401 protein-coding genes, 4 tRNA genes, 9 pseudogenes and 1 riboswitch (2 of these 415 cut by a window edge) are annotated in these 461,373 nt (G+C 60.1%); of the genes and pseudogenes, 209 read left to right on the top strand and 205 right to left on the bottom strand.

The window, feature by feature from the left end; genetic code table 11:
* A protein-coding gene (locus ACEN8Z_RS05905) for a hypothetical protein (protein WP_495597051.1) crosses the window boundary here: on the bottom strand, positions 1–163 show its start. It extends 269 nt beyond the left edge of the window; the window shows 163 of its 432 coding nt (coding positions 1–163); the start codon lies at positions 161–163; its stop codon lies off the left edge, out of view.
* 83 nt (positions 164–246) lie between these two features.
* Between ACEN8Z_RS05905 and ACEN8Z_RS05900 the strand changes: the two genes are divergently transcribed.
* From ACEN8Z_RS05900 to ACEN8Z_RS05880, 5 genes and pseudogenes are all read left to right on the top strand, one after another.
* Complete coding sequence (locus ACEN8Z_RS05900) at positions 247–603, top strand: MerR family transcriptional regulator (protein ID WP_495598087.1); 357 nt, start codon at positions 247–249, stop codon at positions 601–603.
* Positions 604–622: 19 nt separating this feature from the next.
* On the top strand, positions 623–1,312 hold the full coding sequence (locus ACEN8Z_RS05895) for an SDR family oxidoreductase (RefSeq protein WP_495597050.1): 690 nt from the start codon (positions 623–625) through the stop codon (positions 1,310–1,312).
* A 253-nt stretch (positions 1,313–1,565) separates the two neighbouring features.
* Positions 1,566–2,924, top strand: coding sequence for an 8-oxoguanine deaminase (locus ACEN8Z_RS05890; RefSeq protein ID WP_442101065.1), 1,359 nt, complete (start codon positions 1,566–1,568; stop codon positions 2,922–2,924).
* A gap of 554 nt (positions 2,925–3,478) precedes the next feature.
* Positions 3,479–3,739: pseudogene (locus ACEN8Z_RS05885) on the top strand (BMP family ABC transporter substrate-binding protein); the annotation flags it as partial.
* A gap of 85 nt (positions 3,740–3,824) precedes the next feature.
* Positions 3,825–4,778 carry an adenosine deaminase gene (locus tag ACEN8Z_RS05880; protein ID WP_007996475.1) on the top strand — a complete coding sequence of 318 codons (954 nt, stop codon included), beginning with the start codon at positions 3,825–3,827 and terminating at the stop codon, positions 4,776–4,778.
* A 54-nt stretch (positions 4,779–4,832) separates the two neighbouring features.
* Here ACEN8Z_RS05880 and ACEN8Z_RS05875 read toward each other — a convergent pair whose 3' ends face one another.
* The gene (locus ACEN8Z_RS05875; protein ID WP_007996474.1) at positions 4,833–5,567 is read right to left on the bottom strand and encodes an ArsR/SmtB family transcription factor; all 735 of its coding nucleotides are present in this window, start codon (positions 5,565–5,567) and stop codon (positions 4,833–4,835) included.
* A gap of 317 nt (positions 5,568–5,884) precedes the next feature.
* Positions 5,885–6,814: a transcription regulator VimR gene (vimR, locus tag ACEN8Z_RS05870; RefSeq protein ID WP_495597049.1), complete on the bottom strand. Its 930-nt coding sequence runs from the start codon at positions 6,812–6,814 to the stop codon at positions 5,885–5,887.
* Between the two features lie 125 nt (positions 6,815–6,939).
* On the opposite strand from vimR, the gene ACEN8Z_RS05865 reads away from it, so the two are divergent.
* Both ACEN8Z_RS05865 and ACEN8Z_RS05860 read left to right on the top strand, forming a co-directional pair.
* On the top strand, positions 6,940–7,953 hold the full coding sequence (locus tag ACEN8Z_RS05865) for a zinc-binding alcohol dehydrogenase family protein (protein ID WP_495597048.1): 1,014 nt from the start codon (positions 6,940–6,942) through the stop codon (positions 7,951–7,953).
* Positions 7,954–8,189: 236 nt separating this feature from the next.
* Positions 8,190–8,363: a hypothetical protein gene (locus tag ACEN8Z_RS05860; RefSeq protein WP_007996470.1), complete on the top strand. Its 174-nt coding sequence runs from the start codon at positions 8,190–8,192 to the stop codon at positions 8,361–8,363.
* Positions 8,364–8,371: 8 nt separating this feature from the next.
* On the opposite strand, the gene ACEN8Z_RS05855 is transcribed toward ACEN8Z_RS05860, so the two are convergent.
* On the bottom strand, positions 8,372–9,568 hold the full coding sequence (locus tag ACEN8Z_RS05855; protein WP_495597047.1) for a multidrug effflux MFS transporter: 1,197 nt from the start codon (positions 9,566–9,568) through the stop codon (positions 8,372–8,374).
* Positions 9,569–9,658: 90 nt separating this feature from the next.
* Complete coding sequence (locus ACEN8Z_RS05850) at positions 9,659–9,856, bottom strand: heavy-metal-associated domain-containing protein (protein ID WP_007991325.1); 198 nt, start codon at positions 9,854–9,856, stop codon at positions 9,659–9,661.
* A gap of 146 nt (positions 9,857–10,002) precedes the next feature.
* Between ACEN8Z_RS05850 and ACEN8Z_RS05845 the strand changes: the two genes are divergently transcribed.
* The 3 genes from ACEN8Z_RS05845 (at position 10,003) to cueR (ending at position 13,391) form a co-directional block, all read left to right on the top strand.
* Positions 10,003–10,386 carry a hypothetical protein gene (locus ACEN8Z_RS05845; RefSeq protein WP_007991323.1) on the top strand — a complete coding sequence of 128 codons (384 nt, stop codon included), beginning with the start codon at positions 10,003–10,005 and terminating at the stop codon, positions 10,384–10,386.
* 201 nt (positions 10,387–10,587) lie between these two features.
* Positions 10,588–12,981 carry a heavy metal translocating P-type ATPase gene (locus ACEN8Z_RS05840; RefSeq protein ID WP_495597046.1) on the top strand — a complete coding sequence of 798 codons (2,394 nt, stop codon included), beginning with the start codon at positions 10,588–10,590 and terminating at the stop codon, positions 12,979–12,981.
* Complete coding sequence (gene cueR, locus ACEN8Z_RS05835; RefSeq protein WP_495597045.1) at positions 12,978–13,391, top strand: Cu(I)-responsive transcriptional regulator; 414 nt, start codon at positions 12,978–12,980, stop codon at positions 13,389–13,391. Before ACEN8Z_RS05840 ends, cueR begins: the two co-directional genes overlap by 4 nt.
* A 167-nt stretch (positions 13,392–13,558) precedes the next feature.
* Here cueR and ACEN8Z_RS05830 read toward each other — a convergent pair whose 3' ends face one another.
* Positions 13,559–14,452, bottom strand: a complete 894-nt coding sequence (locus tag ACEN8Z_RS05830; protein ID WP_116265383.1) for a PA4780 family RIO1-like protein kinase — start codon at positions 14,450–14,452, stop codon at positions 13,559–13,561.
* 344 nt (positions 14,453–14,796) lie between these two features.
* On the opposite strand from ACEN8Z_RS05830, the pseudogene ACEN8Z_RS05825 reads away from it, so the two are divergent.
* Positions 14,797–15,987 (top strand): annotated as a pseudogene (locus ACEN8Z_RS05825) (cache domain-containing protein); the annotation flags it as partial.
* A 90-nt stretch (positions 15,988–16,077) separates the two neighbouring features.
* Positions 16,078–16,845, top strand: coding sequence for a methyl-accepting chemotaxis protein (locus ACEN8Z_RS05820; protein ID WP_371319548.1), 768 nt, complete (start codon positions 16,078–16,080; stop codon positions 16,843–16,845).
* Positions 16,846–16,969: 124 nt separating this feature from the next.
* Here the strand turns inward: ACEN8Z_RS05820 and ACEN8Z_RS05815 are convergent, their stop codons facing one another.
* Positions 16,970–18,247, bottom strand: coding sequence for an acetyl-CoA C-acetyltransferase (locus ACEN8Z_RS05815; RefSeq protein WP_495597044.1), 1,278 nt, complete (start codon positions 18,245–18,247; stop codon positions 16,970–16,972).
* 213 nt (positions 18,248–18,460) lie between these two features.
* On the opposite strand from ACEN8Z_RS05815, the gene ACEN8Z_RS05810 reads away from it, so the two are divergent.
* Positions 18,461–19,813, top strand: coding sequence for a 3-oxoacyl-ACP reductase (locus tag ACEN8Z_RS05810; RefSeq protein WP_495597043.1), 1,353 nt, complete (start codon positions 18,461–18,463; stop codon positions 19,811–19,813).
* 2 nt (positions 19,814–19,815) lie between these two features.
* Positions 19,816–20,670 (top strand): MaoC family dehydratase, encoded by an 855-nt coding sequence (locus ACEN8Z_RS05805; RefSeq protein ID WP_495597042.1) that lies wholly within the window; start codon positions 19,816–19,818, stop codon positions 20,668–20,670.
* A gap of 61 nt (positions 20,671–20,731) precedes the next feature.
* Here ACEN8Z_RS05805 and ACEN8Z_RS05800 read toward each other — a convergent pair whose 3' ends face one another.
* The 5 genes from ACEN8Z_RS05800 to ACEN8Z_RS05780 form a co-directional block, all read right to left on the bottom strand.
* Entirely contained in the window at positions 20,732–21,088 is a 357-nt protein-coding gene (locus tag ACEN8Z_RS05800; RefSeq protein ID WP_495597041.1) for a DUF6124 family protein, read from the bottom strand.
* A 996-nt stretch (positions 21,089–22,084) separates the two neighbouring features.
* On the bottom strand, positions 22,085–22,648 hold the full coding sequence (locus tag ACEN8Z_RS05795; protein ID WP_007994198.1) for a DUF4136 domain-containing protein: 564 nt from the start codon (positions 22,646–22,648) through the stop codon (positions 22,085–22,087).
* A gap of 55 nt (positions 22,649–22,703) precedes the next feature.
* Complete coding sequence (locus ACEN8Z_RS05790) at positions 22,704–23,312, bottom strand: DUF4136 domain-containing protein (protein WP_007994199.1); 609 nt, start codon at positions 23,310–23,312, stop codon at positions 22,704–22,706.
* Positions 23,313–23,324: 12 nt separating this feature from the next.
* A complete protein-coding gene (locus tag ACEN8Z_RS05785) occupies positions 23,325–24,074 on the bottom strand; it encodes a methyltransferase domain-containing protein (protein ID WP_495597040.1) in 750 nt (249 codons plus the stop codon).
* Entirely contained in the window at positions 24,074–24,376 is a 303-nt protein-coding gene (locus ACEN8Z_RS05780; RefSeq protein WP_007971343.1) for a MazG-like family protein, read from the bottom strand. Before ACEN8Z_RS05780 ends, ACEN8Z_RS05785 begins: the two co-directional genes overlap by 1 nt.
* Before the next feature lie 260 nt (positions 24,377–24,636).
* Here ACEN8Z_RS05780 and ACEN8Z_RS05775 point away from each other — a divergent pair, with 260 nt between their 5' ends.
* The gene (locus ACEN8Z_RS05775; RefSeq protein ID WP_495597039.1) at positions 24,637–24,930 is read left to right on the top strand and encodes a hypothetical protein; all 294 of its coding nucleotides are present in this window, start codon (positions 24,637–24,639) and stop codon (positions 24,928–24,930) included.
* Positions 24,931–25,090: 160 nt separating this feature from the next.
* Positions 25,091–26,440 (top strand): MATE family efflux transporter, encoded by a 1,350-nt coding sequence (locus tag ACEN8Z_RS05770; RefSeq protein ID WP_495597038.1) that lies wholly within the window; start codon positions 25,091–25,093, stop codon positions 26,438–26,440.
* A gap of 39 nt (positions 26,441–26,479) precedes the next feature.
* Here the strand turns inward: ACEN8Z_RS05770 and ACEN8Z_RS05765 are convergent, their stop codons facing one another.
* The 6 genes from ACEN8Z_RS05765 to ACEN8Z_RS05740 form a co-directional block, all read right to left on the bottom strand.
* Positions 26,480–27,280, bottom strand: a complete 801-nt coding sequence (locus ACEN8Z_RS05765; RefSeq protein WP_495597037.1) for a DUF4123 domain-containing protein — start codon at positions 27,278–27,280, stop codon at positions 26,480–26,482.
* On the bottom strand, positions 27,277–28,596 hold the full coding sequence (locus ACEN8Z_RS05760) for a type VI secretion system Vgr family protein (RefSeq protein WP_495597036.1): 1,320 nt from the start codon (positions 28,594–28,596) through the stop codon (positions 27,277–27,279). The genes ACEN8Z_RS05765 and ACEN8Z_RS05760 overlap by 4 nt, the downstream gene beginning before the upstream one ends.
* Before the next feature lie 231 nt (positions 28,597–28,827).
* Positions 28,828–30,741, bottom strand: a complete 1,914-nt coding sequence (gene speA, locus ACEN8Z_RS05755; protein ID WP_007994217.1) for an arginine decarboxylase — start codon at positions 30,739–30,741, stop codon at positions 28,828–28,830.
* A gap of 219 nt (positions 30,742–30,960) precedes the next feature.
* Complete coding sequence (locus tag ACEN8Z_RS05750; RefSeq protein ID WP_007991289.1) at positions 30,961–31,332, bottom strand: translation initiation factor Sui1; 372 nt, start codon at positions 31,330–31,332, stop codon at positions 30,961–30,963.
* A gap of 298 nt (positions 31,333–31,630) precedes the next feature.
* On the bottom strand, positions 31,631–32,188 hold the full coding sequence (locus ACEN8Z_RS05745; protein ID WP_102700471.1) for an NUDIX hydrolase: 558 nt from the start codon (positions 32,186–32,188) through the stop codon (positions 31,631–31,633).
* A gap of 3 nt (positions 32,189–32,191) precedes the next feature.
* On the bottom strand, positions 32,192–33,259 hold the full coding sequence (locus ACEN8Z_RS05740) for a DUF2333 family protein (protein ID WP_495597035.1): 1,068 nt from the start codon (positions 33,257–33,259) through the stop codon (positions 32,192–32,194).
* A 482-nt stretch (positions 33,260–33,741) separates the two neighbouring features.
* Between ACEN8Z_RS05740 and gcbA the strand changes: the two genes are divergently transcribed.
* The 14 genes from gcbA (at position 33,742) to ACEN8Z_RS05670 (ending at position 52,467) form a co-directional block, all read left to right on the top strand.
* On the top strand, positions 33,742–35,412 hold the full coding sequence (gene gcbA, locus ACEN8Z_RS05735; protein WP_495597034.1) for a diguanylate cyclase GcbA: 1,671 nt from the start codon (positions 33,742–33,744) through the stop codon (positions 35,410–35,412).
* A gap of 52 nt (positions 35,413–35,464) precedes the next feature.
* Complete coding sequence (locus tag ACEN8Z_RS05730; RefSeq protein WP_495597033.1) at positions 35,465–37,411, top strand: methyl-accepting chemotaxis protein; 1,947 nt, start codon at positions 35,465–35,467, stop codon at positions 37,409–37,411.
* 180 nt (positions 37,412–37,591) lie between these two features.
* Complete coding sequence (locus ACEN8Z_RS05725) at positions 37,592–39,337, top strand: protein-disulfide reductase DsbD (protein WP_495597032.1); 1,746 nt, start codon at positions 37,592–37,594, stop codon at positions 39,335–39,337.
* A gap of 132 nt (positions 39,338–39,469) precedes the next feature.
* Positions 39,470–39,922, top strand: coding sequence for a type II 3-dehydroquinate dehydratase (gene aroQ / locus ACEN8Z_RS05720; protein WP_007994226.1), 453 nt, complete (start codon positions 39,470–39,472; stop codon positions 39,920–39,922).
* A 48-nt stretch (positions 39,923–39,970) separates the two neighbouring features.
* Complete coding sequence (gene accB / locus ACEN8Z_RS05715) at positions 39,971–40,435, top strand: acetyl-CoA carboxylase biotin carboxyl carrier protein (protein ID WP_007994227.1); 465 nt, start codon at positions 39,971–39,973, stop codon at positions 40,433–40,435.
* 17 nt (positions 40,436–40,452) lie between these two features.
* On the top strand, positions 40,453–41,811 hold the full coding sequence (gene accC, locus ACEN8Z_RS05710; RefSeq protein ID WP_429366255.1) for an acetyl-CoA carboxylase biotin carboxylase subunit: 1,359 nt from the start codon (positions 40,453–40,455) through the stop codon (positions 41,809–41,811).
* 308 nt (positions 41,812–42,119) lie between these two features.
* A complete protein-coding gene (gene prmA, locus ACEN8Z_RS05705) occupies positions 42,120–42,998 on the top strand; it encodes a 50S ribosomal protein L11 methyltransferase (protein WP_116263067.1) in 879 nt (292 codons plus the stop codon).
* A gap of 30 nt (positions 42,999–43,028) precedes the next feature.
* On the top strand, positions 43,029–44,282 hold the full coding sequence (locus tag ACEN8Z_RS05700; RefSeq protein WP_495597031.1) for a DUF3426 domain-containing protein: 1,254 nt from the start codon (positions 43,029–43,031) through the stop codon (positions 44,280–44,282).
* Between the two features lie 184 nt (positions 44,283–44,466).
* A complete protein-coding gene (dusB, locus tag ACEN8Z_RS05695) occupies positions 44,467–45,477 on the top strand; it encodes a tRNA dihydrouridine synthase DusB (RefSeq protein WP_495597030.1) in 1,011 nt (336 codons plus the stop codon).
* Positions 45,474–45,794, top strand: coding sequence for a DNA-binding transcriptional regulator Fis (fis, locus tag ACEN8Z_RS05690; RefSeq protein WP_007907419.1), 321 nt, complete (start codon positions 45,474–45,476; stop codon positions 45,792–45,794). The genes dusB and fis overlap by 4 nt, the downstream gene beginning before the upstream one ends.
* 81 nt (positions 45,795–45,875) lie before the next feature.
* On the top strand, positions 45,876–47,483 hold the full coding sequence (purH, locus tag ACEN8Z_RS05685; RefSeq protein ID WP_495597029.1) for a bifunctional phosphoribosylaminoimidazolecarboxamide formyltransferase/IMP cyclohydrolase: 1,608 nt from the start codon (positions 45,876–45,878) through the stop codon (positions 47,481–47,483).
* A 149-nt stretch (positions 47,484–47,632) separates the two neighbouring features.
* Positions 47,633–48,928 (top strand): phosphoribosylamine--glycine ligase, encoded by a 1,296-nt coding sequence (gene purD / locus ACEN8Z_RS05680; RefSeq protein WP_108230359.1) that lies wholly within the window; start codon positions 47,633–47,635, stop codon positions 48,926–48,928.
* Between the two features lie 99 nt (positions 48,929–49,027).
* A complete protein-coding gene (locus tag ACEN8Z_RS05675) occupies positions 49,028–51,805 on the top strand; it encodes a hybrid sensor histidine kinase/response regulator (protein ID WP_495597028.1) in 2,778 nt (925 codons plus the stop codon).
* A 65-nt stretch (positions 51,806–51,870) separates the two neighbouring features.
* Positions 51,871–52,467: a MarC family protein gene (locus ACEN8Z_RS05670; RefSeq protein ID WP_007994238.1), complete on the top strand. Its 597-nt coding sequence runs from the start codon at positions 51,871–51,873 to the stop codon at positions 52,465–52,467.
* A gap of 84 nt (positions 52,468–52,551) precedes the next feature.
* Here the strand turns inward: ACEN8Z_RS05670 and ACEN8Z_RS05665 are convergent, their stop codons facing one another.
* The 6 genes from ACEN8Z_RS05665 to cobG form a co-directional block, all read right to left on the bottom strand.
* Positions 52,552–53,103: a hypothetical protein gene (locus tag ACEN8Z_RS05665; RefSeq protein ID WP_495597027.1), complete on the bottom strand. Its 552-nt coding sequence runs from the start codon at positions 53,101–53,103 to the stop codon at positions 52,552–52,554.
* A gap of 155 nt (positions 53,104–53,258) precedes the next feature.
* Complete coding sequence (locus tag ACEN8Z_RS05660; protein ID WP_495597026.1) at positions 53,259–54,074, bottom strand: hypothetical protein; 816 nt, start codon at positions 54,072–54,074, stop codon at positions 53,259–53,261.
* A 207-nt stretch (positions 54,075–54,281) separates the two neighbouring features.
* The gene (gene cobJ, locus ACEN8Z_RS05655; protein ID WP_495597025.1) at positions 54,282–55,985 is read right to left on the bottom strand and encodes a precorrin-3B C(17)-methyltransferase; all 1,704 of its coding nucleotides are present in this window, start codon (positions 55,983–55,985) and stop codon (positions 54,282–54,284) included.
* Entirely contained in the window at positions 55,985–56,716 is a 732-nt protein-coding gene (locus ACEN8Z_RS05650) for a precorrin-2 C(20)-methyltransferase (RefSeq protein ID WP_033063580.1), read from the bottom strand. Before ACEN8Z_RS05650 ends, cobJ begins: the two co-directional genes overlap by 1 nt.
* Complete coding sequence (locus ACEN8Z_RS05645; RefSeq protein ID WP_007994246.1) at positions 56,716–57,342, bottom strand: precorrin-8X methylmutase; 627 nt, start codon at positions 57,340–57,342, stop codon at positions 56,716–56,718. The genes ACEN8Z_RS05650 and ACEN8Z_RS05645 overlap by 1 nt, the downstream gene beginning before the upstream one ends.
* On the bottom strand, positions 57,335–58,657 hold the full coding sequence (gene cobG / locus ACEN8Z_RS05640; RefSeq protein WP_495597024.1) for a precorrin-3B synthase: 1,323 nt from the start codon (positions 58,655–58,657) through the stop codon (positions 57,335–57,337). Before cobG ends, ACEN8Z_RS05645 begins: the two co-directional genes overlap by 8 nt.
* 168 nt (positions 58,658–58,825) lie before the next feature.
* Here cobG and cbiE point away from each other — a divergent pair, with 168 nt between their 5' ends.
* The 24 genes from cbiE (at position 58,826) to ureC (ending at position 81,467) form a co-directional block, all read left to right on the top strand.
* A complete protein-coding gene (gene cbiE / locus ACEN8Z_RS05635; protein ID WP_495597023.1) occupies positions 58,826–60,037 on the top strand; it encodes a precorrin-6y C5,15-methyltransferase (decarboxylating) subunit CbiE in 1,212 nt (403 codons plus the stop codon).
* Positions 60,030–61,127, top strand: coding sequence for a cobalt-precorrin-5B (C(1))-methyltransferase (locus ACEN8Z_RS05630; protein WP_495597022.1), 1,098 nt, complete (start codon positions 60,030–60,032; stop codon positions 61,125–61,127). The genes cbiE and ACEN8Z_RS05630 overlap by 8 nt, the downstream gene beginning before the upstream one ends.
* Positions 61,124–61,840: a cobalt-precorrin-6A reductase gene (locus ACEN8Z_RS05625; protein WP_495597021.1), complete on the top strand. Its 717-nt coding sequence runs from the start codon at positions 61,124–61,126 to the stop codon at positions 61,838–61,840. The genes ACEN8Z_RS05630 and ACEN8Z_RS05625 overlap by 4 nt, the downstream gene beginning before the upstream one ends.
* A 201-nt stretch (positions 61,841–62,041) precedes the next feature.
* Positions 62,042–62,344 carry a type II toxin-antitoxin system RelE/ParE family toxin gene (locus tag ACEN8Z_RS05620; protein ID WP_495597020.1) on the top strand — a complete coding sequence of 101 codons (303 nt, stop codon included), beginning with the start codon at positions 62,042–62,044 and terminating at the stop codon, positions 62,342–62,344.
* A gap of 3 nt (positions 62,345–62,347) precedes the next feature.
* Positions 62,348–62,638, top strand: a complete 291-nt coding sequence (locus ACEN8Z_RS05615; protein ID WP_007994260.1) for an addiction module antidote protein — start codon at positions 62,348–62,350, stop codon at positions 62,636–62,638.
* Positions 62,639–62,738: 100 nt separating this feature from the next.
* On the top strand, positions 62,739–63,137 hold the full coding sequence (locus ACEN8Z_RS05610) for a DUF2946 domain-containing protein (RefSeq protein WP_495597019.1): 399 nt from the start codon (positions 62,739–62,741) through the stop codon (positions 63,135–63,137).
* 46 nt (positions 63,138–63,183) lie between these two features.
* A complete protein-coding gene (locus tag ACEN8Z_RS05605) occupies positions 63,184–63,663 on the top strand; it encodes a copper chaperone PCu(A)C (protein WP_495597018.1) in 480 nt (159 codons plus the stop codon).
* 21 nt (positions 63,664–63,684) lie between these two features.
* Entirely contained in the window at positions 63,685–64,131 is a 447-nt protein-coding gene (locus ACEN8Z_RS05600; protein ID WP_495597017.1) for a DUF2946 domain-containing protein, read from the top strand.
* A 191-nt stretch (positions 64,132–64,322) separates the two neighbouring features.
* A complete protein-coding gene (locus ACEN8Z_RS05595; protein ID WP_495597016.1) occupies positions 64,323–66,440 on the top strand; it encodes a TonB-dependent copper receptor in 2,118 nt (705 codons plus the stop codon).
* A gap of 106 nt (positions 66,441–66,546) precedes the next feature.
* Complete coding sequence (locus ACEN8Z_RS05590) at positions 66,547–67,926, top strand: PepSY-associated TM helix domain-containing protein (RefSeq protein ID WP_495597015.1); 1,380 nt, start codon at positions 66,547–66,549, stop codon at positions 67,924–67,926.
* Between the two features lie 156 nt (positions 67,927–68,082).
* Positions 68,083–68,871: an ABC transporter ATP-binding protein gene (locus ACEN8Z_RS05585; RefSeq protein ID WP_495597014.1), complete on the top strand. Its 789-nt coding sequence runs from the start codon at positions 68,083–68,085 to the stop codon at positions 68,869–68,871.
* A complete protein-coding gene (locus ACEN8Z_RS05580; protein ID WP_495597013.1) occupies positions 68,868–69,827 on the top strand; it encodes an ABC transporter substrate-binding protein in 960 nt (319 codons plus the stop codon). The genes ACEN8Z_RS05585 and ACEN8Z_RS05580 overlap by 4 nt, the downstream gene beginning before the upstream one ends.
* A complete protein-coding gene (locus ACEN8Z_RS05575) occupies positions 69,824–70,834 on the top strand; it encodes a FecCD family ABC transporter permease (RefSeq protein ID WP_495597012.1) in 1,011 nt (336 codons plus the stop codon). The genes ACEN8Z_RS05580 and ACEN8Z_RS05575 overlap by 4 nt, the downstream gene beginning before the upstream one ends.
* A gap of 341 nt (positions 70,835–71,175) precedes the next feature.
* Positions 71,176–72,441, top strand: coding sequence for an urea ABC transporter substrate-binding protein (urtA, locus tag ACEN8Z_RS05570; protein ID WP_007996683.1), 1,266 nt, complete (start codon positions 71,176–71,178; stop codon positions 72,439–72,441).
* A 153-nt stretch (positions 72,442–72,594) separates the two neighbouring features.
* Entirely contained in the window at positions 72,595–74,097 is a 1,503-nt protein-coding gene (urtB, locus tag ACEN8Z_RS05565) for an urea ABC transporter permease subunit UrtB (RefSeq protein WP_495597011.1), read from the top strand.
* Positions 74,097–75,176, top strand: coding sequence for an urea ABC transporter permease subunit UrtC (urtC, locus tag ACEN8Z_RS05560; RefSeq protein WP_495597010.1), 1,080 nt, complete (start codon positions 74,097–74,099; stop codon positions 75,174–75,176). The genes urtB and urtC overlap by 1 nt, the downstream gene beginning before the upstream one ends.
* Positions 75,173–76,042: an urea ABC transporter ATP-binding protein UrtD gene (gene urtD / locus ACEN8Z_RS05555; protein ID WP_495597009.1), complete on the top strand. Its 870-nt coding sequence runs from the start codon at positions 75,173–75,175 to the stop codon at positions 76,040–76,042. Before urtC ends, urtD begins: the two co-directional genes overlap by 4 nt.
* 139 nt (positions 76,043–76,181) lie before the next feature.
* Positions 76,182–76,880, top strand: a complete 699-nt coding sequence (gene urtE, locus ACEN8Z_RS05550) for an urea ABC transporter ATP-binding subunit UrtE (protein WP_007999375.1) — start codon at positions 76,182–76,184, stop codon at positions 76,878–76,880.
* 42 nt (positions 76,881–76,922) lie between these two features.
* Positions 76,923–77,759 (top strand): urease accessory protein UreD, encoded by an 837-nt coding sequence (locus ACEN8Z_RS05545; RefSeq protein ID WP_495597008.1) that lies wholly within the window; start codon positions 76,923–76,925, stop codon positions 77,757–77,759.
* Between the two features lie 156 nt (positions 77,760–77,915).
* Positions 77,916–78,218, top strand: coding sequence for an urease subunit gamma (locus ACEN8Z_RS05540; protein WP_007999380.1), 303 nt, complete (start codon positions 77,916–77,918; stop codon positions 78,216–78,218).
* A gap of 9 nt (positions 78,219–78,227) precedes the next feature.
* Positions 78,228–78,761, top strand: coding sequence for a GNAT family N-acetyltransferase (locus ACEN8Z_RS05535; RefSeq protein WP_007999382.1), 534 nt, complete (start codon positions 78,228–78,230; stop codon positions 78,759–78,761).
* Between the two features lie 6 nt (positions 78,762–78,767).
* A complete protein-coding gene (locus ACEN8Z_RS05530) occupies positions 78,768–79,301 on the top strand; it encodes a GNAT family N-acetyltransferase (RefSeq protein ID WP_495597007.1) in 534 nt (177 codons plus the stop codon).
* The gene (locus ACEN8Z_RS05525; RefSeq protein ID WP_007999385.1) at positions 79,301–79,606 is read left to right on the top strand and encodes an urease subunit beta; all 306 of its coding nucleotides are present in this window, start codon (positions 79,301–79,303) and stop codon (positions 79,604–79,606) included. The genes ACEN8Z_RS05530 and ACEN8Z_RS05525 overlap by 1 nt, the downstream gene beginning before the upstream one ends.
* Before the next feature lie 160 nt (positions 79,607–79,766).
* Entirely contained in the window at positions 79,767–81,467 is a 1,701-nt protein-coding gene (gene ureC, locus ACEN8Z_RS05520; protein ID WP_495597006.1) for an urease subunit alpha, read from the top strand.
* Between the two features lie 223 nt (positions 81,468–81,690).
* Here the strand turns inward: ureC and ACEN8Z_RS05515 are convergent, their stop codons facing one another.
* Both ACEN8Z_RS05515 and ACEN8Z_RS05510 read right to left on the bottom strand, forming a co-directional pair.
* Entirely contained in the window at positions 81,691–82,038 is a 348-nt protein-coding gene (locus tag ACEN8Z_RS05515) for a DUF6124 family protein (RefSeq protein WP_495597005.1), read from the bottom strand.
* 458 nt (positions 82,039–82,496) lie between these two features.
* The gene (locus ACEN8Z_RS05510; RefSeq protein ID WP_495597004.1) at positions 82,497–87,734 is read right to left on the bottom strand and encodes an NEL-type E3 ubiquitin ligase domain-containing protein; all 5,238 of its coding nucleotides are present in this window, start codon (positions 87,732–87,734) and stop codon (positions 82,497–82,499) included.
* A gap of 272 nt (positions 87,735–88,006) precedes the next feature.
* Here ACEN8Z_RS05510 and ACEN8Z_RS05505 point away from each other — a divergent pair, with 272 nt between their 5' ends.
* Positions 88,007–89,134, top strand: coding sequence for a sensor histidine kinase (locus ACEN8Z_RS05505; RefSeq protein ID WP_495597003.1), 1,128 nt, complete (start codon positions 88,007–88,009; stop codon positions 89,132–89,134).
* A gap of 135 nt (positions 89,135–89,269) precedes the next feature.
* Here the strand turns inward: ACEN8Z_RS05505 and ACEN8Z_RS05500 are convergent, their stop codons facing one another.
* Both ACEN8Z_RS05500 and ACEN8Z_RS05495 read right to left on the bottom strand, forming a co-directional pair.
* A complete protein-coding gene (locus ACEN8Z_RS05500; protein WP_442095951.1) occupies positions 89,270–89,575 on the bottom strand; it encodes a chaperone modulator CbpM in 306 nt (101 codons plus the stop codon).
* Between the two features lie 27 nt (positions 89,576–89,602).
* Positions 89,603–90,550, bottom strand: coding sequence for a DnaJ C-terminal domain-containing protein (locus tag ACEN8Z_RS05495; protein ID WP_007990863.1), 948 nt, complete (start codon positions 90,548–90,550; stop codon positions 89,603–89,605).
* 297 nt (positions 90,551–90,847) lie between these two features.
* On the opposite strand from ACEN8Z_RS05495, the gene ACEN8Z_RS05490 reads away from it, so the two are divergent.
* Complete coding sequence (locus ACEN8Z_RS05490) at positions 90,848–92,122, top strand: Hsp70 family protein (RefSeq protein WP_495597002.1); 1,275 nt, start codon at positions 90,848–90,850, stop codon at positions 92,120–92,122.
* Between the two features lie 136 nt (positions 92,123–92,258).
* On the opposite strand, the gene ACEN8Z_RS05485 is transcribed toward ACEN8Z_RS05490, so the two are convergent.
* From ACEN8Z_RS05485 to ACEN8Z_RS05475, 3 genes are all read right to left on the bottom strand, one after another.
* Complete coding sequence (locus ACEN8Z_RS05485; RefSeq protein ID WP_008001050.1) at positions 92,259–93,272, bottom strand: AI-2E family transporter; 1,014 nt, start codon at positions 93,270–93,272, stop codon at positions 92,259–92,261.
* A 237-nt stretch (positions 93,273–93,509) separates the two neighbouring features.
* Entirely contained in the window at positions 93,510–93,818 is a 309-nt protein-coding gene (locus ACEN8Z_RS05480) for a PsiF family protein (protein WP_495597001.1), read from the bottom strand.
* Between the two features lie 64 nt (positions 93,819–93,882).
* Complete coding sequence (locus ACEN8Z_RS05475) at positions 93,883–94,677, bottom strand: AraC family transcriptional regulator (protein WP_495597000.1); 795 nt, start codon at positions 94,675–94,677, stop codon at positions 93,883–93,885.
* 97 nt (positions 94,678–94,774) lie between these two features.
* Between ACEN8Z_RS05475 and ACEN8Z_RS05470 the strand changes: the two genes are divergently transcribed.
* Positions 94,775–95,662 carry a DMT family transporter gene (locus ACEN8Z_RS05470; protein WP_495596999.1) on the top strand — a complete coding sequence of 296 codons (888 nt, stop codon included), beginning with the start codon at positions 94,775–94,777 and terminating at the stop codon, positions 95,660–95,662.
* Between the two features lie 89 nt (positions 95,663–95,751).
* On the opposite strand, the gene ACEN8Z_RS05465 is transcribed toward ACEN8Z_RS05470, so the two are convergent.
* The 3 genes from ACEN8Z_RS05465 to ACEN8Z_RS05455 form a co-directional block, all read right to left on the bottom strand.
* Complete coding sequence (locus ACEN8Z_RS05465) at positions 95,752–96,642, bottom strand: alpha/beta fold hydrolase (protein ID WP_495596998.1); 891 nt, start codon at positions 96,640–96,642, stop codon at positions 95,752–95,754.
* Positions 96,643–96,749: 107 nt separating this feature from the next.
* Positions 96,750–97,055, bottom strand: a complete 306-nt coding sequence (locus ACEN8Z_RS05460) for a DMT family transporter (protein WP_008001039.1) — start codon at positions 97,053–97,055, stop codon at positions 96,750–96,752.
* Complete coding sequence (locus tag ACEN8Z_RS05455; protein ID WP_495596997.1) at positions 97,056–97,694, bottom strand: FMN-dependent NADH-azoreductase; 639 nt, start codon at positions 97,692–97,694, stop codon at positions 97,056–97,058.
* Positions 97,695–97,797: 103 nt separating this feature from the next.
* Here ACEN8Z_RS05455 and ACEN8Z_RS05450 point away from each other — a divergent pair, with 103 nt between their 5' ends.
* On the top strand, positions 97,798–98,712 hold the full coding sequence (locus ACEN8Z_RS05450) for a LysR substrate-binding domain-containing protein (RefSeq protein WP_495596996.1): 915 nt from the start codon (positions 97,798–97,800) through the stop codon (positions 98,710–98,712).
* A gap of 132 nt (positions 98,713–98,844) precedes the next feature.
* Here the strand turns inward: ACEN8Z_RS05450 and ACEN8Z_RS05445 are convergent, their stop codons facing one another.
* Positions 98,845–100,920, bottom strand: a complete 2,076-nt coding sequence (locus ACEN8Z_RS05445; RefSeq protein ID WP_495596995.1) for an AsmA family protein — start codon at positions 100,918–100,920, stop codon at positions 98,845–98,847.
* Between the two features lie 388 nt (positions 100,921–101,308).
* Between ACEN8Z_RS05445 and ACEN8Z_RS05440 the strand changes: the two genes are divergently transcribed.
* The 7 genes from ACEN8Z_RS05440 (at position 101,309) to ACEN8Z_RS05410 (ending at position 106,706) form a co-directional block, all read left to right on the top strand.
* Positions 101,309–101,863, top strand: coding sequence for a WD40 repeat domain-containing protein (locus ACEN8Z_RS05440; RefSeq protein ID WP_495596994.1), 555 nt, complete (start codon positions 101,309–101,311; stop codon positions 101,861–101,863).
* Positions 101,864–102,036: 173 nt separating this feature from the next.
* Positions 102,037–102,669 carry a TetR family transcriptional regulator gene (locus tag ACEN8Z_RS05435; protein WP_495596993.1) on the top strand — a complete coding sequence of 211 codons (633 nt, stop codon included), beginning with the start codon at positions 102,037–102,039 and terminating at the stop codon, positions 102,667–102,669.
* A 295-nt stretch (positions 102,670–102,964) separates the two neighbouring features.
* Positions 102,965–103,465, top strand: coding sequence for an urease accessory protein UreE (gene ureE / locus ACEN8Z_RS05430; RefSeq protein WP_495596992.1), 501 nt, complete (start codon positions 102,965–102,967; stop codon positions 103,463–103,465).
* The gene (locus ACEN8Z_RS05425; protein ID WP_495596991.1) at positions 103,462–104,136 is read left to right on the top strand and encodes an urease accessory protein UreF; all 675 of its coding nucleotides are present in this window, start codon (positions 103,462–103,464) and stop codon (positions 104,134–104,136) included. The genes ureE and ACEN8Z_RS05425 overlap by 4 nt, the downstream gene beginning before the upstream one ends.
* 23 nt (positions 104,137–104,159) lie before the next feature.
* Positions 104,160–104,774, top strand: coding sequence for an urease accessory protein UreG (gene ureG / locus ACEN8Z_RS05420; protein WP_008001031.1), 615 nt, complete (start codon positions 104,160–104,162; stop codon positions 104,772–104,774).
* 27 nt (positions 104,775–104,801) lie between these two features.
* On the top strand, positions 104,802–105,371 hold the full coding sequence (locus ACEN8Z_RS05415; RefSeq protein WP_495596990.1) for a HupE/UreJ family protein: 570 nt from the start codon (positions 104,802–104,804) through the stop codon (positions 105,369–105,371).
* A gap of 201 nt (positions 105,372–105,572) precedes the next feature.
* The gene (locus ACEN8Z_RS05410; protein WP_495596989.1) at positions 105,573–106,706 is read left to right on the top strand and encodes an AGE family epimerase/isomerase; all 1,134 of its coding nucleotides are present in this window, start codon (positions 105,573–105,575) and stop codon (positions 106,704–106,706) included.
* Between the two features lie 102 nt (positions 106,707–106,808).
* Here ACEN8Z_RS05410 and ACEN8Z_RS05405 read toward each other — a convergent pair whose 3' ends face one another.
* From ACEN8Z_RS05405 to amaB, 10 genes are all read right to left on the bottom strand, one after another.
* Entirely contained in the window at positions 106,809–107,714 is a 906-nt protein-coding gene (locus ACEN8Z_RS05405; RefSeq protein ID WP_495596988.1) for a cation diffusion facilitator family transporter, read from the bottom strand.
* A 172-nt stretch (positions 107,715–107,886) separates the two neighbouring features.
* Positions 107,887–108,648 (bottom strand): SDR family oxidoreductase, encoded by a 762-nt coding sequence (locus ACEN8Z_RS05400; protein ID WP_104451541.1) that lies wholly within the window; start codon positions 108,646–108,648, stop codon positions 107,887–107,889.
* Positions 108,649–108,945: 297 nt separating this feature from the next.
* A complete protein-coding gene (locus tag ACEN8Z_RS05395; protein WP_495596987.1) occupies positions 108,946–109,161 on the bottom strand; it encodes a hypothetical protein in 216 nt (71 codons plus the stop codon).
* Positions 109,162–109,489: 328 nt separating this feature from the next.
* Positions 109,490–110,206 carry an ABC transporter ATP-binding protein gene (locus tag ACEN8Z_RS05390; protein WP_008016858.1) on the bottom strand — a complete coding sequence of 239 codons (717 nt, stop codon included), beginning with the start codon at positions 110,204–110,206 and terminating at the stop codon, positions 109,490–109,492.
* Positions 110,203–111,078: an ABC transporter ATP-binding protein gene (locus tag ACEN8Z_RS05385; RefSeq protein WP_008001872.1), complete on the bottom strand. Its 876-nt coding sequence runs from the start codon at positions 111,076–111,078 to the stop codon at positions 110,203–110,205. The genes ACEN8Z_RS05390 and ACEN8Z_RS05385 overlap by 4 nt, the downstream gene beginning before the upstream one ends.
* Positions 111,075–112,355 (bottom strand): high-affinity branched-chain amino acid ABC transporter permease LivM, encoded by a 1,281-nt coding sequence (gene livM, locus ACEN8Z_RS05380; protein ID WP_495596986.1) that lies wholly within the window; start codon positions 112,353–112,355, stop codon positions 111,075–111,077. Before livM ends, ACEN8Z_RS05385 begins: the two co-directional genes overlap by 4 nt.
* A gap of 3 nt (positions 112,356–112,358) precedes the next feature.
* Entirely contained in the window at positions 112,359–113,273 is a 915-nt protein-coding gene (locus ACEN8Z_RS05375) for an ABC transporter permease subunit (protein ID WP_007991188.1), read from the bottom strand.
* A 250-nt stretch (positions 113,274–113,523) separates the two neighbouring features.
* On the bottom strand, positions 113,524–114,657 hold the full coding sequence (locus ACEN8Z_RS05370; RefSeq protein ID WP_007991185.1) for a branched-chain amino acid ABC transporter substrate-binding protein: 1,134 nt from the start codon (positions 114,655–114,657) through the stop codon (positions 113,524–113,526).
* A 362-nt stretch (positions 114,658–115,019) separates the two neighbouring features.
* On the bottom strand, positions 115,020–116,303 hold the full coding sequence (amaA, locus tag ACEN8Z_RS05365) for an L-pipecolate oxidase (RefSeq protein ID WP_008001866.1): 1,284 nt from the start codon (positions 116,301–116,303) through the stop codon (positions 115,020–115,022).
* Positions 116,304–116,455: 152 nt separating this feature from the next.
* Positions 116,456–117,946 carry an L-piperidine-6-carboxylate dehydrogenase gene (amaB, locus tag ACEN8Z_RS05360; protein ID WP_495596985.1) on the bottom strand — a complete coding sequence of 497 codons (1,491 nt, stop codon included), beginning with the start codon at positions 117,944–117,946 and terminating at the stop codon, positions 116,456–116,458.
* Between the two features lie 175 nt (positions 117,947–118,121).
* On the opposite strand from amaB, the gene ACEN8Z_RS05355 reads away from it, so the two are divergent.
* The 3 genes from ACEN8Z_RS05355 to nadE all read left to right on the top strand — a co-directional run bounded on the left by ACEN8Z_RS05355 (position 118,122) and on the right by nadE (position 121,299).
* Entirely contained in the window at positions 118,122–119,033 is a 912-nt protein-coding gene (locus ACEN8Z_RS05355) for a LysR family transcriptional regulator (protein ID WP_150714597.1), read from the top strand.
* Positions 119,034–119,240: 207 nt separating this feature from the next.
* A complete protein-coding gene (gene pncB, locus ACEN8Z_RS05350; RefSeq protein WP_495596984.1) occupies positions 119,241–120,467 on the top strand; it encodes a nicotinate phosphoribosyltransferase in 1,227 nt (408 codons plus the stop codon).
* 4 nt (positions 120,468–120,471) lie between these two features.
* Entirely contained in the window at positions 120,472–121,299 is an 828-nt protein-coding gene (gene nadE / locus ACEN8Z_RS05345) for an NAD(+) synthase (RefSeq protein ID WP_495596983.1), read from the top strand.
* 188 nt (positions 121,300–121,487) lie between these two features.
* On the opposite strand, the gene azu is transcribed toward nadE, so the two are convergent.
* Positions 121,488–121,934, bottom strand: a complete 447-nt coding sequence (gene azu, locus ACEN8Z_RS05340; RefSeq protein WP_008003050.1) for an azurin — start codon at positions 121,932–121,934, stop codon at positions 121,488–121,490.
* Between the two features lie 343 nt (positions 121,935–122,277).
* On the opposite strand from azu, the gene ACEN8Z_RS05335 reads away from it, so the two are divergent.
* Positions 122,278–122,865 carry a cytokinin riboside 5'-monophosphate phosphoribohydrolase gene (locus ACEN8Z_RS05335; RefSeq protein ID WP_495596982.1) on the top strand — a complete coding sequence of 196 codons (588 nt, stop codon included), beginning with the start codon at positions 122,278–122,280 and terminating at the stop codon, positions 122,863–122,865.
* Between the two features lie 68 nt (positions 122,866–122,933).
* Positions 122,934–123,113 carry a hypothetical protein gene (locus ACEN8Z_RS05330; protein ID WP_008003055.1) on the top strand — a complete coding sequence of 60 codons (180 nt, stop codon included), beginning with the start codon at positions 122,934–122,936 and terminating at the stop codon, positions 123,111–123,113.
* A 231-nt stretch (positions 123,114–123,344) separates the two neighbouring features.
* Here the strand turns inward: ACEN8Z_RS05330 and ACEN8Z_RS05325 are convergent, their stop codons facing one another.
* The 11 genes from ACEN8Z_RS05325 to rnr form a co-directional block, all read right to left on the bottom strand.
* Complete coding sequence (locus tag ACEN8Z_RS05325; protein WP_008003056.1) at positions 123,345–124,235, bottom strand: transglutaminase family protein; 891 nt, start codon at positions 124,233–124,235, stop codon at positions 123,345–123,347.
* On the bottom strand, positions 124,235–126,721 hold the full coding sequence (locus ACEN8Z_RS05320; protein ID WP_495596981.1) for a circularly permuted type 2 ATP-grasp protein: 2,487 nt from the start codon (positions 126,719–126,721) through the stop codon (positions 124,235–124,237). The genes ACEN8Z_RS05325 and ACEN8Z_RS05320 overlap by 1 nt, the downstream gene beginning before the upstream one ends.
* A gap of 88 nt (positions 126,722–126,809) precedes the next feature.
* On the bottom strand, positions 126,810–130,085 hold the full coding sequence (locus ACEN8Z_RS05315) for a transglutaminase family protein (RefSeq protein ID WP_495596980.1): 3,276 nt from the start codon (positions 130,083–130,085) through the stop codon (positions 126,810–126,812).
* 363 nt (positions 130,086–130,448) lie between these two features.
* Positions 130,449–132,752: a YgiQ family radical SAM protein gene (locus ACEN8Z_RS05310; RefSeq protein ID WP_442095981.1), complete on the bottom strand. Its 2,304-nt coding sequence runs from the start codon at positions 132,750–132,752 to the stop codon at positions 130,449–130,451.
* Positions 132,753–132,940: 188 nt separating this feature from the next.
* Positions 132,941–134,338 (bottom strand): replicative DNA helicase, encoded by a 1,398-nt coding sequence (gene dnaB, locus ACEN8Z_RS05305; RefSeq protein ID WP_007982038.1) that lies wholly within the window; start codon positions 134,336–134,338, stop codon positions 132,941–132,943.
* Positions 134,339–134,459: 121 nt separating this feature from the next.
* The gene (rplI, locus tag ACEN8Z_RS05300) at positions 134,460–134,906 is read right to left on the bottom strand and encodes a 50S ribosomal protein L9 (protein ID WP_007973276.1); all 447 of its coding nucleotides are present in this window, start codon (positions 134,904–134,906) and stop codon (positions 134,460–134,462) included.
* Between the two features lie 19 nt (positions 134,907–134,925).
* On the bottom strand, positions 134,926–135,819 hold the full coding sequence (locus tag ACEN8Z_RS05295) for a hypothetical protein (RefSeq protein WP_495596979.1): 894 nt from the start codon (positions 135,817–135,819) through the stop codon (positions 134,926–134,928).
* 36 nt (positions 135,820–135,855) lie between these two features.
* On the bottom strand, positions 135,856–136,086 hold the full coding sequence (gene rpsR, locus ACEN8Z_RS05290; protein ID WP_002551829.1) for a 30S ribosomal protein S18: 231 nt from the start codon (positions 136,084–136,086) through the stop codon (positions 135,856–135,858).
* Positions 136,087–136,114: 28 nt separating this feature from the next.
* The gene (rpsF, locus tag ACEN8Z_RS05285; protein ID WP_007982042.1) at positions 136,115–136,537 is read right to left on the bottom strand and encodes a 30S ribosomal protein S6; all 423 of its coding nucleotides are present in this window, start codon (positions 136,535–136,537) and stop codon (positions 136,115–136,117) included.
* 316 nt (positions 136,538–136,853) lie between these two features.
* On the bottom strand, positions 136,854–137,621 hold the full coding sequence (gene rlmB / locus ACEN8Z_RS05280; protein ID WP_442095982.1) for a 23S rRNA (guanosine(2251)-2'-O)-methyltransferase RlmB: 768 nt from the start codon (positions 137,619–137,621) through the stop codon (positions 136,854–136,856).
* Entirely contained in the window at positions 137,618–140,245 is a 2,628-nt protein-coding gene (gene rnr / locus ACEN8Z_RS05275; RefSeq protein WP_495596978.1) for a ribonuclease R, read from the bottom strand. Before rnr ends, rlmB begins: the two co-directional genes overlap by 4 nt.
* Positions 140,246–140,470: 225 nt before the next feature.
* On the opposite strand from rnr, the gene ACEN8Z_RS05270 reads away from it, so the two are divergent.
* The 4 genes from ACEN8Z_RS05270 (at position 140,471) to ACEN8Z_RS05255 (ending at position 143,695) form a co-directional block, all read left to right on the top strand.
* Positions 140,471–140,557: transfer RNA gene (locus tag ACEN8Z_RS05270), tRNA-Leu, on the top strand.
* A 167-nt stretch (positions 140,558–140,724) separates the two neighbouring features.
* Positions 140,725–140,811 (top strand) — tRNA-Leu (locus tag ACEN8Z_RS05265).
* 308 nt (positions 140,812–141,119) lie between these two features.
* Positions 141,120–142,130, top strand: coding sequence for an extracellular solute-binding protein (locus ACEN8Z_RS05260; RefSeq protein WP_495596977.1), 1,011 nt, complete (start codon positions 141,120–141,122; stop codon positions 142,128–142,130).
* Positions 142,130–143,695: an ABC transporter permease gene (locus ACEN8Z_RS05255; protein WP_495596976.1), complete on the top strand. Its 1,566-nt coding sequence runs from the start codon at positions 142,130–142,132 to the stop codon at positions 143,693–143,695. Before ACEN8Z_RS05260 ends, ACEN8Z_RS05255 begins: the two co-directional genes overlap by 1 nt.
* A 120-nt stretch (positions 143,696–143,815) precedes the next feature.
* Here the strand turns inward: ACEN8Z_RS05255 and ACEN8Z_RS05250 are convergent, their stop codons facing one another.
* The 12 genes from ACEN8Z_RS05250 to ACEN8Z_RS05195 all read right to left on the bottom strand — a co-directional run bounded on the left by ACEN8Z_RS05250 (position 143,816) and on the right by ACEN8Z_RS05195 (position 158,821).
* Positions 143,816–145,750 (bottom strand): methyl-accepting chemotaxis protein, encoded by a 1,935-nt coding sequence (locus tag ACEN8Z_RS05250; protein ID WP_495596975.1) that lies wholly within the window; start codon positions 145,748–145,750, stop codon positions 143,816–143,818.
* A gap of 150 nt (positions 145,751–145,900) precedes the next feature.
* Positions 145,901–147,193 (bottom strand): adenylosuccinate synthase, encoded by a 1,293-nt coding sequence (locus ACEN8Z_RS05245; protein ID WP_007984000.1) that lies wholly within the window; start codon positions 147,191–147,193, stop codon positions 145,901–145,903.
* A 54-nt stretch (positions 147,194–147,247) separates the two neighbouring features.
* On the bottom strand, positions 147,248–148,435 hold the full coding sequence (locus tag ACEN8Z_RS05240; RefSeq protein WP_007983998.1) for an ATP phosphoribosyltransferase regulatory subunit: 1,188 nt from the start codon (positions 148,433–148,435) through the stop codon (positions 147,248–147,250).
* A 310-nt stretch (positions 148,436–148,745) separates the two neighbouring features.
* Positions 148,746–149,615 (bottom strand): protease modulator HflC, encoded by an 870-nt coding sequence (gene hflC / locus ACEN8Z_RS05235; protein ID WP_204933348.1) that lies wholly within the window; start codon positions 149,613–149,615, stop codon positions 148,746–148,748.
* Positions 149,615–150,790 carry an FtsH protease activity modulator HflK gene (gene hflK / locus ACEN8Z_RS05230; protein ID WP_495596974.1) on the bottom strand — a complete coding sequence of 392 codons (1,176 nt, stop codon included), beginning with the start codon at positions 150,788–150,790 and terminating at the stop codon, positions 149,615–149,617. The genes hflC and hflK overlap by 1 nt, the downstream gene beginning before the upstream one ends.
* Before the next feature lie 96 nt (positions 150,791–150,886).
* Complete coding sequence (gene hflX / locus ACEN8Z_RS05225; protein WP_495596973.1) at positions 150,887–152,188, bottom strand: ribosome rescue GTPase HflX; 1,302 nt, start codon at positions 152,186–152,188, stop codon at positions 150,887–150,889.
* 12 nt (positions 152,189–152,200) lie between these two features.
* A complete protein-coding gene (hfq, locus tag ACEN8Z_RS05220) occupies positions 152,201–152,461 on the bottom strand; it encodes an RNA chaperone Hfq (protein ID WP_003221112.1) in 261 nt (86 codons plus the stop codon).
* Between the two features lie 93 nt (positions 152,462–152,554).
* A complete protein-coding gene (miaA, locus tag ACEN8Z_RS05215; RefSeq protein WP_495596972.1) occupies positions 152,555–153,526 on the bottom strand; it encodes a tRNA (adenosine(37)-N6)-dimethylallyltransferase MiaA in 972 nt (323 codons plus the stop codon).
* A complete protein-coding gene (mutL, locus tag ACEN8Z_RS05210) occupies positions 153,526–155,436 on the bottom strand; it encodes a DNA mismatch repair endonuclease MutL (RefSeq protein ID WP_495596971.1) in 1,911 nt (636 codons plus the stop codon). The genes miaA and mutL overlap by 1 nt, the downstream gene beginning before the upstream one ends.
* Positions 155,433–156,863 (bottom strand): N-acetylmuramoyl-L-alanine amidase, encoded by a 1,431-nt coding sequence (locus ACEN8Z_RS05205; protein ID WP_007995025.1) that lies wholly within the window; start codon positions 156,861–156,863, stop codon positions 155,433–155,435. Before ACEN8Z_RS05205 ends, mutL begins: the two co-directional genes overlap by 4 nt.
* The gene (gene tsaE, locus ACEN8Z_RS05200; protein WP_495596970.1) at positions 156,864–157,334 is read right to left on the bottom strand and encodes a tRNA (adenosine(37)-N6)-threonylcarbamoyltransferase complex ATPase subunit type 1 TsaE; all 471 of its coding nucleotides are present in this window, start codon (positions 157,332–157,334) and stop codon (positions 156,864–156,866) included. It lies immediately after the preceding gene.
* The gene (locus ACEN8Z_RS05195) at positions 157,322–158,821 is read right to left on the bottom strand and encodes an NAD(P)H-hydrate dehydratase (protein WP_495596969.1); all 1,500 of its coding nucleotides are present in this window, start codon (positions 158,819–158,821) and stop codon (positions 157,322–157,324) included. The genes tsaE and ACEN8Z_RS05195 overlap by 13 nt, the downstream gene beginning before the upstream one ends.
* 63 nt (positions 158,822–158,884) lie before the next feature.
* Here ACEN8Z_RS05195 and queG point away from each other — a divergent pair, with 63 nt between their 5' ends.
* Positions 158,885–159,964: a tRNA epoxyqueuosine(34) reductase QueG gene (gene queG / locus ACEN8Z_RS05190; RefSeq protein ID WP_495596968.1), complete on the top strand. Its 1,080-nt coding sequence runs from the start codon at positions 158,885–158,887 to the stop codon at positions 159,962–159,964.
* Here the strand turns inward: queG and ACEN8Z_RS05185 are convergent.
* On the bottom strand, positions 159,946–160,557 hold the full coding sequence (locus ACEN8Z_RS05185) for a trimeric intracellular cation channel family protein (protein WP_495596967.1): 612 nt from the start codon (positions 160,555–160,557) through the stop codon (positions 159,946–159,948). The genes queG and ACEN8Z_RS05185 overlap by 19 nt on opposite strands.
* Before the next feature lie 121 nt (positions 160,558–160,678).
* Positions 160,679–161,221 carry an oligoribonuclease gene (gene orn / locus ACEN8Z_RS05180; RefSeq protein ID WP_007939601.1) on the bottom strand — a complete coding sequence of 181 codons (543 nt, stop codon included), beginning with the start codon at positions 161,219–161,221 and terminating at the stop codon, positions 160,679–160,681.
* 107 nt (positions 161,222–161,328) lie between these two features.
* On the opposite strand from orn, the gene rsgA reads away from it, so the two are divergent.
* From rsgA to ACEN8Z_RS05160, 4 genes are all read left to right on the top strand, one after another.
* Positions 161,329–162,360, top strand: coding sequence for a small ribosomal subunit biogenesis GTPase RsgA (rsgA, locus tag ACEN8Z_RS05175; protein ID WP_108230443.1), 1,032 nt, complete (start codon positions 161,329–161,331; stop codon positions 162,358–162,360).
* 199 nt (positions 162,361–162,559) lie between these two features.
* Complete coding sequence (locus ACEN8Z_RS05170) at positions 162,560–162,967, top strand: TIR domain-containing protein (RefSeq protein WP_007995042.1); 408 nt, start codon at positions 162,560–162,562, stop codon at positions 162,965–162,967.
* A gap of 2 nt (positions 162,968–162,969) precedes the next feature.
* The gene (locus tag ACEN8Z_RS05165) at positions 162,970–163,929 is read left to right on the top strand and encodes a caspase family protein (protein WP_116262983.1); all 960 of its coding nucleotides are present in this window, start codon (positions 162,970–162,972) and stop codon (positions 163,927–163,929) included.
* Complete coding sequence (locus ACEN8Z_RS05160; protein WP_310064323.1) at positions 163,929–164,420, top strand: toll/interleukin-1 receptor domain-containing protein; 492 nt, start codon at positions 163,929–163,931, stop codon at positions 164,418–164,420. Before ACEN8Z_RS05165 ends, ACEN8Z_RS05160 begins: the two co-directional genes overlap by 1 nt.
* Positions 164,421–164,658: 238 nt before the next feature.
* On the opposite strand, the gene motB is transcribed toward ACEN8Z_RS05160, so the two are convergent.
* Together motB and motA are read right to left on the bottom strand one after the other, a co-directional pair.
* The gene (gene motB, locus ACEN8Z_RS05155) at positions 164,659–165,696 is read right to left on the bottom strand and encodes a flagellar motor protein MotB (RefSeq protein ID WP_495596966.1); all 1,038 of its coding nucleotides are present in this window, start codon (positions 165,694–165,696) and stop codon (positions 164,659–164,661) included.
* Between the two features lie 3 nt (positions 165,697–165,699).
* Positions 165,700–166,551: a flagellar motor stator protein MotA gene (gene motA / locus ACEN8Z_RS05150; protein ID WP_495596965.1), complete on the bottom strand. Its 852-nt coding sequence runs from the start codon at positions 166,549–166,551 to the stop codon at positions 165,700–165,702.
* A gap of 166 nt (positions 166,552–166,717) precedes the next feature.
* Between motA and ACEN8Z_RS05145 the strand changes: the two genes are divergently transcribed.
* The 3 genes from ACEN8Z_RS05145 to asd are packed head-to-tail and all read left to right on the top strand — an operon-like array spanning position 166,718 to position 169,992.
* Positions 166,718–168,256 (top strand): HDOD domain-containing protein, encoded by a 1,539-nt coding sequence (locus tag ACEN8Z_RS05145; RefSeq protein WP_495596964.1) that lies wholly within the window; start codon positions 166,718–166,720, stop codon positions 168,254–168,256.
* A 41-nt stretch (positions 168,257–168,297) separates the two neighbouring features.
* On the top strand, positions 168,298–169,113 hold the full coding sequence (gene rhdA / locus ACEN8Z_RS05140; RefSeq protein WP_495596963.1) for a thiosulfate sulfurtransferase: 816 nt from the start codon (positions 168,298–168,300) through the stop codon (positions 169,111–169,113).
* An 18-nt stretch (positions 169,114–169,131) separates the two neighbouring features.
* On the top strand, positions 169,132–169,992 hold the full coding sequence (gene asd, locus ACEN8Z_RS05135) for an archaetidylserine decarboxylase (RefSeq protein WP_007996539.1): 861 nt from the start codon (positions 169,132–169,134) through the stop codon (positions 169,990–169,992).
* Between the two features lie 133 nt (positions 169,993–170,125).
* Here asd and serB read toward each other — a convergent pair whose 3' ends face one another.
* Positions 170,126–171,340: a phosphoserine phosphatase SerB gene (gene serB, locus ACEN8Z_RS05130; RefSeq protein WP_007996540.1), complete on the bottom strand. Its 1,215-nt coding sequence runs from the start codon at positions 171,338–171,340 to the stop codon at positions 170,126–170,128.
* A gap of 135 nt (positions 171,341–171,475) precedes the next feature.
* Here serB and ACEN8Z_RS05125 point away from each other — a divergent pair, with 135 nt between their 5' ends.
* On the top strand, positions 171,476–172,993 hold the full coding sequence (locus ACEN8Z_RS05125; RefSeq protein ID WP_495596962.1) for an AhpA/YtjB family protein: 1,518 nt from the start codon (positions 171,476–171,478) through the stop codon (positions 172,991–172,993).
* 250 nt (positions 172,994–173,243) lie between these two features.
* Here the strand turns inward: ACEN8Z_RS05125 and ACEN8Z_RS05120 are convergent, their stop codons facing one another.
* From ACEN8Z_RS05120 to ACEN8Z_RS05080, 9 genes are all read right to left on the bottom strand, one after another.
* Positions 173,244–173,957 carry a PqiC family protein gene (locus ACEN8Z_RS05120; RefSeq protein ID WP_495596961.1) on the bottom strand — a complete coding sequence of 238 codons (714 nt, stop codon included), beginning with the start codon at positions 173,955–173,957 and terminating at the stop codon, positions 173,244–173,246.
* Between the two features lie 175 nt (positions 173,958–174,132).
* Positions 174,133–176,400, bottom strand: coding sequence for a DNA topoisomerase IV subunit A (gene parC / locus ACEN8Z_RS05115; protein WP_116262974.1), 2,268 nt, complete (start codon positions 176,398–176,400; stop codon positions 174,133–174,135).
* 7 nt (positions 176,401–176,407) lie between these two features.
* Positions 176,408–176,932, bottom strand: coding sequence for a retropepsin-like aspartic protease family protein (locus tag ACEN8Z_RS05110; RefSeq protein WP_495596960.1), 525 nt, complete (start codon positions 176,930–176,932; stop codon positions 176,408–176,410).
* Entirely contained in the window at positions 176,929–177,918 is a 990-nt protein-coding gene (locus ACEN8Z_RS05105) for an esterase-like activity of phytase family protein (protein WP_495596959.1), read from the bottom strand. Before ACEN8Z_RS05105 ends, ACEN8Z_RS05110 begins: the two co-directional genes overlap by 4 nt.
* Positions 177,918–179,822: a DNA topoisomerase IV subunit B gene (parE, locus tag ACEN8Z_RS05100; RefSeq protein ID WP_007996550.1), complete on the bottom strand. Its 1,905-nt coding sequence runs from the start codon at positions 179,820–179,822 to the stop codon at positions 177,918–177,920. The genes ACEN8Z_RS05105 and parE overlap by 1 nt, the downstream gene beginning before the upstream one ends.
* A gap of 50 nt (positions 179,823–179,872) precedes the next feature.
* Positions 179,873–180,481 (bottom strand): YqiA/YcfP family alpha/beta fold hydrolase, encoded by a 609-nt coding sequence (locus ACEN8Z_RS05095; RefSeq protein WP_108230458.1) that lies wholly within the window; start codon positions 180,479–180,481, stop codon positions 179,873–179,875.
* A 202-nt stretch (positions 180,482–180,683) separates the two neighbouring features.
* Complete coding sequence (cpdA, locus tag ACEN8Z_RS05090; protein ID WP_495596958.1) at positions 180,684–181,499, bottom strand: 3',5'-cyclic-AMP phosphodiesterase; 816 nt, start codon at positions 181,497–181,499, stop codon at positions 180,684–180,686.
* Between the two features lie 112 nt (positions 181,500–181,611).
* Positions 181,612–182,064 (bottom strand): DUF1249 domain-containing protein, encoded by a 453-nt coding sequence (locus tag ACEN8Z_RS05085; RefSeq protein WP_007977461.1) that lies wholly within the window; start codon positions 182,062–182,064, stop codon positions 181,612–181,614.
* Entirely contained in the window at positions 182,055–182,672 is a 618-nt protein-coding gene (locus tag ACEN8Z_RS05080) for an NUDIX domain-containing protein (RefSeq protein ID WP_007991550.1), read from the bottom strand. Before ACEN8Z_RS05080 ends, ACEN8Z_RS05085 begins: the two co-directional genes overlap by 10 nt.
* Positions 182,673–182,896: 224 nt before the next feature.
* Here ACEN8Z_RS05080 and ACEN8Z_RS05075 point away from each other — a divergent pair, with 224 nt between their 5' ends.
* Complete coding sequence (locus ACEN8Z_RS05075; RefSeq protein ID WP_495596957.1) at positions 182,897–183,643, top strand: RsiV family protein; 747 nt, start codon at positions 182,897–182,899, stop codon at positions 183,641–183,643.
* Here the strand turns inward: ACEN8Z_RS05075 and cytX are convergent.
* Positions 183,612–184,904, bottom strand: coding sequence for a putative hydroxymethylpyrimidine transporter CytX (cytX, locus tag ACEN8Z_RS05070; protein ID WP_495596956.1), 1,293 nt, complete (start codon positions 184,902–184,904; stop codon positions 183,612–183,614). The two genes, ACEN8Z_RS05075 and cytX, sit on opposite strands and share 32 nt — an antisense overlap.
* 151 nt (positions 184,905–185,055) lie before the next feature.
* Entirely contained in the window at positions 185,056–186,945 is a 1,890-nt protein-coding gene (gene thiC / locus ACEN8Z_RS05065; protein ID WP_007996558.1) for a phosphomethylpyrimidine synthase ThiC, read from the bottom strand.
* A 164-nt stretch (positions 186,946–187,109) separates the two neighbouring features.
* A riboswitch (TPP riboswitch) is annotated at positions 187,110–187,215 on the bottom strand.
* 205 nt (positions 187,216–187,420) lie between these two features.
* Here thiC and ACEN8Z_RS05060 point away from each other — a divergent pair.
* Positions 187,421–188,854, top strand: coding sequence for a TolC family outer membrane protein (locus ACEN8Z_RS05060; protein WP_495596955.1), 1,434 nt, complete (start codon positions 187,421–187,423; stop codon positions 188,852–188,854).
* An 85-nt stretch (positions 188,855–188,939) separates the two neighbouring features.
* On the opposite strand, the gene waaA is transcribed toward ACEN8Z_RS05060, so the two are convergent.
* Complete coding sequence (gene waaA, locus ACEN8Z_RS05055) at positions 188,940–190,217, bottom strand: lipid IV(A) 3-deoxy-D-manno-octulosonic acid transferase (RefSeq protein ID WP_495596954.1); 1,278 nt, start codon at positions 190,215–190,217, stop codon at positions 188,940–188,942.
* Between the two features lie 11 nt (positions 190,218–190,228).
* Positions 190,229–191,131 carry a LysR family transcriptional regulator gene (locus ACEN8Z_RS05050; RefSeq protein ID WP_191622243.1) on the bottom strand — a complete coding sequence of 301 codons (903 nt, stop codon included), beginning with the start codon at positions 191,129–191,131 and terminating at the stop codon, positions 190,229–190,231.
* Positions 191,132–191,234: 103 nt separating this feature from the next.
* Between ACEN8Z_RS05050 and ACEN8Z_RS05045 the strand changes: the two genes are divergently transcribed.
* From ACEN8Z_RS05045 to ACEN8Z_RS05030, 4 genes are all read left to right on the top strand, one after another.
* The gene (locus ACEN8Z_RS05045) at positions 191,235–191,567 is read left to right on the top strand and encodes a DMT family transporter (protein ID WP_007996562.1); all 333 of its coding nucleotides are present in this window, start codon (positions 191,235–191,237) and stop codon (positions 191,565–191,567) included.
* A 201-nt stretch (positions 191,568–191,768) separates the two neighbouring features.
* Positions 191,769–192,944: an NAD(P)/FAD-dependent oxidoreductase gene (locus ACEN8Z_RS05040; protein WP_495596953.1), complete on the top strand. Its 1,176-nt coding sequence runs from the start codon at positions 191,769–191,771 to the stop codon at positions 192,942–192,944.
* Positions 192,941–193,753, top strand: coding sequence for an aldo/keto reductase (locus ACEN8Z_RS05035; protein WP_116262964.1), 813 nt, complete (start codon positions 192,941–192,943; stop codon positions 193,751–193,753). The genes ACEN8Z_RS05040 and ACEN8Z_RS05035 overlap by 4 nt, the downstream gene beginning before the upstream one ends.
* Before the next feature lie 32 nt (positions 193,754–193,785).
* Positions 193,786–194,754 (top strand): metal ABC transporter ATPase, encoded by a 969-nt coding sequence (locus ACEN8Z_RS05030; RefSeq protein WP_495596952.1) that lies wholly within the window; start codon positions 193,786–193,788, stop codon positions 194,752–194,754.
* A gap of 129 nt (positions 194,755–194,883) precedes the next feature.
* Here ACEN8Z_RS05030 and hldE read toward each other — a convergent pair whose 3' ends face one another.
* Together hldE and msbA are read right to left on the bottom strand one after the other, a co-directional pair.
* Entirely contained in the window at positions 194,884–196,308 is a 1,425-nt protein-coding gene (gene hldE, locus ACEN8Z_RS05025) for a bifunctional D-glycero-beta-D-manno-heptose-7-phosphate kinase/D-glycero-beta-D-manno-heptose 1-phosphate adenylyltransferase HldE (RefSeq protein WP_007991528.1), read from the bottom strand.
* 173 nt (positions 196,309–196,481) lie between these two features.
* Positions 196,482–198,284 (bottom strand): lipid A export permease/ATP-binding protein MsbA, encoded by a 1,803-nt coding sequence (gene msbA, locus ACEN8Z_RS05020; RefSeq protein ID WP_007996569.1) that lies wholly within the window; start codon positions 198,282–198,284, stop codon positions 196,482–196,484.
* 154 nt (positions 198,285–198,438) lie between these two features.
* On the opposite strand from msbA, the gene ACEN8Z_RS05015 reads away from it, so the two are divergent.
* Positions 198,439–200,304, top strand: coding sequence for an O-antigen ligase family protein (locus ACEN8Z_RS05015; RefSeq protein ID WP_495596951.1), 1,866 nt, complete (start codon positions 198,439–198,441; stop codon positions 200,302–200,304).
* Entirely contained in the window at positions 200,301–201,524 is a 1,224-nt protein-coding gene (locus ACEN8Z_RS05010) for an acyltransferase family protein (protein WP_495596950.1), read from the top strand. Before ACEN8Z_RS05015 ends, ACEN8Z_RS05010 begins: the two co-directional genes overlap by 4 nt.
* A 69-nt stretch (positions 201,525–201,593) precedes the next feature.
* Here ACEN8Z_RS05010 and ACEN8Z_RS05005 read toward each other — a convergent pair whose 3' ends face one another.
* The 14 genes from ACEN8Z_RS05005 to glnE form a co-directional block, all read right to left on the bottom strand.
* Positions 201,594–202,478 carry a glycosyltransferase gene (locus tag ACEN8Z_RS05005; protein ID WP_495596949.1) on the bottom strand — a complete coding sequence of 295 codons (885 nt, stop codon included), beginning with the start codon at positions 202,476–202,478 and terminating at the stop codon, positions 201,594–201,596.
* Positions 202,475–203,629: a glycosyltransferase family 4 protein gene (locus ACEN8Z_RS05000; RefSeq protein WP_007996574.1), complete on the bottom strand. Its 1,155-nt coding sequence runs from the start codon at positions 203,627–203,629 to the stop codon at positions 202,475–202,477. The genes ACEN8Z_RS05005 and ACEN8Z_RS05000 overlap by 4 nt, the downstream gene beginning before the upstream one ends.
* A complete protein-coding gene (locus tag ACEN8Z_RS04995; RefSeq protein WP_495596948.1) occupies positions 203,626–205,068 on the bottom strand; it encodes a PIG-L deacetylase family protein in 1,443 nt (480 codons plus the stop codon). Before ACEN8Z_RS04995 ends, ACEN8Z_RS05000 begins: the two co-directional genes overlap by 4 nt.
* A gap of 8 nt (positions 205,069–205,076) precedes the next feature.
* Positions 205,077–205,973, bottom strand: a complete 897-nt coding sequence (locus tag ACEN8Z_RS04990) for an antimicrobial resistance protein Mig-14 (protein ID WP_007996577.1) — start codon at positions 205,971–205,973, stop codon at positions 205,077–205,079.
* Positions 205,973–207,103 (bottom strand): glycosyltransferase, encoded by a 1,131-nt coding sequence (locus ACEN8Z_RS04985; protein ID WP_495596947.1) that lies wholly within the window; start codon positions 207,101–207,103, stop codon positions 205,973–205,975. Before ACEN8Z_RS04985 ends, ACEN8Z_RS04990 begins: the two co-directional genes overlap by 1 nt.
* Positions 207,087–208,844, bottom strand: coding sequence for a carbamoyltransferase family protein (locus ACEN8Z_RS04980; protein ID WP_007996581.1), 1,758 nt, complete (start codon positions 208,842–208,844; stop codon positions 207,087–207,089). The genes ACEN8Z_RS04985 and ACEN8Z_RS04980 overlap by 17 nt, the downstream gene beginning before the upstream one ends.
* A 284-nt stretch (positions 208,845–209,128) precedes the next feature.
* Entirely contained in the window at positions 209,129–210,580 is a 1,452-nt protein-coding gene (locus tag ACEN8Z_RS04975) for a lipopolysaccharide kinase InaA family protein (protein ID WP_495596946.1), read from the bottom strand.
* The gene (locus ACEN8Z_RS04970) at positions 210,580–211,332 is read right to left on the bottom strand and encodes a lipopolysaccharide kinase InaA family protein (RefSeq protein WP_495596945.1); all 753 of its coding nucleotides are present in this window, start codon (positions 211,330–211,332) and stop codon (positions 210,580–210,582) included. Before ACEN8Z_RS04970 ends, ACEN8Z_RS04975 begins: the two co-directional genes overlap by 1 nt.
* Entirely contained in the window at positions 211,329–212,063 is a 735-nt protein-coding gene (locus ACEN8Z_RS04965) for a lipopolysaccharide kinase InaA family protein (RefSeq protein ID WP_495596944.1), read from the bottom strand. The genes ACEN8Z_RS04970 and ACEN8Z_RS04965 overlap by 4 nt, the downstream gene beginning before the upstream one ends.
* Positions 212,063–212,869: a lipopolysaccharide core heptose(I) kinase RfaP gene (gene rfaP / locus ACEN8Z_RS04960; protein ID WP_495596943.1), complete on the bottom strand. Its 807-nt coding sequence runs from the start codon at positions 212,867–212,869 to the stop codon at positions 212,063–212,065. The genes ACEN8Z_RS04965 and rfaP overlap by 1 nt, the downstream gene beginning before the upstream one ends.
* Positions 212,870–213,991 (bottom strand): glycosyltransferase family 4 protein, encoded by a 1,122-nt coding sequence (locus ACEN8Z_RS04955; protein WP_007996588.1) that lies wholly within the window; start codon positions 213,989–213,991, stop codon positions 212,870–212,872. It abuts the gene before it with no gap.
* Entirely contained in the window at positions 213,991–215,052 is a 1,062-nt protein-coding gene (gene waaC, locus ACEN8Z_RS04950; protein WP_116262949.1) for a lipopolysaccharide heptosyltransferase I, read from the bottom strand. The genes ACEN8Z_RS04955 and waaC overlap by 1 nt, the downstream gene beginning before the upstream one ends.
* Before the next feature lies 1 nt (position 215,053).
* The gene (gene waaF / locus ACEN8Z_RS04945) at positions 215,054–216,088 is read right to left on the bottom strand and encodes a lipopolysaccharide heptosyltransferase II (protein WP_495596942.1); all 1,035 of its coding nucleotides are present in this window, start codon (positions 216,086–216,088) and stop codon (positions 215,054–215,056) included.
* A 306-nt stretch (positions 216,089–216,394) separates the two neighbouring features.
* On the bottom strand, positions 216,395–219,334 hold the full coding sequence (gene glnE, locus ACEN8Z_RS04940; RefSeq protein ID WP_495596941.1) for a bifunctional [glutamate--ammonia ligase]-adenylyl-L-tyrosine phosphorylase/[glutamate--ammonia-ligase] adenylyltransferase: 2,940 nt from the start codon (positions 219,332–219,334) through the stop codon (positions 216,395–216,397).
* A 383-nt stretch (positions 219,335–219,717) separates the two neighbouring features.
* Between glnE and aceE the strand changes: the two genes are divergently transcribed.
* From aceE to msrA, 5 genes are all read left to right on the top strand, one after another.
* Positions 219,718–222,363, top strand: coding sequence for a pyruvate dehydrogenase (acetyl-transferring), homodimeric type (gene aceE, locus ACEN8Z_RS04935; RefSeq protein ID WP_007902527.1), 2,646 nt, complete (start codon positions 219,718–219,720; stop codon positions 222,361–222,363).
* Positions 222,364–222,374: 11 nt separating this feature from the next.
* Complete coding sequence (gene aceF, locus ACEN8Z_RS04930; RefSeq protein WP_495596940.1) at positions 222,375–224,330, top strand: dihydrolipoyllysine-residue acetyltransferase; 1,956 nt, start codon at positions 222,375–222,377, stop codon at positions 224,328–224,330.
* Between the two features lie 273 nt (positions 224,331–224,603).
* Positions 224,604–225,989, top strand: coding sequence for an alkaline phosphatase D family protein (locus tag ACEN8Z_RS04925; RefSeq protein WP_495598086.1), 1,386 nt, complete (start codon positions 224,604–224,606; stop codon positions 225,987–225,989).
* A gap of 229 nt (positions 225,990–226,218) precedes the next feature.
* Complete coding sequence (locus ACEN8Z_RS04920) at positions 226,219–228,912, top strand: putative bifunctional diguanylate cyclase/phosphodiesterase (protein WP_495596939.1); 2,694 nt, start codon at positions 226,219–226,221, stop codon at positions 228,910–228,912.
* A gap of 183 nt (positions 228,913–229,095) precedes the next feature.
* Complete coding sequence (msrA, locus tag ACEN8Z_RS04915; RefSeq protein ID WP_102673187.1) at positions 229,096–229,746, top strand: peptide-methionine (S)-S-oxide reductase MsrA; 651 nt, start codon at positions 229,096–229,098, stop codon at positions 229,744–229,746.
* A 119-nt stretch (positions 229,747–229,865) separates the two neighbouring features.
* Here msrA and ACEN8Z_RS04910 read toward each other — a convergent pair whose 3' ends face one another.
* From ACEN8Z_RS04910 to putP, 6 genes are all read right to left on the bottom strand, one after another.
* The gene (locus ACEN8Z_RS04910) at positions 229,866–230,705 is read right to left on the bottom strand and encodes a 23S rRNA (adenine(2030)-N(6))-methyltransferase RlmJ (protein WP_015093178.1); all 840 of its coding nucleotides are present in this window, start codon (positions 230,703–230,705) and stop codon (positions 229,866–229,868) included.
* Positions 230,706–230,938: 233 nt separating this feature from the next.
* Positions 230,939–231,262: a hypothetical protein gene (locus ACEN8Z_RS04905; protein WP_495596938.1), complete on the bottom strand. Its 324-nt coding sequence runs from the start codon at positions 231,260–231,262 to the stop codon at positions 230,939–230,941.
* Positions 231,263–231,807: 545 nt separating this feature from the next.
* Complete coding sequence (locus tag ACEN8Z_RS04900) at positions 231,808–232,191, bottom strand: hypothetical protein (protein ID WP_495596937.1); 384 nt, start codon at positions 232,189–232,191, stop codon at positions 231,808–231,810.
* Positions 232,192–232,503: 312 nt separating this feature from the next.
* Positions 232,504–232,893, bottom strand: coding sequence for a hypothetical protein (locus ACEN8Z_RS04895; RefSeq protein WP_495596936.1), 390 nt, complete (start codon positions 232,891–232,893; stop codon positions 232,504–232,506).
* A complete protein-coding gene (locus ACEN8Z_RS04890; protein ID WP_495596935.1) occupies positions 232,890–234,305 on the bottom strand; it encodes a PAAR domain-containing protein in 1,416 nt (471 codons plus the stop codon). The genes ACEN8Z_RS04895 and ACEN8Z_RS04890 overlap by 4 nt, the downstream gene beginning before the upstream one ends.
* 292 nt (positions 234,306–234,597) lie before the next feature.
* A complete protein-coding gene (gene putP / locus ACEN8Z_RS04885) occupies positions 234,598–236,082 on the bottom strand; it encodes a sodium/proline symporter PutP (RefSeq protein WP_116262938.1) in 1,485 nt (494 codons plus the stop codon).
* Positions 236,083–236,543: 461 nt separating this feature from the next.
* Between putP and putA the strand changes: the two genes are divergently transcribed.
* Both putA and ACEN8Z_RS04875 read left to right on the top strand, forming a co-directional pair.
* The gene (gene putA / locus ACEN8Z_RS04880) at positions 236,544–240,494 is read left to right on the top strand and encodes a trifunctional transcriptional regulator/proline dehydrogenase/L-glutamate gamma-semialdehyde dehydrogenase (RefSeq protein ID WP_495596934.1); all 3,951 of its coding nucleotides are present in this window, start codon (positions 236,544–236,546) and stop codon (positions 240,492–240,494) included.
* 259 nt (positions 240,495–240,753) lie between these two features.
* Entirely contained in the window at positions 240,754–242,556 is a 1,803-nt protein-coding gene (locus tag ACEN8Z_RS04875; protein ID WP_495596933.1) for an acyl-CoA dehydrogenase, read from the top strand.
* A 131-nt stretch (positions 242,557–242,687) separates the two neighbouring features.
* Here ACEN8Z_RS04875 and ACEN8Z_RS04870 read toward each other — a convergent pair whose 3' ends face one another.
* From ACEN8Z_RS04870 to ACEN8Z_RS04855, 4 genes and pseudogenes are all read right to left on the bottom strand, one after another.
* Positions 242,688–243,419: a methyl-accepting chemotaxis protein gene (locus ACEN8Z_RS04870; protein ID WP_495598085.1), complete on the bottom strand. Its 732-nt coding sequence runs from the start codon at positions 243,417–243,419 to the stop codon at positions 242,688–242,690.
* A 132-nt stretch (positions 243,420–243,551) separates the two neighbouring features.
* Positions 243,552–244,478 (bottom strand): annotated as a pseudogene (locus ACEN8Z_RS04865) (HAMP domain-containing protein); the annotation flags it as partial.
* Between the two features lie 262 nt (positions 244,479–244,740).
* Positions 244,741–245,043, bottom strand: a complete 303-nt coding sequence (locus ACEN8Z_RS04860) for a cell division protein ZapA (protein ID WP_204930769.1) — start codon at positions 245,041–245,043, stop codon at positions 244,741–244,743.
* On the bottom strand, positions 245,040–245,270 hold the full coding sequence (locus ACEN8Z_RS04855) for a hypothetical protein (protein ID WP_495596932.1): 231 nt from the start codon (positions 245,268–245,270) through the stop codon (positions 245,040–245,042). The genes ACEN8Z_RS04860 and ACEN8Z_RS04855 overlap by 4 nt, the downstream gene beginning before the upstream one ends.
* Positions 245,271–245,521: 251 nt before the next feature.
* On the opposite strand from ACEN8Z_RS04855, the pseudogene ACEN8Z_RS04850 reads away from it, so the two are divergent.
* From ACEN8Z_RS04850 to selO, 5 genes and pseudogenes are all read left to right on the top strand, one after another.
* Positions 245,522–246,268, top strand: a pseudogene (locus ACEN8Z_RS04850) (MCP four helix bundle domain-containing protein); the annotation flags it as partial.
* 30 nt (positions 246,269–246,298) lie between these two features.
* The gene (locus ACEN8Z_RS04845) at positions 246,299–247,171 is read left to right on the top strand and encodes a methyl-accepting chemotaxis protein (protein WP_495598084.1); all 873 of its coding nucleotides are present in this window, start codon (positions 246,299–246,301) and stop codon (positions 247,169–247,171) included.
* Between the two features lie 238 nt (positions 247,172–247,409).
* Positions 247,410–249,152, top strand: coding sequence for a potassium/proton antiporter (locus ACEN8Z_RS04840; RefSeq protein WP_204930773.1), 1,743 nt, complete (start codon positions 247,410–247,412; stop codon positions 249,150–249,152).
* A 34-nt stretch (positions 249,153–249,186) separates the two neighbouring features.
* The gene (mscK, locus tag ACEN8Z_RS04835; protein WP_495596931.1) at positions 249,187–252,546 is read left to right on the top strand and encodes a mechanosensitive channel MscK; all 3,360 of its coding nucleotides are present in this window, start codon (positions 249,187–249,189) and stop codon (positions 252,544–252,546) included.
* Between the two features lie 48 nt (positions 252,547–252,594).
* Positions 252,595–254,058, top strand: coding sequence for a protein adenylyltransferase SelO (selO, locus tag ACEN8Z_RS04830; RefSeq protein WP_495596930.1), 1,464 nt, complete (start codon positions 252,595–252,597; stop codon positions 254,056–254,058).
* 6 nt (positions 254,059–254,064) lie between these two features.
* Here selO and ACEN8Z_RS04825 read toward each other — a convergent pair whose 3' ends face one another.
* A complete protein-coding gene (locus ACEN8Z_RS04825; protein WP_495596929.1) occupies positions 254,065–254,466 on the bottom strand; it encodes a helix-turn-helix domain-containing protein in 402 nt (133 codons plus the stop codon).
* Positions 254,463–254,759: a type II toxin-antitoxin system HigB family toxin gene (locus ACEN8Z_RS04820; RefSeq protein ID WP_495596928.1), complete on the bottom strand. Its 297-nt coding sequence runs from the start codon at positions 254,757–254,759 to the stop codon at positions 254,463–254,465. Before ACEN8Z_RS04820 ends, ACEN8Z_RS04825 begins: the two co-directional genes overlap by 4 nt.
* 195 nt (positions 254,760–254,954) lie before the next feature.
* Here ACEN8Z_RS04820 and trxC point away from each other — a divergent pair, with 195 nt between their 5' ends.
* Positions 254,955–255,389, top strand: a complete 435-nt coding sequence (gene trxC, locus ACEN8Z_RS04815) for a thioredoxin TrxC (RefSeq protein WP_495596927.1) — start codon at positions 254,955–254,957, stop codon at positions 255,387–255,389.
* Between the two features lie 126 nt (positions 255,390–255,515).
* On the opposite strand, the gene ACEN8Z_RS04810 is transcribed toward trxC, so the two are convergent.
* Entirely contained in the window at positions 255,516–256,286 is a 771-nt protein-coding gene (locus ACEN8Z_RS04810) for a ParA family protein (protein WP_442096037.1), read from the bottom strand.
* 356 nt (positions 256,287–256,642) lie between these two features.
* Here ACEN8Z_RS04810 and ACEN8Z_RS04805 point away from each other — a divergent pair, with 356 nt between their 5' ends.
* From ACEN8Z_RS04805 to ACEN8Z_RS04710, 20 genes are all read left to right on the top strand, one after another.
* Positions 256,643–257,368, top strand: coding sequence for a beta-ketoacyl synthase chain length factor (locus ACEN8Z_RS04805; RefSeq protein ID WP_007993763.1), 726 nt, complete (start codon positions 256,643–256,645; stop codon positions 257,366–257,368).
* A complete protein-coding gene (locus ACEN8Z_RS04800; protein WP_277533900.1) occupies positions 257,344–258,156 on the top strand; it encodes a lysophospholipid acyltransferase family protein in 813 nt (270 codons plus the stop codon). Before ACEN8Z_RS04805 ends, ACEN8Z_RS04800 begins: the two co-directional genes overlap by 25 nt.
* The gene (locus ACEN8Z_RS04795; RefSeq protein WP_007993765.1) at positions 258,134–258,409 is read left to right on the top strand and encodes a phosphopantetheine-binding protein; all 276 of its coding nucleotides are present in this window, start codon (positions 258,134–258,136) and stop codon (positions 258,407–258,409) included. The genes ACEN8Z_RS04800 and ACEN8Z_RS04795 overlap by 23 nt, the downstream gene beginning before the upstream one ends.
* 9 nt (positions 258,410–258,418) lie before the next feature.
* Positions 258,419–258,673, top strand: a complete 255-nt coding sequence (locus ACEN8Z_RS04790) for an acyl carrier protein (RefSeq protein ID WP_007993766.1) — start codon at positions 258,419–258,421, stop codon at positions 258,671–258,673.
* On the top strand, positions 258,670–259,215 hold the full coding sequence (locus ACEN8Z_RS04785) for a COG4648 family protein (protein WP_007993768.1): 546 nt from the start codon (positions 258,670–258,672) through the stop codon (positions 259,213–259,215). Before ACEN8Z_RS04790 ends, ACEN8Z_RS04785 begins: the two co-directional genes overlap by 4 nt.
* Positions 259,212–260,891: an ApeI family dehydratase gene (locus ACEN8Z_RS04780; RefSeq protein ID WP_495596926.1), complete on the top strand. Its 1,680-nt coding sequence runs from the start codon at positions 259,212–259,214 to the stop codon at positions 260,889–260,891. The genes ACEN8Z_RS04785 and ACEN8Z_RS04780 overlap by 4 nt, the downstream gene beginning before the upstream one ends.
* Positions 260,892–261,037: 146 nt before the next feature.
* Positions 261,038–261,772, top strand: coding sequence for a glycosyltransferase family 2 protein (locus tag ACEN8Z_RS04775; protein ID WP_007993771.1), 735 nt, complete (start codon positions 261,038–261,040; stop codon positions 261,770–261,772).
* Complete coding sequence (locus ACEN8Z_RS04770) at positions 261,769–262,710, top strand: lysophospholipid acyltransferase family protein (RefSeq protein ID WP_495596925.1); 942 nt, start codon at positions 261,769–261,771, stop codon at positions 262,708–262,710. Before ACEN8Z_RS04775 ends, ACEN8Z_RS04770 begins: the two co-directional genes overlap by 4 nt.
* The gene (locus ACEN8Z_RS04765; protein WP_495596924.1) at positions 262,691–264,235 is read left to right on the top strand and encodes an HAL/PAL/TAL family ammonia-lyase; all 1,545 of its coding nucleotides are present in this window, start codon (positions 262,691–262,693) and stop codon (positions 264,233–264,235) included. The genes ACEN8Z_RS04770 and ACEN8Z_RS04765 overlap by 20 nt, the downstream gene beginning before the upstream one ends.
* Positions 264,228–264,653: an acyl-CoA thioesterase gene (locus ACEN8Z_RS04760; protein WP_495596923.1), complete on the top strand. Its 426-nt coding sequence runs from the start codon at positions 264,228–264,230 to the stop codon at positions 264,651–264,653. Before ACEN8Z_RS04765 ends, ACEN8Z_RS04760 begins: the two co-directional genes overlap by 8 nt.
* The gene (locus tag ACEN8Z_RS04755) at positions 264,650–265,354 is read left to right on the top strand and encodes an outer membrane lipoprotein carrier protein LolA (RefSeq protein ID WP_495596922.1); all 705 of its coding nucleotides are present in this window, start codon (positions 264,650–264,652) and stop codon (positions 265,352–265,354) included. Before ACEN8Z_RS04760 ends, ACEN8Z_RS04755 begins: the two co-directional genes overlap by 4 nt.
* Positions 265,338–267,677, top strand: a complete 2,340-nt coding sequence (locus ACEN8Z_RS04750) for an MMPL family transporter (RefSeq protein WP_495596921.1) — start codon at positions 265,338–265,340, stop codon at positions 267,675–267,677. The genes ACEN8Z_RS04755 and ACEN8Z_RS04750 overlap by 17 nt, the downstream gene beginning before the upstream one ends.
* The gene (locus ACEN8Z_RS04745; protein WP_495598083.1) at positions 267,677–268,834 is read left to right on the top strand and encodes a sodium:proton antiporter; all 1,158 of its coding nucleotides are present in this window, start codon (positions 267,677–267,679) and stop codon (positions 268,832–268,834) included. The genes ACEN8Z_RS04750 and ACEN8Z_RS04745 overlap by 1 nt, the downstream gene beginning before the upstream one ends.
* Positions 268,821–270,068 carry an NAD(P)/FAD-dependent oxidoreductase gene (locus tag ACEN8Z_RS04740; RefSeq protein WP_495596920.1) on the top strand — a complete coding sequence of 416 codons (1,248 nt, stop codon included), beginning with the start codon at positions 268,821–268,823 and terminating at the stop codon, positions 270,066–270,068. Before ACEN8Z_RS04745 ends, ACEN8Z_RS04740 begins: the two co-directional genes overlap by 14 nt.
* On the top strand, positions 270,065–270,790 hold the full coding sequence (locus ACEN8Z_RS04735) for a class I SAM-dependent methyltransferase (RefSeq protein WP_495596919.1): 726 nt from the start codon (positions 270,065–270,067) through the stop codon (positions 270,788–270,790). The genes ACEN8Z_RS04740 and ACEN8Z_RS04735 overlap by 4 nt, the downstream gene beginning before the upstream one ends.
* Entirely contained in the window at positions 270,790–271,407 is a 618-nt protein-coding gene (locus tag ACEN8Z_RS04730; protein ID WP_495596918.1) for a hypothetical protein, read from the top strand. Before ACEN8Z_RS04735 ends, ACEN8Z_RS04730 begins: the two co-directional genes overlap by 1 nt.
* On the top strand, positions 271,404–272,600 hold the full coding sequence (locus ACEN8Z_RS04725; RefSeq protein ID WP_495596917.1) for a beta-ketoacyl-[acyl-carrier-protein] synthase family protein: 1,197 nt from the start codon (positions 271,404–271,406) through the stop codon (positions 272,598–272,600). Before ACEN8Z_RS04730 ends, ACEN8Z_RS04725 begins: the two co-directional genes overlap by 4 nt.
* Positions 272,597–273,058, top strand: coding sequence for a hotdog family protein (locus ACEN8Z_RS04720; RefSeq protein WP_007997352.1), 462 nt, complete (start codon positions 272,597–272,599; stop codon positions 273,056–273,058). The genes ACEN8Z_RS04725 and ACEN8Z_RS04720 overlap by 4 nt, the downstream gene beginning before the upstream one ends.
* Positions 273,055–273,783 (top strand): 3-oxoacyl-ACP reductase FabG, encoded by a 729-nt coding sequence (gene fabG / locus ACEN8Z_RS04715; RefSeq protein WP_108230725.1) that lies wholly within the window; start codon positions 273,055–273,057, stop codon positions 273,781–273,783. The genes ACEN8Z_RS04720 and fabG overlap by 4 nt, the downstream gene beginning before the upstream one ends.
* Positions 273,783–275,009 (top strand): beta-ketoacyl-ACP synthase, encoded by a 1,227-nt coding sequence (locus ACEN8Z_RS04710; protein ID WP_495596916.1) that lies wholly within the window; start codon positions 273,783–273,785, stop codon positions 275,007–275,009. The genes fabG and ACEN8Z_RS04710 overlap by 1 nt, the downstream gene beginning before the upstream one ends.
* A gap of 253 nt (positions 275,010–275,262) precedes the next feature.
* Here the strand turns inward: ACEN8Z_RS04710 and ACEN8Z_RS04705 are convergent, their stop codons facing one another.
* Positions 275,263–275,526, bottom strand: a complete 264-nt coding sequence (locus ACEN8Z_RS04705) for a DUF6124 family protein (RefSeq protein ID WP_495596915.1) — start codon at positions 275,524–275,526, stop codon at positions 275,263–275,265.
* An 849-nt stretch (positions 275,527–276,375) separates the two neighbouring features.
* Here ACEN8Z_RS04705 and ACEN8Z_RS04700 point away from each other — a divergent pair.
* Positions 276,376–277,185 carry a lipid II-degrading bacteriocin gene (locus tag ACEN8Z_RS04700; RefSeq protein WP_495596914.1) on the top strand — a complete coding sequence of 270 codons (810 nt, stop codon included), beginning with the start codon at positions 276,376–276,378 and terminating at the stop codon, positions 277,183–277,185.
* 549 nt (positions 277,186–277,734) lie between these two features.
* Here ACEN8Z_RS04700 and ACEN8Z_RS04695 read toward each other — a convergent pair.
* Entirely contained in the window at positions 277,735–278,634 is a 900-nt protein-coding gene (locus ACEN8Z_RS04695; protein ID WP_495596913.1) for a LysR family transcriptional regulator, read from the bottom strand.
* A gap of 118 nt (positions 278,635–278,752) precedes the next feature.
* Between ACEN8Z_RS04695 and ACEN8Z_RS04690 the strand changes: the two genes are divergently transcribed.
* A complete protein-coding gene (locus tag ACEN8Z_RS04690; RefSeq protein ID WP_495596912.1) occupies positions 278,753–280,027 on the top strand; it encodes an MFS transporter in 1,275 nt (424 codons plus the stop codon).
* 63 nt (positions 280,028–280,090) lie between these two features.
* Here the strand turns inward: ACEN8Z_RS04690 and hemE are convergent, their stop codons facing one another.
* From hemE to ACEN8Z_RS04635, 11 genes are all read right to left on the bottom strand, one after another.
* Complete coding sequence (gene hemE, locus ACEN8Z_RS04685; RefSeq protein WP_495596911.1) at positions 280,091–281,158, bottom strand: uroporphyrinogen decarboxylase; 1,068 nt, start codon at positions 281,156–281,158, stop codon at positions 280,091–280,093.
* A gap of 255 nt (positions 281,159–281,413) precedes the next feature.
* The gene (locus tag ACEN8Z_RS04680) at positions 281,414–282,832 is read right to left on the bottom strand and encodes an FAD-dependent oxidoreductase (protein WP_007997363.1); all 1,419 of its coding nucleotides are present in this window, start codon (positions 282,830–282,832) and stop codon (positions 281,414–281,416) included.
* A 32-nt stretch (positions 282,833–282,864) separates the two neighbouring features.
* Positions 282,865–287,310, bottom strand: a complete 4,446-nt coding sequence (gene gltB, locus ACEN8Z_RS04675) for a glutamate synthase large subunit (protein WP_116264209.1) — start codon at positions 287,308–287,310, stop codon at positions 282,865–282,867.
* A gap of 349 nt (positions 287,311–287,659) precedes the next feature.
* Positions 287,660–289,246 (bottom strand): AAA family ATPase, encoded by a 1,587-nt coding sequence (locus ACEN8Z_RS04670; RefSeq protein WP_495596910.1) that lies wholly within the window; start codon positions 289,244–289,246, stop codon positions 287,660–287,662.
* 10 nt (positions 289,247–289,256) lie between these two features.
* On the bottom strand, positions 289,257–290,357 hold the full coding sequence (gene aroB / locus ACEN8Z_RS04665) for a 3-dehydroquinate synthase (protein ID WP_495596909.1): 1,101 nt from the start codon (positions 290,355–290,357) through the stop codon (positions 289,257–289,259).
* A 150-nt stretch (positions 290,358–290,507) separates the two neighbouring features.
* Positions 290,508–291,026 carry a shikimate kinase AroK gene (gene aroK / locus ACEN8Z_RS04660; RefSeq protein WP_015093141.1) on the bottom strand — a complete coding sequence of 173 codons (519 nt, stop codon included), beginning with the start codon at positions 291,024–291,026 and terminating at the stop codon, positions 290,508–290,510.
* A gap of 4 nt (positions 291,027–291,030) precedes the next feature.
* Positions 291,031–293,100: a type IV pilus secretin PilQ gene (locus ACEN8Z_RS04655; protein WP_495596908.1), complete on the bottom strand. Its 2,070-nt coding sequence runs from the start codon at positions 293,098–293,100 to the stop codon at positions 291,031–291,033.
* A 13-nt stretch (positions 293,101–293,113) separates the two neighbouring features.
* Positions 293,114–293,641: a pilus assembly protein PilP gene (locus tag ACEN8Z_RS04650; RefSeq protein ID WP_495596907.1), complete on the bottom strand. Its 528-nt coding sequence runs from the start codon at positions 293,639–293,641 to the stop codon at positions 293,114–293,116.
* Complete coding sequence (locus tag ACEN8Z_RS04645) at positions 293,638–294,261, bottom strand: type IV pilus inner membrane component PilO (RefSeq protein WP_495596906.1); 624 nt, start codon at positions 294,259–294,261, stop codon at positions 293,638–293,640. The genes ACEN8Z_RS04650 and ACEN8Z_RS04645 overlap by 4 nt, the downstream gene beginning before the upstream one ends.
* Positions 294,258–294,824: a PilN domain-containing protein gene (locus ACEN8Z_RS04640; protein WP_495596905.1), complete on the bottom strand. Its 567-nt coding sequence runs from the start codon at positions 294,822–294,824 to the stop codon at positions 294,258–294,260. Before ACEN8Z_RS04640 ends, ACEN8Z_RS04645 begins: the two co-directional genes overlap by 4 nt.
* Positions 294,824–295,888 carry a pilus assembly protein PilM gene (locus ACEN8Z_RS04635; RefSeq protein WP_495596904.1) on the bottom strand — a complete coding sequence of 355 codons (1,065 nt, stop codon included), beginning with the start codon at positions 295,886–295,888 and terminating at the stop codon, positions 294,824–294,826. Before ACEN8Z_RS04635 ends, ACEN8Z_RS04640 begins: the two co-directional genes overlap by 1 nt.
* 217 nt (positions 295,889–296,105) lie before the next feature.
* Here ACEN8Z_RS04635 and ACEN8Z_RS04630 point away from each other — a divergent pair, with 217 nt between their 5' ends.
* On the top strand, positions 296,106–298,544 hold the full coding sequence (locus ACEN8Z_RS04630; RefSeq protein ID WP_495598082.1) for a penicillin-binding protein 1A: 2,439 nt from the start codon (positions 296,106–296,108) through the stop codon (positions 298,542–298,544).
* A gap of 240 nt (positions 298,545–298,784) precedes the next feature.
* Here ACEN8Z_RS04630 and ACEN8Z_RS04625 read toward each other — a convergent pair whose 3' ends face one another.
* From ACEN8Z_RS04625 to rpmE, 3 genes are all read right to left on the bottom strand, one after another.
* Positions 298,785–300,053 (bottom strand): malic enzyme-like NAD(P)-binding protein, encoded by a 1,269-nt coding sequence (locus ACEN8Z_RS04625; protein ID WP_007989306.1) that lies wholly within the window; start codon positions 300,051–300,053, stop codon positions 298,785–298,787.
* Positions 300,054–300,235: 182 nt separating this feature from the next.
* Complete coding sequence (locus ACEN8Z_RS04620) at positions 300,236–301,024, bottom strand: thermonuclease family protein (RefSeq protein ID WP_495596903.1); 789 nt, start codon at positions 301,022–301,024, stop codon at positions 300,236–300,238.
* A 35-nt stretch (positions 301,025–301,059) separates the two neighbouring features.
* On the bottom strand, positions 301,060–301,278 hold the full coding sequence (rpmE, locus tag ACEN8Z_RS04615) for a 50S ribosomal protein L31 (RefSeq protein ID WP_007975586.1): 219 nt from the start codon (positions 301,276–301,278) through the stop codon (positions 301,060–301,062).
* Between the two features lie 287 nt (positions 301,279–301,565).
* Here rpmE and ACEN8Z_RS04610 point away from each other — a divergent pair, with 287 nt between their 5' ends.
* From ACEN8Z_RS04610 to ACEN8Z_RS04565, 10 genes are all read left to right on the top strand, one after another.
* Positions 301,566–303,785: a primosomal protein N' gene (locus tag ACEN8Z_RS04610; RefSeq protein WP_495596902.1), complete on the top strand. Its 2,220-nt coding sequence runs from the start codon at positions 301,566–301,568 to the stop codon at positions 303,783–303,785.
* Positions 303,786–304,021: 236 nt separating this feature from the next.
* Complete coding sequence (gene argS, locus ACEN8Z_RS04605; protein ID WP_495596901.1) at positions 304,022–305,758, top strand: arginine--tRNA ligase; 1,737 nt, start codon at positions 304,022–304,024, stop codon at positions 305,756–305,758.
* Between the two features lies 1 nt (position 305,759).
* Positions 305,760–306,473: an SPOR domain-containing protein gene (locus ACEN8Z_RS04600; protein WP_007999206.1), complete on the top strand. Its 714-nt coding sequence runs from the start codon at positions 305,760–305,762 to the stop codon at positions 306,471–306,473.
* Positions 306,474–306,773: 300 nt separating this feature from the next.
* A complete protein-coding gene (hslV, locus tag ACEN8Z_RS04595; RefSeq protein WP_007975582.1) occupies positions 306,774–307,304 on the top strand; it encodes an ATP-dependent protease subunit HslV in 531 nt (176 codons plus the stop codon).
* Between the two features lie 54 nt (positions 307,305–307,358).
* On the top strand, positions 307,359–308,696 hold the full coding sequence (gene hslU / locus ACEN8Z_RS04590; RefSeq protein WP_108230756.1) for an ATP-dependent protease ATPase subunit HslU: 1,338 nt from the start codon (positions 307,359–307,361) through the stop codon (positions 308,694–308,696).
* Positions 308,697–308,815: 119 nt separating this feature from the next.
* Entirely contained in the window at positions 308,816–309,193 is a 378-nt protein-coding gene (locus tag ACEN8Z_RS04585; RefSeq protein WP_007999201.1) for a gamma-butyrobetaine hydroxylase family protein, read from the top strand.
* Positions 309,194–309,453: 260 nt separating this feature from the next.
* Positions 309,454–311,133: a class II poly(R)-hydroxyalkanoic acid synthase gene (gene phaC, locus ACEN8Z_RS04580; RefSeq protein ID WP_495596900.1), complete on the top strand. Its 1,680-nt coding sequence runs from the start codon at positions 309,454–309,456 to the stop codon at positions 311,131–311,133.
* 161 nt (positions 311,134–311,294) lie between these two features.
* Entirely contained in the window at positions 311,295–312,149 is an 855-nt protein-coding gene (gene phaZ, locus ACEN8Z_RS04575; protein WP_116264197.1) for a poly(3-hydroxyalkanoate) depolymerase, read from the top strand.
* Positions 312,150–312,264: 115 nt separating this feature from the next.
* A complete protein-coding gene (phaC, locus tag ACEN8Z_RS04570; protein WP_442096065.1) occupies positions 312,265–313,947 on the top strand; it encodes a class II poly(R)-hydroxyalkanoic acid synthase in 1,683 nt (560 codons plus the stop codon).
* Positions 313,948–314,006: 59 nt separating this feature from the next.
* Positions 314,007–314,627, top strand: a complete 621-nt coding sequence (locus tag ACEN8Z_RS04565; protein WP_007998593.1) for a TetR/AcrR family transcriptional regulator — start codon at positions 314,007–314,009, stop codon at positions 314,625–314,627.
* Between the two features lie 186 nt (positions 314,628–314,813).
* Here the strand turns inward: ACEN8Z_RS04565 and ACEN8Z_RS04560 are convergent, their stop codons facing one another.
* The 3 genes from ACEN8Z_RS04560 to ACEN8Z_RS04550 all read right to left on the bottom strand — a co-directional run bounded on the left by ACEN8Z_RS04560 (position 314,814) and on the right by ACEN8Z_RS04550 (position 316,616).
* On the bottom strand, positions 314,814–315,662 hold the full coding sequence (locus ACEN8Z_RS04560; protein ID WP_495596899.1) for a phasin family protein: 849 nt from the start codon (positions 315,660–315,662) through the stop codon (positions 314,814–314,816).
* A 10-nt stretch (positions 315,663–315,672) separates the two neighbouring features.
* Entirely contained in the window at positions 315,673–316,095 is a 423-nt protein-coding gene (locus ACEN8Z_RS04555) for a phasin family protein (RefSeq protein ID WP_007996278.1), read from the bottom strand.
* A 245-nt stretch (positions 316,096–316,340) separates the two neighbouring features.
* Positions 316,341–316,616 carry a polyhydroxyalkanoic acid system family protein gene (locus ACEN8Z_RS04550; protein WP_495596898.1) on the bottom strand — a complete coding sequence of 92 codons (276 nt, stop codon included), beginning with the start codon at positions 316,614–316,616 and terminating at the stop codon, positions 316,341–316,343.
* A 155-nt stretch (positions 316,617–316,771) separates the two neighbouring features.
* On the opposite strand from ACEN8Z_RS04550, the gene ubiE reads away from it, so the two are divergent.
* From ubiE to ACEN8Z_RS04495, 11 genes and pseudogenes are all read left to right on the top strand, one after another.
* Complete coding sequence (gene ubiE / locus ACEN8Z_RS04545) at positions 316,772–317,542, top strand: bifunctional demethylmenaquinone methyltransferase/2-methoxy-6-polyprenyl-1,4-benzoquinol methylase UbiE (protein WP_007989286.1); 771 nt, start codon at positions 316,772–316,774, stop codon at positions 317,540–317,542.
* Positions 317,542–318,165 carry a ubiquinone biosynthesis accessory factor UbiJ gene (locus ACEN8Z_RS04540; protein ID WP_495596897.1) on the top strand — a complete coding sequence of 208 codons (624 nt, stop codon included), beginning with the start codon at positions 317,542–317,544 and terminating at the stop codon, positions 318,163–318,165. Before ubiE ends, ACEN8Z_RS04540 begins: the two co-directional genes overlap by 1 nt.
* A complete protein-coding gene (ubiB, locus tag ACEN8Z_RS04535) occupies positions 318,162–319,766 on the top strand; it encodes a ubiquinone biosynthesis regulatory protein kinase UbiB (protein WP_007996283.1) in 1,605 nt (534 codons plus the stop codon). Before ACEN8Z_RS04540 ends, ubiB begins: the two co-directional genes overlap by 4 nt.
* An 81-nt stretch (positions 319,767–319,847) precedes the next feature.
* Positions 319,848–320,249, top strand: coding sequence for a phosphoribosyl-AMP cyclohydrolase (hisI, locus tag ACEN8Z_RS04530; protein WP_007989281.1), 402 nt, complete (start codon positions 319,848–319,850; stop codon positions 320,247–320,249).
* Positions 320,242–320,574 (top strand): phosphoribosyl-ATP diphosphatase, encoded by a 333-nt coding sequence (locus ACEN8Z_RS04525; protein ID WP_007952422.1) that lies wholly within the window; start codon positions 320,242–320,244, stop codon positions 320,572–320,574. The genes hisI and ACEN8Z_RS04525 overlap by 8 nt, the downstream gene beginning before the upstream one ends.
* A gap of 25 nt (positions 320,575–320,599) precedes the next feature.
* Complete coding sequence (locus ACEN8Z_RS04520; protein WP_007989280.1) at positions 320,600–320,872, top strand: twin-arginine translocase TatA/TatE family subunit; 273 nt, start codon at positions 320,600–320,602, stop codon at positions 320,870–320,872.
* A 10-nt stretch (positions 320,873–320,882) separates the two neighbouring features.
* Positions 320,883–321,323, top strand: a complete 441-nt coding sequence (gene tatB, locus ACEN8Z_RS04515) for a Sec-independent protein translocase protein TatB (RefSeq protein ID WP_008017049.1) — start codon at positions 320,883–320,885, stop codon at positions 321,321–321,323.
* Positions 321,320–322,114 carry a twin-arginine translocase subunit TatC gene (tatC, locus tag ACEN8Z_RS04510; protein ID WP_007996287.1) on the top strand — a complete coding sequence of 265 codons (795 nt, stop codon included), beginning with the start codon at positions 321,320–321,322 and terminating at the stop codon, positions 322,112–322,114. The genes tatB and tatC overlap by 4 nt, the downstream gene beginning before the upstream one ends.
* Positions 322,111–322,818 carry a 16S rRNA (uracil(1498)-N(3))-methyltransferase gene (locus tag ACEN8Z_RS04505; protein WP_223457795.1) on the top strand — a complete coding sequence of 236 codons (708 nt, stop codon included), beginning with the start codon at positions 322,111–322,113 and terminating at the stop codon, positions 322,816–322,818. The genes tatC and ACEN8Z_RS04505 overlap by 4 nt, the downstream gene beginning before the upstream one ends.
* Positions 322,819–322,957: 139 nt before the next feature.
* Positions 322,958–324,103, top strand: a pseudogene (locus ACEN8Z_RS04500) (methyl-accepting chemotaxis protein); the annotation flags it as partial.
* Positions 324,086–324,958 (top strand): methyl-accepting chemotaxis protein, encoded by an 873-nt coding sequence (locus ACEN8Z_RS04495; RefSeq protein ID WP_495598081.1) that lies wholly within the window; start codon positions 324,086–324,088, stop codon positions 324,956–324,958. The pseudogene ACEN8Z_RS04500 and the gene ACEN8Z_RS04495, both read left to right, overlap by 18 nt.
* Positions 324,959–325,115: 157 nt before the next feature.
* On the opposite strand, the gene ACEN8Z_RS04490 is transcribed toward ACEN8Z_RS04495, so the two are convergent.
* The 19 genes from ACEN8Z_RS04490 to hutU all read right to left on the bottom strand — a co-directional run bounded on the left by ACEN8Z_RS04490 (position 325,116) and on the right by hutU (position 349,445).
* A complete protein-coding gene (locus ACEN8Z_RS04490; protein WP_495596896.1) occupies positions 325,116–325,850 on the bottom strand; it encodes an amino acid ABC transporter ATP-binding protein in 735 nt (244 codons plus the stop codon).
* Positions 325,843–326,802, bottom strand: coding sequence for an amino acid ABC transporter permease (locus tag ACEN8Z_RS04485; RefSeq protein ID WP_007996293.1), 960 nt, complete (start codon positions 326,800–326,802; stop codon positions 325,843–325,845). The genes ACEN8Z_RS04490 and ACEN8Z_RS04485 overlap by 8 nt, the downstream gene beginning before the upstream one ends.
* Before the next feature lie 162 nt (positions 326,803–326,964).
* On the bottom strand, positions 326,965–327,762 hold the full coding sequence (locus ACEN8Z_RS04480) for a transporter substrate-binding domain-containing protein (RefSeq protein ID WP_204931013.1): 798 nt from the start codon (positions 327,760–327,762) through the stop codon (positions 326,965–326,967).
* A 197-nt stretch (positions 327,763–327,959) separates the two neighbouring features.
* Positions 327,960–330,530, bottom strand: coding sequence for a glucans biosynthesis glucosyltransferase MdoH (gene mdoH, locus ACEN8Z_RS04475; protein WP_033052211.1), 2,571 nt, complete (start codon positions 330,528–330,530; stop codon positions 327,960–327,962).
* Positions 330,523–332,337, bottom strand: a complete 1,815-nt coding sequence (locus tag ACEN8Z_RS04470) for a glucan biosynthesis protein G (RefSeq protein ID WP_495596895.1) — start codon at positions 332,335–332,337, stop codon at positions 330,523–330,525. Before ACEN8Z_RS04470 ends, mdoH begins: the two co-directional genes overlap by 8 nt.
* A 321-nt stretch (positions 332,338–332,658) precedes the next feature.
* Positions 332,659–333,096: a D-aminoacyl-tRNA deacylase gene (gene dtd, locus ACEN8Z_RS04465; RefSeq protein ID WP_007989269.1), complete on the bottom strand. Its 438-nt coding sequence runs from the start codon at positions 333,094–333,096 to the stop codon at positions 332,659–332,661.
* Positions 333,093–334,064, bottom strand: coding sequence for a prolyl aminopeptidase (pip, locus tag ACEN8Z_RS04460; protein ID WP_008002965.1), 972 nt, complete (start codon positions 334,062–334,064; stop codon positions 333,093–333,095). The genes dtd and pip overlap by 4 nt, the downstream gene beginning before the upstream one ends.
* A 104-nt stretch (positions 334,065–334,168) precedes the next feature.
* Positions 334,169–335,074, bottom strand: a complete 906-nt coding sequence (locus tag ACEN8Z_RS04455; RefSeq protein ID WP_495596894.1) for an alpha/beta hydrolase — start codon at positions 335,072–335,074, stop codon at positions 334,169–334,171.
* Between the two features lie 157 nt (positions 335,075–335,231).
* Positions 335,232–336,188 carry a choline ABC transporter substrate-binding protein gene (locus ACEN8Z_RS04450; protein WP_008002961.1) on the bottom strand — a complete coding sequence of 319 codons (957 nt, stop codon included), beginning with the start codon at positions 336,186–336,188 and terminating at the stop codon, positions 335,232–335,234.
* Positions 336,189–336,454: 266 nt separating this feature from the next.
* On the bottom strand, positions 336,455–337,258 hold the full coding sequence (gene hutG / locus ACEN8Z_RS04445) for an N-formylglutamate deformylase (protein ID WP_495596893.1): 804 nt from the start codon (positions 337,256–337,258) through the stop codon (positions 336,455–336,457).
* A 10-nt stretch (positions 337,259–337,268) separates the two neighbouring features.
* Positions 337,269–338,474 carry an imidazolonepropionase gene (gene hutI, locus ACEN8Z_RS04440; RefSeq protein ID WP_495596892.1) on the bottom strand — a complete coding sequence of 402 codons (1,206 nt, stop codon included), beginning with the start codon at positions 338,472–338,474 and terminating at the stop codon, positions 337,269–337,271.
* A gap of 17 nt (positions 338,475–338,491) precedes the next feature.
* Positions 338,492–339,898, bottom strand: coding sequence for an amino acid permease (locus ACEN8Z_RS04435; protein ID WP_110662171.1), 1,407 nt, complete (start codon positions 339,896–339,898; stop codon positions 338,492–338,494).
* A 109-nt stretch (positions 339,899–340,007) separates the two neighbouring features.
* A complete protein-coding gene (gene hutH, locus ACEN8Z_RS04430; protein ID WP_108230785.1) occupies positions 340,008–341,540 on the bottom strand; it encodes a histidine ammonia-lyase in 1,533 nt (510 codons plus the stop codon).
* Positions 341,541–341,658: 118 nt separating this feature from the next.
* Positions 341,659–343,182: a histidine ammonia-lyase gene (gene hutH, locus ACEN8Z_RS04425; protein WP_495596891.1), complete on the bottom strand. Its 1,524-nt coding sequence runs from the start codon at positions 343,180–343,182 to the stop codon at positions 341,659–341,661.
* A 168-nt stretch (positions 343,183–343,350) separates the two neighbouring features.
* Positions 343,351–344,181 (bottom strand): quaternary amine ABC transporter ATP-binding protein, encoded by an 831-nt coding sequence (locus ACEN8Z_RS04420; RefSeq protein WP_007989255.1) that lies wholly within the window; start codon positions 344,179–344,181, stop codon positions 343,351–343,353.
* A complete protein-coding gene (locus ACEN8Z_RS04415) occupies positions 344,178–345,029 on the bottom strand; it encodes an ABC transporter permease (protein ID WP_007989253.1) in 852 nt (283 codons plus the stop codon). The genes ACEN8Z_RS04420 and ACEN8Z_RS04415 overlap by 4 nt, the downstream gene beginning before the upstream one ends.
* 70 nt (positions 345,030–345,099) lie before the next feature.
* Positions 345,100–346,068: an ABC transporter substrate-binding protein gene (locus ACEN8Z_RS04410; protein ID WP_008002955.1), complete on the bottom strand. Its 969-nt coding sequence runs from the start codon at positions 346,066–346,068 to the stop codon at positions 345,100–345,102.
* Between the two features lie 69 nt (positions 346,069–346,137).
* On the bottom strand, positions 346,138–347,610 hold the full coding sequence (locus ACEN8Z_RS04405; RefSeq protein ID WP_495596890.1) for a purine-cytosine permease family protein: 1,473 nt from the start codon (positions 347,608–347,610) through the stop codon (positions 346,138–346,140).
* 152 nt (positions 347,611–347,762) lie between these two features.
* The gene (hutU, locus tag ACEN8Z_RS04400; protein ID WP_495596889.1) at positions 347,763–349,445 is read right to left on the bottom strand and encodes a urocanate hydratase; all 1,683 of its coding nucleotides are present in this window, start codon (positions 349,443–349,445) and stop codon (positions 347,763–347,765) included.
* Positions 349,446–349,896: 451 nt separating this feature from the next.
* Here hutU and ACEN8Z_RS04395 point away from each other — a divergent pair, with 451 nt between their 5' ends.
* On the top strand, positions 349,897–351,534 hold the full coding sequence (locus ACEN8Z_RS04395; protein ID WP_495596888.1) for a methyl-accepting chemotaxis protein: 1,638 nt from the start codon (positions 349,897–349,899) through the stop codon (positions 351,532–351,534).
* A 6-nt stretch (positions 351,535–351,540) separates the two neighbouring features.
* On the opposite strand, the gene ACEN8Z_RS04390 is transcribed toward ACEN8Z_RS04395, so the two are convergent.
* Together ACEN8Z_RS04390 and hutC are read right to left on the bottom strand one after the other, a co-directional pair.
* Positions 351,541–352,113 carry a HutD/Ves family protein gene (locus tag ACEN8Z_RS04390; protein WP_008002951.1) on the bottom strand — a complete coding sequence of 191 codons (573 nt, stop codon included), beginning with the start codon at positions 352,111–352,113 and terminating at the stop codon, positions 351,541–351,543.
* 10 nt (positions 352,114–352,123) lie between these two features.
* Positions 352,124–352,834: a histidine utilization transcriptional repressor HutC gene (hutC, locus tag ACEN8Z_RS04385; RefSeq protein WP_161793960.1), complete on the bottom strand. Its 711-nt coding sequence runs from the start codon at positions 352,832–352,834 to the stop codon at positions 352,124–352,126.
* Positions 352,835–352,980: 146 nt separating this feature from the next.
* Here hutC and ACEN8Z_RS04380 point away from each other — a divergent pair, with 146 nt between their 5' ends.
* Positions 352,981–354,345: a formimidoylglutamate deiminase gene (locus tag ACEN8Z_RS04380; protein WP_008002950.1), complete on the top strand. Its 1,365-nt coding sequence runs from the start codon at positions 352,981–352,983 to the stop codon at positions 354,343–354,345.
* Between the two features lie 110 nt (positions 354,346–354,455).
* Here ACEN8Z_RS04380 and ACEN8Z_RS04375 read toward each other — a convergent pair whose 3' ends face one another.
* Both ACEN8Z_RS04375 and ACEN8Z_RS04370 read right to left on the bottom strand, forming a co-directional pair.
* The gene (locus ACEN8Z_RS04375) at positions 354,456–355,025 is read right to left on the bottom strand and encodes a lipocalin family protein (protein ID WP_495596887.1); all 570 of its coding nucleotides are present in this window, start codon (positions 355,023–355,025) and stop codon (positions 354,456–354,458) included.
* Positions 355,026–355,055: 30 nt separating this feature from the next.
* On the bottom strand, positions 355,056–355,310 hold the full coding sequence (locus ACEN8Z_RS04370) for a hypothetical protein (RefSeq protein ID WP_008002948.1): 255 nt from the start codon (positions 355,308–355,310) through the stop codon (positions 355,056–355,058).
* Between the two features lie 283 nt (positions 355,311–355,593).
* Between ACEN8Z_RS04370 and ACEN8Z_RS04365 the strand changes: the two are divergent.
* Positions 355,594–356,628, top strand: a pseudogene (locus ACEN8Z_RS04365) (HAMP domain-containing protein); the annotation flags it as partial.
* A 93-nt stretch (positions 356,629–356,721) separates the two neighbouring features.
* Positions 356,722–357,486, top strand: a complete 765-nt coding sequence (locus ACEN8Z_RS04360; RefSeq protein WP_412071740.1) for a methyl-accepting chemotaxis protein — start codon at positions 356,722–356,724, stop codon at positions 357,484–357,486.
* A gap of 133 nt (positions 357,487–357,619) precedes the next feature.
* On the opposite strand, the gene ACEN8Z_RS04355 is transcribed toward ACEN8Z_RS04360, so the two are convergent.
* From ACEN8Z_RS04355 to ACEN8Z_RS04335, 5 genes are all read right to left on the bottom strand, one after another.
* Entirely contained in the window at positions 357,620–358,222 is a 603-nt protein-coding gene (locus ACEN8Z_RS04355) for a DUF924 family protein (protein ID WP_495596886.1), read from the bottom strand.
* 3 nt (positions 358,223–358,225) lie between these two features.
* A complete protein-coding gene (locus tag ACEN8Z_RS04350) occupies positions 358,226–359,236 on the bottom strand; it encodes a class 1 fructose-bisphosphatase (protein ID WP_277533749.1) in 1,011 nt (336 codons plus the stop codon).
* Between the two features lie 273 nt (positions 359,237–359,509).
* The gene (locus tag ACEN8Z_RS04345) at positions 359,510–360,883 is read right to left on the bottom strand and encodes a DUF3999 domain-containing protein (RefSeq protein WP_495596885.1); all 1,374 of its coding nucleotides are present in this window, start codon (positions 360,881–360,883) and stop codon (positions 359,510–359,512) included.
* Positions 360,880–364,086 carry a DUF2339 domain-containing protein gene (locus tag ACEN8Z_RS04340; RefSeq protein WP_495596884.1) on the bottom strand — a complete coding sequence of 1,069 codons (3,207 nt, stop codon included), beginning with the start codon at positions 364,084–364,086 and terminating at the stop codon, positions 360,880–360,882. The genes ACEN8Z_RS04345 and ACEN8Z_RS04340 overlap by 4 nt, the downstream gene beginning before the upstream one ends.
* Positions 364,087–364,375: 289 nt before the next feature.
* The gene (locus ACEN8Z_RS04335; RefSeq protein ID WP_495596883.1) at positions 364,376–366,826 is read right to left on the bottom strand and encodes a glycogen/starch/alpha-glucan phosphorylase; all 2,451 of its coding nucleotides are present in this window, start codon (positions 366,824–366,826) and stop codon (positions 364,376–364,378) included.
* 256 nt (positions 366,827–367,082) lie between these two features.
* On the opposite strand from ACEN8Z_RS04335, the gene ACEN8Z_RS04330 reads away from it, so the two are divergent.
* Positions 367,083–367,520 carry a YkgJ family cysteine cluster protein gene (locus ACEN8Z_RS04330; RefSeq protein WP_007989226.1) on the top strand — a complete coding sequence of 146 codons (438 nt, stop codon included), beginning with the start codon at positions 367,083–367,085 and terminating at the stop codon, positions 367,518–367,520.
* A 232-nt stretch (positions 367,521–367,752) separates the two neighbouring features.
* Here ACEN8Z_RS04330 and typA read toward each other — a convergent pair whose 3' ends face one another.
* Together typA and thiI are read right to left on the bottom strand one after the other, a co-directional pair.
* Positions 367,753–369,573, bottom strand: coding sequence for a translational GTPase TypA (gene typA, locus ACEN8Z_RS04325; RefSeq protein ID WP_007989225.1), 1,821 nt, complete (start codon positions 369,571–369,573; stop codon positions 367,753–367,755).
* Between the two features lie 139 nt (positions 369,574–369,712).
* Positions 369,713–371,167 carry a tRNA uracil 4-sulfurtransferase ThiI gene (gene thiI / locus ACEN8Z_RS04320; protein ID WP_008002931.1) on the bottom strand — a complete coding sequence of 485 codons (1,455 nt, stop codon included), beginning with the start codon at positions 371,165–371,167 and terminating at the stop codon, positions 369,713–369,715.
* 328 nt (positions 371,168–371,495) lie between these two features.
* On the opposite strand from thiI, the gene glnA reads away from it, so the two are divergent.
* From glnA to ACEN8Z_RS04305, 3 genes are all read left to right on the top strand, one after another.
* On the top strand, positions 371,496–372,902 hold the full coding sequence (glnA, locus tag ACEN8Z_RS04315) for a type I glutamate--ammonia ligase (RefSeq protein WP_008002929.1): 1,407 nt from the start codon (positions 371,496–371,498) through the stop codon (positions 372,900–372,902).
* Positions 372,903–373,199: 297 nt separating this feature from the next.
* Complete coding sequence (locus ACEN8Z_RS04310) at positions 373,200–373,715, top strand: DUF4124 domain-containing protein (protein WP_495596882.1); 516 nt, start codon at positions 373,200–373,202, stop codon at positions 373,713–373,715.
* Positions 373,712–374,332, top strand: a complete 621-nt coding sequence (locus tag ACEN8Z_RS04305) for a DUF4124 domain-containing protein (RefSeq protein ID WP_495596881.1) — start codon at positions 373,712–373,714, stop codon at positions 374,330–374,332. The genes ACEN8Z_RS04310 and ACEN8Z_RS04305 overlap by 4 nt, the downstream gene beginning before the upstream one ends.
* Before the next feature lie 48 nt (positions 374,333–374,380).
* On the opposite strand, the gene ACEN8Z_RS04300 is transcribed toward ACEN8Z_RS04305, so the two are convergent.
* A complete protein-coding gene (locus ACEN8Z_RS04300) occupies positions 374,381–374,539 on the bottom strand; it encodes a hypothetical protein (RefSeq protein ID WP_495596880.1) in 159 nt (52 codons plus the stop codon).
* Positions 374,540–374,562: 23 nt separating this feature from the next.
* Between ACEN8Z_RS04300 and glnL the strand changes: the two genes are divergently transcribed.
* Together glnL and ntrC are read left to right on the top strand one after the other, a co-directional pair.
* Positions 374,563–375,648 (top strand): nitrogen regulation protein NR(II), encoded by a 1,086-nt coding sequence (gene glnL / locus ACEN8Z_RS04295; RefSeq protein WP_008002923.1) that lies wholly within the window; start codon positions 374,563–374,565, stop codon positions 375,646–375,648.
* Positions 375,645–377,081, top strand: a complete 1,437-nt coding sequence (gene ntrC, locus ACEN8Z_RS04290; RefSeq protein WP_008002922.1) for a nitrogen regulation protein NR(I) — start codon at positions 375,645–375,647, stop codon at positions 377,079–377,081. Before glnL ends, ntrC begins: the two co-directional genes overlap by 4 nt.
* A gap of 556 nt (positions 377,082–377,637) precedes the next feature.
* Here the strand turns inward: ntrC and ACEN8Z_RS04285 are convergent.
* A complete protein-coding gene (locus tag ACEN8Z_RS04285; protein ID WP_033052685.1) occupies positions 377,638–378,078 on the bottom strand; it encodes a hypothetical protein in 441 nt (146 codons plus the stop codon).
* On the opposite strand from ACEN8Z_RS04285, the gene trmL reads away from it, so the two are divergent.
* Positions 378,077–378,532 (top strand): tRNA (uridine(34)/cytosine(34)/5-carboxymethylaminomethyluridine(34)-2'-O)-methyltransferase TrmL, encoded by a 456-nt coding sequence (trmL, locus tag ACEN8Z_RS04280; RefSeq protein ID WP_495596879.1) that lies wholly within the window; start codon positions 378,077–378,079, stop codon positions 378,530–378,532. The genes ACEN8Z_RS04285 and trmL overlap by 2 nt on opposite strands.
* A gap of 116 nt (positions 378,533–378,648) precedes the next feature.
* Here trmL and secB read toward each other — a convergent pair whose 3' ends face one another.
* From secB to ACEN8Z_RS04265, 3 genes are read right to left on the bottom strand one after another with little or no spacing between them, the layout of a single operon-like run.
* Positions 378,649–379,134 carry a protein-export chaperone SecB gene (gene secB, locus ACEN8Z_RS04275; protein WP_007972740.1) on the bottom strand — a complete coding sequence of 162 codons (486 nt, stop codon included), beginning with the start codon at positions 379,132–379,134 and terminating at the stop codon, positions 378,649–378,651.
* Between the two features lie 56 nt (positions 379,135–379,190).
* Positions 379,191–379,445 carry a glutaredoxin 3 gene (gene grxC / locus ACEN8Z_RS04270; RefSeq protein WP_007989217.1) on the bottom strand — a complete coding sequence of 85 codons (255 nt, stop codon included), beginning with the start codon at positions 379,443–379,445 and terminating at the stop codon, positions 379,191–379,193.
* A 1-nt stretch (position 379,446) separates the two neighbouring features.
* On the bottom strand, positions 379,447–379,860 hold the full coding sequence (locus ACEN8Z_RS04265; protein ID WP_008002917.1) for a rhodanese-like domain-containing protein: 414 nt from the start codon (positions 379,858–379,860) through the stop codon (positions 379,447–379,449).
* Between the two features lie 152 nt (positions 379,861–380,012).
* On the opposite strand from ACEN8Z_RS04265, the gene gpmI reads away from it, so the two are divergent.
* The 4 genes from gpmI to ACEN8Z_RS04245 all read left to right on the top strand — a co-directional run bounded on the left by gpmI (position 380,013) and on the right by ACEN8Z_RS04245 (position 385,218).
* Entirely contained in the window at positions 380,013–381,542 is a 1,530-nt protein-coding gene (gene gpmI, locus ACEN8Z_RS04260; RefSeq protein WP_015093081.1) for a 2,3-bisphosphoglycerate-independent phosphoglycerate mutase, read from the top strand.
* Positions 381,543–381,793: 251 nt separating this feature from the next.
* Entirely contained in the window at positions 381,794–383,089 is a 1,296-nt protein-coding gene (locus tag ACEN8Z_RS04255) for a murein hydrolase activator EnvC family protein (protein ID WP_495596878.1), read from the top strand.
* A gap of 31 nt (positions 383,090–383,120) precedes the next feature.
* Positions 383,121–384,440, top strand: coding sequence for a S41 family peptidase (locus tag ACEN8Z_RS04250; RefSeq protein WP_204931086.1), 1,320 nt, complete (start codon positions 383,121–383,123; stop codon positions 384,438–384,440).
* Position 384,441: 1 nt separating this feature from the next.
* Complete coding sequence (locus ACEN8Z_RS04245) at positions 384,442–385,218, top strand: divergent polysaccharide deacetylase family protein (protein WP_495596877.1); 777 nt, start codon at positions 384,442–384,444, stop codon at positions 385,216–385,218.
* Between the two features lie 146 nt (positions 385,219–385,364).
* On the opposite strand, the gene ACEN8Z_RS04240 is transcribed toward ACEN8Z_RS04245, so the two are convergent.
* The 7 genes from ACEN8Z_RS04240 to ACEN8Z_RS04210 all read right to left on the bottom strand — a co-directional run bounded on the left by ACEN8Z_RS04240 (position 385,365) and on the right by ACEN8Z_RS04210 (position 391,184).
* Complete coding sequence (locus tag ACEN8Z_RS04240; protein WP_495596876.1) at positions 385,365–386,120, bottom strand: substrate-binding periplasmic protein; 756 nt, start codon at positions 386,118–386,120, stop codon at positions 385,365–385,367.
* An 81-nt stretch (positions 386,121–386,201) separates the two neighbouring features.
* Complete coding sequence (hisF, locus tag ACEN8Z_RS04235) at positions 386,202–386,972, bottom strand: imidazole glycerol phosphate synthase subunit HisF (protein WP_007972752.1); 771 nt, start codon at positions 386,970–386,972, stop codon at positions 386,202–386,204.
* A gap of 10 nt (positions 386,973–386,982) precedes the next feature.
* Entirely contained in the window at positions 386,983–387,720 is a 738-nt protein-coding gene (gene hisA, locus ACEN8Z_RS04230) for a 1-(5-phosphoribosyl)-5-[(5-phosphoribosylamino)methylideneamino]imidazole-4-carboxamide isomerase (RefSeq protein ID WP_027617356.1), read from the bottom strand.
* Between the two features lie 42 nt (positions 387,721–387,762).
* Positions 387,763–388,020, bottom strand: a complete 258-nt coding sequence (locus ACEN8Z_RS04225; RefSeq protein WP_046815284.1) for a DUF2164 domain-containing protein — start codon at positions 388,018–388,020, stop codon at positions 387,763–387,765.
* The gene (gene hisH, locus ACEN8Z_RS04220; protein WP_007989198.1) at positions 388,021–388,659 is read right to left on the bottom strand and encodes an imidazole glycerol phosphate synthase subunit HisH; all 639 of its coding nucleotides are present in this window, start codon (positions 388,657–388,659) and stop codon (positions 388,021–388,023) included.
* Positions 388,659–389,252 (bottom strand): imidazoleglycerol-phosphate dehydratase HisB, encoded by a 594-nt coding sequence (gene hisB / locus ACEN8Z_RS04215; protein ID WP_003186751.1) that lies wholly within the window; start codon positions 389,250–389,252, stop codon positions 388,659–388,661. The genes hisH and hisB overlap by 1 nt, the downstream gene beginning before the upstream one ends.
* 267 nt (positions 389,253–389,519) lie before the next feature.
* The gene (locus ACEN8Z_RS04210) at positions 389,520–391,184 is read right to left on the bottom strand and encodes an OFA family MFS transporter (protein ID WP_495596875.1); all 1,665 of its coding nucleotides are present in this window, start codon (positions 391,182–391,184) and stop codon (positions 389,520–389,522) included.
* A 232-nt stretch (positions 391,185–391,416) separates the two neighbouring features.
* Here ACEN8Z_RS04210 and panM point away from each other — a divergent pair, with 232 nt between their 5' ends.
* From panM to ACEN8Z_RS04175, 7 genes are all read left to right on the top strand, one after another.
* Entirely contained in the window at positions 391,417–391,821 is a 405-nt protein-coding gene (gene panM / locus ACEN8Z_RS04205) for an aspartate 1-decarboxylase autocleavage activator PanM (RefSeq protein ID WP_008002903.1), read from the top strand.
* A 78-nt stretch (positions 391,822–391,899) separates the two neighbouring features.
* Complete coding sequence (locus tag ACEN8Z_RS04200) at positions 391,900–394,134, top strand: AsmA family protein (RefSeq protein ID WP_495596874.1); 2,235 nt, start codon at positions 391,900–391,902, stop codon at positions 394,132–394,134.
* A complete protein-coding gene (gene mutY / locus ACEN8Z_RS04195) occupies positions 394,131–395,198 on the top strand; it encodes an A/G-specific adenine glycosylase (protein WP_495596873.1) in 1,068 nt (355 codons plus the stop codon). The genes ACEN8Z_RS04200 and mutY overlap by 4 nt, the downstream gene beginning before the upstream one ends.
* On the top strand, positions 395,195–395,467 hold the full coding sequence (locus ACEN8Z_RS04190) for an oxidative damage protection protein (protein ID WP_007972770.1): 273 nt from the start codon (positions 395,195–395,197) through the stop codon (positions 395,465–395,467). The genes mutY and ACEN8Z_RS04190 overlap by 4 nt, the downstream gene beginning before the upstream one ends.
* Positions 395,468–395,570: 103 nt before the next feature.
* Positions 395,571–395,646 (top strand) — tRNA-Phe (locus tag ACEN8Z_RS04185).
* 319 nt (positions 395,647–395,965) lie between these two features.
* Positions 395,966–396,367, top strand: a complete 402-nt coding sequence (locus tag ACEN8Z_RS04180; protein WP_495596872.1) for a hypothetical protein — start codon at positions 395,966–395,968, stop codon at positions 396,365–396,367.
* A gap of 368 nt (positions 396,368–396,735) precedes the next feature.
* Positions 396,736–397,542, top strand: coding sequence for a TSUP family transporter (locus ACEN8Z_RS04175; RefSeq protein ID WP_495596871.1), 807 nt, complete (start codon positions 396,736–396,738; stop codon positions 397,540–397,542).
* Between the two features lie 30 nt (positions 397,543–397,572).
* On the opposite strand, the gene ACEN8Z_RS04170 is transcribed toward ACEN8Z_RS04175, so the two are convergent.
* Positions 397,573–398,022 (bottom strand): hypothetical protein, encoded by a 450-nt coding sequence (locus ACEN8Z_RS04170; RefSeq protein ID WP_007995334.1) that lies wholly within the window; start codon positions 398,020–398,022, stop codon positions 397,573–397,575.
* Positions 398,023–398,276: 254 nt separating this feature from the next.
* Here ACEN8Z_RS04170 and ACEN8Z_RS04165 point away from each other — a divergent pair, with 254 nt between their 5' ends.
* The 4 genes from ACEN8Z_RS04165 to ACEN8Z_RS04150 all read left to right on the top strand — a co-directional run bounded on the left by ACEN8Z_RS04165 (position 398,277) and on the right by ACEN8Z_RS04150 (position 401,293).
* Positions 398,277–399,335, top strand: a complete 1,059-nt coding sequence (locus tag ACEN8Z_RS04165) for a PDDEXK nuclease domain-containing protein (RefSeq protein WP_495596870.1) — start codon at positions 398,277–398,279, stop codon at positions 399,333–399,335.
* A gap of 68 nt (positions 399,336–399,403) precedes the next feature.
* The gene (locus ACEN8Z_RS04160; protein ID WP_495596869.1) at positions 399,404–400,378 is read left to right on the top strand and encodes an alpha/beta hydrolase family protein; all 975 of its coding nucleotides are present in this window, start codon (positions 399,404–399,406) and stop codon (positions 400,376–400,378) included.
* A 36-nt stretch (positions 400,379–400,414) separates the two neighbouring features.
* Entirely contained in the window at positions 400,415–400,831 is a 417-nt protein-coding gene (locus tag ACEN8Z_RS04155) for a hypothetical protein (RefSeq protein ID WP_007995339.1), read from the top strand.
* Positions 400,832–400,837: 6 nt separating this feature from the next.
* Complete coding sequence (locus tag ACEN8Z_RS04150; protein ID WP_495596868.1) at positions 400,838–401,293, top strand: hypothetical protein; 456 nt, start codon at positions 400,838–400,840, stop codon at positions 401,291–401,293.
* A gap of 71 nt (positions 401,294–401,364) precedes the next feature.
* On the opposite strand, the gene gabP is transcribed toward ACEN8Z_RS04150, so the two are convergent.
* The gene (gabP, locus tag ACEN8Z_RS04145; protein ID WP_008046522.1) at positions 401,365–402,756 is read right to left on the bottom strand and encodes a GABA permease; all 1,392 of its coding nucleotides are present in this window, start codon (positions 402,754–402,756) and stop codon (positions 401,365–401,367) included.
* A gap of 563 nt (positions 402,757–403,319) precedes the next feature.
* On the opposite strand from gabP, the gene ACEN8Z_RS04140 reads away from it, so the two are divergent.
* From ACEN8Z_RS04140 to ACEN8Z_RS04075, 14 genes are all read left to right on the top strand, one after another.
* Positions 403,320–404,093: an ABC transporter ATP-binding protein gene (locus tag ACEN8Z_RS04140; RefSeq protein ID WP_007972784.1), complete on the top strand. Its 774-nt coding sequence runs from the start codon at positions 403,320–403,322 to the stop codon at positions 404,091–404,093.
* A 13-nt stretch (positions 404,094–404,106) separates the two neighbouring features.
* Complete coding sequence (locus ACEN8Z_RS04135) at positions 404,107–404,856, top strand: ABC transporter substrate-binding protein (protein ID WP_495596867.1); 750 nt, start codon at positions 404,107–404,109, stop codon at positions 404,854–404,856.
* A 77-nt stretch (positions 404,857–404,933) separates the two neighbouring features.
* The gene (locus tag ACEN8Z_RS04130; RefSeq protein WP_495596866.1) at positions 404,934–405,629 is read left to right on the top strand and encodes an ABC transporter permease; all 696 of its coding nucleotides are present in this window, start codon (positions 404,934–404,936) and stop codon (positions 405,627–405,629) included.
* A complete protein-coding gene (locus ACEN8Z_RS04125) occupies positions 405,626–406,315 on the top strand; it encodes an ABC transporter permease (RefSeq protein WP_108230823.1) in 690 nt (229 codons plus the stop codon). Before ACEN8Z_RS04130 ends, ACEN8Z_RS04125 begins: the two co-directional genes overlap by 4 nt.
* Complete coding sequence (locus ACEN8Z_RS04120) at positions 406,296–407,525, top strand: methyltransferase (RefSeq protein ID WP_495596865.1); 1,230 nt, start codon at positions 406,296–406,298, stop codon at positions 407,523–407,525. The genes ACEN8Z_RS04125 and ACEN8Z_RS04120 overlap by 20 nt, the downstream gene beginning before the upstream one ends.
* A 343-nt stretch (positions 407,526–407,868) precedes the next feature.
* Positions 407,869–408,693, top strand: coding sequence for an FkbM family methyltransferase (locus ACEN8Z_RS04115; protein WP_495596864.1), 825 nt, complete (start codon positions 407,869–407,871; stop codon positions 408,691–408,693).
* Between the two features lie 78 nt (positions 408,694–408,771).
* Positions 408,772–408,847 (top strand) — tRNA-Thr (locus tag ACEN8Z_RS04110).
* 172 nt (positions 408,848–409,019) lie between these two features.
* A complete protein-coding gene (locus tag ACEN8Z_RS04105) occupies positions 409,020–410,342 on the top strand; it encodes a tyrosine-type recombinase/integrase (protein ID WP_495596863.1) in 1,323 nt (440 codons plus the stop codon).
* A 911-nt stretch (positions 410,343–411,253) separates the two neighbouring features.
* Positions 411,254–412,234: an integrase domain-containing protein gene (locus ACEN8Z_RS04100; RefSeq protein WP_495596862.1), complete on the top strand. Its 981-nt coding sequence runs from the start codon at positions 411,254–411,256 to the stop codon at positions 412,232–412,234.
* Complete coding sequence (locus tag ACEN8Z_RS04095) at positions 412,231–412,491, top strand: hypothetical protein (RefSeq protein WP_495596861.1); 261 nt, start codon at positions 412,231–412,233, stop codon at positions 412,489–412,491. Before ACEN8Z_RS04100 ends, ACEN8Z_RS04095 begins: the two co-directional genes overlap by 4 nt.
* 322 nt (positions 412,492–412,813) lie before the next feature.
* Positions 412,814–413,188: a hypothetical protein gene (locus ACEN8Z_RS04090; RefSeq protein WP_495596860.1), complete on the top strand. Its 375-nt coding sequence runs from the start codon at positions 412,814–412,816 to the stop codon at positions 413,186–413,188.
* Between the two features lie 6 nt (positions 413,189–413,194).
* Positions 413,195–413,791 carry an ABC-three component system protein gene (locus tag ACEN8Z_RS04085; RefSeq protein WP_495596859.1) on the top strand — a complete coding sequence of 199 codons (597 nt, stop codon included), beginning with the start codon at positions 413,195–413,197 and terminating at the stop codon, positions 413,789–413,791.
* Entirely contained in the window at positions 413,791–414,282 is a 492-nt protein-coding gene (locus ACEN8Z_RS04080; RefSeq protein ID WP_495596858.1) for an ABC-three component system middle component 5, read from the top strand. Before ACEN8Z_RS04085 ends, ACEN8Z_RS04080 begins: the two co-directional genes overlap by 1 nt.
* Positions 414,275–416,191, top strand: coding sequence for an AAA family ATPase (locus tag ACEN8Z_RS04075; protein WP_495596857.1), 1,917 nt, complete (start codon positions 414,275–414,277; stop codon positions 416,189–416,191). The genes ACEN8Z_RS04080 and ACEN8Z_RS04075 overlap by 8 nt, the downstream gene beginning before the upstream one ends.
* A gap of 390 nt (positions 416,192–416,581) precedes the next feature.
* Here the strand turns inward: ACEN8Z_RS04075 and ACEN8Z_RS04070 are convergent, their stop codons facing one another.
* A complete protein-coding gene (locus tag ACEN8Z_RS04070) occupies positions 416,582–418,321 on the bottom strand; it encodes a hypothetical protein (RefSeq protein ID WP_495596856.1) in 1,740 nt (579 codons plus the stop codon).
* Between the two features lie 748 nt (positions 418,322–419,069).
* Between ACEN8Z_RS04070 and ACEN8Z_RS04065 the strand changes: the two genes are divergently transcribed.
* Together ACEN8Z_RS04065 and ACEN8Z_RS04060 are read left to right on the top strand one after the other, a co-directional pair.
* Entirely contained in the window at positions 419,070–419,405 is a 336-nt protein-coding gene (locus ACEN8Z_RS04065) for a hypothetical protein (RefSeq protein ID WP_495596855.1), read from the top strand.
* Positions 419,406–419,675: 270 nt separating this feature from the next.
* Positions 419,676–419,852, top strand: a pseudogene (locus ACEN8Z_RS04060) (magnesium chelatase subunit ChlI family protein); the annotation flags it as partial.
* Positions 419,853–419,858: 6 nt separating this feature from the next.
* Here the strand turns inward: ACEN8Z_RS04060 and ACEN8Z_RS04055 are convergent.
* The 3 genes and pseudogenes from ACEN8Z_RS04055 to ACEN8Z_RS04045 all read right to left on the bottom strand — a co-directional run bounded on the left by ACEN8Z_RS04055 (position 419,859) and on the right by ACEN8Z_RS04045 (position 422,945).
* Positions 419,859–421,073 (bottom strand): aldose 1-epimerase family protein, encoded by a 1,215-nt coding sequence (locus ACEN8Z_RS04055; RefSeq protein ID WP_495596854.1) that lies wholly within the window; start codon positions 421,071–421,073, stop codon positions 419,859–419,861.
* Between the two features lie 337 nt (positions 421,074–421,410).
* Positions 421,411–421,659: pseudogene (locus tag ACEN8Z_RS04050) on the bottom strand (hypothetical protein); the annotation flags it as partial.
* Between the two features lie 395 nt (positions 421,660–422,054).
* Positions 422,055–422,945 (bottom strand): LysR family transcriptional regulator, encoded by an 891-nt coding sequence (locus ACEN8Z_RS04045; protein ID WP_495598080.1) that lies wholly within the window; start codon positions 422,943–422,945, stop codon positions 422,055–422,057.
* A 102-nt stretch (positions 422,946–423,047) separates the two neighbouring features.
* Here ACEN8Z_RS04045 and ACEN8Z_RS04040 point away from each other — a divergent pair, with 102 nt between their 5' ends.
* Positions 423,048–423,824 (top strand): sulfite exporter TauE/SafE family protein, encoded by a 777-nt coding sequence (locus tag ACEN8Z_RS04040; protein ID WP_495596853.1) that lies wholly within the window; start codon positions 423,048–423,050, stop codon positions 423,822–423,824.
* Between the two features lie 263 nt (positions 423,825–424,087).
* On the opposite strand, the gene ACEN8Z_RS04035 is transcribed toward ACEN8Z_RS04040, so the two are convergent.
* Positions 424,088–424,411 (bottom strand): winged helix-turn-helix transcriptional regulator, encoded by a 324-nt coding sequence (locus ACEN8Z_RS04035; RefSeq protein WP_008003162.1) that lies wholly within the window; start codon positions 424,409–424,411, stop codon positions 424,088–424,090.
* 152 nt (positions 424,412–424,563) lie between these two features.
* Here ACEN8Z_RS04035 and gstA point away from each other — a divergent pair, with 152 nt between their 5' ends.
* Entirely contained in the window at positions 424,564–425,193 is a 630-nt protein-coding gene (gene gstA, locus ACEN8Z_RS04030) for a glutathione transferase GstA (RefSeq protein WP_495596852.1), read from the top strand.
* A gap of 100 nt (positions 425,194–425,293) precedes the next feature.
* Here gstA and ACEN8Z_RS04025 read toward each other — a convergent pair whose 3' ends face one another.
* The 10 genes from ACEN8Z_RS04025 to ACEN8Z_RS03980 form a co-directional block, all read right to left on the bottom strand.
* Positions 425,294–426,004 (bottom strand): SDR family NAD(P)-dependent oxidoreductase, encoded by a 711-nt coding sequence (locus ACEN8Z_RS04025; RefSeq protein ID WP_495596851.1) that lies wholly within the window; start codon positions 426,002–426,004, stop codon positions 425,294–425,296.
* A 44-nt stretch (positions 426,005–426,048) separates the two neighbouring features.
* Positions 426,049–426,705 carry a DsbA family oxidoreductase gene (locus ACEN8Z_RS04020; RefSeq protein WP_495596850.1) on the bottom strand — a complete coding sequence of 219 codons (657 nt, stop codon included), beginning with the start codon at positions 426,703–426,705 and terminating at the stop codon, positions 426,049–426,051.
* Positions 426,702–426,923: a tautomerase family protein gene (locus ACEN8Z_RS04015; protein WP_111286693.1), complete on the bottom strand. Its 222-nt coding sequence runs from the start codon at positions 426,921–426,923 to the stop codon at positions 426,702–426,704. Before ACEN8Z_RS04015 ends, ACEN8Z_RS04020 begins: the two co-directional genes overlap by 4 nt.
* Before the next feature lie 264 nt (positions 426,924–427,187).
* Positions 427,188–427,478, bottom strand: coding sequence for a helix-turn-helix domain-containing protein (locus ACEN8Z_RS04010; RefSeq protein WP_095964537.1), 291 nt, complete (start codon positions 427,476–427,478; stop codon positions 427,188–427,190).
* Entirely contained in the window at positions 427,478–427,792 is a 315-nt protein-coding gene (locus ACEN8Z_RS04005; RefSeq protein ID WP_218503698.1) for a type II toxin-antitoxin system RelE/ParE family toxin, read from the bottom strand. Before ACEN8Z_RS04005 ends, ACEN8Z_RS04010 begins: the two co-directional genes overlap by 1 nt.
* A 154-nt stretch (positions 427,793–427,946) precedes the next feature.
* A complete protein-coding gene (locus ACEN8Z_RS04000; RefSeq protein WP_495596849.1) occupies positions 427,947–429,233 on the bottom strand; it encodes an OprD family porin in 1,287 nt (428 codons plus the stop codon).
* A gap of 259 nt (positions 429,234–429,492) precedes the next feature.
* Positions 429,493–430,164, bottom strand: coding sequence for a DsbA family protein (locus ACEN8Z_RS03995; RefSeq protein WP_495596848.1), 672 nt, complete (start codon positions 430,162–430,164; stop codon positions 429,493–429,495).
* Positions 430,165–430,459: 295 nt separating this feature from the next.
* Entirely contained in the window at positions 430,460–430,672 is a 213-nt protein-coding gene (locus ACEN8Z_RS03990; RefSeq protein WP_008003171.1) for a hypothetical protein, read from the bottom strand.
* 243 nt (positions 430,673–430,915) lie between these two features.
* Entirely contained in the window at positions 430,916–432,022 is a 1,107-nt protein-coding gene (gene aguA, locus ACEN8Z_RS03985; RefSeq protein WP_495596847.1) for an agmatine deiminase, read from the bottom strand.
* A gap of 296 nt (positions 432,023–432,318) precedes the next feature.
* Positions 432,319–435,231 (bottom strand): aminotransferase, encoded by a 2,913-nt coding sequence (locus tag ACEN8Z_RS03980; RefSeq protein WP_495596846.1) that lies wholly within the window; start codon positions 435,229–435,231, stop codon positions 432,319–432,321.
* Between the two features lie 156 nt (positions 435,232–435,387).
* Between ACEN8Z_RS03980 and rfbC the strand changes: the two genes are divergently transcribed.
* The 4 genes from rfbC (at position 435,388) to ACEN8Z_RS03960 (ending at position 439,723) form a co-directional block, all read left to right on the top strand.
* Positions 435,388–435,933 (top strand): dTDP-4-dehydrorhamnose 3,5-epimerase, encoded by a 546-nt coding sequence (gene rfbC / locus ACEN8Z_RS03975; RefSeq protein WP_442097639.1) that lies wholly within the window; start codon positions 435,388–435,390, stop codon positions 435,931–435,933.
* Between the two features lie 93 nt (positions 435,934–436,026).
* A complete protein-coding gene (locus ACEN8Z_RS03970; RefSeq protein ID WP_495596845.1) occupies positions 436,027–437,835 on the top strand; it encodes a sensor histidine kinase in 1,809 nt (602 codons plus the stop codon).
* Positions 437,832–439,226 (top strand): sigma-54-dependent transcriptional regulator, encoded by a 1,395-nt coding sequence (locus ACEN8Z_RS03965; RefSeq protein ID WP_495596844.1) that lies wholly within the window; start codon positions 437,832–437,834, stop codon positions 439,224–439,226. Before ACEN8Z_RS03970 ends, ACEN8Z_RS03965 begins: the two co-directional genes overlap by 4 nt.
* A gap of 41 nt (positions 439,227–439,267) precedes the next feature.
* Positions 439,268–439,723, top strand: a complete 456-nt coding sequence (locus ACEN8Z_RS03960) for a YiiD C-terminal domain-containing protein (protein ID WP_008003181.1) — start codon at positions 439,268–439,270, stop codon at positions 439,721–439,723.
* Between the two features lie 74 nt (positions 439,724–439,797).
* On the opposite strand, the gene cysQ is transcribed toward ACEN8Z_RS03960, so the two are convergent.
* Positions 439,798–440,625 carry a 3'(2'),5'-bisphosphate nucleotidase CysQ gene (cysQ, locus tag ACEN8Z_RS03955; protein ID WP_495596843.1) on the bottom strand — a complete coding sequence of 276 codons (828 nt, stop codon included), beginning with the start codon at positions 440,623–440,625 and terminating at the stop codon, positions 439,798–439,800.
* Positions 440,622–441,188 carry an ADP compounds hydrolase NudE gene (gene nudE, locus ACEN8Z_RS03950; RefSeq protein WP_008003185.1) on the bottom strand — a complete coding sequence of 189 codons (567 nt, stop codon included), beginning with the start codon at positions 441,186–441,188 and terminating at the stop codon, positions 440,622–440,624. Before nudE ends, cysQ begins: the two co-directional genes overlap by 4 nt.
* A gap of 88 nt (positions 441,189–441,276) precedes the next feature.
* Between nudE and yrfG the strand changes: the two genes are divergently transcribed.
* Positions 441,277–441,939 (top strand): GMP/IMP nucleotidase, encoded by a 663-nt coding sequence (gene yrfG, locus ACEN8Z_RS03945; protein WP_495596842.1) that lies wholly within the window; start codon positions 441,277–441,279, stop codon positions 441,937–441,939.
* 121 nt (positions 441,940–442,060) lie between these two features.
* On the opposite strand, the gene lysM is transcribed toward yrfG, so the two are convergent.
* Positions 442,061–442,501, bottom strand: a complete 441-nt coding sequence (gene lysM / locus ACEN8Z_RS03940; protein WP_495596841.1) for a peptidoglycan-binding protein LysM — start codon at positions 442,499–442,501, stop codon at positions 442,061–442,063.
* 128 nt (positions 442,502–442,629) lie between these two features.
* Between lysM and ACEN8Z_RS03935 the strand changes: the two genes are divergently transcribed.
* The 4 genes from ACEN8Z_RS03935 (at position 442,630) to ACEN8Z_RS03920 (ending at position 447,635) form a co-directional block, all read left to right on the top strand.
* Entirely contained in the window at positions 442,630–443,517 is an 888-nt protein-coding gene (locus tag ACEN8Z_RS03935; protein ID WP_495596840.1) for a LysR family transcriptional regulator, read from the top strand.
* 92 nt (positions 443,518–443,609) lie between these two features.
* Positions 443,610–444,449: a formate dehydrogenase accessory sulfurtransferase FdhD gene (gene fdhD / locus ACEN8Z_RS03930; protein WP_495596839.1), complete on the top strand. Its 840-nt coding sequence runs from the start codon at positions 443,610–443,612 to the stop codon at positions 444,447–444,449.
* Positions 444,446–446,794 carry an FdhF/YdeP family oxidoreductase gene (locus ACEN8Z_RS03925; RefSeq protein ID WP_495596838.1) on the top strand — a complete coding sequence of 783 codons (2,349 nt, stop codon included), beginning with the start codon at positions 444,446–444,448 and terminating at the stop codon, positions 446,792–446,794. Before fdhD ends, ACEN8Z_RS03925 begins: the two co-directional genes overlap by 4 nt.
* Positions 446,795–447,149: 355 nt before the next feature.
* Entirely contained in the window at positions 447,150–447,635 is a 486-nt protein-coding gene (locus ACEN8Z_RS03920; protein WP_495596837.1) for a glycine zipper domain-containing protein, read from the top strand.
* A 67-nt stretch (positions 447,636–447,702) separates the two neighbouring features.
* On the opposite strand, the gene ACEN8Z_RS03915 is transcribed toward ACEN8Z_RS03920, so the two are convergent.
* From ACEN8Z_RS03915 to ACEN8Z_RS03905, 3 genes are all read right to left on the bottom strand, one after another.
* A complete protein-coding gene (locus ACEN8Z_RS03915; protein WP_495596836.1) occupies positions 447,703–448,125 on the bottom strand; it encodes an acyl-CoA thioesterase in 423 nt (140 codons plus the stop codon).
* A gap of 190 nt (positions 448,126–448,315) precedes the next feature.
* On the bottom strand, positions 448,316–449,542 hold the full coding sequence (locus ACEN8Z_RS03910; RefSeq protein WP_495596835.1) for a 3-hydroxyacyl-CoA dehydrogenase: 1,227 nt from the start codon (positions 449,540–449,542) through the stop codon (positions 448,316–448,318).
* A gap of 232 nt (positions 449,543–449,774) precedes the next feature.
* On the bottom strand, positions 449,775–451,709 hold the full coding sequence (locus ACEN8Z_RS03905; protein WP_495596834.1) for a RecQ family ATP-dependent DNA helicase: 1,935 nt from the start codon (positions 451,707–451,709) through the stop codon (positions 449,775–449,777).
* Between the two features lie 449 nt (positions 451,710–452,158).
* Here ACEN8Z_RS03905 and ACEN8Z_RS03900 point away from each other — a divergent pair, with 449 nt between their 5' ends.
* From ACEN8Z_RS03900 to ACEN8Z_RS03875, 6 genes and pseudogenes are all read left to right on the top strand, one after another.
* A complete protein-coding gene (locus ACEN8Z_RS03900; protein ID WP_495596833.1) occupies positions 452,159–452,497 on the top strand; it encodes a hypothetical protein in 339 nt (112 codons plus the stop codon).
* 353 nt (positions 452,498–452,850) lie between these two features.
* Positions 452,851–453,150: a hypothetical protein gene (locus tag ACEN8Z_RS03895; RefSeq protein WP_495596832.1), complete on the top strand. Its 300-nt coding sequence runs from the start codon at positions 452,851–452,853 to the stop codon at positions 453,148–453,150.
* Positions 453,151–453,298: 148 nt separating this feature from the next.
* Positions 453,299–453,742 (top strand): hypothetical protein, encoded by a 444-nt coding sequence (locus ACEN8Z_RS03890; RefSeq protein WP_495596831.1) that lies wholly within the window; start codon positions 453,299–453,301, stop codon positions 453,740–453,742.
* Positions 453,742–454,014, top strand: a complete 273-nt coding sequence (locus ACEN8Z_RS03885) for a type II toxin-antitoxin system RelE/ParE family toxin (RefSeq protein WP_495596830.1) — start codon at positions 453,742–453,744, stop codon at positions 454,012–454,014. Before ACEN8Z_RS03890 ends, ACEN8Z_RS03885 begins: the two co-directional genes overlap by 1 nt.
* A gap of 18 nt (positions 454,015–454,032) precedes the next feature.
* Positions 454,033–454,176, top strand: a pseudogene (locus ACEN8Z_RS03880) (YhfG family protein); the annotation flags it as partial.
* A gap of 66 nt (positions 454,177–454,242) precedes the next feature.
* Positions 454,243–454,596 (top strand): DUF1493 family protein, encoded by a 354-nt coding sequence (locus ACEN8Z_RS03875; protein ID WP_495598079.1) that lies wholly within the window; start codon positions 454,243–454,245, stop codon positions 454,594–454,596.
* A 96-nt stretch (positions 454,597–454,692) separates the two neighbouring features.
* Here the strand turns inward: ACEN8Z_RS03875 and ACEN8Z_RS03870 are convergent, their stop codons facing one another.
* The 3 genes from ACEN8Z_RS03870 to ACEN8Z_RS03860 form a co-directional block, all read right to left on the bottom strand.
* Positions 454,693–456,234, bottom strand: coding sequence for a phosphoenolpyruvate carboxykinase (locus tag ACEN8Z_RS03870; protein WP_495596829.1), 1,542 nt, complete (start codon positions 456,232–456,234; stop codon positions 454,693–454,695).
* A 180-nt stretch (positions 456,235–456,414) separates the two neighbouring features.
* Positions 456,415–457,317, bottom strand: a complete 903-nt coding sequence (gene hslO / locus ACEN8Z_RS03865) for an Hsp33 family molecular chaperone HslO (protein WP_495596828.1) — start codon at positions 457,315–457,317, stop codon at positions 456,415–456,417.
* Between the two features lie 228 nt (positions 457,318–457,545).
* A complete protein-coding gene (locus tag ACEN8Z_RS03860; protein ID WP_108231466.1) occupies positions 457,546–457,950 on the bottom strand; it encodes a S4 domain-containing protein in 405 nt (134 codons plus the stop codon).
* Positions 457,951–458,166: 216 nt separating this feature from the next.
* Here ACEN8Z_RS03860 and rimB point away from each other — a divergent pair, with 216 nt between their 5' ends.
* Entirely contained in the window at positions 458,167–458,646 is a 480-nt protein-coding gene (rimB, locus tag ACEN8Z_RS03855) for a retropepsin-like aspartic endopeptidase RimB (protein WP_008003225.1), read from the top strand.
* On the top strand, positions 458,643–459,548 hold the full coding sequence (rimK, locus tag ACEN8Z_RS03850) for a 30S ribosomal protein S6--L-glutamate ligase (RefSeq protein WP_433738155.1): 906 nt from the start codon (positions 458,643–458,645) through the stop codon (positions 459,546–459,548). Before rimB ends, rimK begins: the two co-directional genes overlap by 4 nt.
* 153 nt (positions 459,549–459,701) lie before the next feature.
* Here the strand turns inward: rimK and ACEN8Z_RS03845 are convergent, their stop codons facing one another.
* Both ACEN8Z_RS03845 and ompR read right to left on the bottom strand, forming a co-directional pair.
* Positions 459,702–461,015 (bottom strand): ATP-binding protein, encoded by a 1,314-nt coding sequence (locus ACEN8Z_RS03845; RefSeq protein ID WP_008003227.1) that lies wholly within the window; start codon positions 461,013–461,015, stop codon positions 459,702–459,704.
* Positions 461,016–461,130: 115 nt separating this feature from the next.
* Positions 461,131–461,373: the final stretch of an osmolarity response regulator transcription factor OmpR gene (gene ompR, locus ACEN8Z_RS03840; RefSeq protein ID WP_008003231.1), read on the bottom strand. The gene runs 498 nt beyond the window's last position; 243 of the gene's 741 nt are visible here — the last part of the coding sequence; its start codon lies off the right edge, out of view; its stop codon occupies positions 461,131–461,133.

The raw sequence follows: 461,373 nt of genomic DNA, 5'->3' as shown, positions 1-461,373 counted from the left end.
CAAACGGCGGCAGCTCACCGGGCAAACTCAACGCCTGGCTCACACTCGTCAAAACCCCATGCAGCGCCGCAAAACTCCACGGCGTGACAAACGCGACCGTCACGATCAGGTCGTACCAGGCACTGCCTTGCACCAAACGGCGATATTGCGTTGTAGTCCACATCGACATTGCTCCATCAATTCAGGGAGCAACAAGGCTAAAGCCTGGAGTATGCTCCAAGGTCAAGCCCCCTTCGAAACGTCATGATGCGCATCGGTGAATTAGCCCAGGCGAGCGCCGTCAGCCGCGACATGCTGCGCTTTTACGAGCAGCGCGGGTTGATCGCCGCGCAACGCAGTGCCAATGGGTATCGCGACTATCCGCCAGACATGGTGCAACTGGTGCAGTACATCAAGACCGCTCAACGACTGGGCTTTACCCTCGGCGAGATCGGCAACAGCATCGCTGCGATCTGGCAGTCGCCCGATCCCGACCGTGCCGTCACGCAACTGCTGCAAGACAAACTCAAACTGATCGAAGCCCGCATGGCCGAACTCGGCGCGCTGCGCGATGAGTTCCAACAACGGCTCGGGCAACAGTGTCCATTGAATCCACGACTCTGAATCTTCAAGGAAGCCAATCATGTCCAAGGCAAAAACCGCACTCATCATCGGCGCCTCCCGGGGGCTTGGCCTCGGGCTGGTGAAAACCCTGTTGGCCGATGGCTGGCAAGTCACCGCCACCGTGCGCGATCCGCAAAAAGCCGAAGCCTTGCAGGCCCTGGGCAAGGTGCAGATCGAAAAGCTCGACATGGACGATCAGCAAGCGGTGTCCGCCCTGAGCCAACAGCTCAAGGGTGAAGTGTTTGACCTGCTGTTCGTCAACGCCGGGATCAAAGGGCCGGATGTCCAGACGCCAAACGGTGGCGCGACGATGGCCGAAGTCGGTCAGCTGTTTTTCACTAACGCCGTGGCACCGATCAACCTGGCCCAGCGTTTTGTCGAGCAAATCCGCCCGGACACCGGCGTGCTGGCGTTCATGAGTTCGGTGCTGGGCAGCGTGACCATGCCCGATGCGCCGGAACTGGCACTGTACAAGGCCAGCAAGGCGGCGCTGAACTCCATGACCAACAGCTTCGTCACCCAGTTGGGCGAAACCAGTATCACTGTGCTGTCGCTACACCCGGGCTGGGTGAAAACCGACATGGGTGGTGAAGGCGCGGACATCGACGTGGAAACCAGCACACGTGGTCTGGTTGATCAGGTGAATGCGTATGTCGGCAAGGGCGGGCACCACTTCATCAATTACCGGGGCGAAACCATTCCCTGGTAATCAATGCCGCCCACTGTGGGAGCGAGCTTGCTCGCGATGGCGGAGTGTCAATCAGCACATCTGTGTCTGGTAAACCGCTATCGCGAGCAAGCTCGCTCCCACAGGGTTATTTGTTGTCCTGTCGGGCCGGGCTTGCCCGCCAGAGCGTTTTGATCGACACTGCGCACCTCGCCTCCCCGGCGAACCTGGATCAGCAGACAGGGCAACACTGAGCTGGCAACCCTGAACCCAACTTTCAGAGGAGCCGGCCAACATGCCTGCGACCCGTACCTGGTTAAAAAATCCCCTCGCCATTTTCACGGCCAACGGTCTCGATGCCCGTGGCGGTCTGGTGCTGCAAGACGGCTTGATCGTCGAAGTACTCGGCGCCGGTCAACAACCCTCCGCTCCGTGCAATGAAGTGTTCGATGCCCGCGAACATGTGATCCTGCCGGGCTTGATCAACACCCATCACCACTTCTATCAAACCCTGACCCGCGCCTGGGCGCCGGTGGTCAATCAGCCGCTGTTTCCCTGGCTGAAAACCCTGTACCCGGTCTGGGCACGCCTGACCCCGGAAAAACTCGCCCTCGCCACCAAAGTCGCGTTGGCCGAGTTGCTGTTGTCCGGTTGCACCACCGCGGCCGACCATCACTACCTGTTCCCCGAAGGTCTGGAAAATGCGATCGACGTGCAAGTCGAAAGCGTCCGCGAACTGGGCATGCGCGCCATGCTGACCCGCGGCTCCATGAGCCTCGGTGAAAAGGACGGTGGCCTGCCGCCGCAACAGACCGTGCAGGAAGGCGAAGTGATCCTCGCCGACAGCCAGCGGCTGATCGCCGAATACCACGAGCGCGGTGACGGCGCGCAAATCCAGATCGCCCTGGCACCGTGCTCGCCGTTCTCGGTGACGCCGGAAATCATGTCGGCCAGTGCCGAATTGGCGAACAAACTCGACGTGCGCCTGCACACCCACCTGGCAGAAACCCTCGACGAAGAAGATTTCTGCCTGCAACGCTTCGGCCTGCGCACCGTGGACTATCTGGACAGTGTCGGCTGGCTCGGCCCGCGTACCTGGCTGGCCCATGGCATCCATTTCAACCCGGATGAAATCGCCCGCCTCGGTGCCGCCGGCACCGGTATTTGCCATTGCCCGAGTTCCAACATGCGCCTGGCCTCGGGCATCTGCCCGAGCATCGAGTTGACCGATGCGGGCGCGCTGCTTGGACTGGGCGTGGACGGTTCGGCGTCCAACGATGCCTCGAACATGATGCTCGAAGCGCGCCAGGCCCTGTACATCCAGCGCCTGCGCTACGGCGCCGAGAAGATCACCCCGGAACGCGTGCTCGGCTGGGCGACCAAGGGTTCGGCGAGCCTGCTGGGCCGTACCGATATCGGCGAGTTGGCGGTGGGCAAGCAGGCTGACCTGGCGATGTTCAAACTGGATGAGCTGCGCTTCTCCGGCAGCCATGATCCGGTCTCGGCCCTGCTGCTGTGCGGCGCCGATCGCGCGGATCGAGTGATGGTCGGCGGCAAGTGGCGGGTGATCGACGGGCAGGTCGAAGGGCTGGATCTGAAAGGGTTGATTGCTGATCACAGCCAGGCGGCGCGGCAGTTGATCGCTGGAACCTGATACAACACCGATTAAAACTGTGGGAGCGAGCCTGCTCGCGATGACGGCGTGTCAGTCGACATATTTAGTGTTTGACACACCGCTATCGCGAGCAGGCTCGCTCCCACATTGGTTTTGTGGAGGGCTCAAAGGCCCAAGCAGCGACAACATGATGAACGTCGCAAACAACACGAAGTGAGTCATGCCTTCGATGGCGTTGGTTTCAGGGATCACCGACCTTTCCGCCAGCAACTCAGTCTGATCTTGCCTTAGCGCACCAGTGGGTGGCAGCTGTGCCAGGACATGCACTTTTATCGGACTTCACGAACCTATCGCGAGCAGGATCGCTCCCACAGGGACCGCGTTACTTTTGTGGGAGCGGGCCTGCTCGCGATGGCAACGCCGCGGCTTCAAGTTTTGTTGTGCTGTTGGTCAGCCGTTTGCATAGCCCTGTGCAGGCGCAAGAGACCAGCCAATCTCACAACAAAATGGAGTCAAAATTCATGCATAACCGTCCGTTGACGAAGCTGCTTTGCGCCGTTGCGTCGGCCATCGGCCTGAGCGCCTGCCTGACTGCCAGTGCCTACGCCCCGCTGATCGATCAGGGCGTGGACGTGGTGTTCCGGCACACCGACAGCCCGGCGCCGATCCAGGCCACCGAACGTCGCGGCGTCTATGCCGTGGGCTACGCTTCGGACATGGCGTACTTCGGGCCGAAAGCCGTGCTGAGCTCCATCGTCAATGACTGGAAGTCCCTGGACTACCGGGACGGATTGTCGGACGGCGCGGTTGAGCTGCCGATCAGCAACCTGGTACCGACAACGCTGAAGAGCGAGTGATGAACCGGCCGGTCAGGTTTTACCAATTGTTGCAGCAACCCTCTGTAGAATGGCGACCATTGCACCTGATGAGAAAAGAATCATGTACGACTGGCTGAACGCCCTGCCCAAGGCAGAACTGCACCTGCACCTGGAAGGCTCGCTGGAACCAGAGCTGTTGTTCGCCCTGGCCGAGCGCAACAAGATTGCCCTGCCATGGAACGACGTCGAAACCTTGCGCAAGGCGTACGCCTTCAACAACCTGCAGGAGTTCCTCGACCTGTATTACCGGGGTGCCGATGTGCTGCGCACGTCCCAGGACTTCTATGACCTGACCTGGGCCTACCTGCTGCGCTGCAAAGAGCAGAACGTGATTCACACCGAACCGTTCTTCGACCCGCAGACCCACACCGACCGTGGCATCCCGTTCGAAGTGGTGCTTAATGGCATCGCCGCCGCACTGAAAGATGGTGAGCAGCAACTGGGCATCACCAGTGGTTTGATCCTGAGCTTCCTGCGTCACCTGAGTGAAGACGAAGCGCAGAAAACCCTCGACCAGGCGCTGCCGTTCCGCGATGCGTTCGTCGCCGTGGGCCTGGACAGCTCCGAGATGGGCCACCCGCCGAGCAAGTTCCAGCGTGTGTTCGACCGTGCCCGTCACGAAGGCTTCCTGACCGTCGCCCACGCCGGTGAAGAAGGCCCGCCCGAGTACATCTGGGAAGCCATCGACCTGCTGAAGATCCAGCGCATCGACCATGGCGTGCGCGCCATCGAAGACGAACGCCTGATGCAGCGAATCATCGACGAACAGATCCCGCTGACCGTGTGCCCGTTGTCGAACACCAAGCTTTGCGTGTTCGATCACATGTCGCAGCACAACATTCTCGACATGCTGGAACGTGGCGTGAAAGTGACTGTGAACTCCGATGACCCGGCGTACTTCGGTGGCTACGTCACCGAGAACTTCCATGCGCTGCACACCCACCTGGGCATGACCCAGGATCAGGCCAAACGCCTGGCGCAAAATAGCCTCGATGCGCGGTTGGTGAAACCGTAAGGTTCAGCGCCAAAGCCCGACGGGTGCGAGAGCATTCGCTCCCGCAACAGTGCATTAAAGCGCCAGTTCCAACTCGGTTTCCTGGGCAAAGCGATGAATCTCGCGTTGCCCGGAGGCCGTCACTTGCAAGGCTCGGGAATCGTTGGACAAGCTCAGCCACCCCGACTGCATGAACAGCTGCAACAGTGCCGCGCCCAGCGAGCCGCCCATGTGCGGGCGTCTCTCGCTCCAGTCAGGACACGCGCAGGCAACCCTGCCGTTGTGATGGGCCAGCGCCTGAATGAACACGCCCCGTGCCGCCAACTCCGTCGCGCCTTTGAGCGTGACCGTGACCCGCTGATCAAACTGTTCGATCCAGCCTGCCTCCAGCAGTCGCTGATACAGATCGGCGGACAGGGTGCCCCCCAAGTGATCGTCGCACAGTCGGGCACTCAACAATGGCGAACGCACCGCCCGGGGTTTGACGAGATACGCATTACGCTTGAATACGTCCGCAATATCCTGGGGGGCGCTGGCGAAGGTCGCGCTGGCCAGTGCTTCGATTGCCGCCCCGACTTCGGGAGCGGCCAAGCGGAAGAAGCGTTTGCGGCCGCGGCTTTCAACCCTCAACAGACCTCCAGCGGACAAACGTCCCAGGTGTGCACTGGCCGAAGACGGTGACAGGCCAGCCAGCAGTGCCAACTCTTCGGTTGTTCGCGCCGAACAATCCATCAAGGCCCACATCATTGCGCTGCGCTTTGGGTCAGCCAGCAATGTGGCGATCTTGCTGATGCAAGGTGCATATTCCATGTATTCACTCCCTGTTGAATCGTTTCGTCTACTGCCCAGAGACATCTTGACCAGTAGTGTGTCGTCGGCCAATCCGAGGAAACTGCCATAAACCTGGCAACGCCTTGCTCATACATTGGCGCTGTCTGGCCGATGGTGCGAAGGCCAGAAGGATGACCATGCAGCCGGACCGACTCGAACGTGGACCCGCCATTGGGGGGATCGACGCTACTTACATGATGAGGGCGCTAGTATATGCGGGTTGGTCGGCGGATCCTTTCCACCGTCCGGCATAGGTGGTGATCGTTCCTGAGAGAAATTTCTCTTTTTTCGTGCGACTAATGGTCGATTTCCGAAAAGCCCGGAAATTGACTGCTCAAAAGGGCGCATTTTCTGGCAAGCATTTCACGCAACAGGTTCACCGGCTTACTCAATTGTGCGCGATGGGCGCACAACAGATTCAACGGTGCGCGCTCACAGAGCAGCTCCGGCAACAGCACCTTCAAGCGGCCGGCCAGTACATCGGCAGCCACATCGAGCCAGGATTTGTAAGCAATCCCGGCACCTGCCACGGCCCAAAGGCGCACGACATCGGCATCGTCACTGAAGCGATCGCCGCTGACGGTCAGGCTGACTTCGCGTTTGCCGTCGTGAAAACTCCAATGATCGTGGACCCGGCTGCCGAGCATGTACAACAGGCAATTGTGCTGTGCCAGTTGCTCCAGATGCCGCGGCTCGCCATGACTTGCCAGATAGCCGGGAGCGGCGCACAACACCCGGCGGTTCTGCGGGGCGATGGGCAGTGCCACCAAACTGGAGTCCTCCGGCTCACCGTAGCGCAGGGCAATGTCTACCGGTTGGCGAAACAGGTCGGCGATGCGGTCCCCCAGCAGCAAACGTACGGTCAGTTTCGGATGCTCGCGTTGAAACTCGTCGAGCCAGGGCAACAGCAAATTGCGGCCAAAGTCCGATGGTGCCGACAGTTGCAGAACCCCGCTGACCTGGTCCTGACCACTGGCCAGCAATCGCCGGCCCTCGTCCAGATTGCTCAGTGCCGAGCGGGCGTACTCGAGAAAGCCCTCGCCTTCGGCGGTCAGGCGCAGGCTTCGGGTCGAACGGGCCAACAAACGGGCGCCGAGCTGTTGTTCTATGCGTTTGAGCGCCGCACTGGCCACCGCCGCCGACATGTCCATGCCCCGAGCGGCGGCGGACAGACTGCCCAGGTCCGCCGCCCGGACAAACAATTGCAAGTCATCGAAACGCAGCATCAAGAGCACCGATTATCAAAAAAATATTGAAAGAGACTGCTCTTTTAGCCGGTTTTATCTTCAGGAGAAATAGCCAATCATCCGCCTCATCGAATCTCTTCTTTATCAGTGTTCAGGAGCCGCCCATGAAAGCCATTGCCTACTACGCCTCGTTGCCAATCAGTGACGACAAGGCTCTGCAAGACATCGAGCTGCCGGAGCCGGTTGCCGGCCCCCGCGACTTGCTGGTGGAAGTCAAAGCCATCTCGGTCAACCCGGTGGACACCAAGGTGCGCCAGAACGTCCAGCCTGAAAGCGGTACGGCCAAGGTGCTGGGTTGGGACGTGGCCGGTGTGGTCAAGGCGGTGGGCAGTGAGGTGACGCTGTTCACGGTCGGCGACAAGGTGTTTTACGCCGGCTCCATCGCGCGTGCGGGCGGCAACAGCGAGTTGCATGTGGTGGACGAGCGCATCGTCGGCCACATGCCGAAGACCCTTGATTTCGCCGAGGCCGCTGCCCTGCCGCTCACCGCGATCACGGCGTGGGAACTGTTGTTCGAGCGCCTGCAAGTGCGCGAAGGCAAAACCGATGAAGGCCAGAGCCTGTTGATCGTCGGCGCGGCGGGTGGCGTGGGTTCGATTCTTACGCAGCTGGCTCACCAGTTGACTGCCCTGAAAGTCATCGGCACCGCTTCGCGTGCGCAGACCCAAAGCTGGGTGAAGGAGCTGGGTGCCGATCTGGTGATCGACCATAGCCAGCCACTGAGCGAAGCACTCAAGCGTGCCGGCGTGGATCAGGTCACCCACGTCGCCAGCCTGACCCAGACCGACCAGCACCTGGATCAACTGGTCGAGGCATTGGCCCCCCAAGGCAAGCTGGCGCTGATCGATGACCCCAAGTCACTGGACGTGACCAAGCTCAAACGCAAGAGCCTGTCACTGCACTGGGAGTTCATGTACACCCGATCGCTGTTTGAAACCGCGGACATGATCGAGCAGCACAACCTGCTCAATCGCGTCGCCTGGCTGATCGATGCCGGGACCCTGAAAACCACAGTGGGCGAACACTTCGGCACGATCAATGCCGCCAATTTGCGCCGTGCCCATGCCCTGCTGGAAAGCGGCAAAGCCAAGGGCAAGATTGTGCTGGAAGGGTTCTGAAGCGCTGAAAAAAAGCATCGCTGATTTCATCGCCCTCTGCTGTTTTCCGTCTGCGGCCGGTAAGTCCCGGTCGCAGACAGCCCCTGTGGGCCCCTCAAAAATCCTTGTTTTTTTTAGTTACAAACCGTCAGTCCGACAGTTGATCCTTGTCACAATGGTGCTCGTATTCAGGACTACAATCGAATCTCCTGCGAGGCAATCTTTTGCGTAACGTCTTTTACGAGAGGTGATCAGTTGTGAAGATCCTGATAAAAGAATTGGCAAAATCCCAGTGGCAAGTCCGTCTTGATCAGCATGCGGTGACGTTCCGCAGCGAAGCAGAAGCTCGCGCTTTCACGCGTACCCTCGAAGCCCGCATCCAGGCCCCTCACCCGATACCCGTCCTGCACCCGCAGCGTGCTGCCGGCTGATACCGGCCTCAAACCTGGGCTTGCGCCAGCGCCCGTGCATTTTGCAAACGCCGGGTGAGCACCGCAGCGCTCACCACCAGAATCCCACACAGGCTGATGACCATGGCCATCGGCACGGCGCTGCCGTCGTGCAAAACGCCCACCAGCGCGGAGGCTCCGGCAGCCACGCTGAACTGCAGGCAACCGAGCAGCGCCGATGCGCTGCCGGCCCGTGCGCCCTGCCCGCTCATGGCGCAGGCTGCGGCGTTGGGGCTGATGCAACCGAGGCTGGAAATACAGATGAACAATGGAATCAGCAGCGGCCACAGGTGGGCCGTGTGCAGAGAGCTGACAGCGAGCAGGGTCAGACCGGCCGCGAGATAAACCCACACCGCGCGCACCAGCAAGAATGTCGGGCCACGTTTGGCCAGCAGACGCGCGTTGACCTGCGCCACCAGAATGAAGCCCGCCGCATTGGTGCCGAACAACCAGCCAAAATGCTCGGCCGGAACGCCGTAGAGCTTGATGATGATGAAGGGTGAACCGGCGATGTAGGCAAACATCCCGGCGATGGCGATACCCCCGGTCAAGGCGTGGCCAAGAAATATCGGGTCGGCCAGCAACCGACCGTACTGACGCAGCGCGCCCGACAGCGGTTGGCGCGGTATGTGGGCCGGCAGGCTTTCCGGCAATCCCGTCGCCACCGCCAGCCCCGCCAACGCACTGAACCCGGTCAAGGCCAGGAAGATCGACTGCCAGCCTGTGGTGTTGACCAGCAACCCACCCAGCAATGGCGCGAGGATAGGCGCGAGCCCCATCACCAGCATCAACTGCGAAAAGACTTTCGCCGAGCCCACCGCATCACATTTGTCGCTGACCACCGCCCGGGAAATCACCATGCCCGCGCAGCCACCCAATGCCTGGACGAATCGCGCACCGATCAGCCATTCCAGATTCGGCGCATAGGCGCACGCCACGGAAGCAGCGGTGAACAGGCCGACACCGGTGAGCAACGGAATGCGTCGCCCGAAACGATCCGCCACCGGGCCATAGGCCAACTGACCGATGGACAAGCCGAGGAAATACGCCGCCAACGTCATCTGAACGTGATTTTCGTCCGTGCCGAAGGCCAGTGCCATGGCCGGGAAAGCCGGCAGATAGAAATCGATCGCCAGTGGACCGAAAGCGCTCAAGGCGCCGAGAATCAGAATGGTACGCAAGTTCATCAGGCATCCAGTGGGGCAGAAGTCGGCAGGCCGACAGTCTAGCCGCGCATGGACGCCTTGAACATTAAGATAGCTCGCTAACTATTAAAATCAGGCCAATTTGACGCCGTAACCCTCTTCGCTGATCGCTTCGATCACTTGCTCGGCGCTCAGCGCACTTTCGACTCCGACCTCCCTGGCTGCCAGATCGACCCGCACACTGGCCGCCGGGTCTTTGGCCTGGACCGCCTGAGTGATGGCCTTGACGCAGTGACCACAAGACATGCCTTCAACGTTGAACACTTGCATGGGATGACTCCTTTCCGAGGTTTAACCCAGTTTCGAGCTTGCCACCATGGCAAGGTCAAGTTCTGAAGATTGCTGCCGGGCTGGCAATCGACGCGGGGCTCGGCCAAGCTGCGTCCATCAATGACTCGAACTCAGGAGATTCAGCCATGCGCTGGTCGGTTTTCAGCCTGTTTGGCTTTCTCAGCCTTTTCGCCGCCGTGCCTTCGGTCAATGCTGCCGGTCAGGATTATGGCGTGCTGATCATTTCCCGCGAGCGCCTGGAAGTCGCGACCAGTTGCGAAATCGGTGTGTACATCCAGGATCAACTGGCGGCGCGGCTGTTTCAGGAACAGAGCACCTCGTTCAACCTGCCGCCGGGCAAAGTGTCGCTGCGCCTCAAATTGCTGCCGGGCCAGGTGCCAGGTTGCAATCCGGGCATGCTCGCGCCGGGTTCGCAGGATATCCAGCTCAAGGCCGGGGATGTGCTCAAGTACCGGATCGCGATGACGCAGGAAGGGATGTACCTGAAGCGCGCAGGGCTCGGCTACTGACACTCCGTCCCTGTAGGAGCGAGCTTGCTCGCGAAAAACGTCCAGACAACGCGTACATTCAGAAACCCAGCGTTACCGTTGGCGTTCATCGCGAGCAAGCTCGCTCCTACAGGGGATCAGCGGTGGGTATAAGATTGGCACTTGACCTTGCCAGCATGGCAAGGTTGATCCTGTGGTCATCTACTACAGGGAGTGCGACCGATGTCCGAATCCACCACGTTCGACCTGCCGATTGCCGGCATGACCTGCGCCAGTTGCGCCGGGCGAGTCGAGCGCGCCTTGAGCAAAGTCATTGGCGCCAGTGCCGTCAGCGTCAACCTCGCCACTGAACAAGCGCGGGTGCAAGCGCCCAGCGACAGTCTGCCGGCCCTGATGGATGCCGTGGCCAAGGCCGGCTACAGCGTGCCGCAACAGAGTCTGGAATTGAGCATCGACGGCATGACCTGCGCGTCCTGCGTCGGTCGCGTCGAGCGCGCGCTGGGCAAAGTTGCGGGAGTGAAAAGCGTCAGCGTCAACCTGGCCAACGAACGCGCCCACCTTGAACTGCTCGGCCAGATCGATCCGCAAACCTTGATCTCGGCCGTGACCAAAGCCGGTTACGCCGCCAGCGTCTGGGAAGTCGAACACCCGCCAACCGATAACCAACAACAACGCCTGCATCGCGAACGCCTGGCCTTGATCATCGCCATTGCCCTCGCCTTGCCGCTGGTATTGCCGATGGTGCTACAGCCATTCGGCGTGCACTGGATGCTCCCGGCCTGGGTGCAGTTCGCCTTGGCCACGCCGGTGCAATTCATCTTCGGTGCACGGTTTTACGTCGCCGCGTGGAAAGCCGTGCGCGCCGGGGCCGGCAACATGGATTTACTGGTGGCCCTGGGCACCAGCGCCGGTTATGGCTTGAGCCTGTACGAATGGGCCACCGCCGCCGGGCGCATGCCGCATCTGTATTTCGAGGCCTCGGCGGTGGTGATCGCCCTGGTGCTGCTGGGCAAGTACCTGGAAAGCCGCGCCAAGCGCCAGACCGCCAGCGCCATCCGCGCCCTCGAAGCCTTGCGTCCGGAACGGGCGATTCAGGTGATCGATGGCCGCGAACAGGAAGTCGCCATCAGTGCGCTGCGTCTCAATGATCTGGTGATGGTCAAACCCGGCGAACGCTTCCCGGTGGACGGCGAAGTGGTTGAAGGCCAGAGCCATGCCGACGAAGCCCTGATCAGTGGTGAAAGCCTGCCGGTGCCCAAACAGCCCGGCGACAAAGTCACCGGCGGTGCTATGAACGGTGAAGGCCGGTTGCTCGTGCGTACCCAGGCCCTCGGTGCGGAAACCGTGCTGGCGCGGATCATCCGGCTGGTGGAAGACGCCCAGGCCGCAAAAGCGCCGATCCAGAAACTGGTGGATAAAGTCAGCCAGGTATTCGTGCCCACCGTGCTGTTGATTGCCTTGGCAACCCTGATCGGCTGGTGGCTGCATGGCGCGCCGATGGAAACCGCGCTGATCAACGCCGTGGCGGTGCTGGTAATCGCCTGCCCGTGCGCCCTGGGCCTGGCCACACCGACGGCGATCATGGCCGGCACCGGCGTGGCGGCACGCTACGGGATTCTGATCAAGGACGCCGAAGCACTGGAACGCGCCCATGAAGTCAGCGCAGTGGTGTTCGACAAGACCGGCACCCTGACCTCCGGCGCCCCGCGCATCGCTCATCTGAGTGCCATCGACGGTGATGAGGCGAGCCTGCTGCAATTGGCCGGCGCCCTGCAACGCGGGAGCGAGCATCCGCTGGCCAAGGCTGTTCTGGATGCCTGTGCCGAACGGCATTTGACGGTAGCCGATGTCAGCGACAGCCAGTCCCTGACCGGGCGCGGTATCGCCGGCAGTCTCGAGGGCCGTCGTCTGGCGCTGGGCAATCGGCGCCTGCTGGAGGACAGCGGCTTGAACGCCGGGCCGTTGGCCGACTCGGCGATCGCGTGGGAAAGCGAAGGCCGGACCTTGTCCTGGCTGATCGAACAAAAAACCGAGCCACGCGTGTTGGGTCTGTTCGCCTTCGGTGACACCCTCAAGCCCGGCGCGCTGCAAGCGGTGCAACAACTGAGCGCGCGGAACATCAGCAGCCACCTGCTGACCGGCGACAATCGCGGCAGCGCCAAGGTAGTGGCCAAGGCGCTGGGCATCCACGATGTGCATGCCGAAGTGTTACCGGCGGACAAAGCCGCCACGGTCGCCGCATTGAAAGAAACCGGTGTGGTGGCGATGGTCGGCGACGGCATCAACGATGCCCCGGCACTGGCCGCCGCCGATATCGGTATCGCCATGGGCGGCGGCACCGACGTCGCCATGCACGCGGCCGGCATAACCCTGATGCGCGGCGATCCGCGACTGGTACCGGCAGCGCTGGAGATCAGCCGCAAGACCTACGCGAAGATTCGGCAGAACCTGTTCTGGGCCTTCGTCTATAACCTGATCGGCATTCCGCTGGCAGTGTTCGGCGTGCTCAACCCGGTGCTGGCCGGTGCGGCCATGGCGTTGTCGAGCGTCAGCGTGGTGAGCAATGCGCTACTGTTGAAAACCTGGAAACCCAAGGACCTGGAGGACAACCGATGAACATTGGCCAAGCGGCCCGCCACAGCGGCCTGAGCGCAAAGATGATCCGTTATTACGAATCCATCGGTCTGCTCAAGGCGGCCCATCGCACCGACAGCGGTTACCGGGTGTACGGCGATGATGACCTGCACACGCTGGCGTTCATCAAGCGCTCCCGGGACCTGGGGTTTTCCCTGGAAGAAGTCGGCAAGTTGCTGACCCTCTGGCAAGACCGCCAACGCGCCAGTGCCGATGTGAAGGCCCTGGCCCGGCAGCACATCGATGAGTTGAACCAGAAGATCCGTGAGCTGGGGCAGTTGCGCGATACATTGCAGGATCTGGTTGAGCACTGTCAGGGCGATCATCGGCCGGACTGCCCGATTCTGAAGAATCTGGAGTCGGGGTGCTGTGCCAAACCAGCTCGGGCCTGATGCATTGATGTCGGCTGTACCGACGCCATCGCGGGCAAGCCCGCTCCCACAGGTTCAGTGGCGGCCATGTGGGAGCGGGCTTGCCCGCGAAGGCGGACTGCCAGACGACATTGATGATGAATCTGTAACCCACAAAAAACCCGGCCGAAGCCGGGTTTTTCAGCCGATCACTGCATCCACGGTGGAGGCGGTTCTTCGGTTTTGCCCGGCGGAGCATCGTCCGCCGCGCGTGCCGCTTGCTTGCGTTCTTCATCCAGGCGCGCGGCCTCGATTTCGCGCATGATTCCGCCCACGTCGGCCAGTTCTTCCGTGTCGGCGAACTCGCCGGTCAGGATGCTGGCCGGGTGCAAGGTGCCGGCCTCGTACAAGGCCCACATTTCCTTGGCGTACTTGGTTTTCTTCAACTCCGGTGCAAACCGCCCGAAGTAGGACGCCATGTTGCCCACGTCGCGCTCCAGCATGCTGAATGCGTGGTTGTTGCCCGCCGCATCCACCGCCTGCGGCAGGTCGATGATCACCGGGCCGGTCGGCGTCAGCAGCACGTTGAACTCGGACAGGTCGCCGTGCACCAGGCCAGTACACAGCATCAGCACGATCTGGGAAATCAGAAACGCGTGATACTCGCGGGCCTGATCCGGCTCCAGCACCACATCGTTCAGACGCGGCGCGGCATCACCGTACTCGTCGGCCACCAGTTCCATGAGCAGCACGCCTTCAAGGAAGTCATACGGCTTGGGCACCCGCACACCGGCATTGGCCAGGCGGAACAACGCCGCCACTTCGGCGTTCTGCCAGGCGTCCTCGGTTTCCTTGCGGCCAAACTTCGAGCCCTTGGCCATCGCCCGGGCCTGACGGCTGTTGCGCACCTTGCGGCCTTCCTGATACTCGGCCGCCTGACGAAAACTGCGTTTGTTCGCCTCCTTGTAGACCTTCGCGCAACGTAACTGGTTACCGCAGCGCACCACATAAACAGCTGCTTCTTTACCACTCATGAGTGGGCGCAGCACCTCGTCGACCAGACCGTCCTCGATCAGGGGTTCAATGCGTTTTGGAGTCTTCATCAGCTTTTATTGTGGGTCCTTTATTACCAAACACGCGAAAGTCATTCGTTATACGGCAATCCACTCACCGGGGGGAGGGGTTGCCGACTTATGATCATTGCAGAAGCACACAATGTGCCGATTTCATCGGATAAAACCGACGACCGCCACGGATCGTTCCAGATCATAGCCGAGCCTGCGTCACTTGTTGTGCAAGGGCAAAGAGGGCAATTGCGACAGAAGCTGACTCCACAGTTCGTACCTTCCGTAGGATTTTTCCCAACAGGCCTCAATTTCCTCCGACAACAGCCGAAGTCCTTAGTGACAAAGTGATTTGTCCGACAATCGCTGCCACAACAAAAGCGATGCCGCACTCAAGGACCCGGGTTGACCAAGAACGTTTACGGCTGCCAATAAACCGCGAGTCATCTGCACTGCGTGGGCCTACAAGAAAATCTGGAGCGCGGATGAACATCAAACAGAAGTTGACCTGGGCGTTTGCAATCATCGCCTGCCTACCCGTGGTGCTGGTCGCCACCCTCGTTGTGCTGAACCTGCGCAGTGATGCCAGGGACGAATTCATCGACGGCAGTGCCCGCGAGATTCGTCAGGTCAGCAATGCCATGCAATTGTTCTTTGACGGCATCAGCCAGAACGTCGATTACCTGGCCAGGCAGCCGTTGATCCGAAACTCCGACGACAGCCTCAAGACCTACATGGCCGCCAACGCCGAGAGCATCCCTCAGGGCGAGGCGGACAAAAAAGTCTTCACCCTGCTCCAGGACCTCGGCAACAGCCACCCGGCCTACGCCTATGCCATCCTCGGCACGGCGGCGGGCGGTTACGTGTCGTGGCCGGATGATCCGAAGCTGAGCAACTACGATCCGCGCCAGCGCCCCTGGTACAAGGCCGCCCAGGCCAAACCGGGCAAGCCGTTTCGCACCGAGGCCTACTACTGGGCCCAGGATGACGCGACCTACGTCAGCACCGTGCGCACCATCGACAACAAGTTGGGCACCAACGGCGGCGTGGTCAGCATCGACGTGACGCTCAAGCAGCTCACCGAAATCGTCAAACAGATCAAGCTCGGCGAAACCGGCTACCTGATGCTGCTGGAAAACACCGGCACGGTCCTGGTGGATCCGAAACAACCGGAACACAACTTCAAACCGCTGAACAGCCTGGGCGACGGCTACGCGCAACTGGCCAAGGCCGGCAAAGGCCTGGTGGAGGTGGAGTTGAACGGCGAGCGCTACATGGCCAACGTCTGGCCGTCGGAGCAACTGGGCTGGACCTTCATCGGCCTGATCAAACAGAACGACGTGATGAGTTCCGCGACCCAGTTGACCTGGTTGATCGCCATCATCGCCGCCGTTCTGGCCGTCGTCTTCGCCATCGTCGGCGCCAGTTTCGCCAGCCTCATCGTGCGTCCGATCCGCAGCGTGGCGAGCGGCCTGGAAGGCATCGCCCAGGGCGAAGGCGACCTGACCCAGAACCTGCAAATCCGTGGCAACGACGAAACCGCGCAACTGGCCAACTGGTTCAACCAGTTCCTGACCGCGATTCGCAACCTGATCCAGAACATCGGCGGTGCGGCGGGCAAGATCCTCGCTACGTCCAAGAGTTCGACCCAGGTCTCCAGCGACATGGCCGAAGCCGCCGGACGCCAGCGTGAAGCGGTGGATATGGTCTCCACGGCGTTCCACGAAATGGTCGCCACCGCCAACGAAGTCGCGCGCTCTTGCAGTCAGGCTGCGGAGTCTGCCGACAGTGGCCAGCGCCAGGCGCGCGAAGGTCAGCAGCAGATCGATGCGGCGGTGAACAGCGTGGATCGCCTGAGCCAGGAAATCGAACAGTCGGCCCAGTCGATGCAACAGCTCGAACGCGACAGTAACGACATTCAGTCGATCCTCGGGACCATCCGTTCGATCGCTGAACAGACCAACCTGCTGGCATTGAACGCCGCTATCGAAGCGGCCCGGGCCGGTGAACAGGGTCGAGGTTTTGCCGTGGTGGCCGATGAAGTTCGAGCCCTGGCCAAACGCACGGCCGACTCCACGGCGGAAATCGACGGGCTGCTGGGCAACCTGGCCAAACGCACCAGCCAGGTGACCCAACAGATGCACGCCAGTCTGGAGGTGTCCCAGCAATCGGTGACGCGCATCGGTGAGGCGCGCAACAGCTTCGGGCAGATCCGCGAGTCGGTGGACGTGATCCGCGACATGAATACCCAGATCGCCACGGCGGCGGAACAACAGCATCAAGTGGCCGAAGACATCAATCGGCACATCAGCCAGATCCATGGCGATGCGCAGTTGGTGGCGGAACTGGCCAACTCGGCGCGTCTGGATTCCCAGAGCCTGGCCGGGTTGTCGAATGAGCTGGACGGGTTGGTGCGCAGGTTTCGGACCTGATCAGCCGGCACACCCCCAAACCCTGTAGGAGCGAGCTTGCTCGCGATGGCGGAGTGTCAGCCAACCTTTATGTTGGATGATCCGCCGTCATCGCGAGCAGGCTCGCTCCTACAGTTGCGATTACTCAGCGTTCGATGATCGCAGTCACACCCTGCCCGCCCCCCCCGCAAATCGAAACCAGTCCCCGCCCCTTGCCCGCCGCATCCAGCAACTTCGCCAGGTTGGCGACGATGCGCCCGCCAGTAGCGGCAAACGGATGCCCCGCCGCCAGTGAACTGCCCTTGACGTTGAGCTTGCTGCGATCAATCGAGCCCAACGCCGTCTCGAGGCCGAGACGGGTTTTGCAATATTCCGGATCTTCCCAGGCCTTCAACGTGCACAACACTTGCGCGGCGAAGGCTTCATGGATTTCGTAGTAGTCGAAGTCCTGCAAGGTCAGGCCATTGCGTGCCAGCAAACGCGGCACGGCGTAGACCGGCGCCATCAACAACCCTTCCGCGCCGTTGACGAAATCTACCGCCGCCGCTTCACCGTCGCGCCAGTAGGCAAGAATCGGTAACCCGCGAGCCTTGGCCCATTCTTCGCTACCCAGCAGCACCAGTGACGCACCATCGGTCAGTGGCGTGGAGTTGCCTGCGGTCAGGGTGCCCTTGGCGCTTTTCTCGTAGGCCGGTTTGAGCGCGGCGAGCTTTTCCAGAGTCGAATCCGGACGCAGGTTATTGTCGCGGGTGAGCCCGAGGAACGGTGTCATCAGGTCGTTGTGCCAGCCTTCGGCATAGGACGCGGCCAGCTTCTGATGACTCTCGAGCGCCAATTGATCCTGTGCTTGGCGAGGGATGTTCCAGGTCTGGGCCATCAACTCGCAATGCTGCCCCATGGACAGCCCGGTACGCGGCTCGCCGTTGCGCGGGAATTCGGGGATCAGATGTTTGGGACGCAATTGCAGGAAGGTTTTCAGTTTGTCGCCGGTGGTTTTCGAGCGATTGGCTTGCAGGAGGATTTTGCGCAGGCCCTCGCTGACGCTGATCGGCGCATCCGAAGTGGTGTCCACGCCACCGGCAATGCCGCAGTCGATCTGGCCCAGGGCGATCTTGTTCGCCACCAGCAACGCCGCTTCCAGCCCGGTGCCGCAAGCCTGCTGGATGTCATAGGCCGGGGTGGCAGGCGACAGTCGCGAACCGAGTACGCACTCGCGTGTGAGGTTCATGTCCCGCGACAACTTGAGCACGGCCCCGGCGACCACTTCGCCGATGCGCTGGCCATGCAGGTTGTAGCGTTCGATCAGGCCTTCGAGGGCGGCAGTGAGCATCACCTGGTTACTGGCCGTGGCGTAGGGGCCGTTGGAGCGGGCGAAAGGAATCCGGTTACCGCCAATGATCGCGACGCGGCGCAGTTGGGTCATGAGAGCTCCTTCCAAAATTCAAATGTGAGCAAGATCCCCTGTGGGAGCGAGCTTGCTCGCGATAGCGGCCTGTCAGCTACATTGATGTCGACTGACCTATCGCAATCGCGAGCAGGCTCGCTCCTACACCAGCGTAGGCCTTATCTCGTGGATCGAACGACTGATCGCCATTCATGGTCCACACTTTTAACCCCGGCTTTCGGAGCGCACTCCATGTCTGACCGCTATATCGACTTCGCCAACTCGTCCATCGGCCATCGCCTGGTCGGCGCCCTGGGGCTGCCGGTGCCGACCCGACTGGAGCGCTGGCAAGCAGGCCGGCTGCGACCTGTAGAAGGTGCGCTGCTGCTCGGCGGCGGGCCGTTGGCAGAGCAAGTCAGTGCCTTCGCCAACCGCCTGACCGACGCGATCTACAGCTACGGCACCGAGCCTTCGATGGCCACAGCGTGGATTCCCGGCCACGGACCAAAACTCAAGGCCGTGGTGTTCGACGCCAGTGACCTGCTGCATCCCGATCAGCTCAAGCAACTGCGCGAGTTTTTCCAGCCACTGATGAAGAACCTCGAACACTGTGCACACCTGGTGATTCTCGGACGCGATCCGCAAACACAGCGCGACCCGTTCGCCGCCAGCGCGCAGCGTGCCCTGGAAGGTTTCAGCCGTTCATTGGCCAAGGAGTTGCGCAGCGGTGGCACCCTGCAGTTGATCTATGTCGGCGAAGGTGCCGAGACGCAACTGGAAGGCCCGCTGCGGTTTTTCCTCTCGCCCAAAAGCGCCTTCGTGTCCGGGCAGGTCATTCGCCTGAATCCGTGCTCGACGCCCGTCACCGACTGGACGCGCCCGCTCGCCGGGCGCAAGGCACTGGTGACCGGCGCGGCGCGAGGCATTGGTGCGGCCATCGCCGAGACCTTGGCCCGTGATGGTGCCGACGTCATCCTGCTCGACGTGCCGCCGGCCAAAACCGATCTCGAAGCCCTCGCCGCACGCCTCGGCGGGCGCAGCATCACCCTCGACATCTGCGCCGAAGACGCCGCCACGCAGTTGATCGAACAGCTGCCCGACGGCCTCGATATCGTGGTGCACAACGCCGGCATCACCCGGGATAAAACCCTGGCCAACATGACCCCGGAATTCTGGGACGCGGTACTGGCGGTCAACCTCAACGCGCCGCAAGTGCTGACCAAAGCCCTGCTCGACAGCGGCGCCCTGCACGACAACGGCCGGGTGATTTTGCTGGCATCCATCAGCGGCATCGCCGGCAATCGCGGGCAAACCAATTACGCGGCAAGCAAGGCCGGGCTCATTGGCCTGGCGCAAGCCTGGGCGCCGCTGCTCACCGAGCGCGGCATCAGCATCAACGCCGTGGCGCCGGGGTTCATCGAAACGCAGATGACCGCGCACATTCCCTTCGGCCTGCGCGAAGCCGGACGACGCATGAGCTCGCTTGGCCAGGGCGGCTTGCCACAAGACGTCGCCGAGGCCGTGGCCTGGCTCGCGCAACCGGGCACCGGCGCGTTCACCGGGCAAGCGTTGCGCGTTTGCGGGCAAAGCGTTCTGGGGGCTTAAGGATGATCACCGACTGGAGCACATTCAACCGCGAACCTGGCCTGCCGAGGTTGTACGCACGAGCGGCGACACGGCGAAAAATCACTGGCACCCACCTGCCCGATTCGGGTTTTCGATGCTGGGTCGATGTCGATCCCACGCGCCTGGTGGCCTATCGCAAGGTCTGCGGTTTCGCCGACAACGGCCTGCTGCCACCAACCTATCCGCATATCCTCGGTTTTGCCTTGCAGATGCAATTGCTCACGGCCAGGGACTTCCCGTTCCCGCTGCTGGGCCTGATTCACCTGAGCAATCGCATCCGTGTGCTGCGCCCCATGGGCGGGGTGAGTCGGGTGTGCGTCAGCGTGCAGGTGCAGAACCTGCAACCCCACACAAAAGGCGCAACGTTCGATTTGCTGACCACCCTCGACGATCAGTTGGGGCCGTTGTGGGAGGAACAAAGCCGGATGCTCTGTCGCGGCGTCAAACTCGAGGGCGAACCGCTCGAAGAGCATCTGACAAGCAGCCTGGCCTTGACCAAAGTCGAGCACTGGAAAGCATCCTCGGACATCGGCCGGCAATACGCCAAGGTGTCCGGCGACTACAACCCGATCCACCTGAGCACGGCCAGCGCCCGACTCTTCGGTTTCCCGACCGCCATCGCCCATGGCCTGTGGAACAAGGCGCGCACGCTGGCTGCGCTGGTGGGGCATCTACCTGCAGCGAATATCGAGATCGCGGTGCAGTTCAGGAAGCCGGTACGGTTGCCCAGTGAAGTGACGTTGCTGGCCAGTGCGCCGGGACCGAGCGGGGAACTGCAGTTGGTGGGCGCCGGGGATCTGGAGCATATGGTCGGGCACTGGCGGCCGGTTGCCTGATCCTGACAAAGCCGATATCTGTGGCGAGGGAGTTCGCTCCCTCGCCACAAAAGCTCCACGATCAATCTTGCGGATCGAGATTATCCAAGGCCCGATTTACCGCCAGCTCACCCAGCATGATCACCTGCGCAATCCCCAGCAGAGTGTTGCGCTGCGAACCCTCCAGAAACCCCGCAAAATCACTCGCCATCACACTCGCCGACGCCAGCGATTCACAGGCGTGGGCCAGCAGGGTTTCGGTGTCGATGTCCGGGGCGATGACGAACATCGTGCTGGGTTTGTGGGTGACAGGTTGCCTGGGTGGATTGAGGTAGTGATCGAGGGCGCGATCGGCAGCTTCGTGGAGTTTGTTTGAGTGGGGGGATTGATAGGGGGAAACGTCGTCGGTTTCGGGGGGATTTGGGGTGGGTTTGATCATGGTGAAGCTCCATTCTTGAGTTTGGAGTTCGCCATCACTGCGACCAAGCAGAAGGGTGGCGAACCGTACGCAGGTTGGTCGACCAGGGAATGGAAACCCGGCAGAGCCTAGGCCCTCCCACGCACAGCTCGCCATTAAGCAAGCACAAAAATGCCGCTCGCGCGGCACTGTGCGCCATTCTAAACCCGGGCGACCAAACCCGATCACTGATTTTGCAGCGACAGACAAAGGCTAGAGATCGCGCTTCCGACGGACAACCTGAAAAACGTGTCGGAGGTTTCCTCGGGATTTGATGAAAATTACACAGGATTGGTCGGCTGACAGGCCGCCATCGCGAGCAAGCTCGCTCCCACAGTTGGGCCGGGTACATCTGATAGATATTGGTCGGCTGTCAGGCCGCCTTCGCGGGCAAGCCCGCTCCCACAGTTGGGCCGGGTACATCTGAAAGATATTGGTCGGCTGTCAGGCCGCCTTCGCGGGCAAGCCCGCTCCCACAGGTACTCAGTACATCCGAAAGATTTCGATCGGCTGGCAGGCCGCCATCGCGAGCAAGCTCGCTCCCACAGAAGAGCAAAAGCAAGCCGGAGTACACCCACGCTCTTCACCACTCATCAGGCCGAGCGTTAGCTCGCCTGCAGCTCTTGATCTTGATCCACCCGCCCCCTCGGCAGGCTGAGTGGAGGCGTTCATCCGGGGGGAGGCGCGCAGCGCCGTTCGGCGTAGCCGAACACATCGAGAGGAGGTCGAGCGAAGCCGACCGGAGGCGATGCCCCCGGATGAATGCCGGAGCGAAGGAACCCCGAGCCTAAGCGAGGGGCCGTACGTAAGGGGCGAGACCTTTTGGTTCCTTTTGGCTGGGCCGGCACTCCGGGCGTCTGCCAAAAGGGACTCGCCGTAAGGGCAAAACCATAAGCCGCCGTTACCGCAGCAATGGATATGTACACCATCCACCCCCCCCCCCCCGTGGGCGCACAGGGGTTGAATGGCTGGCTGATTCTAGGATAAGTGCGGTGGATAGTTGGCCAATATCCGCGTAACCGTTTCCCAGATGGCATCGCGACGATCCGTCGGGTTCGGCGTGCGGCTGAGTATCTGTTCGTCACTGCCGCGCCACACCAGTTTGCCATCCTTGCCATCGAGCAAGTCGATCTGGATGGTCGCCACTTTGTAGCTGACATTGCGGGTTTCGTTGTACATCGGTGCGCCGTAGTAGCCGTACCACGGGTTGCCCCACCCACCGCCGTAATTGGTGGTCACCTGTTGTTGCCGCTCTTCGACGATCAGGTAGGTCTGTACATTCAAGTCACCCTTGGCACCCGCGGCGGCCGGGCGCAGACCGCGCTGATCCAGTTGATCGGCAACTGCCTGGCGGACGCGCTGTTCGGTCAGGTCGCTCTTGATCCGTGGATCATCGGGACGGTATTGCAGGGCGGGTTCTTTCCAGCTCCAGCTGCGATAGGCAGCAAAGTCGCGGCTGGCGTCGAAGTCATGATTGACCTGGTTGGCGGCGCAGGCACTGAGCAGCGCGGCCACTGCCAGTAAAACAAAACGGCGGAACATGATGATTCTCCGGTTGAAGACATGATCCTGTGGAACGCTTCTTATCTACAAGAAGCTAACTAGGAGGATACGCCGACATAGCCTTTTCCACAGCCTCCCGTATGGCATCGGCCCGCTCGCTTTCGCTGCCCCGGTTGCCGGTTTCAGCGCTGGAGCTCCATATCGGCTGACCGCTTTTGGCGTCAAACATGTCCACCTGCACGACCACGACCTGTTCCTGATAGGTACGGATGATCGGCACGGTGGCGTATCCACCATATCCAGGGCCGTAGCCGTTGTAGCCGCCATAACCGCCGCCGTAATAGTCGTCCCGAACCTGACGCAAGCGGGTTTCCATCCGCAGGTCGGCGCTGACAAACAGGTCGGCCGGGCGATTATCGTGCAACGGGCGCAAGCCGCGTTGATCCAGCGCATTGCTGACCGCTTCGGCGACTTGCGCCGAATCGGCCCAGGCAGTGCCTGCTGGCAGATGCCCATTGAGCCAGGCCCAACTGCGGTAGCGTCCATAGTCACGCGGGGCTGCCGGGTAAGCGCTGCGGTCAAAGGTGGTGGCGGCCTGGGGTGGCGCCGGTGGCAAAGGGTTGGATGTGGCGACATAAGGGTTGCTGCCCTGACAAGCGGCCAGTCCCAGGCAGAACACCAGTACACCTGAATGATTTTTCATTTCGTGCTCCGATCAGACAGGCCGACAGATCCAGTGCAAGTAACGCCCAAGCCCGGCAAAGCTTGGATGACGACGGTGGGCCAGTTCCATTTCCAGCAGGTCCACAAGCTCGGCGCGGGCCTGGAACTCCACCGGCATATAATCGTGAAAAACCCGCACTCCACTCTGACTTTCGACCTTCCACAGACCTTCAAGTTGCGCCGTCAGCTCGCGCGGATCAAGGGGCTGTTGCGGGGTCAGGCTCTGCTTTTCGCCGGCCATGTCATTCTTGCGCATCTTGCGGAAATGGCCCTTGAGCAAGTTGCGATAAATCAGCGCGTCGCGGTTGTAGAACGCCAGGGACAGCCAGCCGTCCGCCTTGGTCAGTTGATGCAGCACCGGCAGGATGGCGTGGGGTTCGGCCAGCCACTCCAGCACGGCATGACACAGCACCAGGTCGTAGGGTTCGGTGAGCTGCCCGAGCAGTTCCTGCCACGGTGCCTGAATGAACGTGGCGCTCTGCCCGGCTTCGGCAAAGCGTTGACGGGCGCCTTCGAGCATCGGCTCGGCAGGCTCGGCGAGGGTCACCTGATGGCCGCGCTGGGCCAGCCACAACGACATGTGGCCAAGTCCGGCGCCGATATCCAGAACACGCAGCGGCCGGTCGGGCAAGATTTCGGCCAGATCGGCCTGCAACACCGCCAGACGGATCGCACCTTTGGCACCGCCGTAGATTTTTTCGGCAAAACGGGTCGCCAGTTGATCGAAATGACGGTCGCTCATCAGCTGAACCTCCGTTCGCTGTCCGCCAGTTTGCTGCGCACCACGGCTTCCATGTCCAGGCCCAGCTCGCTGCATAACAGCAACAGATAAAGCACGATGTCACCGACTTCCTGCCCGGCGTGGGCGAGCTTGTCCGCCGGTAACTGGCGTGACTGGTCTTCGGTCAGCCACTGGAAAATTTCCACCAGCTCGGACATTTCCACACTCGCGGCCATGGCCAGGTTTTTCGGGCTGTGAAATTGCCGCCAGTCATTGCGGTCACGGATGGCGTGCAGGCGTTCGGTCAGTTCAACAAGGTTCATCGGGCTCTCCTGAAGGCGTATAGCTTCGGGGGGATGACGAGTGAAGGCAAGTGACAAAGATTGAGCGGTTGGCATTGTTTTTTGTGGGAGCGGGCTTGCTCGCGAAAGCGGCGGTATATCTAGCATTGATGTGTCTGAACCACCGCATTCGCGAGCAAGCCCGCTCCCACAGGTACTGCGCAACGCTCTATGCTTGTGGGAACTCGGCAGCATGATCGACAGCCCAAGACTCAATTCTCATTAATCAGGATGCCCATTCCATGCAGGTAGAAGGTTTTTTCGAATGGCTCGGCCAGGCACTCGGCTCGATCATCCGCTTCATCGTTGATGGCCTCAGTGGGCTGTTCAATCTGATGAGCAACGCCAGCAGCAATTTTGTCGAAGGCTTGTCCCAGGCGCTGGGCATGGATACCTCGATCGTCAGCATCGTGACCTTGATCCTCGGGCTGATACTGCTGTGGTCGGCGATCCGCGCCTTTCTCAATGCGTCGTTCATCATGGGGATCATCTGGTTGATGCTGGGGCTTTGGTTGCTCAGCTGGATTATTCACTGACCCCACCGGACACCTGTGGGAGCGAGCTTGCTCGCGATAATGCCGGCACATACAACATATGAGTGTCTGCCACACCGCTATCGCGAGCAAGCTCGCTCCCACAATGGATCGCGGCGGACTTCAAATGTGCCGCTACAATGCCCGCTCCCAAGGAGCCTGCATGTCCAACCTGACCGCCGACTGGCGCGACCGCCCTACCCATCGCCGGGTCTGGGCGCTGGCCGCACCGATGATTCTTTCGAACATCTCCGTACCACTGGTGGCGCTGGTCGACAGCACCGTCATCGGCCACCTGCCCCACGCCCATCAACTCGGCGCCGTCGCGGTCGGCGCCAGTCTGTACACCTTCCTGGCCTGGGCCATGGGTTTTCTGCGCATGGGCTCCACCGGGTTCGCCGCCCAGGCGGCCGGGCGCGGGGATGGCGCGGCCTTGCGGCAGATCCTGTTGCAAGGCCTGTTGCTCGCCATCGGCCTGGCCGTGGTGTTGGGTGCGGTGGGCGTGCCGTTGAGCGGGGTCGCGCTGCATTTCATGCAACCGTCGGCGGAACTCGATCATCTGACCCGCGAGTTCTTCCACACCCGCCTGTTTGGCCTGCCGGCGGCGCTCGCCAGTTATGCACTGGTCGGCTGGTTCCTCGGCACCCAGAATGCCCGGGCGCCGCTGGCGATTTTGCTGAGCACCAACCTGGTCAACATTGCCCTGAACCTGTGGTTCGTTCTCGGCCTGGAATGGGGCGTGGTCGGTGCGGCCCGGGCTTCGGTCATTGCCGAATGGACGGGGGCGCTGATCGGCTTGCTGATGACCCGCAAAGCCCTGCGCGCCTATCCCGGGCATATCGCCTGGGCGGCATTGACGCTGTGGCAGAGTTGGCGGCCATTGCTGGCGGTCAACCGCGACATCTTCATCCGCAGCCTGGCGCTGCAATCGGTGTTTTTCCTGATCACCGTGCAAGGCGCGCGGCTGGGCGACGCCACGGTCGCTGCCAATGCCTTGCTGCTCAACGGTTTGCTGCTGACCGCCCACGCCCTCGATGGCCTGGCCCACGCCGTCGAAGCCCTGTGCGGGCATGCTCTCGGCGCCCGCGACCGCGATGCCCTGCGCCGCTCATTGGTGGTGGCTGGCGGCTGGTCGTTGCTGGCGAGCCTGGGTTTTGCCGCACTGTTTCTGTTCGCCGGGCATCTGTTCATCGAGATGCAGACCGACATTCAGAGTGTGCGCGACACCGCGTTCATCTATCTGCCCTATCTCGCCGTACTGCCGCTGATTGCCGTCTGGAGTTACCTGCTCGACGGTCTTTTCATCGGCGCCACCCGCGCCAGGGAAATGCGCAACGGCATGCTGCTGACCGTGGCGCTGGTGCTGCCTTTCGGCTGGGCACTGCAAGGCGGGGGCAACCATGGCCTGTGGATAACCTTTTTGTTGTTCATGCTGCTGCGCAGTCTGACCCTCGGCGTGATCGCCTGGCGCCTGCGCCGTCACGATGGATGGTTCGCCGCCAGCCCTCATTGAACGAACGTGGCCCCGAGCAACACCGAATCAATTTCGACCTCATGGCCAGGGTGGTTCGTTCTGCCACAGGTGACGCAGGCTATCGAGGCGTTCCTGCTGAGTCCTGCCCGGCAATGGCTGCACGGGCACGGCGTCGGGATACTGCAAACGTAGCCATATCCAGCCATCAAGCACCGGGCGCTCGCTGAAACCCAGCGCCAACCCCTCCTGCACATAGGCCCACAGACGGGAGAAATCAGCACCGGTGGATTGGTTCCAGCGCCAGGCATACTGTTCGAGCAGGCAGGTTTGCAGTTTTCCCTGTTGCGCGGCGCTGAGGCTCTCCTCGACTGCCAACGGGCTGACCGCCAGCCCCGGGTTGGACAAGCGTTGCCAGCCTTCAGATCCCGTCGCGCGGTCGGCCCAACTGCCGCCGAACCAGCGTAACTGGTGGATGGGCCCTAGCCAGCGACTCAGTTCAGCGGCATCGCAGGCATCGAAAAAATAGCTGGCCGTGATCGGGTTGTAGTAGCTCAAAAGGGCCCGGTGCAGGCCAAGCGTAACTGTGAGCATGCGCCGCAAATGCGCGAGCAACGACGAAGTGCTGGCCTCGCTGACTATCAGCAATCCGGGCCAGCGTTGTCCGTCGACGATGCATAAATCGGCCAGTGCCGGGCAGGTGCGCAGATCGACCAGGACCGGCCCCAGCTCATGCAGCGCATGCCACTCCGTACCTTCGAACAACCCGGAGCACCGGGCTTGCGCAAACATCTGCCGAAGTGCGACACCCGCCTGTGGCGTGCCCGGCACATCCAGCAACAGCCACTGCGGGGGTGCCTCGGGCATGCGTGTGGCGATCATGCTCCAGAGCTCTGGCCAAGCTGTGTCGCCAGACGACAGGTGCACAACGCCTGTGAGCAATGGTTGAAACTGCCACCGCCGGGCAGCAGGCACAACAACAGCAATGGCTCCCCCGACCGCAACCATTGCTCCAGGCCTTCATCATGGGTGCAACTGGGCTGGGGGGTGTCAGCGTCCGTCACTTCGACCGTTGTCGGCGCATGCAGCAACCCGGTTATCTGCGGTTGATCGGGATCGCCCTCGACAAAACCCACGACCAGCTCGGTCCCTTCCCGCAATGACGAGAACGTCGAGGCCTGCAACTGCCTGGCCAGGGGTAACCAGCAATGGCTGGGCGCTGCCCCTTCGCCCTGATACAGCCAGTCGAATTGCACCGCGACCGGCCTTGCCGGGTCAGGGCCTGGTTCATCGACCTCGACGACCCACGCCCTTTGCAGGCTATGCATCTGTGGTTTGACCGCCACACAGGGCGGTTCGAAGAGTGTCGGCCAGTGCAGGGCACGGGCCTGATTGTGGTAAGGCGTCGTAGCATCCTGGCTGCCCCAGTGCTCAACGTGGGTCAGCAGCCAGAGCCGATTGCAATCGGCAACCGGATGACCGGACAGCGGCATCAGCCGACCGCTACGCAAGGTCGCCAGGTCCGTCCGGCATTCGGCACACTCCGCCGCTGTCCCACCGCAACGCTGACGTTCGAACTGCCGCACCGCCGGCCGGTCGCCCTCGCTGCGCAATACCGCAGGTTCTCCGGTTGGAAAATGCTGCTGATCATCCCCAAACACCACACAGTGCCCGCGGGCCCGGTGTTCGAAGTGGTAGTGAAGCCGTTCCTGGGCGCACAGTCGCTGGAGAAACTGCAGGTCTGACTCTCGATATTGCGTGCAAAAATCCCGGGGCGGGTATTCGCCGCTCAGCGCCAGGCGTCGATCTTTGCCGGTAATGCCGTGCTCCCTGAGTACCTGGTCGAGGATTTGCGGCACTGAACGGGCGCTGAAGATTCGTTGGCTGAAGCGCTGGGCCAGGCAAGCCAGTTTTGGCCCCAGACGCACCTGGCAGAGTCGGGGTCCCGAGGCATGGTCACGCTGGACAAGTTCATGCAATTGTCCATGCACGTGACTTCCGGCTGGTCCGAAATGCAACGAGGCCGGGCGGTACAGCAAACTGGCGAGGTCAAGCACCGGGTCATCGATCAGCAGTTCCAGGTCGAACACGAACGGCTCGCTGATGGCTTCTCTACCGGTAAAGGCCAGGACCTCAAAGGAGTCGGGCAGGCCTGCTACATCCAGACGAAATGACGGTTCGCTGACTGGATTGAACATCGGGGTTTCTCTACAGGAGGGGCGGCCGGGGATTCTCGCTGAGAGACATGGCCGAGTAGAGTGCCGAAATACAAATTAGGAAATAACCTACGTGAAAAGAAGACCAAATGCGTTGGGTCGTCGAGACGCGGGAAATTTCGTCTGGAATAGGAGAATTGCCGCACCAGGTCATCTGAAATTTCCGCAGCGAACGGAACATTTTCAGACAACCTGATGAGCGTGACGCTTACCTCAGGAAGACAGGTAAGACGAACGGGTCAGCCCCAGACGCAAGGCATCGAGGAACTGCGTGCGCTCGGTTGCGCTGATGCGGGCACTGGCGCACTTGTCGCGGTAGTGAGTCATCAGTTCCTCCGGCGACAAGTGCACATAACGCAGCATGTCTTCGATGGTGTCGTGGGTTTCGATACCGGCGTGGTACACGCTGCCGTCGGCGTTCTGGTAGATGTTCACCGAGTCGGTGTCACCGAACAGGTTGTGCATGTCGCCAAGAATTTCCTGGTAGGCACCGACCAGGAACACACCCAGCAAGTAGTCTTCACCTTCGTTCAGGGCGTGCACCGGCAAACTGGTTTCGATGCTCTGCTCGTCGACGTACTGGTTGATCTTGCCGTCGGAGTCACAGGTCAGGTCCTGCAGTACCGCACGACGCAGCGGCTCTTCGTCGAGGCGATGCAGCGGGATGATCGGCAGGACCTGGTCGATGGCCCAGGTGTCCGGCAGGCTCTGGAACACCGAGAAGTTGCAGATGTACTTGTCGGCCAGTTTGTCGTTGAGTTCGTCCAGCACCTGACGGTGGGAACGCTGGCGCGCCTTCAACGAGTTGTGCAGGCGACGGCACACGGCGAAGTAGCATTGTTCGGCCAGGGCCTTCTCGGCCAGGGTCAGTTTGCCGTCGGCGTACTGGGCTGCGACATCGCTCATGTAGTGCGTGGCGCGCCAGTAGGTTTCGGTGACCATCTCGATGTCGGTCGGACCCAGCAGGTCCACCAGCCACTGCACGGTTTCCGGCAGCGATTCCTTGTTTTCGATCTGCGGCACGTCGTCGTTGTGCTTCTCGACGTCGGTCACCTGCACCACCAGCATGGCGTGGTGCGCGGTCAGGGAGCGGCCGCTTTCGGAGAAGATGTGCGGGTGCGGCAGGCTCTGCGCATCGCAGAATTCCTTGAGCATCCCGACCACCACGCCGGCGTAATCGTCCATGTCGTAGTTGATCGAACTGGCGTTACGCGAGTGCGTACCGTCGTAGTCCACGCCCAGGCCACCGCCGACGTCGATGTGGTCCACCGGCAGGCCGAGGTTACGCAATTCGCCGTAGTAACGGATCGCTTCCTTGAAGCCGTGCTGGTAGTCAGCGAGGTTGGCGATCTGCGAACCCATATGGAAGTGCAGCAGGCGAACGCCCTGGTCCAGGCCGGCCGCGCGGAAACGCTCGACCACCGACAGCAGTTGCGCCGCCGACAGACCGAACTTGGATTTCTCGCCGCCGGTGTCCGCCCACTTGCTCGATGCCAGGGACGACAGCCGCACGCGCAGGCCGACTTGTGGCTTGACCTTGAGCGAGGCCGCTTCTTCGATCACCAGGCCGACTTCGGATTCTTTCTCGATCACGATGAACACGTTGTGGCCGAGCTTCTGGCCCATCAACGCCAGGCGAATGAACTCACGATCCTTGTAGCCGTTGCAAACGATGGTGCCACCCTTCGGCGCCAGCGCCAGCACGGCCAGCAATTCAGGCTTGGAGCCGGCTTCCAGACCGATGGAAACGTTCTGGGTGGCGATGATGTTTTCGATCACCGCTTCCTGCTGGTTCACCTTGATCGGGTACAGCGCGGTGTACTTGCTCTGGTATTCCAGACGCTCGATGTTGGCGTCGAATGCGCCCGTCAGCTGACGCACGCGGTCTTGCAGGATGTCCGGAAAACGGACCAGCAACGGCAAGGACAGGCCGCTTTTGCGCAGCTGGTCGACTTGCTCGAACAGGTCGATAGGCGAGCTGCTCGGACCGTTCGGACGAACTTCGACGCGACCGGCGTCATTGATCGCGAAATACCCGGCCCCCCAATGGCGAATCCCGTAAACACTGCGGCTGTCCGCAACTGTCCATTGGCTGCCATCGTCTTTGCGTGTGCGTCGTACGGACATCGAAGTCCCCTATAAAGAAGTCATAGTGCGTCGCCTGGGTTCAGGCCGGCGCAGTCTAAAGAATGAAAATGACGGTTCGTCAACGAGGCAATAGACCCCGCCGACCGCAGTGAGTTTAGAAACCGGTCATGAACAGGCTCTGTGAAAACCATGTGGACGACGCCAGACCTGAATGCCATCAGGACCGGATCAAGCCGAGGGTGGTTTTCACAGAGGCTGCTAGCCGCCGGACTTCTTCGCTTTGAAACCGAGCTTGATCAGTTCTGCCAAGAGTAGCTCGACATGATCGCCCTGGATTTCGATGACACCGTCTTTCAACGCCCCACCGGTCCCACAGCGTTTCTTCAACGTCGTGGCCAGTTCCTTGAGCGCGTCTTCAGCCAATGGCACACCAGTGATGGTGGTCACCGTCTTGCCGCCACGGCCCTTGCTTTCGCGACGCACGCGCGCAATGCCGTCGCCGGCCGGGATAACGGTCTGTTTGCAGATGCAGGCGTCCACCGGTTTACTGCATTCCGGGCAATGACGACCTGCGTCGGTGGAAAATACCAGGCCGCCCAGGGCGGCGAAGGATGCGGCTTTTTTGGCCACCGGCAATCCTCTTCGGAGGACAAAGACTGGTCGCAGCACTTGGGAAGGCTATCGACCGCGAAGCCCCACTCAGGCAGGGGCAGCGCTACTGAAACGGTACGACATTCACTTCACTGTAGGAGCTCGCTCGCGATGAACTCAAAAGCGACGCGTTCATTCTGGATGCCCGCGTTATCGTTGACGTCCATCGCGAGCGAGCTCGCTCCTACAGCAACAACCAGCAATACCGGTTCAGTTTAAAAAGGTCGCGCAGTGTAACGGCAAAAACGCCGATTGCTAAGAGCCAATCGGCGCCAATTTATAGCTGTTTTGCGACGTTGCTTTGTTGAGCCTTCAGATAGCGCTTCAACGCCGCCAACGAGTCCGGGCAGTAAGGCTTTTGCTCGATCTCCAGCATGACCTGATCGATTGGGATAAAGCGCGCTTCCAGCACCTCTTCCGGTTGCAGGGTCAACGGGCCGTCCCACACCGCCGAGAACGCCGAGCACCACAGGCGATTGCCGGTGTCCTCGAAGAAGAAATGGTCATGGGCGGTCAGCTCCACGCCACTCACGCCCAGCTCTTCTTCCAGCTCCCGGGCCGCCGACTCGGCGTAGGTTTCGCTGGCGAGCACCATGCCCCCCGCCGCCACGTCCCAGTAACCGGGATAGATCGCCTTGCTCAGGGTGCGGCGATGCACGCACAGCTCGCCAGCGGAGTTGAACAACATAATGTAGGTGCCGCGCCCGATCAGCCCGCGCTCGCGCAAATCGGAACGGACCAGGGCGCCGAGCAGGTTGTCCTGCTCGTCGACCCAGGCGATCTGTTCGGCATCGGAAGCCGCACGGTGCGCGGCTTCCCTGGTGTTTTCGACCATGACTCAGCCCTGATTGAGCAATTGACGCAAATCGATCACCGCGGCGTTGGCCCGGGAAATGTAGTTGGCCATGACCAGCGAGTGGTTGGCCAGCACACCGAAGCCGCTGCCATTGAGGATCATCGGGCTCCACACCGACTCCTGCGACGCTTCCAGTTCACGAATGATCTGGCGCACGCTGACCGTGGCGTTTTTCTTGGCCAGCACATCGGCGAAGTCGACTTCGATGGCGCGCAGCAAGTGTGACAAGGCCCAGGCCTGACCGCGAGCTTCGTAGAACACGTTGTCGATCTGCAGCCATGGCGTTTCGACGATTTCTTCATCGACTTGCGGCGCCACACCCGGTGCCACGACCTCGGTCTTCAGCGCAGTGTTGAGTTTGACCCGACCAACGCTGGCCGACAGTCGTTGCGACAGCGAACCCAGACGAGTGCCGACGTCACCCAGCCAGTTGTTCAGGTTGTCGGCGCGGGCATAGAACAGCGCGCTCTTCTGGTTTGGATCGGACAGGCGCGCCTGATAGCGGCTCAGGGAATTGATGCCCTCCTGGTACTCGGACTCACTGGACGGCAGCACCCAGCTCTTGTTGTCGAAGTTGAAACGCGGCTCGGCCTTGGCCAGGTCGGCGTCTTCGGCGGACTGCGACTGCGAACGGGCGAAGTCTTTACGCAGTGCACGGCTCAGGTCGCGGACCTGCACCAGCACGCCGTATTCCCAGCTCGGCATGTTGTCCATCCACAGGCCTGGCGGGAATCGGTCGTTGGAAATATAGCCGCCCGGTTTGGTCAGCAAGGTGCCGGCGACGGTCTTGAGGGTTTCCACCGTGGTGTAGCCGACGACCATCTGCTTGCCTTCTTTCTCGGCGGCCAGTTGGGCGGTTTGCTGGACCGGGAACAGCGCTGGCTCCTGGCTCCAGTACCAGCCCAGGACACTCGCCACCAACAGGTAGATGCCCAGTAAAGTGGCCAGCGCCCGGCTGAACAACAGACCGCCCAGGTAACTGCGGGTCTCCGACTTCGGTTCAGCGGCACGTTCAGGCGCACTGCCTGTGCGGTTCTTCCAGTCCAGCATGGCGATATCCTTTCAAGCTCTTGAGTTCACGGTTCGACCACAACCATACAACAACGTGCCTTGGCCCGGCACCCGCCATTGCATCGATGGGGAAAATTACCAGGCTTGCGAATGAAAAGAGTTCCTGCGCACCTGACGCCCCTGTGGCCGCGAAATCCCCCTGATGGTTTGGATTGCCCCCTAAGGGAATCCCCGATCCCCTGAGGGAAAAAAAACCGGGCCGACCAGCACTGGCAAAAAACCATGAACTGCCCAATGTCAGCCACTCGCCAATTGCCACCCCACTTCCGTCAAGTGCCCTGATTCAAGCACTTTGCCCCCGGCACAGCGCGACTTTAAAGGCCGAAGCCGGACCGCTCAGTCACAAACTGAATGAAGTCACAGTGCAGATTATTGACGTACAGCACTCATGTAACAGAAAAGTGGTGCTAGCATAGAGCCACCAGTCGATCTCAGTGTGCACCCTAACTAGTAGTCAGGATATGACCGAGCCAGAAGACCCCAGCCGCGAGCGCCTCAAGCACCACTTTGCCCAGCGGGTAATTCATCAGGCTCGTCAGATTCTTGAGATATGGCAGCGCCTGCAACGCAGTGAGTGGTCCACCGCCGACCTGTCGGAACTGAGCGAGGCCAATCTGCGCCTGCTGCGTTTCGCCGAGCGTTTCGAGCAACCGGAACACACGCAATTGGCCCACCACATCGGTCAGTCCCTGGAGGCTGTCGACGCCAATCGCGGACGCCTGAGCAGCGGCCTGATCACCGACCTCAATCGCTTGATGCAGCGCCTGTCGCGCACCGGCCTGCGTCAAGGCGATCAGCTCGATCAAACCTTCCTGCCACCGCTGCGCAAGCCCATCTACGTAATGCTGCAGGATCACGACCGTGCCGAGCGCCTGGCCAAGCAACTGGAATTCTTCGGGCTCAGCGCCCAGTCCCTGGACAGCGTAGACGCGTTTCGCTCATCGATGGTCGAGCGCCTGCCGGCGGCGATTGTCATGGACGTGGATTTCAGCGGCCCCGGTGTCGGCCTGAAACTGGCCGCTGAAGCCCAGGAAGGCCTGGACCAGCGCTTGCCGCTGCTGTTCTTCAGCCTGCACGAAACTGACACCCCGACCCGCCTCGCCGCCGTGCGTGCCGGTGGCCAGGAGTTCCTCACCGGCACCCTCGAAGCGTCGAGCCTGCTTGAGAAGATCGAAGTCCTGACCTGCGTCGCCCAGTACGAACCTTATAAAGTGCTGATCATCGACGACTCCCGCGCCCAGGCCCTGCACACCGAGCGCCTGCTCAACAGCGCCGGGATCGTCACCCGGACATTGATCGAACCGATCCAGGCCATGGCCGAATTGGCGGACTTCCAGCCGGACCTGATCATCCTCGACATGTACATGCCGGCCTGCACCGGTACGGAATTGGCCAAAGTGATCCGTCACAACGACCGCTATGTCAGCGTGCCGATCATTTACCTGTCGGCCGAAGACGACCTGGACAAGCAGCTCGACGCCATGAGCGAGGGCGGCGATGACTTCCTGACCAAACCGATCAAGCCCCGGCACCTGATCACCACCGTGCGCAACCGCGCAGCAAGGGCCCGCAACCTCAAGGCACGGATGGTCCGCGACAGCCTCACCGGCCTGTACAACCACACGCATATCCTGCAATTGCTCGAAGACTGCTCGTTCCGCGCCCGCCGCGAAAGCAAGCCACTGAGCTTTGCCATGCTCGACATCGACCACTTCAAACGGGTCAATGACAGTCACGGCCACCCCATGGGCGACCGGGTGATCAAGAGCCTGGCGCTGTTTCTCAAGCAACGCCTGCGCAAAACCGACTTCATCGGCCGCTACGGTGGCGAAGAATTCGCCATCGTCATGCCGGACACCGATATCGAAGCGGCCTACAACGTGCTCGATGAAATCCGTCAGCGTTTTGCCGAGATTCACTACCCCGCGCAACCCCAGGATCTGTGGTGCACTTTCAGTGCCGGGGTGGTGGAGTTATGCGAAAGCTCTGACAGCCTGATGATGGCCAGCCAGGCAGACGAGGCGCTGTACCGTGCCAAGGGCGGCGGACGCAATCGTGTACAGGCCGCTCGCACATCAAAGCAAAGTGCCACTTTTTTATCGGAATCGACCGATACGGTCATAACCCTGTAACAGAAACGCAATAACTTCAGGCACTTACCATTTCTGCCGTTGGTAGTCCGTAATGCGCCTGAAGCTGCTGACCAATCTCAATACCCTCCTTCTGGTGGCCGTGTGCGTGGCCCTCGGCGCGACGCTGTGGTGGTCGCAGAAAGCCCTTGAGCGTCCGTATCTATTAATGGAGCGCTACCTGGGCCTGTCGCAGCAATTTCAGAATGAAGTCGCCCGCAGCATCGAGGATTATCTTGGCAGCGGCGATGCACTGCGCCTGAGCAGTGCCGCCCAAGGCATCGACAGCCTGCAAAAAGAGCTCGGCGAATTGCCACCGGCCTTGGCCGAGACGTTGCGTCCCAGCCTGTCGACCCTTGAAGAATTCAGCAAAACCGACCTGCTGGCCGCCGGCAAACTGGCAGGCGACCCACAAGCCTTGCTGCTGCAGGCCGAGCGCGAACTGGGTGCCAGCCTCGATCAGCTCAGCCAGTACGCCAGCGGTAATGCGACCTACCTGACGCCGCTGCTCACCGCGTCGCAGCACTTGGGCAAATTGTCGCTGGCGCGGGACAAACTGGTCAGCAGCGGCCGCAGTGAACTGGCCGCCGATGTCGAACGCGAAGTCGCCAACATCCGCACCCAGGCCGAGAAACTCGATGCCCTGCCCTTGCTGGGCGTGACCACCAGCAGCGAATCGAACACCGATGACTTCGCCTCGATGATGGGCCTTGAGAACAAGGAAAAAACCGTCGCCGAAGATGCCGGCGTCGGCCTCAAGCGCGAGCTCAACAGCCTGCTCACCCGCTACCCGGCCGAACTCTCGCACACCCGCGATCAAATCCGCAAACGCGCTGACCTCAGCTCCGCGACGCACTTGAAAATCGCCGACGTGCAACAGGCCATTGCCGGGCTGGAGCCGGTGGTACGCGCCCAGCATGGGCAGATCCAGAGTGAAGTGCGGCTGATGCAAGGCGTGATGATCGGCTTGATCCTGTTGATCGCACTGCTGATCGACACCCTGCAACGCAAACTGGCCCGGACCCTGACCAACCTTGCCCCGGCCCTGTCGACCTGGGCCGAAGGTGACTTCAGCCGCGACATTCAACTGGGCAACACCAACCGCGAATTGCATGACATTGAAGCCTCGCTCAACCGCTTGCGCGCGTATTTGGTGGACCTGGTGGGGACCATTCGCCTCAATGCCGAGCAAGTGGCCGGCAGCAGCCGCACCCTGGCCGATCTGAGCAACGACCTGCACAGCGGCGCCGAGCATCAGGCCGGCGATACGGCGCTGATCCGCGACTCCCTCAGCGAGCTGGAAGCGACCATTCAGCAAGTCGCCGGCGATGCCAGCCAGGCTGCCGACGCCAGCCGCCACGCCGGCCTGGCCGTGGAGCACGGACAGAAAGTCATCGGGCTGAGCCTCACCGGCCTGCATGCACTGGTGGGAGAAGTGCAAGGCAATGCGCAGATGATCGAACACCTGGCCGAAGAGTCGGCCACCATTGGCGGCGTGTTGACGGTGATCCGCTCGATTGCCGACCAGACCAACCTGCTGGCCTTGAACGCGGCCATTGAAGCGGCTCGCGCCGGGGAAATGGGACGAGGCTTTGCGGTGGTGGCGGAAGAGGTTCGCTCACTGGCGCAACGTACCGCCGGGGCCACCGCAGAAATCCAGACGCTGATCGCAGGACTGCAAACCGCTGCGCGGCAATCGGTGGAAGGCATGCGTGCCCAGGTCGAACACGCCGAAGCCACGGCCAACCAGGCCCAGGCCGCCGATGGCGCACTGGATAAAATCGTCGGGGCGATCCAGACCATTTCCGACACGGCAGTGCGCATCGCCGATGTCACCGCCCAGCAAAGCGGCGCTGTCAGCGAGATCCGTGACCACAGTGAGCGAATTCATCAGTTGGGCGGGGATAACCTGCTGCGCATTGGCGAAGGCCGTGAGCAAGGGGAGAATTTGCTGGTGCTGGGAGGGCGATTGCACACCGCCGTTCAAGCCTTCCGCGTCTGACAGACCGCCATCGCGAGCAAGCTCGCTCCCACATTTAACCGCATTTCCATGAAAGAGCGCGGTCACCTGTGGGAGCGGGCTTGCTCGCGAAAGCGTCAGAAAACCCACCGCAAAACTCCCCCCTGTACACCGGCCCACTGTCCGCTATCATCCCCCCCAATTCCGATACGCGAGATCGTCATGCGCCGTCTGCTCTGCCTGCTGTTTTTAGTGTTCGCCCTGCCGGCCAGCGCCACCGGCTTGCTGGAGAACCGCCCCAGCTCCACCTTGGGCTCGATCAACAACAGCGCCGATTTCCTGCCGGTGCGCGAAGCCTTCCAACTGAGCCTGGTAGAAAGCACGCCTCAATCGATCAAGCTGCGCTTCGTCGCCACCGAAGGTTATTACCTCTACCGCCACCGTTTTCAGTTTCACGCCGATCCAGCCGATGTTGTCCTCGGCCCGGCAAAACTGCCCGACGGCCAGAAAAAGCACGATGAATACTTCGGCGACGTCGAGGTCTACCACGGCATTCTCGACGTCGAGTTGCCGCGCACCGATCAACGCGCCTTCACCCTGGCCGTGACCTATCAGGGTTGCGCCGACAAAGGCCTGTGCTATCCGCCGGAAACCGAGCGCCTGAGCATCGACGGCAGCGGCGCTCCGGCGCCGGTTTATCCATGGAGCTGGCGCGAACTGGCGTTGTTTTTCCTCGCGGGCCTGGGCCTGACGTTCACGCCCTGCGTGCTGCCCATGCTGCCGATCCTGTCCGGCGTGGTGCTGCGCGGCCAGGTGGGCGGCTGGCGCGGTTTCAATCTGTCGCTGGCCTATGTGCTGCCGATGGCTGCCTGCTTTGCCCTGCTCGGTGCGCTGATGGGGCTGTTCGGTGCCCAGCTCAATCTACAGGCGCGGCTGCAATCGGCCTGGGTGCTGGTGCCGTTCGCGATGTTTTTCGCCGTGTTTGCATTGGCGATGTTCGGTGTATTCGAACTCAAATTGCCGCACGCCATCAGCAGTCGCCTGGACCGCATCGCCGGTCGTACCAAAGGCGGGTCACTGTGGGGCGCCGCGGTGTTGGGCGTGGTCTCCAGCTTGCTGGTTTCACCCTGTGTTTCGGCGCCATTGGCCGGTGCGCTGCTGTACATCAGTGCCAGTGGCGATGCGCTGGGCGGTGGCCTGAAACTGTTCATGCTCGGCCTCGGCATGGGTGCTCCGCTGTTGCTGGTGGCCACCGGTGGTGCAGCCTGGCTGCCGAAAAGCGGCCCGTGGCTGGTCTACGTGAAAAACGCGATAGGCGTGTTGTTGCTCGGGTTGGCCGTCGGGCTGCTCAGCCGCGTCCTTCCGGGTCAGGTCACCTTGCTGCTGATCGGTTTGCTGGCCGGCGGTGTCGGCTTGTTCATGGGGGCGCTGGAGTTCGTCTATAAACCACCGCGCAAACGCCTGGGCCAATTGCTCGGCATGTTTTTGCTGTTTTACGCGCTGGCCTGCTGGTATGGCGCCTTCAGCGGCCAGACCGACCCGCTCAACCCGATTGGCCAGCCCCGCACCGTCGACAACAGCGGCCCCGCGCAAAACATCAGCGCCTGGCAAACCGTCAGCACGCCGGCCGATCTGGACCGCGCACTCGCCGACGCCCGATCATCCGGCACACCGCTGCTGCTCGACTGGTACGCCGACTGGTGCATCAGCTGCAAAGTCATCGAGCATGAGGTGCTGGACGACCCGATCGTCGTCGAACGCCTCAAGGGTTACCGGCTGATCCGCTTCGACATCACCGCCAGCAATGCCGAACAACGCGCGCTGCTCGACCGCTACCACTTGTTCGGTCCTCCAGCGCTGATGTTTTTTGGCAAGGACGGCGTCGAACGTGCCGAGGTGCGAGTGATCGGTGAGATCAACGCCAAAGACTTCGCCGAACGTATTACCAGGGCGAATGACCAAATTTAATCAAGCAGTCATATATTTCGCGCAAACATCGGTCATCGTGCTGGCTATTGCAGAGAACTGGACAGTCACAAAGGCTTTGCGGCATAGTCGCCGGGTTCTGACAACTGCTCACAGAAAATAAAGGAACAGCCGATGGCGACCCTACTGGTTCTGCACGGACCCAACCTGAACTTGCTCGGCACTCGCGAACCGGGCACCTACGGCGCCACGACGCTGGCGCAGATCAACCAGGATCTGGAACGCCGTGCCCGCGAAGCCGGTCACCATTTGCTGCACCTGCAAAGCAATGCCGAGTACGAATTGATCGACCGCATCCACGCTGCCAGCAGCGAAGGCGTGGACTTCATTCTGATCAACCCAGCAGCTTTTACACATACAAGTGTCGCATTACGTGACGCGCTGCTGGCTGTGAGCATCCCATTCATCGAAGTGCATTTGTCTAACGTGCACAAACGCGAACCTTTCCGCCATCACTCTTACTTCTCCGACGTAGCGGTGGGAGTGATCTGCGGCCTTGGCGCCAGCGGTTATCGACTGGCCCTGGAGGCCGCCCTAGAGCAGCTTGAAAGACAGGCAACAGCTTGAACAACAAGCGTTAAACGCCCCTGACCGACCCTTGGGAGTTGATGATTCATGGATATCCGTAAAGTTAAGAAACTGATCGAATTGCTGGAAGAGTCCGGCATCGACGAGCTCGAGATCAAGGAAGGCGAAGAGTCCGTACGCATCAGCCGTCATAGCAAGACCCCGGCTCAGCAGTACTACGCGCCGGCTCCAATGCCTGCTCCGGTTGCCGCGCCTGCCGCTGCCGCCGCTCCGGCTGCCGCTGCTGCACCTGCTGCCGCCGCCGCTCCAGCACTGAACGGTGCCGTTGCCCGTTCGCCGATGGTCGGTACGTTCTATCGCAAGTCTTCGCCAACCTCGCCGTCCTTCGTAGAAGTCGGCCAGACCGTGAAGAAAGGCGACACCCTGTGCATCGTTGAAGCCATGAAGATGATGAACCACATCGAAGCTGAAACCAGCGGTGTGATCGAATCCATCCTCGTCGAAGACGGCCAGCCGGTTGAGTACGACCAACCGCTGTTCACCATCGTTTGAACCGCGGAGAGCCTTTGATGACTGCGAAGTTGGAAAAAGTTCTGATCGCCAACCGCGGTGAGATCGCCCTGCGGATCCTGCGCGCCTGCAAAGAAATGGGCATCAAGACCGTCGCCGTTTACTCCAAGGCTGACAAGGAACTGATGCACCTGGGCCTGGCAGACGAATCCGTCTGCATCGGTCCGGCATCGGCCGCCCACTCCTACCTGCACATTCCGGCAATCATCGCCGCGGCCGAAGTGACTGGCGCCACCGCCATTCACCCGGGCTACGGTTTCCTTGCGGAAAACGCCGACTTCGCCGAACAGGTCGAGAAATCCGGCTTCGCGTTCATTGGCCCGAAAGCCGAAACCATTCGCCTGATGGGCGACAAGGTATCGGCCAAGCACGCCATGATCGCTGCTGGCGTACCGACCGTTCCGGGCTCTGACGGCCCGTTGCCGGAAGACGAAGAAACCGCTCTGCGCATTGGTCGCGAAGTTGGCTACCCGGTGATCATCAAAGCCGCCGGCGGCGGCGGTGGTCGCGGCATGCGCGTTGTACACAAGGAAGAAGACCTGATTTCCTCGGCGAAACTGACCCGCTCCGAAGCGGGTGCAGCGTTCGGCAACCCGATGGTTTATCTGGAAAAATTCCTGACCAACCCACGTCACGTGGAAGTCCAGGTACTTTCCGATGGCCAGGGCCACGCTATCCATCTGGGCGACCGCGACTGCTCGCTGCAGCGCCGTCACCAGAAGGTTCTTGAAGAAGCGCCGGCACCGGGCATCGACGAGAACGCACGTGAGGAAGTCCTCGCACGCTGCGTCAAGGCGTGCATCGACATCGGCTACCGTGGCGCAGGTACTTTCGAGTTCCTGTACGAAAACGGTCGCTTCTACTTCATCGAGATGAACACTCGTGTCCAGGTAGAGCACCCGGTTTCGGAAATGGTCACCGGCATCGACATCGTCAAGGAGATGCTCAGCATCGCCGCCGGCAACAAGCTGTCGTTCACCCAGGATGACGTGGTCATCCGTGGTCACGCGCTGGAATGCCGGATCAACGCCGAAGACCCGAAAACCTTCATGCCGAGCCCGGGCACGGTCAAGCATTTCCACGCCCCAGGCGGCAACGGCGTTCGCGTCGACTCGCACCTGTACAGTGGCTATGCCGTTCCGCCGAACTACGATTCGTTGATCGGCAAGCTGATCACCTACGGCGCAACCCGCGACGAAGCCATGGCGCGCATGCGCAATGCGCTGGACGAAATCGTGGTCGACGGGATCAAGACCAACATCCCGCTGCACCGCGACCTGACCCGCGACGAAGGCTTCTGCAAAGGGGGGGTGAACATTCACTACCTCGAGCACAAGCTGGCTGGCGAAAAGCACTAAGCTTTAGCTGGCACAAAACAAAGCCGCCTTCGGGCGGCTTTGTTGTATCTGGACATTGCAACAACCCATGTAGCAGCTGGCGAAGCCTGCGTTCGGCTGCGCAGCAGTCGTGAATCCAGTCGATGCGGTGTGTCAGGAGGGTCGTGCGCTCAGGTTTTACGACTGCTGCGCAGCCGAACGCAGGCTTCGCCAGCTGCTACAAGCGGCATCACAGCGAGCCACTCCCACAAAAGCCCCGCGCTCGCGTAAACTTGCGCGCTTCTCGCAGCCCGCTAGGCTGCAATCAACATTTTTCAAAGGTGCCCGCCATGCCTTGGCTGCAAGTACGTCTCGCCATCAGCCCAGAACAAGCCGAAACCTATGAAGACGCTTTCCTTGAAGTGGGCGCCGTATCGGTGACCTTCATGGACGCCGAAGATCAGCCGATCTTCGAGCCGGAACTCAACACCACGCCGCTGTGGTCCCACACTCACCTGCTGGCCCTGTTCGAAGGTGGCACCGAGCCCGGCCCGGTACTGGCCCATCTGGAGCTGTTGACCGGCAGTCCGCTGCCCGAGCACCACAGCGAAGTGATCGAAGACCAGGACTGGGAACGCAGCTGGATGGACAATTTCCAGCCAATGCGTTTCGGCCAGCGCCTGTGGATCGTGCCGAGCTGGCACGCCGCGCCGGAACCGGATGCCGTGAATTTGCTGCTGGACCCGGGCCTGGCGTTCGGCACCGGCACCCACCCGACCACCGCGTTGTGCCTGGAATGGCTCGACGGCCAGGACCTGAAGGACTGCAACGTGCTGGACTTCGGCTGCGGCTCGGGGATTCTGGCGATTGCCGCGCTGTTGCTGGGCGCCAAGGAGGCCGTGGGCACCGACATCGACGTGCAGGCGCTGGAAGCCTCTCGCGACAACGCCGGGCGCAACAACATCGCCGAACACCTGTTCCCGCTGTACCTGCCAGAAGATTTGCCGCAAGTGCAGGCCGACGTGCTGGTGGCCAACATTCTCGCCGGCCCGCTGGTTTCCCTGGCGCCGCAGCTGTCCGGCCTGGTCAAGTCCGGCGGGCGCCTGGCGCTGTCGGGCATCCTCGCCGAACAGGGCAATGAAGTCGCCGCTGCTTATGCCAAGGACTTCGATCTGGATCCGATCGCCAATCGCGATGGTTGGGTGCGCATCACTGGCCGTCGGCGCTAGAATGGCTGCCTGCATAATCCGGATCGCCGCATGACCGATAGCTTCGTCACCCAGTGCCCGCATTGCCAAACCAGCTTCCGCGTCAGCCATGCCCAGTTGAGCGTGGCTCGCGGGGTGGTTCGTTGCGGCTCCTGCCTGCAGGTGTTCAATGCCGCCAGGCAGTTGCTCGAGCAGGCCGGCAAGGAACCACCGGTAGCGACGCCGCTCCCGCCTGTACAGCCTGCCCAGCCCCTCGAACCATCGCCGCCGCGCGCCATCAGCCAAAAGCAATGGAGCGCGACCGAGCTGGATCTGGACAGTCTCGACCTCGACGAAGAACTCGCCCGGCTCGAACAGCGGGAAATCCAGCCCGCCACCGAACTCGGCCGCCATCGCGACGACTCGCTGAGCGCCCGTCGCGACAGCACCGGGCAGGATGACGAAGAGCCATGGTCCGACAGCCTGTTCAGTGAGTCGGCGGCCGATCGTGCGCAAGTCGACGAACCGTTCGACAGCCTTGAATCGCCAGAGCCAACGGTCGAACCGGGCAAAGCCTCGCGCACCGAACCTTCGTTGTCTCTGGAGCCGGTTGATCTCGACGACGAACTGCAACCACCCCATTTGCGCCTGCACGACCCACTCGATGCGCCACTGAGCCACGAACGCCTGTCGGCCGCCGACGAGAACGAATCCGACGACGACCTGCCCTCGATCGAACCGCTGCGCAAGCGACGCGAACGCAGTGAGCCGGGCGTGCGTGCCGAAGTGCTGCAAGACCTGACCGACGACCCGCTGCAACTGGACTGGCAAAAACGCCGCTCGCCCTGGGGGCGGCGGCTGCTGTGGTTGCTGCTGGTGCTGATTGCCGCTGGCGCCCTCGCCGGCCAGTACATTGCCTACCATTTCGACGAACTTGCGCGACAGGATCAATATCGTCCGTGGTTCCAGCAACTGTGCCCGCAAATCGGCTGCACCGTGCCCTCCAAGGTCGACATCGCGAAAATCAAAAGCAGCAACCTGGTGGTGCGCAGCCATCCCGACTTCAATGGCGCACTGGTGGTCGATGCGATCATCTATAACCGCGCGCCCTTCTCCCAGCCCTTCCCGCTGCTGGAACTGCGCTTCGCCGACCTCAATGGCCACCTGATCGCCAGTCGCCGCTTCAAACCCGGCGAGTACCTCAATGGCGATCTCGAAGGCATGGCGGAAATGCCTCCGCAAACGCCAATCCACATCGCCCTGGACATTCTCGACCCTGGTGCCAAGGCCGTGAACTACAGTCTGAGCTTTCACTCTCCGGAGTGAAACGCTTGATCGCTCCCGGATTAACGTCGGCTTTCTGACGCCCCCAGGCAAACCAAACCACGGGCAATAACAGAATAACTGTTCAGAATTTGTTCAATTCAGCCTTTATCCAGTCATCGAGAGCGGGTATCATGCCAACCCTTTTTCGAACTCTAATGATCCGGCCCCACAACAGGGAAGTCCTATGTCGGCGGTACGCATCGGCCCATACACATTACATAACAGCTTGATTCTCGCCCCCATGGCGGGTGTCACCGACCAGCCCTTTCGTCAGCTGTGCAAGCGCTTGGGCGCGGGATTGGTCGTCTCGGAAATGGTCACCAGCGACATGAGTTTGTGGAACACCCGCAAATCGCGCATGCGCATGATCCACGAAGGTGATCCCGAGCCACGCTCGGTACAGATCGCCGGTGGAGACGCGCAGATGCTGGCGGACGCCGCCCGTGCCAACGTTGAAATGGGCGCGCAGATTATTGATATCAACATGGGCTGTCCGGCCAAGAAAGTCTGCAACAAGGCTGCCGGTTCCGCACTGTTGAAAGATGAAGCCCTGGTAACCGAGATCCTGCAGGCCGTCGTGGCTGCGGTCGATGTGCCGGTTACCCTGAAGATCCGGACCGGCTGGGACCGGGACAACAAGAACGGCCTGACGGTGGCGAAGATTGCCGAACAGGCAGGCATTACGGCGCTGGCGGTGCATGGCCGCACCCGTGCCGACCTGTACACAGGTGTTGCCGAATACGACACCATTGCCGCGATCAAGCAGGCGGTGTCGATTCCGGTCTTCGCCAACGGCGATATCGATTCGCCGGAAAAAGCCCGGTACGTGCTTGACGCGACCGGTGCCGATGGACTGTTGATTGGCCGGGCTGCCCAGGGGCGGCCATGGATTTTTCGCGAGATCGACCATTTCCTGCGTACCGGCGAGAAACTCCCGGCGCTGGAACTGATCGAGGTGGAACGCATTCTGCTAGAGCATCTGGCTGCCCTGCACGCCTTCTATGGTGATGTCATGGGTGTACGCATTGCTCGAAAGCATGTGGGCTGGTATCTCGCAACCCTGCCGGGCGCCAGGGAGTTTCGCGCCCACTTCAATCGTTTGGATGGTACGGATACACAATGCGCCAACGTTCGGGCGTTTTTCGCCGAGCGTTACAAGAGCCTGACAGGGGACGGAGAGTGGGTGGCCGCATGACGATGATGACCGAGACTTTAGTGAGTGGAACAACACCCGTGAGCGACAACGTGAATTTGAAACAGCACCTCAATACGCCAAGCGAAGAAGGCCAGACCCTTCGCGGGAGTGTCGAGAAGGCGCTGCACAATTATTTCGCCCACCTTGAGGGCGCTGCCGTCACGGATGTGTACAACCTGGTGCTCTCCGAAGTCGAGGCTCCCCTGCTCGAGTGCGTGATGAATTACGTCAAGGGCAACCAGACCAAGGCCAGCGAGCTGCTCGGGCTGAACCGGGGCACGCTGCGCAAGAAACTCAAGCAGTACGATTTGCTGTAAGCATTCAATCAAACCAGAAAGGCGCCCGCGTAAAACCGGTCGCCTTTTTTGCTGACTCCTTTGCTTTTGATGGAAATTGAAATGACCGACCAGACTACCCGCCTGCCGATCCGCCGCGCTTTGATCAGCGTTTCCGACAAGACCGGGATCCTCGAATTCGCCAAGGAGCTTGAAGCCCTGGGCGTCGAGATCCTCTCCACCGGCGGGACGTTCAAGCTGCTGCAGGACAACGGCGTTGCCGCAGTGGAAGTCGCGGATTACACCGGTTTCGCAGAAATGATGGACGGCCGGGTGAAGACCCTGCACCCGAAAATCCACGGCGGGATCCTCGGTCGTCGCGGTATCGACGACGCGATCATGAACGAACACGGCATCAAGCCGATCGACCTGGTAGCGGTCAACCTGTACCCGTTCGAAGCCACCATCAGCAAGCCGGGCTGCGACCTGCCGACCGCCATCGAGAACATCGACATCGGCGGCCCGACCATGGTCCGTTCCGCAGCCAAGAACCACAAGGACGTGGCCATCGTGGTCAACGCCAGCGATTACGCCAGCGTCCTGGAAAACCTCAAGGCCGGCGGCCTGACCTACGCTCAGCGTTTCGACCTGATGCTCAAGGCCTTCGAGCACACCGCCGCCTATGACGGCATGATCGCCAACTACATGGGCACCGTGAACCAGGCTGCCGATACCCTCAGCACAGAAAGTCGCAGCGAGTTCCCGCGCACCTTCAACAGCCAGTTCATCAAGGCCCAGGAAATGCGCTACGGCGAGAACCCGCACCAGAGCGCGGCGTTCTACGTGGAAGCCAAGCCTGCCGAAGTCGGCATCGCCACCGCGACCCAACTGCAAGGCAAGGAACTGTCGTACAACAACGTGGCCGACACCGATGCCGCGCTGGAATGCGTGAAGAGCTTCGTCAAGCCGGCTTGCGTGATTGTCAAGCACGCCAACCCGTGCGGCGTGGCTGTCAGCCCTGACGCCGAAGGCGGCATCCGCAAGGCCTACGACCTGGCCTACGCCACCGACACCGAATCCGCCTTCGGCGGCATCATCGCCTTCAACCGCGAACTGGACGCCGAGACCGCCAAGGCCATCGTTGAACGTCAGTTCGTCGAAGTGATCATCGCTCCGTCGGTCAGCGAAGAAGCCCGCGCCATCGTCGCCGCCAAAGCCAACGTACGCCTGCTGGCTTGCGGCGAATGGTCGGCTGACCGCGCTGCTGCCTGGGACTACAAGCGCGTCAACGGTGGCCTGCTGGTACAGAGCCGCGACATCGGCATGATTGGCGCCGACGACCTGAAAGTGGTGACCAAGCGCGCACCGAGCGAGCAGGAAGTCCACGACCTGATCTTCGCCTGGAAAGTCGCCAAGTACGTGAAGTCCAACGCCATCGTCTACGCCAAGAATCGCCAGACCATCGGTGTCGGCGCCGGCCAGATGAGCCGCGTGAACTCGGCGCGTATCGCCGCGATCAAGGCAGAACATGCCGGCTTGCAGGTAGCCGGTTCGGTGATGGCTTCCGACGCATTCTTCCCGTTCCGCGACGGTCTGGACAATGCGGCCAAGGCGGGCGTGACTGCAGTGATCCAGCCAGGCGGTTCGATGCGTGATGCTGAAGTGATTGCTGCTGCCGACGAAGCCGGTATCGCCATGGTCTTTACGGGCATGCGCCACTTCCGTCACTGACAGCACAGCATTCCCCTGTAGGAGCGAGCTTGCTCGCGAAGAACGACTAGACGCCACAGTGTTTCAGACACCCCGCGTTATCGTTAACCACCATCGCGAGCAAGCTCGCTCCTACAGTTCCCAGATTTGCGTCATCCGAGGTTTTTGAAATGAATGTTTTGATCATTGGCAGCGGTGGCCGTGAACACGCCCTGGCCTGGAAAGTGGCTCAGGATCCGCGCGTACAGAAGGTGTTCGTGGCTCCGGGCAACGCCGGTACCGCCATCGAAGCCAAGTGCGAGAACGTCGCCATCGACGTACTGGCGCTTGAGCAACTGGCAGACTTTGCCGAGAAAAACGTTTCCCTGACCATCGTTGGCCCTGAAGTGCCGCTGGTTGCCGGTGTTGTGGATCTGTTCCGCAGCCGTGGCCTCGATTGCTTCGGTCCGACCGCTGGCGCGGCACAGCTTGAAGGTTCGAAAGCCTTCACCAAGGACTTCCTGGCTCGCCACAAGATCCCGACTGCCGACTACCAGAATTTCACCGAAATCGAACCGGCCCTCGCTTACCTGCGTGAAAAAGGCGCCCCGATCGTGATCAAGGCCGATGGCCTGGCTGCCGGTAAAGGCGTGATCGTCGCCATGACCCTGGCCGAAGCCGAAGACGCCGTGCGCGACATGCTGGCGGGCAATGCCTTTGGCGATGCGGGTTCGCGCGTGGTCATCGAAGAGTTCCTGGACGGCGAAGAAGCCAGCTTCATCGTCATGGTCGACGGCAAGAACGTGCTGCCGATGGCCACCAGCCAGGACCACAAACGCGTCGGTGACGGCGACACCGGCCCGAACACCGGCGGCATGGGTGCTTACTCCCCGGCGCCAGTGGTCACCGCCGAAGTGCACAAGCGTGTCATGGACCTGGTGATCTGGCCGACCGTGCGCGGCATGGCCGAGGAAGGCAACGTCTATACTGGTTTCCTGTACGCCGGCCTGATGATCGACAAGGCTGGTAACCCAAAAGTCATCGAGTTCAACTGCCGCTTCGGCGACCCTGAGACCCAGCCGGTGATGCTGCGCCTGCAGTCGAGCCTGGTGCTGCTGGTCGAGGCCGCCCTGGCCCAGGCGCTGGACAAAGTAGAAGCGCAATGGGATCCACGCCCTAGCGTCGGCATCGTCCTGGCCGCTGGCGGCTATCCTGGTGACTACGCCAAAGGCGCAGCCATCAAGGGGCTGGATGCAGCCGCCGCACTGGAAGGCAAGGTTTTCCACGCCGGCACTGCGCTCAAGGACGGTCAAGTCGTAACGGCCGGTGGTCGGGTGTTGTGCGCCACAGCCATGGGTGCCAGCGTCGACGCTGCACAGCAGCAGGCCTACAAGCTGGCGGCTACGATTGACTGGGAAGGCTGTTTCTATCGCAAGGACATTGGCTACCGCGCCATTGCCCGCGAGCGCGGCGAGAGTCAGGAATAAGGTAAACACCACGCCAGGCAGGGATTGCGATTCCTTGCCTGGCTATTCCGGCGCCGCGCATCGTTATACTCTGGCATCAACCGAAGAAGGGATTTCGCCGTGCGCTGGCTCAGGATTGCCATAAGCTTAACCGTCACGCTGTTGACCTTGCTCTGCATGCTACCGGCCCAGGCCGCGCAAGGCAGTGGCTGGGCGGTATTGCTTGACGAACAGGGTGACCTGCAACTGAGCGATATCCGTTCCGCTCGTTACACCAATCAATTCAGCCCCATCGAACTCGACCGCATTACCGCGGCCGAACCCGATGGCGCGTTATGGCTGCGATTCAGGCTTGCACCCGGCAAACACGAACAATTGCTGCGGGTGTTCGCGCCTGACCTGCGCCAGTTCAGCATGTACGTACTGGACGGCGACAGGCTGATCGAGCAATCCAGCACAGGCAACGAACAGCCCCAATCCGAGCGTCCATTACCCAGCAGCGACCTCATGCTGGCCCTGCCGCAAAGCGACAGCTCCCTGGACGTCTACCTGCGACTGGCCTCCGACCACCAGTTACGACCCTACATCACCCTGCAATCGGCGGTCATCGCGGCTGCCAACCAGAATCAGACGCTGATCTATGGCCTGCTGTTCGGTTGCATCGCCATGCTGATCCTGCACAACCTCATCCGCTACGCCTATACCCGCTCGCACAGCGCCCTCTGGCTGGCAGCGTGCGAAGGGCTGTTGATGCTCAGCCTGCTGCTGTTGCTGAACCTCGCCGGCCCCTGGCTACCGGACTGGCACACAGTGCAAACGCCGGGGGCTTACCTGGCATTGCTGCTGACTGCGCCCGGCGGCCTGATGCTCGCCTATCGCTTCTTCTCCCCGCTCGGGCCGCATCCGCTGAACCGGTTGCTGCTCGGCGAGGTCCTGCTCATCACCGCCTGCGGCCTGATGCTGCTGTTCGTCAATACCTTGCCGCTGAACTTCATTACCTACGGTCTGGTGGCCCTGGCAGGCCTGACCATGCTGTTCGTCAGCGCCTATCACTGGCAAAAAGGTTATCGCCCGGCTCGCCTCTTCGTGGCAGCCATGGTGGTGTTCAACCTCGGGACACTGGTCATCCTGCCCGCCCTGTTGGGGCTGACCCTGATCGAACCCCATGGTCTGATCACTACATTGCTGGTGCTCATCTGCATCAGCGGCCTGCTGATGAGCATTGCGTTGAGCGAGCGCCAGCGCCGCATCATGGAAGACCGTTTCAGCATCAGTCGCGACCTGGCGGCCAGCAACGCCGAGATCAACGCCAAGGCCGAGTTCCTGGCAAAGATCAGCCATGAGATCCGCACCCCGATGAATGGCGTCCTCGGCATGACCGAGCTGCTGCTGGGCACGCCGCTGTCGGTCAAGCAACGCGACTATGTGCAGACGATCCACAGCGCCGGCAACGAGCTGCTGACACTGATCAACGAAATTCTCGACATTTCCAGACTCGAGTCCGGGCAGATCGAACTGGACGATGTGCAGTTCGACCTCAACGCACTGATCGAAGACTGCCTGAGCATCTTCCGCGCCAAGGCCGAGCAGCAAAACGTCGAGTTGATCAGCTTCATCCAGCCACAGGTGCCGCGGGTGATCAGCGGTGATCCGACACGTCTGCGCCAGACGCTGTTGAGCCTGCTTGAAAACGCCCTGAAAAAAACCGATGAAGGCGAAATCCTGATCGTCGTGGCGCTCGACGAGCGCAACACCAAACCACGCCTGCGTATCGCCGTGCAGGACAGCGGCGAGCCCATGGAAGCCGAAGAGCGCGACGCTCTGATGCACGCCGAACTGCACAGCCGGCATTTTCTTTCGGCCACCCACCTGGGCGGCAACCTGGGGCTGGTGATTGCCCGCCAACTGATCCGCTTGATGCAGGGAGAATTCGGGATCAAGAGTGGCAGCAACCAGGGCAGCACCCTGTGGTTGACCCTGCCACTGGACCCGGATCGCCTCGAACACCCGACCTCCGATCTCGACGGCCCGCTGCAAGGTGCTCGGGTATTGGTGGTGGACGACAACGACACCTGCCGCAAGGTGCTGGTGCAGCAATGCAGCGCCTGGGGCCTGAACGTCAGCGCCGCGCCTTCCGGCAAGGAAGCGCTGGCACTGCTGCGCACCAAGGCTCATTTGCGCGATTACTTCGATGTGGTCCTGCTGGACCAGAACATGCCCGGCATGACCGGCATGCAACTGGCGGCCAAAATCAAGGAAGACCCGAGCCTGAACCATGACATCCTGCTGATCATGCTCACCGGCATCAGCAATGCGCCGAGCAAGATCATCGCGCGCAACTCCGGGATCAAGCGCATCCTCGCCAAACCGGTGGCCGGCTACACCCTCAAGACCACCCTCGCCGACGAGCTGACCCAACGCAACAAAGGTCTCGTCGCCACCCACCCAGTGCAAAGCGGACCGGCTCTGCCGATCAAGGTCCCCTGCGACTTCCGCATTCTGGTGGCCGAAGACAACAGCATTTCGACCAAGGTGATCCGCGGCATGCTGAGCAAGCTCAACCTGCAACCGGATACCGCCTGCAACGGCGAAGAAGCCTTGCAGGCGATGAAGGCCCAACGCTACGACCTGGTGTTGATGGACTGCGAAATGCCAATCCTCGACGGCTTCTCGGCCACCCAGCAATTGCGTGCCTGGGAAGTCAGCAACCAGCGGGTCCGTACCCCCGTGGTGGCATTGACCGCCCATATCCTGGCCGAACACAAAGAGCGTGCGCGCCAGGCCGGCATGGACGGACACATGGCCAAACCGGTCGAACTGTCGCAGTTGCGCGAATTGATCGAACACTGGGTCGCCCAGCGTGACCAGCAGAATCGCGCAACGACCCAAACGTCCTGAGCCGACAGACTACGCAACCCCTGATAGACTCCCCCTCGACTTCCCTCGCCAGTGAGCCCGGCACCATGCTCCATGAGTTGTTCAGCGTTTACCTGAAGATGCTGGTGCTCTACAGCCCATTCTTCGTGTTGTCCTGCTTCATCAGCCTGACCCGTGGTTATTCGCGCAAGGAACAGCGGCGGCTGGCCTGGAAAGTAGCGGTCGCTACCCTGGTCTCCAGCGTTCTGCTGTACTTGTTCGGCCGAGTGATTTTCAGTGTTTTCGGCATTACCGTGGACGCATTCCGCATTGGCGCCGGTAGCGTCCTGTTCATCTCGGCGCTGGGGATGGCACAAGGCAAATCGGCGGTACAGACCGACAACGTGCAGCAGGATGTCACTATCGTCCCGCTGACCATCCCGCTGACCGTCGGCCCCGGCACCATAGGTGCCTTGCTCGTGATGGGCGTGAGCCAGCCGCACTGGGACGACAAGCTCACCGCCATTGTCAGCATTGCCCTGGCCAGCTTCACCGTGGGGGTGGTGCTTTATCTGTCCAGCCGCATCGAACGCATACTCGGCGACCAGGGCTTGCAGATCGTCAGCAGGTTGATGGGACTGTTCGTGTGTGCACTGGCGGCGCAGATTATCTTCACCGGGGTCAGGGGCTATCTGGTGCCTTGAAGCGGCGGCTTGCCCGAACCCGAAAACAAGGCCCTGTGCATCAATCACAGGGCCTTGCCGTTTATGACGTGCAAAGCCTTTCAGTCAGGACTGGAGTTTGCGCACGAACACCTTGTTTGAATAAGCTTCGATTTTCTCGTGGACCCGTTTACGGTAGTTTTCAAACGCCCGTCGGTCGAACACGAACACCCCGCCATTGGGAATGATCACCAGCTCTCGATCGAATTCGCGCCACAGGAAAAAGTCGCTTTCAATCACGGTCGCGCTGTAGCGCAAGCCCAGCAGGCAGACGACCACCTCACCCGAGGCGAGCCGCTCGCAAGGCGCGCACTTGAGGATACCCGAGCCGCCATTGGCAACATTGCCGCGAAAGAAGTCCCAGGCAAACTCATCCAGCCGCAACGCCTGATAGGTGTCCTCGAGGAGCTGGCTCAAGCGCTCCACGCCCAAGCGGCCAATCATGCTGTAACTGGCGCCAAGCAATTGTCGGACACTCGTGACCCGGATCGGATCGGCCGGAACGATGGTCTTGAGCCTGTATCCCGCCTTGAGCAATCGCCCTTGAAAATAATCGAACCAGACCTTCCTCGACACTTGGTCCGGGTATTTCTCATTGGCCGCCAGTTCCGCGTACAACAGGCAGTCCTGTATATCCTCTTGGTCTTGCGAGCTTACCTGTTGGGTAAAGGACAACAGGCAACCACCCACTACAACAGCATTAACAGACGCAGGCATATTTACCCCATACAGTCAGTGCTTTAATCGGTTACATCGATCAAAGCCTATCCGACTTATTGACCAGTCAATTGTTTGAAAAGACCATCGGCAAATTGGTCGTTATAGGCATACATCATATTTTTCTTTCGTTCGAATGCACGTCGATTGAAATTGCGCACACCGGCACCCTGGAAAACCTGCAAACCCTGAGTCTTGTAAGTCACAAATAGAAAGTTGCCGTTGTATTCCTTGTCCACCAAGTCCAGGCCTCCCATCAACATGGACATGCCGCCGCTTGGCGTCGTAATGCAAGGCACAGTCTTGAAGCTGACGACGTCGTTTTTCTTGCTGCCGGCATCGACAATCTTCAGTGCGTCCTTATCGCCCTTGAGCTTGCTGAAACCCGACGCCACCAGGTTCAGGACGCTGCTTGCACCACCGGAAACAACGGTCTCAAGCACTTGCAAAATCGCTTCATTCATCGTGATGGTGAGCTGTTTGCTGACGAATTTCTTGTAGGTGAAGCTTCCCGTCACCCAGCCCACCGCCAACAATGCCTCGTTGTACTTCAGGTAGCGGTCTTCGTTGCTGGTTCCATTGGGCAGGCGCCGGACCACCGCTTCGGCAAACTGCTGGCAGTCCAGCGCATCCTGCCTGTCGTCCTCCGAAAGCGCCTGGTCGAACACCACCAGCGAGGGCCCTACTACCGAATCCCCCACACCTTGCACTGACGAATCACGCGATACTGCGCCCAGGATCGAGGTGGAACGCTTGGTCCGCGCCCGTGGCACAACTTTTTCAAGTTCTGCCGCAATGCCTTCGAAATACTTATCCTGCATGGCATCATCAAATGCGACTTGAGCTACTGAGTAATCTTTTATATCGACCATTTAAATCTCCATTTAATCAACAAGCCGCCTCATGCGACCGGCTGAAAACTAAAGCGCGGAGTTGAGTTGGTCAAAGTAAAAACACTCAGAACTTATTTCAGGAGTTATTAGACAATAAAAAGGCCCGCGACAACTTTCGTCAATCGCAGGCCCTATTATCAGTTATTGCCTTGAACATCAGCGACCTTTGAACAAAGCCGCTTGCACTCAGGTGGCTGGCTTGCTTGGGTACCAGCGCGGCGTGTAAACCCAATCACCGCCGCCGACCCGCGGAAAAACACAGGTCAGGGATGAACCGATCAATACCATCGTGCGCATATCGACCTGGTCAGGGGTCAATTGGCCGAGGGTCGTGACGCGCAGTGTCTGACCCGGCCGGCCAATGTCCCGCCCCAACACGACAGGTGTTTGCGGCATACGGTGCCGGGCGACGATTTCAAGCGCCTGGCCCAGTTGCCATGGCCGCGAACGGGAAATCGGGTTGTAGAACGCCAGGGCCAGATCGGCTTGAGCGGCCAGGTCCAGGCGTTTTTCGATGATTGCCCAAGGCTTGAGGTTATCCGACAGCGACAGCACGCAGAAATCATGCCCCAGCGGTGCGCCGGCCTGGGCGGCCGTCGCCAGCGAGGCGGAAACCCCCGGCAGAATCTCGAGATCGACATTATGCCAATGGACGTCGGTGGATTCATGCAGCGCTTCCAGCACCGCCGCAGCCATGGCAAAAACCCCCGGATCCCCCGAAGAAACCACCACCACCGAACGCCCCTGGGCCGCCAGTTCGAAGGCGTGGCGGGCGCGTTGCATCTCTTCGCGGTTGTCGGTGCAATGCAGCACCTGATCGGCGCGAAACGGCCCGGCCATGCGCACGTAGGTTTCGTAACCCAGCACGTCGGTTGCGCGGGCCAGTTCCGCCTTCACGGCCGGCACCATCAATTCGGCGGCGCCCGGCCCGAGGCCGATCACGGCCAGGCGTCCGCGTGGGCGGCCGATCTGCAACGGGTCCAGCGGATGCTCTGCCACCGCAATGGCAACGGTGTCGCTACCCAGCATGGAAACGGGCTGGCCTATGGCAGTACTCAGACGTTCGCCAAGCACCTTCTCAGCGCCGGCAAAACGCAGCGGCACGCCCAATTCAAGCGCCGTTTCGCGCAACCCCGGGCAGGCCATTTCGGTGTCGGGAGCCAACAGGCAGGCCAGCGACTGCATGGCGATTTTTGCCTGATGCAACGCCTCGCGCACCACCCCGGCGACGTTCACCAGACCAGCGTCCACAGCGACCACCACATTGCGCGGGTAGATCAACAATTCGTTGGCCGCGGGTGTCCGTTCGGCATGACTGACATGCACCGCCAATCGGGCCTGTGCATCTTCGGGCAACTGCGCCTGCGCCAGCCACGGGGCCTCACCTTCAATGCGCACCGTTTCGCCAGCCAGCAAATCGGAAACGAAACGCTTGCCCAGTTCCAGATCGCCAAGGGCATAACCGCTGGGCGGGTTGAGCAGGCAAGTGCCGAAACGCAACTCGCCGCTGGTGGTGATCGCCGCCGCGACTTCAAGCGCGGCGGCAATCTCCCGCGCCATTACATTCACCCCGCCGAGACCACCCAGCAGTGGAACCACGGCACTGCCGTCTTCAGCCACCGCCAATACCGGTGGCTCGGCGCCCTTTTCCAGCAACAAGGGAGCCAGCGTGCGGATCACGATCCCGGCCGCGCACAGGGCAATAATTGGAGTGCCCCGTTGATAGAGCTCGCGCAGGGTCGCACCGAACTCGTGATAAACCCGATCCGCGCCTTCGACCCGTTCGGCCAGGCCATGGATCAGGGCTTCGGGGTACACCTGCTGAATGCTGCGTGCGGTAGCGAGGCTGCCATTGCCAAGAATGACAATCGCCGGAACTGGACGGGTCATCAGCCTTGCCACCTTTCACCGGGAACGATGATCAACGAGAAGTACGGCGAGGACATCGGCTCGACCTGATCCAGCGGCACGATCTTCTGATTGGCCATGGTCGCCCGCTCGACGTACAACGCACGCTCGGCCAGGCCGAGTTCTTCCAGCACCTGGCGAACCTTGGGAAAGTTGCGCCCCAGTTTCATGATCACCGCCGCATCGGCATCGGCCAGGCGACGCTTGAGTTCGTCGTGCGGCAGTACACCGGACAACACCGACAGGCTCTGATTGCGATACACCAACGGTGCGCCGAGCACCGAGGCGCCGCCGAGCATCGAGCACACACCGGGCACGACTTCAGCCTGGTAACGCTCGGCGAGCCGGTCGTGCAAGTACATGTAGGAGCCGTAGAAGAACGGATCGCCCTCGCAGATCACCGCCACATCACGACCCGCATCGAGATGCGTGGCCAGTTCGTCGGCAGCGTCATCGTAAAAGTCGCTGATCACTTGCTCGTAGGACAACGGCGCTGGCAAGGCTTCGGTGGTCACCGGGTACACCAGCGGCAACAAATTCTGGGCTTCCTGCAGGTGCGCTTCGATGATGCCGAAGGCGTTGCCCTTCTTGCCCTTGGCCACGAAGTACGCCACCACCGGGGATTCGCGCAGCAAACGCAAGGCCTTGACGGTAATCAGTTCCGGATCACCGGGACCGACGCCGAGGCCGATCAAACGTCCAGGTTGCTGCATCATTCGATCTCCGTGGCGAGGGCATTGACGGCGGCGGCGGCCATGGCGCTACCGCCCAGCCGCCCCTGCATGATGACAAAAGGCACGCCACGGCTGTCCGCCGCCAGCGCTGCCTTGGATTCGGCGGCACCGACGAAGCCTACCGGGAAGCCGAGGATCAGTGCCGGTTTCGGTGCGCCGGCATCCAGCATTTCCAGCAGGTAAAACAGTGCGGTCGGCGCGTTGCCGATCACCACCACGCTGCCTTCCAGATGCGGTCGCCACAACTCCAGTGCGGCAGCGGAACGGGTGTTGCCCAACTCACGGGCGAGGTCCGGAACGCTTTCATCGCGCAGAGTGCAGATCACCTGATTGTTCGCAGGCAACCGCGCGCGGGTCACGCCCTCGGAGACCATTCGCGCATCACACAGGATCGGCGCGCCGGCCGCCAGCGCATCACGCCCGGCCTTGCCTGCGCCTTCGGAAAACTGCAAACCGTCGATGGCCTCGACCATGCCGCAGGCGTGAATCACCCGAACCGCAAGTTTCTCCAGATCGGCCGGAATCCTGTCGAGGTTGGCCTCGGCGCGAATGATCGCGAAGGAGTTGCGATAGATCTCCTGACCGTCGCGGATGTAATCAAGCATCAATGGGGCTCCGTGAGCGGGCGTCGAGCAGGGTCGCGACCGCTTCAATAGTAAGGTTGCGTGCGTGCAGCGCGCCGAAACCCGGCTGCTCTGCATCGCGAAAATAGAGATCGTAGTGACCGGGGGCGACGGCCAGCAATGTGACGGGCGCCGTATGTGCCGCGGCGCAGGAACGCGCGCACCCGCTCAAATGCACACTCGGCGTTTGTCCGTGACGTTGCAGCAATGCAGCCAGTTGCAGGGCATCGCCCTTGGTCTCGGCCAGGCTTTTACCGCAGCCGTTTGAGCCGGTGCAGGCGATCAACCGGGACAATGGCTGATCGGCTTCGCAGTGCAAGCCCAGACATTGCAATTGCCGAATGACCTCAGTGGCGTTTTCCGCGAGGACATTGGGCAATAGCAGGCTTTGCCAGGGCGTGAAGCGCAGACGGCCATCACCGAACTCCCGTGCCAGTTGTGCCACACCCCGCAGCATCGCCGGATCGAGCCGCCCTAGCGGTGGGACAGCCCCCACATAGACAACACCGGATTCGGCCTGGGGATGGGCGCCCATATGCAAATCACTGCCGCCAGAAAGCCGCTGCCAACCGACAACGGCTTGCATCGGAACTCGCTCAGCCAGCCGAAACCGTACGGCCTCGACCGAGTAGTCGGCCAGCAAATGGCGCATCCGCGTCTGCTCGGGGCGCGCCAGTTCAAGGAACAACTCAAGGACCGCGACCACCAGCGCATGCCCGTCAGCGAGTGCAACCGAACCGGCGGGGCTGTCCGTCGGGCATCCCGCCAGACCGAACGCCAGCCGTTGCTCTCCGTCCTGATCAAACGCCGAGAGCCACAGGTCATGGGGATGTTCGAGCATCGTCAGGTCTTCACCGCCATCAAGCTGCACGGCGAACTTGGCACTGAGGTCGTGAAAAGCTTCGTGGCTTTGCAGTGTGGCGAGGATCTGCCCGGCCAGCGGCCGAGTGTCGAACAGCATGCGCCGATCGATCCCGGCACCTGGGCTGAGCATCAAATTACGCACATCGTCGCCAGCCGCCGTGCGCGGTCCCAGATCGGCGGCCAGCAGGCTGTCGATCAACGCCGCTTGCTCGTTGCCAATGCCGCGGATCTGCAGGTTGGCCCGGTTGGTCGCCTCGATCGCTCCGCTGGCGTAACGCTCGGCTGCAGTCGCCACGGCCTCGGCTTGAGCGCTGCTGATCGAACCACCGTTCAACTTGATCCGGCAGATGCCGCCATCCAGCGCCGACACAATACGCAGCAACCCCGGGCAAGCCGAGGGGCGTAAGGCAGCGGACAGCGGACGTTCGTTCAAGGCGGACCCGTTCAGGTGGCGAGGCGATTCACGGCGAAAGTGCGCGGTATTATGCCTGCTTTACTTCGCTGCATGAAAAGACTCCGGTCGGGAAGAGAAGGCAGTCAGCTCAAGGAACCCGCGCTATCATGCCGCCCAACAACGTTGAACGCGGGATTGAGGAACGGCATGACACCCTGGCTGACGGTAGTAGGCATCGGCGAAGACGGATTCAAGGGCCTGGGCAAGAACGCCCGGCATGCATTGTTGCGCGCATCGAAGATCTTTGGCGGCCAGCGGCATCTGGATCTGCTCCCGCCGTGCATACGCGGCGAGCGCCAGCCTTGGCCGAGCCCCTTTTGCCTTGAGTCGCTGCTGTCACTGCGTGGCGAACCCGTTTGCGTCCTGGCCAGTGGCGACCCCATGTTCTTTGGCGTCGGCGCCAGCCTCGCCCGGCAACTCCCCGCGGCCGAGATGCTGACGCTTCCTGCGCCGTCCTCTTGCTCGCTGGCCGCTGCGCGAATGGGTTGGCCCTTGCAGGATGTGGTCACACTCTCGGTGGTGGCCCGGCCTGTCGCCGCACTCAACGCGCAATTGTTCAGCGGCGTGCGCTTGCTGGTATTGAGCAACGACGGCCGCAGCCCCGCCGCCATCGCGGCACTGTTGCGCGAACGTGGCTTCGGCCCCAGCCGTCTCAGCGTCCTGGAACACCTGGGCGGTGAATCCGAGCGGCGCGTCGACGGTATCGCCGCCGACTGGAGCGATCCGCCGATCGCCGACCTGAACCTGATTGCCATTGACTGCATCGCAGAGCCGGATACACCGCGCCTGTCACGACTGGCCGGCCTGCCGGACTCGGCCTTCCAGCATGACGGCCAACTGACCAAACGCGATGTGCGCGCCATCACCCTCGCACGCCTGGCCCCGATCCCCGGCGAACTGTTGTGGGACGTCGGCGCCGGCAGCGGTTCGATCGGCATCGAATGGATGCGCGCCCACCCCAGTTGCCGCGCCCTGGCCATCGAGGCGGATGACGGCCGACAAGCGTTGATCGAACACAACCGCGATGCCCTTGGCGTTCCCGGCCTGCAATTGATTCGCGGCAGTGCGCCGCAGGCCCTGACCGGGCTGGAGCGACCGGATGCGATTTTCATTGGCGGCGGAGTCACCCGCGAAGGCGTGCTCGATACTTGCTGGGCCAAACTCAAGCCCGGTGGCCGGCTGATTGCCAACGCAGTCACCCTGCAAAGTGAAATGACCCTGATGGCCTGGCGCGAGCAACACGGCGGGGAGTTGACCCGCATTCATATCGCGCAAGCACAAGCGCTGGGCGACTTCGACACCTGGCGCCAGGCCCTTCCGATTACCTTGCTGGACGTGACGAAACCCTTCGATGCGTGACGAAACCACCGAACAACCCGCCCCCCTGCGCAGTGGCCTGACCACCGGCAGTTGCGCCACGGCCACCAGCCTCGCCGCGGCGCGTCTGCTGCTGGATGGCACAGCGGTCGACGCCGTGGAAATCGTGTTGCCCAAGGGCAAACAGGTGCAAATGCGCCTGGAGTTCTGTCGCCTCACCGAGGACGGCGCCGAAGCGGGAACCCTCAAGGACGCCGGCGACGATCCGGACGTGACCCACGGCGCCCTGCTCTACTCCCAGGTGCACCTGAGCGCCGAACCGGGGACTCGTTTCAAGGCCGGTCGCGGTGTCGGCACAGTGACCCGGCCCGGGTTGGTGCTGGGTGTCGGCGAGCCCGCGATCAACCCGGTGCCACGCAAAATGATCAGCGAACACCTGGCCCGACTGGCCGACGAGCTCGGCTACAGCGGTGGTTTCGAGGTGACGATCAATGTCGAGAACGGCGAGGCGCTGGCACTGAAAACCATGAATCCGCGCCTGGGCATTCTTGGCGGTCTGTCGATCCTCGGCACCAGCGGCATCGTCCGGCCGTTTTCCTGTGCGGCCTACATCGCCTCGATCCACCAGGGCATCGACGTGGCGAAAACCAACGGTTACCTGCACATCGCCGCCTGCACTGGCAACGCCAGCGAAGACACCATGCGCCGGGTCTACAACCTGCCGGAAATCGCCCTGATCGAAATGGGCGACTTCGTTGGCGCCGTGCTCAAGCACCTGCGCAAAGTACCGGTGGATAAACTCAGCCTATGCGGTGGTTTCGGCAAGATCAGCAAACTGGCGGCCGGGCACATGGATTTGCACAGTCGTCATTCGAGCATTGACCTGCCGCAACTGGCGTTATGGGCGGCGCAGGTCGGCGCCGATGCGGCGTTGCAGCAGCGCATCCGCGAGGCCAACACCAGCCAGCAGGCACTGGCCATGGCCGCCGCAGCCGGAGTCGCCCTGGGCGATGCCGTCTGTCAGCACGCCCTGGACTTTGCCCGCAGCGTGGTGCCGGCGCAGGTTCAAGTGGAAGTCTTCGCCATCGATCGCCAGGGCGGGATTGTCGGCCATGCAGGCGCTTTCCAATGAAGCGCATCCTCTTGCTCGGCGGTGTGACCGAAGCCCTGGCCATTGCCCGCACGCTGGGGTCACAGCACATCTATAGCCTGGCCGGTATCGGTCGGGTGCCGACGGACCTGCAATGTCAGATCCGCGTGGGAGGTTACGGCGGTGCCGAGGGTCTGGCGCAATTCATTGGCGATGAAGGCATCGATCTGCTGCTCGACGCCACTCACCCCTACGCCGCCCGGATCAGCCAGAACGCCGCGACCGCAGCGCGCTTGAGCGGCGTCCCCTGCTGGGCGCTACGGCGTCCGGCCTGGCAAGCCCAGGCAGGTGATGACTGGCGGGAAGTCAGCGATTGGGCCGAACTGATCGAAGCCCTGAAACCCTTCCGTCGACCACTGTTCACCCTCGGTCGCGAGCCCCTGCAACACCTGGATGAAATCCCCCCGGAGCAATTCTGGACCCTGCGTGCGCTGGACGTGTATCCGGGCAACGAGCGCTGCGAAGTGATCGGCGCACGCGGGCCATTCCTGATCGACGATGAACGCGCGTTGTTCGAACGGCGAAACATCGACGTGCTGATCAGCAAGAACAGTGGCAGCACGGCGACCGAGCCGAAGCTGGAAGTCGCGCGTGAGCGTGGGGTTCCGGTGATTGTCTTGAAGCGGCCGGAATTACCAAGCGTGGCACGGGAGTTTGGCTCGGTGGCAGATATGCTGGATGCCCTATCAGGGTAGGACTATTCCTTAGTCCTGCTAAATCTTGCGATTCCGCTGGCAATATTCTCAGACGAAGCTGGCTATCGACTCTACGGCGTCAATCCTATAGTTCGCCTCCTCCTGAACCAATCAAGCGCCCCCAACATCCACAGGGATAAATGGTCTCGCCCAAGAGAAAGTGCCGCTTGCCACTCTGTATCCCAAGGAATACGATTCAACATGATCGATTTTCAGCGATCCCAAGTATTTGCTGACTGGCTCAATTCGCTGAAGGACACCATTGGCAAAGCTCGAATAATCGCCAGACTCCGGGCAGCCGAGCATGGAAATTTTGGTGATTGTGAATCTGTAGGTACTGCGGTTTATGAGATGCGCGTTCACTACGGCCCAGGCTACAGGATGTACTTCACTCGCAGAGATGAGGTGATTTACTTGCTGTTGATCGGAGGTGACAAGTCGACTCAAAAGCGAGATATCAAACGTGCTATTCAAATGGCACACAATATCGGTAGTGAGGAGTAAATCATGGCCGAACAATTTACCCGTTTTGATGCCGTCGAGTTTCTCAAAACGCCTGAGGAAATGGCAGCCTATCTGGATGCCTGCTTTGAAGAGGATGCCGGAGACGGTGTGCTGATACGTGCAGCGCTCAACGATATCGCCCGAGCAAAAGGCATGACACAAATTGCCCGTGATGCCGGTCTGGGACGCGAGAGTCTTTACAAAGCGCTGAGCAGTAGTGGCAATCCGGAATTCGCGACTATCATGAAAGTTATGAAAGCCTTGGGTCTGCGCTTGCATGCCATCGCTGTCTAATTACGCTGCGACACCAAACCGCACGCCGCTTTTTTACTTATCGGCCCTGATCAGGCTAAATAGCCCGCGCCTGATCGCCCACTCAAACGGATTTTGCCCCATGTCCCGACATCGGCTCGCAATTGCCTGGATAGCCTGCTTCGCAGTGCTGTTCAATTTGCTCGCCATGCCGATGTCCGGAGCGATGGCACAGACGGCGAAGTCACCCGCCGAACAACTGTTGTGGGGTAGTTTCTGCAGCTCCAGCGGCACCAGGATGGTGGCGATTTCCATCGGCGACCTCGAACAGAAAGCCCCGCAAAGCGACGATCACTCCAACATGCAACATTGCTGGTGCTGCTCGGGTTCTGCGCCATTGGTGGCGTTGCCGGGGCATACGCCACAGCTGTATTTCGCGCACTTCGAGTCCAACCGAAGCCTGCCTGCGACCTCTCTCGAAAGCCCGTCACCGCGCCAGCAATGGCCGAGCCTCAACCCCCGCGCTTCCCCTCTGGTGTGATTTTTCTCGCAATTGACCTGCGTTTAAATCGTTCCGGAGAACTGCCATGTTGAACAAACTCATCGTTCTGGCCGCGTTGCTGCTGCCTGCCTGCTTTGCCAATGCCCACGAATACAAGGTCGGCGCACTGGAAATCGCTCATCCGTGGTCCCAGGAGTTGCCACCCAATGCGCCCAACGTTGCGGCGTATTTCGTGATCAACAATGAAGGCACGACCGCCGACCGCCTGCTCAGCGTCGACACCCCCATCGCGGGCGAAGCGCAATTGCATGAGCACGTGATGCAAGGCGACATGATGAAAATGCAGCACGTACCGAGCGTGGAAGTGCCCGCTGGTGGCCAGGTCACTTTTGCGCCAATGGCCTATCACGTGATGTTGCTGGGCCTCAAGGACCGCAGCCTGCTCACAGACGGCAAGCGCTTCCCCATGACGCTGCACTTCGAGAAGTCCGGTGACGTGACGGTCGAAGTCGCGGTACAGAAACAGGCGCCGGACAGCATGCAAGCGCACGTGCACAAGCCGTAATCGCCTGAGCTGAAAACGCCCATGCGCCCGCTTAGCGCCAGGTCATCCAGGCCACGCAATCAGGCATCGAGCCTGACACGCGGCAGCTGGATCAGCCTGTTCGCCATGCTGATGATCTTTATCGGTCCGCTGATTTCTCAGTCGATGCCGATGGATTCGCATGCCATGTCGATGAGCATGCCTATGGACATGAGCATGGACATGCCGGCGATGGAGCATGCCGACCATGGCACGCAAGCCACCGCCGAGCATTGCCCGCCTGCCCCGGGTCAGCATGTGCTGTGGGAAAAGTGCGGCTATTGCAGCCTGTTGTTCAATTGCCCGGCGCTGACCGGTGGCGTGTCTTTCGCCAACTTCGTCATCCCGCCCGTCAACACCTTCACCACACCCTCTCCGCGCCTGGGCCATGCCCGGCAAACCTTCTTCCCCGGCGCCCGCACCCGCGCCCCGCCCTTCATCGTCGCGTAAACACTCACTTTTGATTTCACACGGTCCGCAAGACAGCCACAGCAACCTGTGGGAGCGGGCTTGCTTGCGAAGAGGGAGTGTCAGTCAACATTGATGTCGTCTGGCACACCGCTTTCGCGAGCAAGCTCGCTCCCACAGGGATTGCGCAGGCTGCCGGCCGTGTCGTTTACGACTGTTCGATGGAAGTTGTCATGTCCAGGTTTTCTGCTGTCCCGTGCTTGAGCACTGCCCAAGCCTCTTTTGCCCTGAACGAGTCTTGCATTCGTTTCAGGCACGCCACTGCGATTTTGTGCAGTGCATTGCTGGCGCCTTCTGCGCTGGCCGATGAACACGCCGGTCACACTGAAGAACTGAGCCCGACGGTGATTACCGCCGTTGCACCCAGTTCGCCACTGACCATCGTCACCAACCCCAAGGACCCGCGCCAACCGGTGCCGGCCAGCGACGGCTCGGATTATCTGAAAACCATTCCGGGTTTCGCCCAAGTGCGCAACGGCGGCACCAATGGCGACCCGGTGCTGCGCGGCATGTTCGGTTCGCGGCTGAACATTCTCACCAACGGCGGCATGATGCTCGGCGCCTGCCCGGGCCGAATGGACGCGCCGACCTCCTACATTTCGCCGGAAACCTACGACAAGCTCACTGTGATCAAAGGCCCGCAAACCGTGCTTTGGGGGCCGGGCGCTTCGGCCGGGACCATCCTGTTCGACCGTGAGCCGGAGCACTTCGGCGAACTCGGCACACGGGTCAACGCCAGCGTGCTGGCCGGTTCCTGGGGGCGCTTCGACAAACTGGTGGACGTTGCGGCCGGCGGCCAGTCGGGTTACGTGCGGGTCATCGGCAACACTGCGCATTCCGACGACTACCAGGATGGCAACAACGACACCGTCCCATCGCGCTACGACAAATGGAACGGCGATGTCGCACTCGGCTGGACCCCGGATGCAGATACCCTGCTGGAGCTGACTGCCGGCAAGGGTGACGGTGAAGCGCGCTACGCCGGGCGCAGCATGGACGGCTCGCAGTTCCTGCGCGAAAGCCTCGGCCTGCGCTTTGAGAAATCCAACATCAGCGACGTACTGGAAAAGCTCGAAGCCCAGGTCTACTACAACTACGCCGACCATGTGATGGACAACTACACCCTGCGCACGCCGTCCGGCACCGGCAAGATGGCCGGCCCGATGGCCTCCAACGTCGACCGCCGTACCCTCGGTGCCCGGGTCAAGGCCACCTGGCGCTGGGCAGATGTGCAACTGATCAGCGGCATCGACGCGCAGACCAACGAGCATCGCCAGCGCGGCGCCATGGGCGTCGACACCTACAAGGACCTGCCGTACACCAAGGATGCCGACTTCCATAACTACGGGGTCTTCGGCGAACTGACCTGGTACGCCGCCGACCGCGACCGCCTGATCAGCGGCGCACGCCTGGACCGCGCCTCGGCCAAGGATTATCGGCAGACCATCGGCTCGGGCATGATGACCCGCCCGAATCCGACCGCCAACGACACCCGCGCCGATACCCTGCCCAGTGGCTTCATCCGCTACGAGCATGACCTGGCCGACAGCCCGACCACTTTGTATGCCGGCCTCGGTCACACCCAGCGGTTCCCGGATTACTGGGAGCTGTTTTCACCCAAATCCGGCCCCGCCGGCTCGGTGAATGCCTTCGATTCGATCAAACCGGAAAAAACCACCCAGCTCGATTTCGGCCTGCAATACAAGACCGAAGCACTCGAAGCCTGGGCCTCGGGCTACGTCGGCCAGGTGCGCGATTACATCCTGTTCAGCTATACGCCCGGGATGATGGGCATGACCTCGCAAGCCGAAAACATCGACGCGCGAATCATGGGTGGCGAGTTGGGCGCCGCTTACAACTTCACCGAAAACTGGAAAGCCGACGCGACCCTGGCCTACGCCTGGGGCAAGAACAGCAGCGACAACACTGCCTTGCCGCAGATGCCGCCGCTGGATGCCCGTTTCGGCCTGACCTACAGCGAAGACAACTGGAGCGCCGGCGCACTGTGGAGAGTGGTTGCCGCGCAAAACCGCATCGACCAGAACAAGGGCAACGTGGTCGGCAAGGATTTCGGCAAGACGCCGGGCTTCGGCGTGTTCTCCCTCAACGGTGCCTATCGGATCAACAGCAACTGGAAGGTCAGCAGCGGCGTCGACAACCTGTTCGGCAAGGCTTACGCCGAGCACTTGAACCTGGCCGGCAACGCCGGCTTCGGCTTCCCGGCCAATGACCCGCAAGCCATCAAGGAACCGGGGCGAACGCTCTGGACCAAGGTGGACATGAGTTTCTAACCCTTGAGGGCCCCGCTCCCTCTGTGGGAGCGGGCTTGCCCGCGATCGGTTGCGCAGCAACCGAAAAACAAACAACTAAAAGATCCAGCCAAGCGGAGCACACGTGATGAAACAGCCCAAAGTGAATTTCTACAACCTGGCGTGGCGCTGGCATTTTTATGCCGGATTGTTCGTTGCGCCATTCATGGTGATGCTGGCCCTGACCGGCACCCTTTATCTGTTCAAACCGCAGCTCGATTCGCTGATGTACAGCAGCCTGCTCAACGTCCCGGCCGGTCATCACACCGTCCCGGCCGACGACCTGCTCAAGCGTGTGAAAGACGCGTATCCCCAAGCAACGATCAAGCAGTACCTGCCACCGGCCAACGCCGAACGCAGCGCCCAGTTTGTCGTGCTCAATGGCGGCAACGAGCTGAATGTATTTGTCGACCCGTACCACGGCGACATCCTCGGCGAGCAAGACGCCAAGAAGAACCTGCAAGCCATAGCACGCGCGATTCACGGCGAGTTGATGATCGGCACCGTTGGCGATCGGCTGATCGAACTGGCCGCCGGTTGGGGCGTGGTGCTGGTGGTGTCCGGCATTTTCCTGTGGTGGCCGCGCGGTCAGGCGGCAGGCATTTTGTGGCCGCGCCTGAACAGTCGCGGGCGCGTATTGTGGCGTGACCTGCATGCGGTCACCGGGTTCTGGGGCGCGTCCCTGTTGCTGGTGATGCTGCTCAGCGGCATGACCTGGACCGGGTTCTGGGGCCAGCAGTACGCGGCGGTATGGAACGTCTTTCCGGCAACGATGTGGGATGACGTACCGAAGTCCGATGTCGAAGCGCGCAGCCTCAACACCGCGACCCGCCAGACCGTGCCATGGGCCATGGAAAATACGCCGATGCCGATGTCCGGCGACCATGCCGAACACATGGCCCACGACGGTGCGCACGCCGGCCCGGCAGCGCCGACTATCAGCCTGCAAGACGTACAAAACATCGCCACGCAGAGTAAGGTCGAACCGGGCTACAGCATCACTTTGCCGAAATCCGCGACCGGCGTGTTCACCATCTCGGTGTTCGCCGACGACCCGCGTAATGACGCCACGTTGCACATTGATCAATACACCGGCAAGGTTCTGGCCGACGTCCGTTTCGAGCACTACGGCAGCGTCGCCCGCGCCACGGAAATCGGCGTGATGCTGCACGAAGGCAAGATGTTCGGCACGCTCAATCAGATCATCGTGTTGCTGATCTGCCTGATGATCCTGCTCAGCGCCGTCAGCGGCGTGGTGATCTGGTGGAAGCGTCGCCCGCAAGGAAAACTCGGCGTGCCACCGCTGCGCCACGATCTGCCGAAATGGAAAACCGCGATGGTGATCATGTTTGCCCTGGCGGTAGCCTTTCCGTTGGTGGGTGCTTCGCTGGTGGCGGTGTGGGTGCTGGATCGTGTGCTGCTGTCGCGTTTTACCCGGCAGACTGAGTCGGCTTCATCTTCATCTTGAAACAGGCAAGATGCGCGGGGCGAAAGGCACTGTAAACTCCCCGCGTATCACCTCGGCCCCATCGCGAGCAAGCTCGCTCCCACAGGGATTGCGTAAGACCTGTGGGAGCGAGCTTGCTCGCGAAGAGGCCATCAGCATCACTTCAAGAGCCACTGCATGACCTCGCTGAACCTCGCAAACATTTCCTGGACGCCCCTGGGTCACGGCCATTGCCACCATCAGTTCCAGCTGCGTGATGCCTCTGTGCACGTGGCCGCCGGTGAGTTCGTCGGGCTGATCGGCCCCAACGGCAGTGGCAAGACCAGCCTGTTGCGTTGTGCCTGGCGCTTCAGCAAACCGGAAAGCGGCGAGGTCAGGCTCGATCATCAGAATGTCTGGAAGCAATCCTCGCGCTGGTGCGCGCAACGCATCGCCGTGGTGTTGCAGGAGTTCCCGGATACCTTCGGCCTGACCGTCTTTGAGGTGGTCGCCATGGGCCGCACGCCGCACAAAGGCTTGTTCGATGGCGACACGCGTGAAGACTCGAATCTCATCAATCAAGCCCTGGCGTCGGTCGGTCTCGAGGGGTTCGAAGACCACGGGTTCGCCACCCTCTCCGGTGGCGAAAAACAGCGGGTCATCCTCGCCCGCGCCTTGGCCCAGCAGCCACAGTTGCTGATCCTCGACGAGCCGACCAACCACCTCGATCCGCGCTATCAGCTTGAGCTTTTGAAGTTGGTCAAGCGCCTGGACATCGGCACCCTGGCGAGCATCCACGACCTCAATCTGGCTGCGGCTTTTTGTGATCGGCTGTACGTGATCAACCACGGCCGCATCGTCGCCAGCGGCACGCCGAAAGAAGTCCTGACGGCTGCGCTGCTGCGCAATGTGTTCGGCGTCGAAGCCCTGATCGATGAGCATCCCTTGCACGGCTACCCACGAATCACCTGGATAACCCAACCATGACTTTGCGTTCCCTGCTGCGCTGCAGCCTCTCCCTCGCGATGCTGTCGGGCAGCGCCCAGGCGTTTGCCGAAGCCACCCGTTACCCGCTGACGATCCACAGTTGCGACCGTGAGGTGACCTTCAGGCAGGCACCGCAACACGCCCTCAGCCACGACATCAATATGACCCAGATGATGCTCGCCCTCGGCCTCAAGCCACGAATGGCCGGCTACAGCGGCGTCAGTGGCTGGAAGGCCGTGACACCCGACATGCAGTCGCTGCTCGATGGTCTGCCGGAGCTGGCGGCCAAGTACCCGTCGGTGGAAACCCTGCTCGATGCCAACGTCGACTTCTTCTTCGCCGGATGGGATTACGGCATGCGCGTGGGCGGCGACCTCACGCCGCAAACCCTGCAACCTCTGGGCATCAATGTGTATGAGCTGACCGAGTCCTGCGCCTTCGTGATGAAGCGCCCGCCAGCCAGCCTCGAAGACACCTACAACGACCTGCGTAACCTCGGCAGGATCTTCGACGTGCAGGACCGCGCCAATGCCCTGATCGCCAACATGCAGGCGCAAGTGGCGGACATTCGCAAAGACCTGCCCGCGGCAAAACCACGGGTCTTCCTGTACGACAGCGGTGAAGACCGGGCCATGACCTCCGGCCGCCTGGGCATGCCACAAGCGCTGATCGATGCCGCTGGCGGGCGCAATATCCTGGAGGATGTCGACGCGAGCTGGACCCGGGTCAACTGGGAGAACGTAGTCGAGCGCAATCCGCAGGTGATCGTGATCGTCGACTACAGCGAAATCACCGCCGAACAGAAGATTCAATTCCTGCTGGACAACAAAGCCCTGCAATCGGTGGACGCAATCAGGAACCGACGCTTCATCGTCATCCCGTACGTGCAGGCCACGCCGGGGATCGACAATGTGCTGGCGGTCGCAACCCTGGCCAAGGGTTTCCACGGCGAATGATCAACCGTCGCTATGCCCTGTTACTGATCGCCCTCGGTGCGCTGTTGCTGGTGTCGTGCGTGGTGTCCCTGGGTTTCGGCCCGGCGCGGGTGCAGGTGGACGTGGTGTGGCGCATCCTGTTGCACAAACTGTTCGGCTTCGGTGTACCGGACTGGAGTCCTGGGCAGGAACATATCGTCTGGCTGATCCGAGTTCCGCGCATGCTGCTCGGCGCGTTGGTGGGCGCCGGGCTGGCGTTGATCGGCGCGGTGTTGCAAGCGGTGACGCGCAACCCGTTGGCCGACCCGCACTTGCTCGGAGTCACGTCCGGCGCGACGTTGGGTGCCGTGATCGTGGTGCTGCATGTGGGAGAAATCGTTGGCCTGCTGACCTTGCCGATCGCGGCATTCATCGGTGCATTGCTGAGCATGCTGGTGGTGCTGATGATCGCCAACCGCAACGGTCGACTCGACAGTGACCGCTTGCTGCTGTGTGGTGTGGCGGTGTCGTTCGTGATGATGGCGATTGCCAATTTGCTGCTGTTTCTCGGCGATCATCGAGCCAGTTCGGCGGTGATGTTCTGGATGCTCGGCGGACTTGGGCTGGCACGCTGGGAACTGCTGGCGGTGCCGACAGCCAGTGTGCTGCTCGGGCTGATTTTGCTGCTGGGCATGGCGCGACCGCTGAATGCGCTGATGGCCGGCGAACAGAGCGCGGTGACCCTGGGCCTGAATGCGCGCACCGTGCGCCTGCGGGTGTTTTTGATTGCGTCATTGATGACCGGGGTGCTGGTGTCGATCAGCGGCTCGATCGGTTTTGTCGGACTGATGGTGCCGCATATTGCGCGACGTCTGGTCGGGGCTGAACACCGAAGATTGCTGCCAGTATGCGTGCTGCTCGGCAGCGTGTTTCTGGTTTGGGTCGACGTCGCCGCCCGGACAATGATCGCTCCAGAAGACCTTCCCATCGGCGTCGCCACCGCCGCAATTGGCGGCTTGTTCTTTATTGGTTTGATGCGCCGCCGTTGATCCGACACAAATTCGGCGGACAACAACTAACACTGTGGGAGCGAGCTTGCTCGCGATGGCGGTGGCATAGCCAGCATCGAAGTGACTGACTCACCGCTATCGCGAGCAAGCTCGCTCCCACAGGGGACGGTGTCGCTCGTAATATCTGCGCCCCAATCTGGCGCGGCCGCCTGCACCAACGCGCCACCAACGTTCTTTCATGGTGCATCCCGCCAACGTGCAACCGCTCTAAAACGACGTTTCCCTGCCTTTTGCCGACCGGGCACAGCCCTTGCAAAACACACCTTCAGTAGTCCGCATCTGCCAACCAAGAAAACTCATAAGTTCATGGAGATCGCACAATGAAGCGTCGCAGTTTGATCAAGGCTTTCACTCTCTCGGCATCCATTGCCGCAATGGGCATGACCTGGACCGTCCAGGCCGCCGAGACCATCAAGGTCGGTATTCTGCATTCGTTGTCCGGGACCATGGCGATCTCCGAAACGTCGTTGAAAGACATGGCGCTGATGACCATCGACGAGATCAACGCCAAGGGCGGCGTGAACGGCAAGATGCTGGAACCGGTGGTCGTCGACCCGGCGTCGAACTGGCCACTGTTCGCCGAGAAGGGTCGTCAGTTGCTGACCCAGGACAAGGTCGCCGTGGTGTTTGGCTGCTGGACTTCCGTGTCGCGCAAATCGGTATTGCCGGTGTTCGAAGAGCTCAATGGCCTGCTGTTCTACCCGGTGCAATACGAAGGCGAAGAAATGTCGCCGAACGTGTTCTACACCGGCGCCGCGCCGAACCAGCAGGCGATCCCTGCCGTTGAATACCTGATGAGCGAAGAAGGCGGCAGCGCCAAACGCTACTTCCTGCTCGGCACCGACTACGTCTACCCGCGCACCACCAACAAGATCCTGCGTTCGTTCCTGCACTCCAAAGGCGTGGCCGACAAGGACATCGAAGAGGTCTACACCCCGTTCGGTCACAGCGATTACCAGACCATCGTCGCCAACATCAAGAAGTTCTCGGCGGGCGGCAAGACGGCCGTTATCTCCACCGTCAACGGCGACTCCAACGTGCCGTTCTATAAAGAGCTGGCCAACCAGGGCCTGAAAGCCACCGACGTTCCGGTCGTGGCGTTTTCGGTGGGTGAAGAGGAACTGCGTGGCATCGACACCAAACCGCTGGTGGGTAACCTGGCGGCATGGAACTACTTCGAATCGGTCGAGAACCCGGTGAACAAGAAGTTCGTCGATGACTGGAAGGCCTACGCGAAGAAACACAACCTGCCGGGCGCCGACAAAGCGGTGACCAACGACCCGATGGAGGCCACCTACGTCGGCATCCACATGTGGGCCCAAGCCGCGGAAAAAGCCAAGTCCACCGATGTCGACAAAGTCCGCGAAGCCCTGGCCGGCCAGACCTTTGCCGCACCGTCCGGCTATACGCTGACCATGGACAAGACCAATCACCACCTGCACAAGCCAGTGATGATCGGCGAGATCCAGTCTGACGGTCAGTTCAACGTGGTATGGCAGACCGAAGGGCCGATCCGCGCCCAGCCGTGGAGCCCGTTCATCCCGGGCAACGACAAGAAACCGGAGTATGCGGTGAAGAGCAACTAAGCCATTGGGCCTGACGATTGTTCAGGCCCAACACAACTCCCTGTGGGAGCGAGCTTGCTCGCGATGGGGCCATGACAGTCGATATTGATGGTGAATGTCAGTCCACTATCGCGAGCAAGCTCGCTCCCACATTGATCGCGTAAGGCCAAAGACATGCCCACCGCCCTTTACCGCTTCATTCTCGCCATCACACTGTTGCTGCCGATGGCCGCCCACGCCGGTGACGCCGACGACTTCGTCGCCGCCAATCCCGTGCAGCAGGCAAAACTTCTGGAAGCCTGGGCCGCGCAACCCGATCCGGCCCGCATCGAGCTGATCAACGCCCTGCAACAAGGCGAGCTGACCGTCGACGGACAACCGAAAACCCTGCGCCTGAACAATCGCCTGCGGGGTCTGATCGACACAGCCCTGGCCAGCCATCAACTGCTCGCTGCCGACGCCAAAACCCGTCTGGCCGCCGCGCAGCAATTGCAGAAAAGCGCCAGGCCGGCGCAATTGAAATTCCTCGACCAGCAACTGGCGGGCGAGAGGGACGAGAGCGTTCACGCCGCCCTCAGCCTTGCCCTGGCCAATCTGCAATTGGTGGACGCTGACCCGGCCGTGCGCCTCGCCGCGGTGCGTTTGCTCGGCGAAACCGGCGACCCACTGGCCCGCACCCGCCTCGAAAGCCTGCTGGAGCCGGGCGTCGAAACCGAGGCGAATGTGCGTACCGCCGCTGAAACCAGCCTCGCTCAAGTCAAACGCAAACTGCTGGCCGGCGAAATGCTCGGCCAGGCCTTCAGCGGCATGTCACTGGGATCGATACTGCTGCTCGCCGCCCTGGGACTTGCGATCACCTTCGGCCTGCTCGGCGTGATCAACATGGCCCACGGCGAGATGCTGATGCTCGGCGCCTACTCGACCTATGTAGTGCAACTGATGTTCCAGCGCTTCGCGCCGCAGGCCATCGAGTTCTATCCACTGGCCGCATTACCCGTGGCGTTTTTCGTCACCGCGGCCATCGGCATGGCGCTGGAGCGTACGGTGATACGCCACCTCTATGGCCGCCCACTGGAAACCCTGCTCGCTACCTGGGGCATCAGCCTCATGCTGATTCAACTGGTTCGGTTGCTGTTCGGCGCGCAAAACGTCGAAGTGGCCAACCCGGCGTGGCTGTCGGGCGGGATTCAAGTGCTGCCGAACCTGGTGCTGCCATACAACCGCATCGTCATCATTGCCTTTGCGCTGTTCGTGGTGGTGCTGACCTGGCTGTTGCTGAACAAGACGCGCCTGGGCCTGAACGTGCGCGCCGTCACCCAGAACCGCAACATGGCCGCCTGCTGCGGCGTACCCACCGGACGCGTGGACATGCTCGCCTTCGGTCTCGGCTCGGGCATCGCCGGCCTCGGTGGCGTGGCCCTGAGCCAGATCGGCAACGTCGGCCCGGACCTCGGCCAGAGCTACATCATCGACTCGTTCCTGGTGGTGGTGCTAGGTGGTGTCGGCCAGTTGGCCGGCAGTGTTTTGGCCGCATTCGGCTTAGGGATAGCCAACAAGATTCTCGAACCGCAGATCGGTGCCGTGCTCGGCAAGATCCTCATCCTCGCGCTGATCATTCTGTTCATCCAGAAACGTCCGCAAGGTCTCTTCGCACTCAAAGGACGGGTGATCGACTGATGAACCAGCCCCTGATGCTCAAGGCCACACAAAAGGCCGGCCCGAAAGTCACGATTGCCGTCGGTGCGGTGATCCTCGCTCTGCTGTTGGCATTGCCGCTGCTGTCGCTGTTGCCGGCGGACAGTACGCTGCACGTCTCCGCCTACACGCTGACCCTGGTGGGTAAAATCCTCTGTTACGCCATTGTCGCGTTGGCCCTCGATCTGGTCTGGGGCTACGCCGGGCTGCTGTCCCTCGGCCATGGCCTGTTCTTCGCCCTCGGCGGTTACGCGATGGGCATGTACCTGATGCGCCAGGCCTCGGGCGATGGCCTGCCGGCGTTCATGACGTTCCTGTCGTGGACCGAAATGCCCTGGTTCTGGACCGGCACCAGCAGCTTCCTCTGGACCCTGTGCCTGGTGATACTGGCACCGGGGCTGCTGGCGCTGGTGTTCGGCTTCTTCGCCTTCCGTTCGCGGATCAAGGGCGTGTACTTCTCGATCATGACCCAGGCCCTGACCTTCGCTGGCATGCTCCTGTTTTTCCGCAATGAAACCGGCTTTGGCGGCAACAACGGCTTCACCAACTTCCGCACCATTCTTGGCTTCGGCATCACCGAACCGGGCACCCGCGCGGTGCTGTTTTTCGCCACGGTGCTGTTGCTGGTGGCGAGCCTGTACATCGGCTGGCGCCTGGCGCAGAGCAAGTTCGGCCGGGTGCTGACCGCCCTGCGTGACGCGGAGAACCGCCTAATGTTCTGCGGCTACGATCCGCGCGGGTTCAAGTTGTTTGTCTGGGTGTTGAGCGCGGTGTTGTGTGGCCTGGCCGGTGCGCTGTACGTGCCGCAAGTCGGCATCATCAACCCGAGCGAGATGTCGCCGACCAACTCGATTGAAGCGGCGGTGTGGGTGGCCCTTGGCGGTCGCGGCACCTTGATCGGCCCATTGCTCGGTGCCGGCGTGGTCAACGGCATGAAGAGCTGGTTCACCGTGGCGTTCCCCGAGTACTGGCTGTTTTTCCTCGGCGCTCTGTTCATCGTCGTGACCCTGTACTTGCCCAAAGGCGTGATCGGTCTGCTGAAGAAAAGAGGTGAATCATGAGAATCACGGCAACCGCTGAATTCATGCTCGAACCGGCGTTTTTCCCCGTAGAACCAAACAAGGACGCCGGCAGCAGCCGTGACGCCATCGGTCTCGGCCAGCGCGCCGGTAAAGGCTTGAACACGCGCCACGGCACCATCCTGACCCTGGAAGACATCAGCGTCAGCTTCGACGGCTTCCGCGCGCTGAACACTCTGAACCTGTACATCGGCGTTGGTGAGTTGCGCTGCATCATCGGCCCCAACGGCGCGGGCAAGACCACGCTGATGGACGTGATCACCGGCAAGACCCGCCCCAGCCACGGCAAGGCCTGGTTCGGCGAAACCCTGGACCTGACGCAGATGAGCGAAGTGCAGATCGCCCAGGCCGGTATCGGCCGCAAGTTCCAGAAGCCGACGGTGTTCGAAGCCTTGAGTGTGTTCGAGAACCTGGAACTGGCCCAGAAAACCGACAAGTCGGTATGGGCCAGCCTGCGGGCGCGCTTGAACGGTGAACAAAAAGATCGCATCGCCGAAGTGCTGGAGACCATTCGCCTGACCAGCTCGGTCAATCGCCCGGCCGGCCTGCTGTCCCACGGCCAGAAGCAGTTCCTGGAGATCGGCATGCTGCTGATGCAGGACCCGCAATTGCTGCTGCTCGACGAACCGGTGGCGGGCATGACCGACGCCGAAACCGAATTCACCGCCGAGCTGTTCAAGCGCCTGGCGGGCAAGCATTCGCTGATGGTGGTGGAACACGACATGGGTTTCGTCGGCTCCATCGCCGACCACGTCACTGTGTTGCATCAGGGCAGTGTGCTGGCCGAAGGATCGCTGGAGCAGGTGCAGGACAACGAGCGGGTGATCGAGGTGTATCTCGGTCGCTAGACCTGCAAATACATGACCTGTGGGAGCGGGCTTGCCCGCGATGGCAGTGTGTCAGTCAACGAAAATATTGGATGTGCCGCCCTCATCGCGGGCAAGCCCGCTCCCACAGGGTTCTGTGTAAAACAGAAGGAATTCGAACATGCTGCAAGTCGACAAACTGCACCAGTACTACGGCGGAAGCCACATCCTGCGCGGCCTGACATTCGACGTGAAGGTCGGCGAGGTCACCTGCCTGCTCGGGCGCAACGGCGTGGGCAAGACCACCCTGCTCAAATGCCTGATGGGCCTGCTGCCCGCCAAGGAAGGAGCGGTGAAGTGGGAAGGCAAACCGATCACCACGTTCAAGCCGCACCAGCGCGTGCATGCCGGCATTGCCTACGTGCCGCAAGGCCGGGAGATCTTTGGCCGCCTCACCGTGGAAGAAAACCTGCTGATGGGGCTGTCGCGTTTCCCCGGTAGCGAAGCCAGGGAAGTGCCGGCGTTCATCTACGAGCTGTTCCCGGTGCTGCTGCAAATGAAGCAACGCCGGGGGGGCGACCTGTCCGGCGGCCAGCAACAACAACTGGCCATCGGCCGTGCGTTGGCCAGTCGCCCTCGCCTGCTGATCCTCGACGAACCCACCGAAGGCATCCAGCCGTCAGTGATCAAGGAAATCGGTGCAGTGATCAAAAAACTCGCCGCCCGGGGCGACATGGCAATTCTACTGGTCGAGCAGTTCTACGACTTCGCAGCCGAACTGGCCGATCAATACCTGGTGATGTCCCGGGGCGAAATCGTGCAACAGGGTCGCGGCGAGAATATGGAAGCCGAAGGTGTGCGCGGCTTGGTTACCATCTAAGGTTCAATCTAATCTGTAGCATCCTAACGATAATTAGAAACCATGAATCTACCTGCCTCCCTTTTGTTCACGCCCAGTTGGCATGCCGAGCTCGAACTGGGTTACGCCCGGTTCGGCGAAACCTCGCGCCCGGTTCTGCGCCGGCACAAAGGTCCGCTGCGGGTACAAAAACACCTGTATGCCGAAGGACCGGAAGTCTGCCAGCACATCATCGTCCACCCACCCGGCGGGATTGCCGGTGGTGACCGGCTGGACATCTCGGCCAGCGTCGAACGCGATGCCTGGGCACAGATCACCAGCCCCGGTGCAGCCAAGTGGTATCGCGCCGCCGGCCCCGCTTATCAGCAGCTGAAGTTGACGGTGGCGGCCGGTGCGACACTGGAGTGGTTGCCCCAGGAGACGATCATTTTCAGCGCTGCCCAGGCTGAACTCAGCACCACTATTGACCTTGAAGGCGATGCGCGGCTGTTCTACTGGGACGTCGTGGCCCTGGGTCGTCCGGCCAGTGGCGAGCGCTTCGACCTTGGACACTTCCAGGCGCAACTGGATATCCGCCGCAACGGTCAGTTGCTCTGGCATGAGCGCCAGCGCATTGTCGGGGCGGACGGCTTGCTTGATTCGCCCATCGGGCTGGATGGGCAACCGGTGTTTGCGACGTTGTTGGTGACCGGGGAAATCGATAGCGACTTGCTGGAAACCTGCCGCTCGCTGCCCAACGACGTGCGCGGGGATCTGACCCAACTGCCTGGATTGCTGGTTGCACGGTGTCTGGCCAGTGAAGCGTTGTTGGCGCGGGGATGGTTGATTGAACTTTGGAAGTTGTTACGCCCTGCCCTTCTGGGTCGCGAGGCCGTATCACCCAGAATATGGAGCACCTGAATTGCTTTTTTGTGGGAGCGAGCTTGCTCGCGATTGCGGTGTGTCCGGCGCCATGAATGTTGACTGTGCCGACGCCATCGCGAGCAGGCTCGCTTCTACAGGGGATTTGTATTTACAAATCCAACACCTTTTAACTGCCGATTATGGATGTCTACGATGGACCTGACCCCACGCGAAAAAGACAAGCTGCTGATCTTCACTGCCGGCCTGGTGGCCGAACGGCGTTTGGCTCGCGGTGTGAAGCTCAATTACCCGGAGGCCATGGCCTACATCTCCGCCGCGCTGCTTGAAGGCGCCCGCGACGGCCAGACCGTGGCCGACCTGATGCACCTGGGCACCACCCTGCTGACCCGCGAACAGGTGATGGAAGGCATCCCGGAAATGATCCCGGAAATCCAGGTCGAGGCCACCTTCCCCGACGGCACCAAACTGGTCACCGTCCACCAACCCATCGCCTGAGGTCGCGCCATGACTTACCACATTCGTGATGCCGTGCATGCCGATCTGCCGGCCATCCGCGACATCTACAACGACGCAGTGCTCAACACCACGGCGATCTGGAACGAGCAGGCGGTCGACCTCGAAAACCGCCAGACCTGGTTCAGCGCCCGGCAATCCCAGCGTTATCCGATTCTGGTGATTGTCGATGCCGACAACTCGGTGCTCGGGTACGCCTCGTTCGGCGACTGGCGACCCTTCGACGGTTTCCGCCACACCGTCGAGCACTCGGTCTACGTGCGCAGCGACCAGCGTGGCAATGGCCTCGGCCCGCAACTGATGGAAGCACTGATCGAGCGCGCCAAAGGCTGCGGCAAGCACGTGATGGTCGCCGCCATCGAAAGCGGTAACGCCGCATCCATTCGCTTGCATGAGCGCATCGGCTTCGTGACCACCGGGCAAATGCCCCAGGTCGGTACCAAGTTCGGTCGCTGGCTGGACCTGACCTTCATGCAACTGACCCTCAATCCTGGCGCGCAACCGCCGAGCGCCAGCAAGGAGTGATACCCGATGAACCCCGCCCAACTGCGACGCGTCAACGTTGAAAGCTTTGCGCACTATCGTCAGGGATTGATTGACCTGCTGCTCGATGCCGTCGGCTATGGCGCCAGTGTCGGCTTCATGGCCGACCTCGATGCCACCCAGGCCCGCGCGTATTTCGACGAGGTCCAGGACAACCTGAACAAGGGCAATGTGTTGCTGTGGGTGGTGGTCAAGGACGAACAGGTGCTGGCCAGCGTGCAACTGACGCTGTGCCAGAAAGCCAACGGGCTGAACCGTGCCGAGGTGCAAAAGCTGTTGGTGCGCGAACAGGCGCGACGTCGCGGTCTCGGCCAACAATTGATGACTGCGCTTGAGCAGGCCGCCCTGCAGCACAAGCGCGGCATGCTTTACCTCGACACCGAAGCGGGCTCGCCGGCGGAAGATTTCTACAAGGCGCTGGGTTACACCCGCGCCGGCGAAATTCCCGATTACGCCTGCGACCCGAGCGGCCGCTACAAGCCGACTGCCCTCTACTACAAGATTCTCCAAGGAGCCCATTGATGATTCCCGGTGAATACCAGATCCAGCCCGGCGAGATCGAACTCAACGTCGGCCGGCGTACCCTCAGCCTGATGGTAGCCAACAGCGGCGACCGGCCGATCCAGGTCGGCTCGCACTACCACTTTTTCGAAACCAACGACGCGCTCACGTTCGACCGCGCCGCCAGCCGCGGCATGCGCCTGAACGTCCCCGCCGGTACCGCCGTGCGCTTCGAACCGGGGCAGAGCCGCGAGGTGGAGTTGGTGGATTTGGCGGGGCATCGGCGGGTGTTCGGGTTTGCCGGCAGGATCATGGGCGATCTCTGATTAATGCGATGTCTGCACCGGCCCCTTCGCGAGCAAGCCCGCTCCCACATTCGACCGGGTTCCTCCAGTTGGAATGCGGGCAACTGTGGGAGCGGGCTTGCTCGCGAATCTGTGAGCGAAGCGAACAGTCTCAAACACAATTGAATCCCAAGGCAAGCGCATGAAAATCTCAAGACAAGCCTACGCCGACATGTTCGGTCCCACCGTCGGTGACAAGGTGCGCCTGGCCGATACCGAGTTGTGGATCGAAGTGGAACAGGACTTCACCACCTACGGCGAAGAAGTGAAATTTGGCGGCGGTAAAGTGATCCGCGACGGTCAGGGCCAGAGCCAATTGTTGGCGGCCGATGTGGTCGACACGGTAATCACCAACGCGCTGATCATCGATCACTGGGGCATCGTCAAGGCCGACGTCGGTCTCAAGGACGGGCGCATCGCCGCGATCGGCAAGGCCGGCAACCCGGACATCCAGCCCAACGTCAGCATCGCCATTGGCGCCAGCACCGAAGTCATCGCCGGCGAAGGCATGATCCTTACTGCCGGCGGTATCGACACCCACATCCACTTCATCTGCCCGCAGCAGATCGAAGAGGCGTTGATGAGCGGCGTCACCACCATGATCGGCGGCGGCACCGGGCCAGCCACCGGCACCAATGCGACCACATGCACCTCCGGACCATGGCACCTGGCCCGCATGCTCCAGGCCGCCGATGCCTTCCCGATGAACATCGGCCTGACCGGCAAGGGTAACGCCAGCCTGCCGGAGCCTTTGATCGAACAGGTCAAGGCCGGTGCCATCGGCCTCAAGTTGCATGAGGACTGGGGCACCACGCCGGCGAGCATCGACAACTGCCTGAGCGTGGCGGATCAGTACGATGTTCAGGTGGCGATCCACACCGACACCCTCAACGAGTCCGGTTTCGTCGAGGCCACTCTCGCCGCCTTCAAGGGCCGCACCATTCACACCTATCACACCGAAGGTGCCGGTGGCGGACATGCACCGGACATCATCAAGGCCTGCGGTTTTGCCAACGTACTGCCGAGTTCCACCAACCCGACCCGGCCGTTCACCCGCAATACCATTGACGAACACCTCGACATGCTGATGGTCTGCCACCACCTGGATCCGAGCATTGCCGAAGACGTGGCCTTCGCCGAAAGCCGCATCCGCCGAGAGACGATTGCCGCCGAAGACATCCTCCACGACCTCGGCGCGTTCTCGATGATCAGCTCCGACAGCCAGGCCATGGGCCGGGTTGGCGAAGTCATCACGCGCACCTGGCAGACCGCCGACAAGATGAAAAAACAGCGCGGCCCCTTGCCCGGTGATGGCGAAGGCAACGACAACTTTCGCGCCAAACGCTACATCGCCAAGTACACCATCAACCCGGCGATCACCCATGGCATCAGTCACGAAGTGGGTTCGGTGGAAGTCGGCAAATGGGCCGACCTGGTGCTGTGGCGACCGGCGTTTTTTGGCGTGAAACCGACGCTGATTCTCAAGGGCGGCGCCATCGCGGCCAGCCTGATGGGCGACGCCAACGCCTCGATCCCGACGCCACAACCGGTGCACTACCGCCCGATGTTCGCCAGCTACGGCGGCTCGCTGCACGCCACCAGCCTGACCTTCATCAGTCAGGCGGCACAGGATGCAGGTTTGCCTGAAGCGCTGGGACTGAAGAAGAAAATCGCCGTGGTCAAAGGTTGCCGCGAGGTGCAGAAAACCGACCTGATCCACAACGACTACCTGCCGAACATCGATGTCGATCCGCAGACCTATCAGGTCCAGGCCGACGGTGTGTTGCTGTGGTGCGAACCGGCGGATGTATTGCCGATGGCGCAGCGTTACTTCCTGTTCTGAGTTTGCCTGCGTACAGCTCCGTAGCAGCTGCCGAGCTTGCGAGGCGGCGTTCGGCTCTGTAGCAGCTGTCGAGCTTGCGAGGCGGCGTTCGGCTGCGCAGCAGTCGTAAAACCTGGGTGCGAGGTTTATCTGAAACACCGCTTCGTCTGACTTTACGACTGCTTCGCAGCCGAACGCCGCCTCGCAAGCTCGACAGCTGCTACAGAATCGAACGCAGGTTTCGTCAGTTGGTTTGTTTGGCGATTATTGCCGCCATTTCCGGTTCATCCAGGTGATCCAGCGCTTTATCCACCAGCAAATGCACGCCATCGGCCATGCGGCTGAGTGCCAGGGCCACGGAGCGGTTTGAGCCTTGCACATGGTCGGCGAGGTCGGCGGCGATTGCACTGATGGATAGCAGGTCTTGCGAGGCGTTGGCCAGCAGTGATTCGGTGTTGACGTCCGGGCAGACGATGAAAAGTTGGCCTTTGCGTTTCGATGGCTTTTTTTCGGTAGGTGGGAAGTGATGGTCGAGGGATTCGTAGGGCGATGCCGGATCTGTTTCCGGCGGATCCGGGGTGACCTTGAACATAGTTGCAAACTCCGAAATGGGGCCTCAACCAATTCGCGACTAAACGAAAGGGGGGCGGCTGTACGCAGGTTAGTCGACCGGGGGAGTTAGCAAAACCGGCGCGCCCGAAGGCGCCCTGCGCACAGCCACCATCAAATGCAGATACGAATATCTGACTGAAGGGAACGCTATGCACCTTACTAACAACCCCCAGGCGACTAAACCCGACCACTGATGAGCAGCGGCAAGGAAACGATAGAGGCCAGCCCCAAGGTGCACAAGCCGGCGGATTCTGGCGCAACCGTAGGCAATGGCACAAGGTTTTGTAGCTTTCGCGAAGTAACCTCGAGCGTCGTTAAACAAAGCCTGTCGTTCAATGTTTAAAAGATGTGGGAATGCGTTTTACGCTTGATGAGAAGCTCTCGGAAATCGAGGATGCATCCCACATCTTTTTGTCGAGGCCTTGGCCTTTTCGGTTCTTATTGACCGGAAGAAACTCTCATTCGCTCCAACCCGGCACGATCCATCGCTTGTCGAGTAAGCGTCAGAAGACGCTGCTTGATCTGCTGATCGATATCACTCAACGCTTGCGTATAAGCCTGGTCGCTCATGAGCAGGCCGTCGGCGTACTCGTCTTCCTTTTTGCCCAATTCGCGACAAAGCGCCTTGATCTCCTGCTCTACGGCGGTCTGGTCAGCCGGCGCCACTGCCTCGGCCCGTCGCTGCAAGGCATCCTGCAACTCGGTGGTGGCGTCGATTCGTCTTTTCAAACCGCTGAGCTCTTCGCTGTTTGTCGACTCCAGCCAGGTTCGCCACAGCGGTTGGTCAAGAATCCGCTCTACCAGCAAATCCCCCTCCTCCAGCGCGACGATCCGCTCGAACGCCGCTTCAATCATCTCTTTGCTGACCCCGGCAATGTTGCGGAACTGCATGCCCCGGGCCTGCCATGGCAGGTCGAGACGTTCAGCCAGATCGGTCATGTACGCCAGATGCACCTCGACCTCGTCGATAGTGCCGGTCACATTCCCCAGGCTGTCTACCCTGCGAAAGTGCTCGCCGGCCGCCACGCGCGCCGCGACCCGCTGGCGAGCGATTGCACCGAGTTCATCGAGCCGGGACTTGCCACATGCCAGTTCCAGCAATTGCGCCTCGACCAGATCTGCGCGCTGCAAGGCATAGGCCTCATGGATCAACACCTGCATGCCCATGGCATTGAACAACTGCGTGCCGCCGTCCACGCATTCGGTGGGTGTGGCGGCTTCGGTGAACAACTTCACCCGCAGTTCGCTATCAACCGCCATTGCCTCGATCATCCGCCAGACCTTGGCCGTCAGACTCACCTGATAATCGCCACCGGCCTTGAAGTCAGCGGACATCGTGAGTTTGCGGATTTCATTGAAAAACGGCAGCGAATTGAATTCGTCCTCGACTTCGTGCCAGCTTTCCTGCTTGAGCTGCCATTGCTGCTCGGTCATACCCGCCGCCCAGTTCGCGCTGTCTACCGAGCCTAGGGGTGGGTACGGGCGTTCGGGGTCCATGCCCACCGACTCGATGTACATTTTGAGGATGTCGAGGTTGGCCGCCGAGATCCATTCCGGTTCGCGGCTGATCAGGGACCTTGCCAGCAACTCGGCACGGAACGAACCGGGGGCAACGACGGGAATGTGGCTGATCGGATTGTTGCGCAAATCCAGATAGATGTTGCGTGGCCGCAGCTGCGCAAACAATCCGATGGGCCAGCCGTCCAGCCCCGTTTCATTGAGCTGCAACACTTGCAGGAGTGGCATCTGGCTGATGTCAGGAGCGAGTCTCAGCGGGTTGCCGCGCAGCCCCAAAGACTTCAGACGCGTGAGTTTTTTCAGGCGGTCAACTGCCACCGCATCCAGTTCAATGTGGTTGTCATTGAGGAACAGGTTAGCCAGATGAGGCATCTCGCTGATCGCTGAAGGCACGGCGGTGAGCTGGTTGTCCTGCAGATTGAGGTACCTGACACGCCGGTACGAATTCAGAAAAGCCAGATGCTCGTTCCGCAGTTGTGCGCTGCGCAGGCTCACGCTGGTGACATGGTCGAAATTGGCCTCAAGCCTCGGCAGGCTGGCCAGGTGTCGCTGAATCATCGGGAAGCCGTCCAGTTCCAGCGCCTGGGGCGATACCACGCCCGGAGCCTCAAAACCTGCGGGTCCGGTCCGCTGCCAGCTTTGCCGAATCAATTTGCACAGCTGCTCGCGCGATTGCCACTCGGCCCGCCCTGCCGCGCTGAAGCGAAAAGCGTTCGTCGGTGAATCCACCCAGCGCCGCAATGTCTGGTTCAATTGGTTGAACTCGGTCTCCAGCGCGGTCAGCCGCTGATGGGCCGAGCCGCCATTGAGCGTGAACCCCGACACCAACGCTTCAACCTGATCGGACGAGAACCCCGGATACAGTGAGCGCGCGCGCCGCCGCAACCCCATGCCGCGCGGCGCTTGTTGCGCATAACCCGGCATGCCGCCGCGCAAGCGCATGGTGGCCGGATCGTAAGCGGGCCTGAGGATCGGGTTTTCCAATAGCACGGGTTCCAGCCGATCACGGGCCAGGGGCTGCGCCCTGATCGTTTCCTCCAGCTTTGCGGCGTCGTGGATCTCATACCCCAACGCCACTCGCGCCTGATCAGGCAGTGCGTGCAGGATGCAGGCATACAGTGAGTCGTTACCGTGCAGATGCTGATCGAGCCCGTCCCGCGCCTGATACTTTCCATCGGCGCCGACAACCAGCACCTTGCGCTGTGTCGCGTTCTGCGCGCCGATGCTGTCGAGCAACGCACCCTGGGCGGAATACTCACGGATCTCCAGACGCAGATCCGCTGGCCAGCCCGACAAGGTTTCAAGCGTATGCAAGACCAGCCGGTCGCTGTCGAGGGTGTGCAGTTCCTCGAGGTAAAGCCCCTCATAAGCCCGAGTCAGGCGCACTTGCCGTTCAGCTTCCCGCGCCTGTTGCGCCAGCTTCAGCGGCACGCGCTTTTTTGCACTCAGGTGCCGCAGATCAGAGGGTTGGACCTGCTGTATCAGGTCTTCAGCCATGCCGGTGGAGAGCTGCGGATAATCTCTTTTGAGCAACTGCACCAACGGGTTGTCCGAGCGCTCACGAAGTGCATTCAGACTGTCGAAAAGTCGTTTGCCGGATTTGCCTGCCTGTGCAGCCACCGACGTTCGTATGGCGTCGATTCGCGCCTGTCGATCGCTGCCCAGCCCCTGGCCCAGAACCTCGCGCAACTCCTGCTCATCAAGAAAATCGACGACTCGCTCTGGCAATTTCCCGACGACAAGGTCCTGGCGCGATATTTTCAGTGTCTGCGCCGGTTGCGCATCCGCGTACCCCTCTTTAACCAACGGGCTTGCCGCGTCCGCCTGGTCGAAAATTTCAATGGCTTTGCCCTGGGGCCATCCGGGCAATTCGGTCATGAATTTCGCAACGAATGCGGCCCACTCCTCACCGATCCGACCGTCGAGGATGAGCTGCGCACAAGCCGCCGCATCGGCATGCACCTTGAAACGCTTCAGCGTGTCGACCAGCATGACCGGCGGGGTTTCATGTTCCACGTGCAACCGCCTGAGCACGTTTTCGTGCACGCCGCTAACAATCAGCGCCTGCCCAAGTGTCTCGTCGGAAAGCCCCTGCGCCGGTGGCCCCAGGCGTCTGAGCAAGCGGGTTTTGTCCCATTCCAGCGGCTGATCGAGTTCGGTCCTCCAGCTACCGGCGCCGTTGTGTTCCAGCAAGGGTTGATAGGCATCGGCGCGAGTCGGATGCAGTAAACGATGCTGCCCGGTCGCCGCGTCCTGTTTCACGCTGTAGATTTTATCCTCCAGCCGCAGGAAGTCCTGTTGCTGGTGCGAGTACAGGCCGTGGTCGCTGATCGGCGCGTCCACCGGCAGGGTCACTGAATGCTCATAGGGACTCAGTTGCGGATTCCACAAGCGCTGCTTGCCGGCTACCTCCACTGGTTTGAGCCCCTCGACGAACGGCGAAACCTTGATCGGCGTCGGCACACCGCCTGGCAAGACATGCCCGGCCCCCATCAGCGCCAGTTGCGCGAAGTTGATCAATACGCCATTGAGGTACGCCGAGGCTTCTTCCTTGTCACCCTTGCTCCAGTCTTCGACGCCCTCCCCCAGTTCGGCGAGCATTTGCGCAACCATGATGCCGAGCATGGCCTCACCCAGGCCGGGCACCAGCATCGCGGCGAAATTGAAGAGGTTCCAGCCGATCGACAGGTAACTGGTCAAGCGCTTGAAACGGGCCTGGGCATCCTCATCGTCGGTCGGTACGGCAATGTGGCGGGCATCGGCGATGGCCTTGTCGCGCCGCTCGACAAACAGTGTTTGCCACAGTTCGCCGGCGATCTGATTGGTGATCGGTTCGGCGTCGGGATTTTCGACCGCCGTTTCGCGCCACCAGGGCCCCATGTCCAGCGGTTCGCGCTGATGCCAGGTAAAGGTGGTGAGGCGCTCGTTGACCCGGGCGAAAAAATGGCCCTTGTCCCTGTGCGCTACGAAGCGGCTGAAAAAGGCCTGGTACTCGGTATCGCGCAACTGGCCGATCAGCGATTTCATGAACGCGGTCAGCGATGGATATTCCTTGAGCGGATGATCAGAATCATCCGGCACATAAGCGATCAACCGACCAGACAAACGGCTTTGTTGGTAAATGTCCTCCTTGCGCAGCATCGCATCGACCACACCCTGTGAGCCATTGGCGAAGAACGCCTGCAACAGCTGGTATTGCTCGTACTCCTTGCCCGGCAACAGCGGAATCCGCTGCGACCAGTCGAGCCAGAACTTCAGGCTGTCGGGGGTCAAGGCCTCGACAGCCTGCCTGGCCAGCGATGGCTCACTGACCGCGCTGAACAACACGATGCCGGTCATCCTGAAACCCATGAGTGACAGGCGATGGCAGAGCAACGGCTCGCCATACAGACTGACGCCGGCGCGATCATTGCGGATGTCGAGCAGCTTGCCGTAGGCGTGATCGCTGATGTCACCCTTCAGTAGGGCGATCAGTGCGGCCAAATGAAAGGCCGCTTTTTCGCTCGCAATCGAATCCTGCTGCACATTCTGCTGCGCCCGGGGTGCGGTGGGCAGCAGGATGGATTTGATGTGTTGCTGGTATTTCGCGCCAATGTCCAGCTCCCGGCACAGCGCGGCAAACCCGGCCACGGGAATTTGCGGCATGGGTTCAAGCGCGCCGACCTGACCCTTGCGGTAAACGCTCGAGCCGCTACGCCATGCGCCTTCAGTGGCTTCAGCCGCCTCGAAGTTGTGCAGCGCCGCTTCCAGCAAAGTGGATTTGCTCACACGGGTGGCGCCGTTATCGATGACAAGGGCAATCGGGGCCGGCACTTCAAGTTCGACGCACAGATCCCGGGCTTTTTCGGTGGTATTGAATCTGGACTGCAATAACGCGTCGAGCAGCGGTTCGGCGAAGGCATCGATGTCCTGTTGCAAGTTCCCCAGGGTCTTGTCCAGTACGCCTTGCAGGCGCCAGCGCTCATCGATCAGTTGCTTGAGGTATTGGCGGTCGATTTCCCGTGCGCCGCCATACCATTCGGGTATCGGGGGCTGGAGGGTTTCAAGGGTTTTCAACCTCGTTGGCGAGGCATTTTTGATAGCGTTCGGTATCACGCCCAGCACGCGCTGGTAATGAATGCCGGTGTTATCGGCGGGAGATGTTTCGGTGGGTTCCATCGAGTTGCTTCCATGCAAGTCAGGCATCGGTCGATCACTTCAGACAAGAAAAAGAACCAACAGCTTATTCCCCAGCGCTTGAAACAAAAGTCCAAATAACTGCTTGGCGAGCACCGCGAAAGCGTCCGGACGGATCGAAAATCAAGTCGCCTTCAATACATAGATACCGCCCGATAATCCGCCATCGTGCCTGTGCATGAGCGGTCGTGTTTTTTCCGCCAAAGAGACTAATATTCGATCCGCTGTCCCCGATTCATGCTCAGGTAACCGCCATGCGTCTTTCCGAATTCATCGTGCTACACGTTGATCGCATCGTCGATGAGTGGGAGCAGTTCGCCACATCCATCACCCCGGCTGCCGAGTCCATGGACAGCGTCGCCTTGCGTGACCATGCCCGGTCGATACTGCTGGCCGCAGCCCGGGACATGTGCAAACCCCAGTCACCCTCCGAACAAGCGGCCAAGGCGCGCGGCGAAGGCCCGGAGAAAACCCCGAGCCTCGACGAGGCCGGTGCCAGCCATGGCGAGTTGCGCCATACCGTGGGTTTTGATCTGGTGCAGATGACCAGTGAATTCCGTCATTTGCGCGCCTGCGTCATCCGCCTGTGGGTCAACAGCCTGCAATCGCCTGACCTGGCCTACTTCCAGGACATGATCCGCTTCAACGAAGCCATCGACGAGGCCCAGGCCGAATCCACCGCCGCCTATGCCGAAATGGTCAACCGCTCCCGGGACATTTTCCTCGCGATCCTCGGTCATGACCTGCGCGCTCCTTTGCAGGCGGTGAGCATGTCCACCGAAATTCTGCTGCGCAAAGCCGCGCTCGAAGGTGATGCGCTCAGGTGCGCGATCAATATCCAGCACAGTACCGGGCACCTCGCGGTGATGGTCAGCGATTTGCTGGAACTGGTGCGCAGCCGCCTGGGCAAGCACCTGCCGATCGAACCGGCGCCCATGGACCTGGCCGAAGCGGTGCACGAAGCGATTGCGCGGGCCTGTGCCGGTCAACCGGAGTGCGATCCGACCCTGACTGTACAGGGTGACACCCACGGTACCTGGGACCCACGCAGGCTCGATCAGATGCTGCAAAACCTGATCGGCAATGCCTTGCAGCATGGCTCGAGCAAACGTGAAGTGACCTTGACCCTCAAGGGCGAGGCCGACAGCGTTCGGCTGACGGTGCACAACGACGGCATCCCGATTCCCGTCGACGCGATCCCGACGATTTTCGACCCGCTGGTGCGCAGCGCCAGCGAAGAACTCGGCGAGCCCACTACCAGCCTCGGATTGGGGCTGTTTATCGTCAAGGAAGTGGTCGACGCCCATCGGGGAACGATTGAAGTCAGTTCCAATGAGAGCGATGGCACGACGTTTACCGTGGTGTTGCCGAGGAAGATGTAATGCCGTAATACCGCGTTATCGTTCATCGCGAGCAAGCTCGCTCCCACAGGGATTATCGTGACGATACAAAACCTGTGTGGGAGCGAGCTTGCTCGCGATAGCGTTCGAACAGGCAGCAAAGAAATACCTGGACAACTACTCCACCAACAACCGCCCCAACCGCTGCTTGAGCATGCGGTTCTCGGCCCGTAGCTGCTGCACTTCTTCGAGCAGGTCCAGCGCCAGGGCGACGCCTTCCCATTCCAGGTCAAGGTCGCGCCGCAGCTTGGCCGCACGCTTGGCCAGGGTCAGCTCGTAGTCGTTGAAAACCCAGTCCTTGGGCTGAGTGCCCTGAGGTTCGAGGATGCCGTGCTCGACGATTTCGATCACGTAGGCGTCCGACAGCTCGGTCGCCTCACAGAACTCTGCCATGTCCAGTTGAACGATCAGGGGACTGCTCATTGTCAGTGACTCCTTGGTTCTAAGGGATCAAAAATGCTCTCGCGGGTTGAACGCGGCTTTTTTCGCCAGCTCCTGCCACAGGGCCTTGATGTCATCGTCGGATTTTTTCGGCATCACCGCCTTCAATTGCACGAACAGGTAACCGCGCTCACCGGCCTTGTTCATCAGGCCGTGGCCCTTGGCGCGCATGCGCTGCCCATTCTGGCTGCCGGCCGGCACCTTGAGGTTGATCTTGCCGGTCAGGGTCGGCACGGCGACTTCGGCGCCCAGCGCCAGCTCCCACGGTGCCAGTGGCAAGGTGATGATCAGGTTCTCGCCTTCGACGTCGAATTTCGGGTGCGGCGCAAAACGGATCGTCAGGTACAGGTCGCCATTGGCGCCGCCACCCACGCCCGGAGCGCCCTGCCCCTTGAGGCGAATGCGCTCGCCGTCGGCCACGCCGGCGGGGATCTTCACGTTCAGGCTCTTGCTGGTGTTGCTCACATGCTGGCCGGCCGCATTGTACTGCGGCACCTGGAAGGTGACCTTCTTCGACTCGGTCGACAGTGTTTCTTCGAGAAAAACCCCAAGTTCCATTTCCACGTCTTGCCCTCGACGTCCGGTGCTGCGACGCGACTGTCCTCCACCACCAAACCCAGGCCCACGGTTGCCGAAGATCGAACTGAAAAAGTCCGAGAAATCGCCCGTGTCCTGACCGCCGCCACCGAAACCGCCACGGCTTTGCCAGCCTGGTGGTCCCTGGAACGGCTGGCCGTGCTGGCCATAGCGGCGCAAGTCATCGTATTCAGCGCGTTTGTCGGCGCTTTTCAATGCTTCATAAGCTTCCGAGGCGTCCTTGAACTTCGCCTCGGCATCCTTTTCCTTGCTGACATCGGGGTGGTATTTGCGCGCCAGCTTGCGATAGGCGGCCTTGATCGCCTTATCGTCTGCGGTCGGCTCCACACCGAGAATCTTGTAATAGTCTTTGAAGTCCATCGCGGGAATCACCATCCGTTATCAAATCGCGCCACGGGCCACAGCATGCGCTTGTTTGCAGCCATTGGTTTGGCCGATCTCAAGTTTGTGACCGGGCGGCGCGGCAGAAGTTTATCGGCAGCAGGCGGGGCTTCTTGCGAGCACTCCCGCGGCTGTCCGGTTGATGCAGGGTAGTTTGGGGGGGATGCCCCATCTTTCAAGGCATTGTTTGCGAAGAATTAGCAGATAACCGGCCTTCGAATCTGGCGCGCTCTGGCATACACTGCGCGGCCGTTTTTTAACCGGAACCTGAAAGACATGAACAACGCATCTCCAGCCCGTGCCTTGGGAATCGACTTTGGCACGTCCAACTCCACTGTCGGCTGGCTGCGCCCCGGCGTGGAAACGCTGATCGCGCTGGAGGACGACAAGATCACCCTGCCGTCGGTGGTCTTCTTCAATATCGAAGAACGTCGCCCGGTGTACGGCCGGCTGGCGCTGCACGAGTACCTGGAAGGTTATGAAGGCCGCCTGATGCGCTCGCTCAAGAGCCTGCTGGGTTCCAAGCTGATCAAGCACGACACCAGCGTCCTCGGCACGGCGATGCCGTTCAAGGACCTGCTCGGGCTGTTCATTGGCCAGCTCAAGAGCCGTGCCGAAGCGTCCGCCGGTCGGGAATTCGAAGAAGTGGTGCTGGGCCGCCCGGTGTTTTTTGTCGACGATGACCCGATGGCCGACAAGGAAGCCGAAGACACTCTGGTAGACGTGGCGCGCAAGATCGGTTTCAAGGAAGTCTCGTTCCAGTACGAGCCGATTGCCGCCGCGTTCGACTACGAGTCGACCATCGAGAAAGAAGAGCTTGTCCTGATCGTGGACATCGGCGGTGGTACCTCCGACTTCTCCCTGGTGCGCCTATCGCCGGAGCGTCGGGGTGTGGATAACCGCCACGAGGATATCCTCGCCACCGGCGGTGTGCATATCGGCGGAACCGACTTCGACAAACAGCTCAGCCTGCAAGGCCTGATGCCGCTGTTCGGCTACGGCAGCCGCATGAAGAGCGGTGCCTACATGCCGACCAGTCACCACATGAACCTGGCGACCTGGCACACCATCAACTCGGTGTACTCGCAAAAATCGCAACTGGCCCTGGGCAGCATGCGCTACGACATCGAAGACACCGGCGGCATCGACCGCCTGTTCAAGCTGATCGAACAGCGCGCCGGGCACTGGCTGGCCATGGAAGTGGAAGAAACCAAGATCCAGCTGACCCACGCCGACAATCGCCACGTGCCACTGGACCGCATTGAAGCGGGCCTGAGCGTGGACCTGAGCCGTGTGCTGTTCGAGTCAGCCATCGACAGCCTGTTGGAGCGCGTACGCAACAGCGTCACCCAACTGCTGGCAGACGCCGATGTGCGGGTTGAGCAGGTCGATACGGTGTTCTTCACCGGCGGTTCGAGCGGCATTCCGGCGCTGCGCAACAGCGTCTCGGCAATGCTGCCGAAGGCGCGGCATGTGGAAGGGAACATCTTTGGCAGTATCGGTAGCGGTCTGGCGATCGAGGCTGCGAAACGTTACGGCTCGATGGACTGATCCAAAATCTTTGGCGCGCCCTTCGCGAGCAAGCCCGCTCCCACATTTGACCGTATTCCATCTGGAGGAACTCGGTTGAATGTGGGAGCGAGCTTGCTCGCGAAGGGGCCAGCTCAGACAACAAAGATCCAGCAGATCAAACCATCCCCACCTGCTTCAACTCGCTCTTCAGATACGCGTAATAAATCGGCCCCGCCACCACCCCCGGCAGGCCGAACGCGGCCTCGAACACCAGCATCGCCAGCAGCAACTCCCACGACTTGGCACTGATCTGCCCGCCGACGATGCGCGCGTTGAGGAAGTATTCCAGCTTGTGGATAAAAATCAGGTAACCGAGCGCCGCCACGGCGACCCAGATCGACAACGACAAACCGACGATAGTGATCAGGGTGTTCGACATCAAATTGCCGATCACCGGCAGCAGGCCGAGCAGGAACGTCAGCACGATCAGGGTTTTGGTCAGCGGCAGCTTGATACCGAACAGCGGCAGGATCACCGCCAGGAAAATCCCGGTAAAAAAGGTGTTGAGCAGGGAAATCTTGATCTGGGCGAACACAATGTTGCGAAACGCCTGGACCAACAGGTGCAGACGTTCGAACAGGGCGGCAGCCAGTGGTTTGCGCTTGGTCAGGTCCGGCACGCGCTGCAAGGCTATGATCGCGCCCAGCACCATGCCGATCAGCAAGGTCACGAACATGTGCGCCGCGTCCTTGCCCACCAGTTGCAACTCGCTGAGGTGCTTGCTGACCCATTCGCCAATCGCTACGCGAAATTCAGCGGCACTGGCCGGTAGATAGGCGTCGATGAACGGCGGCAGTTGCCCGCGCGCGCGGTCAACCACCCCCATGAACTTGTCGAGGGAAGCGCCGGGGTTTTCAGCCTCGTGCAGCAGGAAGCTGAAGGCACCGGCAAAGATCAGCGACAGCACGCTGACAATCAGAGTCCCCAGCAACGCCACCGCCAGCCAACGTGCGCGCCGGCCTTCGATCAACCGTTGCAGTTGCGGGGTGAGCATGTTGACCAGTTCGAACACCAGCAACCCGGCGAGCAGGCTGGGCAGCAACCGCAGCGGCAGGACCAGCAGCAGCCCGCCAAAAATGATGACCCAGCTGATGACCAGCAAAATTTGACGCTGAGAAAACGTTGGCATACAGCCTCAAAAACGAACGGCATAAAAAGGATTGGCAGTCTGCCAGCGATCCGGGGCGAGCACTAGGGATTGTGTGGGGCGACCTTGGTCGGGGGTTCAGGTTCTTGTGCCGTGCCCCGACCGGCCTCATCGCGAGCAGGCTCGCTCCCACATTTGTCCTGCGTGCCCGGTTCCACTGTGGGAGCGAGCCTGCTCGCGATGGGGCCCTCACAGCTCCCACATTTTTCAGCCCTATGTTTATTTTTTCTTCAGGCAATCACTCATGAACGCCTTGCGCTCATCACCCTTGAGGGCCTTGGTGGCGGCGTCGGCGTTGCAGGTTTTCATTTTCTCTTGCTGCGGCGTCAAGACCTTGCCGGCATCGTTTGCCGCCGGTGCGGCCTTCAGGCAGGTGCTCATGAAGGCTTTGCGCTCGTCGCCCTTGAGGCTTTTAGCGGTAGCGTCGGCATTGCAGGTGGTCATCTTGTTCTGTTGGGCTGTGGCGGCGAAGCCTTGGGAGCAGAGCAGCAAACCGATCATCAACAAAGGGACACGCAACATCTTCATGGAGTTTTCTCCTGGTCGCCACACCGAGGGGTGCGGCCTCGTACTGGAGTGTAGACAACCCCTGTTACACCTTCCTGTTCTCCAGATGGCTGCGTCGGTACTGCTCCGGTGTACACCCGGCCTGGCGCTGGAACATCGCGATAAACGCCGAGCCGGTGCTGTAGCCCATGTCGAAGGCGATCTCTTGAATGCTGCGCTGGCTATCCAATGCTTCGATCGCTGCCAGAAAACGCAGGCGCTGGCGCCACTCACCGAAACTCATGCCCAGCTCCCGCACGAACTGCCGCGCCAGGGTGCGCTCGCTGACATGGATGCGTGCGGCCCATTCCGCCAGTGGCTGGTTATCCCCCGGATCGGCCTGTAACGCTTCCAGAATCCCCAGCAATCCGGGGCTGCTGGCGTAGGGCAGGTAGCATTCGTGTACCGGGGCCTGTTGCAGTTGATCCACCAATACCTGGGCCAGGCGCTGGTCGGCGGCCTGCTCGGGGATCTTCACGTCCCGGGCGGCGAAGTCCTTGAGGATCGCCTTGAGGATGTCGCTGATGGCCAGGGTACAGGCTCGCGACGGCAGATCGGCGCACACCTTGGGCGCCAGGCACACGGCGCGGTAGTTGACCGGTTGGTGGCTATAGAAACTGTGCTCGATCTGTGGCGGCACCCACACCGCGTATTGCGGCGGCGACATGAAGCGGCTTCCCTCGACGTCCATGTGCAGCACGCCGTGGGCTGCATATTCCAGCGTCCCCCAGGGATGTCGATGGGGGGCCGCGTATTCGTGGGCGTCGAAATCGGCGTAGCGGAAATACACCGCCGACGGCAGTTCGCTGAAATCCAGCAGGTCGATGTGTTTATTGCTCATGCTGTCTGTCATCAGGGGCGGGTTGTCCGGATCGAAGTATAGGCTTGCATCCAGACAAGCGGATAATTGCACTTCATTAACGTTCTGGTTTTTTCCAATGCAATACGCTTATCCCTTGCTGGCCATTTTCATCTGGGCCGGCAACACCGTGATCACCAAAATGTCGGCCGGGGCGATTTTCCCCGCCGAGATCGGTTTCTACCGCTGGCTGCTGGCCGGATTGCTGTTCACGCCCTTCATGCTCAAACCGGTGCTCGCCCATTGGCCGCTGATCCGCCCGAAACTGGGCAAGATCTTTGTCCTCGGGGTACTGGGCATGGCGGTCTATCAAAGCCTGGCGTACTTCGCCGCAAGCCTGACCTCGGCCACCAACATGGGCATCATCCTGTCGCTGATGCCACTGATGTCGCTCGCCATGGCGATCATCAGCCTCGGCCAGCGCCTGACCATGGGTGCCCTGGCCGGCGCGGTGCTGTCGTTCGCCGGTGTTCTGGTGGTGGTGTCGTCCGGCAGCCTTGGTTCATTGCTGGAGCACGGGGTCAACCTGGGCGACGCGATGATGCTGGTCGCCACCCTGGCCTACGCGGTCTACAGCACCCTGTTGAAAAAATGGCAGTTGAAACTGCCGCCGCTGGTGCTCCTGTATTTGCAGGTGCTGGTGGCCGTGGTGGTGCTGTTTCCGCTGTTCCTCGCCTCACCGAAAGTCGGCCCGACCCTGCAGAACATTCCGCTGGTGCTGTACGCCTGCCTGCTGGCTTCGATGGTCGCGCCGCTGGCGTGGATGCAGGCCGTGGTGCGTTTGGGGCCGAGCCGTACCACGCAGTTTTTCAATTTGCTGCCGTTGATCACCGCATTGATTGCAGCGGTGGTGTTGCATGAGCAGTTGGCGATGTATCACTTGGTAGGTGGTGTGTTGACGCTGGGTGGGGTGATTGTTTCCGAGCGTTGGACGACGGTGTTGGGGCGTAAGGTCAGTGTTGCCTGATCTGACGCCATCGCGAGCAAGCTCGCTCCCACATTTGGAATGCATTCCCATGTGGGAGCGGGCTTGCCCGCGATGAACGATAACGCGGTCTAAAGTCCAGCCGTGCTTAGCCGCGCCGCATGCTCGACAAACAACCGGATCGGCTCGGCCCCCTTGCCGACCAGCCCCAGCGACTGATTGACGATATCGAAGTGATCCAGCGGATACTCATCGCCAATCACCGTCCCCAGGTGCGAGCTGTAGCGCCCGACCATGCCGTCGCAATGCCCGGCTTCGCGGACGAAGGTCTTGGCGAACAGTCGGCAACTGCGGTTGGTGCCGTCCAGCAGATTGCGCCCGCGATCGGTAATGCCCGGCTGCAAGGTGCCGGACCAGGAGTAATAGCGCACGCCGTTGACCTCTTCCGGTCCGTGACCGCCCCAGATTTCGGGCAAACCCTGTGGATAACGCCGGTTGAACAGCGCCACGCCCGCGCTGGTGAGGGAGTGATGGGACGCATGGATATCCACCGGCAGCTTCGGTCCGCGGTAACCGGTATCCAGCAACCCCATCAGCGCGCAGACCATCCGCAGTAAAAAGCAGAGCAGGCGACCACGGACGCTGTCATGGGGATAATGCTTGTGCAGGTAATCGGCAAGCTCCGAACCATGATTCGGCCCCGCCACCGAGGTCACCGATGCCACGAGATCCGGACGCTTGGCAGCTGCGTAGCGGGCGGTCAATGATCCTTGACTGTGGCCGATCAGGTTGACCTTGTCGGCCCCGGTTTCCTGCAGGATTTCGTCGATGCGTGCCAGCAGTTGCTCGCCGCGCACTTCGTTCGAATTCAGCGGCGAGACCTGCACGGCAAACACCACCGCACCACCATGGCGCAACACCTCGACGATCCCGTACCAGTACGGATAAAACACCAGGCGGATGAACCCGAGCATTCCCGGGACCAACACCAGCGGGTAGCGCGGGGCAGAACCTTGCGACATGGGCGAACATCCTTGTGGTCAGGCGGTGACGCAAGGCGGGAGGCAAGACATCCGCCAAGCTACGCCTGCGAAGATGACAACTCAACGACAAGTCTATGTCATCCGCCCTACTTCAACCCCGCCACGCCCGCCACGATCAGCCCGACCGAGACCAGTTTGATCACGCTCAGGCTTTCACCCAGCAGCGCGAAGCCGAGAAACACCGTGCCCAGCGAACCGATGGCGGTCCAGATCGGGTAGGCGATGCTCACCGGCAACTCGCGCATGGCCAGGGTCAGGAAGTAGATCCCGCCCACAGCGGCCACTACAGTGATCAGCGAAGGCCAGAGCCGGGTGAAGCCCTCGGCGTATTTCATGCCCATGGCGAAGGTGACTTCGAACCCGGCGGCGATCAGCAGAAACAGCCAGGCCATCTAGAACTCCCCGGCCAGCGCCAACAAGCGCCGCTCAGCCTCGGCGGCAGAGAGTTCAAAGGTCCGCTCGGCGGACTCTTCGCCCTCGGCAGCCACCACGGTGACGTCCGTGATGCCGATGAATCCGAGCACCGTGCGCAGTAGCGTGTCGGCATGGTTCATGGCTTCCAGCTCACCTCCCGGGCCAAAACCGAAGCCGCCACGGCTGGTGATGATCAGGGCTTTTTTTCCCTGCACCAACGGTTGGTACTGGGCCACGCCGTTGTCCAGGGTGTGATCAAAGGTCACCCCGACGCGCACGATCTGATCGATCCAGGCCTTGAGCCCGCTCGGTACGCTGAAGTTGTGCATCGGCGTGGAGATCAGCAACACATCGTGCCCAAGCAGTTCGCCGACCAGTTCGTCGCTGAGCGCCAGATCGGCCTGCATCGACAGTGGCCGGGCGGCGGGCTCGGGGTAAAACGCGGCGGCCACGAATGCCTCGTTGACCGGCGGTATCAGCGCCCGCCCTACTTCGCGTCGGGTCAGTTGCGCGTGTGGATGACGGGCCTGCCAGGCCGTCAGAAACACTTCGGCCAAACGGCGCGAATGCGAGCGATCACCACGGGGGCTGGCATGAACGGCAAGAATTTTACTCATCTGAACCTCCTCAAGGACTAAACTCAAACGGCTTGTGGCTTGAGGCTCGTAGCTGCTCCTCTTCAAATGAGCAAAAATCAGTCAGGATGAATCCATTTCATCCATGGAGTATTCAATGTTTGCCTCGTTGCCGTTGACCGCCCTGCGGGCCTTTGAATCCGCCTCACGCCTGTTGAGCTTCAAGGCTGCCGCCGAGGAACTGTCCGTCACCCCGACGGCGGTGTCCCATCAGATCCGCTCCCTGGAGAGCTGGCTCGGCGTGCCATTGTTCAAGCGCCTGCCACGCCAGGTGCGCCTGACCGAATGCGGCGAACGGCTGTTCCAGAGCCTGCACGGGGCTTTTCTGGAAGTCGCGCAAAGTGTCGATACCCTGCGCCCGCAACGCAGCAGCGCCAACCTGACGGTCTCCACCACCGCTGCCTTCGCCGCCCTGTGGCTGGTGCCACGGCTGGGACGTTTCTACGCCCGACACCCGAACATCAACGTGCGCCTCGATACCCACTGCGAAGTCATCGATCTGCATCAGGACGCCAGTGTCGATCTGGTGCTGCGCTACAGCCTCGACGATTACCCCAACCTGTACGGCCAGTGCCTGTTCGATGAGTCCTTCGGTGTCTATGGCTCGCCCGAACAAGTGGCCTTGGCGTCGAGTCGCGCCCCGACGCTGATCAGCGTGCGCTGGCACAACTCCAAACTCTATGCCCACGGCTGGGAGGCCTGGTGCGCTCGCTCCGGCGAAACCTGGCTGAGCGGCCGGCCCGCCGTGCGCGAATACGACGAAGAGCATTACGCCCTGCAAGCGGCGATTGCCGGGCAAGGCCTGGTGTTGGCAAGCAATATTCTGGTGTCGGAAAGCGTAGCCAGTGGTCTGTTGTTGCCGTACCGGGGGGAAATCCAGGTCGATGGCGCCGGCTACAGCGCACTGTGCGTGCCGGGACGCGAACGTCATCCACCGGTTCGGGCGTTTTTTGCGTGGTTAAGCGAAGAGGCGTTGGCGTCGGGACATGCTCTGGCGTGAGAATGGTTGCGGCTGCCAAGTCGCCATCGCGAGCAAGCTCGCTCCCACATTGGTCCTGCATACACAGATCCCCTGTGGGAGCGAGCTTGCTCCGGGCGGCGATCCGACGATGGCGGTTTTGCAGGCACTCGATCATTTGCCCGGCTTGACGGTGACAGGCACCTTGCCCGCCTTCATTTGCTCCAGCAATGGCGCGCACTGGTTCGCCTCACCGCCGCTTGGCGCCACCAGTGCCAGCAACCCTGCCGCCGGGGCGGCGATCACGCCCAGCGCTACCATCCCGGCTCCGCGCAGCATCAACGGCACGGCCTTGACCCCGGCATCGGGCTTGATGAACTTGCCGCGCACATACAGTGGCGAGCGCAATGAAATCAGGCGCCAGCCCTTGGATTCCGGGGTGATGGTCAGGTCCAGCTGTTCAGTCGCCATGTTCGCGGTGCCGTCGATGTAGACGACGGCGTTCTCGGTGTCGAACACAAACAAGCGGGTACTCGCCAGGCCGGACTGGATACCGAAGTCGGCGGCCGCGCAGTTGATCTTCACTTCCTTGTCGCCAAAGATCTTGCCGACCACATAGTTGCCGACGTTCAGCCCCGCCAGCTCCATCAATTCGCGACTGATGGCGCCATCATTGATCAGCATTTTCAGATTGCCATTGGCACTGCCCAGCAGCTTGGCCACCGAGTTGCCGCGGCCGTTGATATCAGCATCGCCGTTGAGTTCGCCGAAACTGGTTTTCATCGGTTCAAAGCCAGGAAACAACTGCTTGAGCTTGAAGCCTCGCGCAGTGAGCCTGGCCTGGCCTTCCAGTGGATCGGTGTGGCCGTTCAGGCGAATTTGCGCATCCAGTTTGCCGCCGGCCACGCCGAAGCGCAGAGGCTCGAGGCTGAGCACGCCATCGGTGAGCACCAGATGGGTATAGAGGTCGTTGAATGGCAGTTTTTCACTGTGCATGATGCGTTTGCCGGTGAACTCGACATCGGCGTCCATGTCGCGCCAGCGATCGGTCTTGAACTCTTCGACCGGCAGCACTTTGTCCGCCGGTTGTTTACTGTCGCCGCCACGGGCCTTCTGTTTGGCATTGGAGTCGGCGCCGATCAACGGGGCCAGGTCAGCGAACAGCAATTGATTGGACAGCAGCGAGCCGCTGAGTTTTGGCCGTGGCTGGCTGGCCACGTAAGTCAGATTGCCATGGATGTCACTTTCGCCGATCTGGCCGTTGAACTCTTCATAGCGGAACACCGCGCCACCCGTCTCGTGCAGCTTGGCGATCAGGTGGCCGTCGGTGGCATAGGGCGGCGTGTCCGGCAGGGTCACGCCGGTCAGCGGGTAGAGGCTGCCCAGGCTGGTGCCGGCCAGTTTCAGGCGCAGGTCCAGGGCGCCGAGATTCAGCGGATCGGTCAGGGTGCCGGCCAGTTCGACGCTGGAATCGGCGATCTTCACCTGTGCCTGAAGCGGAAACGGCCGCGCCGCGTCCTGCAGCGCCAATAGCCCGCCAATCTTGCCCTGGCCCGCGAGTTTCTGGCCGTGGTACTCGCCGTTGACCTTGAGGGCGAACGCATAATCCTGGGGGGACGAGCCCTTTTCCTGCGCGGCTTTCGCCGCTTTGTCGCCGACGATATCGCTGAACGGAACCGGTTTGCCCAATGGATCGATCAGTACGTCGAGTTGAGTCTTCAGGTTCTGGTCGTCGAGGGTGACGCGGCCCTTGTCGAAGCCAATCGCGCCGATATCCACCACCCAGCTGGAAGGCTCGGCGTTCGGGTCTTTGGGGTCGAACTTGAACGTCCAGTTGGCGCGCCCGTCAGCCAGGCGTTGCAGCTGGGCATTCGGCTCGGTGAGATCGATACGCGGGATCACCACCCGCTGCGCCAGCAAGGCCAAGGGTGAAATACGCAATTCGACACGCTTGAGGGTGACCATCTGCGGTTGTTTTGACCAGTCCGGATTGCCCAGGCTGAGGTCCTCGGCCACCACGTGGGGCCACGGCACCCAGGCGCGCCATCCGCTTTCATCGGGCTCGGGCTGCCAGACCACCGACAGATTGCCGTTGATGGCAAAAGCGCGGTGCAGTTCTTCGGAAACTTTGGCGTTGAGTGGCGGTTTGATCCGGTTCCAGTCGAAGAACACGATGATCAGCACCAGCACCAGTAACAAGGTAAGGAAGGTGGAAAGGGTCCAGACAAACGTTTTTTGAGTGCGCGTCATTGCACAGGGCTCCTGATACGACTGAGCGCCCCGACTGCGACGCACAGGTGAAACGGCGAGCCGGAAGCGGCCCGTCATGAAATCTACGACTGATAAAAACCCGGCAGGTTTAACCGAAAGACCGATTTCGCCGAATTCGCCCAGTCCAATACTGACCGACCAGTCGATCAGCGTTACCGCCCCCGCACTTTTGCACGTCACGGATGGGTCGAAAATACCCACTTCAGTGCAAAACCGATCGCCGGAAATGCCCGTTCTAGAGCGCCTGCAGCAAACAATCAATTCCGTTGATTATTACCATTGCATTTATGAACTTTCATATCGACTTATCGAGAGTAGCATTGCTCTCGTACCCACTTATTCGCACTCCCAAGGAGCAAAAATAATCATGAAACGCCAATTACTGCTTAGCCTTACCCTCTCGATGCTGGCCAGCACTGCATTTGCCCTGCCTGCCGCTGACCAGGCTACACCACAAGTGAAAGACAGCCGCTCGGTGTTCAGCCAGACCGTCGCCGCTGATGGTTCCGAGCGTACTCCACAAGGCCAGACCCTCGCCGAAGGCGGTAACGATCGCCTGAAAGAAAAAGGCCTAATCACTCAGGATGGCTCGGACCGCACTCCACAAGGCCAAACCCTGGCTGCTGACGGTTCGGATCGCACCCCACAAGGCCAGACCCTCGCTGCTGACGGTACCGATCGCACCCCACAAGGCCAGACCCTCGCTGCTGACGGTACCGATCGCACCCCACAGGGCCAGACCCTCGCCGCTGACGGTACCGATCGCACCCCACAGGGCCAGACCCTCGCCGCTGACGGTACCGATCGCACCCCACAGGGCCAGACCCTCGCTGAAGGCGGTTCGGATCGCACTCCACAAGGCCAGACCCTCGCTGAAGGCGGTGGTGACCGTGTAATCGAACGCAACAGCGCCGTGAGCTAAGCCCCATGGCCGCCTTGAAAAAAAGCCCAATCCCCGGATTGGGCTTTTGACTTTTCAGCGGTCCGCTTGATAGATGCCGCACTTCCCCGCGTGATCCCCCATACAGTCGTTCGACGCCGGCAAAGCCGATTTGCTAGAGTGCGCCGCGTCCCTGTCCAGAAAACGCCCTTGCGATGCTGCCCCGCGCCGAACAGAAACAACAAACCCGTATCGCCCTGATGGACGCTGCCCGGCGCCTGATGGATGGCGGCCGAGGATTCGGCAGCCTGAGCCTGCGTGAAGTAGCGAAAACCGCCGGGATCGTACCGACCGGTTTCTACCGTCATTTTGCCGATATGGATGAACTGGGCCTGGTGCTGGTCAGCGAAGTCGGCCAGACATTCCGCGAAACCATTCGCCTGGTGCGGCACAACGAATTCGTGATGGGCGGCATTATCGATGCCTCGGTGAGGATCTTTCTCGACGTGGTCAGCGCCAACCGTTCGCAGTTCCTGTTTCTCGCCCGCGAGCAGTACGGTGGCTCGCTGCCGGTGCGCAAGGCCATCGGCCGTTTGCGTGAAGACATCAGTTCGGACCTGGCGGCGGATTTGTCACTGATGCCGAAACTGCAGCATCTGGATATCGCCGACCTGAGCGTCATGGCCGATCTGATCGTCAAAAGCGTGTTCGCCACCCTGCCGGACATCATCGACCCACCAGCCGAAGCCTTGCCTGAACACCTGACACCCCAGGCCAAGATCACCCAGCAACTGCGCTTCATCTTTATCGGTCTCAAGCATTGGCAAGGGCTTGGCAGTACTGAGTAATGCCATATCCTACAGACTGCCCCTGAACCTTGTAGGAGCGAGCCTGCTCGCGATGGCGTCGACACATTCAACATTCATGTAACAGGCAAACCGCTATCGCGAGCAGGCTCGCTCCTACAAAAATCAAATCCGCCTTAAATTGGTGCGCAGTAAAAAAACAACGCACCAACTTCAACCAAAAAACTTACTCCATCGATACCTATCCTACGTCTCCGTCAGGCATTTCCTACGCATCGAGTCGATTGGCAAGCCCCTTGCTCTAACCTGAGCATTGTCCATTGCTGGAAGCCTTCCGATGCTGGTGATTCATCGCAGAATCGACCCTCAACCCGTTTGGGCCGCCGAACTGCACCTGACGTTCGAAGCCCGCAGCAAAAGCCGTTTGCGCTGTTTCAGTGCCGATGGCGAAGACGTCGGGTTGTTTTTGGAGCGCGGCCAGCCGCCATTGCATGATGGTGAATGCCTGCAGGCCGAAGACGGGCGAGTCGTGCGTGTCTGCGCCCGCCCCGAACAATTGCTGCACGTCACCTGCGCCAATGCCTTCGAACTGACCCGCGCGGCCTATCACCTGGGCAACCGCCATGTCGCCCTGCAAGTCGGCGACGGCTGGTTGCGCCTGCTCGACGATTACGTGCTCAAGGCCATGCTCGAGCAGCTCGGTGCCATTGCCTCGAACATCGAAGCGCCGTTCCAGCCGGAACATGGCGCCTATGGCGGCGGCCATCATCATTCGCGCCACGGTGATGAAGACTTCAACTACGCGCCGAAACTGCATCAGTTCGGCGTACGCACATGAACCCGGCCTGGGCGCTGCTGCGCCTGGCCAGTCCGCAATTGCCGATTGGCGGCTACAGCTACTCCCAAGGGCTGGAGATGGCTGTGGATAACGGCCGGGTAAACGATCCCGCCAGCGCCCGACGCTGGATCAGCGATCAGATGCTGCTGAACCTGGCACGCTTCGAAGCACCCTTGCTGCTCGCCCATTGCGTGGCCGCCAGTGAGGACAACTGGAGCGAATTGCTGCAACGCTGCGAGGAACACCGCGCCAGTCGCGAAACCCGCGAGCTGCACCAGGAGAGCCGACAGATGGGCTACTCGTTGCAGCAATTGCTCAATGGCTTGCCGGAACTCGACATCCCCGCCCGCGCCTTCCTCGAGCAACGCAGCGAGCCACATCTGGCCCTGGGTTGGGCCTTGGCCGCCCGCGCCTGGCAGATCAGCCCACAGGACGCCCTGGCCGCGTGGCTCTGGAGCTGGCTGGAAAACCAATTGGCAGTGCTGATGAAAACCCTGCCCCTGGGCCAGCAGGCCGCCCAGCGCCTGACCAGCGAATTGTTGCCGCTGTTGCAGCAGGCCCAGCAGAACGCCAGCCACATCCATCCCGATCATTACGGCAGCGCCGCTTTCGGCCTGTCCCTGGCGTGTATGGCCCACGAGCGCCAATACAGCCGTCTGTTCCGTTCCTAGGGCCTGTTATTTTGGAGAATCACATGAACACACAACCCCTGCGCGTCGGCATCGGCGGCCCGGTCGGCTCTGGCAAAACCGCCCTGACCCTGGCCCTGTGCCTGGCCCTGCGCGAGCGCTACAACCTGGCCGTGGTGACCAACGACATCTATACCCGCGAAGACGCCGACTTTCTGGTGCGCAACGAAGCCCTGGCGCCGGAACGCATCATTGGCGTGGAAACCGGCGGCTGCCCGCACACGGCGATCCGCGAAGACGCTTCGATCAACCTTGAAGCCGTGGATCAACTCAATCGACGTTTTCCGGGGCTGGACCTGATTCTCGTGGAGTCCGGTGGCGACAACCTCTCCGCGACCTTCAGCCCGGAACTGTCCGACCTGACGATCTACGTGATCGACGTCTCGGCCGGCGACAAGCTGCCACGCAAGGGTGGGCCGGGGATCTGCAAATCCGACCTGCTGGTAATCAACAAGATCGACCTGGCGCCGCTGGTCGGTGCCTCGCTGGAGATGATGAACAGCGACACCCAGCGCATGCGCAACGGCAAGCCATTTGTCTTCAGCAACCAGAAAACCGGCCAGGGTCTGGAAGAGATCATCGCCTTCATCGAACGCCAGGGCTTGCTGACCGCGGCCTGATCACAACTTGAACAAGGAAGCTTATCCATGACACTCAAACGCATTCTCGGCGCCCTGGCCCTGCTGCTGACGCCAGCCCTCGCCTTCGCCCATCCGGGGCATGGCGACAATGGCTTGATCGCCGGTATCAGCCATCCGCTTGGCGGCCTCGACCACTTGCTGGCGATGCTCGCGGTCGGCCTGTGGGCCGCGCAACAACAAGGTGCCGCACGCTGGGCACTGCCTTGCACCTTCGTTGGCACCCTGTTGATCGGCGGGATGCTGGGCTTTGAAGGAATGAACCTGCCTGCACTGGAAAGCGGGATTGCCGCTTCCGTATTGGCTTTGGGGCTGGCGGTTGCTCTGGCAGTGCGTCCACCGCTGGTGATGGCGGTGGGTGCAACGGCGTTGTTTGCGCTGTTTCATGGTGTCGCACATGGGCTGGAACTGCCGGACATGTCGAGTCCATGGACCTATGCCGCAGGCTTTGTCGCAGCGACGGCGGTGTTGCACGCGGCGGGTTATGCGCTGGTGCGGACCTTGCCGCAGGCGGCACCGCTGGTTCGACTGGCGGGCGCAGCTTCGGCGGCGACCGGGGTGTGGTTGCTGGCGGGTTGATTCTCTAGCGCCTGAACCGGCCTCTTCGCGGGCAAGCCCGCTCCCACAGGTTTTTGTGGTGTGGTTACGATCGCATGTACACCGCGAGTCCATGTGGGAGCGGGCTTGCCCGCGATGGCGGCCTGACAGACACCGCATCGCTCCGGCCGGCCTCTCTGCTAACATGTCGCGCAATCGCCCCTGCCGTGACGACGCCAGCCAATGCCGCCTGTTTCCCGCTCCGCCTCTCAGCCTGAATTGACCGCCCTGTTCGCCTCGGTGCAACAGCACTTCCTGAACGTCATCGTGCCGCTCTGGCAAGGCCCGGGCTGGAACGCCGACATGGCGTTGCCCTATGAGGCGCTGGATGCCGAACACCAACCGCTGCCACCGCAACGTTACCGGGCCATGGCCTGCGCGCGGCAGTTGTATCTGTTTGCCAGCCTGATCGGTCAGGTGCCGGGCGCCGAAGAGCGTGCCGCCGCGTTGTTCCGCTCATTGCAGCGCCACTTCCACGATGCCGAGCACGGTGGCTGGTTCTACAGCGTCGATGCACAAGGGGCGCCGCTGGATCAGCGCAAGGACCTCTACACCCACGCCTTCATTCTGTTCGCCTGCGCCCATTACTGGGACAAGGTCCGCGAGCCGCTGGTGGAGTCGGTACTCAATGCCTCGCTGGAAGTGCTCGCCCAGCGTTTCGCCACGGGCGACGGCCTGTACGAAGCCACCCTCGAGCGCGACTGGGCATCGCTGGACAGCGGCCCTTTGCAAAACCCGCTGATGCACCTGGCCGAAGCATTTCTCGCCACATTGTCGGTGCGTGAAGACCTCGATGTGCAGCACGCGCTCATCGAGTTATGCACAGCCATGCACGTGCGTTTTATCGACCCGCAGCACGGCGTGTTGATGGAAAAGCCGCTGGGGTCTGTGGATAACTGGTTTGAACCGGGGCATCAGTTCGAGTGGTATTACTTGCTCGAGTCATCCGCTCTGCTGCGTAACTCGAAACTGCATGGTTCGCTGCAACGTGCTTTTGCCTTCACCGAGCAATTGGGCGTCGATCAACAGACTGGCGCGGTGCGGGCCATGCTCGACCTCGAACCGGACGGCGGCGTCCGGGACGCCACGCAGCGTATCTGGGCCCAGGCCGAGTACCTGCGCGCCTTGACGCTGCGCCCGGACAGCGAAGCGGATGTACTGCGCCAGTTGCAGGCATTGCAGCAGCGCTCACTGCATGCTGGCGGCTGGTTTGAGTGCCGTGATGAGCACGGTGAAGTCAGCCGCCGCGACATGCCGTCGACCACGCCTTATCACCTGGCGACCTGTTATCGCGGGTTGGCGGAATATCTCGGCTGACTGTTTGGCTGCTATCGCGAGCAGGCTCGCTCCCACAGTTGATCGCATTTCCATGTGGGAGCGAGCCTACTCGCGATTGACCTCAGAGAGGTCACCTACCTGTCACTCAGTCCACTTGCGATCCCCGGTAAAGCTGATGGTCAGCCATCGCGCTGCATCCGGCTTACCGAGCTTCGCGGAAATTTCCTCCCGCAAACTGTCCAGTTGCCCTACTCCGTCGAGCCAGTAATCCTTCGGCAATACGATGTGAATCTCAATGAAACACGCCCGACCGTGCTTCTGCACGTAGGAAATGTAGTCGTCGAAACCATGCTCGACCTTGGCCTCGTCCATCACCTGGCGAACCTTGTCGTCCAGTTGATCCGGGACAATCCCCAACACATCGCGCAATGCCGGTCCGAGGATTTTGAACGCCGGAGGAAGCATGCCCAAGGCCAGCAGAATCAGGATCATCGGGTCGACATACACCGCCCACTTGTCGTAACCCTGGGTCTTGAGCAGCAGCGCAATCAGGAAACTCACCAGCAGTCCCGCCGACAGCATCGCGTCCACCAGCCAACTGATGTTGTCGAACTGGATCAGCGATGATTTGAGTGTGCGATTGCGATGGCGGACGTAGAAAAAATAAATCAGTTCAACAACGGTAAACACCGCTGCGTAGAGGATCACCAGACCAAGCTCGACCTCGCGGCCTCCACTGATGATGCCGAACACGCCGTTGAGAAAGGCATAAACGGCAACCAGGAATATGAAACTGCCTTCGATCACCAGCACCATGGGCTCCAGGTGCCAGGAGCCGAACTGGAAGCGCTGATTGCTTTCCTTGGCGATCAACCGGGCGGTGATCAGCATCAGGACCTTGATGAAGGCCGCGATTAACGAAAAGAAGCCGTCGAACAGGATGGATTGTGCGCCCGAAACAAAACCGGTGATGATCCCGGCGAATGTCACGGCGAGCATCAGGAAGGTCGATTGCTTGAGCAGCGACTGCTCGCCTCGATTACTCACTGGATCTCCTCTAATACCTCTAGACCGCCGGGTGCGGCGGGTTGCTTGAGGGAGGAGTCTAGCTGATGTCCTGTTGTGTCTATTCCGGCCTCATCGCGAGCAAGCTCGCTCCCACAGTTGATCGCATTTCCATGTGGGAGCGAGCTTGCTCGCGATTGACCGTTACACGGTCTTAAGACTTACGCTCGATAGAAAACCCGGCCCAGGTCTGGCTCACCGGCATCAGCTCCAGGCTGTTGATGTTGATGTGCGCAGGCGCATTGAGGACCCAGAAAATGGTCTCGGCAATGTCTTGCGGCTGGATCGGCTCGGCGCCTGCGTAAGTGGCGTTGTAACGCTCCTGGTCACCGGCAAAACGCACCAGCGAGAACTCGCTCTCGCACAGGCCCGGCTCGATGTTGCTGACGCGCACGCCCGTGCCTTGCAGGTCGCAACGCAGGTTCAGGGAGAATTGTTTGACGAATGCCTTGGTCGCGCCATACACGTGGCTGCCCGGGTAAGGATAGTTACCGGCGATAGACCCCAGGTTGACGATACCGGCGCCGCGACCATGGGCGATCAGGCGTGGCAACAGCAGGCGGGTGCTGTACATCAGGCCTTTGACGTTGGTATCGACCATGGTGTCCCAATCGTCCAGGTCGCACTTGGGTGCCGGATCGACACCCAGGGCCAGGCCGGCGTTGTTGATCAACCCGCGCAGTTTTGCGAAGGATGGCGGCAGATTGGCAATCGCCTCTTCCATGGCCTTGCGATCACGCACATCGAGCACCAGGCCATGGACTTCGGTCTGCTTCGACAGCTCGGCGCACAGCGCATTGAGGCGCTCTTCACGACGGCCTGTCAGCACCAGTTTCCAGCCTGCGTCGGCAAAACGACGGGCACAGGCTTCACCAAAACCGGAGGTCGCGCCGGTAATAAACAGGGTGTTGGACATCGTGTTCTCCTTGCTTCGGCTGATCGCCAGCCATTGGAATAGAAAATCAGCAGGCAGCATGCCCGGCCTTGATCACAGCGGCAACCACCGTTCAAACTGTTCAAAAAACACTCAATCCCGGCAAGCCCTTGACCATCGTGGCCTGCAGCCATGTGCGCGCACGTTATCCACAGGCCGGTCCACAGTCTTTGGGGGCAAGTGAAAAAGCTGCAAGCCGCTATCCACAAGGCTTTGCGCGGGGATTCAAAACTTTTTTGCTTGACCCTCAACCACCTGCTGTGTAGCCCTTGGCCATTTTCATGACTGACGGGTCAAACCAGCGATGGCGCCAAGCCAGTAACTACGGCCTTCAGCCGGGTCTTTCCAGAGTTTAATCACAGACTTATCCACAGGCTTGTCCACGCTGAATCCACCCAGCTTCATCACGAACAAAAAGGTTGACAAAGCAGCCTGAGAGTTGCGCAAAAACACCTGATCAAAAAACAACCACACCTCTGCAAGCCACGTTTTCAAAGGCCTTCAGCCAGCTACTCCCACGTTATTCACAGCCGGCTCCACAGCAAACGGGGACAAGTCAAAACCGTGACAAAACAACTATTTGCAGCGGCTTTATGTCGCGCTTCGGGAGCTTGGGAATATTGTTTTCCACAATTTCCTGCGATCCCTGTAGGAGCGAGCTTGCTCGCGATGGTCGTGAACGATAACGCGGGAAGCCAGACACCCTGCAGCGTTCTCGGGTTTATCGCGAGCAAGCTCGCTCCTACAGGGGAATTGGTGGTGTTTGGGTGATGTAAAAAGCCCCGGCGATTGCGCGCCGGGGCTTGTGTGTAACCACTGAAACTCAGTGCCCGCCGAGATAGGCGTTACGCACATCCTCGTTGACCAACAACTCCTTGCCGGTACCGGTCATGCGGATTTCGCCGTTGACCATCACGTACGCCCGGTCCGACAAACGCAGGGCGTGGTTGGCGTTCTGTTCCACCAGGAAGATAGTCATGCCGGTCTTGGCCAGTTCCCGCAACGTGGCGAAGATCTGCTTCACCACAATCGGTGCCAGGCCCAGGCTTGGCTCATCCAGCAGTAACAACTTGGGCCGGCTCATCAGGGCCCGGGCGATAGCGAGCATCTGCTGCTCGCCACCGGACATGGTCATCGCCCGCTGGGTACGCCGCTCTTCGAGCCGCGGGAACAGCTCGAACATGCGTTGCATGTCCTCCTTAGCGTACTTGTCACCGATAGGGATGGTGCCCATCAGCAGGTTTTCTTCGACTGTCATGTCCGGGAACACCCGCCGCCCTTCCGGCGATTGCGCGATGCCGTTGGAGGCGATGTAGTGGGACGACTTGTGGGTAATGTCCACGCCCTGATAAAGGATCTGCCCGTCCGCCGCCCTTGGCTGGCCGAAAATCGACATCAGCAGGGTCGACTTGCCGGCACCGTTGGAGCCGATCAGGCTGACGGTTTCTCCTTCCTTGATGTGCAGCGAGACTTTCTTCAGGGCCTGGATCGGCCCGTAAAACACATCCAGTTCCTTGAGTTCGAGGATGGGTTGGCTCATAGCACCACTTCCTCTTCATCGGCGCCCAGGTAGGCCGCAATCACTTTCGGATCGTTACGAATCGCATCGGGCCCGCCCTCGGCGATGACGATGCCGTGGTCCAGCACCACGATGTGGTCGGAGATACTCATAACCATGCCCATGTCGTGTTCGATCAGCACCACGGTCAGATCGTGCTCGTCGCGCAGCAGCCGGATCATCGCGCTCAGCGCTTCGGTTTCCTGAGGGTTGAGACCTGCAGCCGGTTCGTCGAGGCAGATGATCTGCGGACGGGTGCACATGGCCCTGGCGATTTCCAGGCGGCGTTGCTGGCCGTAGGACAGCTCACCGGCCAGACGGTTGGCGCAATCCACCAGGTCCACCACTTCCAGCCAGTAGAACGCGTGGTCCAGCGCATCGCTTTCGGCCTTGCGGTAGCCTTTGGTGTTGAGGATGCCGGCCAGCATGCTGCGGTTGACCCACATGTGTTGGGCCACCAGCAGGTTTTCCAGCACCGACATTTCCTTGAACAGGCGAATGTTCTGGAAGGTCCGCGCCAGCCCGGCACGGTTCACCAGGTGGGTGCCGCCGAACGCCTTGTAGAACAGCCGACTGGCGAAGGATTTAGGCGAGACGAAATCGGTTGGCTTGAACGATTCGCCCAGCAACTTGATGACGTTGGTCTGCTGACCACGCACATTGAGTTCGATCTTGCCGCCGGAGGCCTTGTAGAACCCGGTCAGGCAGTTGAACACCGTGGTCTTGCCGGCGCCGTTAGGGCCGATCAGGGCGAAGATCGAATTGCGGTGGACTTTCAGGCTGACATCGTTCAACGCCTTGATGCCGCCGAAGTGCATCATCAGCTTTTCGACACTGAGTACGACTTCGCTCATGGCGCTACTCCTTTACGCGGGGTCACACCGGTACGGCTGATCCGAATCAGGCCGCGCGGTCGCCAGATCATCATCAACACCATCAGGATGCCGAACAGCAGCACGCGGTATTCGGCGAAGCCACGCAGCAGTTCCGGAGCCACGGTCAGCACGAAGGCTGCAATTACGACACCTATGGTCGAGCCCATGCCGCCGAGTACCACGATGGCAAGGATCAGCGCCGACTCGAAGAAAGTGAACGAGGTCGGGTTGACGAAGCCCTGGTAAGTGGCGAAGAACACCCCGGCCAGCCCGGCAGTCGACGCACCAATGGTGAATGCCGAGAGCTTGACCAGCACGTGGTTCAGCCCCATTGAACGACAGGCGATTTCGTCTTCGCGCAGGGCTTCCCAGGCCCGGCCGACCGGCATGCGGGTCAGGCGGTGCTTAATGTGCAGCACGGCCAGGACCACCATGAACAACACGGCGTAGATGAAGTAGTACTTCACGTCAGGGTTGTAGGCGATGCCGAAGAACTCATGGAACGGCACCCCGCCCTCTTTCGCCCTTTTTCCGAACTCGATGCCGAAGAAGGTTGGCAACGGCGCTGCCATTCCATTCGGGCCGCCGGTCAGGGTCAGCCAGTTATTGAGGATCAACCGAATGATTTCACCGAAGCCCAGGGTCACGATCGCCAGGTAGTCACCGTGCAGGCGCAGCACCGGGAAACCGAGGATGCAACCGGCCAGACCGGCCGTGATCGCCGCCAGTGGCAACACCGTCCAGAAACCCAGCCCCAGGTACTGATAACCGAGCGCCAGACCGTAGGCGCCGATGGCGTAGAACGCCACGTAACCCAGGTCGAGCAGGCCGGCCAGGCCTACCACAATGTTCAAACCCAGTCCCAGCAATACGTAGATCAGCCCGAGGATGACCACGCCCAGCAGGTAGGCGTTGGAGAAAAACGGGAACACCACGGCGATGACAATCATCAGCGGGATGATCCAGCGCAACCGGGATTTGTAATCAGGCGCCAGTACATGAACCCCGGAGCCGGTACTTTCAAAGCCTTCGAGAATTTTCAGGCCCTTTGGGGTTTGCAGGAACAGGCTCAAGGCAAAACGACCGGCCATGACGATAGCGACAATCCAGGCCACCCGGGTCGCTTCCAGGTTGAAGCCATAGCCATCGAGGACGATGCCGACAATCGGGCCGAACACAATCAGGGCCACGAGGCCGGCAAGAACCGCGTCAACCAGGCTTTTTTTGAGATCGATTTTATGAGTGGTTGAAGACATCGCTTACACCTTCGACACAAGAGGACGGCCGAGCAGGCCCTGGGGCCGAAAGACCAGAACGAGAACCAGCAGCGAGAAGCTGAAGACGTCTTTGTAGTCCGAGTTGACCAGACCCGAGAACAGCGACTCGGAGATGCCGAGGATGATCCCGCCGAGCATGGCACCAGGCAGCGAGCCGATCCCGCCGAGCACCGCGGCGGTGAACGCCTTGATGCCGATGACGAAGCCTGCGTAGAAGTCGAACGTGCCGTAGTTCATGGTGATCAGCACGCCGGCCAGGGCCGCCATGGCTGCACCAATGATGAACACGTAGGAAATGATGCGGTCGGTGTTGATCCCCAGGATCGAGGCCATCTTGCGGTCTTGCTGAGTCGCGCGGCACATGCGGCCGAGCTTGGTGTACTTGATGACATAGGTCAGCAGGCCCATCCCGACAAACGCTGCGACCAGAATGAAGATCTTGGTGTAAGTGAGCTGGACGAAGCCGGACCCGACCTCTACTCGCCATGCACCGGTCAGCAGTGTCGGAACGCCTTGTTGGCGGGCACCCTGGGCGATCTGTGCATAGTTTTGCAGGATCAGCGAAATCCCGATGGCGCTGATCAGCGGTGCCAGTCGGGTGGAGTTACGCAGGGGTTTGTAGGCAACACGCTCGATGACCCAGCCATACACCGCCGTGACGACGATGGTGAAGATCAGCGTGCCGAGCATCAACAGGGGGAAGGATTCAATACCGAAGTATGCCAGCAGAGCCAGACTGATTGCCGCGAGGTAAGCGGAAATCATGTAAACCTCGCCGTGGGCGAAGTTGATCATGCCGATGATGCCATAGACCATTGTGTAGCCGATGGCGATCAGGCCATAGACCGACCCGAGGGTCAGGCCGTTGACCAGTTGCTGCAGGAAAATACCATCCATAACGCAATCTCACGCAATGAGAACCTGCACATGTGGCTGTGCGGTTCTTCTAAGGAAAATACAGATATACGTCGGAGCAATGACAACCACGATCAGACAGGCCACCACCGCCCCCCTGTAGGAGCGAGCTTGCTCGCGAAGAACCTGAGGACAACGCGTTGAACCAGCAAGCACGCGTTATCGTTGACGTTTTTCGCGAGCGTGCTCGCTCCTACAGGGGATCAGTGGATTCAGCCGATCGAGTCAGCCCTTACTTCTGTTTTTCCAGCTGGTGGTATTTGCCGTCCTTGTCCCACTGGTAAACCACGTAGTCGGAGACTTTCAGGTCGCCCTTGCTGTCCCAGGTCTTCTCGCCCATGACGGTCTTGACCGGATTAGCCTTGAGCCACTTGGCAGCGTCTTCACCCTTGTTGGACTTGGCGCCGTTGAAAGCTGCAGCCAGGGTCTGGACCGAAGCGTAGGCGTACAGGGTGTAGCCTTCAGGTTCGGTACCGGCCTTGCGGAAGGCGTCCACCACGGTCTTGCTGTCTGGCAGCAGGCGTGGGTCGGCACCGAAGGTCATCAATACGCCATCAACGTTCTGCGGGCCACCGGCAGTGGTCACCAGTTCGTCAGTCACGATGCCGTCATCGGACATGAACTTGACGTCTTTGAGGCCCTGTTCACGCAGTTGCCGAACCAGTGGACCGGCTTCCGGGTGCAAACCGCCGAAGTAGACCACGTCGGCACCGGCCGCACGGATCTTGGTGACGACGGCGCTGAAGTCTTTCTCGCCGCGGGTCAGCCCCTCGTACAGCACCGGCTTCACGCCGCGTTTTTCCAGCTGAGCCTTGGTGGCGTCCGCCAGGCCCTGACCGTAGGTGTCCTTGTCGTGCAGTACGGCGACTTTCTTGCCCTTGAGCACGTCGACGACATAGTCGCCAGCCACGATACCTTGCTGGTCGTCACGCCCGCACATGCGGAACATGGCACTCAGGCCACGCTCGGTCACCTTGGGGTTGGTGGAGCCTGGGGTGATCGTGATGATGCCGGCTTCGTCGTAGATCTCGGAGGCAGGGATAGTCGACGAGGAGCAGAAGTGACCTACCACACCAACGACTTTCTTTTCGGTCAGGTCCTTGGCGACCGTCACAGCCTGTTTCGGTTCGCAGGCGTCATCGCCCTTGACCAGTACGATTTTTTCCCCGTTAACCCCGCCAGCTGCGTTGACCGCATCGGCCGCCGCTTGTGCACCCTTCATGTACTGTTCGCCAAATGCCGCGTTGGCGCCTGTCATTGGTCCCGCTACGCCGATCTTGATGTCAGCCTGAGCAAACGCAGAAACACCCAACGCAGTTGCCACTGCGAGGGCCAGAAAGCCTTTCTTGTAAAACGTCTGGGACATGAGGTGGTGCTCCATGGTTTTTTTAATTGGCACTGCAACTTCAATGATTGCTCAGAGCAAGGGCCGTGCCATCGGTTTTTTATTCTGAAAAAAGTCGCTGCTTTCTTGTTATTTCGACTGTTTCGGGCCCATTTTCATTGGGCGTGCAACCGTCTAAACCGCGGAAGGTAAAACCATTATTTTTTTGAGGCGCAACCCGCCTGCGCCATCATTGCAACCGCGGCTTTAAACGACGTGCAACCAGCCTGTAACAACGTGCGTCACCGAAGTGCACACTGCTGGTGCGGGACTGCTACAACCCGCACCACTACAGGCTAGCTGCAGATCAAAAAAGCGCCGCTTCCCACCGCAAAAATCAACATTCAAATCACGATCCGCAGGCACTGGCCTGCGTGATACAGCGAGAATCCCGCCTCATACAGACAGCTGCGCAACCCCACCCCGGCCAATGGCTGCATGGGCGCAAAAGGAATCGGTAGTGCTTGAGGATTTCCGTTACACAGGTAATCGGCAAAGGCCTTGCCGACCACCGTTCCCGTGGTCACGCCCCGGCCGTTGTAACCGGTGACTGCCACCAAACCGGGCGCCGGTTCGAACAGGCGCATCAAATGATCGGGGGTGAAGGCGATGCAACCGGTCCAGGTGCACTCCCACTCCACCGGTTTGAGGTACGGGAAATAATGTTGCTGCACCCGGTCAGCCCAGGCCTTGAGAAACCAGGCCGGTTTCTGATTGCCATTGCCGAGACTGCCCAGCAGCAGGCGTCCGTCTTTATCCCGACGAATGCTGCTCAGGACCTGGCGGGTGTCCCAGGAACCCTGGCCGCCGGGGAGAATTTGCTGCGCAGCCTCTTCGGTCAGCGGGACCGAGGCCACTTGATAGTAATAACCGGGGAAGAAATTGCGCCGCAGCTCCGTCCAGTCGCCTTCGGTGTAGGCATTTGAGGCAATCACCACTTTCTCGGCCATGACCGAACCCTGGGCGGTTTGCACTGACCAGCGCTGGCCCTGGCGTTCGAGTCGGGTGACCGGGGAATGATCGAACAGTTGACCGCCCAGGCCGATGGCCGCTTTGGCCAGCCCCGTGGTGTAGGCCATCGGGTTGAGCGTACCGGCACGGCGATCGAGCAACGCGGCGGCGATCTTTTGGGTACCCGTCGCTTGTTCGCAGGCCTGGCCGGTCAACAACTCCACCGGCGCCCCACGGCGTTTCCATTGTTCTTCACGACTGCGCAAGTCGGCTTCGCCACGGGCGTTGTGCGCCATGTGCAGCGTGCCTTCGCGGCGCAACTGGCAATCGATGTTGTACTTGTCCACAAGGCTGAACACCAGGGACGGCGCCGCACCCAGCATGCGGTTGAGCTGGCTGCCGACCTCCTTGCCGAACCCGGCTTCGATCTCGTCCGGGGGAATCCACATCCCGGCATTGACCAACCCGACGTTGCGCCCCGAACCACCATGGCCGGCACGATGGGCCTCCAGCACACAAACTGTCTTGCCTTGCTCCAGCAGATGCACCGCCGCCGACAACCCGGTAAACCCGGCGCCGATGACGCAGACATCCACCGTGACCTCACCCTTGAGGGCCGAATTGTCCGGCCTTTGCGGCGTCAGTTTTTCCCACAGACACTCATCGCGTAACGGCATTGCCAGACTCCAACAGAAACCCAACCAACACACAAATCACTGTAGGAGCGAGCTTGCTGGCGAAAGAATGTCAGGCAACGCGTTCATCCAGCAAACACGCGTTATCGTTAACGCCCATCGCGAGCAAGCTCGCTCCTACAGGAAGGCACCTATCAGTCGAAGGTGATCCCTTGAGCCAACGGCAACTCCAGCGAGTAGTTCACGGTGTTGGTCTGGCGGCGCATGTAGCCGCGCCATGCATCGGAGCCGGACTCACGACCACCGCCGGTTTCTTTCTCGCCACCGAACGCACCACCGATTTCCGCGCCGCTCGGGCCGATGTTGACGTTGGCGATGCCGCAGTCGCTGCCCACCGCCGACATGAACTGCTCGGCTTCGCGCACGTCAGTGGTGAAGATGCACGAGGACAGGCCTTGTGGCACGGCGTTGTTCAGGCGCAGCGCTTCCTGGAAGTCGGTGTAGCCGACCACGTACAGGATCGGGGCGAAGGTTTCGTGGCAAACCACATCGCTCTGCTCCGGCATTTCGACGATGGCTGGCGACACGTAGTAAGCGTTCGGGAACTGGTCTTCCAACTGACGCTTGCCGCCGAAGACTTTGCCGCCTTCGCTCAACGCCTGCTCCAGAGCATCCTGCATGTTCTCGAAGCTTTGCTTGTCGATCAGCGGGCCGACCAGGTTGCCTTCCAGCGGATGGCCGATACGCACTTTCGAGTACGCGGCTTTCAGGCGGGTAACGATTTCTTCTTTCACCGATTCATGCGCGATCAAGCGACGCAGGGTGGTGCAGCGCTGACCGGCGGTGCCGACGGCGCTGAACAGGATTGCGCGAACGGCCATGTCCAGGTCGGCGCTTGGGCCGAGGATCATCGCGTTGTTGCCACCCAGTTCGAGAATACTGCGGGCAAAGCGCGCGGCCACTTTCGGTGCCACTTCGCGGCCCATGCGGGTGCTGCCAGTGGCGCTGATCAGCGCCACGCGCGGGTCATCCACCAGCGCTTCGCCAGCATCGCGACCGCCGATAACCACCTGGCACAGGTGCGCAGGTGCATCGCTGAAGTTTTTCACGACGCGATCGAACAACGCCTGGCAGGCCAGTGCGGTGAGCGGGGTCTTTTCCGACGGTTTCCACACCACCGGGTTACCGCAGACCAGCGCCAGCGTGGTGTTCCAGGCCCAGACGGCCACCGGGAAGTTGAACGCACTGATCACGCCGACGACGCCCAGCGGATGCCAGGTTTCACGCATATGGTGGCCAGGACGCTCGGAGGCGATGGTCAAGCCGTACAGCTGACGGGACAGACCGACGGCGAAGTCGCAGATGTCGATCATTTCCTGAACTTCACCCAGGCCTTCCTGGGTGATCTTGCCGGCTTCCCAGGACACCAGTTCGCCGAGGTCGGCCTTGTATTCGCGCAGCACCTCGCCAAATTGCCGCACCAGTTCACCACGGCGCGGTGCCGGAACCTTGCGCCACAGTTCGAACGCATGATCTGCGCGACTGATGTGCTGCTCGACTTCAGCGGCGCCTTCCCAGTTCACAGTGGCAATCTTGCTGCCATCGATTGGCGAATGCACCGGCACTTTGCCGTTCTGGTACAGGGCCGGGTTCACACCTAGACGATCAAGCAATGCGGCAACCATGGGTCACTCCTCAAGCAAAAGACAGAACATGTGCAGCCGGAAATTCACGACTGATCAGACCTGTAGTTTTAGCTGCCCGGAGGTTACTCAACAAACGACCTTTAAGAGAGATATCATTCCGTTTATTCATGCTGTGCATTGCTGGCAATAAAGAAACAAGAATCAAGGACCGCCCATGCTGAATAAACGCTACTTGCCATCGATCGCTGCGTTGCAGTGCTTCGAAGCCGTTACCCGGCACTTGAGCTTCACCCGGGCCGCCGAAGAGCTGAACCTGACCCAAAGTGCCGTGAGCAAACAGGTCGCGCAACTCGAAGAGCTGTTGCAGCACCTGCTGTTTCGCCGGGTGCGCCGACGCCTGCAGATGACGCCGGCCGGTGATCTGTACCTGGTTGAGGTGCGAAAAATTCTCACACAGGTCGAGATGTCGACCCATTACCTGCGTTCCTACGGTGGCGAAACAGAAGTCCTGCGGGTTTCCACGCCTCCGACCTTCGGCGCGCGCTGGCTGGTGCCCCGCCTGAAAGGCTGGCGCTTGCGGCACCCGTCGATCCATCTGGACCTGTGCAGTGAGCAGGAAGCCGACGATCTGCTGCAAGGTCGCAGCGACCTGGCGTTCTACTTCGGCCAGGGCTCACGGCCCGGTACCGAATGCCTGAAGCTGTTCGGCGAGGAACTGGTGCCGGTGTGCGCCCCGGGTAGCCTGCCGGACACGCCGTTCACCGACCCGACGCAACTGACCGACCTGGTCCTGCTGCAAAACGCTTCCCGCCCCCAGGCCTGGCATGACTGGTTCGACCACCAGGGCTACCACACCGAGCACAGCTACCACGGCCCGCGTTTCGAAACCTTTTATATGTGCATCCGCGCCGCCCAGGTCGGCTGCGGCGTGGCGCTGTTACCCCGCTTTCTGGTGGAAGAAGAACTGGCCGACGGCAAGCTGGTCATTCCCTGGCAGCATGCAATGCCCAGCACCGACGCCTATTACCTTGCGTACCCGGAGCATTCGGCGGAAGTGCCCAAGGTGCGGGATTTTGTGAAGTGGATGCTGGAGCAGATCGATAGCCCCGAGATATCGCAAATCTAGGGTTGCACGCTGAATGTGTGGGAGCGGGCTTGCTCGCGAAGAGGCCAGCACATTCAAAATAAATGCTGACTGGTCTGACGCCTTCGCGAGCAAGCCCGCTCCCACAGGGGGATTTGCTGCGGCTAAAAAACTGCTGGTAATCCTTGTCCCTGATATGCGCCACTAGCGCCACTGATCAATACCGCTGCAACGCTGGAGATTCCCGTTATGAGCGAGAGTGTGTTTGCCGATCGCATCGTGCAGAACCTGCTCGACACCGACTTCTACAAACTGACGATGATGCAGGCGGTGCTGCACAATTACCCGAACGTCGAAGTCGAATGGGAGTTTCGTTGCCGTAACAGGGAGGACTTGCGCCCGTACCTGGCGGAAATCCGCTTCCAGATCGAGCGCCTGGCCGAACTGAGCCTGAGCGCCGACCAATTGAGCTTTCTGGAACGCATCAGCTTCCTGAAGCCGGATTTTTTGCGTTTTCTCGGCTTGTTTCGCTTCAACCTGCGCTACATCCACACCGGCATCGAAAACGGTGAGCTGTTCATCCGTCTGCGGGGCCCCTGGCTGCATGTGATCCTGTTCGAAGTGCCGCTGCTGGCGCTGGTCAGCGAGGTGCGCAATCGCTATCGCTACCGCGAAGTCGTGCTGGGGCAGGCCCGTGAACAGCTCTACCGCAAGTTCGACTGGCTGAGCGCCAACGCCAGCAGCGATGAATTGTCCGAATTGCAGGTGGCCGATTTCGGCACCCGCCGTCGTTTTTCCTACCGAGTGCAGGAAGAAGTGGTGAATGTGCTCAAGCACGATTTCCCCGGACGCTTTGTCGGTACCAGCAACGTGCACCTGTCCCGGGAGCTGGACATGAAACCCTTGGGCACCATGGCCCACGAGTGGATCATGGCGCACCAGCAACTCGGCCCGCGGCTGATCGACAGCCAGATTGCCGCACTCGATTGCTGGGTCCGCGAATACCGTGGCCTGCTGGGGATTGCCCTGACCGATTGCATCACCATTGATGCCTTCCTCGGCGATTTCGATCTGTTTTTCGCCAAGCTTTTCGACGGTTTGCGCCACGACTCGGGCGATCCGGTGATCTGGGCGGAAAAAGCCATCGCCCACTATCACAAGCTCGGCATCGACCCGATGAGCAAGACACTGACCTTCTCCGACAGCCTGACCCTGCCCAAGGCCCTGGAGATATTCCGGGCGCTGCGCGGTCGTATCAATGTCAGCTTCGGCATCGGCACCAACCTGACCTGTGATATTCCGGGTGTCGAACCGATGAGCATCGTGCTTAAAATGGCCGCCTGCAACGGCCAGCCGGTGGCGAAGATCTCCGACGAGCCTGGCAAGACGCACTGCAAAGACCCGAATTTCGTCGCGTACTTGCGACACGTTTTCCAAGTACCTGCCGCCCTTTCAAGTACATCAAGCAAGGAGTGAATTCATGCAAGCCGTACAGCGTGAGATTGCTGAACAGCTCAAGGTCCAGCCGCCATTCGCCGACGAAGCCGCCCTTGAGGCCGAAGTCGCCCGGCGGATTGCCTTTGTTCAGGACTGCCTGGTCAATTCCGGGCTGAAAACCCTGGTGTTGGGCATCAGCGGCGGCGTCGACTCACTGACCGCCGGCCTGCTGGCCCAACGTGCCGTCCGCGAACTGCGCCAGCGCACAGGCGATGCCGCCTATAAATTCATCGCCGTGCGCCTGCCGTACGAAACCCAGTTCGACGAGCACGACGCCCAGGCGTCGGTGGACTTCATCAAACCGGACGAGCGCCACACCGTAAACATCGGTCCGGCGGTCAAGGCCCTGGCCAATGAAGTGGCTGCGTTCGAAGGCAAGCATGCGGTGTCGGTGGATTTCGTACTCGGCAATACCAAGGCGCGGATGCGCATGGTGGCGCAGTACACCATCGCTGGCGCGGCCCATGGCCTGGTGATCGGCACCGACCATGCGGCGGAAGCAGTGATGGGTTTCTTCACCAAGTTCGGTGACGGCGCCTGCGACCTGGCGCCACTGAGCGGCTTGGTGAAAAACCAGGTCCGCGCCATCGCCCGCAGCTTCGGCGCACCGGAGTCGCTGGTGGAGAAAGTCCCGACCGCCGACCTGGAAGACCTGTCACCCGGCAAACCGGACGAAGCCTCCCACGGCGTGACCTACGCCGAGATCGATGCGTTCCTGCACGGCAATCCGGTGCGCGAGGAAGCGTTCAAGATCATTTGCGACACGTACAACAAGACCCATCACAAGCGTGTGATGCCGTATGCGCCGTGATTGATGATTGAATGAAAAAGCCCGCTGAAGTGTTGAGCTTCAGCGGGCTTTTTCTTGGCGGGAGCATTTGTTGAGGCGTCCGGCCCCTTCGTCGGAACGCCGCCCGGACCAAGCCCGCTCCCACAGGTACGGTGGTGTCCCTGTGGGAGCGGGCTTGCCCGCGAAGAACGATGACGCGGTACGTCGGTTTACTTCAGGGTCACGGTGCCTTTCATCATCGAGATGTGGCCCGGGAACGAGCAGAAGAAACCGTACTTTTCAGCGGCATCCAGCTTGGACACATCGAAGGTCACCGAATCGGTTTCCTTGGAGCCGATGATCTTGGTGTGGGCAATCACGCGCGCATCACCTTCTTTCAGGTAATTCTTGTCGATGCCGGCGCTCAGGCCGTCGGTGGCGATTGGCTGCATGTCAGCTTCTTTGCTCAGCACAAAGTTATGGCCCATGACGTTTTTCGGCAGGCTGCCGGAGTGAGTCAGCTCGACGGTGAAGGTTTTGCAGCTTTTGTCGATTTCAATGGCCTTGGTGCTGAAGGCCATTTGATCGGTGGAGTCGATGGTCGTCTTGCACTCGGCAGCCATCAATTGGCTGCTGGCCAGTGTCAACAGGGATACCGCAACAAGTTTGGCAAACATGGTGAATCTCCAAGGCAGGGTTAACGAAATCGCGAATGGACAGAAGACTGCCTGAAAATTTCGCAAGTTCATATGACTTGAATCAAAAATTGTATACAACTTTCAGGCTATGACACCGATGGAAACAATCTACCGGCCAAGCGTCTGGCCCGGCCCTATCATCAGACCGTCCCCTTCAAATGGAGCGTCTGTCATGTCGATCAACAGCTTATTGTGCAGCTTGCTCGCCGCCTATGCCTGCGGCGCCAGCGGTACGTACGAAACTCCAGAACTCGAAGTCTAGCCCTTGGAGTGCCGTGCGCCTGCCTTTACTCTGTGGCTCTGATCGACCATGGAGCAAAGCATGTCTTTAGCATCTGTTTGTGTATTTTGTGGTGCCAGCACCGGCACCAACCCGGCTTATCGTGAAGCGGCTATGGCCTTGGGCCAGGCATTGGCCGAGCGCAAGCTGACCCTGGTGTATGGCGGTGGCGCCGTGGGCCTGATGGGAATCGTCGCCGATGCGGCCCTGGCGGCCGGCGGTGAGGTGATCGGCATCATTCCGCAAAGCCTCAAGGACAAGGAAATCGGCCACAGTGGCCTGACTCGCCTGGAAGTCGTCGATGGCATGCACGCGCGCAAGGCCCGGATGGCCGAGCTCAGCGATGCCTTTATCGCGCTGCCCGGTGGCCTTGGCACCCTGGAAGAACTGTTCGAAGTCTGGACCTGGGGCCAGCTCGGCTACCACGGCAAACCGCTGGGTTTGCTGGAAGTGAACGGTTTCTACAGCAAATTGACGTCTTTTCTCGATCACATCGTCGGCGAAGGCTTCGTTCGCGGGCAGCACCGTGACATGCTGCAAGTGAGCGAATCGCCGCAAACCCTGCTCGATGCACTGGATGCCTGGAAACCGTCCGTAGCGCCAAAATGGGCCGAGCAAAAACCCAGCTAACGGCTTGGCACCGATACAGGGCAGAATATGCGCCGCTCAACCTCACCTTCGACCCCAGAGGATCGCCCATGGCCAAACCTAATTATTCCTTCGCCAAACGTCAGAGAGACTTGGCCAAGGAGCAGAAGAAAGAGGAAAAGCTTCAGCGCAAGAAAGCTTCAGCTGAAGAAGCGGCACTGAACCCTGAGGGTGAAGTGGCGGCAGAAGACGATGTTGATGCACCGAAAGACTCGGCGCCCGACGCCTGAGAACCTCCGGGCCGGTTGATCTGATCTGGCCCACCGGATCTGTGTCCAGGGTTGGCAGCTTTGCTGCCGACCCTCACAGGCCAATCTGAAATACCCTACCTGAAATGACTGCGCCCCCTGTAGGAGCGAGCTTGCTCGCGAAAAATTCGAAGACAGCGCGTTTTTCCAGACAGGACGCGTCATCGTTGACGTCCATCGCGAGCAAGCTCGCTCCTACAGGGTTGATCGTTGTTAATCCAGCGGCATCACGGTGACGCGCACTTCCGGGTCGTGGTTCCCTCCTCCCAGAATCACCCCCCGCAACGGCGACACATCGGAAAAGTCCCGGCCCCAGGCCAGGGTGATGTGCTCCAGAGCCGGTTGCACATTGTTGGTCGGGTCGAAATCCACCCACCCCAGCACCGGGCAAAACACCGAAACCCAGGCGTGGGACGCATCAGCACCGATCAGCCGTGGCTGCCCCGGCGGTGGCTGGGTCAGCAAGTAGCCGCTGATGTACCGCGCGGCCAATCCACGGGAACGCACGCAAGCGAGCATCAGGTGAGCAAAGTCCTGGCAGACCCCGCGCCGGCGCTCCAGCACCTCCACCAGTGGCGTCGCCACTTGGGTCGCTTCGGCATCGAAGGTGAACTCGCTGAAGATTTTCTCCATCAGCGCCTGCACGCCGAGCAGCAGCGGTCGACCCGCCGGGAAGCAGCTCTCAGAAAATTCGACGAAGTTTCTCTTCAAATGCACATATGGCGATTCAAACCGGTATCGGCAGGCTTCGAGCATTTCAGGCGACAACGGCTGGCTGCTGTAGGTCAACGCGCTTCGAGTGTTCTCCCACGCCGGAGACCGACTGAAATCCAGCACAGGCCGGGGCAACACTTCGATCGTGAGGCTGGCGTTGACCAGCAATTCATCGTGGGGACGCTCGAACGCCAGCCGTGTCAGCGGGTTGCCGAATACATCCAGTTCATCGCGGCGGGAGGTCGGCTGCGGACTGATCTGCAATTGCCGGTCGGTGCAACGCTGCCAGGCACAAGGCCGCGGCCACAAATGCGCCAGTTGCTGGGCCAGGGACACCGGGCTGTCGTAGTGATAATGGGTGTCGTGGAAAATCTGGTAGTGGGCGCTCATCAGACGGACACCGTGCGCTGGCTGACATCGTCGACATGGGCGAAGTGCCGCAGCGCCAGGCGATCGGAAACTTGCCCGCTGACATCGGCAATCTCTTGCAGCAGCGCGGCCAACCCCTCGATGGCGGCGCGAACACTCGCGTCGCCGAACAGCGGGTTTTCCAGGCAGCCCAGATCGAATCGCGCCAGACGTTCGACCAATTGCGGCAGCGCTGCTTCGCGCGGCCCACCAAAGTCATCGTTGAGACGTTTGAGGGTGCGGTTCACCAGTTTCAACTGGAACAACACGGCGTGAGGGTTCTGCTCGTCGAGCAACAGAAGGTCGAGCACCGGGATCAGTTGCGCCACCGCCAGGTATCGAGAACGGTAGGTGATGCTGCTGTTGCCCAGTTCCAGCAACCATTCCAGCCCGGCCTGATCGAAAGCCCCGGCGCCCCGCAGGAACGCCGCCAGACTGCCGCTGAGAAATTGCAGGCGCTCGATCCGCCGGCCAATCATCAGGAAACGCCAGCCTTCGTCCCGGGTCATGTCGTCCAGGGCAAAGCCGGACAGCGCCGCCAGGGACATCACCAAACGGTTAAGGAAATCCAGCAACTCACCGAAATCCGGCTCTTCGGTTTCCAGCTCCATGGCTTCGCGCTGTAACTCCACCAGTGCCTGCCAGTTTTCCCGCGAGAGCTTGCCGCGTACCTGCGAAGCAGCCCACTGCAAGCGTTGCAGGTTGGAACGCAGGCTGAACGGCCAGTCGTCGCCGAGCAGCGCCGCCAACAGGCGTTCCGGCAACTCGCCCTCATCGGGCAGCAGCATCAGCCGCTCGCCGAGATCGACTGCGGCCTGCAAGGCTTGCGGGTCGTCGCCGTCGACATAGCGCGCCAGCATGATGCGCAGCAAACGGGCACTGTCATCGCAACGTTCGCAGTAGCGGCCAAACCAGAACAGGTTTTCCACCACCCGCGATGGCAGATACGGATCGCGCCGCACCAGATCATGCACGCCGATGTTGCGTTGGGCCTTCCATTGTTCGCCGCTGGGCGCACGATCGCCCAGCACCCAGGTGTCTTTGCTGGCGCCACCGCGCTGCATCGACACCACTTCGGCATCGGCGTCGGCGGCGACCCGGGTCAAGCCACCGGGCAACACCCGATAACCCTCGCGGCTGGCCACCGCATATACGCGCATGCCGATGGCGCGGGGTTGCAGCTGACCGTCTTCGGCTTGCCAGATCGGTGCCTGGGACAATTGCGCGAGTTCTTGCGCCACATAAGCGTAAGGCCGTGCCTGCATGCGCTCGGCGAGTTCCTGGCGCTGCTTTTCACTCAAATCACGGCCAAATACCGGTGCAAAGCTCTGGGACGGAAACGCCGGTTTGATCAGCAGTTCCGGCAGCTTTTCCAGGGCTTGGGCCAACACCGGCGCTTCACCGCACCACCAGGTGGCGATGGACGGCAGGATCAGTTCTTCGCCAAACAGGAATTGATTGATCTTCGGCAGGAAACCCAACAAACCGGGCGACTCCAGCACACCGCTGCCCAGAGCGTTGGCCACCAGCACCCGCCCCTGCCGCACGGCTTCGAGCAGGCCCGGCACGCCGAGGGCCGAATCGGTGCGCAACTCCAGCGGGTCGCAGAAATCGTCATCGAGCCGACGCATGATCGCGTGCACCCGACGCAGACCACTCAGGGTCTTCAGGTAGACCGTGGCATCGCGCACCGTCAGGTCACCGCCCTCTACCAACGGATAACCGAGCTGCCGGGCCAGATACAGATGTTCAAAATAGCTTTCGTTGAATCGCCCTGGTGTCAGCAGCACCACCAACGGCGCGTCCTCGGCACTCGGGGCCTGACGGGCCAGGGTTTCCTGCAAGGTGCGGAAGAACCCGGCCAGGTGCTGCACTTTCAAGTCGCGGTACAGCTCGGGAAACGCCCGGGACACGATGGTACGGTTTTCCAGCGCATACCCGGCGCCCGACGGCGCCTGGGTACGGTCCGCCGTGACCCACCAGCGGCCATCGGGCGTGCGCGCCAGATCCACGGCATACAAATGCAGGAAGGCCCCGTCAGGCGGGCTGATGCCCTGACAGGGCCAAAGGAAATTGTTGTGACCGAACACCAGCTCGGCGGGCAGCAGACCTTCGGCAATCAGCCGTTGCGGACCGTAAAGGTCAGCCAGCACGGCATTGAGCAACCTGGCCCGTTGCGCGATGCCGGCCGCCAGGCGCTCCCACTCATCGGCGGCAATGATATGCGGCAGCAGGTCCAGTTCCCATGGCCGGTCAGCGCCCTTGGGGTCGGCATAGACGTTGTAGGTGACACCGTTTTCCTGGATTTGCCGGGTCAGCAGGGCCTGACGCTGCACCAATTGCGCCGGCGTGCTGCGTTGCAACTGCTCGAACAGCCGGCGCCAGTGCGGGCGCACGGCGCCACTGTCGTCGAGCAGTTCGTGATAGGTGCCCGCCGTCAGCGGGTAGCGGTCTAGCAGGTCAGGCATGGAAAGCTCGGCAGACAGCAATGAACGGTCAGACTAACGCAGGCTCGTGACACCCGGATATACGAAAAATCCGAGCGTCGCGTACGGTTTAGAAACGTCGCAAATCGAGTGTCATCGGCAGCTCGTCGTTAATTTCCAGAATCGGGAGAGGAAGTTTTCCCGGCGTGTGTCCGATGCGGAAGAAACGCGCCATACGCCGACTTTCGGCCTCGTTGGCATTGACCGGCAAGCTGTCGTAATTGCGTCCGCCCGGGTGGGCGACGTGATACTGGCAGCCGCCCAGCGAACGCTGCATCCAGGTATCGAGCAAGTCGAACACCAGGGGCGCGTGGACCGGGATGGTCGGTTGCAGGCAGTTGGCCGGTTGCCAGGCACGAAAACGCACGCCGGCCACGAACTCGCCGACCCGCCCCGTGGATTGCAATGGCACCGGGATGCCATTGCAGGTCAGCAGATAACGCTGGGGCGGCAGGCCGCTGAGCTTGACCTGCAAACGCTCCAGCGACGAATCCACGTAACGCACCGTACCGCCCATGGCGCCCTCTTCGCCCAGCACGTGCCAAGGCTCGAGCGCCTGGCGCAGTTCCAGCGCAATGCCACTGACGGCGTAGTCGCCAACCTTGGGGAAACGGAACTCCAGATGCGCGGCGAACCATTCGGCCCGCACCGCATAACCGGCGGCGTTGAGGTCGACGATGACATCGGCAAAGTCTTGCTCGATGAAGTGCGGCAACAGGAAGCGATCGTGCAGCTCCGTGCCCCAGCGCGCCAGCTTCGGCGGTGCATAGGGCTCGCGCCAGAACCGCGCGACCAGCGCCCGCAGCAACAATTGTTGCGCCAGGCTCATGCGCGCATGGGGCGGCATCTCGAACGCACGCAGCTCCAGCAATCCGAGGCGCCCGGTGGCACCGTCCGGCGAATAGAGTTTGTCGATGCAGAATTCGGCGCGGTGGGTGTTGCCGGTCACATCGATCAGCAGATTGCGCAACAGTCGATCCACCAACCATGGCGGACATGCCTCACCCGGTTCCGGCATCTGCGCAAACGCGATTTCCAGTTCGTACAAGGCATCATTGCGCGCTTCATCGACGCGGGGCGCCTGGGACGTCGGGCCGATGAACAATCCGGAAAACAGGTAGGACAAGGACGGGTGGTTATGCCAGTAGCTGATCAGGCTGCGCAGCAGATCCGGACGACGCAGAAACGGCGAGTCACCCGGTGTCGCCCCACCCAGCACGAAATGGTTACCGCCGCCCGTGCCGGTGTGCCGGCCGTCGATCATGAATTTCTCGGTGGTCAGCCGGGTCCGGCGTGCTTCTTCATAGAGGAACTCGGTGCGCTCGACCAATTCGTCCCAGGTCGCGGACGGCTGCACGTTGACCTCGATCACCCCCGGGTCCGGAGTGATGCGGAAGTTGCTCAGTCGCGGATCGCTCGGCGGCTCGTAGCCCTCCAGCAATACCGGACACAGCAGCTCTTGCGCGGTGGCCTCAATGGCGGCGACCAGTTCGAGGTAATCCTCGACCCGCTCCAGCGGCGGCATGAACAGGTACAACCGGCCTTCCCGGGCTTCGGCGCAGAACGCGGTGCGGGTCAGCCAGTCGGCGGACTCGTCGATGTCTGGCGCCCGCTCTTGCACCTCGGCAGAAGCGCTTTGGCTCTGTAGTTGTGCCGTGTCGGGCAGTGGCGGGAAGTCCTGGTTCGGGTCCTGCGGATGAATGAACGGATACTCCGCCGCTTTCACCCAGGGTTGCGAACCCAACGGCAAGCGATACCCTAGCGGCGAATCCCCCGGCACCAGGCGGCAGTGCTCATCGCGCAGATACCAGCGGCCGCTCTGCCACTGATCGCCCTTGGTGGTGCGTGCCAGCGGCAGGACCTGGCCAATCACCTTGCCCAAACCCTGACTGAAGACCTTACGCAGACGCGCACGCTCCAGCGGTTCTTCCAGACGTGAGTCTTCGGCGCTGACGTTCTGCGGCAACATCCCTTCGCGCCAGAGGTAATAAAAATTGTCTTCGTAGGCCGGAAACACAAAACGTGTCGGAATTTTCAGGCGTTCGGCAACGCTCGCCAGGAAACGTCCGGCCAGTTCGCCTGTGGCGCCGTAGCCCTCTTGCTCGTCGGCGATCAGCGCGCTGTTGTGCCAGATCGGCACGCCGTCACGGCGCCAGTAGCAATTGAGCGACCAGCGCGGCAACTGCTCGCCGGGATACCACTTGCCCTGTCCGAAATGCACCAGCCCCTTGGGCGCGTAGTGCTTGCGCATGCGCTGGAACAACTCGGCGGACAAGCGTCGTTTATCCGGCCCCAGTGCGGCGGTGTTCCACTCGGCGCCGTCCGGGTCATCGATGGACACAAAGGTCGGTTCGCCGCCCATGGTCAGGCGCACATCGCCTTCCAGCAGGTCGGCATCGATCTGCCGCCCCAGGGCCTGAATCGCCAGCCACTGGTCGTCGGTGTAGGGCTTGGTGACCCGTGGCGCCTCCCAAATCCGCTCCACGGACATTTCGTGGCTGAATTCGCACTTGCACGGCTCCACCAGGCCACTGATCGGTGCCGCAGAGGACGGATCGGGACTACAGGCCAACGGAATATGCCCTTCACCGGCAAACAGCCCGGATGTCGCGTCCAGGCCAATCCAGCCGGCGCCGGGCAGGTACACCTCGCACCAGGCGTGCAGGTCGGTGAAATCCACTTCAGTGCCCGACGGGCCGTCGAGACTTTTGACGTCGGCGGTCAGCTGGATCAGGTAGCCCGACACGAAACGCGCTGCCAGCCCCAGATTGCGCAGCAGTTGCACCAGCAACCAGGCGGAATCGCGGCACGAACCGGAAGCCTGATCGAGGGTGTGTTCAGGCGTTTGTACGCCGGGCTCCATGCGAATCAGGTAGTCGATGTCTTCGCTCAGGCGCTGATTGAGCGCGACGAGAAAGTCCACGGCGGGCAACGGGGTGCGGTCGATGCCGTCCAGATAGGCCTTGAACTTCGGCGTCAGGGGCAGGGTTTCCAGATAGGGCGCCAGTTCCTTGCGCTCATCCACGGCATAGGCGAAGGGAATCTTTTCCGCGTAGGGCTCAAGGAAGAAGTCAAACGGATTGAAGATCGCCATTTCTGCCAGCAGATCGACTTCAATTCGCAATTCATCGGTTTTTTCCGGAAACACCAAGCGCGCCAGGTAATTACCCTGGGGGTCCTGCTGCCAGTTGATGAAGTGCTGTTCGGGGGAGACTTTCAGCGCATAGGACAGAATCCGCGTGCGGCTGTGAGCAGCGGGGCGCAGGCGAACAATCTGCGGGCCGAGCTCGACAGCGCGGTCATAGCGGTAATGCGTGACGTGGTGCAATGCGACATGAATCGACACGGCGTGCCTCCTGCGAGCCTTGAGCGTATGGGAAAGCGCGCAAGACTTATGCCATCCAGCAGCGCTGGCGCTTTCTTCGGTTGCCTGAGGCAGTACAGCACCAAAATCGGGCGAGGCGGAGAATTGGATTGCAAGAGTTGCACGTATTTGTGGCGTTCAGTTGCATAGTCACCGCCAAAACCGGCCCCTTCGCGGGCAAGCCCGCTCCCACAGTGTCCGAGTCGAACACAAATTTTGCGAACGCCTCTAAACCTGTGGGAGCGGGCTTGCTCGCGAAGAGGCCAGCAGCCCTCACATACCTTTCAAGCCCGGAATGCAAAACGCCAACCCGAAGGTTGGCGTTCTGTTCAGCTCAAGCGAGACTCAGCGCGGCACGACCGGCTTGCGGGTCGGCTTGGGGCCTTTGCCCTTGGCCGCATCCTTGCGCTCCTTGGCCGCCTGCTGGTTGCGGGCAAACGCCGCAGCCTTGGCCTGTTCGCGCTTGTCCCAGGGGTTACCGCCATCGCTGGCACGTGGCGGCAGGCCGGTGTGCTGGGTCAGGATCTTGGTGGTCTTTTCCCCTGCAACCTTGTGGCTGCCGGCCGGCGTCGAGTTCTTGCGACGGGCGCTCTGGTAGCTGTCAGTCGACGGCTGATGCAAAGGAATCAACTGGTTCTTGCCCGGCCCGATCAGGTCGGCGCGGCCCATGCGGGTCAGTGCTTCGCGTAGCATCGGCCAGCCTTTAGGGTCGTGATAACGCAAGAACGCCTTGTGCAGACGACGCTGCTCTTCGCTCTTGACGATGGTCACCGCGTCACTCTTGTAGGTGACCTTGCGCAGCGGGTTTTTGCCCGAGTGGTACATCGCGGTGGCGGTGGCCATCGGCGACGGGTAGAACGCCTGCACCTGGTCGGCACGGAAGCCGTTGCCCTTGAGCCACAGGGCCAGGTTCATCATGTCTTCATCGGTGGTGCCCGGGTGGGCGGCGATGAAGTACGGAATCAGGTACTGCTCCTTGCCCGCTTCCTTGGAGTACTTCTCGAACATGCGCTTGAACTTGTCATAGCTGCCGATGCCCGGTTTCATCATCTGGTTGAGCGGACCTTCCTCGGTGTGTTCCGGGGCGATCTTCAGGTAACCACCGACGTGGTGGGTCACCAGTTCCTTGACGTACTCCGGCGATTCGACTGCCAGGTCATAGCGCAGGCCGGAAGCGATCAGGATCTTCTTCACACCCGGCAACTCACGGGCACTGCGGTACAGCTGGATCAGCGCCGAGTGGTCGGTGTTCAGGTTCGGGCAGATGCCGGGGAACACGCACGATGGCTTGCGGCACGCGGATTCGATTTCCGGGCTCTTGCAGGCGATGCGGTACATGTTCGCGGTCGGGCCACCGAGGTCGGAGATCACGCCGGTAAAACCAGGAACCTTGTCACGAATTTCTTCGATTTCGCGAATGATCGACTCGTGGGAACGGTTCTGGATGATCCGCCCTTCGTGCTCGGTGATCGAGCAGAAGGTGCAGCCGCCGAAGCAGCCACGCATGATGTTCACCGAGAAGCGAATCATCTCGTAGGCCGGAATCTTTTCCTTGCCGTACGCCGGGTGCGGAATGCGCTGATAAGGCATGCCGAACACGTAGTCCATTTCTTCGGTGGTCATCGGAATCGGTGGCGGGTTGAACCAGACGTCGACTTCGCCATGCTTCTGTACCAAGGCGCGGGCGTTGCCCGGGTTGGTTTCCAGGTGCAACACGCGGTTGGCGTGGGCGTAGAGCACCGCGTCGTTGCGGACCTTTTCCACCGACGGCAAACGGATCACGGTCTTGTCGCGGGTCATGCGCGGACTGGCCAGGATCTGCACGACCTTGGCTTCCTGCGGATCCTCGACCGGGCCCTTCTCCTGCTCGATGGCACAGGCAGCAGTGTCTTGTGTGTTGACGTACGGGTTGATGATCTTGTCGATCTTGCCCGGACGGTCGATGCGCGTGGAATCGACTTCGTACCAGCCTTGCGGCGTATCACGACGGATGAACGCGGTGCCGCGCACGTCGGTGATGTCTTCGATCTTGTGGCCGTAGGACAGGCGCTGGGCGACTTCAACGATGGCCCGCTCGGCGTTGCCGTAAAGCAGGATGTCGGCGCTGGCGTCGATCAGGATCGAGTTGCGCACACGGTCCTGCCAGTAGTCATAGTGAGCGATGCGGCGCAGGGACGCTTCGATGCCGCCGAGCACGATTGGCACGTGCTTGTAGGCTTCCTTGCAGCGCTGGCTGTAAACCAGGCTGGCGCGGTCCGGACGCTTGCCCGCCAGGCCACCCGGGGTGTAGGCGTCATCGGAGCGGATTTTCTTGTCCGCGGTGTAGCGGTTGATCATCGAGTCCATGTTGCCGGCCGCGACACCGAAGAACAGGTTCGGCTCGCCGAGCTTCATGAAGTCGTCTTTGGACTGCCAGTTCGGCTGGGCAATGATCCCGACGCGGAAGCCCTGGGACTCCAGCAGCCGGCCGATGATCGCCATGCCGAACGACGGGTGATCGACGTACGCATCACCGGTTACGATGATGATGTCGCAGGAATCCCAGCCGAGCTGATCCATCTCCTCCCTGCTCATGGGCAGGAACGGCGCTGGCCCGAAACATTCGGCCCAGTACTTGGGATAGTCAAATAACGGCTTGGCTGCTTGCATGTCGATAACCGGTGTTGGCTTTCATTGAATTTCGCGGGCGCGGAATATAGCACAAATTTTGACCAATTCCGACGACTACGGTCGGAATTTGCGGTGACCCCATCGCGAGCAAGCTCGCTCCCACAGGTTCAATGCAATCCCTGTGGGAGCGAGCTTGCTCGCGATGAGGACCGATCAGTCGCTACAAATTACTCGTCATCATCAAAATTGTAGCTACCCGGCGCCAGGTTCTCGAATCGGGTGTATTTACCGATAAAGGCCAGGCGGATAAAGCCGATCGGACCGTTCCGCTGCTTGCCGATGATGATTTCGGCGATGCCCTTGTGCTCGGTTTCCGGGTGATACACCTCGTCGCGATACACGAACATGATCACGTCGGCGTCCTGCTCGATCGCTCCGGATTCCCGCAAGTCGGAGTTCACCGGGCGCTTGTTCGGCCGCTGTTCCAGGGAACGGTTGAGCTGCGAGAGCGCCACCACCGGGCAGTTGAATTCCTTGGCCAGGGCCTTCAGGGATCGGGAGATCTCGGAAATCTCGTTGGTCCGGTTATCACCGCTTGAGCCCGGAATCTGCATCAGTTGCAGGTAGTCGATCATGATCAGGCCGACATCGCCGTGTTCACGCACCAGACGGCGGGTCCGGGCGCGCATTTCCGACGGGCTGATGCCAGCGGTATCGTCGATGAACAACTTGCGGTCGTTGAGCAGGTTGACCGCCGAAGTCAGGCGCGGCCAGTCGTCGTCTTCCAACTGACCGGAACGCACCTTGGTCTGGTCGATGCGGCCAAGGGAAGACAGCATACGCATGATCAGCGATTCGCCTGGCATCTCGAGGGAGTAAACCAGGACAGCCTTCTCGCTGCGCAACACGGCGTTTTCCACCAGGTTCATCGCAAAGGTGGTTTTACCCATGGACGGACGGCCTGCAACGATGATCAGGTCGGCCGGTTGCAGGCCGCTGGTTTTCTCGTCGAGGTCGGTATAGCCGGTGGACAGGCCAGTGATGGCGTTGTCGGTGTTGAACAAGGTGTCGATACGGTCGATGGCCTTGGTCAGCAGGTCGTTGACGCCCACCGGGCCACCGGTTTTCGGTCGGGCCTCGGCAATCTGGAAGATCTGGCGTTCGGCTTCGTCGAGAATCTCGGCCGCGGTACGGCCTTCCGGATTGAAAGCGCTGTCGGCGATTTCGGTGCTGATGCCGATCAACTGACGCAATGTCGCCCGTTCGCGAACGATCTGGGCATAGGCCTTGATGTTGGCGACAGACGGGGTGTTTTTCGCCAGCTCGCCGAGATAGCCGAGGCCGCCGACCTGTGAGGTCTGGCCTTCCTTGTCCAGTTGCTCGGACAGGGTCACGACGTCGATCGGCATGTTCTGATCGGCCAGTTTGGCGATCGCGCGGAAGATCAGGCGGTGGTCATGTCGATAGAAATCACCGTCGGAGACTTGATCGAGCACGCGCTCCCAGGCGTTGTTGTCCAGCATCAGACCACCGAGCACGGCCTGTTCGGCCTCGATGGAATGCGGCGGCACCTTCAGCGCGGCAGTTTGCAGATCGTATTGCTCGGGAGCGGAGATTTCGTTCATGGCCACTTGGAATCAGAATGTAAAAACTGGGATGCCAGAAAGACAAAGGGCACGACCTGTAAACAGGATCGTGCCCGATGTTACCGGCAAGCACCCGAGGGTGCCAGCCGACAAGTGCTGCTTAAGCTGCTACCACGACAACGCGTACGGTGGCTTCAACTTCGGCGTGCAGGTGCACGGCTACGTCGAATTCGCCTACGTTGCGGATGGTGCCGTTCGGCAGACGAACTTCGCTCTTCTGCACTTCAACGCCGGAGGCGGTCAGAGCGTCAGCGATGTCGTGAGTACCGATCGAACCGAACAGCTTGCCTTCGTCGCCAGCGGTGGCAGTGATGGTCACTTCCAGCTCGGCCAGTTGGGCAGCGCGGCTTTCAGCCGATGCTTTGCGATCTGCTGCAGCTTTTTCCAGCTCAGCGCGACGCTCTTCGAACGCAGCCAGGTTGGCTGGGGTCGCAGCGGTAGCTTTGCCGTAAGGCAGCAGGTAGTTACGACCGTAACCAGCCTTAACGTTCACTTTGTCACCCAGGTTGCCCAGGTTGGTGACTTTTTCCAGAAGGATCAGTTGCATGTGAAAATCCTCTTAACTTTTAACCTTCACCGTTCGCGTTATCGGCGTCTTTCGGCGCCAGACGACCGCGAAAATCAATCAGGCTGTCGACGATGGCCAGGACCACCAGCAACGGATAGATCAGCTGCATGAACAGCAACAGCGTCACGTACAACCCCACCAGCCAGAACCTGGCCAGTCGCTTCTGCGCCACCAGCCCGTGAATCAGGGCCAGCCCGGCGAACACCAGCGGTACGCTGCACAACGGCGTCAACATGGCCATCTGTGGACCGATGTTCGGCCCAAGAAGCATGCACGCCAGCAGCAACATCGCCGGCAACAGCGGGAAGCGGATGGCGCGAAACTCGCGACCAAAACCGCCCGGGTTGTACAACAACGCCTGCCAGTAGCGCCCGACAAGCAGGCTCAGCAAGCTGACGATTTGCAACAACGCCGCAATCAGGCCGGTCAGGACCGGTGCAATCAGGGACGCGAAACGCGCTTGTTCGTCTACCGACAACTTCTGGTAGACATCACCGAGTAGCGACGGCATGACTTTGATCAAAGCCTGCGCCAGCATCTCGATCTGGGGAGCAAAAGCTGTCCCCAACACCACTGAAAACACCACCCCCATCGCTATGCTGACCAGCAGCACGCGGTTCCAGGACTCGCTTGCGCGCAAAACCAACGCAAGGCTCGCAGACCCCAGCAGCACCAGAAGTGCCCGTGGGTCGTCGGAGTAAAGCCACCAGATCAACGCCGGCAGCAGTCCCAGAGCAAGAACGCCCAGGGCGTCCCTCAATCCGCGCCGCAGGAGCACAAGGCATCCGGCGGCAGCACCCAACCAATAAAACAACGGCATCGCCGCGCATCCAGCCACTACCAGAGTGGCCTGCATACGGCCGCGCATGATGAACTCAGCTATGGCCCGCATGCATTCAATCCTTTGCTACGTGTCGACTGCCCGGTCTCAGCGGCCGTGGCTGTCGGTGTAGGCCAGCAGGGCCAGGAAGCGGGCGCGCTTGATAGCGGTGGCCAGCTGACGCTGATAACGAGCTTTGGTACCGGTGATGCGGCTTGGAACGATTTTGCCGGTCTCGGATACGTAGGCTTTCAGAGTGTTGAGATCTTTGTAATCGATCTCTTTCACGTCTTCAGCGGTGAAGCGGCAGAATTTACGACGACGGAAGAAACGTGCCATTTGATAGGCTCCTTAAAAGGTCCGTGGATTACTCGTCAGCGTTATCGCTGTTGTCGCTGTCATCACTGTCAACGCTTTCAGCGCCTTCGTGCTCAGGACGGTCGCGACGCTCACGGCGCTCACTGCGGTTTTCTTCAGCCTTGAGCATCTCGGACTGGCCGGTAACGGCTTCGTCGCGACGGATGACCAGGTTACGGATCACTGCATCGTTGTAGCGGAAGTTGTCTTCCAGCTCGGCCAGGGCCTTGCCAGTGCACTCAACGTTCAGCATCACGTAGTGAGCCTTGTGAACATTGTTGATTGCGTAGGCCAGTTGACGACGGCCCCAATCTTCCAGACGGTGGATTTTGCCGCCGTCTTCTTCGATCAGCTTGGTGTAACGCTCAACCATGCCGCCGACTTGCTCGCTTTGATCCGGGTGGACCAAAAAGATGATTTCGTAATGACGCATGAATGCTCCTTACGGGTTGTAGCCTGCCGCTCAAAAGCGGTCAGACAAGGAGTGAATGACACTTATGGACTTGCGGACGCTAGACACGTTGGTGCCTGCCATCACAGCAAGGGGCGCAATTGTAGAGAAGGGGCGAGAGAGGCGCAAGGTAATTGGTGATTATTTGAACAGCTCGTTCACACCAATCATTTTCAACATGACGCATAACCAATGTGGGAGCGGGCTTGCCCGCGAATGCGGTACGACATTCAACATCTTTGCTGAATGTTACTCCGCTTTCGCGAGCAAGCTCGCTCCCACAGGGACTGCAACTGGATCAGGGTTTCTTGGCAGCAGCCTTGGCCTTGACGCTACGCTGACGCTGCGCTTCGAACAGGCAAACACCCGTCGCCACCGAAACGTTGAGACTGCTGACGCTACCAGCCATCGGCAGGTTCACCAGGTAGTCGCAATGCTCGCGGGTCAGGCGACGCATGCCCTTGCCTTCGGCGCCCATAATCAGGATGGTCGGGCCGGTGAGGTCCTGGTCATAAAGACTGACTTCCGCCTCCCCCGCCGTACCGACAACCCACAAGCCGCGCTGCTGGAGCTTTTCCAGGGTACGCGCAAGGTTGGTCACGGCAACCAGCGGAATCACTTCCGCAGCACCGCAGGCGATTTTTCGCACAACCGGCGTCAGGGTAGCCGACTTGTCTTTCGGCACAATCACGGCCAGTGCGCCCGCCGCATCGGCAGAGCGCAAGCAGGCACCGAGGTTGTGCGGATCGGTCACGCCGTCGAGCACCAGCAACAACGGAGCGCCTTCAGTGCGATCGAGCAGTTCGTCGAGCATTGCCTCACCCCAGACCTGGCTCGGACTCACGTCCGCGACCACGCCCTGGTGCACGCCTTCAACCCAGGCGTCCATTTCGCGGCGCTCGGCCTGGCCGACCTGGACCCGGTTTTCGTTGGCCAGCTCAATCAGCGTCTGGACCCGAGGATCATTGCGGCCTTCGGCCAGCCAGATCTGCTTGACGCGTTTCGGGTGGTGACGCAACAACGCTTCTACAGCATGGACGCCGTAGATCTTTTCCAACTGACTCATGGCTTGGCCTTAGGTTTACGCGCCCCGCCACTCTTGGCTGGAGCCGAGCCCGCTTTTGGCGGGCCTTTACGATGTTTGCTCGGTTTGGCTGGCTTGCCGCCGACGCCCTTGTCAGGCGCCGACCGACTGGTCTTTCCCGCAGACGCCGCTTTACCGCCGCTTTTCGCACCGGCCAGCAGCGCCTGTTTCATTTCACGACTTTTGCGCACTTCGGCGTTTTTCGCCGCCGCATCGCTCGGGCGATAGGCCTCGACAGCCTTTTCCTTGGCAGGACGACGACCGGTTTTCGCCGGGGCCGGTTCTGCCTCGACTTTCGCGGCAGGCGCTGTGGTTTCGGCACCGCGCTTCTTGCGGCCAATCGGCGCACTGATGGTTTTTTCGGCCATCTCGAAGTCGATCTTGCGCTCGTCGAGGTCGACGCGCATGACCCGCACTTCCACGGTATCTCCGAGGCGGAAGCTGCGACCGGTACGCTCACCGGCCAAGCGGTGGTGCACAGGATCGAAGTGGTAGTAATCGCCCGGCAGCGCGGTGACGTGCACCAGGCCTTCGACATAAATGTCTGTAAGCTCGACGAACAGACCAAAACCGGTCACGGCAGTGATCACGCCCGGGAACGATTCGCCCACGCGGTCTTTCATGAACTCGCACTTGAGCCAGTTCACTACGTCGCGGGTCGCTTCGTCGGCACGGCGCTCGCTCATCGAGCACTGCTCGCCGAGCTGCTCCAGGGCCGCTTCGTCGTACGGATAGATGCGCGCCTTCGGAATGGTCATCGCACCGGCACGGCGAACGTGCGGGGTGTTCTGCTTCGAATGGATCACGCTGCGAATCGCCCGGTGCGTGAGCAAGTCCGGGTAGCGACGGATCGGCGAAGTGAAGTGCGTGTACGCCTCGTAATTCAGGCCGAAGTGGCCCTGGTTATCGGCGCTGTACACCGCCTGGCTCAACGAACGCAGCATGACGGTCTGGATCAGGTGGAAATCCGGACGATCCTTGATACCGGCCAGCAACGCCTGGTAATCCTTCGGCGACGGACCATCCTTGCCTTTGTGCAGGGACAGGCCAAGTTCGCCGAGGAAGGCGCGCAGTTTTTCCAGGCGCTCCGGCGGCGGACCATCGTGAACGCGGTACAACGCAGGAATTTCGTGCTTTTTAAGGAATTCGGCGGTGGCCACGTTGGCCGCCAGCATGCATTCCTCGATCAGCTTGTGCGCGTCGTTACGTATAGTCGGACGGATTTCGGCAATCTTGCGCTCGGAACCGAAGATGATCCGGGTTTCCTGGGTTTCGAAATCGATCGCGCCACGCACGTGACGAGCGGCCAGCAATACCTTGTACAGCGAGTACAGCTGCTTGAGGTGCGGCACCACGTCGGTGTATTCGCCGCGCAGCTTGCGCGCTTCGGTAGCCTTCGGCGTTTCCAGCATCGCGCTGACCTTGTTGTAGGTCAGGCGCGCATGGGAGTGGATCACCGCTTCGTAGAAGCAGTAGTCGGTCATTTCACCGGATTTGGAGATGGTCATCTCGCAGACCATGGCCAGACGATCGACTTGCGGGTTCAGCGAGCACAGGCCGTTGGACAACTGCTCGGGCAGCATCGGGATCACGCGCTCGGGGAAGTACACCGAGTTACCGCGAACCTGCGCTTCGGCATCCAGTGCCGAACCGAGTTTTACGTAGCTGGATACGTCGGCAATCGCCACGTACAGCTTCCAGCCGCCGGAGAACAGACGCAGCTTGCCCGGACGGGCTTCGCAGTAGACCGCGTCATCGAAGTCGCGGGCATCTTCGCCGTCGATGGTGACGAACGGCAGATGACGCAGGTCGATGCGCTTCTCTTTGTCTTTCTCTTCGACTTCCGGCTTGAGCTTGCCGGCTTCCTTGAGCACGGCGTCAGGCCAGACGTGAGGAATGTCATAGGTACGCAGGGCGACGTCGATCTCCATGCCCGGCGCCATGTAGTTGCCCACCACCTCGACCACGTCGCCTTGCGGCTGAAAGCGTGGCGTCGGCCAGTGAGTGATCTTCACTTCAACGAACTGACCGATCTGCGCGTTGGCGTTACGGCCCGGCGTCACCAGCACTTCCTGCTGGATCTTCGGATTGTCGGCAACGACGAAACCGATGCCGCCCTCTTCGAAGTAGCGACCGACGATGGTTTCGTGAGCGCGGGACACCACTTCAACGATCATGCCTTCACGGCGACCGCGGCGATCCAGACCGGAAACACGCGCCAGGGCACGGTCACCGTCGAACACCAGACGCATCTGCGCCGGGCTCATGAACAGATCGTCACTGCCGTCGTCCGGCACCAGGAAGCCGAAGCCATCACGGTGACCGCTGATGCGACCCAGGATCAGGTCGAGCTTGTCCACCGGCGCATAAGTGCCGCGACGGGTATAGATGAGTTGAGCATCGCGCTCCATGGCGCGCAGGCGGCGGCGCAGGGCTTCGATCTGGTCTTCCGTGGTCAGACCAAACTCTTCGACCAGCTGCTCGCGGTTAGCAGGCGAACCCCGATCAGCAAGGTGCTGAAGGATCAGTTCGCGGCTAGGAATAGGGTTTTCATATTTTTCCGCTTCACGAGCGGCCTCGGGATCGAGGGACTGCCAATCGGCCATTAGAGAGTTTTCACCTTGTCTATATGCGGGTTAGTTTGGCATAGGCGTAATGAAACGGGAAATTTCAAGCTAAGACGACCCATCTAAAGCCCTGTATCGACACCGCAAAGCTGTTTTGAAGACCGCTGACGAAATTTTTCAGGTTTTTTTAATGTCGGGGGTTTACAGTTAAAAAGACGCTCCGTATAGTGCGCGCCATCGACGACGGACAACGTTGCCGATACTGCCCAGATGGTGAAATTGGTAGACACGCCAGCTTCAGGTGCTGGTGACCTTACGGTCGTGGAAGTTCGAGTCTTCTTCTGGGCACCAATTTCGAGCTTGAGATTAGATCAATTTCAAGACTCACACAAAAACCCGCGAAAGCGGGTTTTTGCATTTTTAGCCCCTGGTTTATTAATTTTAAAATCAGGGGTTTACAGATCAAAACGCTCTCCGTATAGTGCGCCACATCAACAGCGGCAACGCTGAAGATGATTGCCCAGATGGTGAAATTGGTAGACACGCCAGCTTCAGGTGCTGGTGACCTTACGGTCGTGGAAGTTCGAGTCTTCTTCTGGGCACCAATTCAAGTTCAAGGTTACGGCCTTGAATTTCACAAAAACCCGCGAAAGCGGGTTTTTGCGTTTCTGGCATCCAGAAATGCTCTCTACCGCCCTTCTGTAGGAGCGAGCCTGCTCGCGATGCATGCTCAGACAACACTGGCATGCAGGCACCCGCGTTATCGTTGGAGACCATCGCGAGCAGGCTCGCTCCTACAGGGACATCGGCAGCCCGTACCAAAAGCAAATCCAACCCGCAAGGCGCATTTGAGAAACAATATCGTTTATCATTGTTGCAAGTTTTTGCAATGCGACAGTGAGGAACCCTGCGAATGATGTTTCGAAATACCCTGCGCCGCGGCTTGACCACTACCCTGCTCGGCCTGGCACTCGCCACTCCCCTCACCCAAGCCGCCGATCCGGTTGCCCTGACCCTCTACAATGGCCAGCACAAAGAAGTCGGCGACGCGGTCGCCAAGGCCTTCGAAGCCAAGACCGGCATCCACGTCAATGTGCGCAAAGGCAGCAGCAACCAGCTCGCCAGCCAGGTCGTCGAAGAAGGCGATCGCTCCCCCGCCGACGTGATCTACACCGAAGAATCGCCGCCACTGAACAAACTTGGCGAACAAGGCCTGCTAGCCAAGACGGACGATGCCACGCTGGCCGTTCTGCCCAAGGAATACGTCGCCAGCAATGGCACCTGGATCGGCGTGACTGCCCGGGTGCGCGTAGTCGCCTACAACCACAAGCTGATCGATGAAAAAGACTTGCCGACCTCGGTAATGGAATTCTCAAACCCCAAATGGCAAGGCAAGGTCGGCTTTGTGCCCACCAGTGGCGCCTTCCAGGAACAAGCCGTCGCGATCATCAAAGTGCACGGCATGGACGCCGCCGAAGAATGGCTGACCGGGCTGCGCGCATTCGGCAAGACCTACAGCAACAACATGGTTGCATTGAAAGCCGTGGAAAATGGCGAAGTGGCCACCGTGCTGGTCAACAACTACTACTGGTTCGCCCTGCAGCGTGAAAAAGGCCAGCTCGACTCGAAACTGCATTACTTCACCGGCGGCGATGTCGGCGGACTCATCACCGTTTCCAGCGCTGCAGTACTCAAATCCAGCAAACACCCCAAAGAAGCCCAGCAATTGCTCGCCTACATGGCCAGCGAAGAAGGCCAGCGCGTGATCACTCAGACCACCGCCGAATACCCTCTGCACAAAGGCATGGAATCTGATCGCGGGCTCAAGCCATTCAGCGAGCTGGAAGCACCGAAAGTCACGCCAGCCGACCTGGGAAATGCCGAAGAAGCCCTGGATCTGGAACGTGACGTTGGCCTGAACTGATGAGCGCATCGCTATCTGCCACCCGCCTGCGCAGCAACAACTCGCCCCGCCGCAAGCGTCCGCCGATCGGGTTGGTGTTGCCGGTATTGCTGCTGGTCGTACTCAGCCTCCTGCCGCTGGCCTATGTCGGACTCAAAGCCTGGCAGGCAGGCTGGGCCGAAGCCTTGCACCTGCTATGGCGGCCCTACGTATTCGGCCTGCTGCGCAACACCCTCGCACTGATGCTCGGCGTAACCGTCACCTGCGGCGTGATCGGCTTGTCCCTGGCATGGCTACTGGAACGCAGCAATCTTTCCGGACGGCGGTTATGGGGGGTGATTCTGTGCCTGCCGTTCGCCGTGCCTGCGTTTGTCAGCAGCTTCACCTGGGTTTCGCTGAGCGCCCACTTTGAAGGACTCGGCGGGGCGATCCTGGTGATGAGCCTGTCCAAATACCCGCTGATTTTTCTGCCCGTGGCGGCGACCCTGCGCAATCTCGATCCGTCCCTGGAAGAGTCGGCCCGCACCTTGGGCCAGAATCGCTGGGGCGTGTTTTTCCGCGTCACCCTGCCCCTGCTCTGGCCTTCGCTGCTGGCGGGTTCATTGCTGATTGCGCTGCACATGCTGGTGGAGTTCGGCGCTTTGTCGATCATCGGCCTGCAAACCTTCACCACGGCGATCTATCAGCAGTTCGAGCTGGAGTTCAGTAATGCCAACGCAGCCATGCTTTCAGCAGTACTGCTGGCGCTGTGCCTGATGTTGCTGTGGCTGGAGTTTCGCGTACGCGGCAAAGGCCGACATGTGCGCACCGGCCAAGGCGCGGCGCGCAATGCCGAGCAGGTGCAACTGGGACCGTGGGCAGTGGCGGGACAGCTTTATTGCCTGCTGCTGGCAATCATCGGTAGCGGGATACCGCTCGGCATGCTGGCCTACTGGCTGGCGGTGGGATCCTCGGCCGCCTTTCCCGTGGCGGCAATCGGCGAGGCACTGCTGTCATCCCTCGCACTGTCACTGGGTGGCGCAGCGCTGTGCCTGGTACTGGCGGTGCCGGTTGGCCTGCTGGTCGTGCGCTACAAAGGTCAACTGGCGATCTGGGCCGAGCGCTTGCCATATCTGCTGCACGCGCTGCCTGGGCTGGTGATCGCGCTGACACTGGTGTATTTCGCCCTGCACTATGTGCCGGCGCTGTACCAGACCTCGGCACTGCTGCTGATCGCTTATGCCCTGCTGTTTCTGCCGTTGGCCCAGGCGCCGATCCGCACCGCCCTGAACAAGGCAGCGCCGCAACTCGAGGAAGCGGCTCGCACACTGGGCGCATCGTCATTCAGTGCGTTCTGCCGAGTGACACTGCCGATTATTTTCCCGGCACTGGGCGCGGCTTTTGCACTGGTATTCCTGGATGCGATGAAGGAACTGACGGCAACCTTGCTGTTGAGCCCCACCGGGCTGAACACCCTGGCAACGGAAGTCTGGGCGCATACCGCGAATGTTGAATTTGCGGCGGCGGCGCCTTATGCGGCGTTGTTGATATTGGTGTCGGGGTTGCCGGTCTATCTGCTTACGACCCGGATGTATCTGAGCCGTTGAGACCGTATTCGCGAGCAAGCCCGCTCCCACAGGGCTCATCGGCGGACACAAATTTTGTGACCGCCCGAGATCAAATGTGGGAGCGAGCCTGCTCGCGATGAGGCCATCCCTGACAAAGCATTACGCCCGGAACTGCCCCAGGCTCGCCTTCAACTGCGCCGCCAGTCCATCGAGCACCTTGCCGCTCGCCGTGGTCTCCACGACAGCTTGCGCCGCCTTCTCGGCCTGGGCGTGAATGGTCTGGACCCGCCCCCGCACTGCCTGTGCGCCCTGCGCCTGATGCGCCGCGGCCTGAGTGGCCAGACCGATCGCCGCATGGACCTGCTCGACGGATGCCTGCACCGACTGCTGCAACCGCGCACTGTCACGCAACACCAGCAAACCTTCACTGGCCTGTCGCCCGGCCTGACCAATCGCCGCCACCGCCTCACGCGCGCCTTGCTGCAACGCAACGATGTGCGCCTGAATATCGCCAGTGGAGCTCTGCGTCTTGCTCGCCAGCGCCCGCACCTCATCGGCCACCACCGCAAACCCGCGCCCGGTCTCGCCAGCACGCGCCGCTTCAATAGCCGCGTTCAGCGCCAGCAGGTTGGTCTGCTCGGCGATACCATGAATCACCGTCAACACCACTTCGATCTGCTCGCTTTGCTGTGCCAGTCGCTCGATGACTTGCGCGCCGGTATTGACCTGCCCCGCCAGTTCCTCGATCAGGCTGCCGACTTTCGCCGAAGTCCGGGTGTTTTCATCGGTGGCCTGACGAATGTCCACGACCTGCTTCAGCGCCGCCTGCATGGCATGGCTTTCCGACTGGGCTTCATCAGCCATTTGCGACAGCGCACGCAAACTCTCCGCCACCTCGTCGCGCTGCATGCCAGCCGCCGCGTCCGCGCCGGCGTTGCGCAAGGTCATGGCGCCAATTTCCACACCGGTACGCTGAGCCACATCGCCCGCCTCGCGCACGATCGGCTGCAACTTATCCACAAAGCGATTGACCGCCGAGGCCATGTCGCCGATTTCATCTTTGCTGCTGATCTGCACTCGCTTGGTCAGATCGCCCTCGCCCGCTGCCAGGTCATCCATGGCAACGATCAGCATTTTCAGGCGATTGACCACTCGGCGACCGAGCACCACCGCCAACAATAGCAGGACACCAAAACCCACCACCGCCAGACACACACCGATGCGCCAGCGTAATGTCGCAGCAGCTTCCTGTACGGTGCCGGTGGTATTGGCCTTCATTTCCGCCGCTGTGGACTGCGCTGACTGCAGGCGCGAGCGCATGGCCGCCGCACTGTCAGCCGCCGCGCCTTTCAGGCTATCGCCCACCAGTTGATCGCTGCTGGCGATCAAGGCCGAGAAGCGCTTGTCCAGGGCCGCGAGATCGGTCTCCACCGACGCGGTCGAGACCCCCATCAGGACCTTGCCGATTTCCACGCCATTGGGGTTGATCGAGGCCTCGACGTAGAACACCGACGGATCGTTCTTCGCCGCATCCAGTACCTTGTCGAGTGCCCGCTCGCCCTGTCCTTTTTCCAGCAGTGCCTTGTTGATCGGGTTTTCCCGGTTGAGGTAGCGCGTCAGGTGCTGGCCGGTAGCGTCGTCATACACCACGAACAGTACATTGGGATTGCGCTGGGCCCGGCGGGCGAACTCGGAAAGTGTTGGAACATCGTTGTCCCACATGGCGCGGGGCGCGACGGAAGCCAGAAGCTGCGCCATGTCGCTAGCGGAGTCCTTCAGGTCCTTTTCCAGGGTCGAACGCAATTGCGCCTGCTCTTCCTCCAGTCGCGAGGACAAACCGGCCGTGAGGCGCTGACGCGTGCTGGTAGAGAGATTGTCCAGACTGGACGTGACTTCACGCCCTGCCTGTTCAAGCTCAGCGGAAAGCTTTTGACTGTCCGCGCCCAGGCGCAGGCCCAGATCGGCTTCCAGCGCGGTCACCGTGCTCCGGGTCAGAGCAACAGCCACCAACACCTGCACCAAAAGGGCGATACCAAGGGTAACGAACACGGGCCGCAACAAACGGCTTTGTAACAATGAGAGAACGGCCGACATCTGAAATCCCTCTGCTTTGGCGCCATTAAATTGATAGCACGCCGGAAGCAATGCTTTTTTTAATGTTCACAGCAAAGGTCATGCCGTCCTGCAGACAAATACGACAAAGGCCCCGATTAAGGAGCCTTTGTGTTTTACATCAACGACTTATCAAGCAAACGGATGACGCAGAACGATGGTTTCGTTGCGATCCGGGCCCGTCGAAATAATGTCGATCGGCGCGCCGACCAGCTCTTCGACACGCTTGATGTAGTTACGCGCAGCCTGCGGCAGTTCTTCCAGGGTCTTGGCACCCAGGGTCGACTCGCTCCAGCCCGGCATTTCTTCGTACACCGGCTCCAGGCCGATGTAGCTGTCGGCGTCGGTCGGTGCGTCGATCACTGCACCGTCAGCGTTTTTGTAGCCAACACAGATGTTGATGGTTTCCAGGCCGTCCAGAACGTCCAGCTTGGTCAGGCACAGGCCCGAGATGCTGTTGACGTCGATAGCGCGACGCAGGATGACGGCATCGAACCAGCCACAACGACGGGCACGGCCAGTGGTGGCGCCGAACTCGTGGCCACGCTTGGCCAGGAACGCACCTACATCGTCGAACAGCTCAGTCGGGAACGGACCCGAACCCACACGGGTGGTGTAGGCCTTGGTGATGCCGAGGATGTAATCCAGGAACATCGGGCCAACACCGGAACCGGTCGCGATACCGCCAGCGGTGGTGTTGGAGCTGGTGACGTACGGGTAGGTACCGTGGTCGATGTCCAGCAGGGAGCCCTGGGCGCCTTCGAACATGATGTCTTTGCCCGCGCGACGCAGATTGTGCAGTTCGGCGGTGACGTCCAGCATCATTGGCTTGAGCAGCTCGGCGTATTCCATGCACTCGTCCAGAGTCTTCTGGAAGTCGATGGCCGGCTCTTTGTAGTAATTGACCAGTACGAAGTTGTGGTAATCCAACAACTCGCCCAGCTTGGCGGCGAAACGCTCGCGGTGGAACAGGTCACCGATGCGCAGGCCGCGACGTGCAACCTTGTCTTCGTACGCCGGGCCGATGCCGCGACCGGTGGTGCCGATCTTCAGCTCGCCACGGGCCTTTTCACGGGCCTGGTCCAGCGCTACGTGGTAGGACAGGATCAGCGGGCAGGAAGGGCTGATACGCAGGCGCTCGCGCACCGGTACGCCTTTCTCTTCCAGCTTGACGATTTCCCGCATCAGGGCGTCAGGTGCAACCACCACGCCGTTGCCGATCAGGCACTGCACGCCTTCGCGCAGCACGCCCGACGGGATCAGGTGCAAGACGGTCTTCTCACCGTCGATCACCAGGGTGTGACCAGCGTTGTGGCCACCTTGGTAACGCACTACGGCGGCAGCATGTTCGGTCAGCAGATCAACGATCTTGCCTTTGCCCTCATCACCCCACTGGGTGCCCAGGACTACGACATTCTTACCCATAACACTTGTCCTCATTCGCGCAAACTTGGTGCCGGCGGCAGCCGGCGGGAAAACTCAAGAAGCCAGTGGCGATACTTGCCAAAGCCCGTTCTGCTGAATCAATTGCCGGTCGCAGTCCGCTTCACGGGCGGCGGCCAAAGGTTGTCCAGGCAAGGCCTGAACGACACGCTGACCCTCACTGCGCAACTGGCAAACCTGCTGCCAGAGTGCCGCATCCGTACTGTCAGGCATCCAGATACCGCCAGACGGTAGCTCGATCTCAGCACGCCCCAGGGTCACCAGGGTTTTCAAATCGGTGGAGAAGCCGGTAGCCGGACGGGCGCGACCGAAGTCGGCGCCGATGTCATCGTAACGACCGCCCTGGGCAATGGACTGCCCAACACCCGGCACGAACACGGCGAACACCACACCCGTGTGGTAGTGGTAACCGCGCAGCTCGCCCAGGTCGAAATACAGCGGCAGCTCAGGGAAACGCACGGACAGCCGCTCGGCAATCGCCAGCAAGTCGTCCAGCGCCGCCGTCACCTGTGCCGGCGCCTTGGCCAAACGCTCACGGGCCGCAGCCAGCACTTCACGACCGCCACACAGATCGACCAACGCGCGCAGCATACCCGACAGATCGGCAGGCAAGCCCTCGGTCAAGGTAATGACCTCATCGATGGCCTTGCGTTGCAATGCGTCGAACAACTGCTGCTCGACTTCACCGGACAAACCGGCAGCGCGGGCCAGGCCACGATAGATGCCGACATGACCGAGGTCCATGTGCACATCCGGCACATCGGCCAGTTGCAGCATGGCGAGCATCAGGCTGATGACTTCGACGTCGCTGCTTGGGCTGCCGTCGCCGTACAACTCCGCACCCAGCTGAATCGGGCTGCGCGAGGACGACAAGGCGCGAGGCTGAGCATGCAGCACGCTACCGGCATAGCACAGACGGCTCGGACCTTCGCGACGCAGGGTATGCGCATCGATGCGCGCCACTTGCGGCGTGATGTCGGCACGGAAACCCATCTGCCGGCCCGATTGCGGGTCGATGACCTTGAAGGTGCGCAAATCCAGGTCCTGGCCTGCGCCGGTCAGCAGGGATTCCAGGTACTCGATATGGGGAGTCACGACAAACTCGTAACCCCAGCTCTGGAACAGATCCAACACCTGACGACGCGCGACTTCAATACGCGCCGCTTCCGGTGGCAGTACTTCTTCGATGCCATCTGGCAGAAGCCAGCGGTCTACCGTTGCCATTACGCCTTCCCCTATATCCGGGCGACCAGCCTGTCGGCGATCCTTGAGTGAAGCAGAAAATGATCGGCTCATGCACAAACCACGCGCATGAGCGACGGAGCGAAAAGCCCTTCTACCGGCTTCGCTGACCACTTTCCTCGAAAAACTGTCGAGCCCATCGGCCCGGCATCTGCTTAAAAACAGCAATCAAACATGCAGACGCAAAAAAGCCGGGAATTTCCCGGCTGCCGCATCATACACACGTTTTCCCAAAGGATCACCCCGCCAGAGGTTTTAGCCGCCCGGCGGGAGGATTCAGGTCAACGTCGTATCAAGGCTTGGCTTTTTCCAGGTAGTGGAAGAAGTCACTGCTTGGGTCGAGGACCATGACGTCGGATTTGTTCGCGAAGCTTTCACGGTAGGCGCGCAGGCTACGGTAGAACGCGTAGAACTCCTGATCCTGACCATAGGCCTTGGAATAGATCGCAGCGGCCTGGGCATCACCGTCACCGCGAACCTCCTCGGATTCACGATAGGCTTCAGCCAGCAGCACGCGGCGTTGACGATCGGCGTCGGCACGGATGCCTTCGGCCAGTTCGTTACCCTTGGCGCGGTGCTCGCGAGCTTCACGCTCACGCTCGGTGCTCATACGTTCGAACACGCTGCGGTTCACTTCTTTCGGCAGGTCGATGGTCTTGACCCGAACATCGACAACTTCGATGCCCAGTTCTTTTTCAGCCATCTTGTTCAGCGAAGAAGTAATGTCAGCCATCAGCGCATCGCGCTCACCGGAGACCACTTCGTGCAAGGTGCGCTTACCGAACTGGTCACGCAGGCCCGACTCCAGACGACGAGACAGACGCTCGTCGGCAATCTGCTTGAGGCCGGAAGTCGCGGTGTAGAAACGCTCTGCGTCCTTCACGCGCCACTTGGCGAAGGCATCGACCATCACGGCTTTCTTTTCCAGCGTCAGGAAGCGTTGTGTCGGTGCATCCAGCGTCATCAGGCGTGCGTCGAATTTGCGCACCTGATTGACGTAAGGCACTTTCACATGCAGACCTGGCTGAACATCGGCCTGGACCACGCGACCGAACTGCAGCAACACCGCACGCTCGGTCTGAGCCACGATGTAGAAGCAGTTCCAGGCAGCGATCGCCACGACGACGCCGACAATAAGGGCGATCAGCGATTTATTGCTCATCAGCGACTCTCCCTGGTACGTGCTTGCTGTTGCTGCAGATCTGCTGCCGCACGTGCATTCGCTTCATTGCTGGTGGCTGCCGCACCGGTCATTGGAGTGCTGGTGCTGCGACCACTTTCGACCATCTTGTCCAGCGGCAGGTACAACAGGTTGTTCTGGCCATTCTTGTTGCCGGTCACGAGAACCTTGCTGGTGTTGCTGAAGACTTCCTGCATGGTGTCCAGGTACAGACGCTGGCGGGTGACTTCAGGAGCCTTGCGGTACTCGGCGACCAGCTTGGTGAAGCGATCAGCCTCACCCTTGGCGCGCGAGACGGTTTCGTCACGGTAGCCATTGGCATCTTCAAGGATGCGCTGGGCCTGACCACGGGCTTCCGGCACGACGCCGTTGGCATAGGTTTCAGCCTGGTTGCGCGAACGCTGCTCGTCTTCACGGGCCCGGATCACGTCATCGAAGGCTTCCTGGACTTCGCGCGGTGCCGCTGCGCTCTGTACGTTGACCTGGGTGACGGTGATACCGGTGCGATAGGTGTCCATGAAGCGTTGCAGACGCTCCTTGATCTCGCTGGCCATCAATTCACGACCTTCGGTCAGCACCTGGTCCATTGCGGTGGAACCCACCACATGGCGCAAGGCGCTGTCGGTCGCGTGCTGCAGGCTGATTTCCGGCTGATCGACGCTCAGCACGAAGTCCTGCAGGTTGCTGATCTTGTACTGCACGGTCAGTGGCACTTCGACGATGTTCTCGTCTTCAGTCAGCATCTGGCCCTGCTTGGTATAGGCACGCTCACGCGTTACGTTTTCCAAGTACTTCCTGTCGATCGGCGGGAAGTAGATATTCAGGCCCGGACCCACGGTTTCGTAGTACTTGCCGAAGCGCAGCACCACGGCTTGCTCCTGCTCGTCGACGACATAAACCGCGCTGTACAGCCATACGGCGGCCAGCACGACAAGGCCGATACCGAGCAGGCCGCCAAAGCCGCCACTCTTGCCCGGACCACCGCCGTCGTCACCACCACGTTTCTTACCGCCACCGAACAAACCGTTCAGGCTTTCCTGCAGCTTTCGGAAGGCCTCGTCGAGATCCGGTGGCCCCTTGCGGTCGCCGTTGTTACGACGCTTGCCACCCCAAGGATCCTGATTATTCGAGTTGCCACCCGGCTCATTCCAAGCCATAGCGCTCTCCATCTGATAAAGCAAAGACGCACCCACGGCGCGCCGACCAATGCTACAGAATGCCTGTCACCACGGCACAACCGCTTTCTCAGGCTTTTATTGCAAAGTGTGTTGCTCGATGAACTCCATCGGTTGCAAACCTTCGCGACTCACCAGCCGATTCAATTCGGCTCGTGGCAAACGAACGGCCAGTAAACTGATGCCTTCGTCGTCATGCTCTTCTTTCTGTACAGCACCGAGTTCGAAAAACTGCGCACGCAGTCGAGCAAATCGATTCGGCAAGCGCAAGGTGCCAACAAACAACTCATCGCCAAGCAGTTCAGCCACGGCCTGCTTGAGCAGGTCCAGACCCGTACCATCTTTCGCCGAAAGCCAGACCCGCTGCGGTTTGCCATCGGCATCGCGCTGGATCTGCGGCTCCACGCCCTCGAGCAAATCGAGTTTGTTATAGACCTCCAGGATCGGCAAGTCTTGAGCCCCGATCTCTCCGAGCACCACCATGACCTGTTCAATCTGGGCCATGCGCTCGGGTTCATGGGAGTCGATCACGTGCAGCAACAGGTCGGAGTTGCTCGACTCTTCGAGCGTAGCCCGAAAAGCCTCGACCAGCTTGTGCGGCAAGTGGCGAATGAAGCCCACGGTGTCAGCCAGCACGATCGGGCCGAGGTCATCGAGCTCGAGTCGGCGCAAGGTCGGGTCGAGGGTGGCGAACAACTGGTCGGCCGCGAAGACATCGGAATCGGTCACCGAGTTGAACAGCGTCGATTTGCCGGCGTTGGTATAACCCACCAGCGAAACCGTCGGAATGTCCGCTCGTTTGCGGCCACGGCGCGATTGCTCACGCTGGCTGCGGACCTTTTCCAGGCGCCCCTTGATCTGCCGCAGGCGAACCCGCAACAGGCGCCGGTCGGTTTCCAGCTGGGTTTCACCCGGACCGCGCAGGCCGATACCGCCTTTCTGCCGTTCAAGGTGAGTCCAGCCGCGAACCAGCCGCGTACTCATGTGCTCAAGCTGGGCCAGTTCGACCTGGAGCTTGCCTTCATGGGTGCGGGCGCGTTGGGCGAAGATATCGAGAATCAAACCCGTGCGGTCGATCACGCGACACTCGAAAATACGTTCGAGGTTACGTTCCTGACTGGGCGTGAGGATGTGATTGAAAATCACCAGATCGACCTGTTCGGCATGGACCAGGTCGCGCAACTCTTCGACCTTGCCGCTGCTGATCAGGGTTTTGGCGGTTGGCCGATGACGCGGCACGTTGAAAAACGCGACGGTCTCGGCGCCAGCCGAAATTGCCAACTCCTGAAACTCCTGCGGATCTTCGCGCGCCTCAGGGTCCTGACCATCCAAGTGAACGAGAATGGTTCGTTCACCACCACCGTGGCGCTCAAAGAACAAAGGAGACTCCTATCAGGCGTTACCTGGCTCAGCGTCACCTGCATCGGATTCGGTTGCGCTAGGCAGACGAATTGGACGAACCGGCACCACTGTAGAGATAGCGTGTTTGTAGACCATCTGGCTAACGGTGTTTTTCAGCAGGATGACGAATTGGTCGAAAGACTCGATCGTGCCTTGCAGTTTGATACCGTTGACCAGGTAGATGGACACCCCAACTTTTTCTTTACGCAAAGTATTCAAGTAAGGGTCTTGTAGCGAATGCCCTTTTGACATGTGCCGCACTCCTTTAAGGATTCAATATAAAAAATAGGTAAACAGATGGCTTTGGCCGCCACACCCCCAAGGATAGACGGCAATTGCAAGGACTCAGCTCAATATGGAGATGGTCCCCAGGTATTTCAAGGCGCGCGGCAGATTGTCGCAATCCAGACTGTCCAGCCAATGCAGGTCAGTCCAACTGCGCAGCCAGGTGAACTGGCGTTTCGCCAATTGGCGCGTGGCAATGATTCCACGCTCCTGCATCTCGGCTGACGTCAGCTTGCCATCCAGGTAGTCCCAGACTTGGCGGTAGCCTACTGCACGTATAGACGGCAACCCGGCATGCAGGTCACCTCTTTTACGCAGGGCTACGACCTCGTCAATGAATCCCTGTTCCAACATTAAAGTGAATCTTTGTTTAATTCGCTCGTGCAGTACCTGGCGATTTGCCGGGGCAATGGCCAAGTTCGCGACAGTATAGGGCAATTGTTGCCGTCCCGAAGCGGCTGCTTCAGTACTTTGCACAGATTGTTGCAAACGCAGGGCAGTCATGCTTTGACCGCTGACACGATAAACTTCCAGTGCTCGACTGAGGCGCTGGGGATCGTTCGGGTGAATCCGCGCCGCAGACTCCGGATCGATCACTGCCAATTGTTCGTGCAAGGCTTGCCAGCCAAGGCGTGCAGCCTCTTCTTCGATCTGCGCGCGGACGTCGGGATCGGCCGCCGGCATATCCGCCAGACCTTCAACCAAAGCCTTGTAATAGAGCATGGTGCCGCCCACCAGCAGCGGTATTTTACCGCGTGCGGTGATATCGGCCATGGCCTCCAGGGCGTCACGGCGGAAATCCGCAGCCGAATAGCTCTCGGCCGGGTCGAGAATATCGATCAGTCGATGCGGATATTGCGCCAGCAGCTCTTTGGAAGGCTTGGCGGTGCCGATGTCCATGCCACGGTAGACCAGCGCCGAATCGACGCTGATCAACTCGCAAGGCAGGACTTTGCTGAGCTCGATGGCCAGGTCGGTCTTGCCGGCGGCGGTCGGACCCATCAGGAAAATCGCAGGTGGGAACTGGCTCATCAACGACCGCGCAAGAACAGTTTGTCCAGATCGTCCAGGCCCAGTTGGGTCCAGGTCGGTCGGCCATGGTTGCATTGACCGCTGCGCTCGGTGTTTTCCATGTCACGCAGCAGAGCATTCATTTCCGGCAGGGCCAAACGCCGATTGGCACGAACCGCACCGTGGCAGGCCATGGTTCCGAGCAATTCGTTCAGGTGCGCCTGAATGCGGTCGCTGGTGCCGAATTCCATCAGGTCGGCCAGGACGTCGGCGACCAGCCGGTTGGCCTCGGCCTGCTTGAGCAGTGCCGGAATCTGCCGGATCGCCAGGGTTTCCGGGCCCAGGCGCTGCAATTCAAAGCCCAGTCGCTGGAACCAGGCGACATGCTCCTCGGCGCAATCGGCTTCACGCTGACTGACGGCCAGGGACTCCGGCACCAGCAACGGCTGGCCGCTCAGGCCCTCGCTGGCCATCGCTACCTTCAGACGCTCATACATGATCCGCTCGTGGGCGGCATGCATGTCCACCAGCACCAGACCCTGGGCGTTCTCCGAAAGAATATAGATGCCCTTGAGTTGCGCCAGCGCATAACCGAGCGGCGGGATGTCGTCCTGCCCGGCCGGTAGTGCGACGGCATTGGCCTCGGGCAGCGGCGCAAAAAACTCGCGGTAGGCGGCCTGGGCTTCGGCGACAGGAACACCGGACTGCGGACGCGGCGTGTATTGATACTGATAACCCGCGCCAGGTCCCGAACCCGCCGGCGTATTGAACGACGGCTGAGCCTGAGGCTGTTCCAGCAGCGCATTGGCGGCCAGGCGCATTTCGCCCTGGGGGCCGAATTCACCGGCTTCGAGACCGGTAGGCCGGACGATGGCCGTGGCAACCGGCGCCGCCAGATGATCGTCGGGGCGCACATCGCCCAAGGCGCGGTGCAAGGTGCCGTAGAGGAAATCGTGAACCATGCGCCCTTCACGGAAACGCACTTCGTGCTTGGTCGGGTGCACGTTGACGTCGACGCCGGTCGGATCGACCTCGAAAAACAGTACGAAGGTCGGGTGCCGACCGTTGAACAGTACGTCACGATAGGCCTGGCGCACCGCGTGGGCCACCAGCTTGTCGCGCACGGCACGGCCATTGACGAAGAAATACTGCAAATCCGCCTGGCTACGATTGAAGGTCGGCAAGCCGACCCAGCCCCATAGATGCAGGCCATTGCGCTCGATTTCGATCGGCAGCGCCTGCTCCAGGAAGCCCGGCCCGCAGATCGCCGCCACGCGCCGGGCACGGGCCGCATCATCATGGGCCTCGTGCAGACTAAGGATGGTCTTGCCGTTATGGCGCAGATGGAACGCCACATCGAAGCGCGCCAGGGCCAGACGCCTGATCACTTCTTGCAGGTGATCGAATTCGGTTTTTTCAGTCTTGAGAAACTTGCGCCGCGCCGGCGTGTTGAAGAACAGGTCACGTACCTCAACCGAAGTGCCCACCGGGTGGGCCGCAGGCTGCACACGGGGTGCCATGTCCCGGCCCTCGGTCTCGACCTGCCAGGCCTGATCGGCGTCGCGGGTGCGCGAGGTCAGGGTCAGGCGCGCGACGGAGCTGATCGATGCCAGGGCCTCACCGCGAAACCCCAGGCTCATGACCTGTTCGAGGTCCTCCAGGTTGCGAATTTTGCTGGTGGCGTGACGGGCCAGGGCCAGCGGCAGGTCATCGGCGGAAATGCCGCTGCCATCGTCACGCACCCGCAGCAACTTGACGCCGCCCTGCTCCACATCGACATCGATGCGTCTGGCACCGGAGTCGAGGCTGTTTTCCAGCAATTCCTTGATCACCGAAGCCGGGCGTTCAACCACCTCACCCGCGGCAATCTGGTTCGCCAGTCGCGGGCTGAGCAGCTCGATTCGTGCGCCACTGTTCAGGACCTGATTCATTCTTTGGCCGCCAATTCAGTGCCCGGAATAGTCAGGTGCTGACCGATCTTGAGCTCATCGCTCGACAGGTTGTTGGCGCTGCGCAGGGTGGCTGGCGACACCTGATAACGCACGGCGATCATCGCCAGGGTCTCGCCAGGGTTGACGCGATGGTCACGTGGACCTTGCACAATCTTGCCGGAGTCGCGCAGCCAGGCAATGTAAGTGCCCGGCGGCGGGTTCTGCTGGAAGAACTGGCGCACACCGCTGCTGATCGAACGCGCCAACGCCTGCTGGTGGTTCGATGCCGCGAGTTTCGAGGCTTCGTTGGCGTTGGAGATGAACCCGGTTTCCACCAGGATCGACGGAATATCCGGCGACTTCAGCACCATGAACCCGGCCTGCTCGACCCGCTGCTTGTGCAGTGGCGTAACCCGGCCAATGTTGCTCAGCACCTTCTGGCCAACGTTCAGGCTGGACGTCAGGGATGCCGTCATCGACAGGTCGAGCAGCACGCCGGCGAGCATGCGGTCCTTGTCATCGAGGCTGACGTTGCCGGCACCACCGATCAGGTCGGAACGGTTTTCGCTGTCGGCCAGCCAGCGGGCCGTCTCTGAGGTCGCGCCACGATCGGACAGGGCAAATACCGAAGCACCGAATGCGGCGGCAGAAGGCGCGGCGTCGGCGTGGATTGAGACGAACAGGTCGGCGCCTTTCTTGCGCGCGATTTCGGTACGGCCGCGCAACGGAATGAAATAGTCGCCGGTACGGGTCAGTTCGGCGCGGAAGCCTTTCATGCCGCTGATCTGACGCTGCGTTTCGCGGGCGATCTGCAACACCACGTCTTTCTCACGCTGACCGCGAGAACCCGATGCACCCGGGTCTTCGCCGCCGTGTCCGGCGTCGATCACCACAACGATGTCGCGCTTGCCGGCCGGGGCCGGTGGCAGCTTGATTGCAGGTTCCGCAGGCGTTACCGGTACGGCGGGCACCGTGGCGACCGAGGGTGCAGGCGCTGGAGGTGGAGCGGCATCTGCGGCGTTATCGAACAGATCGACCACCAACCGGTTGCCGTACTGGGCGTTCGGCGCCAGGGAGAAGCTTTTTGGCGTCACGGCCTTTTTCAGGTCGATGACCACCCGCAGGTCGGTCGGCGTGCGTTGAGCCGAGCGCATGGCGGTTATCGGGGTGTTCGAAGTGTTGACGTTGAGCGGCGCACCGAGGGTCGCGCCATTGATGTCAATGACCAGGCGATCCGGAGCCGTCAGGGTAAAGACGCTGTGTTGCACCGGGCCGGTCAGGTCAAACACCAGTCGCGTGTTGTCCGGTGCCCGCCACAGACGAACACTGTTGACCTTCGTATCGGCCACAGCGTCGACGGTCACCGCCAGAAACAACACCCCTACGGCAGCCACCAACGCGCGAAAGCGCATACCTAACCCCATCATCTATTTGGATTCCAATGCCAAAGCGGCACACCAGGACTCGCCACGCGAACCCTGGGATAAAATTTTCAGCGAACGTCCGCTGTCTTGCGGGCTAATGGTAATGGTCAGGTCAGGCTTTGGCAAAAAGCCTGCACCTTTTTCGGGCCACTCGATCAGGCACAGGGCGTCGTCTTCGAAGTAGTCGCGGATGCCGAGGAATTCCAGCTCTTCCGGATCGATCAGGCGATACAGGTCGAAATGGAAAGCGCGAATGTCGCCGATCTCGTAGGGCTCGACCAGGGTGAAGGTCGGACTTTTTACTGCCCCGACATGCCCCAGACCGCGGATGATGCCTCGGGACAACGTGGTTTTGCCCATCCCCAGGTTGCCCTCAAGGAAGATCAGGCCGTGGCCTTGGGTAATTCGGGCAATGCGTGCGCCAAAGTCGCTCATGGCCTGCTCATCGGCCAGGTACAGGGTTACTTCAGACACGGGGCTTGCTCCTCCAACAACTGACGAATGGCTGGAATAAGATCACTGGCCGCCAGCCCACGGCCGAATTTACCTTGTTGTTCACCGGCATTGGCATGCAGCCAGACCGCCAGGCAGGCCGCGTCGAATGCCGCCATGCCCTGGGCCAGCAGCGCGCCGAGCAAACCGGCCAGCACATCGCCCAAACCGGCAGAGGCCATCGCCGGATGCCCTTGATGACACAGCGCCAGACGCCCATCGGGATGGGCGATCAGGCTGCCGGCACCTTTCAGAACGACGACCGCTGCATATTTTTTACTCAATGCATGGGCCGCAGCCGGTCGATCGGCTTGAACCTGGGCCGTGCTCATTCCGAGTAAACGCGCAGCTTCGCCCGGATGCGGCGTGAGCACACAATTTTTGGGCAAACTCACACGTTCCTCGGCCAACATATTCAGTGCATCGGCGTCCCAGACTTGCGGCAACGGCGCGTTGGCGGCGGCCGACAACAAGCTGCGCCCCCAGCCAGCCAGGCCCAGCCCCGGACCGACAACCAACACTGAAACTTTTTGAAGCAAACCCATCAACTGATTGGCCGACGAAGTGCCCAGCACCATCGCCTCGGGGATCCGCGCCAGCGCGGCGCAAACGTGTTCGCTGCGGGTCGCCACCGATACCATGCCCGCACCGCTGCGCAGCGCACTTTGTGCGCTCAGCAGGATTGCACCACCGAAACCGCGATCACCACCGATCAGCAGCACATGGCCGAATCGGCCTTTATGGGAGGTCGGGCGCCGGGGCGCTGGACGCGGCAGGTTTGCGGCAGTCAGACGACGAGCAGTGAAAGCTGCGCCGCCAATCAGCTGCGGATCGGCGTGCAAGTCATTGAATACCAACTCGCCGACCCCATCCGCCGCCTCACCGGTGAACAACCCCAGCTTCAACCCGATGAACGTCACCGTCAGGTCGGCACACACTGCGCAGCCAAGCACACGGCCGGTATCGGCGCACAGCCCCGAAGGGATATCCACCGCCGCAACCGGCAACCCGCTGGCGTTGATCGCGGCGATGGCACTGGCATACGGCTCACGCACGTCGCCGCTCAAGCCGGTGCCAAGCAAAGCATCCAGCACAATACCGCGCAATCCGGATTGTGCGGTCCAGGGCTCGATGACCACTTTTTCAGACACCGCCTCGGCATGGGCCAACGCCGCATCGCCCTGCAGGCGTTGAGGATCCCCCACCGCCAGTACCCGCACTGCCCAACCGGCACGCTTGGCCAGCGCCGCCACCAGATAACCGTCCCCGGCATTGTTGCCATGACCGGCCAGCACGCTCAATTCGCTCGCCGTCGGCCACTGGCGGACCAAGGCCCGCCACGTCGCCCGCGCCGCGCGCTGCATCAATTCGAAGCCCGCTGTGCCAGCGGCAATCAGGCTCGCGTCGAGTGCTCGCACTTGCGCGGTGCTGTACAGCACGTCGGGTAATTCATCTTTAGTGTGCGGCATGCGTCTTCGGGCTCCGATGTCTGGCAGAATTATACGCACCTCAGCTCCGGTTTCTCTCGCCTCATGCCCGCTATTACCACAGACCTGCCTGCCCTCGCCCAATCCATCAAGGACTGGGGCCGCGAGCTGGGCTTTCAACAAGTCGGCATCAGCGGCCTCGATCTGGCCGAGCATGAGCAGCACCTGGAGCGCTGGCTCGCCGCCGGCTACCACGGCGAAATGGACTACATGGGCGCCCACGGCAGCAAGCGCTCGCATCCGGAAGAACTGGTGCCGGGCACTTTGCGCGTGGTTTCGCTGCGCATGGATTACCTGTCCGGCGACACGCAGATGGCAAAAATGCTCGCCCAACCGGAAAAAGCCTACGTTTCGCGTTACGCCCTGGGCCGTGATTACCACAAGCTGATCCGCAAACGCGTGCAACAACTGGCGGAAAAAATTCAGGCCGAGATCGGACCGTTCGGCTTCCGCGCCTTTGTCGACAGTGCCCCCGTGCTTGAAAAAGCCATCGCCGAACAGGCTGGGCTGGGCTGGATCGGCAAAAACACTCTGGTTTTGAATCGCAAGGCAGGCAGTTATTTCTTCCTCGCCGAACTGTTCGTTGACTTGCCGCTGCCGGTAGACCCGCCCCACGCCACCGAACACTGCGGGCGGTGCAGCGCCTGCCTCGACATCTGTCCGACCAACGCCTTCGTCGGCCCCTATGTGCTGGATGCGCGGCGCTGCATTTCCTACCTGACCATCGAACTCAAAGGCGCCATCCCCGAAGAGTTGCGGCCGCTGATCGGCAATCGGGTGTTCGGTTGCGATGATTGTCAGATTGTCTGCCCCTGGAACCGCTTCGCCCGCCCGTCCGGTGAAAGCGACTTCAAGCCACGTCACAACCTGGACAACGCCGAACTGGCGGAACTGTTTATGTGGGGTGAGGAGAAATTCCTGAGCAGCACCGAAGGCTCGCCCTTGCGCCGCACGGGCTATGAAAACTGGTTGCGCAACCTGGCGGTAGGTTTGGGGAATGCGCCGTCAACGATTCCAGTGCTGGAAGCGCTGAAGGCGCGACGGGAGCACCCGTCGGCGCTGGTACGTGAACATGTCGAGTGGGCGTTGCGGCAACATGCCGAACGTCAGGCTTCGTCGTTATAGACGAACTTGGGCATTTCCCAATGAAAACGGATCGCCAGCAAGCGCATCAGAAAACCACCGAACAGGGTGATCAGAATCGATTGTTCATCGGGTAATTGCAGATAGATGCAGAACATGTAGCACCACGCCGCCGCAAACGACACGCTGGCATAGAGCTCACGCCGGAAGATCAGCGGAATATCGTTGCAGAAAATGTCCCGCAGGATGCCGCCGAAAACGCCGGTGATTACGCCGCTGACCGATGCCACCAACATGCCATGCCCCATTTCCAGCGCGGTGATGCAGCCGATCAGGGTGAAAGCCACCAGGCCCATGGCGTCGAGCACCAGGAACAGTGAGCGCAAATGCCGCATCCAGCGCGCCGTGAACACCGTGATCATGGCGGCAGCCGTGGTCAGCACCAGGTATTCCGGGTGTTTGACCCACGTCAGCGGGTAATGCCCGAGCAGCACATCGCGCACCGAGCCGCCACCCAGCGCCGTGACGCAAGCGATCAGCACCACACCGAACCAGTCCATGCCACGACGCCCGGCAGACAGGGCACCGGTCATGGCTTCGGTGGTGATGGCGATCAGGTAGAGCATCAGCAACATGGTGGCGGTCCTTGCAGAAAGGCGCGCAGTCTACTCAGTTCACCCAGGCACCAAAAGAGGGCGCTACGCGACCACTGGTGGCGACTGTGCCTACGCCTTCGTCGGAACGGACGACCGTAAATCAGAACTTGATGAAATTCTTGCGGTAGTGCTGCAGTTCAGCGATCGATTCGCGGATGTCGTCCAGCGCCAGATGGGTGCTGCCCTTCTTGAAGCTGTCACGCACGTCCGGTGCCCAGCGCGCAGCCAGCTCTTTGAGCGTGGACACATCGAGGTTGCGGTAGTGGAAATAGCTTTCCAGGGATTTCATGTGGGTATAAAGGAAGCGACGATCCTGGCAGATGCTGTTGCCGCAGATCGGCGACTTGCCCTTCGGCACCCACTTCTCCAGGAATGCGATGGTTTCGGCTTCGGCTTCGGCCATGCTGATGCGGCTGTCGCGAACCCGCTGGGTCAGCCCGGAGCCGCCGTGTTGACGGGTATTCCACTCGTCCATGCCGGCGAGGATTTCGTCACTGTGGTGAATCGCGATCACCGGGCCTTCGGCCAGTGTGTTCAGGTCACTGTCGGTGACGATGGTGGCCATTTCGATAATGACGTCGGTATCAGGGTTCAGACCGGTCATTTCCAGGTCGATCCAGATCAGGTTCTGCGGGTTTTGCATGTGTCGGCTCCTAGGCAATGCTGCGCAGTTTAGCCTAGGCCGGTGGCCGGGCGTGCTAAACTCGCGGCCGTTTTACCTAATCGCTGCATTCTTTATACGGAACACCCATGGCCAAACGCCAACTCAATCGCCGCCAAAACTGGCGCATCGAAAAGATTCAGGGCGAACGCGCTGCCCGCGCCGCCAAACGCGAGTCCTCGGCTGTCGAGGCACTCGAGGGCGGCGATCTGGGCCCGGAACAGCACGGTCTGGTGATCGCGCACTTCGGAGTGCAGGTCGAGGTCGAGGCCCGCGACGGCGAACTGGCCGGCCAGGTGTTCCGTTGCCACCTGCGTGCCAACCTGCCGGCGCTGGTGACCGGCGATCAGGTGGTGTGGCGTGCCGGCAACCAGGGCATCGGGGTGATCGTGGCGCAACTGCCGCGCAACACCGAGCTGTGCCGCCCGGACAGCCGTGGTCAGCTCAAGCCTGTGGCGGCCAACGTCGACATGATCGTCATCGTGTTTGCACCGCTGCCTGAACCCCACGCCAACCTGATCGACCGCTATCTGGTGGCGGCCGAGCATGCGGGCATCAAGCCGCTGTTACTGCTGAACAAATTCGACCTGATCGACGAACACAACGCCCCGGCGCTGAACGCCCTGCTGGCGGTGTATCGCACCCTCGGCTATCCGGTTCTGGAAGTGTCTGCGCACCATGGCAATGGCATGGAACTGTTGCAGGCACAACTGGACGGGCGCATCAGCGTGTTCGTCGGCCAGTCCGGTGTCGGCAAGTCGTCATTGGTCAACAGCTTGCTGCCGGATGTCGAAGCCCGCGTCGGCCCGCTGTCCGAGCTGTCTGGCCAGGGTACTCACACCACCACCACCGCGCGCTTGTTCCACTTTCCCGGCGGCGGTGAGTTGATCGACTCCCCGGGTATCCGCGAATTCGGCCTGGGCCACGTCAGCCGCGCCGACGTCGAAGCCGGCTTCATCGAGTTCAACGACCTGCTTGGCACCTGCCGCTTCCGCGACTGCAAGCATGACCGCGAACCCGGTTGCGCCCTCCTCAAGGCCCTTGAAGACGGCCGCGTGCAGCAGCAACGGATGAACAGCTACCGCTCGATCATCGCCAGCCTGCCGGAAAACGGCTACTAAACAGATGTTCCGACCGCCCGGCCTTCAGCGGGGCGGTCGGCGGCCGGATCTTCCCCCCACTCAAACATCAGACCTTTCTGTAAGACGCCCGCACGCGCGCTTGTAAGGCATTTCTCTTTCCGCACCCAGCCCTTGTGGCCGCCCTGCAATCGCCTAAGTTCAAACCCTCTTCGCACTCCAGCGACATCGAGGGACACCCATGCAAACCTACCATCTGTTCATCAGCCACTCGTGGAACTACCCCGACGCCCACGACAATCTCGTGCGCCTGCTCAACGCCAAGCCCGGTTTCACCTACAAGAATTTTTCGGTGCCACCGGACAACCCTATTGTCGGCGCGAAAACCGACAAACAACTTGAGGAGGCCATCGAAAACAAGATTCGTCCGTGTTCGGCGGTATTGATCATGGCCGGGATGTACTCCACCTACAGCAAGTGGATCAACAAGGAAATCGAGATCGCCAAGCGCATGGGCAAGGTGATCATTGCGATCAAGCCGTTCGGTGCCGAGCGGATTTCCACGGTGGTACGTGACGCGGCACATGCCGAATGTGCGTGGAACACCAACAGCATCATCGATGCGATTCGCCAGCATACGGCGGTGTAACCATGCGCAAGGGACTGTTTATCGGCATCAACGATTACACCCATGTATCGCGCCTGAGCGGTTGCAGTAATGACGCCATGGCCATGGCCTCCGTGCTGAAGACCGACGCCAATGGCGATCCAAACTTCAAGAACATCGTGCTGACCTCCGCCGAGGACTACCTGAGCCGGGAAAAGCTCGAAGACCAGATCCGCGAGCTGTTTGCCGGGGACTGCAATGTCGCGCTGCTGTATTTTGCCGGCCACGGCAGCTTCGACACCGACACCGATGAAGGCATGTTGATCCCGCAGGATTACAAGAGCGCCAAGGACGGGATTCGCCTCAGCGACATTCTCAACTGGGCGAGCAAGGCCACGAAGATCAAAAACAAAGTGATCATTCTCGATTGTTGCCAGAGCGGCTCGGCCGGTGAGCTGCGTGCCTTGCGCAGTGAGGGCAGCGTGGTCGGCGAAGGCATGACCATTCTGACCGCCTGCAAAAAGGAAGAACCGGCGATGGAAGGCGTGCAACACGGCGTGTTCACCGGACTATTGCTCCAGGCCCTGCACGGTGGAGCAGCGAACATCCTGGGCAAGATCACGCCCGGCAGCCTCTATTCGTTTGTCGACAACGCCCTCGATGCCTGGGAACAGCGCCCCGTGTTCAAGACCAACGTGTCGCAGTTCATTTCCCTGCGCGAAGTGTCGCCGCTGATCCCCAAGGAAATCCTGCGCAAACTCCCCGAATGGTTTGCCGAAGCCGAGTCGGTGTACCCCCTCGCCCCCAGCTTTGAGCCCACCGAGCCTGAATTCAACCCGGAGCACGGCGACGTCTTCGCCCAGTTGCAAAAGTGCAACCGTCACAGCCTCATCGAACCAGTAGACGCCGAGCATATGTACTACGCCGCCATCCACTCCACCGGCTGCCGCCTCACCGCCCTCGGCGCCTATTACCGCGAACTCGCGATCAAGGGACATTTCTGATGCCAGTGTTTATCAGCTACCGCCACATGGATCGCGCCCACGCGGTCAAAATCAACACGCGCCTGATCCAGGCCAGCATCAAGACCTACCTTGATGTACTGGATGCCGAATCCCAGACCACCGACGACATCACCGGGGTGATTACCCGCAACATCAGCGAATGCACGCACCTGCTGGCAGTGGTGTCGGAGAAAACCGCGCTGTCCTGGTGGGTGCCGTTCGAAATCGGCGAGGCGACCATCACCAACCGGCGCATCTGCTCGTTCAAGACCGGCCCGGCGGAACTGCCGCTGTACCTCGATAAGTGGCCGAAGCTGACCAGCGACCGGGACATCGAGTTCTTTATCGACGCCTATCGAAACGAGGCGATGCTCAAGCGTTCGATGGCTCTGGATTCGGTGACCGGTAGCGAGTCAGTGCGCAGCGTTAACAAATCCAATGCGGATCGCTTCCACGCCGACCTCAAGTCCCGAATCATCCGTGGGTTCTGACGCCACTCTGCTCCCCGATCCGTCCACTTGACCGGTCGGGGTTTCCCTCACCCATCATCTGTAGGAGCCAGCTTGCTGGCGATGGACTCCAGTACGCCAAGTGGATCCAGACAGCACGCGTTATCGTTGACGACCATCGCCAGCAAGCTGGCTCCTACAGGCGATCGTGCCCCTGGTGGCCTCCAAACCAGTGAAAGCCGCACAAAAAAGCCGACATCGCTGTCGGCTTTTTTGTCGGTCACTGCTTGGGCGGTTCAGCCGGTTTGGCTGGCTCACCCGGTTTCGGTGCCGGGTCGTCGAACAAGTTCAGACGCTCGCGCAGTTCGTGAGCCGGCAGCGGTTCCTTGTCCGCCGGCAACGCATTCGGGTCGACCGGCGCGGCTCCCGGAGCTGCCGAACCTTGCGGTGCCTCAGGTGCTGGTTCCGCGCCTTGCGAACCTTCGATCGCATGCTGGGCTTTCCTGGTCAGCACCACGATGTCGATGCGACGGTTGACCGGGTTGAACGGATGCTCGCGATCGAACAGGGCCGACGAGGCATAACCGACCACGCGCGCCACCTGCGCCTCCGGGTAGCTGCCCGCCACCAGCGCACGACGTGCGGCATTGGCACGGTTGGCTGAAAGCTCCCAGTTACCGAAATCACCGGTGCCGGTGTACGGCTTGGCATCGGTGTGGCCGCTGATGCTGATCTTGTTCGGCACCGCTTTGATGGTGTCGGCCATGGCCAGCAGGATGTCTTCGAAATACGGTTTCAGACGGGCTGAACCCGAGTCGAACATCGGCCGGTTCTCGGCATCCACGATCTGAATGCGCAGGCCGTCCGGGGTGATTTCGAACAGGATCTGGTCCTTGAACTTCTGCAGTTGCGGGTTTTCTTCGACCTTGTTCTGCAGTTCTTGCAGCAACAGTTCGAGGCGTTCTTTTTCGACCTGCTCGGCCATGCCTTCGACCTGGTCGGTATCGATGGTGACCTTGTCCGGCTGCGGCTGGGACTTCACCTCGGGGTTGAGGGTGTTTTCCGGCGCCAGGGTCGGTGTGCCGCCCAGATCGATGATGTACGGCGTACCGCTTTCGGTGAAGCCGATCGGGTCCTTGAAGTAACCGGCGATGGCGATCTTCTGTTCCGGCGTTGCCGTGGACAACAGCCATAACACCAGGAAGAACGCCATCATCGCTGTCGCGAAGTCCGCGAAGGCGATTTTCCAGGACCCCCCGTGGTGCCCGCCCGCGTATTTCTTGACGCGCTTGATGATTATTGGCTGGTTATTTTCCATAACTTAGCGACCGCGAACCGCTTGTTCCAGCTCAGCGAAGCTAGGACGGTGCGCCGGATACAGAACCTTGCGGCCGAACTCCACCGCCAGCGATGGCGGCATGCCGGAAGCCGAAGCAACCAAAGAGGCCTTGATGGCTTCGTAGACGTTCAGTTCTTCCTTGGCATCGTGACCCAGGGCGTGGGCCAACGGACCGAAGAAACCATAGGCAGCGAGAATACCGAAGAAGGTACCTACCAACGCTGCACCGACGTGCAGACCGATCATTTTCTGGTCGCTTTCACCCAGGGAAGCCATGGTCACCACGATACCCAATACCGCCGCGACGATACCGAAACCGGGCATGGCGTCGGCGATGCCGTTGACAGCGTGGGAGGGGTGGTCCAGGTCTTCCTTGAGGCTGGTCAGCTCCATGTCGAACAAGCCTTCAAGCTCATGGGGAGCCATGTTGCCGGAAGACATGATGCGCAGGTAATCGCAGATGTACGCGGTCATGCGCTCATCCTTCAACACCGTCGGGTACTTGGCGAAGATCGGGCTTGCGACGGCATCTTCGATGTCACCTTCGATCGCCATCATGCCTTCGCGCCGGCTCTTGTTAAGGATCTCGTAGATCAGCCCCAGCACTTCCAGATAGAAGCCGTGGTTGAAGCGCGAACCGAACATGCCAAAGGCCTTCTTGAGCACGCGCATCGTCATGTGGCCGGGGTTGGCCTGCAGGAATGCGCCAAGGGCCGCCCCCCCGATAATCATCACCTCGAAAGGCTGGATGAGTGCGCCGATTTTGCCGTGGGAGAGCACGTATCCGCCGAGCACGCTCGCGAATACGACGATGATGCCGATAATTTTAGCCATAGGTAGGAGAGCACTTACTGAGTCGGGTTCAAGGTCATATTCGGAAGTTAAAAAATCTCTTCTTCTACTTATCGGCAAAACTGCGCCAGACTATAGGCCGTTCAGGCGAAAAGCCAATTTGACCCCATCCGGGCATAGGTAATGTTGACGATGATCGCCTCCAACCATGGTTAACGAAACGAACGTTCCAACGCCAAAACCGACGACGCTCGAAGGCTGGGTCAAGCTGCTCGACAGCGTGCGCCTGCCTGTTCCGCAAGCCAGCCACGACCGGGTCTGCAAGGCCATCCGCGACAATCGCAGCTCGCTGCGCGACATCGCCGACCTTATGCAAGGCAGCCCGGCCCTGGCCCTGAGCGTGATTCGCGAAGCCAACCGGCACCCCCAAGGCGGCATGACCGCGCCGGCGGAAAACCTTGAGATCGCGATCAATCGCCTCGGGTTGAAGCGCACGGAAGAGCTGCTCGCGCGCCTGCCCGTCAACCCCCAGTCCGGGATTCCCAAAGCCCTGCGTCAGTTACAGATGATCAGCCAGCACGCCACGCAACAGGCCAACGGCTTTTTTGCCAGCCGCCTGGCACGCCTGTGGCAGGACATCCACTGGGGCAGCCTGCTGTTTCTTTCGCCCCTGTGGCCGTTGGCGCTGACCCATCCAGAATTGCTCGAAGACTGGGAGCTGCGGGTCGTCCATAAAGGTGAGTCGGCACGCAAAGTCGAACAGCAACTGTTTGGCGTACGCCTGCTGGACATTGGCCAGGCACTGGTGGAGACCTGGCGCTTGCCGATCTGGGTGCAACAGGGTTATCGGCTGCTGCTCACCGAACAGCGGGAACTGGTGAAAGTCCTGCGCATCGCCCGTGACAGCGAGCATCCACTGCGCCAGCAGAACCGCCTCGATGACGATCCCACCCTGCGCCGCTGGCTCAATCAACCGGCCAATACAGTGTTGCTGGCCAATGGGCTGGCACTTTCGGCGCAACAGGCCTGGGACAGCCCGCACAGTGAGCGCTGGCAGTACCTGACCAGCCTTTACCTGCAAATGCCGATGGACGAGGTGCAGCAGCAACTGCACCAGCAAGCCGCCAACAGCGCACGCCAACACGCCATGCCCGACCTCTGGCACCCCGCCGAATCGCTGATCTGGCCGTGGGGTATGAACCGTATCCACGCCGGTTTGCTGCCGGCGGCGGCACCGAGTGCCGAAGAGCTGGCGACGTGGCGCAAGCAATGTGCCGAATTGCTGGTCGAGCCGAGTCGTTTCACCAACGCCATGCACTTGACCATCGCCGCCCGGGACGCCCTCGCGGCCTGCGGCATGCGTCGGGTGATGATCCTGATGGCCGACCGCACCCACGCCAACCTGCGTGTGCACCAGACGGCCGGCCTGCCGAAGGAAGCGGCCGGGCTGAACTTCGTGGTCAGCCAGAGCAACGTGTTGCAACGCCTGCTCGCACAACAAGCCCAGGTGCGCCTGACGCCAGCCAACAACGCGCAATTCTCGGCCCTTTTGCCCAACAGCCTGCGTTCGCAGTTCAGCGGCGAACATCTGCTGCTGCGCTCACTGGTCAACAATGGCCGGGTGATCATGATCGTCGTGGCGGATCAGGGCGGCGGGCCGTTTTCGGAAATTTCCGTACAGGCCTTCGGCAAAACCGCGCAATGCATCGAAAAAGCCCTGCACAGCTTTAGCCACCGAGGCCAATAAGCTGCGTTACAATCCTCCCTTTTGTGCTCTGGAGACCTCACATGTCTGACTTCTCTGGCTTGCCGCTGGTGATCGAGCCGAGCGACTTGCTCCCTCGCCTCGACGCCCGCGAACTGATTCTGGTGGACTTGACCAGTGCCGCCCGCTACTCCGAAGGGCACATTCCCGGCGCGCGCTTTGTCGATCCGAAACGCACGCAACTCGGCCAACCCCCCGCTCCGGGACTGATGCCTCCGAAGGCAGCACTCGAAGCGCTGTTTGGTGAGCTGGGACACAATCCCGATGCGGTCTACGTGGTGTATGACGACGAAGGCGGCGGTTGGGCCGGGCGCTTCATCTGGCTGCTGGATGTCATCGGCCACAGCAAGTACCACTATGTCGACGGCGGCCTGCCGGCCTGGCTGGCAGAAGGTTTGCCCATGTCCATCCAGATTCCCCCAACCGTGGGTGGCCCGGTTTCATTGACCTTGCACGACGAACCCACCGCCACCCGCGAATACCTGCAAAGCCGTCTCGGCGCCGCCGACCTGGCAATCTGGGACGCACGCGGGCCGCTGGAGTATTCAGGTGAGAAAGTCCTGGCAGCCAAGGGCGGGCACATTCCCGGCGCAGTCAATTTCGAATGGACCGCCGGCATGGATCCGTCACGCCAGTTGCGCATCCGCACCGATATGCAGCAGATCCTCGAACAACTCGGGATCAGCAAAGACAAAGAAGTGATTACCCACTGCCAGACCCATCATCGTTCTGGCTTCACCTATCTGGTGGCCAAGGCTCTCGGTTATCCGCGGGTCAAGGGCTACGCCGGCTCCTGGGGCGAATGGGGTAACCACCCCGACACGCCCGTAGAGATTTAAGATTTTTAAGGACAGTTAATGAACAAGCGTCTGTTTCTCCTCGGCCAGTACCTGCTGCCCCACAACTTGCTCTCGCGACTGGCCGGCTGCATCGCCGAATGCCGCGTGCGCTGGTTCAAGAATGCCTTTACCGCTTGGTTCGCCAAGCGTTATCAGGTGGACATGTCCCAGGCGCTGGTCGAAGACCTGACCGCCTACGAGCACTTCAACGCGTTCTTCACCCGCGCGCTGAAAGACGGTGCCCGTCCACTGGACGAGACCCCGGGCGCAATCCTCAGCCCGGCCGACGGCGCGATCAGCCAGCTCGGCCCGATCGAACACGGTCGCGTGTTCCAGGCCAAGGGCCACAGCTTCAGCGTGCTGGAACTGCTGGGCGGCGATGCGGCGAATGCTGCGCCGTTCATGGGCGGTGACTTCGCGACCATCTACCTGTCGCCGAAGGACTACCACCGCGTGCACATGCCGCTGGCCGGCACCCTGCGCGAGATGGTCTACATCCCTGGCCGCCTGTTCTCGGTCAACCAGACAACCGCTGAAAACGTTCCGGAACTGTTCGCCCGTAATGAGCGCGTAGCGTGCATTTTCGACACCGAGCGCGGCCCGATGGCCGTGGTGCTGGTGGGTGCGATGATCGTTGCATCGATTGAAACCGTCTGGGCGGGCCTGGTCACGCCTCCGAAACGCGAGCTGAAGACCTTCCGTTACGACGAAGCCTCCCGCGCACCGATCCACCTGGAAAAAGGTGCGGAACTGGGTCGCTTCAAGCTGGGCTCGACCGCTGTCGTGCTGTTCGGGCCGGATCAAGTGAAGTGGGCAGAGGAAATGACTGCTGGTACAGCGGTGCAGATGGGTCAGGGTATGGGCTCACCGAAAGCCTGAAAGGCACACCACCACTCACTGTAGGAGCGAGCCTGCTCGCGATGAACCTGAGAACGACGCGGGTATTCAGAAAGCCCGCGTCATCGTTGGCGACCATCGCGAGCAGGCTCGCTCCTACAGTAGTTTTGCGGTGTTACAGCTGTCCGTCGCGATCGCGCAAGCCGAGCAGGTACAACACACCGTCCAGCCCCAGCGTCGAAATCGCCTGCTTGGCCGACTGCTTGACCAGCGGCTTGGCGCGGAATGCCACGCCCAACCCGGCAATCGCCAGCATCGGCAGGTCGTTGGCACCGTCGCCAACCGCAATGGTCTGCTCCAGGCGCAAGCCTTCCTTGTGTGCCAGTTCCTTCAGCAAATCGGCCTTGCGCTGCGCATCGACAATCGGCTCGACCGCCACGCCGGTGACTTTGCCGTCGACCACTTCCAGTTCGTTGGCAAACACGTAGTCGATACCCAGCTTGGCCTGCAATTGCTTGGCGAAGTAGGTGAAGCCGCCCGATAGAATCGCGGTCTTGTAGCCCAGGCGCTTGAGTTCGGCGAACAGGGTTTCAGCACCTTCGGTCAGGCGCAATGAGGCGCCGATAGAGTCCAGCACGCCAACATCCAGACCTTTGAGCAAGGCCAAACGCTCTTTGAAACTCGCGCGGAAGTCCAGTTCGCCAGCCATCGCCCGCTCGGTGATTTCCGATACTTTGTCGCCGACACCTGCAGCCTTGGCCAGCTCGTCGATCACTTCGGCTTCGATCAGGGTCGAGTCCATATCGAACACCGCCAGGCGACGGTTGCGACGGAACAGCGAATCTTCCTGGAAGGCGATGTCGACGTTCAGTTCCTGGGCGACGCTGAGGAATTCGGCACGCAGTGCTTGCGGATCAGCCGCCTCGCCGCGCACGGAGAACTCGATGCAGCCCTTGCCCTTGTCGGCCGGCGTGTCGAGCGGCATACGCCCGGACAGACGATCGATGTGGTCGATGTTCAGGCCATATTTCGCGGTGATCGAACTCACGGCCTGCAACTGCCCGGCTGTCACCTTGCGGGTCAACAGGGTCACAATGTGGCGTTTTTTGCCCTGGTTGCCGACCCACTGCTGGTAGTCCTGTTCGGACACCGGCGTGAAACGCACCTGTTGACCGAGCTCATAGCCCTTGAACAGGATGTCCTTGAGCACGGACTTGCCTTGCTCGGTGTCGGGAATTTCAACCAGGATGCCGAACGACAAGGTGTCGTGGATCACCGCCTGACCGATGTCGAGAATGTTCACACCACCCTGGGCCAGAACGCCGGTAATGGCCGCAGTCAGACCCGGACGGTCGACTCCCGTGATGTTTATCAGGACGATTTCGCGCAAGGCGCACCCCCGCAGGTGGAAAAAAACCGCATTCTACCCACTTTCAGTGACCATCGGGCACCGTGAGCGCTTTGACGGTCTGGGGCCTGTCGCTATACTGCGCGTCAACTTCACGGACAAAAGAGCCGAGCTCAAGTGAACCGGCCCACGCCAGTAAAAACCGATAACTTCTTCCTGCTGATCTTCCGTGCACTGCGCCACCGCCGTGTACCGATTGCATTGCGCATCGCCAGCCATAACGTGATCCTGGTCGCCCTGGCCCTGGTCATCTATGCCGGCGTGATGGGCTTGCAGTTCAAGCAGGCCATGCACGAGCAGGCGGATGCGCTGGGCGAAAGCCTGACCACGCAGACGGCCACGTCGGCCACCGAGCTGTTGGTGTCCAACGACATCCTCAGCCTCAACGTGCTGCTCAATAACCTGACCAAGAACAAGCTGGTGGCCCACGCCGCCATCTACAGCCCGGACAACCGCATCCTCGCCGAGTCTGGTCAGCGTCCCAAGCATGGCCTGCTGGGCGAAGCCGAGGGCATGTACCAGAGCAAGATCACCTTCCAGGACGTGACGGCCGGGCAATTGCGCATCAGCCTGGACATGGACCAGTTCCAGCAGCCGATGACCATCAGCCTGCAAAGCATGGGCATTCTGAGCGCCATCCTGCTGGCCCTGTCCCTGGCCCTGAGTCTGCGAATGGGGCGTTATCTCTCCACGCCGCTGCTGCAATTGCGGGTGTGGCTGCGCAACATCGATGAATACACCCCGGCCACCGACCGCCAGGACGAAATCGGCGACCTGGCGCGTCAGCTGCACGCCAACTTCGCCCCGGAGCCCGCCCCTGTGCCGGAACCGGAACCGGAATTCGACGACGTCGATGATGAGGCCGACCCGGCCTTCGAAGTCCGTAACCTGCGCGACCCGAGTTTCGACGAAAGCCGTCCGGTAGCGGCGCTCAAGCCCGCGCCACGGCAGATCGTCAGCACCGTCGAAGACGACGATGACGAAGACCCGTTCGCCGACCTGCGCGACGAGTCGCTGGGCAGCACCCCACAACCGGTGATTCGCAAGGCCACGCCGAGCGTGCCGCAACACAGCGCGGTACTGGCGGTGCAACTGGGTTCCCAGGAGCAACTGCGACGCCTGCCGCGGGCGCGCCTGGAGGAACTGCTCGAACGCTATCGCGACTGCCTCGACCAGGCCGCTTCGCTGTATCAAGGCGAAGTGGAGACCTTGAACGACGGCAGCACGCTGATGCTGTTCCACACCGAAGACAGCGGCGACGACTACCTGACCAATGCCATTTGCTGTGGCGAGTTGCTGCGGGCCCTGGGCCACCAGTTGCAGATCGAAGTCGCGGACAGCGGCATCACCCTGCAATTGCAGCTGGGCCTGACCCTCGGCGACGAACTGTTCGGCCTGAGCCAGATCGACCTGCTGCTGACCGACTCCGCCCAGGACGCCCTGGCCCTGTCGCAGCACAGCCGCAACCTGCTGCTGGTGGAGCGCAAGATCAGTGACGACGCCTTGATCCGCCAGCGGGCACGGATCCGACCGATTGCCAGCCCTGAAGGTGCGTGCTGCGTGGAGCGGTTGATGGAGCCGTATCCATCGATGCTGGAGCGGCAACTGGCGCGGATGCACGAGCGTCGCGCTTAAGCCTTGGCCCGGCCACAATGAAGCCCGCAGATGAGTGATCGTCTGCGGGCTTTTTTGTTGCCTGTTCTGGCCTCATCGCGAGCAAGCTCGCTCCCACAGATTCAGGGGCGTTCACTTGATTTGTGTACGACACGGACACTGTGGGAGCGAGCTTGCTCGCGATGAGGCCGGCACAGGCGCTAGATATCTCCAACCTGCAGAAACAACAAAGCCCGCATCAATGCGGGCTTTGTTTCAAATCCATCCGGGGTCAGAAGCGGAACACTTCCATATCCGTACGAACAGGCGCGGCCATCGGGATCTTCGGCTGTTTTTCCTGCTCTACCGCAGGCGCTGTCGGCTTGACCGCCGGTTTGCGCGGGACTTCGGCGATCGGCGGCTGATTGGCCAGCGGCTTGAGCGCCACCGACAGTTGCTCGGCCAGGCGTTGCAGCAACACGCCCTGCGCCTGAACCTGAGCCGCCGTACTACCTGCATGCTGTTCCTGCAAATGGATGATGCGGTTCTCACGGACCTGCCCGCGACGATCGATCAGGCGCCATTGCGCGTCGAGGATCGCCGGTTGTTTTTCACCCGAATCCAGGCGTGTGATGGTCAGCAGCACTTGAACATCCGGGGTGAAACCCACTGTAGCCGGCGCCAGCACTACGCGCTGGCTGTCCAGATGACCTGCGACCTGACGCAGCAGCAGTTGGTCGATATCCGACGAAAGGCTGCCCGCCCAACGACCGTCCGTCGAGGCTTGCAGGCTGCCATCCGGCTGACGCTGCAACAAGGTTTCGCGTTGCAGGTAGTCGGCCACGGTAACCGGCCCCAACAATACCGCCATGCCAGCGTTCTGTGCAGGCTGAGCCGGACTTCCAGCGTCCAGCTGATACAACGACACCGGTTGGTGAACGCTGCAGCCCGCCAGGCCAAGAATGCCGGCGAGCATAAGAATAAAAGGAAGGCGCAGAGCAGTCATCGTCCCATCCAGGTGATCGCTAAAAGGCTGATCACAGTGAAAATACTCAACAAATATGAAGAACGCGCGGCAGTGCCGGCGCTTGAAAGGCCATATCATCCGTGAATATGCGTTCCGACTCCAGCGCAAAGCGCCGAACTACGGGTTAAATCGTAGTTCGGCGCTTCTAAGTCGCCTAATTTAGGTTTTCGACGAGCAGTGCATCTACCCGCTGGAAACCACGCGGCAATTTGTTGCCACGACGGCCACGTTCACCTTTGTAGTGTTCGAGGTCGTCCGCTTTCAGCGACAAGGTACGCTTCCCGGCCTGCAACACCAGTGTTGCACCGTCCGGCAATACGGCGATGTCCGTCACATACTCTTCGCGACTGGCCACTCGCTCACCGGGAATCCCGATGATCTTGTTGCCTTTGCCTTTTCCTAATTGTGGCAGGTCGCTGATCTTGAAGATCAGCAGGCGACCTTCGGTCGTCACCGACGCCAGCCAGTTCTGTTCACGATCAGCCACAGGGCGCGGCAGCATGACCTTGGCGTTGTTCGGCAGGCTCAACAGGGCCTTGCCCGCCTTGTTCTTGGCCTGCAGGTCTTCACCCTTGACCACGAAACCGTAACCGGCATCGGAGGCGATCACGTACAGCGCATCGTCTTCGGGCATCAGCACGCATTCGAAACTTGCCCCTGGCGGTGGCGTCAGGCGGCCGGTCAGCGGTTCGCCCTGGCCACGGGCCGACGGCAAGGTGTGGGCAGCCACCGAATAACTGCGGCCGGTGGAGTCGATAAACACAGCAAACTGGTTGGAACGCCCGGCGGCCAGCGCCTTGAAACCGTCCCCGGCCTTGTAGGAAAGCCCGGTGGCATCGATCTCGTGGCCTTTGGCGGAACGAATCCAGCCTTTTTCCGACAGCACGACCGTCACTTTCTCGTTCGGCAGCAGATCGTGCTCGGTCAGGGCCTTGGCTTCGGCACGCTCGACAATAGGCGACCGGCGGTCATCACCGTAGGTTTCAGCGTCCTTGATCAGTTCGCTGCGCACCAGTTTTTTCAACTTGGCTTCGCTGCTCAGCAGGGCTTGCAGCTTGGCTTGTTCCTTGAGCAGTTCATCCTGCTCGGCACGCAGCTTCATCTCTTCCAGTCGCGCCAACTGACGCAGGCGGGTGTCGAGGATGTAGTCGGCCTGGATTTCGCTCAGGGCGAAGCGTTCGATCAGCCTGGCCCGTGGCTGCTCCTCGGTACGGATAATGTGGATCACTTCATCCAGGTTGAGGTAGGCAATCAGCAAACCGTCCAACAGGTGCAGACGACGCTCGACCTTGTCGAGGCGGAATTGCAGGCGACGACGCACGGTCTGCACCCGGAACTCCAGCCATTCGACCAGCAACGCGCGCAGGTTTTTCAGCTGCGGCTTACCGTCCAGGCCGATGATGTTGATGTTGACCCGGTAGCTCGACTCCAGCTCGGTGCTGGCGAACAGGTGTTGCATCAGCGCATCGTGGTCAAAATTCTTCCGCGCCCCCGGAATGATCACGATCCGGCATGGGTTCTCGTGGTCGGACTCATCGCGCAGGTCAGCGATTTGCGGCGCCTTGGACGGTTTGGCCTGCATCATCGCGGCGATCTGCTCCAGCACCTTGGCGCCCGAGACCTGATGCGGCAGCGCGGTGACGATGATGTCACCGTCTTCGATGTGGTACACGGCGCGCATGCGCACCGAGCCGCGACCGGTTTCGTAGATTTTCAGCAGGTCGGCGCGCGGGGTGATGATTTCCGCTTCGGTCGGGTAATCCGGGCCCTGGATGTGTTCACAGAGCTGTTCGACCGTGGCTTTAGGCTCATCGAGCAAACGCACGCACGCCGTGGCGACTTCGCGCAGGTTGTGCGGCGGAACGTCAGTGGCCATGCCCACGGCGATGCCGGTGGTGCCGTTGAGCAGGATGTTCGGCAAACGTGCCGGCAATACCAGCGGCTCGTCCAGCGTGCCGTCGAAGTTCGGGCCCCAGTCTGCCGTGCCCTGGCCCAGCTCGCTGAGCAGCACCTCGGAATAACGCGACAGCCGCGCTTCGGTGTAACGCATGGCGGCGAAGGACTTGGGATCATCCGGTGCACCCCAGTTGCCCTGGCCGTCGACCAGCGTGTAGCGATAGCTGAACGGCTGGGCCATCAGGACCATGGCTTCGTAGCAGGCCGAGTCGCCGTGGGGGTGGAATTTACCGAGCACGTCACCGACGGTACGCGCCGATTTCTTGTGCTTGGAATCGGCGTCCAGCCCCAACTCGCTCATGGCGTAGATAATGCGCCGCTGTACCGGTTTCAGGCCGTCGCCGATATGCGGCAAGGCACGGTCCATGATCACGTACATGGAGTAGTTGAGGTAGGCATTTTCGGTGAAGTCAGCCAGTGACCGGCGTTCTACACCGTCCAGGCTGAGATCAAGGGAGTCGCTCATGCGGGCCTCATCGGTTCGTTGTCTGGCGCAGCAGCATGGTGCCACCGCGCTGGGTAAATTCAAGTTTGTTCAGTGCGCTCATGCCGAGCAACACCTGATCGCCATGCAGCCCCGGGGCCACCAATGCGCGCACGTCGTGCAACACGATGTCGCCCAGTTGCAGGCGCTCGATACGGGTGCGATAGCCCTGGCTGAAGCCATTGGCCGTGCTCAGGGTCACGCCGAATCCTTCTTCGAGCTTCAAGCGCCTGGCCAGGTCCGCCGGGATCGACACATCGGTCGCACCGGTGTCGAGCATGAAGTCCACCGTCTGGCCGTTGATCTGGCCACTGGCGACAAAATGCCCTTGGGCATTGCTGATCAGTTTCACCTCGATGAAACCTTCGCCCTGCTGCGAGCTGACTACCACATTCGGATTTTGCTGACGCGCTTCCCACTGGCCAAAAAACCGCGTGGCCAGAAACAGCGCCGCACACCAGGCCAGCACCATGAACACCCGGCCGATGCGCTGCGCCGGGGTTTGCTGCCTCACGGCTTGGCACTCCAGCCACCTTCCGGTGCAGCGAAGCGCCAGACCACCGGACGCACTTCGCCATCGGCACGGGCGCCAAAGTTGTTGTCGACACCGACCCAGGCGCCATCGGCATCCACGATCAATGCTTCTTCCAACCCGTAGTTCTGTGGATAACGACGGTTTTCCTGCAACAACTCGGCAGCGTACGACCAGCAGCGCTCGACCTTGGCCGTCTGGGGATCCCGGCGGCAGATCTGGTAGGCGTTGCGTTCAAGGGTGAACAGCTTGCCGTTGAACAGCGACAGGTCAGAGAAATCCCGCGCGACAGCTTTAGCGTGGGGAAACTGCTGGGGCTGCATTTCCATGCCCGCCTCGCTCAGCAGCACGCAGCCACCGTCGCAGTCCCACAACGTCTGTTTGCGCTTGATCATCAGCAGCCCGCGGCCTTGACGCTCGGCGGCGAGCCACATCTGATCGCCCGCCGGATTGATCGCCAGCCCTTCGAACAGCGCGTTGAATTGCAACAGCAGGCCGCTGGCCCGCGCCTCGCGAACCAGCATCGGCGAGATTTTCAACCAAGAGGCAGGCCCCGTTGGCGGCACCTGCAAGACAGCGGCATGGCCTTCACTGACCACATAACGATTACCGGCGCTGTCGCAGGTGATGCCCTCGAAGTCCAGATTACCGCCACGCACGAACGAGGCGCCCCAAACGCGAGACTTCAGCCCCCAGGGCAATCCGCTGTCGGGCACCGTCGGTACGTCAATGTGCACCGTTTCGGCCTGCCAGGCAGATTCGCTGGTATCGAGGCGGTAGATCTGATCATCGTCGCGGTCGGAAACCGCCCACAGATCATTGCCGCACTGCGCCAGCCCCGACAGGTTGCCGCCGCGCATGCCGTCGACGACATGCTCGGACAACAGGCGCAGCTGTATCGCCGGCTCGGCGGATACCGCGATCGACGTCAACATCAACCCGCAGGCCAGGGCAAAGCCCAGACGCATCAGCCCAATACCTCGGCCAGGTTGCCCTTGGACTCCAGCCAGGTCTTGCGGTCGCCGGCGCGTTTCTTCGCCAGCAGCATGTCCATCATTTCAGAGGTAGCCTCGAAATCTTCCAGGGTCAACTGCACCAGGCGCCGGGTGTTCGGGTCCATGGTGGTCTCGCGCAGCTGCGGCGGGTTCATTTCACCCAGCCCCTTGAATCGGGTGACCTGCGGCTTGCCGCGTTTCTTTTCGGCCACCAGACGATCGAGGATGCCATCGCGTTCGGCTTCGTCGAGGGCGTAGTAAATCTCTTTGCCCAGGTCGATGCGGTACAGCGGGGGCATGGCGACATAGACATGACCGGCATCCACCAACGGGCGGAAATGCTGGACAAACAACGCGCAGAGCAAGGTCGCGATGTGCAGACCGTCGGAGTCGGCGTCGGCGAGGATGCAGATCTTGCCGTAGCGCAGCTGGCTCATGTCCGCCGCGCCCGGGTCGACGCCGATGGCCACGGCGATGTTGTGCACCTCCTGGCTGGCCAGCACTTCGCTGCCGTCGACCTCCCAGGTGTTGAGGATCTTGCCGCGCAACGGCAGGATCGCCTGGAACTCTTTATCCCGTGCCTGCTTGGCCGAGCCGCCGGCGGAATCACCTTCCACCAGGAACAGCTCGGAACGCATCGGGTCCTGTCCGGCACAGTCGGCCAGCTTGCCCGGCAGCGCCGGGCCTTGGGTAATGCGTTTGCGCTCGACCTTCTTGCTGGCCTTGAGGCGACGGCCGGCGTTGTTGATCGCCAGTTCCGCCAGCAGCATGCCGGTTTCCGGGTTGGCATTGAGCCACAGGCTGAAGGCGTCCTTGACCACACCGGAGACGAACGCCGCCGCCTCACGGGACGACAGGCGCTCCTTGGTCTGGCCGGAAAATTGTGGCTCCTGCATTTTCATCGACAACACAAAGGCAATGCGTTCCCAGACGTCTTCCGGCGCCAGCTTCACACCGCGCGGCAACAGGCTGCGGAATTCGCAGAACTCGCGCATGGCGTCGAGCAGGCCCTGACGCAAACCGTTGACGTGGGTGCCGCCCTGGGCGGTCGGGATCAGGTTGACGTAGCTTTCCTGCACCGCATCGCCACCTTCCGGCAGCCACAGCAGCGCCCAATCCACCGCTTCTTTATTACCGGCCAGGCTGCCGCAGAACGGCTCATCCGGCAGGCGCTCGAATTCGCTGACCGCATCCACCAGGTAGGAACGCAGGCCGTCTTCGTAATGCCATTCGACTTTCTCGCCGGTGGCCTTGTCTTCAAAACTGACCAGCAACCCCGGGCACAACACGGCCTTGGCCTTGAGCACGTGCTTGAGGCGGCTGATGGAGAATTTCGGGGAGTCGAAGTATTTCGGATCCGGCGCAAAGAACACGCTGGTGCCGGTATTGCGCTTGCCGACAGTGCCGACGACTTCCAGCTCGGTGGCCTTGTAGCCATCCTTGAAGGTCATCTGGTATTCGTTGCCGTCACGCTTGACCCGCACCCGCACTTCGGTGGACAAGGCGTTGACCACGGAAATGCCTACCCCGTGCAAGCCGCCGGAGAACTGGTAGTTCTTGTTGGAAAACTTGCCACCGGCATGAAGCTTGGTGAGGATCAGTTCGACGCCCGAAACACCTTCCTCGGGGTGAATGTCCACCGGCATGCCACGGCCGTCATCGCTGACTTCCAGGGAATGGTCGGCATGCAGGATCACCTGCACCGATGTGGCATGCCCGGCCAAGGCTTCATCGACACTGTTGTCGATGACTTCCTGGGCAAGGTGGTTCGGCCGACTGGTGTCGGTGTACATGCCGGGGCGTTTGCGCACCGGGTCGAGGCCCGAGAGGACTTCGATGGCGTCTGCGTTATAAGAGCTAGCGCTGGGAGTGGCCATGGGGTCTCGTCGTCAGTGTTCGGTGAAAAAAGAATTCATGGGGCTATCGCTCACAATGCGGTGAAATCGATTGCCTGATACAAATCGGCGCCAATGCCGGCAAAACTCAACATGGCCGGCAGTCGCGTGGCAAAACCCTGGAAACTGTGGTCGCCGCCAGCCTGGATACGCAAGGCGCATGCCCGGTAATACTGCTGGGCGAGGCGATAGTCCAGCGTTTCGTCAGCTGTCTGCAACCATACCTGATAACGCTGCGGCTCCTGGGGCGCCGGCACTTCCAGTTCGGCCAGGGCCGTCACGTGGTCGTGGGTCATTTCCCAGGTCTCTTCGGTATACAGGTTTTTCTGCGTCCCCAGAAAGCCGTCGAACATCCGGTGCGGGCTGACGGCAGGGTTGATCAACAGGGCTTTCAAGCCAAGGCGCTCGGCCAGGTGAGTGGCATAGTAGCCGCCGAGCGAGCTGCCGACCAGCAGTGGTCGCCCCAGCTCGGCAATCGCCTGTTCCAGCTGGTCGATAGCCTGGCGCGGGTGGTGGTGCAACGCCGGAACGCGCAAGTGTTCGCTCAGGCCCAGTCGCTCCATCACCTCGACCAACTGACAGGCCTTCTTCGACAACGGCGAGCTGTTGAAGCCGTGGATATAAAGGATCGAACCGGACATTTGAGCTCCCTGACGTCGGCTAAAGAGGCGGAGTTTACAGGGACTCTGGGGAATCGGGGATATCCGCAGAATTCGAGGTGTCTTTGAAGACGTCATCGCGAGCAAGCTCGCTCCCACATTGGATCTGCGTCATTCACAAATCCCCTGTGGGAGCGAGCTTGCTCGCGATGGCCGCGCCTCGGTCTACCTGAAAAATGAACAGTCAGTAGCCGTTGGAGCCGTAATCCACAGTGAAATCGAACCCGGTAACCCGCTCCACCCCGGTTTCCAGCCGCCCGTCGGGCAACAGCCGCAACCAGCGATAGCCCGGCGCCTGCTCTCCGACCTTGAAGTCCTCGCTGCCCGGCTCGAACTGAATGCAGGTGGACGGCGAGGCGATCAGACGCACGCTGTTACGCAATTGATCGATTTCCTGGTGCACATGTCCCCACAGCACGGCACGCACCTGTGGAAAACGATCCAGCACTTCAAAAAACGCCTCGGGATTGCGCAGACCGATAGGCTCCATCCACGCGCAACCAATCGAAACCGGATGATGGTGGAAGCACACCAGATGGTGGCGCTCCGGCGCTTCGCTCAACGAGCGGGCGAGCAACTGCAACTGTTCGTCCTGCAAATACCCCGGCACCGAGCCCGGCACCGCCGAGTCGAGCAGCGTGACCCGCCAGTTGCCGATATCCACCACCGGATCGAGCAAAGCACTCTGCACCGCCGCCGCGGCCATGATCTGCGGCTCGTCGTGGTTGCCGGGAATCCAGCGCGCCGGCGCGTCCAACTGGCTCGTCATCTCGCGAAATTGCTGATAGGACGCAAGCGTCCCGTCCTGGGACAGATCACCCGTGGCCAGGATCAGATTGATCTGCGGCTGTTGCGCGCGCACCAGCTCGATGACCTTTTGCAGACTGTCGCGGGTGTTCATGCCCAGCAACGCACCGTCCGCTTCGGCAAACAGGTGGCTGTCGGAGAGTTGCACCAGCAACGCCGGATCGGCGGTGGTCAATGTGGATACGCTCGGCAAGGCGTTCTCCCAGGGCGTGATCACGGGGATGGGTAAGTGCCGCAATTATGCTGGGGGACGGTCGAAAGGGGAAATCTGTGAACCTGACGCAGTTCACAACTGCGGTGCTCAGTTAACGGACGACTTCGTACTCATGCCCCAGCGCCAGGCAATGGCTCAGCCATTCGCCCAGAAACATGTTCAACTGGGCCTTTTCGTCCGGCTGGTGCATTGAGGCGTTCGGGTAAGGATAGATGCCGCGAAAGCGTCGCGCATGTTCGGCGCTGACCACTTCGGCCATGCGCGCGTCGTGATAGACCTGCACTTCCAGTTGCGGTACCGGCAACCACGGCAGGCTGTGTTCCTGACGCACTTGCAGGGTCGTGGTGTAAGGACAGGTCAGCAACACTTCCAGAGCCAGCACACCCAGCATCTGGTCGCCATGGGTCACGGCGATGCGCCGCGCGGCGGGCTCGCTGCGCATGTCCGGCAGCAGTCGCATCAGGCGCGCGTAGTTCGCCTCGCAGGACGCTTGCAGCCCCACCAGGTCCACCCGATAGCGATCGCGCAGCTTGTTTACGACCATAACCCCCTCACTTCAACGCGGTTCAAAGCCAGCCATTGCAAGGCAATGATGCTCGCCGCGTTGGCAATACGTCCGTCGCGCACGGCTTGCAGGGCATCGTCGAAAGCCCAGACCGTGACGCGAATATCTTCTGCCTCTTCCTCCAGCCCATGCAGGCCGCCAACCCCGGTTGTGTCGCAACGCCCCAGGTAAAGATGCACGAATTCGTTGCTGCCGCCCGGCGATGGAAAGTATTTGAGCATCGGCCAGAGCGCCCCGATTTCCAGCCCAGCTTCCTCCTGCGCCTCGCGGTGAGCAACTGCTTCCGGCACTTCATCCTTATCGATCAGACCAGCGACCAGTTCGATCAGCCACGGGTTGTCGGTCTTGCCCATGGCGCCGACGCGAAACTGCTCGATCAGCACCACTTCATCGCGCTGCGGATCGTAGGGCAGCATGCAGACCGCGTCATGGCGAACGAACACTTCACGATTGATCTCGCGGCTCATGCCCCCGGCGAACAATTCGTGGCGCAAGTGCACGCGTTCGAGTTTGTAAAAGCCCTCGTAGCACTTTTCGCGCCGCACGATATCAACGGCGGTCGGAATGGCGTTGGCAAAATCCGTCATGACAATCCTCTTTTACTGCAAATCCTGTTCGAGGCTCCTTTTTTCCTGGGCCTCGACTTCGCGCCATCCTAACGCGCCCGTGATGTTTGATGCAGCCCCTTTCCCGTCAGCGGGATAGACGGTGAGGGCGAAACCCACTCTAATTAGCTTAGTGGCGAACTGACTGCTTTGTTGAGAGTCGAAGCCGGTAACTTTTTGCCCCCCCTGTTTCAGAAAGGACGCTCATGTCGCTTTTCAAAATCGCCTCCGTGGCCGCTATCGCCCTGACCCTGGGTGCTTGCGCGAGCCTGTTCCAGCCCAACTACCGGACACCGCTGGAAACCACCCGCGACGCTTCCGAGCAACTCAAGCCCGGTTGCAGCAACCCGGATTGTCCGCTGGTCAACATCGATACCGTGCACTTCCCGGCCGAGCCTGCACTTGACGGCATCATCGAAAAACGCCTGCTGCAAATGACCCGTACCTCACCCGAAGCCCCGGTCGCCCCGACCCTGGCGGCTTATCGCGAAGAGTTTTTGCGCACCGCCGGCCCGCGCAACAGCAGCTATCTGCAGGCTAAGGTACGTGAGCAGCATGACGGCTTGGTGATCGTCGAATTATCCAGCTACCTGGACACCGGCAGTGCCCATGGCACCCCAGGTCGAGGTTTCATCAACTATTCGCGCCAGCAGCATAAAGTGCTGACGCTGTCGGACATGCTGGTGCCAGGGCAGGAAGAAGCGTTCTGGAAAGCGGCGCAGGTGGCGCACAACAGCTGGCTGATCAGCACCAAGCTCGATCAGGAACCGGAGTTCGTGAAGAGCTGGCCGTTCCAGAAAACCCGGAACGTGGCACTGACCTACGGTGGGGTGATCCTCAAGTACGAAACCAGCAGCATCGCGCCTTACGCGCTGGGCCATGTCGAACTGAAGATCCCCTACCCCCGCCTGAACGGCATCATCAAGCCCGAGCTGTTTCCCGGCCGTAACTGAAGACCCGGCCCAACACAAGCTGCAGCAGCCCTGCCAGGACCAGTGCCGGCAGGGTGGCGCCGACATCCGGGTACAAGTTGGCCAGCAAATGATAGGTGCTGACCCCGCCCAGCCAGGCGAGCAGCGCCGGCCAGCGCAGTGCCGCCGAGGCCACCTGGCCGCTACGCTTGCGCAGGATGAAGTGGTCCACCAGCACCACACCGAATAACGGCGCAAACACCGAACCGATCAGCAGCAGGAAATTCTGGTACTGGGCCAATGGCGCCAGCAGGGCAATCAGCGTGCAGATAACGCCGATGGCCAGGGCCAGGTGCTCGACTTTGGCGCGCAACAGAATCCCGCTGGACACCGCTGCCGAGTGAATATCGGCAAAGGCGTTTTCCGATTCATCCAGAAGAATCAGCAACAGTGGAATCCCCAGACCGGCCCCGGCCAGCGCCAGCAGCAACGCATTGACTTCACCGCTCGGCGCGAACGCCAGGGTGTAGGCCACGCCCAGGCTCATCAGCCAAAAATTACCGATGAAGAAACCGATGGCGGTGCCACCGAAGACGTTTTTCGCCCGCTTGCCGAAGCGCGAGTAGTCGGCGATCAGCGGCAACCACGACAGCGGCATGGCAATGGCGATGTCGAAACCCACGGCGAACGGCATCGAACCGTCACCGGCCTGGGCCCACAACGCGGCCAGGTCAGCCTTGGCGAACAGGTTCCAGGTCAGCCAGGTGCAAGCGGCCAGCAATAGCCAGATGCCCCATTTGCGCAGGATCTGCCGCACGAAGGTCAACGGACCGCTAACAGCCAGCAGGGTCGCCAGTGCGCCGAAGAACAGGGTCCACAACACCGGATTGGACAGCAGGCTGCCGTCACTGAACGCCTTCGCACCCAACAGGCTGGCGGCGTCGCGCATGACGATGATTTCGAACGATCCCCAACCGATCAATTGCAGCAGGTTCAACACCGCCGGCAGGCTCGCGCCTTTGGTGCCGAGGCTGAGCTTGAGCGCGGCCATCGACGACAGGCCGGTATCACTGCCAATCACCCCGACCGCCGCCAGCAGCAGAACGCCGACCAGGGTGCCGAGGAAAATCGCCAGCAACGAACCCGACAGGCCCAGGCCTGGCGCGAGCAATGCACCGGTCTGCAAGACCATCAGGCCGATGCCGAGGGAAAACCACAGGGAAAACAGGTCACGACCGCCGAACACACGCTTGTCGGTCGGCACCGCGATATCGGGGGAGTAAGTGCTGGGTTGAATACTCAAAGGTGTTATCTCAGAGGGACATTTGTTGTTGTGTTGACCGCTATCGCCAGCAGGCTGGCTCCCACAGGGGACTTGTGAACGCCACAGATCCAATGTGGGAGCCAGCCTGCTGGCGATGAGGCCCTTTCAGGCCCCACCTTTTCAGGTCAGATCAAACTTTCTGGTACAGCTGACTGCCTTCCTGCTTGAAGCGCTCGGCCTGTTCGGCCATGCCCTGGGCGACGTCCACGTCGACCGCTTCGATCCGTTGGTTGGCCGCGTATTCGCGGACTTCCTGGGTGATCTTCATCGAGCAGAATTTCGGCCCGCACATCGAGCAGAAGTGCGCGACCTTGGCCGAATCCTTCGGCAGGGTTTCATCGTGATACGAACGGGCGGTGTCCGGATCGAGTCCCAGGTTGAACTGGTCTTCCCAACGGAACTCGAAGCGCGCCTTGCTCAAGGCATTGTCGCGAATCTGCGCGCCCGGGTGACCCTTCGCCAGATCGGCGGCATGCGCGGCGATCTTGTAGGTGATGATCCCGGTCTTCACATCATCCTTGTTCGGCAGGCCCAGGTGCTCCTTCGGCGTGACGTAGCAGAGCATGGCGCAACCGAACCAGCCGATCATCGCCGCGCCGATACCGGAGGTGATGTGGTCGTAACCCGGCGCGATGTCGGTGGTCAGCGGGCCGAGAGTGTAGAACGGCGCCTCGTCGCAGCACTCCAGCTGCTTGTCCATGTTCTCTTTGATCAACTGCATCGGCACGTGGCCCGGGCCTTCGATCATGCACTGCACGTCGTGTTTCCAGGCAATTTTGGTCAGCTCGCCGAGGGTTTCCAGCTCGCCGAACTGCGCTTCGTCGTTGGCATCGGCAATCGAGCCCGGACGCAGGCCATCGCCCAGCGAGAAGCTGACGTCGTAGGCCTTCATGATTTCGCAGATGTCTTCGAAATGGGTGTAGAGGAAGTTCTCTTTGTGGTGCGCCAGGCACCACTTGGCCATGATCGAACCGCCACGGGAGACGATGCCGGTGACGCGCTTGGCGGTCATCGGCACGTAGCGCAACAACACGCCGGCGTGGATGGTGAAGTAATCGACGCCCTGCTCGGCCTGTTCGATCAGCGTGTCGCGGAACAGCTCCCAGGTCAGGTCTTCGGCCACGCCGCCGACTTTTTCCAGGGCCTGGTAGATCGGCACCGTACCGATCGGCACCGGCGAGTTGCGGATGATCCACTCGCGGGTTTCGTGGATGTGCTTGCCGGTGGAAAGGTCCATGACCGTGTCCGAACCCCAGCGAATGCCCCAGGTCAGTTTCGCCACTTCTTCTTCGATGGACGAACCCAGGGCACTGTTGCCGATGTTGCCGTTGATCTTCACCAGGAAGTTACGGCCGATGATCATCGGTTCCAGTTCGGTGTGGTTGATGTTGGCCGGAATGATCGCGCGGCCACGGGCGATTTCCTCACGGACGAATTCTGGAGTGATGACTTTCGGCACGCTGGCACCGAAGCTGTGGCCGGCGTGTTGCTGGTCCAGCAGGCCGGCGGCACGAGCCACTTCCAGCTTCATGTTTTCGCGGATGGCAACGTATTCCATCTCGGCGGTGATGATGCCTTTGCGTGCGTAGTGCATCTGGCTGACGTTGGCACCCGGCTTGGCGCGACGCGGATTGTTGACGTGAGCGAAGCGCAGCTTGGTCAGCTCCGGATCGGCAAGACGTTCCTGGCCGAAATTCGAGCTCAGGCCGCTCAGGCGCTCGGTATCGCCACGGGATTCGATCCACGGCGAACGCACGTCGCCCAGGCCTTTGCGCACATCGATGATGACATTGGGGTCGGTGTACGGGCCCGAGGTGTCGTACACCACTACCGGTGCATTGACCTCGCCGCCGAAGTCGGTCGGCGTCACGTCCAGACTGATTTCGCGCATCGGCACGAGGATGTCCGGGCGGGTGCCCTGGACATAGATTTTTTGCGAGCGGGTAAACGGCTGAACCGATTGCTGATCGACCTTGGCCGAGTCACTCAGGTTGGTGGCGATTTTTGCTTTTGTAGTCATCACGGGCTCTCCAGACAGCATCCAGGCAGTGGATTTTTGTCGGAGCGAACCTGTAAACGAATGGACGCACGGGCGCTGGGAAAACCAGCTGTGCTGTGCTCGGTGCTCGAGGGGTGTTCGATTGTCGAACAACATCCCGGACGAAGCACAAGAGGACTCGCCGGGTGACGAGAAATCTTGTTCCCTACGCAGGCGCTAACCTGATCAGGTTCAACGGGATCCGAAATTATTCGATCTCAGCCTCATAGCAAGGCACCCCGACAAGAACCCGGCCAGTCTAGACACAACTGGCAAAGAACGCCAACCCCACGGCAAACGCCATGATGAATGGCGTTATTGCACGCAGTATCAGGATTGTTGCCACCCGAATGCACAACTACACTCGCTACGCTGAGCCGCGCATTGACGCTGTCAAAGCAGCGCCTTAGCCTTGGCGTTCAAATTATCTGTGTAATATCAAATCTAGGGAACATCTATGCTGCGCAAACTCTCACTGGCCCTTGCCGTGTCTTGTGCGTCCAATGGAATGGCCTGGGCAGCAGATGTGCCCTTATCGACCAAGACGGACCTGGTCAGCGTTTATCAGGAAGCCGTCAACAACAACTCCGATCTGGCGGCTGCCATTGCCCAATACGGCGCGCAGAAGGAAGTCGTACCCCAGGCCCGCGCCGGGCTGCTGCCGAACCTCTCGGGCGGCGCCAATATTTCCGAGGTGCGTACGGATCTCGATCAACCGTCCGCCACGACCAACCGCGATGCTCATTCCTACCAGGCCACTTTGGCGCAGCCGCTGTTCCGGGCTGACCGCTGGTTCCAGTTCCAGGCCGCCAAGGAAGTCAACGAACAGGCCGCCCTGCAACTCTCGGCGACCGAGCAGAACCTGATCCTGCAAACCGCTGACAGCTATTTCAACGTGCTGCGCACCCAGGACAACCTGGCCTCGACCAAGGCCGAAGAAGCGGCGTTCAAACGCCAGCTCGATCAATCCAACGAGCGTTTCGATGTCGGCCTCTCGGACAAGACCGACGTATTGAACTCACAAGCCAGCTACGACACCGCACGCGCCAACCGCATCGTTGCGCAGCGCCAGGTGGACGACGCCTTTGAAGCATTGATCACCCTGACCAACCGCCAGTACAACTCGATCTGGGGCATCAGCCATAACTTGCCGATCCTGCCGCCAGCACCGAACGACGCCAAGGCCTGGGTCGAAACGGCGGGCCGGCAGAACCTCAATCTGTTGGCCAGCAACTATGCCGTCAGCGCCGCCGAGCAAACCCTCAAGCAGCGCAAGTCCGGGCACTTGCCAACGGTTGACGCGGTTGCCAAGTACGAGAAAGGCGACAACGACGCACTGGGCTTCAGCAACCCGAACAACCAGCCCCTGCCGTACGGTGGCAACGTCGAGCAAACAACCGTTGGCCTGCAACTGAACATACCGATCTACAGCGGCGGCCTGATCAGCTCCCAGGTGCGTCAATCGTATTCACAACTGGACCAGACCGAGCAGCAGCGCGAGTCCCTGCGCCGACAGATCGTGGAAAACACCCGCGACCTGCACCGCGCGGTAAACACCGATGTCGAGCAGGTACAGGCGCGCAAGCAATCGATCATCTCCAACCAGAGTGCGGTGGAAGCGACTGAAATCGGCTATCAGGTGGGCACACGAAACATCGTCGACGTACTGGATGCGCAGCGCCAGCTGTACAGCTCGGTACGCGACTACAACAACACCCGCTACGACTACATCCTCGACAACCTGCGTCTGAAGCAACAGGCCGGCACGTTGAATCCGGGGGATCTGCAAGACCTGAAACGCTGGCTCAATCCCAACTACAACCCGGACAAGGATTTCCTGCCACCGGATCTGGCCAAGGCTGCGGCCGAGCAATTGAAAGCCCGGCCCTGACCGAAACGGTAAGGCAAAAGCTTCGCGAGCAAGTCGGAGCGGCGGTGCGGCGATCCGACTTGCTCGCGAATGAAGGCAGCACGGCCTATCGGTCGATCAACCGCCCCAACCCGTCCAGCAACCGCTGCAACGCCCCCTGATTGGCGCGCATCACATTCAACCCGGCCTCTGCCATGCGCTGCGCATCAAGCGGCAGTTCAAACAACCGCTGCACCGCCACCGCCAGGCCTTCGGCATCCTCCACTTCCTGCAACGCCCCGGCACTGCGCAAGTGCGCGGCGATTTCGAGGAAGTTGAAAAGATGCGGCCCACTCAGCACCGGTTTGGCCAGGGCCGCCGGCTCCAGCAGGTTATGCCCGCCGTTCGGCACCAGGCTGCCGCCGACGAAAGCACTGTCAGCCAGGGCGTAGAGAAACAACAACTCGCCCATGGTGTCGCCAAGCAGCACTGAAGTATTCGCACTGACCGCATCGCCGCTGGAACGCCGGACCGTGGCGAACCCTTGTTGCAGGCACAACCCGTACACCGAATTGAAGCGTTCCGGATGCCGCGGCACCAGAATCAGCAAGGCATCGGGGTGACTGGCCAGTAACTGACGATGAGCCGCCAGCACCACCTCGTCTTCGCCGTCATGGGTACTGGCCGCGATCCACACCGGTCGTTCCAGCGCCTGCCATTGCCCGCGCAATTGGCTGGCGCGCTCAAGCAGTTGCGGGTCGATGGTCAGGTCGAACTTGATCGAACCGGTCACTTCGACGGTTTCCGCCCGCGCGCCCAGGTCGCGCAAGCGTCGGGCTTCGGCTTCGGTCTGCACCGCGAACAGGCTCATCTCGGCCAGCATCGGCTGGGTCAGCTTGGGGAACCGGCCGTAACCCCTGGCGGAACGCTCGGACAGCCGCGCATTGGCCAACGCCACGGGGATCCCGCGTTTGGCACACTGATGGATATGGTTAGGCCACAGCTCGGTTTCCATGATCACCGCCAGTTTCGGCCGGACCCGATCGAGGAAGCGCCGGGCAGCGCAAGGCAGGTCGTAAGGCAAATAACAGTGTTGGATGCGCGGCTCATTGGCGAACAGTGCCAGGATGCGCTCCGAACCGGTCGGCGTCATGCAGGTCACGGTGATCGGCAGATCCGGGTAGCGCGCCAGCAAGGCGCGGATCATCGGCGCGGCAGCAATGCTTTCGCCCACCGAGACGGCGTGCACCCAGATGCCGTCCGGTTTCATCGCCGGCATCCCGTAGGAGAAGCGCTCGCCGATGCGCCTGGCATACGCCGGCGCCTTGCGCGCGCGCAGCCAAAGCCGAATCGCTACCAGTGGCAGCCCCAGATAAAACAGCGCGGTGTAGAGAGTTCTATTCATGGCGGCGGAGTTTATCGGCTTTTTTCGCCTATCGTCTGCAAGTGCACGGCAAAACGTTCGGCGAGCCAACGCGCGGCCGGACCGAGCGGTTCATCCCGGCGCCATACCAGCTCCACCACCAGGGCTGGTGGGGTCCATTCGCTGACCAGTTCGACCATCTGGTTCTGATAGGTCGGGTACTGCACCACGTGGCGTGGCAGCCAGGCCCAGCCGAGACCACGCACCAGCCATTCGGCCATCACATAGAAACTGTCGGCGCGCCAGACTTGCGGGCTGGCGGGATCACTGCCGGGATAAATGCTCGACTCCGTGGACATCAGCAACTGCCGATGTTGTGCCAGTTGCTGGCCGTCCACTGCACCTTTGCGCGCCAACGGATGATCCTTGCCGCACACCGTGACCATTTCCACGCTGCCCAGCACCCGCCGCTCAAGTGCCTCGGGAATCTGATCGTGAAAGAACAGCAGCCCCAGATCCGCGCGCCGCTCCACCAGCTTGCGCGCGACATCGCCTTGGGCGGCGCTGGTCAGTTGCACTTCAAGGCTGGGGAATTTTTCCGCCAGGGCCTCGAAGCTTTCGATGATCGGCTGATAAGGCATCGCTTCATCCTGCGCCACACGCAGTCGTGCCTCCTGACCGCGCATCATCGCCAACGCCCGGCCATTGAGCCGTTCGCACTGGCGCAACACCTCCCGCGCTTCGTCCAGCAAAGCCGTGCCGGCTTCAGTGAGCTTCGGTTGACGGCCGCTGCTGCGGTCGAACAGGCTGACGCCCAGGTCTTCCTCCAGCAACGCTATCGAACTGCTGACCGCCGACTGCGCCTTGCGCTGATCCCGCGCCACGGCAGAAAACGATCGCTGCTCCGCTACGCTGACAAACAACCGCAACTGTTCCAGATTCCATTGCATGCTCATGGATCAACCCATCTTCAAAACAGATAGGTAATGACTTTACCGCATCTGGCGAATCACTAGAATGCCGACCTCAGAGAGCAACACTTCACACGAGGATTGACCCATGACCGCTTACTACTACCTGGCCATAGCCATCTGCGCCGAAGTGATTGCCACTGTTTCGATGAAAGCCGTCAAAGGCCTCAGTACCCCGCTGCCACTGGTGCTGGTCATCCTCGGCTACGGGATTGCCTTCTGGATGCTGACCCTGGTGGTGCGCAGCGTTCCGGTGGGTGTGGCGTATGCCGTGTGGGCCGGCATGGGGATCGTGATGGTCAGCGTCGCGGCGCTATTTATCTATGGGCAGAAGCTGGACGTACCAGCGATGCTGGGGATGGCGTTGATTGTGTTGGGCGTCGTGGTCATCCAGCTCTTCTCCAATACTGCAGGGCATTAGAACTCGAAACGCGATCCCCTGTGGGAGCGAGCTTGCTCGCGATAGCGGCGGGTCAGTCAACATTGATGTTGAATGCCATGCCGTCATCGCGAGCAAGCTCGCTCCCACAGGGTTACTCGTTGGCTCGAGAGTACTGGCGTCAGCCCCTCCAATCTTCGAGTCTGTATACTGCGCCCTCGTCTTGAACACAGAGGTCGCTGCATGCCATCCGTTATTTCCACCGACGTTCTGATTGTCGGCGCTGGTGTCGCCGGCCTCTGGCTGAATGCGCGCCTGCGCCGCCAGGGTTTTTCGACCGTGCTGGTGGAAAGCGCCAGCCTCGGCGGCGGGCAGAGCGTGAAGTCCCAGGGCATCATCCACGGCGGCGCCAAATACGCGCTGCATGGCGCCCTGACCGGCGCCTCGGAAGCCATCGCCGACATGCCGCGCCGCTGGCGTGAAGCCCTGGCCGGTGACGGCGAGCTGGATCTGTCCGGCGTTCGCCTGCTGTCCGAAGCCCATTACCTGTGGTCCCCCGGCACCCTCGCCGGCAACCTCACCAGTTTCTTTGCCAGCAAAGCCGTGCGCGGCCGCGTCGATCAGGTCAAGGGCGAGCAATTGCCACCAGCCCTGCAGGACAAGCGCTTCAAGGGCAAGGTCTATCGCCTGGCGGAACTGGTAGTCGATGTGCCGAGCCTGATCCAGCGCCTGGCCGATCTGGCGGGAGACGGTTTGCTTGCCGGGCAGAAAATCGAACCGTTGCTTGAAGGTGGCGTGCTGGTCGGCCTGAAGGTGGATGAGCGCGAAATCCGCGCCCAACGCATCGTCCTGAGCGCCGGCGCCGGGACCGCAGCATTGCTTGAAGCACTGGGCCTGAGCCAGCCCGCCATGCAGCGCCGCCCGTTGCACATGATCATCGCCAAGGGGCCGAGCCTCAAACCGCTATACGCCCACTGTCTGGGTGGCGGTACCAAGCCGCGTATCACCGTGACCACGCACCCGGCGGCGGATGGCCAATGGGTCTGGTACCTGGGCGGCGATATCGCGGAATCCGAAGGCGTGGCCCGTGAGCCCCACGAGCAAATCGCCACCGCACAGAAAGAACTCGGTCAATTGCTGCCATGGATCGACCTGAGCACGGTGCAATGGGCGACCTTGCGCGTGGATCGCGCCGAACCGCTGCAATCGGGGCTGACGCGTCCCGACAACGCCTTTGTTGCCGAAGAAGGCCGCCTGCTGGTGGGCTGGCCAACCAAACTCGCCCTGGCGCCAGACTTCGCCGACCGGGTCATCGCCAGCCTGGCCCGCGACGGCATCCAGCCAAGTCACCCGGCAGCGCTGCCTGATCTGCCGAAGCCGCCGATGGGCGTACCTGCCTGGGAGCAACTGCTGCCATGAGCCAACCGACCCTGCACGACTTGCATCGCCCGCTGGGCAGCACCGGCCTGCTGGTTTCGCCCCTGGGCCTGGGCACGGTGAAACTGGGCCGCGACCAAGGGGTGAAGTACCCCAACGGCTTCCGGATTCCCGATGACGATGAAGCCCGCATGCTGCTCAAACTCGCCCGCGACCTGGGCATCAACCTGATCGACACCGCCCCGGCCTATGGTCGCAGCGAAGAACGCCTCGGCCCATTGCTGCGTCGTCAGCGTCAGGAGTGGGTGATTGTCAGCAAGGTGGGCGAAGAGTTTGTCGACGGCCAGTCCCGTCACGATTTCAGCGCTGCACACACGCGAATGTCAGTGGAACGCAGCCTGCAACGCCTGGAAACGGACTTCATCGACCTGGTGCTGGTGCACTCCGATGGTAACGACCTGGCGATCCTCAATGACTGCGAAGTCTACGCCACCCTCGCCGAGCTCAAGGCCGAAGGCAAGATTCGCGGTTTCGGCTTTTCCGGCAAAACCGTCGACGGCGGCCTGAAGGCGCTGGAGCAAGGCGACTGCGCGATGGTCACCTACAATCTGAACGAACAAAACGAGAAGGCCGTCATTGACTATGCTGCTGCACACGGCAAAGCCATTCTGGTCAAAAAAGCCCTCGCCAGTGGTCATGCATGCCTGAGTCCGGGCATCGATCCGGTGCGCGCCAGCTTCGAGCTTTTGTTTGAACATCCGGGTGTTGCCAGTGCTATTGTCGGGACCATCAACCCGCTGCACCTCGCCCACAATGTCGCGACCGTTGCCCAGGTCCTACGTAGCCACTGATGCCGCCCACGCGGCCTTAAGCAGGAGCCGACATGTCGCGTACGCTCATCAGAAAGAACCCGAGCAACTTCAAGACCCTGCCGTTATTCGTCGAAGCGACTCCCGAAGGCCTGGCTTATCAGAGCGTCGGCAGGCCGCTGAATTTCTCCCAGACCCTGCAACGTCGTCGCCCGGTGACGGTCGGCGACAGCGAACGGTTTGCCCTGGAGCTGGCCAATCTCGGGGTTTCGGTGCGCCTGACCCTGCATTGGCAAAATCGCGACTATTGGGTGCTGGTGCGCCAACGCCGGCAAGACCGCGGCGATGTGGTGCTCAAGCTGATTTCCGGGTACGTGCCGGCCCATGAGCTGAACCTGCCACTGCACACGGCGATCCAGGAGATTGCCGAAGAATGCCTGCTGGAAACCCCGGAAGGCTGGCTCGGCGGGCGGTTCAATGACACCTGGCTGCCGACGCCCTACTCGGCCGCCCTGCATTACCGTGAAGCGCTGCCGTTTCGTTTGTCACCACTGTCCGGCTCGGCGCGGCCGGTACGTTGCGCCAACCTGATGCTGATTGAGCGTCCGCGGGCTTACGTGCATTTGCCGACGGCGTCGCTGCAACTGATCTATGACTTGCGCCTGGACGTTCCCAAGGACGCCAAATCCCTGAGCCTGTTCCATGTCGATGAAAGACTGGAAGGCGATCAACTAGTCGCCCGCCTCGACCGCAAGCGCCCCGATCTGTACTTGATGCCCTTGCAGGACGGCCACCCGATGGCTGAGCTTTACACCTTGAAAAAGGATCAGCTGCACCCGGCCAGCACGCGTGGGCTGTACCTGGCCGAGAGCTTTGCCCGGCAGGAAGGCTGGCTGGTGAGGGACGAGCGAATTCGCTGGAAAGACTGGGTGAGGCAGCAGGGTTTGACGCCGCCCGGGAAGGATTCGGGGCTGGCGCGGTTGCGCGGGAAGGCCAAATTGCTGCTGAAGAAGATCGTGCCGCGCAAGAAGGTCAGCTCTTAAAAGCAAAAGATCGCAGCCTCTGTAGGAGCGAGCTTGCTCGCGATGGACGTGAACGATACCGCGTATTGACTGATTGAATGCGGTGCCGCTGAGTTCATCGCGAGCAAGCTCGCTCCCACAAACGCTGCGTTACTCGGACTTGCGGATCTTCTCGACAATCGCGGTGGTCGAGCTGTTTTCCACCAGCCCCAACACTTTCACGGTACCGCCGTAGGCTGTCACGATGTCCGCGCCGACGACCTGGTCGATCCCGTAGTCGCCGCCCTTGACCAGCACGTCCGGCTTGATCGCGCTCAGCAGGTTTTCCGGGGTACCCTCCGGGAAACTGATGACCCAGTCCACCGCTCCCAGACCGGCCAGCACCGCCATGCGCCGGTCGACGCTGTTGATCGGACGGCCCGGCCCTTTCAGGCGGCTGACCGATGCATCGTCGTTGATCGCCACGATCAGGCGATCGCCCTGGGCCCGTGCCTGTTCCAGATAGGTCACGTGGCCTGCATGCAGGATGTCGAAGCAACCGTTGGTGAAGACAATCCGTTCGTTATGCGCGCGCGCATCATCGACCGCCAGCAACAGCTGCTCAAGCCCCAGCACACCGCGCTCGGAACCCTCCGCGCGTTGAATCGCACGACGCAGCTCCGGCGCACTGATGGCCGCCGTACCGAGCTTGCCGACCACGATACCGGCCGCCAGGTTGGCCAGGGCCACCGCGTGGGGCAGTTCTTCGCCAGCGGCAATCGCGGCCGCCAGGGTGGAAATCACCGTGTCGCCGGCGCCGGTCACGTCAAACACTTCTCGGGCACGAGCCGGCAAGTGCAGCGCCGGGTGATCCGGACGCAGCAGGGTCATGCCATGCTCGCCACGGGTCACCAGCAAGGCACCGAGGTCCAGGTCGTGCATCAACTGCGCGCCCTTGCTCACCAGTTCGTGCTCATCGGCGCAACCACCGACGATGGTTTCGAATTCGTTGAGGTTTGGCGTGATCAGGCTCGCACCACGGTAGATCGAGAAATCCTTGCCCTTGGGATCGGCCAGCACCGGAATGCCACGGGCACGGGCGGCCTGGATCAGCGCCTGATGGTTTTTCAGCGCGCCTTTGCCGTAGTCGGACAGCACCAGCACCTTGATGCCTTCAAGCAACTCGTCGACTTGCGCCGCCAACGCCAGCGCGTCGGTAGCGAAGGGCTCTTCGAAGTCGATACGCAGCAGTTGCTGGTGACGGCTCATGACCCGCAGCTTGACGATGGTCGGCTGGTGCGCAATGCGCTGGAAGATGGCCCGCACGCCAGCGCCCTTGAGGCTGTTGACCAGGCTGTTGGCGGCTTCATCGTCGCCGGTTACACCGACCAGCGAGGCCGGAGCCCCCAGGGCGGCAATGTTCAAGGCAACGTTGGCAGCACCGCCCGGGCGGTCCTCGATGTGATCGACCTTGACCACCGGCACCGGCGCCTCAGGAGAAATCCGTGAGGTACCACCATGCCAGTAACGGTCGAGCATGACATCGCCGACCACCAAGACAGGGGCTTGATCGAATCGCGGCATGGACAACTTCATGGTGCAACCCACATACAGAATGAACAGGGGCGCGATATTAACACAGGGTTGGTGTCGGCTTGTGCGGTGGCTGCAACCGGATGATTCGCCGGGTTTTATTGCTCATTTTTTGAACAAAAGGTCCGCCAGACGACACCCGTGCGAAGGGGCGAGCCAGGCTCGCCCCTTCGGGGTCAGGCGATGTCTTCGGCCGGGGCGTCGAGGCCCATCGCGTTGAGGCGCGAGTAGTAGCCGTTTTGCGCCAGCAGTTGATCATGGGTGCCGCGCTCGACGATTTTCCCCTGATCCATGACCAGGATCAGGTCGGCCTTCTCGATGGTCGACAAGCGGTGAGCGATCACCAGCGTGGTGCGACCTTTCATGACCTGATCCAGCGCTGCCTGAATATGCCGCTCGGACTCGGTATCGAGTGCCGATGTCGCCTCATCGAGAATCAGCAGCGGAGCATTCTTCAACAGTGCCCGGGCAATCGCCAGGCGCTGGCGCTGGCCACCGGACAACAGCACGCCGTTCTCCCCGACCTGGGTGTCCAGGCCTTCAGGCAATTGCGCAATGAAGTCCATCGCGTAGGCATCTTTGGCCGCTTTTTCAATGTCTTCACGGGGGGCACCGGCCAGATCGCCATAAGCGATGTTGTTGGCCACGGTGTCGCTGAACAGGGTCACATGCTGGGTCACCTGGGCGATATGCCGACGCAGGTTCAACAGCTTGTACTGTTCCACTTCAACGCCATCGATGAGGATTTCGCCCTTGTCGTGGTGATAGAAACGCGGAATCAGGTTGGCCAGGGTCGACTTGCCGCTACCCGAACGCCCCACCAGCGCCACCATTTGCCCGGGCTCGACCGAGAAACTGATGTCATTGAGCACCTGACGCTCGGTGTCAGGGTAGGTGAAGCTGAGGTTGCGCACGTCCAGGCGACCGCTGACCACATCACGTTCGACGGTGCCGGTATCGACTTCAGGCTCGACGTCCAGTTGCTCGAAGATACTTTCGGCACCGGCCACACCCTTCTGGATGGTCGAGCTGACTTCGGACAACTGGCGAATCGGCTTGGGCAGCAGGCCGGCCAGGGTGATATAGGCCACCATGTCACCGGCGGACGCATCGCCGCGCAGGAACAGCACCAGGAACATCAGCACGGCCATGGCGGTGTAGATCACCAATTGCAGCAGCGGCGTGTAGATGGCACCGGTGCGGGTCATGCGCAGTTGCTTGTCGGTATTGCCCTGGCTGGCGTCGAAGAAGCGTTTTTCTTCATAGGCTTCACCGCCGAAGCTGCGCACTACGCGATAACCCTGGATGGTCTCCGAGGCCACGTGTGTCACGTCCCCCATGGCCAGCTGGATTTTCTTGCTCTGTTTGCGGAATTTCTTGCTGGCCGTGCGCACCATGATGGCAATCAGCGGCAGGATGGCGACCATGACCAGCGTCAGGCGCCAGTTCATGAACAGCAGCGAGGCGAACAGGAAGATCACCGTCATGCCTTCACGAATAACGACCTTGATCGCATCTGTTGCCGCCCCCGTGACCATGGTCACGTTGAAGGTGATACGTGAAATCAGATGCCCCGAGTTATGCTTGTCGAAATACCGGTTTGGCAATACCAGCAGGTTGTTGAACAACTGGACCCGCAAGTCATGGACCAGGCCCAGGGAAACCTTGGCCAGGAAATAGTTGCCCAGGTACGACCCCAATCCCTGCCACGCGGCGATCAGGATGATCAACAACGGCACCGCCTGCAGCAGTTGCAGGTCGCGCAGGTAGGGCACGGTTGGAAACAGTGCCGCTTCAGGGTTGGACAGACCGTCGACGAAGTACTTGAGGATGTAGCCCAGCATTGGCTGCGTCGAAGCGAAAATCAGAAAACCGACGATGCTGATCAGAAACAGGCTGATGTACGGCCGGACATAGCCGAGCAGGCGGAAGTAGATTTTCAAGCTTGATGGGCTTGCGGAGAGACTGGAGTCGGTCATATCACGCGAATGTCGATGAAAAGGACGCTGACTTTAGCACAGCTTCCTCAGGGTTCTGGCAATCGCATACAGTCTGTGTATTGTGGCGCGTCAAATAGCCACCTGCTGTCCCTGCCTTGGTACGGTCGCTCAATTCAGGAATAAGTTACTCAGCATGCAATTAAACGCTTTGAACAGCACGTCCAATAGAATCTTCGATTTCATTTGTCTGTGGATCCTTCCGCTCGGTTATCTATTGCTGCTTTGTGCGCTGTTTTTCCTGCCAGGGCGCAGTGTCCTTCACAAGCTTTACTATGGCCTGTTCAGCATTCCGGCACTGATTGCTCTGTGCCTGCGTCCACGGCTCAGCAAAGAGTTGCTGCACGAACCGGTCGTCATTGCAGTCCTGCTGTTTTTGGCCTGGGCACTGCTCAGCCTGTTCTGGGGGCCAGGCGACGACATCGAGTTTGGTCAGTTCAAACCCTCATTGCATACCCTGTTTCTGTTTGTCGGCTGCTACCTGCTGGTGCGCTATCGCAGCGAATTCATTCAGCCCCTGCTGTTCTGTGCCGCAACGGTCGCGCTGATCGCTTCCGTCTACAACCTGTACAGGTTCGGCCAGATCTACCAACCGGAAATGCGCCTGATCGGAGCAGGCGCGTTCGACAATCCACTGCTCAGCTCCCACGTTTTCGGCTTTTTCTGTACCTACTGGCTGAGCCTGAGCATGACCTGCAAGCGACGCCAGGTACTTTGGTTGAGCATACCGGCGATGGCAATCATGTTCGCCACAGTGCTGGCCACCGGTTCCAGGACCCCACTGGTTGCGTTGACACTGGCTGCACTGTGGCTGTGCTTCATCTGCTGGAACCGACGCTCGGTCTTCATGCTTGGCTCCATGTTCATCGCGGGAACGGCGACGTTCGTGCTGTTTGCACACAAAATCTTCGAAAGAGGCAGCTCCTTCCGTATCGAGCTCTGGCAGTTGACCCTGGACAAGATTGCTGAGCATCCATGGATCGGACACGGCTACAACGCCGAGCTGACCCTGGACCCAGGTGTCGGCTACCCCTTTGAGGAACCCCATAGCTTTGTCCTGGGCGTGCTCTACTACGTCGGCATTATCGGTCTGCTGCCATGGCTGTTCTTCCTCGCGAGGGGCTTCATCAGCAGCCGGCGCCATCGCGTGCAACCGCTGTTTATCATTGCCTCAGCCTGGCTGGCCTTCGGTATCGGCGCGAGCCTGACTGAAGGTGGCGGGATTATCTCTCGCCCCAAGGAGCACTGGTTCCTGCTGTGGATCCCCTTGGCACTGATTGCCGCACTGAGCATCAATCAGCGGGCCAGACGCCTGCTGGACATGCCGATCAAGACCATGACACCAAGCGCCCTGCAACTACTGATTGCCGAGGCTCGGATCATCGAAGAAGACGGTTTGGGCCCTAAAGTCCTGCGCCTGAGCGATGGCAGCTTCCTCAAGCTGTTCCGCCGCCGCCGCTGGTACACCTCGGGCAGCTTCACCCCTTATTCCGAGCGCTTTGCCGCCAACAGTGTTCAGTTGCGCAACATGGGCATCCCCACACCGCACATCCTCGACCTTTACCGGTTCGAAGACGGCAGCACCGCTGTGCACTACTCTCCGTTGCCGGGCAACACGCTGCGCCAGATCCTGCAAGGCATCACCGCCCCAGCGGTGCGCCAGGCACTGGTGGAGCGCTTCGGTAAATTCATGGCTCAACTGCATCAGCAAGGGGTTTACTTCCGCTCCCTGCACCTGGGCAATGTGCTGGTGCTGGAGGACGGCGAGTTTGGCCTGATCGACCTGGCCGACCTGCGAATTTACCCTTCATCATTGAGCCCTTCCCTGCGTCGGCGGAATCTGCGCCATATGCAGCGCTACGCAGAAGATCGGCACTGGCTATTCGAGGATCACTTCGAAGCGCTGCTGCAGGGATACGCCGCGACGGCTTCGAAAGCCGACGTGGATAATTTGCACAGGCAAGTGCTGGCCGGGAGCCCTCCGGCCCAGGCTCACCGATGAAAGAAACCAACCCGCTTATCGCGATGACGGCCTACCTGCTCGCCATCGCGACCGCTGCGCTGCTGTTGCGCACCGTACCGAGCATCAGCCGACAGCTGAAACACTCTGGTGAAAGCCGCTATGCCGGCATCGACGGCTTGCGCGGGTACCTGGCCTTCGGCGTGTTTGTGCACCACGCAATCATTACCTGGATCTTCCTGCAAACCGGCGTGGTCGATTTTCCGCCGAGCAATTTCTATTCGCAGCTCGGCCAAGGCAGCGTTGCCCTGTTTTTCATGATCACCGGCTTTCTATTCTGGGACCGCTTGCTCACCCACGGACGGAAACACGACTGGCTGGCGTTTGCGGTATCGCGGCTGTTTCGCCTCTACCCACTCTATCTGCCGCTGATGTTGGCCGTGTTTGTCACCGTGTTTCATCTGCAAGACTGGGAACTCAAGGATCCCGCGACCCAGCTCATTGGCCAGACCCTGGCCTGGCTGACCTTCGACCGGCCGGACGTCAACCAGTACCATCAGACCGGCATGTTGATCTCCAACGTTACCTGGACGCTGAGTTACGAGGTGTTTTTCTACCTGGCCCTGCCACTGGTCGCCATCGTGTTCATTTATCGCGGCGGCTGGATGTCGACGGTGCTGTGCCTGGTGGGCATCTATGCCCTTTACGAGGTGGTCGGCTGGGAACACTCGCTGAAAAAGCACTACATGGCCAGTTTCCTCGGCGGCATCGCTGCGGCGTACTGGATTCGCCGGCCACAATGGGTCGCCTGGAGCCTGTCTCCGCTGGCGGGCATCATCGCCCTGCTCGCATTGGCGATCGCCTTCACGGCATTCAACCGCGCATTCAACCTGGGAGCACTGCTGCTGCTTTCACTGTTTTTTGTGATCGTGGCGTCTGGCAATACCTTGTTCGGCGCCCTGAAGCCACACAGCATCCGCTGGTTGGGGGAAATCAGCTACAGCACGTATTTGCTGCACGGTTTCGTGCTTTGGGTACTGGTACAGCGACTGCCACTGCTGTTGCATCTCGACAGTCGGGAAGCCTGGGTCTTCCTGCCGTTGCTGGCAGTGTGCAGCTGCCTGCTGATCATCATCAGCAGCCTGACTTACCTGTATATCGAAAAACCCGGGATCGACGCCGGCAAGAAAACCCTGCACTGGCTACGCCAAAACAGGAATGCCCGCAAAGAGCTCTCGGAGAATATGGTTCAACAACCCTGAGCAATCGCCGGGGCAGGTCCCGCGGATCTGTCATGCCGTCCCGATATCCTTTTGAGTCCCGCCTGCGGCTCAGTCTTTCTCCAACCGTGAGAAATACATCCGGCCCAGCCCACGCCAGGTCTTCTTGTTCCAGGCCTTGAACGGAATCTGCGCCAGCAACTCCCGCGCCAGCTTGCGGTCACGGTTGGCGGTCTTGAGGAACATGGAATTGAGAAACTTGTAGCGCACCTCGTCATACAGCGGGTGATCGTTAAATAGCGCGTAGGTACGCAGGATGCTGTCGATCATGAAGCGGTGGTTCTTGTAAGAGTTGGTGGCGTGCTTGCGATAGCGCGCCATCAACACGTTCAGACCATCGATGAAGTAACCGGCATGGGTCACCTTCAACTCGATCAGCAAATCTTCCAGGCGAATGGTCGGGTCGAAACCGCCCACCTTGTCCAGCGCTTCGCGACGGATCATCAGGGTGGGTGCCGGAGGATAGGGCTTGCGCTCCAGGAACATGTCGTCGAAGTCCAGGCGACGGAACGGGACATCCCGGCGCTGGCGCTTCTCGGGGTAGAGATTGCCATCGGCATCGATCAGCTCGATATTGCCGGCGCAAATGCCGACCTCGGGCTTGCCGTCCATATGAGCGACCTGCGTAGCGATACGCTCCGGCAACATGATGTCATCCGAACCGAACGGCACGATCAGACTGCCCCTTGCCCGGGCAATCGCACCATTGAGAGTATTGGTCAGCCCCTGGTTCTCCTGAACCCGGAAGTCGAAACCATGGATGGCCTGCAACGCTTTGATCCGCTCGACGCTGTCGTCTTTCGAGCCATCGTCGACCACCAGCAACTCAATGTTCTGATAGGTCTGGTTGAGGACGCTGAGAATGCTTTCCTCGATGTAAGGGGCGTGGTTATACGACGCGATGATGACCGTGACGATGGGTTGCGCGTCGTTCATGGCTGTTCCTTGCGGGCCTGTTCCAGGCCGGAGTCGATCAGGTTCAGGTATTCCTGGCGGAAGACCTCGATGTCATGGTGTTGTTGCAGATAACGGAAGGCCTGCTCGCCCTTGGCCTTGAGCTCGTCATCCGACAGCCCGAGGTAGGTGTCCAGCGCAGCCTGCAGCGTCGGCACATCTTTCGGCGTAATCGCCAGGCCACCGGCCCCCTCGATCAGCGGCAACATGGCCGGCACGTTCGAGGCAATCACTGGCAAATGCCCGCTCATGCCTTCTAGCAGCGCCAGCCCGAGGCCTTCGGCCAGGGATGGCATGGTCCAGATGTCGAAAGCGCGAATGTACTGCAGGGCGATTTCCTTGAACCCCAGCAAATGGGCACGACCGCTGAGGCCGAGGCGGTCGATTTCCGCAGCCAGGCGCGACTCTTCGCGACCGGCACCGATGATCGCCAGCTGGGTGTTCGGGTATTTGTCCTTGAGTGCGGCAAAGGCCTGCAGCAAATAGATATGGCCCTTGACCGGCACCAGTCGCCCCAACGCACCGATCAACCGCACCGATGGATCGATGCCCAGCATTTCACGGGCCTTTTCACGACTGTGTTGCAGGCCTTCGGCTTGCTCGATGTCGATGGCATTGGTGATGGCGTAGGTATTCTGGTCAGTGAAGCCGCAGTCGCAGTCCAGCAGATACTGTTTTACCGCAGGCGACACACCAACGAAGCGCCAGTGACGATCGATCAGGCGCTGGGTCTGGCGGCGCCGGTAAAACCGGTCGTACTCGCCAAAGCCGTGGGAAATGCCGATGCACAGCGGCACTTTCAACCAGCGGTTGAGTGCCAGCATCATGTTGACCGGTTTGAAGCGGTTGCAGATCACCACATCGAATTTTTCCCGACGGCAGAACTGATACAGCCGCCACATGGCCCGCAGGCGCATGCCCTTGAGGGACTTGTCGGAAAACTCGAAGTACACCGAACGGTCGGCTCGGCTCACCGCTTCGCCCGGCCCGGGTTTGCCACGCAAAAACGCGGCAGTCACTTCATAGCGGTCACTGGGCAGGGCCTTGACGATTTGCTCCGCGAGGTCGGCGAAATCATGGGCTTTGACATTGTAGTCAGGCTGCAGCTGCAGGACCTTTAACCGCTGACTCATAACTCTCCCCGCTGAGAAACATTGCCTGGTGTGTGCTTGAGGGACCACAAAAGCTCGTGGCGCCGGACTGCCTTGCGAAAGAATTCGTTCTCGCCATAGGTGGGCGGCAACCGGCCGGCCAACAACCGTTGTATCAACCGACGCAAGCGACGCTTGAACGGCATCTGCGGTTGCAGGTCGTGCATCATGCCCAGCGCCATGGCTTTGTCTCGCTGTTGTTCCAGCGGTATCGGCAGGCAATAAGGCTGCATCGGCTGGGTCGAATCGAAAGCCGGCGGCAAGGCAATGCCATCGCCGGTATCGCCCATCGGCCAGCGGTCGTTGTCGTGCAAGTGGTTGGCATAGCCCAGCAGCGTGGTCGGTTGCCAGTCCAGGCCTTGCAAGGCTTCGAGGACCGCTGCCTGGGCGCAGATATGATCGGGATGCGGATCCAGGGTCGGGTGCGGCAGGACGATGACCTCCGGCCGGGCCCGCAGCAGCAACTCGCGCAGATCCGCCAGCAGATTGTTCCAGGTCGGCGCGCCATCGGCATCGCCCGGTAGCGCGAAAGGGTTCAACTGGCGGAACAGCCGGGTGTCGCTCAGGTCAGCTTCCCGCGATCCCGCCGCCACGGCTGGCGCGGCCTGCATACTCGCCAGTTGCAGACAGAAATAACCCAGCTGTACGCAGTGAGCCTCGGGCACACCGGCCCAACGCGGCACGGCAATGCTGTCCCAGGTACGCAGGCGGCCTTTCAAGCGGGCCGCATCGACCTTGTTCAGACCCATCTGCCGATAGTGTTCGGCTTCGATTTCACCGGCGGTCAGCGTGACGATCCAGGTTTCGTCGGCCTGGCTGTACAAACCGTAAGCCGCCAACTCGGCGTCATCGGCGTGGGGCGCGATGACCATCACCCGCTGACGCCGGTAATCCGGATGCTCGAACGCCCACAGCACAGGCTCACCGAACACTCGACAGAAACGCCCTCGCAAGCGCAGGTCACCACGGGACAGCGCCTGGGCCTGACCACTGAGATTGAGGTAACGCAGGCCGTTCACGCCCCGCTCGAAGGTTTGCCGGTCAGGATTTTCGCCCCCCGCCAACTCGACCACCGGATCGATAAACCGCCCCAGCCAGGTGCTTTTTACCCGCAGGGCCAACACCAGCGTCGCGTCATCGACCAGCATCACGCCCTCGTCCAGCCGCAAATGTTCACCGCTCAGGTGCACCTTGGGCTGTGGCGTGTAGGGGGGAAAGTTGTATTGGTAATCGTCTTTCGGTGAGTAGAACAGATGATCTGCAAACCAGGCTTCGTGGGCAATCCAGCCGAGAACGGCCAGCACCAGCGGCAACCACCAGGCCACCAGCACACCGATGACAATCAACAGCACCAGCGCAATCAACAGGCCGATACGTTTATTGCGCCGATGGCGCTTGAGCAGTTGCTGTTTGCGGCTCATGGCTTGGCTCATACGGTGAAGACCGGCACAGGGTTGCACCAGCGATCCTTGTATTCACGGTCGGCGCGCCCGAAGGAAAAGCGCAACGGTTTGTCCTGTGCCCGGGCATGTTCCCAGGCGCTTTGCGTATTGAGAAAACTCAGCACGCTGCCGGGGCTGAACTCACGGGTTTCGGGATCGACCCCACCGTTGATGTACTCGACGCTGATCCAGTGCGGTGTTTCGACGCGGTACACCAGTTGAATCGCAATCGGTGCATCGTTGAGGAAAATCACCGAACCGATCAGCCACTCGCGCAGCAGCTCGATGACCTCGGCCATGCGTTCGGCGCCCGTCGCCGGGAAGCCCCAGCGGCGCTGGAACAGGTCGCAGTAAATCGCCGCCAGATCGAAGCTGGAAAACTCGGACACCGGCCGCACCACGCCACCGGCCTCTTCAAGCAGGCGCAATTCACGACGCTGGTTATAGCGAAATTTTTTCGACAGTTCTTCGGGTGTGCGGGCCATGGCCAATTGTTCAGTTTGCAACCGGATGCCGGTGAACCGCCCCTCGTTCAGCGCCGACAGATACCGTGCACGATGGCGCAAAGGCGCCTGGGCATCGGCAGCGGCCGGCAGGATGATCTCGGCGTTACCCAGATCGAACAGCCCTTTCTTGCCGCGACGCTTGAGTACGTCCTTGGACAAGGCAAGGTCGCGGCCCCAAGTCGGGATCGCCGCCTTGATCTCGCCAGCCTGCACCCAGGCCAGATAACGCACAGGAATGTCGGCCAGTTTCGCCAGCCGCTCGACCACCATGGGATGAGTCGCGACGCTGCCGCCATAACGCTGCCAGGTTTCGGCGTAAGTCGAGGCGTCGACTACCGCCCAGCCACGCTCGCGCCAGCCTTGAAATCGGTTGAGCATCAGCCCCTCTGTGCCAGTTCGGTAACGTGCGGCAAGTGCCAGAAAGCATCGCGCACGGCGCGGTCGGAAAAGCGTTCGCGCAGGCGCTCGAGCATCAACTCGGCACACTGTCGGCGTTGCTGCTCATCCATGGCGGCCAGATGTTGCAGCCCCTTCGCCAGATGTTCGGCATCGCCCAACGGAAACAGGATACCCACGCCTTCGACCACTTCCTTCGCTCCGCCGCAGGCGGTGGCCAGCAACGGTACACCGGCGGCCATGGCCTCCAGCAGCACCATGCCAAACGGCTCGTGATCGGAACTCAAGGCGAACACATCGAAGGCGCGGAAGTAGTTGCGCGCATCCGGCACCTGCCCAAGAAACAGCACCCGGTCACCGATGCCCAGTTCCCGGGCCAAAGCCTTGAGGTTTTCTTCCAGACGCCCTTTACCGAGAATGACCAGCTGGCTGTTGGCCGGCAACCCCGGCAATGCTTCGGCGAAACCGTGCAGCAGCGTGGCCTGGTCCTTGTCCGGATGCAGCCGTCCGACGTTGCCGACGATCCAGGCATCCGCCGCCAGACCGAGGGTTTCCCGGGCCTCGCGAGGCGACACCTGCGTGGCTTGCAAGGCATCGACGTCGATGCGGTTGTACAACGTCTGAATTCGCGAAGCCGGCCACTTCGGCAGGCAACTGCGCATGTCATCGCGCACCGCGTCGGACACACCGAGCAGGCTCAAACGCTTGCGGAATATATGGGCGAACAGTTTGCGGCTGCCGCGCTTGTAGTCTTCAAACCCGTGATGCACGCCAATGACCGGCAACGACGTACCGAGCAAGGCGATATAGATCGGTTTGAAGCGGTGAGCGATGCAGAAACTGAAGTTGCGCGACGCGGCGATCTTGCGCAGATCGCCGATGGCTCCCAGCTTCAGGCCACGAATGGCCTTGGAGCTGTACTCCATGAACAGCACTTCATCGGAGGCACAGCTCGCGGCGACTTCGGCATCGGCGACCCCGGTGAGGAACACCGTGGTCACTCGATAACCGGTCCCCGCGAACAGGCTGGCGTACTGCCGTGCGCAGTCCAGGAACGGCCCGTCATAGCCGTGGCAGAACTGCAGCACATGACGTTCAGCCGAACGTGTCATAGGCGTTCGCGCCCTCTTTGACCACCAGGATGTCTTCCATGATCAGATACTGTAGATCCGAACCGAAGAACATGTTCAGCGCATCGGTCGGCGAGCAGATCATCGGTTCGCCGCGACGGTTGAGCGAGGTATTGAGCGACACGCCGTTGCCGGTGAGCACTTCCAGCGCTTTCATCATGTCGTAGTAGCGCGGGTTGTATTCGCGCTTGAGCACTTGGGCACGGGAGGTGCCGTCTTCGTGGACGACTTCCGGCACGCGGGTTTTCCATTCTTCCGCCACTTCGAAGGTGAAGGTCATGAACGGAGCCGGGTGATCGATCTTGATCATCTGCGGCGCCACGGTGTCGAGCATCGACGGGCAGAAAGGCCTCCAGCGCTCGCGGAACTTGATCTGGTGGTTGATGCGATCCGCCACGCCCGGCACGCTCGGGCAGCCGATGATTGAGCGACCGCCCAATGCACGCGGACCGAACTCCATGCGGCCCTGGAACCAGGCCACCGGGTTGCCGTCGACCATGATCTTGGCGATCTGCTCCGGCATGTTGTCGAGCTTGCGCCAGGTTGGCTTATTCTCGTGACGGGCGCACGCAGCGATAACATCTTCGTTGCTGTACGACGGGCCGAGGTAGACGTGTTCCATCTTCTCGACCGGTACGCCACGGGCGTGGGACACATAGGCTGCCGCGCCCACCGCGGTACCGGCGTCGCCGGATGCAGGCTGTACGAACAGCTCTTTGACGTCGTCGCGGGCGATGATTTTCTGGTTCAGCTTGACGTTCAACGCACAGCCACCGGCATAGGCCAGTTTGCCGGTTTCCTTGAGCACGTCGCCCAGGTAGTAGTCGATCATCTGCAGCGCAATTTTTTCGAACAGCGCTTGAATGCTCGCAGCGTAATGGATGTAAGGTTCGTCGGCGATGTCGCCTTCGCGCTTGGGACCCAGCCACTCGATCAGCTTCGGCGAAAAGTAATAACCCTTGCCCTTTTCTTTGTAGCGACGCAGGCCGATGACGTTGGCGTAGTCGGTGTTGATCACCAGCTCGCCGTTTTCGAACGAAGCCAGGCGCGAGAAATCGTATTTGCTGGCGTCGCCGTACGGCGCCATGCCCATGACCTTGAACTCACCGTCGAGCATATCGAAACCGAGGAACTCGGTGATCGCGCCGTACAGGCCGCCGAGGGAGTCCGGATCGAAGAATTCCTTGATCTTGTGGATCTTGCCGTTTTCGCCATAACCGAAGAAGGTCGTGGCGTACTCGCCCTTTCCGTCGATGCCCAGGATCGCGGTTTTCTCTTTGAAACCGGAGCAGTGATAAGCGCTGGAGGCGTGGGCCAGGTGGTGTTCGACCGGCTCGATCTTGATCTTCTTCGGATCAAAACCCAGTTGCTCCAGGCACCAGACGATCTTGTTGCGATAGCGTTTGTAGCGACGGTTGCCCATCAGGATCGCGTCGAGTGCACGGTCCGGGGCGTACCAGTAACGCTTGGCGTACTGCCAGCGGGCCTTGCCGAACAGGCTGATCGGTGCGAATGGAATCGCTACTACGTCAACGTCGGACGGCTTGATACCGGCCTGTTCCAGGCAGAATTTCGCCGATTCGTAGGGCATGCGGTTCTTTGCATGTTTATCGCGTACGAAGCGCTCCTCTTCAGCCGCCGCGACCAGCTTGCCGTCGATATACAGGGCTGCGGAAGGATCATGGCTAAGGGCGCCGGACAGGCCAAGAATCGTCAATGCCACAGGGGTCTAGCCTCTTTAGTCTGCATACAGGCGCAAGCGCCTCAAAAATTAATGTGCCCTCGCAAGGGGCGAGAGACAGCTAAAGGGCGGGATTATAGCGTAAAAGAAGCGGCAAGCTCTTGGGCGCCCATAAAATTCGGGACACTGGCCAATCATGGGTTGACGGGTAGTCCGCCATCGCGAGCAAGCTCGCTCCCACAGTGGTTCTCGGCCGCACACAAAATATGTGCGACATAGACCCAATGTAGGAGCGAGCTTGCTCGCGAAAGGACCAAAGGTCCGATTCAGGTCGCGCTGGAGAGGTCCTTGGGAAGACGCTGATCGATGACCTGATACAGCGCACTGCTTTCAGGCCAATTGCGCATGAACCGCGCGCGGTCCCTTGCGTACGCCGGGGCGAAGCTGCCGAGGGAGCCGTGCTGGCACATCGCGTCGAGGTCGATCAACGCCCAGCGACCCTGCTGCCAGAACAGGTTATGCCCCTTGAAGTCGCCATGGCTGATGCGTTCGCGAATCAACTCGGCAAACAGATGATCCAGCGCCGCCAGCTCGGCTTCCGGTGCATCGCCACGCTCAACATAGGGCGCAAAACGTTCGATGATGTCCGGCCCCGGCAGATACTCGGTGATCAAGTAGGCACGGCTGCGCAGCCATAGAAAACGCTTCTCCAGCAACGCCAGCGGCTTGGGTGTGGCAATCCCGAGGAACGCCAGGCGGTTGCCTTCACGCCATGAATGCCAGGCCCGGCTCGGGCGCCAGAAGCGCTTGAGCCAGTGGGCAAAACCCTTGATGTTGTAGCGCTTGATCACCAGCGTACGGCCATCCACCTCGACCTTGCCAACGCTCGCCGCACCGCCGGTCTTGTACAGATGCCCCTGATCGAGCAAGGCGTCGGCCCGCTCCAGCACCGGCACCATCGACGACTCTTCCTCGCGGCGGATCGCCCGCAATCCGAAGGCCCCGCGCTGGACGCTGAACAGCGTGCACTCGCGGCCAACCTTGATCAGGAAGTCCTTGAGGCGCCAGCTGCGGACCTTCTCGATCTGCTTCTGCAACGCTTCCATGGGCAACGCGTGTTCGCCGTTGCTGAGCAGGTAATACACCAGCAACTCTTCAATGAAGGGTTCCAGCGACTTCGGCAACTGGGCGAAGAACACCCCGAGGTTTTCCAGGACTTTCTGCCGCGACAGCGGCTGCCCCGGCGTTTCGGAGCAAATCCCGGCGCCGTCGATCAAGTACAGTCGACCACGCTGACGCAGCAGGTTGTCCAGGTGCAGGTCTTCCTGCCACAGTCCTTTGCGGTGCATTTGACCGATTGCGCCCAACGCCTCGGCCAGCACTGCCCCTTGCCCATCGGATAGTACCGGTTGCTGCTCAACCTGCTTCCAGGTATCACCCAGGCTTTCGGCGCCCTCCAGAAACTCGAACAGCAGCCAGCCACCCTCGCCTTCTTTCAGGCCATCGGCCAACAGCTGCGGCGTGGTCAACCCTTGAGCGGCAAGCAAGCGCACGCCGTCCAGTTCACGCTGGAAGTGCCGCGCAGCCTTGCTGCCGACCAGCAACTTGGCCAACACCGGCCGACCACGCCAGACACCAGCACCGACATAACGCTGCCCCGGCAACACCCGCAACAGGCTCAGCAGTTGTAAAACGGCGGGGCCGGCAGCATCGGCCAGTGATATGCTCAGCGGCAAAACCGGATTGCGGCCAGCGGACTTCAATTCAGACAATTGCATCAGTGCGGCCTCTTCTGGCTGCGCCGCGCCGTCAAGCGCTGCAGCCAGCTGTCGATCAATGAGCTTTCCTGCGGTTGATCCAGATAGGCGGCCAGTAATTCCCGCAGTTGCGACTCGCCCCACTCGGACGCACGGCGCGTCAGCGGTTCCAGGTCCTTGATTCGGTCACGCTGCCCGTACAGCAGCGGCCGGGTCTTTTCCAGGTCGATCAATTGCGCCTGATAGCCATTGCCGGTGGCGCGCATGAAAATGTGCTTGGGATAGAAGCAACCGTGCACCTGTCGTGCAGCGTGCAGATGCCGGGCCAGCTCACCACTGGCCCTGAGGATTTCCGAGTGCTGCTCGGGGCTCAATTCATCCCAACGCTGCAACAGCGAGTCGAGGTCGTCCCAACCATCCAGGGCACGGGTCAGCAGGATCGCCCGGACTTCGCCATCGACCTTGCGCTCACCGTAAAAAACCGCTTCCAGCGCCGGAATCCCCAGTTTCTGGTAATGGGAGATGTTGCGAAACTCGCGTGCAAAACTTGGCTCGCCGAACGGCGCGCGCAAGGTGCGGGTCAGGTAATTGCTTTGGCGTTTGAGGTAGAAACCATGACCTTCCAGATCCAGCCGAAACACGCTGCTCCAGCCGCCGCGACCGGTGTTGGGTTCATCCACCGCATCGAGCTGCCTGGCCCAGAGTGCCTCGAACGTGCCGAGACCATGGCGCTCAAGCAGCGCACGGTCCTCAGCCGCCAGAAAATCAGTCATTCGCGCCCCTCGAAAAATCTCACCACGTGCCGGATGCGTTTTTTGTCCGCAGCATTGAGCCGGGTCCGGTTGCGGTATTGCAGGTAAAAGCGCAGGCGCTGGGTCGCCGACAGTTGATACTTGGCGACCTTGTCCAGGCACGCCAGATCCTTGGTGATGCGGTACTTGAGCCAGAAGCCGCGCCAGAAATCGCCATTGGGGCAGTCGATCAAAAACACTCGAGCCTCATCGTCGATCAGCAAGTTGCGCCACTTCAAATCGTTATGAGTGAAGCGGTGGTCGTGCATCGTCCGGGTGTATTGGGCGAGCTGACGACTGATGGTATCGACCCAGGCGCGATCCGAAAGTTTCGGGTCGCGTCGCTCGGCCAGCGCCGACAAGTCTTGAGTACGCGGCAGCTCCCGGGTAATCATCGCACCACGAGCGTAGGCCACACCGCGCCGCTCCAGCCCCCAGGCCACCACTTCGGCAGTGGGGATGCCCCACTTGGCAAAGCGCTTGAGGTTCTGCCATTCCATCTTCACCCGAGGCTTGCCGAGGTAACGCCGCAAGCCTTTGCCAGCGCCCACGTAGCGCTTGACGTAATAGTTGACGCCATTGCGCTCGACACGGATGACTTCCGAAAGCAGATCGCTGGTCAATTGCTCGCCCTGCAATGCAAACACAGCCTCGAGGCTGCCGAAGTCATCGGCCAGATCGCTGTAGGCCGGTTCCAGTTTCCAACCCGACATCAGAGCGCATCCCCGTATCGCTGTTTACGCTCGTAGAGCTTGTTGGCCTTGCCGTCGAGCCACGCCAGCAAAGACGCCTCTTCACTCAGGATCTGACGCAGCGGCTGCTGGAAATAACCTTTGAGAAAACGCAGCTTGTCGCGGCGAGTCAGGCCAATGTTCAGGGCCGAAAAGTACAGGGCCGCCAGGTCCTTGTTGCGCCAGCGCGAGGTGATCGCCGGGCGGGTCTGGGCGCGGTGCAGGTCGATCACCGAGAGTTTGAAGTCATCGGCGGTCACCGGCTTGTCGGTGTGCAGCAGGAAATGGCAGATGTAGCAGTCGCGGTGGTTGACCCCGGCGCGGTGCATCATGCCGGTCATGCGTGCGACTTCGGCGATCAGCGCACGCTTGAGCTTTGGCTCGGGCGGCTGCTTGATCCAGTTGATGCTGAAATCTTCGAGGCTGACCGTAGGCGCCAGTTCTTCGGTGACGATGAACGAGTGCTGGTCGGCCGGGTTGCTGCCCCTCTCGCCGTACGCGACAGCGGTCATGGTCGGCACGCCGACTTCCTGCAGGCGCTGGATGGCCCTCCACTCTTGACCCGCGCCCAGTACAGGAAGCTTGGCTGTAAGCAGGTTCTTGAAGATTTCGCCCCAGCCGATGCCACGGTGGATTTTCACGAAAAACCCGTTGCCGTCGACTTCCGTGCGTAATGTCCGGCGTGCTTCCAGCTCGCGGTACACCTCGCCCTCAAGCCCCTCGACTTCAGCGAACGGGTCGCGTCCGGCCCAGAGGCTTTTGAACGGTTCAGCCAGCATCAACTTCATTTAAGCGTGCTCCGCCAGAATCACATCGGCCGCGTGCTGCGGCATGCTGTAGAGGTCGGCCGTTTCGGCGAAGGCCAGACCATTGCGGCTCCAGGCCGCCCTTGCCAGAGCGTCGTTCAACATGCCGGTCAGGTACTGCGTCAGTTGTGCCTGATCGAACGGTTCGTCCAGCACCAGGCCCGCATCGGCCTCGGCGATGTAATGGGCGTAACCGCACACCGCGCTCACCAGCACCGGCAAGCCGGCCACCAGTGCTTCGAGCAGCACGGTGCCGGTATTTTCGTTGTACGCCGGGTGGATCAACAGATCGGCACCCAACAGGAAACGCGGGATATCGCTGCGTCCCTTGAGGAACGTAACGTTGTCGCCCAGCCCCAAGGTCGCACTCTGCATCTGGAATAACTTGGGGTCATCCTGGCCAATTACAAACAACCGGGTGCGCTTCTTCAACTCGGCAGGCAATGCCGCCAGTGCCTTGAGGCTGCGATCGACACCCTTGGTCTTGAACCCGGAGCCGATCTGCACCAGCAGCAGTTCGTCGTCCTTGAGGTCGAATTCCGCGCGGAACCCTGCACGAATTTCATCGGCATCGGCCGGCCGGCGACGATCCTGGGCAATTCCCGGCGGCAGCAGGTGGAAACGCTCCAGCGGCGTGTCGTAATGTTTGATGAACAACGGCTGCTGGACCTCGGAAATCATCAACACTTCGGTCTTGGCGTCCTTGGCGAACACCGCCCGCTCGTACTCGGCGAAGTGGCGATAGCGGCCCCAGCGGCGATACAGCGAATTGCGCAGGTTCTGCGCCTTGTCTTCGAAGCAGCCATCGGCGGCGTAGTAGACGTCCAGGCCCGGCATCTTGTTGAAGCCGATCAGGCGATCGACCGGGCGCTTGGCCAGGTCCGCTTCCATCCACTCGCTGAGCTTTTCGTTGCGCCGATGATTGAAGAACGCCTTGACCGGCGCCACCAGCACTTCGAAGCCCGGCGGCACGTCGCCTTCCCAGATCAGCGTGTAGACGCGAATCTGATGGCCGCGCTTCTGGCATTCGAGGGCGATGCGCATGAAATCGCGCTGCAGACCGCCGAACGGGAAATATTTGTACAGGACAAATGCCAATTGCATCAGCGCAGCTCCTCAGCCAGTAACAACGTGCTCAGTCGGCTGGCGACACGCTCGGGGTTCAGTCGCGTGAAGCACAATGGCCACTCGCGTTTCAGGTCAAACTGACGGGCATCTTCGGCCGTCGGTTGGTAAGTGCATTTCTTTTGCAGGCACGGCGCACAGGGGAAGTCGCTTGCCAGGTGAATCTGCGATTTGCCATAGGCACCGGTCAGGCCCGGATTGGTCGGGCCGAACAGCGACAGCGTCGGCACATCCAGCGCGGCGGCCAGATGACCAAGACCGGTGTCCACGGCCACGCAGGCTTGCGCGCCGGCCAGCACCTTGCCGACACCCGCCAGGTTCAATTTTGGCAACACTTCGGCGTGCTTGAAACCCGCGGCGATGCGCTCGGCGCGGGCTTTCTCCAGGGCATTGCCCCAAGGCAACTTCACCCCTACGCCAAGGTAACCGACCCGCTCGGTCAGCTCGCGCCAATAGGCTTCAGGCCAGTGCTTGGTATCCCAGGTGGTGCCATGCAGAAACACCACGTAAGGATTCTTGCGCGGCAATTCCACCAGGCGCTCGACATTCAAACCGTAGTCGCCCAGGCCATTGGGCAAGTCATAGCCCAAAGCGATAGCGAACAACTGACGCACTCGCTCCACCGCGTGCTGCCCACGGGCAACAGCCAGACGTCGATTGTAAAAGCGCGCCGCGATGGGCTCACGCGCCGAGCTTTTATCGAGGCCGGCCACCGGAGCCTTGACGTAACGGGTCAGCCAGGCGCTTTTCAGCAAGCCCTGGGCGTCGATCACCAAGTCGTATTTCGTGGCGCGAACGCTTTGTTTGAAGCGCTTCCATTCACCGCTCTTGATGGTCTGCCAGATGTTTTTGCGCCAGCGACGGATCGCCACTGGAATCACTTTGCCCACCGCCGGATGCCAGGTCGGGATCTCGGCAAAGCCTTCTTCCACCACCCAGTCGAATTTGATGCCGGGAATCGCCCGCGCTGCGTCGGTCAACGCCGGCAACGCGTGAATGACGTCGCCCAGCGAAGAAGTCTTGATCAACAGAACCCGCAAGCTATTTGACCTCGACCACAGTGCCTTGCAACCGCTGCAAGGCTTCGTTCACGGCCTGCGGCATGAGCTGGCGCAAACAGTTGTAATGGCCGAAACGGCAGGTGCGGTCGAAGCATGGGCTGCATTCGATGCCCAGGCGTACGATTTCGACATGCTCGGCCAACGGTGGCGTGAACCCCGGCGACGTCGACCCGTAGACCGCGACCAGCGGGCGGTTCAGCGCGGCAGCGACGTGCATCAGGCCGGAGTCGTTGGACACCACCGAATCTGCACAGGACATCAAGTCGATGGCTTCGGCCAGCGAGGTGCCGCCACTGAGGTTCACTGACTCTTCACGCAGACCGGGAATCAGCCGCGCGCGAATGTCTTCGCCCACGGCATGGTCGTTTTTCGAACCGAACAGCCAGACTTGCCAGCCTTCGCGGATCTTCGTTTCGGCAACCTTGGCGTAATGCTCGGACGGCCAGCGCTTGGACTCGCCGAACTCGGCGCCGGGGCACAGGGCCAACACCGGACGGTCGAGGACCAGACCGAATTTGGCCAACGCAGCTTCGCGGGTAACCGGGTCGATCTGCAGCGTCGGACGCGGATAGGGTTTTGGCAATTCAACGCCCGGCTCGTAAGCCAGGGCCATGAAGCGTTCGATCATCAGCGGGTAACGATCTTTATCCAGCGTGCGCACGTCATTGAGCAGGCCATAGCGGAACTCGCCACGCCAGCCGGTGCGTTTCGGTATGCCGGCAAAGAACGGCACCAGCGCCGATTTCAGGGAATTGGGCAGCAGGATCGCCTGGTCGTACTGGCCGGCCAGGGATTTGCCGATGCGCCGACGCGTCGCCAGCTCCAGGACACCGTGACCGAGCGGAAAGCTCAAGGCCTGGCGAACTTCGGGCATGCGCTCAAGAATCGGCCGACTCCATTCGGGGGCCAGCACGTCGATTTCGCATTGCGGGTGGCGTTGCTTCAGACACTGGAAAAGTGTCTGCGCCATCACCATGTCACCGACCCAACTGGGCCCAACGATCAGAATTTTCATGTGGTTTCCATAAACGAACCGGGGAGGCCTACGCCTCCCCGCCTCGAAAATCACTGTGGAAGCGCTCTGCTCGCGATGGGGTCATCACCTTCAACATTGCTGTCGACTGTCACTCCGCTATCGCGAGCAGGCTCGCTCCCACATGGGTATTGGTGTACCTCGATCTGCCTGACACCGCAGATCTACTGTGGGAGCGGGCTTGCTCGCGAAGGGGCCATCACATTCAATATCTCTATCGATTGACACTCCGCCTTCGCGAGCAAGCCCGCTCCCACCTTTGAATCTTGTCGCTCCGACTGGCGCGTGTCAGTTTAGCCCCAGCTCACGCCAGATCCGCATGACCTGCTGCCGTTCATCCGTGAACTGGTCGCCCGGAATCACCCCGGGGTCCTTCTGCAAGGCCTGCCGGTGGGCGGCGGAACGGTACGCTTTATACGCTTCACGCAACAGGCTGGCATCTTCGACGGGCATCAGCCCTTCATGCTCCAGCTCTTCCAGAATGCGGATGTTATCCGTCCAGCGCAGCAATGGCGGGTGTGTTTCGGACCACGCCAGGGCCGCGTATTGCACCATAAATTCAATATCGACGATACCTCCGGCGTCCTGCTTGATATCGAACGGTGCCGTGGCTTCGAAGGCATTTGCCCCGGTACCGGCCGCGGTGCTCTTGCTGCCGAGGTTATCGCGCATCTTGGCGCGCATCTCGCTGACCTCCTGGCGCAAGGTCGGTAGATCACGTGTTTTGCCCAATATCGAAGCGCGGACTTTCTCGAATGCCTGGCCGACATCCTGGCTGCCCACCAGCACTCGCGCCCGCACCAATGCCTGATGCTCCCAAGTCCAGGCCTCGTTCTCCTGATAACGGGCAAACGCCCCCAGGGAACTCACCAGCAACCCCGACGCACCGGACGGGCGCAGACGCATGTCCACTTCGTACAACTGACCGGAGTTGGTCTGCGCCGTCAGCAAGTGAATGATCCGTTGCCCCAGCCGGGTGAAAAATTGCGCGCCATCGATGGGTTTCGGCCCATCGGTTTCAGCCTGCGGATCACCGTCGTGGATGAACACCAGGTCCAGGTCCGAACCATGCCCGAGTTCCAGGCCACCGACTTTCCCATAACCGACAATGATGAAGCCGGGATCGCACAAGGTGCCATCGGTGCGCAGCGGCGTGCCGTACTTGGCCACGGTCTGGCGCCAGGCCAGTGCCAGCACTTGTTCCAGGATCGCTTCGGCGAGCCAGGTCAGGTAATCGCTGACTTTCATCAGCGGCAGGCTGCCGGCAATTTCCGAAGCGGCCACCCGCAAGCGGTGCGCCAGCTTGAAGTGGCGCAGGGCTTCCATTTGCTGTTCGAGGTCGTCCTCGGGAATCCGCGTCAGGCGCTCGCGCAACTCGGCTGCCAATTCTGGCGCCAGTGGCGGCTTGAACAGTCGGCCTTCGTTGAGCAATTCGTCGAGCAGCAGCGGGAAACGGGTGATTTGCTCGGCGATCCACGGGCTCGCCGCGCACAGCGTCAGCAAACGCCGCAACGCACCGGGGTTCTCGGTCAGCAGTACCAGGTATGCGGAACGACGGGCCACGGCCTCAACCAGCGGCAACACCCGTTCCAGCACCAGATCCGGATTGGCATGTTCCACGGCCTGCGCCAGCAAACGCGGAATAAAGGCATCGAGGCGTTCACGCCCCAGTCGCTGCATCGCCCGCAATTGCGGACTGCTGCGCAGGCTGGCCAAGGCTTTCAGGGCTTTGGGGGCATCCTTGAAACCACCCTCTTCCAGCTGGCGACAAGCGGCCTCATCGTCCTGAGCCTCCTCCCACAGCGGCAACCACTCGCCGCCGACCACCACTTCGCTTTCGGCGCCCTGCTCTTCGTCGGGATCGGCGATCACCTGCCCGAAGTGCCAGGCCACGCGGCCACGCCAATACATCAATTGTTCGTGGAAGGCCGTCCAGTTGGCGAAACCCAGCATAAAGGCAATACGCGCCTGATCCTGCTCGCCATCGGGCAACATTTGCGTCTGGCGGTCGGCAATCGCCTGAATCGCGTGTTCGGTGTAACGCAGGAATTCGTAGCCTTCACGCAGCTCGCTGATCACGGCTGGCGGCAGGTAACCCTGACCTTCCAATGTGCCCAGCACCTTTAATAGCGGGCGCTGTTGCAAGCTTAAATCGCGACCGCCGTGGATCAGCTGGAACGCCTGGGCAATGAACTCGACCTCGCGAATTCCGCCGGAACCGAGCTTGATGTTGTCGGCCATGCCCTTGCGCCGCACTTCCTGCTGAATCAGCTGCTTCATGGTGCGCAGCGCTTCGATGGCCGAAAAGTCCAGATAACGCCGGTAAACGAACGGTCGCAGCATGTCCTGCAGTTGCGCACCGGCCACCTGGTCGCCGGCCACCACCCGCGACTTGATCATCGCGTAGCGTTCCCAGTCGCGACCCTGGTCCTGGTAATACTGCTCCAGCGCATTGAAGCTCAGCACCAGCGCGCCCGCCGAACCGTAGGGACGCAAGCGCATGTCGACGCGGAACACAAAGCCGTCGACGGTCATCGGGTCCAGGGCCTTGATCAGCCGCTGGCCCAGACGAATGAAGAACTCCTGGTTATCCAATGGACGCTTTGCGCCGACGGTTTCGCCACCCTCGGGGTAGGCGAAAATCAGGTCGATGTCCGAGGACAGGTTCAGCTCCACCGCGCCGAGCTTGCCCATGCCGAGGATGACCATCTGCTGCGGCTCGCCGCTGCGCCGCCCGGTCGGCACGCCGAACTGCTGGCAATGCCTCGAGTACAACCACTGGTAAGCCTGATCGATGCTGGCATCGGCCATGTCCGAGAGGTCGCGGCAGGTTTGGACCAGATCAGCCTGGCGGGTCAGGTCGCGCCAGATGATCCGCACCTGGTGGCGCGCACGCTGACGGCGCAAGGCGCGACCAAGTTGATCGTCGGTCTCGGCTGCGCTCACGGCGGCGGCAATCTGCCCGCACAACTCACCGGGAGCGAAGCGGCGGTCCAGTTCGCCGGACCGAACCAGCTCCAGCAACATCAAAGGGTCACGAACACACTGCTCAATCACGAAATCGCTGGCGGCGGTGACGCGGGCAAATTGCGCCCAGCGCTCAGGCGTCCAGGCAGACAACCCGTGGTCGTCACCCAAAGCGGCGACGGCAGCCCGGAATGATTGCTCGGCGCGGGTGACAAACGGCTGAAGAATGGCGGGCAGTTCGGCAAGCGAAGGGAGGCTCATGGTCTATCCTTGATCGGCGTACAACGGACTGCATGTAGTGGTTTTCGAAAACCCACTACCTGAGGGACTGTCGAACAAAAGTTAGAAATAGCTGAAATTTCTTTAATTTTGGCAGCCAGCATCAAGCTTTTACCTTTTTTAGTTGGAAAAAGACCAACCTTAACGATTATTCTCACAACGCAGCCGGGGGCCACAAGCCGCTCATCTGTAGTTTTACTACTCGTATATACATTAGCCGGGCTGAAATGCCGGAAGATTTGTAGTAAAACTACACGCCGCCGGAACAACCTGTCGGCAATCCAAGAATTCATAACGTCTGCCCACAAGGCCAGTCGCTAACTCAGGCAACCGATTCTGGTAGCCTTTCCGCCCTGGAGCAAGCCATGCAAGACCTCGATCCCGTCGAAACCCAGGAATGGCTGGACGCCCTGGAATCGGTTCTCGACAAAGAAGGCGAAGACCGTGCTCACTATCTGATGACCCGTATGGGTGAACTCGCGACCCGCAGCGGTTCGCAGTTGCCTTACGCCATCACCACGCCTTACCGCAACACGATCCCCGTTACCCACGAAGCACGCATGCCTGGCGACCTGTTCATGGAACGCCGCATTCGCTCGCTGGTACGCTGGAACGCGATGGCCATGGTAATGCGTACCAACCTGAAAGATTCTGACCTCGGCGGTCACATCTCCAGCTTCGCTTCCAGTGCGACCCTGTATGACATCGGCTTCAACTACTTCTTCCAGGCCCCGAGCGACGAACACGGCGGCGACCTGATCTACTTCCAGGGCCACACCTCTCCAGGCGTTTACGCCCGTGCATTCATGGAAGGCCGCATCACCGAAGACCAGATGAACAACTTCCGCCAGGAAGTCGACGGTCAGGGCCTGTCGTCCTACCCGCACCCTTGGCTGATGCCTGACTTCTGGCAGTTCCCGACCGTATCCATGGGTCTGGGTCCGATCCAGGCGATCTACCAGGCTCGCTTCATGAAGTACCTGGAACACCGCGGCTTTATCCAGCCAGGCAAGCAGAAAGTCTGGTGCTTCCTGGGCGACGGCGAGTGCGACGAGCCGGAATCCCTGGGCGCGATCTCCCTGGCCGGCCGCGAGAAGCTGGACAACCTGATCTTCGTCATCAACTGCAACCTGCAGCGCCTCGACGGCCCGGTTCGCGGCAACGGCAAGATCATCCAGGAACTCGAAGGCGTGTTCCGCGGTGCTCAGTGGAACGTGACCAAAGTCATCTGGGGCCGTTTCTGGGACCCACTGCTGGCCAAGGACGTCGACGGCATCCTGCAACGCCGCATGGACGAAGTCATCGACGGCGAGTACCAGAACTACAAGGCCAAAGACGGCGCGTTCGTGCGTGAACACTTCTTCAACACGCCAGAACTCAAGGCGATGGTTGCCGATCTGTCTGACGACGAGATCTGGAAGCTCAACCGTGGCGGCCACGACCCATACAAGGTCTACGCGGCGTACCACGAAGCGGTCAACCACAAAGAACAACCGACCGTCATCCTGGCCAAGACCATCAAGGGTTATGGCACCGGTGCCGGCGAAGCGAAAAACACTGCGCACAACACCAAGAAAGTCGATGTCGACAGCCTGAAGTTGTTCCGCGACCGCTTCGACATCCCGGTCAAGGACGACGAGCTGGAAAACCTGCCATTCTTCAAACCGGAAGAAGGCAGCGCCGAAGCCCGTTACCTGAGCGAGCGCCGTACCGCACTGGGCGGCTTCGTACCTCAGCGTCGCGCCAAGAGCTTCAACATCCCGACTCCGCCACTGGACACCCTCAAGGCGATCCTGGACGGCTCGGGCGACCGCGAAATCTCCACCACCATGGCCTTCGTGCGGATCCTCGCGCAACTGGTCAAGGACAAGGAAATCGGCCCGCGCATCGTGCCGATCATCCCGGACGAAGCCCGTACCTTCGGTATGGAAGGCATGTTCCGTCAGCTGGGCATCTACTCCTCCGTCGGCCAGCTCTACGAGCCAGTCGATAAAGACCAGGTGATGTTCTACAAGGAAGACCAGAAGGGCCAGATCCTCGAAGAAGGCATCAACGAAGCGGGCGCCATGAGCTCCTTCATCGCTGCCGGTACTTCGTACTCCAGCCACAACCAGCCGATGCTGCCGTTCTACATCTTCTACTCGATGTTCGGCTTCCAGCGTATCGGCGACCTGGCCTGGGCCGCTGGCGACAGCCGCACCCGTGGCTTTCTGATCGGCGGCACCGCCGGCCGTACCACCCTGAACGGTGAAGGCCTGCAACACGAAGACGGTCACAGCCACCTGCTGGCCGCGACCATCCCGAACTGCCGCACCTACGATCCAACCTACGGCTACGAGCTGGCGGTGATCATTCAGGACGGCATGAAGAAGATGACCGAAGAGCAACAGGACGTCTTCTACTACATCACCGTGATGAACGAGTCGTACCAGCAGCCAGCCATGCCGGCCGGTGCCGAAGAAGGCATCAAGAAAGGCATGTACCTGCTCGAAGAAGACACCCGCGAAGCGGCGCACCACGTTCAGCTGATGGGCTCCGGCACCATCCTGCGTGAAGTCCGTGAAGCGGCGAAGATTCTGCGTGAAGAGTTCAACGTCGGCGCCGACGTGTGGAGCGTTACCAGCTTCAACGAACTGCGTCGCGACGGCCTGGCCGTTGAACGCACCAACCGTCTGCACCCTGGCCAGAAGCCTAAGCTGAGCTACGTCGAAGAGTGCCTGAACGGCCGTAAGGGTCCGGTCATCGCCTCGACCGACTACATGAAACTGTTCGCCGAGCAGATCCGTCAGTGGGTACCGTCCAAGGAATTCAAAGTCCTGGGCACCGACGGTTTCGGCCGCAGCGACAGCCGCAAGAAACTGCGTCATTTCTTCGAAGTCGACCGTCATTTCGTGGTGTTGGCAGCCCTGGAAGCACTGGCTGACCGTGGTGACATCGAACCTAAAGTGGTGGCCGAGGCCATCGCCAAGTTCGGTATCAACCCGGAAAAACGCAACCCACTGGACTGCTGAGGAGAGATTCTGTGAGCGAACTCATTCGCGTACCTGACATCGGCAGCGGTGAAGGTGAAGTAATTGAACTGTTTGTGAAGGTCGGCGACCGTATCGAAGCCGACCAGAGCATCCTGACACTGGAATCGGACAAGGCGAGCATGGAAGTGCCTGCGCCGAAGGCCGGTATCATCAAGAGCCTGAAAGTGAAGCTGGGCGATCGCCTGAAAGAAGGCGACGAACTGCTGGAGCTGGAAGTCGAAGGTGCCGCTGCGCCAGCCCCTGCGGCTGCCGCTGCGCCGGCTGCCAAGGCTGAAGCCAAACCGGCTGCTGCTCCTGCCGCCGCTCCTGCTGCTGCTGCGCCGGCTGCCGCCAGCGTTCAGCAGGTGCACGTGCCGGACATCGGTTCGTCGGGCAAGGCCCAGATCATCGAGATCCAGGTCAAGGTCGGCGACACCGTCGCGGCTGATCAATCGCTGATCACCCTGGAATCCGACAAGGCCAGCATGGAAATCCCTTCGCCTGCCGCTGGCGTGGTCAAGGCCATCAGCGTCAAGCTCAACGACGAAGTCGGCACCGGCGACCTGATCCTGGATCTGGAAGTGGCGGGTGCTGCGGCACCGGCTGCTGCTCCGGCCCAGGCTGCCGCTGCGGCACCTGCTGCTGCACCTTCACCTGCGGCAGCCCCGGCTGCTCCAGTGGCCGACAGCGTTCAGGACATCCACGTTCCGGACATCGGTTCGGCGGGCAAGGCCAAGATCATCGAAGTCCTGGTCAAGGCCGGCGACACCGTTGTGGCCGACCAGTCGCTGATCACCCTGGAATCCGACAAGGCCAGCATGGAAATCCCATCGCCAGCCGCTGGCGTGGTGGAAAGCATTTCCATCAAGCTCGATGACGAAGTCGGTACCGGCGACCTGATCCTGAAACTGAAAGTCAAAGGCGCCGCTCCGGCTGCACCTGTTGCTGCGACCGCACCTGCCGCTGCCGCACCGAGCGCACCTGCTCCTGCTGCTCCTGCCGCCGCTGCACCTGCTGCAACGCCGGCCGCTGCTCCAGCCAAGCCTGGTGCAAAAGTTCACGCCGGCCCTGCCGTGCGTCAACTGGCCCGCGAATTCGGCGTCGAGCTGAGCGCCGTTGGCGCCAGCGGTCCGCACGGTCGCATCCTGAAAGAAGACGTGCAGGTTTACGTCAAGGCCATGATGCAGAAGGCCAAGGAAGCACCGGCCGCTGCTGGCGCAACCGGTGGCGCGGGCATCCCGCCGATTCCGGTCGTGGACTTCAGCCGCTTCGGTGAAATCGAAGAAGTGCCGATGACCCGCCTGATGCAGGTCGGCGCCGCCAACCTGCACCGCAGCTGGCTGAACGTGCCACACGTCACGCAATTCGACTCGGCGGATATCACCGAGCTCGAAGCGTTCCGTGTTGCCCAGAAAGCCGTTGCAGAGAAGGCCGGCGTCAAGCTGACCGTCCTGCCGTTGCTGCTCAAGTCCTGCGCGCACCTGCTCAAGGAACTGCCGGACTTCAACAGCTCGCTGGCGCCAAGCGGCAAAGCGATCATCCGCAAGAAATACGTGAACATCGGCTTCGCCGTCGACACCCCGGATGGCCTGCTGGTACCGGTCATCAAGAACGTCGACCAGAAGAGCCTGCTGCAACTGGCTGCCGAAGCCGCTTCCCTGGCTGAAAAAGCCCGGACCAAGAAGCTCTCGTCGGACGAGATGCAAGGCGCCTGCTTCACCATTTCCAGCCTCGGGCACATTGGCGGCACCGGCTTCACGCCGATCGTCAACGCGCCGGAAGTGGCGATCCTCGGTGTTTCCAAGGCAACCATCCAGCCAGTCTGGGACGGCAAAGCCTTCCAGCCGAAGCTGATGCTGCCGCTGTCGCTGTCCTACGATCACCGTGTGATCAACGGCGCCGCCGCTGCACGCTTCACCAAGCGTCTGAGCGACCTGCTGGGCGACATCCGCACCATGCTCCTGTAACACCGACCGGCCCTCCTTTACCGGAGGGCCTATCGCGTTCCACGTTTCCGAGCGCCACGCTCGTACCTCAACCCCGCCAATTTGGCGGGGCTTTTTTTGCCTGAAGTTCTTACTTAATACGCCTTCCTACAATTGTGGCTGATATAGCCCACAACTCGAATCCATTTCTGCCAGTTATTTACTCGGGCCAAATAATTAGTCTTGGCTGAATGCCCCCCTATTAAAGCCAAAACAACCAACTGACTGATTAACTGGCAGCGAATGGACTCAAACATGCTAAAACCAACTGTCGGCCCGATTATTGGCCACACCACAACTAATCACGCGCGTATCTTTGTGCGCGGCAAAGCGCAAAAAGATGCCCCCGTATTTGCCGGCATTCGTTATCGGCAGCCAGGGCATGAACAATGGCTTAAAAGTATCTTTACAAGGCTGACAAGCCTGCAAGACATGTCCGACGTCATTGTTCTCAATAACCTGGCGGCCGATACCGAATACGAGTACCAGGCCGGCTGGTTCAGCACCACGAGTACCGGGCACACCGAGGAGTCGCTGCAAGAACTGCCGCTGCAATGGCCACAAGAACTCTATCGCTTGCGCACCCGGTCCGGCACTGTCGGCACACCGCGAGCCTATACTGTCGGTTCATGTCGTTACTTGCGGATGACCGCCGGTATCCCGTCGGCGCCACAACTGGGTGACCGGATATTTGCCTCGATGGCACAATTGGCACAACAAGCCAACCCGCCGGTCAGCGCGATGCTGATGACTGGCGACCAGATCTATGTCGACGATTTGAACTTCTTCGCGCCTGACCGCGAATATCAGCAAATACTCGCAAAATACCGTGCGGCGTTCTCCCAGCCACATATTTCCAGGTTAATGGCCAACGTATCGACTTACATGATCCTCGACGATCACGAAATTGAAGATAACTGGCCAAAAAAGAAAAGATCAGGCGATGATGTTCTGTATAAAAACGCCATCACTGCTTATGAGTTATATCAAGCCAGCCACAGCCCGGTATTTGACGATGGCCGGATCGGCCGCCATCCGAAGCACTATTGGTATCAATTCACCGATGGCGATATCGAATGGTTCGTCACCGATAGTCGCACCCGGCGCAATCTGTCCGCCGATGATCGACGCATCCTTGATGTTGAACAGGAACATGCCTTGTGCCAATGGCTGATCCACAGCCCCGCCCAGGTCAGGATGGTAGTCACCAGCGTGATGTTCTTTCCTGACGCCAAACACGACGGGGATGACGCCTGGGGCGGTTTTCCCGGGCAACGGCTGCGCTTGCTGGAGACCATTCGTACGCACCGCATCAGGAACGTCATCTTCATTTCCGGTGATGTTCACGGTTCGCTGACAAGTCGGTTAACCCACAGTGAAGACCAGGACTTCGAAGTGCACACCATCGTGTCGTCGCCATTGTGCAACACCAGACTGCTGCCCTATGCCACTCAATCCAGCTTTATCCTCGACCGACCGCTGGCCCGGAACGCCGCAGGCGAATATCGGCAAGAATTGACCGGCAAAGTCATCAGTCAGGATAACTTCGCGCATCTGGTCATCGATGCCGCACGCATTCAGGTGAATTACCACGATCGGGATGGCAAGTTGCTGCAATCGACAGGCATTGATTTGCGGTGATGGCAAAAAATCGCAGCCTTCGGGACGCCCCCAAAGGCTGCAATCTGATCAATAGCAATACTTTTTGCCGGGCGCTGCAGAAATCTTCACGCCTGCCGACATATTCTTATAGCACTTGGCCTTCATCTCTCTTGTCAGTCGGTGTCGCAATGATGCAACCTTGCCGCAGGCAACAGTAAAGAGGGCGAGAGCCCAGCGCGTTCAGCATATTCGAAGCGAGTTCCCCTCCATGAAAAGCCAACCCGATGCCACCAGCCGTATGGTGGCCGAGGTAGTGACGCAGTTGCCTGTGCCCTCGCGGCTCGGCATGCTGCGTTTCGAACGGCTTAATGAACCCAGCTGGGCGCTGCTGTTTCTCGATCCCAATTGCGAACGCCAGTTCGGCCTGCCCGCCGTTGAGCTGTGTGCGCTGGTGGGCTCGCCCTACGCCAGCCTGATGGAGCCGCAAGCACGCTATCAACTGCACGACGCGATCCAGCAACAGCTGACTGAAAGCACGCATTACCTGATCCGCTACACCCTGCACACCGCCTCGGGCCCCCTGAATCTGCTGGAACTGGGCGAAGCCTACAAACAACACAATCGACATCTGTTACGCGGCTACCTGTTGGTCATTGACGGCCTGTTCGAGGATGACCCGCTGCAACCAGCCCTGGATCTGGAAACCCAGAACTCGCGCCTGCAAATCGCCCTGGAACTCAATCAGCGAGCCCAGCAGGAGCAACTGCTGCATCTGGACCGGGTGCGTGCCCAGCAGGACCTCATTCTGCTGCTCACCCGTCAACGCTACAGCAGCAACAATTCCTTGCGCGAAGCCGCCGAGCTGATCACCCGCAGCGCCTGTAACATTTACGAAATCGACTGCGCCAGCCTGTGGCACCTCGAAGGCTCGATGCTGGTGCCGATCTCGGCCTATCACCGCACGAATCAGGAATACCTGCTGCCGCAGCCGATCGACGTCAGTGTTTTCCCCGATTACCTCGACGCCTTGCACACCGGCCGCGCCATCGACGCCCATAACGCCATGCGCGACCCACGCACCCGGGAGATGGCCGAAAGCCTGCGCCCGCGCGACGTAAACGCAATGCTAGACGCCAGTATCCGCGTCGATGGCCAGGTGGTCGGCGTGCTGTGCCTGGAGCAAACCGGGGCGACCCGCGCCTGGCAGTCGGATGAAATCGCCTTCGCCGGCGAACTGGCGGACCAGTTTGCCCAGGTCATCAGCAACCACAACCGGCGTACCGCCACCAGCGCCCTGCACCTGTTCCAGCGTGCGGTCGAACAAAGTGCCAACGCCTTTCTGCTGGTCAACTGCGACGGCGTGGTGGAATACGTCAACCCGAGTTTCACCGCGATCACCCAGTACTCCACCGAAGAAGTGCACGGTCAGCGCCTGTCGGAACTGCCGGCCCTGGAAAACCTCAGCGAACTGCTGTTCGACGCGCCTTCGGCGCTGGTCAAGAGCAACAGTTGGCAGGGCGAATTCAAGAGCCGCCGGAAAAACCTCGAACCCTACTGGGGCCAATTGTCGATCTCCAAGGTTTACGGCGACAACCGCGAGCTGACTCACTACATCGGCATTTACGAAGACATCACCCAGACCAAGCTCGCTCAGCAGCGTATCGAGCGTCTGGCCTACACCGACAACCTGACCAACCTCGGCAACCGCCCGGCCTTCATCCGCAACCTCGATGAACGCTTCGCCCGGGACAGCGACGCACCGATCAGCCTGTTGCTGGTGGACATCGACAACTTCAAGCGGATCAACGACAGCCTCGGCCACCAGACCGGCGACAAACTGCTGATCAGCCTGGCCCGGCGCCTGCGCAACAGCTTGATCCCGAGCGGCAGCCTGGCGCGATTCGCCAGTAACGAATTCGCCGTGTTGCTGGACAACAGCGATCTCACGGTGGGCCAGCAAGTGGCCAACCAGTTGCTGGCGACCCTCGACAAACCGATGTTCGTCGACAACCAGTTGATCAGCGTCACCGGCTCTGTGGGCCTGGCCTGTGCCCCGCTGCACGGGCGCGACCCGCAAACCCTGATGCGCAACGCCGGGCTGGCACTGCACAAGGCCAAGGCCAACGGCAAACATCAGGTGCAGGTGTTCACCGAAGCGCTGAACGCCGAGGCCAGCTACAAGTTGTTCGTCGAAAACAACCTGCGCCGTGCCCTGACCCAGAACGAACTCGACGTGTTCTACCAGCCCAAACTGTGCCTGCGCAGCGGGCGCCTGCTGGGTATGGAAGCACTGCTGCGCTGGGATCATCCGGAAAAGGGCATGATCCGCCCGGATCAGTTCATCAGCGTCGCCGAAGAAACCGGCTTGATCATTCCGATCGGCAAATGGATCGCCCGCCAGGCCTGCCGCATGAGCAAAGCGCTGACCGCCTACGGCCTGGGCAACCTGCAAGTGGCGATCAACCTGTCGCCCAAGCAGTTCTCCGATCCGGACCTGGTGGCCTCCATTGCCAACATCCTCAAGGAAGAAGCCCTGCCGGCTCATTTGCTGGAGCTGGAGCTGACCGAAGGCCTGCTGCTGGAAGCCACCGAAGACACCCACTTGCAACTCGACCAGCTCAAGCGCCTGGGCCTGACCCTGGCCATGGACGACTTCGGCACCGGTTACTCGTCGCTCAGTTACTTGAAAAAATTCCCCATCGACATCATCAAGATCGATCGAAGCTTCATCCACGAAATCCCGGACAACCAGGACGACATGGAAATCACCTCCGCGGTGATCGCCATGGCCCACAACCTGAAACTCAAGGTCGTGGCTGAAGGCATCGAAACTGCCCAGCAGTTGTCGTTCCTGCGCCGTCACCGCTGCGACGTCGGCCAGGGCTACCTGTTCGACCGTCCGATCCCGGGCAATGAGCTGATCGAAAAGCTCAAACGCTACCCGCGTGGCCCAATCGCCTGACAGACACAGAACCTGTGGGAGCGAGCTTGCTCGCGATAGCGGTGGATCAGTCGACATTGATGCTGAAAGTTATGCCCTCATCGCGAGCAAGCTCGCTCCCACAAGGGTAGTGCGTATCTGGCCGGCATTGGGCACACTGGCAGTCTGTTTATTGACAACTCAACCTGACTGAGAGGACTGATCATGGTTCTGCGCTCGGAAATTCTGGTGAACAAAAACGTGCTCCCTACTAAAGAACAAGCTCTGCCTGGCCGCGAAACCCCGATGAACCTGCCTGAGAAGCACTTTGTCTTCAAGGACACCCCTCTGCTGGGCCCATTCTTCGAGGACGTCGAGTTCGCGATCTTTGGCTTGGGCTGTTTCTGGGGTGCGGAACGCCGCTTCTGGCAGCGCGACGGCGTGGTCAGCACTGTTGTGGGTTACGCCGGCGGCTTCACGCCGAACCCGACCTACGAAGAAGTCTGCTCGGGCCTGACCGGCCACGCCGAAGTGGTGCTGGTGGTATATGACAAGGCCAAGGTCAGCTACCAGGAGCTACTGGCGATGTTCTGGGAACTGCACAACCCGACTCAGGGCATGCGTCAGGGCAACGACATCGGCACCCAGTACCGCTCGGTGATCTACGCCACCTCGCCTGAACAACTGGACGCCGCGCTCAAGAGCAAAGAAGCGTACCAGGCTGAACTGTCCAAGGCCGGCCTCGGTGAAATCAGCACCGAAATCGACCAGGCCCCAACCGTCTATTTTGCCGAGACGTATCACCAGCAATACCTGGCCAAAAATCCGGAAGGCTATTGCGGGATTGGCGGTACAGGCGTGACCTGCCCGATCTAACTACTGCAGGAGCGAGCTCGCTCGCGAAAAACCAAAGGGCGCCGCTGGGCATCTGGTTTTTCGCGTCAACGTTCACCAACTTCGTCGGAACGCCGCCCGGGGGAGCTCGCGCCTACAGATCAACTCTCGGCAATCAACCAATCCATCCGCCACCCACCCTGGGTCTGTCCAAGCTTCTCGGACAACCACGGCAGCAACTCACGCAACTCTTCCTCCAACCCCCACGGCGGATTGGCAATCGCCAACCCGGAGCCGTTCAGGCTGTTCGGCGTATCCAGCGGATGCACCAGCAACTCCACCCGCAACAACTTCGGCGCACCGGTACCGGCCAGGTCCTGGTAGAAACGGCGCAGTGCGCGCTGATCCTTCACCGGATACCAGATTGCCGCCACGGTCTGGCGCATCCGGCCAATCGCTTCTTTGAGCGACGCGGCACAACGCTGCATCTCGTCGAGTTTTTCGAATGGCGGATCGATCAACATCACCGCACGCTTCTCCGGCACCGGCAGCAAGGCCCGCGACACGTGCCAGCCTTCGCCCAGGTGCACCTTGACCCGGCGATCACCGGCCATGTTGTCCTTGAGCAACACGCCGTCTTCCGGGTGCTTCTCGTTGAGCAACACCCGATCCTGCGGACGGGTCAAACGTCGCGCCAGCTCCGGCGACCCCGGGTAATAGCGCAACTGGCCATCCGGGTTCATCTCGTGCAGCACTTGCATGTAATCGGCGGTCAGGATCGGCAGATCCGGCTGATCCCACAAACGCGCAATGCCTTCCAGGTACTCACCGGTACGGCTGGCCTGGTCACCCTGAAGATCATACAAACCGATGCCGGCGTGGGTGTCGAGATAGGCAAACGGCTGCTCCTTGCGCGACATCAGGGCGATGAGGCGGGTCAAGGTCAGGTGTTTGAACACATCGGCGTGATTGCCGGCATGGAAGGCGTGACGATAATTCATGGCTGCTCCTGCGAAGGCCGGGAAGTTTACCTTTTACCGGCCGGCAAGTCAGGGGGTGGCGGCTGAGTGGCCGCTCCGCCCTCCCCTGTGGCGAGGGAGCTTGCTCCCGCTGGGCTGCGAAGCAGCCCCAAAACCTGAACCCCGGCCTGGCCTGGCACACTGCACTCCCCCTGTTCTACAACTGCTACGCAGTTGAACGGGGGCAAGCCCCCTCGCCACAAAAGCACTCTGCGCTACGCCGAAGGCCGCGCCCGCAACCGCCGCCCGATCACATCCAGCACATCACAGCCATCGCGCAATGGAATAGCGCAGAGCAAGGCGAAATCGCTGAGGATGAACGACTCGCACTCGATCGAACCCCGCATGGAGAGGTTCTCAAGCACTTGGGTTACTGCGCGGATTCTGTAGTTGGCAGCGTCAGTGAGGATGTCGAGTGGCGCGTGGGTGTCGACGAACAGGGTGGGCATGTCGTTGCAGTTGCTGGTCAACGCCATGAAGCGGTTGTCGGGATGAGGGATCGGTTTTTCGTAGGGTGGGTCGGGGTGAATTGATTTCATTTTTAACGCTCCAGGGAGGAAATGGACCTGCCATTAGCCTTCCTACGGGCTAGGGTGGCAGCTATGCACGGGGTAGGAATATCGAGACCTGAGAGCAAAACTCGACCACACCGAAGCGTGCCCGCGCATAGCCGCCGCAACTGATCTTACGGCCGCATGCAAACGGCCGCAAACCAAGCAGTGACGCCAATATAGCTCTAACGGTCTTGAGAGGTTCCTACACCCCACCACTGAATAGTCAGTGACCGCCAAAGACTATCGATGGAACTCACATCACACCACTTCATGAAAACCGCTACGTTTTGAAGGAAACGTCCGAGGACCTTGCCCGGAAAATTCGCAGCCCCCCAATCCCCCAAAGAGATTTAAGACTGTTGAGCTCAAGCTGGGTAAGTCGTTGAAGGATAGTGTTAATCCGTAAGGCATCCTCCCAACCCACCCGACGGGAAAGTGGCATGAAGAATGGGCACGCCAACCAAGTTGGGTGCCCATTCTTTGTGGAGGGAAGATTATTTAAGTCGATCTGATCTTCATGAAGACTTTAACTATATCCAATCAGCGGCTGCACCAACGCCACCGAACAACAAAAGCAATCCACAAAGAATCAGCACTCCCCAACGCCAAATGACAAGCTTGCGCTTAAGTGAAGCAGGAAGACTGTTTAGGTCGTCAGCACTTAGAGTGCCATTGTTAATATGATGATCAGGGAACGCGACAAGTGCTGCGATTCCCGCAATCAAATGCAAGTGGCCCCATGCACCGAGACGCCGATAGTGAGATAAAGCCATGACCGCAGTACTGTTTTTCAGATGTTTTAGCATCACGTCAATCTTGGTATAGGACAAGTAAAGTGCTAACCCCATCCAAATAAATATCATCAGCAGGACCGCGCCACCGAAAACGCCGAAAATCAATTTTGTCGGGGTCATTAATTCATCTCGTAAACGATGTCGCCAAACAACTCACCAAGCCCGTTACCCACTGCGCCGCCTACTAACGACCCAGCTGTCACCACCACCACGCCACATACTAAGGCTCCGACTCCTGCCGTAGTCACGCCGACCGCGAGGCAAATCCCACCAACTGTCTTAGCGGTTAAGGCTGTACCTATTACTGCGCCGCTTGGGGATAAGGGGACTGATTTATTTTCATTTGAGCAATAGATGTGCGCTCTGCCCCCCGCTCCCCCACCAACTTTTTTGCTGGCCGCCTAAGAACTGCTCACAACTTAACCACGGGTATTACTCGATGTAGCCAAGTGTGTTGACTGCAAAAAGCGCAAGCAATAGGGCAATACAAGCAACCCCGCCCCAGTGCAACACTATTAGCTTTCTCCTAAGGCCACCAGGAAAGTTATCCAAATCTTTAGCATCGGCCCCACCATCGCGAAGATAAAAATTTGGCATAGTCATCACGCCCATTATTGCACCAAGTACGAACAACCTCCCCCACGCCCCGCCGCTCTTGAAAGTGGCCCTGACCATAATAGATGGGCAGTTTTTCAAATGCTCCAACATTACATCCATTTTGGAGTAGGCCAAATGCAAAGCGATGCCAAGGAAAATGAGAAGGCCGCCAAAACCAGTAATGCTGATACACAGAAATATTTTGTGCGCGACACTCACGCTCATTTCAGAGTCTCGTAGATTATTTCGCCAGTTTTTTCACCCGTTTTGCCGAGGGCAAACCCTGTAGCCAAAGAGCCAGCTCCTGCCACTACAAGCCCACATATCAGGGATCCCGCGCCCGCGGTGGGTATTCCGAGCCCCGCGCAGATAACACCTGCCGTACCAGCCCCAAAGATCACGCCTGCACTACTACCACCGACCATTTCCCCAACAAAGGATCCACCTTCAGTGAACTTCACCTTTTTGCAAGCTTCAGCATCTCCTGCTGTACACACATCCTGAACTTTCATCGCCGACGCCCCTCCACCGACCGCAGTGCCGACCCAGCCACCGTACTTGAGGTACTTAGAAGCCTTGGCCACCCCCTCAGGATGAGTCGCGTATCCCGGCATCTGCCCCACGCCGCCAGCTTCCGTCCAGCGGTGAACCAGGCTGGGAGGCGAGAGGAACATTGCACGATTCAAATTGGGGTGGTCGGGGAAACCGATACCTTTGCGCGTCAGGCTTGTCAGGTGGATATCGAGTTGAGCGAGCAGCTTTTGGCGCTCTACCAGAAACGTCGGTGAGCTCAGGTGGCCATCGCGCAGGAATGAATGCTGATGCAACGCTTCGATTTTTCTCAGGGTGTCGCTGACGTTATCCAGATTGTTTTTGAGAATACTCGCGCCAACGCCGATTGCGGTCGAGCCATGACCCAGGAAGGTCTGGATGGCATCACGGTGCTGCACCATGAAATCCGCTTCTTCCGGACTAAGCGTTTCCAGTATTTGATTGGTCCTGGCCGCCACATCCATGAGCAAGGCTTCTTCACGGGTGCACTGGAAGTTATTGGGATCGCTCAGCACGATCATCGAGCCGGCTTTGACGTCGCGCAGGTTGGGATTGAGCAGCTTGAATTTGCCCATCACCGCCGGGTCGCGCAGGGTGAACAACGAGGCTTCGAGTTGTTCGCGGGTGGTGCTCTTTGGAACGATGTAAAAGCCGGGCTCTACAGCCTGTGCACTGTTGTCACGCATCGGCATGGGAGAGCCTGGTACAGGGGCGTAGCTGGATGATCGTGACGCGGCCGGAGCACTGGCTGCGGCGGGCGAAGCCTGCGCAGTGGTGGTCCGCATGGTGTGTGGTTCCGTACTGCGGTTGGACTCGTACTTCGCCGTGGACTGCGATGGGATAAGCCCGGCTTTGCAAGGACAACTACTGAAGCTATCCAGCGATCCCGCCACCATCCTGCCGTTGCTTTTGATGTATGAAACACCGCCAGTGATCACGTAGGTTTTATTGTCTTTTCCGCAGGAAACCTGGTCCCCGTCACGCGCGTGCGCGAAGCCAAACATCATGATGTGAGTATCGGCTTCCAGAACTTTGCCACCGCAGGTGGTCTTGTCGCCCTCACGAATGAAGTATCCCTTTGCCATTGCTGATTTCCCTCTCTACCGGCGCCTCATTCATGGGAAACGCGCCACTGTTAACGATGGGTAACACCGACTCGGAATGAGTGGGCTAACGCAAAGTACGTGGACGGAGAGAAAACTCAAGATGGCCTAGAAAATCAGGAAATGTCTCATGACCAATACTGAAAAGGACCACGGATATTGGAGGGTCAATGCCTGTTTTTTGGACTTGGCTTGCAAAAAAAAAAACGGCCCGCACCATAAAGCTGCGAGCCGTTCTTTTATCAGGGATGGGAAGCGTTCAACCCATCACTCATCACTTGTTCAGACGATAATCACTCTCTGCAGCCGCAAAACGCTGGAACATACCGGCAGTCGGCGTGCCCATCTTGCTGACGAAGTAGATCGCCAGGCTGGCGAAGATGAAGCCCGGGATGATTTCGTACAGGCCCAGCAGTTCGAAGTGTTTCCAGACGATCACGGTGATCGCTCCGACCAGGATGCCGGCCAGTGCGCCGTTGCGGGTCATGTCTTTCCAGATCACGGAGATCAGTACGACCGGACCGAATGCGGCACCGAAGCCGGCCCAGGCGTAGCTCACCAGACCCAGAACACGGTTTTCCGGGTTGGCCGCCAGTGCGATAGCAACCAGGGCCACCAACAGCACCATGGCACGGCCGACCCACACCAATTCAACCTGGGAAGCGGATTTACGCAGGAAGGTCTTGTAGAAGTCTTCGGTCAGGGCGCTCGAGCACACCAGCAACTGGCAGCTCAGGGTGCTCATGACGGCAGCCAGAATGGCCGACAGCAGGATACCCGCGATCCATGGGTTGAACAGGATTTTGGCCAGTTCGATGAACACACGTTCGTGGTTTTCACTCACTGGCATGGCCACGGCCGGGTTGGCCGAGAAGTAGGCGATACCGAAGAAGCCGACTGCCACGGTGCCGCCCAGGCACAGGATCATCCAGGTCATGGAGATGCGACGGGCCTTGGCGATCGATTTAACCGAATCGGCAGCCATGAAACGCGCCAGGATGTGCGGCTGGCCGAAGTAGCCCAACCCCCAGCCCATCAGCGAGATGATGCCGATGAAAGTGGTGCCCTTGAGCATGTCGAAGTTGCCTGGATCTTGCGCTTCGATGGCCAGGAAAGTGGTGTCGACGCCGCCAGTGGCCAGCAGCACGATAACCGGTGTCAGGATCAACGCGAAGATCATCAGGGTGGCTTGTACGGTATCGGTCCAGCTCACGGCCAGGAATCCGCCGATAAAGGTGTAGGCAATCGTCGCCGCAGCACCGGCCCACAGCGCAGTCTCGTAGGACATGCCGAAGGTGCTTTCGAACAGACGGGCGCCGGCCACGATGCCGGAAGCGCAATAGATGGTGAAGAACACCAGGATCACGACCGCAGAGATGATCCGCAGCAGGCCGCTTTTGTCTTCGAAACGGCTGGCGAAGTAGTCCGGCAGGGTCAGCGCATCACCGTTGTGCTCGGTTTGCACGCGCAGACGGCCGGCGACGAACAGCCAGTTCAGGTAGGCGCCGACGATCAGGCCGATGGCGATCCAGCTTTCGGAAAGACCGGACATGTAGATCGCGCCGGGCAAGCCCATCAACAACCAGCCACTCATGTCGGAGGCACCGGCGGACAGTGCGGTCACGACGCTGCCCAGGCTACGACCGCCCAGAATATAGTCGGAAAGGTTGTTGGTGGAGCGATAGGCCATCAAGCCGATCAGCACCATTGCTGCGATGTAGATCACGAACGTGATCAGGGTTGGATTGCTTACGCTCATTAAGTTACGCCCTGGCTTTGTTTTTATGTAGCGGCGGCTGGTGAACCGCTCGCAAACGCATGCGTTTGACAGACGATTCGGGATCCCGCGCATTTATGACTGATGTTTCCCCAGGAAAGCCATCAGCCGGCACACCTGCCTTTTCGACGGGTTGCACCTTGGGGCGCGAATGCTATGCAACAAAGCAAATATGGTGCAACCCATTTTTCGAGAATAAGTTGCACCTGCGTGATTTACCCGTATCCAAATGTTTTTTGTTCCCTTTTGACGCAGTTCAGGCGCTTTATTAGAAGTAAAAGCACCAAGCAGGAGCAGCACGCTCGTACCAGAATTTAATTCCCGACGAGGCGCCGATTTTTCCTGCAAAAAAAGGGTTGCACCCGGTTGCACCTCTACAGTCGCGCGGCTAATCTTGCCGCCAGCTGATGCCACGCCGTCGTGGCAAACATGAGGATAAAAACATGGCTACCACCACCCTTGGGGTCAAACTTGACGACCCGACCCGCGAACGCCTCAAGGCCGCCGCGACCTCGATTGATCGCACGCCGCACTGGCTGATCAAGCAGGCAATCTTCAATTACCTGGAAAAACTCGAGGGTGGTGCAACCCTGACCGAGCTGAGCGGTTTGACCAAGGATTCCGACGACTCCGTCGACGCACCTCTGGATCACGCCCACCAGTGCTTCCTCGAATTCGCCGAAAGCATCCTGCCGCAATCGGTACTGCGCGCATCGATCACCGCCGCCTACCGTCGCCCTGAGCCGGAAGTCGTGCCGATGCTGATCGAACAGGCGCGCCTGCCGGCTCCGATGGCCGAAGCCACCAACAAGCTCGCTGCCTCGATTGCTGAAAAACTGCGCAACCAGAAGAGCGCTGGCGGACGTGCCGGTATCGTTCAGGGCCTGTTGCAGGAATTCTCCCTGTCGTCCCAGGAAGGCGTGGCGCTGATGTGCCTGGCCGAAGCGCTGCTGCGCATCCCGGACAAAGGCACCCGCGATGCACTGATCCGCGACAAGATCAGCACCGGCAACTGGCAGCCGCACCTGGGCAACAGCCCGTCGCTGTTCGTCAACGCCGCCACCTGGGGCTTGCTGCTGACCGGCAAACTGGTGTCGACCCACAACGAAGCCGGCCTGACTTCGTCCCTGAGCCGCATCATCGGCAAAAGCGGCGAGCCGATGATCCGCAAGGGCGTCGACATGGCCATGCGCTTGATGGGCGAGCAGTTCGTGACCGGCGAAACCATCGCCGAAGCCCTGGCCAACGCCAGCAAGTTCGAAGCCAAGGGCTTCCGTTATTCCTACGACATGCTGGGTGAAGCCGCACTCACCGAGCACGACGCGCAGAAGTACCTGGCCTCGTACGAACAAGCCATCCACTCGATCGGCAAAGCGTCCCACGGTCGTGGGATTTATGAAGGCCCGGGCATCTCGATCAAGCTGTCCGCCCTGCACCCGCGTTACAGCCGCGCCCAGTACGAGCGCGTGATGGATGAGCTGTACCCGCGCCTGCTGTCGCTGACCCTGCTGGCCAAGCAATACGACATCGGCCTGAACATCGACGCCGAAGAAGCCGACCGCCTCGAGCTGTCGCTGGATCTGCTCGAGCGCCTGTGCTTCGAGCCGCAACTGACCGGCTGGAACGGCATCGGCTTCGTGATCCAGGCTTACCAGAAGCGTTGCCCGTACGTGATCGACTACGTGATCGACCTGGCACGCCGCAGCCGTCATCGCCTGATGATCCGCCTGGTGAAGGGCGCGTACTGGGACAGCGAAATCAAGCGCGCCCAGGTCGAAGGCCTGGAAGGCTACCCGGTCTACACCCGCAAGGTGTACACCGACGTGTCCTACATCGCTTGCGCACGCAAACTGCTGTCGGTGCCGGAAGTCATCTACCCGCAGTTCGCCACGCACAACGCCCACACCCTGTCGGCCATTTACCATATCGCCGGTCAGAACTATTACCCGGGCCAGTACGAGTTCCAGTGTCTGCACGGCATGGGTGAGCCACTGTACGAACAAGTTGTAGGCAAGGTTTCCGAAGGCAAGCTGAACCGTCCGTGCCGCGTGTACGCTCCGGTTGGTACTCACGAAACACTGCTGGCGTACCTGGTGCGTCGCCTGCTGGAAAACGGCGCGAACACATCGTTCGTCAACCGTATCGCCGACCAGTCGATTTCCATTCAGGAACTGGTGGCCGACCCGGTGGCGAGCATCGAGCAGATGGCGACCGTGGAAGGTGGTTTCGGTCTGCCGCACCCGCGCATTCCTTTGCCGCGTGATCTGTACGGTTCCGAACGCGCCAACTCCAGCGGCATCGACATGGCCAACGAACATCGTTTGGCATCGCTGTCCTGCGCGCTTCTCGCTACCGCGCACAACCACTGGAAAGCGGCGCCGATGCTCGGTTGCGCGTCCAGCAACGAAGCCCCGGCGCAGGTTTTGAACCCGTCCGACCTGCGTGACGTGGTTGGCCATGTACAGGAAGCCACCGTCGAAGACGTCGACAACGCGATCCAGTGCGCCCTCAACGCCGCACCGATCTGGCAGGCCACGCCGCCCGCCGAGCGCGCCGCGATCCTGGAACGTGCCGCCGACCTGATGGAAGCCGAGATCCAGCCGTTGATGGGCCTGCTGGCTCGTGAGGCCGGCAAGACCTTTGCCAACGCCATCGCCGAAGTGCGTGAAGCCGTGGACTTCCTGCGTTACTACGCGGTACAGGCACGCAACGATTTCACCAATGATGCTCACCGCCCGTTGGGCCCGGTTGTATGCATCAGCCCGTGGAACTTCCCGCTGGCGATCTTCAGTGGCCAGGTGGCTGCTGCCCTGGCAGCCGGTAACCCGGTATTGGCCAAGCCTGCGGAGCAAACGCCGCTGGTCGCCGCTCAAGCCGTGCGCCTGATGCTCGAAGCCGGCATTCCGCAAGGCGTACTGCAACTGCTGCCGGGTCGCGGTGAAACCGTGGGTGCCGGCCTGGTGGGCGATGAGCGCGTCAAAGGCGTGATGTTCACCGGCTCCACTGAAGTCGCGCGCTTGCTGCAACGCAACATTGCCGGCCGCCTGGACAACCAGGGTCGTCCGATTCCTCTGATCGCCGAAACCGGTGGCCAGAACGCGATGATCGTCGACTCTTCGGCCCTGACCGAACAAGTGGTGATCGACGTGGTGTCCTCGGCGTTCGACAGCGCCGGTCAGCGTTGCTCGGCCCTGCGAGTCTTGTGCTTGCAGGAAGATTCCGCTGATCGCGTCATCGAAATGCTCAAGGGCGCGATGGCTGAAAGCCGTCTCGGCAACCCAGAGCGCCTGTCCGTGGACATCGGCCCGGTGATCGACGCCGAAGCCAAGGCTGGCATCGAGAAACACATCCAGGCCATGCGCGACAAGGGTCGCAGCGTGTACCAGGTGGCTATCGCCGACGCCGAAGAAGTCAAACGCGGCACCTTCGTGATGCCGACGCTGATCGAACTGGAAAGCTTCGACGAACTGCAGCGGGAGATCTTCGGCCCGGTGCTGCACGTGGTTCGCTACAAGCGCAAAGACATCGATCAACTGATCGGTCAGATCAACGCTTCCGGCTATGGCCTGACGCTGGGCGTGCACACCCGCATCGACGAAACCATCGCCAAGGTGATCGACAACGTCAACGCCGGTAACGTCTACGTCAACCGCAACATCGTCGGTGCCGTGGTCGGCGTGCAGCCGTTCGGCGGCGAAGGCCTGTCGGGTACCGGCCCGAAAGCCGGTGGTCCGCTGTACCTGTACCGCTTGTTGTCGACGCGTCCTGCGGATGCGATCGAACAATCCTTCGCTCGCGGTGACGCCGCCGTGGCACCGGACGTTCGTCTGCGCGACGCCATGAGCAAGCCGCTGACCGCCCTGAAAGCCTGGGCCGACAGCAACAAGTTTGCCGACCTGAGCACCCTGTGCGTGCAGTTCGCCGCACAATCGCAAAGCGGGATCACCCGCGTGCTGGCTGGCCCGACCGGCGAGCGCAACAGCTACGCGATCCTGCCACGGGAACACGTGCTGTGCCTGGCGGAAGTCGAAGGCGACCTGCTGACTCAACTGGCGGCGGTACTGGCTGTCGGCGGTTCTGCGGTCTGGCCGGAAACTGACTTGACCAAGACATTGTTCGCACGTCTGTCGAAGGATATTCAGGCACGCATCAAGCTGGTTTCCGACTGGAACAAGGACGAAGTGGTGTTTGATGCGGTTCTGCATCACGGCCATTCCGACCAGTTGCGTGCGCTGTGCCAGCAGGTGGCCAAGCGTGCCGGCGCCATCGTCGGTGTGCAGGGTCTGTCGCAAGGCGAAACCAACATTGCGCTGGAGCGTCTGGTGATCGAGCGTGCATTGAGCGTCAACACCGCTGCGGCGGGTGGTAATGCGAGCTTGATGACCATCGGCTAAACCCGATAAGCCGGGCACCTGCAACAGGTGCCCGGTTCAGCAACAATCCCTGTGGGAGCGAGCTTGCTCGCGATTGCGGCAGATCAGTCAATATTGGAGGTGACTGATAGATCGCTATCGCGAGCAAGCTCGCTCCCACAGTTGCTTTGTGTCGTTCGCTAAGTTGACGCTCTGCCCCACCATCACCCTCATCAATCATCCTGTTCAGCCTCTATTCGCAAGACTAGACTCGGCCCATCCCAATAAAAGGTAGGCCGCCATGTCCGAGACGTTGCTCAGTTCCCGTAATCTGGCTTTCGAGCTGTATGAAGTCCTTGATGCCGAGGGCCTGACCCAGCGTGAGCGTTTCGCCGAACACAATCGCGAAACCTTCGATGCGGCCATCGGCACCGCCCGCAGCATCGCCGAGAAGTTCTTCGCCCCGCACAACCGCAAGGGCGACGAGAACGAGCCACGCTATGAAAACGGCCAGGCGATTCTGATTCCGGAAGTGAAACCAGCGGTGGACGCCTTCCTCGAGGCTGGCTTCCTCAATGCCGCGCGCAGTTTTGACGCCGGCGGCATGCAGCTGCCTACCTTGCTATCGCAGGCCTGCTTTTCGCACTTCCAGTCGGCCAACGCCGCGTCGACGTCTTATCCGTTCCTGACCATGGGCGCGGCCAACCTGATCGAAAGCTTCGGTACCGACGAGCAGAAGCGCCGCTTCCTGCAACCGATGATCGACGGCCGTTTCTTCGGCACCATGGCCCTGACCGAACCCCACGCGGGCTCATCGTTGTCGGATATTCGTACTCGTGCAGAACCTGCGTCTGACGGCACTTATCGCCTCAAAGGCAACAAGATCTTCATCTCCGGTGGTGATCACCCGCTGTCGGAGAACATCGTGCACATGGTGCTGGCCAAGCTGCCGGACGCACCGGCCGGGGTGAAAGGCATTTCGCTGTTTATCGTGCCCAAGTTCCTGGTCAACGACGATGGCAGCCTTGGCAAGCGCAATGACGTGTTGCTGGCCGGGCTGTTCCACAAGATGGGCTGGCGCGGCACCACATCCACCGCGTTGAATTTCGGCGATAACGGCGAATGTGTCGGCTATCTGGTGGGCAAGCCGCACCAGGGCTTGAGCTACATGTTCCAGATGATGAACGAAGCGCGAATCGGCGTCGGCATGGGCGCGGTGATGCTCGGCTACGCCGGCTACCTGTACTCGCTGGAATATGCCCGCGAACGTCCGCAGGGTCGCGTGCCGGACAGCAAGGACCCGAACACCGCACCGGTGGCGATCATCCAGCACGCCGACGTCAAACGCATGTTGCTGACGCAGAAGGCCTACGTCGAAGGTTCATTCGATCTCGGCCTGTACGCGGCACGGCTGTTCGACGACACCACCACCCTGGAAACCGAAGCCGAACGTAAACAGGCCCATGAACTGCTGGACCTGCTGACGCCGATCGTCAAATCCTGGCCGTCGGAGTTCTGCCTGAAGGCCAACGAACTGGCGATCCAGATCCTTGGCGGCCACGGCTACACCCGCGAGTACCCGGTGGAGCAGTACTACCGCGACAACCGCCTGAATCCGATCCATGAAGGCACCCACGGCATTCAGTCGCTGGACCTTTTGGGCCGCAAACTGGCGCAAAACAGTGGCGCCGGGCTCAAGCAGCTGATTCGTTTGATCGCCGACACCGCCGAGCGCGCTCAGACATTTGAGTCGCTGACGCCGCTACGCGAACCACTGGAGAAACTGGTGGCGCGCCTGCAAACCGTGACCATCGGCCTGTTGACAGACCTGGCCCAGGGCAAGGTCAACAGCAGCCTGGCGAACTCGGCGCTGTACCTGAAGGTGTTCGGTCACACGGTGATCGGCTGGCGCTGGCTGGAACAGGCGATCCGCGCCGAGGAAGGCCTGGCCAAGGGCAATGCGGCGGATGTCGGCTTCTATAAAGGCAAGCTGCAGGCGGCGCGCTACTTCCTGACGTGGGAGGTGCCGGGGTGTCACCATGAACTGGCGATTCTTGAGGCGCGGGATGATGTTTGCCTGGGCATGCAGGATGAGTGGTTCTGATCCAGCTTTTGTGGATTGGCTGAAATCCAATCGCGAGCAAGCTCGCTCCCACAGGGGACCGCGTCCATCAGGTCAACGCGATCCAATGTGGGAGCGAGCTTGCTCGCGATGGCGTCAAAACATACACCACATCACCCCAGCTTGAACCCGCCCATCTGCCGCGCCAGATCATCCGCCAACCGCTGCAACGTCTGACAATCCTCACGGCAAGCCCTGACCTCCCCCGCCGTCGCCCGGGCCAGATCGGAAATCCCTTGCACATTGCGATTGATTTCCTCGGTCACCGCCGACTGCTCTTCCGTCGCCGTCGCCACCTGATGGTTCATGTCGCTAATGCGCTCCACTTGCCCGGTGATCGCGGTCAATGAGGCGCCGGTACGCTGGCTCGACTCAACACCCGTGCCGGTCGCGGCTTGCCCGGAATGCATCGACGACACCGCGTTTTCCGCGCCTTGCTTGAGGCTGCCGATCATCTGCTGGATTTCATCGGTGGACGATTGCGTGCGCCGCGCCAGGGTGCGCACTTCATCGGCCACCACGGCAAACCCACGCCCCATGTCCCCGGCCCGCGCCGCTTCGATGGCGGCGTTGAGCGCCAGCAGGTTGGTCTGCTCGGAAATCCCGCGAATCACCGCCAGCACCTGATCGATGGACGCCACTTGAAGGGCCAGTTCACCCACCGCCGTGGCCGCGACGCCGATCTCCTGGGACATGCTTTCAATGTGGCGGATCGAACCACCCACCACTTCCCGCGCCTGCATCGCTTCGTCCCGGGCCGTTTGCGAAGCGACCGCCGCATTGCCGGCGTTCTGGGCGATCTCCTGAACGGTCAGGCCCATTTCATGGACAGCAGTGGCGACCATGTCGGTCATTTCCTGTTGGCGGCCGGAGCGTTCGGCGGTGTTATCCACAACCCTGGCCACTTGCTCCACAGCCGTGCGCAAGCGTTCGCTGGTGGTCAGCACTTCGCCAATCATGTCGCGCTGGCTATCCAGGAACCGATTGAAACCGCGAGCCAGATCGCCCAACTCATCGGCGCGACTGGAATCTAACCGGTGGGTCAAATCTCCACCACCGCTACCGATGGCAACCAGCGCCGCTGTTACCTGACGAATCGGTCGTACCAACCCACGGGCCAGCAACACCACCAGCAACAGGCACACCAGCGCTACCGCCAAACCGATGCCGCTACTCATCCACATGGCGCGGCGGGCTTCGGCGTAAATTTGCGACTGCGGCACTTCAGCCACCAGGGTCCAGCCCAGATCGCGTAGCGGCAGGCTTAAAGCGAGAAAGTCTTCGCCGTCGCGCTGGAAGCTGCTGTTGGTGGCAGCGGCCTTGATGGTAGAGAGCTGACCAATGACGGCTTGCGCCGCTGACTCGCCAATCTGCTCAGCCAGCGTGCGCTTGCCGCTGAATTGCGCTTCAGGATGAACCTGGATCAGACCGTCGGAACGCACGAGATAGACCTTGCCGCGCTCACCAAAGCTGAAGTTGTGAATCAGCTCCGACAGTTCTTTCATGCTCAGACCAAGCCCGGCAACGCCCACGACTTTACCGGCCTGCTCGACCTTGAGGTCGATGAACAGCGCCAATTCTCCGGTGGCCGTGTCGTTGTCGATATTGAGGGTGCGCGGCTGGTCGCTGTCGAGGAACGCATAGAACCAGGCGTCCTTGGGATTGGAACGGCTGAGGGTCCGGTCCAGGCCTTTTTCGGTGAAGTAGTGATTGGACGCAGTGCCGATAATCAGCGCGGTAAAGGCTTTGTGCTCGGCGCGCAGGCCTTCGAGATAGGTAGCAAACGTGCCGGTCCGGGTACTGTCTTCACCCCCGGCCAGCCAGTCGCGCACCATACTGTTGCTGGCGATGTCCTTGGCGGCGGTGAGGGGCTGGACGAGGATCCGCTCGATGTCGTTGCGCATCGCTTCGATGCTCGACGGCAAGGCTTGCTCGACCAGATAGCTCTGGGCGAGACGATTGACCACCAGGGTATAAATGCCAACCACGATCAGGATACTGACCAGCAGGGCGGTGCCCATACTCAGGATCAACTGCCATTGAATACTGCGTCGCCAGAACTGCATGGAGCACCCCCAAAGAATAAGAGGCTGAAACACTGCAACAGCCGTGCCGATTGTATACAAACCAACCGACAATCTATTCTTTGGTTGTGCGCAAAGCCGATCAGGCCTGATTGATCGTCTTGGAGATCACTTCAACCGTGGCGCTGACTTGCTCTTGGTAACGGTCGAGTTCGAGCTTGTGCTGCTTCTGCATTTCAATCTGCCGGGAACACAGATTCATCGCCGCCAGCACCAGCAGTCGGTCACCGATCAGCGTCGGGTACTTTCTCTTGGTTTCGGCCAGGGCTGCCTTCAACATCATCGCGGCGTCCAGCAGGGTTTGTTCTTCCCCGGCCGGTGCCTTGATCGAATAGTCCTCCCCCAGGATCGAGACGACTTTTACCCCTGCGGCGTTGTAACTCATGCGCTGACAGGACCCGCGCTGACACGCTCAACCAGGGCCTGGATGCGGGCCGCCGTGGCGCCTTGCTTCTCTTCCTGCTCCATCAGGCTCAGTTGCAGGCTTTCGTTTTCATCCTTGGCCTGGGCCAGTTCTGCAGCCAGGGTCTGGTTGGTGCCGAGCAGGGTCTGGTTCTGTTGCACCAGATCGCTGACCAGTTGTTCCAATTGGCTTAGAGATGCTTCCAACATTTTGATTTTCCGGGCTTTTTCAAAGGGCGCGTACGATAAAGAAAAGTCACCGTGGATGCCAGGGTTATACAGGCGCAAAGCCTTGATTTTGCTGACGGGCGACCTTCCTCGCGAGTTTTAAAGACTGTGACAGGCCGATCTGGTTCCTGCACTTCGTCGCCATAAGGTGCAACCGGCTAAAACAAGCAGGACTCAAGACTTCGGTCCGGCGACCGATAAGTCATTCATACAGCAGCCTCAGCCCCGCACGGATGCGCTCTTTTTCGGTGAACGCCATGTCCCTTCGTAATATGAATATCGCCCCTCGAGCGTTCCTCAGCTTTGCGCTGATCGGTGGCTTGATGATGATTCTGGGGGTGTTTGCCTTGAATCAGATGAGCAAGATCCGCGGCGCCGCCGAAAACATCACCAACGACAGTGTGCCGAGCATCAAGAGCCTGGACGAGTTCACCCAACTCACTTTGCGCCTGCGTGTGCTGTCCTACCGTTTGCTGGTGAACCGCGAACCTGACGTGCAGCAGAAAACCATGGAACTGCTGGAGCTGCGCAACCAGCAGATTCGCACCGCCCAGGTGACCTACGAAAAGCTGATCGCCAACCCGCAGGAACGTGCAACCTACGATCAATACGTGCAACTGCTGGGGCAATATCGCCAGATCGAAGACCGGATGAAGACCCTGTCGCGTAACAATCAGGTCGATGAACTGCGCAACCTGCTCAACACCGACTTGCTGAGCAACTCCGAGGCAATCAACACCGTGTTGAACCGCCTGCTGGAGATCAACACCCAGCAGACCCAAGACACCAACCAGCAGGCCGCCGACCAATATGATTCGGCGTTCAACCTGGTGATCACCCTGCTGGTGATTGCCACTGCGCTGACGCTGCTGTTCGCCTGGTTGCTGACCAACAGCATCACTCAACCGATCGCCAACGCCCTGAGCGCCGCCGAACAAATTGCCGAAGGCAACCTGACACGCCCGATCACCGTCGACGGCGAAGACGAAGCCGGCCGCTTGCTGCTGGCCATGTCGAAGATGCAGGAAAAACTGCGCGACACGCTGCAGCGCATTTCCGGCTCGGCCACACAGCTTGCGTCCGCTGCCGAAGAACTCAACAGCGTCACCGACGAAAGTGCCCGCGGCCTGACCCGGCAAAACAACGAAATCGAACAGGCCGCCACTGCGGTCAATGAAATGACCAGCGCCGTGGAAGAAGTCGCCCGCAACGCGGTCAGCACCTCCGAAGCGTCGAAGAACGCCACCACGTCTGCCGGTGACGGTCGTGATCTGGTGCAGGAAACCGTCAGCGCAATCGAACGCATGAGCGCCGACGTGCAAAGTACCGCAACCCTGATCGGCGACCTGGCCAATGAGTCTCGCGACATCGGCAAGGTGCTGGATGTGATCCGTGGCCTGGCCGACCAGACCAACCTGCTGGCCTTGAACGCCGCCATCGAGGCCGCACGTGCCGGTGAGGCCGGTCGAGGTTTCGCGGTGGTGGCCGACGAGGTTCGTGCCCTGGCTCACCGCACCCAGCAGTCGACCAGTGAAATCGAACGCATGATCGGCAGCATTCAGAGCGGCACCGGGCACGCGGTGGATTCGATGCGCAACAGCACCGAGCGCGCCGAATCGACCCTGAACATCGCCCGCGGCGCCGGCCTGTCGCTGGATACCATCAACAGCGCCATCGTCGAAATCAACGAACGCAACCTGGTGATCGCCAGCGCCGCCGAAGAACAGGCGCAGGTGGCCCGTGAGGTGGATCGCAACCTGGTGAACATTCGCGACCTGTCGGTGCAATCGGCCACCGGGGCGAATCAGACGAGCGCGGCGAGCAGTGAGCTGTCGCGCCTGGCGGTGGACCTGAACACCCTGGTTGGGCGGTTTAGCCTGTAACACGCTGACGCGACCGCTGTAGGAGCGAGCTTGCTCGCGATGAACGTTAGCGATGACGCGTGCTTCCTGATTCAACGCGTCGTCATTGAGTTCATCGCGAGCAAGCTCGCTCCTACAGAGGGCTGCGATGATCTGAAAAAGCTTTTTGACAGCATCACATTTCAACAGGTTAGAATCGCTGGCACGCAGACTGCATGGTCAGTTTGCGCCCGCCTTTCAGCTTTCTGGAGTACTGCCTTTGAATGCGACGACCATCAACAGCCTGTTCTTGATCGGCGCGTTGCTGGTAGGTGCGAGCATTCTGGTGAGCTCACTTTCGTCCCGCCTCGGCATCCCGATTCTGGTGATCATCCTGGCCGTCGGCATGGCGGCCGGCGTCGATGGCGGCGGCATTATCTTCGACAACTATCCCACGGCTTATCTGGTCGGCAACCTCGCGCTGGCGGTGATCCTGCTCGACGGCGGCTTGCGCACCCGGGTGTCGAGTTTCCGCGTGGCGTTATGGCCGGCGTTGTCCCTCGCCACCGTCGGGGTACTGATTACCACCGGGCTGACCGGCATGGCGGCCGCATGGCTGTTCAACCTGAACCTGATCCAGGGCCTGCTGATCGGCGCCATCGTTGGCTCCACCGACGCCGCGGCGGTGTTCTCGCTATTGGGTGGCAAAGGCTTGAATGAGCGGGTAACCGCCAGCCTTGAAATCGAATCCGGCAGCAACGACCCGATGGCGGTGTTCCTCACCGTCACCCTGATCGACATGCTCGCCAGCGGCCAGACCGGCCTGCACTGGAGCCTGCTGACCCACCTGCTGCGCGAGTTTGGCATCGGTAGCGTCATCGGCCTGGGCGGTGGCTGGCTGATGCTGCAACTGGTCAATCGCATCAACCTGGCCACCGGCCTGTATCCGATTCTGGTCATCGCCGGTGGCCTGGTGGTGTTTGCCCTGACCAACGCCCTGCACGGCAGCGGCTTCCTCGCGGTGTACCTGTGTGGATTGATGATCGGCAACCGTCCGGTGCGCAGCCGTCACGGCATTTTGCACATGCTCGACGGCATGGCCTGGCTGGCACAGATCGGCATGTTCCTGGTGCTGGGGTTGCTGGTGACGCCTCACGATCTGCTGCCAATTGCCTTGCCGGCACTGGCACTGGCGCTGTGGATGATTCTGTTTGCCCGGCCACTGTCCGTAGTGGTTGGCCTGCTGCCGTTCAAAGCCTTCCATGGTCGTGAGAAAGCGTTCATTTCCTGGGTCGGCCTGCGCGGCGCGGTCCCGATCATTCTGGCGGTGTTCCCGCTGATGGCCGGCCTGCCCAACGCCCAGCTGTACTTCAACCTCGCGTTCTTTATCGTGCTGGTATCGTTGTTGGTTCAGGGCACTAGCCTGCCGTGGGTCGCCAAGCTGTTGAAGGTGACGGTCCCCCCGGAGCCTGCGCCCATCTCCCGTTCGGCCCTGGAAGTGCACGTCACCAGCGAGTGGGAGCTGTTCGTTTATCGCCTCGGCGCGGAGAAATGGTGCATCGGTTCGCCCCTGCGCGAACTGAAAATGCCCGAAGGCACCCGTATTGCCGCCCTGTTTCGTGGTCAACAATTGCTCCATCCGTCGGGTAGTACGGTGCTCGAAGTCGATGATTTGCTGTGTGTTATCGGCCATGAACACAACCTGCCAGCCCTCGGAAAACTCTTCAGCCAGGCGCCACAACGGGGCCTCGATCTGCGCTTCTTCGGCGACTTCGTTCTGGAAGGAGACGCCCAGCTGGCCGCGGTTGCTGCCCTGTATGGCCTGAAGGTCGAAGGCATCGATCCGGACATGTCCCTGGGCCATTTCATTGCCCAGAAAGTCGGCGGTGCACCGGTGGTGGGTGACCAGGTGGAATGGAACAACACCATCTGGACCGTGGCAGTCATGGACGGGAACAAGATCGGCAAAGTGGGCGTCAGATTCCCCGAAGGAAGTCGCCCGGGCCCCGGACTCTTCCTCTAAACTGCTTCCACTCTCACTTGCTTGACCGGTCTTTATGCCTAACCTGCGCTCCATTTTCGCCATTGCCCTGTTGGGCTTGAGTCTTTCTGTCGGCACTGTCGGTACATTGCAAGCGGCCGAACCGCCTTCCAGTGAAGCCGTGCAGGCGAGCCTGGACAAGATCGCCGACCGCAAACTGCCGGAAGCCGATCAGAAGGCCCTGCAAACCGTCCTGCAAAACACGCTGAGCCAGCTCAACAACAAGCGTGATTACGAGCAGAAACTGGTCGCGCTCAAGCAGCAATTGAACAATGCGCCCAAACAGACCGTCGAGAACCAGCGTGAACTGACCCGCCTCAAAGCCAGCACCGTGGTGCCGGTGGCGCAGCGTTTCGCCAAAGAACCGATCCAGCAGCTGGAACAAATGCTCACTGAGCGCTCCACCCAGCAAAGCGATCTGCAAAAAGCCCTGGCCGATGCCAACAGCCTGATCATCACCGCCCAGACGCGCCCCGAGCGTGCTCAGGCGGAGATTTCGAGCAGCCAGACGCGCATCCAGCAGATCAACAACATCCTCAAGACCGGCAAGGACAGCGGCAAGGCCTTGAGCGCCGAACAGCGCGACCAGCTCAATGCCGAGCTGGCAGCGCTGAACGCCCTGATCCCGCTACGGCGCCAGGAACTGGCCGGCAATACCCAATTGCAAGACCTCGGCAACAGCCAGCATGACCTGTTGTCGGAGCGCTCCGACCGCCTGGATAAGGAAATCCAGGAACTGCAAACGCTGATCAACCAGAAGCGTCTGGCGTTGTCCCAGGAAACGGTCACCCAGCAATCCATCGAAGCGCAGAAAGCCGGCGGCAGCAGTCTTTTGGCCACCGAAAGCGCGGCCAACCTGAAGCTTTCGGACTACCTGCTCAAAAGCACCGACCGCCTGAATGAAGTCACCCAGCAAAACCTGCAGACCAAGCAGCAACTGGACAGCCTGACCCAGAGCGATTCGGCGCTGGACGAGCAAATCAACGTGCTCAAAGGCAGCCTGCTGCTCTCGAAGATTCTCTACAAACAGAAACAAGCGTTGCCGCGCCTGCGGCTCGACCGCAACCTGGCCGACCAGATCGCCGACATTCGCCTGTATCAGTTCGAAGTCAGCCAGCAACGGGAGTTGCTGAGCAGTCCGACCACCTACGTCGAAAACCTGCTGTCGACCCAGCCGCCCGAGCAAGTCACCCCGCAGCTGCGCAAAAGCCTGATGGAACTGGCCACTACCCGCGCCGACCTGCTGGAGCGACTCAACCGCGAACTGAGCGCAGTGCTCAATGAGTCCATCACCCTGCAACTGAACCAGAAGCAACTGCTCAGCACGGCGCAAAGCCTGCGGGCGACACTCGATGAGCAGATGTTCTGGATTCCGAGCAACAAGCCGCTGGAGCTGGAGTGGATTCGCAGTGCGCCGGATCGCCTGCAGCGTCAACTTGATTCACTACCGGTACTTTCAAGCCTGAGCGAACTGGCCGACGGCCTGACCCAGCGCCCGCTGTTGTTCCTGCCACTGGCACTGCTGATCGGTGCGCTGTTGTGGCGCCGCAAGAATTTGTACGCGCGACTGATCAAGGTTCACCAGGACATCGGTCACTTCAAACGCGATAGCCAGTGGCACACGCCGCAGGCGATTCTGATCAACATCCTGCTGGCGATGCCGGTTTCCCTGGGCCTTGCATTGTGCGGGCTGGCCCTGCGAATCGACGCCCGTGGGCAGAACGCCAATATGGGCGCGGCGCTGCTGCAAATGGCCGGGGCCTGGCTGGTGTTCTACACCGCCTACCGGATCCTCGCACCGGGTGGTGTGGCAGAACTGCATTTCCGTTGGGAAAAGCCCCAGGTGGAATTCCTGCGCATATGGGTCCGCCGCCTCGGCATCGTGGTGATGGCACTGGTGACCGTGGTGGCCGTTGCCGAACTGCAACCGGCGGCGCTGGCCGATGACGTGATCGGCATGCCGGTGGTGCTCACCTGCTATGCCTTGATGACCTTGCTGCTCAGCCGCCTGCTGATCAGCAGCCCGACCCACAAGAACGCCTCGCTGTTCCGCAAGCTCGTGGGGATCCTGTTCACCGCCCTGCCCGTCGCGCTGTTCGTGGCCGTATGCTTCGGCTACTACTACACCGCGCTGAAGCTCAGCGACCGCTTGATCAACACCCTGTACCTGCTGATGTTCTGGCTGGTGATCGAAGCCACCTTCGTGCGCGGCCTCAGCGTGGCGGCCCGACGCCTGGCCTACCAGCGCGCCCTGGCCAAACGTCAGGCGGCGAAAGAGGCCGGAGACGGCGAGGGGGTGATCGAAGAGCCGAGCATGGACATCGAGAAGGTCAACGAACAGTCCCTGCGCCTGATCCGCCTGGCGCTGCTCGGCGGCTTCATGGCGGCACTGTATTGGGTCTGGGCCGACCTGATTACGGTGTTCTCGTATCTGGACAACGTCACCCTCTACGAATACACCAGCGGCACCGGCGCCAATATGAGCATGGTGCCAATCAGCATCGGCGACATGCTTGGCGCGCTGATCATCATCGGTATCACCTTCGCCCTGGCACGCAACCTGCCGGGTCTGCTGGAAGTGTTCGTGCTATCGAAGCTGAATCTTGCCCAGGGCAGCGCCTACGCGACCACCACGTTGCTGTCGTACGTGATCGCCGGCGTCGGTTTCGTCTCGACGCTGTCGACCCTCGGCGTCAGCTGGGACAAGTTGCAATGGCTGGTGGCGGCGCTGTCGGTCGGCCTCGGTTTCGGCATGCAGGAGATCTTCGCCAACTTCATTTCCGGCATCATGATCCTGTTCGAGCGCCCGGTGCGGATCGGTGACACCATCACCATCGGCAACCTGTCGGGCACCGTGAGCAAGATCCGCATCCGTGCCACGACCATCACCGACTTCGATCGCAAGGACATCATCGTCCCGAACAAGACGTTCATTACCGGGCAACTGATCAACTGGTCACTGACCGACACCATCACCCGGGTGACCCTCAAGCTCGGCGTCGACTACGGTTCGGACCTGGACCTGGTGAAAGAACTGCTGCTCAAGGCTGCGCGCGATAACCCGCGCGTACTGAAAGACCCGGAACCGCACGTGTACTTCCTGAACTTCGGCGAAAGCACCCTCGACCACGAGTTGCGCATGCACGTGCGCGACCTCGGCGACCGCAACCCGGTGCTCGATGAGGTCAACCGCTTCATCAATCGCGAGTTCAAGAAGCAGCACATCAATATCTCGTTCCGGCAGATGGAGGTTTACCTCAAGAACCTGCACGGCCAGGAATACAAGATGGTGCCGATCGAACCGGAAGCGAAAACCATCGTGCCACTGGTCGATGGCAAACCGCCACAAGAACCGCCCGCCGCCAAACTCGACTAACCGGCCTTTCCCCAGCAGAATGCTCGGACATTCTGCTGGAGCCGGCCCTTGAAAGCCCTCGACGAACTCATTTTCGATAATCGCTTCGACCGCCTGGGCGATGCGTTTTCCGCCCATGTGCTGCCCGAGCCCATCGACAATCCACGCCTGGTCGTGGCCAGTCCCGCCGCCATGGCGTTGCTGGACCTCGACCCGGTCGAGGCCGAAACCCCGGAGTTCGCCGAACTGTTCAGCGGCCACAAGCTCTGGGCCGATGCGATACCAAGGGCGATGGTCTATTCCGGGCATCAGTTCGGTTTCTACAACCCGCAATTGGGCGACGGTCGCGGCCTGTTGCTGGGCGAGGTGTACAACGAGGCCGGCGAACATTGGGACCTGCACCTCAAGGGCGCCGGCCAGACGCCGTTTTCACGCATGGGCGATGGCCGCGCGGTACTGCGTTCGTCGATCCGCGAATTCCTCGCCTCCGAAGCCCTGCATGCCCTGAACATCCCGACCACCCGCGCCCTGTGCGTGATCGGCTCCGACACCCCGGTGTGGCGCGAAAAGCAGGAGCGCGCGGCCATGCTCTTGCGTCTGTCGCCGAGCCATGTGCGCTTCGGGCACTTCGAATATTTCTACTACACCAAACGCCCCGAGCAGCAGAAAGAGCTCGGTGATCATGTGCTGGCCATGCACTTCCCGGAGTGCCTGGAACAACCGGAGCCGTACCTGGCGATGTTCCGCGAAGTGGTCGAGCGCAATGCCGAACTGATCGCCAAATGGCAGGCCTATGGTTTCTGCCACGGGGTGATGAACACCGACAACATGTCGATTCTCGGGATTACTTTCGACTTCGGCCCGTTCGCCTTCCTCGACGACTTCGACGCCAACTTCATCTGCAATCACTCCGACGACCAGGGCCGTTACTCCTTCAGCAACCAGGTGCCGATTGGCCAGTGGAACCTCAGCGCGTTGGCCCAGGCCCTGACGCCGTTCATCAGCGTCGAAGCCCTGCGCGAAACCCTCGGCCTGTACCTGCCGCTGTTCCAGGCCCATTACCTGGACCTGATGCGCCGCCGCCTCGGCCTGACCACCGCGGAGGATGACGACCAGAAATTGCTGGAGAACCTGCTGCAACTCATGCAAAACAGCGGCGTCGACTACAGCCTGTTTTTCCGCCGATTGGGTGATGAAGCGCCGCAACAGGCCATCGCTCGCTTGCGTGATGACTTCGTCGACCTCAAGGGCTTTGATGCCTGGGGCGAGCTCTATGTCGCCCGGGTGGCCCGTGAAGGCGCGCTTGATCAAGAGCAGCGCCGCCAGCGGATGCACGCGGTCAACCCGCTGTACGTCCTGCGCAACTACCTGGCACAAAAGGCCATCGATGCGGCAGAGAGCGGCGACTACTCGGAAGTCCGCCGACTGCACGCGGTGCTGTGCAATCCGTTCGAGGAACAACCGGGGATGGAAAGCTATGCAGAGAGGCCGCCGGAATGGGGCAAGCATCTGGAGATCAGCTGTTCGTCGTGAGGCGAGTCAGATAAAGGTTTCTACAGACACACCGAAACGTTCGGCCAACCAACGGATCTGCCGCAGGTTGAGCTGGCGCTTTCTGCTCAGGATCTCGGAAACGACCGACTGAGGGCCGACGCCAGGCAGGTCGCTCTGGGTCAAGCCGTGTTCGCGCATCAAGTAGCCAAGAATCTCGGCTCCGCTGGGCTTCGGCATCGGGTGATGCTTGTGATCCCATTCCTCAATCCAGTCACCGATGATATCCACCAGACTCATCAGCGGATGGGACTCATCATCGCCGGTCATCTCGAGCAACTCGTCCAGCGCCTGTGCCAGCAAGTCATAGTCATCTTCGCTTTTCGGCTTTCGAAGCAGCGGTGAGACAAATTCCCAGTGCTCGGCAGCTTTTTTGATCAGGATACTCATGCTCTTTCGTCCTTCCATTTGCCGCGATCATATTCACGGTGGTCCAGCACATGCTTGATATAAAGCTTTTGCGATCGATATCTGACAAAAGCTATCAGCCGCAATTTGTTGCCACCGATATCGAAAACATGAAACTCACCCACCTTGTCGACTGCAGGAAAGGTGGTTCTCATCGCCGCAAAATCCGGCGGCTTGCTTCCTTTGGCTAATTGATACCAATGATCCAGCGCGTTGGCTGCCATTGGCCATTTCGCCTTGGCTTCACGTACTCTTTTTTCGGTGAGAACATGCATGCAACATCCTTATCGCATTTTGCTATGGAAAGTTAATCTCAGATCAGAAATATCGCAAGTTGCGATACTACTCAGCAGACAAGCGGTCTGGCTCGGCAAGACTCAAGCCTAGATTCACCGCCCGCCGCTGCGCGATTGAAAACATGAGCAAACGTCTCCAACTAGGTGTTATCAGCTTCCAATTGGATATCGCTCATGACCGACCCACTCCTCATCCCCTGCCCCCACTGCAACGGCCTCAATCGCATCCCCGCCGAGCGGCTCAACGATCACCCCAAATGCGGACGCTGCAAGGCCGAAGTCCTGCTGAGCAAACCGTTTGAATTGAAGCAAGGCGACTACGCCAGCCAGATCAAGGGTGATCTGCCGCTGCTGGTGGACGTATGGGCGGACTGGTGCGGGCCGTGCAAGTCGTTTGCACCGGTGTTCGAGCAGGCAGCCGGGCAACTGGCGGGCAAGTGCCGGCTGGCCAAGCTCGATAGCGAGGCGAACCAGCAGTTGTCGGCGCAATTGGGGATTCGCTCGATTCCGAGCCTGATCCTGTTCAAAAACGGCCGGGAAATCGCCCGGCAGAGCGGGGCTTTTCCGTTACCGCAGTTGATGGCCTGGCTGCGTAGCCAGGGTATCTGAAGCAACACAGCCCCTGTGGGAGCGAGCTTGCTCGCGATAGCGGTGTTTCAGTCAGCAGTGATGTTGACTGTGAAGCCCTCATCGCGAGCAGGCTCGCTCCCACAGTGTTTTGCGTCGCCTGAAAGATCAGGCGTTTTCCAGCAGGTTATGCAGCTCGACAAATTGCTGTGTCAGCTTGTGCCGCGGGTCGAGATGGATCAGCGGCGTATTGGCCTGGTGGGATTCGCGCATACGTACCGAACTGGCCAGGTACACCGGCAGCACCGGCAGGCCTTCGGCGATCAGCTCATCGAGAATTTGCTGGGGCAGGCTGGCGCGGGCCTGGAACTGGTTGACGACGATGCCTTCGACTTCCAGGCTTTCGTTGTGGTCTTCCTTCAACTCTTCGATTTCAGCCATCAGCCCGTACAGTGCCTGGCGTGAAAAGCTGTCGCAGTCGAAAGGAATCAACACTCGATCGGCCGCGATCAGCGCCGAAACTGCGTAGAAATTCAACGCCGGCGGGGTATCGAGGTAAATCCGGTCGTAGTCTTCGCTCAGTTCTTCAAGCAACTTACGCAGCTTGTTGATCTTGTGCTTGGCTTCAAGCTTTGGCTGCAAGTCCGCCAGCTCGGCGGTGGCGGTCACGACATGGAGGTTATCGAACGGGGTTTCGTAGATGTCGACTTGATTCTTCTTGGAGAACGGCCCGGAAGACAGCGTTTGCTTGAAGAAATCGGCGATGCCCATCGGGATATCGTTACCAGTGAGCCCCGTCAGGTACTGAGTGGAGTTGGCCTGGGCATCCAGATCCACCAGCAGGGTGCGAAAACCCTCGCTGGCACTGACCGCCGCCAGATTGCAGGCAATGCTGGATTTGCCAACGCCACCTTTCTGATTGAACACCACGCGCCGCATGTCAAAACCTCCGTGTATCAAAGAATGACCGAGTGTAGTGGTCCACGGCGTTGCTTCGCTACCTCGCTGGCACAGGGACTACACAGTCAGTTGCCTTCTCTTGCTTGAAAAGCCCCAAACGGCTCGGTGAGTCGACGCCAGAGCCGACAGACGGGGTAATTATTTTGTGAATAATTACCAATCGTTCAGTTTTTTCCAGTCAGCCGCTTCATCTTATTGAGCAAAATGTAACCAGCATTTGCTACACGTTCCCGGCACCGGGATAATGCGCGCCACTCGGCGCCAAACGCCACGCAGGGCGAGTCTCGGCTCTCGGCCACTCCCCCGCGTCAAGTAAGCCCGTGAGGGTGGGATGAATGTCTGTGATCAACTTCAACATCGCCCAATGGCGCGCTTGGGCCCCAGGGCTTGATAGCGTGAACGATTGGCAGGCCTGGTGCCGACAACCGGTCGTGCTGCCGAACAGCGATGCCGCTCCCGACGTTTCGTTTCTGCCGGCCATGCAGCGCCGACGGCTCAGTCGCCTGGCGCGGATGGCATTCAGTGTCGGTTGGCCATTGGCCGAAGGTCGGCAGGATCTGCCGTTGGTCTTTGTTTCCCGTCACGGCGAAACGCCCCGCACGGTCGACATTCTCAGTGATCTGGCCGCCGATCAGCCGCTGTCGCCGACCCAGTTCAGCTTGTCTGTGCATAACGCGATTATTGGTTTGTGGTCGATCATGCGTGGTGAAACCAGCGAAATGACGGCCCTGGCAGCCGCAGGCGACGGCCTGGAACACGGCATGCTGGAAGCTGCTGCGCTGCTGGCTGAGGGTGCTCGCGCGGTACTGCTGGTGATCACCGAAGAGCAGCCGCCCGAGGCTTACTCAACCTGGATCGACGACGTGCCGTTCCCTTATGCCGTCGGCCTGCTGATTACCCCCGGTACCGACTGGCAGTTGTCCCTGAACAGCCCCTCGGATGCGTTGTCCAACTCCCGCTGGCCCCACGCGCTGAATCTGTTGCGTACGCTGCTCGGCCAGCAAACCACCTGCCAACATGCCTGGAAAAATCGTGTATGGACCTGGCAACGCAACCCGTGACCGAGAAAAACCGCGACGCCTATTACTGGCGGTTGCTGGCCACCGCCGCGAGCTTTGCCCTGTTCGGGTTGGGCGGGCTGTGCCTGCGCCTGGTGATTTTCCCTGTGCTGAACTGTCTGCCGGGCGACGCCCGGACCCATCGGCTGCGGGCCCGGCAAACGGTCAGCCGCTGTTTCTGGATTTTTGTGCGTTTCATGGCCCGTACCGGGGTGCTGACCTACGACATCGAAGGCGCGGAAAAACTCGGTCGTCCCGGGCAGATGATCATGGCCAATCACCCGTCGCTGATCGACGTGGTGTTTCTGATCGGCCTGGTGCGTCACGCCAACTGCGTGGTCAAGCAAAGTCTCTGGGAAAACCCCTTCACCCGCGGACCGCTGCGCTGCACCGAATACATCAGCAACGACGGCAGCATGGACATGCTCGATGCGGCTGCCGACGCACTGAAAGACGGCCAGACCCTGATCATTTTCCCCGAAGGTACGCGCACCCGGCCCGGCCAGGCACCGGCCTTTCATCGGGGCGGCGCGGCAATCGCCCTGCGTGGTGCGAAAATCCTCACCCCGGTCATTATCAAGGTCAGCCCGACCACATTGACCAAGGCCGAACCCTGGTATCGCATCCCCAAGCGGCGCGTGCACTTCAGTTTTCGGGTCGGGGCCGATATAGACCCACAGACCTTCGCCTCGCTGGGGCCCGCTCCGCAAGCCTCGCGCAAGCTCAACGATTATTTGCATTCTTACTTTATCAAGGAGCTCGCCGAAGATGAGCGATCTGAACACCCATAGCCTGGTGCTGGAAATCAAAGAGCTGATCATCGACGCCCTGGGCCTCGAAGACATCAGTGCCGAAGACATCGGCAACGAGCAGACGCTGTTCGGCGAAGGCCTGGGCCTGGACTCGGTGGACGCCCTGGAACTGGGCCTGGCCATCCAGAAAAAGTACGGCATCAAAATCGACGCCGATGCCAAAGACACACGCAATCACTTCAGTAACGTGGCGAGCCTTGCGGCGTTCGTCACCGCAAAACAGGCAGCTTGAGACCGGACCATGCAAACTCGTGACGACATTTTCAACACCCTGCGCGATGCCTTGGTCGAGCTCTTCGAACTGGACCCTGAGCGTGTGAGCCTGGAATCCAACCTGTATCAGGACCTGGAAATCGACAGCATCGACGCGGTCGACCTGATTGATCACATCAAACGTCAGACCGGCAAGAAAATCGCCGCCGAAGAATTCAAATCGGTGCGAACCGTCAGTGACGTGGTCGAGGCGGTCTACCGTCTGGTTCAACCGGTCGCATGAATCGACTGATTGGCCTCGGCCTGCTGCTGGCGGGTCTTTTGTATCCCTTTGCGGTGTATTTCGGCATGGAGCATTTCGCCCCGTGGCAGTTCGGACTGCTGCTGGGCGGGCTGTGGCTGGCCCGGGCGCTGACCGGCAAACGACGGCCTGGCAGCCTGTGGATGGCCACCGTGGCCATTGTGTTCTGTCTGTTGCTGGCATTGTTCGACAGCCCGGCGCTGTTGCGCTGGTATCCGGTGTTGATCAGCGCCTTCATGCTGGTGCTGTTCGGATCGAGCCTGACATTCGGCCCGCCGATCGTTGAACGCCTGGCCCGGGTGCGCGAGCCGCAATTGCCGGCCGAGGGCATTCGCTATACCCGTCAGGTGACTATCGCCTGGAGCGTCTTTTTTCTTTGCAACGGTGTGTGCGCCGCCGCCCTGACCCTCTGGGCGCCGCTGAGCTGGTGGACGTTGTACACCGGCCTGATTTCCTACGGATTGATAGGCCTGATGTTTGCCATTGAATGGCTCATACGACTAAGGGTACGAGGCCACCCATGATTTGGATAAAACTTGAGCACCTGCTGCTCAAGGCTCAGCCGGAGCGCGCCGTAACGACCGCGCCGGCACTGGATCACGCCCGACTGTGCGAACAGGCGCTGCGTCTGGCCGCCGGCCTGCAAGCCCGGGGTGTGCGGCAGATGGCCGTGCACCTTGAAGATGCCGCCGATCTGGCGGTCGCGTTGCTTGGTGCCTGGCGTGCCGGGGTCAGTGTGCTGCTGCCGTCTGACCTGCAACCGCAGACCCGCCAGCGCTGGTCAGGTGAAGTTGATCTGTGGCTGAGCGATCAACCCGACGATGCGCACCTGAGCGACTTTCGTCATCCGCCACTGAGCGCGGCGGCGCTGGATCTCGATCACTGCCAACTCAGCCTGTGCACATCCGGTTCCAGTGGTGAACCCAAGCGCATCGAAAAGAACCTGCGCCAACTGGCCAATGAAGTCGAGGCCCTGGAACAGTTATGGGGCGCGGACCTTGGCCCGGCATGCATCATTGGCAGCGTCGCCACCCAGCACATCTACGGTCTGCTATTCCGGGTGCTGTGGCCGCTGTGTGCCGGGCGCCCGTTTGTACGTCGGCAGTTGGCCTTTCCAGAAGACCTGCAACGCGCCAGCCGCGAGCACCCGGCCTTCGCCTGGGTGGCCAGCCCGGCGTTGCTCAAGCGCATGGGCGACAACCTCGACTGGCCTGCCTTGGGCTCCGTACGCCGGGTGTTTTCCTCCGGCGGCGCATTGCCGGTCGAGGCCGCACAGAGCCTGCGGGAGCGTCTGGGGCAATGGCCAACGGAAATTTTCGGCAGTTCGGAAACCGGCGGCATCGCCTGGCGCCAGGGAGCTGAACTCTGGCGGCCGTTTGCCGATGTCACGCTGACTCAAGACAGTGAGGGTGCGCTGCTGATCGCTTCACCCTACTTGCCTGGCGGTCATGTCGAACAGACTGCCGATTCAGCGCGCATCGCCGTCGATGGTCGCTTCGAATTGCTCGGGCGACTGGACCGGATCGTCAAACTGGAAGAAAAACGCATCTCGCTGCCGATGCTGGAACAGGCGCTGACGGCTCATGAATGGGTCGTCGAAGCGCGGCTCGGCGTCGTTCAGGAAAACCGTGCCTCCCTGGGGGCGTTGCTGGTGTTGAGCGAGGCCGGTTTGCATGTTCTGCGCAATCAGGGTCGACGCAGCCTCACCGAGCAATTGCGCCAACACCTGAGCCAACACTGCGAAGCCCTGGCCCTGCCAAGACGCTGGCGCCTGCTGCGACAAATGCCGCTGAACGCTCAGGGCAAACTGCCCCAGGCCGACGTCGACGCCCTGCTGTTGGCGCCGCGCCCCAAAGCCCCAGAGGTGCTGGAGCAAGTTGAAAGCAATGGCGAATGGAGCCTGCAATTGGCCGTGCCACCGGACCTGGCCTATTTCAGCGGTCATTTCCCCAAGGCGCCGGTATTGCCTGGCGTGGTGCAGGTGGACTGGGCGCTGAGCCTGGGCCAGCAACTGATGAACCTGCCGAAAAAATTCGCCGGCATGGAAGTCTTGAAGTTCCAGCAACTGGTGCGCCCGGGAGATGAAGTCCAGCTGCACCTGCGCTTCGACCCGGCGCGCGGCAAATTATATTTCGCCTATCGCAACGAAACCGCCACCTGCTCCAGCGGGCGGATCTTGCTGGAGGCGGCGCATGTGTAAGTTTGGTGAGTGCTGCGCACTCATTCGCGAGCAAGCCCGCTCCCACATGGGGTCCACGGCGTTCACAAATCCAGTGTGGGAGCGGCGGTGCGACGATTCGACTTGCTCGCGAAGCAGACACCACGGTCCCTCAGGTGTACACCAACATGCATAGCCCCTGCGCCATTGTCCCGGTGTACAACCACGAAACAGCCATCACCACGGTGGTCGATGCCCTGATCGCCAGCCATCTGCCGTGCATTCTGGTGGACGATGCCAGCAGCCCGCGCTGCGCCCGGGTGCTGGATCGCCTGGCCCAACGTGAAATGGTTTATCTGATCCGCCTCGCCGAAAACCAGGGCAAGGGTGGCGCGGTCATGACCGGTTTGCGCGAAGCTTCGCGCCTGGGTTTCAGCCATGCCTTGCAGGTGGATGCCGATGGCCAGCACGACTTGCAGGACGTCAAACGCTTCATCGAACAATCACGCGCCCACCCACAGGCGGTGATTTGTGGCTACCCGCAGTACGACGCCAGTGTGCCGAAAGGCCGTTTGTATGCGCGCTACCTGACTCACGTCATGGTCTGGATCAACACCCTGTCGTTGCAGATTCGCGATTCCATGTGCGGTTTCCGGGTTTACCCGTTACCGCCGGTTCTGGCGTTGATCGAGTCAGCGAAAATCGGCAAGCGCATGGACTTCGACTCGGACATCCTGGTGCGCCTGGCCTGGCGCAATCAGCCGATGCAATGGCTGCATACCAAAGTCCACTACCCGCTGGACGGCGTTTCGCATTTTCGTATGTTCCACGACAACGTGCTGATTTCCAGCATGCACACGCGGCTGTTCTTCGGCATGTTGCTGCGTGCGCCAATGATCCTCTGGCGACGGTGGCGAGCATGAGCGCAGACAATCAACACTGGGCCGACCGCGAAGAACGGGGCAGTTTCTGGCTGATGAAGCTCACTGCATTCGGCGCCAAAGTGCTGGGCCGCCGAGTACTGAGCCCAGTGTTGTACGGCATCGTGTTGTACTTTTTCCTGTTCGGTCGCAGCGCCCGCAAAAGCGCCTGGCAATACCAGCAACGCCTGACCGACTGGAGCGGTCGCAGCGAGCTGCGACCGAGCCATTGGCGGGTGTTCGGCCAGTTCATGGCTTTCGCCGACTCCATGCTCGACAAACTCGACGTATGGAACGGCAAGCTGAGCATCGAACACATCGAGATCATCGACCCGGCGCTGTTGCGCGACCAGTTGCGCGGTGCCCGCGGGCAGATGCTGGTGGGCGCGCATTTGGGCAATCTGGAAGTCTGCCGCGCACTGGCGGAAATCGGCGAGAAGGTCACGATGAACGTGCTGGTGCACACCAAGCACGCCGAACAGTTCAATCGATTGCTGGGCGAGGCCGGGGCGACCAACCTGCGCCTGATCCAGGTCAGCGAACTGGACCCGGGGATCATGCTGCAATTGAGCGAACGCCTGGAGCGCGGCGAGTGGCTGGCGATTGCCGGCGACCGCGTGCCCCTGCATGGCGGACGCAGCGTGACCGTGGACTTCCTCGGTCATCCGGCCAGGTTCCCCCAAGGCCCGTGGCTGCTGGCCGGCCTGCTGAAATGCCCGATCAACCTGCTGCTGTGCCTGAAAAAGCCCGACGGCGACTATCGACTGACCATTGAGCCGTTCGCTGACGCAATCACCTGGAAACGCAGCGACCGCGAGCAGGTCATTCATCAGTGGGCCTCCCGCTACGCCGAGCGCCTGAGCCACTATTGCCTCGAAGCGCCCCAACAATGGTTCAACTTTTACCCTTTCTGGAAGACCGATGACGACGCCAACGCTTGAGCCGGTAACCTTCGGCGAACGCCCTTTGCACATTGAAGACGTGCTGGCACTGGCCAACCGCAAGGTGCCGACGCAGTTGCAAAGCGATCCCGCCTACCGCGAGCGCATCGCCAAGGGCGCGCGTTTTCTGGACTCGCTGCTGGACAAGGAAGGCGTGATCTACGGCGTGACCACTGGTTACGGCGATTCCTGCGTGGTCGCGGTACCGCTGCATCACGTCGAGGCGTTGCCCCGTCATCTGTACACCTTCCACGGCTGCGGCCTGGGCAAACTGCTCGACGCCCAGGCCACCCGCGCGGTACTGGCGGCGCGTTTGCAGTCGTTGTGCCACGGTGTTTCCGGAGTGCGCGTGGAGCTGCTGGAGCGCCTGCAAGCGTTCCTTGAGCACGACATCCTGCCGCTGATTCCGGAAGAAGGTTCGGTGGGCGCCAGTGGTGACCTGACACCGCTTTCGTACGTTGCCGCCACGCTGTCCGGCGAACGCGAGGTGATGTTCCGTGGCGAACGCAGGCAAGCCGCCGATGTGCACCGCGAACTCGGCTGGCAGCCACTGGTGTTGCGTCCGAAAGAAGCCTTGGCATTGATGAACGGCACCGCCGTGATGACCGGTCTGGCCTGCCTGGCGTACGCCCGTGCCGATTACCTGCTGCATCTGGCCACGCGCATCACCGCGCTGAACGTGGTCGCGCTGCAAGGCAACCCGGAGCACTTCGACGAGCGCCTGTTCGCCGCCAAGCCGCACCCGGGGCAGATGCAGGTCGCCGCGTGGTTGCGCAAGGATCTGGCCATCGATGCGCCGACCGCGCCCTTGCATCGCCTGCAAGACCGCTACTCCCTGCGTTGCGCGCCCCATGTGCTGGGCGTACTGGCCGACAGCCTGAACTGGCTGCGCTCGTTCATCGAGATCGAACTCAACAGCGCCAACGACAACCCGATCATCGACGCCGAAGCCGAGCGCGTGCTGCACGGTGGGCACTTCTACGGCGGGCACATCGCCTTCGCCATGGACAGCCTGAAGAACCTCGTGGCCAACGTCGCCGACCTGCTGGATCGGCAACTCGCGCTGCTGGTGGACGAGCGCTACAACCATGGTTTGCCGAGCAACCTGTCCGGCGCCACGGCTGACCGCGCCATGCTCAACCACGGCTTCAAAGCGGTGCAGATCGGCACCAGCGCCTGGACCGCCGAAGCGTTGAAGAACACCATGCCGGCCAGCGTTTTCTCGCGCTCCACCGAATGCCACAACCAGGACAAAGTGAGCATGGGCACCATCGCCGCCCGGGATGCGATCCGCGTGCTGGAACTCACCGAGCAGGTGGCAGCCGCCACGTTGCTGGCGGCCAATCAGGGCGTCTGGCTGCGCGGCCAGGCCGAAGATGCGCGACCACTGCCACCCGCTTTGGCCGCCATGCATGAAGAATTGGCCAAAGACTTCCCTCCGGTGATCGAAGACCGCGCGCTGGAGGGCGAATTGCGCCTGTGCCTGCAACGCATCGCCGAACAACACTGGAGGCTGCATGCGTAGCAAGGGATTTCTCTATACCGACACGGAAATCGTCGTACCGTTCTTTGACGTCGACAGCATGCACGTGGTCTGGCACGGCCATTACGTCAAATACCTGGAAGTCGCCCGCTGTGCGCTGCTGGACAAGATCGGCCACAACTACACCGCGATGAACGAGTCAGGCTACGCCTGGCCGGTGATCGACCTGCAATTGCGCTACGTACACGGCGCGGTGTTCGGCCAGAAACTGAACGTGCGCGCCAACCTGGTGGAGTGGGAGAACCGCTTGAAGATCAACTACCTGATCAGCGATCTGCAAACCGGTGAACGCTTGACCCGGGCCATGTCGGTACAGGTCGCCGTCGACCTCGCCAGCCGCGAGATGCAACTGGCCTCGCCGAAGGTCTTCACCGACGCTGTCGAGAGGGCCCTGCCATGATTTTCTGCCACCCACGTTCCCCTGTGGGAGCGGGCTTGCCCGCGATGGTCGTTAACGATGATGCTGGGAACCTGACACCCCGCGGTGCTCTCAGGCTTTTCGCGAGCAAGCTCGCTCCTACAGTGTTCTGCGTGCTACTGGGTATTCCTGGACTGGCCCATGCCTTCGACCTGCAACAACTCAGCGATCAACTGGCCAGGCCCGAGGTGATCCACGGCAATTTCATCCAGGAAAAACACCTGCGCGCCCTGCCCCAGCCGCTGACCAGCAAGGGCACGTTCGTCCTGGCGAAAAACCACGGCTTGTTGTGGCTGCTCAAAACACCGTTGCAACAGGACTATCGCATCACCGCCAAAGGCATTGCCCGGCGTGACGGCATTGTTTGGCAAATGCTGCCGGGCAAAAGCGCCGGTGCCGAGCAGAACCGTTTGTTCCTCGCCGTGCTGCAAGGCGACAGCAGTGGCCTGCAACGGGATTTCGAGCTGTCCCTGAGCGGCGACGCGCAGAACTGGAAGCTCACGCTGCTGCCGCGCTCGATGCTGCTCAAACAGGTGTTCAACCAGATCAACATTACCGGTGCAGAACTGGTGCACAGCATCGAATTGCTCGAGACTCAGGGCGACAGTACGTTGTTGCGCATGCAGGACAGCACCAGCACCCAACCGTTGAGCGACGCGGAGCAGCATGACTTTGCCGAGTGAACGGTGGTTGCCACGGCTGTTTCTGCTCCTGCTGCTGGCAGTACTGGCGCTCGCCGGTTGGCAATGGCGTGACGGCGCGCCGCTGTCGGCCAACCTGATGGAACTGGTACCCGGCACGGCGCCCGACGCCCTGGAACTGCGCGCCGAACAACGCATGCAAGAACCGCTGAATCGCGAAATGCTGGTGCTGGTCGGCCACGCCGATCGCCAGCAGGCCGCCGCCATGGCACAGACACTCGGCGAGCAATGGCAGGCCAGCGGCTTGTTCGAAAAGGTCCAGTGGACCCTGCAAGCCGACTTGCCGGCACTGCGCACGCAATTGCTGCAAGGTCGCCTGGCGATGCTCCAGGCGGCGGACCGACAACTGCTGATCGAGCACCCCGACACCTTTGTCCAGCAACGGGTGCAGGCGTTGTTCGACCCGTTCAACGGTTACAGCCTGGTGCCCAGCCAGGACGACTGGCTGGGCCTGACCGGGCGCATCCAGAACAGCCAGCCGCAACGCGGTTCGGTGCAACTGGACATCGGCAGCGGCGCCTTGGTCGCCGATGCCGATGGCAAGAGCTGGGTGCTGCTGCGCGCACGCACCACCGGCAACGCCTTCGACATGAACCTGCCGCTGCAAGTGGCCGACCTGCTCAAGCACAGCCGCGAGGAAGCCGCACGGCACGACGTGCAACTGCTCGCCGCCAGCGGCCTGTTGTACGCAGCCGACGGGCAACAGCAAGCCGCCCGGGAGATGACCTGGGTCGGTGGCGGTGCCACCGTCGGGATTCTGTTGTTGCTGTTGTTGGCCTTCCGGCGCTGGCGCGTCTTGCTGGCATTCGTACCGGTGCTGGCAGGCATGCTCTTCGGTGCGGTGGCCTGCGTGGCGTTGTTTGGCCATATGCACGTGATGACGCTGGTGCTGGGGTCGAGCCTGATCGGTGTCGCGGTCGATTACCCGCTGCATTACCTGTCCAAGAGTTGGAGCCTGAAACCCTGGCACAGCTGGCCTGCCCTGCGCATGACCTTGCCCGGGTTGACCCTGAGCCTGATCACCAGCGGTATCGGTTACCTGGCCCTGGCCTGGACACCCTTCCCCGCGCTGACCCAGATTGCCGCATTCTCTGCCGCCGGTTTGCTCGGCGCCTATTTGTCCGCCGTGTGCCTGTTGCCAGCATTGCTCAAGGGCGTAGACCTGCGCCCTGCGCAGTGGCCATTGCACGTTTGCGAGCTTTTACTGGATTGTCGGGAAGCGCTGCTCAAACAGGCGAAAACGCCTGTCCTACTGGCACTGCTGATCGCCTTTTGCGTGGGCGGCCTGTTACAACTGAGCAGCAAAAACGACATCCGCCAGTGGATCAGCGCGCCTCAACAATTGACCGAAGAAGCCGGGACCATTGCACGGATTACCGGCTATCAACCCACCAGCCAGTTCTTCCTGATACGCGCCGCCAATCAGCAGCAACTGCTTGAACGCCAGACCGCCCTGAGAGAGCGACTGGATCAATTGATTGGCCTGGAAAAGCTCCAGGGTTACCTATCGCTCAATCAGCTGGTCAGCCCGCCAAACCAACAGCAACAGGTGCGCGAAGCGCTGAGCAAACTGCCGTCGTTCTGGCAACCGTTGCTCGACATCGGTGTACCGGCCGAGGCGCTGCAAGCCGAGCTGACGAAGTTACAGGCATTGCCTGCCATGGACATCGACACCGCGCTCACCGGCCCGCTGGCGGAACCCTACCGGGCCCTGTGGCTGGGGCCGACCGATGACGGCGTGGCGGCGATGGTCAGCCTGCAAGGCCTCAACAACCCGGCCCTGCTGCGGCTGCAGGGCGAGGACTTACCCGGCGTGACACTGGTGGATCGACTGGGTGAGTTGAACAACGTCTTCGCGGCCACCCAAGTCAGTGCCGCCGAACTGAAACTCGCCTCCTGTGTGTTGATCGTGCTGGTGCTGATCCTGCCGTTCGGCCTCGGCGGTGCGTTGCGTATCATCGCCCTGCCGCTGTTGGCGGCGTTGTGCAGCCTGGCCAGTCTTGGCTGGCTGGGGCAGCCGTTGACCCTGTTCAGTCTGTTCGGCCTGCTGCTGGTGACGGCGATCAGCGTCGATTACGCGATCCTGATGCGCGAACAGGTCGGCGGCGCTGCCGTGAGCCTGCTGGGTACCTTGCTGGCGGCGTTGACCACCTGGCTGTCGTTCGGTCTGCTGGCGGTGTCGAGCACCCCGGCGGTGAGTAATTTCGGACTGTCGGTGAGCCTCGGCCTGTTCTTCAGCTTCCTGCTCGCGCCGTGGGCCGGTCGACAGGTGCATGAGGCCACTACCGTGGAGCGGGCAGCGTGATGGTCGTACTGTTCTGGGCGATGGCGCTGGCGTTGTTCGCGGTGGTGACTCGTGTCGGCCGTCATTTTGGCCTGATCCCCATCGTCAGCCAGTTGTTGCTGGCGACCATCGGCTTGCCGCTATTGATGTATTTCTGGATCGAGCCGCAATGGCAGTTGAGCGGTGCGCAGCTGGTGTCGCCTGGCTGGCTGAAGAATCTCTACAGCCTGAGTTTTGCCCTGTTGCTGGGCTACATCCTCAGCGATGTGATCGACCTGCAACTGGATCGCCAGAGCCTGAAAATCGCCCTGCCCAGCTTTTGCATTCCGTTTGCCTGCGGCCTGGCCACGGCGATCTGGTTGTTGCCGGCGCAACCCTGGATCAGCTCGCTGGCCGTCGGCCTGTTGTTCGCCATCACCGCGATTCCGGTGTTGTACCTGTACCTGCGGCACATCGATTACCCGCCCGGCGCCACCCGGCGACTGGTGCAAACCGCGATTCTCATCGACCTCGCCTGCTGGACGCTGTTCGGCATCGCCCAGGGCAGCCTGCACCTGAGCAGCCTGCTGCTGCCCCTGGCCGGCGCGTGCCTTCCGGTGCTGCTGCGGTTGCTCGGTTTGCGTCAGACATGGCTCTACAGCCTGAGCTTTTTCGCCCTGCTGGTCGTCGCCGAACACTTCAAGCTCAATGCGCTGATTTTCGGCATCGGCTATGTGTTGATCATGGCCGCGCTGAAAGCCCCACTGGTCCTGCCGCTGCCGGCCGTGTGGATGGGCCGCTTGCAGACGTACATCGCCATCCCGCTGATCCTCACGTTCGGCATCGTGCAGATCAATGTGCACAGCGCGATGGACAGCCTCGGCTGGGTGCAACTGATCGCCCTGCTGCTGTTGCCGATGCTGAGCAAACTGCTGGGCAACTGGCTTGGCCTCGGCTGGGCCGGGGCCTCGTTCAAGGGCGCCAGTCGCTGGCGGGAAAGTGTGCTGCTGAACATCCGTGGCTTGAGCGAGATCGTTTTTCTCAACCTGCTGCTGCAACAGCAACTCATCAGCCCGCCGCTGTACTTTGCGCTGATGCTGATGGGCCTGATCGCCACACTGCTGCCGGCCCTGACCGGCATGCACCGAGTCCCCCTGAAAACCGCTGTCCCGGCAAGGAGCCCCCATGCCAACCGTTGAAATGGAATGCCGCCAGGTCGTGGTCATCGGTGCCGGTCCTTCGGGGGCCATCGCCGCCGCGTTGCTCAAGCGCAAGGGACACGATGTACTGGTGATCGAGCGTCAGCATTTTCCACGTTTTTCCATCGGTGAGAGCCTGTTGGCCCATTGCCTGGACTTCGTCGAGGAAGCGGGCATGCTCGACGAAGTCAATGCGGCCGGCTTCCAGCTGAAAACCGGTGCCGCATTTGCCTGGGGCGAACGTTACAGCGCCTTCGATTTCGGCGAGACGTTCAGCCACGGAAAATCGACGACGTTTCAGGTCCAGCGCGCCGATTTCGATAAGCTGCTGGCCGATCAGGCCGCGCTGCAAGGCGTAGAGATCCGCTATGGCGAAACCATCGTCAGCGTCAACAATGCCCCGGAAAAACCACAGCTCGGCGTGCGCCGCGAAGACGGTAGCGAGTACCGCATCGAAGCTGATTTCCTGCTCGATGCAAGTGGTTACGGCCGCGTGCTGTCGCGCTTGCTCGACCTTGAGGCGCCGTCGAACTTCCCGTTGCGGCAGGCCGTGTTCACGCACGTCGAAGACCGTATCGACCACCCGGCCTTCGACCGCAGCAAGATCCTCGTGACCACTCATCCGACCCAGCGCGACGTGTGGTTCTGGACTATCCCGTTCAGCAACGGGCGCTGCTCGGTCGGCGTGGTCGCCGCCGAGGAACGTTTCGCCAGCCGCAGCGACAATCTGGACGAGTGTCTGCGCAGCTTTATCGCCGAGACACCGAGTTTGGCCCGCGTGCTGACCAATGCGCGCTGGGATACCGAGGCCCGAACCATCGGCGGTTACTCGGCCAACGTCAAAACCCTGCACGGTCCGGGCTTCGCGCTGCTGGGCAATGCGGCGGAATTCCTCGACCCGGTGTTTTCCTCCGGCGTGACCATCGCCATGCGTTCGGCGAGCATGGCCGCCGGGGTCTTGCACCGTCAGCTGCAAGGCGAAGCCGTCGACTGGCAAACCGAGTTCGCCGAACCGCTCAAGCGCGGCGTCGACACCTTCCGTTGCTACGTCGAAGGCTGGTATGCCGGGACCTTCCAGGATGTGATCTTCCATGAGAGCAGTTCGCCGGAAATCCGCGGGATGATCAGCTCCATACTTGCCGGATATGCCTGGGATCCACGCAACCCGTTCGTCAGCGAAGCCAGGCGCCGGTTGAAGGTGATATCAGAATTCTGTGCAAGAGATGCTTCATGAACTACTTGAGCGACAACTACGTCGAAGAAACCCGTTTCGGTTTGTGGTTCCTGCGCAGCCGGATCTGGCAGCACTATGTGCTGCGGCTGGCGATCAACGATTTGCGCGGCCTGTTCAGCGAAGCGCCGCCTGCCGACCCGGTACTGCTGGATGCCGGCTGTGGTCAGGGCAAGTCATTCGCGCTGCTGCGCCAGGCCTTTGCGCCCGGTCGTCTGATTGGCGTCGATGCTGATCCCTACAGCCTGAACCAGAGCCGCGAAGAAGCAGTCCGACAGGCAATGGAAGTGGAGTTGATCGGCAGCGACTGCGCCAGCCTCGATCTGCCGGACGCCAGTATCGACCTGCTGTTCTGCCACCAGACCTTCCATCATCTGGTGGAGCAGGAACAGGCGCTGGCCGAGTTCTACCGCGTGCTCAAGCCCGGCGGTTATCTGCTGTTCGCCGAATCCACCGAGGCCTACATTGATACCTGGGTGATCCGCTGGTTGTTTCGCCACCCGATGCACGTGCAGAAAAGCGCTGCGCAGTACCTGCAAATGATCCGACAACAGGGTTTCGAATTTACCGCGCAAAACGTGTCTTATCCGTACCTGTGGTGGAGTCGCGCCAAGGATTTCGGCCTGCTCGAATACTTGGGTGTGTGCAAGCCAAAACCCTTTGGCCAACGGGAAGAAACCCTGGTCAATGTGGTGGCGCGCAAACCGTTTGAAGGAACTGTGTGATGTACATTGCCAGCCGCTTGAAACACCAAACCTGTGGGAGCGGGCTTGCTCGCGAAAGCGGTGGGTCAGCCGACATCAGTGTTGAAAGCACTACCGCCTTCGCGAGCAAGCCCGCTCCCACAGGGGTAGTCGGTGTGTTGCGATTTCTGCTATTTGCCGTGGCCCTGCTGTTGAGCGCCTGCACCAGCCGGGCGCCATTGCCCGAGCAAAATCCGGATCTGCCGTTGCCGCTGCAATTGCATATTCAGCTATTGAAGCCCGACGACCGCCTGGACTGGGTGCTGGTGATCCAGCGCGAAGAAGCGGGCATTCGCTGGTCGATGATGGACCTGCTGGGCATTCCCCAGGCCCGCCAGCTATTGAACGATAAAACCTGGCACGCCGACGGCCTGTTGCCACCCAACCCGCAAGCCCGGGAGCTGTTCGCGGCGTTGCTGTTTGCGCTGACGCCAAAAGATCAACTGGCGGCCAACTATCCCGGCGCCTGGCAACACGGCAGACAACGGTCCCTGCCCGAGCGCTGGGACATCCGCTACGCACAACCGCAGAGTTTTGAATTGATGATTGCGAAAGGTGCGACCTATCAAGTCACGCCCCTGAGCGGTGAAACGCCATGACGGCTTACCTCAATGCCCTCGGATTGGTCTGCGCGCTGGGCCGTGACAAGCAGGAAGTCGCGCGCAACCTGTTTGCCGGCGACTGCGGCGGCATGCGCGAACAAGCCGGGTGGGTGCCGCAACGCACGCTGCCGGTCGGTGCGGTCCAGGGCAAACTGGCAACCCTTCCAGCCGACATGTCGCGTCATCACAGTCGCAACAATCAGTTGTTGCTGGAAGCCACGCTGCAAATCCGCCCGGACATCGACAGCGCGATCCAGACTTACGGCCGCGACCGCATCGGTATCGTACTGGGTACCAGCACCTCGGGTATCGACGAGGCCAGCCAGGGCCTTGCGCATTACCTGCGCGAAAAGCAGTTCCCGCCTGAGTACGACTATCAGCAACAGGAACTCGGGGCACCGGCGAACTTCCTCGCCGAGTGGCTGCAATTGAGCGGGCCGGCCTATGTGATTTCCACGGCTTGCACCTCCAGCGCCCGAGCCCTGATGAGCGCCCAGCGCCTGTTGGACCTGGGCATTTGCGACGCGGTGCTGTGTGGCGGCGTCGACACCTTGTGCAAGCTGACCCTCAACGGTTTCACGGCGCTGGAAGCGGTCTCGGAACAACGTTGCAATCCGTTTTCAGTAAACCGCAATGGCATCAACATTGGCGAAGCGGCGGTGCTGTTCCTGATGACCAAACGCGCAGGCGACAGCCAACCGATTGCCTTGCTCGGCAGCGGCGCCAGCTCCGATGCGCATCACATTTCCGCCCCGGAGCCGACCGGTCGTGGCGCCCTGCAAGCGATGCGCAAAGCCTTGGGCCGCGCCAACCTGCAACCGGAGCAAATCGCCTACCTGAACCTGCACGGCACCGCCACCCAGCACAACGACGCCATGGAAAGCCAGGCCGTGGCGACGCTGTTCCCGGCCGGCGTGCCCAGTTCGTCGAGCAAACCGATGACCGGCCACACCCTCGGGGCCGCCGGGGCGCTGGAAGCGGCGTTCTGCTGGTTGAGCCTGAGCGCAGACAATCGCGAGCATGCCCTGCCGCCGCACGTCTGGGACGGGCAGCCCGATCCCGAATTGCCGCCGCTGCAATGGGTGACCCCGGCCACTCGCCTGACGTCCATTGCACCCCGCTACCTGATGAGCAATTCCTTTGCCTTCGGTGGCAACAACGTCAGCCTGATTATCGGAGACGCCCCATGATTGACTGGCCGCTCGCCGAACTGCTGCCCCACGCTGGCGACATGATCCTTATCGATCAGATCCTGGCGTTCGATGAAGAGCAGATTCACACCCGCCTGACCGTCAAGCCCGATGGCCTGTTCAATCTCCCCGACGGCAGCCTGCCGGCGTGGGTCGGCATCGAACTAATGGCGCAAAGTGTTGCCGCCTTCGCCGGTTGCCATGCGCGTCAGCGCGGTGATGCGGTGGAGCTGGGTTTCCTGCTCGGCAGCCGAAAATTCGAATGCAACGTTGAAAGTTTTCCGGCCGGTACCGAGTTGACCATCCACGGGATCCGCTCCCTGGAAGACGATAACGGCATGGGCGTGTTCGAGTGCCACATCAACGCCCCCGGCATACACGTCACCGCCCGCCTGAACGTGTTCCGCCCACCCCAGGCCGCTCAATATCTCCATGAACCCGAAGGAGTCCAGTCATGACTGAATCCGTACTGGTCACCGGTTCCAGCCGTGGCATCGGCCGCGCCATCGCCTTGCGTCTGGCCCAGGCCGGGCACGACATCGTGTTGCATTGCCGCAGCGGCCTGGCCGACGCCGAAGCCGTCAAAGCCGAAGTCGAGGCCTTGGGCCGTCGTGCGCGCATCCTGCAGTTCGATGTGTCCGACCGTGCCCGTTGCAAAGAAATTCTCGAAGCCGACGTGGAAACCCACGGTGCCTATTACGGCGTGGTACTCAACGCCGGCCTGACCCGCGACGGAGCCTTTCCAGCCCTGAGCGAGGACGATTGGGATGTGGTGATGCGCACCAATCTCGACGGTTTCTACAATGTGCTGCACCCGGTGATGATGCCGATGATCCGTCGTCGCGCCGCCGGGCGGATTGTCTGCATCACCTCGGTGTCGGGGCTGATCGGCAACCGTGGCCAGGTCAACTACAGTGCCTCCAAGGCCGGGTTGATCGGCGCGGCCAAAGCATTGGCGATCGAACTGGGCAAGCGCAAAATCACCGTTAACTGTGTCGCCCCCGGCCTGATCGACACAGCCATGCTCGACGAAAACGTGCCGGTGGAAGAACTGATGAAAATGATCCCCGCACAACGCATGGGCACCCCTGAAGAGGTGGCCGGCGCGGTGAATTTCCTGATGTCGGCGGAAGCCTCGTACATCACCCGGCAGGTTCTGGCCGTCAACGGAGGCCTGTGCTGATGAAGCGCGTCGTCGTCACCGGCATGGCCGGCATCACCTCGCTGGGCAACGACTGGGAAACCATCGCCGGCAACTTCGCGGCCAACCGCAGCGGCATCCGCCGGATGGACGAGTGGGATCGCTTTACCGAACTCAACACGCGCCTGGCTGGCCCCATCGATGACTTCAAGGTGCCGAGCCACTGGACCCGCAAGCAACTGCGCAGCATGGGCCGGGTTTCGCGGCTTGCTGTAGGCGCTGCCGAGCAAGCGTTGGCCGACGCCGGCCTGTTGGGTGACGAGTCGATCAAGGACGGGCGCATGGGCGTCGCCTGCGGCTCCTCCACCGGCAGCACCGACGAGATCAAAGCGTTCGGCAACATGCTGCTCAACTCGGTGGCCGAAGGCCTGAACGCCAACTCCTACGTGCGGATGATGCCGCACACCACGGCAGCCAATATCAGCATTTTCTTCGGCCTCACCGGCCGCCTGATTCCCACCTCCAGCGCCTGCACCAGCGGCAGCCAGGGCATCGGCTATGCCTACGAGGCGATCAAGTTCGGCCGCCTGCCACTGATGCTCGCCGGCGGTGCCGAAGAACTGTGCCCGACCGAAGCCATGGTCTTCGACGCGCTCTATGCCACCAGCCTGAAAAACGACACTCCACAACGTAGCCCGCGCCCTTACGACACTGCACGCGACGGCCTGGTCATCGGCGAAGGCGGCGGCATGCTGGTGCTCGAAGAACTGGAGCACGCCCTGGCCCGCGGTGCGCACATCCATGCCGAAATCGTCGGTTTTGGCAGCAACGCCGACGGCCAGCACACCACCCGTCCCGAACAAATCACCATGCGCCGGGCCATGGAACTGGCCCTGGAAGACGCCGGGCTGAAACCTTCGGACATCGGCTATGTCAACGGCCACGGCACCGCCACCGAACAGGGCGACATCGCCGAAACCCTGGCCACCAGTAGCCTGTTCGGCGAACACATGCCCATCAGCTCGCAAAAGAGCTTCCTCGGCCACACCCTCGGCGCCTGCGGTGCACTGGAGTCCTGGTTCAGCATCGAAATGATGAACCGCGACCTGTACGCCCACACCTTCAACCTCGACGAAGTCGACCCGCATTGCGGCAAGCTCGACTACCTGCGCGGCGAGTTTCGGCAGATGAGTAATCAGTACGTGATGAACAATAATTTTGCGTTTGGCGGGGTGAATACTTCGTTGATTTTCAAGCGCTGGCCGTAACAAGGCAATTTGAAGAATTACCGGTAAGCAATGAATAACCTGTGGCGAGGGAGCTTGCTCCCGCTGGACTGCGCAGCAGTCCCCTTTTGGGGCCGCTACGCGACCCAGCGGGAGCAAGCTCCCTCGCCACAATAGGGTCTTTCTCAAACAGGTCGACTTAGCATCGACCTGTCTGGCTCTGCGATGGCTGGTTGCCCAGGATCCTCAAAGTCTCACAAGCCCCTTTCGGGGACGATCAGTTACCAGTGATTTACTAGCGCGAGTCGAGGTTATCCAACACCCGATTCACCGCCATTTCCCCCAGCATGATCGACTGCTGAATGCCCAGCAGGGTGTGGCCCTGCGATCCCTTCAAGTCTCTGGCGAAGTCACTCGCCATGACGTTTGCCGAGGCCAGCGACACGCAGGCGTATTCCAGCAGGGTGTGGTTATCGATATCGGGCGCGATGAGGAAGAGGGGGCTGGGTTGATGTGGCGAGTCCGGATCGGTGTCCGGTGGACTTGGCGTATTGGTCATGATTCAGCGTCCTGAAAGTGGGGGCCACACCGAATCGCTACTGATCAAAAGGGTGGCAGCTGTACGCAGGTTAGTAGACCGGGCAAACCGAAAACCGGCGCGCCCGAAGGCGCCCTGCGCACAGCCACCGTCAAGGGCAGGTATGTCCATACCTGCCTATCAGGAGCGCATATGCGCTTCGGTTTACTACGGGCTACTAAACCCGATCACTGACCATCAGTGACGCGGATCAAGTTACCGACCGACTCCAAGGCGCACAAGCCGGCGGATTCTGGAGTAGTTGTAGGCAGCGCCGCAAGGCGCTGTAGCCTCTTCGATGGATTTCAGAAATATCCTACAGCAGGTAGTGAAGCATTCCAAAGGGGATGATACATCCTCGTTCCAGATAGCTGGTTTTTTAGTGTTCTTACAGACGCTTTACGAGCAGGCTCGATTACCTTCGCGACGAGTTCCAACAGATGGGTAATCGGTAAAAGAGGAACAACAACCTCACCTATGGCGGGGGTGAATACTTTTCTGATTATTCAACCATGATCGTAGCTGCATTAATCAGAACCAAGAGAACCCGAATCATCGGATCATTCCGCAATCTTTGTAATACACTTCCGAACGTATATTTACCCTATTGAGCACTTTTCTTGCTCATGCTTAATTACCGAGGAGTCCAAACAAAGGACTCAGAAACCCATAAATCAATACCGAACAAGGATGTAGGTAATGGCTCAAAATTGAATCAACTTACCCGCCACAGATATTATTGGAACTTGGAGAGGATCATCAGGTGGATACTGGTCTACGGACGGCATCATCATTGATGGCACTTACGTTCTCCCTCCACCAGAACCCGAGGTGGTTACGGAAGATAAAAAACCCCTTATCATCGACATGATAAAGCGTCAAACGGGACTTGACGAATTTACTTTCAATTTAAAAATACTAGACAAGGCATTAAACAAAAACGATGCATATGGCGCAATAAAAGATATTTGGCATATCGTGGAAAGCGATCGTGGATGGGTAGATCCATACTGGAGAATCAATGATGATCTTTTCAAAAACAAAATCGTGAATTTTAGCTTGGCTGACGCTCTACAAAAAAGCGGTTTCAGTTCAAGAGAAGCTATTATTGCAGTCGCCAGTTCCGGGCATGCAGACAGTACTTCATACAAGCTGGAAACCCCAAAACTTTCTGGAGGCACGTTCAGTCCTGTCAAGGCACTTGGACATTACCTATGGGGTAAAGGGCAAAAGCTTGAAGTCGACATCAACACCATCGGACTTAATATTTTAGAGCACAAACTACCATTATTAAGACAGGCGATTGAACACACAAAATTACCTGGCGTATATAATCTTTTCGACCCGCGCGTTGGATACGACACATTTAACGATAACCTTGCGACCTGGGCTTATCTGGGCAGAATTACTTTGAGCATGACAGGAGACTTTATACGAAGTAACGATGATTCCTGGCGATTCATTGGTGTAATAAAAGCCTACCATGACAAATACGATTTCAACGAGAGTGACAGACCTCCTGCATTAGAACATTTAACCACTGCCGGCAGGGCACTACCGGGAACTGGTTTTGAAATAGATATTTCAGGCGAATACAAAATACATTTAGTTGGCAGAGGACATCAAGTCCAACCATTCTAACAATATTTAGGCAGTCAAATAATATCTGACTGCCTTTTTCATTATCAGCAGGGCACTATAACCATGATCAATAAGTACTTTCGAACACTGTACCTCACAACGCTGCCAATCTCTTCAGCTGCGAGTTGTTACATCGTTATTTTAAATTACAAAAACAGCATTTATCCTACCATGCAAGACACGATAGCAATCCCATTAGTCTCTATGATCGGATTGCTTGCCACACTATTATCATTATCAATCATCCAAAATCCGCTTTACAAACAGCTATACCACCAAAAGACAACCAATATTGCTTCAACCGCCTTAGCATTATTTTCAACAACAGCCTCGTCAGTATTGCTTATTGGATCTATTAATTACTGGCTCACTCCAAATCACTTAGGAATTTCCGCACTTTACTTCATCACATTTGCTACCTATGTAATCCACCAATTAAACTTTTACAAAAAATTCGCCTCGCGAAGAAAATGACCAACTCACACTGGGTACCTTTGGTGACGGCCCAACGCTTGCAAGTTAAGCTGATAGAACATCATCAAGATATCCTTACGCTTTGGACTCAACCTTTTGCGTCAACAACTCCACAAACGCCCTCGCCATCGCCGACTTCTGATCCTTGCGCTGTACCAGCCACACCGCCGAAACAGCCGCCGGATCAAGCAACGGCCGGTAGACCACGCCATCAATACGCATCCGCTGATAAGACGCCGGCAACACCGACACACCAAGCCCCGCCGCCACCAGGCCGATGATGGTCATCGCCTCACCGGCCTCCTGGGCAAAGTGTGGGCTGAATCCGGAGTCCCGGGCCAGACTGAGCAGCTGCGCATACAGACCACTGCCGTAGCTACGCGGAAAAAACACGAAAGGCTCAAGCGCCAGGGCCGACAGAAACAAGCCCTCCTCGCTCCCCTCGACCAACGGGTGCTTGGAGCTGAGCACCGCGACCAGCGGTTCACGCATCAGCTCGACCACGCTGAGGCAGTCCGGCAGCCCGAGCGGGCGCATGATGCCGACCTCAATCGACTCGTCCACCAGCGCATCGGCCACCTGGGTGCTGCTCATTTCCCGCAGGTTCAGATGCACCGCCGGGAAGCGCTGACGGAAAGAGAAAATCGCCTGGGGAATGGTCGAGTTGAAGGGGGCCGACGAGGTGAAACCGATTTTCAGCTCACCCAACTCACCCAGTTGCGCCCGTCGCGCGACATCCGCTGCTTTATCGACCTGCGCCAGCACCAGCCGCGCCTCTTCCAGGAACAGCCGACCGGCCTCGCTCAGCTCGACCCGACGATTGGTACGCTCGAACAACCGCGCGCCGACTTCCTGTTCCAGTGCCTGGATCTGCTGGCTCAGCGGCGGCTGGGAGATGCCCAGCACCTGTGCGGCGCGGCCGAAGTGCAGTTCTTCGGCGACGGCGATGAAGTAGCGCAGATGACGCAATTCCATGAAAACCCCATTAGGTCGTAAAAGCTATCAAACAGGTCGAACAATATATTGGATTGAATCATTAGCCAGCTATATGCTTTTTTCATTGCCTGACCGGCTGCGTCCTCCGAGGTCCCCCGTGAAAACTGCTGTCGCCCCACTCGCCCATGAAGTTCACCCCGCAGCGCAGGACGATATCGCCGTTGAGCTGGCAGAGATCTACATCGAAAAAGGCACGCCGGCGTTCATGCGCACGGTGCTGGCACTGTTCTGCGGCGGCTTTGCGACCTTCGCCCTGCTGTACTGCGTGCAACCGATGATGCCGCTGTTGTCCCACGAATATTCCATCAACGCGGCGCAAAGCAGCCTGATCCTCTCGGTGGCCACCGGCATGCTCGCGTTCGGCCTGTTGATCACCGGCCCCATCTCCGACCGTGTCGGACGTAAACCGGTGATGGTCGCCGCGCTGTTCGCCGCGGCCCTGTGCACCATTGCCAGCGCGATGCTGCCGAGCTGGCACACGGTGCTGGCGATGCGGGCGTTGGTGGGCCTGTCATTGAGCGGGCTGGCGGCGGTCGCCATGACCTACCTGAGCGAAGAGATTCACCCGCAGCACATCGGCCTGGCGATGGGCCTGTATATCGGCGGCAACGCGATTGGCGGGATGAGCGGGCGCCTGATTACCGGGGTGCTGATCGACTTCGTCAGCTGGCACACGGCAATGCTGGTGATCGGGGGTCTGGCCCTGATTGCGGCGGCGGTGTTCTGGAAAATCCTCCCCGAGTCGCGCAATTTCCGCTCCCGCTCGTTGCATCCGCGCAGCCTGCTCGACGGTTTCACCATGCACTTTCGCGACGCCGGTTTGCCGCTGCTGTTCCTCGAAGCCTTTGTGCTGATGGGCGCGTTCGTCACGCTGTTCAACTACATCGGCTACCGCCTGCTGGCCGAGCCCTATCACATGGAACAGGCGTTCGTCGGAATGCTCTCGGTGGTGTACCTGTCGGGCATCTACAGCTCGGCGAAAATCGGCGCCCTGGCCGATAAACTCGGTCGACGCAAAATGCTCTGGAGCACCATTGCGCTGATGATCGCCGGCCTGGCCCTGACGATGTTCACGCCGCTGCCGCTGGTGATCATCGGCATGCTGGTGTTCACCTTCGGCTTTTTCGGTGCCCATTCGGTGGCCAGCAGCTGGATCGGCCGTCGCGCCACCAAGGCCAAGGGGCAGGCGTCGTCGCTGTACCTGTTCAGCTACTACGCCGGTTCGAGCATTGCCGGTACGGCAGGTGGCGTGTTCTGGCACTTGGCCGGATGGAACGGGATCGGGCTGTTCATCGGTGCGCTGCTGGTGATTGCGCTGCTGATCGCGTTGAAGCTGGCGAAGTTGCCGCTGCTGAAGAATGTGAAAGCTTAAAATAAACGATCTTCAGAAACAAAAAGCCCGGCAAATGCCGGGCTTTTTGTTATCGGGTCGCGCTCACTCGTGATACTGCGCCGACAGCTCATGTACCGCACGCAGGAACGCGCCAGCATGTTCCGGATCGACTTCCGGCGTAATGCCATGGCCGAGGTTGAACACGTGGCCGCTGCCTTTGCCGTAGCTGGCCAGGATGCGGCCGACTTCTGCACGGATGGCTTCCGGTTTTGCGTAAAGTACGGTCGGGTCCATGTTGCCTTGCAGCGCGACCTTGTCGCCGACACGGGCGCGGGCGTTGCCGATGTCGCAGGTCCAGTCCAGGCCCAACGCATCGGCGCCAGCCTCGGCAATGCTCTCCAGCCACAGGCCGCCGTTCTTGGTAAACAGGATCACCGGCACCTTGCGGCCTTCGTGCTCGCGGATCAGGCCGCTGACGATTTTGCGCATGTAGGCCAGGGAGAATTCCTGGTACGCCGCGGCGGACAGGTTGCCGCCCCAGGTGTCGAAAATCTGCACCGCTTGTGCACCGGCCTTGATCTGGCCATTGAGGTAGCTGGTGACCGACTGCGCGAGCTTATCCAGCAGCAGGTGCATGGCTTGCGGGTTGTCGTAGAGCATGGACTTGGTTTTGCGGAAGTCTTTCGACGAGCCGCCTTCGACCATGTAGGTGGCCAGGGTCCACGGGCTGCCGGAGAAGCCGATCAGCGGCACACGGCCGTTCAGCTCGCGGCGGATGGTGCTGACCGCGTCCATCACGTAGCCCAGGTCTTTCTGCGGATCAGGAATCGGCAAGGCTTCGATGTCGGCCAGGGTGCTGACGACTTTTTTGAAGCGCGGCCCTTCGCCGGTTTCGAAGTACAGGCCCTGGCCCATGGCATCCGGGATGGTCAGGATGTCGGAGAAGAGGATCGCCGCATCCAGTTCTGGATAGCGATCGAGCGGCTGCATCGTGACTTCGCAAGCGAACGCCGGGTTCATGCACAGGCTCATGAAATCGCCGGCCTTGCCACGGCTGGCGCGGTATTCAGGCAGGTAGCGACCGGCCTGACGCATCATCCACACAGGGGTGACGTCTACGGGTTGCTTGAGCAGGGCGCGCAGGAAACGGTCGTTCTTCAGGGCAGTCATGTCGGCATCCGGAAAAAAAGTGCGGGTATTTTCTCAGAGCCGGGCGCAAAAGGCACGGCAAGAGCGGAGGCTTTTGTCTATCGGGTCAATTTGTCGCAATGAAATACAGAGTTTAGCAACACCAAGAAACAACTGTGGGAGCGGGCTTGCTCGCGATGGCGGCATCACATTCAACATTTCTGTCGACTGATCCACCGCTATCGCGAGCAAGCTCGCTCCCACAGGGGGTATTGCATTTGGCTCTGGGTTGGGGGGTCAGACGCCCAGGTAATCCAGGATCCCTTCAGCCGCATTACGGCCTTCGAAGATCGCTGTTACCACCAGGTCAGAGCCGCGCACCATGTCGCCACCGGCGAAGATTTTCGGGTTGCTGGTCTGGTGCTTGTACTGGCCTTGTTCCGGAGCCACCACGCGGCCCTGGCTGTCGGTCTGGATCTCGAACTGTTCAAACCACGGCGCCGGGCTCGGGCGGAAACCGAAAGCGATGACCACGGCGTCGGCCGGGATGATCTCTTCGGAGCCCGGAATCGGCTCGGGGCTGCGACGGCCACGGGCGTCCGGCTCGCCGAGACGGGTCTCGACCACCTTCACGCCTTCCACCTTGTCTTCACCGACAATGGCGATCGGCTGGCGGTTGTAGAGGAATTTCACGCCTTCTTCCTTGGCGTTCTTCACCTCTTTGCGCGAGCCCGGCATGTTCGCTTCGTCACGACGATAAGCGCAGGTCACCGACTTGGCGCCCTGGCGGATCGAAGTACGGTTGCAGTCCATCGCCGTGTCGCCACCACCGAGCACCACAACCTTCTTGCCTTTCATGTCGACGAAATCTTCCGGCGACTTTTCAAAGCCCAGGTTGCGGTTGACGTTGGCGATCAGGAAGTCCAGCGCGTCGTACACCCCCGGCAGGTCTTCACCGGCAAAGCCGCCCTTCATGTAGGTGTAGGTGCCCATGCCCATGAATACGGCATCGTATTCTTCGAGCAGTTGCTCCATGGTTACGTCCTTGCCCACCTCGGTGTTGAGGCGGAACTCGATACCCATGCCGCTAAAGACTTCGCGGCGATTGCTCAGCACGGTCTTTTCCAGCTTGAACTCGGGGATGCCGAAGGTCAGCAGACCGCCGATTTCCGGGTTCTTGTCGAACACTACCGGCGTCACGCCACCGCGCACCAGCACGTCGGCACAGCCCAGGCCCGCGGGACCTGCACCGATGATCGCGACACGCTTGCCGGTCGGCTTGACCTTGGACATGTCCGGGCGCCAGCCCATGGCGAACGCGGTATCGGTGATGTACTTCTCCACCGAGCCGATGGTCACCGCGCCGAAGCCGTCGTTGAGGGTGCAGGCACCCTCGCACAGACGGTCCTGCGGGCACACCCGGCCGCAGACTTCCGGCAGGGTGTTGGTCTGGTGCGACAGCTCGGCGGCCTGGAGGATGTTGCCCTCGGCCACCAGTTTCAGCCAGTTGGGAATGAAGTTGTGCACCGGGCACTTCCATTCGCAATACGGGTTACCGCAACCCAGGCAGCGGTGGGCCTGGTCGGCCGACTGCTGGGGTTTGAAGGGTTCGTAGATTTCCACGAACTCTTTCTTGCGTTGACGCAACAGTTTCTTCTTCGGATCCTTGCGCCCGACCTCGATGAACTGGAAGTCATTATTCAGACGTTCAGCCATTTTAAAACCTCATCAAACTCTTCAGGCGCATATCACTGCGGGTTGGCACGGGTGCTGGAAAGCAACGATTTCAGGTTGGCAGCCTTGGGCTTGACCAGCCAGAAACGGCGCACGTAATCATCGAGGTTCTCGGCGAGTTCACGACCCCACTCGCTGTCGGTCTCCTCGACGTACTCGTTCAGCACGCGTTGCAGGTGGCTACGGTAGGCTTCCATCGCCTCGCCGCTGATCCGCTGGATTTCCACCAGTTCGTGGTTGACCCGGTCAACGAAACTGTTGTCCTGGTCGAGCACGTAGGCGAAACCACCGGTCATGCCAGAGCCGAAGTTATAACCGGTCTTGCCCAACACGCAGACGAAACCACCAGTCATGTACTCGCAGCAGTGATCGCCAGTGCCTTCCACCACGGTGTGGGCACCGGAGTTACGCACGGCGAAACGCTCGCCCGCGGTACCAGCGGCGAACAGCTTGCCGCCGGTGGCGCCGTACAGGCAGGTGTTGCCGATGATGGCACTGTCCTGAGTGCGGTAGACGCTGCCTTTCGGCGGCACGATTACCAGCTTGCCGCCGGTCATGCCCTTGCCGACGTAGTCGTTGGCGTCGCCTTCCAGGTACATGTTCAGGCCGCCGGCGTTCCACACACCGAAACTCTGGCCGGCCGTGCCCTTGAAGCGGAAGGTGATTGGCGCGTTGGCCATGCCCTGGTTGCCGTGCTTGCGCGCGATTTCGCCGGAGATCCGTGCGCCGATGGAACGGTCGCAGTTGCAGATTTCCAGGTCGAACTCGGCACCGCTCAGGTCATTGATCGCCGAGGTGGCCATGGTGACCATTTTCTCGGCCAGCAGGCCCTTGTCGAACGGCGGGTTGCGCTCCACACCACAGAACTGCGGCTTGTCCGCCGGCACGTGGTCGCTGCCCAGCAACGGGGTCAGGTCCAGGTGATGTTGCTTGGCGGTCTGGCCTTCGAGGACTTCCAGCAGATCGGTACGGCCGATCAGCTCTTCGAGGGAGCGCACGCCCAGCTTGGCCAGCCACTCACGGGTTTCTTCGGCAACGTAGGTGAAGAAATTCACCACCATGTCGACGGTACCGATGTAGTGATCCTTGCGCAGCTTCTCGTTCTGAGTCGCGACGCCGGTGGCGCAGTTGTTCAGGTGGCAGATGCGCAGGTATTTGCAGCCCAGGGCGATCATTGGTGCGGTGCCGAAGCCGAAGCTTTCAGCGCCGAGGATCGCTGCCTTGATCACGTCGAGGCCGGTTTTCAGGCCGCCGTCGGTTTGTACCCGGACTTTGCCGCGCAGGTCGTTGCCGCGCAGGGTCTGGTGGGTTTCGGCCAGGCCGAGTTCCCACGGAGCACCCGCGTATTTGATCGAGGTCAGCGGCGATGCACCGGTGCCACCGTCGTAACCGGAGATGGTGATCAGGTCCGCATAGGCCTTGGCCACACCGGCGGCGATGGTGCCGACGCCCGCCTCTGCTACCAGCTTCACCGAGACCAGCGCCTGCGGGTTGACCTGTTTCAGGTCGAAAATCAGCTGCGACAAGTCTTCGATGGAATAGATGTCGTGGTGCGGCGGTGGCGAAATCAGGGTCACGCCTGGCACTGCATAACGCAGCTTGGCGATCAGACCGTTCACTTTACCGCCCGGCAGTTGACCACCCTCGCCCGGCTTGGCGCCTTGGGCGACCTTGATCTGCAGGACTTCGGCGTTGACCAGGTATTCCGGTGTCACACCGAAACGGCCGGTCGCAACCTGCTTGATTTTCGAACTCTTGATGGTGCCGTAGCGCGCCGGGTCTTCGCCGCCTTCACCGGAGTTGGAACGCGCACCGAGGCGGTTCATGGCTTCGGCCAGGGCTTCGTGAGCTTCCGGTGACAGGGCGCCCAGCGAGATACCGGCGGAGTCGAAGCGCTTGAGCACCGATTCCAGCGGTTCGATCTCGCTCATATCCAATGGAGTGTCGAGGGTTTTGACTTTCAGCAGGTCGCGGATCATCGACACCGGGCGGTTGTCCACCAGCGACGTGTATTCCTTGAACTTGCTGTAGTCGCCCTGCTGCACAGCAGCCTGCAGGGTGTTGACCACGTCCGGGTTGTACGCGTGATATTCGCCACCGTGGACGAACTTCAGCAAACCACCCTGCTGGATCGGCTTGCGCGGGCTCCAGGCTTCGGTGGCCAGCGCTTTCTGCTCGGCTTCGATGTCGACGAAACGCGCACCCTTGATGCGGCTCGGCACGCCACGGAAGCTCAGGTTGCAGACTTCCTCGGACAGGCCGATGGCCTCGAACAACTGCGCACCACGGTACGAAGTAATGGTCGAGATGCCCATCTTCGACAGGATCTTCAGCAGGCCCTTGGTGATGCCTTTACGGTAGTTCTTGAACACCTCGTAGAGGTCGCCCAGCACTTCGCCAGTACGGATCAGGTCACCGAGCACTTCATAGGCCAGGAACGGATAAACGGCAGAAGCACCGAAACCGATCAACACGGCGAAGTGATGCGGATCGCGAGCGGTCGCGGTTTCCACCAGGATGTTCGAATCGCAACGCAGGCCTTTTTCGGTCAGGCGGTGGTGCACCGCGCCGGTGGCCAGGGAAGCGTGGATCGGCAGCTTGCCCGGGGCGATGTGACGGTCACTCAGCACAACCTGGGTACGACCGGAACGCACGGCTTCTTCAGCCTGATCGGCGACGTTGCGGATGGCCGCTTCGAGGCCCACGCTTTCGTCGTAGTTGAGGTCGATGATCGCGCGCTCGAAGCCCGGACGATCGAGGTTCATCAGCGAACGCCACTTGGCCGGGGAAATGACCGGCGAGCTGAGGATCACGCGCGAAGCGTGTTCCGGCGACTCCTGGAAAATGTTGCGCTCGGCACCGAGGCAGATCTCCAGCGACATGACGATGGCTTCACGCAGCGGGTCGATCGGCGGGTTGGTGACCTGCGCGAACTGCTGGCGGAAATAGTCGTACGGCGTGCGCACGCGCTGGGACAGCACGGCCATCGGCGTATCGTCGCCCATCGAGCCCACGGCTTCGTAGCCCTGTTCGCCGAGTGGACGCAGCACCTGGTCGCGCTCTTCGAACGTGACCTGGTACATCTTCATGTATTGCTTGAGCTGATCGACGTCGTAGAACGCCGAACCGTGGTCGTTGTCTTCCATGGTCGCCTGGATGCGCAGGGCATTCTTGCGCAGCCATTGCTTGTACGGATGACGGGACTTCAGGCGGTTGTCGATCGCATCGGTGTCGAGGATCTGACCGGTTTCGGTGTCCACGGCAAAGATCTGGCCCGGGCCCACACGGCCCTTGGCGATCACGTCTTCAGGCTGGTAGTTCCAGACGCCGATTTCCGAAGCCAGGGTGATGAAGCCGTTCTTGGTGGTGACCCAGCGCGCTGGACGCAGACCGTTACGGTCGAGCAGGCACACCGCGTAGCGACCATCGGTCATGACCACGCCGGCCGGGCCGTCCCACGGTTCCATGTGCATCGAGTTGTATTCGTAGAACGCGCGCAGGTCCGGGTCCATGGTCTCGACGTTCTGCCACGCTGGCGGAATGATCATCCGCACGCCGCGGAACAGGTCGATGCCACCGGTGACCATCAGCTCCAGCATGTTGTCCATGCTCGAGGAGTCGGAACCGACGCGGTTGACCAGCGGGCCGAGCTCTTCCAGGTCCATCAGATCGTTGGTGAACTTGGTGCGACGGGCCACGGCCCAGTTGCGGTTGCCGGTGATGGTGTTGATCTCGCCGTTGTGCGCCAGGAAGCGGAACGGTTGAGCCAGCGGCCATTTCGGCAGGGTGTTGGTGGAGAAGCGCTGGTGGAACACGCAAATCGAAGTTTGCAGGCGCTCATCGCTCAGGTCTGGATAGAAGGCGGTCAAGTCCGCCGGCATCATCAGGCCTTTGTAAATGATGGTCTTGTGCGAAAAGCTGCAGACGTAGTGGTCGGTGTCGGCGGCGTTGGCCACGGACGAGCGACGACGGGAGGTGAACAGCTTGACGGCCATGTCCTGGTCGCTCAGGCCTTCACCGCCGATGAACACTTGCTCGATCTGCGGCAGGCGCTCAAGGGCCAGGCGGCCGAGGACGCTGGTGTCGATCGGCACTTTGCGCCAGCCGACCAGCTGCAAGCCGGCGGCCAGGATCTCGCGATTCATGTTCTCGCGAGCAGCTTCGGCTTTGACCGGGTCCTGGTTGAAGAAGACCATGCCCACCGCGTATTGCCTGGGCATTTCGACGCCGAAGGTTTCCTGGGCGATGGCTCGCAGGAACACGTCCGGCTTTTGAATCAGCAGACCGCAACCGTCACCGGTCTTGCCGTCGGCATTAATCCCACCGCGGTGGGTCATGCAGGTCAGGGCCTCGATGGCCGTTTGCAAAAGGGTATGACTGGGCTCGCCCTGCATATGGGCTATCAGGCCGAAACCGCAGTTATCCTTGAATTCATCTGGTTGGTACAGACCTGCTTTCATAGACACTTTCTCACCAGGCTGCCTCTGATCGAGGCAAATTTCTTTTCAATTCAACCACTTGCCATCCGCGCCGAACGTACGCCAGCTTTGCGGGGACAAAAGGGAGGTCATTGTACACACCGACACTTGGCCTCACAAATTTGACGACGAAATGTCGCAAATCTATGTCGCATTTGTGAAAGGTTTAAAGCGATCTGCTGTGCTAGTCAAAACTTTTTTAATTTTGACCGCAACGACTCAAAGACTACTGTGACGCAGACACCACAAGGCACGCAGCCCGGAGGGCGGCGCGCACTTGTAGAAATTTTGAGGTGCTTGGAGAGGCGGCCTGGGTAAGGCCGCCGAATCTTCAGCGAGTTGTTGCCAGTTCCTGTTGGACGCTGGCGACAGTGCGAGGCCAAGGTTTACCAGCCTGAACCTTCGCTGGCAAGGCCTTGATGGCGGAAACGGCTGCATCACGATTGGCGAAGTTGCCGTAGGTGATCACGTAGAGCGGCTTGCCATTGAGGACTTTCTTGAAATAACGGTACTCGCCGCCCTGCTCCTTGACGAAGCTTTGTGCGGCAGTTTCGGAGCTGGTGCCGAGGATTTGCACCACGTAGTTGCCCGGAGCCTGACCGGCGTACCAGGTGCCGCCAGCAGCCTTGGCCACCGGAGCCTTCTCGGCAGGCTTGGCCGCCGCTGCAACGGCTGGCTTGGCTGGCGCAGGTGCAGGCTTGGCCACTGGAGCAGGCGCTGGCTTGGCGGTGGCGACCTGAGTCGGCGCCGGGGTTGGCTTGGCGGCTGGCGTCGGCGCAGGGCCGGCAGGAACGCCCACAGGTGGTGCCGTGGTGGTAACGGTCGGCGGCGTAGCGCTGGAGCCTTCAACCGGCACGCCATCGTCACCCTCGGTGATGCCACCCGCCGCTTCAGCCAGTGGACCGCGCATGACCGGCTGCGAGTTACCGACCAGCGGCAATGGCATCGGCTGCGTGTTGCCGGCGAATTCGACGGCCGGAGCACCACCATTCGCTGTTGGCTGCCCCTGACCCAGCGGCAGCTGCGCCTGTTCGTTGGCCGGCGCACCCGTGGTCGGTGCCTTGTTGCGACCCGGCATCAACCAGGCGGCAGCTACCGCAACCACGACCACGGCGGAAATCGCCAATACGTGTTTCTTCGGCATATTGAACCCCATTTTTGGACGCTTGACCGCTGAGCGGCTGGCGATCATGGCTTCGATCATTGCATCGCGGGCGACCTGATTGATGCTGCCAGGCCAACCTTCGGAGCTTTCGTGAATATCAGAGATCTGATCCGCGGTGAAAAGTTCGATACCGCGGCCAGCGCCTTCGAGCCGCTGCTCCAGATATTCGCGGGTTTCTTCCTCGGTGTAGGGTTGCAGTTCGATGACATGGAAACGCTCTTCCTCGAGATGCAAAGCCTCAAGCTGAGCAATCAGCGAGGATTCACCGAACAGGAATACATGCGGGCGGCCTTCAGGCGCGCCGGCAGCCAGGATCATCAGCGCCTCAAGAGCGGACTCGTCGAGTTGTTCGGCGTCATCGACCAGCAGATAGACTTCCTGCCCGGTCAGTGCAAGCTGCACCACTTGAGCCAGAATAGCGTCGGCATCAGCCTGGCCGACGTTCAGCGCCTGGGCCACCTGGCGCAACACCCCGGCCGCATCGCCGGCACCTCGGGCAGAAACCACCAGGCTTTGTACCGATTGCTTGTTGGTGCTGGCGACCAGGGCCTGACGCAACAGGGTCTTGCCGCTGCCCTCGGGACCGGTTACCACCAGCAGCAACTGGCTATAACGGGCCAGATGATGCAGTTGTCCCAGCACGGGTTTGCGCTGGGCCGGGAAAAATTTGAAGCCAGGCACCCGTGGAGCAAAAGGGTCATGACTCAACTGGTAATGGCCGAGGAAAGCCTCGTCGGCATGCAAACTAGTCATCGTGTTCTTATTAACCTTTAAGCTGAGCCAGGGCGCGGTAGTCTGCCCCCAGCGTGGCCTGTAGAACCTCTTTCGGATAATCGTCGGTCACCACCGCTTCACCCATGTGGCGCAGCAGCACCAGGCGCAAACGACCGTCGATCACTTTTTTATCAATGGACATGTGTTCGAGGAAATCGGCTTCTGTCATCTCTTCTGGCGGAATGACCGGCAACCCCGCACGCTGGAACAGACGAATGCCACGATCGCGCTCCTGCTCGCTGATCCAGCCCAGTCGCGTGGACATTTCCAGCGCCATTACGGTGCCAGCAGCCACCGCCTCACCATGAAGCCATACACCATAGCCCATGTGGGTTTCGATGGCGTGGCCGAAAGTGTGGCCCAGGTTCAACGTGGCACGAACACCCGTCTCTTTCTCGTCGGCACCGACCACCGCCGCCTTGGCCGCGCAGGAGCGCTCAATGGCGTAGGTCAGGGCTTGCTGGTCCAGATTGCGCAGGCGATCGACGTTGTCTTCGAGCCAGGTCAGGAACGGCTCATCACAGATCAGCCCGTACTTGATGACTTCAGCCAGCCCGGCGGACAGCTCGCGGGCCGGCAGGGTATTGAGGCTGGCGGTATCGATCAGCACGACATTCGGCTGGTAGAAGGCGCCGATCATGTTTTTGCCCAGCGGATGGTTGATGCCGGTCTTGCCACCCACCGAAGAATCGACCTGCGACAGCAGTGTGGTCGGCACCTGGATGAAATCGACGCCGCGCTGGTAGCAGGCGGCCGCAAAGCCGGCCATGTCACCGATCACGCCGCCGCCAAGGGCGATCACCGTGGTGCGGCGGTCATGCCGGGCGGTAAGCAGGCCGTCGAAAATCAGTTGCAGGGTTTCCCAGGTCTTGAAGGCTTCGCCGTCGGGCAGTACCACGGAAATCACCGAGAACTGCGTCAGGCTGCGGGTCAGACGCTCAAGATAGAGCGGCGCAACAGTCTCGTTGGAAATGATCGCTACTTGCCGTCCGCGAATGTGCGGGGCCAGCAGCTCAGGCTGATCCAACAAACCTTCGCCAATATGAATCGGGTAGCTGCGCTCGCCTAGATCGACCTTGAGTGTCTGCATGTGTCCCCACAGTGAAGATGAATCAGGCGTCCTGCCCTGAGTTTACGAATATCCACGACCTCTGCTGGTGTGACGCCGTTCGGTAGCCATCCGCCACAACCTTGAACGGTCATGGCGGGACGCCGAGGATAGCGCATTTTGCGCGGTGCTTTAACGGGGCGGTAGCTGCTGCAAGCGCTCTAGAATGTCGAGCACGACCATTCGTGGCGGTCGCTCATCGGTTTCGACCACCAGGTCGGCAATTTCCCGATAAAGCGGATCGCGGATCGCCAACAGATCCCTGAGGGTCTTGGCCGGATCGGCGGTACGCAACAGTGGCCGATTGCGGTCGCGGGCCGTGCGGCCGACCTGCTGCTCGACTGACGCATGCAAATAAACCACTCGCCCACCGGCGTGCAGTGCCCGACGATTGGCTTCGCGCATGACCGCGCCCCCGCCTGTCGCCAGCACCACTCCGTCGTAATCGCACAACTCGGCAATCATTGCCTGCTCGCGATCACGAAAGCCCGGTTCGCCTTCTTTATCGAAGATCCAAGGGATATTGGCGCCCGTGCGCAATTCAATTTCCTTATCGGAATCTTTGAATGGCAAGCGCAGCTCTTTGGCCAGCAACCGGCCGATGGTGCTTTTTCCAGCGCCCATCGGTCCAACAAGAATCAAATTTCGCACAGAATCAATGACTCACAGCAATCGCCTGGTTATTCATGATACGCGGAGTGAGGAATACCAACAGCTCGGATTTTTTCTCCGAAATCACATCACGCCGGAAAAGGCGGCCAAGATACGGCACATCGCCAAGAAATGGCACCTTATCTACGACCTTGCTCTGAGTATTTGAGAAAACGCCGCCAATGACGATGGTCTCGCCATCGTTGACCAGGACCTTGGCGTTGACTTCGTTTTTCTTGATGGGCGGTACATCCTGGACCTTGTTCAGGAAGTCCGGTTCGTCCTTGGTGACCTTGACCTCCATGATGATCCGGTTGTCCGGCGTGATCTGCGGCGTCACCTCCAGCGACAGCGAAGCCTCCTTGAACGACACCGAAGTCGCACCACTGGAACTGGCTTCCTGATAGGGAATCTCGGTGCCCTTGAGGATTTTCGCGGTTTCCTTGTCGGACGTGACCACCTTGGGTTGCGAGACGATTTCCCCGTTGCCGGTTTTCTCCATGGCTGTCAGCTCCAGATCCAGCAGGACGTTATCGGTGATGAACGCGATGCCGATTCCCGAGGTGTTATTGACCGCGCCCATGTCGACGAACGGTGAATTGGTGCTGGTACTGCCGGGCGTGCCAATGGTCGACGACCCATTGACCCCGTTGCTGACGCCGGAGGTGTTCCAGTTGCCCCTGTTCTGTATCGAACCGCCCCAACGCACGCCAAGACTCTTGTCGTAGTCGACGTTGGCTTCGACGATTCGCGCCTCGATCATCACCTGACGCACCGGAATATCCAGTTGCGTAACGATTCTGCGCAGCTCGTCGAGGCGTTCCTGGGTCTGGTAGGCAATGATGTTGTTGGTGCGCTCATCGACGGTGATCGACCCCCGTTCGTCGGGTTTCGCTTCAGCACTGGTCACCGACTGGAAGAGTTTGGCGATGTCCGCGGCCTTGGCGTAATTCACCTGCAACAATTCCCGACGCAGCGGCGCCAGATCGGCAATCTGCTTCTGTGATTCCAGCTCCTGACGCTCACGGGCGGCAATTTCATCGGCTGGCGCAACAAGCAGGACATTACCGACCTTGCGCTTATCCAGCCCCTTGGTTTTCAGCACCAGATCCAGCGCCTGATCCCACGGCACGTTCTGCAAGCGCAGGGTAATTCCCCCCTGAACCGTGTCGCTGGCCACCAGATTGAGGTTGGTGAAATCGGCGATCAGTTGCAGCACCGAGCGCACATCAATGTCCTGGAAGTTCAGCGAAAGCTTCTCGCCGCTGTAGGCGTGTTGCCCGGCATTACGTTTTTGCAGCTCGTCGACCGTCGCCGGGCGTACGCTGACCGTAAGCTTGCTGTCGGTCTGATAGGTCGAGTAATCGAACGTGCCGCCGGGCTCAATGCTGATGGTGGCTCGATCACCGCTCATGCTGGCATTGACGAACTGCACTGGCGTGGCGAAATCCTTCACGTCCAGACGCACGCGCAATGGCTCAGGCAATCGGGTTTTGGCAAATCCAACGATGATCTTGCCCTCGCGCTCTTGTATGTCGGGCGCAATCGATGGATCCGACAAGTCGATCACCACATTGCCTTCACCCTGGGTTCCCCGTTGGAAATCCACACCCCGAATGGCCTTGCCTGCCGTCGTAGCGACTCGTGCCGGAACCGGCATTGCCGTGGCCGCCGGCCGGGATATCGACGGCTTGACACCCCGCCCGACAACTACCAGCAAATTGTTGCCTTCGATTCGCGAGTCGTACGAGGCCGGTCGGGTCAGGTTGATGATCAATCGCGTACGGTCCCGGACCTCCACCACCGTTGCACTACGGGCATTTCCGCTGCCGAGATCGCGAGTTTTGCTGGCCAGCTGACTGGCGACACCTGGAAAATCCAGCGCAATCCGGGCCGGTGACTCCGTCGTGTAGCCGCGGGGCACTGGGGGCGGCTCATCGAACGACAACTTCAACTCGACACGGTCTCCCGGCAGCGCAGCGACATCCAGCGCCTTGAGATTGGCCGCTTGTACCATCGGCGACAACAACGCTATCCATAGCGAAAGGCCGAAGGTGGAGAAAATCCTGTTCATTATTCGAGTTCCACTATGAGTGCTCTTTCAAAGGGATGGTCCGGGGACGTTCCAGCCATGCGCCCTGACCATCAGGGACAATTTCAACCACATCGACTTGCGAGCCACTGATCGCAACGATCCGTCCGTCGTTACGACCCAGGTAATCACCGACTTTCAACCGATGGACCCCACCCGCCCCGCGCAGCAAGGCATAGGAGCCCGTTGCATTGGAAAGGGTGCCGACCATTTCAAACTGCTCGATGTTGAATCCTTCGAGGTATTGCCTGACCCGACCAGGGTCGGGTTTGACGTTAAGTGAACCCCTGCGCTGAGCCGCCAGATCAGCGCTGATCTGCGGCGAAAACGGGCTGCGCAGATTCGCCGCGTTGTAAGTGAATGTCGGGTATGACCGGAATACCGGCGTTGGTTCAATCCTGCCCGGCCCACGCAGCTGCATTTCGTTCATGTACGCGTCCAGATCGTCGTAGTCATCGCCTGCGCCACAACCGGACAGGGCAGACAGCAACACCACTGCCGAAAAACAACGTGCCGGCCTCATTGATGCTGCCCCTTGTCGTTGTAGCGGTAGGTCTTGGCGAGGATGCTCAAGCGCAGTTTCGGACCAACTTCGGGGCTGACGGGGGCAAGGTCGAAATCGTGCAAGGTGACGATTCGCGGCAACCCGGCCACACCACTGACGAAGTTGCCCAGGTCGTGGTAACCCCCGGTGACCGTGATCTGGATCGGCAGTTCGATGTAGAACGGCTTGGCGACCTCCGGCAGCAGCTTGATCTCTTTGAACTCCAGGCCACTGCCCGGACCGGTACGAGTGATGTCTTCCAGCAAGCCGGGCACTTCGGTGTCGCTGGGCAGTTGTCGCAAGAGCATGCCGAAGGAGTTCTCCATCTCCTTCAACTGCTGGGTGTAGAGATCCAGATTCGCCGCCATGCGGGCCTTGCCAGCGAACTGTTCCTTAAGCGTCGACTCTTCCTCGCGCTTGAGATCGAGCTGGCTCTCAAGGTCGCGAGTGGAAAAGTTGTAGCCCAGGGCCAGCACCAGAAGCATGAGCAACCCGACCACCAGAAACTTGATCGCCGGCGGCCAGGAACCCATGTTGCTGGTATCCAGCTCATTGATGTCGATCTTGCGCAGCTCATCGAACCATTCGGCTGGACTCATTTCCCCCCCTCCGGTGCTGCGGGTTGAGTCTGGCGAACAGTCAACTGGAAGACGTTAGCCTGCCCGACCTGACCGACCGCCGTGGCCTTGACTTCGGTCAGGCTCGGCGCATCGAACCAGTCTGATGCCTCGAGGTTGCGCATCAAGTCTGAAACACGGTTGTTGGATTGCGCGGCACCGGTGATGGACAAGGTCTCTGCGGTCATTTTCACTTCGGTGAAATACACGCCATCGGGCAGTGCGCGCGCCAACTGGTCAAATATTCGCCCGCTGATTTGGCGATTGCCTTGCAGGTCCTGGATGATGCGCATGCGCTCGACCAGTTGCTGACGGCGCACCTTGAGATCATTGATCTGTGTGATCTGCTCATCGAGCTCGGCGATTTGCTTGCCGATGTAATCGTTACGGGCGACTTGCCGGTCGATGGCACCGCTGATGGCCTGGTTCGCGACCAGCACCGCGCCCATCGTGCCCACCATTGCGGCCACCAGGACCAGCAGGAAGCGCTTGCGGCGAACTTCACGCCGTTCCTCGCGCCAGGGCAAAAGGTTGATCCGTGCCATCAGTCGAAGCTCCTGAGGGCCAGACCACAGGCGATCATCAACGCCGGGGCATCACTCGCCAGGGCAACACCATTGACCTTGCTGCCCAGAGTCATTTCGGAAAAAGGATTCGCGACCTGGGTCGGCGTGCCCAATTGCTGCTCGATCAAACGGTCCAGCCCCGGGATCGACGCGGTACCACCGGCCAGCAAGACATGGTCGACGGCGCTGTACCGGCCGGAGGCAAAGAAGAACTGCAACGAACGCGACACCTGCTGCACCAGCGCCTCTCGAAATGGCTGCAAGACCTCACCGGCATAGTCATCCGGCAGGCCGCCCTTCTTTTGCGCCACCCCCGCCTGCTCCAGCGTCAGGCCATAGCGACGCTGGATTTCTTCGGACAACTGCCGGCCGCCGAACAGTTGTTCACGGGTGTAGATAATCCTTCCGTTGTGCAGCACGCTCAGGGTGGTCATGGTGGCGCCGATGTCCACCACTGCGACCGTCAAAGGTTCCCCGGAAACCGCGAGCCGACTGGCCAGCAACCCGAATGAGCGCTCCAGCGCGTAGGCCTCGACATCGACCACCCGGGCGGTCAGCCCAGCCAGGGCCAGGGCGGCCTCGCGGACTTCGACGTTTTCCTTGCGACAAGCGGCGAGCAGCACGTTGACGCGCTCCGGATGGCGCACGGAGGTACCCTGGACTTCAAAGTCGATCGCGACTTCATCCAGGGGATAAGGAATGTACTGATCAGCCTCGATCTTCAGCTGGCTTTCCATCTCATCTTCGGAAAGACCGGCATCCATCTCGATGGTCTTGGTGATCACCGCCGAACCTGCCACGGCCACGGCCACGCTCTTGAGGCCGGTTCTGGCCCTGGCCAGTGCGCGAGTGAGGGCCAGCCCCACGCCTTCGAGCTCAGCGATGTTCTTTTCGATCACTGCGCCGACCGGCAACGGCTCGACCGCATAAGCCTCGACCCGGTAGCGCTCGCCCTGACGGCTCAACTCCAGAAGCTTCACCGAGGTTGAGCTGATATCGATTCCCAGGAACGTATCGGATTTTTTGTTGAAGAGTCCTAGCACGACCAATTCCCTATGACTTTCCGTGAGTTACGGACTCTGCAATGTCCATTGCGTTCAATCCACCCGTCTTGACAGCAGCGCCGACCACGCTCCCGATCAGAAAAATGCTTATAATGCCCAGCGTTTTTTGTCCGCATTTGCTCAAGCGCGGGTCGTTCTCATTTAGCCTGAACCCTGTTGCCCAATTCATTTTTGCCCTGGATGTCCAAAAGCCTTGATTCGTCTGCTGAAGTTTTTCGGTTGGTCCTTCGTCGCGGTTTTCTGCGGACTCCTTCTGGGTCTGAGCGGGGCGTACCTTTACCTTAGTCCCGGGTTACCGTCCGTGGAGGCGCTGAGAAGCATCCAGTTGCAGATTCCATTGCGGGTCTACAGCAGCGACAACAAGTTGATCGCAGAATTTGGCGAAATGCGCCGCACGCCGATCCGTTTCGCCGACATTCCCCCCAATTTCATCAATGCGTTACTAAGTGCTGAAGACGATAATTTCGCCAACCACTACGGCGTCGATCCGAGCAGCCTGATGCGTGCCGCGACCCAGCTGGTCAAAAGTGGACACATCCAGTCCGGCGGCAGCACCATCACCATGCAGGTGGCGAAGAACTTCTTCCTGAGCAGCGAACGCAGCTTCTCGCGCAAAACCACCGAAATTCTCCTGGCCCTGCAGATCGAACGGCAGCTGACCAAGGACGAGATCCTCGAGCTGTACGTCAACAAGATCTACCTGGGTAACCGTGCGTACGGCATCGAGGCGGCGGCACAGGTGTATTACGGCAAGTCGATCCGCGATGTCAGCCTGGCGCAGATGGCGATGATTGCCGGCCTGCCCAAGGCACCGTCGCGCTTCAACCCGCTGGCCAACCCGGCGCGCAGCAAGGAGCGTCGCGACTGGATCCTGGGGCGCATGTACAAGCTCGGCAAAATCACCGAGGCCGATTACACCGCGGCGATCAACGAACCGCTGAACGCCAGCTATCACGTGCCGACCCCGGAAGTGAACGCCCCGTACATCGCCGAAATGGCCCGTGCCGAAATGGTCGGACGTTATGGCAGCGACGCCTATACCGAAGGCTTCCGCGTCACCACCACCGTACCGAGCGACCTCCAGGAACTGGCCAACACCGCGGTCCACGAAGGCCTTATGACCTACGATCAGCGCCACGGCTATCGCGGCCCCGAGTCGCGGCTGCCGGGCAAGACTCGCGAAGCCTGGGCAATCGAGCTGACCAAACAACGCACCATCAGCAGCCTGGAACCGGCCATCGTGACCCAGGTCGACAAGAACGGCCTGCAAGTGCTGACTCGCACCGGCCAGGAACACGTGAGCTGGGACACCATGAAGTGGGCCCGGCCGTTCCTGAATACCAACAGCCTGGGTGCCAATCCGAAACAACCATCGGACGTGGCCCAGGTCGGCGATCTGATTCGCGTGCAGCGTCAGCCGGACAATTCGCTGAAGTTCAGCCAGATCCCGCAGGCCCAGGGCGCGCTGGTGTCCCTGGACCCACAGAACGGTGCTATTCGTGCGCTGGTCGGCGGTTTCGCCTTCGAGCAGAGCAACTACAATCGCGCATTGCAGGCCAAGCGCCAGCCGGGCTCGAGCTTCAAGCCGTTTGTCTACGCCGCCGCACTGGATAGCGGCTACACCGCCTCCAGCCTGGTGAACGACGCGCCGATCGTGTTCGTCGACGAGTACCTGGACAAGGTCTGGCGTCCAAAGAACGACACCAACACCTTCCTCGGCCCGATTCGCCTGCGTGAAGCGCTGTACAAGTCGCGCAACCTGGTGTCGATCCGCTTGCTGCAAGCGATGGGCGTAGGCAAGACCATCGACTACATCACTCGCTTCGGCTTCAACAAACAGGACCTGCCACCCAACCTGTCCCTGGCGCTGGGCACCGCGACCCTGACGCCAATGGAAATCGCCACCGGCTGGAGCACCTTCGCCAACGGCGGCTACAAGATCACCCCGTACATCATCGACAAGATCGAAAGCCGCAACGGCGACACGCTGTTCGTCGCCAACCCGCCAAGCGTGCCCAAGGGTGGCGCAGCGAGTGACGGCATTGCTGCACCGGTCGCCGAGGCCTTCACGGTCAACGTGACGCCGGGTGAAGCCCCGGGCACCACGCCGGCGCCACAAGCTCCGGCCGTGGCCGAACGCATCGTCGACGGACGTACCACCTTCATTCTCAACAGTATGCTTGAGGACGTGATCAAGCTCGGCACCGGTCGCCGCGCGCTGGCCCTGGGCCGCCCTGACATTGCCGGCAAGACCGGCACGACCAACGAATCGAAGGACGCCTGGTTCTCCGGTTACAACGCCGATTACGTGACGACCGTGTGGACCGGTTTCGATCAGCCGGAAAGCCTGGGCCGCAAGGAATTCGGCGGCACCGTCGCGCTGCCGATCTGGATGAACTACATGGGCGCTGCGCTCAAAGGCAAACCGCCGCACACGCAGCCAGAGCCGGAAGGCATCCTGAGCCTTCGAGTCGACCCGGTCAGCGGGCGCGCAGCCAGCCCGGGCACGCCTGGCGCCTATTTCGAGCTGTTCAAGGCTGAAGACACGCCCCCGTCGGTCAACGAACTGGGCAACGGCAATGTACCGGGTAGCCCGCTGCCGGCGGATGAAGCGGCGCCGATCGATTTGTTCTGATTGCAGCAATGATGAAAAGCCCCGCCTTCGAGAGAAATGCGGGGCTTTTTATTGCCTGCCAGTTTTGCATTGATGGGTCCGGCCTCTTCGCGAGCAAGCCCGCTCCCACAGGAGAATGCGTTCCAATGTGGGAGCGGGCTTGCTCGCGAAGAGGTCGTCACAGACACCACAAAAACCACAGGCATAAAAAAACCCCGGCACAATCAAGAGCCGGGGTTTTCGGTTGAACGCTACAACAGCTTAGCCGTTGAACACGTCATCCACGCTTTTCAGCGGGTAGTTCTTCGGATACGGCAGGGTCGCCACACCGGTCTCGATGGCGGCTTTAGCCACGGCATCGGAGATCAGGGTGATCAGACGGGCATCCATTGGCTTCGGAATGATGTACTCACGGCCGAACTCCAGCTTGATGCCGCCGTAGGCGTCGCACACTTCCTGAGGCACTGGCAGCTTGGCCAGTTCACGCAGGGCGTTGGCCGCAGCCACTTTCATTTCTTCGTTGATGCGCTTGGCGCGAACGTCCAGGGCACCACGGAAGATGAACGGGAAGCCCAGTACGTTGTTGACCTGGTTCGGGTAGTCGGAACGACCGGTGGCCATGATCACGTCGCTACGGGTGGCGTGTGCCAGCTCCGGGGAGATTTCCGGATCAGGGTTGGAGCACGCGAACACGATCGGGTTGGCCGCCATGGACAGCAGGCCTTCAGGGCTCAGCAGGTTCGGGCCGGACAGGCCTACGAACACGTCAGCGCCTTGCAGGGCGTCAGCCAGGGTGCGCTTGTCGGTCGCATGAGCGAACACAGCCTTGTACTGGTTCAGGTCGTCACGACCGGAGTGGATCACGCCGGTACGGTCGACCATGTAGATGTTTTCGATGTTGGCGCCCATGCTCACCAGCAACTTCATGCAGGAGATGGCAGCAGCACCGGCACCCAGGCAGACGATCTTGGCTTCCGGCAGGGTTTTGCCAGCGATTTCCAGGGCGTTGATCATGCCGGCGGCCGTCACGATCGCGGTGCCGTGCTGGTCATCATGGAATACCGGAATATCGCATTGCTCGATCAGAGCGCGTTCGATTTCAAAGCACTCGGGTGCCTTGATGTCTTCCAGGTTGATGCCACCGAAGGTGATGGAGATGCGCTTGACGGTGTCGATGAAGGCTTGCGGGCTTTCGGAGTCGACTTCGATGTCGAAAACGTCGATGCCGGCGAAGCGCTTGAACAGTACGCCTTTACCTTCCATCACTGGCTTGGAAGCCAATGGGCCGAGGTTACCCAGGCCGAGAATCGCGGTGCCATCGGAAATGACTGCAACCAGGTTGCCTTTGCCGGTGTACTTGTAGGCCAGTTCAGGATCGCGGGCGATCTCGCGTACTGGTTCGGCTACGCCCGGGCTGTAGGCCAGCGACAGGTCGCGAGCGGTAGCAGTGGCCTTGGTGAGCTCGACACTCAGCTTCCCTGGACGAGGATTGGCATGATATTCGAGAGCGGCAGTTTTCAGATCAGACATTTTGGCATTCCGCTTTTACTGTTGGACAGACTGGTCAGCGAGGATACGCGCCTCGCAAAGTCCCCACAAGACTGACCGGTCACCCCTGTCAAGCGCCTTGCCCTACGACTTTGGGCCAAGAGCCACGGAACATAAGGGATAGACTGTTCACAATCGAAAGAAAAAATGTCTACAATTTTTTATCACTGCGCAACTTGGAGCATCGCCGGATCAGTCAAGGGTAACATCCAGCGCGCCTGCCCCTCCTTGAGACCACCTTTGCGCGAGCGATCCAGCACCCAGCCGCGCGCCTCGACTTGCTTGCCCGCGAGACTTTCCAGCGAATTCACATCGAAACGCGCCAGCAGATTGGGTGCAACGCGTAATACAACCGAATCCTGCAACTCGATCCAAACCCCGCCGCGATTACGCTGCACCTTGCTCACACGACCGCTGAGCACGGCAAAACCGGAGTTAGTGATCTGCTCCGCTTTCAGTATAGGTGACTGGCGCCATAACCCGAGCCCGGCCTGACGCGCACTGCGCTCAGCCGCTTGCTGACAGGCGACCAGATCGACATTCGGTGCCACGGCCACTTGAAAACCCAGGCCTTCGGCGAGCATTTGCGCTTCGAGGTTGGCGCCATCGGCACCGTAGACGTGGGCCAGGGTGCGGCCGTAATGGTCTTGGCTTTCTTTGCCTGGCAGCAAACCGACTTGCCCGTCGCTCGCCGCCACCAGGGCTTCGAGTCGCTTGCGCGCCGCCACGGCGAACGGCTCGTCGGAGCGGCCCTTCTTGCCCAGCTCCGGTGTGTTCAAGCCGATCATGCGCACGCTGCGACCATCGCTCAAGCGCAGGGTGTCACCATCCACGACTCGCTGCACCGCAACCTTGGCCAGATCGCCGGGGGCCGGGCAAAAGGCCTGGGCGGCGGAAAGCCAGATCGCGGACATAAAAAAGGCGCCCGCAAGGGACGCCTTTTTCATCAGCATGGAAAAACCGCAGCGGCTTCCCAAGTTGATCGGCCTTAGGCCTTTTTCGCGCCGAAAGCACCGAAACGGTCGGCGAACTTCTGAACGCGACCACCGGTGTCCAGAGTCTTCTGCTTACCGGTGTAGAACGGGTGGCATTCGTTGCAAACGTCGATCGCCAGGGCTTTGCCGAAGGTCGAACGGGTTTCGAACTTGTTGCCGCAGCTGCAGGTAACAGCAACTGCCGGGTATTCTGGATGGATATCAGCTTTCATGGTGTTTTCCTCGGGCTAGCGTGCCGCCACCCAACACTATTGTTGAATACCGCACGTAATTAGGCCGCGGATTCTACCAGACAATCCCGTTCACGCAAGCTGTCCCTGAGACCGACCGTCTGCTAGGCTCCCGGCCCAATACGCGGTCCCTGTGGGGGCGGGCTTGCTCGCGATGAGGGCGTGTCAGTCAGCATATATGTTGCCTGACACGACGCTATCGCGAGCAAGCTCACTCCCACAGGGGACATGCAACCCCGCTTTTATCTTCCGCTGATCGAGATCCCCGCGTGCCCGACGCCATTCTGCGCCTCGCCCTGCCTTCGCCGCTGCGCCGCCTGTTCGATTACCGTGCTCCGGCCGGCGTCCTGCGCGCCCAGTTGCACCCCGGCATGCGCTTGCGGGTGCCGTTCGGCCGGCGCGAGATGATCGGGATCCTGGTGGAAGTCACCAACACCAGCGAAGTGCCGGCCGAGAAACTCAAGCCGGCCCTGGCCCTGCTCGATGCCACGCCACCGCTGCCGCCCACGCTGTTCAAGCTGTGCCTGTGGACGTCCCAGTATTATCAGCACAGCCTCGGCGACACCTTGAGCTGGGCGCTGCCGGTGCTGCTGCGCCAGGGTGAGCTGGCCGAAGCGCGCCAGGAACGCTTCTGGTCCGCCGCGCCGGGCGCCAGCCTCGATGATCCGCGCATCGCCCGCGCCCCGCGCCAGCGCGAAGCCCTGGCCACGCTGGCCCAGCATCCCCACGGCGTCGCCCATCAACTGCTTAGCAAACTGATGCTGAGCAAGGACAGCCTGGATTTGCTGCTGGCCAAGGAACTGGTGCAGGTCGAGGTCCGCCGACACGCCCCGGGCGTACGCCACGAACACTGGCTGGCGCAACCGGAACTGCCGCTGAACCCGGAGCAACGTGCCGCCTATGAGGCAATTCGCGCCGGCTTCGACAGTTACCACGCATTCCTGCTGGCCGGCGTCACCGGCAGCGGCAAGACCGAAGTCTATTTGCAGTTGATCCGCGAAACCCTTGAGGCCGGCAAGCAGGCACTGGTGTTGATCCCGGAAATCAACCTCGGCCCGCAGACCCTGGCGCGCTTCGAGCAGCGTTTCAATGCCCGCATCGCGTTGATCCATTCGGCGGTCAATGACCGCGAACGCCTCGATGCCTGGCTGGCCGCCCGAGACGGTGAGGCCGACATCATTATCGGCACCCGCTCGGCCCTGTTCACGCCAATGAAAAACCCCGGCCTGATCATCATCGACGAAGAGCACGACGGCTCCTATAAACAGCAGGAAGGTTTGCGCTACCACGCCCGCGATCTGGCACTGGTGCGGGCGCGACAGGAAAACATCCCGATTGTCCTCGGCTCCGCCACCCCTTCGCTGGAAAGCCTGCACAACGCCTACACCGGCCGGTACGGGCTGCTGCGCCTGAATGAGCGCGCCGGCGGCGCCAAACAGCCACGCTTCCTGCGCCTGGACGTCAAAAGCCGCCCGCTGGACAGCGGCATCTCCGGCCCCATGCAACAAGCCATCGGCCAGACCCTGGCCGCCGGGCAACAAGTCCTGGTGTTCCTCAACCGCCGCGGCTTCGCCCCGACCCTGCTGTGCCATGACTGTGGCTGGATGTCCGAGTGCCAGCGCTGCGATGCGCGAATGACCGTGCATCAGCGTCACGGCGAGTTGCGCTGCCACCATTGCGGCTACGTCGAACGCGTGCCGCGCCAGTGCCCGAAGTGCAACAAGGTCGATTTGCGCCCCGTCGGCGCCGGCACCGAACGGGCCGAGGAACGCCTGGCGATCCTGTTCCCGGACTATCCGGTACTGCGGGTCGACCGCGACAGCACGTCGCGCAAGGACGCGATGAACCAGTTGTTCGCGACCATTCAAAAAGGTCAGCCGTGCATTTTGATCGGCACGCAAATGCTTGCCAAAGGTCACCACTTTCCACGGGTGACACTGGTGTCGATCCTCGACGCCGACGGCGGCCTGTTCTCAGGTGACTTCCGCGCCAGCGAGCGCATGGCTCAGTTGATCGTCCAGGTCGCCGGCCGCGCAGGTCGCGCCGAAGAGCCGGGCAAAGTGATTATCCAGACGCACCTGGCCGACCATCCGCTGCTGGTGCAACTGACCGAGCAAGGCTACTTCGCCTTCGCCGAGCAGGCTTTGAGCGAACGTCGTGCGGCCGGGCTGCCGCCGTTTGCACACCTGGCGCTGTTGCGGGCCGAGGCGCACAAACCGGGCCAGGCCGAAGGTTTCCTCGATGAGGCGTGCAGCGAGGCCGAACGTTTGCTGGCCGAGCAGAATCTGACCGGCATCGAATTGCTGGGACCGGTGCCGGCGCCGATGGAGCGCCGGGCCGGGCGCTATCGTGCGCAGTTGTTGTTGCAGGCTACGGCCCGGGCACCGTTGCATCGATTGCTTGCCAGCTGGTTGTTGGTGCTGGAGCAGATGCCGAGCGGGCGGGCGGTGCGCTGGTCGCTGGATGTTGATCCTGTGGATTTGTATTGATTTCAAAACCGTAATCGCGAGCAAGCTCGCTCCCACAATGGCTTTTCAGTGGAAATACAATTTGTGTCCACCACAAAACCTGTGGGAGCGAGCTTGCTCGCGATTGCGGTCAAATTGTCACCACACATCCACATCCTGCCTGCTAAGGTTGGCAAGCCCGTCTTCGCAACGGATAATGCCCAGTTTTTCCACCAGCGCATGATGCGCCGCCGCGCCTGCGGTCGAAAGAGAAGACCATGAAAGACACCATTCGCCAGCTGATCCAACAAGCCATCACCCAACTCGTCAACGAAGGTGTGTTGCCTGAAGGCCTGTCGCCGGCGATCCAGGTGGAAAACTCCCGCGACAAGAAGAACGGCGATTTCGCCAGCAACATCGCGATGATGCTGGCCAAGCCTGCGGGCATGAAGCCGCGTGACCTGGCGGAAAAAATCATTGCCGCGCTGCCGGCTGACGAAAACATCTCCAAGACCGAAATCGCCGGCCCTGGCTTCCTGAACTTCTTCCAGAACACCGATGCCCTGGCTTCGCGCCTGGACGCGGCCCTGGCCGACGCCAACATCGGCGTACGCAAAACCGGCCCACTGCAGCGCACTGTGGTTGACCTGTCGGCACCGAACCTGGCCAAAGAGATGCACGTCGGCCACCTGCGCTCGACCATCATCGGCGACGGCGTGGCCCGCGTGCTGGAATTCCTCGGTGACACCGTTATCCGTCAGAACCACGTCGGCGACTGGGGCACCCAGTTCGGCATGCTGATGGCTTATCTGCAGGAAAACCCGATCACCAGCGACGAGCTGTCGGACCTGGAGAACTTCTACCGCGCCGCCAAGCAACGCTTCGACGAGTCCGCAGAGTTCGCCGACCGCGCCCGCGGCCTGGTGGTCAAGCTGCAGGCCGGCGATGCCGAGTGCCTGGCACTGTGGACCAAGTTCAAGGACATCTCGCTGTCCCACTGCCAGAAGATCTACGAACTGCTCAACGTCAAACTGACCATGGCCGACGTGATGGGCGAAAGCGCCTACAACGACGACCTGATCAACGTGGTCAACGACTTGAAGGCGGCGGGCATGCTGGTCGAGAGCAACGGCGCCCAGTGCGTGTTCCTCGACGAGTTCAAGAACGCCGATGGCGACCCGCTGCCGGTAATCATCGTCAAGGCTGACGGCGGCTACCTCTACGCCACCACCGACTTGGCCGCCGTGCGCTACCGCAGCGGCAAGCTCAAGGCCGATCGCGCGCTGTACTTCGTTGACCAGCGTCAGGCCCTGCACTTCCAGCAAGTGTTCGCCGTAGCGCGCAAGGCTGGCTTCGTGACCCATCCGATGGAAATGGAACACATGGGCTTCGGCACCATGAACGGCGCTGACGGCCGTCCGTTCAAGACCCGTGATGGCGGCACCGTGAAGCTGATCGACCTGCTGACCGAAGCCCAGGAGCGCGCCTACACGCTGGTCAAGGACAAGAACCCGGAGCTGGCCGAAGCCGAGCTGCGCAACATCGCCAAGGTGGTGGGCATCGGCGCGGTGAAATACGCCGACCTGTCCAAGCACCGCACCAGCGACTACAGCTTCAACTTCGACCTGATGCTCAACTTCGAAGGCAACACCGCGCCGTACCTGCTGTACGCCTACACCCGCGTGGCCGGCGTGTTCCGCAAACTCGGCAAGGACTTCAGCGAAGTGGAAGGACAAATCGTCCTCGAAGCGGCGCATGAACATGAGCTGGCAGCGAAACTGGCGCAGTTTGGCGAAACCCTGAACAACGTGTCCGAAAAAGGCACCCCGCACATCCTCTGCACTTACCTGTACGACGTCGCCGGCCTGTTCTCCAGCTTCTACGAGAACTGCCCGATCCTCGCCGCCGATACCCCGGCACAGATGCAGAGCCGCCTGCGCCTCGCCGCGCTGACCGGGCGCACCCTCAAGCAAGGCCTGGAACTCTTGGGCCTGGAAACTCTGGAGCGTATGTAAGTTGGCTGCCAAGAAAAAACCTGCACCCAAGCGTGGCGCCAGCCGTTACCAAGCTCCTGCAAAGCAACCGATCCCGGGCTGGCTGTGGATGGCCATCGGCCTGACGGTCGGCGCGTTCATCGTATTTCTGATGAAGCTGGAACCGGGCAAGGGCAGCGACACGGTCAAGCGTGAAAAAGTCGAGCAACAGCAACAGCAGAAAGCCAGCAAGATCGCCGAGGCCAACAAGACCCCGCCGAGCCCGACGCAACCGGTGAAACCGAAGTACGACTTCTACACCTTGCTGCCGGAATCGGAAGTCATCGTGCCGCCGGATGCCGTGCCGGAAAAAACCCTGCCGACGCCGCAAGTGCCGGCCATCCCGACAACGCCGGTCACCCCGGCCGAAGCGGCGAAGATCGACACGGCTCGCGCCCAGGCAGCCCTGGCCGGGATCACGCCTCCGCCAGCACCACCGGTCAAGGCCGCGCCTGTGACGAAATTTTTCCTGCAGGCCGGTTCGTTCCGCAAAGAAACCGATGCGGACAAGGTGCGGGCGCAGATCATCCTGCTGGGTCAGGCTGTCTCGGTTGAGTCCGGCACGGTGAAGGACGAAACCTGGTATCGGGTGCTGGTCGGTCCGTTCAGCAACCGCGAACAACTGACCACCGCCCAGAAACAACTGGCCGGCGCGGGCTTCAGCAATCTGTTGTTACAACAACGCCAGAGCCGCTGAAATCAATAATGACTAGCAAATAGCTGCTTTTGTGGCGAGGGAGCTTGCTCCCGCTGGAGTGCGCAGCACTCCCAAAACCTGCAACCACGGTTCACTAGACAGACCGTGGAGACTGTGTTTGTGGCTGCTTCGCAGCCAAGCGGGAGCAAGCTCCCTCGCCACAATTGTTTCAGCGGCAACCTGTCACCATCGCTGAGCACCACTCGTCCCCTCTTCCGCTACGCAGTTGAAATCCACTCCACCACCCCCATATGAATGGGCATAAGGCATTTTCGCCCCCGCTGCGTGGAGACTCTTCCCTTGACCACCATCGTTTCAGTTCGCCGCCACGGCAAAGTCGTCATGGGCGGCGACGGCCAGGTTTCCCTCGGCAATACCGTGATGAAAGGCAACGCGAAAAAAGTTCGTCGCCTGTACCACGGCCAGGTCATCGCCGGGTTTGCCGGCGCTACCGCTGACGCCTTTACCCTCTTCGAACGTTTCGAAGGCCAGCTTGAAAAACACCAGGGTCACCTGGTGCGCGCCGCTGTCGAACTCGCCAAAGAATGGCGCACCGACCGCTCCCTGAGCCGTCTCGAAGCCATGCTTGCGGTCGCCAACAAAGACGCCTCCCTGATCATCACCGGCAACGGTGATGTGGTTGAACCGGAAGACGGCCTGATCGCCATGGGTTCCGGTGGCGCCTACGCCCAGGCCGCCGCCAGCGCACTGCTGAAAAAGACCGACCTGTCAGCCCGGGAAATCGTCGAAACAGCTCTCGGCATCGCCGGCGACATCTGCGTATTCACCAACCACACCCAGACCATTGAGGAGCAGGACTGCGCCGAGTAAGTCCGTGCAGCCACCGCACCACGGCTCATTCTTGCTTGAGGTCCACTGAATATTATGTCCATGACTCCCCGTGAAATCGTCCACGAACTCAACCGCCACATCATCGGCCAGGACGATGCCAAGCGCGCCGTCGCCATTGCCCTGCGCAACCGCTGGCGCCGCATGCAGCTACCTGAAGAGCTGCGCGTTGAAGTCACGCCAAAGAACATCCTGATGATCGGCCCGACCGGTGTCGGTAAAACCGAGATCGCCCGTCGCCTGGCCAAACTGGCCAATGCGCCATTTATCAAGGTCGAAGCGACCAAGTTCACCGAAGTCGGCTATGTCGGCCGCGATGTCGAGTCGATCATTCGTGACCTGGCCGACGCCGCGATCAAGCTGCTGCGCGAACAGGAAATCGTCAAGGTTCGCCACCGCGCCGAAGATGCCGCCGAAGAGCGCATCCTCGACGCCCTGCTGCCACCGGCACGCATGGGTTTCAGCAACGACGACGCCCCGACTGCCGACTCCAACACCCGCCAGCTGTTCCGCAAGCGCCTGCGCGAAGGCCAGCTGGATGACAAGGAGATCGAGATCGAAGTCGCCGAAATGGCCGGCGTCGATATCTCCGCGCCACCGGGCATGGAAGAAATGACCAACCAGTTGCAGAGCCTGTTCGCCAACATGGGCAAGGGCAAGCGCAAGAGCCGCAAACTCAAGGTCAAGGAAGCGCTCAAGCTGGTGCGTGACGAAGAAGCCAGCCGCCTGGTCAACGATGAAGAGTTGAAGGCCAAGGCCCTGGAAGCGGTCGAGCAGCACGGCATCGTGTTCATCGACGAAATCGACAAGGTCGCCAAGCGTGGCAACTCCGGTGGCGTCGATGTGTCCCGCGAAGGCGTGCAGCGTGACTTGCTGCCGCTGATCGAAGGCTGCACCGTCAACACCAAACTGGGCATGGTCAAGACCGACCACATCCTGTTCATTGCTTCCGGTGCGTTCCACCTGAGCAAGCCGAGCGACTTGGTGCCCGAGCTGCAAGGCCGTCTGCCGATTCGTGTCGAACTCAAGGCCCTGAGCCCTGAAGATTTCGAACGCATCCTCAGCGAGCCTCACGCCTCGCTCACCGAGCAATACTGCGCACTGCTGAAAACCGAAGGCCTGGGCATCGAGTTCCAGCCGAGCGGCATCAAGCGCATCGCCGAGATCGCCTGGCAGGTCAACGAGAAAACCGAAAACATCGGCGCCCGTCGCCTGCACACCTTGCTTGAGCGCCTGCTTGAAGAGGTGTCGTTCAGCGCCGGCGACCTGGCCAGTGTCCATGACGACAAGGTGATCCTGATCGACGCCGACTACGTCAACAGCCACCTGGGCGAATTGGCGCAGAACGAAGACCTGTCCCGTTATATCCTGTAAGCCATACTTGTAGGAGCGAGCTTGCTCGCGATGGTGTGTCAGTCGACATTGATGCAACTGATCGACCATCGCGAGCAAGCTCGCTCCTACAGGGTTCCATCCAAAACGGAACGGCGTTCATGACCCAACTCCCCACCGACATCAAGCTGCACAAAGCCTCGAAAACCCTGTCGCTGAAATACGCGTCCGGCGAGGAATACACCCTGCCCGCCGAGTTCCTGCGCGTGCATTCTCCTTCCGCCGAGGTCCAGGGCCACGGCAAACCCATCCTGCAATTTGGCAAGATCAACGTAGGCCTGACCAAAGTGGAACCGGCCGGTCAGTACGCACTGAAACTGACCTTCGATGACGGTCACGACAGCGGCCTGTTCACCTGGGAATATCTCTACGAACTGGCGCGACGTTATGACGCACTCTGGGAAGACTATCTGGCCGAGCTGAAAGCCGCCGGAAAAACCCGCGACCCGAACGAATCCGTCGTCAAGCTGATGCTCTAATCCGAGCCTCTTGCTCTTTAGAGGGCATTTTCTAATTTCATCTGTTTGAATGCTTGGCCGCGAGGTCAGTCATTGGCCTGCTTGCGAAAAAAATTAAACTCGGGTAACCAATGGAACTGGCAAGTTCCCTGCAGTGCTCTCTGTGAATTAAAAAGCAGCGATGCAGAATTAACGGTCACCCGAGCAGTAGTACCTGGCATTGGCTGTGTGACTACACAGCAGGACCCCGGTACTCGTCTCAGGACAATGGAGCGTCGTAGATGAGTAACAAGAATAACGATGACTTGAAGTATCAGGCCTCGGAAAACACCTTGGGACTGAATCCTGTCGTTGGGCTGCGTGGAAAAGATCTACTGGGTTCTGCTCGAATGGTGCTCAGGCAGGCCATCAAACAACCGGTGCACAGCGCCAGGCATGTCGCTCATTTCGGCCTTGAACTCAAGAACGTGCTGTTCGGCAAATCCGAGCTTCAACCGACCAGCGATGACCGTCGCTTCGCGGATCCGGCCTGGAGCCAGAACCCGCTCTACAAACGTTATCTGCAAACCTACCTGGCGTGGCGCAAGGAACTCCACGACTGGATCGATGAGAGTAACCTCTCGCCCAAAGACGTTGCCCGTGGCCACTTCGTGATCAATCTTGTGACTGAAGCCATGGCTCCAACCAACACCGCCGCCAATCCGGCAGCGGTCAAGCGCTTCTTCGAAACCGGCGGTAAAAGCCTGCTCGATGGTCTCTCGCATCTGGCCAAGGACATGGTGCACAACGGCGGCATGCCGAGCCAGGTCAACATGGGTGCGTTCGAGGTCGGCAAAACCCTCGGCGTGACCGAAGGTGCGGTGGTGTTCCGCAACGATGTGCTGGAACTGATCCAGTACAAGCCGATCACCGAACAGGTCTACGAGCGTCCATTGCTGGTGGTTCCGCCGCAGATCAACAAGTTCTATGTGTTCGACCTGAGCCCTGAAAAGAGCCTGGCGCGCTTCTGCCTGCGCAGCAATGTGCAGACCTTCATCGTCAGCTGGCGAAATCCGACCAAGGAGCAGCGCGAGTGGGGCCTGTCGACCTACATCGAGGCGCTCAAGGAAGCGGTCGACGTGGTCACCGCCATCACCGGCAGCAAAGACGTGAACATGCTTGGCGCCTGCTCCGGTGGCATCACCTGCACCGCGCTGCTGGGCCACTACGCCGCGATCGGCGAGAGCAAGGTTAATGCTCTCACCCTGCTGGTAAGCGTACTGGACACCACCCTGGACAGTGACGTGGCGCTGTTCGTCGACGAACAGACTCTCGAATCCGCCAAGCGCCACTCGTATCAGGCCGGAGTACTCGAAGGCAAGGACATGGCCAAGGTCTTCGCCTGGATGCGTCCGAACGATCTGATCTGGAACTATTGGGTCAACAACTACCTGCTGGGCAACGAACCGCCGGTTTTCGACATCCTGTTCTGGAACAATGACACCACACGGTTACCGGCAGCGTTCCACGGCGATCTGATCGAAATGTTCAAAAGCAACCCATTGATTCGCCCGAATGCACTGGAAGTGTGCGGCACCGCCATTGACCTGAAGCAGGTGACGGCCGACATCTTTTCCCTGGCCGGCACCAGCGACCACATCACTCCGTGGAAGTCCTGCTACAAGTCGGCGCAACTGTTCGGCGGCAATGTTGAATTCGTGCTGTCCAGCAGCGGGCATATCCAGAGCATCCTGAACCCGCCGGGCAATCCGAAATCCCGTTACATGACCAGTACCGAAATGGCGACCACTGCCGAGGAGTGGCAAGAGAACTCCACCAAGCACACCGATTCCTGGTGGCTGCACTGGCAGACCTGGCAGGCCCAGCGCTCGGGCAACCTGAAAAAAGCTCCGCTGAAACTGGGCAACAAAGCCTACCCGGCGGGCGAAGCTGCACCGGGCACTTATGTACACGAGCGATAACTGACACACCCGCCCCTGTAGGAGCGAGCTTGCTCGCGATGGACGTTAACGATAACGCGTTCTTTCCGGATTAACGCGTTGCGCTTGAGTTCATCGCGAGCAAGCTCGCTCCTACAGGGGATGGGGAAGAATTCGAGAGAACGACCCACAGGGCCAGAAGCATGCCGCAACCCTTCATATTCCGTACCGTCGATCTGGATGGCCAGACGCTCCGCACGGCGGTACGCCCCGGCAAGCCTCACTTGACGCCCCTGCTGATTTTCAACGGCATTGGCGCCAACCTGGAGCTGGTGTTCCCGTTCGTCGCGGCGCTGGATCCGGACCTGGAAGTCATCTGCTTCGACGTACCCGGTGTCGGTGGTTCGTCGACGCCGAACCGGCCATATCGTTTTCCGAGCCTGGCGAAACTCACGGCGCGGATGCTCGACTATCTCGACTACGGGCAGGTCAACGTCATCGGCGTGTCCTGGGGTGGCGCCCTGGCCCAACAGTTCGCTTACGACTATCCGGAGCGCTGCAAGAAACTCGTGCTGGCGGCGACGGCGGCGGGTGCGGTGATGGTGCCGGGCAAACCGAAAGTGTTGTGGATGATGGCCAGCCCGCGACGTTACATCCAGCCGTCCCACGTGATCCGCATTGCGCCGATGATCTACGGTGGCTCGTTCCGTCGCGACCCGACGCTGGCCGCGAGCCATGCGGCCAAGGTGCGCTCAGCGGGCAAGCTCGGTTACTACTGGCAGCTGTTCGCCGGCCTCGGCTGGACCAGCATTCACTGGCTGCACAAGATCCGCCAGCCGACCCTGGTACTGGCCGGCGACGATGATCCACTGATTCCGTTGATCAACATGCGCCTGCTGGCCTGGCGGATTCCCAACGCCCAGTTGCACATCATCGATGACGGGCATCTGTTCCTGATTACCCGGGCCGAAGCGGTGGCCCCGATCATCATGAAATTCCTGGAGGAGGAGCGCCAGCGCGCGGTGATGCACCCGCGTCCGGCGCCATTGGGCGGCTAAAGCGCTGCATCAACGGTCGGCAGGACGCCACGCCGCGCAACAACCCGTTACAGCGTCTATGGTGTTCTGGTTCGGTGTATTTGTTTTTAGCCTGAAGACGAAGGAGTGTTGACTCATGCGCGAGAAACCAGCGAGGGATTCCTTACCGACTCCCGCCGCGTTCATCAATGCACAGAGTGCGATTACCGGCCTGCGCGGCCGGGATCTGGTGTCGACCCTGCGCAGTGTGGCCGCCCATGGCTTGCGCAATCCGCTGCACAGCGCCCGGCATGCCCTCAAACTCGGCGGTCAGCTTGGCCGTGTGCTGCTGGGTGAGACCCTGCACCCGACCAACCCGCAGGACACTCGCTTCGCCGACCCGGCATGGAGCCTCAACCCGTTTTATCGCCGTAGCCTGCAGGCCTATCTGAGCTGGCAGAAACAGGTCAAGAGCTGGATCGACGAGAGCAACATGAGCCCGGACGACCGCGCCCGCGCCCACTTCGCTTTCGCCTTGCTCAATGACGCCGTATCGCCATCCAACACCCTGCTCAATCCACTGGCGGTCAAGGAACTGTTCAATTCCGGTGGCAGCAGCCTGGTACGTGGCATCAGCCATTTAGTGGACGACCTGCTGCACAACGATGGCCTGCCCCGTCAAGTCACCAAGCAAGCGTTCGAGGTTGGCAAGACAGTCGCCACCACCACCGGTGCCGTGGTGTTTCGCAACGAACTGCTGGAATTGATCCAGTACAAGCCGATGAGCGAAAAGCAGTATTCCAAGCCCCTGCTGGTGGTTCCGCCGCAAATCAACAAGTACTACATTTTCGACCTGAGCCCCCACAACAGCTTCGTCCAGTACGCCCTGAAAAACGGTCTGCAAACCTTCATGATCAGCTGGCGCAACCCGGATGTGCGTCACCGCGAATGGGGGCTCTCGACCTACGTGGAAGCCGTGGAAGAAGCCATGAATGTGTGCCGGGCGATCACCGGCGCACGCGAGGTCAACCTGATGGGCGCCTGCGCCGGCGGGCTGACCATTGCCGCGCTGCAGGGCCACTTGCAGGCCAAACGGCAGCTGCGCAGGGTCTCCAGCGCAACTTATCTGGTAAGCCTGCTCGACAGTCAGATGGACAGCCCCGCTACGCTGTTCGCCGACGAACAGACTCTGGAGGCTGCCAAGCGTCGCTCCTATCAACGGGGTGTACTGGACGGCCGCGACATGGCCAAGGTCTTCGCCTGGATGCGTCCCAACGATTTGATCTGGAGCTACTTCGTCAACAACTACCTGTTGGGCAAGGAGCCACCGGCGTTCGACATTCTCTACTGGAACAACGACAACACGCGCCTGCCGGCCGCCCTGCATGGCGACCTGCTGGACTTCTTCAAGCACAACCCGCTGACCCACCCGGGCGGACTGGAAGTGTGCGGCACGCCGATCGATTTGCAGAAGGTCACCGTCGACAGCTTCAGCGTCGCCGGCATCAACGATCACATCACGCCATGGGATGCGGTGTATCGCTCTACGCTGCTGCTCGGTGGCGAGCGACGCTTCGTGCTGTCCAACAGCGGTCATGTACAGAGCATCCTCAATCCGCCGAGCAACCCGAAAGCCAACTACGTCGAGAACGGCAAACTGAGCAGCGACCCCCGTGCCTGGTACTACGACGCCAAGCATGTCGACGGCAGTTGGTGGACCCAATGGCTGGGCTGGATTCAGGAACGCTCCGGTGCGCAGAAGGAAACCCACATGGCGCTCGGCAACCAGAACTACCCACCGATGGAGGCAGCACCCGGCACTTACGTGCGCGTGCGCTGACGTTCAACGAGCCACGGCCTATGCCGGCCGTGGCAAGACCCGATCATTAAGAAGACTGGATGAAAACCCGCGACCGGATCCTCGAATGTGCCCTGCAGTTGTTCAATCAAAAGGGCGAACCGAATGTCTCCACCATGGAAGTTGCCAATGAAATGGGCATCAGCCCGGGCAACCTCTACTACCACTTCCACGGCAAGGAACCGCTGATTCTCGGGCTGTTCGAGCGCTTTCAGGGCGAACTGGCCCCCTTGCTCGATCCACCGGCCGATGTCGAACTGGCACCCGAAGATTACTGGCTGTTCCTGCACCTGATCGTCGAACGCCTGTCCCACTACCGGTTTCTTTTCCAGGACCTGTCGAACCTCGCCGGGCGCCTGCCGAAACTGGCCAAGGGCATTCGCAACCTGCTCAATGCACTCAAGCGCACACTGGCGTCGCTGCTGGCGCGACTGCAGGCGCAAGGGCTGCTGGTCAGCGATACCCAGGCACTGGGGCAACTGGTGGAACAGATCACCATGACCCTGCTGTTTTCACTGGACTATCAGCGGATTCTCGACCGCGAAGGCGAGGTGCGGCTGGTGGTTTACCAGATCATGATGCTGGTCGCGCCACACTTGCTGGCGCCGATCAAGGCTGCCACCGAACAGATGGCGATGGAGTATCTGGAGGACCACGAATAACCCTGGTCACAACTAACCCTGTAGGAGCGAGCTTGCTCGCGAAAAAGGTACAGCCGACGCTACTCAGCGCCTGCAATACCATCGCGAGCAAGCTCGCTCCTACAGTGGGTCTGTGTTGCCCTCAAATTTCGCACAAACAAAAACGCCCGGCCTGTGAAGGCCGGGCGTTTTCTTGAGCCCTGAAAATCAGGACTGACTGGTTGGCGTCGATGGAGTTGGCGCGGCAGTCGGGGTGACAGCAGGGGTTGGCGCGGTCGCGGAGTTCGAAGCGCTGACCGGAGCTGCCGGGGTTGCCGGTTTGGCAGCTGCCACTGCTGGTTTTGGCGCGGCGGCTTTTGGAGCTGCCGGCTTCTTCACTGCAGGTTTTTTCGCAACAGCAGGCTTGGCTGCTGGCTTGGCCGCTGCAGTTTTTGCTGCAGGCTTGGCGGCCGGTTTAGCCGCTGGTTTGGCGACGGCCGGTTTGGCGGCGGCCTTGGCGGCGGCTGGTTTGGCCGCTGCAGTTTTAGCCGCCGGCTTGGCAGCAGGTTTAGCTGCCGCTTTTGCCAGTGGCTTGGCAGCAGTTTTGGCGGCCGGTTTCGCAGCAGGCTTGGCCGCCGCGGTTTTCGCCGCAACAGGCGCAACCTTGGCACCGGTCAGTTTTTCGATTTGCTTGGTCAGGGTATCGACCTTGCTGTGCAGTGCTTTGACTTCGTTGCGGCTCGGCACGCCCAAACGCGAAATGGCGCTGTTCAGGCGCTTGTCGAAAGCCCCTTCCAGCTCGTCCCACTTGCCCAGTGCACGATCTTTCACGCCGCTGATGCGCGATTTGGCCGAAGAAGCAGAGTCCTTGGCGGCGTCGACAGTTTTGCCAACAGCGCTCTTGGTCAGCTTCTCGGCTTTCTCGCCGTCCTTTACCAATGCATCGAAGAGCTTGCTGCCGTCAGTGTCGATCTTCGAGTACACGCCTAAGCCAGCCAGCCAGATTTTGCGGGAGTAGTCTTCGACTTTCCCGATCCACGAGCTGCCTTCTTTTTCAGTATTCTTTTTGCCAGCCATCCCGTTCTCCTTAAGATTTACGCGCGACACGTTCGAGCAATGCCGTCAGCTCATCGAGCTTAGCAGAGAGTGTCTCAACGTCATGTTTAGACGGAATGCCGATACGATTCAAGGCACTTGCGACACGCGTGTCGAACGCCTTCTCGACCTTGTCGAGTTGAACTTCGACCTTGCCTTTGAAAGTGCTCACTTCACTCTTGGCTTCATCGATCTCGGCATTCGCCGCTTCAAGTTTCTCCGCGACTACTTTTTTGCCTTTCTTTTCAACAACCTGACCAGCCTTGATCAGCTCTTGAAAGTATTCGCTGCCCTCTTGGCCGACCTTGGTGTAGGCACCCAGGCCTGCCAGCCAGATCTTGCGGGCATAGGATTTGACGTCGCTCAGCGTGCCGCTCGATGCGTCAGTTTTTTTCTTCAAAATAGCTTTGGCCATGGTGCACCTCACGCGCAGAAGGTTTGAGGAACTGCCCGGATAAGTGTCGGGCTCTGGCACAAAGTAGGGAGAAAAATTAGAAACGGCACCCTAACAACTGACATAAACCTTTGAGAGCACCGCAAACTGAATGTGGGAGCGGGCTTGCTCGCGAAAGCGATCTGTCATTCAACTTTGATATTGACTGACCTGACGCCTTCGCGAGCAAGCTCGCTCCCACAGGTGATCTCATTTCAACCAGAAAATCAGACCAGGACCTTGTCCAGCGCCTTTTCTATTTCCGCTTTGATCATGCCGCTCATGGCCGACATCATCAGGCCCAGTTCCACTTCGACACGAATCGAATCCTCGGCGACATGCACCGCACCCTTCACACCCGGGCGTTTGAGGTTCAGGGTATCGCCGGACCACTGCGGCTCCAGGCCATACTGATCCGCAAGTTTCTGCGCCAGCTTGTCGGCCTTCTCGCGAGCCGCTTCCTTACCCAGGCCATGGGCACGTTCAACACTAATACGGGCCATCAAATGACTCCTGCTTTATGGATGCTTTCCCGAGGCATCTTGACCTCTGCTGCGTCAAAACGTCCCGATGGTTGCGCATCTTACCTTCAGCCTTGCCAAGACAAAGCATGCCTTGGGGATTAGAATGTCGCGCATTCTCTTTTGGTGACAGCGATATGACTGATCAGCGCAAAGGCAGCGATGCCGAACCCACCACACACTTCGGCTTCAAAAACGTTCCGGAAAGCCAGAAAGCGGAAAAAGTCGCTGAGGTTTTCCACTCGGTAGCCGCCAAGTACGACCTGATGAACGACCTTCTGTCGGGCGGCATGCACCGTCTGTGGAAGCGTTTCGCGATCGAATTGTCGGGCGTGCGCACCGGTAACCGCGTGCTGGACATCGCCGGCGGTACAGGCGATCTGACCAGAAAATTCTCGCACCTGGTCGGCCCGACCGGCCAGGTCGTATTGGCCGACATCAACGAATCCATGCTCAAGGTCGGTCGTGACCGCCTGCTGGACCTCGGTGTGGCCGGCAACGTCGAATTCGTCCAGGCCGATGCGGAGAAACTGCCGTTCCCGGATAACCATTTCGACTGCGTGACCATCGCCTTCGGCCTGCGCAACGTGACCCACAAGGAAGATGCCCTGCGCTCGATGCTGCGCGTGCTCAAGCCGGGTGGCCGTTTGCTGGTGCTGGAATTCTCCAAGCCGACCAACGCGCTGATGTCCAAGGCCTACGACGCCTACTCGTTCGCCTTCATGCCGCTGATGGGCAAGCTGATCACCAACGACTCGGAAAGCTATCGCTACCTGGCCGAATCGATCCGCATGCACCCGAACCAGGAAACCCTGAAGTCGATGATGGTCGAGGCCGGTTTCGACCGCGTGACCTATCACAACATGACCGCAGGCATCGTTGCCCTGCACCGTGGCATCAAGCCCTGATGCTGCTCGCCGGCCTGCTTGCCAGCGTTGAACTCGGCCTGAACCGGGTGCTGCGTCTCGACAGCACGGCGCTGCCGCGGCTGGCGCATTTGAGCGGCCGGGTGATTGCCGTCGATTGCCGCAGCCCGGCGCTGCAACTGTTCATCCTGCCCAGCGACGAAGGCCTGATGCTCGCCTCCCAGTGGGAAACGGGCGCCGACTGCACGTTGCGTGCACCGGCCTCGAGCCTGTTGAAACTGGCGATGAGCAAGGACAAGACTGCCGTCCTGCACAACCCGGAAGTCGAGCTCGACGGCGACAGCGGTGTGCTGCTGCAACTGGCGGCGATCCTTCAGGACCTCGAACTGGACTGGGAGTACGAACTCTCGCGCTGGCTGGGCCCCGTGGCCACGCAACTGGTCGGCGGTCACCTGCGCAGTCGCGCCCGCTGGTATCAGCAAGGCTTTGCCAGCCTGGGCCAGAACCTGGGCGAATACCTGGCCGAAGAATCGCGCACCCTTGTCGGTCAGCGCGAAGCCGAAGCCCGATTCAGTGAACTGGACCAGATCAAACTCGATCTTGAACGTCTCGAGGCGCGTTTCGAGCGCCTTTCCCGATCCCTCGACCCAAGCGATAACGCATGAAGCTGCTTGCCGTCCGCCGTTTGTTGCGCATCCAGCGCGTCGTGATCCGCTACCGCCTCGATGACCTGCTGTTCGCCCTGCCGCTGCCCTGGTTCCTGCGGGCACTGCGTTACGCGTTGCCGTGGCGCTGGTTCCCGCGCAAGACCCTGGACCTGAGCCGTGGCGCGCGCTTGCGTCTGGCGTTGCAGGACCTGGGGCCGATTTTCATCAAGTTCGGGCAGATCCTGTCCACCCGTCGCGACCTGCTGCCAGAAGACATCGCCGATGAGCTGATGCTGTTGCAGGACCGCGTGCCGCCGTTCGATTCGCAGGTGTCGGTCAAGCTGATCGAAGAACAGCTGGGCAAGAAAATCAGCGACGTGTTCAGCCGCTTCGATGTCGAGCCGCTGGCCTCGGCCTCGGTGGCGCAGGTGCATGCCGCGCAACTGAAAACCGGTGAAGAAGTGGTGGTCAAGGTGATCCGGCCGGGCCTCAAGCCGGTGATCGCCCAGGACCTGGCGTGGCTGTTCATCCTCGCCCGCGCCGCTGAAAAAGTCTCCGCCGACGCACGCCTGCTGCACCCGGTGGACGTGGTCAGCGATTACGAAAAAACCATCTACGACGAACTCGACCTGTTGCGCGAGGCGGCCAACGCCAGCCAGTTGAAGCGCAACTTCGACGGTTCGCCGCTGCTCTATGTGCCGCAAGTCTACTGGGACTGGTGCCGGCCGAAAGTGCTGGTAATGGAGCGCATCTACGGCATTCAGGTCACCGATCTGGCGACCCTGGCCGACCAGCGCACCGACATGAAAATGCTCGCCGAACGCGGCGTGGAAATCTTCTTCACCCAGGTGTTCCGCGACAGTTTTTTCCATGCCGACATGCACCCTGGCAACATTTTCGTCAGCACCGTGAACCCGTGGAGCCCGCAATACATTGCGATCGACTGCGGCATCGTCGGCAGCCTGACCCCGGAAGACCAGGACTATCTGGCACGCAACCTGTTCGCCTTCTTCAAGCGCGATTACCGTCGCGTGGCGCAGTTGCACATCGATTCGGGCTGGGTGCCGGCGGAAACCAAACTCAACGAATTCGAAGCGGCGATCCGTACCGTGTGCGAGCCCATCTTCGAAAAACCATTGAAGGACATTTCCTTCGGTCAGGTGTTGATGCGCCTGTTCCAGACCGCGCGTCGCTTCAACATGGAAGTGCAGCCGCAGCTGGTCCTGCTGCAAAAAACCCTGTTGAACATCGAAGGCCTGGGCCGTCAGCTGTACCCGGACCTCGACTTGTGGAACACCGCGCAGCCGTTCCTCGAACGCTGGATGCGCGAGCGGGTCAGCCCCAAAGCCCTGCTCGGCAACGTGCACAGCCAGTTCGAGCAGATCCCGCACCTGGCCAACATGGCCCGCGACCTGCTTGAACGCATGTCCCAACCCCACGCCTACGACCCGCCGCCACCGTGGCATCGACGCCGGGACGACTGGTTCCTGCGCCTGCTCGGTACGGCCCATCTGGCCGGTGGCGCCATCCTTGCCGCTGGCGGGCCACTGAATCAGTTGGACTATTGGCCAGCTGGCATCATGATGGCCGTCGGTTTGTATCTGGTCGTTCGCCGATAGCCAGTTGTGTGAACGACTGGCACACTGTTTCAACGCCTGAGCTCGACTATTGAAGTGTGGAGCTCGCTGTCGGAGTCGAAGATGAAAAACTGGCTGGACGAGATCAAGTGGGACGCTGACGGCCTGGTGCCGGCTATTGCCCAGGATCACAAGACCGGGCGCGTCCTGATGATGGCCTGGATGAACCGCGAAGCACTGGAACTGACCGCTGCCGAGAACCGTGCGATTTACTGGTCGCGTTCCCGTGGCAAGCTGTGGCGCAAGGGCGAAGAGTCCGGCCATGTGCAAACCCTGCACGAGATGCGCCTGGACTGCGACGCCGACGTCATCATTCTGATGGTCGAGCAGATCGGTGACATTGCCTGCCATACCGGCCGCCAGAGCTGCTTCTATCGCGTCTACGAGAACGGCGACTGGACAACGGTCGACCCGGTCCTGAAAGATCCGCACGCCATCTATTCCGCAGGACACAAACATGAGTGACACTCTGACCCGTCTGGCCCAGGTACTGGAAGAGCGCAAAGGCGCCGCCGCCGACAGCTCGTATGTCGCCAGCCTGTACCACAAGGGCTTGAACAAGATTCTGGAAAAAGTCGGCGAAGAGTCGGTCGAAACCATCATTGCCGCCAAGGACGCCGCCGTCAGCGGCGACTGCAGCGATGTGATCTACGAAACCGCCGATCTGTGGTTCCACAGCATGGTCATGCTCGCCCAATTGGGGCAGCATCCACAGGCTGTACTCGATGAACTGGACCGTCGTTTCGGTCTCTCCGGACACGTTGAGAAAGCCTCGCGTCCGTCCGCCTGAATAACTATTAGAGAGGAGCAGCAGCATGGGCATTTTTGACTGGAAACACTGGATCGTCATCCTGGTTGTCGTGGTACTGGTATTCGGCACCAAGAAACTGAAAAACCTCGGCACTGACGTCGGCGAATCGATCAAGGGTTTCAAGAAAGCCATGAACGACGACGAAAAACCGGCCGACCCGAACGCGACCCCGGCCCAACCGGTTCCGCCGGTACAGCCACAGGCCTCTGTGAACCAGCCGCACACCATCGACGTGCAGGCACAGAAAGTCGAAGAGCCGATCCGCAAAGACGTGTGAGCGCAGACTAATGTTTGGTATCAGCTTCTCTGAACTGCTGCTCGTCGGCCTCGTTGCCCTGCTGGTGCTGGGTCCCGAGCGCTTGCCGGGCGCTGCGCGCACCGCTGGCCTGTGGGTCGGGCGCCTGAAGCGCAGCTTCAACGCGATCAAACAGGAAGTTGAACGTGAAATCGGTGCCGACGAGATTCGTCGGCAACTGCACAACGAGCACATCCTGTCGCTTGAGCAGGAGGCGCGGAAAATCTTCACGCCGACCCAGCAGGAGCCTACGCCGGTCGAGCATGTGGGAGAGCAGACGATTCAGGCTCCCGCCGCCAGCGTCGCAACACCCGCTGCAGCGGCAGAACCTGCACCCGTTGTTGCAGCCATACCGGTTGAACCCGTCACACCTGCGGCTGCGCCTGTTGCGCCAGCCCCTCATGACCCAACACTGCCGCCGCGAGCCCCATGAGCGATCTCCCTGAAAACGACCAGCACATGCCGCTGGTTTCGCACCTCACCGAGTTGCGTACCCGCCTGCTGCGCTGTGTAGCGGCGATTTTCATCATCTTCGCCGGGCTGTTTGCCTTCACCCAGCAGATCTACACCTTCGTCTCTACGCCGCTGCGTGCGTACCTGCCCGCCGGCGCGACGATGATTGCCACCGACGTGTCGTCGCCGTTCCTGACGCCACTGAAGCTGACCATGATGGTCTCGCTGTTCCTGGCCATCCCGGTGATCCTGCATCAGATCTGGGGCTTCATTGCCCCAGGCCTGTACAAGCATGAAAAACGCATCGCCGTGCCACTGCTGGTGTCCAGCATCCTGTTGTTCTACGCCGGCATGGCCTTCGCCTATTTCCTGGTGTTCCCGCTGATCTTCAAGTTCTTCGCCGCCGCCACCCCGGCCGGCGTGGAAATGATGACCGACATCACCAGCTACCTCGATTTCGTCATGACGCTGTTCTTCGCCTTTGGCGTGGCGTTCGAGATCCCGGTGGCCGTGGTGCTGCTGGTATGGATCGGCGTGGTCGACGTCAAATACCTGAAGAAAATCCGCCCGTACGTGATCATCGGCTGTTTCGTGGTCGGCATGATCCTGACGCCACCGGACATTTTCTCGCAGACCCTGCTGGCCGTGCCGATGTGGCTGTTGTTTGAAATCGGCATCCTGTTCGGCAGCCTGATCAGCAAGCGTGGCGAGCATCCGGACGACCAGCCGGCTGACGATCACAACGACCAGCCGCCAGCGACCCAAGCGTGAACCTGCTGCTCCTCATCGAGGCCGACTTCATTGCGGCCGACCGGGTGATCCTGCGTGATCGCCGGCTGACGCACATGCAGGAAGTCCACCGCTGTGAAGTGGGTGACAGCATGCGCGTCGGGCGGATCGGCGGTCTGATGGGCTCCGCCGAAGTGCTGCGCCTGGACGCCGACGAAGCGGAATTGCGCGTCACCCTCGACCAGCCGCCACCGGCCAAGCTGCCATTGACCCTGGTATTGGCCCTGCCGCGGCCCAAAATGCTGCGCAGGGTGTTTCAGACTGTGGCAGCCATGGGTGTGCCGCGTATCGTGCTGGTCAACAGCTATCGCGTCGAGAAGAGCTTCTGGCAGACCCCGTTCCTGGAGCCCGAGGCGATTCGCGAGCAGTTGATCCTCGGCCTCGAACAGGCCCGGGACAGCGTGCTGCCGGAAGTCGTCATCGAGAAGCGCTTCAAGCCGTTCGTCGAAGACCGCCTGCCCGCCATCACCGAAGGCACCCTCGGCCTGGTGGGGCACCCGGGCAATTACCCGCCCTGCCCTCGTGCACTCAGCGAACCGGTGACCCTGGCCATCGGCCCCGAGGGTGGCTGGATTCCCTACGAGATCGACCTGCTGGGCAAGTCCGGCCTGCAACCGGTGCAACTGGGCGAGCGCATTCTTCGGGTCGAAACCGCCGTGACCGCGCTGCTGGCACGACTGTTCTGATCCTGGACACAATCCCTTCTGGGAGCGAGCTTGCTCGCGATAGCGGCGTATCAGTCAACAATGAAGTGGCTGATACACCGTCATCGCGAGCAAGCTCGCTCCCACAGGTCCGGCTTCTACCCGAGATAGCTATTCGCCCATGCATCGGGCAGCGCCTACAGAACCTCGCGCCCCTGCCGATAAACACCCCATAAAACCAAATTGCGGTCCGGGGAGTTTCAGCATGTATCAATGGCTAGCCGAGAATCTGGGAAACGTCAGCGTCAAACGCAAGCTGGGGATCGGCTTCGGTCTGGTGCTGTTACTGACCCTGCTAATCACCTTCACCGGCTGGAGCGGCCTGAGCGGCGTGACCAGCCGCGGCGATAAACTGGGGTTCATCGCCAGCCTCAACGATCTGACCAAGGACCTGCGCATCGCCCGCCTGGATTACGAGATGCGCCGCGGCGAACAGGGTCCCGGCACCGTCAACGATCTGTTGGGCAAACTCGAAAGCGGCCTGCAGACTGCCCGCGGCCTGATCGAGCAACCGGCTGATACGGCCATGGTCGATCAACAACTGGCCGCTGTCGCCGAATACCGTCGTGCCTTCAGCGACATGACCCAGGCCGGCGCCCAGCGTGAAGACGCCCGCAGCAAACTCGGCGCCACCGCCGACAACGCCGTGGCCCGCGTCGCCGAAGTGGAAAAATCCATGCTGCAAGGCGACAGCGTGGCGGCGTTCAACAGCGTGATCGACCTCGGCAAACTGATCCAGCAGGCGCGCTTCCAGGTTCGCGGCTACACCTACAGCGGCAAGAGCGAAGCCGAACAGCCGGCCCTCGACGCGATCGACAACGCCCTGAAGAACCTCGAGAGCCTGCCGGCCAAACTGCCTGAAGACCATATTGCCAACCTGCAACAGGCGACTGATTCGCTGAAGGCCTACCGCGCCGCTGTCAGCCAGTTCCGCGACTCCCAGGTGGCCAGCGCCAAGGCCCTGGTACGCATGTCCGCCCAAGGCGACATCCTGCTGGACATGAGCCAGAAACTCACCGTCTCGCAAACCGTCGTGCGCGACACCGACGCCGCCCACGCCAAGAACATGCTGACCCTCGCCACCGTCCTGGCCATCGCCTTCGGCCTGCTGGCCGCCTGGGCGATCACCCGGCAGATCATCATTCCATTGAACCAGACCCTGGCCGTCGCCGAACGCGTAGCCCGTGGCGACCTGACCCACAACCTGACATCGCAGCGCCGCGACGAACTCGGCCAGTTGCAGCGTGCCATGCAGAGCATGACCCAGGGCTTGCGCGAACTGATCGGCGGCATCAGCGATGGCGTCACGCAGATCGCCAGCGCCGCCGAAGAGCTGTCCGCCGTGACCGAACAGACCAGCGCCGGGGTCAACAGCCAGAAGGTCGAGACCGACCAGGTCGCGACTGCGATGAACGAAATGGCCGCCACCGTGCAGGAAGTCGCGCGCAACGCCGAAGAAGCCTCCGAAGCCGCCGTCGCCGCCGACCAGCAGGCCCGCGAGGGCGACAAAGTGGTGGGCGAAGCCATCGCCCAGATCGAACGCCTGGCCGCGGAAGTCGGCCACTCCACCGAGGCCATGGGCGAACTCAAGCGCGAAAGCGACAAGATCGGCAGCGTGCTCGACGTGATCAAGTCCGTGGCCCAGCAAACCAACCTGCTGGCGCTCAACGCCGCGATTGAAGCCGCCCGGGCCGGTGAAGCCGGACGTGGTTTTGCCGTGGTCGCAGACGAAGTCCGCAGCCTGGCCCAGCGCACCCAGAAGTCCACCGAAGAGATCGAAGAGCTGATCGTCGGCCTGCAAAACGGCACGCAGCAAGTCGCGACCATCATGGACAACAGCCGCAACCTGACCGACAGCAGTGTCGAACTGACTCGCCGCGCCGGTGGTTCACTGGAAAGCATCACCCGCACCGTCTCGGCGATTCAGGCGATGAACCAGCAGATCGCCGCTGCCGCCGAACAGCAAAGCGCTGTGGCCGAAGAGATCAACCGCAGCGTGCTGAACGTGCGGGACGTGTCGGACCAGACCTCGGCCGCAAGTGAAGAGACCGCGGCCTCCAGCGTTGAGCTGGCGCGGTTGGGAACGCATTTGCAGATGCTGGTGGGCAGGTTCAAGGTTTGAGGTGATTCATCCGCCTCGGCTCGCTTGGAACCGAGGTGATGCTATCGCGAGCAAGCTCGCTCCCACAGGGTTCTGTGGTGTTCCGCAATAAGTACTAACACCGAAAATCACTGTGGGAGCGAGCTTGCTCGCGATGGCGACTTTTCAGACGCCGAGGCTACAAAACCTGGCGCAAAAACGCCTGTGCACGCGGATCCTTCGGTGCATCGAAGAACTCCGCTGGCGAAGCATCTTCCAGCAACTTGCCGTGATCGAAGAACAGCACCCGGTCCGCCACTTCCCGGGCGAAGCCCATTTCGTGGGTGACGCAGACCATGGTCATGCCTTCCACAGCCAGGTTTTTCATCACATCCAGCACTTCGCCGACCATTTCCGGGTCGAGTGCCGAGGTCGGCTCATCGAACAGCATGACCTTCGGCTCCATCGCCAGTGCCCGGGCGATGGCCACGCGTTGTTGCTGACCGCCGGACAGGCGTGACGGAAACTCGTTGGCCTTCTGCGCAATCCCGACCTTTTCCAGCAACGCCATGGCCTTGGCCTCACGCTCCTTTTTGCCGCGTTTGCGCACGACTTTCTGCGCCAGGCAGAGGTTTTCCAGCACGGTCATGTGCGGGAACAGGTTGAAGTGCTGGAACACCATGCCGACTTCGCGGCGATAGGCGTTCACATCGGTTTTCGGGTCGGCCAGTTGCAGGCCGTCGATGCTCACCGAGCCGGAATCGAAGGTTTCCAGGCCATTGAGGCAGCGCAGAAAGGTCGACTTGCCGGAACCGGACGGACCGATCACCACCAGCACTTCGCCCTTGGCGACCGTTGTGCTGACGTTATCCACCGCGCGCACCACTTGGCCACGGGTGTCGAAGACTTTTACCAGATCGCGGACTTCAATCACTTTGCGCGAGCCTCCGCTCAAGCCGACTGGCGATTTTCGACAGTGGCAGGTTGATCAACAGGTACAGGCCGGCGACGCAGAACAGGATTTCGAACGGCGAGAACGAGGTGGTAATGACTTCGCGGCCACTTTTGAGCAGTTCGGTAATCGCGATCACCGACACCAGCGAGGTGTCCTTCACCAGGCTGATGAACTGCCCTGCCAGCGGCGGCAGTACACGCTTGAAGGCTTGCGGCAGCACCACATGACGCATCGACTGACCGGCACTCAAACCCAGCGACCGTGCAGCTTCGTTCTGGCCACGGGCAATGGATTGCACGCCGGAGCGGATGATTTCCGCCACATAGGCGCCAGTGAACAACGACAGCGCCGCGATCCCGGCGAATTCCCGGGACAGGTTCATCACCGTGCCGATGAAGAAGTAGAAAATGAAGATCTGTACCAGCAGCGGCGTACCGCGCACCAGCTCGACGTAGATCGTCGAGAGGTCGCGCAGGGTCGGGTTGTTCGACAGCCGGCACAGGCCGGTGGCCAGACCGATCAGCAGCCCTAGAACGCCGGACACCACAGACAACCACAAGGTGGTCCAGAGCCCCCACATCAGCGGTCCTGCGGCCCAATGGCGGGTCACGCCAATCACATCGCCCTCGGCCACATCATCGCCTTGGGCGACTTGCAGGCTGTTGTCGTCGACGATCAGGTGCTGCTCGGTGCCGGCGTCGTTGCGCAGGGTGACTTCAGCCTTGTCGCCCTTGCGCACCAGTTCGCTGACGGTGGAGATGTCGGCGGCGCGCTGGGACTCTTCGGCGTGGTAGGCGAAGTACTGCGGAACGCGGTTCCAGCGCCATTCGTAGGACATCAGCGAGGTGGCGTAGTACAACGCGCCGGCCAGGCCGATGAGCACCAGCACGGTCAGGACGTGCCAGGGCCATTGGGCTTTTTTCTGTTTCATTGGGTTTGTTGAATCCGAAAGTTGTATCGCCGGGGAGGCCGCTATCGCGAGCAAGCTCGCTCCCACAGGGGCTGTGCCGGACACAAAATTTGTGTTCACCCGGATTAACTGTGGGAGCGAGCTTGCTCGCGATTGCAGCGACGCGGTCTATTTGACCGAGTGTTACTCCATGTCCTTGAGCCACTCGCTGCTCTTGAACCACTTGTCATGGATGCGATCGTAGGTGCCGTCTTCGTGGATCTGGTGCAGGAAGTTGTTGATGAAGTTGATGCTGTCGTAATCACCCTTCTTCAAACCGAAGGCCAACGGCTCGTAGGTGAACGGCTTGTCGAGGAACACCAGTTTGCCGTTGCCGACCTTGTTCACCGCCACGACGTTGTACGGCGCGTCGTAGATGAAGGCGTCAGCCTTGCCGTTGACCACGTCGAGCACTGCTTCCTGCTCGTTGTCGTAACCGTGGTACTTGGCTTTGGAGATGAGCTTTTTGGCAACCATTTCGCCGGTGGTGCCGAGTTTGGAGGTGATGCGGTAGTCGGCCGTGTTCAGGTCTTTATAGGACTGGATGGTGCCTTCCAGCTCCTTGCGGATCAGCAGGGTCTGGCCAACCACGATGAACGGTTCGCTGAAGTTCAGGCGCAGGTTGCGTTCCTGGGTCAGGGTCATGCCGCTGCCGATCATGTCGAACTTGTCGGTCAGCAGGGCCGGTATGATGCCGTCGTAACCGGTGGACACCAGCTCCAGCTTGACGCCCATGGCCTTGGACATGGCTTTGAGGATGTCGACTTCGAAGCCAATGATCTCGCCGCGCTTGTTGGTCATTTCGAACGGCATGTAGGTCGGGTCCATGCCGACTTTCAACGTGCCGCGCTTGACCGCGTCATCGATGGCACCGGCCTGCGCCGCGTTCACTGCAACCAGTGCCGTGACGCCGACCAGCAGCATCGACAGATACTTCTTCATCTTCAAGTCCCCAAAACCATTGCGTTGTGAGGCGCGCAAAAATGGCGGCTCCCCCGGGAGGAAACGCACCAATACGGACAAAAATTATCCGGGCACGCCAATTCGGGGACGGATCCTAAACTACTCGTCCGTTTGCACAAGGGTTTGGGAACGATCAGGCAAAAAAAAGCCCCGCTGGATAGCGGGGCGTTTCTTCATCAGGCCAACTGAGGCTGGACGCTCAGCGGCTTGAGCGGCAGCAGCGGTGCATGGGGGTCGGCCTTGACCGACTTGCGCCACGCGCCCAGCCACTCGGCATGACTTTCGTTCCAGACCTGCTCATGCAGGCGGGCCAGGGCCACCGGGTCACTGAGCAACTGCACACGCTCGTTGTTGGTCAGCCCTTCAGGACCGACTTTCATTGCATGGCGTACCCGCTCGACCCGCAGCCATTCAATCGGCTCGGCCTCACGGTGACGCGAGGTCGCCAGCGAGCACGCCAGGGCGTTCTGCTGTGGATCGACCACCGAACGGACGAAGCCGTCGTTCAGCGCGTGCCAGCGGTTTTCGTGGGTGTACTGGTCGGTGGCCAGCAACGCCTGCGGCGGATTGTATTCCTCGGGGATCAGGAACAGGCTCTCGTCACGGGACTTGAGGCCCAGGCCGACACGGCTGGAGATCACCGATACCGGGATCGACAGCATCAACGAACCGACGATCGGCACCAGCCACCACAGGAAGCTCGGGTTCAGCCAGATCACCAGCATGGCCCAGAAGAAGCCCAGCAGGGTTTGCGGACCGTGGCGCTTGACCGCTTCGCTCCACGGCGTGGAGTCGTCGTCACGTTGCGGCGAGTTCCAGGTCGCGGCCCAGCCGAGGAACGCGGCGAGGACGAAACGGGTGTGGAAAATCATCCGCACCGGCGCCAGCAGCATGGAGAACAGCATCTCCAGCAGCATCGACAGGGTCACCTTGAACTTGCCGCCGAACTCTTTCGCTCCCTTGGCCCAGATCAGGATGATGCTCAACAGCTTCGGCAGGAACAGCAGCACGATGGTGGTCGAGAACAACGCAATCGCTTTGTCCGGGTGCCATTGCGGCCACAGCGGATAGAGCTGGCGCGGTTCCAGGAAGTACTGCGGCTCCATCAGCGTGTTGACCGCCAGCAGCGCGGTCGACAGCACCAGGAAGAAGAACCACAACGGCGCCGACAGATAGGACATTACGCCAGTCAGGAACACCGCACGGTGCACCGGGTGCATGCCCTTGACCAGGAACAAGCGGAAGTTCATCAGGTTGCCGTGGCACCAGCGACGGTCACGCTTGAGTTCGTCCAGCAGGTTTGGCGGCAGTTCTTCATAGCTGCCCGGCAAGTCGTAGGCAATCCACACGCCCCAGCCGGCACGGCGCATCAGCGCGGCTTCGACGAAGTCGTGGGACAGGATCGCACCGGAGAACGCGCCTTTACCGGGCAACGGCGCCAGGGCGCAGTGATCGATGAACGGCTTCATGCGGATGATCGCGTTGTGGCCCCAGTAGTGCGACTCGCCCAGTTGCCAGAAGTGCAGACCGGCGGTGAACAGCGGGCCATACACGCGAGTGGCGAACTGCTGCATGCGCGCATACAGGGTGTCCATGCCCGACGCACGTGGCGCGGTCTGGATGATCCCGGCGTCCGGCGTGGCTTCCATCAGGCGCACCAGACTGGTCAGGCACTCGCCGCTCATCACGGAGTCGGCATCGAGTACGACCATGTACTTGTAGTCACCGCCCCAACGACGGCAGAAGTCGTCGAGGTTGCCGCTTTTACGTTTTACGCGACGACGGCGGCGGCGATAGAAGATCTTGCCGAAGCCACCGGCTTCGCGGCAGACGTCCAGCCAGGCCTGTTGCTCGGCAACACAGATATCGGCGTCGTTACTGTCGCTGAGGACGAAGAAGTCGAAGCGGTCCAGGTCACCCGTGGCCGCAACCGACTCGAAGGTCGCCCGCAGGCCGGCGAATACCCGAGGCACGTCTTCGTTGCAGATCGGCATCACCAGGGCGGTGCGCGCATCCTTTGGAATCGGCTCGTTGCCGGCACTTTTACCGGAGATACGGTACTTGTCGTGACCGGTGAGCAACTCGAGGAAGCCCATCAGCGCGGTCCAGAAACCGGCCGATACCCAGCAGAACAGAATCCCGAACAGGATCAGGATGCTGGTCTGCAACGCATACGGCAGCACCTGCGTGGCGGTTTGCAGCAGCGGTTGGTGCAGCACTTCGTTGAGGTCGACGAACGACCAGCCCTGGTACGGCATGATGCCTTTCATGTACCAGCCGGCGACGATGGTCTGGCCGAGCATCAGCAGCAACAGAATGTAGCGACGGATCGAACCGACCGTGCGCCAGCGCGCAGCAGGCAACACCCGTTCGTCCTTCGGCGGCTTCGGCGGGTTGGTGCGACCGGTCATCCGACGCCAGCCGCGCACCAGAATGTTGGTGCGCCACGGCTCCGGCACGACCTTGGTCCGACGAATAGGTGGAGTCGCCTTGAGGCAGACCCGGCCGTTGGCGTCGAGCGCCAGCATTTCCGCGTCCTGCAGCTCTTCGGCGGTGCTCAGGGTCAGGCGTTTGCCGACCGAAGCCTGGGCGGCGTCGGTCGGGGCATCGAACGTCGACGATGACAGGCGTTCATGCAATTCGCTGAAAGACTGGCAGCCCGCGAGTTCCGCGCGCTGCTCGTCGGTCATCGGCAGATGCGCCAGATACTCGGAAAGAGATTCTGGCCGTACTTGAAAGTTACTCATCGGCAGGCAACTGATAGCTCCAGGTCTCGGTCAGGACTTCTTCAGTCGGGGCCGATTCCGGTGTGGCTGGGGCCGCGTCGGCAGCGACAGGCTGCTTGGCGTCTTTATTGGCCTTGTCCTTGGCATCTGCAACAGGCTTCGCGTCAGACTGCTTGGCCTCCGCTTGCTTGGCTTCCTTGTCCTCTTTCTCTTGTTGCTTGGCGGCAACCTTGTCGGCCTTGGCAACCGAGGAGTTCGACGACGGAATCGACGTCTTGGCCAGATCCGCAGGCACGATGTTCTGTACCAGCGCGGCACGCATCTCGGTGGCCTTGCCCGGATCCTTGATCTTCATCCGCAGGGTCAGGCGCCAGCCCTTGGTTTCAGGGTTGTAGCGCACGCTGTTTTCCACCAGCTCGGCGTTGTCGCCGACGCTGACCTGGCTGCGAACCTCCGCGTCGGCCGGCAATGCCGCCAGGGACGGGCCTTCGAAGTCCACCAGGTAGGCAACGCTGCCGTCCGGCTGACGAATCAGGTTGGACTGTTTGACGTCACCGGTGGAACGCAGGGTCTGTTTGACCCAGGCGCTGTCCGGCGCGTGAATCGCCGATTCGTCCATGGTCCAGTGCATACGATAAGCGACATCGAGCGGCTGGCCAGGTTCCGGCAATTTTTCCGGGTTCCAGAACGCCACTATATTGTCGTTGGTTTCGTCGGCGGTCGGAATTTCGACCAGATCGACGGTGCCCTTGCCCCAGTCACCCTTCGGCTCGATCCAGGCGCTTGGGCGCCTGTCGTACCGGTCGTCGAGGTCTTCATAGTGGCTGAAGTCGCGGCCACGTTGCAGAAGACCGAACCCGCGCGGGTTTTCCACGCTGAAGTTGCTCACGGCCAGGTGTTTCGGATTGTTCAGTGGACGCCAGATCCACTCGCCGTTGCCGGCATGGATCGCCAGACCGCTGGAGTCGTGCAGCTCGCGACGGTAGTTCAGTACTTTCGACGGCTGGTTGGCGCCGAACAGGTACATGCTGGTCAACGGGGCGATACCCAGTTTGCCGACCTTGTCACGCAGGAACATCTGCGCCTTGACGTCGACGATGGTGTCACTGCCCGGACGCAGAGTCAGGCGATAGGCGCCGGTGGCACGAGGAGAATCCAGCAGGGCGAAGATCACCAGGTGCTTGTCGCCTGGCTTGGGCTGCTGAATCCAGAACTCGCGGAAACGCGGGAATTCTTCGCCGGACGGCAATGCGGTATCAAGCGCCATGCCGCGAGCGGACAAACCATAGACGTGACCCTTGCCGACGACGCGGAAGTAGCTCGCGCCGAGCATGGTCATGATTTCGTCTTGCTTGTCGGCCTTGTTGATCGGGTACAGCACACGGAAACCGGCATAGCCCAGTTGTTCAGTGGCCTTGGGATCGAATTTCATGTCGCCGAAGTCGAAACGACTTGGGTCGTATTTGATCTCTTCGACGGTGTTCGCGGTGATTTCGTTGATTTTCACCGGCGTATCGAAATGCATGCCCTGGTGATAGAAGGACAGCTTGAACGGCGTCTTCTGATCGGCCCATTCGGCTTTTTCCGTCAGAAAACGAATTTTCTGATAGTCCGCGAATTTCATGTCGCGGAACTCGTTCGGCAGGTTACTGCGCGGCGCTTCGTATTTCTGCGCGGCCAGCTCTTTTGCCTTGGCCGATACATCATCCAGACTGAATGCCCAAAGCTGGCCGGCGCTGAGCAGGCAGAGCAATGCAGAGCCCGCTACCAGGGCGCTGCGTAACCGTTTGGCGGACAATTTTGGTGCGTTACAGGGACTAACAATCACGAGCAACCCTCGCCGAAAACAGATCAAAAAACCAACGGCCAGTTAAAGGGCCTGCACGGTGTGCGGTATGAAAAAACCGCCCTTGCAGACCACTCTTGCCAAGTTGGCGAGCATTGTTCCGACTCCGCTGGGGCGAAATGATTCCCCAATCGGATCCGGACAAGTCTCTACCTAAGTCAAAATGGACCAACGAACGCTGATCCCCGTAGCGCGCGATTATCTAGTAGGCCGCGTTACAACGCATCAGGGGTAACAAAGTATTTATCGCGAAAAATCCCTGTTTTCAGTCGAAATGAGCTTAAAAACTTGTTTCAAGCGCTTTCAGGTCTGTAACAGGAAGGTTACCGGGCCATCATTGACCAGATGCACCTGCATATCCGCGCCGAATCTACCTGATGCCACAGTGCCATGCACCTGTTTCGCTTTGCTTAATAGATAGTCGAATAGCTCCTCGCCCAGCGCCGGAGGGGCCGCGGTCGAAAAACTCGGACGCAGCCCGTTTTTAGTATCGGCAGCCAGGGTGAACTGAGAGACCAGCAGCAGCCCGCCGCCCACATCCGCCAGGGACAGATTCATCTTGCCCTCAGCGTCACTGAACACCCGATAGTTAAGCAGCTTATTAAGAAGTTTGTCGGCGCTGGCCCGCGTGTCGTCGGGCTCGACGGCGACCAGGACCAGCAATCCCTGATCGACGGCACCCACGACTTCGCCCGCAACCTCGACTCGCGCGCCGCGCACGCGTTGCAGCAGGCCCTTCATGCTTCTTCAGGCGGCAGGTCGAGCAGACGCCGGGCCATCAGATTGGCTGCGCGTACCAGCGCGTCGGTGATCCCCGGTTCGGAAGCGGCATGACCGGCATCGCGGATGACCTGCAGCTCGCTGTTCGGCCAGGCTTGGTGCAGTTCCCAGGCGTTATCCAGCGGGCAGATCACGTCATAGCGACCATGGATGATCACGCCTGGCAAATGGGCGATCTTGCCCATGTCGCGGATCAACTGGTTCGGCTCCAGGAAGGCGTGGTTGCTGAAGTAGTGGCATTCGATGCGGGCAATCGACAATGCACGTTGTGGCTCGGAGAAACGATCGACTACCAGCGGGTTAGGACGCAGGGTCGCGGTGCGGCCCTCCCAGGTGGACCAGGCCTTGGCCGCGTGCATCTGGGCAATCTGGTCGTTGCCGACCAGACGCTTGTGGAACGCGCTGAGCAAGTCGTCGCGCTCGTCCAGCGGGATCGGCGCGATGTAGTCCTGCCAGTAATCGGGGAACAGACGGCTGGCGCCGGCCTGGTAGAACCATTCGATTTCCTGCGGACGGCAGAGAAAGATCCCGCGCAGGATCAGGCCGTGTACCCGTTCAGGATGGGTTTGCGCATAGGCCAGCGCCAGGGTCGAACCCCAGGAGCCGCCAAACAGTACCCATTTGTCGATGCCCAGGTGCTTTCGAATCCGCTCAAGGTCGGCGACCAGATCCCAGGTGGTGTTGTTTTCCAGGCTGGCGTGGGGGGTGGAGCGACCGCAACCGCGCTGATCGAAAGTGACAATGCGATACAGGTTGGGATCGAAGAAGCACCGACTCTGGGCATCACATCCGGCACCGGGGCCGCCGTGGATGAACACCACCGGCAAGCCTTCCGGTGAACCGCTTTCGTCGACGTACAGGGTGTGGGTCGCATCGACGGCCAGATCGTGCCGGGCGTGGGGTTTGATCTGCGGGTACAAAGTCTGCATTGCGCGCTCCGTAAGGGGTCGAGGTCATCCCTGGGGGGACTTCTATTATTCTGCCGTCCGGCATCATAAACCCGAATTACGTCAATGAGCATGCCCATGCGGAATCAGAGTCTTGCCGCCAGATAACCAAACAAGGTTTCGTACAGCGCATCGACCTCCACCGCCTGCCCACGGGCCCGCAAACAGCCATGAACCAAACCCGCGCCGACATAAAGTGTGGCAGCCACGCCTGCCGCATTCAGTCGCTCGGCATACAACACGCCGTCATCACGCAACGGGTCGAATTGCGCCACGGCGATCAATGCCGGTGGCAGTCCACTGAAATCCCGGGCCAGCAATGGCATGGCGTAGGCGTTTGGTTGGCGGGTGCCGCGCAGGTAAAGCGCGTGATAGCAATCGACGTCACTGCTGCTGAGCAACGGCGCGTCGATGCACTCACTGCGCGACGGCAGCCGGTGATCGCCGCCCAATCCGGGATAGATCAGAACCTGCGCGCACGGCACCGGTTCGCCGGCATCGCGCAGCGCCAGGCATAACGCCGCCCCGAGGTTGCCACCGGCACTGTCGCCGACCACCAGCATACGCTGCGGGTCGAGTTGAAACGGCCCGTTGCGCAGTGCTCGCCAGACCTTCAGGCAATCATCGAACGCGGCGGGAAACGGATACTCCGGTGCCCGGCGGTAATCGACGGCGATCACCAGCACACCTAGCGTCGATGCCAACTCGGCGCAGATGAAATCGTGAGAATCCAGGTCCCCCACCACCCAGCCACCGCCATGCAGGTAAACGATGCAGGACGCACCACTGGCCGGCGGTTGATAGGAACGAACAGCAACGCCGGCCAACTCGAAATCGACCACATATAACCCGGCGGGGCGTGCCGGGCTAAATGCCCGGCACATCTCGCTGTAGGCCTGGCGCAACCCGGTGATGCTGCTGTCGGAGCTGTTGAAACTGACGGTTTTCTCGACGAATGCCGTCATCTGTCTGGAAAGCGGGTAAGAAGCCATGAGCCGGGTGCCCGTTCAGAGGAATGTGTGTCCTTGCAGGAGCGAGCTTGCTCCGGGCGGCGTTCCGACGATGATCGTCAACGATAACGCGGTAAGCCTGATATCCCGCGGCGTTCTCAGGTTTATCGCGAGCAAGCTCGCTCCTACAGGTTTGGTGTCAGTTCTTCAGGCTGGCCTGAACTGTTGCCACGCCATCCTTGCCATCGAAACTGCTGACACCCGCCAGCCAGCGCTGCAAGTCTTCGGGATGGTCACGCAGCCATTTTTTCGCGACATCCTGAGCGGTTTGACGCTCCATGATCGGCACCATCAACTGGCTTTCCTGGGCAGCGGTGAAGGTCAGGTTTTCCAGCAGTCGATTGACGTTCGGGCAGCGCTCGGCGTAATCCGGGGCAGTCACGCTGGAGACGGTCGCTGCGCCTTCATTCGGACCGTAGACATCTTCACTGCCAGTCAGGTAGGCGATCTTCATGTTGATGTTCATCGGGTGCGGGGTCCAGCCAACGAACACCACGAATTCCTTGCGATTTACTGCCCGCTGTACGGCGGCGAGCATGCCGGCCTCACCGGACTCGATGAGTTTGAAGTCCTTCAGGCCAAAGTGATTGGTCTCGATCATGGTCTTGATCGTTGTGTTGGCGCCGCTGCCCGGCTCGATGCCGTAGATCTTGCCGCCGAGCTGATCCTTGAATCTGGCGATGTCGGCGAAGGTTTTCAGACCGGCCGCTGCCACGTAGTCAGGGACCGCGAGGGTGGCCTGGGCATCGGCCAGGCTCGGTTTATCCATGACCTTCACCTGATTGGCAGCCACGAACGGTGCGATGTTTTTATCCATCGCCGGTTTCCAGTAACCCAGGAAGATGTCCAGGCGCTTGTCGCGGATGCCGGCGAAGATGATTTGCTGCACGGCGCTGGTTTGCTTGCTTTCGTAGCCGAGACCGTTGAGCAACACATCGGCCATGCCACTGGTGGCAATCACGTCGGTCCAGTTGACCACCCCCATGCGCACGGTTTTGCAGGAGGCGTCGTCCGCGGCCATGGCACCGGCGCTCAACAGAGCGGTGCCGCAGAAGATTGAGAGACAGCGGGTGAACAGACCTTTGGGGCTTGTCATAGAGAGCATTCTCGTGCGGCAGCGGATTATTGTCGGGCCGGTGTCTTTGTGCACCGTGGCCAGAACATTACGCAGCAGACGAGCGATGAAAGCGACCTGTGGCGACCGTGTTTTGCACGGTGGCGACTGTCCCGACGCGCTTTCAAGATAAACACATACCTGTGGGAGCGAGCTTGCTCGCGATGGCGGTGGATCAGTCAACATAGATGTAACAGACAGACCGCTATCGCGAGCAAGCTCGCTCCCACAGGGTTATATACCAAGCATTAAGCTTTGTAGTGTTTTTCGCCCCAGGCCAGCAGCCCTTGCAGCAACTCCTTTAGCACCACACGCGTCGGCTCCGCCAGATCCTGGCGATAACGGAACGGCTCGAACTCTTCCATGTAGGTGCACTGCCCCAGCTCCAGTTGCACCGCGTGAATGTTCTCCACCGGATTGCCGTAATGGCGGGTGATGTGGCCGCCCTTGAAGCGTCCGTTCAGCACGTGGGTGTAATTGTCGTGACGCGCGCAGATGGCTTCCAGCTGACTGGCCAACTGTGGATCGCAACTGGCGCCGTTGAAGGTACCGAGGTTGAAGTCCGGCAGTTTGCCGTCGAACAGGTGCGGGATCAGCGAGCGGATCGAGTGCGCATCGAACAGCAGCGCGTAGCCGAACTCGGCTTTCAACCGCGCCAGTTCCTGTTGCAGGGTGCTGTGGTACGGCGTCCAGATCTGCTCAAGGTAGGTGGCGCGCTCTTCTTTCGAAGGTTCCAGCCCTTCCCGGAACAACGGCACGCCGTCGAACAGCGTGGCCGGGTACAGGCCAGTGGTCGCACCGACGTACAACGGTTTATCGTCGGATGGCCGGTTAAGGTCAATGACGAATCGCGAATACTCGGCGGCCAGGGTGCTGGCACCCAGTTCGGCGGCGAAGTCGTACAGCTGAGGGATGTGCCAGTCGGTGTCCGGCAGGCTTTTCGCCTGTGGGATCAACCCGGCCTCGACCGCAGGTGTCAGACGCACACCGGCGTGAGGCATGCTGATCAGCAGCGGTACGCGGCCTTGTTTGAAGTTCAGTACCTTATCCACAACAGATCTCCTACAAACTTGATTCGACGCCGTGGCGCACGACGCGTTTTTCCAGGTCGCCGCCCAGCCAGTACGACAGGTCGGCCGGACGATCGATTTGCCAAGCGACGAAATCCGCGACCTTGCCGACCTCCAGCGAACCATGGGTGGCGGCCATGCCCAGCGCGGTAGCAGCGTGAATCGTCGCGCCCGCCAGCGCTTCTTCCGGGGTCATACGGAAACAGGTGCAAGCCATGTTCAGCATCAGGCGCAACGACAACGCGGGCGAGGTGCCTGGGTTGAGGTCGCTGGCGATGGCAATCTTTACACCGTGTTTGCGCAGCGCATCCATCGGCGGCAACTGGGTTTCCCGCAGGAAATAGAAAGCGCCGGGCAGCAACACCGCAACGGTGCCGGACTTGGCCATGGCGATGGCGTCGTCCTCGGTCATGAACTCCAGGTGATCGGCGGACAACGCGTGATAACGCGCCGCCAGGCTCGAGCCGTGCAGCGACGACAACTGCTCGGCGTGCAGCTTCACTGGCAAGCCCAGTTCCTGGGCGGTAATGAACACCCGCTCGACCTGCGCCGGGGAGAACGCCAGGTACTCGCAGAACGCGTCCACCGCGTCGACCAGACCTTCGGCGGCCAGGGCCGGGAGCATGTCGGCGCAGATGTGATCGATATAGTCATCGGCGCGATCGACGTATTCCGGCGGCAGGGCATGAGCCGCCAGGCAGGTGCTGCGCACGCTGACCGGCAGTTCGGCGCCGAGGCGACGGGCCACATGCAGCATCTTGCGCTCGTTGGCCAGGTCCAGGCCGTAGCCAGACTTGATTTCGATGCTGGTGACGCCATCGCGCATCAGGCTTTTCAGGCGCCTGGCGGCACTGGCGAACAACTCGTCTTCGCTGGCCGCGCGGGTGGCGCGCACGGTGCTGGCAATACCACCACCGCTGGCTGCGATTTCCGCGTAGCTGACGCCTTGCAGGCGCTGTTCGAATTCGCCGCTGCGGTTACCGCCAAACACCGTGTGGGTGTGACAGTCGATCAGGCCCGGTGTGACCCAGGCCCCGTTCAAATCATTGACGGCCGGATACTCGCCCGCCGGCAACTCACCACGCGGGCCGATCCACTCAATGTGCGCTCCTGACGTCACGATGGCCGCGTCCTCGATGATCGAGTAGACACCTTGTGCCATGGTTGCGACGTGACAGTGTTGCCAGAGAGTTTTCATCCTTGGCCTCCATTAGGTTATCGATGAGAAAAAGTAGGGTCCTGCGTCACCAGGGCTGCTTGGCCCGCCGCCGGTTTCACCCACGTCAGGTAAGCCAGCACCAGCAACACGATCCAGACCACGCCGACAATCAGCGCTGCCTGGGTGTCCGGGAAGTAACCCAGCACGCCGAAAATGAACAGCATGAAGGCGATCGCCGCCGCCGGAGCATAGGGCCAGAGCGGTACCGGGAATTTCAGTTGTGCAACCTGCTCGGCGCTCATGGAGCGGCGCATGGCCACTTGGGTCACCAGAATCATCAGCCAGACCCACACCGTGGCAAAGGTCGCGATGGAAGCGATCAGCAGGAACACGTTTTCCGGGATCAGATAGTTCAGCAGCACGCCCAAGAGCAGCGCGGCACTCATCACCACGACCGTCATCCATGGCACGCCATTGCGCGACAGGCGGGCGAAGCCTTTCGGTGCATGTCCTTGCTGGGCCAGACCGAACATCATGCGGCCAGCGCCGAAGATGTCACTGTTGATCGCCGAAATCGCCGCCGTGATCACCACGATATTGAGGATGGTGGCCGCCGAGCTGATCCCAAGTTTGTCGAAAATCTGCACGAACGGGCTGCCCTGGCTGCCGATCTGCTGCCATGGAAAGATCGACATCAGCACCAGCATCGTCAGCACGTAAAACAGCAGGATCCGCAACGGTACGGCATTGATCGCCCGGGGCAGCACGTGCTGCGGGTCCTTGGCTTCACCTGCCGTTACGCCGATGATTTCAATACCGCCAAACGCGAACATCACCACCGCGAACGAAGCGATCAGACCGCCCATGCCATTAGGCATGAAACCGCCCTGGGTCCAGAGGTTGCTGATGTCGGTCGCTTGGCCGGGGGCCGAGCTGATGCCGAACCACATGATGCCGAAACCACCCAGGATCATCGCGACGATGGCCGCGACCTTGAGCAGCGACAGCCAGAACTCCATTTCACCGAAGACTTTGACGTTGCACAGGTTCAAGCCGCCAACGATGGAAACGACACCCAGCACCCAGATCCAGCGGGAAACTTCCGGGAACCAGAAGCCCATGTAGATACCAAATGCCGTGACGTCGGCCATGCCGACGATGACCATTTCGAATGCGTAGGTCCAACCGAGGATGAAGCCCGCCATCGGCCCCAGGTAGGTGCTGGCGTACTGGCCGAAAGAGCCAGCCACCGGATTGTGCACCGCCATCTCACCGAGGGCGCGCATGACCATGAACACCGCCGCGCCACCGATCAGGTAAGCGAGCAGTACCGCAGGCCCGGCCATTTGAATGGCCGAGGCAGACCCATAAAACAGCCCGGTGCCGATCGCCGACCCCAGCGCCATGAAGCGAATATGTCGGGCAGAAAGCCCGCGTTTCAAACCTTTTTCTGGCTGTTGCATTTCTCGTCCCTAATTATTGTTATTCGACGCTAAATCGAATCGAGAGCAAGCTCGCTCCCACAGGAATACGCATTCCAATGTGGGAGCGAGCTCGCTCGCGAAGGGGCCATTACAGGCTAGGCAGCAACTTCGCCGTCACCAGCTCGTTCAGGCAGCGCGAGGCCAACAATTCAGACGCCGCATTGATGTCCGGCGCGAAGAAGCGGTCCTTCTCATAGAACGGCACTTCGTTACGCAGGATGGCGCGGGCCTTTTCCAGTTTTGGCGAGGTTTTCAGGCCGTCGCGCAGGTCCAGGCCCTGAGCCGCCGCCAGCCATTCAACGGCAAGAATCCCGCGGGTGTTCTCGGCCATTTCCCACAGACGCTTGCCCGCTGCCGGAGCCATGGAGACGTGGTCTTCCTGGTTGGCGGAAGTCGGCAGGCTGTCCACTGAATGTGGATGGGACAACGCCTTGTTCTCGCTGGCCAAGGCCGCTGCGGTCACCTGGGCGATCATGAAGCCGGAGTTCACGCCACCGTTGGCCACCAGGAATGGCGGCAGTTGCGACATGTGCTTGTCCATCATCAGCGAGATACGGCGCTCGCTCAGGGAGCCGATCTCAGCGATGGCCAGCGCCATGTTGTCAGCGGCCATGGCCACAGGTTCGGCGTGGAAGTTACCGCCGGAAATCACGTCGCCTTCAGCGGCGAACACCAGCGGGTTGTCGGAGACGGCGTTGGCTTCAATAGCGAGCACTTCGGCAGCCTGACGGAATTGGGTCAGACAGGCGCCCATGACTTGCGGCTGGCAGCGCAGGGAGTACGGATCCTGAACCTTTTCGCAGTTTTCGTGGGAGTCGGAGACTTCGCTGCGCTCGCCCAGCAGATCGCGATAAGCGGCAGCGGCGTCGATTTGGCCTTTCTGGCCACGGGCAGCGTGGATGCGTGCGTCGAACGGCGAGCGCGAACCCAGTACCGCTTCAACGGTCAGGCCGCCCAGGGCCAGAGCACCGGCGAACAGGTCTTCGCCTTCGAACAGGCCACGCAGGGCAAAAGCGGTGGACACCTGAGTGCCGTTGAGCAGCGCCAGGCCTTCTTTCGCCGCCAGGGTCAGCGGGGCAAGACCGGCGACTTTCAGCGCTTCGGTGGCTTCCATCCATTCGCCTTTATAGCGAGCCTTGCCTTCGCCCAGCAGCACCAGCGACATGTGGGCCAGAGGCGCCAGGTCACCGGAAGCACCGACCGAGCCTTTCAGTGGAATGTGCGGGTAAACCTCGGCGTTGATCAGGGCGATCAGCGCGTCGATCACCACACGGCGGATGCCGGAGAAACCACGGCTCAGGCTGTTGACCTTGAGCACCATGATCAAACGCACCAGCTCATCGCTGATCGGCTGGCCGACACCGGCGGCGTGGGACAACACCAGCGAGCGCTGCAGGTTTTCCAGGTCTTCGCTGGCGATGCGGGTCGAGGCCAGCAGGCCGAAACCGGTGTTGATACCGTAAGCGGTGCGGTTCTCGGCGAGGATCTGCTCCACGCAGGCAACACTGGCTTCGATCTGGGCCGAGGCGCTGTTGTCGAGGGTGACTTTAACCGGTTGCTGATAGACATCACGCAGTTGGGCAAGGCTCAGTTGGCCGGGAATCAAATTAAGCGCAGTCATTTCATGCTCCTTTTGAGAGTGTGTTGTTAACTACCAGACGCTCCGGAGATATCCGTTGTCCGTCGCTTCCCCCTTGTTGAGGGGGCTGGCGCCTTGGCACGCTGGTTGTGTATGGAAATCAGTTCAAGTTCGGTAAAGCTTTTTGCAGCAAAACAGGGTTTTTCAGAACGCTGGCTGCCGCAGCGATATCCGGCGCCAGCCAACGGTCCTGATCGTACGCAGGAACACGTTCACGCAGCAGACGCCACGCCACATCGGTGCCGGCACCGAAGCGTTGCTCCTTGAGGAACTCAAACGCCTGGGCCGCCAACAGGTACTCGATGGCGAGGATCTGCGTGCAGTTTTCCAGCGCGCGATGCAGCTTCAGTGCGGCGTTGGTGCCCAGGCTCAGGTGATCTTCCTGCAGGCCCGAAGTCACGTAGTTATCCAGCACCGCCGGTTGCGCCAGTTGACGGTTCTCTGCACACAGCGAAGCGGCGACGTACTGGACGATCATCATCCCGGAGTTCACCCCCGGGTTGGCCACCAGGAACGCCGGCAGACCGCTGACGTGCGGGTTGATCAAGCGATCCAGACGACGCTCGGCTATGGAGCCGATTTCTGCCATGGCAATCGCCAGCAGGTCCGCCGCCATTGCCACGGACTGGCCGTGGGGGTTGGCCTGGGACACCACGCGGTAATTGTCGGCGGTGCCCAGCACCAGCGGGTTGTCGGTGGCGCCGTTGAGTTCGGTTTCGATCTGTTTGGTCGCGTGTACCAATTGATCGCGCGCGGCGCCGTGCACCTGCGGGATCGAGCGAATGCTCAGGGCGTCTTGCGTGCGAATGCCTTTGCTCTGGGCAATCACTTCGCTGCCGTCGAGCAAGGCCCGCAGGTTGATCCCGACCTGCTGCATGCCTGGGTGCGGCTTGAGCGCAATGATCTCGGCATCGAACGCGTCGATCTGTCCGCGTTGGGCTTCGAAGCTCATGGCACCGATCACGTCGGCCCATTCCAGCAAACGCGTGGCATCGGCAATCGCCAGGCAGCTCAGGCCGGTCATGCACGGCGTACCGTTGACCAGGCACAAACCATCTTTCGCCCCTAGCTTGACCGGTTGCAGGCCTTCTTCGGCCAGCGCTTGCTGCGCGGAAACGACCTGGCCGCGATAGCTGACATTGCCGACACCCAGCAGTGCGATGCCGATGTGCGCCATGTGGGTCAGGTAGCCCACGGAACCCTGGGACGGCACTTGTGGGGTGATGCCACGGTTGAGCAGTGCCAGCAGCGCTTCGACGACCTGACGGTGCAGGCCGGATTTGCCGTGGCTGTAGTTGACGACCGCGGCGCACATGATCGAGCGGGTCTGCTCGTCAGTCAGCGGTGCACCGACGCCGCAGGCGTGGCTGAGCAAGGTGTTGCGCGACAACTGGCTGAGTTGTTCGTCCTGCAGCGAGACGTTGCACAGCGCGCCCAGGCCGGTGTTGATGCCGTAGGCACGTTCGCCGCTGGTAACGATGCGCTGGACGATGGCTTGAGCGTTTTCGATGCGCGCCCAGATCGGCGCCGACAGCTCGAGCTGTGCGCCATGACGGGCGACGGCGACCACATCCTGCCAAGTGACCTGCGCTTCGGTGATAACGATTTTTTCAGCCTGGGACATCTTCAACCTCTGCGTACAAACCCGAATATTGATGCAGCTTCACTGACGCCTTCGCGGGCAAGCCCGCTCCCACAGTGGTTGCTGGTGTAATCAAAACTGGTGTTCGACACCAATCCTTGTGGGAGCGGGCTTGCCCGCGAAGGGGCCGGCCCAGCTACCACAACTTTCTCAGACCACCGCCGCCCGACGCTGCACAAAGCGGTCGACATACTCATCTGCCGGCGAATGCAGGATCTCTTTCGGCGTGCCGACCTGGATCAGGCGGCCGTCCTTGAGGATCGCGATGCGGTTGCCGATGCGCACGGCCTCGTCGAGGTCGTGGGTGATGAAGACGATGGTCTTGTGCAGGGTCTTTTGCAGTTCCAGCAACTGGTCCTGCATCTCCGCACGGATCAGCGGGTCGAGGGCGCTGAACGCTTCGTCCATCAGGATGATGTCGGTGTCCGCCGCCAGGGCGCGGGCCAGGCCTACACGCTGGCGCATGCCGCCGGAAAGCTGATGCGGGTATTTGTTTTCGTAGCCCTTGAGGCCCACGGTGTTGATCCAGTGCAGCGCACGCTCGGCACACATGGCTTTGCTTTCGCCACGGATTTTCAAGCCGTAGGCGACGTTGTCCAGCACGCTCTTGTGCGGCAACAGGCCGAAGCTCTGGAACACCATGCTGATCTTGCGCCGGCGAAATTCGCGCAGGGCTTCCATGTCGTATTGCAGGATGTCCACGCCATCCACCAGGATCGCGCCGCTGGTCGGATCGATCAGGCGGTTGAAGTGGCGTACCAGGGTCGACTTGCCGGAACCGGACAGGCCCATGATCACGAAAATCTCACCGCTACCAATGCTCAGCGACAGGTCGTTCACGCCAACCACGCAGCCTGTTTCGGCCAGCACCTGATCCTTGGTCTTGCCCTGGCCGACCATGGCCAGCGCATCCTTGGCACGGTTGCCGAAAATCTTGAAGACGTTTTTGACTTCGATTTTGCTCACGGTTGCGTTGTTCATTTGCTCACCTCATGCCGTGCACGACCGTACGCCTGTGTAATGCGGTCGATCACCACAGCCAGAATCACGATCGCCAGACCGGCTTCAAGGCCGCGTCCGACGTTGAGGGTCTGAATCCCCACCAGTACGTCTTCACCCAGGCCACGGGCACCGATCATCGAAGCAATCACTACCATCGACAGGGCCATCATGGTGGTCTGGTTGATACCCGCCATGATGCTCGGCAGGGCCAGCGGCAGTTGCACGCCGAACAGTTGCTGCCAGCGGTTGGCACCGAAGGCGTTGATCGCTTCCATCACTTCGCCGTCGACCTGGCGAATGCCCAGATCGGTCAGGCGGATCAGCGGCGGCGCGGCGTAGATCACGGTGGCGAAAATCGCCGGGACCTTGCCCAGGCCAAACAGCATCAGCACCGGGATCAGGTACACGAAGCTCGGCATCGTCTGCATGATGTCTAGCAACGGCATCAACACCGAACGCAGGCGATTGCTGCGCGCCGAGAGGATGCCCAGCGGCACGCCGATCAACACAGAAATGACCGTCGCCACCATCATCAGCGCCAGGGTCTGCATCAGTTTGTCCCAGAGGCCGACCGCACCCACCAGGAACAACAGACCGACGATCACCGCCGTGGTCACGACCTTACGGGTCGCGTGCCAGGCCACGCCTGCCACGATCGCCAGCATCAGCCACCAGGGCGCCGCACGCAGCAGGCTTTCAAGATTGACGATGGCCCACAACAGGGTGTCGGAGATGTGCCGGAACACGTCGCCGTAGTTGGTGACCAGCGAATCGACCCAACCGTTGACCCAGTCGGCGATGGAAAAGGTAAAGCTTTCGGGAAACATAAGAGACTCTCAATCAAGGGGTTGCGATCAAGCATCCGACTGCCGTTGTCGACAGCCGGAGAAGCTCAACCTACAAGGCCGCGTCGATTTTCTTGGCTGCGTCGTCGCTCACCCACGCGTGCCAGACTTCAGGATGTTCCTTCAAGAAGATCTTCGCCAGTTTTGGCGACTCGATCCGCTCTTTGGTCATGCGCCCAAGGTTCTGGTTCAGCAGGTCGATTGGCACGTTGACCTTTTCCAGTACGGCCACCAGTTCCGGGGCTTCGTCGTGGAAGGTCTTGGACAGGCCGACCTTGATGGTCACAGTCTTGTTCACGCCTGGTTTCTCTTCGAGTTTCACCACGTCGACCTGGCCCATCAGCGGGGTTGGCGACCAGTAGTAGAACAGGATCGGCTCGCCACGCTTGTAGCTCGACAGCACGGCGGCATCCAGCGCCGGGCCGGTGCCTGGGCGGAAGTTGGTGTAGGTGCTTTCCAGGCCGTAGCTTTTCAGCATTTCGCTGTTGTCGAGTTCACAGGTCCAGCCGGCCGGGCAGTTGTAGAAACGGCCCTTGGACGGCTCTTCGGCGTCCTTGAAGATCGCCGAGTACTTGCCCAGGTCAGCAATGTTTTTCAGGTCCGGAGCCTTGGCTTCCAGCTTGCGCTTGGCGTCGCCTTCGATCACGTAGCGCGGCACGTACCAACCTTCGATCGCACCAACCACCGGCGCGCCGACACCGACGACCTTGCCGGCCTTCTCAGCCTTGTTCCAGACTTCGCTGCGGCCGACCCACTCTTCGGCAAACACCTGAATATCGTTGCTGCTCAGGGCGTTTTCCATGGTGATGGAGTTGCCCGGCAGGCTGTCGGTCTTGCAGTCGTAGCCTTTCTCCAACACGACTTGCATCACGTCGGTCAGCAGCATGGCGCTTTCCCAGTTCAGGCCGGCAAATTTCACCGGCTTGCCCGACTCGCACCAACCCGCCGCCTGAGTGGCGCCAGCGCTGGCCAGCAGGCCCATGGAAAGCAATGTGGTCAGCAGGGTCTTGTTCGATTTCATTGTTGTGACGCTCCTAATCATGAATTGGCTTACGGCAGTCAAGAGGCATCCAGCCCTGGCAACGTCCAATCAGGCCTGCGCCGCAGCGCGACCGGCCCCGCTTTTTTTAGGTTGTACAACGCTGTCCTGCTCGACCGGCAGAATCAGGTGATCGGGCACTGTGCCGTGCCATTTTTTTGCACACACGTAATACAGGGCTGCTGGAAGCGCCAGACCGATGATCCAGGAAATATCCACATCACCCAGGGCCGCCACCAGTGGTCCGGTATAGAACTTGGTGGAGATGAACGGCAGCTGCACCAGCACGCCGAACACATAGACGCTGATACCGAGAAGGTTCCAACGACCGTAGCGACCATTCGGATCGGCCAGCGCCGGCACGTCATAGCGCTCGCGAGTGATGCAGTAGTAGTCCACCAGGTTGATCGCGCTCCATGGCGTAAAGAACGCTAGCAAGAACAGGATGAAGGACTTGAACGCACCGAGGAACGAGTGCTGACCGAGCAACGCCATCAGGGTCGCAGCACCGACGATGACCAGCACGAAGACCAGACGCTGCAAGCGCGTGACTTTCAGGTCACCACGGAAACCGCTGATGATGGTCGCGATGCACATGAAGCTGCCGTAGGAGTTCAGCGTGGAAATGGTGACCTTGCCGAACGCGATGCTGAAGTACAGCAGCGCAGCGGTGGCACCGGTACCGCCCAGACCCACGATGTAGGCCACTTCGTGGCCGGCGAATTGCCCGTTGGCCGAGGCGGCAGCGAACACGCCGAGGACCATCGCCACCTGTGCACCAATGACCGAACCTGCGCCTGCGGCGAAAAAGGTTTTTACCGAGGAAATCTTGCTCGGCAGGTAACGCGAATAGTCGGCCACATAAGGGCCGAAGGCGATCTGCCAGGATGCCGCAAGCGACACCGCGAGCAAGAAACTGCTCCAGCTGAAGTGGCGGATTTGCAATAGAGCGCCAACGTCGACCTGGCTCATCAGACGGCTGAACAGATAAACAAAGGCAATCACGCCAATGACGCTGGCAACACGGCCGATCCAATGGATCACCCGATAACCGAGCACCGTGACCAGCACGATGACACTGGCGAAAAGGAGGATACCGACGGTGTCGCTGACGCCAAACAACTGGCCCAGCGCCTGGCCGGAAAGTACGGTTCCCGTTGCGGTGAACCCGAGGTACATCAAACACACCAGCACGATCGGGATGGCCGCGCCATACACGCCGAACTGGACCCGACTGGAAATCATCTGCGGCAGGCCAAGCTTGGGCCCTTGCGCGGCATGCAGCGCCATCACGCCACCACCGAGCAATTGCCCGATCAGCAGGCCAATCAACGACCAGAACACATCACCGCCCAGCACCACGGCCAGGGCCCCGGTGACAATCGCGGTGATTTGCAGGTTGGCACCCATCCACAGGGTGAATTGGCTAAACAGACGACCGTGTCTTTCCGCTTCCGGGATGTAGTCGATCGAGCGCTTCTCGATCAACGGTTTGTTGCCTGCACGTTCGTCAGTGACAGCCATGGTTCAACCTCTGTGGATTGTTATAGGTATACCGGTTGTTGGTATTAGCTCTTGTAGGAGCGAGCCTGCTCGCGATGGCGGTGTGTCAGTCAGCAAATGTGCTGAATGTGCCGCCCTCATCGCGAGCAGGCTCGCTCCTACAGGGGCAAGCGTTACTTGCCGGTAATCATCGGCAGGTTCAGCCCTTGTTCCTTGGCGCAGTCGATCGCGATCTGGTAACCGGCATCGGCGTGACGCATAACGCCGGTGGCCGGGTCGTTGTGCAGCACGCGAGCGATACGCTCGGCCGCTTCGTCAGTACCGTCGCAGACGATCACCATGCCCGAGTGCTGGGAGAAGCCCATGCCGACGCCGCCGCCGTGGTGCAGGGAAACCCAGGTCGCACCGCTCGCGGTGTTGAGCAGGGCATTGAGCAGTGGCCAGTCGGACACGGCGTCGGAACCGTCCTGCATCGATTCGGTTTCGCGGTTCGGGCTCGATACTGAACCGGAGTCCAGGTGGTCGCGACCGATCACGATTGGCGCCGACAGCTCGCCGCTGCGAACCATTTCGTTGAACGCCAGACCCAGCTTGGCGCGCAGGCCCAAGCCAACCCAGCAGATACGTGCCGGCAGACCCTGGAAGCTGATGCGCTCGCGCGCCATGTCCAGCCAGTTGTGCAGGTGGGCGTCGTCCGGGATCAGCTCTTTGACCTTGGCGTCGGTCTTGTAGATGTCTTCAGCGTTGCCCGACAGTGCAGCCCAACGGAACGGGCCGATGCCACGGCAGAACAGCGGACGGATGTAAGCCGGTACGAAGCCTGGGAAGTCGAATGCGTTTTCCACACCTTCTTCCTGGGCCATCTGACGGATGTTGTTGCCGTAGTCGAAGGTCGGAATGCCCATCTTCTGGAAGTCGAGCATTGCTTTGACGTGCACGGCCATCGATTGCTTGGCGGCTTTGATCACAGCGGCCGGCTCGGTCTTGGCGCGAGTGCGGTATTCGTCCCAGGTCCAGCCGGCAGGCAGGTAGCCATTGAGCGGGTCGTGGGCGCTGGTCTGGTCGGTGACCATGTCCGGGCGCACGCCGCGCTTGACCAGTTCTGGAAGGATTTCAGCCGCGTTGCCGAGCAGAGCGATGGAAATCGCCTTGCCTTCTTTGGTGTATTTGGCGATACGGGCCAGAGCGTCGTCGAGGTCGGTGGCTTGCTCATCGACATAGCGGCTTTTCAGACGGAAATCGATGCTGACCTGCTGGCATTCGATGTTCAGCGAGCAAGCGCCGGCCAGGGTTGCAGCCAGAGGCTGGGCACCGCCCATGCCGCCCAGGCCAGCGGTCAGTACCCACTTGCCTTTCAGGTTGTCGTTGTAGTGTTGGCGACCGGCTTCGACGAAGGTTTCGTAGGTGCCCTGCACGATGCCCTGGCTGCCGATGTAGATCCAGCTGCCGGCAGTCATCTGGCCGTACATGGCCAGGCCTTTGGCGTCCAGTTCGTTGAAGTGTTCCCAGCTCGCCCAGTGTGGAACCAGGTTGGAGTTGGCGATCAGCACGCGCGGGGCGTTGGCGTGGGTCTTGAACACGCCGACCGGCTTGCCGGATTGCACCAGCAGGGTCTCGTCATCGTTCAGGTTGGTCAGGCTTTCGACGATTTTGTCGTAGCATTCCCAGTTACGGGCAGCGCGACCGATACCACCGTAAACCACCAGTTCCTTAGGGTTCTCGGCGACTTCCGGGTCGAGGTTGTTCATCAACATGCGCAGCGGTGCTTCAGTCAGCCAGCTCTTGGCGGTCAGCTTGTTACCGCGGGCAGCGCGGATTTCGACGTCGCGAAACTTGGTACGTTTATTCTCGGTCACGAAAAGAACTCCTCAGCAATCAATCCAAACCAACCCAGGCAGTGGGCGAGCAAGCCAATGGGCATCAGTGCACACCGGCGAATCAGTGGACGATGGTTGAGTCCTCGCGACTCATACGCATACGTCTTTACTTGTACATACAAGCATATGCAATCAAGCGGCCAACTTGCTGAATGAGCATTCAAGAAAAGTTCTGAAACGGCTGGAGAGCGCCTGGAACAAGGGTTCTGGCGAAAATGAAATTTTTCCGGGGGATTTTGTGTAGCGATGGGACTTTGTTACTTGAGCGCGGTTTTGCGCCACACTGGGGCGTTCGGTAACACCTGATGCCCAATTGAGCGCATTCCAGAAACACCCTACAACATCATGAGAAACATCCGACTCCACCTCCATCAATCCTCGCCGACTTCACGAGCAAGCCCCCTGACGTCACTTCTGCGAGGAACCCGTAATGAAACAGTGGAAAGTCCAAACCCACCTGCTCCTGCTTGCCGGCACTCTCCTGAGCAGCATGATCGGCATCGGCGCACTCGGCCTGTACTGCATGCGCACTACGGTGCAGGGACTGGAGACGGTTTACCTGGACCGGGTCATCCCGCAACAGGACCTGAATAAAATCTCCGAGCTGTATTCAGTCCGGATCGTCGACGCTATCCACAAGGCCCGCGACGGCATCCACAGTGGCGTCGAGGCGGCGCAACAGATACGGCGAGCCCTGCTGGAAGTCGACCCGCTCTGGCGCGCCTATCTGTCGACCCACCTGATTGATGAAGAGGTGCAACTGATCAGTGAAATCGAACCGCTGATGCAGGCCACCGAAGCACCGCTCCAGCGTTTGCAGGCGGACTTGAACCAAAGCGAGGCTTCCAGTCAGAGCCTGGAGCATTTCGCCGTCCACCAGCTGTACCCCTTGATCGACCCGCTGACCTCACTGTTTTCGCAACTGACCGATGTCCAGCTTAAAGAAGCACGCCGACATTTCGCGCATAGCCAGGCACTCTATGTGGTCAATATGAGGCTGATGGCCGTGGTCCTGGCTCTCGCACTGTTGTTTGGCAGTCTTTATGCCCTGCTGTTCGGCGCCAGGCTGGCGCGATACCTGGGCGCCGAGCCTCACGAGCTGGCCAGTATCAGCACACGGATTGCCCAGGGCCGGCTCGGCGATCCGGTGATCGGTAACGCGACGCCAACGGGCGTCATGCAATCGGTCGAGGCCATGCGACGCAGCCTGGCCAGCATGATCGGCAAGGTGCGCGAGGCCTCGCAGCATATCGAGTCCTCGACCCTGAACCTGAGCATCTCGTCCGAACAAGGCCTGAAACAGGCCGCCGAGCAAAATGGCGCGACCTCTTCCATTGCCGCCGCTGCGCAACAGATGTCAGCCAACATTACGCACATCGCCGAGAACGCCGCGCAGGCGCACGACACCACACAAAAGGCCGAACAGATCACCGCTTGCGGCATTGCCACCATGGAGCGCTCTATCATCGAGATGCAGCAGATCGCCCAACTGGTGACCCAGACGTCGGGTGAAATCGACCAATTGACCCTGCACTCCAACGCCATCGGGAAAATTGTCGGCATGATCCATAGCATTGCCGAACAGACCAATCTGCTCGCACTCAATGCCACCATCGAGGCGGCGCGGGCCGGCGAACAAGGGCGCGGGTTTGCCGTGGTGGCTGACGAAGTGCGGGAGCTGGCAACCCGCACGACCCGCTCTACCGCCGAGATTGTGGTGCTGGTGAGTACAATTCAAAGCGGCATGAGAAAGGCCAACAGCAGCATGAACACTGGCCGCGAGCGCGTACTTCAGGGCCAGCATCTGATCGACAGCGCCGGCACGTCGATGAATGACGTCAAGGTCGCGCTCAACGCGTCACTCAATGCAGTCAGTCAGATCTCCAATGCCTTGCAGGAACAACGTGAAGCCAGCGAAGACGTGGCACGCAATGTGGAAAACGTGGCGCAGCGGGTCGAGGAAAATGTCGCGATGCAACAGGAGGTGGTGAAAACCATCCAGGCACTAAAACAGATGTCGAGTGAGCTGGAGGCGACCGTTCGAGGTTTTACCCTCGAACGGGAATGACCGGGATCAGTCGCGCGACGTCAGTTCGATCACGCAGCACAGCCCCTTGATGGCGACGTCCAGTAATCCGGCATCAGCCTCCAATTGCAGGCAATCATGAAGGCCCAATTGCTGGGCGTTGTTATCGACCGACACCTCAACCTGCTCACTCATGCTGAACACCAGCACCGTGCCCGCCGAGCTGAAGAACCGCTGCTCACCACTCAACCACTGCAACCGTGCACCGTAACGCTGTGGCGCATAAATCAGGTTGAAATCGCGAATCGGACCGCCGAGCAATGTGCAGGAAACCTTGCTCTCACCGCTGAAGGCAAACGGGTCCAGCGGTAACAGTGACCGAGTGTCCTGTCCATCCACCGTCAGGGTCATGCCGTCGCCCTGCAAAACGGTGATCACTCGCTCGTAACCGGCGAACGTGGAAAAACCGCCCGATTCGCCAATGTCGGCAATCGACAGGCGCCAGCCGAAACCATCCAGGCCGGTGCCGGCATCGCGGGTGATTTCTTCGGTGCTGCCGCCGCCGTTTTTCCACGGCATGCGCGGGTAGTCTTTGGCGCGTAAAACCTTTAACTGATTCATTTATGGCTCTCTATTTATGGAACCGACCTTCCAGACGATGACGGGAACCGGGGTGGATCAAGCGAGCAGCTGTCACTGGCTGACGACCGGACCAGGTGCGGCGACGGATCAGCAGGCACGGCTCGCCTTTTTCAATCTGCAGCAATTTGCATTCGGACGGCTCGGCCAGGATCGCCTCGACCACGTGCTCGCCTTCGGTCAGCGGCGCGACCTGGTTCAGATAGGCGTAGGGCGTTTGCAGGGTGAAGTCCTGCTTGAGGTAATCCGGTGCCACCAGCGCGTTGACGAAACGGTCTTCGATTTGCACCGGGATATCGTTTTCGAAATGCACGATCAGCGAGTGGAACACCTTCTGCCCTTCGCGCATGTCCAGGGCCAGGGCGCGCTCGGAGCCGGCGGCCTCTTCTTCAAGGGTGATGACCTTGCAGGTGTGGCGATGACCGCGAGAGGCGATTTCATCGGCGATGTTGTGCACTTCGAACAACGCAGACTGGCTTTTCGGCTCGGCGACGAACGTGCCGACGCCTTGCATGCGCACCAGCAGACCGTCAGCAGTCATCTCGCGCAGGGCACGGTTGATGGTCATGCGGCTGAAGCCCAACTGGTTGACCAGTTCGCTTTCCGACGGAACGCGGTAGTGCGGCGGCCAGTTTCCACTGTCGATTTGCTGGGTGATCATTTGTTTGACGCGGGCGTACAAGGGCGCCGGACTGTCGCCCATGTTCGCGGCCAACGGAGAGACTGGAGGCGGAGTCGGCACGGTTAATCCTTGGTCGTTTAGTAAATATCGCTAGCTTGCCGGAGTTTACCGGGCAGGCAAACGTCTGTATATGTATATACAAATAACACACGATGAGGTGCTGAACCATGTCCGCCTTCTTTGCCGAACGCGCGCTGCTGCCTAGTGGATGGGCCAACAATGTACGTCTTGAGGTCAGCGCCGACGGCGTATTGACCCATGTCCAGGCCAATTCCCATGCAGATGGCGCCGAGCGGTTGAGCGGTCCGCTGCTGCCGGGCATGCCGAATCTGCACTCCCACGCTTTCCAGCGGGCCATGGCCGGGCTGGCGGAAGTGGCGGGTAATCCGAACGACAGTTTCTGGACCTGGCGCGACCTGATGTATCGCCTCGTCGGAAAAATCAGCCCGGAACAACTCGGCGTCATCGCCCGTCAGCTATACATCGAAATGCTCAAGGCCGGTTACACCTCGGTCGCGGAATTTCACTACGTGCATCACGACATCAATGGTCAGCCTTACGCAGATCCGGCCGAACTGGCCCTGCGCATCAGCCAGGCCGCCAGTTCAGCGGGTATTGGTTTGACACTGCTGCCGGTGCTCTACAGCCACTCCGGTTTCGGTGGCCAAGCGCCGAACGACGGTCAGCGCCGCTTTATCAACAGCACCGAAAACTACCTCAAGCTGCAGTCGCGCCTGCAACCGCTCCTGGCGCAACAACCGGCGCAAGCCCTGGGCCTGTGTTTCCACTCGTTGCGTGCGGTCACGCCGCAGCAGATCAGCGAAGTGCTGGCAGCCAGCGACAAGCAGTGCCCGGTGCACATCCACATTGCCGAGCAGCAGAAAGAAGTCGACGACTGCCTGACCTGGAGCGGTCGTCGCCCGCTGCAATGGCTGTACGAAAACATCGATGTCGACCAACGCTGGTGCCTGGTCCACGCGACCCATGCCAACCCGGAGGAAGTCACCTCGATGGCCAAGAGTCGCGCCATCGCCGGCCTGTGCCTGACCACCGAAGCCAACCTGGGCGACGGGATTTTCCCGGCGGTGGATTTCCTCGCCCAGGGTGGCCGCATGGGCATCGGTTCCGATAGCCATGTGTCGTTGAGCGTGGTGGAAGAATTGCGTTGGCTGGAATACGGCCAGCGTCTGCGCGACCAGCGGCGTAATCGTTTGTATGGCGCGGATCAGCCAATGGTCGGCCGCACGTTGTTTGATGCCGCGCTGGATGGCGGTGCTCAGGCGCTGGGCCAGCCGATTGGTGCACTGGAAGTCGGCAAGCGCGCCGACTGGCTGGTGCTCGACGGCAACGATCCGTATCTGGCAACGGCCAGTGGCGACGGAATTCTCAATCGCTGGTTGTTTGCCGGTGGCGATCGCCAGGTGCGGGATGTGTTGGTCAATGGCCAGTGGGTGGTGCGTGACGGTCGGCATGCCGGCGAAGAAGAAAGCAATCGGGCGTTCACCCAGGTACTGCGTGACCTTCTAGGCTGACACCAAAACAATACTGTAGGAGCGAGCTTGCTCGCGATGGAGTGTCAGTCGACACCAATGCGCCTGATACACCATCGCGAGCAAGCTCGCTCCTACAAGGATTTGTGCAGTTAGTCCGAGGTCTCGGCCATCTGCTGTTCCGACGCTCGCCAGATCAGCCGCGTAGTGTCGTAACCCTGCTGACGCGCCTTGCTCAGCAGCTCCTCACGCACCACACCGTTCACGGTTGGCGTGCGCGACAACAGCCACAAATATTTCCGGCTCGGGTCACCGACAATGGCGGTCTTGTAGTCATCGCTGACGTACAGCACCCAGTATTCGCCCTTCGCCGCACCCGGGATCAGCCTGGAGAACCAGGTATCGAACTCGAGCCACAGTTTGTCGCCCTTGCCGGGCACCTGTGGATAAGCCGTACCCTTGACCTCTTCCCATTGCCACTGCGCCGTCAGGCAGCGGTTCAGCACCGCCACGTTACCGTCAGGCTTGAGCGTGTAATGGGCTTCGGATTGCGCGCAGTCACGCTGGAAGTACATCGGCATACGAGCCAGCTCGTACCAGGTGCCCTGGTAGCGCTTGAGGTTGACGCTTTTGACAGTCTTGGGGGCCAATGGGTCCTGGCCAGGCGTGGCACAGCCGGCCAATACCAGGCCAGCAAAAAGGATGATCAATAACCGCTTCATTATTTTTCTCCCGAGGGCAATTGCCCCGGTTTACTTCAGGCCTTGGCCGGAAAACATCAGCACTTTGTCACCGGCGAACTGCACGCTGATAAAGCTGTTCTTGTCGCCCCAGGTGCAACTGGACATGCCGAGAGCGCCTGAACAATCGGCAGGTTTGCCCAACAGGGTCTCCACGTCGACCTTGGCCATGCCGGCCGAGAGCTTCGAGTAGTTTTCCTGATTGACCTTGCTGCAGGCAGCGAGCAATACGCAGAACGAAAGCAGGGCGATGGAACGCAGCGACATGGTGAAACTCCGGGGGGGCGTAGGGGATTGGCATGGCTGCCAAGCTGAAGCTTAGAAGAGAAAACCCCTGTCAGGTTCCCTGCCAGGCAGGCTATTTATCGGGCCACTCGTCTACCTTTTGCCAAAAATCAGCCATTTTCCTTGTTCATCGAGCATTTCGTCGTTTTTCAGAAAATCCGCCTAATCTTTGGCGCCGTTCAGTCGACATAAATGCAACGCAAAGCTACATCGGTGGCATTTGCTCCCCCCTTTTGTAGACCTGACCCTCTGCGGTAGCTCATCCATGACCAGAAACATGAAGTTCAGCCACAAGATATTGCTGGCTGCCGCCCTCGTGGTGGCTGTCGCATTCGCTTGTTTCATCCTGTTCAACGACTATCGCCAGCGCGAAACCTTGCGCAACAGTACCGAAGCCTCGATGCAGGAACTCGGCAGCCTGACCACCAGCAACATCCAGACCTGGCTGGAAAGCCGCATGCAATTGCTGCAATCGATGGCCCAACAGGTCACCGCCGATGGCAATGCTCCCGCCAGCCTGAAACGGATCATCGACCTGCCCGCCTACACCGGCAACTTCCAGCTGAGCTACTTCGGTGGTGCCGACGGCGTGATGTTCTCGGTCCCGGCGGGCAACCGTGCGGCAGACTACGATCCACGCGCCCGTGGCTGGTACAAGGCGGCCAATAACGCGCAAAAGACCATCGTCACCGAACCGTATATCGCCGCCTCTTCCGGCAAACTGGTGATCACCGTGGCTACCCCTGTGCAGCACCTGGGCCAGATGATTGGCGTGGCCGGGGCTGACATCGACCTGTCCAGCGTCAGCGCGATCATCAATTCGCTGAACTTCGGCGGCCACGGTCATGCGTTTATCGTCGGTGCCGACGGCAAGATCCTGATTCACCCGGACAGCAAACTGGTGCTCAAGAGTCTGGCCGAGGCCTATCCGGGCGACACGCCGAAAGTCAGCCCAGGCATGAAGGAAGTCGAGATCGACGGCAAGCGCCAGTTCATCTCCTTCACCCACGTCAACGGCGTGCCATCGGCGGACTGGTACGTGGCGCTGGTGCTCGACCAGGAAACGGCGTTCTCGATGCTCAGCGAATTCCGCACCTCGGCGATCATCGCCATGGTGATTGCCGTGGTGATCATCATCGTCCTGCTGGGCATGCTGATCAGCCTGTTGATGCAGCCGCTGCTGACCATGGGCCGCGCCATGCACGACATTGCCGAAGGCGAAGGTGACCTGACCAAACGCCTGACCATTCACGGCCACGACGAATTTGGCGCATTGGGGCTGTCGTTCAACCGCTTCGTCGAGCGCATTCATACCTCGATCATCGAAGTGTCTTCGGCCACCGGCCAGGTCAACGAGGTGGCGTTGCGTGTAGTCGCCGCGTCAAACTCGTCGATGTTCAACTCCGACCAGCAAGCTTCGCGCACCAGCAGCGTGGCCGCGGCGATCAACCAGCTCGGTGCCGCCGCCCAGGAAATCGCCCAGAACGCCGCCCTCGCCTCGCAACATTCCAGCGATGCCCGCAGCCTGGCCGAAGACGGCCAACAGGTGGTGGATAAAACCATCGCGGCTATGCAGCAGTTGTCGGCCAAGATCAGCGATTCGTGCGGCAACATCGAAACCCTCAACAGTAATACGGTCAACATCGGGCAGATCCTGGAAGTGATCACCAGCATCTCCCAGCAAACCAACCTGCTGGCCCTGAACGCAGCCATTGAAGCGGCCCGCGCTGGCGAGGCCGGCCGTGGTTTTGCCGTGGTGGCCGATGAGGTGCGCAACCTCGCTCACCGCACCCAGGACTCGGCGCAGCAAGTGCAGACGATGATCGAAGAGTTGCAAGTCGGCGCCCGGGCAGCGGTGGGCATCATGACCGACAGCCAGCGCCAGAGCGAAAGCAGCGTCGGCATCGCCAACCAGGCAGGCGAACGCCTGGGCAGCGTGACCCAGCGCATCGGCGAAATCGATGGCATGAACCAGTCGGTCGCCACCGCAACTGAAGAACAGACGGCTGTGGTGGAGTCGATCAACGTCGACATCACCGAGATCAACACGCTGAACCAGGAAGGTGTGGAGAACCTGCAGGCGACCTTGCGTGCGTGTGCCGATCTTGAGCAGCAGGCGGCGCGGTTGAAGCAGTTGGTTGGCAGCTTCAGGATCTGAGGCGCGCTCACCGGCCCCTTCGCGGGCAAGCCCGCTCCCACAGGGATCTAGGGCGGGCACAAATTTTGTGTCCGACCAAATCAACTGTGGGAGCGGGCTTGCCCGCGAAGGCGGCATCAGCCGCCATGAAGATCTAGAACCTCGACCCAGGCCTCGACAGAAACGCCAGCTCCTCAGCCGTAGACTCCCTTCCCAACACCGCATTGCGATGCGGAAACCGCCCAAACTGCGCAATCACTTTCTGATGCCGCTCGGCATAGTCCAGGTAATCGCTGAACAGTGCCCGATCGCTCTCCGGCTGCTGCGCCACCAATTCGAGGTAGCGCGAGACGCCTTCATTCTGCACCGCAAGGTTTTCGCTGTGCTCGAACACCAGGTAGATGAACACCCGCTGAATCGGCTGCAACTGCCGGTCGAAATCCACGGCAATGCCTTGGGCCACCAGCTTTTGCGCCCGGAGATCGCCTGCAAAGGCTTTGGGAGTATCGCGAAAGATCATTCGCGGGAGTTGATCGAGCAACAGCACCAGCGCCAGCCAACCTTCGGGACGTTGCATCCACTCAGTCAATCCGCCGGCCAGTGCCTGCTCGACCCAGTCCCCGAAACGCTCACGCGCTTCGAGGTCCTGGCTGTCGCGCTTGCCAAACCACAACTTGCCCTTCTGCGCCGCCACTTCGCTCGCTGACTCGGAACTCCCGAACCACCAATCAAGCAACGGCTTCCAGGGCGCGGTCATGGTTTATTCCTTGTGGTAAGCCGTTACACGTGCAACTTCTTCTTTCGAACCCAGGAACACAGCCACACGCTGGTGCAGGCCGTTCGGCTGGATGTCGAGGATGCGCTGGTGGCCGTCGGTGGACGCACCGCCCGCTTGTTCCACGAGGAACGACATCGGGTTGGCTTCGTACATCAGGCGCAGTTTGCCTGGCTTGGAAGGCTCGCGACCGTCGCGTGGGTACATGAACAGACCGCCACGGGTCAGGATGCGGTGCACGTCGGCCACCATCGCGGCGACCCAGCGCATGTTGTAGTTCTTTTTCAGCGGGCCTTCTTCGCCTGCCAGCAATTCGCCGACGTAGCGCTGTACCGGAGCTTCCCAGTGACGCTGGTTGGACGCGTTGATGGCGAATTCCTGGGTGCTTTCAGGAATGGTGATGTTTTCGTGAGTCAGGACGAAGCTGCCCATTTCACGGTCCAGGGTGAAGCCTTTCACGCCGTCGCCCAGGGTCAGGATCAGCATGGTCTGTGGACCGTAGATGGCGTAACCGGCGGCCACTTGCTGGGTGCCTGGCTGCAGGAAGGCCTTTTCGTTCAAGGGCTCGTTCTGGCTCAGGTATTCGTTCGGGCAACGCAGTACCGAGAAGATAGTGCCTACCGGCGCGTTGATATCGATGTTCGACGAACCGTCCAGCGGGTCGAATACCAGCAGGTACGCGCCTTTCGGGTATTTGCCCGGGATCTGGTAGGCGTTGTCCATTTCTTCGGACGCCATGCCGGCCAGGTGACCGCCCCATTCGTTGGCTTCGAGCAGGATTTCGTTGGAGATCACGTCGAGCTTCTTCTGCACTTCGCCCTGGACGTTTTCAGTGCCCATGCTGCCCAGAACGCCACCCAGGGCGCCTTTGGACACGGCGTGGCTGATCTCCTTGCAGGCACGCGCCACCACTTCGATCAGGAAGCGCAGATCGGCAGGAGTGTTGTTGCTGCGGGTCTGCTCAATCAAATAGCGACTCAAGGTAACGCGGGACATGGAAGGCTCCGGTGGAATGGGGGGGCTAAAAACCCGCGCAGTTTAACGCGAGTCGGGGCGCATTTCCTCCTATCAGACGTGATCGGTCAAAGAGAGTTCATGTGCGGGGATGAGCGTAGTTGGAAATAGGCTGGGTGTGAGCTGGAAAGTAGCGGTCATCTCAGCATTTTTATTGACTGATATACCGCTATCGCGAGCAAGCTCGCTCCCACAGGGACAGCGCAATACCTGTGGGAGCGAGCTTGCTCGCGATAGGGTGCGCAGCACCCACAATCAAGGTTTGGCAGTAGACTTGCGCAGCAAACTGAACGCCATCGCCACCAGGAACACCACGCAGAGCAACAACACCGCCCACAACCCGAATTTCTTCCAGTGAGTGTCGATCGGCGCAGACGTGGTGACCGTCGACGGCTTCCTAGCCTCCGACCCGACATCCACCATGGCCCTGCCCAGGGTCGCCAGTTTCTCCGGGGTGTAATCAGGAATCAGCGTCGACAGCGGCAAGTTCGCGGTCTTCACGGTCGCATTCCCCAGCGCCAGCGTGTAAGGCCCTGGCCCACGCGCCAGGAACACCAGTTGCGTGGCGCGCACGGCAAACTTCAGCGTCGGCACTTGAACACCCAGGCCACCGCCGCGTTCGTCCACGGTCAGTTTCAATTGCTGCACGAATTGCCCTGACAACGGCAATTCGTTTTGCACCACGTCCTGACCGTTCTGGGTCAGGCGATAAAGCAAACCGCTGACCACTGGCTGCCACGGCAGACTGCTGTCGCGACGACCGGTCAGGCTCACCGGCGCCAGGCTGTTGGGTTGGCTCAACTCGACCTGCACTCGCTCGACATTCAGCCCCATCGGCAACTGCCAGGTGTATTCACCCGCCTTCACGCTGCTGCCGGCCAACGCCTGGGACCAGACCAACGGCAGCGGCAGGCTGCGGGTACTGGCGCTTTGCAGTTGCGCCGAAGTCAGTGTCGGTGCCGAATGCGGTGTGATCCACAGCAACCGCAAGTAGCGCGCCGACTGGCCCGGCAGGCTGATTGCACGCTGTTCGACCCGCTCGTCGGAAAAGATCAGGCGCGCCACCTGCCCTTCGCCCCAGGACCGCCAATGCTGCAAATCGTCGCTGGCTTCGAGGGTGAAACGCTGGAAGCCGTCGCGTTCGCTGGTCCAGTCGATAATCAATTGCTGCAACGGCGCCTTGATCGCGGACGCGTCGAGCAACCAGCCGCGCAACTCCTCCTCACCCGCCTCCAGCGGACTGGAGGGCTGCACCTCCACCAACGTGCCGTTGGCGCTCGATTGCACCCGCACGCTCGGCGCGGTTTCTGTGGCGTCCACCGAGTTGTACAACGGAAACCATTTCACCTCGGTCAAGGTGCGCGTTTCACTGCTCTGCGCCGTCTGCCGGGCCAGGGCATAAGCCTGAACATCGCCCACGGCGTTGAACACACGCACATCGCTCAAATCGGCCTGCCGTGCATTCAGTTGTACGTTCAGGGGCAGTTCAAGGCGATACCAAGGGCCTTCGCCCGTTACCGACAAGGGCACTTGGGTGGTGAAATCCGCCGGTTTTTCCTGGGCAGCCGCCGACAACACCACTCCCATGGCAACAGCGCCCAGCCAACCCAGGTTCAGCTTCTGACTCAAGACGACACTCCTTCTGATTCCGGGACCGGTTTCTCGATATCCGGCACAGCTTCGGCACGCTTGGGCGGCAGCGGGGCGAAATAGCCCACCACCAGCAGCAACACGCCGACACCGATAAACGACACGATCCGCGCCAGCCCGCCGCGATTACTCAATTCGACAAAGAACAGCTTGGCCACGACCACACCGATCAAAGCGGCGCCGATCAACCAGACTTCGCGGCGGCGACACAAGTGGCCGCCGATCATCAGGCTCAGGGCCATCAGGGTCCAGACGATGGACAGGCCGGCTTGTACCCGCATCGACCCCAGCAACAGATCCAGCTCGAACGGCACCCCGCTCCACTGGTGCGCCGTACGCATTACCAATGCAGTAAAGAACACGAACAGCGAGGCACCAGCGACCCCTTGCGTGGCGATGGCGGCGTAATCCTTGCGGATCGCCAGTTGTGTCATCGCGCTGCGGGACCAGACATAGACGCCGAACAACGCAAACAACAGGCCCAGCTCCAGCGGGTTGATTAATGGCACGTAAGGCAGCGGCTCGGCGTTGCCGTCACTGGCGACATTCGCCAGCCAGAACCAACCGAGCATCAACAACGCCAGTGGCGCGGCGGCGTATACACGGTATTCGCGCGGATACGCCGACAACGGCCAAGGCCACGCGCGAGGTGCAGCCATCAGCACCAGGTACAGACTTGGCAGAATCGCCCAACCCAACCAGCGCCAGGCGTTGTATTGCTCGGACAACACCAGCAAGCCGTAACGCCACTCCAGAGCCAGCACCCCCATCAACAGCCAGCAGCCGAGCACATGGGCGACACCCGGCACGCGCGCCGGCAGCATTGGCGCCAGGCGTCGCAGGGAGATGAAATGCACCACGAACACGGCGGCCCACGCCAGCCAGCCAAAGTTGGCGGCCGGGTGATATCGCGGGTGCCAGGCCGCCAGCAGCACCAGCGCCGCAGCGGGAATCAACGCCGTGCAGAGTACTCCCAGCGACGGCCAACTCAGGCGCAGCGCCAACACCGTCCACAGCGCAACACTCACGGCAGCGATGCTCAACAACAAAGTCACCTGCATCGGCAGCGGCGCAAAATGCAGCACTTCGATGACCCAGGCCAACGCCCACCAGCCTGCGCCCCACACCAGCAACGCCTGGGACAACCGCAACAGACTCAGCCCTTCGAATGCTCCGAGCGAATGACCCATCTGCAAACGCCAAGCCCCGACCATCGCGGCCAGCCCCAACATCAGCGGCGCCCAGAACCCGCCATGGGTCATGGGTTGCAGGCCGTCACTGAACTGCGGTCCTGTCACCAGGAACAGCGCGCCACCCAACCATTGCACAGCGAGCGCGGTGAACACGAACGTGCGCGATGACAGGCGCAAGCCAACAAACAACGTCAGCGCCCCGGCCAAGGCCCAACTGATCACCGTGCCGTGGCTGAAGAAAAACAGCGGTGCCAGCAAATAGAGAAACGCCAGTCCAAGACAAGCCAACACCGGCAGGCCTTTCAGCTCCAAGGGCCTGATCTGTTCCGGCAAGGCTTTACGCAACTGGTAGAAGCTGAACAACAACGCGACGCCCAGTAACAGCGCGCCTAACGGCACGCCACCGAGCAGGCTGCTCTCGCTGTTGTGCAACTCGCCGAGAAACGCCAGCGCCGAACCCAGTTGCAGGAGCAAGGCAAACGCCCGGGCCAAGGGCCTTTGTTGGCGCAGGCCGAGCCAGAAGATCCCCGCGCCTTCCACCGCCCACGCCGCCGTCGTCCAGCGTGCATCGAGCCCCAGCGGAATCGCCAGGCTGGCGAAGATCACCCCCAAGGCCAGGCAGGTTTCCCCCAGCAACAGCGTGCGCCCGGCCATCAACCAACGGGCGAGCCCCATGTAAATCATGCCCAGCGCCAAGGCACTGAACGCCGCAGCGAACTCCAGATGCTGCACCAGTGCGAACTGCAAGCCGAAACCCACCAGAGGCGGGCCGAACAGCAGCGTGCCGTCGACGTAATCACCCTTGCGCGCGGACCACTGCAGCAGCGCTTCGCGACTGCCCTCTGCCGGTGCGTCGCTCATCTGCATCAGCTTGCGCCGGGCGTACAGCAGACCAATGGCCAGGTACATCAGGAAAAACACAATCAGAAACGGCTCGGTGCTCCACAGCAACTCCGGCAAGTAGGAGCGCAGGCCCCAGGCGAAACCGATGCCGAAGGTGCCGGTGAACCCGATGACATTCAGCAGGCGCCAGGCCTTGAACCAGGCAATGGCGAGGATGCCGGCGTTGAGCAAGGTGAAATAGCTGAACAGCGCGACGTGGCTGCCGGCGCCGGTGGAGGCCAGGATGGGCGCGGCGAAGCCACCCAGTGCGGCAACGGCGGCCAGCCCCAGGGAATCCTGGGTAATGGCGAGAATCGCCGAACAGACTGTCACCGCCACCAGCAGGCCAAACGCCGCCGAGGGGTCGAGTAGCGGATGCAAGCGCATTGCGGCAAACACCGTCAAGTACAACACGGCGATCCCGGTGCCTTGCAGGATCAACGCGTAACTGCTGTTGCGCGTTCGCAACCACCAACCCAGCCCGAGCAACCCCAAGGCTGCTGCCGCAACGCCTGCGTAGCGCAACTCAAGCGGCACCACCACACCTTCGGTGGCATAGCGCAGCAAAAAGGCCAGGCCGAGGAACAGCAGCACCACGCCGACCCGCAACACCGTATTACCGCCGAACAACCAGGCACGGGCGCGACTGATGGCACGGTCGATGAGATTCGGGCTACGCGGGGGGACAGGTGGTTGTGCCTGGCGAGCGATTGTTTCTGGCTTCCAGGCATCGACGGGCTGCGGACGACCGGTTTCGGAGGCCGCGACGGCTATCGGCTCGAGTTCGGGGGGCAGTTCCCAGATCAATTCCGGGGCTGCGGCGGGTGGTTCATCAAGGATGGTTTCAGGCGATACGAGCGGTTCACGGGTTTCCGGCGCCTTGACGCCCGATGCTTCGAGCAGCGCCAGCCGTTGCTCGACCGCTTGCAGCGCAACCTGTGCCTGATCCAGCAGGCGTTGCTGCTCCACCGCTCGAGAGTCCATACGAGCCATGCGAAGGGTCTGGCCGATACCCAATCCGAGTAACGCGCCCAGCAGTGCATCACTGAATGACTCGTCGAGTATCCAGCCGAGCACCAGCCCTATCAGCATGAACATCCATTGCATAGTCGATATCCCTAAGCGGCCCCATCATGAGGCAAGTCCAAGCGGTACAGCGTCTGATCAGTCTAGTGTGAAAACACCACACCCCCTGTAGGAGCGAGCTTGCTCGCGATAGCGCACTGACATTCAACATCAATACTGAATGTTATGGCCTCATCGCGAGCAAGCTCGCTCCTACAAGGGATGGTGGTGTGTTCAGAATCTGATCAACCCTGCCGCTCGGCAATCCGGCGCCCAGTATATCGATCCGGCCCGGCAACAACCGGGCCTTGCTCGCAGTTCTGGCCGAAAACTACTCCAGTGCCTTCCAGATTTCCGTGGCGTACTCGCGAATGGTCCGGTCCGACGAGAACCAGCCCATCCGCGCCGTGTTCAACACCGCTGAACGCCACCACTCTTTCGAATCGTGCCAATGGTCTTCGACGCGCATCTGCGCGCTCCAGTAGGAATCGAAGTCGGCGCAGACCAGGAAGCGGTCGTAGTCCACCAGCGAATCGATCAATCCGGTGTAACGGGATGGATCATCCGGCGAGAACACCCCGCCACGAATCGCTTGCAGCACATCGTTCAGGCGATGGGACGCGGCGATGTCCGGTACGGCACTGAACTCATGGTTCTGCTTGCGCGCCTCCACCTGCTGCGCGCTGAGGCCGAAGATGAACATGTGCGCGGCGCCGATGCGCTCGCACATTTCCACGTTGGCCCCGTCCAGGGTGCCGATGGTCAGCGCGCCGTTCAGGCCGAATTTCATGTTGCTGGTGCCTGACGCTTCGAAACCGGCGGTGGAGATCTGCTCGGACAAATCCGCCGCCGGAATGATGCTCTCCGCCAGACTGACGTTGTAATTGGGCAGGAATACCACTTTGAGCAAGCCGCGCACGGTCGGGTCGTTGTTCACCACCCGGGCGATATCGTTGGTCAGCTTGATGATCAGTTTGGCCTGGTGATAACTCGCGGCCGCCTTGCCGGCGAAAATTTTCACTCGTGGCACCCAATCGATTTCAGGTTCCGCGCGGATCGCCTGGTACAACGCAACCGTGTGCATCAGGTTGAGCAACTGGCGTTTGTATTCGTGGATTCGCTTGACCTGCACGTCAAACATCGCCGCCGGATTGACCGCGACGCCCAAACGCTCATGAATCAGATACGCCAGGGCCTTCTTGCTGTGCAGGCGTTGTTCGGCAAACGCCTTGCGAAACGCGCTTTTCTCGGCGAACGGTTCGAGGGCGAGCAGCCGCTCTTCCGGGTTGTCCAGCACCGCAGAGCCCAGGGCATCAACCAGCATCGAGGTCAGCTCGGGGTTGGCCTGGTACAGCCAGCGGCGGAAGGTAATGCCGTTGGTCTTGTTGTTGATCCGCTCCGGGTAGAGCTTGTGCAGTTCGGAGAACACAGTTTGGCGCATCAGTTGCGTGTGCAGCCCGGACACACCGTTAATGCTGTGGGAACCGAGAAACGCCAGGTTGCCCATGCGCACCCGACGACCGTTGTCTTCCTCGATGAGCGACACCGCGCGCAACACGTCGAAGTCGTGAATGCCTTTGGCCCGCAGGGAGTCGATGTGCTGGGCGTTGATCAGGTAAATGATCTGCATGTGCCGCGGCAGCATGCGTTCCATCAAGCCGACCGGCCAGGTTTCCAGCGCTTCGGGCAGCAAGGTGTGGTTGGTGTAGGACAGCGTATCGACGGTGACCTGCCACGCCGCATCCCACGCCACGTCATACACGTCGACCAGTTGTCGCATCAGTTCAGCCACGGCAATCGAGGGATGAGTGTCGTTGAGCTGGATCGAAGCGTGATCGCCCAAGGTCAGCACCGAGGTGTGCATGTTGCGATGGCGGCGCAGCAGATCCTGCAATGAAGCGGCGACGAAGAAATACTCCTGGCGCAGGCGCAATTCCTGGCCGGCCTCGGTGCTGTCCGCCGGGTACAGCACCCGGGAGATACTTTCGGCCCGGGCTACTTCGGCCACGGCGCCCAGGTGGTCGCCGGCATTGAAACGCTCCAGATGCAGATCTTCCATGGCCCGGGCGCGCCACAGGCGCAGCGTGTTGACGCTCGCCCCGCGCCAGCCGACCACCGGCGTGTCGTAGGCAATGGCCCGCACGGTTTCCGCCGGGTGCCAGACTTGCCTGGACTTGCCGCTTTCATCGGTCACGGTTTCGACGCTGCCGCCAAAACCGATCGGATAAACCACTTCAGGCCGCTCGAATTCCCAGGGGTTGCCGAAATCCAGCCAGTGTTCGGTCTGCTCCTGCTGCCAGCCATCGACAATCGCCTGGCGGAACAACCCGTGCTCATAGCGGATGCCGTAGCCGTGACCCGCGATGCCGAGGGTCGACATGCTTTCCAGGAAACACGCCGCCAGTCGCCCGAGGCCGCCGTTGCCCAAGGCCGCATCGGGCTCCAGCATGCGGATGCGCTCAAGGTCGACGCCGAGTTCGGTCAAGGCCTCGCGAGCCACGTCGAGCAGGCCGAGGTTGCTCAGACTGTCAAAGAGCAGCCGACCGATGAGAAATTCCAGGGAGAGGTAGTAAACGCGCTTCTGACCTTTACGGTAGATCTGCCGCGTGTGGTCCATCCAGTGCTCGACCATGTGGTCCCGCGCGGCCAGGGCAATGGCTTCGAACCAGTCGTGGTCGAAGGCGTGATCCGGGTCTTTACCCACTGCATAGGTGAGTTTGGTCAAGACGGCGTCGCGGAATGCGGCCACCTCAGCTTCGCGAACAAGTGGTTCTTGAGTCATCGATAGGACCTCGAGCGAGCTTGGAGTTGTCTGAGCCTAGACGGTCTGACAGGCGGTAGAGGCTCTGGTTCGGCAGTTTTTCCTTTGAATACGAGCTGGATCGACATTGCGTTGTCTTGTGCCTGAATCAATGCAGGGCCCGTGCCTATTTTCCGGTTGTTTGCGCCGCCTGCGAAAAAATCTGGCGAAAGGTTGTTCAAAAATCCACCAGTCCCGGTATGATCGCGCGCCCTGATGCACACGCTGGTAACAACCGATGATGAAGCCGAACCTGATCGCCGCCGCAGAGATCGACCGCCTCGATACCTGGGCCAAGTACTCTGCCCCGATGTGCGGCTCGTGCATGTCCAGCTGCTGCACCCTGCCCGTCGAGGTCAAGATCAAGGATTTGATCCGCATCGGCATCGTCGACGAGTTCGAGCGCGGTGATCCGCCGAAGAACATCGCCAAGCGCCTGCAAAAGGAAGGGATCGTCGAGCGTTACAACCAGAAGTCGGAGATCTTCACACTCCAGCGCATGAGCAACAACGATTGCCTGTACCTGGATCGTAAGAGCCGTCTGTGCACTATTTATGAAAAGCGCCCGGATACTTGCCGTAACCACCCGAAAATCGGCCCGCGGCCGGGGTATTGCGCGTACAAACCGAAAGAAGTGGAGCGCGAGCGGAATTCGCGCAGTATCGAGCGGTTCTGATTTTTCCTGAAACTAGTGGCGGCTGATCGGCCGCCTTCGTCGGAACGCCGCCCGGAGCAAGCCCGCTCCCACAGGGGTTCTGTGGTGTTCACACAATTTGTGGTTCACCTCGAACACTGTGGGAGCGAGCCTGCTCGCGATGAGGCCGGCACAAACACCACACAAACCCCAGACAAACAAAAACGCCCCCGGCCTTTCGACCGGGGGCGTTTTCGTTAAGCCAGGCTAAATCTTATGCCTTGGCTTTCTTGGCAGCGCGGGTACGCTCGCTTTCGTCCAGGATCTTCTTGCGAAGACGGATGGACTTAGGAGTCACTTCACACAGCTCGTCGTCCTGGATGAATTCCAGAGCCTGTTCCAGGGTGAAGCGAACAGGTGGAACCAGGGCGATGGTTTCGTCTTTACCCGAAGCACGCATGTTGTCGAGCTTCTTGCCCTTGGTAGGGTTAACGCCCAGGTCGTTGTCACGGCTGTTCAGACCAACGATCTGACCGTTGTAGATTTCCTGACCGTGTTCAACGAACAGCTTGCCACGCGCCTGCAGGGTTTCCAGGGAGTAGGTCAGTGCCTTGCCGGTTTCAACCGAAACCAGAACGCCGTTCTGACGGCCGGACATGTCGCCGGACTTCATCACGTCGTAACGGTCGAAGATCGAGGTCAGGATGCCAGCGCCGTTGGTCAGGGTCAGGAACTGGTTACGGAAACCGATCAGACCACGAGCAGGGATGTTGTATTCCAGACGTACACGGCCCTTGCCATCCGGCACCATGTTGGTCAGGTCGCCCTTACGCAGGCCCATCTCTTCCATCACCTTGCCCTGGGATTCTTCCGGCAGGTCGATGGTGACGTTTTCGAACGGTTCGTGCTTCACGCCGTCAACCAGACGGATGATCACTTCCGGACGGCCTACAGCCATTTCGAAGCCTTCGCGACGCATGGTTTCGATCAGTACCGAGAGGTGCAGTTCGCCACGGCCGGAAACCTTGAACTTGTCAGCCGAGTCGCCTTCTTCAACGCGCAGTGCAACGTTGTACAGCAGCTCTTTGTCCAGACGTTCCTTGATGTTACGGGAAGTCACGAACTTGCCTTCTTTACCGCAGAATGGCGAGTCGTTTACCTGGAAGGTCATGGAAACGGTTGGCTCGTCGACGGTCAACGGCTTCATCGCTTCAACGGTGTCCGGGTGGCACAGGGTGTCAGAGATGAACAGCGAGTCCATACCGCTGATGCAGACGATGTCGCCTGCTGCAGCTTCTTCAACGTCTACACGGTGCAGACCGTGGTGACCCATCAGCTTCAGGATACGACCGTTACGCTTCTTGCCGTCGGCGCCGATAGCGACAACCGGGGTGTTCGGCTTGACGCGACCACGAGCGATACGGCCAACGCCGATAACACCCAGGAAGCTGTTGTAGTCCAGTGCGGAGATCTGCATCTGGAACGGACCTTCACGGTCAACAGCCGGCGCCGGTACGTTGTCGACGATCGACTGGTACAGCGGGGTCATGTCTTCAGCCATTTCGGTGTGGTCCAGACCGGCAATACCGTTCAGGGCCGAGGCGTAGACGACTTTGAAGTCCAGCTGTTCTTCGGTGGCACCCAGGTTGTCGAACAGGTCGAAGATCTGGTCCAGAACCCAGTCCGGACGCGCGCCTGGACGGTCAACCTTGTTGATGCACACGATCGGACGCAGGCCGGCTTCGAAAGCCTTCTTGGTCACGAAACGGGTTTGCGGCATAGGACCGTCTTGAGCGTCAACCAGCAGCAGAACGGAGTCGACCATCGACATTACGCGTTCAACTTCACCGCCGAAGTCGGCGTGGCCCGGGGTGTCCACGATGTTGATGTGGTAGCCGTTCCAGTTGATGGCGGTGTTTTTCGCCAGAATGGTGATACCGCGCTCTTTTTCCTGGTCGTTGGAGTCCATCACGCGCTCGTCGTTGAGCTCGTTGCGCTCCAGGGTGCCGGATTGACGCAGGAGTTTGTCTACCAGGGTGGTTTTACCATGGTCAACGTGGGCAATGATGGCGATGTTGCGTAGATTTTCGATCACTTGTGTATCTCGATCAGAGGATTCGGTGTGCTGACAAGTCTTGGCAGCGATTAACAGTAGCGTCCGTGAAAGCCGTTACAGCTTGACGGTGGCGTCGGGGGGCCGGTGACGCAGGCCACAGGCAAACAGCCCCGGGCACTTAGCTCGGTCGATAAACGCGCACATTGGCATGCCCCTCACTGAGCAAATGGTGGGCATGCAGGCGACTCATCACGCCTTTGTCGCAATACAGCAGGTACTGGCGAGTAGGGTCCAGTTCCTTGAAACGAGCGTTCAGTGCATAAAACGGCATCGTTTGTACCTCGATGCCAGCGAGGTCCAGCGGGTCGTCTTCAGCGGCATCCGGGTGACGGATATCGATGACGATCTGACCGGCCAGCGCTTCGCTGACTTCTTCAATCTGCAAGTCCTGGCCCAATTCGTCGATCACGCGATCGATCGGCACCAGCTTGGCGTTTTCGAGCGCACGCTCGAGCACCGCCATATCGAATTCTTTCTCTTCGTGCTCGACACGGTAGCGCTTGGCGGCCGTCTTCGGATTGACCGAAATGACCCCGCAGTACTCCGGCATGTGCCGGGCGAAATCGGCGGTGCCGATTTCGTTGGCCAAGTCGATGATGTCCTGCTTGTGACTGGCGATCAGCGGACGCAGTACCAGTTTGTCGGTCACGCAGTCGATCACGCTCAGGTTCGGCAATGTCTGGCTCGACACCTGGGAGATCGCCTCACCGGTGACCAGTGCCTCGATGTGCAGTCGATCGGCAATCCGGGACGAAGCGCGCAACATCATACGCTTCAATACTACGCCCATATGACTGTTATCGACTTTGCCGAGAATTTCGCCCAGCACTTCCTCGAACGGCACACTGACAAATAGCACGCGCTGGGAGCTGCCGTACTTCTTCCAGATGAAATGCGCGACTTCCATGACGCCCAGTTCGTGGGCACGTCCGCCCAGATTGAAGAAGCAGAAATGCGCCATCAGGCCGCGGCGCATGATCTGGTAGGCCGCAACGGTGGAATCGAAGCCGCCGGACATCAGCACCAGCGTCTGTTCCAGGGCGCCCAGCGGATATCCGCCGATGCCGTTGTGCTGACTGTGGATCACGAACAACCGTTGGTCGCGAACTTCGATTCGGACTTCGATTTCCGGTTTTTTCAGGTCGATCCCGGCGGCACCGCACTGACGACGCAACTGGCTGCCGACATATTTCTCAATATCTATCGAGCTGAATGGGTGCTTGCCGGCGCGTTTGCAACGCACCGAGAAAATCTTCCCGGCCAGTGCATCACCGTAGTGCTGCTTGCACTTCTCAACGATGTCGTCGAAATCGCCCAGCGGGTATTCATCGATTTGCAGGAAATGCGCGATGCCCGGCATGCAGCTCAGGCGCTCGCCCATCTCCTTCAAGGCCTTGGGGTCGCTGACGCGGGTTTCCAGCTCGAGGTTGTCCCACACGCCGTTCACCACCACGGCCGGGTCCAGATCGCGGAGCACGGCACGGATGTTCTTGGCCAATTGACGGATGAAACGCATCCGTACCGGGCGGCTCTTGATGGTGATCTCGGGGAAGACTTTTACGATTAATTTCATGGAAACAGCGCGCGCATGGCCTGCCGAAAAAGGGGGGCGCGGATTATAGCGGAAATTGCTCAAGGTTTAACCAGTTAATGTGCAGAAGGTTTCGCACGCACCAAAACAGGTCATTTATTGAAATGAACGCCACATTGTAGGGCGGGATTTTCCGCTTTAAGGTACTTTTCCGCCTGACAGGCGTGAAATTGGGGCAAAAAACCCATGGTGGGGCACTGGCATGCAATTTGCTCCCTTGTGAGGCAGGTTGCCTTGGCAGAGTATTCGCGCCGGCATCACCCACATTTAAGGGCATCCATTACTAGCCCGAAGCCACCCGGAGGACACTATGTCGAAGTCGGTTCAACTCATCAAAGATCATGACGTCAAGTGGATTGATCTGCGCTTCACGGACACCAAAGGCACTCAGCACCACGTGACCATGCCGGCTCGCGATGCGCTGGATGACGACTTCTTCGAAGTCGGCAAAATGTTCGACGGTTCCTCCATCGCTGGCTGGAAAGGCATCGAAGCCTCCGACATGATCCTGATGCCGGACGACTCCACCGCTGTTCTGGATCCGTTCACCGAAGAACCGACCCTGATCCTGGTCTGCGACATCATCGAGCCTTCGAGCATGCAAGGCTACGATCGCGACCCACGTGCGATCGCCAAGCGCGCCGAAGAGCACCTGAAAGCCACCGCTATCGGTGACACTGTGTACGCCGGTCCAGAGCCAGAGTTCTTCATCTTCGACCAGGTCAAGTTCAAGTCCGACATTTCCGGCTCCATGTTCAAGATCTACTCTGAACAAGGTTCGTGGATGTCCGACCAGGACATCGAAGGCGGCAACAAAGGCCACCGCCCAGGCGTCAAAGGCGGCTACTTCCCGGTTCCACCGTTCGACCACGACCACGAAATCCGTACCTCCATGTGCAACGCACTGGAAGAAATGGGCCTGACCGTCGAAGTTCACCACCACGAAGTGGCGACTGCCGGCCAGAACGAAATCGGCGTCAAGTTCAACACCCTGGTGAAGAAAGCCGACGAAACCCAAACCCTGAAGTATGTCGTGCACAACGTAGCCGATGCCTACGGCCGCACCGCGACCTTCATGCCTAAGCCTCTGTACGGCGACAACGGCTCGGGTATGCACGTACACATGTCCATCTGGAAAGATGGCAAGAACACCTTCGCAGGCGAAGGCTATGCTGGTCTGTCCGATACCGCTCTGTACTTCATCGGCGGCATCATCAAGCACGGTAAGGCCCTGAACGGCTTCACCAACCCGGCGACCAACTCCTACAAGCGTCTGGTTCCAGGCTTCGAAGCTCCAGTGATGCTGGCCTACTCGGCTCGCAACCGCTCCGCTTCGATCCGTATTCCTTACGTGTCGAGCCCGAAAGCCCGCCGTATCGAAGCACGCTTCCCGGATCCGGCTGCCAACCCGTACCTGTGCTTCGCCGCACTGCTGATGGCTGGCCTGGACGGCATCCAGAACAAGATCCACCCTGGCGACGCCGCTGACAAAAACCTGTACGACCTGCCGCCTGAAGAGGCGAAAGAGATCCCACAAGTTTGCGGCAGCCTGAAAGAAGCCCTGGAAGAGCTGGACAAAGGTCGTGCGTTCCTGACCAAAGGCGGCGTTTTCAGCGACGACTTCATCGACGCTTACATCGCCCTGAAAAGCGAAGAAGAAATCAAGGTACGTACCTTCGTACACCCACTGGAATACGAGCTGTACTACAGCTGCTGATCCGGTAGCGCTGCGGCACGCGGCGTGACAAAAAGAGGCCTCCTTCGGGAGGCCTTTTTTATTGCCAGCGATTTAGCGGCCTGCGAAGAACCCTGTGGGAGCGGGCTTGCCCGCGAAAGCGGTCTGTCTGATAAACAGATGTTGAGTGTACTGGCGTCTTCGCGGGCAAGCCCGCTCCCACAGGGACTTGTGACGCTTGGAGCATCTCGCAAACCATATCCATATGTTTAGCTGCTTGGGACAACCGCCACACCTGACCTATGCTGCAACCCAACGCTTTCGTTTCCGGTCGATTCCATGGGTCGTGGTTTTCTCTTCATCCTGCTGCTGATTGTTCTGCCCGCCACGGCGCAGATCTACAAATACACGGACGCCAACGGCGCCACCGCGTACAGCAATCAACCGCCTGACGGCGTCAGCGCCCAACCGGTCGACTTGCCGCCCCTAAACAGCGTCGAACACCAGCCTCCCGGCGACGCCGCACCTGCTGCCGAAGCCGCGCGCAATGAACAGCCCCACAAGACCTATGAAGTGCTTGAGCTGACAGGCCTGCCGACCACCGAAGCCTTGCGCGCCAACAACGGCACGTTCACCGTAACGGTACTGATCAAGCCGCGCCTGCAAGGCGCCCACCTGCTGCGCCTGCTGCTGGACGGTCAGCCCTACGGCCAGCCAGGCAATGTGCCTATCCTGCAACTGATGAACATCGATCGCGGCGAACACCGCCTCGCCGTGCAAGTAATCGATGGCGAAAACGTTGTACAGCAGAGCCCCACCACAACTTTCACCGTGCAACGAGTACACACGCCTTGAAGACCTGGCTGCTGATCGCCTGCTTCATCGCGCTGCCCACGTCGGCGCAGGTCTTTACTTACGTTGACCCCCAAGGTAATCGGGTTTTCACCGACCAACCCAAACCCGGCAACGCCACGCGTGTACCACTGGTAAAGAGCAATCGAATGGCGGCCAACCCCACAAGTGCAGCGCCGTCGAGTGCAGAAGACAGTCCCGAAGTAAAAGCGCCGTTCCACTATGACCTGGTGCGCATCCTGGTTCCGGAACCCGACGCGACCATCCGCAGCAACGCCGGTGAAATCATCGTCAGCGTCACCAGCGAACCAGGCCTGCAACGGGGTCATCGCTACCGATTGCTGCTCGACGGCCAGCCCACCGCCGAACCTGGCCTGAGTCCGGTGTTCCCGTTGAGCAACATCGATCGCGGCAGCCATACCCTGTCCGTGGAAATCCTCGATAAACAAGGGCGCATCGTCGAACGCACCGCCAGCCAACCCTTCCACATGCAGCGCACGTCTCTCGCCCAGAAGCGCAAGATCAAACCCTGCACTCTCGAAGACTACGGCCAGCGGCCGGAATGCCCGCCCGGCGACAAACCCGCCGAAGAAAAAAATCCTTTCCTTCGACTTTTCTAACCTTGTTCAGGTTTGCGCACTATATTGGTGCAATTGCTTGCACCGTACTCACATTCCAACCCATTTTGGTTCGAAAGTACTCGAAAAAGCCGGCAGAACGCCACGCAAACGAGCGTCAAACGCCTGTTTCAGGCGCTGAACGCTTCTTTTCGGAGCCTTGGTTTGGTTTTTGCATTTTGCCCGTACCAGCGCTTTTTTCTTGCGCATGCCCTGCTCTAAAAGAGGTCCCGATGACCATTAGCGACGCACTCCACCGTTTGCTACTCGACAACCTCACCACCGCCACCATCCTGCTCGACGCCGAACTGCGCCTCGAGTACATGAACCCGGCGGCGGAGATGCTGCTGGCCATCAGCGGTCAGCGCAGCCACGGGCAGTTCATCAGTGAGTTGTTTACCGAATCGACCGAAGCGTTGAACTCCTTGCGCCAGGCCGTCGAACAAGCGCACCCGTTCACCAAGCGCGAAGCCATGCTCACCGCCCTCACCGGCCAGACCCTGACCGTCGACTACGCGGTAACGCCGATTCTGAGCAACGGCGACACGATGCTGCTGCTTGAAGTCCACCCTCGCGACCGCTTGCTACGGATCACCAAGGAAGAAGCACAGCTTTCCAAGCAGGAGACCAGCAAGATGCTGGTGCGCGGCCTTGCCCATGAAATCAAGAACCCGCTAGGCGGGATTCGCGGCGCGGCACAATTGCTGGCCCGGGAACTGCCGGAAGAAAGCCTGCGCGACTACACCAACGTCATCATCGAAGAAGCCGACCGCCTGCGTAACCTGGTGGATCGCATGCTCGGCTCCAACAAGTTGCCGTCACTGGCCCAGTGCAATGTCCACGAAGTGCTGGAGCGCGTCTGCCACCTCGTAGAGGCCGAAAGCCAGGGCTGCATCACCTTGGTGCGCGACTACGATCCAAGCATTCCGGACGTGCTGATCGACCGCGAGCAAATGATTCAGGCGGTCCTGAACATCGTGCGCAACGCCATGCAGGCCATCAGCAGCCAGAACGAGCTGCGCCTGGGGCGCATCAGCCTGCGTACCCGCACCATGCGCCAGTTCACCATCGGCCACGTGCGCCATCGCCTGGTGACCAAGATCGAGATCATCGACAACGGCCCGGGCATTCCTGCGGAACTTCAGGAAACCATCTTCTTTCCCATGGTCAGCGGTCGTCCGGACGGTACCGGGCTGGGCCTGGCCATTACCCAGAACATCATCAGCCAGCACCAGGGCCTGATCGAATGTGACAGCCACCCCGGCCACACCACTTTCTCGATCTTTCTGCCACTGGAACAAGGAGCCACATCGACATGAGCCGTAGTGAAACCGTGTGGATCGTCGATGACGACCGTTCTATCCGTTGGGTCCTGGAAAAAGCCTTGCAGCAGGAAGGCATGACCACGCAAAGCTTCGACAGCGCCGATGGCGTGATGAGCCGCCTGGCGCGCCAGCAGCCGGATGTGATCATTTCCGACATCCGCATGCCCGGCGCCAGCGGCCTGGACCTTCTGGCGCGGATTCGCGAGCAGCACCCCCGACTGCCGGTCATCATCATGACCGCTCACTCCGATCTGGACAGCGCTGTCGCGTCCTATCAGGGCGGCGCCTTCGAGTACCTGCCCAAGCCGTTCGATGTCGACGAAGCGGTCTCCCTGGTCAAACGCGCCAACCAGCACGCCCAGGAACAACAGGGCCTGGAAGTCGCCCCGGCACTGACCCGCACGCCGGAAATCATTGGTGAAGCGCCGGCGATGCAGGAGGTGTTTCGCGCCATCGGCCGCCTGAGCCACTCCAACATCACCGTGCTGATCAACGGCGAGTCCGGTACCGGTAAAGAACTGGTGGCCCACGCCCTGCACCGTCACAGCCCGCGGGCGGCTTCGCCGTTCATCGCGCTGAACATGGCGGCGATTCCAAAAGACCTGATGGAGTCCGAACTGTTCGGCCACGAGAAAGGCGCGTTCACTGGCGCGGCCAACCTGCGTCGAGGGCGTTTTGAACAGGCCGACGGCGGCACGCTGTTCCTCGATGAAATCGGCGACATGCCGGCCGATACCCAGACCCGTTTGCTGCGGGTACTGGCCGATGGCGAGTTCTACCGCGTCGGCGGTCATGTGCCGGTGAAGGTCGATGTGCGCATCATTGCTGCGACCCACCAGAACCTGGAAACCCTGGTGCATGCCGGGAAGTTCCGTGAGGACTTGTTCCATCGTCTGAATGTGATCCGCATCCACATCCCGCGCCTGTCGGACCGTCGCGAAGACATCCCGACCCTGGCCAAGCATTTCCTCAGCCGCGCCGCGCAAGAACTGGCCGTCGAGCCGAAGCTGCTGAAAAGCGAAACCGAGGAATACCTGAAGAACCTGCCGTGGCCCGGCAATGTGCGACAGCTGGAGAACACCTGCCGCTGGATCACGGTGATGGCGTCGGGTCGCGAAGTGCACATCGGCGACCTGCCACCGGAGCTGCTGAGCCTGCCGCAGGATTCGGCACCCGTGACCAACTGGGAGCAAGCCCTGCGTCAGTGGGCCGACCAGGCGCTGGCCCGCGGCCAGTCGAGTCTGCTTGACAGCGCCGTGCCGGCTTTCGAGCGGATCATGATCGAGACCGCCCTCAAACACACTGCCGGCCGCCGCCGCGATGCCGCCGTGTTGCTGGGCTGGGGGCGCAACACCCTGACGCGCAAGATCAAGGAATTGGGGATGAAGGTAGATGGCGGGGATGATGATGAGGGGGATGAGGGCTAAACAGCCTGTAGTTATTCGCTGATCGTTAGGCCCAATCGCGAGCAAGCTCGCTCCCACAGTGGTTTTTCGGCGTTTTCACTATCGTGTAGACACCATCAAACCCTGTGGGAGCGAGCTTGCTCGCGATGTTTTCAGAGCCATCAATGCACCGACTGAATGCACCGTGAACCGCAATCGCGCACGAAAGCTGAATCGAAACACCGCCTCCATCTGCCGCAAAGCTCACCCCCAAAGAACACCAAAGCCCCGAATTACGGGGCCTTGAGTATTACTTCAGAATTTTCTGTTACCACATATGAAAACCTGGCACGCCCCCTGCATTAACCCTTTCAAGTGAATCAGTTCACCTACCCGGTTTCGGGGACCTTGGTACAGGCAGGCCGGGGATTCCCCTCTTTACACAGGGCTCACACCGCACCCGCGACGAGCCCGACCGTTTTGGGGCCCTTGATACAGGCAGGTCAGGGGTTCCTTCTTTACACCAGGCTCATACCGCACTCGCGACGAGCCTCCCGTTTCGGGAACCTTGGTACAGGCAGGCCGGGGATTCCCTCTTTTATTGCTCCCGGAGATGGATCTCCAGCCGCCAGCGGTCATCGACCTCGCTACCGGCCCACTCGCCCTGCAGGGGCCGGGCCGCCACCAGTGTCAGCAACAACCCCCCATCGCTCAAACGTACCCGCCAGTTCACGTCCTTGCCGCCGAGCTTTAGCTGGCCTTTCTGCGCCTTGCCCTCGGCGCCAAACAGCAGCGCGACACTGCCGTCCACCATTTCGCCGTGGGTCTCGGGCTCGTTGTTGAACCACACCACCAGTCCATCGCTTGTCACTTCAACCTGCTGCAACTGACTGGGGTCTGGCGCGGTCAGGCGACCGATCATCATCCCGACCATCATCCCGACAATCGCCAGCGAGCCCATTACCCGCAGGAATAGTTTCGAACGCACGCCTTCTGGCGGCGTAGAATGCGCATCATCTTTACCTTCGGAGCCGTGCATGTTTCACGTCATCCTTTTCCAACCAGAAATTCCACCGAATACCGGCAACGTTATCAGGCTGTGCGCCAACAGTGGCTGCCACCTGCATTTGATCGAGCCGCTGGGCTTCGAGATGGACGACAAGCGCCTGCGCCGGGCCGGTCTCGACTACCACGAGTATGCCACTCTGCAACGCCATGCGGACCTGGCCAGCTGCCTGGAAAGCCTCGGTCACCCGCGGGTGTTCGCGTTCACCACCAAAGGCTCGCGGCCGTTCCACGATGCCAGCTTCGCCCCGGGCGACGCGTTCCTGTTCGGCCCGGAAAGCCGTGGCCTGCCGGCCGAAGTGCTTGATGCCCTGCCCGCCGAACAACGCCTGCGCCTGCCGATGCGCGAAGGCTGCCGTAGCCTGAACCTGTCGAACACTGTCGCAGTGGCCGTGTACGAAGCGTGGCGTCAAAACGACTTTAAATAACACCCAAAAAAATGTGGGAGCGAGCTTGCTCGCGATGGCGGTGCATCAGTCAACATTGATGTTGAAACTGGTGACCTCATCGCGAGCAAGCTCGCTCCCACAATATTGAAACGCTTTTACTGAACGGTTGGAGTCTCGCCGGCAGCCTGCATGCGTTGCAGCTCTTGCGCGTACAGCGCATCGAAGTTCACCGGAGCCAGCATCAGTGCCGGGAACGAACCGCGGGTCACCAGGCTGTCCAGGGTTTCGCGAGCGTACGGGAACAGGATGTTCGGGCAGAACGCACCCAGGGTGTGGCTCATCGAAGCGTCATCCAGATTCTTGATCAGGAAGATCCCGGCCTGTTGCACTTCGGCGATGAACGCCACTTCGTCACCGTTTTTCACGGTCACCGACAAAGTCAGCACGACTTCGTGGAAGTCGGATTCCAGCGTCTTTTGACGGGTGTTCAGATCCAGGGCGACGCTCGGCTCCCACTGCTGGCGGAAGATCGCCGGGCTTTTCGGAGCTTCGAAGGACAGGTCACGCACATAAATGCGCTGCAAGGAGAATTGCGGTGCAGTTTCTTCTTCGTTCGCAGCAGTGTTCTGTTGGTCAGTCATCGCAGATCCTTCTTGATCCAGGGTTCTTTTAGGTTTGCTTTTTTGGGGTATAACCGTCAGGCCTCGAGCAGCGCGTCGAGTTTGCCCGCGCGCTCCAGGGCGAACAAGTCATCACAACCGCCCACGTGGGTGCTGCCGATCCAGATTTGCGGCACGGACGTACGTCCGGCTTTCTGGGCCATCGCGGCGCGCACCTGCGGCTTGCCATCGACCTTGATCTCTTCGAAGGCCACGCCTTTGTTCTCGAGCAGGTATTTGGCTCGCGAGCAGTAAGGGCAGTAATCGCTGGAATAGACGACGACGCTACTCATATCACTTCACCAGCGGCAGATTGTCGGCTTTCCAGCTGGAGATACCGCCGGACAGCTTGGCGGCAGTGAAGCCGGATTTCATCAATTCGCGGGCGTGGGTGCCGGCGGTCTGGCCCATGGCGTCGACCAGGATGATGGTCTTGGCCTTGTGCTTTTCCAGTTCGCCAACGCGGGCAGCCAGTTTGTCCTGGGGAATGTTCACCGCACCGACAATGTGACCGGCGGCGAAATCCTTGCTCGGACGAATGTCGATCACCACGCCAGCGTCCTTGTTGACCAGCCCGGTCAGTTCGCCGGTGCTCAGGCTACGGCCGCCGCCCTGCATTTGATAGGCAATCAGCAACGCCAGCAGTACGACGAAGATACCGACGAGAATGTAGTGGTTAGTGGCGAATTCAATCAGGTGAGCAACCATCGAAGGAGGTTCCAGGGCGTTAAAATGTCGGCCAGTATACACAGCCACTATGGTGGGCCAAACCCCGTCCGGCGGTGACGTGGCCGGAACTTCGCTTTAAACTGCGACTCCCTTTTCCATCGCCCCTTTTTACTTAAGCCAGAGCGAATTCCATGACTACCACGCCTAAACCTTTGGTCCTGATGATTCTCGACGGCTTCGGTCACAGCGACAACCCCGAATCCAACGCCATTTTCGCGGCGAAGAAGCCTGTACTGGACCGCCTGTGGGCCACAGTGCCGAACGGCCTGATCTCGGGCAGCGGCATGGACGTTGGCCTGCCGGATGGTCAGATGGGCAACTCCGAAGTCGGCCACATGAACCTGGGCGCCGGCCGCGTGGTGTATCAGGACTTCACCCGCGTCACCAAATCGATCCGCGACGGCGAGTTCTTCGAGAACCCGACCATCTGCGCCGCCGTGGACAAAGCTGTCGCCGCCGGCAAAGCCGTGCATTTCATGGGCCTGCTGTCCGATGGCGGCGTGCACAGCCACCAGGACCACTTGGTCGCCATGGCCGAGCTGGCGTTCAAGCGCGGCGCTCAAAACATCTACCTGCACGCTTTCCTCGACGGTCGCGATACCCCGCCGAAAAGCGCGCAATCGTCGATCGAACTGCTCGATGCAACCTTCCAGGCCCTGGGCAAAGGCCGGATCGCCAGCCTGATCGGCCGTTACTACGCCATGGACCGCGACAACCGTTGGGACCGCGTGTCCCAGGCCTACAACCTGATTGTCGATGGCCAGGGCGAATTCAACGCCGCCACCGCTCAGGAAGGCCTGCAAGCGGCATACGAGCGCGGCGAGAGCGACGAATTCGTCAAAGCCACCTCCATCGGTGAGCCGGTAAAAGTCGAAGACGGCGATGCCGTGGTGTTCATGAACTTCCGCGCCGACCGCGCCCGCGAGCTGACCCGCGTGTTCGTCGAAGACAACTTCAGTGAGTTCGAGCGTGCCCGCCAGCCGAAACTGGCCGGTTTCGTCATGCTGACCCAATACGCCGCCAGCATCCCTGCGCCGTCGGCTTTCGCTGCCGGCAGCCTGGAAAACGTGCTGGGCGACTACCTGGCGAAAAACGGCAAGACCCAGCTGCGTATTGCCGAAACCGAAAAATATGCCCACGTGACCTTTTTCTTCTCCGGCGGTCGCGAAGAACCGTTCCCGGGCGAAGAACGCATTCTGATTCCGTCGCCGAAAGTCGCTACCTATGACTTGCAGCCGGAAATGAGCGCACCGGAAGTTACCGACCGCATCGTCGACGCCATAGAAAACCAGCGTTACGACGTGATCGTGGTCAACTACGCCAACGGCGACATGGTCGGTCACAGCGGCGTGTTCGAAGCGGCGGTCAAGGCGGTTGAATGCCTGGACCTGTGCGTGGGCCGCATCGTCGATGCCCTGGAAAAAGTCGGCGGCGAAGCCTTGATCACCGCCGACCACGGCAACGTCGAGCAAATGTCCGATGAAACCACTGGCCAGGCGCACACTGCGCACACCACCGAGCCGGTGCCGTTCATCTATGTCGGCAAGCGCGACTTGAAAGTCCGCGAAGGTGGCGTGCTGGCGGACGTGGCGCCAACCATGCTGAAGTTGCTGGGCCTGGAACAACCGGCGGAAATGACCGGGACTTCGATTCTGGTCTGATCGGATTTCCAAAACGCCACAAAACCTGTGGGAGCGGGCTTGCTCGCGATAGCAATCTGACAGCCAGCATCTATGTTGAATGATCGGACGCCATCGCGGGCAAGCCCGCTCCCACAGTGGTTTATGGAGTTTTCGAAATGGAATTCAGTCTGCCGCTCGCTCCAGTTATCACACAGTCAGAAATGGGCATTTTTTTTGCCGCCCATGGCGGGCATACTAGGCCGTCCCTTTCCCTGGTGCCGCCCGCCCCTATGCTTCGCGTCCTGATAGCCCTAGCCCTGACTTGCCTGCTCCAACCGGCCTTTGCTGACGAGCGCGCAGATACCCAACAACAGTTGGACGCCACGCGTCAGGACATTGCCGAGCTGAAGAAACTGCTGGGCAAGCTGCAGGAAGAAAAATCCGGTGTGCAGAAAGAGCTCAAGAGCACCGAAACCGAAATGGGCAAGCTCGAGAAGCAGGTCGAAGCCCTGCAGAAAGAGCTGAAGAAAAGCGAAGCCGAGCTGCAGCGGCTCGATGCGGAGAAAAAAAAACTCCAGAGCGCGCGCACTGAACAGCAACGACTGATCGCCATGCAGGCCCGGGCGGCCTACCAGAACGGTCGCCAGGAATACCTCAAGCTGCTGCTCAACCAGCAGAATCCGGAAAGATTCGCCCGTACCCTCACCTATTACGACTACCTGAGCCAGGCTCGCCTGGAGCAGTTGAAGAATTTCAACGAAACCCTGCGCCAACTGTCCAATGTCGAGAAAGACATCGCCATGCAGCAGGCGCAACTGCTGGTGCAGCAAAGCAGCCTCGACACCCAGCGTGACGAGCTCGAGAAAGTCCGCAAGGAGCGCCAGCAAGTCCTTGCCAAACTCAATGACGACGTAAAGGCTCGCGATCAGAAGCTGGCGGCACGCGAGCAGGATCAGGCAGACCTGTCTAAAGTCCTTAAAACCATTGAGGAAACCCTGGCCCGCCAGGCCCGTGAGGCAGAAGAAGCGCGGCAAAAAGCGCTGATTGCCCAGCAGGAAGCCGAAAAAAAGCGTTTACGTGAGGCCCAGGCGTTGGCAGATGCCAGCGACGATGCCCCACGCAAACCAGTCAAGTCGACACCTGGCGCACTGGTTTCCAGCTCCGGCGAGACCTTTGGCGGTCCGTTTGTATCAACCCGCGGCAAACTTCCCTGGCCTGTCGATGGTCGATTGTTGGCGCGTTTCGGTGAAAACCGTGGCGACGACGCCCGGACCAAGTGGGATGGCGTGATGATCGGCGCGTCTGCCGGCAGTGCGGTACATGCCGTGCACGGTGGTCGCGTGGTGTTCGCCGACTGGTTGCGTGGCGCCGGGCTGCTGGTGATTCTCGACCACGGCAACGGGTACTTGAGTCTGTACGGTCACAACCAGACGCTGCTCAAGTCTGCGGGTGACGTTGTAAAAGCCGGTGAACCTATTTCCACTGTCGGTAACAGTGGCGGGCAGGACACACCAGCGCTGTATTTCGCAATTCGTCAGCAGGGTCACCCGAGTGACCCTGCGCAATGGTGCCACGCGCAAGGATAAGCGCGTCGCCTAATTCAGGAGTTCGTTCGACATGCTGCATTTGTCCCGCCTTACCTCGCTGGCCCTGACGATCGCCCTGGTGATCGGCGCGCCTCTGGCGTTTGCCGCTCAACCAGCCCCGGCGGTTGCGCCTGCAGGCACTGCCGCGACCACCAAGGCGCCACTGCCGCTGGATGAGTTGCGCACCTTTGCCGAGGTGATGGACCGGATCAAAGCCGCTTATGTCGAACCGGTGGACGACAAGACCCTGCTGGAAAACGCCATCAAGGGCATGCTCAGCAACCTCGACCCGCACTCCGCCTACCTGGGCCCTGAAGATTTCGCCGAGTTGCAGGAAAGCACCAGCGGTGAGTTCGGCGGCCTTGGCATCGAAGTCGGTGCCGAAGATGGCTTCATCAAAGTGGTGTCGCCCATTGACGACACCCCGGCCTCCAAGGCCGGCATCCAGGCCGGCGACTTCATCGTCAAGATCAACGGCCAGCCCACCCGTGGCCAGAGCATGACCGAAGCCGTGGACAAGATGCGCGGCAAGATCGGCCAGAAAATCACCCTGACCCTGGTGCGCGACGGTGGCACGCCGTTCGACGTGACCTTGGCCCGCGCCGTCATTCAAGTGAAGAGCGTGAAGAGCCAGTTGTTGGAATCCGGCTACGGCTACATCCGCATCACCCAGTTCCAGGTCAAGACCGGCGAAGAGGTTTCCAAGGCCCTGGCCAAGCTGCGCAAGGACAACGGCAAGAAGCTCAAAGGCATCATCCTCGACCTGCGCAACAACCCGGGTGGCGTGTTGCAGGCAGCGGTGGAAGTGGTCGATCACTTCATCACCAAGGGCCTGATCGTCTACACCAAGGGCCGCATCGCCAATTCGGAGCTGCGCTTCTCGGCCACCGGCAAGGACGAAAGCGAAGCCGTGCCGATGGTCGTGCTGATCAACGGCGGCAGCGCCTCGGCTTCGGAAATTGTCGCCGGCGCCCTGCAGGATCAGAAACGTGCAGTGCTGATGGGCACCACCAGTTTCGGCAAGGGCTCGGTGCAAACCGTGCTGCCGCTGAACAATGAGCGCGCCTTGAAGATCACCACGGCGCTGTACTACACGCCGAACGGCCGCTCGATCCAGGCCCAGGGCATCGTGCCGGACATCGAAGTACGCAAGGCCAAGATTACCAGCGAGCAGGACAGCGACTACTTCAAGGAAGCCGATCTGCAGGGTCACCTGGGCAATGGCAACGGCGGCGCCGACAAACCGACCGGCTCCAGCGGCAAAGCCAAATCCATGCCGCAGGACGACGATTACCAACTGGCCCAGGCCCTGAGCCTGCTCAAAGGGCTGAGCATCACGTCCGGCCGCTGAGATGCTTCTGCGGTTGTTGATCGGTCTGTTGTGTTGTCTGGCGGGTGTTGCTCACGCAGAACCCGCCGAATCAACGCCCCACAAAGCCTACCTGAGTCTGATCATCGATGACCTGGGGCAGAGCCTGCCCCGGGATCGTCGCGTGCTGGCCCTGCCCGGCCCGGTGACCACCGCGATCATGCCCGACACGCCCCACGCCACCGAATTCGCCCGCGAAGCCCATCGCGCCGGCAAGATCGTCATCCTGCACATGCCCATGGATCCGGCCACCGGACCGTTCGCCTGGCATCCCGAGCTGCCCATGGAGGAGCTTGAGAAACGCCTGAACGCCGCGTTCAAAATGGTCCCCTACACCGCCGGTATCAACAATCACATGGGCAGCCGCATGACGGCGCAACCCGCCGCCATGGCATGGTTGATGGCGGACTTGCAGCGTCGGCATAAATTTTTCGTCGACAGCCGCACCAGTGCGCAAACCGTGGCCGCTGCCGAAGCGCAGAAGATCGGTCTGGCCAGCGTTTCGCGGGACGTGTTCCTCGACGATGAGCGTACTGAAGCTGCGATCTTCACTCAGTTGCAGATAGCGATCAGCCTTGCGCACAAGCAGGGCTCAGTGGTGATGATCGGGCATCCGTATCCACAGACACTTTCGGTGCTGGAGCGCGAATTGCCCAAGCTCAAGGCTCAGGGCATCGAGTGGATTGATATCCGGCAGATGATCAGTGTGCGCGGTAATCGGGCGACAGTAGCGCATGGCAAGGATGGGGTGTACCGCTAATAGCTACACCGCAGAACCACTGTGGGAGCGAGCTTGCTCGCGATAGCGATCTGTCATTCAACAATGATGTCGACTGACACGACGCCATCGCGAGCAAGCTCGCTCCCACAGCGATATGCGCATGGCTGAATGAGGGTGTCGGGGGATTAGAGATACCGCCCCATAATCTCGTCCACCACACCTTCCTTGCGCATCTGATCCAGCGCCGCCTGGAGCTTGGCCACCGTCTCGTCCGGCACGTCCTTGTTCAGCGCCAGGTACAGTTCGGCACTGTTGAAACGCAGTACGGTTTTCAACCCGATAACCCCCTCCTGACGCGCCAGGTAGCGCCCGGCCGGATCGCCGGTGGCCCACAGATCGATCTGGCCGTTGACCAGTTTCTTCGCGTTGTCCTGATCGCGCAGTACGACGACCGGATTGAGCCCTTGCCTGGCGAGGGTCTCGGCGATCGCATCGCCCTTGTAGGCACCGATTTTGTATTTGCGCGCGTCATTCAAGGTTTCGAGGGTGATCTTGCTGTCAGCCTTGGCCAGCATGATCCAGTCGTCCGGGCCGATTGGGCCGACCCATTTGAATAGTTTCTCGCGATCCGGCAACCGCGCCATGACGAATACGCCGTAACCAGGGTTTTCCAGGGTGAGTTTGTAGATCCGCTCCCAAGGGAAACGCAGCGTCAGGCTGTAGGTAATGTCGGCGCGCTTGAATATCTCGCGGACGATATCGGTGGCGATGCCATTGATGTTCTCGTCCTGAGCGAAGTTCTTGCCGTTCTTCGCCATGTTGTACGGCGGGAAGTTTTCCGTCAGCAACACCAGGTCGGTATCGGGGCTGTCTGTAGCGTATGCCCCGCTGATCAACAACAGAGAAGCGCTGGCAAGGACGAGAAGAAAGCGTCTGAGCATGTCTGGCTACCGAAATCCATGGCGTGCCCAAGAGTGCCTTGGGTACGCCATGGTGTCCACTGGCCTGTATCGTTTTGGCGTTCAGCGCATCACAATTCCGCGATGAGCCATATAAGCCTTGGCTTCCTGCACGGTGTATTCGCCGAAGTGGAAAATACTCGCCGCCAGTACAGCGCTGGCGTGGCCTTCGATAATGCCGTCAGCCAGGTGCTGCAGATTGCCAACGCCGCCAGAGGCAATCACTGGAATGCCCAGCGCGTCGCTGATGGCGCGGGTAACGCCCAGGTCGAAACCGTTTTTCATGCCGTCCTGATCCATGCTGGTCAGCAGGATCTCACCGGCACCCAGGCCTTCCATTTTCTTCGCCCATTCGACAGCGTCGAGACCGGTTGGCTTGCGTCCACCGTGGGTGAAGATTTCCCAGCGCGGGGTTTCGCCCGGCCCGGAAACCTTTTTCGCGTCGATCGCGACCACGATGCATTGCGAACCGAAATGCTGCGCCGCTTCGCCGACGAACTCAGGGTTGAACACCGCTGCGGTGTTGATCGAGACCTTGTCCGCGCCGGCATTGAGCAGGTTGCGAATGTCCTGCACGGTACGCACGCCACCGCCCACGGTCAGCGGGATGAACACCTGGCTGGCCATGCGCTCGACGGTGTGCAGCGTGGTGTCGCGGCCGTCGACGCTGGCAGTGATGTCGAGAAAGGTAATCTCGTCGGCGCCTTGCTCGTCGTAGCGACGGGCGATTTCCACCGGGTCACCGGCGTCGCGGATGTTTTCGAATTTCACACCCTTGACCACCCGGCCGTTGTCCACGTCCAGGCAAGGGATGATGCGTTTGGCCAGGGCCATGGTCGTTTCCTCAGCCTTTGTACGAATCGCAGAAAGCTTGCGCTTCAGCGACATCGAGGGTGCCTTCGTAAATCGCACGGCCGGTAATGGCGCCGATGATGCCCGGTGCCTTGGCGTCGAGCAGGGTCTTGATGTCACCCAGGTTGTGGATGCCGCCGGAAGCGATCACCGGAATCTTTGTCGCCGCAGCCAACGCCGCGGTGAACGGCACGTTGCAGCCCTGCATCATGCCGTCTTTGGCGATGTCGGTATAAACGATCGAAGACACGCCGTCAGCTTCAAACTGCTTGGCCAGGTCGATCACCTGGATGGTGCTGATTTCAGCCCAGCCATCAGTGGCGACAAAGCCGTCTTTGGCATCCAGGCCCACGATGATTTTGCCCGGGAACGCGCGGCAGGCTTCGGCAACGAAGGCCGGATCTTTCACGGCCTTGGTGCCGATGATCACGTAACTTACGCCCGCTTTCACGTAGTGCTCGATGGTTTCCAGGGAGCGGATACCGCCGCCGATCTGGATCGGCAGGTTCGGGTAGCGCTTGGCGATGGCGGTGACCACTTCACCGTTGACCGGCTGGCCTTCGAAGGCGCCATTCAGGTCGACCAGATGCAGACGGCGGCAACCGCCCTCCACCCACTTGGCAGCCATGCTCACCGGGTCATCGGAGAACACCGTGGAATCTTCCATGCGGCCCTGGCGCAGACGAACACAGGCACCGTCTTTAAGATCGATAGCGGGAATAATCAGCATCTGGCAAACCTTCAGAATTGAATGTTCAGCTTGGCTCGAAAATCAGTTTTTCTCGAGCGCCCACAAGTCGCTTTCGATGCTTTCGAACCTCTCTTTGAGGTGCGCCTGCACATCGAAAATCGCCCTGTTGTAATAGTGCGGAGCAATTTCACGGGTAAACAGCTCAAGAATCTCAGCCGCCTCGAACGAGCCGAGGTCCAGTTCGAAGCGGTCTTCCATGAACCGCTTGATCTTGCTGTTCGCCTCGTTTTCCTGCTCAGGCGTGAGGGTCAGGATCGGCGGTTTCTTCTTGACGGCCATTTACCAGCGACCGTCCCACGCAGCGAAGTTCTGCAGCAACTGCAGGCCATGGGTATGGCTTTTCTCCGGGTGGAACTGCACGGCGAAACGCGAGCCTTCGGCCAGCGCCGCGGCGAAATCGACACCGTAGTGACCGCCACCCACCACCTGCCGCGCGTTGGCGGCAGCGATGTAGTAGCTGTGCACGAAGTAGAACCGCGCCAGGTCCGGAATGTCGTGCCACAGCGGGTGACTGACCTTCTGCTTCACTTCGTTCCAGCCCATGTGCGGCACTTTCAGGTGCTCACCGTCCTCGACCAGATCCTTGCCGAAGAACTTCACCTGGCCCGGGAACAGACCAATGCAGTCGACGCCGTCGTTCTCTTCGCTGGTGTCGAGCAAGGCTTGCATGCCCACGCAGATGCCAAGGAACGGACGGTCCTGGCTGACTTCACGCACCAGCGAATCGAAACCGAGGCGACGGATCTCCGCCATGCAATCGCGAATCGCGCCAACACCAGGGAAAACCACCCGGTCGGCTTCGCGAATCACGTTCGCATCGCTGGTGATCAGCACCTTGCCGGCACCCACGTGCTCGAGGGCCTTGGCCACCGAGTGCAGGTTGCCCATGCCGTAATCGATAACCGCGACTGTCTGCATTACAGGACGCCCTTGGTCGAAGGCATTTGCCCGGCCATGCGGTCATCGAGTTCGACAGCCATGCGCAGGGCGCGGCCAAAAGCCTTGAACACGGTTTCGATCTGGTGGTGGGTGTTATGCCCACGCAGATTGTCGATGTGCAAGGTGACGTTGGCGTGGTTGACGAAGCCCTGGAAGAATTCCTGGAACAGGTCAACGTCGAAGCCGCCGACGGTGGCACGGGTGTATGGAACATGCATCTGCAGGCCGGGACGGCCGGAGAAATCGATCACCACGCGCGACAGCGCTTCATCGAGCGGCACGTAGGCATGACCGTAGCGACGGATGCCTTTCTTGTCGCCGATGGCTTTGGTGAAGGCCTGGCCGAGGGTGATACCGACGTCTTCCACCGTGTGGTGGTCATCGATATGCAGGTCGCCCTTGCTGACAATATCCAGGTCGATCAGCCCGTGACGGGCGATCTGGTCCAGCATGTGCTCAAGAAAAGGTACACCGATATCGAATCGGGCCTTTCCGGTGCCATCGAGGTTGATCGAGGCTTTGATCTGGGTTTCCAGAGTGTCGCGCTCGACAGACGCCTTACGTTCGGCCATCACCAGCTCCGCAAAATCATTGGGCGAAAAAGGCAGCCATTATAGGCTTGCGGGCGCCAAACAGAAACACGAGAGGTGATATCCCTGACGGAGTGAATCCGGGGGTGTCGGCGATGTACATGTCCATACAAGCCATTTGGCACACTACAAAACAACTGTGGGAGCGAGCTTGCTCGCGATGGGGCCCTCACATTCGACATCTCTGTCGACTGTCAGACCGCTATCGCGAGCAGGCTCGCTCCTACAGGTTTCAGGTTGAAACTGGTGTTAGTGAAACAGCACTGCGGTTTTTTGCAGAGTCACCCACACACCCCACGCCAGCGGAATGCCCACCACCAACCAGGCAGCCACCGCCAGCGGCTTGCTGCCCGGCGCGGCTTTCCACTCCAGCACGGTGCTGCTGTCAGCGCCTTTGTCATGGCCCAGCGCCTGTTCGGCGGCCAGTTCGGCGTCGGTCATGAAGTATTTGTCCGCCACCGGACGCACCAGCAGGTTGCACAGGAAACCCAGCACCAGCAGGCCGGCGAGGATGTACAAGGTGATGTCGTAAGCCGCCGCACGCTCGACGCCGATGCTCAGCTGATACTCACGCAGGTAGTTCACCAGCACCGGACCGAGTACACCGGCAGCAGCCCACGCCGTCAGCAGACGGCCGTGAATCGCACCGACCATTTGCGTACCGAACAGGTCCGCCAGATACGCCGGAACCGTCGCGAAACCACCGCCGTACATCGACAGGATGACGCAGAACGCCGCCACGAACAGCGCAACGCTGCCCAGATGACCGAGGTTCGGAATCAGTCCGTACAGGGCAAAGCCCAGGGCGAAGAACACGAAATAGGTGTTTTTACGGCCCAGATAATCCGAGAACGAAGCCCAGAAGAATCGGCCACCGATGTTGAACAGACTGAGCAAACCGGTGAAACCGGCAGCGATGGCGGCAATCGAAGCCAGTTGCGAAGCGTCGAGTTGGCCGAATGCCAGGTCATTGCCCAGCAACTTGCCAGCGAACACTTCCTGCAACAGCGGCGACGCCATGCCGAGGATGCCGATACCGGCCGATACGTTCAGACACAGCACCAGCCACACCAGACGGAACTGCGGCGTTTTCCAGGCCACATTCACGTGAACATGACGATGGGTGATCATCGCGTTCGAGGCTTTTTTCGCCGCAGCCGTCCAGCCTTCCGGTTTCCAGCCGGTTGGCGGAACGCGGTAGGACAACGCGCCGCCGATCATGAACACGAAGTAGATCGCGGCCATCACCAGGAAGCTCTGCCAGACGCCGACGCTGGTTGGCGAAGCGAAATGCCCCATCAGCGCCGCAGCCAGTGGAGCGCCGACCATTGCGCCGCCGCCGAAGCCCATGATCGCCATGCCGGTCGCCATGCCGCGCTTGTCCGGGAACCACTTGATCAGGGTCGACACCGGCGAGATGTAGCCCAGGCCCAGGCCGATACCGCCGATGACCCCGGAGCCGATCCACATCAGCCAGATCTGGTGGGTATACACCCCCAGCGCCGAAATCAGCAGACCGCCGCACCAGCACAATGCCGACACTACGCCAGCCTTGCGCGGCCCGGCATGTTCCAGCCAGCCGCCCCAGATGGCGGCCGAGCAACCCAGGAAGATGAAGAACAGGGTGTAGATCCAGCCGAGCATCGAGATCGGCCAGTCACACTGGGACGAAAAGACTTGTGCGATAAAACTCATGTCTGGCGCGCAGGCCACTGGAGCCGTGATGCCCAACGCCTTTGACAGCGGCAACCAGAACACCGAAAAGCCGTAGGCCATGCCGATGCACAAGTGGATGGCCAGCGCGGCCGGCGGCACCAGCCAACGGTTGAAACCGGGCTTGGCGATGATCCGCTCCTTGGACAGGAACGCAGGCTGGTCGGCGTCGAAGCCGTCCGCCGTGATGCTCGTGGTCATTGTGTATCCCCCAATTATCAGTATGGTTCGCCAGCCAAAGTTCACTCCCGGCCTTTATGCACGCAGGCATGACCGTTTTTTTCGGTGGAGCACCCAGTTGTGCGACAACAGGTCGCAGAAGGACGGACGAACGGGCAAAGGTTACCATCTGCAAGTGACAGAAAAACCAAACTGACATCACCGTTTGTACGTCATCTGATCTCCCTCGCCTCATGACCTCACAGGAATCACCATGCCGATCATTGTCGAGCCGCTGAACCAAGCCACTGCCCAGGATCGGCAGGATCTGCAGAAGATCTACTGCGACGCCCCGGACTGGCTGTTCGCCCCTTTTTCCGGGGCTGCGCAGTTGATCGAAGACTGTTTGCGCGACGGCACACTGATCGCCGGACGCTTCAATGATCGCCTGCTGGGCGCGGCCCGCTTGCAAAGGCACCAAGACGCCTGGCACTTGTCACAAATTTGTGTGCGAAAAATTACCCGTCGCCGTGGTGTTGCCGAGCGACTGGTTGCCGAAGCCCAAAAAATGGCCGCGCAATCGGGCATGACCCTGCGCCTGCTGGCGCCTGCCGGGCATCTGGAGGCTCAGGCACTGGCCGCCAAGCTGAAACTGCCGCTGGATGTACTGCCGGCGTGATCACTGACCGGTCGTCCGTTCCGGAGCGCTATACTCCTCGGCTAAATTTTGAATTCGATTAATTACAAGGACTCGCCCATGAAAGCGTTCGGCAAAATCCTGGGTCTGGTACTTCTCGGGCTGTTGCTGATCATTGTGGCGCTGGGCTTTGCCCTGACCCACCTCTTCGATCCCAACGACTACAAAGACGAAATTCGCCAGATTGCCCGCGACAAGGCCCACATCGAGCTGACGCTCAATGGCGATATCGGCTGGAGCCTGTTCCCGTGGCTGGGTCTGGAGCTGCACGACGCCAGCGTCGCGACCATGGTCAAACCGACCGAACCCTACGCCGACTTGCAGATGCTCGGCCTGTCGGTGCGCGTACTGCCGCTGCTGCGCCGTGAAGTGCAGATGAGCGACGTGCGCGTCGAAGGCCTGAACCTGCGCCTGAACCGCGACAAGGACGGTCACGGCAACTGGGAGGACATCGGCAAGGTGCCTGCAACGGCCAACACCGGCGCGGCGACCAGCACGCCGCCGGCCACTATCGAACCTGCACCCGAAGCCAGCGTCGCGGCGGAAAAACCGCCCCAGCCGATCCGCCTGGACATCGACAGCCTGACCGTGAACAACGCGCGGGTTGAATACACCGACGAACGAACCGGCAAGAGCTTCAGCGCCGAAAGTATTCAGTTGAGCACCGGTGCGGTTCACGACTCCGTCAACATTCCGCTCAAGCTCACGGCTTTCCTGTCCGCCAACCAGCCGGCACTGCGGGTTCGTACCGAGCTCAATGGTGAGCTGCGCATCGCACGTGCCCTGCAGCGCTATCAGTTCGAAGACATGAGATTGTCAGGTGAAGTGACCGGCGACCCGTTGCAAGGCAAGACCATGACCTTCTCCGCCCAGGGCCAACTGGTGCTGGACAAGGCCGCCAATGTCGCCGAGTGGACCGGTATCAAAGTTTCCGCCAACCAACTGCGGGCGCTGGGTGAACTGAAGGTCAACGATCTCGACAAGACCCCACAAGTCAGCGGCGGTATCTCGATTGCCCAGTTCGACCTGGCGAAATTCGTCGAAAGCATCGGCCAGAAACTCCCGGCCATGGCCGAAGGCAGCCTGAGTAAAGTCGAGCTCGTCAGTCGATTGGCAGCGACACCGACCAGCCTGGCGCTCGACAGCATCAACCTGAAAGTCGACGACAGCACCTTCAGCGGCCGCATTGCCGTCGAAGACTTCGCCAGACAATCGCTGCGCGCAGTGCTCAAGGCCGACACCTTCAACGTCGACCGTTACCTGCCACCGAAATCCGCCGAGGCCAATAGCACGACGCAAGTGCGTCAGGCCGAAGTCGCCAGTACCGAAGCCGATGCCATGGCCGGCGCCGGCAGCACTCCGTTGCCACCTGCGCCGACCAAGGACGCGTGGAGTAGCGAGCGCCTGTTGCCAGTGGAACGCTTGAGCAAGCTCGATGTGGACGCCGACCTGACCTTCGGCCAATTGACCCTGCAAAAACTGCCGATCCATAACGCTGCGCTCAAGGCCACCGGCCAGGGCGGCCTGCTGACGCTGGCCAACCTGCGCGGCGATCTGTACGAAGGTAACTTCGAAACCACCGGCACGCTCGATGTGCGCCAGTCAGTGCCGGCGCTGAATCTGCAGACGAAGATCAGCCGGATACCGGCAGAAAAAATCCTCGAAAGCCAGGGCAAGAATCCGCCAGTCAAAGGCCTGGTCACGCTCAACAGCAACCTGACCGGCAACGGCAACAGCCAGAAAGCGTTGATCGAAACCCTTAATGGCAATGCCAGTTTCGTCATCAACAATGGCGTGCTGCTCAATGCCAACCTTGAACAACAGCTGTGCAAAGGCATCGCCACGCTCAACCGCAAAACCCTCAGCGGCGAACCCCGGGGCAAGGACACACCGTTCCAGGAACTCAAGGGCAACCTGACATTGCGTAACGGCGTGGCCAGCAACCCGGACCTGAAAGTGCGCATCCCGGGCATGACCGTCAACGGTGACGGTGACATCGATCTGCGAGTGCTGGGTATGGACTACCGCGTCGGCATCATCGTCGAAGGCGATACCAGCGCCATGCCGGACCCGGCCTGTCAGGTCGGCGACAAGTTTGTCGGCATCGAGTGGCCACTGCGCTGCCGCGGCCCGCTGGAGCTGGGCGCCAAGGCTTGCCGTTTGGATAACGACCGCATGAGCCAGGTCGCAGCCAAACTGGCTGGCGACAGGATCAGCGAAAAAATCGACGAGAAATGGGGCGACAAGGTCAACCCGAAACTCAAAGACGCGCTCAAGGAGCTGTTCAAGCGATGAGAGCCGAGCAGTTTTCAACGGCGGTGCTGGACTGGTTCGACCGCCACGGCCGTCATGATTTGCCCTGGCAGCAGGGCATCAACCCGTATCGGGTGTGGGTCTCGGAAATCATGTTGCAGCAGACCCAGGTCAGCACCGTGCTGAACTACTTCGACCGCTTCATGGCCTCGTTGCCAACGGTCGAAGCCCTGGCGGCGGCACCGGAAGACGAAGTGCTGCACCTGTGGACGGGCCTGGGTTACTACACCCGCGCGCGCAATTTGCAGAAGACCGCGAAAATCGTCGTCGAGCAGTACGGCGGCGAATTTCCCCGGGATGTGGAAAAACTCACTGAATTGCCGGGCATCGGCCTGTCCACCGCCGGTGCCATCGCCAGCATCAGCATGGGCCTGCGCGCGCCGATCCTCGACGGCAACGTCAAACGCGTGCTGGCGCGCTTTACCGCGCAAGAGGGCTACCCCGGCGAGCCGAAGGTCGCCAAACAGCTCTGGGCCAACGCTGAGCGCTTCACGCCGCACGACCGGGTCAACGCCTACACCCAGGCGATGATGGACCTCGGTGCCACGCTCTGCACCCGCAGCAAACCGAGCTGCCTGCTGTGCCCGCTGGAAAAGGGCTGTGAGGCGCACATGCTCGGCCTGGAAACCCGTTACCCGATCCCCAAGCCGCGCAAAGCCATCCCGCAAAAGCGCACGCTGATGCCGATGCTTGCCAACGCCGAAGGCGCCATCCTGCTTTACCGTCGCCCCTCCACGGGCCTGTGGGGCGGTTTGTGGAGCCTGCCGGAACTCGACGCACTCGACGACCTGGAACATCTGGCAGCGCAGCACTCGCTAGAGCTGGGCACCCAACAGGCTATGCCGAGCCTGGTGCACACCTTCAGCCATTTTCAGTTATCCATCGAACCCTGGCTGGTTCAGGTCCAGGAGAGCGGCCATCACGTGGCCGAGGCTGACTGGCTCTGGTATAACCTCGCCACCCCGCCGCGCCTGGGCCTTGCCGCCCCGGTCAAAACCTTGCTCGAACGCGCGGCCGCCGTATTGAACGCAGGAGAGTCGTCATGACCCGCACCATCATGTGCCGCAAGTACAAAGAAGAATTGCCAGGCCTGGAGCGTGCTCCCTTCCCGGGCGCCAAAGGCCAGGACATTTTTGACCACGTCTCGGCCAAGGCCTGGGCCGACTGGCAAAAGCACCAGACCCTACTGATCAACGAGAAACGCCTGAACATGATGAACGCCGAAGATCGCAAATATCTTCAGGGCGAGATGGACAAGTACTTCTCCGGTGAGGATTACGCCAAGGCCGAAGGCTACGTGCCGCCGTCGGAATAACCCCGATTTATCGGGGGTCTGAACGTAAGCGACGGTAATAATTAAAATTTTTTTGAAAACTTGCTTGACGACCCCCTGAAAAACCCGTTTAATGCGCCCCGTTGCCCAGATAGCTCAGTCGGTAGAGCAGGGGATTGAAAATCCCCGTGTCGGCGGTTCGATTCCGTCTCTGGGCACCAAATACCGAAAACCCTGAATCGCAAGATTCAGGGTTTTTTTATGCCTGCGATTTGATTATGCACTGGCCCGGTCACCTTCAAAGCGACAATTCCCCACCTCCTATCACTACATCCGCCAGCATCCGCAACGGTTGCCGGGGCCGAGTCCTGAAAAGCTTCCGACATTGGAGATCACCCTCTTCCTGGCAGTATTTGGCCTGTAAGAACGCTCCGTATGCTTTAACGGAAACGGATGACATACGCCGATCTTCAGTTTGTGCAGAATCGAAAGAGGAGCTGCCGCATAACCGGGAGCAGATGCACAACAGAGATATAGGCAATGACTGACGCCATCAAACCAGACGTCGAAACCGCTGAGTTATTTACTGAACAAGAAATCAGAACTTTCAGTTTTGATATTCGGCAGTCAGCATTGCTGCACAAATTCGCCGAAGAGTTGACCGCCATCGGCGGGCCTCAAGCACCAGGAGCCAGGTCCAAAGCCTCTCTGGCAGCCACCGAATTAAAGTTCTTGTTTTCGAAAGACCAATGCGAGCTGCTGGATGCCTATTCCGATGGCCTTAACTCGTATCGTTTTTCGGTCAATGACGACGCCTCGACCTTTGAGAAAACGGCTTACACCGCACTTTGCCAGGGCGTGGGTGAAGCAACTCCCGTCGAATACACGCTGCCCCGGGAATCGGCCATGGTCATCAAAGACAACAGACGGGCCTTGGTTTAATGCCAGTCAGTTAAGTGGTAATGCGATCTGTAGCAGCTGCCGAGCCCGCGAGGCTGCGTTCGGCTGCATAGCAGTCGTGGGCCCTGCTGACGCGGTCTGCCTGACGTACCGCGATTACTGGTTTTACGACTGCTTCGCAGCCGAACGCAGCCTCGCGGGCTCGGCAGCTGCTACAAAGGGTGTCGCGGCTGAAATTGCTTAACTGACTGGCATTAGGCCCTGGTTCGTATTTTCGGACTTTCAAAATTTTCTTCCCCTATCGTTGTTTCAGACAACCCGTTAGTGCTGCAGGGCTGATTTTTATGTGATCAGGCTGTTGAACGACCAGTCATGTGATTAATGACCAATAACCATAAAGAGAGAATGCAATGTCTTGGGATGTAGTAGGCATGTTGGCGCTCGTCGCTTTTTGCGCCGGTTTTTTTGATGCGATTGCCGGTGGCGGCGGCTTGATCACCTTGCCTGCATTGTTCCTGGCAGGTGTAGATCCGATCAGTGCGATTGCCACAAACAAGTTCCAAGCCGCTTCGGCAACTGTTTCAGCAACGGTAACCTTTGCTCGCAAAGGCATGATCGAGTGGCGCGAAGGCCGCTTCCTGGTTATCTGCGGATTTATTGGCGGCGCCAGTGGCGCCTTGCTGGTCAGCTCTATTGATAAGCGCTATCTGGAGGTTTGCGTGCCTATCATGCTGATTCTGGTAGCCATCTATTTTGCGCTTTCTCCAAAGCTGGCCAGTGAAGATCGACGCAAGAGAATCGGTGTTCTGCTTTTTTCGTTTACCGTGGCGCCGATCCTGGGCTTTTACGACGGTATATTTGGCCCCGGGGTGGGCTCTTTCTTTATTGTCGGATTTGTACTGCTCTGCGGCTTGGGCATGATGCGGGCCATGAGTTTTACCAAACTTGCCAACGCCTCATGCAATCTCGGTTCGCTGTCGGTCTTCATTACCAAAGGTGTGATTATCTGGCCGGTAGCCATAGCCATGGCTTTGGCGGCCTTCATCGGCGCTCAATTAGGTGCACGGGCCGCTGTTCGGGTCGGACCACGGTTGATCAAACCCATGTTGATCGTGGTCTGCTGCGCCCTGGCCATCAAGCTGCTGAGCGTAGAAACCAACCCTTTACGCGTTGCACTCATCCAAGCGTACGCGGGTGTTAACAACGAACAACCCTGAGTCGCAGGACTCAGGGTTTAAAGCCTCTCGTTAACTCGCATCATTCCAGTGGAAAACCAGGTTACGGGCTGCACCACTGCCAACATCTGCAACGTCATGCCGTGTTTCGCCGTTGCGCGTTGCAATGACCGTGTACTTACCGGCAGGCAGTTTCACGTAAACCAGCGGACCGGCGTTATTGAGCGTCAGCACGGTTTGCCCCGGGGCTTTCTGAATAACGACGGTCACGTCAGGAATGTATTCATTCCTCGACCCGACAGAAAACGTCATGTGCAGGTTGTAACCAGTGGTCTGCTGGATGGCCTTGGACTCATCCTCACCGATACCGCCGGACAGGTAGGCGATGCCGTTTTGCTCCTGGCTTTGCACCTGCACGCCCGTGCTGTCGATGGGCTCAAGACTGGTGGCGGGCGACATCGCTGGAAACATCAGCACGCCGACGGCGGTGAGGGGCAATAGGAGTGAATGGAGGTATTTCATGATGACGACTCCCGGGCTCTGCAGAACCCAATCGTTACATCCTTTGGATTTCCAGCCGGAGGGAGGGGTTTTAGATTGATTTGACCTGAGTACGAAACGTACTACGCCATTTGTTCCTCCGCCCTCGCCCAGATTCAGACCCGTCCTGCCCGCAAACCCGGCATTTCCTGCCTGCTTCTCAGTAACTCCCGGCATCTTCGAAGGGGGCTCACTTGTCATTCTCTTTCGCTGTTCAACCTGCTGCGGAAGACCTCATGACGACCCTGACACCCAACGACACTCACGACCCATATCTCGCATCACTGTCTGGCAGCCTTGGCAAATTGATCCATCAGGCACGTCAGAAGGCGCTTCGGGCGGTCGATACCGTTCAAGTGCAAACCTGTTGGCAGATCGGGCGGCACATCGTTGAGTTCGAACAAAACGGCGCACGACGGACGAGGTATGGCAAGGAGTTGCTGTCGACCCTGGCAAACAGGCTTATGGCAGATTTCGGGAAGGGTTTTGACGAGACCAATCTGCGAAAAATGCGCCAGTTCTATCAAGCCTTTCCAATTCGTGACGCACTGCGTCACGAATTGAGCTGGACCCACTACCGCCACCTGCTTCGGGTCGACAACGACAGCGCCCGTCTCTGGTACATGAACGAATCAGCCACCCAAAACTGGTCAAGCCGCGCCCTGGAACGCCAGATCAATACGTTGTATTACGAACGCCTGCTGGCAAGCCGCGATCGCGGCAGCGTCAAGCAGGAGGCCGCTACCAACATTCAGAACATGAAAGCTCGCCCTCGGGATTTCATCCATGATCCGGTGGTACTGGAGTTTCTGGGTTTACCCAATGCCGGCAAGCTTCAGGAAAGCGAGATCGAACAAGCGCTGATCGAACAACTGCAAGGCTTCTTGCTGGAACTGGGCAAGGGCTTCGCGTTCATCGCCCGCCAGCAACGCATCAGTACCGACAGCAAAGACTTCTACATTGATCTGGTGTTCTACAACTACTTGCTCAAGTGCTTCGTCATCTTCGATATCAAGCGCGGTGAACTGACCCATCAGGATGTGGGGCAGATGGACATGTACGTGCGCATGTACGACGACCTGAAACGCGGCGTGGAAGACGGCCCCACTGTCGGCATCATTCTCTGTGCGCAAAAGGATGAATCCGTGGTGCGTTATTCGGTGCTCGAAGGAAACGAGCAACTGTTCGCCAGCAAGTACAGGCTTGTGCTGCCGAGTGAGGAGGAACTGCGCAATGAACTGGATCGGGAACGGGCGGCTCTTGAAGAGCGGCTGCTCAATCAACCACTGCATTGAGGCCAATGGATTGTTCATCAACGGCATCAAGACTATCGTTGGCAGCTACCCGCAAAGGTCTGACGCCGATGAATTTGCAGGACACGCCTCCACTGGCCGCCACTCGCATCGAGTTGCCGCTGCCGGATACCACCCCCGGCAAACCGTTCAAGGAAACCGCCCCGGACGGCTTCATCCTCGGTGGTTTCACCTGGCGACATCCTTCCCAGGACACCGCTCGTCCGGTCGTGATCATCAATGCCGCCACTTCGGTCCGTTGCCGCCATTACTCGCGCTTCGCCGACTACCTGTTCGCCCACGGCTTCGATGTCATCACCTATGACTACCGCGGCATCGGCGAGTCGCGGCCGGCATCGCTCAAAGGTCTCAAGGCTTCATGGACCGATTGGGGAGCTCTGGATTTCGAGGCGATGCTCAAGCGCGCACAGCGCGAGTTCCCAAGGCAGCCTATCGATGTGGTCGGCCACAGCTTTGGCGGCTGTGCAGCGGGCCTGGGGGCGTCCGGGCACCTGATCCGGCGTCTGGTGACGGTCGGTGCGCAATTCGCTTACTGGCGCGACTATGCGCCGGCCCATCGCTGGCGCATGTTCGGCAAGTGGCATGTGCTGATGCCGCTGGTGACGATGATCTACGGCTACTTTCCGGGCAAACGCCTCGGCTGGCTGGAAGACACGCCCGCCGGCGTGGTCCGTGACTGGAGCCTCTCCACTGCCCGTTACGAGAAACGCCCCAGCGGCCGCACGATCAGCAAAACCAACGGACAGTTGCCCTTTGCCGGTGTCACCGCGCAAACCCTGGCCATCAGCATCAGCGACGATCCCTACGGCACGGTCCCGGCCATCGAACGCCTGCTTGGCTACTTCACCGGCAGCACAAACTCCCACCTGCGTATCCATCCCGAAGACATCGGCGAAGAAGAAGTCGGACATTTCGCCTTTTTTCGCAGCGCATACCAAGCCACACTATGGCCCATTGCATTGGCTTGGCTGCAAAACGGCGAACTGGCCCCCGATACCCCCGGGCGGCGAGTACCGCGCAGCTAAGTCAATTGCCCTTTCAACGAATACGGAACGACGCCCATGGCCTCCGCCAACAAGCAGCAAAAACGCGCCTCCCGCGCCAAGGCCAAGGCCAAGCAGAACCGCACCCAGCGGGCAGCCGCGCCGGTGGAACTGGACCCGAACGACGATCGCATCGACTTCGAATCGGTGGACCTGACCGAACTGTTCAAGAAAATGATCGACGCCGAAAAGATCAGCCAGCAAGCCATGTGCACGGCCTTCCTCGAAGACCCGTTGCTGGAACTGGTGTACGAGCAGGAAGGCGAAGAAGGCGCGATGGACTTCATCCTCGCCGCGCTGATCGAGTATCGCCAATGGTCGGCCGAAACAGACGAAGCCGGCGCCCTGGCGTGGATCGAATCACCGGCCTTCCAGGCCGACTACGTGGCAGCGTCCGACGCCATTGCCGCGCAAACCCAACAGAAACCGAACTGAGTTCCCATGGCCTCCCTGAACAAGCAACAGAAACGCGCCAAGCGTGCAAAAGCCAAAGCCAAGCAGATCAATATCCACGGCAGGAAACCCGCCGCACTGGACGATGATGACCTCGGCCACCTCGCCGAGCCGATCCCGGAATACACCCTGGCGATGTTCAGCAAAATGCGCGACGCCGAAGCCGTCAGCCGTAGCGAAATGCTCTCGGTCCTGCTGACGAACCTCGCCTTTATCATCGTCGACCACCCAGAACTGCTAGACATGGAAAACGCCGACGACGAAGGCATGGCCGCCACCCACCTGGCCGCCGACATGCTGATCGACTACCGCATGTGGGCCGACGGCATGGACCGCGACGCCGCCCAGGCATGGCTGAGCGAGCCGCAGTTCATTACTGACTTCGGCACTGCGCTGGACGCCTACCGCGAGTCGCAGGAAACGCCGGAAGAAAAAGCCGAGTAAGAGTTACGGCGCAAACAAAAACGGCCGCTCGTCATCACTGACAGCGGCCGTTTTGCGTTACGCGGGATGGATCAGTTCAGCACCACCGCACCGCGTTTTTCCAGTTTGCGGCGGCGAGCCACCAGCAAGCCGGCCGCTACTACCAGGGCACTGAGCAGGCCGGTCGCGAGGATTTCCACACGATGGGCATCCTGGAACAGCATGATGGTCAGGGCCGCCACGATGAAGACGATCACCGCGTAGGTCAGGCCAGGGAACAGCCACATGCTGAAGACGATTTTCTCACCACGAGCCATACGCTGCTTGCGCATGCGCAGTTGCGAAATCGCAATCACCAGATACACCAGCAATGCGATGGCGCCGGAGCTGGCCAGCAGGAATTCGAACACGGCAGCCGGGGCCACGTAGTTGGCGAATGTTGCCAGGAACGCTGCGCCGGTGGACAACATCACCGCCCAGTAAGGCGTGCCACTTTTGTTGGTGCGCGTGGACATGGCCGGTGCATCACCGCGCTTGCCCAGGGAGAACAACATACGCGACGACGTGTAGAGCGCCGAGTTCAGGCAACTGGTCACGGCAACCAGTACCACGATGTCGACGATAATCTTGGCATTCGGAATGCCCATGCGCTCAAGCACGGTCTGGTAGGAGCCCAGGCTCGCCAGTACCGGGTCGTTCCATGGCACCAGCGCTACAACGATGAAGATCGATACGAGGTAGAACAAACCAATCCGCCAGATCACCGAGTTGGTGGCCTTGGAGATTTGCTTGCCAGGGTTTTTCGATTCCGCGGCCGCGATGGTCACGATCTCGGTGCCCATGAAGGAGAACATGGTAGTCAGGATCGCGCCCAGTACTGCGCCCATGCCGTTTGGCAGGAAGCCCTGAGTGTCGAACAAGTGCGAAACGCCGCTGACCTGGCTGTTCGGCAGGAAGCCGAAGATCGCCGCTACGCCGAGAATGATGAAACCGATGATCGCCAGGACTTTGATCAGGGCAAACCAGAATTCGAACTCACCATAGTTCTTGACGCTGAACAGGTTGGTCACTGTCAGCAGCATCGTGATCACCAGGGCGAAGGCCCAGATGTCCACGCCAGGGAACCAGGCATGCAGGATGGTCGCGGCGGCGTTGGCCTCCAGCGGGATGACGAGCACCCAGAACCACCAGTAGAGCCAGCCGATGGTGAAACCGGCCCAATGACCGATCGCGCGGTCGGCGTAAGTCGAGAACGAACCTGTGTCCGGCGAGGCAACGGCCATTTCGCCGAGCATGCGCATCACCAACACCACCAACATGCCGGCGGCGGCGTAAGCCAACAGAACAGCCGGACCTGCAGCGGCGATGGCGTGACCCGAGCCGACGAACAAGCCGGCGCCGATAACCCCGGCAATCGACAGCATGGTCACGTGGCGCGGTTTGAGCCCCTGTTCGAGGCCATTAGAGCTTTGGGTACTGCTCATTAAAACTACCTTTGTAAGGAGAAGCGAATGCATGCATCCCGTTCGGCGATCCTTCTCGTAAAAAGAAGCCAACGGGGCGTTCTGGATTCTGCACGCAATAATTGCGCCAAAATGTTTCAAATCCCTCTAGCCCGGCGATCTCGCTTTGACCGGACGGTCATCGCAACCCATTGAATTTAATGGCACTTCGCCAGAGCGTTACCCTGCGACCCACTTTGCGTGACAAACAACGCACCGGAAACACACCTGAAAATGGCCCTGCGCACATTAAAAGTGCACAACCTGTGCATTTGGCCGGATAGCGCTTCCAACACCCCGTCAAAGCTGGCAACATCGCGCCTTTTTTTGCGACAGCCGCCACGCTTTTTATCGACGAGCAAGGTTCAAACGGCTGTTCGGTTGTTGATGGGGCGACAGTCTGCTGCGCCGATGCGACAACCTGCCACACGCCAGCCGTTTACCGTCCGTAGCGCTGTTGGCTGCCATTGAAACGCTATGCTAGGTTGGCCGCCTCGTCAGGAAAGCCGCCAACAGCAGGAGCGCAACATATATGAGGAACGCACATGGCTGAGGCCACGCCCGCGCTTGAAATCCGCAACTTGCACAAACGCTACGGTTCGCTGGAGGTGCTCAAAGGCATCTCGCTGACCGCCCGCGACGGCGACGTGATCTCGATCCTGGGTTCTTCCGGCTCCGGCAAGTCCACGTTCCTGCGCTGCATCAACCTGCTGGAAAACCCGCATCAGGGTCAGATCCTGGTTGCCGGGGAAGAACTCAAGCTCAAAGCCGCAAAGAATGGCGAACTGGTTGCCGCCGACGGCAAGCAGATCAATCGTCTGCGCAGCGAAATCGGTTTTGTGTTTCAAAACTTTAACCTGTGGCCGCACATGAGCGTGCTCGACAACATCATCGAAGCCCCGCGCCGCGTGCTCGGCCAGAGCAAGGCCGAAGCCATTGAAGTCGCCGAAGCCCTGCTGGCCAAGGTCGGCATCGCCGACAAGCGCCACGCCTACCCCGCGCAACTGTCCGGTGGTCAGCAACAACGCGCGGCCATCGCCCGCACCCTGGCCATGCAGCCCAAGGTCATCCTGTTCGATGAACCCACCTCCGCGCTTGACCCGGAAATGGTCCAGGAAGTACTTAATGTCATCCGCGCACTGGCCGAAGAAGGCCGCACCATGCTGCTCGTGACCCACGAAATGGGCTTCGCCCGTCAGGTCTCCAGCGAAGTGGTGTTCCTCCACCAGGGCCTGGTGGAAGAGCAAGGATCGCCACAGCAGGTGTTTGAAAACCCGCTTTCGGCACGCTGCAAACAATTCATGTCCAGCAACCGCTAACGGAGCTACCCACATGCAGAACTACAAAAAGGTCTTCCTGGCTGCCGCCGTCACCCTGGCGTTCAGCGCCGGTGCCATGGCCGAAACCCTGAAGATGGGCATCGAAGCGGCTTACCCGCCGTTCAACAATAAAGATGCCAGTGGCAATGTCGTCGGCTTCGACAAAGAGATCGGCGACGCCCTGTGCGCCAAGATGAAAGTCGAGTGCTCCGTCGTGACCTCCGACTGGGACGGCATCATCCCGGCCCTCAACGCCAAGAAGTTCGACTTCCTGATCTCTTCGATGTCGATCACCGACGAGCGCAAGCAAGCGGTGGACTTCACCGATCCGTACTACTCCAACAAGCTGCAGTTCATCGCCAAGAAAGACATCGACTTCAAAACCGACAAGGCGGCGCTCAAAGGCAAGATCATCGGCGCCCAGCGCGCGACCCTGGCCGGTACCTTCCTGGAAGACCACTATGGTGACGACATCACCATCAAGCTCTACGACACCCAGGAAAACGCCTACCTCGACCTGACTTCCGGCCGTCTGGACGGCATCCTGGCCGACAAGTACGTCAACTATGAGTGGCTGAAAAGCGACGCCGGCCGTGCCTACGAGTTCAAGGGCGATCCAGTGGAAGAAAGCGACAAGATCGGTATTGCCGTGCGCAAGAAGGACCCGATCCGCGAGAAGCTGAACGCCGCCCTGAAAGAAATCGTCGCTGACGGCACCTACAAGAAAATCAACGACAAGTACTTCCCGTTCAGCATCTACTGATCCTGACTGCCTGACCGGCGCCGTCCCTTGACGGCACCGGTTCTCGGCATTGCCTGCCGCGATTTGAAAAGAAATCCATGATTATCGACCTCTACGGATTCGGCCCGGCGCTCGCCGCTGGCGCGCTGATGACTGTGAAACTGGCACTCTCGGCCCTGTGCCTGGGGCTGGTGCTCGGTCTGCTCGGCGCCTTGGCCAAGACTTCCCCGTACAAGCCACTGCAATGGCTTGGCGGCACTTATTCGACCCTGGTTCGCGGCATCCCGGAATTGCTCTGGGTGCTGTTGATCTACTTCGGCACGGTCAACCTGATGCGTGCCCTGGGCGAGTTCTTCGGCAACCCCGACCTTGAACTCAACGCCTTCGCCGCTGGCGTGATCGCGCTGGGCCTGTGCTTCGGCGCCTACGCCACGGAAGTGTTCCGAGGCGCGATCCTCGCCATTGCCAAAGGCCATCGTGAAGCCGGCGTGGCCCTGGGCCTGTCGAAGTGGCGCATCTTCACCCGGTTGATCATGCCGCAGATGTGGCGCATCGCCCTTCCGGGCCTTGGCAACCTGTTCATGATCCTGATGAAAGACACCGCGCTGGTGTCGGTGATCGGCCTGGAAGAAATCATGCGTCACGCGCAAATCGGCGTGACCATCTCCAAACAGCCGTTCACCTTCTATATGGTGGCCGCATTCATGTATCTGGGCCTGACGGTGTTGGCGATGACTGGCATGCACTACCTGGAAAAACGTGCCGCTCGCGGCTTCGCGAGGAGTACCCAATGAACTGGGAAGTCATCATCAAGTGGCTGCCGAAACTGGCCCAGGGCGCGACCCTGACCCTGGAACTGGTGGCCATTGCGGTGATCGCCGGTTTGCTGCTGGCCATTCCACTGGGCATCGCCCGCTCGTCGCGCCTGTGGTGGGTACGGGCATTTCCCTACGGCTACATCTTCTTTTTCCGGGGTACGCCGCTGCTGGTTCAACTGTTCCTGGTCTACTACGGCCTGGCGCAGTTCGACGTGATCCGTAACAGCTCGATGTGGCCGTACCTGCGCGATCCGTTCTGGTGCGCCACGGCGACCATGACCCTGCATACCGCGGCCTATATCGCCGAGATCCTGCGCGGTGCCATCCAGGCGATTCCACCGGGCGAGATCGAAGCGGCGCGAGCACTGGGCATGTCCAGACCCAAGGCGCTGATCTTCATCATGCTGCCCCGTGCCGCGCGCATCGGCCTGCCGGCCTACAGCAACGAAGTGATCCTGATGCTCAAGGCCAGCGCCCTGGCCAGTACCGTGACCTTGCTGGAACTCACCGGCATGGCTCGCACCATCATTGCCCGGACCTACCTGCCGGTGGAGATCTTCTTCGCCGCGGGCATGTTCTACCTGGTGATGGCCTATGTGCTGGTGCGTGGCTTCAAACTGCTGGAGCGCTGGTTGCGCGTCGATGCCTGCCAAGGGCGTTGAGGATTGCGTGTTGACGGGCGAGGCCCTGCTCGCCCGCTTCACCGCGCTGGATGCTTTTCTGACAGAGCATCAGGCACTGTGGAAACCCCGGCCGTTCACTCATCTACAGCTACCCTGGGAAGCGTCCTACCCGGAGCTGGCCGCATGGCTACGCGAGCGGTCGCTGGAAGACGCGGAAAACGCTCATAACCAACCCGCCCTCCTGAAAGCACCGGAGCCCTTTGCTTCCTTGGCAAGGATGTCCGTTGCCTTGAGTGCCGTGGATGAGTTGCCTGCGCGCACACTCGAAGCGGCCGGCCATCGATTGAACGTCGATGTGCCGGGGCGTAAATGGCAGCAGATTGAAGCCTTCGCCAGTCGATTGCAGTTTTCCGAGGCTCCGCAGCATTGGCTGGACTGGTGCTCAGGCAAGGGGCATCTGGGGCGCCGCCTGCTGCAACCTGGGCAACAACTGACTTGCCTGGAATACGACCCGGCACTGGTAACCAGCGGCCAGGCACTCAGCCAACGCCATCACCTGCATGCGCTGCATATCGAACAGGATGTGCTCGCGGCAGACGCAACTTCTTTACTGAGTGCGAATCACACACCTGTCGCGCTTCACGCCTGCGGTGATTTGCATGTGCGGCTGATTCAACTTGCCAGCGCGACAGGCTGCAAACAACTCGCCATAGCGCCATGTTGCTACAACCGGATCAGTCTGGCCGACTACTCACCGATTTCCTCAGCCGCCCAAAGCTCCGGCCTACAGCTTTCCCTCGACGACCTCGCGTTGCCCATGAGTGAAACCGTTACCGCCGGTGCCCGTGTGCAACGTCAACGTGACACCTCCATGGCCCGACGCCTGGGCTTCGACTTGCTGCAACGGCAACTGCGCGGCATTGACGAATATCTGCCAACCCCTTCCCTCCCCAGCGCCTGGCTGGACAAATCCTTCGCCGATTACTGCCATCACCTGGCCGCACTCAAAGAGTTATCCACAATCGGCCCGCAAGATTGGCCAGCCCTCGAAGCTGCCGGTTGGCAGCGACTGGCTGAGGTGCGCAACCTTGAGCTACTACGTGGACTGTTCCGACGTCCGCTGGAGCTTTGGCTGGTCCTTGACCGGGCACTTTTCCTCGCCGAGCGGGGCTACAGTGTCCGCGTCGGCACCTTTTGCGAAACCCCACTCACCCCGCGTAATTTCCTGCTCCTGGCTGAACACGCTTAAATACACCCAGCTTGTGGATAACTCTGTTGATGAAATTATCGTGGATCCAAGATCCATGCCTGTTTCAGGGCTAAAATCACGCTGTTCATTTTTTGTACACCTGCATAAAAAATCGAAAAAACAGGTATTTGCGGACAAATGAGAACGGATCCACAAATTCGACCTAAACCCAGTGCGCTGCCAACTGCATTGTGCATAAGCATTTAATGAAAACGACATAAATGCCTAATCCCGGACCGCAGACGGGGGAAATTGCACCGATTCATTACTCTTGTTATACACACACGCAAGGGCGCCAGCAGCGCGGCCACGAACAAGAACATTCTTACGACAGGATGCGCCAGTGACGTTCATTTCCTACGCACAGAATTTCGAAGACATACGCCTGTGGCGCGCCCTCAAAACCGTCGAGAACGGCTTCTACATCGACGTCGGGGCAAACGATCCGACCCATGACTCGGTCACCAAGGCGTTCTACGACAACGGCTGGACCGGCATCAACGTCGAACCGATGCCCAACTACTACGAAGCCCTGTGCCAGCAACGCCCCAAAGACACCAATCTGCAATGTGTGGCCGGCGAAAACGCCGACAGCCTGACCTTCTACGGCATCGCCGATACCGGCCTCTCGACCGTCGACCCGGCCATGGCGCAGATGCACAAAGACGCCGGTATGGACGTGCGCAGCCAAACCGTCCAATCCCGTACCCTGACGTCCATTTGCGAAGAACACGCCCGGGGCCGCGACATCCACTTCCTGAAAATCGATGTCGAAGGCCACGAAGAAACCGTCCTGCGCGGCATGGACTTCACCCAGTGGCGGCCATGGGTCATCCTCATCGAAACCCCGTGGGAGCGCGACCAAACCTGGGAAACCCTCGTCACCGACGCTGGCTACCACTCCATCCTGTTCGACGGCATCAATACCTACTACCTCGCCGAAGAACACCTGAACCTCAAACCCGCCTTCGACATCCCGCCGTGCAACCTGGACGAATTCCGGTTCTGCAAAGGCCACAACTTCAGCCACCCCGTCAGCGACGCCGAAAACCAGCTCGCCGCCGCCTTGCAACGCGCCGAACAGGCCGAAGCACAACTGCGCGCGATGCAAAACAGTCGAACCTGGCAAGCCATTCAGAAACTCAAGAAAACCCTGCTGCGCGCCTGACCTGAAGCTCGCGTAAAAATAGTCAAAATTCAGGGGTTTACAGAACCAATCCAATCGCTATAATCGTCGCCCTGACACGCCGGTATAGCTCAGATGGTAGAGCAACTGACTTGTAATCAGTAGGTCCCGGGTTCGATTCCTGGTGCCGGCACCATACAAGGTTCCAGAGAAGGCTTTCAAAATCTCTGGAACCCCCGAAAAACCCGCCTTCTGGCGGGTTTTTTCGTTTTGGGGTTCCATCGGTTTCCGTCAGAAACTGGTGGATTCCAACCGTTTTAAGGGTAGAGTTTGGGATACAGGTCACTTCGATAAAAGGGAGTACCCTTATGTCGCGCACCACAGCTCCGCTCTCCGACGCAGCTTGCCGCTTGGCAAAACCTACAGACCGCGCCTACAAGCTTTTCGACGGCGATGGCCTCTATCTCCTAGTCCAACCCAATGGCCGCAAAGGTTGGCGGCTCCGTTACGTCAAACCTGACGGACGGGAAGGACTGACCTCGTTCGGCAACTACCCCGTCATTGGCCTCGCCGATGCGCGCCGCAAGCGCTTGGAAGTTAAGCGAATGTTGGCGGATGGCGTTGATCCTATAGAGACCAAGCACCAAGCTAAGGCGGAAGCCGTAATCAAAGGCAGAACCTTTGAAAGCGTTGCGCTCGACTGGCATACGGAAATGTCGGCCAAGTGGGCACCTGGCCATTCCAAGACAGTGATGAGCCGCCTCAAAACCCACGTATTCCCGCTGATCGGCGCACGCGCCATTGTTGATCTCGACACCCATGACCTTATGCAGCCCTTGGAAGCGATCAAGAAGCGCGGAACGATAGACGTTGCTTTAAGGGTACAAAACTACCTGCAGAGCATCATGCGCGAGGCAAAGCGCCTCCGGCTTATCACTGTAAACCCTGCTTACGACCTCGAAGGCTCGATCAAAGCCCCGCGGGTGATACATCGCCCTGCTCTACCCTTATCGCGACTGCCGGAACTGCAGGAGCGGATCGACACCTATAAAGGCCGGGCACTTACCCGTCTGACGGTGATGCTGTCGCTGCATGTGTTTGTACGATCCAGCGAGCTGCGTTTCGCACGCTGGAGCGAGTTCGACCTCAAGCGCGGCACCTGGGAGATACCGGACACTCGACCCGCATTGGAGGGAGTACCCTTTTCCACAAGGGGTACGAAGATGGCAGGGGATATCCATTTAGTACCCTTATCGCCGCAAGCAGTGGCGCTACTCGAAAAAATCCATGCACTCACAGGCAAATTCGCATTGGTCTTCGCAGGGGATGCCAAACCCTGGAAGCCCATGTCCGAAAATACCGTGAACAACGCGCTTCGGACGATGGGATACGACACCAAAACCGATATCTGCGGGCATGGATTTCGTTCGATGGCCTGCAGCGCACTGATTGAGTCAGGACTGTGGTCCGAGACAGCCATTGAAAGGCAGATGAGCCACAAGGAACGCAACAACGTCCGCGCCGCCTACATTCACAAGGCTGAGTTCATCGAGGAGCGTAGGCTGATCATGAACTGGTGGAGCCGGTACCTGGAGGCCAACCGGCAGGAGCATGTCACTCCACACGAGTTCGCGAACCAGACCGGAGCGAATGTCACTCGCCTAAAAGCAAAACGTGGCGCAACCGAGTAAGCGCTCGGTCTTCATATCTCAGTGATCCGCTTGTCCACGCGGGTCCATCCAAACAGGGCTGCAAAGCCGCCCTGTTTGGATGGACCTCACTTAAAAAATCTAAAGCCCACGCAACTGTCTGTGGAAAACCACTGATTTCCACCGGTGGATAATTTCATCCACAGCCGCAGAACTCCCGAAAATTCGAGCCTTGACCCAAATTATCCACAGGCGTAGAAAAGATCAGGCAAAGCGCTGTCGTTGACAGCAACCCAGGTAGCCAGAACCTTTAAGGCTACGCCACACCGTGGCGGTTCACCCAAAGTGCGATTAGCGTCCGGCGGCTCGCACGGTCACAGCGATGTGATGGATGCCTACTTTTACCAGTGTGCCAACTGCGGCAACTCATCCCCTTTCATAGCTGCCCTGCAGCAACCTATCCGCTTGGCCATTCCCCTGCGCCAACCTGCGCCCGTCTCTTTCTCAAGGAAAGAGACGGGCGCTCCTACCACTGCTGCAGCCCAACTCGTACAAGGCTTTGCGGCATTCCCCCTCGTGACAATCGACGTGACAAACACCGAAGTCACCAGCAACAGCGATGCAGATGATGGTGCCGCAGCCTACGGAATGGACTGCACCTGACTGACAGTCAGGCATGCCCCGGTCATCGCTTCACTGCCTTCACCCGACTCAGGATCTCGCGGCGTCGGTCTCGTCAGCCAGCGCAGCCTCCACCCGCCCACTTCCTCCGAAGTGTTCAGGAGGCCAGATCATGAGATGCCCAAGCTCCCGGTCGTAAAGAGCCGCCAGTCCCGCGTTAGTGGACAACCCTCACAGGTCGCAGGGGCCTTGATCCCTGATAACACTCAACATTCTTGGCGGGATGACGTGGGGAAAGTTTCAAAGGTTTTGGCTTCGAGAGGAGTTTGATCATGGCATTGGTAGGTAGACGAAACGGGCGAAATTTTGGCTATGGCCGGCAATTGAGTTATGCCGGGCCACAGGCGTTGCGGGACATGTTTGGCGGCGGGCATTACGGCACGGTGAAGGCGCACGGTGATCGCTGGCAGGCGTTTGTGCGGTGGTGTCGGTCGGAGGATGGGCCGGGGTTTAACGATGCGCGGCATATAAATCGGCAGATCTTATTGGACTATGCCGGACATCTGCGGCAGCAAGTTGAACATGGGGCTATAAACATCGCCACCGCACAAAACCGGTTATCCAGCGTGAACCGAACCATGGCTGCGCTTCGCGGTGATCAGTATGTGAAAGTGCCGAGTCCGAGCAAGGCGCTGGGAATGCGGCGTACCAGCGTCCGTCGCTCGGTGCCGCAAGGCCAAGACCGCGAATACGTGAAGCGGATCGTTGACGAACTTTGCGAACATCAGCAGCCGCGCGCTGCGGCCATCGCTCAGTTAGCGCGAGCCACCGGCATGCGCTTGCGTGAGGCGATTTTGGCCGACCTTCCCCGTCTAAAACGTGAGGCAGAACAATTCGGCAAGATCAACATCCAGGACGGCACCAAAGGTGGTCGCTCTGGAGCGTCGGCCCCTCGGTGGATAACGGTGGATGATCACATCCGCGGCGCACTGGCATTCGCCGTTCAAGTCTCGCCTGACGGCAGCCGCAACCTGCTTGCACCGAACGAAAGCTACCTCGATTTCCAAAAGCGAATCGTCCGTCCAGCCCGGGACATCCTTCATGCGCACAACCTAAAAGGCTTCCACGAACTGCGAGCTGCTTATGCGTGCGAACGCTATGAGCAGATTACCCTCTACCTAGCGCCCATCAACGGTGGCAAGTGCAACAAGCTAAATCCAAAACTCGATAGAAAGGCCCGCTCCCAAATCAGCCAGGAGCTGGGGCATGACCGTATCGAAGTGGTGTCGGCTTACATTGGAGGCCAATCATGAAAAAGACATTCGATATGGAATTGTTTTTAAGCGGGGTTCTAACCGGATCTCCTGCGACCCGTCGACGTCATGTGCGGCAGGCGGTAACGATCCAATCTGCCATCGCCAAGCGTTGGAGGCTAGAAAACCCATGGTCCTGGCAGAGCAAACATCTCCAATGGTTCCTTAGATATGGGGCTGGGGGCCGTTCGGAGAAGACCATCTATTACTATTCGTTGACAGCAAAATTGATTGCTCTCCGCCTTACACGTCGTTGATGTCACGTCGAACGCACACCGGGGCCTCATCTGGAGAAAACGTTTTAAAGGTCTTTTGGCAATACTTTTTATTTACTAAACCGTGTCCAAAAGCTAGATTATCGATGCTGGCACTGTGCCAAAGGAGCGACAGTCATGAAGGATCGATTTCACGACGCTGTAGAAAAAATAACACTGCGCATCAATTCCTTGGCTTACAGCATCAGACTGCGACAAGCGACAAAAGACTACTAAGCAATAGTAGTTCGGATTTATTTTTAATCGATCAAGATTATTTTCCAAGGCTTGTTAGCTCGCCAAGCATAGCTTTACCCGCAACTTCATGAATAATACTAAATTAACGGAGAATATTTTGAACTGGGGAAATGCACTTAAAGTAGGTGGACCATCAATTGTTGCGGCATTTGTTTTTCAGTATTTAATTACCACATACTTAGACAAATCTGAGCTATTTAAACATAATTTAACTCTCAACATTTTGCTTATTCTGGCAATCTTTACATTCTGTTTATCCATGGGATGGTTCTGGATACGAAGTGGCAAAAAAGACGTCCAAAAGAAAGGAATCCAAAACAATGAAATTACAAAAAACGAAGTAGGTGGCAGCCTCAACATCGGAAAAAACCAAGATATCGTCGACAATAAAATATTACAAAATAAAGTTAACGGCGATCTTAATATCGGCGGCAAAGAGTAGTAAGCCATGAGCGAGGAAGGGAGCCGCGAGATGGTATCAATTTCCGGAAATGAAATTTTCAATAACGATGTAAAAGGTGATCTCAACATCGGATCAACTGTAATAAAGCTCCCTTCTTTTAATGTTGCTGTAGGAGCAGAAGCCTTAAAGAGGTTGATAGAACAGCATGAACGCCTGAAAGAAAGCGATCCTATCTATCAGATCGTACTTGAGGAGTTGGAAAGCAAGATCAAAAGCGCTCCATCCAGAAGTGTCATTGGATTAGAAGCAAAGCTAGAAATCGCGGGGCGTGAAGTTTACCTTCACCAAGCACTGGTTTCGAGCCAGAAAGCTGCGAAAATGATTTCAAAATTCCAGCACATCAAATCATACCAGATTATATTCAATCATTTGCTAGGGCTTATCCTAACTAGATTCAACGCCCACATACTTCCTCTACTTAGATCGGGGCGTGATGATATAATAATTCGCTCAGCAATAAACGCCACTATAATTGAACCTCTTTATCAAGAAGTGGTGATGGCCGGCGGCTTTGTAACAAGTGACCTTGTTGAGGGCATGCTATATTTCTTAACTGAAAAATGTCACGTGGAGTGGGCGTGATGGTTATTTATCATCCAGCATATGATGTGCATCACTGCGTATATAGAGTTCTAAATCTTCTAAGCTCGGTAGATGATCACGAAATCTCTAAAGACACATTACGACTGATGGACTTCTATTATCTCTATCCGCACTTGCTAAAAACCATCAATCTTCCGAAACCTCTGAGTCGCTATAAAAAAATAATTTCCGAAACCCCTGATCCTTTTGAAGTAACACCAAATCCTCGAAGTTTGTTCTATGAGCTTTCTCGTATTCAAGATTCAGCCATGCTTGCCCTGCAACAAAAATCGATGATTAAGCTTACAGCAAGTACTGTTGCACTCCTCATGGACTCTCTACCGTCCAATCTTCTTGAATCATTCAAAGATGACACCTTCGCAAACTCTGAACTTTTTCGTGGATTAGTCGATGCATTTCCGCAGATGAAGCTAGAAGGCAAGAATGGATTCAAAAGCAAAAGTGGATTAATGGAATATCGTTATGATTAAGTCGACCTTATTTATTGAGCGTTTCATCGTAAAAAAATCTGGATTCAGTGTATATGATGAAAAATTCCACAGAGGTATAAATGTAATTCGAGGAGATCACTCCGTCGGAAAAACCACAATACTCGAATTAATTTTTTACGTGCTTGGAGGAGAAATCAAAGATAATCAGTGGTTATATCCTGCAGACAAATGCGACTATGTATACTGTCAACTGAGCATCAATGAAAAACCATTCACGATAAAACGTGAAATAGAAAAAGGTAAAATCCCCCCAATATCTATACGCTCGGGCGCTTATGATGAAGAGGGAGAAAACGTAGAGTCTTGGGGTACTTATGGCCCTCGTCGAAGCGACGAGAAAATGTCATTTTCACAAAAGTTTTTTGAACTTCTCGGCTGGGAAGGGCATAAAACAGAAGACTATGCGAATCTGACGATGCATCAGATTTTAAGGTTTCTATACGTTGACCAAGAAACTGCCTCTACCAAAATTTTCAGAGCCGAAGATAATCAAAGATCTGATAGCGAAGGAACACGCCTAGCAATTGCTGAATTTTTGCTCGGACTCGATAACTTAGATACCCACCAATTACGCCAAGAATTGTTGATCGCGGAACGAGAGTTCGATCGCGTTTCAGCCGATCTCTCCGCAATGTACAGGATTCTAGGGGAAGATTCAGCAGTAACCCTACAGACACTCCGAGTAAGCATTGCATCGAATGTCGAAGAGATAATAAGGCTAAGAGATTCGCCGCCTGAAGTTGAAATAGATTCCGATATTAAATCGATAAGAATAGCAGAATACAAAAAAATCAAATCTGATATTGAAACGTACAGCAAACAACTACAACGCTTCCAATCAGACCTTTTTTCGATAAATGGTGAAATCGTAGACTGCCAACTATTTGAAAAATCTTTACGTTACAGGAAAAAGTCACTATTAGAATCTAAAGCAGCATATGACTCCGTGGGCTTTCTAAGATATTCCCAATGTCCCTGCTGCCTTGGCGAAGTCGCTGAATCAGATACTTTAGATAGCAGTGACACCTGCCACCTATGCAAGTCTCCTGCTGAAAAAAACAAACATACGTCAAACTACATGGAAATTTTAAACGAATTAGATTTTCAACTAAATAGCAACACCAAAGTCCTACAAGATAACATCGAACACAAGACAGGACTAGAATCTGCAATTGAAGTGGCAAAAGCTAACCTGGCTAATGCACAAAGCAAAATCTCCGAGTTCGTAGGATTATTTGATCCTGCCTCACACGCTGCACTTGAACGAGCAAAAAAAATAGGGTTTCTTGAATCTGAAAATTTAAATCAAGAGAAAAAAATAAGGGTAGTAACAGAGCTAGATTCTTACAAGCTCAAAAAGCTAGACTTAATTGCAGACATTTCCAAGATTAAAGAGCTTATTCTTAGCGCCTCTGCGTCCAACAAAAGACGGCGAGAAGCTGTATATAGTGGAATTGCAGAAAATGTAGTGGGCATACTTCAGCCAGAGCGTCGTGCGAATGGCAAGCCTTATGAAGAAGAATTTGCGGGTGCGAATACATCCGAAGTGGAAATTGACTTTGCTAAGGATCGGATGTTAATAAATGGCAGAGTGAAATTTTCTGGCAGTTCTAACTACATCAAGAAAAACTCACTACACATCTCAGCTCTCTTGGAGTCGCTCGACGATATCAACTATCGCCTCCCCAGATTCCTCATGGTTGACGCCATCGAAAATGGAGGAATGAAAGAGTTCCGCAGCCATAATTTTCAACGTGCCCTGATAAGTTCTTTTGAAGGCAGAAATGACTTCCAACTCATATTCTGTACTTCCATGGTTTTGGATGAGCTAAACAATCAAAAGTTTGGCGTCGGACCTTACTACTCCGGAAATGTTCTAAATATATGAGATCCTGTTAGCATACCGACAGTAATAGCTTACAAGCCTATCGGCTGAGATTCTAAGCTATGGGGGCAGATTAATTTATCGCTAGTCAGAGCAGTACTTTCGAAAAATTAATCTCGCCCTTGCCCCACAGTGGACGCGGCCCAAATCATTGGTAGCGTTCTACCTCTTCCATACACCAGCGTCGAACCAGTTGAGCTCCAGCCATAGAAACACGTAGTTTTTAATTGGATTATTATTCTATGAATTTACGCAGATTTCAAAAAATATGAATTACGCCGCTACACTAGTGGTAGTTTGTCCCAGCAGCGACTCTCTATTAAATCTGATAACTTAAATACAGATCAGTTGGCAAATTGAGAGACTGCTGAGATGGCCAAACCAAAAGACCGACTAAGTATTACAAAACAACTTAAACTTAGTGTTATTTGAAGAACAAATACTGGACAAGTGGGATAGCAAAACATGCATTTTATTCCTAACACTTCTGTCCAGCCTAGCCTTGGATATTCCAGGCTGAACGATCCAGCACTCATTTTGAACTTGAATATCCGAAAGAGCGACAGTAATAAGCTTTACAAGATTCTCAGGAGAGTTGCAACCAGAAGTTAGATATATAGCGTTATCAAAAAAGCGCTGAGACCGCTCCGCATGTGCGCTTGGAAAAAGATACCGAATATTCTTAATTAACTGTGAGGCTACTACCTGCAAATCATCTATGCGAAGCCCCTTTTGCGAACTCATTGAAAATTTTTCATGCACCAAAATTAATCGATCTTTACACACCACTAGGTGGTCAGCAGCTTCATTCGCACCATCATCTTTAATAATGGCGACGATACCAAACTCTTCTATCCGTTCATACAAATACAATTCAGTCTGTTCAGCGATACAAATTTTTGTTGCATCGTCAGGCTGCGAGGCTTCCTTGCGAATGTCTACTTGACTCCAGTCTATATCTGTATATGAATCCTTTTCAAACGGCGTAGTTAACCGATTATCTTTCCAAAAGGAATGCTCGCGATAAGCGAGCCCTTCCTCAAATAAAATCGTGTAATTTTCTTCATTTAGTAAATACTCTACAAAATCAAATCTTTTCTTACGCCTTAGATTATTTTCATCATTCGTAATTATCACAGAGGCATTATCGGCTGGATTAACGTAACTAATTTCGATGTGACTGTTGGATACTTTATCCACCCGAAACTCAATAAAGCACTGCTCATTGCCAACACGAACTACCCCATTCCCAATAACAGAGCAACTCCACTCTCCCAAAATTGAATTATTGATTTCTAAAAGGACCACCCCCTTACTAGAGACTACATAATCTAGGTAAAATCCAAGCATTATTAGTGAGCCCGGATCTTGGACCTCAACTGGACTCACCAAAAAAGCTATGAAGTCTCCATCGTTTTGCGCCGAAAGTGCTGCTTCTATATTAGAGCACTGTGTACTAAACGAACGTACTCCATCAGTCCAAGTCCCCCAAAATTTCCTTTTCTTTGCCGAGCAACCAAAAACCTTAATATTTCCATTTTGATCTATTTGACTACCTAAGCAATAGCTGAAGCTATAACCTGCGTCAAAGGATGGTGTCAAAGAGAGCTTTGCGTTCTTACTAAAATAAGATTTTGCTTCTGCTGCAGTACCGCCGGCGCCAAAGGTGTTATTTATACCCAAGCTTTTTATTAATAATTCAGATTCAGCAAGTGCCCTGAATATCTTTTTTATATCGACCTTAGATTGAGACCAATCCTTATAAAAAATAGACTTTACAACTTCCTCAACCTTAGAATCGCTTGCATGTACGAAAACATGCTCATTTGAATCATCGATTAACACTAATACGTTTTCGACATTCTCTAAATAAGCAACTTTATTCGGATCGATTTTTTGGGTAGCATCAAGCCATGATGGAAACTCTCTAAATGAGATCCATAACGCATAGACTTTATCGGTACTAGAATGCCATTTTATCACTGCATACTTCTTTTCTTTCTTTAGACTTTCTACTCTTTTATATAAGGCTTCGCTAAATCGTCTTCTGCTATATGCATCTTTCGAAAAAACAAGAATCTGAAAGAAAGGGGAGATATTCTGAAGGGAAATCGGTGTAATTGGCTGATCCATCTGATTATCCCTAACCGGTGGGCAACTTATGCGTGCTGATTGAGGATAGCACATAGCCATGAACGCGAGAGCCAATCAGTTTTGCGGTTTAGATCGAATAGCGGCCGTGGGTCGAATGCCAAGAGGGTCAGGCTTCCCACTCACTATCAGCTAAAATCCGCCAAACGTTTGACTACATAAATTATGACAATTCACGGTTCAATCAATGCTGTCACTGATTATTAATTTATGTACAGGGTAGATTTTGAACTGGAGGGTAAGCTTTGAGGTACTAATAATCATCAGATTCAATAAATTCTTTATTTACAATAGATTAAGCTTCAATTCGACTCCTGGTGCCGCACCATATAGAACAACGACTTAGGCTCACCTTACGGTGGGCCTTTTTCGTTTCTGGCTCTAGCCTTCTTCAATTTTCCCCGTTCGTTCCCCGTTTCGTGATCGCCGCTTCCTAAGTTATTGAGCCGGCTCAAAAATATTGGGGAGTCGTACAGCGCAGCTCTTTACTGAGGCGCTACGGATAAATGCGATCCACCACGATTCGCAGCAACCGGCCAAAAGCACTCATGCAATATCGGATTTTGTTTCGCCAGACCTACTGGGAGCGATTCAGGCTGGCGTGAAATTGCGCCCCCAGAAAATCTTTTAGTGGAGACCCTGCGGCCCAACGATAAGATCTTGTTTTGAAAAAGGAGTTTCATTTGTGGAAGCTGGAAAAAAGATTTGCCCAAATTGCGCGGAAGTCATCATGGCTGAAGCAATTTTATGCAAACACTGCCAATCCGACCTCAGGCAGAAAATACGAATCTCGCCTTGGAGACCACTGCCGTCAGAAAAAAGAATGGGCCCTGTCAGCAAGGTCCTCACCGGAATCATTATCGCTATCACCTTGTACTTGGCTTTCGGCTTTCATGTCAGTAACACATCGCAAGACAAGGAAAGAATGCAGGCCCAAGATGCCGTCGAACTATGCCGCCAGGAAGTAAACATTTACTCCGGCCCGGCAACCGGGAAAAGCGTGATCGCAGAAGCTTGTCGAAAGCTGGAGGACGAACTCCGCAAGTATTTTGGCCACGCGCCATAGGAACAGCTGATTACGAAGCCCGCCATTGAGCGGGCTTTTTTGCCTTTGGCATCAGACAGAAATCAGCCAAGAGCGGACAGTGACCGAATACGTCATTAAGCAAACAGCAACATGCTGGTGCGATCAGCGAGTAGCGCTTTGAACATTAAAGTGGTTGTCGATAATTTCGATGTTTTGATGGCAAAGTGACAAGAGTTGAACGATATACAAATCCATCGGACTCCATAGGCAAAGAACGCAGATCCTCGATACGAATAACAGGCTAGACACCTATCCACGGCCGATGAAAACAGGCTGGAATACATCTGCGAGCGTTTAACTCTGTCGTTGCGAGCAGCCCATCGACTGCTCAAGGTCACGCGCACGCTGGCGGACCTTGAACAAGCCGACGGGATCAGACGCGAACATTTGGCCGAGGCGCTGCAATATCGGTCGACGATGCTCTAGCCGGTGTCACCCCTTGGTCAGATCAACCAGCGGCGTCGGCCGCACCTCAGTCTCCCGCCCACCCTGAATCTCGCTCACCTGCTTCAAGGCCTTATCCACAGCCGCCTTATCCGCCAACAAGCTGTAGCTGATGCGGAACTGCTTGTGTTCCTTCGGCCCAATTGTCGGTACCAGGTTCAGTGGCCGCTGATAACGGCGGTTGTAGGAAAAACTTGTCCCAGGCTCCAGCCCCGTGACATAGCCCTGGCCTTGGGTATCGGTGTTTTTCCACAGGGAAAACACGGGCAGTGTCTGAGTGTTGAAGCCGACCGAAACGCCCAGGCTGCCGGCCTTGTTATGCAACACGGTCAACGTATCGCCCTTGGCATCGGCATACGGCACCACGTTGTAAACCGTTTCGTCGTAGTCCTTGGTCGGTGCGCGGTAGGTTTGCCAGTCGGGCAGATCGCCCTTGGCCTTGTCGTTGAACGGCGACACCTGTTTCACCGGCGCGGCGAAACGAGCGCCCTGCTCCAGGAACGGGGTGCTGAAGTTACTGTGATACAGCGCCTGGTATTCCTTCGGATAGTCGCCGTTGTTGGTCAGGGTGTCGTTGAGGGCGAACACTACGCTGCCGGGTTCGGTGACCAGTTCGGTCGCGACGGAGAAGTCGACCTTCTTGAACGCCTGCTCTTTCAGTTCGCCGCGCAGGGTTATGGCGTACGGCGGTTTTTCATCGATGTGCAGGGTGACTTTGTTCGCAGGAATGTTGGCGGCCCGACCGTGCAGGGTCAGCAGTTCGCCATTGTCGACGCCGGGGTGGCCAACCCATTCGTATCCGCAGCGGGTGACCAGCTCATTGAAACCTTCCAGCCAGCCCAGACCACCGCGGCCATTGAGTTCGATGAAGGACGGATTGACCACTTCCTTGACCGGCGAATCCCAGCCCATGCGCACATTGCCGACCGAGGCCTGCAAGACGTTCATTCCGCGAGTCGGCACTACCGAGAGTTTCATCGTGCCGTTATCGATGTCGACGATGCTGACGCCCTCCTGCCGACCGCCGTGCAAGGTGCGCAGGGTAACGCTGAAGGGTTTGTCGGTTTTTATGCCGAGTTGCTGGCTGGTGATCTGCCAGTTCTGGGCGGCTTTGTCGGTGTCGAGCAGAACGTAATCCCAGGCCATGGCGTGGGAGGCAGCGGACAGTGCGCTGAGGGCAACAAAGAGTTTGAGTGGGGTCATGGCAGCAGCCTTTCTTGGAGTTGTGCCATTTTTATAGACTTGATGAAACGTTTCAGCAAGCTTAAAAGCGACACAACACCGGCAAATGCCAAGAAAGATTTGGGACAAACCGGAAAATTGAGTCGATGCCATCGCGAGCAGGCTCGCACCCACATTAGATCGAAGGTGAGCACAGGTTTTGTGAACATTCGAGATCAACTGTGGGAGCGAGCCTGCTCGCGATCGCAATCTCGGCAACGACTCAGCGAAACCGATCAACCTCATGCCGCAAATCCGCCGCAAGCTTCTCCAGCGCTTTGGCCGTCACCGCCACCGGCTCATCCGGATGCACGCTCTACCCGGCACTGAAGCGTTTCTCGAACAGGCCGCTAAGGCGCTGGGTACTTTCACGCAACGTGCCGTGAAAAGTGCTCAGTTGATCGGCCAGTAACCGCGCCTCGCTCGCCAGATGCTCTTCGCGGGTGGCGAGGTTGGCAGCGTCCAGCGAGCGCAGGGCAAACACGGTACTGCCGCTGATAGCCGAAAGCAGACCTTCGTGAATGTCCGCTTGGGTCGATTGCTGTCCCTCGCTACAGGCGCCAATCAACCACTTCTACCTGTCGCGATTGTCCGTCATCCAATGTGTGACTGATTTCAAAAAACGGGGGATCGGGGAACAGTGGGAACAGCCAATGTTTCCGGGGGGAGGGGCGTTCACCTCCGCGCTTAAAACGCGGGCGCGAACTATTACCGGTAGAGACTGGTGGATAGTTGAACAACCAGATCAAATGCTCAGCTAAGCGGACTGCAGGCCACGGCTCCCAAGGCTTTCAGCCCAGTTAACTAACTTTGGCGGGGTGCCGCTAACGAATTTGCGCGAGTCTTCGCACCCGTATTCCTTGGAAATCGCCAGGGTCCCCGGCGTGTTTTGGGAACGTGATTGCTACGTCCATCGTCGCCGCGGTAATCCCTTTCATCATCACAACTGCCGACGCGCCGACCTCAACCAACACAAAATGCCTTTCGAAAATGCGCGCTGAATGTCGCTACCAGTTCGGAATCGCCGTCGCGACATGCAAGGACTACCTCGCTTTCACAGCCTTCATCCTCGATTTCAATAGCATGTAGAGCAAATGCACGCACAATCGAAATAGGTAGAAGGGCAATCCCAAAACCGGCCTGGATCAACAATGGCTCTGTACTTTTTAACGAATAGACCTGGGCTGGTCTCGGAGAAAAACCTGCTCGAGCACAGAGCTCAAAAGAGAGGTAGCTAAGCCCTCCGCGTTTCGGGTGGGCTATCGAAACAAAGTGTTCGTCCCGTAACTCGGCAAGCGTTATACATGTTCTGGACGACAGCGGATGGGAGACACCGACTGCAACCACGACCTGTTCCGTATAAAGCGGTAGGAGTGTGATGTCATTTGGTTGATGCAATACAGGCAATCGAAGAAAGCCGACATCGATGCGATTATTCACCAAATTCATCAATTGCGTTTCAGATGATTCGCTCGATACCTCTATGCTAACTTCTGTTGCGCTCTCCAAATAAAGGTCGAGTACCTCTTTTAACTGCCCAATCAGGGGCACTGTACTGGCATGGCCAAGCCTGATCGTCCCGCTCTGGCCGTGACCTACCGATTTCGCAAGGCGGCCCGCACTTTCCACGTCAATCAGGATTGCCTTGGCTCTCGGCAGAAACGCTAATCCGGCAGGAGTGAGACGGGGTTGTCGCGCTGTGCGCTCGAATAACGGTGTCCCGAGATCGCCTTCCAGCTCCTTTATTTGTCGACTGAGCGCGGATTGAGCAACGAACAGTTTCTCAGCGGCCGAGCTAAAGCTCCCGCTTTCGGCGATCTCTACAAAATACCGCAACTGTTTCATCGAGATCATTTGAGCTATGCCGAAATGTGATAGGTGGTGCGTTTTTTCCATATTAGTGGAGTTTCACCCGCGTAGGTAGGGTGTGAAAACCACGTTAAGGAAAACTCGAAAATGCCAGACTTATTGCTTCACGCCCCGTTCGCCGGCTCCAGTCTGGCGATCATGTTTTTTACCATCACCCTCGCTTACGTGATTTTCGGTATCGCGGGATTTGGGACCGCCCTCATGGCGGGGCCTGTGTTGGTTTGTTACATGCCTCTATCCCACGCTATTTCGCTGCTGGTTCTACTGGATTGTGTGGCGGCATTTGGAAAGTTGGCGCGCAACCATCGGAATGTGGTGCGAAGTGAACTGGCCAGGCTGGTCCCATTCATGGCAATTGGCAGCGTGGCGGGGATAACAGTACTGCTTAAAACAAACTCGGATGCTCTATTGCTAATGATGGGTTGCTTCGTGACCTTGTACGCCCTGTATATGTTGGCAAGGCCCATACGCGCTAGCGATTTGTCTGCTGTTTGGGCTGTGCCGCTGGGAATTGGTGGCGGGCTATTTGGCGCCCTTTTTGGTAGCGGCGGCTTCCTCTATGCAATTTATTTGAACGGTCGAATACAGGCCAAGGAAAAGGCAAGTTCCACTCAAAGTACGCTCATCGGTATCAGTACGCTGGTACGTCTGTTCATGCTCACAATGGCAGGTGTTTACACAGACCTTTCCCTGGTGCTTACGGCTATCTATTTGTTGCCAGCCTTGGTCATTGGGCTTTGGATAGGCGGTCACATCAACCTTAGAATGTCTCGCGACGCCTTCACCAGACTGATTAACTTCATCATCTTGGTGAGCGGCATTACGCTTGTTTATCGAGCTTATTTGGGCAGTATTGAACTGTAAGTCTCACGGGGTGAAATCCCCCGGCCAGGCACTCGGACTCTACACTCAGTTTTAGGCGTTTTAATCCTCACCTATGGTTGTTTGCCGAAATACCTTGCAGGCCTTGATCTGTAAGGCTTTCAGAGATTTACCAGAATCTCCAGATCTAACACCGGTCAACCTGGCCGGTGACCGATTTGAACCCGTATCTAACGGCCGGGCGAAAGCCATTCGACATCGACCACAGCGGACATCTTCAATCAACGCAAAACGGACTGTAGGAGTCAGGTAGTTGGGCGGCTCTTGATCCATAAGCCAAATTGCTTCATTACCTCAACGACAGGCTCCAGGCGCCGGCCATCCTCGGTGAGTTCGTACTCCACCTTTACGGGCACTGTGGGATATACCGTGCGCTTAACAAGGCCGGCTTCTTCCAGGGCGCGCAGATCAAGCGTGAGCATCCGTTGCGATATCGCGGGGATATCGCGCCGCAGAACATTGAAGCGCTTCGGGCCATCAAGCAAATACGAAACCAGTAGCAGGCGCCAACGACCGCCCAACAAGCGCATCGCCTCTTCTACCGAGCAACCCGATATGTTGTCTTTCATGGTGAGGAAATCTCAAAGTGAATGACGGTATATATTTTGTACCTACACCACAAAATAGTGCCTTCTTCCCATTCTATACCACGACTTTAGAATGCCGGAGCCGCTTCCTCAGACAGGAAGCGAACATCTCCGCCACTTTCTGGAGTTCATAGATGAAGCTGTATTACATGCCAGCCGCATGCTCCCTCTCGCCCCACATTGTGCTGAACGAGCTTGGTATTGATGTCACGCTAATCAAGGTGGACAACAAAAAGCAGATCACTGAACTGGGTGACAGCTATCACGACGTGAACGAATTGGGTTACGTCCCCGTTTTGGAGCTGGACGATGGCACACTCCTGCGTGAGGGGGCGGTGATCGTGCAGTATCTGGCTGACCAGCATCCGGAGATAGGTTTGGCACCAGCCAACGGCACCATGGATCGTTATCGACTGCAGGAATGGTTGAGCTTCCTGACTTCCGAGATCCACAAGGGTTTCATTCCGTTGCTGTACGCTGGTCTAGCCGGTAAGTACGTGAATACCGTCAAACCCAAGCTTGAAAAGCGTTTCGCGTGGATCAACGAACAATTGGCCGATAGGCAGTTCCTGATGGGCGATACCTTCACCGTGGTGGATGCTTATCTTTTCGCATTGATTGGATGGGGCCAGGCTTCCTGGATGAAGAGCTATTACCAGGCCGACATTCATTTCGACGGTTTGAAAAATCTCCAAACCTGGTATGAGCGAATGTATGAGCGCCCCTCCGTTCAGAGGGCTCTCCGGGCGGAAAAACTGGAATGAGTAGGTCCCGGGTTTGATTCCCTGATGCCGGCACCATACAAAACGAAGCCCCTGCAGAAATGCAGGGGCTTTGTTGTTTCCGGGGTTTGAAAAACCGCTTTCAGTGACCCGCGCTCTGACCACCGTCCACGTGCAGGATTTCGCCGGTCACGAACTTGGCGCCGTCCAGATACACGACCGCCTGCGCAATATCATCGACCTCGCCCATGTGCCCGACCGGGTGCAGATTGCCAAGTGCGGCGTGGGTTTCTTCGCCGTGCATCGGGGTCTTGATGATGCCGGGGCTGACCGCGTTCACCCGGATTCCGCGCTTGGCGTATTCGATGGCCAGGGATTTGGTTGCCGCGTTGAGGCCGCCCTTGGTCAGCGAAGCCAATACCGATGGCACGCCGTCGATGGCGTGGTCCACCAGGCTGGTGGTGATGTTGACGACGTGGCCGCTGCCCTGCTTTTCCATTTCGGCGATGGCGAGTTGGGTGATGTAGAAGAAGCCATTGAGGTTCACCGACAACACATTGGCGTAGTCCTCTGCGGTGTACGCGGTGAATGGCTTGGCGATGAAGATCCCGGCGTTGTTGACCAGGGTGTCGATGCGACCGAAACGGGAAATCGCTTCACGGATGACGCGCCGGGCGGTTTCCGGTTCGCCGATGTCACCGGCCACGGTGTGAATGTCCGGATCGGTGGACGGCTTGATCGAGCGCGAAGTGGCGACGATCCGGTAGCCGAGTTCACGAAAGGCTTTGACCATACCGTCGCCGAGACCTTGGGATGCGCCGGTGATAACGATGACTTTTTTCGAAATGCTCATGATGAAGACCTCTGACAATAAAGAATGGGGTAGAAAATCTGTGATCAGGCGTCGGCCGGTGCCTTGGCCATTTCTCTCAACATCTGTTCGTAGTACTCGACCGATTGCGAACCGGACACCAGGTGGCGACCGTTCAGCACCATGGCCGGGACCGAGTTGATGCCACGCTGCTGGTAGTACGCTTCAAGTTCCCGCACCTCATCGGCGAACGCGCCGGACGCCAGCACCTCTTGTGCAGTTGCCCCGTCCAGCCCCGCTTCAGTCGCCAGACTCACGAGCGCCTGGTGATCACTCGGGTTCTGGCCTTCGCTGAAATAGCCCCGAAGCAGGACCTTCTTCAGCTCGACTTGCCGGCCTTCCTGCAACGCCCACAACAACAAACGGTGCGCATCGAAGGTGTTGTAGAAATGCGTGCGCTTCTCCAGATCGAACTTGAAACCGATGGCCTCGCCGCGAGCGATCTGCATGGCCTTGCCGGCGGCGACGTCTTCAGCAGTGCGCCCGTATTTGCGCATCAAGTGCTCGACCGCAGGCTCACCTTCGGCCGGCATGTCCGGGTTCAATTCGAACGGCTTGTAGGTCAGCCCGACCGAGACTTCCCCGGCCACGTTCTCGATCGCCTGCTCCAGCGCCGTCGCCCCCAGTGCGCACCAGGGGCACACCACATCGGAGATGAAATCGATGGTGACGGACGACGTCATGACTTCCCCTCCGCCTCAGCCAGTTGCTTGCGGTACTGGGTGGTGGTGATGCCGGCGTAACCCCAGTTATCGGTATCGACTTCCTCGATCACGATGTGGGTCAGGTCAGGGCGCTTGTTGAGAACGCGTTCCAGGGTTTCAGTGATTTCGGCGATCACCTGAGCTTTCTGCTCAGTGGTAACGCCATCGCGGGTGATGCGTACGCTTACGAAAGGCATGAGGGAAACTCCAGTGACCTTCCCGTCGGGATGATGGGAGAGGCGTTGGAGGTGAATGTATGAGGTTGGCGGGAGGGGATAAAGGTGGGGGCGGGAACTTCATTAGTTACGTAGTGTAATGAGTAGGGCATACCGGAAATGCAAGACTGCAAGACTCATCCAGGTCAATGCGACCCGCGTCCAACAAAAAACGCAGCCTTGGAAGGCTGCGTTTTTTGTTACGGGGGCTGGAAACGCCGCAATCATTAAGCTGAAATCGACTGATCAGTAACCCAACGCTGCAAGTACATGCTCCGGGTCGTTATGAATCGCTCGCAACAGTGCACGGGCAGGCCCCTCAGGATCACGACGTCCTTGCTCCCAATTGCGTAACGTTCCCACGGGAACATCAATTCGCTTGGCAAACGCTGCCTGGGAAAGTCCCGTGGCGAGGCGAATTTTTTTGACCTGTGCAGCATCGACATGGAATTCGCGCGATGGCTCTCGCTCACCTCGGTCGATCTCATCCATCTGCGTCATGCTTTCAACAAGACGATCGAAGAGATTTTTTTCCATTATTTCCATCCTTTATTGATGGCACAAAGAACTGCTTTTTCTCTATCCGAAAGGGTGTCTTGAATCCCTTTCCGGTAAATCAGTAGCAAACGTATCTGAAAAGCAGAGGTTACGTGATAGTAGATCACCCTTACGCCACCGCTCTTGCCCCTGCCATGCGCGGCCCAGCGGATTTTTCTAAGCCCGCCAGTGCCCTCGATCAAAGCGCCAGCCTCGGGATGTTCGGCGAGATACTGCTGAAATTCTCCATATTCGTGATCGCCCAGATGACCTGGAAGGTCAGCGGTAAAAATCGGCGTCTCGATGAAGATCATGCAGTCCCTGCTATGCGTCAATGGCGTATAGCATGAATTCTCGGTGTCAGGATAGATAAGGGCAATTAGTCTTTCGTTTCAGCGTTTTTATTCAAAAAAAAGCCCCGAACCAGTCGGGGCTTTTTCTTTCAGGCCTCACTACCGCAACCCATCATCAGAAAATATTGATCGGGTAATCCACGAACACACGCACTTCGTTGCCGCTCACGTTGTACTCGCTCGACTTCTGCGACACGCGCAGGACCGAGCTGCGCAGTTTCACGCTGAGGTCTTTGGCCGGGCCGCTTTGGACGACGTATTTGATCTGGTTGAAGATCTCGCGCTCGGTGCCGCCTTCGCTGGTGGAGGTGGTGATGTTGTCACCGCGTACGTAGGCGAAGTTGTAGCTCAGGCCCGGTACACCGAAGGTGCTGAAGTCCAGGCCGTAGCCCAGCTGCCAGCTGCGTTCGTCTTCGGCGTTGAAGTCAGACCAGTAGGAGTTCGCCAGGTAGATGGTGTTGCCACCGTCGCCGATGCGACCTTGATCTTTCTGGTAGCCGCCGTAGGCGTAGCCCAGGTTGCTGTCACCGGTGCTGCGCTGGTGCGCGAGGGTGAACGAGTGTGGGCCGGTGATAAAGGTGGCCGCCAGGCTCCAGATTTTGTTGTCGTCGCCGGTGATAGCGTTTTCGCGAACGTAGGAATCTTCCAGCTTGGTGCGGTAGCCGTTGAAGTCCAGGGTCAGGGACTGATCCTTGTCGATCGGGAACACGTAGTTGGCGTTCACGTATTGTTTCTTCAGCACGTCTTCGACGTCGGAAGCGTACAGCGCGGCCTTGAATTGCTCGGTGAACTGGTAGCTACCGCCCAATACGTTGATCGACTTCAAGCCACCGCTGTCACGGCCTTCGGCGCTTTTACGCGATTCGGCGGTGAAGCGACCGGCGTCCAGTTGCAGGCCTTTGATCTCCCTGGAGGTGATCAGGGTACCGGTGTAGCTTTCCGGCAGCAGGCGCGAGTTGTCGTAGCTCAGCACCGGCAGGGCCGGCATCTGGTCGCCGTAAGTCAGGGTGGTGCTGGACAGGCGGAACTTGATCGCTGCGCCGCCCTTGGACAAGTCGTCCGCCGGCTGGCCGCTGTCGCCCTTTTTGAAGAAATCGATACCTTGCGCGCCGCTACGGTCTTCACTGCGCTCCAGGTTCAGTGCGTACAGACCGAAAGCGTCCACACCCACACCCACAGTGCCTTGGGTGAAGCCGGACGAGAACGTGCCGATGGCTGCCTGGCCCCACTCGGATTTATCCGGGTTGCCGTCTTTGAAGTCACGGTTGATGTAGGCGTTGCGCAGCAGCACTTTGAGGCTGCTGTCTTCAACAAAACCCTTGGATTGGGCCTGGTCGTTCGCCATGGCCTGTGTAGCGCTCAAAATCCCCAGTGCGATCAGGCTGATTCGCTTGTTCAACATTTTATTTTTTCCTTGATACGGTTGATACGCGCTGTGTCGAACGGCCGAAACGGCGCTATTGCGCTCTTATTTCAAGGCGAAAACAAAAAGGCCCGCCCACGATTTCTCGCGGCGGGCCTTTTATTGTTTTTGAGTCGTGGCGGTCGGCCACAGGCGTTGGGCCGAATCGTAGCTGCGCTCTCAATGACGTGTCAATTTCATGAATCTTCTAGAAACAGGTAAAAATCGTCTAAGAAATTACTTTACGCGGCAGGAATATTCAATCAATGCAGCTATCGAGACCACAAGCTGCTACCGAATTGAATGGCCCCTGATCGGGCAGCGACTGACCCAGCCACTGCGCAAATGCCTGGGGCTTGCCCAGCCACGGCCCGATATCGATCAAATTGAATTGGTCATTGTGCTCAAGTGCCAGGGTCGGAAAACCCTGCCCGCCCACCTTGGCCAGAAGCGCCCGGCTGTTCCTGATGTGGCCTTCGGTGTCGGCCGCCATGAAGGCTCTTTCGAAGGCTTGACGGTCCAGCCCCATGCCCAGGGCCAGTTCGAACAGTACCGATTCGTCGGCGATGCGGCGCCCCTCCACGTAGTGAGCACTTTGCAAACGCCCCAACAACTCCAGCCCGCGACCTGCCATTTGCTCGGCAGCCAGTACCGCAGCGATGGGTGGAGCCGAGTCGAACAAGGCGGTGTGATCTCGCAGTAATCCTTCGAAATAGGCTTCACCGAACGGCTGCCCGCTGTATTCGGCGATGCGCCGGTCATGAGGTAAGACGTAACTGCGCAGTTGTGGCGAAACCTTTTGCCGATTGGCCCCCGTCATCATGCCGCCGCCGTGGGCAATCACGGGCAGCACAGCCTGGGCGGCCTGCACCAGCGGTTTGGCGCCGTAGCACCAACCGCACAACGGGTCGTAGATGTAATGCAGAATCATGGGCAAGCTCCGACAGACATTCAGGAAAATTCGATGTCGGCAGATTAGTGCCGCAGCGCTCCCTGAAAAACGCCGGATTGGCTTTCAGTCTGTTGCTTGAATCGGTCGAATGGTTGCCTGTGGGAATCAGCCTGTTCGCGATAGCGGTGGGTCAGTCGATATAAATGCTGACTGGTCGGGCGCCATCGCGAGCAAGCTCGCTCCCACAGGGACCGGGGTTGTCTACAAAATCTGCGCAAAAAAAAGCGCTGCCATCCCGGCAGCGCTTTTCTTGATCAATCCGTTGTTGTTCTTCTTATCCTTCCATCACATCCCACAACGCATCCAGTTCCGCCTCGCTGAATAAACCAGCAGGGTAACGCTCGATCATCGTCCGGCGCGGATCAGTTTCGCTGATCTGACGCATTCCATTGGACTTGAACCAGTGCGCCAGGATCTGGAGCGATTCGCTGTTGACTGCCAGGGGATGCAACGCCTTTTCGCCCACAACATTCACTTCGGCGTTCATTTAAGCGCTCTCTCCCGGTTTGTGAGCGGCTAACTTATCCAAGGTTTATGACAGAACATCGAAGTCCTCTCCCTCCCCGAGTTACAACAGCAGAGATACAAGAGCTGTGCCAAGGTTTCTGAATGTGGCCAGGCGGATACAAAAAAGCCCGCAGCCCTTTAGGGCTGCGGGCTCTGCGCAACGCAGGAGGCAGATCGACAGCCTGAGCGATTTCGCAATCAACTCAAGCTGTTACGACCGCACTCACTCCTTGTGCGGCGCGGGTTGCTGCTGGGTAAGGCAGTGAATGTTGCCGCCCCCCAGTAACAGTTCACGACCAGGCACCATTACCACTTCATGCTGTGGGAACAGGCTCTGCAAGATTTCCCTGGCCGGGCCATCCTGCGGGTCGTCAAAGCTCGGTGCGATGATGCCGCCGTTGACGATCAGGAAGTTCACGTAGGAACCGGCCAGACGAACGCTAGGGTTGCGCTCCTGCGTACCATCCACCGGGTCGACACCGGCGCACTCTTCCTCGGTCGCAAACAGCGGACCCGGGATCGGCATTTTGTGCACCTTGAACGGGCGGCCCTTGGCGTCGGTGCTGCTTTGCAGCACTTTCATCGCCGCCTGGCAGCGCGGGTAGTTCGGGTCCTGCGGATCATCGGTCCAGGCCAGCAGCACTTCACCCGGACGCACGTAGCAGCAGAAGTTATCCACATGGCCGTCGGTTTCGTCGTTGAACAAGCCATCCGGCAGCCAGATGATTTTATCCACAGCCAGGTTCGCACTCAGGACCGCTTCGATTTCTTCGCGGTTCATGTGCGGGTTGCGATTGCGGTTGAGCAGGCATTCTTCGGTGGTGATCAGCGTGCCTTCGCCATCGACGTGAATCGAACCGCCTTCAAGTACGAAGCCTTCGGTGCGGTAACGCGGGCTGCGCTCGATCTCGAGGATCTTGCCACCGACCTGCGAATCACGGTTCCACGGCGAATACAGACCGCCGTCAAAACCGCCCCAGGCATTGAAGTCCCAGTTCACGCCACGGACTTCGCCACTGTTATTGATGACGAAGGTCGGACCGGAGTCGCGAACCCAGGCGTCGTCGCTGGACATTTCCACTACGCGAATATTCGGCACGTCCAGACGGGCACGGGCGTTTTCGTACTGGCCGGCGGAAACCGCCACGGTCACCGGTTCGAAACGGGCGATGGCCTTGGCCACTGCCACGTGCGCGGCTTGTGCCGGTTTGCCACCCAGGCGCCAGTTGTCCGGGCGCTCGGGCCAGATCATCCAGGTCTGGGTTTGGGGTGCCCACTCGGCTGGCATGTAGAAGCCGTCGGCGCGAGGGGTGCTGTTCAAAGTGGTCATGGATCAGGACTCCAGGGGTGGCGTTGATGCCTGACAGAAAAGAAGCGCATGGGTACACGCCGTGGGCAATGGCGACTTTATATCCGATAAATATCGACTTTTGAAGCACCATCAATCCGCAGTTACAAAAATAGTCGACAGAAAGCCGATATCAATCGAACTACACCCCCTACCCCATGTGGGAGCGGGCTTGCTCGCGAAGAGGGCGGTACATCCGACGCCAATATTGAGCCTGGAATGCCGCTTTCGCGAGCAAGCCCGCTCCCACATTGGGCCGCATTTACAGAGGGAGGTGTTTACAGCCCTTCCGCAAGCACCTTCGACAGCATGTCCACGAAGAAATCCACGCTCTGGCGCGAGGTGACCATCGGCGGTTTGATCTTGAGGATGTTCAGGTAATCGCCGGTCGGCTGCATGAAGATCCCCAGCTCACGCAAGCGATCGCACAGTGCCGTGGTTTCTTCGGTGGCCGGCTCCAGGGTTTCGCGGTTGCGGATCAGTTCGACGCCCAGGTAGAAACCGGAACCGTGCACCGCGCCCACTAACGGATGAATATCGATCAACGCTTCGAGGCGCTGCTTGAAGTGGCCGCCAACGACCTGGGCGTTCTCCCAGAGTTTTTCCTCTTCCATCACATCCAGCACGGCCATGCCGACCTGGCAACTCACCGGGCTGCCGCCAGCGGAGGAGAAGAAGTAACCCTCGGCCTCGAGCGCCTCGGCGATTTCCCGGCGGGTGATGACCGCGCCCAGTGGCTGGCCGTTGCCCATGCCCTTGGCCATGGTGATGATGTCCGGCACCACGCCTTGCTCTTCGAAGCCCCAGAAGAAATCACCCATGCGTCCGTAACCGACCTGCACTTCGTCGGCGATGCACACGCCGCCCCGGGCCCGGACCATGCCATAGACTTGTTTCAAATAGCCCGGTGGCAGCGAGATACCGCCGGCATTGCCGTACACCGGTTCGCAGATGAAACCGGCCAGTTGGCGTTCCTGCCCGGCGATTTTCGCCAGGTTGTGCTCGACGCTGCGCACATAATCCGGCGCGCTGTCGGGGCCGCGGAATTCACCGCGATAGGTGTTTGGCGCGGTCACCGGGTGCACCCAGTCCGGGCGGCTGCTCAAGGCCTTGGGGTTGTCGGCGATCGAGGTCGACACCGAGTCTGCGCCAACCGTCCAGCCGTGATAGGCCTCCAGCACGCTGAGCATGTCTCGGCCGCCGCTGTAGGCCCACGCAAGGCGAATCGCCAGGTCGTTGGCCTCGCTCCCGCTGTTGACCAGGAACACCCGATCCATGCCGTCCGGGGACAGCTTCAGCAAACGCTCGGAGAACTCGGCCACGGCTGCGTAGTTGAAGCGCGAGTTGGTGTTGAGCAATGACCACTGGCGGCTGGCGACGGCGGCCATGCGTGGATGGCCGTGACCCAATACCGCAACGTTGTTGAGCATGTCGAGGTAGGAGCGGCCCTGCATGTCGATCAGATGGTTGCGCCAGCCACGCTCGATGCGCGGCGGATCAACGTAATAGTGCTTTTGCGTACGGGCAAAGCTGGCATCGCGCCGGGCCAACAGGGTCGGTCCGTCAAGCTCGGCTTCGGCATCACAGGCCAGCCCCAGCAACGCGGCCGGCGAAGGGCACAACGCTTGCCAGGCCGCCGCGCGCGAAGGCGTACAGAACAGTGGTGCATCAATCGACGCGCCACGGCACAACTGCACGATCAAAGGCCCGCTGACCGAACCCAGTACCTGGCCTTTGACCAGTGCCGCGCCGCTGTGCAGCGACGGTGTGACGCCCCAAAGCCGCACACTCAATTGCGGGCCGTCCAGTTGCAGCACGCCCGTCGATGGGTAATGCACCACCCCGGCAAACGGCGCTTCGACCGCCGTACCCTGAGGCACACGCAACTCGACGTGCAACGGGCAAGTGTCCGGTTCAGTGGCGCTGTCCGGGCGGGTATGGGACAGGCGGTATTGTCCGTAGCGGCTGGCCGCCAGGCCATGTGCCGCGGCAGCTTCATCCAGCAGGCGCTGGTCGACGCCCGCCTGCTCCCAGTTCCCGGCCTCGAAATGCGGACTGAGCACGCCCAGGTCGATCAAGGCGAACTCACGCCCCACCAGGCTCGGCAACAGTGGCGCGAAGCCTTCGCTGCCGATGGCTGGCAGGTTCTGGCCGACGGCCGTGAGGATTGCCGCTTCCATCAACGCCAACGGCACCGACGTGGCCACACGGAAGATTTCCCATTCATGGACCAGGTTGTCGCGGCTGTAGGCATTGCCCGGATCGATGCTGACCTGCTGTTCGCCACTGAGCACCAGCACCGCCGCCCGGGCCACGATCAGCGGCCACAGCGCCAGCAGCTCTTCGTGTTGCAACGGGTTGACCGCGTGATACGCCTGGATTGCCGGCAAAATGCACAACGGATCGCCCTCTCCATGATGCAGCAGCGCAGCGCAAGTCACCGACAGATCGGTAATGCGCCAGGTACGCACCAGGTCGCCGAAATCAATCACGCCTTGCAGCTGCCAATGGCGTTGCGCATCGCGCTGCCACACCACGTTGTCGTCGGTGATGTCCATATGAATGGCCTGCACCGGAAGTTTGTCTTCCAGTGGCTGCAAATGCCGCTCGGCTTGTCCGGACGCTTCGACGATCAGTTTGCGCTGGGTTTCATCCTTGATCACCGGCAGCAAGTGCGCGATCAAGGCATGGGCATGGCGGGCGTCCCACTGCAGGGTTCGCTCCAGACCCGGATGGTCGAAATCCGCCAGGGCCAGGTCCATCTCGCCGCACAGGCGGCCGAAACCGGCCACCACCGTACGACTGAAATGCCCGAGGCTCGTCAAGGGCTGGCCTTCGATGTAATCGAGCAGTCGCACATGCACCGCCTGGCCACCCACCTCCAGTGACAGCAGGTCCGCACCGTTTTTTGCCGGCATCACCCGCGGCACATGCACTTGCGGGTGTCCATCCAGATGCTTGAGGCCGGCGTGCTGGGCTTGAATCTCCAGCGCGGAATAATCGCCACGGCAGATTTTCAGGACAAAACGCCCCCGTTCGCTGTCGACGCGGTAGTTCAGGTCTTGCTGGCTGCCAAGGGCCTGCAACCTGCCGCTGAACCCGTAATGTTCTTCCAGCAGTTCTAGCGCCTGCTCCGCAGACACCTGCGGGCTGGGCAAACTGGCGCGATGAATCAACGTGGCAAGCGGCATACAACGACCCCTGAAATTTTATTAGGCGCCTATATCGCCACTGCTTCGGGCGATACGCAACCCCCCGCAAGCCGGTATGGGTGTTCTGCTACTCGCCTCGAATGGCACTTTGCGCAAGAATGGCGGCCATCAAACGCCTGTTACTGGAGAATCACCATGAATGTAGTGACCACCGACCTGCCCGGTGTTCTGATCCTTGAACCCAAGGTCTTTGGTGACGAACGTGGTTTCTTCTACGAAAGCTTCAACGCCAGGGCCTTCAAAGAGGCCACCGGACTCGACACTGATTTCGTTCAAGACAATCACTCCCGTTCGCAGAAGGGCGTGCTGCGCGGTCTGCATTACCAACTGGAAAATACCCAGGGAAAACTGGTTCGCGTCACGGTCGGTGAAGTGCTGGACGTCGCCGTGGACATACGCCGCAGCTCGCCGCACTTCGGTAAATGGGTCGCCGTGCGCCTGTCTGCCGACAATCATCGCCAGCTCTGGGTCCCGGAAGGTTTCGCCCATGGGTTCGTGGTCTTGAGCGAATTTGCCGAGTTTCTTTACAAAACCACCGACTACTACACGCCATCGGCCGAGCGCAGTATTCGCTGGGACGACCCGGACCTGGCCATCGACTGGCAATTGGACGCAGCACCGCAGTTGTCGGCAAAAGATCAGGCCGGCGTATTTTTCAAGGACGCCGACGTCTTTGCCTGATAGGCCGGCTGAAGCTCGCCTATCAAGATGCACCTGACCCAAGGCGGGCAAGCCTAGGCATAATGCGCCTGTACCCACAGGCGCATGCTGCTTATGAAACCGACCCTCCCCCCCAGACCCCGCTGGCGCAGCCTGGCCCTGCTGGCACTGTGCCTGGCGCCATTGCTGTGGCCGCTGGAGCATCTTGCCGAGCGCTATTACCGCAGCGAACTGGCCAGTCAGAATCGTCAGACCCTCGACCTCTACGTCGCCAACCTGTTGGGTACCCTGCACCGCTATGAAGTGTTACCGCAGATCCTCGGCGACCTGCCGGCTCTACGCGCGGTTCTCGGCGCACCGGACGATGGCGTCACCCAGGGCAATGCCAACCGCCTGCTGAAAAACATCGCCACCCAGACCGGTGCCGAAGTCATGTACCTGATGGATGTCACCGGCAAGACCCTGGCCGCCTCCAACTGGGACAAGCACGACAGTTTTGTCGGGCGCAATTTTTCCTTCCGGCCATATTTCAGCGAAGCCATGGCCGGACAGCTCGGGCGCTTTTTCGGGCTGGGCACCACCTCCGCCAAGCGCGGTTACTTCTTCGCCGCCGGTGTGCGCGATGGCGAGAAAATCGTCGGCGTGCTGGTGGTCAAGGTCGACCTCGACCACACCGAAAGCCTGTGGGGCAAGACCCCGGAACAACTGCTGCTGACCGACCACAACGGCGTCGTCATTCTCACGTCGCGACCGGAGTGGCGATTCCGCTCGACCCGCCCGTTGAACGAGGAAGAAAGCAAAGCCATCACCGCGATTCAACCCTACCCGACCCGCGAGCCAAAACCGCTGGAGCTCAATCCCGATGCCTGGCTGACCCAGACCCGGCAGATCGCCGAAACCGGCTGGAATGTCAGCATCCTCGCCCCGCGTACCTTGATCGACCGCCCGGTGCGCACGGTGGTGGCCATTGGTGGTGCAACGCTTCTTGTGTTGATGCTGCTGCTTGGGCTGATGATGCAGCGCCGCCGTCATTACCTGGAACGCATTGCCTTTGAAGCCAAGGCCCGCCGTGAACTGGAAGGTCGGGTCGCCGAACGCACCAGCGATCTCGAAGGCCTGAATCGGCGCCTTAAACAGGAAGTACTGGAACGCGAACAGGCCCAGCAGGAGCTGGTACGCGCCCAGGATGATCTGGTGCAGGCCGGCAAATTGTCGGCACTGGGCACAATGTCGGCGAGCATCAGCCACGAACTCAATCAGCCGCTGGCAGCGATTCGCAGCTACGCGGAAAACGCCGAGGTGCTGCTCGACCACCAGCGCACCGACGATGCCCGCGGCAACCTCAAGCTGATCAGCGAATTGACCGGTCGCATGGCCTCGATCATCGCCCACCTGCGCGCCTTCGCCCGACGCGACCGGCACGCTCCGGAAAGCGTCGCCCTGCAACCGGCGCTGGATGATGCCCTGGCCCTGCTGGCCAAGCGTCGACGCAGCATGGACGTCGAACTGATCCGCGACTTGCCCGCCGCCACCCTGTGGGTCGAAGCCGGGGAAACCCGCCTGCGCCAGGTACTCGGCAATCTGCTGGCCAACGCCCTGGATGCCCTGACGGAGAAAGGCCCGCCACGTAAACTCTGGCTGAGTGCCCAATCCACGGCCGATGGCGTCAACCTGTACATTCGCGACAACGGCCCCGGCTTTTGCATGGAAGCCCTTGGGCGCGCCAGCGAGCCGTTCTACACCACCAAGACCCGAACCCAGGGCCTGGGTTTAGGGCTGGCAATTTGCGAAACCCTGATGCGCGCCTTCGGCGGTGAACTGTCGTTCGCCAACCACAAGGAGGGCGGCGCCCTGATTACCCTGAAGCTGCGCGCAGGCGCACCAGGCGTGAGCCTGCAACCGTCCGAGGACCGAAGTGCATGACCATCGACAACCGCATTCAGGTCGTGTTGATCGACGACGATCCCCACTTGCGCCAGGCCTTGAGCCAGACGCTGGATCTGGCGGGCCTGAAAATCCTGCCGCTGGCCGAAGCCAAGGGCCTGGCCGCACAACTTCAACGTGATTGGCCAGGGGTGGTGGTCAGCGACATCCGCATGCCCGGCATGGACGGTCTCGAACTGTTGACCGAACTGCACGCCCAGGACCCTGAGCTGCCGGTGCTGTTGATCACCGGCCACGGCGATGTGCCGCTGGCGGTGCAAGCTATGCGCGCCGGGGCTTATGACTTTCTGGAAAAGCCGTTTGCCAGCGACGCCCTGCTCGACAGCGTGCGCCGCGCGTTGGCCCTGCGCCGGCTGGTGCTGGACAACCGCAGCCTGCGGTTGGCCTTGAGTGACCGCAACGAGCTGAGCACACGACTGGTTGGCCAATCACCTTCGATGCTGCGCTTGCGCGAGCAGATTGGCGCCCTGGCGGCGACCAGGGCCGACGTGCTGATCCTCGGCGAAACCGGCGCGGGCAAAGAAGTCGTGGCCCGGGCGCTGCACGATTTATCAGGCCGTCGTAACGGACCGTTCGTGGCGATCAACGCCGGAGCCCTGGCCGAATCAGTGGTCGAAAGCGAACTGTTCGGCCACGAGCCCGGCGCCTTCACTGGTGCGCAGAAACGCCGCATCGGCAAGTTTGAATTCGCCAATGGCGGCACGCTATTCCTTGATGAAATCGAAAGCATGAGCCTGGATGTACAGGTCAAATTGCTGCGCTTGCTGCAGGAGCGTGTAGTCGAACGCCTGGGCGGCAATCAACTGATCCCCCTGGACATCCGCATCATCGCCGCGACCAAGGAAGACCTGCGCCAGGCAGCGGATCAAGGGCGCTTCCGTGCCGACTTGTATTACCGCCTGAACGTCGCGCCGCTGCGGATTCCACCCTTGCGCGAACGGGGCGAAGACGCGCTGATGCTGTTCCAGCATTTCGCCGATGAAGCCAGTGCCCGCCACGGCTTGCCGCCCCATGAACTGCAACCGGGACAACGAGCCTTGCTGCTTCGCCACACCTGGCCCGGCAACGTGCGCGAGCTGCAAAACGCGGCCGAGCGTTTTGCCCTCGGGCTGGAACTGGCCCTCGACAACAGCACGCCGCAAGGCGGCGCTGGCAATATGGCCGAAGTCGTCAGCGGCGGTTTGAGCGAGCAAGTGGAAAACTTCGAAAAAACGCTCATCGCCGCCGAACTGGCGCGCTCGCACAGCTCCGTGCGCAGCGTCGCCGAAGCCCTCGGCATTCCGCGCAAGACCCTGCACGACAAACTGCGCAAACACGGTTTGAGTTTCGCCGACAGTGGCGCCCCGGCCCACCCTGACGACCTCGACTGAGTTACCGTCCAATCATCCACTTCAAGCAAGAGGCCCCCTGAATGAGCCGCGACAGTCGACAACTGGAATCAGTCCTCCATCACGACATTCCCCTCACCCGGGACATGGGCCTCAAAGTGCTCGACTGGCATGACCAGCAACTGCGCCTGCACTTGCCGCTGGAAGCCAACGTCAACCACAAGAGCACCATGTTCGGCGGCAGCCTGTATTGCGGCGCGGTCCTGGCCGGTTGGGGCTGGCTGCATTTGCGACTCAAGGAAGAAGGGATTACAGACGGGCACATCGTGATTCAGGAAGGGCAGATCAGCTATCCACTGCCGGTGACGGGCGATGCCAACGCCATTTGCCAGGCGCCGGATCCGGTGATCTGGAAGAAATTCCTGACCACGTTCCAGCGATACAGCCGAGCGCGGTTGACCCTGCATACGCGGGTCGTCAATGAAGGCCGTGATGAGGATGCGGTGAGGTTTGTCGGGCAGTACGTGCTGCACCGCTGAATCGGGACCACCGCAAAACCTGTGGGAGCGAGCTTGCTCCCACAAGGATTTTGCATCAGCGCGTGGGAACGATCTTATGCGCGCGCCAATTCCAGCAACTTCTCCCGCCACGCCGCCTTCGCCGGCAACGCCAGAAAGAATCCATTCAACAGCGACTCCCGCGCCGGATAACTGAACGGCTCTCCGCTCAGCTCCAGCACTTCACCGCCGGCACCTTCCAGCACGCCTTGCGCCGCCGCCGTGTCCCACTGCGAAGTCGGTGCAAGGCGCGGATAGCAATCCGCCGCCCCTTCCGCCAGCAGGCAAAACTTCAGCGAACTGCCGATATTGGCCAGTTGCAGCTCGCCAAGGCTGGCGCTCAACCCGGCCAGTAACCGCTCCTGCTCCGGGCTCGAATGGCGACGGCTGGCCACCACGGTGAACGACTCGCCGGGCGTCGGGACGTCTCGCACCTGAATCGCCATCGGCGTGCCGCCCTTATCGCCACGCCACGCGCCGAGCCCGGCACCACCGACATAGAAACGCCCGTTGGTCGGCATCGACACCACGCCAAACACCACTCGACCGTTTTCGATCAGGGCGATGTTGACGGTGAACTCCTCGCTACCGCTGATGAACTCCTTGGTGCCATCCAGCGGATCGACCAGCCACCAGCGCTGCCATCCGGCCCGCACGCTTTGGGGAATATTGGCGTCCTCTTCGGAGAGCACCGGGATGCCCGGATCGAGCGCCGTCAGCCCGGCCAGAATCAGGTGGTGAGCGGCCAGGTCAGCAGCCGTGACCGGCGAATCATCAGCCTTCGCCGTGACGGCGGTGCCTGTGCGCCAGAACGGCAGGATCGCATCACCGGCCTGCAAGGCCAGTTCGATGACCGGCGCCATCAATGGATGCGGGAAATTCATGGCTGGAACGCTCCGCGCTGAGTCAACAGGTCTCGGGCCAGGTACAGCGCCGCCAAGGCACGGCCTTCGGTAAATTGCGGGTTTTGTGCCAGCGCCGAGAGCTCACGCAGATTGACCTTGTCCACCCGCATCGGCTCTGGCTCGTCGCCCTCCAGGCGCTCTTCGTAGAGGTCGGAGGCCAGTACCACCTGAATCTTCTGGCTCATGTAACCGGGGGACAGCGACAACTCGGTCAGGTGCTCCAGCTGCCGCGCGCCGAAACCAGCCTCTTCCTTGAGCTCACGCTCGGCCGCCGCCAACACGTCTTCGCCCGGTTCGATCAAGCCCTTGGGCAACGACATTTCATATTCATCCGTGCCGCCGCAATACTCCTCGACCAGCACCGCGTGCTCGGCATCGAGCATCGCCACGATCATCACCGCGCCGTACCCGGCACCCTTGCCGACCAGGCGTTCATACGTGCGCTCCACGCCATTGGAAAAACGCAGCTTCAGCTCTTCCACGCAGAACAATCGACTGGTAGCGACAATTTCGCGGGCGAGTATGGTGGGTTTCTGGCGCATGCAAAGCTCCTTGGCGTGAACGCGCTACTATAACGCGGCTTACCCGATTGTTTATGCCAGATATCTTTCTACCGCCCGAGACTTTGCCATGCCTTCATTACCCTGGTCCGACATCGATACCGTTCTGCTGGACATGGACGGCACGCTGCTGGACCTGCATTTCGACAACCACTTCTGGATGGAGCATCTGCCCCAGCGTTACGCCGAACTGCACGGGGTCAGCCGGGCCATGGCCGAGATGGAGTTGCAGCCGCTGTTCGAGCGCAATGCCGGCCAGTTGCAGTGGTACTGCCTGGATTTCTGGAGCGCCGAATTGAAGCTGTCGGTGCGCGACCTGAAACTGGAAACCGCGCACCTGATCGCCCTGCGCCCGGATGCCGATACCTTTCTGGCGGCGATCAAACAGGCCGGCAAGCGCGTGGTGCTGATCACCAATGCCCATCGGGATGCGCTGTCGTTGAAGCTGGAAAAAATCCAGCTGGCGCCCTACTTCGAACGTTTGATCAGCTCCCATGACTACGGTTTCCCCAAGGAAAACCCGCAGTTCTGGGATGCGCTGCAGGCCGATATCGATTTCGATCCGGCGCGCAGCCTGTTCATCGACGACACCTTGCCGATCCTGCGCAGCGCACGGGATTTCGGTGTAGCGCATTTGCTGGCCGTGCGCGAGCCGGATAGCCGCAAGGGGCCGAAGGACACCGCGGAGTTTGCAGCGGTCGGGGATTATCGGGATTTGATTACGGGGCTCTAGACCGAGTTGCCTGCAATCGCGAGCAAGCTCGCTCCCACATTGGAATTTCGGTGAACACAATATTTGCTCACGACGGAATTCAGTGTGGGAGCGAGCTTGCTCGCGATAGCGGTCTTGAAGATTACTCAGGAATCCGCAACGACTGCCCCGGATAAATCTTGTCCGGGTGCGCCAGCATCGGTTTGTTGGCTTCAAAAATCTTGTTGTACTTGTTGGCATTGCCATATACGGCCAAGGATATCGCGCTCAGGGTGTCGCCCTTTTTCACAACCACAAAACGCGCCGCAGCAACGACAGGCCCGGTCACGGTAATCTGATCATCCACGCTGCCAACCCCGGCGATGTTGCCCACCGCCAGCAGGATCTTCTCCTTCTCTTCCTGGCTCGCCACTTCGCCGGTCACCGTGACCTTGTCGCCATCGACCGCCGCTTGCACATTCGGATTACCCAGCCCGACCTTGCTGATGTGCGCCTTCAACTGCTCACTGGCATTGGCGTTGCCAGGCGTCAGCAAATCCAGCAGCTTTTCGCCTGCTTCTTTCACAAAGCTCAAAAGACTCATGGTGCACTCTCCTTGGGTTTCGGGTTCCGGACGCCAAAGCCTAGACCACGACCGTCACTTGCGATTCCAACCCGACCAATGACCCCGCTTGCGATAGAATCCGCACCTTCCCGCATCCTGGAGCGAAGATGGACATCAAGCAGCTGAAATTCCTCATCGCGCTCGACGAAACCCGCCATTTCGGCCAGGCCGCCGCACGCTGCCACATCACCCAGCCGACCCTGTCCATGCGTCTGCGCAGCCTCGAAGAAGAACTCGACCTGCCGCTGGTCAATCGTGGTCAGCGCTTCGAAGGTTTTACGGCACCGGGCGAGCGGGTGCTGGCCTGGGCGCGCACGGTGCTGGCGGCCTACGACGGTCTGTACGCCGAGGCGGCCGCCTGTCGCGGCAACCTGGTCGGAACCTTGCGTCTGGGTATGGTGCCACTGTCGAGTTTCGATCCGCTGCCGCTGCTGCAACGCCTGCACGGGGAACATCCGAACCTGCGCTTCGAACTCTCGGCATTGAGCTCCGAGCAGATTCTCGAACAACTGGCGAACAATCGCCTGGACCTCGGCGTTTCCTACCTGGAGCGCCTGGACGCCGAACATTTCGACTCCCTGGCTTTCAGCGAAACCCGCATGGGCCTGCTCTACGACCAACGCTTTTTCACCTTTGGCGAGGCGCCGCTGAGCTGGGAATCATTGATCGAACTGCCACTGGGCATGCTCACCAGCGGCATGCACTTTCGCCAGTCCATCGACCACAACTTCCACAGTCGCGGCCTCACCCCACAACCCTTGTTGCAGACCGATGCCGTCCATCAACTGTTACAAGCTGTGCACGGCGGCCTGTGTTGCGCCGTGATGCCATTGGACGGTGGCCTCGAAGGGCTGACCGAACACTTGCGCCTGCAACCCATCGAAAACGCCCAGACCCTTGGTCGGCTGGGGCTGATCATGCGTCGTAGCGCACCGCGATCGGCGCTGGCAGAGGCGTGCTTCGCGATTTATCAACAATCGCTGACGCGCGCCTGATCGACGGCGTCTATCGGCAGATCAGTACTAACGATTAGACGTGACAAGTTGTCACGCCTAGTCTTAAAGCTGATCAAACCGTCGGTGATGCCATGAACACCAAGCGCCCTGCCTGCGCGGCGCCTGCCCTCGAAACGCCCGCGCCCGCCGCCAGCCAGACGTACCGTTACAGCAACCTTGAAGACACGGAATCGACCAGCACCGCGCTGGCCGAGGAAGTCGCGTTGGCGATTGCTTACAACGGCATCAGCCAAGCGGTCATGCTGGTGACACCGACGGACCTCGAAGACTTCATCGTCGGCTTCAGCCTGGGCAGCGGCATCATCCAGGACGCCACGGACATCTATGACCTGCAACTCAGCGGCTCGGGGGCGGCGCAATACGCGCAAGTGACCATTGCCAACCGCGCCTTCTGGAACCTCAAGCAACAGCGTCGGCAACTGGCCGGTACCAGCGGTTGCGGGCTCTGCGGCGTGGAAGCGGTCGAGCAGGCGTTGCCGGACCTTCAGGTATTGCCCGGCGCCCCGCTGCCGCCAGTCGAATGGCTGGATGGTCTGCGCGAGCGCATCGGCGCCTTCCAGCCCTTGGGCCAGCACTGCGGTGCCGTGCATGCGGCAGTGTTCATGAATGACAAGGGCGAGCTGCTGCTGGGTCGCGAAGACATCGGCCGGCACAACGCCCTCGACAAGCTGATCGGTGGACTTGTCCGCCAGAACATCCCGACCGCGGGCGGCCTGGCGATTGTCACCAGCCGTTGCAGTCTCGAATTGATCCAGAAAGTCTTGCGCGCCGGCATCCAGACCCTGGTCAGCCTGTCGTCGCCCACGGGCCTTGCCGTGCAATGGGCCCGTCGGCACAACCTCAATCTCATCCATCTGCCACAGAAGAATGCGCCGCGGGTCTACAGCCCAACGTTGGAGAAACAAGCGTGAGTCAACACCGTCAAGCCGACCAGAAACCTGTCCCTCGCTACAAGCCCTACAAAGGCCCGGCCGGTGGCTGGGGCGCACTGATCAGCGTCGCCCAGGCCTGGTTGACCAGCGACAACGCGCTGAAAAACCTGCGCATGATGCTCAAGACCAACAAGAACGGCGGCTTCGACTGTCCCGGTTGCGCCTGGGGCGATTCTCAGGAAGGCGGCATGGTGATGTTCTGCGAGAACGGCGCCAAGGCGGTGAACTGGGAAGCGACCAAACGCCGTGTCGATGCCAGATTCTTCGCCAGACACAGCGTCACTTCGCTGCTGGAGCAAAGCGACTATTGGCTCGAATATCAGGGCCGCCTGACTGAGCCAATGAGCTACAACGCCGAAACCGATCGCTACCAACCGATCAGTTGGGACGACGCGTTCGCGCTGATCGCCAAACACCTGAACGGCTTGTCGAGCCCGGATCAGGCCGAGTTCTACACCTCGGGGCGGGCCAGCAACGAAGCGGCTTTTCTCTATCAGCTGTTCGTGCGCGCCTATGGCACCAACAACTTCCCTGACTGCTCGAACATGTGTCACGAGGCCAGCGGTGTCGCGTTGTCGCAAAGTGTCGGTGTCGGCAAAGGCACCGTGACGTTCGACGACTTCGAACACGCCGATGCGATTTTCGTCTGGGGCCAGAACCCCGGCACCAACCACCCGCGCATGCTCGAACCGCTGCGCGAAGCGGTGAAGCGCGGCGCTCAAGTGGTGTGCATCAACCCGCTGAAAGAGCGCGGCCTGGAGCGCTTCCAGCATCCGCAGCACGCGATCGAAATGCTCACCAACGGCGACAAGCCGACCAACACCGCGTTCTTCCGCCCGGCCCTGGGTGGCGACATGGCGATCATGCGCGGCATGGCGAAATTCCTCCTGCTGTGGGAGCGCGACGCGCAGAAAACCGGTGCCCCGGCGGTGTTCGACCACGACTTCCTCAATGAGCACAGCGCCAACGTGCTGGAGTACCTGGCGACTATCGACGAGACGCCGTGGGAGCAGATCGTTGAGCAGTCGGGCCTGCCCCTGGTAGAGATCGAACAAGCGGCACGCATGTATGCCAAGAGCAAGAACGTCATCATGTGCTGGGCCATGGGCATCACCCAACACCGCCACTCGGTGGCGACCATCCAGGAAATCGCCAACCTGATGATGCTGCGCGGCAACATTGGCCGGCCGGGTGCCGGGCTGTGCCCGGTGCGTGGCCACAGCAACGTGCAGGGCGACCGGACCATGGGCATCAACGAGCGCCCGCCCGCGGCATTCCTCGACTCCCTGGAGCGTCGTTTCCAGTTCAAGGTACCGCGCCACAATGGCCACAACGTGGTCGAGGCCATTCACGCCATGGCTGAAGGCCGGGCAAAAGTCTTCATTGGTCTGGGCGGCAACTTCGCCCAGGCCACTCCAGACAGCCCGCGCACCTTCCAGGCCCTGCAAAACTGCGACCTGACCGTACAGATCAGCACCAAGCTCAACCGCAGCCATCTGACCCACGGCAAGGACGCGCTGATCCTGCCGTGCCTGGGCCGCACCGACATCGATATCCAGACCGAAGGCCCGCAAGCGGTGACCGTCGAAGATTCGTTCAGCATGGTCCACGCCTCCAATGGTCAGTTGCAGCGGCTGTCGAACCAGATGCGTTCGGAACCGGCGATCCTGGCCGGCATCGCTGCCGCGACCCTGGGCAGCCACCCGGTGGACTGGAACTGGCTGGTGGCCGACTACGGCCGCATCCGCGACCTGATCGCCGAGACCATTCCGGGCTTCAAGGACTTCAACGAGAAGGTCAGGAATCCGGGCGGCTTCTACCTGGGCAACAGTGCCGGCGCACGCAAGTGGAATACCGCCTCGGGCCGGGCCAATTTCCGCCCGAACGCACTGCCCAAAGACCTGGTGCACGAACGCACCCGCGCTACCGGTGTGCTACCGGACCTGATCATGCAATCGATGCGCTCCCACGATCAGTACAACACCACCATCTATGGCCTCAACGACCGTTATCGCGGCGTGAAGGGACAACGGGATGTGTTGTTCGTCAACGAAGCCGACATCATTCGCCTGGGCTTCAGGCCGGGGCAGAAGGCTGACATCGTTTCGCTCTGGGACGATGGCGTTGAACGTCGGGTAAAAGGCTTCACGCTGCTGGCGTTTGATATCCCGGCCGGGCAAGCGGCGGCCTACTACCCGGAAGTGAACCCGCTGGTGCCGCTGGAAAGCACCGGCGATGGCAGCCATACGCCGACTTCGAAGTTCGTGGCGATCCGGTTGGAAGCGGCGAGTGAGACCGGGTTGATCATGGCCAGGTCTGCGTAACACTTCGTCTGAACTGGCCCCATCGCGAGCAAGCTCGCTCCCACAGTGGAATTCTGTCGTACACATAATCCGTGCACACTGAAGAGCAAATGTGGGAGCGAGCTTGCTCGCGATGAGGCCAGATCACTCAACGAGACTTCCGGATCCAACACATTTCTTTCGCCCACAAAAAAGGCCGTTTCCTCATGAAAACGACCTTTGCGAAGTAGTAAAAGACCGGCAAAAAAACGTTAAGTTCCGTCCAAAAAACAGTAACTTGCAATATTGTATACAGGTCGTGTTATTCGTCGGATTTCGATTGTCACGCCCATTCCAGAGCCTCAGGATCGCGCCGTCATCCCCTTGAGGTTCCTCCATGAAGTTCTCCTCGATTCTCTTGTTGTCCCTTGGCCTGGTCAGCGGTATCGCGTCTGCTGGCGGCACCACCGAAGCCGGTGTAGGCGGCGCATTGGGCGGGGTTCTGGGCTCGGTCGTCGGCCAGTCGCTGGGCGGCAATACAGGTTCCACCATCGGCGCGGCCCTGGGTGGCGCGGGTGGTAGTGCCGTCGGTGCAAACAAACACAGCCGTGGCGAAGCAGCCATTGGCGGTGCGTTGGGCGCAGCAGGCGGTAACGTGGTCGGTCGCAGCATGGGCGGCACCAGCGGCAGCCTGATCGGCGCCGCAGCAGGTGGCGGTGCCGGTGGCGCGCTGGGTAACTACATGGGCAAAGAGTACGATGATGAAGGCGGCGATCGTCGTTACTATCGCGACCATGACCGTCGTCGCTACTACCGCGACGGCCACCGTCACCACGGTCATGCCTATGGCCACCGCAAGCATCGCTGGCACGACGACGACTAAGGCATCCATCGCCTCGCTATAACTGGCACATCAAAAATCGCAGCCCAAGGGCTGCGATTTTTTTGCCTTACTGAACCACCAGACACTGCAGCGCCCCGCGCAACCCTGCCGGAATCGCCACGGGTTGATTCGCCGCTCGATCGACAAACACATGCACGAAGCGCCCTGCCGCACAGGCTTCGTCTTCCCCTTGCTTGAACACGGCCAGTTCGTATTGCACCGAGCTGTTGCCCAACTTGCCCACCCGCAGACCGATCTCGATGCGATCCGGGAAGGCAATGGAAGCAAAGTAATCACAGGAGGAACTCACCACGAACCCCACCACCTCACCGTCATGGATATCCAGGCCGCCGACTTCGATCAGGTAAGTGTTCACCGCCGTATCGAAGAAGCTGTAGTAGGTAACGTTGTTGACGTGACCGTAGGCGTCGTTGTCGTGCCAGCGGGTGGTGATGGGCTGGAAGTGGGGGTAGTCGGTGCGTTGGGGCATTGGCGTTGTATCCTGGAATGGGTTCACCAAGTCTAAGGCGAAAACCGCGTTATCGTTCTTCGCGAGCAAGCCCGCTCCCACATTGGATATCGGTCGTACACAAAATCTGTGTTCACCGAAGATCAATTGTGGGAGCGGGCTTGCTCCGGGCGGCGACCCGACGAAGGCACCCTTGCAGGCGCCACATCAATCACTTGTCAGCAAAGCCCTTGCCCGCCGCCGCCAATTCACCAATCAACCGCGCCGGGTTCCAGTGATCGCCTTGACGCGTCTCAAGGTCCATCAAGCGCCGATGAATGTCCGCCAACCCTTGCTGATCGGCCCAGGCCATCGGCCCGCCCTTGTCCGCCGGGAAACCGTAACCATTGAGGTAAACCAGATCAATGTCATGGGCTGACCCGGCAATGCCTTCCTGAAGGATCTTCGCGCCTTCATTGACCAGTGCCAGCAAGCAGCGCTCGAGAATTTCCTCCGGGCCGATCACGCGACGGTGGAACCCCTGCCTTTCGCTGACTTCCAGCACCAGCGCGTCCACCTGTGGATCATGTTCAGCCTGGCGACTGCCCGGTTCATAGTGGTAGTAACCATTGCCACTCTTCTGGCCAAAACGCTCCATTTCGCACAGTCGGTTATCCACCTGAACTTCCGGCGCATCCTGCCCGACACCCGACAGTTGCCGGGCGCGCCACTGCAGATCGACGCCCACCACATCGAACATGCGGAACGGCCCCATGGCGAAACCGAAGCCTTGCAGCACTGCATCTACCTGGTAGGGATAAGCGCCTTCCAGCAGCATTTTTCGTGCTTCGAGCACATAGGTATTGAGCATGCGGTTGCCGATGAAACCGTCGCAATTGCCCGCCACCACACTGACCTTGCCCATGCGCTGGCCGAGCGCCAGTGCCGCATCGAGGACTGCCGGTGCCGTCTGCGCGCCACGGACGATTTCCAGCAGCTTCATGATGTGCGCCGGGCTGAAGAAGTGCAGGCCCAGGACCTGCTGCGGGCGCCCCGTAACCGCAGCAATGGCGTCGATGTCCAGCGCCGAAGTATTGCTGGCCAGAATCGCTTCAGGTTTGAGCAGGCCATCGAGCTCGCGGAAAATTTTCTGCTTGAGCTCAAGGTTTTCGTACACCGCTTCGATGACCAGGTCGACATCGCGGATGGCCACATAACCTTCTGCCGCCGTTACGCGCGCGACACGGGCATCCGCTTCGCCCTGATCAATCCGGCCCTGGCGCACGTTGTGGGCGTAGGTGTCCGCCACGGTGGCCAGCGCTTGCTCCAGCATTTGCGGATTGTTGTCGACCCACTGCACGGCCACCCCGGCGTTGGCCAGGCACATGACAATGCCACGGCCCATGGTGCCCGCTCCGATGACGGCAGCGCGCTGAATATTCGTCGGTGTCTGGCTCATGTTTTGTTCTCTTGTTGGCGATCCGAAGACAGCCCTCACCATAGTCAGCCACTGCGTTTTTTTGAAATTTATTCCTGTGATGAGCAACATTCAGCGGATGGATATAGCCCTTTGAGTACACCGCAAATCCCTGTGGGAGCGAGCTTGCTCGCGATGGCGATTTGTCAGTCACCATCACTGTTGAATGTGCCGGCCTCATCGCGAGCAAGCTCGCTCCCACAAGGGTTGTGGTTCAGCCTGCCAGATGCCGCTCGGCCCAACTGCGCACCCCGGCATACGGATAATCTTCCAGCGCCGCAAAACCGGGAATCGACCGCGCCTTGAGTTTGGTGAACAGCGGCACGCCGATTCCGCACAGAAACCGTGTCACGCGTTCAGCCGAGGGCACGTTGCCCGTGTGCTGCTCGTGCCTGTGGATAAAGTCGCCACACAGCGCCTCGAAATTTTTATCCACAAGCGCCGGCAACTCCGGTGGTGCGGGCAATCGCGCCACTTGCCCGTGACACACCGAACAATGGCCACATTGCTGCGGGGCATTGTGGTCGCCGAAGTACTCAGCCAGGCGGTAACCCAGGCAACGGTCGGTGGCGAACAGATCCAGCATCGCGTGAATCCGCGCGACCTCGGTGCGCTCATGCCGAGTGAAATAGCCGTGCAGTTCCTCGCTCAATGCGGCGCTGTCGAACCCGCTTTGCAGCACGCTGTAGACCTCGGTCATCTGCTTGCTTTCCAGCTCCACCCAGCCCTTCTCCTGGAAGTAATCCAGCGCCTTGACCACCCGACTGCGCTCGGCCCGGTGCTGCTCGTACAACGCCTCGAAATTCACCGTGGCCCAGGTCCGGGCGCGGCTGGAGGTCTGGATGATCGCAGCGACAAAATCCCTGCGCTCGCCTTCGAAACGCGCCAATAGCGCCTCGGGCTCCTGCACATACTTGAAACGATACTCGGCGTAGTAGGCGTAGCGCGGGGCGATCAACCCGCGCAATTCGAGTTGCACCAGCAAGGTCTTGAGCGGTAACTGACGAATGTTGCTTTGATCGGCCAACGGCCCCAGCAGAAACTCCCACTGCCCTTCGGGTGCTGCGGCAAGCATCTCGTCCAGCACGCAACGGATGCCATCCAGCTCGGGCGTATCGCCGTAGACGAAGTTCTCCAGCACGTTGAGGCTGTCGCGGTTGGCCAACACCAGGCAGTCCGACGGTTGCCCGTCACGCCCGGCACGGCCGATTTCCTGACTGTAGTTTTCGATGGATTTGGGCAGGTCGAAGTGCACCACGTTGCGGATGTCGCTCTTGTCGATACCCATGCCAAAGGCGATGGTGGCGACGATGCAATTGGACTGCCCGCCCATGAAGCGACGCTGGATCGCCTCCCGTTGCTCATGGGGCAACCCGGCGTGATAGGCCTCGGCCCGAATGCCGTTGCGGTTCAGGTGTTCGGCGATGTGCTCCGCCGTTTTCTGCAGGGTGACGTAGACGATGCTCGGCTGCTCCGGACGCTGGCTCATCCACTCGACGAGGCGTCTGCGTTTGTCCGCTCCGCGAACCGGCTCCACCAGCAAACTCAGGTTCGGGCGATAGAAACCGGTGGTCACTACATCCTCGGTGGCGATGGCGAATTTCGCCTGCATGTCGGCGATGACCTTCGGCGTTGCCGTTGCAGTAAGCAGCAGAACCTGAGGAATATTGAACTGGCGTTGATAGTCGGGAAGCTTGAGGTAGTCCGGGCGAAAATTATGCCCCCATTCGGAGATGCAGTGCGCCTCGTCCACCACCAGCAGCGAGATCGGTACTTGCTGCAGGAAATGGCGAAAACGCTCGTTCTTCAAGCGTTCCACCGAGATCATCAAAATCTTCAATTCGCCGGACTTGGCCCGGGCCATGACGTCACTGGCGTCATCGCGGCTCTGGGCCGAATCGATACTGCCCGCCGAGATGCCGTGGCGCTGCAGGAACGACAGCTGATCCTGCATCAACGCCAGCAAGGGTGAGACCACCAGCGTCAGGTGCGGCAGCAACAGCGCCGGCAATTGGTAGCAAAGGGATTTGCCCGAACCGGTGGGGAAAATTGCCGCCGCCGAACGCCCGGCCAACACAGCACTGACGGCCGTCTCCTGACCGGGTCGAAACTGTGGATAACCGAAAACCTGTTCCAGGGTGTTGTGCATAAGCTGTCACTCCATTGACCGCTGGGGAGTCAAAAGCCTGGCCGGCGATTGCAGCGAGTCAAGAAAAGGTCGGGGGCGAAAACGATAGGGGATGATACAGCGGATGGCTGCAAGGGCTTGAGGAATCGGGTAACGGACAGATCGCGAAGAGGCCAACACACCCACCGCAAAACTCGAAACACCCGACATCGTCCGAGGCACCCTCTACCGAGATTTACCGCGAAGCGACTGAAAACGCTGTAAGCATTTTTACCTCTCGCCATTTCGCGTTGAAAACCCACCACCAACCTGTAGTCCCCTTCCTCCAAATATGACAAAACCCTTACAAAGCCTGTCGATCTCGGCCGTCTTGTCCCCCAACGCCATACCCTCCTATAGTTTCCTGCGCGGCTGAAAACAGTGTCTCGGCCTGCCGGGAACACTTGCCGATTTCGCACAGGACCCACTTAATGAAAAACCCCGACTCACTGACAGCCCGCTACCAACCGCTCAAGACCCGCTACAGCGAAACCCCGGTGCTGGTCATCGATACCGAGGCCGACCCCTTCGAGATCCTCGACGCCGCCCGACAACGCATCCGCGCCGCCAGCGACCTGCTCGAAACCCTTTATTGCACCTGTTTCAAACAGGCCGAAGCGAGCGACATCCCCAAGATCGTCAGCGCCCTGTACCTGCTGACCCAGGACGGCAACGACCTGCTCGACATCGCCCGGCAACGCTTGCCGAAACACGTTGCTTGCCCCACCACAACTCCCTGTGGGAGCGGGCTTGCTCGCGAAAAACGATAACGCGGTCCACTGTGGATAACGCCGTCAGCAACGACCTATGAAAGCTTCGGCAAGGTCCTACAAAACAAGACACCTTGTCGGCTATCGATGACCAGTCACTCAATCCTATAGTCCGGGCTGTCGCTGCCAAATCAGCGACTCGGGCTTGGTCACCCGAATGGAACACATAAACGCGTCCGTTGTATGCTGCCGGCACTCAAGTGTCTGCACGCTTTATGGTGGCTGTGTTTGGGACGCCTTCGAGCGTGCCGGTTTTGTGTGTTCTCCCGGTTGACCAACCCGAACACAGTCCGCCTCCCATCGCTTGGTCACGATGGCGGTGGTTTCATCCAAAGCATTTGAGAATACATAAAATGAACAAATGGAATCCGTTCACCAACGAACGTTATCTCCCACTCCACACCAACCTCACCGACACCTCGGCCCTGATCATCGACACAGAGGCCAACCCCCAAGACATCCTCGAAGCCGCCCTCCAGCGCATCCGGGCCTCCAGCGAGCTGCTGCAAACCCTGCACTGCCAAAGCTTCAAGGACGGCGATGTCGAAGACATCCCGCACATCACCCACGCCCTCTACCTGCTAACCCAGGACGGCTGCGACCTGCTCAAGGTTGCCCAGCAACGCATGCTCAACTGGAAAGCCCCCGCTTAACGCGCTCGTTCAGGCAGGTTCCGCTCCCAAGTAGGACGGGCCTGCCTGATCAATGATGTTTTCCTGCCGTCCACATAGGAGCCGAATATTGCAAACTATTATTGATTGCGTAGCATGTGAGCCATTGTTCACCCATGGACTCACTCTCATGACAGCCGAAACTATCGATCACAGCACCCTCACACGATTGGTTGAGAAAGGCTCGGTAAACAGCGCGCATATCGTCGCGAATCCGGGAGGGTGGTCGATTCAAATTCCGTACGGGAACAAACAATGCTCCCTGACAGCGCAACGTAGTCGACAGGTACGACTGTTCAAACGACTTGAAACGTTGGTGACTTATCTGCAAGACGTAGGCATCACCACCTTCGATGTGGACGCATCGAACTATGATCCACTCCAAATCAAAACCTACACGCGTCCCGATCGTTCCGAGGCGATGAAACAGGCACACGATGCCGCCGCATACGAGGAGTGGTTCAAGGAGCAGGTCCAAATTGGGCTTGATGATTCAAGACCGACGGTGAGCGACGAGGAGGCCCGCCGAATATTCGCCGCCAAACGTGATGCCATACGTCAGCGGGCGCGTTGATGAAGGTAATCTGGCGTCAGACGGCGCTTGATGACCGAAGCAAAATCATGGATCACATCACTCTGGACAACCCTGAAGCGGCGATTGCCCTCGACGAAATTTTCGAGTTGAAAGCTGAGAACGCTCGTCAGCGTCCGACTCTTTACAGAAAAGGCAAAGTCCCGGGAACGCGGGAGATTGTTGCGACCGCCAACTACGTCATGATCTATCTGATCACAGAAAAGGCAGTTGAAATGGTAAGGGTGATTCATGCCAGACAAAGATGGCCCTGACATTCATTGGCACTTCCCATGAGCAAATTGACCTTCAAAGAAAAACAAGCTCATTACGAAAAGGTCCGCCGTTCAAATTACTTGGCTAGCTTGCGCCTCGCCGGATTCGATACTTCTCCGACAGATCTCAACAAGCCGCTTATCTCGCGAGAACAGGCACTTGAAAAATACCGAGAGAGCAAAACAGTTGAACCTGATTCTCGTTCCAGCCTATCGGAATATCCTCCATTGAACCTCTCTTCCAGCCTCCCTGACGACCCCTCCCTGCACCAGCTCTTACAACTGCTGCACGAAGAGCTCGGCCTGCCCGAACGCAAAACCATAAGCCTTACCACCTCAATCAACTTCGACCTGGGCTGCAACGGTTCCGATGCTCAACACCTGATCGAAACCCTGGAAGACCACTTCGCCATCGATTTCGTGGATTTCGACAGTTATCGCTATTTCCAGCCCGACGGCTTTGACGTGAATCTAAAGCGAAAAGCCAAGGGGCGCGGCAATAAGGTGCCATTGACCATCGGCATGCTCTACCGGGCCATCAAGGCCCAGCGCTGGGACACGGATGAGCTCGAAGGCCTGTAACGGCCCGGCGCATTCTGACTTGCCCGCGGAAAACTGAATTTTGCGCACAAAAAAGCCGCCCCGAGGGGCGGCTTTTTCGTTAGCTCAATCCAACACTTACAACTTTGGGCCCGCAGCCTTGATCGCGTCGCTCACTTCGAACTTCTTGAAGTTCTCGATGAACAGGCCGGCCAGTGCTTTGGCGGCTTCGTCGTAGGCGGCTTTGTCGGCCCAGGTGTTGCGTGGGTTCAGCAGGCCAGTCTCAACGCCCGGTACGGCCAGTGGCACGTCGAGGTTGATGGTGTCCAGGTGCTCGGTCTCGGTACCGATCAGCGCGCCACTCTGGATCGCTGCGATCACCGCACGGGTGGTCGGGATGTTGAAGCGCTTGCCGACGCCGTAGCCACCGCCAGTCCAGCCGGTGTTGACCAGGTAGACCTTGGAGCCGAAACCGCGGATGCGCTTGATCAGCAGCTCAGCGTACTCGCCGGCCGGACGCGGGAAGAACGGTGCGCCGAAGCAGGTGGAGAAGGTCGACTTGATGCCGCTGCCCGACCCCATTTCGGTCGAACCGACCAGTGCGGTGTAGCCGGACAGGAAGTGGTAGGCCGCTTGTTCTTCGTTGAGGATCGACACTGGCGGCAGTACGCCGGTCAGGTCGCAGGTCAGGAAGATCACAGCGTTCGGCTCGCCACCGAGGTTCTTCTCGGAGCGCTTGGCAACGTGCTCCAGCGGGTAGGCGGCGCGGCTGTTCTGGGTCAGGCTGACATCGGCGTAGTCGGCGTGCTTGGCATCGTCGATAACGACGTTTTCCAATACCGCGCCGTGCTTGATGGCTTTCCAGATAACCGGCTCGTTCTTCTCGGACAGGTCGATGCACTTGGCATAGCAACCGCCTTCGATGTTGAACACAACGCCTTCGCCCCAGCCGTGCTCGTCGTCACCGATCAGGTAACGGCTTTCGTCAGCGGAAAGGGTGGTTTTACCAGTGCCGGACAGACCGAAGAACAGGGTCACGTCGCCCTCTTCGCCGATGTTGGCGGCGCAGTGCATTGGCAGCACGTCAGCGGCCGGCAGCAGGAAGTTCTGCACCGAAAACATGGCTTTCTTCATTTCACCGGCGTAACGCATGCCGGCGATCAGCACTTTCTTCTGTGCGAAGTTGATGATCACGCAGCCGTCGGAGTTGGTGCCGTCACGCTCTGGCACGCATTCGAAGTTGGCAACGTTGAGGACCTGCCACTCTTCACGACCAGCCGGGTTGTACTGGGCCGGGTTGATGAACAGGCAACGGCCGAACAGGTTCTGCCAAGCGGTCTGGGTGGTCATCTTCACGGCCAGGTAGTGCTCGGAAGCCGCACCTACATGCACGTGGGAAACGAAATGCTCTTGCGCGTTGTTGAATGCCTCAACGCGAGCCCACAGGGCGTCGAACTTGTCGGCCGGGAACTTGCGGTTGATCGGGCCCCAGGCGATGGCGGCCTGGGTGCTTGGCTCTTCAACGATGAAACGGTCGACTGGCGAACGGCCGGTACGGTGACCGGTACGAACAACCAGTGCGCCGGTATCGGCAAGCTCGCCTTCACCGCGGTTGAGGGCTTCTTTAACCAGATCATCAACACTCAGATCGGTGTACACGGCATTATTGGCTTGCGTCATGAGGTTCCCCGTCGGCCAGTGGCCGAGTGCTCCAAACGTTTTTGTAGTAGAAAGTCGTGCACTACTACCGCGAAAAAAGTGGGCCGGATTATGCCAGAAAAGCCCAAAAAAAGTAGGCCCCTCCTGTCGTAACGGCATTAATCCGGCGGTAGCCAGTGAATTTACCTGCGCTGAACCGTTTTAGTGACGAGTATCTGACGGCGTATCGATACCCGCACCGGCGAACAATTGAGTGACATCGGCCGCGTCGAACAGGTAGCGCTGATTGCAGAACTGGCAATCGATCTCGATATTGCCACCGTGTTCGACCACCAATTGCTGCGCGTCCTCCATCCCCAGACTGACCAGCGCATTGGCCGAACGTTCGCGCGAGCAGCTGCAACGGAAGCGCAACTTCTGCACATCGAACATACGCACCTGCTCTTCGTGGTAGAGACGATGCAGCACGGTTTCGTTGTTCAGGCCCAACAGCTCATCGGCCGTCAGAGTGGTGGCCAGCGCGGTAAGGTGCTGCCAACTGGCGGCGCGCTCCTCCTCGTCTTTCAAGCGGTCGGCAGGCAATTGCTGCAACAACAGGCCACGGGCGCGACGACCATCGGCGCAGAGCTTGATACGAGTGCCAATCTGCTGGGACATGACGAAGTAGTTGGTGAAGCAGTCGGACAACGTTTCGCCATCCAGATCGACGACGCCCTGATAGCGCCGGCCCTGTTTCGGGTCGACGGTCAATGTCAGCGAGCCATCCGGCATCAAGTCAGCCAGGGTTGCGTCGGGGGCAATCCGGTCGGCCTCGTAACGGGCCAGGCCCCGGATATCGCGCTCGCTGGAGCACTCGATCATCAACAGTGGGATCGGGCCTTCGGAGCGGGCCTGCAATATCAGCAAGCCATCGAACTTCAGCGTGCCAACCAGCAACGATGCGGCCGCCATCAGCTCGCCGAGCAGTTGCGCGACCGGCTGCGGGTAGGCGTGTTTGGCCAGGACTTCGGCGTAGCTGAGCTCCAACGAGACCAGCTCGCCACGGGTGTCGCTGTCATCGAAGATGAAGCGTTGGGTGAAGTCGTTATCCGGTAGGTCAGTCATAAGTCTGGGTATCTGAAGTGGTGACAAAAGTGATTACATAATTCGAGGTCGCGCCTTGGCCATAGCGTCTTGCTGTCTGGTTATGGCTTACAGGCCAGCGACTGTGTGCGCTTTACGACGAATGGCACTGCCAATGGCTCATAAAGGGTAGGCGAATTACCCCATATGGCTACGCGCAAGCACAATTACAAGTCTTTACCTGTTTGAGTGATCGACGGCCCCGGTCAATCATTCGTTGCTGCTACCACGAAACTTGAACAGGTCCCGCCGCTGTTTCTTGCTCGGTTTGCCATCGGTGCTCACGCCCAGAGCGCCTGCTTTGCGCTCGGCGGCGGCGTTTTCGCGCTTGGCGATGCTGGCTTCAGTTTCGGCGTACAGCATCTGCGCCTCCGGTGCGCCACGGCGAACGATCGACAACGCCTGGACCACTACCGTGCGCTCATCGAAACCGGTGCGAATCACAAACTCGTCACCGACCCGTGGCTCTTTACCCGGCTTGCAGCGTTCGCCCCGGCAATGCACCTTGCCGCTTTCAATCGCCGCCTTGGCCAGGGCACGGGTTTTGTAAAATCGTGCAGCCCACAACCATTTATCGAGGCGGACTTTGTCGTCCTCTTCATTTTTTTGTGCCATGGAATTTCCTCATTCTGAAATATTGGTGAACTGTACTACCGTTTCTGACGTACCAAGAATTTCACCGGCTCGGATTACAATGCTGACATTCCATAACCTCCTTGCGAGGCTGGAAATCCGGGCCGTAGATATCTGTCGCCTTTTAACCATTATTCTGCGTGAATACCGCGAATTCGGCCGCATGCGGCCCGAGCGGTTTCTACCGGTTGAGCACTTTTGAAGACATTTGACCATTTGACCGTTGTCGGTCTGCGCGAGTGGGTGGCGCTCCCGGATTTGGGAGTCGCGGGCCTTCGGGCAAAAATCGACACCGGTGCCAGCACCTCAAGCCTCCACGCCACCGAAATCGAGCTGTTCGAGCGCGATGGTGAGCAGTGGGTGCGTTTTACCGCCCACCTGGGTTCCGTCGTACAACTGCGCCACCGGCGCTGCGAAGCACCGTTGGTGACGATGAAAACCATTAAAAGCTCAAACGGTCACGCGCAGGTGCGATACGTGATCAGCACCACCCTGGCCCTTGGTGATCGGGTCTGGCGGGTCGAGTTCACGCTCGCCTGCCGCAAGTCCATGCGTTATCGCCTGCTGCTCGGCTCCAAAGCCCTGATCCACGGCCAGTTGGTGGTCAATCCGGGCATCAAGTATGTACAAGACAAGCCGGTGTTCCCGGTATCTACCTCCTCCACAGGTGTTGCATGAAGATCGCTGTGCTGTCGCGGAACCCGCGTCTGTATTCCACCCGCCGCCTGGTTGAAGCCGGTATTGAACGCGGCCATGAAATGGTGGTGGTCGATACCCTGCGCGCCTACATGAACATCGCCAGCCACAAGCCGCAGATCCACTACCGCGGCAAACCGCTGGAAGGTTTCGATGCGGTGATTCCAAGGATCGGTGCGTCCGTGACCTTTTATGGCTGCGCAGTGCTGCGCCAGTTCGAAATGATGGGGGTATTTCCGCTCAACGAATCGGTGGCCATTGCCCGTTCACGGGACAAACTGCGTTCGCTGCAATTGCTGTCCCGTCGCGGGATCGGCTTGCCGGTGACCGGGTTTGCCCACTCCCCCGATGACATTCCCGACCTGATCGAAATGGTCAACGGCGCGCCGCTGGTGATCAAGGTGCTGGAGGGCACCCAAGGCATCGGCGTGGTGCTGTGCGAAACCGCTACAGCCGCAGAATCGGTGATCGAGGCGTTCATGGGCCTCAAGCAGAACATCATGGTTCAGGAGTACATCAAGGAGGCCGGTGGCGCGGACATTCGTTGCTTCGTCGTCGGCGACAAGGTGATTGCGGCGATGAAGCGCCAGGCCAAACCCGGCGAGTTTCGCTCCAACCTGCATCGCGGTGGCAGCGCGAGCCTGATCAAGATCACGCCGGAAGAGCGCATGACGGCGTTGCGCGCAGCCAAGGTCATGGGGCTGGCGGTAGCGGGGGTGGACATCCTGCGCTCCAATCACGGGCCGCTGGTGATGGAAGTGAACTCGTCGCCGGGGCTGGAAGGGATCGAGACCACCACTGGCAAGAATGTCGCGGGGATCATCATCGAGCATCTGGAGAAAAATGGCGGGCCGAATATGACGCGGACCAAGGGCAAGGGTTGATTCTGAATTTTGTGGCGGCAGGGATGCCGCCATCGCGAGCAAGCTCGCTCCCACAGTGATCTTCAGTGAACATACAATTTGTGTTCAACACGATCACTGTGGGAGCGGGCTTGCCCGCGAAGGGGCCTTCAGCCCCTCTGCAAAATCCTGTTTTTAAACAGCATCCCGCGGCAACATCAACCCCAACGGCAAGCGCACCCGCGCTTCCAGCCCACCACCCGAGCGGTTACGCAACTCAACGTTGCCGCCATGCATCGAAGCAATCCGCTTCACGATCGCCAACCCTAAACCGGTGCCCTTCCCGCCCCGGGCACGATCACCGCGGGTGAACGGGTTGAATATCGCTTCCAGTTCCGACGGATCAATACCGGCACCACGGTCCATAACACTCAGCACCACATACGGCGCGCTGGTGTCCCCGGACACATACGCCGCCACCTCTACACCGCTGCCGGCATGATGCAGCGCATTGCCGATCAGGTTGTTCAGCAGTCGCTTCATCGACACACGACGCAATGGAAACGGCTGAATCGGCTCCAGGCGCAGCCGCACTTTCTCTTCATTCTGGTTGTAGGGCGCAGCGACTTCGCGGACCAGGTCGCTCAGGTCAACTTCTTCCACCGACTCGTCGCGCCCGTCCCGAATGAACGCCAGGAACTGATCGAGAATCGCGTCCATGTCTTCGATATCGCGCACCATGTCGTCGGTCAGATCGGTACGATCACCCATCAATTCCAGGGACAGACGCAAGCGGGTCAACGGCGTGCGCAAGTCATGGGAAACCCCGGCCAGCATCAGCTCACGCTCGCGACCGGCCTGCTCGACGTCTTCGGCCATCTGGTTGAAAGCGCGGTAAACCTCGGTCATCTCACTCGGCGTATCGCTGATCGGCAGGCGCACGCTGCGCCCCTGGCCCAGTTGCCGCGCGGCATACACCAGACGTTTCAAAGGTTGATTGAGCTGGCTGACGAAGATCCAGGCCGAAGCGGTGGAAAGCAGACCAATCGCGAGGAACCAGCCCAGTACATTCCAGATTTTCTGGCCGCGCAACGGATGGGGATACAGGGGTACTTTCAGCCAGCCATCCCCCAGGCTTGGTGCCCGAACCCACAGCGCCGGTGGCGAATGCATGCGCAGCCGGACTTCAGTGTCGGCACCCAGCTCCGCCTGCATCTGCCGCTGGTAGATCTCGCTGTAAGGCCAGTGTTGTTCGCCTTCCGGCACGCCGGCACCCACCACCCGGATCAAGGTCGCGGCCTCGGCGATCTTGCCGCGGCTTTCTTCATCGGCGGCCCAATAGGCACGCAGCGTCAGGGCGACACCGTGGCTGTACTGGCGGTCCACCAGCACGTCTTCGTTCATCAGCAGATAAACCAGGGTCAGCGCCTTGGAGAAGAGTACGACGATGAGCACCAGCCAAAGGGTGCGGGAGAAGAAGCTCTGGGGGAACCAAACGGGGGTTTTCATGAATAACCGTTAAACACTTGCAGGAGAGAGCGATGCTCGCATATTGCGGTTTGCGAGTCTGCGGACAGGATCGATTGATCCGGTGTCCGCATGACCCGCTCCTACAAATCGCCAATCACTTGGTGGCGGTACCATCCGGAACAAACACGTAACCCACGCCCCAGACAGTCTGGATGTAACGCGGTTTGGAGGGGTCGGGTTCAATCATCCGGCGCAGACGGGAAATCTGCACATCGATGGAACGCTCCAGGGCATCCCACTCGCGGCCACGGGCCAGGTTCATCAATTTGTCGCGGGTCAGCGGTTGACGCGCGTTCATCACCAGGGCCTTGAGCACAGCGAATTCACCGGTGGTGAG

It is taken from the genome of Pseudomonas sp. Pseusp10 (assembly GCF_059492225.1).
This window is presented reverse-complemented; position numbering and strand designations above follow the sequence as displayed.

Excerpts from the sequence above, each read along its gene's own strand:
- ACEN8Z_RS05900 (WP_495598087.1), top strand. The coding sequence starts at position 247 with ATGCGCATCGGTGAATTAGCCCAGGCGAGCGCCGTCAGCCGCGACATG.
- ACEN8Z_RS05895 (WP_495597050.1), top strand. The coding sequence starts at position 623 with ATGTCCAAGGCAAAAACCGCACTCATCATCGGCGCCTCCCGGGGGCTT.
- ACEN8Z_RS05890 (WP_442101065.1), top strand. The coding sequence starts at position 1,566 with ATGCCTGCGACCCGTACCTGGTTAAAAAATCCCCTCGCCATTTTCACG.
- ACEN8Z_RS05880 (WP_007996475.1), top strand. The coding sequence starts at position 3,825 with ATGTACGACTGGCTGAACGCCCTGCCCAAGGCAGAACTGCACCTGCAC.
- ACEN8Z_RS05875 (WP_007996474.1), bottom strand. The coding sequence starts at position 5,567 with ATGGAATATGCACCTTGCATCAGCAAGATCGCCACATTGCTGGCTGAC.
- vimR (WP_495597049.1), bottom strand. The coding sequence starts at position 6,814 with ATGCTGCGTTTCGATGACTTGCAATTGTTTGTCCGGGCGGCGGACCTG.
- ACEN8Z_RS05865 (WP_495597048.1), top strand. The coding sequence starts at position 6,940 with ATGAAAGCCATTGCCTACTACGCCTCGTTGCCAATCAGTGACGACAAG.
- ACEN8Z_RS05855 (WP_495597047.1), bottom strand. The coding sequence starts at position 9,568 with ATGAACTTGCGTACCATTCTGATTCTCGGCGCCTTGAGCGCTTTCGGT.
- ACEN8Z_RS05850 (WP_007991325.1), bottom strand. The coding sequence starts at position 9,856 with ATGCAAGTGTTCAACGTTGAAGGCATGTCTTGTGGTCACTGCGTCAAG.
- ACEN8Z_RS05845 (WP_007991323.1), top strand. The coding sequence starts at position 10,003 with ATGCGCTGGTCGGTTTTCAGCCTGTTTGGCTTTCTCAGCCTTTTCGCC.
- ACEN8Z_RS05840 (WP_495597046.1), top strand. The coding sequence starts at position 10,588 with ATGTCCGAATCCACCACGTTCGACCTGCCGATTGCCGGCATGACCTGC.
- cueR (WP_495597045.1), top strand. The coding sequence starts at position 12,978 with ATGAACATTGGCCAAGCGGCCCGCCACAGCGGCCTGAGCGCAAAGATG.
- ACEN8Z_RS05830 (WP_116265383.1), bottom strand. The coding sequence starts at position 14,452 with ATGAAGACTCCAAAACGCATTGAACCCCTGATCGAGGACGGTCTGGTC.
- ACEN8Z_RS05820 (WP_371319548.1), top strand. The coding sequence starts at position 16,078 with ATGGCCGAAGCCGCCGGACGCCAGCGTGAAGCGGTGGATATGGTCTCC.
- ACEN8Z_RS05815 (WP_495597044.1), bottom strand. The coding sequence starts at position 18,247 with ATGACCCAACTGCGCCGCGTCGCGATCATTGGCGGTAACCGGATTCCT.
- ACEN8Z_RS05810 (WP_495597043.1), top strand. The coding sequence starts at position 18,461 with ATGTCTGACCGCTATATCGACTTCGCCAACTCGTCCATCGGCCATCGC.
- ACEN8Z_RS05805 (WP_495597042.1), top strand. The coding sequence starts at position 19,816 with ATGATCACCGACTGGAGCACATTCAACCGCGAACCTGGCCTGCCGAGG.
- ACEN8Z_RS05800 (WP_495597041.1), bottom strand. The coding sequence starts at position 21,088 with ATGATCAAACCCACCCCAAATCCCCCCGAAACCGACGACGTTTCCCCC.
- ACEN8Z_RS05795 (WP_007994198.1), bottom strand. The coding sequence starts at position 22,648 with ATGTTCCGCCGTTTTGTTTTACTGGCAGTGGCCGCGCTGCTCAGTGCC.
- ACEN8Z_RS05790 (WP_007994199.1), bottom strand. The coding sequence starts at position 23,312 with ATGAAAAATCATTCAGGTGTACTGGTGTTCTGCCTGGGACTGGCCGCT.
- ACEN8Z_RS05785 (WP_495597040.1), bottom strand. The coding sequence starts at position 24,074 with ATGAGCGACCGTCATTTCGATCAACTGGCGACCCGTTTTGCCGAAAAA.
- ACEN8Z_RS05780 (WP_007971343.1), bottom strand. The coding sequence starts at position 24,376 with ATGAACCTTGTTGAACTGACCGAACGCCTGCACGCCATCCGTGACCGC.
- ACEN8Z_RS05775 (WP_495597039.1), top strand. The coding sequence starts at position 24,637 with ATGCAGGTAGAAGGTTTTTTCGAATGGCTCGGCCAGGCACTCGGCTCG.
- ACEN8Z_RS05770 (WP_495597038.1), top strand. The coding sequence starts at position 25,091 with ATGTCCAACCTGACCGCCGACTGGCGCGACCGCCCTACCCATCGCCGG.
- ACEN8Z_RS05765 (WP_495597037.1), bottom strand. The coding sequence starts at position 27,280 with ATGATCGCCACACGCATGCCCGAGGCACCCCCGCAGTGGCTGTTGCTG.
- ACEN8Z_RS05760 (WP_495597036.1), bottom strand. The coding sequence starts at position 28,596 with ATGTTCAATCCAGTCAGCGAACCGTCATTTCGTCTGGATGTAGCAGGC.
- speA (WP_007994217.1), bottom strand. The coding sequence starts at position 30,741 with ATGTCCGTACGACGCACACGCAAAGACGATGGCAGCCAATGGACAGTT.
- ACEN8Z_RS05745 (WP_102700471.1), bottom strand. The coding sequence starts at position 32,188 with ATGGTCGAAAACACCAGGGAAGCCGCGCACCGTGCGGCTTCCGATGCC.
- ACEN8Z_RS05740 (WP_495597035.1), bottom strand. The coding sequence starts at position 33,259 with ATGCTGGACTGGAAGAACCGCACAGGCAGTGCGCCTGAACGTGCCGCT.
- gcbA (WP_495597034.1), top strand. The coding sequence starts at position 33,742 with ATGACCGAGCCAGAAGACCCCAGCCGCGAGCGCCTCAAGCACCACTTT.
- ACEN8Z_RS05730 (WP_495597033.1), top strand. The coding sequence starts at position 35,465 with ATGCGCCTGAAGCTGCTGACCAATCTCAATACCCTCCTTCTGGTGGCC.
- ACEN8Z_RS05725 (WP_495597032.1), top strand. The coding sequence starts at position 37,592 with ATGCGCCGTCTGCTCTGCCTGCTGTTTTTAGTGTTCGCCCTGCCGGCC.
- aroQ (WP_007994226.1), top strand. The coding sequence starts at position 39,470 with ATGGCGACCCTACTGGTTCTGCACGGACCCAACCTGAACTTGCTCGGC.
- accB (WP_007994227.1), top strand. The coding sequence starts at position 39,971 with ATGGATATCCGTAAAGTTAAGAAACTGATCGAATTGCTGGAAGAGTCC.
- accC (WP_429366255.1), top strand. The coding sequence starts at position 40,453 with ATGACTGCGAAGTTGGAAAAAGTTCTGATCGCCAACCGCGGTGAGATC.
- prmA (WP_116263067.1), top strand. The coding sequence starts at position 42,120 with ATGCCTTGGCTGCAAGTACGTCTCGCCATCAGCCCAGAACAAGCCGAA.
- ACEN8Z_RS05700 (WP_495597031.1), top strand. The coding sequence starts at position 43,029 with ATGACCGATAGCTTCGTCACCCAGTGCCCGCATTGCCAAACCAGCTTC.
- dusB (WP_495597030.1), top strand. The coding sequence starts at position 44,467 with ATGTCGGCGGTACGCATCGGCCCATACACATTACATAACAGCTTGATT.
- fis (WP_007907419.1), top strand. The coding sequence starts at position 45,474 with ATGACGATGATGACCGAGACTTTAGTGAGTGGAACAACACCCGTGAGC.
- purH (WP_495597029.1), top strand. The coding sequence starts at position 45,876 with ATGACCGACCAGACTACCCGCCTGCCGATCCGCCGCGCTTTGATCAGC.
- purD (WP_108230359.1), top strand. The coding sequence starts at position 47,633 with ATGAATGTTTTGATCATTGGCAGCGGTGGCCGTGAACACGCCCTGGCC.
- ACEN8Z_RS05670 (WP_007994238.1), top strand. The coding sequence starts at position 51,871 with ATGCTCCATGAGTTGTTCAGCGTTTACCTGAAGATGCTGGTGCTCTAC.
- ACEN8Z_RS05660 (WP_495597026.1), bottom strand. The coding sequence starts at position 54,074 with ATGGTCGATATAAAAGATTACTCAGTAGCTCAAGTCGCATTTGATGAT.
- cobJ (WP_495597025.1), bottom strand. The coding sequence starts at position 55,985 with ATGACCCGTCCAGTTCCGGCGATTGTCATTCTTGGCAATGGCAGCCTC.
- ACEN8Z_RS05650 (WP_033063580.1), bottom strand. The coding sequence starts at position 56,716 with ATGCAGCAACCTGGACGTTTGATCGGCCTCGGCGTCGGTCCCGGTGAT.
- ACEN8Z_RS05645 (WP_007994246.1), bottom strand. The coding sequence starts at position 57,342 with ATGCTTGATTACATCCGCGACGGTCAGGAGATCTATCGCAACTCCTTC.
- cbiE (WP_495597023.1), top strand. The coding sequence starts at position 58,826 with ATGACACCCTGGCTGACGGTAGTAGGCATCGGCGAAGACGGATTCAAG.
- ACEN8Z_RS05630 (WP_495597022.1), top strand. The coding sequence starts at position 60,030 with ATGCGTGACGAAACCACCGAACAACCCGCCCCCCTGCGCAGTGGCCTG.
- ACEN8Z_RS05625 (WP_495597021.1), top strand. The coding sequence starts at position 61,124 with ATGAAGCGCATCCTCTTGCTCGGCGGTGTGACCGAAGCCCTGGCCATT.
- ACEN8Z_RS05620 (WP_495597020.1), top strand. The coding sequence starts at position 62,042 with ATGATCGATTTTCAGCGATCCCAAGTATTTGCTGACTGGCTCAATTCG.
- ACEN8Z_RS05615 (WP_007994260.1), top strand. The coding sequence starts at position 62,348 with ATGGCCGAACAATTTACCCGTTTTGATGCCGTCGAGTTTCTCAAAACG.
- ACEN8Z_RS05610 (WP_495597019.1), top strand. The coding sequence starts at position 62,739 with ATGTCCCGACATCGGCTCGCAATTGCCTGGATAGCCTGCTTCGCAGTG.
- ACEN8Z_RS05605 (WP_495597018.1), top strand. The coding sequence starts at position 63,184 with ATGTTGAACAAACTCATCGTTCTGGCCGCGTTGCTGCTGCCTGCCTGC.
- ACEN8Z_RS05600 (WP_495597017.1), top strand. The coding sequence starts at position 63,685 with ATGCGCCCGCTTAGCGCCAGGTCATCCAGGCCACGCAATCAGGCATCG.
- ACEN8Z_RS05595 (WP_495597016.1), top strand. The coding sequence starts at position 64,323 with ATGTCCAGGTTTTCTGCTGTCCCGTGCTTGAGCACTGCCCAAGCCTCT.
- ACEN8Z_RS05590 (WP_495597015.1), top strand. The coding sequence starts at position 66,547 with ATGAAACAGCCCAAAGTGAATTTCTACAACCTGGCGTGGCGCTGGCAT.
- ACEN8Z_RS05585 (WP_495597014.1), top strand. The coding sequence starts at position 68,083 with ATGACCTCGCTGAACCTCGCAAACATTTCCTGGACGCCCCTGGGTCAC.
- ACEN8Z_RS05580 (WP_495597013.1), top strand. The coding sequence starts at position 68,868 with ATGACTTTGCGTTCCCTGCTGCGCTGCAGCCTCTCCCTCGCGATGCTG.
- ACEN8Z_RS05575 (WP_495597012.1), top strand. The coding sequence starts at position 69,824 with ATGATCAACCGTCGCTATGCCCTGTTACTGATCGCCCTCGGTGCGCTG.
- urtA (WP_007996683.1), top strand. The coding sequence starts at position 71,176 with ATGAAGCGTCGCAGTTTGATCAAGGCTTTCACTCTCTCGGCATCCATT.
- urtB (WP_495597011.1), top strand. The coding sequence starts at position 72,595 with ATGCCCACCGCCCTTTACCGCTTCATTCTCGCCATCACACTGTTGCTG.
- urtC (WP_495597010.1), top strand. The coding sequence starts at position 74,097 with ATGAACCAGCCCCTGATGCTCAAGGCCACACAAAAGGCCGGCCCGAAA.
- urtD (WP_495597009.1), top strand. The coding sequence starts at position 75,173 with ATGAGAATCACGGCAACCGCTGAATTCATGCTCGAACCGGCGTTTTTC.
- urtE (WP_007999375.1), top strand. The coding sequence starts at position 76,182 with ATGCTGCAAGTCGACAAACTGCACCAGTACTACGGCGGAAGCCACATC.
- ACEN8Z_RS05545 (WP_495597008.1), top strand. The coding sequence starts at position 76,923 with ATGAATCTACCTGCCTCCCTTTTGTTCACGCCCAGTTGGCATGCCGAG.
- ACEN8Z_RS05540 (WP_007999380.1), top strand. The coding sequence starts at position 77,916 with ATGGACCTGACCCCACGCGAAAAAGACAAGCTGCTGATCTTCACTGCC.
- ACEN8Z_RS05535 (WP_007999382.1), top strand. The coding sequence starts at position 78,228 with ATGACTTACCACATTCGTGATGCCGTGCATGCCGATCTGCCGGCCATC.
- ACEN8Z_RS05530 (WP_495597007.1), top strand. The coding sequence starts at position 78,768 with ATGAACCCCGCCCAACTGCGACGCGTCAACGTTGAAAGCTTTGCGCAC.
- ACEN8Z_RS05525 (WP_007999385.1), top strand. The coding sequence starts at position 79,301 with ATGATTCCCGGTGAATACCAGATCCAGCCCGGCGAGATCGAACTCAAC.
- ureC (WP_495597006.1), top strand. The coding sequence starts at position 79,767 with ATGAAAATCTCAAGACAAGCCTACGCCGACATGTTCGGTCCCACCGTC.
- ACEN8Z_RS05515 (WP_495597005.1), bottom strand. The coding sequence starts at position 82,038 with ATGTTCAAGGTCACCCCGGATCCGCCGGAAACAGATCCGGCATCGCCC.
- ACEN8Z_RS05510 (WP_495597004.1), bottom strand. The coding sequence starts at position 87,734 with ATGGAACCCACCGAAACATCTCCCGCCGATAACACCGGCATTCATTAC.
- ACEN8Z_RS05505 (WP_495597003.1), top strand. The coding sequence starts at position 88,007 with ATGCGTCTTTCCGAATTCATCGTGCTACACGTTGATCGCATCGTCGAT.
- ACEN8Z_RS05500 (WP_442095951.1), bottom strand. The coding sequence starts at position 89,575 with ATGAGCAGTCCCCTGATCGTTCAACTGGACATGGCAGAGTTCTGTGAG.
- ACEN8Z_RS05495 (WP_007990863.1), bottom strand. The coding sequence starts at position 90,550 with ATGGACTTCAAAGACTATTACAAGATTCTCGGTGTGGAGCCGACCGCA.
- ACEN8Z_RS05490 (WP_495597002.1), top strand. The coding sequence starts at position 90,848 with ATGAACAACGCATCTCCAGCCCGTGCCTTGGGAATCGACTTTGGCACG.
- ACEN8Z_RS05485 (WP_008001050.1), bottom strand. The coding sequence starts at position 93,272 with ATGCCAACGTTTTCTCAGCGTCAAATTTTGCTGGTCATCAGCTGGGTC.
- ACEN8Z_RS05480 (WP_495597001.1), bottom strand. The coding sequence starts at position 93,818 with ATGAAGATGTTGCGTGTCCCTTTGTTGATGATCGGTTTGCTGCTCTGC.
- ACEN8Z_RS05475 (WP_495597000.1), bottom strand. The coding sequence starts at position 94,677 with ATGAGCAATAAACACATCGACCTGCTGGATTTCAGCGAACTGCCGTCG.
- ACEN8Z_RS05470 (WP_495596999.1), top strand. The coding sequence starts at position 94,775 with ATGCAATACGCTTATCCCTTGCTGGCCATTTTCATCTGGGCCGGCAAC.
- ACEN8Z_RS05465 (WP_495596998.1), bottom strand. The coding sequence starts at position 96,642 with ATGTCGCAAGGTTCTGCCCCGCGCTACCCGCTGGTGTTGGTCCCGGGA.
- ACEN8Z_RS05460 (WP_008001039.1), bottom strand. The coding sequence starts at position 97,055 with ATGGCCTGGCTGTTTCTGCTGATCGCCGCCGGGTTCGAAGTCACCTTC.
- ACEN8Z_RS05455 (WP_495596997.1), bottom strand. The coding sequence starts at position 97,694 with ATGAGTAAAATTCTTGCCGTTCATGCCAGCCCCCGTGGTGATCGCTCG.
- ACEN8Z_RS05450 (WP_495596996.1), top strand. The coding sequence starts at position 97,798 with ATGGAGTATTCAATGTTTGCCTCGTTGCCGTTGACCGCCCTGCGGGCC.
- ACEN8Z_RS05445 (WP_495596995.1), bottom strand. The coding sequence starts at position 100,920 with ATGACGCGCACTCAAAAAACGTTTGTCTGGACCCTTTCCACCTTCCTT.
- ACEN8Z_RS05440 (WP_495596994.1), top strand. The coding sequence starts at position 101,309 with ATGAAACGCCAATTACTGCTTAGCCTTACCCTCTCGATGCTGGCCAGC.
- ACEN8Z_RS05435 (WP_495596993.1), top strand. The coding sequence starts at position 102,037 with ATGCTGCCCCGCGCCGAACAGAAACAACAAACCCGTATCGCCCTGATG.
- ureE (WP_495596992.1), top strand. The coding sequence starts at position 102,965 with ATGCTGGTGATTCATCGCAGAATCGACCCTCAACCCGTTTGGGCCGCC.
- ACEN8Z_RS05425 (WP_495596991.1), top strand. The coding sequence starts at position 103,462 with ATGAACCCGGCCTGGGCGCTGCTGCGCCTGGCCAGTCCGCAATTGCCG.
- ureG (WP_008001031.1), top strand. The coding sequence starts at position 104,160 with ATGAACACACAACCCCTGCGCGTCGGCATCGGCGGCCCGGTCGGCTCT.
- ACEN8Z_RS05415 (WP_495596990.1), top strand. The coding sequence starts at position 104,802 with ATGACACTCAAACGCATTCTCGGCGCCCTGGCCCTGCTGCTGACGCCA.
- ACEN8Z_RS05410 (WP_495596989.1), top strand. The coding sequence starts at position 105,573 with ATGCCGCCTGTTTCCCGCTCCGCCTCTCAGCCTGAATTGACCGCCCTG.
- ACEN8Z_RS05400 (WP_104451541.1), bottom strand. The coding sequence starts at position 108,648 with ATGTCCAACACCCTGTTTATTACCGGCGCGACCTCCGGTTTTGGTGAA.
- ACEN8Z_RS05390 (WP_008016858.1), bottom strand. The coding sequence starts at position 110,206 with ATGAGCCAACCCATCCTCGAACTCAAGGAACTGGATGTGTTTTACGGG.
- ACEN8Z_RS05385 (WP_008001872.1), bottom strand. The coding sequence starts at position 111,078 with ATGAGCGAAGTCGTACTCAGTGTCGAAAAGCTGATGATGCACTTCGGC.
- livM (WP_495596986.1), bottom strand. The coding sequence starts at position 112,355 with ATGTCTTCAACCACTCATAAAATCGATCTCAAAAAAAGCCTGGTTGAC.
- ACEN8Z_RS05375 (WP_007991188.1), bottom strand. The coding sequence starts at position 113,273 with ATGGATGGTATTTTCCTGCAGCAACTGGTCAACGGCCTGACCCTCGGG.
- ACEN8Z_RS05370 (WP_007991185.1), bottom strand. The coding sequence starts at position 114,657 with ATGTCCCAGACGTTTTACAAGAAAGGCTTTCTGGCCCTCGCAGTGGCA.
- amaA (WP_008001866.1), bottom strand. The coding sequence starts at position 116,303 with ATGCCGTTACGCGATGAGTGTCTGTGGGAAAAACTGACGCCGCAAAGG.
- amaB (WP_495596985.1), bottom strand. The coding sequence starts at position 117,946 with ATGGTTGCCGCATTGCTTGATCGTCTAGGTGTGAACCCGGCCCTGTAC.
- ACEN8Z_RS05355 (WP_150714597.1), top strand. The coding sequence starts at position 118,122 with ATGCTGAATAAACGCTACTTGCCATCGATCGCTGCGTTGCAGTGCTTC.
- pncB (WP_495596984.1), top strand. The coding sequence starts at position 119,241 with ATGAGCGAGAGTGTGTTTGCCGATCGCATCGTGCAGAACCTGCTCGAC.
- nadE (WP_495596983.1), top strand. The coding sequence starts at position 120,472 with ATGCAAGCCGTACAGCGTGAGATTGCTGAACAGCTCAAGGTCCAGCCG.
- azu (WP_008003050.1), bottom strand. The coding sequence starts at position 121,934 with ATGTTTGCCAAACTTGTTGCGGTATCCCTGTTGACACTGGCCAGCAGC.
- ACEN8Z_RS05335 (WP_495596982.1), top strand. The coding sequence starts at position 122,278 with ATGTCTTTAGCATCTGTTTGTGTATTTTGTGGTGCCAGCACCGGCACC.
- ACEN8Z_RS05330 (WP_008003055.1), top strand. The coding sequence starts at position 122,934 with ATGGCCAAACCTAATTATTCCTTCGCCAAACGTCAGAGAGACTTGGCC.
- ACEN8Z_RS05325 (WP_008003056.1), bottom strand. The coding sequence starts at position 124,235 with ATGAGCGCCCACTACCAGATTTTCCACGACACCCATTATCACTACGAC.
- ACEN8Z_RS05320 (WP_495596981.1), bottom strand. The coding sequence starts at position 126,721 with ATGCCTGACCTGCTAGACCGCTACCCGCTGACGGCGGGCACCTATCAC.
- ACEN8Z_RS05310 (WP_442095981.1), bottom strand. The coding sequence starts at position 132,752 with ATGCAAGCAGCCAAGCCGTTATTTGACTATCCCAAGTACTGGGCCGAA.
- dnaB (WP_007982038.1), bottom strand. The coding sequence starts at position 134,338 with ATGAACGAAATCTCCGCTCCCGAGCAATACGATCTGCAAACTGCCGCG.
- rplI (WP_007973276.1), bottom strand. The coding sequence starts at position 134,906 with ATGCAACTGATCCTTCTGGAAAAAGTCACCAACCTGGGCAACCTGGGT.
- ACEN8Z_RS05295 (WP_495596979.1), bottom strand. The coding sequence starts at position 135,819 with ATGCGGGCCATAGCTGAGTTCATCATGCGCGGCCGTATGCAGGCCACT.
- rpsR (WP_002551829.1), bottom strand. The coding sequence starts at position 136,086 with ATGGCACGTTTCTTCCGTCGTCGTAAATTCTGCCGCTTCACCGCTGAA.
- rpsF (WP_007982042.1), bottom strand. The coding sequence starts at position 136,537 with ATGCGTCATTACGAAATCATCTTTTTGGTCCACCCGGATCAAAGCGAG.
- rlmB (WP_442095982.1), bottom strand. The coding sequence starts at position 137,621 with ATGAGTCAGTTGGAAAAGATCTACGGCGTCCATGCTGTAGAAGCGTTG.
- rnr (WP_495596978.1), bottom strand. The coding sequence starts at position 140,245 with ATGGCCGATTGGCAGTCCCTCGATCCCGAGGCCGCTCGTGAAGCGGAA.
- ACEN8Z_RS05260 (WP_495596977.1), top strand. The coding sequence starts at position 141,120 with ATGATGTTTCGAAATACCCTGCGCCGCGGCTTGACCACTACCCTGCTC.
- ACEN8Z_RS05255 (WP_495596976.1), top strand. The coding sequence starts at position 142,130 with ATGAGCGCATCGCTATCTGCCACCCGCCTGCGCAGCAACAACTCGCCC.
- ACEN8Z_RS05250 (WP_495596975.1), bottom strand. The coding sequence starts at position 145,750 with ATGTCGGCCGTTCTCTCATTGTTACAAAGCCGTTTGTTGCGGCCCGTG.
- ACEN8Z_RS05245 (WP_007984000.1), bottom strand. The coding sequence starts at position 147,193 with ATGGGTAAGAATGTCGTAGTCCTGGGCACCCAGTGGGGTGATGAGGGC.
- ACEN8Z_RS05240 (WP_007983998.1), bottom strand. The coding sequence starts at position 148,435 with ATGGCAACGGTAGACCGCTGGCTTCTGCCAGATGGCATCGAAGAAGTA.
- hflC (WP_204933348.1), bottom strand. The coding sequence starts at position 149,615 with ATGAGCAATAAATCGCTGATCGCCCTTATTGTCGGCGTCGTCGTGGCG.
- hflK (WP_495596974.1), bottom strand. The coding sequence starts at position 150,790 with ATGGCTTGGAATGAGCCGGGTGGCAACTCGAATAATCAGGATCCTTGG.
- hfq (WP_003221112.1), bottom strand. The coding sequence starts at position 152,461 with ATGTCAAAAGGGCATTCGCTACAAGACCCTTACTTGAATACTTTGCGT.
- miaA (WP_495596972.1), bottom strand. The coding sequence starts at position 153,526 with ATGAGCCAGTTCCCACCTGCGATTTTCCTGATGGGTCCGACCGCCGCC.
- mutL (WP_495596971.1), bottom strand. The coding sequence starts at position 155,436 with ATGAATCAGGTCCTGAACAGTGGCGCACGAATCGAGCTGCTCAGCCCG.
- ACEN8Z_RS05205 (WP_007995025.1), bottom strand. The coding sequence starts at position 156,863 with ATGATGGGGTTAGGTATGCGCTTTCGCGCGTTGGTGGCTGCCGTAGGG.
- ACEN8Z_RS05195 (WP_495596969.1), bottom strand. The coding sequence starts at position 158,821 with ATGCCGCACACTAAAGATGAATTACCCGACGTGCTGTACAGCACCGCG.
- queG (WP_495596968.1), top strand. The coding sequence starts at position 158,885 with ATGCCCGCTATTACCACAGACCTGCCTGCCCTCGCCCAATCCATCAAG.
- ACEN8Z_RS05185 (WP_495596967.1), bottom strand. The coding sequence starts at position 160,557 with ATGTTGCTGATGCTCTACCTGATCGCCATCACCACCGAAGCCATGACC.
- orn (WP_007939601.1), bottom strand. The coding sequence starts at position 161,221 with ATGCAAAACCCGCAGAACCTGATCTGGATCGACCTGGAAATGACCGGT.
- rsgA (WP_108230443.1), top strand. The coding sequence starts at position 161,329 with ATGGCCAAACGCCAACTCAATCGCCGCCAAAACTGGCGCATCGAAAAG.
- ACEN8Z_RS05170 (WP_007995042.1), top strand. The coding sequence starts at position 162,560 with ATGCAAACCTACCATCTGTTCATCAGCCACTCGTGGAACTACCCCGAC.
- ACEN8Z_RS05165 (WP_116262983.1), top strand. The coding sequence starts at position 162,970 with ATGCGCAAGGGACTGTTTATCGGCATCAACGATTACACCCATGTATCG.
- ACEN8Z_RS05160 (WP_310064323.1), top strand. The coding sequence starts at position 163,929 with ATGCCAGTGTTTATCAGCTACCGCCACATGGATCGCGCCCACGCGGTC.
- motB (WP_495596966.1), bottom strand. The coding sequence starts at position 165,696 with ATGGAAAATAACCAGCCAATAATCATCAAGCGCGTCAAGAAATACGCG.
- motA (WP_495596965.1), bottom strand. The coding sequence starts at position 166,551 with ATGGCTAAAATTATCGGCATCATCGTCGTATTCGCGAGCGTGCTCGGC.
- ACEN8Z_RS05145 (WP_495596964.1), top strand. The coding sequence starts at position 166,718 with ATGGTTAACGAAACGAACGTTCCAACGCCAAAACCGACGACGCTCGAA.
- rhdA (WP_495596963.1), top strand. The coding sequence starts at position 168,298 with ATGTCTGACTTCTCTGGCTTGCCGCTGGTGATCGAGCCGAGCGACTTG.
- asd (WP_007996539.1), top strand. The coding sequence starts at position 169,132 with ATGAACAAGCGTCTGTTTCTCCTCGGCCAGTACCTGCTGCCCCACAAC.
- ACEN8Z_RS05120 (WP_495596961.1), bottom strand. The coding sequence starts at position 173,957 with ATGACTGCTCTGCGCCTTCCTTTTATTCTTATGCTCGCCGGCATTCTT.
- parC (WP_116262974.1), bottom strand. The coding sequence starts at position 176,400 with ATGAGCGACTCCCTTGATCTCAGCCTGGACGGTGTAGAACGCCGGTCA.
- ACEN8Z_RS05105 (WP_495596959.1), bottom strand. The coding sequence starts at position 177,918 with ATGCGTCTGGGCTTTGCCCTGGCCTGCGGGTTGATGTTGACGTCGATC.
- parE (WP_007996550.1), bottom strand. The coding sequence starts at position 179,822 with ATGGCCACTCCCAGCGCTAGCTCTTATAACGCAGACGCCATCGAAGTC.
- ACEN8Z_RS05095 (WP_108230458.1), bottom strand. The coding sequence starts at position 180,481 with ATGTCCGGTTCGATCCTTTATATCCACGGCTTCAACAGCTCGCCGTTG.
- ACEN8Z_RS05085 (WP_007977461.1), bottom strand. The coding sequence starts at position 182,064 with ATGGTCGTAAACAAGCTGCGCGATCGCTATCGGGTGGACCTGGTGGGG.
- ACEN8Z_RS05080 (WP_007991550.1), bottom strand. The coding sequence starts at position 182,672 with ATGACGGATTTTGCCAACGCCATTCCGACCGCCGTTGATATCGTGCGG.
- ACEN8Z_RS05075 (WP_495596957.1), top strand. The coding sequence starts at position 182,897 with ATGTCGCTTTTCAAAATCGCCTCCGTGGCCGCTATCGCCCTGACCCTG.
- thiC (WP_007996558.1), bottom strand. The coding sequence starts at position 186,945 with ATGACTACAAAAGCAAAAATCGCCACCAACCTGAGTGACTCGGCCAAG.
- ACEN8Z_RS05060 (WP_495596955.1), top strand. The coding sequence starts at position 187,421 with ATGCTGCGCAAACTCTCACTGGCCCTTGCCGTGTCTTGTGCGTCCAAT.
- waaA (WP_495596954.1), bottom strand. The coding sequence starts at position 190,217 with ATGAATAGAACTCTCTACACCGCGCTGTTTTATCTGGGGCTGCCACTG.
- ACEN8Z_RS05050 (WP_191622243.1), bottom strand. The coding sequence starts at position 191,131 with ATGAGCATGCAATGGAATCTGGAACAGTTGCGGTTGTTTGTCAGCGTA.
- ACEN8Z_RS05045 (WP_007996562.1), top strand. The coding sequence starts at position 191,235 with ATGACCGCTTACTACTACCTGGCCATAGCCATCTGCGCCGAAGTGATT.
- ACEN8Z_RS05040 (WP_495596953.1), top strand. The coding sequence starts at position 191,769 with ATGCCATCCGTTATTTCCACCGACGTTCTGATTGTCGGCGCTGGTGTC.
- ACEN8Z_RS05035 (WP_116262964.1), top strand. The coding sequence starts at position 192,941 with ATGAGCCAACCGACCCTGCACGACTTGCATCGCCCGCTGGGCAGCACC.
- ACEN8Z_RS05030 (WP_495596952.1), top strand. The coding sequence starts at position 193,786 with ATGTCGCGTACGCTCATCAGAAAGAACCCGAGCAACTTCAAGACCCTG.
- hldE (WP_007991528.1), bottom strand. The coding sequence starts at position 196,308 with ATGAAGTTGTCCATGCCGCGATTCGATCAAGCCCCTGTCTTGGTGGTC.
- msbA (WP_007996569.1), bottom strand. The coding sequence starts at position 198,284 with ATGACCGACTCCAGTCTCTCCGCAAGCCCATCAAGCTTGAAAATCTAC.
- ACEN8Z_RS05015 (WP_495596951.1), top strand. The coding sequence starts at position 198,439 with ATGCAATTAAACGCTTTGAACAGCACGTCCAATAGAATCTTCGATTTC.
- ACEN8Z_RS05010 (WP_495596950.1), top strand. The coding sequence starts at position 200,301 with ATGAAAGAAACCAACCCGCTTATCGCGATGACGGCCTACCTGCTCGCC.
- ACEN8Z_RS05005 (WP_495596949.1), bottom strand. The coding sequence starts at position 202,478 with ATGAACGACGCGCAACCCATCGTCACGGTCATCATCGCGTCGTATAAC.
- ACEN8Z_RS05000 (WP_007996574.1), bottom strand. The coding sequence starts at position 203,629 with ATGAGTCAGCGGTTAAAGGTCCTGCAGCTGCAGCCTGACTACAATGTC.
- ACEN8Z_RS04995 (WP_495596948.1), bottom strand. The coding sequence starts at position 205,068 with ATGAGCCGCAAACAGCAACTGCTCAAGCGCCATCGGCGCAATAAACGT.
- ACEN8Z_RS04990 (WP_007996577.1), bottom strand. The coding sequence starts at position 205,973 with ATGCTCAACCGATTTCAAGGCTGGCGCGAGCGTGGCTGGGCGGTAGTC.
- ACEN8Z_RS04985 (WP_495596947.1), bottom strand. The coding sequence starts at position 207,103 with ATGACACGTTCGGCTGAACGTCATGTGCTGCAGTTCTGCCACGGCTAT.
- ACEN8Z_RS04975 (WP_495596946.1), bottom strand. The coding sequence starts at position 210,580 with ATGCAATTGTCTGAATTGAAGTCCGCTGGCCGCAATCCGGTTTTGCCG.
- ACEN8Z_RS04970 (WP_495596945.1), bottom strand. The coding sequence starts at position 211,332 with ATGACTGATTTTCTGGCGGCTGAGGACCGTGCGCTGCTTGAGCGCCAT.
- ACEN8Z_RS04965 (WP_495596944.1), bottom strand. The coding sequence starts at position 212,063 with ATGTCGGGTTGGAAACTGGAACCGGCCTACAGCGATCTGGCCGATGAC.
- rfaP (WP_495596943.1), bottom strand. The coding sequence starts at position 212,869 with ATGAAGTTGATGCTGGCTGAACCGTTCAAAAGCCTCTGGGCCGGACGC.
- ACEN8Z_RS04955 (WP_007996588.1), bottom strand. The coding sequence starts at position 213,991 with ATGCAATTGGCATTTGTCCTGTACAAATATTTCCCGTTCGGCGGTCTG.
- waaF (WP_495596942.1), bottom strand. The coding sequence starts at position 216,088 with ATGAAAATTCTGATCGTTGGGCCCAGTTGGGTCGGTGACATGGTGATG.
- glnE (WP_495596941.1), bottom strand. The coding sequence starts at position 219,334 with ATGAGCCTCCCTTCGCTTGCCGAACTGCCCGCCATTCTTCAGCCGTTT.
- aceE (WP_007902527.1), top strand. The coding sequence starts at position 219,718 with ATGCAAGACCTCGATCCCGTCGAAACCCAGGAATGGCTGGACGCCCTG.
- ACEN8Z_RS04925 (WP_495598086.1), top strand. The coding sequence starts at position 224,604 with ATGCTAAAACCAACTGTCGGCCCGATTATTGGCCACACCACAACTAAT.
- ACEN8Z_RS04920 (WP_495596939.1), top strand. The coding sequence starts at position 226,219 with ATGAAAAGCCAACCCGATGCCACCAGCCGTATGGTGGCCGAGGTAGTG.
- msrA (WP_102673187.1), top strand. The coding sequence starts at position 229,096 with ATGGTTCTGCGCTCGGAAATTCTGGTGAACAAAAACGTGCTCCCTACT.
- ACEN8Z_RS04910 (WP_015093178.1), bottom strand. The coding sequence starts at position 230,705 with ATGAATTATCGTCACGCCTTCCATGCCGGCAATCACGCCGATGTGTTC.
- ACEN8Z_RS04905 (WP_495596938.1), bottom strand. The coding sequence starts at position 231,262 with ATGAAATCAATTCACCCCGACCCACCCTACGAAAAACCGATCCCTCAT.
- ACEN8Z_RS04900 (WP_495596937.1), bottom strand. The coding sequence starts at position 232,191 with ATGACCCCGACAAAATTGATTTTCGGCGTTTTCGGTGGCGCGGTCCTG.
- ACEN8Z_RS04895 (WP_495596936.1), bottom strand. The coding sequence starts at position 232,893 with ATGAGCGTGAGTGTCGCGCACAAAATATTTCTGTGTATCAGCATTACT.
- ACEN8Z_RS04890 (WP_495596935.1), bottom strand. The coding sequence starts at position 234,305 with ATGGCAAAGGGATACTTCATTCGTGAGGGCGACAAGACCACCTGCGGT.
- putP (WP_116262938.1), bottom strand. The coding sequence starts at position 236,082 with ATGAGCGTAAGCAATCCAACCCTGATCACGTTCGTGATCTACATCGCA.
- putA (WP_495596934.1), top strand. The coding sequence starts at position 236,544 with ATGGCTACCACCACCCTTGGGGTCAAACTTGACGACCCGACCCGCGAA.
- ACEN8Z_RS04875 (WP_495596933.1), top strand. The coding sequence starts at position 240,754 with ATGTCCGAGACGTTGCTCAGTTCCCGTAATCTGGCTTTCGAGCTGTAT.
- ACEN8Z_RS04870 (WP_495598085.1), bottom strand. The coding sequence starts at position 243,419 with ATGGTCGCCACTGCTGTCCATGAAATGGGCCTGACCGTTCAGGAGATC.
- ACEN8Z_RS04860 (WP_204930769.1), bottom strand. The coding sequence starts at position 245,043 with ATGAGTTACAACGCCGCAGGGGTAAAAGTCGTCTCGATCCTGGGGGAG.
- ACEN8Z_RS04855 (WP_495596932.1), bottom strand. The coding sequence starts at position 245,270 with ATGTTGGAAGCATCTCTAAGCCAATTGGAACAACTGGTCAGCGATCTG.
- ACEN8Z_RS04845 (WP_495598084.1), top strand. The coding sequence starts at position 246,299 with ATGTCGAAGATGCAGGAAAAACTGCGCGACACGCTGCAGCGCATTTCC.
- mscK (WP_495596931.1), top strand. The coding sequence starts at position 249,187 with ATGCCTAACCTGCGCTCCATTTTCGCCATTGCCCTGTTGGGCTTGAGT.
- ACEN8Z_RS04825 (WP_495596929.1), bottom strand. The coding sequence starts at position 254,466 with ATGAGTATCCTGATCAAAAAAGCTGCCGAGCACTGGGAATTTGTCTCA.
- ACEN8Z_RS04820 (WP_495596928.1), bottom strand. The coding sequence starts at position 254,759 with ATGCATGTTCTCACCGAAAAAAGAGTACGTGAAGCCAAGGCGAAATGG.
- trxC (WP_495596927.1), top strand. The coding sequence starts at position 254,955 with ATGACCGACCCACTCCTCATCCCCTGCCCCCACTGCAACGGCCTCAAT.
- ACEN8Z_RS04810 (WP_442096037.1), bottom strand. The coding sequence starts at position 256,286 with ATGCGGCGCGTGGTGTTCAATCAGAAAGGTGGCGTTGGCAAATCCAGC.
- ACEN8Z_RS04805 (WP_007993763.1), top strand. The coding sequence starts at position 256,643 with ATGTCTGTGATCAACTTCAACATCGCCCAATGGCGCGCTTGGGCCCCA.
- ACEN8Z_RS04800 (WP_277533900.1), top strand. The coding sequence starts at position 257,344 with ATGGACCTGGCAACGCAACCCGTGACCGAGAAAAACCGCGACGCCTAT.
- ACEN8Z_RS04795 (WP_007993765.1), top strand. The coding sequence starts at position 258,134 with ATGAGCGATCTGAACACCCATAGCCTGGTGCTGGAAATCAAAGAGCTG.
- ACEN8Z_RS04790 (WP_007993766.1), top strand. The coding sequence starts at position 258,419 with ATGCAAACTCGTGACGACATTTTCAACACCCTGCGCGATGCCTTGGTC.
- ACEN8Z_RS04785 (WP_007993768.1), top strand. The coding sequence starts at position 258,670 with ATGAATCGACTGATTGGCCTCGGCCTGCTGCTGGCGGGTCTTTTGTAT.
- ACEN8Z_RS04780 (WP_495596926.1), top strand. The coding sequence starts at position 259,212 with ATGATTTGGATAAAACTTGAGCACCTGCTGCTCAAGGCTCAGCCGGAG.
- ACEN8Z_RS04775 (WP_007993771.1), top strand. The coding sequence starts at position 261,038 with ATGCATAGCCCCTGCGCCATTGTCCCGGTGTACAACCACGAAACAGCC.
- ACEN8Z_RS04770 (WP_495596925.1), top strand. The coding sequence starts at position 261,769 with ATGAGCGCAGACAATCAACACTGGGCCGACCGCGAAGAACGGGGCAGT.
- ACEN8Z_RS04765 (WP_495596924.1), top strand. The coding sequence starts at position 262,691 with ATGACGACGCCAACGCTTGAGCCGGTAACCTTCGGCGAACGCCCTTTG.
- ACEN8Z_RS04760 (WP_495596923.1), top strand. The coding sequence starts at position 264,228 with ATGCGTAGCAAGGGATTTCTCTATACCGACACGGAAATCGTCGTACCG.
- ACEN8Z_RS04755 (WP_495596922.1), top strand. The coding sequence starts at position 264,650 with ATGATTTTCTGCCACCCACGTTCCCCTGTGGGAGCGGGCTTGCCCGCG.
- ACEN8Z_RS04750 (WP_495596921.1), top strand. The coding sequence starts at position 265,338 with ATGACTTTGCCGAGTGAACGGTGGTTGCCACGGCTGTTTCTGCTCCTG.
- ACEN8Z_RS04745 (WP_495598083.1), top strand. The coding sequence starts at position 267,677 with ATGGTCGTACTGTTCTGGGCGATGGCGCTGGCGTTGTTCGCGGTGGTG.
- ACEN8Z_RS04740 (WP_495596920.1), top strand. The coding sequence starts at position 268,821 with ATGCCAACCGTTGAAATGGAATGCCGCCAGGTCGTGGTCATCGGTGCC.
- ACEN8Z_RS04735 (WP_495596919.1), top strand. The coding sequence starts at position 270,065 with ATGAACTACTTGAGCGACAACTACGTCGAAGAAACCCGTTTCGGTTTG.
- ACEN8Z_RS04730 (WP_495596918.1), top strand. The coding sequence starts at position 270,790 with ATGTACATTGCCAGCCGCTTGAAACACCAAACCTGTGGGAGCGGGCTT.
- ACEN8Z_RS04725 (WP_495596917.1), top strand. The coding sequence starts at position 271,404 with ATGACGGCTTACCTCAATGCCCTCGGATTGGTCTGCGCGCTGGGCCGT.
- ACEN8Z_RS04720 (WP_007997352.1), top strand. The coding sequence starts at position 272,597 with ATGATTGACTGGCCGCTCGCCGAACTGCTGCCCCACGCTGGCGACATG.
- fabG (WP_108230725.1), top strand. The coding sequence starts at position 273,055 with ATGACTGAATCCGTACTGGTCACCGGTTCCAGCCGTGGCATCGGCCGC.
- ACEN8Z_RS04710 (WP_495596916.1), top strand. The coding sequence starts at position 273,783 with ATGAAGCGCGTCGTCGTCACCGGCATGGCCGGCATCACCTCGCTGGGC.
- ACEN8Z_RS04705 (WP_495596915.1), bottom strand. The coding sequence starts at position 275,526 with ATGACCAATACGCCAAGTCCACCGGACACCGATCCGGACTCGCCACAT.
- ACEN8Z_RS04695 (WP_495596913.1), bottom strand. The coding sequence starts at position 278,634 with ATGGAATTGCGTCATCTGCGCTACTTCATCGCCGTCGCCGAAGAACTG.
- hemE (WP_495596911.1), bottom strand. The coding sequence starts at position 281,158 with ATGACTGCCCTGAAGAACGACCGTTTCCTGCGCGCCCTGCTCAAGCAA.
- ACEN8Z_RS04680 (WP_007997363.1), bottom strand. The coding sequence starts at position 282,832 with ATGGCTGAACGTCTGAATAATGACTTCCAGTTCATCGAGGTCGGGCGC.
- gltB (WP_116264209.1), bottom strand. The coding sequence starts at position 287,310 with ATGAAAGCAGGTCTGTACCAACCAGATGAATTCAAGGATAACTGCGGT.
- ACEN8Z_RS04670 (WP_495596910.1), bottom strand. The coding sequence starts at position 289,246 with ATGACTAGTTTGCATGCCGACGAGGCTTTCCTCGGCCATTACCAGTTG.
- aroB (WP_495596909.1), bottom strand. The coding sequence starts at position 290,357 with ATGCAGACACTCAAGGTCGATCTAGGCGAGCGCAGCTACCCGATTCAT.
- ACEN8Z_RS04655 (WP_495596908.1), bottom strand. The coding sequence starts at position 293,100 with ATGAACAGGATTTTCTCCACCTTCGGCCTTTCGCTATGGATAGCGTTG.
- ACEN8Z_RS04650 (WP_495596907.1), bottom strand. The coding sequence starts at position 293,641 with ATGAGGCCGGCACGTTGTTTTTCGGCAGTGGTGTTGCTGTCTGCCCTG.
- ACEN8Z_RS04645 (WP_495596906.1), bottom strand. The coding sequence starts at position 294,261 with ATGAGTCCAGCCGAATGGTTCGATGAGCTGCGCAAGATCGACATCAAT.
- ACEN8Z_RS04640 (WP_495596905.1), bottom strand. The coding sequence starts at position 294,824 with ATGGCACGGATCAACCTTTTGCCCTGGCGCGAGGAACGGCGTGAAGTT.
- ACEN8Z_RS04625 (WP_007989306.1), bottom strand. The coding sequence starts at position 300,053 with ATGTCTGATCTGAAAACTGCCGCTCTCGAATATCATGCCAATCCTCGT.
- ACEN8Z_RS04620 (WP_495596903.1), bottom strand. The coding sequence starts at position 301,024 with ATGCTGATGAAAAAGGCGTCCCTTGCGGGCGCCTTTTTTATGTCCGCG.
- rpmE (WP_007975586.1), bottom strand. The coding sequence starts at position 301,278 with ATGAAAGCTGATATCCATCCAGAATACCCGGCAGTTGCTGTTACCTGC.
- argS (WP_495596901.1), top strand. The coding sequence starts at position 304,022 with ATGAAAGACACCATTCGCCAGCTGATCCAACAAGCCATCACCCAACTC.
- hslU (WP_108230756.1), top strand. The coding sequence starts at position 307,359 with ATGTCCATGACTCCCCGTGAAATCGTCCACGAACTCAACCGCCACATC.
- ACEN8Z_RS04585 (WP_007999201.1), top strand. The coding sequence starts at position 308,816 with ATGACCCAACTCCCCACCGACATCAAGCTGCACAAAGCCTCGAAAACC.
- phaC (WP_495596900.1), top strand. The coding sequence starts at position 309,454 with ATGAGTAACAAGAATAACGATGACTTGAAGTATCAGGCCTCGGAAAAC.
- phaZ (WP_116264197.1), top strand. The coding sequence starts at position 311,295 with ATGCCGCAACCCTTCATATTCCGTACCGTCGATCTGGATGGCCAGACG.
- phaC (WP_442096065.1), top strand. The coding sequence starts at position 312,265 with ATGCGCGAGAAACCAGCGAGGGATTCCTTACCGACTCCCGCCGCGTTC.
- ACEN8Z_RS04565 (WP_007998593.1), top strand. The coding sequence starts at position 314,007 with ATGAAAACCCGCGACCGGATCCTCGAATGTGCCCTGCAGTTGTTCAAT.
- ACEN8Z_RS04560 (WP_495596899.1), bottom strand. The coding sequence starts at position 315,662 with ATGGCTGGCAAAAAGAATACTGAAAAAGAAGGCAGCTCGTGGATCGGG.
- ACEN8Z_RS04555 (WP_007996278.1), bottom strand. The coding sequence starts at position 316,095 with ATGGCCAAAGCTATTTTGAAGAAAAAAACTGACGCATCGAGCGGCACG.
- ACEN8Z_RS04550 (WP_495596898.1), bottom strand. The coding sequence starts at position 316,616 with ATGGCCCGTATTAGTGTTGAACGTGCCCATGGCCTGGGTAAGGAAGCG.
- ubiE (WP_007989286.1), top strand. The coding sequence starts at position 316,772 with ATGACTGATCAGCGCAAAGGCAGCGATGCCGAACCCACCACACACTTC.
- ACEN8Z_RS04540 (WP_495596897.1), top strand. The coding sequence starts at position 317,542 with ATGCTGCTCGCCGGCCTGCTTGCCAGCGTTGAACTCGGCCTGAACCGG.
- ubiB (WP_007996283.1), top strand. The coding sequence starts at position 318,162 with ATGAAGCTGCTTGCCGTCCGCCGTTTGTTGCGCATCCAGCGCGTCGTG.
- hisI (WP_007989281.1), top strand. The coding sequence starts at position 319,848 with ATGAAAAACTGGCTGGACGAGATCAAGTGGGACGCTGACGGCCTGGTG.
- ACEN8Z_RS04525 (WP_007952422.1), top strand. The coding sequence starts at position 320,242 with ATGAGTGACACTCTGACCCGTCTGGCCCAGGTACTGGAAGAGCGCAAA.
- ACEN8Z_RS04520 (WP_007989280.1), top strand. The coding sequence starts at position 320,600 with ATGGGCATTTTTGACTGGAAACACTGGATCGTCATCCTGGTTGTCGTG.
- tatB (WP_008017049.1), top strand. The coding sequence starts at position 320,883 with ATGTTTGGTATCAGCTTCTCTGAACTGCTGCTCGTCGGCCTCGTTGCC.
- tatC (WP_007996287.1), top strand. The coding sequence starts at position 321,320 with ATGAGCGATCTCCCTGAAAACGACCAGCACATGCCGCTGGTTTCGCAC.
- ACEN8Z_RS04495 (WP_495598081.1), top strand. The coding sequence starts at position 324,086 with ATGCAGAGCATGACCCAGGGCTTGCGCGAACTGATCGGCGGCATCAGC.
- ACEN8Z_RS04485 (WP_007996293.1), bottom strand. The coding sequence starts at position 326,802 with ATGAAACAGAAAAAAGCCCAATGGCCCTGGCACGTCCTGACCGTGCTG.
- ACEN8Z_RS04480 (WP_204931013.1), bottom strand. The coding sequence starts at position 327,762 with ATGAAGAAGTATCTGTCGATGCTGCTGGTCGGCGTCACGGCACTGGTT.
- mdoH (WP_033052211.1), bottom strand. The coding sequence starts at position 330,530 with ATGAGTAACTTTCAAGTACGGCCAGAATCTCTTTCCGAGTATCTGGCG.
- dtd (WP_007989269.1), bottom strand. The coding sequence starts at position 333,096 with ATGAAGGGCCTGCTGCAACGCGTGCGCGGCGCGCGAGTCGAGGTTGCG.
- pip (WP_008002965.1), bottom strand. The coding sequence starts at position 334,064 with ATGCAGACTTTGTACCCGCAGATCAAACCCCACGCCCGGCACGATCTG.
- ACEN8Z_RS04455 (WP_495596894.1), bottom strand. The coding sequence starts at position 335,074 with ATGGCTTCTTACCCGCTTTCCAGACAGATGACGGCATTCGTCGAGAAA.
- ACEN8Z_RS04450 (WP_008002961.1), bottom strand. The coding sequence starts at position 336,188 with ATGACAAGCCCCAAAGGTCTGTTCACCCGCTGTCTCTCAATCTTCTGC.
- hutI (WP_495596892.1), bottom strand. The coding sequence starts at position 338,474 with ATGAAAACTCTCTGGCAACACTGTCACGTCGCAACCATGGCACAAGGT.
- ACEN8Z_RS04435 (WP_110662171.1), bottom strand. The coding sequence starts at position 339,898 with ATGCAACAGCCAGAAAAAGGTTTGAAACGCGGGCTTTCTGCCCGACAT.
- hutH (WP_108230785.1), bottom strand. The coding sequence starts at position 341,540 with ATGACTGCGCTTAATTTGATTCCCGGCCAACTGAGCCTTGCCCAACTG.
- hutH (WP_495596891.1), bottom strand. The coding sequence starts at position 343,182 with ATGTCCCAGGCTGAAAAAATCGTTATCACCGAAGCGCAGGTCACTTGG.
- ACEN8Z_RS04420 (WP_007989255.1), bottom strand. The coding sequence starts at position 344,181 with ATGAACAACGCAACCGTGAGCAAAATCGAAGTCAAAAACGTCTTCAAG.
- ACEN8Z_RS04415 (WP_007989253.1), bottom strand. The coding sequence starts at position 345,029 with ATGTTTCCCGAAAGCTTTACCTTTTCCATCGCCGACTGGGTCAACGGT.
- ACEN8Z_RS04410 (WP_008002955.1), bottom strand. The coding sequence starts at position 346,068 with ATGAAATCGAACAAGACCCTGCTGACCACATTGCTTTCCATGGGCCTG.
- ACEN8Z_RS04405 (WP_495596890.1), bottom strand. The coding sequence starts at position 347,610 with ATGGCTGTCACTGACGAACGTGCAGGCAACAAACCGTTGATCGAGAAG.
- ACEN8Z_RS04395 (WP_495596888.1), top strand. The coding sequence starts at position 349,897 with ATGAAACAGTGGAAAGTCCAAACCCACCTGCTCCTGCTTGCCGGCACT.
- ACEN8Z_RS04390 (WP_008002951.1), bottom strand. The coding sequence starts at position 352,113 with ATGAATCAGTTAAAGGTTTTACGCGCCAAAGACTACCCGCGCATGCCG.
- hutC (WP_161793960.1), bottom strand. The coding sequence starts at position 352,834 with ATGGGCGACAGTCCGGCGCCCTTGTACGCCCGCGTCAAACAAATGATC.
- ACEN8Z_RS04380 (WP_008002950.1), top strand. The coding sequence starts at position 352,981 with ATGTCCGCCTTCTTTGCCGAACGCGCGCTGCTGCCTAGTGGATGGGCC.
- ACEN8Z_RS04375 (WP_495596887.1), bottom strand. The coding sequence starts at position 355,025 with ATGAAGCGGTTATTGATCATCCTTTTTGCTGGCCTGGTATTGGCCGGC.
- ACEN8Z_RS04370 (WP_008002948.1), bottom strand. The coding sequence starts at position 355,310 with ATGTCGCTGCGTTCCATCGCCCTGCTTTCGTTCTGCGTATTGCTCGCT.
- ACEN8Z_RS04360 (WP_412071740.1), top strand. The coding sequence starts at position 356,722 with ATGTTCAACTCCGACCAGCAAGCTTCGCGCACCAGCAGCGTGGCCGCG.
- ACEN8Z_RS04355 (WP_495596886.1), bottom strand. The coding sequence starts at position 358,222 with ATGACCGCGCCCTGGAAGCCGTTGCTTGATTGGTGGTTCGGGAGTTCC.
- ACEN8Z_RS04350 (WP_277533749.1), bottom strand. The coding sequence starts at position 359,236 with ATGTCCCGCGTTACCTTGAGTCGCTATTTGATTGAGCAGACCCGCAGC.
- ACEN8Z_RS04340 (WP_495596884.1), bottom strand. The coding sequence starts at position 364,086 with ATGCAATGGATGTTCATGCTGATAGGGCTGGTGCTCGGCTGGATACTC.
- ACEN8Z_RS04335 (WP_495596883.1), bottom strand. The coding sequence starts at position 366,826 with ATGACTCAAGAACCACTTGTTCGCGAAGCTGAGGTGGCCGCATTCCGC.
- ACEN8Z_RS04330 (WP_007989226.1), top strand. The coding sequence starts at position 367,083 with ATGATGAAGCCGAACCTGATCGCCGCCGCAGAGATCGACCGCCTCGAT.
- thiI (WP_008002931.1), bottom strand. The coding sequence starts at position 371,167 with ATGAAATTAATCGTAAAAGTCTTCCCCGAGATCACCATCAAGAGCCGC.
- glnA (WP_008002929.1), top strand. The coding sequence starts at position 371,496 with ATGTCGAAGTCGGTTCAACTCATCAAAGATCATGACGTCAAGTGGATT.
- ACEN8Z_RS04310 (WP_495596882.1), top strand. The coding sequence starts at position 373,200 with ATGGGTCGTGGTTTTCTCTTCATCCTGCTGCTGATTGTTCTGCCCGCC.
- ACEN8Z_RS04300 (WP_495596880.1), bottom strand. The coding sequence starts at position 374,539 with ATGCGCAAGAAAAAAGCGCTGGTACGGGCAAAATGCAAAAACCAAACC.
- glnL (WP_008002923.1), top strand. The coding sequence starts at position 374,563 with ATGACCATTAGCGACGCACTCCACCGTTTGCTACTCGACAACCTCACC.
- ntrC (WP_008002922.1), top strand. The coding sequence starts at position 375,645 with ATGAGCCGTAGTGAAACCGTGTGGATCGTCGATGACGACCGTTCTATC.
- trmL (WP_495596879.1), top strand. The coding sequence starts at position 378,077 with ATGTTTCACGTCATCCTTTTCCAACCAGAAATTCCACCGAATACCGGC.
- ACEN8Z_RS04285 (WP_033052685.1), bottom strand. The coding sequence starts at position 378,078 with ATGCACGGCTCCGAAGGTAAAGATGATGCGCATTCTACGCCGCCAGAA.
- secB (WP_007972740.1), bottom strand. The coding sequence starts at position 379,134 with ATGACTGACCAACAGAACACTGCTGCGAACGAAGAAGAAACTGCACCG.
- grxC (WP_007989217.1), bottom strand. The coding sequence starts at position 379,445 with ATGAGTAGCGTCGTCGTCTATTCCAGCGATTACTGCCCTTACTGCTCG.
- ACEN8Z_RS04265 (WP_008002917.1), bottom strand. The coding sequence starts at position 379,860 with ATGGTTGCTCACCTGATTGAATTCGCCACTAACCACTACATTCTCGTC.
- gpmI (WP_015093081.1), top strand. The coding sequence starts at position 380,013 with ATGACTACCACGCCTAAACCTTTGGTCCTGATGATTCTCGACGGCTTC.
- ACEN8Z_RS04255 (WP_495596878.1), top strand. The coding sequence starts at position 381,794 with ATGCTTCGCGTCCTGATAGCCCTAGCCCTGACTTGCCTGCTCCAACCG.
- ACEN8Z_RS04250 (WP_204931086.1), top strand. The coding sequence starts at position 383,121 with ATGCTGCATTTGTCCCGCCTTACCTCGCTGGCCCTGACGATCGCCCTG.
- ACEN8Z_RS04245 (WP_495596877.1), top strand. The coding sequence starts at position 384,442 with ATGCTTCTGCGGTTGTTGATCGGTCTGTTGTGTTGTCTGGCGGGTGTT.
- ACEN8Z_RS04240 (WP_495596876.1), bottom strand. The coding sequence starts at position 386,120 with ATGCTCAGACGCTTTCTTCTCGTCCTTGCCAGCGCTTCTCTGTTGTTG.
- hisF (WP_007972752.1), bottom strand. The coding sequence starts at position 386,972 with ATGGCCCTGGCCAAACGCATCATCCCTTGCCTGGACGTGGACAACGGC.
- hisA (WP_027617356.1), bottom strand. The coding sequence starts at position 387,720 with ATGCTGATTATTCCCGCTATCGATCTTAAAGACGGTGCCTGTGTTCGT.
- ACEN8Z_RS04225 (WP_046815284.1), bottom strand. The coding sequence starts at position 388,020 with ATGGCCGTCAAGAAGAAACCGCCGATCCTGACCCTCACGCCTGAGCAG.
- hisH (WP_007989198.1), bottom strand. The coding sequence starts at position 388,659 with ATGCAGACAGTCGCGGTTATCGATTACGGCATGGGCAACCTGCACTCG.
- hisB (WP_003186751.1), bottom strand. The coding sequence starts at position 389,252 with ATGGCCGAACGTAAGGCGTCTGTCGAGCGCGACACTCTGGAAACCCAG.
- ACEN8Z_RS04210 (WP_495596875.1), bottom strand. The coding sequence starts at position 391,184 with ATGACCACGAGCATCACGGCGGACGGCTTCGACGCCGACCAGCCTGCG.
- panM (WP_008002903.1), top strand. The coding sequence starts at position 391,417 with ATGCCGATCATTGTCGAGCCGCTGAACCAAGCCACTGCCCAGGATCGG.
- ACEN8Z_RS04200 (WP_495596874.1), top strand. The coding sequence starts at position 391,900 with ATGAAAGCGTTCGGCAAAATCCTGGGTCTGGTACTTCTCGGGCTGTTG.
- mutY (WP_495596873.1), top strand. The coding sequence starts at position 394,131 with ATGAGAGCCGAGCAGTTTTCAACGGCGGTGCTGGACTGGTTCGACCGC.
- ACEN8Z_RS04190 (WP_007972770.1), top strand. The coding sequence starts at position 395,195 with ATGACCCGCACCATCATGTGCCGCAAGTACAAAGAAGAATTGCCAGGC.
- ACEN8Z_RS04180 (WP_495596872.1), top strand. The coding sequence starts at position 395,966 with ATGACTGACGCCATCAAACCAGACGTCGAAACCGCTGAGTTATTTACT.
- ACEN8Z_RS04175 (WP_495596871.1), top strand. The coding sequence starts at position 396,736 with ATGTCTTGGGATGTAGTAGGCATGTTGGCGCTCGTCGCTTTTTGCGCC.
- ACEN8Z_RS04170 (WP_007995334.1), bottom strand. The coding sequence starts at position 398,022 with ATGAAATACCTCCATTCACTCCTATTGCCCCTCACCGCCGTCGGCGTG.
- ACEN8Z_RS04165 (WP_495596870.1), top strand. The coding sequence starts at position 398,277 with ATGACGACCCTGACACCCAACGACACTCACGACCCATATCTCGCATCA.
- ACEN8Z_RS04160 (WP_495596869.1), top strand. The coding sequence starts at position 399,404 with ATGAATTTGCAGGACACGCCTCCACTGGCCGCCACTCGCATCGAGTTG.
- ACEN8Z_RS04155 (WP_007995339.1), top strand. The coding sequence starts at position 400,415 with ATGGCCTCCGCCAACAAGCAGCAAAAACGCGCCTCCCGCGCCAAGGCC.
- ACEN8Z_RS04150 (WP_495596868.1), top strand. The coding sequence starts at position 400,838 with ATGGCCTCCCTGAACAAGCAACAGAAACGCGCCAAGCGTGCAAAAGCC.
- gabP (WP_008046522.1), bottom strand. The coding sequence starts at position 402,756 with ATGAGCAGTACCCAAAGCTCTAATGGCCTCGAACAGGGGCTCAAACCG.
- ACEN8Z_RS04140 (WP_007972784.1), top strand. The coding sequence starts at position 403,320 with ATGGCTGAGGCCACGCCCGCGCTTGAAATCCGCAACTTGCACAAACGC.
- ACEN8Z_RS04135 (WP_495596867.1), top strand. The coding sequence starts at position 404,107 with ATGCAGAACTACAAAAAGGTCTTCCTGGCTGCCGCCGTCACCCTGGCG.
- ACEN8Z_RS04130 (WP_495596866.1), top strand. The coding sequence starts at position 404,934 with ATGATTATCGACCTCTACGGATTCGGCCCGGCGCTCGCCGCTGGCGCG.
- ACEN8Z_RS04125 (WP_108230823.1), top strand. The coding sequence starts at position 405,626 with ATGAACTGGGAAGTCATCATCAAGTGGCTGCCGAAACTGGCCCAGGGC.
- ACEN8Z_RS04120 (WP_495596865.1), top strand. The coding sequence starts at position 406,296 with ATGCCTGCCAAGGGCGTTGAGGATTGCGTGTTGACGGGCGAGGCCCTG.
- ACEN8Z_RS04105 (WP_495596863.1), top strand. The coding sequence starts at position 409,020 with ATGTCGCGCACCACAGCTCCGCTCTCCGACGCAGCTTGCCGCTTGGCA.
- ACEN8Z_RS04100 (WP_495596862.1), top strand. The coding sequence starts at position 411,254 with ATGGCATTGGTAGGTAGACGAAACGGGCGAAATTTTGGCTATGGCCGG.
- ACEN8Z_RS04095 (WP_495596861.1), top strand. The coding sequence starts at position 412,231 with ATGAAAAAGACATTCGATATGGAATTGTTTTTAAGCGGGGTTCTAACC.
- ACEN8Z_RS04090 (WP_495596860.1), top strand. The coding sequence starts at position 412,814 with ATGAATAATACTAAATTAACGGAGAATATTTTGAACTGGGGAAATGCA.
- ACEN8Z_RS04085 (WP_495596859.1), top strand. The coding sequence starts at position 413,195 with ATGAGCGAGGAAGGGAGCCGCGAGATGGTATCAATTTCCGGAAATGAA.
- ACEN8Z_RS04080 (WP_495596858.1), top strand. The coding sequence starts at position 413,791 with ATGGTTATTTATCATCCAGCATATGATGTGCATCACTGCGTATATAGA.
- ACEN8Z_RS04075 (WP_495596857.1), top strand. The coding sequence starts at position 414,275 with ATGATTAAGTCGACCTTATTTATTGAGCGTTTCATCGTAAAAAAATCT.
- ACEN8Z_RS04070 (WP_495596856.1), bottom strand. The coding sequence starts at position 418,321 with ATGGATCAGCCAATTACACCGATTTCCCTTCAGAATATCTCCCCTTTC.
- ACEN8Z_RS04065 (WP_495596855.1), top strand. The coding sequence starts at position 419,070 with ATGGCTGAAGCAATTTTATGCAAACACTGCCAATCCGACCTCAGGCAG.
- ACEN8Z_RS04055 (WP_495596854.1), bottom strand. The coding sequence starts at position 421,073 with ATGACCCCACTCAAACTCTTTGTTGCCCTCAGCGCACTGTCCGCTGCC.
- ACEN8Z_RS04045 (WP_495598080.1), bottom strand. The coding sequence starts at position 422,945 with ATGATCTCGATGAAACAGTTGCGGTATTTTGTAGAGATCGCCGAAAGC.
- ACEN8Z_RS04040 (WP_495596853.1), top strand. The coding sequence starts at position 423,048 with ATGCCAGACTTATTGCTTCACGCCCCGTTCGCCGGCTCCAGTCTGGCG.
- ACEN8Z_RS04035 (WP_008003162.1), bottom strand. The coding sequence starts at position 424,411 with ATGAAAGACAACATATCGGGTTGCTCGGTAGAAGAGGCGATGCGCTTG.
- gstA (WP_495596852.1), top strand. The coding sequence starts at position 424,564 with ATGAAGCTGTATTACATGCCAGCCGCATGCTCCCTCTCGCCCCACATT.
- ACEN8Z_RS04025 (WP_495596851.1), bottom strand. The coding sequence starts at position 426,004 with ATGAGCATTTCGAAAAAAGTCATCGTTATCACCGGCGCATCCCAAGGT.
- ACEN8Z_RS04020 (WP_495596850.1), bottom strand. The coding sequence starts at position 426,705 with ATGACGTCGTCCGTCACCATCGATTTCATCTCCGATGTGGTGTGCCCC.
- ACEN8Z_RS04015 (WP_111286693.1), bottom strand. The coding sequence starts at position 426,923 with ATGCCTTTCGTAAGCGTACGCATCACCCGCGATGGCGTTACCACTGAG.
- ACEN8Z_RS04010 (WP_095964537.1), bottom strand. The coding sequence starts at position 427,478 with ATGGAAAAAAATCTCTTCGATCGTCTTGTTGAAAGCATGACGCAGATG.
- ACEN8Z_RS04005 (WP_218503698.1), bottom strand. The coding sequence starts at position 427,792 with ATGATCTTCATCGAGACGCCGATTTTTACCGCTGACCTTCCAGGTCAT.
- ACEN8Z_RS04000 (WP_495596849.1), bottom strand. The coding sequence starts at position 429,233 with ATGTTGAACAAGCGAATCAGCCTGATCGCACTGGGGATTTTGAGCGCT.
- ACEN8Z_RS03995 (WP_495596848.1), bottom strand. The coding sequence starts at position 430,164 with ATGATTCTGCATTACATCTACGACCCGTTGTGCGGTTGGTGCTACGGC.
- ACEN8Z_RS03990 (WP_008003171.1), bottom strand. The coding sequence starts at position 430,672 with ATGAACGCCGAAGTGAATGTTGTGGGCGAAAAGGCGTTGCATCCCCTG.
- aguA (WP_495596847.1), bottom strand. The coding sequence starts at position 432,022 with ATGACCACTTTGAACAGCACCCCTCGCGCCGACGGCTTCTACATGCCA.
- ACEN8Z_RS03980 (WP_495596846.1), bottom strand. The coding sequence starts at position 435,231 with ATGCCGCTTGCCACGTTGATTCATCGCGCCAGTTTGCCCAGCCCGCAG.
- rfbC (WP_442097639.1), top strand. The coding sequence starts at position 435,388 with ATGAATGTAGTGACCACCGACCTGCCCGGTGTTCTGATCCTTGAACCC.
- ACEN8Z_RS03970 (WP_495596845.1), top strand. The coding sequence starts at position 436,027 with ATGAAACCGACCCTCCCCCCCAGACCCCGCTGGCGCAGCCTGGCCCTG.
- ACEN8Z_RS03965 (WP_495596844.1), top strand. The coding sequence starts at position 437,832 with ATGACCATCGACAACCGCATTCAGGTCGTGTTGATCGACGACGATCCC.
- ACEN8Z_RS03960 (WP_008003181.1), top strand. The coding sequence starts at position 439,268 with ATGAGCCGCGACAGTCGACAACTGGAATCAGTCCTCCATCACGACATT.
- cysQ (WP_495596843.1), bottom strand. The coding sequence starts at position 440,625 with ATGAATTTCCCGCATCCATTGATGGCGCCGGTCATCGAACTGGCCTTG.
- nudE (WP_008003185.1), bottom strand. The coding sequence starts at position 441,188 with ATGCGCCAGAAACCCACCATACTCGCCCGCGAAATTGTCGCTACCAGT.
- yrfG (WP_495596842.1), top strand. The coding sequence starts at position 441,277 with ATGCCTTCATTACCCTGGTCCGACATCGATACCGTTCTGCTGGACATG.
- lysM (WP_495596841.1), bottom strand. The coding sequence starts at position 442,501 with ATGAGTCTTTTGAGCTTTGTGAAAGAAGCAGGCGAAAAGCTGCTGGAT.
- ACEN8Z_RS03935 (WP_495596840.1), top strand. The coding sequence starts at position 442,630 with ATGGACATCAAGCAGCTGAAATTCCTCATCGCGCTCGACGAAACCCGC.
- fdhD (WP_495596839.1), top strand. The coding sequence starts at position 443,610 with ATGAACACCAAGCGCCCTGCCTGCGCGGCGCCTGCCCTCGAAACGCCC.
- ACEN8Z_RS03920 (WP_495596837.1), top strand. The coding sequence starts at position 447,150 with ATGAAGTTCTCCTCGATTCTCTTGTTGTCCCTTGGCCTGGTCAGCGGT.
- ACEN8Z_RS03915 (WP_495596836.1), bottom strand. The coding sequence starts at position 448,125 with ATGCCCCAACGCACCGACTACCCCCACTTCCAGCCCATCACCACCCGC.
- ACEN8Z_RS03910 (WP_495596835.1), bottom strand. The coding sequence starts at position 449,542 with ATGAGCCAGACACCGACGAATATTCAGCGCGCTGCCGTCATCGGAGCG.
- ACEN8Z_RS03905 (WP_495596834.1), bottom strand. The coding sequence starts at position 451,709 with ATGCACAACACCCTGGAACAGGTTTTCGGTTATCCACAGTTTCGACCC.
- ACEN8Z_RS03900 (WP_495596833.1), top strand. The coding sequence starts at position 452,159 with ATGAAAAACCCCGACTCACTGACAGCCCGCTACCAACCGCTCAAGACC.
- ACEN8Z_RS03895 (WP_495596832.1), top strand. The coding sequence starts at position 452,851 with ATGAACAAATGGAATCCGTTCACCAACGAACGTTATCTCCCACTCCAC.
- ACEN8Z_RS03890 (WP_495596831.1), top strand. The coding sequence starts at position 453,299 with ATGACAGCCGAAACTATCGATCACAGCACCCTCACACGATTGGTTGAG.
- ACEN8Z_RS03885 (WP_495596830.1), top strand. The coding sequence starts at position 453,742 with ATGAAGGTAATCTGGCGTCAGACGGCGCTTGATGACCGAAGCAAAATC.
- ACEN8Z_RS03870 (WP_495596829.1), bottom strand. The coding sequence starts at position 456,234 with ATGACGCAAGCCAATAATGCCGTGTACACCGATCTGAGTGTTGATGAT.
- hslO (WP_495596828.1), bottom strand. The coding sequence starts at position 457,317 with ATGACTGACCTACCGGATAACGACTTCACCCAACGCTTCATCTTCGAT.
- ACEN8Z_RS03860 (WP_108231466.1), bottom strand. The coding sequence starts at position 457,950 with ATGGCACAAAAAAATGAAGAGGACGACAAAGTCCGCCTCGATAAATGG.
- rimK (WP_433738155.1), top strand. The coding sequence starts at position 458,643 with ATGAAGATCGCTGTGCTGTCGCGGAACCCGCGTCTGTATTCCACCCGC.
- ACEN8Z_RS03845 (WP_008003227.1), bottom strand. The coding sequence starts at position 461,015 with ATGAAAACCCCCGTTTGGTTCCCCCAGAGCTTCTTCTCCCGCACCCTT.